This is a genomic window from Aliiroseovarius sp. ABM4_368 (genome assembly GCF_056161205.1).
On sequence record NZ_JBSWYR010000001.1, the window covers coordinates 1 to 451,716 of the forward strand.

Consider the following 451,716-nt stretch of genomic DNA (forward strand, 5'->3'; position numbering starts at 1 on the left):
TTTCAAGTTGAACCGTGCCGCCGCTCTGGCCGAGTGGCGCCAACTTTGTGCGGACTAAAGGGCAGTTACACTGTCCTTGCTCAGACGAGTTCGAATTAGTCTGACAGCACCAAGTATAATGTCCTTGCGCTTGATATGCACTTGCATGACAAGGCCACTTATCTTAACCGCCCTTTAGCCAGTGTTCACACCAAGCCAGACATCTCGTTCTTTCGGAGACCTGATATGGCGACTGGCAAATCCCGTATGATCCGCCCCCTAATGAGCAGCTCAGCCTTGGCGCTGTGCTTGACCGCAACAGCAAACGCGCAAGACGTTGAAGACGCCTATGGCGGCGATGTGTACGAGCTTGATCCGATCATTGTGCAGGCGCGTGACGACTATGGTAACGCTGCCGATCGCGCCACGTCTGTCTATGTCGCTGACGCCGAGTTGGAACGCGCACGTATGGGAGATCTCAAAGATCTCTTCGCGGGCTTGGCCAACGTGTCAGTGGGCGGTGCAATCCCAGTGGCGCAGAAGATATTTGTGAATGGCGTCGACATGCTGAACCTGTCCGTCACCGTCGATGGCGTGTCGCAGAACAACCGAATTTTCCACCATGCCAGCGCCAATGCCTTTGATCCTGGCTTGATGAAATCGGTCCGCGTGGATCCCGGCGTCGCTGCCGCAGACGCAGGCCCGTTCGCTTTGGCCGGCGCGGTTACAATGGAAACCGTCGATGCTGCGGACATCTTGGAAGAAGGCGAGACATTCGGCGGGAACACGCGTCTGAGTTTCTCGGACAATGGCGAAACCCTCCAGTCGTCTCTGACCTTCGCCGGGCGCTCGGGCGGGTTTGAATATCTTGGGTATCTCAAGCGCGCCTCGGGCGACGATTATACCTCGGGTAACGGTGACCTGATGACAGGTACGGGCGCGAACCTGTGGGCTGGCTTGTTGAAACTTGGCTATGAAGCCGAGGACGGAAGCCGCTTTGAGTTTTCAGCACAGCAATTGCAGGACAGCGAGCTGCGCAACGAACGTGCCAATTTTGGCCCATCAGGTGCCTTGTCGCTGTATGACACTGAACGCTCGATTTATTCATTCAGCTACAACGCAAACAACGATGGCGCGATGTGGGATCCGACCGTTGTGATTGGTTATTCTGAGAGCATCGTTAACAAACCTGACCCCTATGGCAGTGAAGGCGCGACCGATACGTTTTCGGCCAAAGTGCAGAACACGTTCCATCTGAGCGACGGTGGCTCGATTGTCGCAGGTGTCGACTATCAAGAACAAACAGGGTTCTATGTTGACCCCTATGATGGACCGTTCGAAGAAGTATCCGAGAACGTTGGGGTGTTCGTTCAGGCGCGCCTGGAGCCAACTGACCGGTTCAGTGTCTCGGGTGGCTTGCGTTACGACTGGCAAGATTTTAACGGCGTAACAAACTATCTGTCCCCAACCGACTATTCGGGCAGCTACTCGGGCCTTTCGGGCAATTTGTCGGTTGCATTTGATGTGACAGACAGCCTGACGCTGCGTGGTGGATACTCGAACGTGTTTGGTGGCATTTCGATCGAAGATAACTACACCTATTGGGATGATTTCGACTATGCGTCGCTTCGGGCCGCGCGATCCGAGAACTTCGTGCTGGGTGTGGATTTCGACAGCGGTCCGCTGGTTCTTGGTGCAGAAGTGTTCCGGACCCGGATTGCCAATGTACGTGACGGTGGCGGCAACTATGACTTCGAAAGCGAAGGTTTCAACGCCTACGGAACGTATGATTGGGACACTGGCTTTGCCCGACTGACCTATAGCCACAGTGAGCAAACCCGAGATGGCGTTGCCGTTTCGTCCTACAATATTCTGGATTCTGGCGCTCCGATTGGCGACGTTTTTGCATTCGAAGTCCAACAGCGGATCGACAACTGGAATATGATGGTTGGCGGCAGTCTGGATGTTGCTTTGGACTATGACAGCGGCGCAAATGAATACTCGGATATTCGGTCGCTTCCCGGCTATAGCGTCGTGAACGTGTTTGCCGAATACACGCCGCCAAGCATGGAAAATCTGACTGTACGTGCAGAAATTCAAAACCTGTTCGACGAAGATTACTCTGACCGCGCCACATATGGCGTAGATTATGACGGTTTCTCGACCCTGAAAGAGCCTGGCCGCACCTTTATGCTGACTGCCAAGCTTGATTTCTAAGGCTGTCATCAGATCATGATAAGCGCCGCTCGGTCATTTATGGTCGGGCGGCTTTATTCTGCTTGGTGCTGCGTTTCGCTGCTTGCTAGCATTTTCACCATGAGATGCGACAGGACATAGGCATCATCCGTGTCTACCAAACGCCCAAGAACGCTTTGCATAACGTCGTGATAGACCGGCCAAATTTCATGATGCTTAGCCTTTCCTTCGGGCGTCAGAAAAAGAACCTGCTTGCGCCTGCCATCGACAATATACTCGCGCCGAATATAGCCCGCTTTTTCGACGCGCCCTGTATGACGCGACAATGCATATTGCGGCAGGTAAAGACGCTCTTCGATCCGGCTCATCATGCAACCCTTCGGCCCGGCGCGATCAATCTCTAAAAGGATCTCATACCAGATCGGGTCATTGATTCCGTGCGCGCGAAGGACCTTGGCGATTTGGGGATAGAGATGTCGGTGCAAACGCATCAGATTGAACCAGACACGGTTATAGCCGACGAAAGCGTCGTCATCACCAAAGAAGTCACGGGCTTCATCGGGGGTGGGAATGGTCATGCCGGCCCTTGCTTCAAATTACTGCTGCGCAAGTTACGAGGTGTCATTGCCCTGAGCAAGGTATCCTTGCCACGAGTGATCGGGTGCGGACCTCGGACCCGGATATGCGGGGCAGATCGCCCCGCACGCCCCGTCTTATTCAGACCAGTTCAGATTGGTGAAGTTTTCGCGAAATGCGAAGGTTTCCAGATGCTTGTCGATCACGTTCTTGGCGACATCAACGGCGGCCGTATCTGACAGCTCGAACCGGACATTCAAACCCAAGCCATCCGCGGTCATAACGGCAACGCCCATGGGAAAATGACACGTCCCCTCAGTTTCGTTGTACTCGACTTCGATCTTATGGGCGAAGTGCTTGCAAAGCTGTTGCAGGTACTTCGGTCCATTTGGCGTTTCATAGGTTCCAGTCAATTCGTGCATCGATGCACCCCTTTCTGACAATTATTGTCGGATACATCTGGACTCGCTCATTTCCAGCAACTAATCAAGCGGCATTCAACATACGCAAAGCCAGCTAACGCAGCCATGCGGCATATCAGGAGAATGATGATGCTGAAGAAGCTAGCCCTTCTGGCTGCGCTGGCCGCTGGCCCGGCTTTCGCCGAAACAATTACTGTCAAAACCTATCGTGACCCAGTCGAGGTTCCTGTCAACCCGACGAACTGGGTTGTGCTTGACATCGCCGCTGCCGACACACTGAACGCGCTTGGTGTGAAGCCGGCTGGGATTGTTGAAAACGTTTATGTCGATTATCTGGATGACTTCAAAGCAGGTGCACAACCCGTCGGCAATCTGTTCGAGCCGGACTATGAAGCATTGGCTGCGATGGCACCTGATCTGATCATCGCGGGCGGCCGTTCATCCGAAGTTGCGCCCCAGTTGGCCAAGATCGCGCCGACCATCGACATGACTGTTTGGGAAGACACGATCGGGCAGGCACAGGACCGTTTGGACGCCTATGGAAAGATCTTCCAGAAGGAAGCCGAAGCCGCAGCGCTGAAGGAAGAGTTCAACGCCAAGCTGGCGGCCGCCAAATCGGCAATGGACGGCAAAGGCAAGGTGCTGATGGTCATGACCAACGGGCCGAAAATCTCGGCCTATGGCGCCTCAGGACGTTTTGGCTGGCTTTTCAGTGCACTGGGCCTTGAGGAAGCGGTCGAGAATGTCGAAGAAGCCACCCATGGCGAGGCGATCAGCTTCGAGTTCATCCGCGACGCCAACCCAGATATCTTGATCGTTCTGGATCGTCTGGCCGCCACCGGTCAGGAAGGTCAGAGCGCCGAAGCCACGCTGGACAACGCCTTGGTGCAGGAAACCAACGCTTGGAAGAACGGCAACGTTGTTCATCTGGACGGCGCGCGCGTTTACATTGCCGGGGGCGGTGTGACGGCGCTGATGCATTCGTTTGACCAGTTCGCTCAAATGTTCGGGAACTGACAGTGACACGTAGGCTGGCAAGCATTTGGGGCTTCTTTACGCTGCTTGGCCTTGCCAGCCTGTCGATCTTCGTCGGCGTCATCGATATGTCGCCGGCGGATCTTTTGCGCGACCCCGAGGCGTTGAAGCTGGTCGCGCTCAGCCGTTTTCCCCGCACAATCGCCGTGGTCATCACCGGCGCGTCGCTGGCAGTGGCGGGCACAATCATGCAAATGTTGGTGCGCAACCGATTTGTCGAACCCATGACGACAGGCACGGGGCAGGGCGCGGCATTGGGTATCTTGCTGGCGGTGACACTGACGCCGGGCGCATCGTTGCTGTTGAAGATGGGGATGGCTTCGGTAACTGCTTTGATCTCGAGCCTTGGGTTTCTTGCCATCGTGCGAAGGATCCCTCCTACGCAGCCTTTGCTGATCCCGCTGATCGGTTTGATCTATGGCGGCATCATCGGAGCAAGCGTCACCTTCATCGCTTTTCAGGCGGACCTTCTGCAGTATATCGACATCTGGATGAACGGAGAGTTTTCGGGCGTGCTGAAGGGCCGGTACGAACTGTTGTGGATTGCCGCGATTGTTGCCGGGCTGGCGTATCTGGCCGCGGACCAGTTTGCCATCGTCGGGCTGGGGCGCACTGCCAGCGTGAACCTTGGGCTGAATTACCAACAGGTTGTTTTGATCGGGCTGGTGGTCGTTTCGGTCGTCACATCATTAACAGTCGTGACGGTGGGAATGATCCCGTTTGTCGGGCTGGTGGTGCCCAACATCATCTCGCGGCTTTACGGTGACAACCTGCGCGCCACTCTGCCCATGACGGCATTTCTGGGCGCGGGGATGGTGCTTCTGTGTGACATTCTTGGGCGCGTTCTGCGCTATCCGTTTGAGATCCCGGTCGGCACGATCTTTGGTGTGATCGGCGCCGTCGTCTTTTTGTGGCTTCTAAATGCACGGCCCGCGCATCATGGCCGCTGAACTGTCCTTACCCGAGACCTCGGCCCTATCGACCGAGCGTTCGCATCAACGCAAATTGATCCTACTGATCATTCTGCTGGGGATCGCCTGCATTGGTTATATGACACTCGGATCACGTGGGAACTGGGGTTTTGTGATCCCATTTCGCGGCGTGAAGCTTGCTGCACTTATGTTGGTTGGGGTTGCTGTTTCGACCTCGACCGTATTGTTTCAGACCATCACACAGAACCGCATCTTAACACCATCCATAATGGGATTTGACGCGCTGTACGTGCTGATCCTGACGATCGGAATCTTCTTTCTTGGCGGGCAAGGCTTCTTGCAACTGCCTAACTTGGGCGTGTTTGCCGTCAATGTGACGCTGCTTGTCATGGCGTCGCTTGCACTTTTCGGCACCCTTCTGGGGCAAAGCCGAGGCGATCTGATGAAACTGCTTCTAACAGGTGTGATCTTCGCCACGCTGTTCAGGTCACTGACCTCGTTCATGCAACGCATGATCGATCCAAATGAATACGCTGTCATTCAGGTCGGATCATATGCACGGTTCACCCAAATCGAGGCCGAGCTTCTAGGGCTGGCGGCTGTCTTGCTTTTACTTGCAATCGTTTGTGCATGGCGCATGCGACATCGCCTTGATGTATTGGCGTTGGGGTATGATATGGCTGTGAACCTTGGCGAAGATCCAAAGCGCGGGCAACTTCAGGTGTTGACATTGGTCGCCGTGCTGGTGTCGGTTTCGACCGCGTTGGTTGGGCCGGTTGCCTTTCTTGGCCTCATCGTTGTTAGCCTTGCACATGTGATCACACCCAGCGCGCATCACGCTGTTTTGCTGCCTTCAGCGGCCCTTATTGCGGCGACTACTCTTGTTGGCGGTCAAACGATCATGGAGCGCGTGCTTCACCTGTCCACGCCATTGCCCGTGGTCATCGACTTCGTCGGCGGCGCCTTCTTCTTATTCCTGATCCTGTCAAAGGGGCGCAAATGATCCGCATCGAAAACCTGAGCCACTCCTTTGGTGACACGCCAATCCTGAACGATATAACACTGACTATTCCGCGCGGCGGGATTACGGCTCTTGTTGGGGCAAATGGGGCTGGAAAATCTACACTTCTGTCGTTGATCGCGCGCTTAATTCCGATCCAACGCGGAAAGATAATGGTTGATGACCTGGTGGTTGGGGACTGCGCGACAGACGAACTGGCGCGCAAGCTTTCGATCCTTCCCCAAAGCACTGACATCGCCCCGCGACTGACTGTGCGCGAACTTGTTGGTTTCGGACGATATCCGCATCACAAGGGCAGTCCGCGCCCTAAGGACCTTGCGAAAGTCGATGAGGCGATTGCGGCGTTCGATTTATATGCCATTGCAGACCGGTCATTGGACACTTTGTCCGGCGGCCAGAGGCAGCGAGCCCAGATCGCGATGATATATGTTCAAGATACAGATTTCGTGCTTCTGGACGAGCCTCTCAACAATCTTGATATTGCGGCGTCCCGCGCCCTGATGAAGCTACTACGAGAGCTTGCGCACACGCACGGGCGCACCATTATCACCGTGCTGCACGATATTAACTATGCTTGCGGTTATGCCGATCACATGGTCACTTTGGTTGATGCTGGGGTTGGTGCGATCGGGGCGCCGAAGCAAATCGTGGATGCTGATTTAATGGCCGATATATTTGCAACGGACGCCGAAGTGCATTTGGTTCAAGGGCAACCGATGGTGCGTGTCTGACTGCTGACATTGTTGATTCCGAGCTGCCGAGAAAGCCGGAAGATACTTCGATAATTGACGCGCTCCAAACCCATTGATAAGCGACGATATTGCTCCGAGTGTTCATTGTTCTGACAAGATCAATCCGCCTTAGTTTCCATGTCAGAATTCATTCCACTAACAGCATGCAGAAGATGCCTTGGCCCAACATTTCTGAGTTGACGTAAGCGACTGACGGTCTGGCCCTGTTTGGTTTGAGTTTGAGTTGGTTCGCGCTTTTGACTGCTTAGGTATCGCGCGTTGCTTCTTACGTCTTGTCGAAAAAAATAATCGCTTCACCAATGCGAATACCATATCGCGATACATAGGCGCGGTTTAGCACCCGATCATCGTCAAGCAGCCACATCCAGTCATCGAAATCCACGCGCATCGTTCCCTTTCGTACCGGCAAGTCGATGCGGTAGGTCCAATTGAACGTATCCCCATTCTCTTGGCCTGTAGCAATTCCTAGAACACCGGGAGCGGTGCCTTTCCAGGTATCTTCGCCGGTCTTCTCAAGCGTCCAGATTCGTTGTTCTGTTTCACCATCGTCATACGTGAAATCCTCGACAAGGGTCAGGATGCGACCGTTCCAAGTGCCAGTGATCTTGACGTCGAACCGGCGTTGGACCGTCCCAAACCGGTCTTGAAACTGTCCGTAAGCGACGGTTTCACCTTCGAAGAACTCTTCGAGGTTAAGCTTGCGGTCCGACAGCGGCGGGTCCTTAATGTCTGGAGCCCCTGCACAGGCCGACAGTGCTAGGGTCACCACCGCCAACGCGCCGAGTACACGTTTCTTCTGCATCATCATGGCGTGGACCTCGTGCTTCGTTTCGGACTACTGGGATGGATTGGGATCTGGGCGCATCGTTGCGATAAGCTCGGCGACCTTGATACCGAACTTGCGCAATTCTGACTTGTTCATGATCACGCCACTTTCGGTCAGATAAAGCCAGTCCGTGACAGATAAGGTGTGACCTCCGGCCTCTTCGGGCAGCACGATCTGGTATTCCATCTTGATGGTTGACCCCGATACCGTGCCGCGCGCCTCTCCGATGATGTCATCGGCCGTGGCGGTGAATGTGTTTCCCTCGCCCAGCGTCAGAAACCACTTGCGGCTTTGCTGTCTGCCGTTTGAATACGTGAACTCTTCGCTCAGTGTTCCGGTATTTCCCTCCCACTCGCCGTGCATCTTGGCGACAAAGCTGTTGGCCATTTTACCCGTTGGCCCATAGATCAGCCCTTCGGACAGGATTGGGCCTGACAGATGCGTTTTAAGAATGAAATCAGGTCCTGTGTCGGCATAATCATCGGGGCTTTGCGCCCGGAAGCTGAGAAACAGGGATTTGGCAAGCAATGCCAACAGCACCAGCAAGGGGATAATCGTCAGAAGTTTCATGTGGTTTGACCCTCAGAGGGAAGCGCAAGGACAAGGCTCATTGCGCCAAGTTTCAGGATGCATGGAATGACTGCGTAGGAAACGTTCAAAGTGGTCAGCGCATTGGCACTGTTGGGCACTCCGGGCGTGAAGCCGCTGCGTTCCAGCAGGGGAAGAACAAGGAAGGCCGCCAAGGCAAGGCCCAGTTTTCCGGCAAAGGACCAGATCCCAAACGCAAGCGATGGCTCAAGTCCTGCGCGATTGAGCGCGACCGAGAACATGGCCGGAAGGATCACCATATCGGCGCCCAATGCCGCACCAGACATGACGCAGACCATGGCGAACCCAACAAGATTGCCCGAGGCTAGAAACGCGGCCCCGGCAAAGCCTACAATCGCAAGAGGCATGGCGATCAGCAGGGTCTGCTTTGGCCCGACGCGATGGCTTAGCCGCGTCCAAAGTGGCAGGCTCAAACCTGCGCTTAGAAAAAACAGAATGAGCAAAGGACCGGCCTTGCCGGGAAGGTTCAGGCGATCTTCGACAAAGAACAGAAACAGCGTTGACGTGATGGCGACAGGCAGGCTGTTGACCAGTGCCAGAACCAAAAGCCGCATTCCGCCGGATTGGCTGAGGCCAGCAAGCGATAAGGGCTGTCCCGGGATTGGGCGACGTTGCCAAATCGGGAATGAGAACGCGGCGCATGCCAAGGCCAGTGCACCAAGGAACAGGCCAAAAGCCGGATAGCCTTGTGCGCTAGCCCCCATGGCTACAAGGATGGTTGGTACGATGGAGGCGACAATCACTCCGGTCAGCATGCCCCCCTCGCGGAAGGCTGCCATCGTCATTAATGCCTGTGGAGTTGGTGTGGATGCGAGCGTTGCGCTGCGCGCGTAAAGCAGGATCATGCCAAGGCTGTAGCTTGAGAACAGCAGCACAAGGATTGCGATGATTTGGGCAACGACATTCGGGCCTGCATTCAAGCCAAACAAAAGTGGAAAGCCTATTGCAAGCCCGATGGCCGCCGTGACCGCAAAGGCACTTTGAGCGTTCGGCCAACGATCGATGGCCCAGCCGATCAGCGGATCTTGCACCAGATCAACAAGGCGGATCACCAGAAGGATCGTGCCCACAGCGCCCAAGCCAATGCCCAAGTTCAGCGACGCAAAACGCGGCAGATGAATGTAAAGCGGAATGCCCGCCGCGGCCAGCATCATGGCATAGAGACTGACACGCGGGTACAACATTACTCGCCCTTCAGTTTACTGGTGAAGGATTTCGAGCGGGTCTTGTCGCCCAGAAAAATACCCATGAAGCGGGATTTGATTTGCGGGTGTGAAAGCGTGCAGGTGCGTTTGCCATTCAGCCAGAATGCAATCTTGTTCTGGCCTTGAGACACCGCAGTATAGCGGTCCCCTTTGCGCACATCGTCAAAACAGTCTTCAAGTTGGCCGCGGACCGGTACATTAGATCCCAAACGCGCAAACTCGCGCATGGTTCCTTCGACCAGATCAAACTCGGTCAAATTGCGCATGTATTGCAGTTCGAGCCCGAAATCCTGCCCCCAGTCCAAAGGCGCACCTGATTGCGTGAGCAGCCGCGCTTTGTAAAGCGGGAAGCCAACAAATCGGAATGTCGCAGCCCCCCTCAGCTCTGCATTCGGCAGCACGGATTCAACCGTATTCGCCTGCGCGCTTTCGGATGCCAATAGAAACCACAGAACGGCCAAAGTGCTACGCATGGGCCAGCTCCACCTGAACCACATTGGTGTGGCCGACGGCGAACGAAGCCGCGCAAATCTCGAGATAGTATTGCCAGTTGCGGAAGAAGCTTTCGCTATATCCCATCTCGGTGATCCGACGTTTTTGCGCAGATAGGCGCTCGGCCCAGATCCGGCAAGTTTGGGCATAGTCCTGTCCAAAGGCAAAGTTGTCACGCACTGCAAGTCCAGCATCGTTGGCTTGCTTCGCAATCACGCTGTCTGAAAGCAGCATGCCGCCAGGAAATACGTACTGGCGAATATAGTCGGACGAGGTTTTATAGGTCTCGAAGAAACTGTCTTTGACCGTGATCGCCTGCAACAGCACACGTCCACCTTCAGCAAGGCTGCGTTTCAGGGTCGAGAAATAGCTGGGCCAGTAGCGAGTTCCGACAGCCTCGATCATCTCGATCGAGACGATGTTGTCGTATTTCCCGTCAATGTCGCGATAGTCGCGCAACAGAATATCGGCACGCCCATCAAGGCGGCACTCGGCATAGCTGTGTTGATTGCGCGAGATTGTCACACCAGTGACATCGCGGCCATCTTGGCTTGCGTGTTCAGCAAAACCGCCCCAGCCGCAGCCGATTTCCAGCACACGCTCGCCGTCGTTAAGCCGCGACATCGCGCGGTCGTTCTTGCGGGTCTGCGCGCGCGCCAGATCGTTGTCACCGTCGTCAAACAGGCCAGAAGAATAGGTCATGCCCTCATCCAACCAAAGCGCATAGAACTCGTTGCCAACGTCATAATGCGACCGGATATTCTTGCGCGATCCGCGGCGTGAATTTGCGCGCATGACTGTGTCCACCAACCGGAATTTCGCCTTGTGAAACGGGCTGGCCTGATCATAGGAACCAAGGTGATCGCGGTTGTTCATCGCCAACGCCATCAGCCCTTCGACCGACGGTGTGTCCCACATGCCCTGCACATAAGTTTCACCCAGACCAACCTGCCCATGCGCGGCCATGGCCGACACAGCGGACCAATCGCGAATGACCATTTCGGCCTCGGGGCCGGATGTTCCGAACTGATAGCGTTCGCCTTCGGGGGTGCGAAGGGTCAGTTGCCCTTCACGCAGTCGCTCGCAGGTCGACAGGAAGTTCGACTTCAGGGCTTTGTTCGTAAGACGCATGGTCCATTCCTTTGAGTTGGTGAGTGGTGGTAAGCGCGCGGACGATGCGCATTGCACTGGCGATGCCATCCTCGTGGAAGCCATGCCGGTTCCAGGCGCCGGCAAACCACGTGTGGTTCTGGCCCTGCATCTGGCGGATGTCTTGCTGAGCTTCCAGGGCAGCCTTGTCGAATACGGGATGGTGGAACTCGACCTCGTCATAGATCGCGTCCTGTGGGATCGGCTTCGAGGGGTTCAGTGTGACGAACAGCGGATCGCTTTCAGGGATGCCCTGAAGCTTGTTCATCCAATAGGTGACGCCAATGTCTCCGTCTTGCGACCGATATGACCAACTTGACCAAGCTGCCTTGCGACGCGGCATCTGCCCGGTGTCGCAATGAAGCACGGCTGTGTTGGGTTGGTAGCGGATGCTTGCAAGGGCTGTGGCCTCGGCTTTGGTGGCGTTCTCACCCAAGATCTTCAGCGATTGGTCAGAATGACAGGCAAGGATTAATTCGTCGAATGTCGACAGCTGTCCGTCATCTGTATGGATGTGCACACCGAAGTCGTCGCGCTGTACATGTTTGACTGGCGTGTTTTTGCGGATGTCGCAGCCCCGAGCGACCAAAGCGGCCTCAAGCCTGCGAACATACTCGATGCTGCCACCTTTGACGGTCCACCACTGGTGTTCTCCTGCTCCGGCCAAAAGCGCGTGGTTGCGGAAGAACTGTACCAGAGATTTTGCCGGGAACTGATCCACCTCGGCCACAGGCGTTGACCAGATCGCGCCACACATCGGCATGAGATAGTTGTTGCGAAACCAGTTCCCCAACCCCAGCTCTTCCACGAGTTCCCCGATCGTTTTATCGTCATCCTTAGCGGCGGCCTCAGCGCGTTTCCCGAACCGCAGAATGTCGGCAATCATTTTCAGAAACTGAGGACGCAGCAAGTTGCCCTTCTGAGCAGTGATCGCGGTCAGGGTATTCAGTCCGTATTCCAATTGGCCGTCATTGATGCTGGCCCCAAAGCTCATTTCGCTTTTGATCACGGGCACGTCGAGGTCACGAAACAGACGCGTCAGGTTGGGATAGGTAACATAGTTGAAGACGATAAACCCCGTATCGACTGGTTGGTTGCCGCTCTTCCCTGCCATGACGGTGCGCGCGTGCCCGCCCAATCGCGGTGCGGCTTCGAACAAAGTGACATCATGAAAGGGTGCCAAGTAATACGCGGCGGAAAGGCCCGAAATGCCGCCACCGATGATGGCAATTCTTTTGCGCGGGCCGTGGGTTTGATCGTACATTCTGTCCTCACCTTTCGGATGGTATAAAAAGAGTACGCGAGTCTTTGACGATCGGATCATTTTTGTTTGGAAAATCTTTCACCTAGAGTGATCCAAACACCCCTTGCGCGCGTAGAGACCGTATGATGCTGGAACACATTCAGGCCCAAACCACTCACGCACGTCGTGGCGCGCTTAAGAACGCGTTCACCTATGGCGTGGATTATGTGCTGACAGATCTTGGCCCGGCCCAACCGCTCTTGATCTCTCGAAATCGGTTTAACCTGTGGTCACTTTGGGATTGCCGCCATGGCGGCACACGTGATGACGGGCTCGGAGTAGCTTGGTTCCGATCCATCCTTGAAGAACGCGGGATGCCGACCGATAACGCAGAGCTTTTGCTGCTTACTCAGCCCAGCTTCTTGTGGTTTCATTTCAACCCGGTCAGCTTCTGGATCGCTCTTGTGGACGGTATGCCGCGTGCCTTTGTCGCCGAGGTCAACAGCACCTTCGGCCAGCGCCATTGTTATTTCTGTGCACGTGACGGTTTCGCGCCGATCCGGAAGGGCGACACTTTGATCGCCGAGAAACTGATGCATGTTTCGCCCTTTCAGAAGGTTGCGGGCCATTATGAATTCAACTTCGGTATGACCGACGAAAAAATCGACATTCGGATTTCTTTCAAGAATGGCGACCATGGCGTGTTGGCCACCTTGTGTGGCGAACGCCATCCGGCAACCAGCGCTTCGTTGGCATGGGCCGCGATCCGCCGCCCATTGGGTGCTGCTAGGGTGGTGGCTTTGATACATTGGCAGGCTGCGATCTTGTATCTGAAACGCGCCCCGTTCCTGAAAAAACAAAGCCCGCCTGAAACGCTTGTCAGCGATGGGCGTGATCTGCGTGGAGTCGAAGAATGACCTCGTTTCAAGGAAAGACCTATTGGCTTGTCGGGGCCAGCGAAGGCTTGGGACGGGCTTTGGCGAAGCGGCTGGATGAAGAAGGCGCGCGCTTGATCCTGTCTGCGCGCAATGCTGATCGGCTTAAGAGCCTGAGCCGTGAGTTGAAGAACGCCAAAGTGGTTGCGCTGGATGTCACCGACACCTCTGCTGTCCGGGAGGCCGCCGCGTCTGTTGGGGCGATAGATGGGGTAATCTATAACGCAGGCGCTTACGATCCTATGCGCGCCACCGAATGGGACAGCGATGCGGCGCTTCGAATAAGTGACGTCAATTTCACAGGCGTGCTGCGTGTTCTGGGTGAAGTCGTTCCAAAATATGTCGAAAACGGCCAAGGAGACATCACGCTGGTCGGGTCACTGTCTGGGTATCGCGGTTTGCCTGCAGCAATAGGATATGGAGCCAGCAAAGCCGCACTTATCAGCTTGGCCGAGACCATGCGTTTTGATCTGAAGGGAACCGGCGTGACCGTGCGCCTGGTCAATCCCGGTTTCATCAAAACGCGATTGACCGAGAAGAACAGCTTTAGCATGCCGATGCTGATGACGCCCGAGAATGCAGCGGAACATGTGCTCTCAGCGATGAAGAAACGTCGGTTCCGCACGGATTTCCCGGCACCGTTTTCTTGGGCGATCCGCTGCTTGGAATACCTGCCGGACATTCTTGTGTATCGAGGAAAGTGAAAGCCTCTTCCTCCGTCCGACCGCCACCATCCTGCCTGCACGAAAAAAGGCCGATGCGTTTCGGAATTGAAGGCATCGACCTTTGAGGAAGTTGCTCCGGCCTTTTGGGGCCGAAGCTGGGGGATTAGTGGCAGGCAGGGCGTGTGCCCGGCAGCAGCACTTTGTCGATGACATGGATTACGCCGTTGTCGGCTTTGATGTCTGCAATCACCACGTTTGCCATCTCGCCGGTGCCATCGGCGATCTTCACACCGTCTGAACTTGCTGTGATGCACAGGCGTTCACTGGCTAGGATTGGTTTGAAGTAGTTTGAGCCCGCGGGGATCATCCCAGCCATCAGCTTGCGATCATCCACGTGGTAAAGCAGCACATTGGTCAGCTGGCCTTTGTTTTCGGGTTTCAGCAGCGTTTCAACCGTGCCCTCTGGCAACGCAGCGAAGGCATCATTCACAGGCGCGTAAACTGTGAATGGACCCGGACTCGATAGGGTCTCGGCCAAACCAGCAGCCGTCACAGCAGCAACGAGTGTCGAGAAACGTTCGTCAGCAGCGGCGATCTCGACAATATTGTCGGCATGGGCGGCAACGGCAGACACGCTGAGCGCTGCGGCGGCGATGGCGGTTTTAAACTTCGATTTCATCTTAGAAACTCCTAGTCGGCGGGCATGAGTAACCCTGTTTGTTTTCGTGTTCGTATAAGGAGTACGGCACAGTGCTTGGGGCGGATCTTTGGTTCACGGATTCGTGACCTAAGCTTCTGATAACAAAAAATAAACCACCGCAAATACGGTGGTTTACTGAGGTTCGCTAGGGTGGGGGAAGTCAGATCCGGAATAAGGGCTGTAGAAGCCTCGGCATCAGCGCGCTGAAACGCAATCTGGCGTCGGTCGCGGCAAGGCAGATACAAGCATCACCCGGATCGGCAATCGGCGTGTGTTCCAGCGTTTCGTCGGCAATCTCGATGTCACCTACACCGAAGCGACCGGTGTCGTCACTAAAGCTGCCTTGCAAAACAAGCGTCAATTCCAGCCCATTGTGGCTGTGATCGGGAACGGCTTGGCCGGGCGGGATGTACAAAAGCCTGACAGAGCCGTTGGCATCGGCTGACAGGATATCTTGCCGAACGCCCATGCCCAATTTCTGCCACTTGAGCGCGCGGCCTTGCATGGCTTCCATAACCGGGCCGGGATAGATCCCATTCCGTTCAAAGACAGGTTCGGGCGTAAATGGTTCATCCAGCTGCGCAAAAATATTGTCCTTAAGCGACGATGACACCGCCACAGCATTGGTATCTTCCAATACGGCCCCACCGACAGCTTGATGCGCCTCAAGCGCCACGCGACATTGCGGGCAAAGCGAAACATGGCTGGCCACGGCCACAGCAAACGCATGCGGAAGCGTTCCAGCTGCATAGGCCGCCAACATGGCGTCGGGGACGTGATGGTTTATGGCACTCATTGTTTGAGGTCCTTCAACTCGTGTCTCAAACGTTCCAGCCCCAGCCGGATACGTGACTTAATCGTTCCTAAGGGAAGTCCGGTCTGAGCGCTGATTTCTTGATGCGTCAGCTCGCCCATATAGGCCTTCTCGATGATCTCGCGCTGCTCTGACTTCAGGTTGGCGAGGGCTTGTTTCAACTGTCCGGCCTCTTGCTCAAGGCCCAGAATCTGGCTGGCGTCCGGTTCCGTTCCCGGTTCTTCTTTCAGCTCTTCCGGCATCGGGCGATTTTCTTTGCGCGCGATGTCGATATGTCGATTGCGCGCGATTTGATAAATCCAAGCGGACACCTGCGCGCGGTGCGGATCAAACGAAGCCGCTTTGCGCCAAATGGTCAGCATCACGTCTTGAACGATCTCTTCGGCCTGATGAGCCGAAGCACCTGAGCGAATGATGAACCCCTTAAGCCGAGGCGCGAAATAATCGAACAAAGCAGAGAATGCGGCACGATCACGGTTGTCCCGAACGGCAAGCATCAATTTTGTCTGTTGGGAGTAATCGGTTCGGCTTTGCGACACAGCTTCTCTTTCGTGGCGAGAGCTCGCGCAGATCTGCTTCGCGCCGCTCGGGATATCAAGTGTTTGTGTCAACATACCCTAATTACGCAGGACTGTGAAATCCGGATCACATTTTCCGAGGAAGTATGCATTACGGCAGTATGAGAAATCGGTGAGTGCGACCTAAGACGGCTTCTGCGTCAAGATCCCAACAAAATATGCTGCGCCCTGCGAAGCGGATTTGACCAGCTAAGCTTGGTGCTGGCCCAGAGGTTTGCTGCGATGCCATTGTTCGACATGATGCCAAGCGCGCCTTCTGTGTCAGCGCTGATGTAAAGTGCGCAGGTCGAACCCGCCGTTCCACCATTTGCAAGAAGTATGTCAGGGGATGATTTGTTCCGCTTTGTGCTTATCCAGCCAGAGCACTGCGCTGTTGATTGCATACGTCGATCTCGACCTAAGCTGAAAATCGGCTGGGTCGATCGCTTAATAGCAAGGTCCAGCGTTGTTTCGGGCGCCGTAAGCGCGCGGATGACGGCGTTGGAAAATCGTGCAAGATCGCGGGGCGTGGACCGCAGAATGCCCGCGCCCGCCAAAGCGTCAAACGACCATGGCACCGCTGCGTTTCCGTTCGCGTATCTTGGCTGCATGAAGCGCAGTTTTTGATCGCCACCCGGATTTCTTGTTGTGTCAGATAACCCGAGCGGGAGGATGACTTTCTTGGCGAGCAAGCTGGAAAACTGCCCTCCATCCTGAATGGCCATGGCCTCGCCCAACAATCCGAAACCAAGGTTTGAATAGCGATGGCGCAGGTTGCTCTTGGGGTCTTTACCACGCCAGTTACGCAAACAGTCGAGCAAATCAGCCCGCGTGAAGTTGGCATAGGGGCCTTCGGGTTGCTGCTGTAGCAGGGCTTTCCAGATGGGAACGTAGATGTTTGGCAGACCGCTGGTATGAGAGGCCAAGCGATATGGCGTGATCCACTGCGGGACATCTTTAAGCGTATCTGACATTTCGGAAACCGGCGCGAGCGGATCAATCTTTCCTTCTTCGATCAGCACGCACAACAATATGGCAGTGAACACCTTAGTGATCGAGCCGATTTCGAAGGTTAGGTCGTCCCAAGGGGCCCCAGTTTCGTTTGGACCCGACCCAATGATGTCGCGTTTACCTCCCCTCAAGTGAAACGCGACCACTGTATGTTGCGCGCCTTGGTAGGGCTGCATCATGGTTTGCAACTGCGATGCCAGACTGTTCATAGTGTCATCAAATCCAAGGCGGTTTTCAGCACGCGCGCCCATGTTTTGCGGCCAAATCCAGCACGCTGAACATGAAGCCAATCGGTCGTCTTGGCGCATCGGTTTGGTTGAAGCTGCCGACCAGATAGATGTCTGGTGCTGGCGCGTAGAAAGCGAAGGATCCGCTGGCCCCGGAATGCCCAATCAACTCGGGTGTTTTGCGAAGTAGGGTCATCCATCGCGGCAGTTTGACCCGCATAAGGCCAAAGCCATATTGGATCGGGAAAAACAGTTTGTTCCACTGGCGCATCTGCGCGGCGCTTTGCGGTTGGAGAAGCTGATCTCGCATGAAAGCGCGCAGGAAGACCAGCAGTTCGTCCATGGTCGAGATTATGCCGCCATCGGCCGACATGCTGGTCAGGATCTGTGGGATGTTGAGCAAACGATCCTTGTGATAAACGGGCAGTCCAACATCCGTGCCATCCAAAACCCGGGTTTGCATAAGCCCCAGCGGCGCGCAGATGCGGGCTTGCAAGGCTTGGTTAAAGCTTTGGCCAGTCACGCATTCGATCACCGCACCAAGAAGCTGGAAATTCGTATCGGAATAGTAGGAACGCCCGCTGCCGGGCGCGGCTTGCGGCGGCAAAGCACGCGTCATCTGCAAGACGTCTTCCAGCCCATAGCTGCGGTCGTTGCTTGCTTTCAAATCCGCTGCCAGATCGCTTTCGTAATAGTCGGCAAGGCCCGATGTTTGGTGAAGTAAATGGCGGATGGTCAAACTTGGACCAAAGTCCGCGCCATTCACCGCATGAAGACCTGACAAGTCGACCTTTGCCAGGACGCTCTCGATGGTCTGGTCCAGTTCGATGAGGCCTTCTTCCACCAATTGCATGATCATCGTTGCGGTGAACATCTTAGTGATGCTCGCAATTGGGAAACGCGTGCCCGGCGTGGCACTGCCAGCACTGCCTTTGAAATCCACGCCACCGTCGCCCGATTGCACGCGTAAGATCACACCATGGCTATGTGCTTTTCTGCTTTCCTTCTCAATCAAGGCTTGTAGGTGCTGGTCGAGGGGCATGGATTTTTCCTTTTGAACTTTGACGCCCCTTAGACGTCTTTTCCCGGCAAGATCAGTGTCAGGCCAATGGCAATGAACCATGCTATCGCGCCAAGCCCAAATACCGCACCGGCAGTATCACCAAGCACCGGAAACAAGGTCAGCAATCCACCCGCACCAGTCAACAGACCGAGGCCAACAGTGATTTTGCCAAGGCTGCGCCCGATCAATCCGGCAATGCTTACGCAGCCGATCCAAACGCCCCCGGCGATTTCGTTGCCGCCGCCCAGGCCCAATTCAACCGCGTGCAGAACCTCCCACAAAGAGACGGCACGTTCGAAATCGGTCGGCGCAATATGGGCCGCACGTTCCACCGTGACATTGGCGATCATACCGGCGCCAATCACAAGGGTCGCCCAGATCAGACCTAACGCGCGCGTCACAGCCGCCCAATCGGGGGTGCTGGTGCGCAATCGCGCATGAATGGCAACGACCAGAACGGTCAAGGCCAGCGCATTCACGATGTAGATCACGCTGTTCCACAGGATCAGCAGTCCGGCGTTGGTCTTGGTGAATTCGACAACAGCCCGTGCGTCGATGTCACCGGTACCAAACCCCAAAGGTGCAAGCAGCGTGACAAGAAGGGCAAAGCCGAACACATATGTTGCAGCACAGGTAAGGCCGGCAAACCCTCCGATTCTCTGGAAATTCATCGGTCGTCTCCAATTGGTTCTTTTGCGGATCAATGCGCCTGATCTACCACTTTTCTGAAATGATCGGCCAGTTTGCGCGTGCCCGATGGTGGCGCGGTCATATTCATCCCGCCTGCCGTTAGAAAGAACTGTGCGGGTCCCGCGATCCGGCGAGGCGCAATCAAAGGCAGAAGCCACAGCGCAAGACGGTGCAGGATGTCCGGCAGGAAGGTGATGCGGGAGGGCTTGCCCAGAACCTCGAAGCAAAGCTTGGCGAGATCCTCTTGTGTGAATGTTTCTGGCCCGCCGATGTCTGCACTGGCGGCACCTTGTTCAACAGCGTCGAAAACTGCTGCGGCAAGATCAGCGCCGTGAATTGGATTGATCCTGTGCTGCCCTTTCGCAAACAACCAGACGCGGCCTGCCTGAGCCATCTTCAGAAAATCGGCCATGTCCGAGAAATATCCGGTGGGTGCGATGATCGTCGATTGGATGTCTGCCGTCTTAAGCTTGCGCACAAAAGCCGCCTTGGCAGCGACAAGGGGCACGTTTTCCATCCGGTCCGCGTTAAGGACATGGACGAATGCAAACCGTGTAACATTGGCGCGCAAGGCTTCTTCCAAAAGGTTCACGTTGGCTTGATAGTCGACATCCCAGTATCCGACGCCATCCGTTTGTCGCGTGATGCCCAATGCCGAGACCACCAAATCCATGCCGTCCATCGCCCCCGCCAAGGATTCAGACCACGTCGCCTCCGCTTCAACGATACGGTCTGCGGGTAAGTCAGCATGGCCGCTGGAATTTCGGGCTAAGGCCGTTACATGCCAACCGCGCTTTTGGTACTCTTTGCACAGAAACTGGCCAAGATACCCAGTCGCTCCTGCGATGAACACGTGTTTCATTGATCTGATCTCCGGTGTAGTGGCTAGCGATAATACGGATCGGTTCGGTGCGCCCCGACATGAGCGGATGTCTGGCCGCCAGAGGTTTGCTCGGGCAGCCCGATGTCTTTTCTCAGATGCTCCGACCCAGAGTAGGGTTGAGGTAGCCCTGCATGAGCTACCCCCGTGAGGAGTTGATAGAGCGCATTGAATCGCCGTGCGCGAAGACGAATGATTTCTACCATGATATGCCCCCTATCCTACAACTTGGTGACCGCGGCCACGTAGGCATTCGATGACAATTGCTTTGCGCCGCTCGCTGGCATTGACGGCGCCTGCGGCCCCTCCGGCTAGCGCGCCAACAATGGCGCCACCAAGTGCGTCACCCCCATCATCGACTTCGCCCAGAACAGCGCCTGCTCCGGCACCGAGAACAGCAGCCCCGGCGGTTTCCCGATCAAACTGTTTTTGGTTGCGGGCAAGCGCTTGGCAGGCCGCCAGATCAGAGTGGAAAGCAGCCGAGGGCTGACCGTCCAGGATGGGTCGGTAATTTGCGCCACTGTCGGCACAGGCCGCGATGGCAAGAACAGCGGGCAATGCGAATACATATTTCATTTGGTATTTCCTTTTCGTTGATTGCTGAGGCGCCCGTTTGACGTTTCACACTCAGGCGCCGTTGGTAGAATTGAGTTACGATCAGCTATTGCCCCATGCGACCGATCAGGCTGGATCGGACGTCCTGACAAGCTTGGCCGGACCTTCTGGCCGGTCGTGTGCATTGGATCGGAAGTCAGGCTTAAATGAAGACCAATGCATCCATATCGGACACTCCGTCGAGCATCAGACAATCACCATCACCTTCAAATGTAATCAGGACCCCTGATTGCGTTTGGGTGATCGTGTCGACCGATGCTCCATCAAGTGCCAACATGTCCTCGGTCACATCGAAATCCTTGATACGATCGAATTCCTGCCGACCGTTCTGGGTGGCGTCTGAGAACACAAAGACATCTGCCCCGGCGCCGCCGGTCATAACGTCATGTCCGGCACCGCCATCCAACAGGTCGTCACCTGCGCCACCCCACAACCGGTCATGGCCTGCTGCGCCGTCAAGCACGTCGTCACCCTTATGAGCCTTTAGCCGATCATGGCCCGCACCGCCGTTAAGGCTGTCTTTGCCTGCCCCGCCGAAAAGCCTGTCATGGCCGTTCCCACCGTCAAGACTGTCATCACCAGCGCGTCCATAAAGTCTGTCCTGCCCACTACCGCCGATCAGCTTGTCATTGCCAGAGCCAGCTTTCAGAACGTCATGTCCCTTTAACCCCAGCAGTTGGTTATCTTCGGAAAATGCGTCGTCCTTTCGGTGAAGAACCATGCGGTCATGGCCAGCGTCCCCGGTAAGAAGGACCGAGCCGTCCTTGAAGTTAATATCACTGGGCTTGATTTTGTTGAGTGCCGTATTCACGCGCAGTGTCGCCCCTTCAAATGAAAGCTCAAACCCCGCTTCATTCGTCTGGACATCCAACTCCGCGGACGAGACATTTTTGACCTGAAGCGGCCCATCTGTATCAGCGTCCGACCAAACCGGATCCTCTGACGCCAACTGGGCCGAGGCAAGAATTCCTGCGAAAGCACTGACATCAAGATCAACCGTGGTGACGGCTGTCGAGAAAATCTGCCCCATTTCGGCATGCAGGAAGGTGGCGCTTTCGGTTCCCATTGTCCCGCCCGGGAAGCCGATTAATGTCCCCACGTCGTCGATCTGAAGTGCGACAAGCCCTAGTCCGAAATACATGCCGTCTTCGTCAGAAGGGCTGAAATCCATCATTTCTGAAAGCGCCGCGGGCGACAGCAAGGTCTGATCGACAAGAAGCGCTTGCAGGAAAGTCGTCATATCTGCGGTCGTCGAGATGACCCCGCCGGCAGCGCCGGGATCCTGCATGATATCAGTCACGTCGATCGCGCCGTCATCGGTCGGATAGTAGCTCGACAGGCGGTTCGGATCGTCACGATGATCATCAAGGAACGTGTCCGCCATGCCCAAAGGCTCGAAAACCAGTTCTTGCAAGACGTCATCCAACGGTTGCTTGGTGACGGCTTCGATCACCTCGCCCAACAAGGTGTAGTTCGTGTTGGAATATTCGTATGATTCCCCGGGCTCAAAGCTGGCAGGCAGCCCGCGAACAAGGTCAAGCGCCACATCCGCACCGGTTACGGTATCCGGGTTCTCGAACGCGATAAGATCAAAAAGCTCGACCCCATCGTCGTTCACTTGGTCAGTGAAATTGGGAATGCCCGAGCGCATCGAAAGCGCGTCGCGCAGAGTTGCCTCGTCGGCATTCGCGATCCCGTCAAGTCGATCACTCGGCAAATAATCCGCAATCCGCGCGTCCAGATCCAGTAACCCCGCATCGGCCAGCTTAAGGGCCGCAACGGCCACGACCATCTTTGTTTGCGATCCGGTTTCAAAGGTCTGCGCGAAATGCGCTGCGTCGCCAGTTTCCAAGTCGCTTACGCCACTTGCGGCCTGTGCACTTCGCGTTCCGTCAGAGAAACTTACCAAAGCTGCGGGTGCGCCGTTCAGCGTAAGGGCTTCGGCAATGGCATCCGGGGTGGCTAATATCGCCTTGGGATTAAATACAGTCATGAATACGTCCTTCCAGATTTTTCGTCTGCAAAGGACATGCGATATGGCGACACCAATTTCGTCGTCGCCAGCTTGTCAGGACGTTCGAACCAGATGGATTGAACGTATCGAAACGACGGCCAGCGGCACGGAACCTAGGGCTTGTGCGCTGACCGCCATTGGGAAGGGGTTTGATCGGTGACCTTCTTGAAACTGGTGTTGAAGGTCGATTTCGCGTTGAAGCCGACGGCCTCGCTGATCTCGAGAATGGTGTCATTTCTGTGGATCAGCAAATCACAGGCATCACGAATGCGGCATTGGTTCACATAGTCATAGAACGACATGCCGACTTTGGTGTTGAGCACCTCGGACAGGTGAATGGGGGGGATCGCAATCGCCGAGGCGAGGCTGCGCAGGTTCAGCCCGTGATCGCGCCAAAGCTGCCCATCCGCCATGCGCTTTTCCAGCCGCGCGGCATAGCGCTCCATGTCGGCATCGTTAAGACCGGAGCGCGCATACCGGGATGATGGCTTGTCTTGCGAAGCCGCGTTTTCGGGCGCAGGTTCATCGTCAAGCACAGCTCCGGACCATTCGGGCAGGGGCGGGTTCGCCCGCAAGGCAAAAATGCCGAATGAAATCGGCATGATTACATCAAAGAACAGTGACCAAATGCCATCCCGAAGCGAGTCCTGATCCACCATCTGGCCAATCTCATCTGCAATGACGATAAGCGCGATGATCAGGATTGTTGCCACTAGGCCGTCGAGCCAACGCAGGGTCTTACCTTCAAGGTCTGAAAACACATCGCGGATGTTTCGTTTGTGTACGATCAGTCGCCGAATGCAGATCCCGCCGTAGACAAAAAGGATAATCACCCAAACGATCCAAAAAGCGGTCTCGCCCGCGTCGATAAGGTTTATATGCCCTTCAGAAACGTCGCCCCGAGCGAGGCCAAGCCTCACTTCTCCTGGTAGGATAAGGGTAGGAGCGAGGCAAAGAAATCCAGCGAGAAAGGGCACAAGGTGGACTAGATCAGCTCGGACCAGCTTGGGGTCAGCGCTGGTCAGAGCCCTCACATAAAAATAGAGGGAAACCATGAACCCGGGAATTATCACATCATTCCATCGGTAGAGCGCGGGGGGGCCGTTGAACATATCCGAATAAGCGAAGGAATTGAGACCATCACAGACGTTGACTGCGAAAAACGCGATCATCGCCCATATATGCATACGCGGCGGCTTGGTGTCGTGCAGTCGAAGCAACAGGCCCAAAAGCACGAAAACCGATACAGCCAGCGCACTGGCCACACCAAGGTGCTCCCAATAAAGGCTGTCGCTCATTTCCATCTTCAATTGCTCCCTCTTGAGGTCTTTGTAACGTCTGCACCCGGAATTCCAAGTTGCTGCGACGGTGCATACCGAAAGTGACGTAATCTTTGGCTGGTTTTCTAAGGTTGCCGACGCCGGGGGGAGAGCACGCATTCGATTGTGCCCAACGAAAGCCATCGTTGTTCGTGCAGCGGTGTTTTGGTGATTCCGGATTTTGCAGATGTGAACCATAGCCGTTCCGGTAAGGAAGCGTTGCCGTAGTTCCTTTGCACCAAAGGGTTTGCTGGGCTTTGTCATGCCCAGCCGAGATGGCGATTGACATGTCCGTTCAGTTGATATGCTATTCCCATCTACGAAACTTTTAATTTTGCGGCTAAGTATCGCAATGAAGGTGCAGCTAAATGTCTGTAAAAAGGGAGAAAAATATGATGAAACCAATGCTCGCGGCTGCGCTGTTGATGACGTCGACATCGCTTGCCCATGCGGAAACTTTGCGATGGGCTCGGGCTGGGGATGCGTTGACATTGGATCCGCATGCTCAGAACGAAGGGCCCACCCACACGGTGCGTCACCAGATGTACGAGCCGCTGATCATCCGTGACACGTCCGGCGCATTCGAAGCTGCGCTGGCAACCGATTGGGCGCCCAGTGCTGACGATCCGAACGTTTGGGTGTTCAACCTGCGTCAGGGTGTGAAATTCCACGATGGCGCCGATTTCACTGCTGAAGATGTGGTCTTTAGCTATGACCGCGCCAAGCAGCCGAACTCGGATATGAAAGAGCTGATCAACTCGATCGTCGAGGTACGCGCAGTTGATGATCACACGGTCGAGATCGTGACCGATGGTCCGAACCCGATCCTGCCTGCCAACCTGACAGACCTGTTCATCATGGACAAAGGCTGGACCGAGGCGAACGACACTGTCAACGTGCAGGACTTTGAAGGCGGCGAGATCACTTTCGCGACCACCAATGTGAACGGCACCGGCGCCTATAAGCTGGTCAGCCGCGAGCCTGACGTGAAAACCGTGATGGCCCGGAACGAGGACTATTGGGGCCGTGATCAGTTCCCATTGGCGATCAGCGAAATCATCTATACCCCGATCCAGAACGACGCGACCCGCGTGGCCGCGATGCTTTCGGGCGAGGTGAACTTCCTTCAGGATATGCCGGTGCAGGATCTGGATCGTGTTAATGCTGTGGACGGTCTGGTCGTCAAACAGGCGCCTCAGAACCGGGTTATCTTCTTCGGCATGAACCAAGGCGCAGATGATATCGAGGCTGATAACGTCGAAGGTAAAAACCCGCTTTCGGATGTGCGTGTGCGTCGGGCCATGTCGATGGCAATCAACCGCGATGCGATCAAACAGGTCGTCATGCGTGGCCAGTCGCAACCGGCGGGTATGATTGCACCTCCGTTTGTGAATGGCTGGACGGCCGAAATGGATGGCGAAAGCAAAACCGATGTGGAAGCCGCGAAAGCTTTGCTGGCGGAAGCTGGATACGGGGACGGATTCTCGATCCGTCTGGACTGCCCGAATGACCGCTATATCAATGACGAAGGTATCTGTCAGGCGGCCGTTGGTATGCTGGGCCAGATCGGCATCACTGTGAACTTGGACGCCAAGCCCAAGGCGCAGCACTTCCCGCTGATCACCGACGGCAAGACGGACTTCTATATGCTGGGTTGGGGCGTTCCGACCTATGATTCCGAGTACATCTTCAACTTCCTGGTCCACGGTCGTGAAAGCGAAATCGGCACCTGGAACGGTACCGGGTTCGACAATGACGAACTGGATGCCAAGATCAAAACGCTGGCCTCGAACACTGACCTTGACGCACGTAACAAGGACATTGCCGGCATCTGGCGTGTGGTGCAGGACGAACAGCTGTACATCCCGATCCACCACCAGGTGCTGAACTGGGGTATGGCTGAAAATCTGGGCATCGAGGTTGATCCTGAAGACCAGCCCATGGTCAAGCACTTTGGCCTGAACTAAGCTTAACAACCGGGCCCCGACTTTTCGGGGCCCGGCTTGAAGCCGGAAGGGAGCTATCATGAAACATCTGCCCGTCGCCGCGCTGCTTGGCGCGCTGGCCGCTCCTGTTGCGGCTGAAGAGTTCACCTTCGCCGTTACCACTGATCCGCAGACATTGGACCCTCACGCCGTGAACTCGACCCCTGTTTTGGGGTTCTTGAACAACGTCTATGAAGGCTTGGTGCGCCGAGGCAAGGACATGTCCATTGAGCCAGCCCTGGCGACAAGCTGGGAGCCGATTGGCGATGGTGCTGGATGGCGCTTTAAGCTGCGTGAAGGCGTTACCTTTCATGACGGCGCTGCGTTCAACGCGGATGATGTGATCTTTTCCTATCAGCGTGCGTCAGACGAAAGTTCGGATACGCAGAGCTGGTTTTCGCCCGTCAGCGATATGGTGAAGGTCGACGATTATACAGTGGATGTCATGACCACGACCCCCAATCCGATCTTCCCGGACAGCATCGCGAATTGGATGATCATGGACAGCGGTTGGGCCGAATCGAATAGCGCCGCCCTTCCCGACAAAGAGGCAGGGAATTTCGCCACGCTGAACACCAACGGGACAGGAGCGTTCCGCGTAACGGCGCGCGAACCCGGCCTGCGCACGGTATTGGAGCCGTTTGACAGTTGGTGGGATCAGGCTGAGCACAACCTAACCAGCGCCGAGCTGGTTCCAATTCAAAATCCCGCGACCGCCTTGGCCGCACTTCTGTCTGGCGATGTGGATTTCATCAACCCTGTGCCCATTCAGGACGTGGCCCGGTTGCAGAACAACGCGGATGTGAAAGTCATCCAAGGGATCGAAGCCCGTGTGATCATGCTCGGCTTTGATCAGCAGGCTGGCGCAAGCGAAGCAGGGCAGGGTGGTTCGGACGTGTTCTTGGATCCCCGCACACGCGAGGCAGTCGCCAAAGCCGTCAACGTGCCCGCGATTCTGCAAACCATCATGCGTGGCAATGCTCAGCCAGCCAGCCAACTGGTCAGCCCCGATATGCGCGGCTATTCGACCGCAAATGCAGCCCCCTATGCCAATGACCCGGACGGCGCGCGCGCATTGTTGGCCGAGGCAGGTGCCGAAGGTGCCGAGATCAGCTTTAAATGCTCAAACAACCGCTATCTGAATGACGAAAGCGTCTGTCAGGCGATCACCGCGATGCTGACGCAGGTGGGCCTGAACGTGACGCTGGATGCGATGCCGGTGCAGAATTATTGGCCCGAGCTGCGCGCCGACAATTTCGACATGTACCTGCTGGGCTGGTCGCCCGGCACTTTTGACGCCGAACATCCGGTCCGCTTTTTGGCCTCGACCCCGAATGCCGAGAAAAAGCTAGGCTCGTGGAATTTCGGCGGATACTCGAACGAACGTGTCGATACGCTCTTGCCAATGATCCAGTCTGAAATTGACGACACGAAACGTCAAGAGATGTTGGACGAGGTCGCCAAGATCCTGCAAGACGAGGTCGCCTATGTGCCGCTTTACGTCCAGCCCTTGGTCTGGGGTGCGCGCAGCAATATCGAGCTGACGCAGCGGCCCGATAACTTCTTCCTTCTGCGTTGGGTTACGGTCAAATAAATGTTCTCATACATCACTAAACGCGTCGGACAGTCAGTACTGGTCCTGTTCGTTGTTGGTCTTGTTGCGTTTTCCATGTTCCGCTTTGTCGGCGATCCGATCGACAATATGCTGGGACAGGAACGCACAATGGAAGACGTCGAACGGCTGCGCGGTCAGCTTGGGCTGGATCAGCCCTTCCCCGTGCAATACGTGAAATTCCTGCAAGAAGCGGTACAAGGCAATTTCGGCGTCAGCTTCCGTCAAGGCCGCCCCGTGGCCGAGATCTTGGCCGAACGCGCCCCCGCTACGTTAGAACTGGCGCTGGTGTCTGCCATCCTTGCCATCGCCTTGGGCATCGCGCTGGGCGTGTTCACCGCCATCAAACGTGATGGGTTCTGGGCGAACTTCATCATGTCGTCCTCTTTGATCGGGGTGTCCCTGCCCACCTTCCTGATCGGGATCTTGCTGATTTATGTCTTCTCGGTCGAACTGGGATGGCTGCCCAGTTTCGGACGCGGACAGGTTACAGATCTTGGCTGGTGGAGCACCGGCTTTCTGACCGCAAGCGGGCTGAAAGCACTGATCCTTCCGGCGATCACGCTGGGGCTTTATCAGATGACCCTGATCATGCGGCTTGTGCGATCCGAGATGCTCGAGGTCATGCGACAGGACTATATCCGCTTTGCCCGCGCCCGTGGCCTGAGTGACCGCACCATCAACTTCCGCCATGCGCTGAAGAACACCATGGTGCCTGTGATCACCATCATCGGTCTGCAATTGGGCTCGATCATTGCTTTCGCGATCATCACCGAAACGGTGTTCCAGTGGCCGGGGCTGGGGCTGTTGTTCATCAACGCCATCCAGTTCGTCGATATCCCGGTAATGGCTGCCTATCTGATGATGATCTCGGTCATCTTTGTGGTCATTAACCTGGCTGTCGACATCCTGTACGCCTTTATCGATCCCCGTTTAAGGACAAGCGCATGAGCCGTATGAAACGAATTCTGGACAGCGATCAGTTCTATGCTTTTCGCCGCTCGCCGGTGGCGATGGTATCGGCTGCTGTCGCGCTGTTCTTGGTGCTTGCAACCTTACTTGCGCCGCTGATCGCACCAACGAACCCGTTTGACCCCTCCAGCCTGAACCTGATGAACGGGTTTACTCCTCCGATGGAGCCCAACGCCTTCACCGGAGAAACCTTCCTGATGGGCACCGACGATCAGGGGCGCGACGTGTTTTCGACCATCCTTTACGGGATGCGGATCTCTCTGTTTGTGGGCGTGTCCGCCGTGCTGTTCGCCATGGTGCTGGGGATCATCCTTGGCCTTCTGTCGGGCTATTTCGGCGGTTGGACCGAAACCATCATCATGCGTACCGCAGATGTGCAGCTAACCTTCCCGTCGATCCTTCTGGCCATGCTGATCTTTGGCATCGCCAAAGGTGTGACCCCAATTGAATACCGCGACCAGATGGCAATCTGGGTGCTGATCCTGGCCATTGGCCTTTCCGACTGGGTGCAGTTTGCCCGCGTCGTTCGCGGCGCTACGCTGGTCGAGAAGAACAAGGACTATGTTGCCGCCGCGCGCATCATCGGCCAACGTCCCTTCACCATCATGCTGCGCCACATCTTGCCCAACGTGCTGTCGCCGGTTCTGGTGATCGCGACGATCTCGCTTGCGCTGGCGATCATTGCCGAAGCGACGCTCAGCTTCCTTGGCGTGGGCGCACCGCCGACGCAACCTTCGCTGGGCACGCTCATTCGCATCGGGCAAGGCTTCCTGTTCTCGGGTGAATGGTGGATCCTCTTCTTCCCGGCCTGCACTTTGCTGGCACTTGCGCTGAGTGTGAACCTGCTGGGCGACTGGCTGCGCGATGCTTTGAACCCGAGGCTGAAATGACCGAACCTGTTCTTTCCATCCGCAATTTGACGGTCGAGATCCCGACCCGCCACGGCATCTTCAAGCCGGTTGAACACGTGACCTATGACCTGCGCCCCGGTGAAATCCGGGGTGTCGTGGGTGAAAGCGGCGCGGGCAAATCCATGACCGGCAACGCGGTTATTGGCCTGTTGGACCCGCCCGCCCATGTTTCGGAGGGCCAGGTCTGGCTGAACGGCCGCCGTATTGACGAACTGGATGCCGAAGAAAAACGCCGTATCCGGGGCAAAGAGATCGGGATGATCTTTCAGGATCCGTTGACCTCGCTTAACCCGCTGTTCACGGTTGGCGAGCAATTGGTGGAAACCATCCAGCTGCATCTGAAACTCTCGGCATCCGAGGCGAAGAAGCGCGCCATTGCATTGTTGGATCGCGTGTCGATCCCAGACCCCGAGGAACGGTTCAATCAGTACCCGCACCAGTTTTCCGGGGGGATGCGTCAGCGTGTGGTGATTGCCTTGGCGCTGTGCACCGAGCCCAGCGTTCTGATCGCGGACGAACCCACAACGGCGCTGGATGTGTCGGTGCAGGCGCAGGTGTTGGACCTGATCAAGGAACTGGCGAAAGAGCGTCAGGTTGGCGTCATTCTTGTCACGCATGATATGGGCGTGATCGCCGATACGACCGACACCGTGACTGTGATGTATTCCGGGCAGGTGGTTGAAAGCGGCACGACGGACCAGATCCTTGGTGCACCGACACATGACTATACCAAGTCGCTGATCGCTGCCGTGCCGCGCCCTCATACAAAGGTCGCGCGCTTCCCGATGGTCAGCTATGGCGACCGCGAAAGCACGTTCAAGATTGATGATCTAGCGGCCCATTGGGACAAGACAGACCTGTCCAAATCCGGCAAACTGCTTGAGGTCGAGGGTATTACCAAGACCTTCCTGCAAAAGGGTGCGATCCTGCCCTCGAACCGGCAGTATTTCACTGCTGTGGATCAGGTTAGCTTTGACATCAAAGATGGTGAGGTTTTCGGGCTGGTCGGCGAAAGTGGGTCCGGCAAGTCCACCGTCGCCCGCATGATCGGCACGCTCTATCCTGTGGATGGCGGGCGCGTGATCTTTGATGGCGATGACGTGACTGCGATGGGGCCTGATGCGCTTCAGACGTATCGCCGCCAGATCCAGATGATCTTTCAGGACCCGTTTTCAAGCCTAAATCCCCGGATGAGGGTGGGCGACCTTGTGGCCGAGCCGATCCTGCACCACCGTATTCTGCCGAAAGCTGCCGTCGGTGCGCGGGTGCGCGAGCTGTTGGATTGGGTCGGGTTGGCAAAAGACGCTTGGCGCAAATACCCGCACGAGTTCTCGGGCGGCCAGCGGCAGCGGATTTGCATTGCCCGTGCACTGGCGACACAGCCACGTTTCCTGATTTGCGACGAACCGACCAGTGCGCTGGACGTGTCTATTCAGGCGCAGATCCTGAATATTCTGAAGGACCTGCAAGAGCATCTGGGCCTGACCATGCTATTCATCAGCCACGATCTGCCTGTCGTGCGTCAAATGTGCGACCGCGTGGGTGTTATGCGCCAAGGTAAGCTGGTCGAAGTTCAGGACACCGAGACCCTGTTTGCATCCCCGCAACACTCATACACGCGCGAGCTGTTGGACCTGATGCCGCGCCTGAAGCAGTTGGAGGCCTAAGCGGCAACCTGCATGCACTGAACGAAAGAAGCCCCCAAGCTGCGAACCGCGCCTTGGGGGCTTCGTTTGTCTTTGCCAAGTCTTGTCAATTCTGCCCGGCTTTCAGACTTGCATCCACTAAGGTTCTGTGGCCAGTATAACTGACCGATGGTCATTAATGCCGCCGGAGGAATAAAAGCGACCTGAATTACACCAGCCAAAGGATCAATGCCATGAAGCTAACTGTAAACGGTGTCACCCACGATGTGGATGTTGAAGATGACATGCCTCTTTTGTGGGTTCTGCGGGATGAGCTGAAGCTGGATGGTCCTAAATATGGTTGCGGGGTTGCGGCCTGCGGCGCGTGTACGGTTCAAGTGGATGGTGTTGCGGTGCGGTCTTGCCAGACCTTTGTGGGTGATGTCGAGGGTCCGGTGACCACGATCGAGGGGCTGGGCAATCCAGACCAGATGCATGCTGTTCAAGCCGCTTGGCTGAAACATCAGGTCGCGCAATGCGGATATTGTCAGGGCGGGCAGATGATGCAGGCGGCAGATCTGCTGGCCAACAACCCGGCCCCAAGTGACGAGGACATTGACGACGCCATGTCAGGCAATCTGTGCCGCTGCGGCACCTATCCCCGCATTCGTGCGGCCGTGAAAACCGCTGCGCAAACATTGCAGGAGGGCTGATCATGGGACGTATCGGAACCATCGCACGCCGCACCTTTCTTGTCGGCTCGGCTGCCATTTTGAGCGGAGTTGCCTTCGGCTATTACAAATTTCAACAGCCGGTGGACAATCCACTGGACGACGATCTGGCGCAAGGCGAGGCGGCGCTGACGCCTTACGTTTTGATCAACGCGGATGGTGTCACTCTGATCACTCCGCGAGCGGATAAGGGGCAGGGGGCGTATTCGGTCCAAGCGGCATTGATTGCCGAAGAGCTGGACATCGATCTTGACCAGATAAACGTTGATCCCGGCCCGCCATCGCCCGCCTATTGGAACACGGCCATTGCGGCCGAGGGCGTGCCATTTCCTTCGACGGATCGGGGGATGACTGCGGAAACCATGCGTGGCTTCATGGGGGCGGTGATCAAGCTGATGGGGATGCAGGTCACGGGTGGCTCGACCACCGTGCCGGATGGGTTCGAGAAGCTGCGTGTGGCGGGAGCGGTCGCGCGTGAGACGCTGAAAGCAGCAGCGGCGGAGGCTTCGAACCTCGCGGTCACGCAGTTGAAAACGGAACGCGGCGCGGTTGTCCTGCCGGACGGCAAGCGCATTCCTTATCAGGCGCTCGCAGCCAAAGCGGCCGAGATCGACCCCGTGACGGACGTGACCCTGCGCCCCTCGACCCAGTGGCGTCTGGTGGGCAAGCCCATGCAGCGCGTCGATATGGTGGCGAAATCCACCGGCACACAGAGCTATGGCATCGACATGCGGATGGAGGGCATGGTCCATGCCGCCGTCCGTGTGAACCCGCGCAAAGGCGGCGAGATGCTGTCCTTTGACGCGTCCGAGGCCGAAACGATGCGCGGCGTTCAAAAGGTGATTCCAGTGACCGGCGGTGTGGGCGTGATCGCTGACAACACATGGCGCGCGTTTCAGGCCGTGGACGCCATCGAAGTGGTGTGGGGTGAGGCCCCGTATCCGGCCGAGCAATCCGAGCATTGGCAAGCGCTTGCGGACACAATTGACGCGGGTGATGCGGATGCCACACCCCGTGATGACGGCGACGTGGACGGGGCAGGGGCTACGGTCGAAGCCGAATACCGCGCGCCCTATCTGGCCCACGCGCCGTTAGAGCCGATGAACGCCACGGTGCTGATCACCGACACCCGTGTCGACGTCTGGACCGGCAACCAGATCCCACGCATGACACAGGCCAGCGTCGCGAAGATGACCGGTATGGATGCCGACGATGTGCATGTCCATATCCTGATGATGGGCGGCAGTTTTGGGCATCGTTTGGAAGACGAGGTGGTAAAACGCGCCACCGAAATGGCGATGGCCATGAAGGGCACGCCGGTTAAGCTGACCTATAAACGCGAAGAAGACACGGCGCAGGATTTCACCCGGCCTTTGGCCCTGATGCGCGGGCGTGGCGCTGTTGCAGATGGCAAGGTGACTGCGATGGAAATCGAAGTCGCTGCGCCCTCGGTCATGGACAGCCAGATGGCGGAACGTCAGGGACTTGCGATGCCCGGACCCGACGCGACCATCACGCAGGCCCTGTGGGACCAACCCTATGCCATCCCGAATTACCGCGTGACGGGCTTCCGCGCACCGAAACTTGGCCCGGTCAGCTCGTGGCGCTCGGTCGGTGCGTCGCAGAACGGGTTCTTCCACGAGAATTTCCTGAATGCTCTGATCCAAGAGGCCGGGGCCGATCCTGTCGAGGAACGCTTGCGCCTGATGACCGACGACCCCTCCCGCAAGACCTTGGAAGCCGTGGCCGAGATGTCGGGCTGGGGCGGCGAGCTTGCCGCAAACAAAGCCCGCGGCGTGGCCTTCTGCCTGTCCTTCGGTACCCCCTGCGCGCAGATCATCGAGATCACCAATGGCGAGGATGGCATCAAACTGGACAAGGTCTGGGTCGCCGCCGAAGTGGGCAGAGTCGTGGACCCGGTGAACTTCGAAAACCTTGTCGCAGGCGGCGTGATCTGGGGGCTGGGTCACGCGATCAACAGCCAGATCACCTATACCGACGGCATGGCCGAGCAAGAAAATTTCTGGGATTTCGAAGGTCTGCGGAACTACCAAGCGCCCGAAATAATCGTGCGTGGGATGGAGAACCGGGACTACGTGACTGGTGTGGGCGAACCGCCCGTGCCGCCAGCCGCACCGGCTCTGGCCGAGGCGATTTTCCGGGCGACGGGAGAGCGGCCGACTGAGATGCCGTTTGGCGAGAGGTTTGGGTTTGTGTGAGCAAGCCCGCCTTACCTCATTAGCTACCAAATGCAGGCTCGGGCAGATAGGGGTAGGAAATCTGATATTCTGAAGAAGGACTTGGATAGTTATCGGACATTTGCAAACACCAGAATGAAAAGGCCCACCATGATGAATAGGAATAGGCCAAACAGCTGATATCTCGGGTGCGATTTTCGAAATTTAGATCCATGGAAGTCTTTGAAAAGTATGATATTTACTATACTTTTCCTGATAGAGGGGCTTCTAAATCCAACCCACAAATATAATAGGTACGTTGCAATGAGAATTGCGGCCCAAGCCCAAAGAAGTCCATTCACAGCATCACCTTAAGGAATAAATCTGACTTGTTAGGAACCGCATTCTCGAGGCGGCAAGCAAGGACTGTCATAACTTCGGTCACTCCTCTGAGCGCTGTCGATCCGGAAGCATTTCACGAAATGTAACCGCCGCCGCGATGGTCCAAAATGCCAGTTTGACCCAGATGAAGATTGCGGCAACGAACCAAAGAAAACCCACCAGAACAATCATCGAGACTTCGACAAGCTGAGACATTTGCTTGAGGTAAGCTGCAAACGGCCCGCTGCATTCGACGCCGCTTCCAAGCGCGCCCGAGCAAACTCCGGTCGTGTGCGCGATCAAGACCAGAACTGGTCCACCAAGCGTCGGTGCCAATATCAGATAGAGCGCGAGCTTGGCGAAGGCGATTAGCGGTCTCACTTTACCGCCCTCGCTTCCCACGCCCGGCCCGCTGCCCCGGCTTCCCAGCCGTTGATCGCCCCTTGGCCTTCTGCGCCGCCTCTCCTGCCGCCTCGATCGCGGACTGACGCGCCAGCGGATCGTCTGCCACTGCCAGTTCCACGGCCTCCAGACGGTGCACCTCGTCGCGCAACCTAGCAGCTTCTTCGAACTCAAGGTTCTCGGCAGCCTTGCGCATCTCGGCTTTCAGGCCTTCCAGATGTGCCAGAAGGTTGTCGCCAACCATAGGTTTGTCGATGGTCGCGGTGACGCGGGACATGTCGGTGTCGCCGTCGTAAAGCCCGGCCAGAACGTCCTCGACATTCTTTTTCACCGTCTCGGGCGTGATCCCGTGTTCGACGTTATAGGCCATCTGCTTTTCGCGCCGCCGTTCGGTTTCCTTCAGCGCACGTTCCATCGACCCGGTGATGCGGTCGGCATACATGATCACGCGGCCATCGGCGTTTCGGGCTGCACGGCCGATGGTTTGCACCAGCGAGGTTTCCGAGCGCAAGAAGCCCTCTTTATCCGCGTCCAAAATGGCGACCAGTCCGCATTCGGGAATGTCCAGACCTTCGCGCAGCAGGTTGATGCCGACCAGAACGTCGAACGCGCCCAGACGCAGGTCGCGCAGGATTTCGATCCGTTCAATCGTGTCGATGTCCGAGTGCATATAACGCACGCGAATGCCCTGTTCGTGCAGGTATTCGGTCAGGTCCTCGGCCATGCGCTTGGTCAGTGTGGTGACCAGCGTGCGCATATCGTTGGCGGCGACCTTGCGCACCTCGTCCAGCAGGTCGTCGACCTGCATCTCGACCGGGCGGATTTCGACCTCGGGGTCCAGAAGGCCGGTGGGGCGGATCACTTGCTCAGCGAAGACGCCGCCGGTCTGTTCCAGTTCCCAGTTTGATGGCGTTGCGGACACGAAGACCGATTGCGGGCGCATGGCGTCCCATTCTTCGAACTTCAGGGGGCGGTTGTCCATGCAGCTGGGCAGGCGGAACCCGTGTTCAGCCAGCGTGAACTTGCGGCGATAGTCGCCTCGGTACATGCCACCGATCTGGGGCACGGACACGTGGCTTTCATCCGCGAACACAATTGCGTTGTCGGGGATGTATTCAAACAGCGTGGGGGGCGGTTCGCCCGGCGCGCGGCCGGTCAGATAGCGCGAGTAGTTTTCGATCCCGTTGCAGAAGCCGGCGGCTTCCAGCATTTCCAGATCGAACTTGGTGCGCTGCTCAAGGCGCTGGGCCTCAAGCAGTTTGCCCTCGTCCTCGAACTGTTTCAGGCGGACGGCGAGTTCCTGTTTGATGCTCTGAATGGCTTGTTTCAGCGTCGGCGTGGGCGTCACATAGTGCGAGTTCGCGTAGATGCGCACCTTTTCCAGCGTGTCAGTCTTGGCGCCGGTCAGAGTGTCGAACTCGGTGATGCTTTCCAGCTCTTCCCCGAAGAAAGAGAACCGCCAGCCGCGATCCTCAAGGTGGCTTGGCCAAACTTCCAGGCTATCGCCGCGCACCCGGAAGGACCCGCGCTGGAACGCGTTGTCGTTACGCTTATATTGCTGGGCGACCAGATCACGCATCATCGCGCGCTGGTCGTACTCCTCGCCGACGGTGATGTCTTGGGTCATCGCGGTATAGGTCTCGGGCGAACCGATGCCATAGATGCAGGACACAGACGCCACGATGATAACGTCATCGCGCTCTAACAGCGCCCGCGTAGCCGAGTGGCGCATCCGGTCGATCTGTTCGTTGATCTGGCTTTCCTTCTCGATGAAGGTGTCAGACCGGGCGACATAAGCTTCGGGCTGGTAGTAGTCATAATAACTGACGAAGTACTCGACCGCGTTGTCCGGAAAGAACCCTTTCATTTCACCGTAAAGCTGGGCGGCGAGGGTTTTGTTCGGCGCAAGGATGATCGCAGGGCGTTGGGTTTCCTCGATGATCTTGGCCATCGTAAAGGTCTTGCCGGTGCCGGTCGCCCCCAAGAGCACCTGATCCCGTTCACCGCTTTCGATTCCCCCCGCCAGTTCGGCGATGGCGGTGGGCTGGTCACCCGCTGGCTGAAACGGCGTGTGCATCACGAACCGTTTGCCGCCCTCCAGCTTGGGACGGGCCACGGGGGCCATGGTCGGATTGGTTAACGGGCTGTGTGGGGTTGTGTCATGGGCCATGCGAATCTCTCCATCGCCACAAGAATGGTCACTTTTTGTTCCGCTTCAAGGGCGTTGTACGAAGGAATTAGGGGAATCTCCCCATTTTTGGTGAGTTGCAGTGTTAAGCACTTTTTATGATGTTAGATACATACAGAGAAGTATGGCCGGATGGTCATTTGCTGAAACAACCAGTGATTGCATCACGTGGTTGTATATCCTGTATGCGCTTCCCCCAACGCAAGCATAAGTCATTATAAAAAAACAATGAAATTGAGAAAATTTTCAAAGATAACGCAACTTGAAGTGTATTTTTCTCTTGCTGACCCCGGGTCACTACGGTAGTTTGATCAGGCAAGCAGCAGAACGGACTGCCGGTGGCGACGATACACCCACCCCACCCCTCGCTCCCTCGTCGTCAACCGGCAGTCTCCCTGCTCTCACCCCCCCAAACCGCACTCACGGACGAAATGGTCGAGATTCGGCAGAGTGAACGTTCGGCTGCTGCAACCCTCTTATTCCGCCTTGAATTGCGCCGCTGCATGGCGGATAACCAAATCAGTTTTGGAAGGAGATACAGAATGCGAGCTCGTATCTATCAACCCGCCCGCAATGCAATGTCGTCGGGCATGGGAAAAACCAAGGTTTGGGTTCTGGAATATGCGGCTGACGCGGCGCGTGAACTTGACCCGCTGATGGGGTGGACCGGATCGTCGGATACACAAAGTCAGGTGCGCATGAAGTTCCAAAGCAAAGAGGCGGCGCTGGACTATGCCAAGGAACACGGGATCGAGGCCACTGTGACCGAGCCGCATAAGCGCAAGCCAAACATCCGTAAAGGTGGCTATGGCGAAAACTTCGCCACCAACCGCCGCGGCCCTTGGACACACTAAACCCCAGTTCTGACCTATTATGAACCCCGCCAAGTCGCGGGGTTTTGTTTTTTTGGGTTACGCGCTTAGGAAGCTGCGCACGGCGGCTTCAAATTCGCGCGGCTTTTCGGCGTGCAGCCAATGGCCCGCGCCAGGGATCTTGGCCTGTTTCGCCGAGGGGAAAAGCATTTTGATGGTCGGTCGATGTTCCGGCAGAACATAGTCCGAATTCGCGCCCGCCAAAAACAGAGTCGATCCGTTGAACGTTCCCGACACATCGGGGAAGCCGACGATCTTGGCCATCTCGGCCTCTAGCACATCCAGGTTCAGCCGCCATGTCCGGTCTTTCACATTTAGCGACTGCAATAGGAACGCACGTACCGACGGATCATCAAGCACGTTTGTCAACTGCCGGTCCGCATCTCCGCGCGTGTTCACGTTGTCCAGATCGATCGTGCGCATTGCCGCGATCATCGATTGCTGTGAATGGCCATAGGGGACGGGCGCAATGTCCGCGACCAGCAGCCGGTTGACCAGCGCGCTGTCCTGCAACGCCAGAATCATCGAAGCCTTTCCGCCCATCGAATGCCCGATTACATCCGCTTGTCCGCCGATTTGGTGGATCACCTCGGCCAAGTCGCCCGCCATATCGTAATAGCTTTGCGTTGGTTGACGTGGGCTGTCGCCGTGGTTGCGCATATCCACGGTCACGACACGCCGCGTATCCGACAGGCGCTTGGCAATAACGCTCCAGTTTCGGCCCGAGCCAAAAAGTCCGTGCACGATCAGAAGGGGCGGATGGGATGTGTCATCCCCAAAGGTTTGCATCGTAAGCATATGCTCTGATAACGCGGCCCGCGCGCGGATTGAACCCAGAAGTTTCTGCGGAATTCGCTTTCGGAGCACCTGCGGTTGAAGTTAAGAATGGCAATACGCGGAGCAGGCAATCGAGGGTTGAGTTGGATATCACGGCACGGACAGAGCGGCTTTCTCAGCTTCTTGAAGAACGGCTGGACATTCACGGCAAGAGTTTCGAGGTAAAGCTGCGCCGAGCGGGGCGGCTTTTGCCGCGCCATTTGCGGGTGAAGGGGCGGATGCTGGCGGATGCAACCTCCCGCGCAGATCATCCGCGCTTGCTGCGCCAGCTTGACGAGGCCGCGCTGGATCTGGCCGCCACCGATCTGGAACGCTATCTCCTCAGCATCGACCCGTGGGTGCGGCGCAAGAACATCTTCTTGAACTGGTCTGCTAGCCTTTCCTTCAACCTACTGATGGTCGCGGCGCTTGTCTTTGCTCTGCTTTGGTATTTGCGCAGCTGACGTTTCCCCTTGCCCCGATGCGTCAAGGCATTAGTCTGAACATGGTTCACACACGAGGCAGACATGGCACGGAAAAGCGAAATTCGGCGCGAGGCATTGCGTCTGTCCCTGATCGAAGCCGCCGAAGCGCGGATCAGGCGGGACGGGGCGGGGGCCATCAAGGCACGTGAACTGGCGAAAGAGGTCGGCTGCGCCACCGGAGCGATCTATAACGTTTTTGACGACCTGAACGCCTTGATCATGGCGGTGAACGGGCGCACCTTCCTTGAGATGGGCAAAGTCATCGCAAGCAGCCGCAGTCAGGCTGCCGGGCAAGCGCCACAGCGGGTATTGATTGCGATGTCTCTGGCCTATTTAGATTTCGCGGCGGCGCACAAGAACTTGTGGCGTGCGCTGTTTGATCTTGAGATGACAGTCGAGGAAGTCCCAGATTGGTATCAGGCCGAACTTGATCGGTTGTTTGCGAACATCTCGGAAACGCTGGCAGACTTGTGGCCCGCGCGGGACGAGGATGACATCGCCTTGATGACTCGGGCGCTGTTTTCGTCGGTCCATGGAATCGTTTTGCTGGGATTAGAGCAGCGGATTTCGGGGGTCCCGAAGGAAATGATCGCCAAAATGATAGAGAAAACGCTGATCGAGCTGACAGGTTCTGTGGCTTAACTATCAGATTTAAAACAATTTCTGAAATTATCGTGAACATCGTTCAAGATTTTTATTGAACGATGTTCACGATTTGCTATCTGTAATTCATGAACGATGTTCACGAAATTGGAGGTACAGATGTTCAGAACTTTGAAAACACTCTTTGACGGGGCGAATGCCCGGGCAGAAGAACGGGTCCGCGAGACATACTCGATCGAGCTGATTGACCAGAAGATTCGCGAAGCCAATCAGGGGCTGAAAGCCGCAAAGATGAGCCTTGCAGCGCTGACACAGCGTGCCCGTGCAGAAGAGCGGATGATCGACAACCTGGCCGATCGGATCGCAGATCTGGAAGCGCGGGCCACCGAAGCGTTGGAAGCAAAGCAAGATGCGTTGGCCCAGGAAGCCGCGCAGGCCATTGCATCCTTAGAAAATGAACGTGCTACGCGGCAGGCCACGCGTGAACGGCTTGAGGCGCGGGTCATCCGACTGCGCGCCACCGTCGAGACGGTGAACCGCCGTATCTCGGACCTGAAGCAGGGGGCGATTGCGGCCCGTGCATCGCGGGTCGAGGCGGGCGTGCATCGCAAGCTCGCGACAACTCTATCCGGGGCAGGCGCGCTGGAAGAGGCCGAAGAGCTGATCAAGAATGTGTTGAACGAAGATGACCCGTTTGAGCAGGCCGAGATCCTGCGCGAGATTGATCAGGATCTGTCCCACCACAACGTCGCGGACCGCCTGGAAGAAGCCGGCTTTGGCAACCAGACGAAAGCAACCGGCGCAAGCGTTTTGGAACGCTTGAAGGCCGCAAAATAACGCAGATAGAACGACTTAGAAGGATGAAGACAATGCAAAAGACTCACAGTGATACTTGGTTGATTATGGCTTTGAACGCGGCGGGCGTGGTTGCGGCCTATCTGCTTCTTGGGCTGTCGCTTTACAAATCGGTGGACGTGCCGCTGGCCACGAAGGGCTATTGGGGCATGGGCATCGTGCTTCTGACGCTTTCGCTAATCAACCTCGTGAAATACCGTTTTGACACGCGCGCCAGCGAGGATCGCATCCAGCGGATTGAAGAGGCGAAGAACGAAAAGCTGCTAGAGGATTACATTGCGGACGACAAGTAACCCGTTCTGAAACAAGAAAAGCCCCGGATCGCTCCGGGGCTTTTTAATTTTCTGTGGCTCGATTTACAGGTTCGGATACAGCGGGAAGCGTGCGCAAAGCGCTGCGACTTTTTCACGAACCGAGGCTTCGACATCGGCGTTGCCGTCTGCGCCATTGGCAGCCAGACCGTCCACGACTTCGATGATCAGGTCAGCGATCTCGCGGAACTCGGCTTCACCAAAGCCACGGGTGGTGCCAGCAGGCGTGCCCAGACGAATGCCCGAGGTCACCATCGGCTTTTCCGGGTCAAATGGGATACCGTTTTTGTTGCAGGTGATGTGGGCGCGGCCAAGGGCTGCATCCACAATGTTGCCGGTCACGCCTTTCGGGCGCAGATCGACCAGCATCACGTGGGTGTCGGTGCCGCCAGTCACAATGTCCAAGCCGCCTTTGACCAGCTGATCGGCCAAGGCCACAGCGTTTGCACGAACCTGTTTTTGGTACTCTTTGAACTCAGGACGCAGCGCTTCACCGAATGCAGCCGCTTTACCTGCAATCACGTGCATCAGCGGGCCACCTTGGATGCCCGGGAAGATGGCCGAATTTACTTTCTTCGCGATATCTGCGTCGTTGGTGACGATCATACCACCGCGCGGACCGCGCAGGGTTTTGTGGGTTGTGGTCGTCGCCACATGCGCGTGCGGGAAGGGCGAAGGATGCTCGCCAGCCGCGATCAGACCCGCGATGTGGGCCATGTCGACCATCAGGTATGCACCAACCGAATCCGCAATCTCGCGGAACTTGGCAAAGTCGATCTGACGCGGGATGGCCGAGCCACCAGCGATGATCAAAGCGGGCTTATGTTCGGTCGCCAGCTCTTGAATCTGGTCATAGTCAATCAGGCTGTCTTGCTTGCGCACGCCATAGTGAATGGCGTTGAACCACTTGCCCGACTGGTTCGGACGCGCGCCGTGGGTCAGGTGACCACCAGCCGACAGATCCATACCCAGAATGGTGTCGCCGGGCTTGATCAGTGCCTGAAACACACCTTGGTTCGCTTGGCTGCCCGAGTTCGGCTGAACGTTAGCAAATTCGCAACCAAACAGCTCTTTGGCGCGATCGATGGCCAGATTTTCGGCCACGTCGACATACTGGCAACCGCCATAATAGCGACGTCCGGGATAGCCTTCGGCGTATTTGTTGGTCAGAACCGAGCCCTGAGCCTCCATCACGGCAGCAGAAACGATGTTTTCCGATGCAATCAGCTCGATCTCGTCGCGCTGACGGCCCAGCTCGTTGTTGATCGAGCCCCACAGCTCGGGGTCGCGGGTCGCAAGGGCTTCGGTAAAGAAACCGGGGTCACGGGTGGCAGTCATGCACGTCTTCCTTCAATTAAGGTCCGATTTGTCGATTTCCTATCGGAAACAATACCTGCCGCAAAGACCAGAAAGCGACGCGGCGGCGGAAAGACGCGGCATTATCTGGTGATTTGTGGAAACATGTGATTGTTTCGGAAACAAAGCTGCCAATCGGGACAATTCGTATGAGCCAGAAAATCGCGTTCGTTGCCAGTGACACAACCATGGCCCAAGCCGCACATGATGAGTTGGTGGCGCGCTATGGAAATGTCGCCGAGGATCAGGCCGATATCATCGTCGCACTTGGCGGTGATGGGTTCATGCTGCAAACGCTGCACGGAACCCAGCATCTTCCAGCGCCCGTCTATGGGATGAATTGCGGAACCGTCGGGTTCTTGATGAACGAATACTCACCCGATGGGCTGATTGACCGATTGATCGTCGCGGAAGAAGAAGTCGTGAACCCGCTGTCCATGCGTGCCGAAAGCGCTGATGGCAATGTGCACGAAGCGCTGGCAATCAACGAGGTCAGCCTGTTGCGTGCTGGTCCCCAAGCCGCGAAGCTTCAGATCAGCGTCGATGGGCGGGTGCGTCTGGACGAACTGGTCTGCGACGGGGCGCTTTTGAGTACGCCGGCAGGATCTACGGCTTACAACTACTCTGCTCACGGGCCGATTTTGCCAATTGGGTCGGATGTTCTGGCCCTTACAGCGATGGCCGCGTTTCGTCCGCGGCGTTGGCGCGGTGCGCTTTTGCCGAAAAATGCAGTGGTGCGGTTTGATGTCCTGCAACCGGAAAAACGCCCGGTGATGGCGGATGCTGACAGCCGATCCGTGCCCAACGTCGTCTCGGTCGAGATCCAGTCCTGCGATGACATCAAGCACCGCATATTGTTCGATCCCGGCCACGGGCTGGAAGAACGCCTGATCCGCGAACAGTTCGTCTAAAGAAAAACGCCCCCGAAATCGGGGGCATTTTTTTCAATATCAGGTCGGGCTTAGTACCCGAGCGATGCCAGCGCATCCTTGATCTCGTCCAGAATGGCCGGATCGTCGATAGTTGCAGGCATCTTGTATTCCTTGCCATCGGCAATCGAGACCATCGTTGCGCGCAGGATCTTGCCCGAGCGTGTCTTGGGCAGGCGATCCACAACAACGCAAAGTTTGAAGGCGGCGACCGGGCCGATCTTTTCGCGCACAAGCTTGACGCATTCTGCGGTGACCTCGTCATCCGGGCGATCCGTGCCCGCGTTTAGGCAGACCAAACCCAGCGGCAATTGGCCTTTCAACTGATCGGTCACGCCGATCACGGCACATTCGGCCACGTCGGGGTGGGATGCCAGAACCTCTTCCATGCCACCAGTCGACAGGCGGTGGCCCGCCACGTTGATCACGTCATCGGTGCGCGCCATGATATAGACATAGCCGTCTTCATCAATGTAACCCGCATCGCCGGTCTCGTAATAGCCGGGGAAGGTGTTCAGGTAGCTCGACTTGAAGCGCTCTTCCGCATTCCACAGGGTCGGCAGCGTGCCGGGGGGCAGGGGCAGTTTGATGGCAATCGCTCCCAACTCGCCTGCCGGCATCGGGTGCCCGCCTTCGTCCAGGATCTGCACGTCAAAGCCCGGCATCGGAACCGAGGGCGAGCCCAGTTTGATCGGAAGCTCCTCAATGCCAATCGGGTTGGCCGCGATGGCGTATCCGGTCTCGGTCTGCCACCAGTGGTCCACGACGGGCACGTCCAGTTGTTCCTGCGCCCAGACGATAGTGTCGGGGTCGGCGCGTTCACCAGCAAGGTATACTTGCTTCAGACAAGACAGATCGTACTTCTTTACGAACTCGCCCTTCGGGTCTTCGCGCTTCACGGCGCGGAACGCGGTGGGGGCGGTGAAGAAGGATTTCACGTTGTGCTCGGAAATGACGCGCCAGAAGGTGCCAGCATCTGGCGTGCCCACTGGCTTACCTTCGAACACGATGGTGGTGTTGCCGTGTATCAGCGGGCCATAGGTAATGTAGGAGTGGCCAACGACCCAACCAACGTCTGAAGCCGCCCAGAATACATCGCCCGGATCGACGTTATAAAGGTTCTTCATCGTCCAGTTCAGAGCGACAAGATGGCCACCGGTGTGGCGGATGACGCCCTTCGGCTGGCCCGTGGTGCCTGAAGTGTAGAGGATATAGGCCGGGTGGTTTCCCTCGACCGGAACGCAGGCGGCGGGGGCGGCGGCGGCCTCCATCTCGGCCCAATCGAAATCACGTCCGTCGATCAGTTCGGCGGGGTGTTCCTCGCGCTGAAGGATCAGGGTGAAGTCGGGCTTGTGTTCGGACAGATCAATCGCGCCGTCCAGAAGCGGCTTATAGGCAACGACGCGACCGGGCTCCAACCCGCAGGACGCAGCGATGATCGCTTTGGGCTGTGCGTCGTCAATTCGCACGGCCAGCTCGTTCGAGGCAAAGCCGCCGAACACGACCGAGTGCACGGCACCGATACGCGTGACGGCCAGCATGGCGATCAGCGCCTCAGTGACCATCGGCATATAGATGATGACGCGGTCGCCCTTGGTAACACCTTTTTCGACCAAGGCACCGGCGACTTTCTCGACCCGCGATTTCAGCTCGGCATAGGTGGTTTTCGACTGACGGCCGGTGATCGGGCTGTCATAGATGATGGCCACCTGATCGGCGCGCCCGTTTTCGACGTGGCGGTCCACCGCGTTGTAACAGGTGTTGACCATCCCATCCGAAAACCACTCATAAAGCGGTGCGTTTTCGTCAAAGAGCGCCTTTGTCGGGGTCTTGTCCCAGCTGATCGCTTGGGCCGCGTCCATCCAGAATTGATCCGGGTCCGCTTGCCACGCCGCGTAAACGTCTTTGTATGCCATGGTGCACATCCTCCAATTTCCCTCGAGGAATGTGTTACGCCGCCATGGCCCATCCGGGCAAGAACCGTGTTGAACGTAGCGTCACAATATCGCGAAAAATTTGCAAGGCGGTGGAAAATCCCCTGCAAATTTTTGCAAACCCCTATTTTTCGAGGGGTGTAAGTTTGAAAAAGGCGAGATTTGCAAAATTGCAAACCTCGCCTTGCAAAGTTTTCAGGGGAATCGATCAGCCGTAATGCGCAACCGGCGTTCCGGCGATGGCGGACATGTTTAGCAGCCCCCGCGCGGTGATCGAAGGCGTCACGATATGCGCGCGGTTGCCCATGCCCATCAGGATCGGGCCGACCTCAAGCCCGCCGCCTTTCACCTTCAACGTGTTGCGAACAGCGCTGGCGGCATCCGTGTTGGCGAAGACCAGCACGTTGGCTGGGCCATCAAAGCGGGCGCCGGGGAACAGGCGGCTGCGGACATCCGGGTCAAGGGCGGCGTCCACATGCATTTCGCCTTCATAGGCAAAGTCGCGGGGGGTCGCGTCTAGGATCTCAAGCGCTCCGCGTGCGCGTTCGCCGCTGTCTCCGCTGTGATTACCAAATTGCGAATACGAGCAAATGGCGATCTTCGGCTCGACCCCAAAACGACGTACGTGACGCGCAGCAGAGACGACGGTTTCGGCGATCTGTTCGGCGTTGGGCGTGTTGTGCACATGGGTGTCGGCGATGAACAGCGGCCCGTCTTGCAGGATCATCAGGCTTAGCGCCCCGACCGGGTGAAGACCGTCGTGGCCCAAGATCTGCTGAATGTAGTTCAGATGCCACAGGTACTGTCCAAACGTGCCCGCAATCAGGCTGTCCGCATGGCCCAAATGCACCATAATGCCGCCGATAGCGGTCGAATTGGTGCGCAAGATGGCCTTGGCCAGATCGGGCGTCACACCTTTGCGCGCCATCAATTCGTGATAGGCGCTCCAATAGTCCCGATATCGGTCGTCACGTTCTGGGTTCACAACCTCGAAATCACGGCCAGGGGCGATCGACAGCCCGGCACGTTCGGCGCGCCGAGCGATGACGTCCGGGCGACCGATCAGAATCGGCGCGTCGGTGGTTTCTTCAACCATCGCGTTGGCGGCTCGCAGCACGCGCTCGTCTTCGCCCTCGGCAAAAACGATGCGGCGTTCGGCGGTGGCGGCAGCCTCGAAAACCGGGCGCATGATCAATGCGGATTTAAAGACCGAGCCGTCCAGTTTGGCTTTATAGGCATCCAGATCGGCGACTGGTCGTGTCGCGACGCCACTGTCCATCGCTGCTTTGGCAACCGCGCTGGCGACCACGCCCATCAAGCGCGGATCGAAGGGTTTCGGGATCAGGTAATCTTCGCCAAAGGTAAGTTGCTCGCCCTTATACGCGGCCGCCGCCTCGGCCGAGGTTGTGGCGCGGGCAAGTGCGGCGATCCCTTCGATACAGCCCAGCTGCATGGCGTCATTGATTTCGGTCGCGCCGACATCTAGTGCGCCCCGGAAAATGAAGGGAAAACACAAAACGTTGTTGACCTGATTGGGAAAATCCGAGCGGCCCGTGGCAATGATCGCGTCGGGGGCGACCTTGCGGACTTCGTCTGGCATGATCTCGGGTGTTGGGTTGGCCAGGGCAAACACGATCGGTCGATCGGCCATTTTTGCAACCATCTCGGGCTTCAGGACGCCGGGGCCGGAAAGGCCAAGGAACAGATCCGCGCCCTCGATCACTTTGTCCAAGCTGGCGGGGCTTTTGCCCTGTGCATAGGCCGCTTTCTGGGGCGTCATGTCCTTCTTGCGCCCTTCGTAGACAAGCCCTTGAATGTCGCACAGCCAGACATTCTCGCGTTTGACGCCCAGTTTCAAAAGCATGTTCAGGCAGGCAATCCCGGCAGCGCCGCCGCCTGTCGAAACGACCTTGATATCTGCAAAGGATTTGCCCGCGACTTTCAGCGCGTTGGTGGCTGCGGCTCCGACCACGATGGCGGTGCCGTGCTGGTCGTCGTGAAATACGGGAATGTTCATACGTTCGCGACAGATTTGTTCAACGATGAAACAATCAGGGGCTTTGATGTCTTCCAGATTGATCGCGCCAAAGCTGGGTTCCATCGCGCAGACGATTTCGGCCAGCTTTTCAGGGTCAGATTCGTTCAACTCGATATCGAAACAGTCGATATTGGCGAACTTCTTGAACAGAACCGCTTTGCCCTCCATCACAGGCTTCGATGCCAACGCGCCAATGTTGCCAAGCCCAAGCACAGCCGAGCCATTCGAAACAACCGCCACCAGATTGCCGCGCGCCGTGTAACGACTTGCCACAGAAGGATCTTTCGAGATCTCGGTGCAGGCTTCTGCCACACCAGGAGAGTAGGCAAGGCTTAGGTCGCGCCCGTTCGCCATCGGCTTGGTTGCGCGGATTTCCAGTTTTCCGGGCTGCGGAAATTCGTGATAGTCCAGCGCGGGTTTGCGCAGATAGCTGTCTTCGGACATCGGGGCCTCCCAAGGTGTTGCGTGGATGGTTTAGCTTTAAACTATCGTCCCTCGACCACCCCGTTACACCAGCAGTGCAAGGGCAATCAAGTCTGCTCTATCTACATTAGCATGGCATTTCCTTGCGGCCAGCCCCCCAAGGCTCGGATTGCTCTTGCATCCGCGAATGCAGAGGTTCAGTCTTGCCAGATAATTCTTTTTGCAGGAGCGGAACATGTCGCTGTTGAAAGCTGCCAAGGCCGTGCGCGAGAACGCACATGCCCCCTATTCGAACTTCAAGGTTGGTGCCGCGCTGCGGACCAGCGCCGGCGTGGTGCATGTCGGTTGTAACGTCGAAAACATTGCCTATCCCGAAGGCACCTGTGCCGAGGCGGGCGCGATTGCTGCCATGTGCGCAGCCGGCGAGCGCGAGATTGCCGAGGCGCTGGTGATTGCGGACGCTCCTTTGCCGGTGACACCTTGTGGCGGGTGCCGGCAGAAACTGGCCGAATTTTCCGGCCCAGATGTGAAAATCACCATGATGACCATGGGCGGCGAAAGCCTGACTATGACCATGGCCGAACTGTTGCCCGGCGCATTCGGTGCCGCGCATATGGAGAATACATGACCCGCGCCTTTGTGATCGTGATGGACAGTGTCGGCTGCGGAGGCGCCCCCGACGCGCACAAGTTTTTCAACGACAAGACCGTTCCGGATACTGGCGCGAACACGCTAGCCCATATCGCGCAGGCGTGTGCCAAGGGACAGGCTGAAGACGGGCGCAGCGGACCGTTAGCGATGCCCAATTTGGACGCGTTGGGGCTGGGCGCGGCGATCCGTCTGGCCTCCGGTGATGAGACGCCAGGATTGTCGACCACTCCCAACGGGCTTTGGGGTGCGGCAGAGGAGATCTCGCCGGGCAAAGACACCCCCACCGGCCATTGGGAAATCGCGGGCGTGCCGCTTCCTTGGGATTGGGGGTATTTCCCTGACACCGTGCCCGCTTTTCCCGATGACGTAAACGCGGCCATCTGCAAGGCAGCAGGCGTAGACGGCATTCTTGGTGATAAACATGCCTCGGGCACAGTCGTTCTGGACGAGCTTGGGGGCGAGCACATTCGCACGGGCCGCCCCATCGTCTATACCTCGGTCGACAGCGTTATCCAGATCGCCGCGCATGAAGAACATTTCGGTCTGGATCGGCTTTATGCCTTGTGTGAAGCCATCGTGCCCATGGTGCACAAGATGCGCATAGGTCGTGTCATCGCGCGCCCCTTCCTTGGGTCCGAGACCGAAGGGTTTACCCGTACCACCAATAGGCGCGATTATGCCATGACGCCGCCCGAACCCACGCTGTGTGATTGGGTCACGGATGCGGGCGGCAAGGTGCATGCCATTGGAAAAATTGGGGATATTTTCGCCCATCGTGGGATCTCGACCGTGCAAAAGGGCGCGGATGCGGATTTGATGGAGTATCTGGTCGCAGCCTTCGACAGCGCGCAGGATGGCGATCTGGTTTTCGCGAACTTCGTCGAGTTCGACACGAAATACGGCCACCGGCGCGACGTCGCAGGCTATGCCCGCGCGTTGGAGTGGTTCGACAGCCAAGTACCGCGCGTTCTGGACAAAATGCGCGAAGGTGATTTGGTTTTGTTCACCGCAGATCACGGGAATGATCCCAGCTGGGTCGGCACCGACCACACCCGGGAACGGGTTCCAGTGGTCGCTGCGGGGCTCGGTACACGTGAAATTGGCAAAGTCGGCTTTTCGGACATCGGTGCCTCGGTTGCGGAGCATCTGGGATTGGATCAGCGCGGGGCAGGAGGATCGTTTCTATGAGTTTTAAATCAATACCCAAAGTCGAGCTGCACCTGCATATCGAAGGCGGCGCGCCACCCGCGTTTATCCGCTCGCTTGCCAAGGAAAAGTCCGTCGATCTGTCGAAGATTTTTACCGAAGATGGCGGCTATGCCTATCGAGATTTCTGGCACTTCCTTGAAGTGTACGAGGCCGCGACCTCGGTCCTGACCGGCCCGGAAGAGTTCCACCGTCTGACCAAGGCCGTGCTGGAAGCCTGCGCCGAGAAAGGTGTCGTCTATGCCGAAACCTTCCTGTCGCCGGATTTCTGCGGCGGGCGCGATTTGGCCGCGTGGAAGGATTATCTTGCTGCCATTCAAGGCGCCGCCGACGAGGCCGAGCGTGACATGGGCATCACCATGCGCGGCATCATCACCTGCATTCGCCATTTCGGTCCTGAACTGGCCCGTGAGACTGCGTATTGCGCACAGGAAACGGCGGGCGATTTCATCACGGGGTTCGGCATGGGCGGGGACGAGAAATCCGGCGCGCAGGGCGACTTTGCCTATGCATTCGATATGGCACGCGAGGCAGGTTTGCGCCTGACCACCCATGCGGGCGAATGGAATGGCCCGGACGAGGTGCGCGCCGCATTGGACGATCTGAAGGTCGAACGCATCGGCCACGGCGTGCGTTCGATCGAGGATCTGGCGCTGGTCGACCGGTTGGCCGAGGATGGTGTGACGCTGGAAGTCTGCCCCGGTTCGAACGTGTTTCTTGGGGTCTATCCCAACCTTGCTGCGCATCCGATCGCCAAGCTGCGCGAACGGGGTGTGAAGGTCACAGTCTCGACCGACGATCCGCCCTTTTTCCGCACCGATATGGTTAAAGAGTATGAAGATCTGTCGCGTCAGTTTGGCTGGGAGGCTAAGGATTTTCGCGAGTTGAATATGGTTGCCATCAACGCCGCTTTCTGCGACGACGCCACCCGCAACCGCATCCGTAAGCTATTGGAGACGCAAGATGTATGATCACCTGACCGTAGTCGATCACCCCCTGATCCAGCACAAGCTGACATTGATGCGGGACGAAGCCACGCCCACCAGCCTGTTTCGCCAGCTTCTGCGCGAGATCAGCCAGCTTTTGGCGTACGAAGTCACGCGCGAGCTGCCGATGAGCACCAAACGCATTACCACACCGATGCAAGAAATGGACGCGCCTGTTTTGGCTGGCCGCAAGCTGGCACTGGTGTCGATCCTGCGGGCAGGTAACGGGCTTCTGGATGGCGTGTTAGAGCTGATCCCCTCGGCGCGCGTCGGGTTTGTTGGACTTTACCGCGACGAAAAAACGCTGGAACCGGTCGAGTACTATTTCAAGGTTCCCGAAGCGATTGACGAACGCCTGGTGATCGCAGTGGACCCAATGCTGGCCACTGGCAACAGCTCGGCCGCGGCGATTGATATGCTTAAAAAGGCAGGCGCTAAGGACATTCTGTTCATGTGCCTTCTGGCCGCGCCCGAAGGTGTCGCGCGCATGAAGGAAGCGCACCCCGATGTGCCGATCATCACTGCCTCGCTGGATGAAAAACTGAACGAAAAGGGCTATATTGTGCCGGGTCTGGGTGACGCGGGCGACCGGATGTTTGGCACCAAGTAAACGCAACGGCTTCGGCTGTATCTCGGGCGTCCATCTGGCGATCAGATGGGCGCCTTTTTATTCGCCGCACACCCCTTGCAACCTGATCCAGTCATCATCTGACAGCAGCTCTTTGGCGCTTTCGGCTGGCACCGGGTCTGCTTCGATCAGCTCTATGGTTGTTTCGCCGGTTAGATCTAAGGCATAGGCGTAAGGTGTCGCGCTGACGCTCTGCGCCTTGAACCGCGTCAGAAGTTCTGTAGCGGGCAGGTCGGATTGAGGCGCGACCAGCATGTCCTCGGCATATTGGTCAATCGCCGCGTGGGGCAGATCACCTGTCGTCAACAGCTGTACGGTCCCGCGCAGGCCAACATAGTTCAGCAAAGGCAAAAGCGGATCTGTACTATTTCGGCGCAACTCTTCCGCCAAAAGGAACCCTGCCAACACGTCTGGATGTTCGAAATCTTCAATCAGGGCACGGTTCAGAAGGGTGATGTTGCCGGGCAAATGTTTGGCGGTTTGCACGCCGCCTGACAGAACGACAACGCGCAGGGCTGGGTTCTCGGTCACCCCGCGTGCCATGCGCGTCAACACGGTGCGCCCATCGCGGCCACGGCATTCTTGCCCGGTGACGCGCCCGATTCGTGTTAGGATTTGCTGCCCAATGGCGGCGCGGGTCGGATCTGGTACGACTGAAACGGTATAGCTGCGCAGCGCGCCGGGCAGCCAGAACACCGCCAGAAGCAACAAGGACACCAGAACACCCGCCGTCACCCAATGGCGTAGCCGACCGGGATGCGGGCGACGACGTTCGATCAGTTTGCGCACCTTTTCCAGAGCGCGGATCATGTCATCGTCATCTGTTTCCAGTTCTTCCGTGGCATCGTCGCCGGGGCGGAAGATGGCGGGGCGTTCACCGGGATTGACGCGCTGGATCGCGGGCAAAGACCAGTGGTTCAACACGTTCTCGCGCATGTCCGAGATCGTTAGCGTCGCATACCCAAGCGACAAAAGAACATCCAACCTTTGCGCGTCTTCGTCGGGACGCCAAAGGGCTGTGGCCTCAAGCCGATCATATTTGGTCAGGGCCGTCATGTGTGGACGGGGCTTTCTGCTCGTTCTTGTTTGGCAGCAGAATAGCGCCAACCCACCCGTCCGGCAATCGGAACTGCCTTAGTCCTTGGAACGTGCCCAGTCACGCAACTGAAATTTCTGGATTTTCCCGGTCGAGGTCTTGGGCAGCTCGCAAAACTCGATCTGCTTGGGTGTCTTGAACCCGGCCAGACGTTCGCGTGCGAAGGCAATTAGATCGTCTGCGCTGACATCGCTGCCTTCCTTCAGCTCGACATAGGCGCAGGGGATTTCGCCCCATTTATCGTCCGGTTTGGCAACCACGGCACACAGGCTGACGGCGGGGTGGTGCATCAAGATGCCTTCAACCTCAACCGAGCTGACGTTTTCGCCGCCCGAGATAATGATGTCCTTCGAGCGGTCAGTGATTTTGATGTACCCGTCCGGCGTTTGAAAAGCGACGTCGCCCGAATGGAAGTATCCGCCCTGAAAGGCTTCAGACGTGGCCTCGGGGTTCTTCAGATAGCCCTTCATGACCGAGTTTCCACGGATCATGATCTCGCCGGTGGTTTCGCCATCCAATGGCACTTGGGTCATGGTGTCGTCCAGTACAGTGATCTCTTCCATCTGAGGGAAGGCAACGCCGGTGCGGGCCTTGATCGCGGCCCGTTCTTCCTGTGGCAGCTCGTCCCATTCAGGCCCGTTCCACAGGCATTCGGTCACATGGCCATAAGTTTCGGTCAGGCCGTAAACCTGCGTGACGTTGAAGCCTAACGGCTCAATCGCGGCGAGGGTCGCGGCGGCAGGGGGTGCACCTGCGGTGAAGACCTCGACCACGTGGTCAAACTCACGGCGGTCGGCGTCAGGCGCGTTGACGAGCATATTCAAAACGATGGGCGCGCCGCCGAAATGGGTCACGCCTTCGTCCGCGATGGCGTCATAGACCGCCTTGGCGGTGATCGTGCGGCAGCAGACAATCGTCCCGCCCAGCAAAGGCATCATCCATGTATGGTTCCAGTTGTTGCAGTGAAACAGTGGCACGATGGTCAGATAGCGCGGATAAAGTTGCATATTCCAGCTGATCGGAGTGCCCATCGTCATCAGATAGGCCCCGCGATGGTGATAGACCACGCCCTTGGGCCGCCCGGTGGTGCCGGACGTATAGTTCAGCGCAAGGCTTTCCCATTCGTCTTCGGGCATGATCCAGTTGAAATTCGGGTCACCACCGGTCAGCACATCTTCGTATTCAGCATAGCGCCCAGTGGCAGGGAAGCCGTCGGTGGGGGCGGCAACTTCGATGATCTCGGGGCCTTCGCCGTCCATCTGCGCAAGCGCGGCTTCGGCCAAGGGCAAAAGCTCGGTATCGACCAGAACGGCTTTGGCGGCGCCATGGCCGAAGATATAGGCCACCGTGTCCACATCCAGCCGCGTATTGATTGTGTTCAGAACCGCCCCACAAGCTGGAATGCCAAAGCTGGCTTCGATATGGGCCAGCGTGTTGTGCAGAAGCGTTCCCACCACATCGCCGGGCTGGATTCCCCGGGCTTGAAGCGCCGAGGCCAAACGGCTGACGCGCCCATGATACTCGCGATAGGTCAGGCGACGTGCCCCATCAATCACGGCCTCGCGGTTTGCAAATACCTTGGCCGCACGTTGTAGGTGGGACAAGGGCGTCAGCGGCACAAAGTTCGCCGCACATTTATTCAATCCGCGTTCGTCTGCCATCCACCCCATGTGCACTCCTCCCAAAGTGATGTGATTTATTAACCGGTGTCGTTTTTCGAGTGGACCGTAGGACACCCTCTGTGGTCAATGGCGTTACGCACTTTTTTATGTAAGGAAAACGACATGGCGGCAGACAGGCCAATGATGGCCGCTGGATTGATCATCGTGGTGATGATCCTTCTGGGGTTCTTTGACAATCTGGTCCGCCAGATCGCGCCAGATGTTGGGCTGTGGCAGTTCCACCTGTTCCGTTCGATTATCGCGACCTCTGTATTGTTTCTGATTTCGGCTTTCGGATGGGCCAACCTGCGGGCGCAACGCCTGTGGGCTGTATTGTTGCGCGGAGGCTTTGCTGCGTTTTCCATGCTAATCTATTTTGGCTGCCTTGGCTTTTTGCCAGTTGGGCAAGTGGCCGCCGGGCTTTTCACTGCTCCGATCTGGGTCATGCTGATTTCGGCCGTGTTTCTGGGCAAACCCATCGGGGTGACCCGCATGGGGGCGGCTTTGATCGGGTTTGTCGGAGTGCTGATCGTGCTGGACCCTTTCGCGGACGGGGTCAGCCTTATGGCGCTGGTGCCAATGACGGCGGGAGTGTTCTATGCCATCGGAGGCATCGCGACGCGCCAATGGTGTGAAGGCGAAAGCGCCGTTGCGATGCTGTTTTACTTCTTCTTGTGGCTGGGGCTGTTTGGGCTGATCGGGACCTTGGTTCTGAATTTTGGTCCGGGGGCAGAGGATGGGGTCGATCGCGGATATCTGCTGCGAGGGTTCGTTTGGCCCACAGCGTGGTCGTGGCTGTTGATATTGGCGCAAGCTTTTGGGTCCCTTCTGGCGGTTGGACTGCTTATTAGGGCGTACCAACTTGCAGATGCGGCGCAGGTGTCGGTCTATGAATACTCGATGCTGCCCTTCGCCGCGGGTTGGAGCTTTGTGATGTATGACGAACCGATCCGATCCAGTGCGATCTTTGGCATGGGCCTGATCGTGGTGTCGGGCGTTGTGATTTCGATGCGGTCGCGTGATGGCGTGAAGGACGCTAAGCTGCCTGCATGATCATCTCGCGCGGGCGTCGCTATATCTTTGTTCATGCCCCGAAAACCGGGGGCACCTCGATGGCGTTGGCACTTGAAGCGCGCGCCATGGCGGATGATATCCTGATCGGCGACACGCCCAAGGCGGTGAAGCGCAGGCGACGCTTCAAGGGGGTTAAGACCTCGGGGCGGCTGTGGAAACATTCTCGCCTCAGCGACATTGACGGGCTAGTCAGCACGGACGAGATCGCCAGTTTCTTCACCTTCATGCTGGTGCGCAATCCGTGGGACAGGATGGTCAGCTATTATCATTGGCTTCGCGATCAGCGCTTCGATCACCCGGCGGTGGGACTGGCGCAATGCAGTGATTTCTCGGGTTTTGTGAACCACCCGCAGACGCAGGCCGCTTGGCGCGCGGACCGTTACGGCTCCTATGTCACCGACATGCACGGGGACGAGCATTGCGATGCGTTCATTCGGCTTGAAAGCTTTGCCACGGACGTCGCCCCGCTTGAGGCGCATCTTGGATTTTCTTTGCAAGATCTGCCGCAATCTAATGCGTCGCAGCGGCCACGGGACTATCGGTGCAGTTACTCGGACGCGGATGCGGAATTGATTGCCAGACTAAGCGCGCCGGACATTGCGCGGTTTTCCTATCAGTTCTGACCGTTCGGTTCTGACTGAACGACAGGAAAAGACACGGCCCAAGGTGATCTTGGGCCGTGTTGTGTTTGGATCAGGCGGCGTCTTGGGCGCTGTCGAAACGTCCATAGAAGGTTTCGCCTTTGTCGGCCAGTTCACGCAGCAGGGCAGGCGTCGTAAAACGCGCACCGTGGGCGTCGGTCAGACCGTCACAGATTTCCACCGCTTGGTCTGCGCCGATCATGTCCAGCCAGCTGAACGGGCCGCCCGACCATGGTGCAAAGCCCCAAGCCAGGATCGCGCCAACGTCGCCTTCGCGGATGTCTTCCAGCACACCTTCTTCCAGCGCGCGGACAGCTTCCAGAACCTGGCTCATCATCAGGCGATGCTTCACCTCGGTCAGGTCGGGCTGATTGTCAGCCTGCGGGAACTTGTCGCCAAGCCCCTCCCACAGACCGGTGCGCTTGCCCTTTTCGTCATAGTCATAGAAGCCCGCATTCGACTTGCGGCCCATGCGCCCTTCGTCGGCCATCCAGAAGATGATCTCGTCCACGGCGTCGTCGGGGTAGGCATCGCCCATCGCTGCCTTGGTGGCTTTGGCGATCTTCACACCCAGATCGATCGAGGTCTCATCGACCAGTTGCAGCGGCCCCACCGGGAAGCCCAAGAGTCTCGCAGCCCCTTCGACCAGCGCGGGCGATACGCCCTCTCCAACCATGCGCATTCCTTCGTTGATGTAAGGAATGATGCAGCGGTTACAGTAAAAGAAGCGCGCGTCGTTCACCACGATCGGCGTTTTGCGGATCTGGCGCACATAGTCGAGCGCCTTAGCCACAGCACGACCACCAGTCTCTTTGCCCTTGATGATCTCGACCAGCATCATGCGTTCAACCGGCGAGAAGAAGTGGATGCCGATGAACTGGTCGGGACGTTCGGACGCCTTGGCCAGCTCGGTGATCGGCAGGGTCGAGGTGTTGGTGGCATAGATGCAATCGGGGCCAACGACGGCCTCGACCTTCTTGGTCATCTCGGCTTTGACGCCAACGTCTTCGAACACCGCTTCGATGATCAGATCCGCACCCTTCAGCGCCTCCAGATCGGTCGTTGCGGTGATGGCCGACAGAACGGCCTCTTTCTTCTCAGGCGTGGCTTTCTTGCGGGCGATGCCCTTGTCCAGATAGCCTTCGGAGTACGCCTTGCCGCGATCAGCCGCTTCTTGGGTCTGGTCGATCAGAACGACCTCCATCCCGGCCATGGCGGACACCAGCGCGATGCCAGCCCCCATCATGCCCGCGCCCAAAACACCGACCTTCTTGACTGACTGATCATCCACGTCTTTCGGACGCACAGCGCCTTTTTCCAAAGCCTGCTTGTTGATGAACAGCGAACGGATCATGGCAGAGGAAGACGGGTTCATCAGCACATTCACGAACCAACGGCATTCCACGCGCAGTGCGTCGTCAAACGGCACCATTGCCCCTTCATAGACGGAGGCCAGCAGGGCTTTCGCCGCCGGATAGACGCCATTGGTCTTGCCGTGGATCATCGCGGCTGCGCCAACGAAGGTTTGGAAGCCAGCGGGGTGATAGGGTGCGCCGCCGGGCATTTTGTAACCCTTCGCGTCCCAAGGTTTCACGATGTCCGCGTCAGTTGCATTCAGCACCCACTCTTTCGCGCGGGCTTGAAGCTCTTCGGGTGCGACGACCTCGTCAATCAGGCCTGAGGCTTTGGCTTTGTCTGGCGAAACGGTCTTGCCTTCCAGCAGGAACGGTGCCGCCGCCATCGCGCCCATCTTGCGCACCAGACGGGTGGTGCCGCCAGCGCCGGGGAAGATACCGACCATGATTTCCGGCAGGCCGATCTTGGCCTTGGGATTGTCAGCCGCGATGATGCGGTGACAGGACAGCGGGATTTCCAGACCGATGCCAAGCGCAATGCCGGGCAGGGCGGCGACAATTGGTTTGCCACCTTTGTTGGTCTTGGGGTCCATGCCCGCGCGTTCGATTTTGCGCAGCACGCCGTGCATACCCATAACGCCGTCGAACAGACCCTGCGCCGGGTTGTCGCCTGCGTCGTTCTTCATCTGAGCGATGACATTCAGGTCCATCCCGCCAGCGAAGTCCTTCTTCGCCGAGGTGATGATCGCGCCCTTCACGGCGTCGTCCGCCAGAACGGTGTCGATATGGGCGTCCAGTTCGCGCAGGGCGTCATAAGACAGCACGTTCATGGACTTGTTGGGAACATCCCAAGCAATAGTGGCGACGCCATCGGCGTCCAAGGAATAGTGAAAATCAGCCATTGATACGTCTCCTTACACGCGTTCGATGATGGTTGCAGCGCCCATGCCCGAGCCGATGCACAGCGTGGCCAGACCGGTTTCCTTATCGGAACGCTCCATCTCGTCCAGAAGCGCACTAAGGATCATGGCGCCAGTGCCGCCCAGCGGGTGGCCCATGGCAATCGCGCCGCCGTTGACGTTCACCTTGTTGGTGTCGGCATCGAAGGCTTGGATGAAACGCAGCACGACAGATGCGAAGGCTTCGTTGACTTCGAACAGGTCAATGTCGCCGAAACCCATGCCAGCGGCTTGCAGAACACGCTCGGTCGCGGGGACCGGGCCAGTCAGCATGATCGTCGGGTCGGTGCCCACTTTGGACGTCGCCCGTACACGAGCGCGCGGTTTGATCCCGTGACGCTCGCCGAACTCTTTGTTGCCGATCAGGATAGCCGCAGAGCCATCTGCAATGCCGGACGAGTTACCAGCGTGGTGCACGTGGTTGATCTTTTCCAGATGTGGGTATTTCAGCAAAGCCACAGCATCAAAGCCCGGCATCGCCTCGCCCATCGCTTTGAACGAGGGGTTCAGGCCACCCAGCGTCTGCATGGTGGTTTCGCGGATCATCTCATCCTCGGCCATCACCGTCAGGCCGTTCTGATCGGTGACAGGGATGATCGACTTGAAACGGCCATCTGCACGGGCGGCGGCGGCACGTTTCTGGCTTTCGACAGCATAAGCGTCGCAATCATCACGGCTGAAGCCATATTCGGTCGCGATGATGTCGGCCGAGATGCCTTGCGGCACGAAATAGGCTTTCATGGCCAAATGCGGGTCGGCAGCGATCGCGCCGCCGTCCATACCCATGGGTACGCGGCTCATGCTTTCGACGCCACCGGCGATATAGGCTTCGCCAGCGCCGCCTTTGACCTGGTTGGCGGCCATGTTCACAGCCTCAAGACCTGAGGCGCAGAAACGGTTGATCGACACGCCCGGAATACGTTCGTCCAGATCGGAATACAGCACCGAGGAACGTGCCAGACAGGCACCTTGTTCGCCCACTTGGGTCACGTTGCCCCAGATCACGTCTTCGACGGCGTGGCCTTCAAGGTTGTTGCGCTCTTTTAGGGCATTCAAAGCCAAAGAGGACAGGCGAACCGCTGTCACTTCGTGCAAAGTGCCGTCTTTTTTGCCTTTGCCGCGCGGGGTGCGCACAGCGTCATAGATATAGGCGTCGGTCATCATTGATCCTTTCGAAATCACGCGCGGTCCGCAGGGGAACCGGGCATCAGGTCATAGGGGTGTTTCCAGCCGGGCGTTTCCGAAATTCGGGTCAGCCAAGCGTCAATTGCGGGCCATTCGGCACGGTCAAAGCCGAAGGGTTCAGGGTAAAAAAGGTATCCGCAGCACGAGATGTCGGCGATCGTGATCTGATCTCCGACCAGCCAGTCGCGTGTCGACAGTTCACTCTCAAGTACTTTTAAGGCTCCCTTTAGGCGGCCTTGATTGAAGGCAATCACCTCGGCCGGGCGTTTGTCTTCGGGCAGGAAGTTCATCAAGAAGCGGGTCATGCCGGCCATCGAGGACATCTTGTGATTGTCCCAGAACTGCCAGCGCAGAATCTCGCGGCGTTCAGCGGCACTGGTGCCGCCCAGTTTGCCAGATTTCGACGTCACATAGTCCTGAATGGCACCGGATTGCGACAGGGTCACGTCGCCATCCACCATCACCGGAACTTCGCCCATCGGGTTGATCTCGCGGTATTCCGGGCCGCGTGTCTCGCCGCCGAAAAAGTCGACGAAAACCGGCTCCCACTCCAGACCGGACAGTTCCAGTGCCAAAGCGGCCTTATAGGCGTTTCCGCTTTCGCCAAAGCAGTAGAGTTTGATCGTCATTGCGTCCCCTCCCAGAGATGTAGTTTCAGCGTTTGCGGGCTTCCAGTTCTGCGGTGAACAAGCGCAGCCGTTCGTTCAGATTGTCTTGCTTGCTCACGATGTCGAAGTTCTTGAAGAGAAAAGACAGGGCTTCGTTTTCGTCCAACCCTGCCCCGCAAGCGAAACGTTTCAATCGACTGTGGCCATCCTCGGTCATTGGGCAGGGAAAGCGGCGGGTCAAATTGAAACGTTTCGGCATCGTAGCTCCTTACTTCAAGCGCGGATCAAAACAACTCTGCATCCAACGCCATCACCGTATCCGCACCGCTTTCGATCCGTGCAAGATGCATCGATGTGGCGGGCAGGCGGCGTGCCATATAATAGCGCGCGGTGGTCAGTTTCGTCTCATAGAACGTCGCGTCGCCTTCTCCTGACGCCAATGCGTCCAAAGCAGCGCGTGCCTGACGGGCCCACATGAAACCAAGGCAAACATGGCCAAACAGGTGCATGAAATCATACGATCCAGCCAGCGCGTGGTTTGGGTTTTTCATGCCGTTTTGCATGAAGAACATCGCCGAGGTCTGAAGATGCTTGGACGCGGTTTTCAGCGGTTCGATGAAGTCCTTCATCTCGTCGCTATCCTGCTCTTTGCAATAAGATTTGATCATCTCGAAGAACGCCATGATCGGCTTGCCACCATCGGCAGCCAGCTTGCGACCCACAAGGTCCAGCGCTTGAACGCCATTGGCGCCTTCATAGATCTGTGTGATGCGGGCGTCGCGGGTGAACTGGCTCATGCCATGCTCTTCGATATAGCCGTGTCCACCATAGATCTGTTGGGCCAAAACCGTCATGTCAAAGCCCTGATCGGTCAGGAAGCCTTTCAGAACCGGGGTCATCAAGCTGATCAGCCCATCGGCGTCTTTGTCTTCCGAGCGATGCGCTTGGTCGATCAGCTGAGCGCCCCACAAAAGGAAAGCACGTGCGCCTTCACAGAAGCTTTTTTGATCCATCAGCGAACGGCGGATGTCCGGATGCACGATCAGCGGATCGGCCGGGCCATCGGGGTTTTTCGCGCCGGTCACGTCCCGCCCTTGCAGGCGATCCTTGGCATAGATGACGGCGTTTTGATACGCAGCCTCGGCCTGTGCCAGACCCTGCATCGCCACGCCCAGACGCGCTTCGTTCATCATAGTGAACATGGCACGCATACCTTTGTGAAGGTCACCCAACAGGAAGCCCGTCGCCTCGTCATAGTTCATGACGCAGGTCGAGTTGCCGTGGATGCCCATCTTGTGTTCGATGTTGCCGACCGAGACGCCGTTGCGTGTTCCGACCGAGCCGTCTTCATTCACATTGAACTTGGGCACGATAAACAGCGACACGCCTTTGATGCCCTCGGGACCTCCCGGAATTTTCGCCAAGACAAGGTGAATGACGTTATCCGACATGTCGTGATCGCCGGCCGAGATGAAGATCTTCTGGCCCGAGACTTTATACGACCCATCGTCTTGCGGTTCGGCTTTGGTGCGCATCAAACCCAGATCGGTGCCGCAATGCGGTTCGGTCAGGTTCATGGTGCCGGTCCATTCACAGCTGACCATCTTGGGCAGATAGGTCGCTTTCTGTTCGTCCGTGCCATGCGCCAGAATTGCCGAGGCCGCACCATGAGTCAGGCCCTGATACATGGTGAAAGCTTGGTTCGCGGACGAAAACAGCTCGCCCACCGCGGTTCCCAGCAGAACGGGCATGTTCTGGCCGCCGAATTCTTCCGGCATGTCCAGACCGGTCCAGCCGCCTTCTTTCACCTGTTCGAATGCGTCTTTAAAGCCGGTGGGCGTGTAGACGACGCCGTTTTCCAGCCGACAGCCTTCCTGATCGCCCACAATGTTAAGCGGGGTCAGAACCTCGCTTGCGACTTTACCGGCTTCTTCCAGAACGGCGCTGGTGAAGTCGCGTTCAAGATCCCCATAGCCGGGGATGTCCGATTGTTCGGCCTTCAGCACATCGTGCAGAAGGAAGGCCATGTCTTTGGTGGGCGCGGTATAGGTTGGCATGTGTGGCGTCCTTTCCGGGTCAGCTGTTTTCGTCGAACGAGGCGATTTTCTGTTGGCCCCATTTCAGTTGTTCGGTCAGATCATCAATGGCTTCGTCCAGTTCCTCGCGCTGACGCTTGAGGCCCTCCAGATGGCCGGCAGCAACCTCGACGGTGCGGATCAACTGCGTTTTCTGCTGGTCGCCCATGTCGTAAAGGTCCAGAAGCTGGCGGATTTCTTCCAGTGCAAAGCCAAAGCGTTTGCCGCGCAGGATTAGCTTCAAGCGCGCGCGGTCACGTTTGGTAAACAGACGTTTCTGGCCTTCCCGGATCGGAGAAAGCAGTTCTTTGGCCTCGTAAAAGCGCAACGTTCGCGCAGTGACGTCGAACGCATCGCACATTTGGCGAATGGTCATAAGATCGTCGGTCATTCGATACTCCATACAATTCCGACACTGGCCACGGATCTGACCAGTTCTGCCTACAATATAAGTTGACGTTGACGTAAATGTAACGTGACGTCGCGTCTTTTCTTGTCGTGGCGTAAAGCCTGATTTTAAAGGGGATGCGCAAGGCGCTGATTTTCATAAGAAAATTAACTTACCTTGGGGCAGGTCTTTTCAGAGGGATCTCAAGCGCGGATTGCCCCAAAGGAAATCAAATGGGGCAGGGCACGTGACGAATCGCTGGGGCAGGGGCTAGTTCAGCCCGTCTGCCACGTCATCGCGCAGCTTCTGAAGGTCGGTGATGCTGTCGGCCAGCTCTTCATACTGGGCGCGCAGGGCGGCCAGCTGACGATCCGCCAGCTCGACCCAAGCTTGGTTCTGCGCGTCGGTGCCTTTTTCGTCATAGATCAGCAACCACTGGCGCAGCTCTTCCAATGAAAACCCAAAACGGCGCCCGCGCAGAATCAACGTCATGCGGGCGACCTCGCGCGGGGTGTAGAAGCGCGAACGGCCTTCCTTTTCGGGGTTCAGAAGCTCGATATACTCGTAATAGCGCAGGGTGCGCGGTGTGACGTCGAACTTTGCGCACATCTCTTTAAATGTCAGGCGTTCTTCAGACATGACGCTCCCCTTCGGTGTCTTGAGGTAACCGTAAAGGACTGCGCCGGATGGTGCAATTCAGTAGAAGCACGCAGTTGGACGAGACGACGCCTAACCTGCGTCAGTTCATGAAGCCCGGCGCGAGGAAATAGAACGCATATGCCAAGATCACCGCGGGCGCAGTTGAATAGAGTGTCGCATAGATCGCCGCCTTCGGGTTCAGCGCGATGGCCGGGAACAAAGCGTCGCCATCATTCGACACCGCGTTGCCCATCAAGGCAGAGAACGGGATGATGCCGTTCAGATAAAGCGTCGTCACCAGAACCTGCGGGCCGCAACCGGGAATCAGCCCGACCAATACGCCCATTATGGGCAGAAGCGGGGCGATGGACTGGAACAGCAATTCAAGGTCCAACCCGCCGAACTCGGCCACATAGTCATATGCCAGATAAGCGCCAATCACCCAAACCGAGATAAAGCTGGTTTCCTCGGCCATACGGGTCAGGGGGCTGTCTTTGGCATTGGTCATCGCAGACACTTTCGACGTGGCCCAGATGATCAGGCCAAGAAAGGTGCCTGTAAGGGCGATCCACATGATCGGCAGGCCGAAAATGTGCCCGACCTCGATCTGTGCCAGTTGCAGCGCGCCGACATACAGGCCAGGAATGGCCAGGAGCAAACAGGCAATGTCCTGTGGTCGGGTTTTGCCGATCAGCGGGGCGAGCTCACAGCTTGCCAGCGTTGACGCGCGGTATTCAACTGTGTGGAAACGGTCCACGATCCAGCCTGACAGGATGCCTGCTGCAAAGGACAGGGGCAGCACGACCGCCGCCGCTTCAGGGCGTGTTGCAATCAACAGAAAGGATGCGTCGCCCATTGTGGCGGTCAACGTGGCCACCACCGCGCCGAACCCGACATGGCCTGAACTATAGGCTGCCACTACAACCACCGCGCCGCCACAACCGGGTGTAGCACCCAGCAATGCTGCCAATGGAACCTGAGCCCCCTTGGCGTTCGACAGCATCTCGCCAATGTTGAATTTGAACAGCCGCTCGGCCCCGTAGAACAAAAGTAACGTAGCGGCAACAAAGACTGAGACCTGAACATAGGCGTCGGTCATCAGTTCGCGTGTCAGTTCCCCAAGGTGACCAGGGGCAATCGCCAGCGCGGCCATGATGGCCAGTACAAGAAGGCGTTTCGGGCGTCTCACACCGAATGGGGCGTCAATAGTTGTGGCGTCGGTCATGATAGCTCTTTTAATTGAGAATAATTCTTAATTGCGAAACTAGGGGGTGGACGCGTGAATTGCAAGGGCCAATAAAAGACGTGAAAGCAAAAGGATACTGCCAATGATGAAAGGCATGACAGCCGAGAAGAAGGCTGAAATCGCGCGAAAGTTCACCGAGGCCATTCCCCATTGCAAAGCACTGGGCATGGTTTTGGAGAATCTGGAAGATGGCGAAGCGGTCATGTCAATGCCCTATGACGAGAAGCTGATCGGCGACCCGCGCACGGGCGTTATTCACGGCGGCGCGGTCTCGGCATTGCTGGACACATGTTGCGGATCTGCGGTGATGAGCCATCCCAAGGCTCCGGCGATTACGGCGACGATTGACCTGCGGATTGACTATATGCGCCCGGCAACCCCCGGCCAGAGGATCACTGCCAAAGCCACCTGTTATCACGTCACACGTTCGGTCGCGTTCGTGCGGGCCGTGGCGTTGGACAAAGACGAAGACCGCCCGGTGGCCTCCGCCACTGGCGCTTTCACGGCTGATGGCGATCCCAAGCGTCGCTCGACCGAGATATCGAACGACATCGCCGATGATGTCAGCGAAGAGGATGCGGAATGAGCCTTCCTACTAATCATAAGCGCCCCGAACCGGTTGAGGTTGTTAAACAACGCCGTGATGTAGCCTTGGCCGGGCTGGTCAAAGGCGTGCCTTATGTGCAGTTCCTTGGCATTCAGGTCGAACGCCACGGTGACGAGCTGACCGCTGTTTTGCCTTTCGACGACATGCTTATTGGCAACCCGATGCTTCCCGCGATCCATGGCGGCGTGACGGCGGCGTTCATGGAAACGGCGGCGGTCATCCAACTTAGCTGGTCCACCCTGTGGGAGGATATGGAAAGCGGTGCGCTGGACCCGTCGACGCTTGGCCCGGACAACATGCCCTATTTGCCCAAGACAATTGATTTCTCAATCGACTATTTGCGGTCGGGCCTGCCGCGTGATGCCTATGCGCGTGCACGGGTTGTGCGGCAAGGACGGCGCTATGCGTCAGTGCATGTCGAAGCATGGCAGGATCAGCGCGGCAAGCTTTACGCGCAGGCCACGGGCCATTTCCTGATGCCGGGCTCGTGACGGGCCGCACGCTGACCCATCGGCGCGTTCTGGCGGTGGCCGGGCCTATTGTGCTGTCCAATGTGACCGTGCCCATTCTGGGGCTGGTGGACACCGGCGTAATTGGCCAATTGGGCGACGCTATCCCCATTGGGGCAGTTGGGCTTGGGGCGGTCATCCTAACCACACTTTTCTGGCTTTTCGGCTTCTTGCGCATGGGTACGACAGGCCTGACTGCGCAGGCCCATGGCGCTGGGCGACCGGGCGAGGTCGCCGCGATGCTGACCCGCGCCTTGTTGATCGCTGCCGTCGCGGGCGTCGCACTGATTGCTTTGCAAGTTCCATTGTTCTGGGCCGCGTTTCAAATCGCTCCCGCCTCGGATCAGGTCGAGGCGATGGCCCGCGATTATCTTGCCATACGCATATGGGGCGCGCCCTTCGCGATCTCGGTCTATGCTTTCACCGGTTGGCTGATTGCGTTGGAGCGTGCGAGGTCTGTTCTGGTTCTGCAGGTCGTCATGAACGGCGTTAATATCGGACTGGACCTGTGGTTTGTGCTTGGGCTGGGTTGGGGAGTCGAGGGTGTGGCGATTGCCACCCTAATGGCCGAGCTGTCGGGTGCCGCGCTGGGCCTGTGGCTGTGTCGCGGCATTTTCCGAAATCCCGCATGGCGTGACCGCGCAAGGGTGCTGGATGGGCCGACCTTGAAGAACATGGCAGTCGTCAATACAGACATACTGCTGCGCTCGCTTTTTATTATGGCGATTTTCACCAGCTTTACTTTCTATGGTTCGGGCCTATCGGACACGGAACTGGCCGCCAATCAGGTGCTGATGCAGTTTCTGCACGTGACGGCCTATGCGATGGACGGGTTCGCCTTCGGGGCTGAGGCCTTTGTCGGCCAAGCGCTGGGTGCACGCAACCGCGCCGCTGTCAGGCAGGCGTCCTTCACGAGCAGCCTTTGGGGCGCGGGGATTTCCTGTGCCTTGGCGCTGGGCTTTCTGCTGGTAGGAGGTTGGGGGATTAACGTGATGACCACGGCCGATGATGTGCGGCAAGTCGCGCGGGATTTCCTTCCCTATATGGTGCTAGCTTCGCTTCTGGGCTGGCCCGCGTGGATGTTGGACGGGATCTTTATCGGGGCGACCCGCACTGGCGACATGCGCAACATGATGATCCTGTCCGCGGCGATCTATTTTGCTGCTGTCTATGCCTTGATGCCGGGGTTGGGTAACCACGGGCTATGGGCGGCATTGTTGATTTCCTTTGTGGCACGCGGGGCAACATTAGGCGCACGATATCCGGCGCTGGAACGTTCGGCGGAGTAAGCGCTGATAATCGCGCTTAAAGGATTTCCAAGACGCTTTCCGGCGGGCGACCGATCCGCGCCTTGCCGTCTTTCAGTACGATGGGGCGTTCGATCAAGATCGGGTTGGCCAGCATGGCAGCAACTAGTTCTTCCTCGGGCGTCTCCGCCGACAAGCCAAGTTCTTTGAAGATCTTCTCGCCTTTACGCATGATCTGAAGCGGCGCGACGTTCAATGCGGCCAGCACAGCACGCAATTCAGCCTCGGACGGGGCGTTGTCCAAATAGCGGCGCACAGTCACTTCTTCGCCACGATCTTCCACCAATGCCAGCGTCTGGCGCGATTTCGAGCAGCGGGGGTTGTGCCAAATCTCGGTCATAGCCATGCCTCGCGTTTTGTGCCGACGGCCTCGGACACGGTGGCGAAACCATCACGTTCCAGCCGTTCATCGATGCCAAGCGCGATTTCTTCCACAAGGCTGATGCCTTTGTAAGCGAGCGACGAATAGAGCTGAACGACAGATGCGCCTGCAAGGATCTTTTGATACGCATCCTCGGCAGAGGCGATGCCGCCGACACCGATCAACGGCATCGCGCCTTCGGTTAACTGCGACAGACGTGCCAAGACGCGTGTGGACTTTTCGAACAAAGGCGGGCCGGAAAGACCGCCAGCCTCGGCCTTGTGTGCACTTTTCAAACCGTCGCGCGACAAGGTGGTGTTGGTTGCAATCACCGCGTCAATATTGACCTCTTGCGCGACGCCCGCGACCTCGGCCAGTTCGTCGTCCGTCAAATCCGGCGCGATCTTCAGGAAAATGGGCGTGTATTTGTCGTGATCCTTGCGCGCGTGCAAGACGCCCTGCAACAGGCCACGCAACGCATCCGCACCTTGCAGATCCCGCAGCTTTTCGGTGTTGGGCGAGCTGACATTGACTGTCACGAAATCTACGAACGGACCGCAGCAATTGAAGACCTTTACATAATCCGCCGCGCGGTCGTCGCTGTCCTTATTGGCCCCAAGGTTCAGCCCGACGGGCACCGGGCGTTGGCGTGAACGGCGGGTCAGACGGGCGCTCGCGGCCTCCATCCCTTCGTTATTGAAACCGAAACGGTTGATAACGGCCTGATCTTCGGTCAGGCGAAACAGACGCGGTTTCGGGTTGCCCGGTTGCGGGCGTGGCGTGACGGCCCCAACCTCGACAAAGCCAAAGCCCGCTTGCGTAAGCGCATCCACCACGGTGGCGTTCTTGTCATAGCCTGCGGCCAGCCCCACAGGGTTGGTCATCTCCATTCCGCAGAAGGTGGTTTTCAACCGGTCCGAGGTCACAATCCCCGGCATCGGCACCACGCCCGCCTTCATCGCCATCAAGGCCAGCGTGTGCGAGCGTTCGGGATCCACCTGATGCAGCGCTTTCAGGGCAATCTTCTCGATCAAATTCATGCCAGATCCTCGGGGAAGTCATGGCCATCCGGGCCTAGGGGAAGATCTCGGCTCCACAGGGCTTCGGACATTATCAGCTCTCGGAAAAGATGGGGGAACAAGGCGCCCCCGCGCGAGGGTTCCCACTTCAGCTTGCTGCCCATCGCGTCGGCCTCAAACGCTACCAGAACCAGCCCATCTTCTTCGGTAAAATGCTTGGCAGCGGTTTCGCGTACCTGCTGGGCGGTCGAGAAATGGATAAACCCGTCTTGCACATCGATTGGCGCGCCGGTGGTCTTTCCGGCCATTTTGAAGGCTTGCCATTCGGCGGCCCGGAATATCTTGTAAATTTGCATGGCCCTCATGTGCCGCGTTGACCCCTTTGCGTCAAGAGCGGGCCGCCAGAACCGGGCAGATCGCGGAAAATCTCAGCAGTGTTACATCTTCTTGTTACGTAAGCTTGCCACCTAAACACGAGAGTTTTGACAAGCCTGCCCGACTCACGCCACGCTAACGTCAAAACAACAAGACAGTTGGGAGACTTAGTCATGACCAAATTTTTGACCTCGGTAGCGGCGCTTGCGCTGACCACCGGCACCGCGATGGCGGATTACACGCTGAATATTGTGCACATTAACGACCTGCACAGCCGGGTCGAACCGATCAATAAATACGATTCCACCTGCGGCGCAGAAGACAATGCCGAAGGGAAGTGCTTTGGCGGTTACGCCCGCGTGGCCACCAAAATCGCCGAGCTGCGCCAGCAGTTTGACGGCCAGAACCTGCTGGTTCTGGATGCGGGCGACCAGTATCAGGGCTCGCTGATGTACACCACCTATAAGGGTGACGTGGAAATCGAGATGATGGAGAAGATTGGTTTCGACGCAATGGCCGTTGGCAACCACGAGTTTGACGATGGTCCCGAGGGCCTTCTGAAGCTTGTTGACGGGGTATCCTTCCCGGTGATCTCGGGAAATATTGATGTGTCCCAGTCCAATATCTTGGCGGGCAAGGTCGACAACCATGTGGTGCTTGAAGTCGGTGGCCAGAAGATTGGCATTATCTCGGCATTGGCAACGGACACGTCGGAAACATCGAGCCCCGGCGAGGCGGTGATTTTCCAAGACGAGATCGACAGCCTGAAGGCTGATGTGGCCGCGCTGGAAGCGGAGGGCGTGGACAAGATCATCGCGCTGAACCACGTGGGCGTAAAGAAAGACATGGCCATTGCCGAAGCTGTGCCGGGTCTGGACGCGGTAATCGGCGGCCACTCGCACACCAAGTTCTCGAACACGGAAGAGGGCGCGATGGCCTATCCGACGATGGTTGGGAATGTGCCGGTCGTGCAGGCCTATGCCTATTCGAAATATGTCGGTCTGTTGACGCTTGTGTTTGATGATGAGGGCAATGTGACATCGGCCACAGGCGATACGATTCTGCTGGACGCGTCAGTTGCAGAAGATCCGGAAATTGTCGCGCGTGTTGCCGAATTGGCCGGCCCGATCGACGAAATGAAGAACCGCGTTGTGGCGGAAACGTCTGAAGTTCTGGACGGCGAGCGTGGTTCCTGCCGCGCTATGGAATGCGCTATGGGCAACATCATCGCCGAGGCCATGCTGGACCGCGTGAAAGATCAGGGTGTCGAGATCGCAATCCAGAATGGCGGCGGTATTCGCGCCTCGATCGACGCGGGCGAAGTGACGATGGGCGAAGTGCTCAGCGTTCTGCCTTTCCAAAATACGCTGTCGACCTTCCAAGTGACCGGCGAAACCATTGTCGCCGCGCTTGAAAACGGTGTCAGCCAGTACGAGGAAGTTGCAGGTCGTTTCCCGCAAGTGGCGGGTATGACCTATGCATTCGATCTGTCGAAAGAACCGGGCAGCCGGATTTCTGACGTGATGGTGGGCGGTGCACCGATTGACCCGGCCAAGGTGTACGGCGTTGTGTCCAACAACTATGTGCGCAACGGCGGGGACGGTTACAAGATGTTCCGCGACGCGCAGAACGCCTATGACTTTGGCCCCGATCTGGCGGATGTGACCGCTGAATACTTGGCCAAGATGGGCCCTGTTAAGCCGATGCTGGATGGGCGTATCACCCAGAAATAAGGTCTGTCTGACCTGATGAAAGCCCCCGTAGATCCGATCTTGCGGGGGCTTTTTCGTTTTGCAAAGGCGCGCTAAGATGCGCGCATGGATCACCCGCTATTTGACCTTATAGAACAGAAAATCCGCGAGGCTGAAGATGCTGGCGATTTCGAGAACCTCGAAGGCGCGGGCAAGCCGTTGCCCAAGGTGGATGATCCCGAGAACGCCGTCTTCAACCGTCTGGTTCAAGAAAGCGGCGCAGTCCCAGAATTTGTCCGCCTGTCACGTGAACTAAAGCGTCTGCGCGACGAGCTGGCGGAAACAGGGGATCGCACACGGCGTCAGGACATTATGAAAGAGATGTCGATGATGGATGCGCAGATCGAACTGGCGCGCAAAGGGCGTTACTGACCGTTCCAGCGTCTGGTCGCATCCAGAACACGCAATCCAAAACGGCTCGCAGTGTACAGATCCTCGGGCAGCAGGTCTTCATCGGCGCCCAGCTGTTCCGTGACCATTAGGCCTAGCCAGCTTCCATCGCGGTTCAGGCCCGGTCGATCAGGCTTTACCGGCGCGCCGATATCCGTCGGGCCGACCCAGACCATACCCATCTGGGCGGCAAAGATCGACAGGCGTTGCAGTGCGGCCAGTTTATCGCCCGAAGGGTGGATGGCGGTGGTGAAGCCCGCTGCGATTTTATCCTTCCACTGGCTGTGTTCCCAGCGCGTGCCGATTTGCTCTAAGAACAGGCTGAACCGCGCGGCGGTTGATCCCATATATGTGGGCGCGCCGAAGATGATCGCATCGGCGTGATCCAGTGCCTGCCAATCTGCGTCTGTTATGGTCTCTACATCGATCACACACGCCTCGGTCCCGATGGCGCTGGCAATGGTCTGCGCGATGCGTTTGGTGTGACCGAAGCCCGAGAAATAGGGGATGCAAATGCTAAGTGTATTCATGGCGTCACTCTGCGGTGAAACGGGTGCCGCGCCAAGGAAAATTGCGCCTTTCCATGTGGCTATCTCTGTGGTCATTTGATCAAGCGGAGGAATATCACATGACCACATACACCGGACCCGAGCTTTGCAAACTGGAAGCGCACGAGGTTGTCGGGCTGTTGAGACGCGGCGAGGTGTCATCGGCAGAATTGATCGATGCCTCTGAGGCGCGATTGGCACAGGTTGAACCGGATGTGAACGCGGTGCCTGTGATCTGTGCAGATCGGGCGCGGGTTGCGGCCAAGCGGCTGGGTGGGGATCCAGATCGCCCCGGTTGGTTGGCGGGGCTGCCCATCGGTATCAAAGATCTGACCCCCGTGGCAGGCGTACGCTCTACCTTTGGGACCAAGGCGTTGGCCGACAATATTCCGAAGGAAAGCGACCCCATTGTCACGCGGCTTGAAGCACGCGGTGGCGTGGTGTTGGGCAAGACAAACACACCCGAGTTCGGGGCAGGCGGCAACACGTTCAACGAGGTGTTCGGAGCGACCCTTAACCCGTGGGACACGCGGCTCAACGCGGGGGGGTCTTCTGGCGGCGCAGCGGCGTCTTTGGCGTCAGGGTCCGTGTGGCTGAGCCACGGGTCGGACCATGGCGGCAGTCTGCGCACGCCCGCGGCCTATTGTGGGATTGTCGGGTTGCGGCCCAGCCCGGGGCTCTGTGCCTCGGCCTCGGTGACGGGGTTTATTGGCGAGGGCGTGCAGGGGCCGATGGCACGGTCAGTCACCGATTGCGCGCTGTTTCTGGACGCGATGGCGGGGTTTGAGCCGCGCGCGCCCCTGTCCTTCCCAGCCCCTGAGACGCCCTATCAAGTCGCAGTCCAGAGCGCGGACCCAAAGCTGCGCATCGGCTTTGCCCCCGATTTGGGCGGGTTCGCACCGGTCGACACGGACATGGCCCGGTACCTGTCACGCGCGATGACCGCGATGGAGGGCGCAGGCGCAACGGTTGAAGAAGCCTGCCCAGATTTGCCGGATTTAGAGCGGACCTACCACGTTATTCGCGGCGGCATGTGGGCTGCGAATTTCATCAAAGCTCCGAAAAACCTAACCCAGCATTTCAAGCCGACACTGGCCGAAAACCTCTCGTTTGGGCTATCCTTGAGCGCCGAAGATCACGCGCTTGCCCAGCAGAACCGCTCGCTGATCTATGACAATATGCGGGGCTTCCTTGAACGGTTCGACGTGCTTGCCTGCCCGGTGGTCGGCAACATGCCCCACCCGCAATCCGAAGAATGGGTGCGCGAGGTCGGTGGCCAGACCCTGACAGGGTACATGGATTGGTTGCGCTTTGCTTTCCTTGCCACTGTGGCCGGGTTGCCTGCCATCTCGGTGCCCGTCGGGCTGTCTGACGATGGCCTGCCGGTTGGGTTGCAACTGATCGGCCCACCGCGCGGCGAGGCCAAGCTGCTGGCCGCCGCCCGCGCGGTCGAAGTCGTGATGGGTGGCCCCCTTGGTTCGATTGACCCGATCACCTCTAAACGCTAAGCCATTCGCGCGTTTAGGAGAGCCACCATGTACGACCAGAACCATCTTGCCCATGCCATTTCCCGCGCCTCGGACGGGCGTCATGATGCGACGTTCCTGACCGATGGGCGTACGGGCAAAGTGACCTCGTACGGCGAGTTTTGGGCCAATGCGGAACGCATGGCGGCTGCTCTTGTCGCGCTGGGCGTCGCCCCCGGCGACCGCGTGGCGGTGCAAACCCCGAAAGAACCCGCGATGTTAGAGCTTTACGTGGGTACAGTGCTGGCAGGCGGCGTGTTTCTTCCGCTGAACACTGCCTATACACCGGACGAGGTGGCTTATTTTCTAGGCGACGCCGCCCCGCGTGTATTCGTGTGTGAACCGGGGAGGTTAGAGGCTCTGACGCCCGTGGCGGAGGACGCGCAGGTGGCGCATGTGCTGACGCTTGGTGCGGGTGAAACGGGCACGCTGGTTCCCGCCCGCGACGCCGAAGAGCCCGGCTTTGAAGCCGTTCCGCGCGCGGCGCTGGACCTTGCCGCGATCCTTTATACGTCGGGCACGACGGGGCGTTCGAAGGGTGCGATGCTGACCCACCGGGCACTGGCGTCGAACAGCGAAACCTTGCGCGATTACTGGCGTTTTACGAACAAGGATGTGCTAATCCACGCGTTGCCGATCTTCCACACGCATGGGCTGTTTGTGGCGACCAATGTGACCTTGATGGCAGGCGGGGCGGCGGTGTTCTTGCCGGGCTTTGATGTGGATGCGATTATAAAGGCGATGCCTAATGCGACCGCGCTGATGGGTGTGCCGACCTTCTATACGCGACTTCTGAAGGATGGCCGTCTGGCCGAGGCATCCAAGGGAATGCGGCTGTTCGTATCCGGATCTGCACCCCTTCTGGCGGAAACTCATGATCAATGGCGCGACGTCACGGGCCACGCCATCCTTGAACGCTATGGCATGACCGAAACCAACATGAACACGTCAAACCCCTATGACGGAGAACGCCGCGCGGGCACGGTGGGTTTCCCGCTGCCGGGGGTCGAGGTGAAGGTATGCGATCCGGTGTCCGGCGAAACCCTTCCCGATGGAGACATCGGCGTCTTGGAAGTGCGGGGCGACAACGTTTTCGCGGGCTATTGGCAGATGCCCGAAAAGACAGCCGAAGAGCTGCGACCGGATGGCTGGTTTATCACGGGCGACTTGGCGATGGTGGATGCCGATGGCTATGTGAGCATCGTCGGGCGCGGCAAAGATCTGATCATCACTGGCGGCTTCAACGTCTATCCGAAGGAAATCGAGGGTGTGATTGACGACTTGCCCGGTGTGCTGGAAAGTGCGGTGATTGGTGTGCCGCATGAGGATTTCGGCGAAGGTGTGGTGGCCGTGGTTGTGGCGCAGGATGGTGCGGCTTTGGATGAGGGGTCCGTGAAGGCGGGCATCTCGGACAGTCTTGCCAAGTTCAAGCAACCCAAGCGCGTGGTCATTGTGGACGAACTGCCACGCAACACGATGGGCAAGGTGCAAAAGAATGTGATGCGCCAGACCTATGCGGACCTTTTGAAAGGGTAAGGGGCTTTGCCCCTCTGCGCTGCGCGCATTCACCCCAGGATATTTGTGACAAGAAAAAGAGAGGGTCAGCGCGGAGGTGGACCGTCCTTCAGGCGGTAGCCGATGAAGGCTGGATAGAGGTAGTTGCGCCTTAGTGACGGGAACGGGAAGCGGGGCAAGGGGCGCGTATGGACAGGAAGTTCTGTTATGCGGCCAAGCGCCATATCTGCCAAACGCGCGCCCGTCCAAGTGCCCATTGCCACGCCATTTCCGTGGAAATTCAGGCCAGCCCATGCGTTTTGCCAGTCTCCGATCGGTCCGGCATAGGGCAGAAGGTCTTGCGACAGGCTGATGAGGCCTGACCAGAAATGTGGGGTTTCGACGTCCCGCCACGCTGGGAACATGGCGGCGAGGTGTTGGTTCATCCGCGTGCGCATGGCGGCCTGCCCTTGGGCGCTGGCCCCGACATTTCCGCGCGCGCCGAACAGGAACCGTCCGTCGGGGAGCAGGCGAAAATAATGCAGCAGGTTGCGGCTGTCGAAAGCCATCAGCTCGGTGCTCCACCCTTGTGCTGCGATTTCGTCTTCTGACAGTTTTCGGGTCACAAGGATGTTGGATTGTACAGGCAAATAGCGTCCGGTCAGCCAGTTGGACAGCCCGTCCGAGGAATAGCCATTGGTAGCGATGATCAGCGTCTTCGCTGTGATCCGGGCCGTGGGGGTCGTCAGGATGTGGCACCCATTGGCTTGGCGAATGTCGGTGACCGGGCTGCGGGTGGACAGCGTCGCCCCCGCGCTTTGGGCAGCGTGCGCCAGTCCGTCCACATAGCGCCCCGGGTTCAGCGCAAAGCCAAGCGGCAGTATCAACCCGCCGTGAAATGCGCCATTCATGCCGCGGGATTTTAGATCGTCCGCGGGGATCAGTTCTGCGGTATGGCCAAGTGCGGCCCATTCGGTTTGCTCGGCACGCAGATCGGCCATGGCTTTGGGGTTGTGCGCAAGAAGGAGTTCGCCGTCCGAGTGCGTCTCGGCGTTGATCTTGTGACGCTCCAACAGGTCAGCCACCAGTTCGACTGCTGCTTTCTGAGCCGAGAAATAGGCGTGTGTAGCTTCCTCTCCGAAACGTTTTCGAATGCCGGTCAGCCCCAGCTTGTCGCCGCCAATGGTGCAAAAGCCGCCATTGCGCCCGGACGCGCCCCAGCCGATGGTTTCGGCCTCGAGCAGCGTGACGTTCATCCCCGCTTCGGCCAGATGCAACGCGGCGGAAAGTCCGGTGAAGCCTCCGCCGATGATCGCGACGTCGCAGCTGTGGTCGCCTTCAAGCGCGGGCCAATCCCCTTCGGGACGCGGCCAGATGCATTCGGCGCGGGCTGCATCAGAATAGGCGTAATCCTCGTAAATTCTTCTTGGCATCAGAGCCGTCCGAGGTACGTCCGATATTCCACAGGGGTGATTTCATGGGTCAGCTGTGCGATTTCGTCCCGACGCATAGCGGCGTAGATGTCGACATAGTGCTGGCCGAAGATCTCGACCGCCACGTCCGAAGCCGCAAACCGCTCGACCGTTTGGAACCAGTCCGCCGACAGGCGCTCGGCCGGTTCGGCACCCGCGTCGTCCAAGGGCAGAGGCAAGGTGGGTTTCGTTTCCAGCCCGTGCAACATGCCGCCAAGGATCGAGGTGATTACCAGATAGGGGTTCACATCGGCCCCTGCGATACGGTGCTCGAGCCGTGCACCCGGTCCTTTGGTCTCGGGCAGACGCACCCCTGCGGCGCGGTTGTCAAAACCCCAATCGGGGGCCGATGGCGCGAAGCTGAGCGGTTTGAAGCGGCGGTAGGAATTCATGTGCGGCGCAAAGATCGCCTGCAGGTCGCGCATCGTGTCGAGCGTTCCGCCCACTGCGTGTTTCAGGGCATCCGAAGGCCCGTCCGTGCCGTCGTCAAACACATTCTTGCCGTCCGGGTCCACGACCGAGGCGTGCACATGCATTCCGTTGCCAGGGAAGTCGGCATAGGGTTTGGCCATGAAGGTGGCCTCCATTCCGTGTGACCGGGCGACCCCGCGCACAAGGCGCTTGAACAAAAGTGCGGTGTCGGCGGCCCACATCACATTATCTGTGTGGTGGAAGTTGATTTCGAACTGACCCGGCCCGTATTCGGCGATCAGCGTGTCTGTTGCCAATCCTTGCAGTTCGGACGCCTTCAGGATGTCATCCAGAATGTCCTGCGTACGCTCCAGCACCTCGAGGTCATAGTTCTGCGCGTCCGGGCTGCGGTCGGGCGGCACCGGGGCCGCGTCTTGATCCGTGCGGGGTTTGAACAGATAGAATTCCAGCTCGGTTGCCAGCACCGGGTGCAGGCCAGCCGAGTGCAGGCGATCAACCATTCGGGCCAGTTGCTGGCGTGAAGACAGGTCGGAAATCTCGCCCGTATCAGGATCGATCATCTCGACTTGTACCTGCGCGACGTTGCCTTTGGCCCACGGCACGGGCTTCAACGATCCGGGCACTGGCACGATGCGCCCGTCTGGGTCGCCAACAATGATGCCCAGCCCGGTGGCCTCGACCTCTTCCCCCATGATATTGGGGGCGTAGGTGGACAGGGGCAGGCGCACAGCGCCGTCGGCCAGTTTCTTTTCGTCGCCCCCCGGCAGCCACTTGCCGCGCAAGACCGCGTTGGCATCACACAACATCAGCTCGACCCGATCAGGGCGTCCATGGGTTTTGCAATAGGTTGCGTATTCTTCCAGAAAGTCGCTCACTGGATGGCCTCCTGTTCGTCCTTCGCGCGTTTCGCGATGGCCCGTTTCGAGGAAAGGGATGCCGCGATCACGCCGATCGCTACAAGCGAAATCATGATCGTGGACAGGGCGTTGATTTCGGGCGTGACGCCCAAACGGACCGCCGAGAAGATCTTGATGGGCAGCGTGGTCGAGCTTGGGCCCGAGGTGAAACTGGCGATGACAAGATCATCCAACGACAGGGTGAAGGCCAATAGCCAGCCCGAGATCACGGCAGGCGCGATGATGGGCAGGGTGACAAGGCGGAAGGCTTCGAACCCGGTGCAGCCAAGATCTAAAGCGGCTTCTTCGAGGGACTGGTCAAAGGTCACAAGACGTGACGAGACCACGACCGAAACATAGCACATCGAAAAGGTCGTATGCGCCAATACGATGGTCACCACGCCGCGATCCATCCCAATCGCAATGAACAGAAGCAACAGCGACAGGCCGGTGATCACTTCGGGCATTACAAGCGGTGCATAGATCATGCCCGAAAACAGCGTGCGCCCGCGAAACCGCCCTGCACGCACCATGACATAGGCAGCCATCGTGCCCAGAACCGTCGCAATGGTCGAGGACAGCACCGCGACCTTCAACGTTACCCATGCCGCGTTCAAAAACGCCTCGTTCCGGAAAAGCTCGCCGTACCATTTGGTCGAAAATCCCGACCAGACCGTGACCAGCTTGCCGCCATTGAACGAGTAAACGATCAGGATGATCATCGGGATGTAGAGGAAGGCAAACCCAAGGGTCAGCGATACGGTGTTGAACCAGCTTAGACGTCTCATTTGCCGGCCTCCCTTTGCTTTTCTTCGTTGCGCTGGAACAGCACAATCGGAACGATCAGGATCAGCAGAAGAATGACAGCCACCGCCGAGGCAACGGGCCAGTCGCGGTTCGAGAAGAATTCTTCCCACAGAACCTTACCGATCATCAGCGTGTTTGATCCGCCCAGAAGTTCGGGAATGACGAATTCACCCATGGCCGGGATAAAGACAAGGAAACTGCCGGCAATCACGCCCTGTTTGGCCAGTGGAAGTGTGACAAGCCAGAAGGCGCTAAGACGCGAACAGCCAAGGTCTTCAGCGGCCTCTAGCAGGCTTTCGTCCAGACGTTCCAGGGCCGAATAGATTGGCAGCACCATGAAAGGCAGATAGGTATAAACGATGCCGATATAGACCGCCGTGTTGGTGTTCAGGATGATCAACGGGTCGCTGATCACGCCAGTCCACATCAGGAACTGGTTCAGCAGGCCCTCTTGGCTCAGGATCGCTTTCCACGCATAGACGCGGATCAGGAATGATGTCCAGAAAGGCAGGATGATCAGCATCATCAGGGTCGGGCGCCATGCCTCGGGTGCACGGGTCATGCCATAGGCGATGGGGAAGCCGACCAGCAGTGTCAGAATTGTTGAAAGCGTCGCGATCTTCAGGCTGGACAGATAGGCTTTCCAATAAAGGTCGTCCTGCGTCAGCCAGGTGAAGTTTTCCATATCCAACCCGGACCACCACTCCTGAAACCCGGCCCAACCTTCAGACAGGTCCAACGTGGGGGTATATGGGGGGATCGCCAGCGCTGTGTCCGACAGGCTGATTTTCAGCACGATCAGGAAGGGCACTAAAAACAGGGCCAGAAGCCACAGATACGGGACGGATATCAGGCCCAGACGTTTCATGACGTCAGCACCACGCCAGCAGTGTCGGTGAAGGACAGCCAGACCTCTTGCTCCCACGTGATCGCTCGGCGGCGAATGCGGCGGGTGTTGGCGGCTTGGGCCTTGATGTGCTGACCTGTGGGTGTCTCGATCACATAGGTCGACATGTTGCCCAGATAGGCGATGTCCAGCACCTTGCCACGGATCAGGTTGGCTGCACCTTCGGGCTTTTCGACGGCAATGGTGACTTTCTCGGGGCGGATCGCCAGCGTGGTGCGCGTGCCTACGGGAATTTTGTCATGGGCAATGCCCGTTAGGTCCTGCTGACCTTCAGCCCAGCTTATGGTTGCGTGATCGTCGCCCGATTTGGTCACATTGCCTTCAATCAAGTTCACGTCGCCGATGAAGTCGGCCACATAGACCGACCCCGGCTCTTCATAGATCTTTGCGGGCGTGTCCACCTGGATGATTTTGCCGTGATCCATCACGGCGATGCGGCTGGCGACGGTCATCGCCTCTTCCTGATCATGGGTCACGATCACGAAAGTGGTGCCGGTCTGTTCCTGAATGTCCATCAGCTCGAACTGAGTGTCCTGACGCAGCTTTTTGTCCAGCGCACCAAGGGGTTCGTCCAGCAGAAGCAGCTTTGGTGCCTTTGCAAGCGACCGCGCCAGTGCCACACGCTGCCGTTGCCCGCCCGAGATCTGGTGCGGTTTGCGATTTGCGAACTTGCCCAGCTGTACAAGGTTCAACATCTCGTCGACCCGAGCAGCGATTTGGTCTTTCGGCATCTTGTCGCGTTTCAGGCCAAAGGCGATGTTTTCGGCAACTGATAGGTGCGGGAACAGCGCATAGCTTTGGAACATCATATTGACCGCGCGTTTGTTCGGCGGGATCGGGGCCACGTCCTGCCCATCGATCAGAATTGTGCCCTCGGTCTGGGTCTCGAACCCGGCCAACATCCGCATCATCGTGGTCTTGCCGCAGCCAGATGGGCCAAGCAGGGCGAAGAACTCTCGTTCAAAGATGTCGATGGTCAGATTGTCGATGGCGGTGAAGTCGCCAAAACGCTTGGTGACGTTCTGAAAGCGGATCAGAGGCGTCGCCTGGGGATCTTCCCAGGGGGCAAACTCGGCAGGTGCCGTGGCAAAGGCGGCGTCAGACATGATGAACCTCGGGGAGTTGGGGGTGACCCCCCGCGCAAACAGGCGCAGGGGGTCGAAAGGGGCTTAGGTGCCCGATTTGATCTTGGTCCACAGACGCGTCACGACGCGCTGAACCTTCGCCGGATAAGGCGTGGTGGTGAACAGCTTGCCCAGAGTTTCCTCGTCCGGATAGACCGCTGGATAGTCCAGGATTTCTGGATCAATGAACTCTTTGGCAGCTTCATTGCCGCTGGCGTACCATACATAGTTGGTGGCGGCGGCAGCGTTCTGTGCGTCCAGAATGAAGTTGATGAACTTGTGCGCGGCTTCCGGGTTCGGCGCATCTGCCGGGATCGCCATCTGGTCAAACCACATCTGCGCACCCTGAACCGGGATTGCATAGTCGATCTCTTGCCCGTTTTCGGCCTCATCCGCGCGGAATTGAGCCAGGAACACATCGCCCGACCAACCTACGGCCACACAGATGTCACCATTGGCCAGCGCGTTGATGTATTCTGACGAATGGAACTTCTGGATATAGGGGCGCACAGCCGCAAAGACAGCCTCGGTCTTGGCGATCACTTCGGGATCATGGCTGTCGGGATCTTCACCGATATAGTTCAGAGCCGCCGGGATCATTTCGGCCGGCGCATCCAGGAAGTGCACGCCACACTCGGCCAGTTTTTCCATGTTGGCCGGATCAAAAACCAGATCCCAGTTGTCCATCGGAGCGTCTTCGCCCAGAACTTCGGTCACTTTGCCGATGTTTACGCCGATGCCGGTGGTGCCCCACATGTAGTTGATTGAGTATTCGTTGCCTGGATCATAGGTTTCGGTGCGGGCTTTGATCTGATCCCACGCGTTGCCCAGATTGGGCAGTTGGCTTGGGTCAAGCTTCTGAAATGCGCCCGCAGTGATCTGGCGCTGAAGGAAGGTCGCCGAAGGGACCACGACGTCATAACCCGATCCACCGGCCAGCATCTTGGTTTCTAGAACCTCGTTTGAATCGAACACGTCATAGATCAGGTCAATGCCGGTCTCTTCTTCAAACTTCGTCAGCAGTTCCTCGTCGATATAATCCGACCAGTTATAGACGCGTACTTCTTCGGCTTGGGCAGTGGTGGCACCCATAACCAAAGCAGCACTCATCAAGAGCCAAGTCTTCTTCATTCGCAGTATCTCCCTGTTTTGGGGCGAGACGCCCGATTTGCGACATTTGATCAAAAAAATGCGATTCACGCAATATGGTAAAATTGCGGAAGGCATAGTAGGTTGCTTTTCAAGACTATCTTGGGTGCCGCAATAGGCAAAGCAATTGTAACGACGGGGGGAAATGTGTCCGATCGCGAAGCGAAACTGCCAGACCATCAACGTGTTTATCGCACATTGCGTGAAATGATTCTGTTTGGAGAGCTTGCGCCCGGGCAGCCCGTGACCATTCAGGGGCTGGTGTCGACGTTGGGAGTCGGCATGACCCCCGTGCGCGAGGCGATCCGCAGGCTGACCTCGGAAGGGGCGTTGGAGTTCAAAGGCAATCGCCGTGTGTCCGTGCCGCAACCGGATGTGACACAGTGGAATGATATCGCGTTTGCCCGCTTGTCGGTTGAGCCCGAATTGGCCCGAAAAGCCACAGAAAACATAGGTGTGGAAGACATTGTTCGGCTGACTTCGTATGATGATCAGTTGAATGCCGCCATCGATCGCGGCGACGTGCGCGGCTATCTGGAACACAACTATCGTTTCCATGCCTATCTCTATGACTTGGCGGGGTCCGAGGTGCTCTCATCCATCGCCAACATGCTGTGGCTGCGGGCGGGTCCGTCGCTGCGCGTGGTGCTGGGGCGCTATGGCACTGCCAACCTTCCCGACAAACATGCAGAAGCGATGGAAGCGATGCGTGCAGGGGATGGCGAAGGTGTTGCCGCCGCCATCCACGAGGATATCGAGCAGGGAATCGCTCAGGTCCGTGAGACGCTTTTGACGGCCTGAATTTGATCAGATCTCGGGTCCCTCGTTGACAGCGCAATTTTTGATCATATTGTAAACCTAGCTTTGGAAGGCTCGGAGCAAGGGGTGATTCCCCGGCGCCGACGCACCCGACCACCCTTTTCTAGGAGATCCGCAATGAACAAGATCACCAATCATCTGCCCACCGCCGAGCTTCAGGCCATCGACGCCGCCCACCACATGCACCCGTTCACCAATGACGGCGAGTTGGGGCAGAAAGGCGCGCGGGTTATCACCTCGGCCAAGGGCGTTTTCCTGAAAGACAGCGAAGGCGAAGAGATTTTGGACGGCATGGCCGGTCTTTGGTGCGTGAACATTGGCTATGGCAACGACTCGATTGCCGAGGTCGCCGCCCGCCAGATGCGCGAGCTGCCCTATTACAACACCTTCTTCCAGACGACCCACGTGCCAGCCATCGCGCTGGCGCAGAAGCTGGCACAATTGGCGCCGGGTGATCTGAATCACGTATTTTATGCCAATGGCGGGTCTGACGCGAATGATACCAACATCCGCATGGTCCGTACCTATTGGGCCGAGAAAGGCCAGCCGGAACGCGATGTGATCATCTCGCGCTGGAACGCCTATCACGGGTCCACCATTGGCGGCACCAGCTTGGGTGGTATGAAGGGCATGCACGGTCAGGGCGGCCTGCCGATCCCCGGCATCGAGTTCATCGAGCAGCCCAACTGGTATGCCGAAGGCGGCGACATGACGCCCGAGGAATTCGGTCTGGCGCGTGCGCAGGAACTGGAAGCGAAGATCAACGAGGTTGGCGCCGACAAGGTTGCAGCCTTCATTGGCGAACCGATTCAAGGTGCGGGCGGCGTGATCGTTGCCCCCGACACCTATTGGCCGGAAATCCAGCGCATCTGCCAGAAATATGACATTCTGCTGATCGTGGACGAGGTCATCACCGGATTTGGTCGCACCGGCAACTGGTTCGGCAGCCAGACCTTTGACTTGAAGCCCGACATCATGACGGTCGCCAAGGGTCTCAGCTCGGGCTATGCGCCGATCGGGGCGTCGCTGGTGTCAGACAAGGTTGCCGAAGTGCTGGCGGGGACCGAATTCAACCACGGTTACACCTATTCAGGGCACCCGGTGGCTTGTGCGGTTGCGTTGGAAAACCTGCGTATCATGGAAGAGGACGGCATTGTCGAGCATGTGCGCGACGTCGCAGCCCCCTATCTGGCAAAGAAATGGCACGCGCTGGCCGATCACCCCATGGTGGGCGAGACCAAGATCGTGGGCCTGATGGCATCATTGGCGTTGACGCCTGACAAGGACGCCCGCGCGCCCTTTGCTGCGGATGCGGGTACCGTTGGTTTTATCACCCGCGAGCGGTGCTTTGCCAACAACCTGATCATGCGCCATGTGGGCGACCGCATGGTCATCGCGCCACCCCTGATCATCACCACGGACGAGATCGATACGCTGATCACACGCGCCCGCAAGGCGCTGGATGAAGCCTATGAGATCGTGAAGGAAAAGGGCCTGTTGGTGGCGGGCTGATCGAAAACGGGCCGGGGTGATCCGGCCCAATTCCAACGAGGGATACATGGATCTTCTGACTGCCAATGACCGCCACGGGGAGTATCCCCAGTCCTGGTATGCCGCCACCGCCGATGCGCCGGGTTCGTATCCCGCCGCGCAGGGTGATGTGACCTGCGACGTCTGTGTGATTGGCGGTGGATTTACGGGCCTGTCTGCTGCGCTGCATTTGGCCGAACGCGGCTATGATGTTGTGCTTTTGGAAGCGCAACGCGTGGGCTTCGGCGCCTCGGGCCGCAATGGCGGTCAGGTCGGCATGGGCCAGCGTCTGGATCAGGACGAGCTGGAAAAAATGGTGGGCAAAGACGATGCCCGCAAGCTGTGGGACATGGCGTCCGAGAGTGTCCAGCTGGTGCGCGACATGGTCGCCAAACATGCGCCGGATGCAGGGTTCACAGGCGGCATCATCCATGCCATGCACCGCGCGCGTTACGTGCCCGAGGATCACGCCTATGTGCGCAAGCTGAACGAGGATTATGGCTATGACCTGATCCGCACGGTGGATCGCGAGGAAATGCGCGAGCTGTGCGGCTCGCCCGCCTATCACGGCGGCTCGTTGGATATGGGGGCAGGGCACACACACCCGTTACGTCTGGCCTTTGGTATGGCGCGGGCGGCGGTGGCCGCAGGAGTACGGGTTTTTGAAACCAGCCGCGTGACCAGTGTCAAAGAGGGCGGCACCGTGACCGTCAGTACAGACAAAGCCAAGATCCGCGCCAGCCATCTGGTCTGGGCCTGCAACGGCTATCTGGGCAACGCGCAGGGCCATGTCGCCGCGCGGGTCATGCCGATCAACAACTACATATTGGCGACCGAACCGTTAAGCGATGATTTCGCCAAATCCCTGATCCGCGACGGGCACGCCGTGGCAGACAGCAAGTTCGTGGTCAACTATTTCAGGCTGTCCGAAGACAATCGCATGCTGTTCGGCGGGGCCGAGAGCTACGGCTATAAGTTCCCGAGAGACATCGTGAAACTGGTGTCAAAACCGATGCTGGAAATCTATCCGCAGCTGAAGGACACAAAGATCGACTATGCTTGGGGCGGGACGCTTGGCATCACAATGAACCGCATGCCGCATTTCGAGCGGTTGCAGGGGAATGTGCTGTCGGCGTCGGGTTATTCCGGGCATGGCGTGGCGATGGCGACGCTGGGCGGCAAGATGGTGGCCGAGGCGATCGCCGGTCAGGCCGAGCGTTTTGACTTGATGGCACAAGTACCGACCCAACGCTTTCCCGGTGGTGTGGCATTGCGCTGGCCGCTTTTGGTGGCGGCGATGCTGTGGTTCAGCCTGCAGGACAAACTGTAAGCGTTTTACCCCTTCGGCCCGCCCACATCGCTGGGCGCGACAGCAACCGTCTTCACGATTGCAAAGATATCTGTACCAATTCTCAGATCCATTGCAGCCAGTGACCGCTTGGTGATCCGCGCCAGTACGCGCCCGGCGGACGTATCAAGAGAAATGATGGCGCCCGGACCAGCCCCTTCTTGCACCTGGTGGACCTTACCTGGCAAACAGTTCAGGGCCGAGATCCCCTCGGGTCGTCCGCGCGACAAGATCACGTCCTGCGCGGCAATCCGGACCCGAACCAGCGTGCCGGGATCGCGCGCAATGCGCGGCAGAAACAGAGGGATGCCACCTGCATTCAATTCGGTCAGCCCGTCGGCGTGATGCGCCGTCACGCGGGCTTCGATCACCGCGCCCACGGACCGAACGTCACCGGGGCTGAAGCTGGGGTCGCCCAGCACCTCGATGGCGTCGCCTTGCCGGATGACCCGCCCGTTTTCCATCGCCACAACGGTTGTGGCCAACCGCGCGACCTCGCTGGTCGAGTGGGTGACATAGAGAATGGGCACCTCGCCCTCGTCGCGCAGCCGTTCGAAATAGGGCAGGATCTCGTCCTTGCGGGGATCGTCCAGCGCGGCAAGAGGTTCGTCCGCGAGGATCAGTTGTGGGCGTGACAGAAGCGCCCGCCCGATGGCGACACGCTGTTTTTCCCCGCCGGACAAACGCGGCGTGCGGCGGTCCAGAAGGTGTTCGATGCCCAGCATCTCGACCACGTGGTTGAACCGCGTGCGATCTTCGGGCTGGCGAGTCACGCGGCGGGCATAGTCCAGATTGCGCCGCACGGTCAGATGCGGAAACAGCCTTGCGTCCTGAAAGACGTACCCGATGCGGCGCTGGTTGGGCGGCAAACAGATGCCGCGTGCACTGTCGAGCAGAACCTGATCGCCCACCGCGATCCGCCCGGTGACATCTCGGGTAAGGCCTGCAACGGCATCCACCACACTGGTCTTGCCCGACCCCGACGCGCCAAACAGCACGGTCAGGCCCGCTGGCGCAGTGATATCGACGTCCAAATCAAAACCGGGGCGCTGGGCGCAAAGTGTGATCGAGAGGGCTGGCTGGGTCATGCGCCCTCCATCCGTTTGGCAACGCGGCGCGCCAGGACTTCGGAGGCCACCAGCGCGCCCATCGCGATGATGATCGAGATCACGACCAACCGCAGCGCGGCGTTTTCGCCGCCCGGCACTTGCAGGAAGCTATAGATGGCGGACGGGACCGTGCGCGTTTCGCCCGGAATGTTCGACACGAAGGTGATCGTCGCCCCGAACTCGCCCATCGCTTTGGCAAAGCCAAGGATCGCGCCCGCGATGATGCCGGGCAGGGCGAGCGGCAGCGTGACGGTCGAGAATATGGACCAGCGGCTGGCGCCCAAAGTGGCGGCGGCGGCTTCCAGTTTCGGGTCGACTGCCTCGATCGACAGTCGGATGGCGCGCACCATCAGGGGAAAACCCATGATCGCGGCGGCAAGGGCTGCGCCGGTCCAGCGGAAGGCCAAGGGCAGGCCGAGTTTGGTTAGGAACGCTCCGAGCGGCGCGGTGCCGCCGAAGGTCAGCAGCAACAGGTATCCGGTAACAACTGGGGGCAGGATCAAAGGAAGGTGGACCAGCCCGTTGACGACTTGTTTGCCGGGAAAGTCCTTGCGCGCCAATAGGTGTGCGACCCAGATGGCGAAGGGCAAGGATAGGAATGTGGCCCAACCTGCGACCTTCAAAGACAGCGCGACTGCCTGCCATTCGTCTGGGCCAAGCCAGCTCATTGTGGTGCCTCGGACAGGGGCAGGAAATCGTGGCTTTGCAGGATGGTCTGCCCTGCATTGCTGGTTAGAAACTCTAGAAATAAGGTGGCGGTGGCCACGTCGCCGGATGCCACAGCCGCGCCGGGATAAGTGATCCGCGGGTAGGATTTGGCAGGAAAGGACGCGACCACGCGCACTTTGGGTTCGGCCTTTGCGTCCGTGGCATAGACCACACCTAACCGCGCTTCGCCCAAAGCAACCAGCGCCAGCGCGGCGCGGACATTGTCGGTTTGAACCACATGGTTCTTGGCAGCCTCCCAAAGGCCCAGATGCGTAAGGGCCGCCTTGCCGTATTGGCCGGCGGGGACCGCATCGACCAGCGCCATGGACAGCTTGCCGCCTTTCAAGGCGGTCGCGAATTCTTCAGCCGTTCCCGGCAGGCTTGTCGGGGCCGTCTGCTCTGTTGGCGCGATCAGTACCAACCTGTTCCCAGTAAAGTCGCGCCGTGATCCGTCCGCCAGAAGCCCAGCATCCTCGAGCGCATTCATCCAGTCGGTGCTCGCCGACAGATATACGTCTGCAGGCGCGCCAAGCATGATTTGACGCGCCAGAGCCGACGAGCCGGCATAAGACATAACGATCTGATGCCCAGTGTCGTCTTCGAACGCTTCTGCCACGTCGTCCAGCGCCCCGCCCAGACTGGCGGCCGCGAACACGGTGATCCGATCGGCAAGGGATGGCAGGCTGGTCGCACCCAGAAAAAGGGCGGCAAAGGCATATCGTCGGGCGCACAAGAACATCTTACATCGAGATAACGGGATGCGTGCCCCCGCAGCAAGGGGTTTTCAAGTCGCAGCGGTCAGGCGAAGTGGATGTCTACACTTCCAAACGGTCCGAAATCCGCGTGAATCTGGGTGCCGGGCGGGCATTCGACCGGGCGGATAAAGCTGCCCGACAGGATGATCTGCCCCGGTTCGATGCTTTGGCCGTATTGCGCCATGCGCCGTGCCAGCCAGACCACGCTTTCCACCGGATCATTCAACACACCCGCGCCCAGCCCGGTTTCCTCAACCTCGGGGTTGCGAGATGTGATCGCGCCGACCCAGCGCAGATTGAACGCGTCGATCGCGTGGCGTTCGGCCCCAAGAACGATCCCGGCATTGGCTGCATTGTCGCTGATCGTATCGAAAACGGTGCGTGTCTTGCCTGTCTCAGGATCAACGCGTTCGATCCGTGTATCGAGGATTTCAATCGAGGGCGCGACATAATCCGTGGCCGCAATCACCTCCGCGCGGGTCACATCCGCGCCGCCAATGGCGTCCTTCATGACAAAGGCGATCTCGGCTTCGATGCGCGGCTGGATAAAGCGCCCCGCGGGTACCGTCGCACCAGTCTCAAACAACATGTCATCAAACAGGATGCCACTGTCCGGGATGTCGATGTTCAGCGCATATTGCATCGCTTTCGAGGTCAGACCGATCTTCCAGCCAATCACTTGGCGGCCCTCGGCCAGCTTCGCGCGATAGATGGCGTTTTGCACCTGATAGGCGTCGTCCATCCCCATCTCGGGGTGGCGCTTCGTTAGAAGGCCAATCTGGTCGCGGGACTTCTCAGCCTGCAGCAAATCAGCTGCGGCGCGGGCGTGATCTTCGGGCGTCATACTTGCTCGTCCTCGACCGTGTTGGACAGCGTGCCGATGCCCTCGACCGAGACTTCGACCACGTCGCCGGGCACAAGATACTTGGGCGGATCGAACCGCGCTCCTGCACCCGTGGGCGTGCCTGTGACGATCACATCGCCCGGCTGAAGCGTCATGAAGGTCGAGATATAGGCGATCTCCTCGCGGATCGGGAACATCATGCGGTTCAGGGTGTCGTCTTGGCGCAGCTCTCCGTTCACGCGGGTCTGGATGCGCGCGTCGTCCAGTTGAGCCGCGTCGGTGAAGGGCACCAGCCACGGGCCGATTGCGCCCGAACGGTCCCAGTTCTTGCCTTGAGTCATGTTAAACTTCGCATGGCGTACCCAATCACGGATCGTACCTTCGTTGCACAGCGTCAGCGCCGCGATGTGGTCATAGGCGTCCTCGGCCGCGATCCGGCGTCCCGCCTTGCCGATCACAATCGCGACCTCGCCTTCGTAGTCCAGCGTGTGGTTTTCTGGCGGACGGATCAGAGGCCGCCCATGCCCGGTAAACCCGCTGGCAAAGCGCGGAAACAGCGACATGTATTTCGGCTGCGCGCTACCGTCTTTGTATTCGGCATTCCGGTCGGGAAAGTTGACACCGACACACAAGATGCGGCGGGCGTCGGGCAGGACCATGTCATAGGTGAAATCGGTATGCGTGACCGCGCGGCCCTCGGCGGCCTTGGCAAGTTTGTTGAAATCGCCAGCCTCGATGACTTCGTAAAGGCTTTTGCGTGCGGGGAACGCGTCATTCAGAGTAATCGCCCCGTCATCAGTGATGGCGCCAAAGAAGGTCTCGCCCTCGGCTTGGAAAGTGGCAAAGCGCATATTTTGTCCTTAAATGTCGGTCAAACCGAGAAACTGATATTGGCCTGTCCGGTGCCGGAGCTGCCGAAATAGGGTGTGTAGATGTCGATCTTGCCTTCGTAATCCTTCCAGCCTAATGCGCCGAACAGAAGCGCGGTGTCGTTCATCGCGCATTCACCGGTGCATTTGACGGCATAGTCCGGCAGCATATCCAAGAACTCGGCCCATTTACCGTTTTCCCACAGGTCCAGAACGCGCAAGTCCATCTGGCGGTTGAACTCTCCGTTCACCGAATTCAGCCCGTCGACCGAGCGTTCGTTCGGCGTGAAATCGTGGCTCATCGATCCGGACGCAAAGATGGCGACCTTGCGGTTCGACCGTTTGATTCCTTCTGCAATCGCAGTACCCCAACGGCGGTTTTCTTCGATGGACGAGAACTGATTCACCGCCAAAGGCAACACGCGGGCATTCACGCCATCATTTATGAAATGCATGGGCAAAAGGGTGCCATATTCCATCCCAAGATCGGGCTGGGCGTGTCCAAGTGCGCGCTCGCCGCGTTCTTCAAGTACGCTTAGAATGCTCTGCGCCAGTTCAGCGTCGCCTTGGTAATCGAACTCCATGTCCGCCAACATGTGTGGCAATTCGTGGCTGATGAACCGCCCCTTGTGATGTGGCTTGGCATTCAGGTGGAAGCCCTGATTGGTGATCCAGTGGGTGTCGAAAATGATGAACGTGTCCACGCCCCGGTCAATCGCATCTTGGCGCAGCTTGGCATAGCCGTCGATGGCGGGCTGACGGATGCCTTTGTATTTTTCCATCGTGTGCGACATCCAGATGCTGGGCACATGGGTGATTTTCGCAGCTTGAACGATCTGTCCCATGGGGTCTCCTCCCGTTGGTGGTCGCGCGTTTCGGGGCAGGGCGCTTATGCGCCCAACCGCATGATTTTATGTTGGCAGGTGGCAAAGCCAACGTGTTTTTGCTCCATGTAAAACTCGAACGACCAGTCGCCGCCGTCGCGTCCAATGCCGGATGCTTTCACGCCTCCAAATGGCGTGGGCAGGTGGCGCACGTTTTCCGAGTTCACCCAGATCATGCCCGCATCCAGCTTGTCTGTGAAGCGCAGCGCGCGGGTCAGGTCGTTGGTCCAGACATAGCCGGTTAGGCCATAATCCGTGTCATTGGCAATCGACAGCGCCTCGTCCTCGGTTGAGAAGGGGATCGAGGTCAGGACCGGGCCGAAGATTTCCTCGCGTGCGATGCGCATGTAGTTGGTGGCATTGGTGAACAGAGTCGGGCGCACGAAGTATCCTTCGTCCCCCACCTTCACGCCGCCCGCCGCGACGGTCGCGCCGTCTTCCTTGGCGATGTCGAAATAGGACGTCACTTTGTTGTAATGCGCTTCGGTCACCAGCGGGCCGATCTCGGTCGCGGGATCAAGAGGGTGCCCGACCTTGATGTTGTTCACACGCTCGATCAGTTTCGCCTCGAACTCTTCCTTGATGGTGTCCTGTACCAGCAGGCGCGAGGACGAGGTACAGCGCTCGCCATTGATCGAATAGATCATGAAGATCACCGCATCCAGCGCGCGGTACAGATCGGCGTCGTCAGAAACGATGACGGGATTTTTCCCGCCCAATTCCAAGTGGTTACGCTTGTGCGTATCCGCGCCTTGTTTCACGATCATGCTGCCGGTGCAACTTTCGCCCACAAAGGCAATCGCCTTGATTTTCGGGTGCTCGCACAGCGCCTTGCCGGCGTCCGGCCCGAAGCCGTTCACGGTGTTCAGTACGCCCTTGGGCAGGCCGGCCTCTTCCGCGATTTCGACCAGAAGGCGGGCGGTCAGGGGGCTGTCCTCGGCGGGCTTGTGCACCACGGTGCAGCCAGCAGCCAGCGCGGGTGCGATCTTCCAAGTCGACAGCATGAAGGGCGTGTTCCACGGGGTGATGACGCCCACCGGGCCAATGGGCGTGCGGCTGGTGACGTTCATCAACGTGGGCGACTTCAGGTGCTGTCCGTCGCGGGCCTGAATGACCTGATCTGCGAAATAGCGGAAGTTTTCGGCTCCGCGCAGGGCGGCTTTCGACATGAAGCGAATGGTCTGGCCGGTGTCCCAGCATTCACAGAGCGAGATTTCTTCGGCGCGGTCCTCGATGGCGTCGGCGACGTTCAGCAGGATGCGGCGACGTTCCGCGGCGGGCAGGTCGCGCCAATCTGCAAAGGCCTCATGGGCCGCGTTGGCGGCTGCGTCGATGTCATCCGCCGTGCCGTGGGCCACGTTGCAGATTACTGATTTATCGACGGGGCTGATGGTCTGGAATACGCCTGCTGTACCGTCCCGATCTTCGCCCGCGATCCGGTTCTTGATGCCGCCCGACCGGAAGCGATCAAGATAGCTCGCAAGTTTCGAAAGATTGATGTCCAGATCCGACATGTCGCCCTCATTTTTTCTCGAATAGTTGCTATGTTAATTAATTGGGTGATACCTGTCAACATTACTTGCTTTGTTCATTTCTTTCTTCTTGTTATAACAACGCCATGACCAAGAATAACTCGAGCCAATCCGGCTTTCCCCGCACGTCCCGTTCTCTCCCCATCTCGCTTCTGCGCGCGCGCGAAGTTGTCATGCAGCCGATTCGCGACATGCTGGGCGAGCTGGGCCTGACCGAACAGAAATGGCGTATCCTGCGCACGTTGGATGAGCTGGGCGAGGTTGAACAAAGCACCATCGCGAAAGAGGCATGCCTGCTTCTACCCAGCTTGACACGTATCCTGCGCGGGCTGGAGGCAGACGGGCTGATCGCGCGCCAATCCGACGCGAAGGACAAACGCCGCACGCTGGTCACGATTACCGACAAAGGCCGCGCCATTGTGCGCGACAATCTGCATCTGGCCAATGACATTGCTGCCCGGATCGAGGCGCATATGGGCGAGGGCGAGGTGAAGCAACTGCTGGATCTTCTGGAAAAGCTGCAAGCGGCCAAGCTCTGACCGGCAATCGCGATTTGGCGCATAAAGGCTTGCAAACGCCGCCTTTCATCCGCAGTTGTATCACGCAGTAAGCTATCACCATCCCGCAGTGGAGGCTTTGCAGGTGGACATCAGATTTGATCATGGACCGGATGGGGTTGCTGGGCTGTTTACAGCGCCGCAGGATCAGATCGTGGCTTGGTCGCTTGACGATGTGTCTGATGCATTGGACCGTCTGGATCAGGCGCAAAACAGCGGAGCTTGGCTGGCTGGTTTCGCAAGCTACGAGCTGGGCTATGCGCTTGAACCGCGCTTGGAGCCTCTGCTGAAGCCAAACCGCCGCCTGCCGCTTTTGATGTTTGGCCTTTATGACGGCCCCCGTTCCGCACCGTCACTGCAATCCGGTGACGTCGCGCTGTCTGATCTGACGCCCGACTGGGATGCTGACACCTATGCGCGCGGGTTTCAGGCTGTGCATGACTACATCTGCGCGGGCGACACCTATCAGGTGAATCTGACCTTCCCAATCCGCGGTCGGGCGGATGGCGGGGTTCAGGCGCTTTATCACACGCTTTCGCGCTTGCAGCCGGTGCAATATGGCGCGCTGGTGCAGGCGGATGGCCTGCCCGCGATCCTCTCCCGCTCGCCCGAGTTGTTCTTTCGCACCGACGCGGATGGGATGATCGAGACACGCCCGATGAAAGGCACCCAGCCCCGCAGTTCGGACCCTGTCGAAGACGCCGCCCGCGCGGTCTTCCTAAAAACGGACGAGAAAAATCAGGCCGAGAACCTGATGATCGTGGACCTGCTGCGCAATGACATCTCGCGTATCTGCGAGGCTGGAAGCGTCCATGTGCCCGAGCTGTTCACTGTCGAAAGTTACGAGACTGTACACCAGATGGTGTCTCTGATCCGTGGTCAGATGGAAGCCGGCACCCGCCTGTCCGACATCCTACGCGCGCTCTTCCCCTGCGGTTCGATCACCGGCGCCCCCAAACTCCGCGCGATGGAAATTATCGCCGAGTTGGAGCCCAATCCCCGTGACATCTATTGCGGCTCGATTGGTTGGATGGCCCCAGACGGGCGATCCGAATTCAACGTGGCCATCCGCACGCTTTTGTTGGACGGGCATGACGCGACGCTGAACGTGGGCGGGGGGCTGGTCTATGACAGTACAGCCGCCTCGGAATACGAAGAAGCGCTGTGGAAGGCGAGGTTTGCGTCGCGGTTGCAGGGTGGTTAAATACACCTCTAAGGTGTTTCTTTGTTGGGGTAATTACCAGCGTGTTTATTGATTTCATCGCATCTCTGGCAATGATTGCCTATGTGATCGCAATCATTTGGCTCATCGTCTGGCTGTTTAAGACGGTCGGTGAAATGGCAAAGCGGCGAGGCCACAATCCCTGGCCATGGTGGCTGCTTTCTCTAGCTTGGTCACCGTTCGCAGTAATGCTGATTCTGTGGGTGTTTTTCGATGCAAAGCGGAAGAGTTAACATCTAGCATCTGAGGGAAAATGGTGGGCGACCTTGGAATCGAACCAAGCGTGAGTCGCCTCGAGGGAGTTACAGTCCCCTGCCACACCTTGCGGCCTGTCGCCCACTTTTTCCTGCGCAATCTGCACTGAACGTGGGGCTAGGTATCGCGGGCAGCTTGCGCCGTCAATACGAAAAATCACCCAAATGCACTTGTCCTTCAGAAAGCCATGGCGCATTGTCCGGGCCTTGTAAAACTTCCAGCGGATCGCGTGATGAAAAAGCCAAAATGGGTCGTCAGAAAGGAAAAAGACAAGCGTCAGGCGGCGTCTGAAACCGTGTGGCTTTTCGGGCTTCATGCGGTGCGTGATGCGTTGATGAACCCGGATCGCGAACGGCTGCGGCTTATCGTGACCAAGAACGCGTCGGACAAGCTGGCAGACGCGATCGAGGCTTCGGGCATGACGCCTGAAATGGCCGATCCGCGCAAATTTCCGGCCCCGATTGATCCCAATTCTGTTCACCAAGGTGCGGCGCTTGAAGTGAAGCCCCTGAACTGGGGCGACTTTGCCAGCCGTGTGATCGGCGGCGAGGGGAAAATGCCCGTTGTGGTGATGCTCGACCGCGTGACTGACCCGCATAATGTTGGCGCGATCTTGCGCTCGGCCGAGGTGTTCGGGGCCAGCGCGGTTGTTGGTACGAAACACGGATCTGCGCCTGAAACTGGGGCTCTGGCCAAGACAGCTTCCGGCGCATTGGAACGCCAACCTTATTTGCGTGTACGCAACTTGGCAGAATCCATGGAAGAGCTTCGCAAGATGGGATTTGTGGTCCTTGGCATGGATGGCGAGGCATCTGAGACCATTGAAGAGGCGCTCGCCACCCGCCCAGATCGCCCCGTCGCGCTGGTCATGGGGGCCGAAGGGCCGGGGCTGCGCGAAAAAACCAAAGCAACCTGTGACGCGCTGGTGAAAATCCCGTTTGCGCGCGACTTTGGATCGCTCAACGTGTCGAACGCGGCGGCGGTCGCGCTTTACGCCACGCGCCTCACGCGGTGATCACCTTGTTGTGGGTGGGGCTGTAAAATCGGCCCGGGCAGCGCAGATTGGGGACAACCGAAGAAGGAGGTCCCCATGTCGAAATTGTCCCTGTCCCGCCGTCACGTTCTGTCTGGTTTGGTTGCCGTGCCCCTTGGCGCGACGCTTCTGACCCGCCCGGCCTTTGCCGCAAGCCCGCCCGTCTATGCCGAAGAAGGCATTGCTTGGGATGGGCATGACCCCGTCGCCTTCTTCACCAAGGGCGTACCGACGCCGGGTGTGGCCGAGTACTCCCTGGAGTACGAAGGCGCGACGGTACTGTTCTCCGGCGCCGAGACCCGTGACATGTTCGCAGCCGATCCTGCCACATACGCCCCGCAATTTGGCGGCTATTGCGCTTATGCCGCCAGCAAAGGCTATATCGCCCCAACCGTGCCCGAGGCATGGACCGTCTATGACGACAAGCTCTATCTGAATTTCAGCCTGCGCGCGCGTGAGCTTTGGTTGCAAGACGTTCCTGGCAACATCGCCAAGGGCAATGCCAACTGGCCGGGTATCTTGAACGCGTGACCGGCACAGGGGGGCGTCACGGAGGGATCACAAGAGGGTTACCAGCCCTTCCAATCCTGCCCGGCCGCCATACGTAACTGACAGAGGCCAGGCTGTGGAACGCCTGCAACCTCATTCACTGTCCCTCGTTCCACCAACTGCGCCCGAGGCTTACTCCCCTCGGGCGTTTTTTCTTTTCCGGGTTGGAAATGGGCATGGCTGTGATTAGCTGAACCTCATGACCCAGACAGATATCGATACCCGCCTGAAACAGATCCTGACCTCGACCCGTGTTATCGGCCTTGTGGGCCTGTCGCATAAGTCTGATCGCGCCAGCAATCGCGTCGCCGGTTTTTTAACCCGAATGGGATACCGCGTGATCGGCGTAAATCCAGGGCTGGCGAGGAAAGAGATGTTTGGCGAAACGGTTGTGGCATCCGTTGCGGATCTGCCGGACGAGGTCGACATGATCGACCTGTTTCGTCGGTCCGAGACAATTGAGCCCATTGTGGACGAGGCGTTGGCCCATCTGCCCAATCTGCGCACGGCCTGGATGCAATTGGAGATATTCAATGCACCAGCCCGAGCGAAGGCAGAGGCGCGCGGGATCGAGGTGGTCGAGAATCGCTGCCCGGCGATTGAATATCCGCGCCTTATTGGGTCGAATGCGCTGGTTGGATAGGCTGCCGTTGGCTCACTTCGTGAGCCTGGGGGGCGCTGCCCCCGCATGATTTCCCTAGGGAAATTCATGCTCCCCCGAGGTATTTAGGGCAAGAGGATGGGGGCTTAGGACTGGCGCGCCGCTTTTTCGGCGATACCAGATGTGCCTTCGCGGCGTTCAAGTTCCGCCAGCACGTCTTCCAGTGCAACGTCACGCGCCGCCAGCATGACCAAGAGGTGATAGAGCACGTCTGCGGCTTCGGCGGTCAGGTTTTCACGGTCATTCTTCGCGGCGGCGATGATGGCCTCGATCGCTTCTTCGCCGAATTTCTCAGCGCATTTCTCTGGGCCTTTGGCCAGCAGTTTGGCAGTCCAGCTGCTGTCGGGATCTGCGGATTTGCGGGCCTCGATTGTGGCGGCCAATTGGGTCAGGATGCTCATGCTAGCCTCATCGGGATGCCCGCAGCGGCCATGTGTTCTTTGGCCTCGCGGATGGTGTAGTCGCCGAAGTGGAAAATCGAGGCCGCCAGCACAGCGCTGGCCCCGCCTTCGGTCACGCCTTCGACCAAATGGTCCAGATTGCCAACGCCCCCGCTTGCGATGACCGGTACATGTACTGCATCAGAAATGGCGCGCGTCAGCGGCAGGTTAAAGCCTGCACGGGTGCCGTCGCGGTCCATCGAGGTCAACAGGATTTCACCTGCGCCCTTTTGTTCCATCTGTTTCGCGAACTCGACCGCATCAATCGGGTTGCCGTCCATGTCTAGTGCAGCTTTGCGTCCGCCATGGGTGAAGATGCCCCATTTGTTGGGCTTGCCATCCGCGTCATGGCCGATGGTTTTGGCGTCGATGGCGACTACGATGCATTGGCTGCCAAAGCGGTCGGCAGAGCGTGCAATCACGTCCGGGTCGGCCACAGCGGCGGAATTGAAGCTGACCTTATCCGCGCCCGCCAGAAGCAGGTCGCGCACGTCTTCGGGGCTGCGCACGCCTCCGCCAATAGTCAGGGGCATAAAGCACTGTTCTGCCGTGCGGGTGGCCAGATCATACATCGTGCCACGATTTTCATGTGTGGCTTTGATGTCGAGGAAGCACAGCTCATCGGCACCGGCGGCGTCATAGGCGCGCGCCTGTTCCACCGGGTCGCCCGCGTCGACCAGATCGACGAAGTTGACGCCTTTCACCGTGCGGCCCTCGGCCACGTCGAGGCATGGGATGATGCGAGTTTTCAGCATGTCGTCGTCCTTTGTTGGCACCGGATTAGCGGCAAAGCGCTGCTGATGCCAGACTTGTGAATGGATTTGCAGGCATATTTGAGGGCAATGGATGGAAAACTAGATAGGAAAGACTGATATGCGTTCTCTCATACTTGCGACTGTACTTACATTTTCAGGGGCTTTTACCGCCATGGCAGATACCATTTTGAAAGTTGAAACCGACAAATCCGTGTCCGAAGCGCTGGACGCGCTTGAGGCGGTGGTGGCCAATGCAGGGGCAACTGTTTTCGCCCGTGTAGATCACGCTGCTGGTGCCGAGAAAGTCGGCACGCCCATTCCCGCTAACCAATTGTTGGTGTTCGGCAATCCCAAGCTTGGCACGCCCGCGATGCAAATTGACGCCCGCGCAGGCCTGTTTCTGCCTTTGAAGGTTCAGGCTTATGAAGATGAAAACGGACAAGTTTGGTTGGCTTACGAAGATCCGAAAGCAACGATGGAAGGACTGGCCGGTGTCGCCGAAGCCCCTGTTGTCGAGAATATGCGTGGCGCTTTGGCCAAACTAACTGCCGCCGCTGCAAAGTAAAAAGATCCGGGGCAGTCTGCCATAGCAGGCTGCCCTGAATTGCCGTGAATGGTGTTAGCTGAGCGCGCGGATTGCTTCAGCCAGATCAAGTGCACCATCATAAAGCGCACGGCCCGAGATCGCGCCGTTTAGCCCTGCATCGCTGTCGCGCAAAGCAATCAAATCATCCAGCGAACTGACCCCGCCCGAGGCGATCACGGGGATCGAGACTGCGCGGGCCAGATCGGCGGTGGCCTCGACATTCGGGCCTTGCATCGCGCCGTCGCGATTGATGTCGGTATAGATGATGGCAGCCACGCCCGCGTCTTCGAACGACTTGGCAAGGTCGGTGACCATGACGTCGGTTTCTTCGGCCCAGCCTTTGGTGGCCACGCGGCCGTCGCGCGCGTCGATGCCGACGGCGACCTTACCGGGGAAGGCGCGCGCGGCTTCACGCACGAGATCAGGGTTTTCGACGGCGACGGTGCCAAGGATCACGCGCGACAGGCCCTTTTCGATCCAGCCTTCAATCGTGGTCATATCGCGGATTCCGCCGCCCAGCTGGGCAGGGACGTCGATGGCGCTAAGAATGGCTTCAACCGCAGCACCGTTTACAGGCTCGCCAGCGAAAGCGCCGTTTAGATCGACCAAGTGGATCCACTCGCAGCCCGCATCCTGAAACGCCCGCGCTTGCGCTGCCGGGTCGTCGTTGAACACGGTGGCTTCTTCCATCTCGCCGCGCAACAGGCGCACACACTGTCCGTCTTTCAGGTCGATGGCAGGATAAAGGATCATGGCAAGCGCTCCGGTAAGCTATCTGTTCGGCTGCTTTTTGCACGGACCACAGGGAAAGCCAAGCGCCACCTCCCGCCACGTCATACTTGCCACAGGGCGGGCGTGGGCGGCAGGATAGCCTGCAAAACAGGGAGGTAACTATGAAAAGAGTGATTGCAGCTGCGGCGTTGGCCATTGGATTGGCAAGCCCAGCACTGGCTGATCCGGTGCTTGGGGTTTGGAAGACGCAGGTTGACGACGGGGCATATGCGCATGTGACGTTCTCGAAATGCGGGACCGCTTTGTGTGGGACAATCTCGAAGGCTTTCGATTCTAGCGGAGAGATCAGCACCCCAAATGTCGGTAAGAAACTCGTCTGGGATATGAGCCCGAATGGAGGCGGCAAGTATTCCGGCGGCAAGATTTGGCAGCCTTCGACAGGCAAGGTTTACAAGTCCAAGATGGTGCTTTCGGGGTCGTCGTTGAAAGTATCGGGCTGTGTAGGCCCGATCTGCAAAAAGCAGACGTGGTCGCGCATTAAGTAACGCGGGCTGCGCTAGGGTTCAGTAACCAGTGCTCCATAAGTTAAGGGCGCCCGTTACGGCGCCCTTTTTCAATTCGGTGTCCAAGTCAGGAAGTTCGCGATCATCCTTAGACCTGCGGCTTGACTTTTCTCTGGGTGGAATTGCATGCCGATCATGTTGTCGCGTCCGATAATGGCAGTGATGTCCCCGGCATAGTCACAGTGGGCCAAACGTTCGTCCGCATTGTCCACCACAAAGTGGTAGGAGTGCACGAAATAGGCGTGATCACCGGTTTTCACCCCGTCCAGCACTGGATGGTCGCTGTCGATCACCAGATCGTTCCAGCCCATATGCGGCACCTTCAGCGTGGGATCAGCGGGGGTGATTTTGCGCACATGCCCTTTGATCCAGTCGAACCCGTCTGTGTCCTGATATTCGTGGCTGACAGTCGCCAGCATCTGCATCCCAACGCAGATCCCCATGAAAGGACGGCCCTGTTTGATTACAGCCTCGTCCAGCGCTTCATAGATGCCGCGATGGTCAGATAGCTGCTGGCGACAAGCGGGAAACGCTCCGTCACCGGGCAGAACCAATCGGTCGGCGCGCGCCACGTCGTCGGGGTCCGAAGTGACGATCACCTCGCCCGCGTTTGTTTCGGCCGCCATGCGTTGAAACGCTTTTTCGGCCGAGTGCAGGTTGCCGCTGTCATAGTCGATGATCACGGTCAGCATAATAGGTCTCCGATCAGGTGCGGCTTACAGCGCACCCTTGGTCGATGGGATGGCGTCCGCCTTGCGCGGATCGGTTTCGACAGCCACGCGCAACGCACGGGCCACAGCTTTGAACGCGGCCTCGGCGACGTGGTGAGCGTTAAAGCCATGGATCTGGTCGATATGCAGCGTGATGCCGCCATGGGTCGCCAGCGCCTGAAAGAACTCGCGCACCAGCTCGGTGTCGAACGTGCCGATCTTGGGGGCGGTGAAATCGACATTCCAGATCAGGAACGGGCGGGCAGACAGGTCCAGCGCCGCGCGCACTTGCGCGTCATCCATTGGCAGGTGGCATTCGCCGTAGCGCCGGATGCCTTTCTTGTCACCAAGTGCCTCGACCAGCGCTTGCCCGATGGCAATGCCGGTGTCTTCTACCGTGTGGTGGTCGTCGATATGCAAATCCCCTTCGGCGCGGATCGTCATGTCGATCAGCGAATGGCGCGACAACTGGTCCAGCATGTGGTCAAAAAAGCCCACACCGGTCTGGTTGTCATACTGACCGGTCCCGTCGAGGTTCAGCTCGACCGAGATCGCGGTTTCAGCGGTTTTGCGAGTGATCTGTGCGCGCCGCATGGGATGTCCTTTTATTACCTGCGCCTCTTATAGGCGGGCAGGGCGGTGGCGAAAAGACAGCAAGCCAACGAAAAGGGGCGCTGTGGTCTAAGCGCCCCAAATGCGAACGGGTGTTTTGGACGTGCCCGCCCGTGCAGCACTATGCGGCTTGGGACATCACGAACTCGCGTGGGCAAATCTCTAACAAATAGCTGAGGTCTTCGCGTGACATGTACGTCAGGAACCCGCGAATCACTGTGTTCAACTCTCGCGTGTGCAATTCCAACGCGCCGGGTTCGCAGTGCATATAGCCTTCACGTTCGGCAAGACCTCGGAAAGCGTGATGTTCTGCCATGAAACCAAAGACATGGTCCGGGGACCAGCGTAGCAGGCTGGTTGCCAAGGCGAATCGGGCCAGAATTCCGGGAAGGCCGGTGCCGCGAAACCGTTCGCTGCTTTCGACCCAAAGGTCGCCGTGATAGCAAATCCGCCCTGTGATCCGTTTGGCCCCTGGCCCCGCGCGGTACATGCTGCGGTTCATGTCCAGAGTGTACCCAGGTGGTGCAAACCGTTGAAAATTCTCGCTAAGATAGTCTGACAGATACATGTCAGACATATCAATCATGCGCATCGCTTGCGAATGCATCATCTTGCCTTCGTGGTCCCAGCCCACGATCCAAAAGCCGTTATCTTCGGTCAGAGGTTGCTTTTCCGGGTCAAATGCAAGCCCCAGCGGAAGCTTGGTTCGATGCTCGGCGATATAGCCTGCATAACGATCAAAATCTGATCCGATTTCGATCATCACGCCCTTGTCGTTGATAATGTCCAGCATCCGGGTGGTGTATTGCGCGCCGGCAAATGTGTCGTGAATGGTCATTGGAGCCTCTTGTGTGGTAGTTATGACCAATTTTCGCGTAGTCATTGCAATTTGTCGATTGAACGCGTCAAAGCTGAAAAATGACAACGGGATGGCGCAAGTATGACACAGCCCCTACGCGGGGGCGGTTCAGAAGGGCGGTTGCACGTCCATCGCCAGCTCTGGCGGCATCGACAAGCGCATGTCGTCAGGCAGTTCGAGGATCTGCACGTTCATCGTGCGATCAATCAGCGTCGCCAGGGCCAGTTCTCCGTCCGCATAGCGGCTGGCCATCACAAGCCGGTGGTACGAGATTGGCGTCGGCGTATCCTCGGGCCCATATGGCATATGGGTATGAATGTGGTCCAGCCGAACGCCGCGCGTGCTGGCAACGTCATGAAACGATTGCGTCAGCAAGTAACTGTACCCCTTGTCGGTTGGCAGGTTAACCGCGCTGCGGCCGACCGCTGATCGGTATTTCTCCCATCCGAACCAGGTTGCGAAAGACGACTTTTCACCAACCTCGGTACAAATCCAGTCACCATTTTGGGTGTTATAGCGAAACACCATCAAATATGGACGCAGTTTGGCGAAACTTGGGCTTTCCAGCTCTCCTTCTGACTGAGCCCAGCAGTGAAATCCAAACTTCATCAACTCAGATGCGTTATCCCAAAGCGCGGTTAACGGGTGCTGTTGCAGGAAATAGGGGATCTTCCCTGCCTCTAATGCCAGATAGTGCAACCCATGCACGTGGCGGCTTTCGTTGTTAAGCCAAGCCTCGCCCCGCGCCAAAAGCTCTTTGGCCTCTTCAAGGGCGTTCTTTCCTGTCTCGGTCAGCTGGTACTGCCGATTCTCGAACGAGAACAGCGGATTCCCCATATATTCTTCCAGCTGATCAATGTGCCGACGCACCGTTTGACGGGTGCTTCCCAGGCTTTTGACCGTTTTGCTCAGATTTAAAGTCTGCGCCAATGAGGCGAACGACCTTAACATCTCATAGAGCAGCGCAGGGGCGTCACGATGGGTCATTTATGTTCCTTGAAATGAAAACGCATTGTGTACGATTGCGAAACGCTCCCCCGGGCACCTGCAGCGGAGATCGGAAAATCCCTTTAAAAACAGGCTTCGGATAGAGTTGGTAACATAAATCATCCATCATGTAACTAAAAATGTTACATAGGTGTTCATCCCTAACCAATTGGGTTTCGTATCGTTTGATGCCATTCTCTTTAAGCGGGAAACAATTATATGGTGAAAAAATGGTACATCCGGTCGACGTTCATGTCGGAAAGAAAATTCGCGAAGTGCGCCTGTTACGCGGCATGACGCAAGTAAACGTAGCTGAGAAACTGGGGCTGTCGTTCCAGCAGCTACAAAAATACGAAACTGGCTATAACCGCGTGTCGGCCAGCAAAATGTTCGAGATCGCACAGCTTCTGGATGTCGAACCCGCCTATTTCTTCGAAGGCCTGCCGCGCGAGGGTGTTGCGCAACGCGAGGCTTTGGATGAACGCACGGCGAAGGCCGCGCAGGCCCTGTCATCGATCGCGGATGAAAAGATCCGTGCGCAGATTCAGTCGATGATTCACGAACTTGCCGGGCGCCAGTCTTTGAGCGCCTGAACCCAACATCCTCTGAGGGGATGGATGATTTGGGATAGGGGACGCGTCTTGCGCGTCCCCTTTAATTTTGTCTGATGGAATTTGGTTGACGCACAAACCCATGCGCAACGGATCAGACGCCGCGATGGCGGTCGGCATTTTTCATCATGTCTGAGATCTGTTCCATTTGGAGCGGGCGAGGCGATTCGAACGCCCGACCCTAACCTTGGCAAGGTTATGCTCTACCCCTGAGCTACGCCCGCTTCCTATGGCTTTGTCTGGCGGGTGACCAGACCGGGTAACCGATTGGAGCGGGCGAGGCGATTCGAACGCCCGACCCTAACCTTGGCAAGGTTATGCTCTACCCCTGAGCTACGCCCGCTTCCTTCGGTGAGGCGTGAGATATGAAATACGGGCGCTGCCTGCAAGAGGAAAAGCGAGAAATGTTAGGTTTTTTTCTAATAGGAACCACTAAGCCCTGCGATGTGTCACCGAACGCACAAAGTTTTGACCTCAAAATGGTCCGATTGTTCACTATATAATTAAAGAGGAGCGGTGAGGGGCTCGGAATCATCCTGGGGAGGGTGGGTTTTGGAACTTGAGACATGCAACTATCAAAAGGTGGTCACGCAACGTGAACGCCAAAAGGCGCTGTCGTTCAAACAGTGCGAAAAATGTGGTGTAACGGCAGCTGAACTGGCAGCCCGCGGCGAAAATTTGGAAGTCTGCGGTGACGAATACATGGCCGGTTTGGGGGACAGGGGGTGCGTATTGACGCCTGTGGCCTTATGTCCGACCTGCCACGAAGAAAATCATCGCGATGCCCATGATCATCACTGTCAATGTCAGATCGAGGCACGCCGTAGCCGCGAGAGCGAGTTCTAGGCGGGTGCCAGGCGATACATTGTCACGTCGCTGAACGGAAAACGGCCGCCTCGATGGGCGGCCGTTTTCTTGTTTGTCGTGTCTGTTACTCCAGCTCGACCAGCAAGTCCTTTGCGTCGATCTGCCCACCTGCATGAATGTGGACGGCGCTGACAACGGCGTCGCGCTCGGCGTGGATGCCGGTTTCCATCTTCATTGCCTCGATGGTCAAAAGAAGGTCGCCTTCTTTTACCTGTTGCCCTGCTGCCACCGCGACCGAGGCGACGACGCCCGGCATTGGGGCACCCACATGGTTCGGGTTGCCGTCGGCAGCTTTGGGGCGCGCTTCGGTCGAGGCCTTCACCAGACGGTTCGGCACGCGGATCGTGCGCGGCTGCCCGTTCAGCTCAAAGAAAACCTTCACCTCGCCGTTCTCGTCGGTTTCGCCCAGGGCTTGCAGACGGATTTCCAGCGTTTTGCCCGGATCAATCTCGGCCGAGATCTCTTCCCCCGGCTCCATGCCATAGAAGAAGGTTTTGGTCGGCAGGGTGCGAACCGGCCCGTATTGGCGGTGGCGGCCCATGTAATCCAAGAAGACCTTGGGATACATCAGATAGCCGTTCAGATCTTCGTTATCGACATTGAAGCCGTTCAATTCGCTCGACAATTCGGCGCGGGCGGCTTCAAGGTCCACTGGCTCTAGATGCTTGCCGGGACGCTCCAGATTGGGTTTTTCGTCCTTCAGTACCTTCTTGACGATCGGCTTGGGGAACCCGCCCGGAGGCTGGCCCAGATTGCCGCGCATCATGTCGACGACACTGTCGGGGAAAGCAACATCGGTCTTGGGGTTCTCGACCTCGTCACGGGTCAGACCTTGGCTGACCATCATCAGCGCCATATCACCAACCACCTTGGAAGACGGGGTCACCTTCACGATGTCGCCAAACATCTGGTTCACATCCGCATAGGTCTGCGCCACTTCGTGCCAGCGTTCCTCAAGCCCAAGCGACCGCGCCTGCGCCTTAAGGTTGGTGAACTGACCACCGGGCATCTCGTGCAGATACACTTCGGATGCCGGAGCCTCGAGCCCACTTTCAAAGGCCGCATATTGATGACGCACACCTTCCCAATAGTTCGAGATCTCTCGGATCGCGCCAATGTCCAGCCCGGTGTCGCGGTCGGTGTTGCGCATCGCTTCAACCACCGAGCCCAGACATGCTTGTGACGTGCCGCCACTGAAGGCGTCCATCGCCGCATCGACTGCGTCCACGCCTGCATCGGCAGCGGCCAGAATGGTCGCGCCGGCAATGCCTGACGTGTCGTGCGTGTGGAAGTGGATCGGCAAACCGACCTCTTCCTTCAGCGCTTTCACCAGCACGCGTGCGGCGGCGGGTTTCAACAGACCCGCCATATCTTTCAGGCCCAGAACATGGGCGCCTGCGGCTTCCATCTCTTTCGCCATGCCGACATAGTATTTCAGGTCATACTTCGCGCGGTTCGGGTCCAGAATGTCGCCGGTATAACAGATCGTGCCCTCGCAGACTTTACCCGCCTCGACCACCGCATCCATCGCGACGCGCATGTTTTCGACCCAGTTCAGACTGTCAAACACGCGGAACACATCGACGCCGGTCTCGGCCGCTTGGCGCACAAATTCCTGCACCACGTTATCGGGATAGTTCGTATAGCCTACCCCGTTCGAGGCGCGCAGCAGCATCTGCGTCATCACATTCGGCATCGCGACACGCAGGTCGCGCAGGCGCTGCCACGGGCATTCCTGCAAGAAGCGATAGGCCACGTCAAAGGTCGCGCCGCCCCAGCATTCCACCGAGAACAGCTGCGGCAGGTTCGCGGCATAGGCCGGTGCCACTTTGATCATGTCGATCGAGCGCATGCGGGTTGCCAGCAGCGACTGGTGACCGTCACGCATCGTGGTGTCGGTGATCAAAAGCTGCTTTTGCGCCTTCATCCAATCGGCGACCGCCTGCGGGCCTTTGGCTTCAAGCAAAGTGCGGGTGCCCGCTGCTGGCTCTGCACGCAGTGCGGGCGGCTTCGGTGTCTTCAGGTCATCGGCGGGGGCTGGGCGGCCTTCGGTCTCTGGATGCCCATTCACGGTGATATCCGCGATATAGGTCAGCACTTTGGTGCCCCGGTCACGCCGTTTCGAAAACTTGAACAGATCCGGCGTCTCGTCGATGAACTTGGTCGTATACTGGTTGTTCAGGAAGGTCGGGTGCTTCAGCAGGTTTTCGACAAACGCGATATTGGTCGACACACCGCGTACGCGGAACTCACGAAGCGCGCGGTCCATCCGGGCGATCGCCTTTTCGGGCGTCTGGGCCCAAGCCGTCACTTTGGTCAGCAGCGAATCGTAGTAACGGGTGATGACACCCCCAGCGTAAGCCGTACCGCCATCCAGTCGAATGCCCATGCCCGTGGCCGAGCGATAGGCAGTGATGCGACCGTAATCGGGGATGAAGTTGTTCTGCGGGTCTTCTGTGGTCACGCGTGTCTGTAGCGCGTGGCCGTTCAGGCGGATGTCATACTGGCTGGCTTTGCCGGTGGCCTCGGCCAGCGACTTGCCTTCGGCGATAAGGATCTGAGCCTGAACGATGTCGATGCCGGTGACTTCCTCGGTGACGGTGTGTTCCACCTGCACGCGGGGATTTACCTCGATAAAGTAGAACTTGCCGCTTTCCATATCCATCAGGAATTCGACCGTGCCGGCGCATTCATAGTTTACATGGCTACAAATCTTGCGGCCAAGCTCGCACAGTTCTTCGCGTTGCGCTTCCGACAGATAAGGCGCGGGTGCGCGTTCGACCACTTTCTGGTTGCGGCGCTGAACCGAGCAGTCGCGTTCGTACAGGTGATAGATGTTGCCGTGGCTATCGCCAAGGATCTGCACCTCGACGTGGCGAGCGCGCGTAATCATCTTTTCCAGATAGCCTTCGCCATTGCCAAAGGCTGCTTCGGCCTCGCGGCGGCCTTCCAAGATCTTCTCTTCAACTTCGTCTTCCGAGAGGATTGGGCGCATGCCGCGACCGCCGCCGCCCCAGCTGGCCTTCAGCATCAGGGGATAGCCGATCTCGGCGGCCTCTTTCTTGATGGCGTCCATGTCGTCGCCCAGCACTTCAGTGGCGGGAATGACCGGAACACCCGCCGCAATCGCCACCTTGCGGGCCGAGGCCTTGTCACCAAGCGCTCGCATGGTTTCCGCTTTGGGACCGATGAAAGTGATGCCGTTCGCCGCACAGGCATCCACGAAATCGGGGTTTTCCGACAAAAGGCCATAGCCCGGATGGATCGCATCCGCGCCGCATTCCTTGGCCACCCGGATGATCTCGTCAATCGACAGATAAGCCGCAACCGGCCCCATGCCCTCGCCGATCCGATACGCCTCGTCCGCTTTAAAGCGGTGCAGGCCCAGCTTGTCCTCTTCGGCATAGACCGCAACGGTCTTCTTGCCCATCTCATTCGCCGCCCGCATCACGCGGATCGCAATCTCGCCCCGGTTGGCAATCAGGATTTTCTGAAAATCGCGCATCAGTGTTCCCCCTCCGAATTTGGAATTGCAGGAGTCGTAGGGCGCGCTGCATCGCAGCGCAACAGTTTTTGTAACGATTACGCAAGGTTTAGCGCTAAATTGGTAAAATGATTTTACCAACAATGCCAAGCATCACGAAGGCTTCGATAGAAGCCCCCCAGCTTGGCGCATGATCTGCCCATCCAGTTCGAGATTAACCAGTTCCGGCAGAATCTGTTGCGAGCCCAGACCATGTGACTGGCCGATATCGCGGATCAATTGATCCTCGGCCAAGGGGCAAGATCCCAGTCTGGATAGAATCTGACCGTGAAGCTCGGCGGTTTCTGCCAATGTTCTTTTGTCGCGGGTTCCGGTGATGGGCGCGGTGGTGGGAGCGTCATTTGCGAGCACTTTCGCGTCAGGGTCGGCGGTGGCCACCGCGGGGCCGATGGCTTCGATCACGTCTGCGGCGTTGCGCACCAGCGCTGCGCCATCGCGGATCAGCATGTTGCATCCATAGGCGCGGGCATCGAACGGATGTCCCGGTACGGCCAGCACGTCGCGTCCTTGGTCCAGTGCATTGCGCGCTGTCAGAAGCGAGCCGGATTTCGCAGCGGCCTCGACCACCACCACGGCGCGGGCGAGGCCCGAGATCAAGCGGTTGCGGCGCGGAAAATGCCGCGCTTGCGGCGTGACCCCCGGCGGCATCTCTGAAATGCGCAGCCCGTCGCGCGCAATATCTTCGGCCAGATCAGTGTTTTCTTTGGGATAGATGACGTCCACGCCACCCGCCATCACCGCGATGGTTTTGCCGTATTTCAGCGCGGCCTCATGGGCGACCGTATCAATCCCACGTGCAAGGCCCGAGATCACGGTGAACCCGGCTTCGCCCAGCTCATTCGCCAATTTGCGGGCCATTCGCGTCCCAATGGACGATGCGTTGCGTGCGCCGATCAGCGCAACAACGGGGGTGTGCACTAGGGACGTATCGCCCATCGCCCAGAAGAAAGGGGGTGGGTCGGATATTTCAGACAACAATGACGGATAGCTATCACTGCCCCAGCAGATCATCTTTGCCCCGGCCATCTGTGCCCGGCGATATTCGTCTTCGGCCACCTGTTCAGAGCAGGGGGCATAGTCTTTTACGCCCGCGGCTTTCGCCACCTCGGGCAGAGCGTCCAATGCGGCTTCCGCCGAGCCATGTTCGCCCAGCAGCCGAAAGAAGGTGGACACGCCCACGCGGCGCGATCGCAAAAGACGGATCCACGCCAGGGCCTCGTCCTCGTTCCTGGGTGAGGGGGTGGGGTGAAGAGAGGGGAAAAGGTCTTTGGTCATACGTGATTCCGTCTTTTGCGGGATCAGCATGCATGGGAAATGGTTAACCGGAGCCTAATGAGGACCTAACTTAGGCATCTTGTGTAGATGCGCTTTCACAAAAGGCGTGCGGAGCAAACCAGTAAGTTACTCCCCATAGTGCACCGGCATAATACACTCTGCACGTCGACAGGATGATACCATCCATGAAAAACGACCAATCAAGAACTGAACGCCAGCCAAATTCTTGAAGTGCAAGGATCGCTAGCCAGAAAACCGGAGCCAACCAACCAAAAGCGAGCGCTGGAACCAATCCAGCAATGCCAAGTTTTAGAAAGCCCAGCCCAAACAGGATGCAAACTGGAAGTGTTAGCGCTGCAAAGACCGTCAAATTCAATGTAAGCTCTCTAATTGGCGAGCCGACCAACAGCCCCACAAGCAAAGGAAGCCCAAAGGCAATCAAACAGCTAAACGCGATGTCACCAACTGATAGATGCAGCTGCCCTTGTTTTCGTGACCGTATCCAAGGAAGTTCCATCACGCAGCCGATCCACCCACGGTCAGCCCGCCAATCAAAAGCGACGGCTGCCCGACACCCACCGGCACCGACTGCCCCGCTTTGCCGCAGGTGCCAACGCCCGGATCCAATGACATGTCGTTCCCAATCGCGCGGATTTGTTTCATTGCTTGCGGTCCGTCTCCGATCAGGGTGGCCCCTTTCACCGGCGCGCCGACCTTGCCGCCTTCGACGCGGTAGGCCTCGGTGCAGGAGAACACGAATTTCCCATTGGTAATATCCACTTGGCCACCGCCGAACCCGACCGCATAGATGCCGTCCTTCAGCTCGCCCAGTACCTCTTCCGGTGTGGCGGTGCCGCTTTCCATGATGGTGTTGGTCATGCGCGGCATTGGCGCGTGGGCATAGCTTTGGCGGCGCCCGTTCCCTGTCGGGGCAACACCCATCAAACGCGCATTCTGACGATCTTGCATATAGCCGACCAGCACGCCGTCCTCGATCAGCACTGCGCGGCCCGAAGGTGTGCCTTCGTCATCCACGGTGATCGATCCGCGACGATCGGGCAGGGTGCCGTCGTCGACGACAGTGACGCCCTTGGATGCCACCTGTTGCCCGACAAGACCCGAAAAGGCCGACGTGCCCTTGCGGTTAAAATCACCTTCCAGCCCATGCCCTACGGCCTCGTGCAGCAGAATGCCGGGCCAACCATTGCTCAGCACCACGTCCATCACGCCAGCAGGCGCTGGCACCGCGTCGAGGTTCACCAAGGCAATCCGCAACGCCTCGCGCGCGGTGCTTTGCCAGTGTTGCGGCTCCATCAACCCGGTCAGACCGGCGCGACCGCCACCGCCCGAAGACCCACTTTCGCGCCGCCCGTCCTTTTCAACGATGACTGAGACATTTAGTCGCGTCATGGGGCGCGTATCTGAGACAAGTTGGCCATCCGGACGCAGGATATGCACCTCTTGTAACGATGCTGCGATGGTCGCCGAGACCTGCACAACGCGGGGGTCCAAACTGCGGGTGAAGGCGTCGATCTCGCGCAATGTTTCGACCTTCAGGCCAAAGCCCGCATCGGCCATTGGGTCGGCATCGGTATAAAGCTTGCGGTTTGTGCGTGCAGGGGCATCAGCCCATGTGCCACCGCCATCGCCCACCGCCAAAGCCACCGTAGACGCCGCCCGTTTCAGCGCTGCCTCGCTGATCTCTGTCGAATGGGCATAGCCTGTGGTTTCACCCTTTACAGCACGCAGGCCGAACCCCTCGGACGCGTCATAGCTGGCATTGCGTAAACGCCCGTCATCAAAGACCAGCGCCTCGGAGCGCATCCGTTCCAAAAACAGTTCGCCATCATCGGCGCCATCTGTGGTTTGGGCCAGAATCTTTTGGGCGTCTTCTTGACCGATTAAGGTCTCGAACGGGCGAAATGCAGTGGTGTCGGTCATGGGGGGCCTTTAGTTTGCGCTAAACGCGACGTTGTTCATTAACTTGCGAAGGTTTTTCCTTGTTCCCAGCTTTCTAATATGGTTTCACACCAATGAGAAACAAGGGATTCCCGCGCCCCGTGTGTGGGAGAGTCATGAGCGCGCAGCAGCCTGAACCGGAAACCACCGGTGTCGGGCCGCGCCGCACAGGGAAGAGAAAGACGAATATGATGCGTTTCAGCAGCCTTTTCGCCACTGCAACAGCAATGATGACGGCGGGTGTCGCCACCGCACAAGAAAACCTCGAAGTGATCGGTAAACCGGTCGAAGGCGGGATGGGTTTTCAACCAGCTGCAACAAATATTGCCGAAGCCGCGCAGGGGCTGGATGGGCTGATCAATGTGATCATCTTCGGGATTACGATTTTCGTAACAGGGCTGCTGCTTTGGGTCATCGTGCGCCACAACCGCCGCGCCAATCCCGAGCCCGCGACCTTCTCGCATCACACGCCCGTCGAAATCGCATGGACTCTGATCCCCGTTGTGATCTTGGCCTTCATCGGTGCGTTCTCGCTTCCGGTTCTGTTCCAGCAGCAGGTGATCCCCAAAGGTGACGTCGTCATCAAGGTCACCGGTTACCAGTGGTACTGGGGTTATGAATATCCCGAGCACGAATTTGGCTTCGACAGCTTCTTGCTTGCGAAAGACGAACTGGAAGAAAACGGGTTTTCGCAAAGCGACTATCTGCTGGCCACGGACACCGCTGTTGTCGTGCCCACCGGCAAAAAAGTCGTAATGCAGGTGACTGCCGCTGACGTGATCCACTCGTGGACCATCCCTGCATTCGGCGTAAAGCAAGACGCTGTTCCCGGTCGTCTGGCCGAGCTGTGGTTCGAAGTCGAGCCGGGCAAGGAAGGCATCTATTTTGGCCAGTGTTCGGAACTGTGCGGCAAAGACCACGCCTATATGCCGATCACTGTGAAAGCCGTGACCGAGGCCGAGTATGAAGCTTGGCTGAAAGGCGCGATCGAGGAATACGCAGGCGACGCGACCGCTGCCCCTGCCATTCAGGTCGCATCGGCCAACTGATCAGACGGAAGGAGGCGACCCCTTCCCACAGACCGCCCTTCCGGGGGCGGTTTCTTGCAAAAAAGACTTAGCCAGAGCGCCAAAACACCATGACTGACGCCAGCATTCAGACCACTAAGACCGAAACCGGCGAGGCCGGGTTTGGCGACTATTTCGCGCTGCTGAAACCGCGCGTAATGTCGTTGGTCGTGTTCACAGCCCTTGTTGGGCTGTTGGTCGCGCCGGTTGGCGTGAACCCGGTGGTCGGTCTGGCTGCAATCCTGTTTATCGCCGTGGGTGGCGGCGCTTCGGGTGCTTTGAATATGTGGTGGGATGCAGACATCGACCGCAAGATGAAGCGCACACTGACCCGTCCGATCCCCTCGGGCAAGGTTGAAGAAGGCGAGGCATTTGCCATCGGCATCACCTTGTCTGTTATGTCCGTCGTGATGCTGGGACTGGCCGCCAACATGATGGCCGCAGCCTTGCTGGCCTTCACCATCTTCTTCTATGTCGTTATCTATACGATGTGGCTGAAGCGCTGGACCCCGCAGAACATCGTGATCGGAGGCGCCGCGGGCGCGTTCCCTCCGATGATTGGCTGGGCTGTTGCGACGGGTGGGATCTCGATCGAAAGCGTTCTGATGTTCGCTCTGACGTTTGCTTGGACGCCGCCGCATTTCTGGGCGCTGGCGCTGTTCACCAAGGGTGACTATGCCAATGCTGGCGTACCAATGCTGACCGTGACCCACGGTCGCAAAGCGACCCGCAACCACATCCTTGGCTATACATTTGCCTTGGCTGCTGTCGCCATCGCGCTGGGCCTGACTTCGGTCGGTGGCCCCACCTATATGGTGATCGCGCTGGTTCTGAACGGCATGTTCATCAAAGGCGCGTGGGACGTGTTCCGTCGCACAGACGAGGACAGTGAAGCCGACAACCACAAGGCCGAGCGTGGTCTGTTCAAACTGTCGCTGGCCTATCTGTTCTTGCACTATGGTGCACTGCTGGTCGAGGCCTCATTGAAACCTTTCGGACTGGGGGGCTGGGGCTGATGGCGATCAAAGCCGAGCACGAGCTGCACAAACGCCGCCTGTCCCGTAACATCGGGCTGGGCATCGTTCTGGTTGGCTTTGTCGCCCTTGTCTACGGCCTGACCGTGGTCAAAGTTGGCGAGCTTTATCAACCCGAAGCCCCGTCTGCTTCTGCTTCGGAGGTTAGCCAATGAGCCTTTCGCAACACCAGATGACGGCAGCCAAAATGGTCGGCGTGGTGGTCCTGATGGGATCGCTTAGCTGGGCATCGGTTCCCTTCTATGACTGGTTCTGTCGCGTCACTGGCTTTGGCGGCGTCACCGGCGTGGCCGAGGAAGCGTCCGACGTGGTGCTGGATCGCACCGTGCTGGTGCGTTTCGACGCCTCGAAAGAACGCGGCATGCCGTGGGAGTTCAAACCCGTCCAGCACGAGATGGAGATCCGTTTGGGCGAAACTGGGCTGGCTTTCTATGAAGCCTACAATCCTACCGACCGCGTAGTGGCAGGCACTGCAAGCTATAACGTCGCCCCTTTCTCGGCGGGTGGCTTTTTTACCAAGATTGACTGCTTCTGCTTTGAAGAGCAGGTGCTGCAACCCGGAGAACGTATGACCATGCCGGTCACCTTCTACGTGGACCCCGAAATAGTCGAGGATGATGAAGGCAAATACGTGAACGCGATCACGTTGTCCTACACATTTCACGAAACCGAATTGCCGGAAGAGGTCGCTTCGCTTGAAGCCCCCCTGACGGCTGTGCAAAACTGACGCCAGAAGAACAGGGACTAGACGCTTATGGCACACGCAAAGAACCACGATTTTCACATTCTGCCGCCTTCGGTAAACCCGTTTCTGGGCGCTGTGGCTGGCTTCGTCATGCTGTTTGGCGCTGTCAAATGGATGGCTGAAGGCAACCCCTGGCTGTTCTTCGTCGGCTTGGCTGGCGTTCTTTACGTCATGTTCGCATGGTGGTCGGACGTTGTGCATGAAGGCGAAACAGGCGACCACACATCGGTCGTGAAAATCGGCCTGCGCTATGGCGTCATCTTGTTCATCATGTCCGAGGTTATGTTCTTCGTTGCGTGGTTCTGGAGCTTCTTCAAGCACGCCATGTACCCGATGACCGAAGGCTCGCCCAAGATTGACGGTGTGTGGCCGCCGGTTGGGATCGAGACCTTTGACCCCTGGCACCTGCCGCTGATCAATACGCTGATCCTGTTGCTGTCGGGCTGTGCCGTTACCTGGGCACACCACGCAATCGCTCATGAAAACAACCGTAAAGACCTTGTCTGGGGTCTGACGCTGGCGGTGATCCTGGGTGTGATCTTCACCATCTTCCAAGCCTACGAATACAGCCACGCTGCCTTTGATTTCTCGGGCAACATCTATGGCGCCAACTTCTTCATGGCCACCGGCTTCCACGGCTTCCACGTGATCGTCGGCACCATCTTCCTGTTCATCTGCCTTCTGCGCGCGATGAAGGGTCACTTCACACCTGAAAGCCATGTCGGCTTCGAGGCCGCCGCTTGGTACTGGCACTTCGTTGACGTTGTCTGGCTGTTCCTGTTCGCCGCAGTTTACATCTGGGGCGGTTGAACCTGACCAGCGAATAGTCCTAATGAATGGGCGCGAGGGGAAACCTTCGCGCCTTTTCTTGTTCCGGAACTCTGCCATGCGTCAAGCCATTGCCATCATCCTGTCCCTCGCCGTGCTGGCCCTGTTCATCGGGCTGGGCACATGGCAAGTGCAGCGTCTGAAATGGAAAGAGGGCGTGTTGGCCGAGATCGACGCCCGCATCGCGGCCGACCCGGTGGCGCTGCCCGCACAGCCAGACAACTCTCGTGATACCTATCTGCCGGTCACCGTTTTGGGCGAATTTGGCGATGGCACCCTGCGTGTGTTGGTGTCCACCAAACAGGCGGGGGCAGGCTATCGCCTGATCTCGCCTTTGAAGACGGACCAAGGCGCGATCCTGATCGACCGGGGGTACATCCGCGTGGCGGATGAGGTGCCTCCCGCGCCCAAAGGCCCCGTTTCCATCGAAGGCAACCTGCATTGGCCTGACGATCGCCGCAGCTCGACCCCGGACAATGATGTGGCTGGAAATACCTGGTTCGCCCGCGATATTGACCAGATGGCCGACACGCTGGGCACCCGGCCCGTCTTTGTTATCACCCGCCAGATGACCCCCGCGGAACCACGTGTGCAGCCGCTTCCGGTCACATCCGAGGGCGTCCCCAACCGTCATCTTGAATATGCAGGGACGTGGTTTTTGCTGGCGCTCACATGGTCGGTGATGACACTTGCCCTGCTATGGCGTAAGAAACGCCGAAACACCTGAAGGACTCACTTCTGATGCGCTATATTTCGACCCGCGGCGACGCACCTGTTCTGAGCTTTGAAGACGCCATGCTGACCGGCCTTGCCCGTGACGGCGGCCTTTATGTGCCGGAAACCGTGCCGACCATGTCGACTGACGAAATCGCTGCTCTGGCTGGCCTGTCTTATGAAGATATCGCCTTTCGCGTGATGCGCCCCTTCGTGGGTGACGCCTTCACGGACGACGAGTTCAAGGAGATCATCGCCAAGGCCTATGCAGGCTTCGGCCACGACGCCCGCGCGCCGTTGGTACAGCTGGGTCCCAACCACTTCCTGTTGGAGCTTTTCCACGGACCGACGCTGGCCTTTAAAGATTTCGCAATGCAACTGATTGGGCAGCTTTTTCAAGTGGCCCTCAGCCGTCGCGGCGAGAAGGTGACCATCGTGGGCGCGACGTCCGGGGACACTGGTTCGGCTGCCATCGAAGCCTTCAAGGGTCTGGACGCGGTCGACGTGTTCATCCTGTTCCCGCATGGCCGTGTGTCCGAAGTACAGCGCCGTCAGATGACCACCCCTTCGGAAAGCAACGTGCACGCGCTGGCAGTCGACGGTGACTTCGATGATTGCCAAGCTCGCCTGAAAGACATGTTCAACGATTTCGAGTTCCGCGATGGCGTGAAGCTGGCGGGTGTGAACTCGATCAACTGGGCGCGCGTGCTGGCGCAGGTGGTATATTATTTTTCTTCTGCAGTGTCGCTGGGCGCGCCGCATCGCAAGATCAGCTTTACCGTGCCAACCGGCAATTTCGGCGACATCTTCGCGGGCTACATCGCCAAGAAGATGGGCCTGCCCATCGACCAACTGGTAATCGCCACCAACCAGAACGACATCCTGCACCGCACAATGGAAACCGGCGCCTATACCAAAGCGGGCGTCACGCCTTCGATCAGCCCGTCGATGGACATTCAAGTGTCTTCGAACTTTGAACGCGCGCTGTTTGACGCCTATGGCCGCGACGGCAAAGCTGTGGCCGGTCAGATGGACGATCTGAAGGATGGCGGGTTTGCGATCAGCCAAGGTGCGATGGAGTTCTTGAAGGAGCAGTTCACCTCGGGCCGTGCTTCGGAAGACGAGACCATGGCGCAGATCAAGACCAGTTTCGCAACCACTGGCGAAGTGCTTTGCCCGCATTCCGCCGTTGGCGTCAAAGTCGCGAACGAGAATTTGGGCGACAGCCCTATGATCACGCTGGCCACCGCACACCCCGCGAAATTCCCTGCCGCCGTGAAAGACGCTTGTGGTCAAGACGCCCCCCTGCCGCCGCGCATGGCGGGTCTCTTTGACCGCGACGAGCGTGTGACCCGCTTGGCCAACGATCTGGACGCGCTGAAATCACTGATCTTAGAGCGCACTGGAAAGGCCACCCCTGCATGAGCGTGCGTCAGGACCGACTACCCAACGGCGTGCGCGTCGTGACCGAACACATGCCGGGGCTGGAAAGTGCCTCATTGGGCGTGTGGGTCATGGCGGGCGGGCGTCACGAAACGCAGGCCCAGAACGGCATCGCGCATTTCCTTGAACACATGGCCTTCAAGGGCACCCAAAAGCGCAACGCGCTTGAGATTGCTGAGGCGATCGAAGACGTGGGTGGGTACATCAACGCCTATACCTCGCGCGAGGTGACGGCCTACTACGTGCGCGTGTTGAAAGACGACGTGGCGCTTGGGCTCGATGTAATTTCCGACATCGTGCTGAACCCGGTATTTGACACATCCGAGATCGAGATCGAACGCGGCGTGATCCTGCAGGAAATCGGTCAAGCGCTGGATACTCCAGACGATGTGGTCTTTGACTGGCTGCAAGAAGCGGCCTTCCCGGATCAACCCATCGGCCGCACCATCCTTGGCCCGTCTGAGCGTGTGAAGTCCTTTGGCCGCGACGACCTGTCGGGCTTCGTGTCCCAGCATTACGGCCCCGATCAACTGATCCTGTCCGCTGCTGGCGCGGTGAACCACGACGAAATCCTGCGGCTTGCCGAAGCCGCCTTTGGCGCATTGGCCCCACGTCCCGCTCTGGTGCCAGATGTGGCGCGCTGGACATCGGGTTCGCGGGTCGAAGTGAACGATACTTTGGAACAGGTCCACTTCACGCTGGGATTCGAGGCCCCGTCCTATCGCGACGACAGCTTCTATGCCGCACAGCTGTTCAGTTCAGCGCTTGGCGGCGGCATGTCCTCGCGCCTGTTCCAAGAGGTGCGCGAAAAACGCGGGCTGTGCTATTCGATCTTCTCGCAACTGGGCAGCTATGACGACACCGGTATGATGACCGTCTATGCGGGCACGTCGGGCGATGACATTGCCGCCCTGTCGGGTCTGTGCATTGACGAATTGAAACGCGCCGCGTCCGACATGTCAGACCGTGAATTGGAACGCGCCCGAACCCAGATGAAAGCCGGGCTTTTGATGGGGCTGGAAAGTCCATCGGCCCGCGCCGAACGCATGGCGCGACTGGTCGGGATTTGGGGTGAAGTCCCCACTCTGGCCGATACCGTCGCCAAGATCGAGGCCGTCACTCTGCAAGACCTGCGCGATTTCGGCGCTTCCTTGTCGCAGGCCGCGATGGCAATGGCGGTCTATGGACCCGCAGCCAAGGCCGAGCCGCTGGAGGCTCTGATGGAAAGGCGCGCCGCCTGATGTTTGTGCGGCCCAAGAAGGTTCGGATCGAAACCGAACGCATGACCCTGCGCCCGCCCATGCACGGCGATTATCGCGCATGGGCTGCCCTTCGGGTCGGAAGCCGGGACTTTCTGACGCCTTGGGAACCCACCTGGGCTGCCGACCACCTGACACGCAAAAGCTTCACAAATCGCGTATACTGGGCCAATCGCTCGGTCGCAGGAGGCACTGCGCTTCCACTTTTCATGTTTCGCAGGCAGGACGGTGTGCTGCTGGGTGCCTTGACGCTGGACAATATCCGCCGTGGCCCCTCGCAGGCCGGAACCACAGGATATTGGATCGGCGAACGCTTTGCGCGGCGTGGATACATGCGCGAAGGGTTGGAGGCGCTGGTCCATTACGCCTTTAACGAGCTGGATTTGTCGCGTCTGGAAGCGGGCTGTTTGCCGGAAAACGCGGCCTCGCGTGGGGTGTTGGAAAAGGTTGGTTACAAATACGAAGGCGTGGCGCAGAGTTACCTTCAGATCAACGGACGCTGGCGCAATCACGTGCTCTATGCCAACCTGCGTTCAGACCGACGCGGGCGTACGCAAGCGGGCTAGGGCGACCGGCTCGGCCCCCTGCGGGAGCGCTCGCCGGTCGCGGTGGCCACGCGTGCCGCGCGGCAACTGGATATTTAGAACAAGGAAAAGAGGGGCCGAGGCGTGAACAAGGCAGACACCGCGTTTGAAGCACGGTTGCGTAGCGCGCTTCCGGATGCCGTCTTTCGCCCCATGACCCCCGCCTATCTGGAAGAGCCGCGTGGGCTGTTTCATGGCGATGGTGGATTGCTTTTAGCCCCTGGATCTGCAGACGAGGTCTCCACCATCCTGCGGGCATGCAACGATGCGCACGTTCCGGTCGTGCCTTATGGCGGAGGCACCGGGCTAGTCGGCGGGCAGGTGATGGAAGCCGCGTGCCCGGTGATCCTGAGCCTCGCGCGTATGACCCGTATTCGCGCCGTTCATCGGGCTGAGAACGTGATGGTGGTCGAAGCCGGTGCCATTCTGGCCGACATTCAATCCGCCGCCGAGGATGTGGATCGTCTTTTCCCGCTGTCACTTGCCTCGGAAGGCTCATGTCGTATCGGCGGCTGCCTGTCGACCAATGCAGGTGGCGTGAACGTTTTGCGCTATGGCAGCGCGCGCGACCTCTGTCTGGGGATCGAGGCCGTGTTGCCAGACGGCACCATCCATCACGGTCTGAAACGGTTGCGCAAGGACAATACGGGCTATGACCTGCGCGCGCTTCTCTGCGGGGCCGAGGGCACGTTGGGCGTTATTACTGCCGCCAGCCTGCGCCTGTTCCCACGTCCTTCAAGAACTGGCACGGCGCTTCTGTCTGTGCAGGATCCGCCCGCCGCGCTGGAACTTCTAGCGATGGCGCAATCCCAGTTGGGGCAGGGGATCAGCGCATTCGAACTGATCAAAGGCACAGGGCTGGCTTTCCTGTCCGAAGCGCAGATGGGTGGCCCGCAACCTTTTGCTCAACCGCCCAATTGGTCCGTTCTAATCGATCTTGGACTTGGCCCTTCCGACGATCCGCAAGAAGCCCTTATGGTGCTTTTCGAAGCCGCCCAAACTGCTGGTCTGGTCAACGATGGCGTCATCGCGCAATCCCAAGCGCAACGCGCTGCCCTTTGGAAGCTTCGCGAGGAAATTCCCTTGGCAAACAAATCGGTGGGGGCCATCAGCTCGCATGATATCTCACTGCCCCTTTCCGAGATCCCCGATTTCTTGACCCGTGCGGACGCCGCTCTTGCCGCCCTTGGCCCTTTTCGTGTGAACGCCTTTGGACATCTCGGCGACGGTAATTTGCATTACAATGTATTCCCACCCGCCGGGGGTGACAAAGCCGCCTACATACCCCAACGCGACGCAATACGCTGCGCCGTCTATGACCTTGTGGCGGATCATGGTGGATCTTTCAGTGCCGAGCATGGCGTTGGCCGCTTGAAAACGGACGAGCTTGCCCGCTACGCAGACCCCGCCCGCCTTTCCGCCATGCGCGCGATCAAAAAGGCGCTAGATCCGAATGAGATCATGAACCCCGGTGTGATTTTTCCAATCAATAGATAACTCCTACCCTTCCTCTTGCGAAGAATACCTTGGGGGAGCCCGCGCCGAAGGGGCTGGCGGGGGCAACGCCCCCACAGGCTCACCAAGTGAGCCACCAAAACCCCAAAACGGAAAACGCCCCGCCGGGTAAGCGGGGCGTTGCACTTTAACTTTGTGCTCAAGTAGCGCCCGGGCTCCGGCCGGGCAGGGATAGGGTTAGGATCTATTGGTTAAGGGAAGGTTCACAGCCCTTCGAACTCGCACAAAACATCCACGCCCATGCCGAGTCCTTCCAATTTCTTACGCCCGCCCAGTTCCGGCAGGTCAACGATGAAGGAACAGCCTACAATCTCGCCGCCCAGACGTTCGATCAGCTTGATCCCTGCCTCGGCTGTGCCGCCTGTGGCCAGCAGATCATCGACCAGCAGAACCTTTTCACCCGGCTGGATCGCGTCGTCATGGACCTCCATCACCGCCTCGCCATATTCCAACGAATAGGCCTCGGACAGGGTCGCACCGGGCAGCTTGCCCTTCTTGCGGATAGGCACAAAGCCCAGCGTCAGTTGGTGTGCAATCGCGCCGCCCAGAATGAACCCACGTGCCTCTAGGCCGACCACCTTGTCGATCTGCATGCCCGCATAGGGGTGCAGCATCTGGTCCACCGCCATGCGGAACCCGCGGGGGTCAGCGAACAATGTGGTTACATCGCGAAACAGGATCCCTTCATGCGGGAAGTCCACGATGGTGCGGATATAGTCTTTGACGGATTTCATGTTTTCCTCTCGGTGATCAATCGCATCGCGGCCTCAAGCGGCCCGCGTTTGAACTTATGCGACCACAGCCAGCTGAACAACGCGGCAAATGTGCAATAGGCGATCGAGATCCAGAAAATTTGCATCGGGCGCAGCGATCCATCCAGCAGCCCAAACGCCTCAAGCGCTACCATCCCGATCACGATATGCGCAACATAGTGGGTTAGGGTCTGGCGGCCGGCCACAATCATCCCGTCGCACAGCCGCCGTATCACAGGCAGTGCCAGTAAAAGCGGCGTGAGCAGCAGCACAGCCCCCAATGCCACCGTGGCCGAGGCCCCACCAGCCAGCATGTAAAGCGGCCCAGCGGGAACAGGCTTGGTCGTCAACAACGCTCCGATTTCCGGGGTGCTCACCAACTCTGCGCTCGCCATTTGCGCGCCAACTGCCACCAGCGATCCACCCAGAGCCATCGCGATCTGAACCGATCGCCGGCCAAGCGCCAACCGGCCCAGCCACATGCCCCACAGCAGGAACGCGGCCCACGGGAACACTGGATGCCAGCCGTTATAGAGCGAATGGCGCAAGAAGCCATCGACGCTCCAGAACCCAGAATAACTCAGTGTGTTCCAGTTCCAGCCCCAGTCGAAATCCAGCATCATCTGCGCGATAAAGCCCGCCAGAACGAACCCCGCCACACCCAACGGCAGCCACGTATCAGACCGGCGCATAAAGCCCATCGCGACAAGGAAATAAAGCGCGTAGAAATGCAGAATATCTGCTTCAAAGATCAGCATATTCAACATGCCAACGGCGAACAGAAAAAGCGCGCGGCGTAGGGTCAGATGCCACGGCGCGCGGCCCAGACTGGCCCCAATCCCTGCCAGCACCACGAACAACGCCGCGGCGCGTCCCTCTAAATTGTTGGTGATCAGCGAGCCGAGATCGGACCCCGAATTCACCTCGGTCACGATGCGAAAATTCACCAGCACCATGCCGACAAAGGCCAAATAGCGGGCAATATCGACCCCGTGCAGACGGCTCACAACGCTCGGCCCGCCACTGCGTCCAGCTTAGCCAACAGCGCTGGGTCACGTTTGTCTGGTGCGGTCATGATGGCCAAGTCCAGCGCACGGTCGCACCCATGCGGGCAGGGCGCGCGATCCGGGCCCAACAACGCTGGCAGACCCGCAACCATCCGCTTGGCCTTGTCACCATTGCCTGTCAGCGTGGCGATCACCTGCGCCACGTCGACCTCGTCATGATCGGGGTGCCAACAATCGTAATCCGTCACCATCGCAACCGAGGCGTAACACAGCTCGGCCTCGCGGGCGAGCTTCGCTTCGGGCATGTTGGTCATACCAATCACATGCGCGCCCCACTGGTCGCGATACATCCGGCTTTCGGCCAACGTTGAGAACTGAGGCCCCTCCATCGCCAGATAAGTCCCGCCCTCGTGCACTGTGACACCGGCATCGCGGGCGGCCCCGGCGCAGGCGGCAGACAGGCGTGGGCAGGTCGGATGGGCGAACCCCACATGGGCCACACAGCCCGATCCAAAGAAACTTTTCGGGCGGGCGAAGGTGCGGTCAATGAATTGATCTACAATAACAAAATCGCCCGGGGCCATCTCTTCCCGGAACGACCCACAGGCTGATACGCTGATCACATCCGTGACCCCAAGCCGCTTTAATGCGTCGATATTGGCACGATACGGCACATCCGAGGGGCTGTGCACATGCCCCCGCCCATGGCGCGGCAGGAAAGACATCTTCACGCCGTTCAACCGGCCCATCAGAACCTGATCAGACGGTGACCCCCACGGGCTGTCCACATCGACCCATTTCGCGTCTTCCAGCCCGTCCATCTGATAAATGCCCGACCCGCCAATGATCCCGATATGCGTGTCCATGCCTGTCTCCTGCTTTGTCTCGGTCGCAGCCTATCGCGCAGGCACGCACCGCGCCATGCAATTGTTGCAGGGCAGCAAGTCAACTGAGGCATTGCCCGACAGGCCCGAAGCCGTTAGATAGCGCCATCGCGAACAATTTCCTACATGAGGTGACCCCGTGGCCCGAGCCCTGCTGGCAAGTTTTGCCAATCGTATCGAACGCCCTGATTTGCGCCTATCGCCCGGCGAGGCATTGACGCCGTCGCGCATCAAGACCGAGCTGCTCTCGGGCCTGACTGTGGCCTTGGCTTTGGTGCCCGAAGCCGTAGCTTTTGCCTTTGTCGCTGGCGTCCACCCACTGGTGGGTCTTTACGCGGCCTTCATGGTCGGGTTGATCACCGCCGTGATTGGCGGTCGTCCGGGCATGATTTCGGGTGCCACCGGGGCGCTTGCTGTTGTCATGGTTGCACTTGTGGCCCAACACGGCGTTGAATACCTTTTTGCGACCGTGATCCTGATGGGACTTTTGCAGGTGTTTGCGGGGGTTATGCATTGGGGCAAGTTCATTCGCTTGGTGCCGCACCCTGTGATGCTGGGATTTGTAAACGGGCTGGCCATCGTTATTTTCCTGGCCCAAATGACCCAGTTTAAGGTGCCGGGAACAGTTGATGTCTCGGGCCATGGTGCTGCGGGCGGTGAATGGCTGTCGGGCACTCCGCTCTTCATGATGCTGGCTCTTGTTGGTTTGACGATGCTGATCATCTGGGGGCTGCCGAAAATCACCTCGATCATCCCGGCACCCTTGGCCGGGATTGGCGTTGTGGCTGGGCTGGTGATTGCATTCGGGATCGACGTGCCGACCGTGGGCGACATGGCTTCGATCAAGGGCGGTTTGCCCAGCTTCCACAACCCGTTCGGCACGGGCGAGGGGCTGTATGGCACCGCGCTTGCGCCGTTTACTTTGGAAACGTTGTGGATCATCCTGCCTTATGCCGTGATCCTGGCCGCGATTGGCCTGATCGAAAGCCTGCTGACCTTGAACCTTGTGGGTGAAATGACAGGCCAACGTGGCGGTGCGTCGCAAGAATGTATCGCGCAAGGCACGTCCAATGTGATTACCGGTTTCTTCGGGGGTATGGGCGGCTGTGCTATGATCGGTCAGTCGATGATTAACGTCCGCTCGGGCGGTCGCACGCGCATCGCGGGCATCGCCGCCGCGGTATTCCTTCTTCTGTTCATCGTCGTCGCCTCCAGCTGGATCGAGATGATTCCGCTGGCTGCACTGGTCGGCGTCATGTTCATGGTGGTGATCGGCACCTTCGCTTGGAACTCGCTGAAAATTCTGCGCCGCGTGCCGCGTACAGATGCCTTCGTGATCCTGCTTGTGACTGCCGTCACCGTCTATGAAGACCTTGCCGTTGCGGTTGTGGTCGGTGTGATCGTGTCTGCACTGGCTTACGCTTGGAACGCTGCCGCCCGCATCCAAGCCATCACCCGCGAGGAAGATGGCACCAAAATTTATGACGTAGAAGGTCCGCTTTTCTTCGGGTCGTCCGATGGATTTATCGAGCTTTTCGACGTCAAAAACGACCCCGACCGCGTCGTGATTGAATTCGCTCGTTCGCGCGTTGTCGACCAATCCGCCCTGCAAGCGATCGAGGCCGTCGCCGCCAAGTACGAAGCGTTGGGCAAGAAGGTACAACTGCGCCATCTCAGCCGCGACTGTCATGACCTGCTGACAAAGGCGGGCCACCTTGTGGTCGACAGCGACGACGACCCGGACTACGAGGTTGCCGCAGACTATTCTGTCCGCACAGGCATTTTGGGCGGGCACTGAGCCCGACCTGACTGGATAAAGGGCGCCGCGGGCGCCCTTTTCGTTGGCAGAGATACCCGGATACCTTTACGACCTGAGGGTCGACAGTCTAGGGCATGGACCGAGGCTGCGCCGGGACTTTAAGGGGCGAGACGTTCAAGGCAATCCAGATCACCAGCTTCAAGCGCGTCACGCGCTTGGGCAATGTGATCAACTGGCCAATCCCACCAAGCCAGTTTGGTTATTCTTGCGATGTCTTTCTCTGAAAGGCGCATGCGCACGACTTGGGCGGGGTTGCCTGAAACGATGGCGTAATCTGGCACGTTCTGACGCACCACTGCACCCGCACCAATGATGGCGCCGTTGCCGATGGTCACGCCTGGGCAGATGATGGCACTGTAGCCCAGCCAAACATCATTCCCGATGATTGTGTCGCGTTTGTCCGGTTGTTCCATTGCAACGTCTGCCAGCGCGAATATCCCAAACGGAAAACTGGTTAACCCAGCAAATTCGTGATTGGCCGACGCGGTTATGAACCGCACACCATGTGCAATCTGGCAGAACTTCCCAATAGAAAGCTGCCCTTCAGACATAGGGAAGTGATAAGGGGCCAAACGTCCGGCCCAGCCGTCGGGCGGTGGGGGATCAAAATCCGAGGCATAGGTGAATTCACCCACATCGATATTGGATTGATCAATTACGTTTGACAGGAAAACCGTGCCGGGATGAAGGGTTCCATCGGGCAAGGTGACAGGGTGGACGCGTTTGGCGTCTGGCAGGGCATAGGGCATGTGATCTCCTTTGAATGTTTCGAAGTCTCAAGCCACTTAATCCATGTCACCCTCCATTGTTTGCGACAGTTTAGCCGCTTTGTGGGGAAGCGTCTATTCCTCGGGGCGCTTCAATTCGAACTTGTCACGCACCACCGAGTAGTCTCGATACCCCAGCCGCGCCAGAGGTCGTGCGTGGGTGATGTCAAATGTCCCGTCGATTATGCAATCGTCGCGCATATGAACGCCTGTCACCTCGCCAAAACAAACGTGATTTGCCTCGCCCGGCAGTTGCGTGATTTGCGTCAGCTTGCATTCAAGCGCGGCAGGGGCGGCGGGCAGGCGGGCGGCGTTGATGGTTTCGCAAGGAACCCAATCCAGACCGGCCTTGTCGATCTCATTCACTTCGCGCCCGTAGACTCCCGCGCTGATATTCATCGCATCGGTCAAATCCTCGGACACCATATGCACGCAGAACACGCCAGTCTGACGAATGTTATCTAGCGAATCCTTTCCCATCTGCCGATCCGCCTTGCCCGTGGTCGTGGCAAACATCACCTGAGGCGGCTCATATGCGACCCCATTGAAAAAGGAATAAGGTGCAAGGTTGTCGCGGCCTTCGGTATCGCGCGTCGTGATCCATGCGATCGGGCGCGGCACGATCAGGGCATTGAACGGATTGTGGGGCAGTCCGTGCCCGTTTTCGGGTTGATAGAACATGGGCTTATCCCTTCCGTTTCATAGCCTTGCCGTGATAGCAGGAACAGAACGAGAAGCCAAAGGCAAGACGAGGGCGGGCCGCTGTATCACCTGGCGCAGGAAACCCAAGATGACTGGTGGGAGGTCGAAGCACTTTATGACTTGTGCTTTGCGCCCGGTCGCGAGGCTTTGTCATCTTATCGTTTGCGCGATGACGTTTCGCCGATCACCGATCTGTCTTTGGTTGCCCGAGATGCAGACGGGGTGTTAGCGGCGGCGATCCGGTATTGGCCCATTTCCATCGTCGGCGATCACACACACAACGCGCTTTTGCTGGGGCCGGTGGCCGTCCACCCAACGCGTCAAGGCGAGGGGTTGGGCGGGCAGTTGATCCGTCAAAGCATCGGACGGGCCGCCAAGCTGGGTTGGGATCGTGTGATGTTGGTCGGGGACGCGCCTTATTATCAACGGTTCGGCTTTACCCGGTTGGACGGGGTTGTAATGCCTCCGCCCACCAACCCTGATCGGGTCTTGGCCTATGATCAGGCAAGCGGATCTTGGGCTGGGGTTCAAGGCGATGTACGCCGCTATGAGGCGGTCCAGCCCTAGCCAGGACCGCCAAGGCCCCTGGATGCCTTAACGAAACGACGCTTGGTTGCGTCGTACAGAAGAAAACACCCCGACAGAGGCTGGCTTTGACTGAGTGCCAATGGTCTGGCGCGCCATACTTTCCAGCCGTTCCTGCCAATAGGGGCTGCGCCGTATTTGCGGCAGTGGATGCCAGATCCGCTGCGCGCGATGATCGCGGGAACGGTCGAGCTTCCATTGATGCGACGGCGCAGGGTGCTTGGGAGCAGTCAGTGTCAGAACGCCCATTCCGATCACGGCGAAGGCCGCGAAAAACCCATAGGCCATAAGGGCTGGGACCATCCCAAATCCTTGCGAAAAAGCAGTGACGGCAGCGATGGTGCCAGTGAAAATGCCGGTAAATAAAACACGAAACAGCATAGGCTTCTCCTAACGCGGTTGGGCCGGGAAAAACCGGGCTGAGACCGCCAAATGTCTTTCAGGATGCGTGCGGATCGATCGGTCCCGTTGCCGGTTTTCCCGAAACGCTCGCGTTGCTGTTCTTACATTGTTCTAATTGTCTGAAGATTTGCCTAACAGGGCGCACATCCCTGAAAAAACTTCATCTCAGGTCGCGTTTTCCGCCAACCATGCTTTGACCGTCGGGCGCACCGATTGCTCGCCTGAGAGGCGGGCTGTGTCGATTACCTCGCGCAGGTCTTCCAGATTGGTGCGTCTTATCAGGCTCTTAACCGGCCCGATCGAGGCCGGCCGCATCGACAAATGCCGCATTCCAATGGCAGAGAAACACACAGCCTCCAGCGGGCGGCCTGCGTCTTCACCGCAGAAGCTCAGTGGCGTGCGTGCCGCGTCACAACGGCTTACGATCTCTTCAATCAGGTTCAAAAACGACACGTTCAGCGTATCGTAACGCCGCCGCACCCGTTCATTTTCCCGGTCCGCCGCATAGAAGAATTGCTTCAGGTCATTGCCGCCGATCGAGATGAAATCCGCCATCTCGAAAAACTGCTGCGGGGCAAACACCATTGAAGGGGTTTCCAGCATCGCGCCGATCTCGACGTTTTCGGGCAGGATATGCCCCAGCGCACGCTCGCGCTCGATCTCGGCCAGAAGCATTTCTCGGGCGTCGCGGAATTCGTCTAGCTGCGCGATGAAGGGGAACATGACGGTCAAGCGGCGCCCAGCGGCGGCGCGGATAAGCGCCTGTAATTGCATCCGCATCACGCCCGGCTTGTCCAAGCCCACGCGGATCGCGCGCCAACCCAAGGCCGGGTTTGGTTCGTCCAGAGGGTTCATGTAAGGCAGCACCTTATCCGATCCGATATCGAGCGTGCGGAAGGTCACCCGCTTGCCTTTGGCCGCGTCCATCACGCGGGCATAGGTCGCGGCCAGATCCCCCCGGCGTGGTACGCGGTCTTCGGTCAGGAACTGCAATTCGGTGCGAAACAGGCCTACCCCATGTGCACCCGAGCTTTCCAGCGACGGAAGATCGGCCATCAGCCCTGCATTCATATGTAGCTTTACCTCGGTTCCGCACAGGCCCATTGCAGGCTTGTCACGCAAGCTGCGATAACGCTCTTGCTGCTTGGCCTCCATCGCCATCTTGTCTCGGAAGGCCGTGACGATCGTGTCCTCGGGGCGCAGATGCACGACGCCCGCTTCGCCATCCACAAGGATATGGTCGCCGTTCAAGGCCTCGGTCGAGATATGGCCGGCTTGAATGATCAAAGGGATCGCAAATGCGCGCGCCACGATCGCGGCGTGGCTGGCGACCGAGCCTTCTTCCAGCACGATGCCGCGCAGCCCACGACCATATTCCAACAGCTCCCCCGGCCCGATATTGGTCGCGATCAGGATCGGGTTCTCTGGCATTTCGGCCCCGGTATCCTTGCCTTGTCCGGTCAGAATGCGCAGAAGCCGGTTCGACAGATCGTCCAAATCATGCAGCCGTTCGCGCAGGTAAGGGTCAGGTACTTGGCTCATCCGGGCGCGCGCGGAGGATTGTTCCTTCTCGACCGCGGCTTCGGCGGATAACCCGCGCGAGATGTCATCAGCCATACGGCGCATCCAGCCCTTAGAATTGGCAAACATCCGGTAAGCTTCCAGAACCTGCATCTGTTCCTTGTCGGTGGTTTGCGAATTCGCCAGCATCTCGTCCACCGACACGCGCAGCATGTCGACTGCGTCGTTCAGGCGGCTCAACTCGATATCCGGGTCGTCCGCCACCGGGTTGGTCACAATCACCCGCGGTTCGTGCAGCCAGACATGGCCTTCGGCAGCACCCTCTTGCGCGACGGATCCCTTGAACATGGCAGGGCGTTGGTGCAGTGCGCCCATCGCTTCGCCTTCACCAACGAAAGCGCCCAGCTCGGTCATTTCGGCCAGCACCATGGCGACAACTTCGATGCCATAGATTTCATCCGGCGAGAAAACCCGCGGCTCTTTTGACTGAATGACCAACACGCCCAGCTTCTCGCCAAGTCGCTGGATGGGCACGCCCAAGAAACTGGAATAGATCTCTTCCCCGGTTTCCGGCATGTACCGAAACCCGCGCTCTGACGGAGCATCTTCCGTGTTCACCACCCGGCCCGAGCGCGCCACGCGCCCCACCAAACCTTCACCCACACGCAGGCGCGTCTGGTGCACGGATTCTGCGTTCAAGCCTTCAGTCGCACACAGCTCAAGCGTTTCTGCGTCCCGGAACAGATAGATCGAGCACACCTCGACCCCAAGGCTTTCTGCAATCAAGGATGTGATGCGGTCCAGCCGTTCTTGCCCTTCGGATGCTGCCGCAAGGGTCTCGCGCAGGCTAACCAAGAGCTTTCGACTGTCGCTTGTTTGGCCTTCTGCCATCTTCATCTATCCCTGTTTATCACGGCGTCTGGGCAGTCCCGAGCCCGGGGCGCGCGCCGTTTGATCAAGCCTTATCCTAGCGGCTCGTTGCCACCTATGCCAGAAACACGTGGCAGAGGCATCAGCAAATTATCGCGCGTTTTGACACACCTAGCACCGTGCATGAAATTTGCGCGCTCGGGCCAGCGAATGTGCGGAACAGAAATATCCCTCTGTGACGGTTTGTGGGACGAAGCGTGGGGGGCGTATTGCGATACGTGAATTTCAGTCTTTTTCGGGTGAGTGGGTTTTGGCTGCGCGGTTCGTCGCCTAAGTTTGTTCCAAAGAACGAAACCAGTGTATTGTGAAAGGACCTTTCCATGGCACCCCGACAGACCAATGGGCGCGGCACGCGCTATGACAGCATTCTGGACACGGTGGGCGACACGCCGACCGTCCGCATCAACCGCATCGCGCCTGAAGGCGTGAATATCTTCGTGAAGATGGAGGCGTTCAACCCAGCCGGATCCGTTAAGGACCGCCTTGCCCTGAACATCATCGAAGCCGCCGAAGCCAGCGGAGCGTTGAAGCCCGGCCAAACGGTGGTTGAAGCCACATCCGGCAATACCGGCATCGGCCTTGCCATGGTTTGCGCGGCCAAGGGCTATCCGCTGGTTGTGACGATGGCTGAAAGCTTCTCTGTCGAGCGGCGCAAGCTGATGCGTTTCCTTGGTGCGAAGGTCGTTCTGACGCCTAAGGAACTCAAGGGCTTTGGCATGTATTCCAAAGCCAAAGAACTGGCCGAGGCCAATGGCTGGTTCCTTGCCAGTCAGTTTGAAACCGACGCCAATGCCGACATCCACGAAAACACCACCGCGCGCGAGATCCTTGCCGATTTCGACGGCGAGCGTCTGGACTATCTGGTCACCGGCTATGGCACTGGCGGCACCGTGACGGGTATCGGGCGTGTTCTGAAAAAAGAACGTCCCGACACCAAGATTATCCTGACCGAACCGGCCAATGCAGCACTTGTCGCGTCCGGTTACGTGAACACCCGCAACGAAGATAACCAGCCCACCGAAGGCCACCCGGACTTCAACCCGCACCCCATCCAAGGCTGGACCCCGGACTTCATCCCCCACGTCCTGCAAGAGGCGCTTGACAACGGGCTTTATGATGAACTGACCTCGGTCCCCGGCCCGGACGGCATCAAGTGGTCCCAACGTCTGGCCGCCGAGGAAGGCATCTTCGTCGGCATCTCGGCAGGCGCAACCTTCGCCACCGCGATCGAGACCGCAAAAAATGCCCCGGAAGGGTCCAACATCCTCGTCATGCTGCCCGACACCGGCGAACGCTACCTCTCGACCCCGCTGTTCGAAGGCGTCGAAGAAGTGATGAGCGAAGACGAATTGGCAATCTCGCGCTCGACGCCTTACGGACAGATGTAAGCGCGACGCGATAGACGAACAACAGCCCGCTGGATTGGTGGGCTGTTTTGTCACCCTCATGGGTTGATACAAGTCCTCTGGTTGCTTATCTCAAGGTGAATAGGTCATCTGAGAGAGCAAATGGGCAAAACGAAGTTTATTTATTCTTTTTCAGTATTTTATTCAGTTTACGTTCTAGGCGTCAGTGGCTTCACCCTATTTGCCGCACTGCAAGACGACTCCCGTAAAAATGCTCTTCTATATGCGCTGACAATTCTCTGTCTGACAAAGGGGGCGTTCCTAATTCGCCCGACCAAAACTGTTCCAGTAGTCAGGCACATCGCAACTCAATCCGGATCGGGTATATTTCGCTTTATCTTCGCCATTTTGATGTTTGCCCCGCTGGTTCCGATGATGGCCGCGTCTGGCGTTTTGTTCTGGATTGCGCTCATGAGCGCCGCTGGTTTCTTTTGGGTGTTCGTATTCCCCGGCACGGCATTTGCTGGAGTTAAGTCGGTCGCCGCCAAGACAATGACGCGGCATGAACTGCTCGATTTGGTTTTACAGAGAATACGTGGGAATCTGGCGCTAAGGGTGATCAGTGCATTGAATGCGCTGGTGTTTATTACCCTTCTCCTAGCTGGATTGTTCACGCATCAGACGCTTCCTACACCTTTTTGGGCATCAGCCTCCGTTTGGGTGGCACTGGTACTGGCTGCGACGAATCTCGGGCTTATGTTCTACCCTTATGCGCTTTGCCTGCCGCGTGACGCTCGAACGGCGACATATCCAAGCTGGGCAGTATTTGCCGTATTGTCATTCGCGGGCCTTAGTCTGATCTATGTGCCTGCTATACGCGATGGGGCCGCCACTTTACTTGCCAGTTTCAGCGGGTACGAGCGCGCTGAACAGTTTGAGGTGCTTCGCGTGCGTCCCGATAGCTATCGTAAGGGTTGTAACGGATCTTTGTTTATCAAAACATCAACTGGCCCAACTGAGTTTTGCAATCTGAAGCGCTCGTTCCTGCGAAACCTTGAAGGTCGCCAGTACGTCATCATCAACGGTCAAAAAACCGCACTTGGCTTGGTAGTTTTGTCACTAGAAATTAAGCCGGAAGCTATGACCGACTAGCGGTTCTTCGCGCAACGGGTAGCCACTCGCTTTAACCAGCAAGAAACGGATTGGCCTTCGCGGCAAATCCCGCCATCTCTATTGGGCAACACCACAGGACACCGCCCAATGACCCAACCCGCCCTCCAAATGGACCGCACCGCATGGATCATGCTGATCGCGCTGGCTGCAGTCTGGGGTGGGTCGTTTTTCTTTGCTGAACTTGCGTTGGCCGAGGTGCCGCCTCTGACCATCACGTTGCATCGCGTCGTTTGGACCATTCCCATTCTGGCGGTGATCGTGGCGATGAAACGCATCCCGATCCCGCGAAATCCACGGATCTGGCTCGGCTATCTGGGCATGGGCGCATTGAACAACGCGATCCCGTTTTCGCTGATTTTCTGGGGGCAGACGCAGATTGAAAGCGGGTTGGCCTCGATCCTGAACGGCACCACAGCGATGTTCGGCGCAGTCGTCGCGGGCGTCCTATTGGTCGACGAACCCCTGACTGGGCGTAAGATCGCAGGCGCCCTTCTGGGCCTGATCGGCGTCGGCGTCATCATGGGCCCCGAGGCCGTTTCCGGCTTCAACCCCGCCAACCTTGCACAGCTGGCCATTCTTGGGGCCGCGCTGTCATACGCCTTTGCCAGCGTCTGGGGCCGGGTCATGCTGGCGGGTCAACCGCCGCTGATGAACGCGCTGGGCATGGTGACGGCCAGCGCTTTGATCATGACCCCAGTGGTCTGGATGACAGACGGCGCTCCAACCCTCGCTCTAACCGCCACAACATGGGCCGCGCTCCTCGGCCTTGCCGCTCTGTCCACTGCGCTGGCCTATGTGCTCTACTTTGCGATCCTCGTAAGGGCAGGGGCTGCGAACCTGATGCTGGTCACACTTCTGATCCCGCCCTTCGCCATTGGCTTGGGCGCGCTGTTCCTTGGTGAACGCATCGGTCCCGTGGCATGGCTGGGCTTCGCTATCATCGCGGTCGGGTTTGCGGTGAATGACGGGCGGCTGTTCATGCGTGGGCGTTAAACAGGGATCAGTCCCAGCTTTCGCAATCTGAAATCAGATTTAGCTGTCGACCTCTTGAGAGCTGAACTCTTCGCGCAGCCCTGCCAAAAGCGCCTGATCCGCCTTGGGGTCTGCCGCATAAATCCCGAACGCCTCGTCGATCAGGTCTTGTCGACCGGCCGATCTGAGAGGGGGCAGGCATTTCGAGAAAAACTTTTCTTGCAGGGTGAAAAAGGGGAGGGTTTTCAGGTGGCTGAAGACCTCTTCCACCATGCCTGAATCCTTTTGGCGCGCGAAATGTTTCAACTGCTTGATGAAGAACGACACCTTGATTTTTTCCCAACGCGGCCCTTTGCGAACAATGCCAGCGCACTTGTCTAGCAAAGCCAGTTTATCATCCCACGCCACATCGGGCTCCGAGGCTTTCGCAACCAATGCCTCGGGTGTGTTCAGAACGGCATCGTACATCGCGTCATAGTCATCCTTGTTCAGCGGGCGTTGGCTAATCGTTTTGATGACCCGTTTGATCACCCCGGTTTCAAGCAGCATGGACATAGGGATGTGCTTTTGCCCCAGCATCTGAAGTTCGTCTTTCATGTCGAAGTTGGTCAACATATCGACGTGCTTCTTATCCACGGCGTGATCGACACAATAGAAGATATGACATGCTTCACAGACGGGCGTCAGCTTCGAAACATCGACATGTTTGCTGTCGAGACAGTCCAAAAGTTCTTCGCGCAAATGCATGAAACGGCGTTCTTCCGGGATGACATCGGCAAACGGGCTGACTTGAGGAGAAATGCAGACGACGCTGGAGCCTTCGATGATTGTACCAGCAATCAGGGCCCCAGTACCGCCCATCGACAGGCCATAGCAGATGACACGAGATTTGGATGCGCGAATGCCTTCAAATGTTTCACTTCGAAAAAACTCGTCCCAATCGCCACGCATATACCAATCGGAGTGGGCCGGCTTCACGGCCATGACGCTATAGCCTTGATTGATCAGCATATCTTCGCCCCACCCATCCCGCGTGGTATGGTCGGACTTCGTCATATGGGCGTGGTCGAAGGTGACCCACAGCACATCATTTCCTTCGGTGTAGGAAATGACATAGTTCGGATCTTCGTAGATGGGCGTTTTCATTTGGTACTCCGACAATCGGTAAAGGCCTGATATGTTGTGCAAGGTCGCAGCATTTCAGAAGCCGTCACGACCAAGCACGCGTCTTTCGATGTGCTATAAGGCTTATAGTACCCCATGTTTCTTGCTGTCCAGTTAAGCTGTCTGGGTCGACTTACTCGGCCTAGACACTCTGCACGCCGTGCATGGCCTGCGCGCTTTCCGTACCGGCCCCGCAGATCGCAGGTGCCTTCCCGATCAGAGTGTCATTCCGCAGCGCCTCGACCATGAACAGGGCAAAGTCCGTCCGACGGGTCATGTTGGATGCTAGCAGAGGGTCCTGCACATGCTCGGCCCAAACCGGCAGTCCTTGGCTTTCGCCTTCTTCAAGGTCCGAGCCGCGCACGACGGTCCATTTGGTATCTGACTTGAAAATCAAGTCACAAGCGCGGTACTGATCGTCAATCTCGACCAATCGCAGCCATTTCAACAGCGGGCTGAGGAATGTGATGATCGCATTGATTTTCCACGAGAAACGATCCTTCCCGTCCAGAGTGATGTGCCACCCGCAGGAATAGATCAGCCGCGCCCCCGGCTTGGCGTAATCCATAACGGCCTGTGCGGTGCCAGACGAATACCGCTGCACGCCCCACGGAGCCAACACAGTTAACACACCTTCGCAGCCCTCCACCGCCCGCCGGATCACGTCGCGGTCATTGGTTTTGCCGGGGAACAGCGTGATCCGATCGCCATGTTCCGCCATCATTGCGTCCAGCTTTCCCACGCTTTTTTCTCGGCACACGCCATTCACGTGATAGCCGCGCTCAAGCGCGTGTTTAAGCATATATTGTCCAAGTTTGCCGGATATCCCGACGATGCAGATGCGTTTCATGTCTGTGGCCTTACCTTACAGCGTAAGTTAAATTGGGACTTGATATAAACTTACACTGTAAGTAAATCAAGTATGAGCAAGTGAAAGGGTGCAAGTGGCTAAGAAATCAGGGAAAACGTCGAAATTGACACGCGACGCGATCATAGCCGCCGCGGTGAAACTGGCAGATGACGCTGGATCCGAATCGCTGTCTATGCGCAAGCTCGCCGCCGCTTTGGGGGTCGAGGCGATGTCGCTTTACAACCATTTCGCTAATAAGGATGCTTTGCTAATGGGCATGGTAGACTGGGCCATTTCGCAGATCCCGTTGCCCAATCCGAATGGCCCTTGGCAGGATGAACTCCGCGCTCGTGCTCACAATGCCTACGCCGTGTTCAAGCGCCACCCATGGACCATTCAACTGATGGTGTCGTTGCCCAACACCGGCCCCAACGTGCTGGCCTATGTCGAGGCAACGCTGGCCGTGATGACCAATGCGGGCTTCGACTTGATCGATGCCGACCACGCTTGGAATCTGATGGACAGCCACATTTATGGCTTCACGTTGCAAGAGCTGAACTTCCCTTTCGCCCCCGAAGAATATGCCGAGGTGACCCAAGCCCACCTTCACTTGATCCCCGTGGGCACCTATCCCAACCTGCACGCTATGGCTCAGAAAGTTGCTGCCCGCGAATATGATGGGCTGCACAATTTCGCGCAGGGCGTGGAGTTGATCATTGCGGGGTTGGAGCGAGATGGCCGGTGAATAAGTAGGCGCGCCTATCCAATTGAAAGATCGTCATCATCTAGTGACGGCGCGAATACCTCTTTCGGCTTCAAAGCAAACTTCGAATTGGTACTTTTTGCCTCGATCATCCTGTCACACCGAAAAACGCGAGGCCCATTTCGCAGATGGTCAAAAGCGACGACGTACCAGATCGGGTATTTTAGAAGAAGATAGTGGGGCTCAATTTGCCGCTGCGATTGCATTCCATCTTCACGCTGGTATCGAACCTCAAGAATCTCTTGGTCGACGAACGCTTGGTGCAAGGCTTGTACGATACGTTTCGGGGGTGCATTTGCCCCTGCCTGAACATAGGTCGAAGCCGTGACCCCGATCAGAATGCGGGATTTCAGCCGGTTCACCTTGGCACGCTTCTCGGATGAGAATGACGCTTCTAGCTGCCGTTTAATTGCCCCGAGATTGGCCAAAAACAGGGCGGAATCCATCTTCTCGGCCACTGCAATGCTGATCAACAGATCAACCGCTTCAGCATAGGACAGGTTTAGTCGCCCGACACCCCAACGCTGATCAAGTCGTACGCCACCTCCGCGTCCTCGATCTGCGTCGATCTGCATGCCTTGATCCCGCATTAACGCCAAATCCCGGGTGATAGTACGCGGACTGACCCCGTGCTGACGTGCCAGATCGCCAACCGTGCAATGCGTGTCCCGCTTCAGTTCGGCAGCCAGAAGTTCCAGGCGTTTAAGTTTTTTGGGTGTCGTTGTGCGCGCCATAATCAAATAGGACACAAAATGACGCATTAATCAATACAACCGGGGCCAGATGGATTCGACTCGCGCGTTGTGCGCGGGTGACCTAACAGGAGACCCCTTATGAAAATGAACTATTTCGTCGTCGGCACCAACGATATGAATGCTGCGCAAGGCTTCTATACCGCGCTGTTTTCATCCTTCGGGCTGCAAAGCATGTCACCCTCGGAACGTATGACCTATTGGGTTGGTGATGATTTTGCCTTTGCGGTTGCTAACCCGTTTGATGAAAACCCTGCCACCGTCGGAAATGGGATGATGGTCGGTTTTGCGGTTGGAGGAGCTGAAGATGTCACCAAAATCCACGCGCGTGCGTTGGAGCTTGGCGGCACCTGTGAGGGTAAACCGGGACAGCGTGGGCCGAAATTCTCGGCATATGTACGGGATCTGGATGGGAATAAGCTGTGCTTTTCTGACTGACGAAGCAAGGGGGTGGTAAAGCCCCCAAAGCGTTTCGGCAGACCTGTTCTAAACAAAAAACGGCCCCGCATCCTTGCGAGGCCGTTCCTGTTCTCAGACCTAAGGGCCCGTATACCTTACGCTTTCTCCAGCTCGAACGCGTCATGCAGTGCCTGTACGGCCAGCTCCATGTATTTGCGGTCGATCAGGACCGAGATCTTGATTTCCGAGGTGGTGATCACCTTGATGTTCACGCCCTCTTTGGACAACACGTCAAACATCTTGGCCGCGATCCCCGCTTGGCTACGCATGCCGATGCCGACGATCGACACTTTCGCCACATCCTGATCCGCCACCATGTCGTGGAAATTGATGTCGCCCGACGCCTTGGCGTCGGTCATGGCTTTTTCAGCGCGCGCCACCTGATCCACCGGGCACGAGAAGGTCATGTCCGTGCGACCCTCTTCCGAGATGTTTTGCACGATCATATCCACGTTCACGCCAGCGTCTGCCAGCGGGGTGAAGATTGCCGATGCGATGCCGGGGCGGTCTGCCACCGAAATCAGGGTCATTTTCGCTTCGTCGCGGCTGTATGCGACGCCAGAAACTACATTGCTTTCCACGATATCCTCCTCGTCGCAGACCAGCGTGCCTGCTTCCGGGTCATATTCTTCGAAACTGCTTAGAACCCGCAGTTTCACCTTATAGCGCATTGCCAGCTCGACCGAGCGGGTCTGCAGAACTTTGGCACCCAGCGATGCCAGCTCCAGCATTTCCTCGAATGCGATCTTGTCCAGCTTGCGCGCCTTGTCCGAGATGCGCGGGTCGGTCGTATAGACGCCGTCCACGTCGGTATAGATGTCGCATCGCTCGGCCCCGAAGGCGGCGGCAAATGCTACGGCCGTGGTGTCCGATCCACCCCGGCCCAGAGTTGTGATCCGGCCATCATCCGCGATGCCCTGAAAACCCGCTACAACGGCGACGCGCATCCCTTCGCCGAACTTGGCCATGATGTTGTCGGTCGGGATTTCTTCAATCCGCGCGGCCGAGTGCACGCCGGTGGTCTTTACCGGCACCTGCCAGCCCTGCCAGCTGCGTGCAGGGACTTCCATCTCTTGCAAGCGCAGCGACATCAGCCCTGCGGTCACCTGCTCGCCCGAGCTGACCACCGCGTCATATTCGCGTGCGTCATACAGATGCGAGGTTTCGTTCACCCAGCCCACCAGCTCGTTCGTCTTGCCCGACATGGCCGAGACGATGACGATCACGTCATAGCCATTGGCCACCTCACGCGCGACCCGCTTCGAGGCCCGGTGGATCCGATCCAGATTGGCGACCGATGTGCCGCCGAATTTCATCACCAGAATAGGCATGCTGCCCCATCCCTTCCTTTACGTCCGGCTTCTCTTACGCAGGAGGGGGCGAAAGGGCAAGGGTTGAAGGGATAAGCCTCGTGTAGTTGAAATTTCGTCGACTGGAAGGTGGCAGATTGAAAATAAATGAGTTAGCGTTCGGTCAATCAATTTACGGGCGAATCCAACTTCGCGGATTATGAGTATTTTCTATGGCTAAGTTCACTGCAAAAAAACCGATTAACATGAATGATTTTCAACTCTTTGAAGGAAACACTCTTCAAAGCACCAGTTCGAAAATCGTGACGAAGCAGGGTGGACAAAAACTCGTTTATACAGGCACTTTTTACTATGATTTACGGGGTGACGTCGATGGCTCCCTCAAGACCATGACACACAGCATAAAGGGAGATGTCCAGTACACCATCACTGACATCGATGCTGAGGTTGATCGCTTCTTTATTTATATAAAGGGGTTTGAGTTGGGGGTTGATGACCGCGCCTTGACGTATCTCTTTCGCAAAGCTGATGTCTTCAAGGGAAGCAGCGGCAATGATGTTCTAAAGTCCTTTGCGGGTTCCGATGTTGTGAACGCTGGATCGGGGAATGACCTTGCCAATAGTGGGGCTGGAAACGATACGCTACGAGGTGGAGTTGGGCGCGACACGTTACTTGGAAAATCCGGAAGCGACACCTTGGATGGCGGACTTGGTAGGGACGTGCTTGTTGGTGGAACGGATGCTGATGTTTTTGTATTCAACAACAAATCAGGAATAGACCGGATCAAAGATTTCAACGCCAAAAGCGACGCTGAAGACATCGACTTATCAAAGGTCACTGCCATCAAGAACTGGAAAGACCTGAAAAGCAACCACATGTCGAAGCAGGGCGGGGATGTTGTGATCGAGTACGGTAAAAACAAAATCATCATCGAGGACACGAAGATTAAGCATTTGGATGCCGACGACTTCCTGTTTTAGAAAACCGCCTGCCTTAAACCCTCAGTCCTTCTTCGCGTACTTAATAAACGGCGTCCGCGTTGCGACCTGATCGTAGAGCATCCGGCCTTTGTAATTGAACTCCTGCGTCAGCCAATAGGTGCCAGAACAGCCAGCGTCCTTGGCGATCTTGTGGACAGTTTCGATCAGCCGACGGCCCACGCCGCCGCCGCGTAGACTGGGATCAACATAGAGGTCCATCAGATAGCAAGTGTTCTCGACGCTCCACATGCTGCGGTGAAATAGGAAATGCGTTAGGCCAACCAGCACTCCGTCTTTCTCGGCCACCAAACCCTGAAACTCACCGGGGTCGCCCGATAGCATCCGCGCGAACGAGCTGTCATAGACTGCGTCGTCCAGTTTGGTCTCATAGAACTCCAGATAGGCCGTCCACAGCGCGCGCCACGCATGGTTGTCATCGGCAGTAACGGGGCGGATGGTGATTGTTTCGGGCATTATACGGTCCAGAGCTGGTAGAATTCCATCGCCAGCCTAACCGATTGCCATGTCGCACAAAACGCCCTAGTTCACCTTCTTCGTCGGCGTAAACGGAAGCGGCATCACGGGCACTCCGTCCTCGATCAGCTCTTTGGCGTCGTCAAGTTTTGTCTCGCCATAGATCGCGCGTTCTGGGGCTTCGCCCAGATGAATGGCACGGGCTTCTTTGGCAAAGTCTTCGCCCACATAGTCGCTTTCCGCCTCGACCTTGGCACGCAGTTTGGCGATTTCAGCGGCAATTTCTTCCTGCACTTCAGGCGAGGGCGCAACATGCGGCATTGGGGCCGATTGTGCGGGTACGGTTTCAGGCTGGGCTGGTTTTGCCGCTGCACTGCGCGCTGGGCGCACTTTTGGGGCCATCAGAGACTTTGTCACTTTGGTCGATCCGCAATCGGGGCAAGACACATGCCCGGCCGTCGTCAGCGCGTCAAACGCGTCGGCGTTCTGGAACCAGCTTTCAAAGCTGTGGTTCTGGTCGCATTTCAAAGCATAGCGGATCATGGGGCGCAGGCGTCCATCTGGTGTCGTGTCGAATATATATGAAACCCGACGGGGGCTTGTGCAAGACCCGGTCCACAGCTTCGCAGCTTTAGCGCAGCATCTTCGGATCGAAATCTTTGATGATTTGGCGCAGTTCCGGCTCGCCCACCATTTGCGCAGCCTTTTTGCGACCGACCCATTTGCGCCGGCGTTCGCGTTTTTCCGGATAGCTTTTCAGCTGCTTTTTAACCTTCAGCGGAAATACGGCCACGACGCAGGGTAGCTTTTCGCCAGCAAATCCCTTGTCATAGGCGTAGAACCCCAGCACTTGATGAAAGAGCTTCCCCTCGACGCCCGCCTCTTCATACGCTTCGGTTGCGGCAGCCCCAGCAGGTGTTTCGCCGTCCATCGGCCAGCCCTTGGGAATGATCCATCGCCCGGTCCCGCGTGAGGTGATCAGCAGGATCTCGACCTTGCCATCGTGAATACGGAAAGGCAGCGTGCCGAACTGCGTGCGCACAGATCGCTTGTCAGAAAGCGTTAGCCGGATCGGCTTTTGTTTGCCCTTCGCAATCGTCAACTTTTTACCGCCATTGCTACCCATAAGTCCGGCCATTCTATCCGGTTACTGTAAACTCTCTTTAAAGATAGTCCTTTTTGGGGCGAAAAAAAGGGAAATGCGGCAGATGTGGTGGTTCAAGGGTGGTTTTGCGCGAAATGTAGCCGCACCACAGTCACCCCAACGAACACCTTCTGTTGCACTGTGTAATCTTAGTCACCACTTGGAAGTAACACCCAGAAACGAGCTCGGTTACTCTATGCCTTTCATTCTGCTTCTCCTTCTTTCGATCTTAGGCTTCTTTGGCTATCGCTATTGGTCGCGACGCAATGCGCGCAGACGCTTGCTGTCACAGCCATTGTCGAAAGAAAAACGCCAGATTGTTGAGACGCAAGTCCCGCTTGTCGCGCGATTGCCAGAGCATTTGCGGCCAGCGTTCGAGGGCAAAATCAATCTGTTTTTGAATCAAGTGACCTTTCACGGCTGCGACGGGTTGGACGTTACCGACGATATGAAGATTTCGATCGCCGCGCAGGCTTGTTTGCTTATTGCTGGCAGCGATGCTTGGTATCGGCATCTGCGCACCATTTTGGTGTATCCGACAGCATTTCAATCAGTTAGGCGCGGGCAAGATGGGTATGTCGTGACTGAACAGCGCACCATTCGCAGCGGTGAAAGCTGGCAATATGGCCCCGTTATTCTGTCGTGGAAGGACAGCGAGCAGGGAGCATTGAACGACGTGGATGGCCATAACGTGGTCCTGCACGAATTCGCCCATCAGCTTGATGGTCTATCGGGCGACACAGATGGTGCGCCGTTGATGGCAAAGGGGCAAAGCTTCGACGCGTGGCGCCGGGTGATCAGTGCTGCCTACGAACACCATGTCGCGCAGGTCCAAGCTGGGCGCCCTACTGTAATCGATGCATATGGGGCCGAAGGCCCGGAAGAGTTCTTCGCCGTTGTGATCGAGTTGTTTTTTGAGCAACCTGACACGCTGAAGACAGATGAGCCCGAGGTTTATCAGCAACTGTCCAAGCTATTGCAGTTGGACCCGTCAAGCTGGGGGTGACAGGTCCAACTATATTGATCAATCGCGTGTGCCTGCGAACTTTTCCTGCCATTCTTCACGCTGTTCGTCTGCGATCTTGGCAAACAGATTTTCCGGTACGGTGAACGCGTGGCCCGGTTTCAGCGTGTCCAAGGCCTCGGCCACGTCGCTTGGCCATTCCATATCTGTGTCCATTGCCACGCGCAGGGTTTGCGACGCATCGGGGATGAACGGGGCAGACAAAACTGCATAGAGGCGGATCAGATTCAGGGCCAGACGAATTTGCGCGGCGGCCTGTTCGGGATCTTCCTTGAACGTCGCCCATGGTGCGGTGGTTTGCAGATACTCGTTGCCAGCGACCCAGATGCCACGCAGTTCTTGCGCGGCTTTGCGCACGTCCATGGCTTCCATGTGGCCTTCATAGGCGCGAACCTTGGTTGTTAGGTCGGCGATCAGCGCGGCCTCAACTTCCCCGTATTCGCCACCTTCCGGCACTGATTCCGAGAATTTCGAACGGCAGAATTTGGTGACGCGGCTGACGAAGTTACCCAGCACATCTGCAAGGTCTTTGTTCACGCTGGCTTGGAAGTTTTCCCACGTGAACTCAGCGTCCGAATTCTCGGGCGCGTGGCTCAGCAGCCACCAGCGCCAGTAATCCGCAGGCAGGATCGACAGGGCCTGATCCATGAACACGCCACGCCCTTTTGATGTCGAGAACTGCCCGCCATCATAGTTCAGATAGTTGAACGATTTGATGTAATCGACCAGCTTCCACGGCTCTTGCGACCCCATGATCGTCGCCGGGAAGGACAGGGTGTGGAAAGGCACGTTGTCCTTGCCCATGAATTGCACGTAACGCACGTCGTCCGCACCCTTGTCGGTGCGCCACCAGCGTTCCCAAAACTCGGGGCCTTCGCCTTTCTCGTCCGCCAGCTCGGCGGTGGCTGCGATGTATTCGATGGGCGCGTCGAACCAGACGTAAAAGACCTTGCCTTCCATTCCGGGCCAGTCTTCGTCGCCCTTCTTAACGGGCACACCCCAGTCCAGATCGCGCGTGATGCCGCGGTCTTGCAACCCGTCACCATCATGCAGCCATTTCTTCGCGATCGAGGTCGTCAGGACGGGCCAATCTGTCTTCTGGTCGATCCATGCGTCCAGCTTGTCCTTCAGCTTAGACTGACGCAGATACAGGTGCTTGGTCTCGCGAACCTCCAGATCGGTCGAGCCCGAAATCGCCGAACGCGGGTTGATCAGGTCGGTTGGGTCCAGCTGCTTGGTGCAGTTTTCACACTGGTCGCCGCGCGCGCCGTCATAGCCGCAGTTGGGGCATTCGCCCTCGATATAGCGGTCGGGCAGAAACCGGCCATCCGCATTCGAGTAGACCTGCTTTTCCGACACTTCCTCAATGAACCCGTTCTCGGCCAACTTGCCCGCGAAATGCTGGGTCAGCTTGTGGTTCTGCGGGCTGGATGAACGACCGAAACTATCAAACGACAGGCGGAAGCCCTTCGCGATTTCGGCCTGAACCTCGTGCATTTCGGCGCAGAACTCGGCCACTGGCTTGCCGGCTTTGGCGGCGGCCAGCTCGGCGGGCGTTCCGTGTTCGTCGGTCGCACAGATGAACATGACCTCGCGGCCCCGGCAGCGGTTATAGCGGGCGTAAAGGTCCGCTGGCAGCTGCGAGCCAACCAGGTTTCCAAGGTGCTTGATCCCGTTGATATAAGGGATCGCCGAAGTGATAAGGACGCGGTTCATGTGAGCTCCGAATACGTGTTTGTGGCCGTATACGACATGGCCCGTCCCATGACCAGAGGGTCAGGCGCCTCAGCCCCGATCCCGCATCTTGCCAAGCAGACGACCCATCGAAAAAGTGGTGCGCGGGGTATAGGTATAGGGCGTACGCTCTTCGCTGGTCGGACGGCGGCGCATCCGGGCCACGCTGAAGACGACAAGCACCAGATGGCCAAAGGCGATCATGACGAACAGGGCAGGGGGGCCAAAGCTTTCGATCAAGTTTGACGCCAGCAGTGGCGAGGCGATCGCACCCACCGCGTAATAGAACATCAGCGCGGCCGACAGCTCGATCCGTTCGTCGCTGTTGGCAAAGTCATTCGCGTGTGCAGCGGCGACCGAGAAAATCGGGAAGGTTGTCAGGCCAAACAACCCGGCCGCCAGAAAGACGCCCGCAACCCCGGACCCGGCGGCCAGCATCGTGATCCCACAACTGACGATGGCCGCAACAGACAGCCAGATCAGCACCCACCGGCGGTCATATCTGTCCGCAAGCCATCCGGCAGGGAATTGCGCAAAGGCACCGCCCAACACGAAGGCGGCCAAAAACCACGCCAGTTGGTGGGTCTCAAGCCCTACTTCGTTGCCATAGATCGGGCCCACCATCCGGAACGCGGCTGTCGTGATCCCTGACGTCACCACCGCTGCCACTGCCAGCGGAGACCGCCCCCATGCAAGCGCTGGGCGCAGCCTTGGTGCGGTTGGGGTGCGCGGCTCTTGCGTGCGGGTCAGGACCAAAGGCAGAATGGCCGCGCAGCAGGCAATCGCAAGGATGTTGTAGCTGATGTAATGGGCGGGCTCTAATACCGCGATCAAAAGCTGTGCCCCCAGTGACCCGCCCAGATCCACGAACCGATAGCCTCCGGTCAGACGCCCGCGCGTCTCGTTGGTGACCCGCGCGTTGATCCAACTTTCAATGACCGTATAGCTGCCCGCGATACACAATCCCGTTGCCATCCGCATCACCGCCCAGGCGTATGGATCGATCCAGATCATATGTGCCAGAAGCCCAATGGCCCCGAGGGCGGCAAACCCAGCAAAAGTGCGCGCGTGCCCTACCGCCCCCATCAGGCGCGGCGCCCACCAGCAGCCCACGAAAAAGCCGATGAAATGCGCCGATCCCAACAGCCCGACCTGGGATTTCGTGAAGCCCAGCGTCAGCCCCGACACCGCATCCAAAGGTGCCGCGCCGCCCGAGCTGAGTTGGAGCAGCACGACGGACAGCAAAAGAGGGGTGAAACTTAGAAACAAACGCATTGGGCACCTCGGCTCCCTTAAGATTGGCAGTTTTGCCTTGCGACGTCATCCCGTCTGCGACCTTTGGGTCCGGTGCTTGTCGTTTTTCGTGCTTTCACTTGCGAGGCGTCAGGGGGGCTGGTAAGCGGGGGAAACCTGATGGAAACAATAGGATTTTCGTCAGAGGGCGAGAAGGCACGGCGGATGGACATGACACCCCAAAGCACGGCGCGACTGGAAGTGCGCGGATTGACGCGCAATTTTGGCGGGCTGGATGTGGTGCGCGATGTGTCCCTGTCGTTGCAGGCAGGCCAAGTGACTGGGCTTTTGGGTCCATCCGGCTGCGGCAAGTCCACCACGCTGCGCATCATTGCAGGCGTCGATCGCCAGACAGAAGGCGAGGTCTGGATTGATGGCAAGATGGTCGCGGGTCCGGGTGTGTTTGTCCCACCCGAAAAGCGCCATATCGGCTTGATGTTTCAGGATTTCGCCCTGTTTCCGCATCTTTCGGTGGGCGATAACGTCGCCTTCGGCCTGACGGGCACACGGACCGAGAAACGCCAACGCGTGCACACGCTTCTGGATAAGGTCGGGTTGGGCACGTTCGTCGACAAGTTTCCGCACGAGCTGTCGGGCGGCGAACAACAGCGCGTGGCGCTTGCCCGCGCGCTTGCGCCAAAACCCTCGATCATGTTGATGGACGAGCCGTTCTCGGGCCTTGATAACCGTCTGCGTGACGGCATCCGCGATGAAGCGCTAAGCATCCTGAAAGAGGAAGGCGCCGCCGTCCTACTGGTCACCCATGAACCGGAAGAGGCGATGCGCATGGCCGACGAGATCGCCCTGATGCGCGCGGGCCAGATCGTGCAGCGCGGCGCACCCTATAACGTCTATAACGCGCCTGTGGACTTGCAGGCCGCCGCTTTCTTTTCCGACGTGAACGTGATCTCCGGCACGGTGGATGGCGCGTTGACCCAAACTGCATTTGGCCAGTTTCTGGCCCCCGGCGTTCCGGATGGTTCAACCGTGGACATCGTGATCCGCCCTCAGCATTTGAAGATCGACTTTGACCGCGGCGGCGTCGGCCCTGGCCCTACGCCCGATCACGGCGTCTGGGCGCGCGGACTGGTGAAACGCGCGCGCTTTATTGGCAAGGAAAGCCTTGTGGAATTCCAGATGGAGCGAGACGGAAGTACCCTGACCGCTTCGGTCCCGTCCGTGTTCTTGCCCAAACCAGACACGCCTCTTTGGATCGCCATTCGCCGCGACCGCTGCTTCGTGTTCCCGCGTTGTTGACCCTGAAGCTGTCCGAGAATCGGTGCAGATCAACGACTGAGTTCCCTGCTTAGGTGCCGTTCCGTAATCCCTGAGCCTACAACAACCCGCCCTGACACACGGAAATCCCCGCTGTTTTGCCAGTTTTTTCCCTTTGGGGCTTTGAACTTCCCGCGTGACACAATAAATGTTCAGGGCGATATATCTGCGAAAGCTGCCAATAGCTTTCGGACTAGGGAGAAAAACATGCTCAACAACATCGGCCTTCCGGGCCTTCTGCTGATTGCCGTCGTGGTGCTGGTTCTGTTCGGCCGCGGCAAAATCTCGTCTCTGATGGGCGAGGTCGGCAAAGGCATCACTGCGTTCAAACGTGGCGTGGATGATGGCAAGAAGGAAATCGAAGACGAGGCCGCCGAGGTGGCCAAGGACGTGACCCCCGAAACCGAAAAAGACAAGGCGTAAGCCGCCTAAGGAAAGGCGCAGCCTATGTTCGATATCGGGTTTACCGAGCTTCTGGTCATCGGCGTCGTAGCCCTGATCGTGGTGGGTCCCAAGGATCTGCCCGGCATGTTCCGCACGCTTGGCCGCTTTACCGCTCGCGCGCGTCAAATGGGGCGCGAGTTTACGCAAGCCATGAACGATGCGGCAGATGAAAGCGGGATCAAGGACGTGTCCTCGACGCTGAAATCCGCCACTTCACCCAAGTCGATGGGGTTGGATGCGCTGAACAAAGCGGCTGATGGGTTCGAGAAATGGGATCCCAGCAAAGCGCGGCGTGACCAAAAGGAAACGGACGCTGCCCTCAAGGCAAAAGAGGCTGAAGAACGCGCCAAACTGGCGGAAGATACGGCCAAAGCTGCCGAGAAGATCGGCGCAGCCAGCGCCAAGCCTGCGGCCAAAGCTGCAGAGGATACCGCCGTAAAGTCTAAGGCAAAGCCCAAAGCGGCCAAGAAGCCAGCTGCAAAGAAACCGGCCGCCAAGAAACCTGCGGCCAAACCCAAATCCACGGACACATCTGACGCATGAGCGACACTGACGAGATCGAAGACAGCTCGGCCCCGCTGATCGAGCATCTGGCCGAGCTGCGCACGCGGCTGATCCATTCCGCCATTGCCTTCATCATCGGCATGGTGATCTGCTTTACGGTCTGGAACCCGATTTTCAACTTCCTGACCGAGCCGCTCTGCTCGACCATGGCCGAGCGTGGGCAGGCTGATTGCGGGCTTATCCTGATCAAGCTGCAGGAAGGTTTCTTCGTCGCGGTGTCGATCTCGCTTTTTGGGGGGCTGGTCCTGTCCTTCCCCTATATCAGCTATCAGCTGTGGCGCTTCGTAGCGCCGGGCCTTTACAAGAACGAAAAAAATGCGTTTCTGCCGTTCATGCTCGCCTCGCCGATCATGTTCCTTCTGGGGGCCAGCTTCGCCTTCTATGTCGTCATGCCGCTGGCCTTCGACTTTTTCCTTGGCTTCCAGCAGTCCGGCAATGTCGGCGAAACCGGGGTCGAGGCGTCTATCGATTTCCAAGGCTCGGTGCAGGAATACCTGCGTCTGTCGATCAAGTTCATCGTGGCCTTTGGCCTGTGTTTCCAGCTTCCTGTGCTTTTGACCCTGATGGGTAAGGCGGGTCTGGTGTCCTCGCAAGGTTTGGCAGATGTGCGCAAATACGCCGTGGTTGGCATTCTTGTTCTGGCCGCCTTGGTCACGCCGCCGGATGTTATCACGCAGGTCATCCTGTTCGTCGTGGTCTATGGCTTGTACGAGATTTCAATCCAGCTTGTGAAGCGGGTTGAAACCAAACGCGAAGCCGATCTGCGTGCTCAGGGGCTGTGGTTCGACGAAGACGACGAGGAAGCCGAGGACGAGCTGATGGCCGAGTTCGACGACGAGGATGATGACGACGACCCCGATGGCGGGCCGGATGACGATCCCGAGGATGATCCGGGCATGGTTGAAACCGGGCGTTGATCTGCCAAAACTCGCGAAATGCAAAAGTGCGCCCAGTCGGGCGCGCTTTTTTTTGGGGGGCTACTTTTCCCAGATTGAAAATCGTCCCCTTAACTTCGTTAAGCTCTTTAAAAACCGCCCCATCCGCGCTTTAAAAGGTTTGAAATTCTACACCCGGCGCAAAGGACCATCAAAATGGCGGATCAGGACATGATGAAACACATCGCCGAGGCTTTGGAACGCATGTCACCTGCGCCCTTCGAAGCGCCCGATTTTGATAGCGCCGACGCCTTCGTCTGGCATGTCGCGCCGGATCGGCTTGAGCCTGTCCAGAAGGTCTCGCGCGTGGCATTGGACCTGCTGGTCGGCGTGGACCGTTCGCGCGATACGCTTTTGGAAAACACCTTGCAGTTCTCCGACGGGCTGCCCGCCAACAACGCCCTTCTGTGGGGCGCGCGGGGCATGGGGAAGTCTTCGCTGGTTAAGGCTGTCCATGCCGAGGTTCTGAACCGTGGAAAACCCCTGAAGATCGTTGAGCTACAACGTGAAGATCTGCCCTCAGTCTCGCGTCTGCTGAATCTTCTGCGCGGGTCGCAACATCGGTTCTTGCTGTTCTGTGATGACCTGTCATTCAGCCATGACGACCAGCACTATAAGTCACTGAAAGCCGTGCTGGATGGCGGGATCGAAGGGCGTCCGGACAACGTGGTTTTCTATGCCACTTCGAACCGCCGCCACCTTATGCCACGCGACATGATCGAGAACGAACGAAGCTCGGCTATCAACCCATCTGAAGCGGTCGAGGAAAAGGTCTCGCTGTCGGACCGTTTCGGATTGTGGTTGGGATTCCACCCTTGCGATCAAGATGAATATCTGTCGATGATCCGCGGCTACTGCAAGGTCTATGGCGTCGAGATCAATGAAGAAACCCTTTGGGCTGAAGCGATTGAATGGCAAGCCACACGCGGCGCGCGATCGGGCCGTGTGGCGTGGCAATACTTTACCGATCTGGCCGGGCGAAAGGGTGTGACGCTCGACTAAGCCCGTCCGGTTAAAGGACTTCTCAACCCTTCGTGGCATGTTAGACTTCAGTAATCAAAGCTGAGGCCAACATGAAACGCATCGCCATCTTCTGTGACGGAACCTGGAACCGATCCGACGCTCAGATCCCGACTCATGTGTTGCGGCTTGCGCAAGCGGTGCGTCCCACGGCGCGGGACGAGGTGACGCAAGTTGTCCACTATTTACAAGGGGTTGGAAGTGGCCAAGGGGTCACTAAACTGTCACGGTTTCTGGATCGGTTTTTGGGCGGCGCGTTGGGTTGGGGCCTGGACGAACGCATTCTGGACGCCTATCGCGCGCTGTTGTTCACCTATGAACCCGGCGATCAAATCTACATTTTTGGTTTTTCGCGAGGGGCTTACACTGCGCGGTCCCTTGCAGGCATGATCCGCACAGCGGGTATTTTACCGTCGAGCCGAACCGATCTGATCCCCGAGGCAATGCGCCGATATCGCGCGCGTGACGGCTATAGCTCGCACCCTGACAGTGAAAGCTCTATGGCGGCACGTTTGGCCATGTCACCCGAGGTTGCGACCAGTCCCAAGGACGAGGAATGGCGTAAGGCACAAGGGATCGACTGCCATCTTCTGGACATCACCTATGTCGGCGTGTGGGACACCGTGGGCGCGTTGGGGGTTCCTGCATTCCTTGGTCCGCTCGCCCGGTTTTCGAAGAAACGCTATGCGTTTCACGATGCGGATCTATCACGGTCTGTCGGCGCGGCGCGTCATGCGGTGGCGATCGACGAGCGTCGCAGGCATTTTCCGCCTGCGCTTTGGACCAATCTGGACACGCTGAACGGAGAGGTCACGGGCACCACGTCACGCTATCAACAGCTTTGGTTTGCGGGCAATCACGGAATTGTTGGCGGATCCGGTGCTGCGCCGGAGTTGTCCGCCTTTCCAACCGCTTGGATTGTCGCGGGTGCTCAGGAACGGGCGTTGGATTTCAACCCGGCGCGCCTTCAAAAGCTTTTGACCGTCGCGGATTTGAAGGCGGATGATCGCGGGGCAGCATTGCAACCAGCATGGCGCAATCTTTGGGGCTTCTTACTGCGTGACCGTGAACTGTTGCGCGATCCAGAAAGCCAGGAAATCCCAGCGGGCCAGATCTCGGGCGCTGCAAAAGAAAGGGTGCGCCAGACGTCTTATCGCCCGCGCACCCTTGATCCCGTCATCGAGGATCTTTTGAAATAAATCAGTGGTTTAATCCAGCTGACCTTCCGCCGTGATCCGGGTTTTTCCACCCAGATAAGGGTGCAAGACCTCGGGCAGTGTAACCGATCCGTCCTCTTCCTGACCGTTCTCCAGGACCGCGATCAGCGCGCGACCCACGGCAAGACCCGAGCCATTCAGCGTATGCAGGAACACTGGCTTACCACCTTCCGCAGGCTTCATCCGTGCATTCATACGGCGCGCTTGGAAATCCCCACAGGTCGAGACCGAGCTGATCTCGCGATAGGTGTTCTGTCCGGGCAACCAGACCTCGATGTCATGTGTACGGATCGCGCCGAATCCGATGTCGCCGGTGCACAGAACCACAGTGCGATAGGGCAGGCCAAGGCGTTCCAGAATGTCCTCGGCGCAACGGGTCATGCGCTTGTGTTCGGCCTCGCTTTCGTCCGGTTTGGTGATCGATACCATCTCGACCTTTTCGAACTGGTGCTGGCGCAGCATCCCTGCGGTGTCGCGCCCAGCCGACCCGGCTTCCGAGCGGAAACACTGGGTGTGCGCCACGTAACGGCGGGGCAGATAGCCTTCTTCGACCGTTGCGCCGTTCACGATATTGGTCAGCGGCACCTCGGCGGTCGGAACCAACCACCAACCATTGGTGGTCTGATAGCTGTCCTCGCCAAACTTGGGCAGCTGGCCCGTCCCACGCATCATGTCTTCCTTAACCAGAACCGGGGTCCAGGTCTCGGTCAGGTCGTTTTCATTGACGTGCACGTCCAACATAAACTGGGCCAGTGCGCGGTGCAGACGGGCAACTGCGCCCGACAGGACCATGAAGCGCGAACCAGACAGCTTCGCGGCGGTTTCGAAATCCAGACCATCCTGAACGGCGGGCAACTCGTAATGCTCGATCGGCTTGAACGAGAACTCGCGCGGGGTGCCCCAACGGTTGATTTCGACATTGTCGTCTTCGTCGTCCCCATCCGGCACGTCATCGGCCACGATGTTGGGCAGACCCATCAGCAGGTCAGTCAGCTTTCCGTCCAGCTCTTTCGCTTGGTCGTTCAGGCTGGCAATCTCGGCCTTCTTTTCACCGACCAACGCACGCAGGCGTTCAAACTCGGCTTCGTCGCCCTGAGCTTTCGCAGCCCCAACAGACTTTGCTGCCTTGTTGGCCTCGGCCTGCGCAGTTTCGGCTGCCAGAATCGCGGCGCGGCGGCTTTCATCCAGCGACAACACCTCGCCTGACAGCGCCGAGAGGCCCCGACGGGCCATCGCCTTGTCGAATGCTTCGGGATTGTCACGGATCAAGCGAATATCATGCATGGATCTGTCCTTTGATTTAACCTGACGCGCATATGCCAGATGGGCGCGCCGGGGGGAAGAGAAAACCATCCCCCTGCTTGCTGGACAACCCACAGACCCCCATATAGGGTGCGCCGGACAATTGGGCGGGGCGCATGTGCCAGCCCGTGAAAAAGGGATAAAACGATGTTTGCAACTCCTGCATTTGCACAAGCCGCGGGCGCCCCGGCTGGCGGAATTCTGAATGGGATGCTGGTTCCCATGGTGCTGGTTTTCGCCATTATGTATTTCTTCATGATCCGCCCCCAACAGAAGAAAATGAAAGAGCATCAGGCAATGCTTGGCGCGCTGCGCAAGGGCGATCAGATCGTCACGCAGGGCGGTGTGATCGGCAAGATCACCAAAGTAAAAGAAGACAACGAGGTCGAGGTTGAAATCGCGTCGGGCGTGAAGGTCCGCGTTGTACGCTCGACCATCACGGCCGTCATGGGTAAGACCGAGCCGGTCGAAGGATAACCCGAGCGGGTTTCGATCTAATCAACTGAATATCAAGACTTTATAGGGCAGGGGCACATGCTTCAAATCGCAACTTGGAAACGTATTGTGATCTGGGGGCTGGTGCTCCTTGGCCTGTATTTCGCGTCCCCGAACGGGTTCTATGACCGGGTCGAGACGCATAATGACGCGGTCGCCACGATTGAAACCACGGGCACCACCCCCGAGCTTGAGGCAGACCGCTCGGCCTGGCCCGATTGGGCGCCGAATGCGCTGGTCAATTTGGGTCTCGATCTGCGTGGCGGTGCGCATCTGTTGGCCGAAGTTCAGGTCGAGGATGTCTATGAGGCGCGGATGGATGGTTATTGGCCAGAGATCCGCAACGCACTGCGCGACGAACGTGCCACTATCGGCACCATCCGCCGTCAAGACAGCGACCCTGCTGAGCTTCGCGTGCAAATCTCGAAGCCCGAGGCCTTGCCACAAGCGATTGAAATCGTTCGGGGGCTGGCGCAACCGGTGGTCAGCCTATCCGGTGTCGGGTCCACCGATATCGAGGTGAATACCGGCCGCGAGGGCGAATTCGTCGTAACCCTGTCCGAGGCAGAACGCGTCGCCACGGATGATCGCACCATCCAGCAATCGCTCGAGATCATCCGCCGCCGCGTGGACGAGGTCGGCACCCGCGAACCCACCATTCAGCGTCAGGGCACGAACCGCATTCTAATCCAAGTGCCGGGGATCGGCTCGGCATCCGAGTTGAAAGAGATCATCGGCAAAACCGCGAAACTGACCTTCCACCCGGTTGTCAGCCGTACCACCGATGGCGCGACCACGCCCGGTCCGCGTAACGTTTTGTATCCGTCGATTGACGAAGAAGGCATCTTCTATGTGCTGGAACAAACGCCCGTTGTGACCGGCGAGCAGCTGAACGACGCTCAGCCTGCCTTCGACCAGAACGGCCAGCCTGCGGTGAACTTCCGTTTCAACGTGACGGGCGCACGCCTGTTCTGCGACTACACCGGCGCCAATGTCGGCGCGCCATTCGCGATCGTGCTGGACAGCGAAGTCATCTCGGCCCCGCGGATCAACGAACAAATCTGTGGTGGATCTGGCATCATCACCGGCAACTTCTCGATCGAAGAATCTACCAATCTGGCTGTGCTTCTGCGTGCAGGTGCCTTGCCTGCCGAACTGACTTACGTCGAAGAACGCACCATCGGGCCAGAGCTTGGTCAGGACAGCATTGATGCGGGTAAGATTGCGTCAATGGTGGCATTTGCCGCAGTACTGATCTTTATGGTGGCTTCTTACGGCTGGTTCGGGGTGATCGCCAATGTCGCATTGATCCTTAACGTCGGCTTGATCTTCGGCCTTCTGTCGATGATCGGGGCCACGCTGACCTTGCCCGGTATCGCGGGCATCGTGTTGACCATTGGTATGGCCGTGGACGCCAACGTGCTTGTCTTTGAACGCATCCGGGAAGAGCTGAAAGCTGGTCGCGGCCCGGCCCGCGCCATCGAGCTGGGCTATGAGAAGGCATTGTCGGCCATTCTGGACGCCAACATCACCACCTTCATCACCGCCGTGATCCTGTTCATCATGGGCTCTGGCCCAGTGCGCGGTTTCTCGGTCACGCTGGGTCTGGGGATTTTGACCTCGGTCTTCACGGCGATCTTCCTGACCCGCCTGATGGTGGTCATGTGGTTCGAGCGCAAACGACCACGCACATTTGAAATCAAGGGCATTCGCCTTACCCCAACGGGCCGCGTGTTTGACTTCTTCAAACTTTCGATCGCTTCGCTAGGCGCATCCGGCTTGGCCATGGTTGCGTCCGTCGTGCTGTTCTTTGTGATTGGGTTAAACTTCGGCATCGACTTCCGAGGCGGCACCACGATCCGAACCGAAAGCACGCAAGCTGTAGATGTGGGCGTCTATCGTGACGCACTGACGCCGTTGGCGCTTGGTGACATCTCGATTGTTCAGGTGAATGATGTGAACTTCAGCGCGGATCAGCATGTCAGCCAGATCCGGATCGAGGCCCAAGAAGGGCAAGAATCGATCACGCCTGAAACCATTCAGTTGATCGAAGAGGCGCTGGCCAGCGTTGATCCGGCAATCACTTTCCCCAGTGTTGAAAGCGTTGGGCCAAAGGTCTCGGGCGAACTTGTAACCACCGCGGTCTTGGCTGTTGTTGCCGCAATCGCAGCGGTTCTTGTCTATATCTGGCTGCGATTCGAATGGCAGTTCTCGCTTGGGGCAGTGGCCGCGCTTGTGCATGACGTCGTTCTGACCATTGGGATATTCAGCCTGCTGGGCATCAAGTTTGACCTTGCCATCATCGCAGCGCTTCTGACCATCGTGGGCTATTCTCTGAACGACACCGTGGTCGTCTTTGACCGCGTGCGTGAAAATCTGCGCCGTTACAAAAAGATGAACCTGAAAGAGGTTCTGAATCTGTCGATCAACGAAACGCTGTCACGTACCATGATGACCTCGATCACCACGCTGTTGGCGTTGATTGCGCTTTATGTGCTGGGCGGTGATGTGATCCGGGGCTTTGTTTTCGCGATGATTTGGGGCGTAGTCGTCGGGACGTATTCGTCGATCTTCGTTGCCTCGACCATCCTGCTGCGCCTTGGCGTGAAGCGTGACTGGTCCAAACCTGATGCCAACGAGGGCAATCAGTTTGCCAACGTGGATGCTTGATCTACTAGCCCAAGCCTTGGGACTTCCGGGGCTTGGGTGGCTGCTGGCAAGCTCGTTTGCTGCCGGGCTGGTGCGTGGTTTTGCTGGCTTTGGCACTGCACTGGTATTTTTACCAGTGGCCGCGCAGGTGGTCTCTCCGGTTTGGGCCGTGATCACAATGCTTGTCATGGATATGATCGGCCCGGCCCCCGCCATCCCGCGTGCCTTGCGAGAAGGCCATCGCAAAGACCTGCTACGCCTGTTAGGCGGCACGGCGTTGGCGCTACCTTTGGGTATTCTGATGCTTGTTTGGCTGGACCCCAATGTATTCAAGCTTCTAGTTGGCTGCGTCAGCCTTGCTATGACTGGGCTTCTGATTTCGGGATACCGGTTGAAGAATGAGGTTTCGCCGCGCGGGGTTTGGGGTATCGGGGGCGCCGCTGGCATTTTGGGCGGATCTGCGGGTATTCCCGGACCACCCGTGATCCTGTTCAATATGGCCTCGTCGCGCCCTGCGCGGGTCATCCGCGCGAACACCACATCGTATCTTTATTTCTATGACGCGATGATGCTGCTGGGGCTTTTGATCGCTGGACGCCTGGCAGGCTTGCCTATCATGATCGGCTTGGTGATAACGTTGCCTGCACTTGCAGGAAATGCGTTGGGTGGCTGGTTATTTGACCCGAAACATGAACGGCTTTATCGCTATGTCGCCTATACGATCATTGCCGCATCGGCCCTATCGGCGTTGATTTCGGCGGCCACAAGCATGTAAGGTGGGGACGCGACTATGCAGTTTCACGAAGTCCGATATGACAGTGCACAGCCGGTCGACAGCTATGGTCCGGGTTTTTTCCGCGTCGCGGGCAAGGTGATCGAAGGTCCGGTTCTGGTGACTGCGGAAACGGCCGCTAGCTGGGAAGGGTTAGATGACATCGCCTCTTTGACCGCGCTGAAAGGTCAGATTGACGTGTTGTTTCTGGGCATGGGGGCCGAAATCGCCTATCCGCCCGTCCCCCTGCGCGAGGCGCTGGAAGAGGTCGGGATCGGGATCGAGCTGATGGGATCCGCGCAGGCCTGCCGCACCTATAACGTCCTGATCGCCGAGGGTCGCCGCATTGCGCTGGCCGCCCTTCCGGTCTAAGGCTTTCTACATGGAGCTTCAGGTCGAAAATCTGACCGTGGCGCGCGGGGGCGTGCCGGTGCTGGAAGGATTGGAGTTCACTCTGTCCGCCGGTCAGGTTTTGATCCTGCGCGGCCCGAACGGATCGGGAAAAACCACGCTTTTGCGGACCCTTGCAGGGTTGCAGCCCCCCTTGGCCGGCAGCGTGTCGGCGGACCCCGAACAGATCACCTATGGCGCCCATGCGGATGGTTTGAAAGCCACGCTAAGCGTCGAAGAGAACCTGCGCTTCTGGGCGTCGGTGCATGGAATCGTAGACATCGCGCCTGCGGTGGATGGGTTCAATTTGCGCGGGCTGCTGGATCGCCCCTCGGCCAACCTGTCGGCAGGGCAGAAGCGGCGGTTGGGGCTGGCGCGGTTGCTGGTCACTGGGAGGCCCATATGGCTGTTGGACGAACCAACAGTGTCGCTGGACGCAGCATCTGTCGCTCTGTTCGCTGACGCCGTGCGGGCACATGTGGCGGGCGGAGGCTCGGCTCTGATTGCCACGCATATTGACCTTGGTTTGCAAGCGGAAACGCTGGATGTTGGCCCGTTTAAAGCAGATGTAAACCGCCCGCGCACCGGCGGTCCCCGCGACGCGTATGCCGATTTCGACGAGGCGTTTTCATGATCGCTTTGCTGGTTCGGGATATGCGGCTGGCCATGCGGGCAGGGGGCGGCTTTGGTCTGGGGCTGGCGTTCTTTCTGATCGTATCGACCCTTGTGCCCTTCGGCGTCGGCCCTGAGGCCGCGATCCTGTCGCGCATCGCGCCGGGCATTTTGTGGGTGGGTGCATTACTGGCTTGCCTACTGTCACTCGACCGCATTTTTCAGCTGGATTTCGAGGACGGATCGCTGGACCTTCTGGCCACCGCTCCCATCCCAATGGAGGGGATCGTCGCTGTCAAAGCGCTTGCACACTGGTTGGTTACTGGCCTGCCGCTGACACTCGCCGCGCCCGTGCTGGGGACGCTGATGAACTTGGAAAGCCCGGGCCATTATTGGATCTTCATCACACTTTTGATCGGCACTCCGGCTCTGTCGATGATCGGCGCATTTGGGGCGGCTCTGACCGTGGGACTGAAACGAGGCGGGTTGCTTTTGTCGCTGCTGGTCCTGCCATTATACATCCCTACGCTGATCTTCGGGGCAGAGGCCGCGACGCGGGGGACTGCGGGCCTGTCCGCGTCAACTCCGCTTCTTATGATGGCCGGGATCACCGCCGGATCCATCGCCCTGCTACCATTTGCCGCCGCCGCCGCCTTGCGTGTGAACCTGAGATAGGTCAAACCATTCCGAGGCATTTACACTATGCTGCCTGCGCCACCGTCTGAAGGAAGCCACAGAGGAAACACATGTCACTTTGGGAATTCGCAAACCCGGTCAAGTTCATGGCCCTCAGCGGCAAGGTTTTGCCCTGGGTGATCGGCCTGTGCGCCGTGACTTTGGTGCCGGGACTGATCTGGGGCTTTTTCTTCACCCCCGAGGCCGCCAAGTTCGGCAATTCAGTCAAGATCATCTATGTCCACGTCCCAAGCGCCATGATGGCGATCAATATCTGGGTGATGATGTTGGTGACGTCTCTGATTTGGATCGTGCGCCGCCACCATGTTTCGGTCCGCGCGTCCAAAGCTGCAGCACTGATTGGGGTGACGATGACGGTGATTGCGCTGATTACTGGTGCGATTTGGGGGCAGCCTATGTGGGGCACCTATTGGGCGTGGGATCCGCGCCTTACCAGCTTTCTGATCCTGTTTCTGTTCTATCTGGGTTACATGGCGCTTTGGGCGGCCATTGATAATCCGGACACAGCTGCCGATCTGACATCGGTTCTGTGTATCGTTGGATCCGTCTTTGCGGTGCTCAGCCGATATGCGGTGAACTTCTGGAACCAAGGCCTGCATCAGGGTGCGACCTTGTCGTTAGACAAGGAAGAAAACATCGCAGACGTCTATTTTGCTCCGATGCTGCTGTGCCTAGCTGGATTCGTCTTGCTGTTCGTGGCGCTGGTGTTGATCCGTACCCGAACCGAGCTGCGCTTGGTGCGCCTGCACCGTTTGGACGTCCGTGAAAGGATGAAAGATGCTTGAGCTGGGAAAATACACCGACGCCATCTTGTCGTCTTGGGCGATCACTCTCGTACTTTTGATCGCTTTGATCCTTGTGACTTGGCGCCGTTCGGTCCAAGTGAAAAACGAACTGGATGCGGCCGAAGAAAGGGCGAAGCGGAATGACTGAGAAGAAACAGAGTTTCCCAATCTACTATTACATTCCCTTGGTAGTAATATTGTGTGTCGCAGTACTATCGGGCTGGAAGATGTTAGTTGATGAAGATGGTGACGCGCTGCCTTCGACCCGCGAAGGTGGAATCGTGCCCGAGTTGGTGAATGCAACCGCATTCGACGGCGAACCCGGCTTTACGCAGGACGATCTGAAATCCGGTGGTGTGAAGCTTGTGAACTTCTGGGCCAGCTGGTGCGCCCCTTGTCGCGCTGAACATCCTTTGCTGGAAAAACTGGCCGAGGAAGGTGTTCAGATCAACGGGATAAACTACAAGGACGATCCGGCAAATGCGAAGCGTTTCCTGACCCAGTTGGGCAACCCCTATGCTGCGTTGATGACGGATGGCGGCGGTCGCACGGGTCTTGAATGGGGTCTGTACGGCGTGCCGGAAACCTTTGTCATTGCGGGCGACGGCACAGTGGTGAAACGCTTTGCGGGCCCGATCACCGAAGGCATTCTAGAGAACATCATCCGCCCAGCCATTGCCGAGGCAGAAGCCCGTTAACCAGCCGCGTTCATCATCAAGATAATCACCGCGAACGCGGCGAACTCCAGCAATGGAATCGGGATGCGCTTGATGAAATTGCCCACGTGAACTGCGTCCTCATTTTGTTGTCCGCCAATGTGTCTAAGGCCATTGAGCGATTGGCCTAACGTATTACGGCTGTTCGCGGTGATCCAGACCGCCTGACGGAAACGATCTGTTTTTCTTTTCTCAGTTTAGCCCAGGTTGGCGCGCTCAACAGTGACGTACATCACAGGTGTCGCGTGCTCGTATTCAGGTAGAGCCACCGATACCCGTATGACGGCATAGGGGTTAGGCGTTGGAAACATCATGCAATGTGACGAATCGGGCAAGCCGGTGCGTCCAGTCTGGGGCGCCGCTTTGGGAGCGCGACGGTTTGAAAATTCCATCTGGGCGGGAAACTGTAACAAACACCTCGCAAATCCTTGATTGGAAGGTCAACGCCGGGATCGCTATCTAAAGATAAGAACAAAATGTAAGAGGCACCGATGCGGGCACTTTTGACCGGATTGATCAGTATTTTCCTAGCCACTTTTGCCGGGCTGGCCACCGCCAGGGACCGCCCTGTTGTGGTGGTCGAGCTTTTCACGTCACAAGGCTGCTCGTCCTGCCCGCCTGCTGACGAGTTTCTGGGCGAGCTGGCCCGTCAGGATGATGTTCTGCCGCTGGCGATGCATGTGGATTACTGGGACTATATCGGCTGGAAAGACACCTTTGCGCGGCCTGAGCATACGAAGCGGCAAAAGGCCTATGCCTATGGTTTTGGCACAAAGTCGATCTATACGCCGCAGATGGTGATCGGCGGGGTGGATCAGGCCGTCGGCAGCCATGTCATGAAAGTGATGGAGATCTTGCACCGTCACCAGATGGCCGTTGGGCGTGTCAGCCTGTCGACCCATAATGGCGATGACGGACGGATTGTGCGGGTGGCCAACATCGCGAACTTGCCTTTGCCCGAGTTGCTGATCGCGCAGATTGTCCATTTCGCGCCCAAAGCCACCGTAGCCGTTAAGCGCGGCGAGAACGCGGGGCGTTCGATCACCTCAACCAATATCGTGACGAACATTCAGGCCTTCGGGAAATGGGACGGCACTGGCGAGATCGAGTTTAAGCTGCCCGAACCCGTTGCTCCGGAAGGGCAAAACGCTGCGATCTTGTTGCAGGCCACCCGGATGGGCGATTACCCCGGCGAGATTGTGGCCGCGATTGCTCTGGACTGAGGATCAGCTTTCGCCGGGCATTTTCCAGCGTTTGTGGATCCAGAAAAACTGGTCCATATTCTGACGCACACGTGCCTCAAACCGGTTGTTGAATTCTTGCATCATGGTTTCCGGGTCCGAATGCTCAATCGGCTCTTCCACCACCACGTCGAAATCCAAGCCGTTTTCCTTGCGGATCGCGAAAACCGGGATGAAGAGCGTGTTGTATTTCAACGCCATTTCCGCGATGGCCAATGTGGTCATGGCTGGCTTCCCAAAAAAGCTGAGCTTGGCACCCTGACTTTCACGCTGGTCCAAAAGGATCGCCAAAAGCCCGCCGCTGCGCAGGTGCTTGACCATGCTGCCCATACCACGCCGCGACTGTTCGAAGGCTTTGCCTTCGAACCCTTCCATGCGCTTGATATAGCTTTCGTTGAAATAGGCGTTGGACATCGGGCGATACAGTGCGCCGGTGTTAAAGCCTGAGTGGATCAAGACTGAACGCGCTGCATCGTAGTTTCCGAAATGGCCCGAGGTCGCAATGATGGGGCGACCTTCCGCCTTCGCTTGCTCCAAAGCAGCCACGCCGGGGCCGCTCAGTTGCGTGTCTTTCATTCGGTTGAACAGCTCATCGCCAGACCACATCTCGGCCAGGAAACGACCTGCATTTGTCAGAACCGCACGTTCCAAGCGCTTCACTTCGTCAGGGGTCATGTCCGGGCAGGTCAGGGCCAGATTGTTGCGGATGCGCTTGTCATACCCGGCGACCGGGCCAATAACGCGCGATGCGAACCATCCGACCACAGGCAGGCGCATCTTATAGGGTAAGACGCGGGGCAATTTCAGGACACCAGAGAGTGCCAAGTGGGTAAGATAGGGGCCGAGCCCACGTTTTTCTTGCACCATGCGGTTTCTCCCGGTCCTGTGCCCGCGTGGTTAAACGGGCTGGTCGGTCACACATAGCGGGCGTCGTTGCGGCCTGCAAGCGTCAGGCCCGATTGTCAGTCCTCTTCTTCAGGGGCAATCAATGTAATCTCGCCTTCCGTTTCCAAGGTGCGGATTTGCGCGATGATTTGGTTCATGGCTGCGTCACCCTCGGCCTGTTTAACGGTTCCACGTTCGGCCATTTCTTCGCGGATGCCTTCGGCAAAGCGTTTGGACATTGCGTCGAGGATGAAGTTTGCCACCGTTTCAAGGTCACCAGTGGCGGCTGCAAGGGCAGTGACCAGCACCGCCTGATCAACATCCTTGGTGACTTTCGGAACGTCCCCGGGCTGAAGCCGATCGGGAATATTCGCGAAGGTGAAGATGGATTTGCGCACAGCGCTGGCGAAATCCGTATCTTCCTGTTCCAGCCCATCCAGCACATCGTCGCGTGTGTTCGCGGCCGAGGCGTTTAGAATCGAACCTACCCGTTCGCTGGGGGGATCGTCGAAGGCTTTCGCCGGCTGCGCGCCAAGCTGTTCGGCCAAGGACCGGCCAATCCGCGCGACCACATCCGGGGCGATGCTCCCGGTCAACGACACAGCATAGGCGATCTTGCGCGCGCGCGGACCAGGTAATTTTCCCAATAGCTCGGCCGCGAGTGAGGTTTTCAATTTGGACAAAAGCACGGCCGACACCTCGGCGCTTTCACTTTCCAAAAGCGGTAATAGCTGTTCAATCGATGCGTTGGCCACAGTCACCCAAGGGTCGTGGGCAATCTGCACACCTGACATCTTTCGCACACGTGCGGCGGTGGCTGGGCTGATGGTGCCATCAAGAACGGAAAGCGTGTCTTCCAACCCGCCGGGGAAGGACAGGCCAACTTCCTCTATTTCAAAGACAAATTCATCGATGACTGCTTTCAGGGTTGCGCGGTCGACATAGCGCATCGTGGACATCTGATGGACAAGTTCACCCTGCAAACCTTCGGGCAGATCTTGCAGGGCCAGTTCCGCCCCTTCGGCTAGCAATAAACGCACGATGATGGCGGCCTTTTGACGTCTGGATAGCTGTCTGGGAAGTTGGCGCAGAGGTTGCGCCAGATCTGGTCTTGGGTCTGGGGCCGCATCGGACAATATCTGACCCGGACCATCCCCCAAGATCAGGTCAGTACCCATCGTCATATCATTTGGCACAGCGCCGTCTCCGCCTTTGGTTTTAGGCAGATTGACAGCCGCGGGTTAAAACCACCTTTACGCCCGAAAGATCAGGCCGATTTTTCGTCAATACAGGCCTGTAGCTTCTCGTTCCAAATCTGTCCGGCCGCACAGGCTGATGCCTCGTGGTTGCCGCGATTGCACTGGCCCGCGATGGACAGTGTTGGCACCAGTGCCAACATGGTCGAGAAAAGCAGGGTCTTGAATTGCATAGGGGCCTCCTGTTCAGAAGGCCCCTAGCATAGCACAGATGGGCGCGGCGCCCAAATTCAGCGCGGATCAGCTTTCGCCAAAGACCCGCTTGAAGATCGTGTCGACATGTTTTGTGTGATAGCCCATGTCGAATTTTTCGTTGATACCGTCTTCGCCAAGCGCCTCGACCACGGCCTCGTCAGCCAGAAGAAGCTCGCGGAAATCCAGACGTTCTTCCCAAACTTTCAGGGCGTTGCGCTGAACCATGGAATAGGCGTCTTCACGCGACACACCCGCCTGAGTCAGGGCCAGCAGCACGCGCTGCGACATGACCAAACCGGGGAATTTGTTCATGTTGTCCAGCATGTTGTCGGGGAAGATCAGCATCTTGTCGACCACGCCGGCCAGACGGTGCAGGGCAAAGTCCAGTGTGACAGTGGCGTCCGGGCCGATGCCGCGCTCGACCGACGAGTGCGAGATGTCGCGTTCATGCCAAAGCGCCACGTTTTCCATCGCGGGGACAACGGTCATGCGGACCAGACGTGCCAGACCGGTCAGGTTTTCAGTCAGAACGGGGTTCTTTTTGTGCGGCATCGCCGACGAGCCCTTTTGGCCCATCGAGAAGAACTCAGCCCCTTCCAGAACTTCGGTGCGCTGCATGTGGCGGATTTCAACGGCGATGTTCTCGATCGAGCTGGCGATCACGCCCAGCGTGGCGAAGAACATGGCGTGGCGGTCGCGCGGGATAACTTGCGTGCTGATCGGCTCGGGGCGCAGGCCCAGCTTTTCGCAAACATGCTCCTCGACCGCCGGGTCGATGTTGGCAAACGTGCCCACCGCGCCCGAGATCGCGCCGGTGGCGACTTCCCAGCGGGCTTTCTCCAGCCGGTTCTTGTTGCGGTCCATTTCCGCATAGAAGCGCGCGAAGGTCAGACCCATTGTGGTGGGTTCGGCGTGAATGCCGTGGCTGCGGCCGACGCGGACGGTGTCCTTGTGCTCTAGCGCGCGTTTTTTCAGGGCGGCCAGAACCTTGTCCATGCCAACCAGCAGAAGGTCAGCGGCGCGGACCAGTTGCACGTTCAGGCAGGTGTCCAGAACGTCCGAAGATGTCATGCCTTGGTGCACAAAACGGGCTTCTTCGCTGCCCACATGCTCGGCAAGGTGGGTCAGAAAGGCGATGACGTCATGTTTGGTGACGGCTTCGATTTCGTCAATCCGTGCCACGTCGAACTCGACATCCTTGGCTTTCCAAACGGCGTCCGCGTTTTCACGCGGGATCACGCCCAGATCGGCCATGGCGTCGCAGGCGTGCGCCTCGATCTCGTACCAGATTTTGAACTTGGTTTCGGGCGACCAGATGGCGACCATGTCGGGGCGGGCGTAACGAGGGATCATCGGCGAAGCCTTTTTCGATTGGTTGGCAGTTGCGCGTGTCATAAACTGCCGCGATGCAGCGAACAAGAGAGGCGTTCAGGGAATGGGCGTGCAGAACGCATGTTTGCGACGAAAACGGGGATAAACGGGTGCAAATCGCAGATTTTCTGGGAAAGTGGCGCATTCAACGCGAAATTGTCGAGGCGAGCGGCGCAGTGCATCGCCTGACTGGCACAGCGCAGTTCACGGCCGAGACCGATGGATTTCTGTACCGTGAGGACGGCGTGCTGGTGACTGATAGAGGCGCGCCATTTGCAGCGAGCCGGGTGTATCACTGGCGAGATATTGGAAGCGGACGTGTTCAGGTGCTGTTCGAGGACGGCCGCACCTTTCACAAATTCGATTTAGAGGGCGCAAAACCAGCGGCAGATCACTGGTGTGATCCGGATATATATCACGTTTCCTACAATTTTGGCGATTGGCCGAGATGGACGACGGAATGGTCCGTGTCCGGGCCGCGTAAGGACTACCGGATGGTAACGCGGTATTGGAGATAGGGTTTTGGTGGCTCACTTCGTGAGCCTGAGGGGCTTTGCCCCCGCGCCTTGCGGCGCTCCCCCAAGGTGTATCGGACAAGAAAATGAGATCAGTCGTGGACACGCATTGGGCTGTCTTGTCGGGCGCGATAGTGATCAAGGCGAGACGTGAGTGTGCCCGTGTGGAGTTCCAACTTGTGACCATCTGGATCGAGGAAATAGAACGACGCGCCTTCGGAGCTATTGTCCTGCCAAAGTTCGGCGTGATTTGCGATCTGTTTGGAGAGATTCGGGAAATCGGCGTCGGGACAGGTCAGCGCGATGTGGGTGTAATCATCGCGCGGCTGGATGTGGGTGTCTGATAGGGCAAGGCAAAGCCAGAGCTCGCCCAGTTCAAGATAGGCGATGCGCGCCCCGTCCGCGCGCAGGGTCGCGCCAAGAATATCTCTGTAAAACCGGATAGATCGGTGAAGGTCGCTCACCGCAAGGGTGATGTGGTTCACCCCGGTGATCATCATCAGAATCCGTCGTTCTGGCCTTGTTGCCACGCTTTGACCAAGTTGCCGAAGCGGGTGAACTGAGCCTCGAACGACAATTCCACCGTGCCGATGGGGCCGTGACGCTGCTTGCCGATAATGACCTCGGCCTTGCCATGCAGGTTTGACATTTCGTCTTGCCACGCGGCCATGCGATCCAGTTCGTGATCGCCGGGCTTTTCGCGCTCTTTATAATATTCCTCGCGGAACACGAACATGACAACGTCGGCGTCTTGTTCAATAGATCCCGATTCCCGAAGATCCGACAGCTGAGGGCGTTTATCGTCGCGGCTTTCCACCTGACGCGAGAGCTGGGACAGCGCAATCACCGGGATATTCAGTTCCTTGGCGATGGCCTTCATACCCATCGAGATTTCGGCAATTTCGTTCACGCGATTGTCCGACATGCCGCGGCAAAGCTGCAGATAGTCGATGATCAGTACGTCCAACCCGTGGGTCCGTTTCAAGCGACGCGCGCGGGCGGCCAACTGGCTGATCGGCAGGGCAGGCGTGTCGTCGATGAACAGCGGGCAGCTTTCCAGATCTTTGGCGGCTTGGACAAAACGGCGAAACTCGTTTTCGTCCATGTCGCCTTGGCGGATCTTGTGGGACGAGATCTCGGACGCTTCGGCCAGAATACGGCCCGCAAGCTGTTCGGCGGACATCTCGAGCGAGAAGAAACCGACCACGCCGCCGGAAATCGCGCCTTCGGTCCCGTCGGGCTTGGTGCCTTTTTTATAGGCTTTCGCCACGTTGAACGCGATGTTGGTCGCAAGCGAGGTTTTCCCCATAGAAGGACGACCAGCGAGGATCAGAAGGTCAGATGGGTGAAGCCCGCCCAGTTTAGCATCCATATCCGCCAGACCCGTCGAAATGCCCGCCATACCGCCTTCGCGCTGGTAGGCGGCATTGGCGACTTGCACGGCTTCGGTCACGGCTTTCAGGAAACTTTGGAACCCGCTTTCGGTCTGGCCCGCTTCGCCGAGTTTATATAGCGCCTGTTCGGCCTCGACGATTTGCTCCTTTGGCTCAGACGAGATGTCGACCTTCTGTGCCTTCGCCGCGATGTCTTGACCCAGCTGGATCAGCTCGCGCCGGATGGCGAGGTCATAGATCATCTGCGCATAGTCGCGTGCGGCGAAGCTGGAAATCGCAGCGCCCGCGAGGCGTGCCAAATAGGCGGGGCCGCCAAGTTCTTTCAGGCCCTCGTCATCTTCCATGAACGCTTTCAGCGTGACCGGGCTGGCCAGTGCGTTCTTGGAAATTCGGCTTGCGGCGATCTCCCAGATGCGGGCGTGGACGGGTTCATAGAAATGACCGGCATTTATGATCGACGCGACGCGGTCAAATACGTCGTTATTGGTCAGGATAGCACCAAGAAGCTGCTGTTCGGCTTCGATGTGGTGGGGCAAGCTGTCCTGCACCTCAGCTTCGCCTGCGCCTTGCTGGATATTACTGATCTCGTTCATCGCCACCTGTCCCTTAGGCCGCTGTTCTACGTGTTCGGACGTGCCGAGGCAAAATGTATGTTTCTGTGAGTATCGTGTGGATAAATCACATACCCGCCGGGATCCTACCAAATCTGGTGGGATCCCGCAAAAGGGTGCCTATATGCGGTAGGCTGTTAGGCCTTCATCCGCTCGGCCTGCCAGCCGCGGGGATCCTTCAAAAAGCGTTCGACCTCGTCCAGTGTCTCGTCCGAAAACGCGCTTTGGGCTTTGGCCTCGGCAAGCACATCCCACCATGTGCAAAGGTGGATCAGTTGAACGCCATGATCGGACAGTGTTTTTTCCGTCTCGGGGAAAATGTCGTAGTAGAAAATCACGGCGGTGGCGCCACACGTCGCGCCGGTGTCGCGAATCGCGTCGACGAAAGACAGTTTCGATCCACCGTCGGTGGTCAGATCCTCGACCAGCAGAACCCGCTGGCTGTCATCCATCGCGCCTTCGATCCGCGCGTTCTTGCCATAGCCTTTTGGCTTCTTCCGAACATAGGTCATTGGCAGGGCCAGACGTTCCGCGACCCAAGCGCCGAACGGAATGCCTGCGGTTTCGCCGCCTGCGATGTTATCGAACGCCTCGAACCCAGCTTCGCGCATGATCGTGACGGCCATGAAATCCATCAGGGTCGAGCGAATGCGTGGGAAGCTGATCAGTTTGCGGCAGTCGATATAGCTGGGGCTGGGCAGGCCTGAGGCCAGCGTGAAGGGCTCGTCCGTGTTGAAGTTCACCGCGCCGATTTCCAGAAGCATCCGGGCAGTTAGGCGGGCGATTTCTTCTTTCGCGGGGAAGGTCGAGGGGATCATGGCAGTGGTCCTTTTGTTCGGATCAGGCGTTAACACGCCAATGCAGCGGGAAGCCTGGGTCAAAGGTGGTGACGGTATGCTCACCAGCTTGCAGCGTCGCGGGATAGGTGATCGGGTCGCCCTTGGTGAGCGTAATCGTGTCCTCGTTCACTGGAAGGCCATAGAAAGCGGGGCCGTGGAGCGAGGTGAAGCCCTCCAACTTGTCCAGAGCGCCTTCTGCCTCGAACGCTTCGGCCAAGATCGACAGGGCGTTGGGCGCCGTGAAGCACCCAGCCGAGCAGCATTCGCTTTCCTTGGCGTGGGTCGGGTGCGGGGCGCTGTCTGTTCCAAGGAAAAAGCGCGGATCGCCGGACGTGGCCGCCGCCATCAGCGCTTCGCGGTGTTCGCCGCGCTTCAAGATCGGCAGACAATAATAGTGCGGGCGCATGCCACCGACCAGCATGTCGTTGCGGTCAAGAATCAGGTGCTGAACGGTGATGGTCGCGCCCAATTTGCTTTCATTCGCTTTGACGTAATCTGCACCGTCCTTGGTGGTGATATGCTCCATCACCACGCGCAGGTCGGGGGTCGCACGGCGGATCGGGTCAAGTACGCGGTCAATGAACACCGCTTCGCGGTCGAAAATGTCGATCTCGCGGTCGGTGACCTCGCCGTGGACGCAGAGGGGACAGCCGATCTCGGCCATTTTTTCCAGCACCGGGCGCACCTTGTCGAAATCCTGCACACCGCTGGATGAATTCGTCGTGGCCCCAGCAGGATAGAGTTTCACCGACGTGATCAGGTTCGACGCGTGGGCGGCGGCCAGATCTTCCGGGTCCGTATCCTCGGTCAGGTAAAGCGTCATCAAGGGCTCGAATGACATGTCGCCGGGTAAGGCGGACATGATGCGGTCGCGATAGGCGGCGGCATCGGCCTTGGTGACCACGGGAGGCACAAGGTTCGGCATGACAATCGCGCGGGCAAAGTGGCGCGCGGTTTCAGGCAGGACGGTCTTCAGCATCTCGCCATCGCGCAGATGCAGGTGCCAATCGTCGGGGCGGCGGATCGTAAGTGTCTGGGTCATCGGGGCATGGCATAGCGCAGCCCCGTCCGCCAATCCAGAGGAAAGCGTGTCACATGGGCAAGGAAAGCCCGCGCGCCGCGTTAGATCGGCAGGTCGTCCAGTGCCGGTTCGTCCATCAGGTCTTCCCGGTAATCGTCAACGCCCGGCAACAGCGCTTGGTAAGGCAGGGCCAGCGGTTTCTCAACGGACGAGATCAGCATCCGCAGCTCGTCGCGATAAAACTTGGGGTTGGACCGAATGGCTTGAGGCAGTTTGGACGGGTCAAACACCCGTTTTCGATGCGCAATCACGGTGACGTCATGGGTGTCACCGCTGAAATCCTGCTCGCCCGCATCCTCGCGGAAGAAACGGCGCAGTTCGTCCTCGCGCTGGTGCAGGCGTTTCAGCTCGGCCCGAATTTGGGCCAGCTCGTCTGCAGGGTGAAGGGGCATATCCTGCGCGGTGCCACAGGGGTGGCTGGCTTGCGGCAGGACAAGAGGGGTTCCGGTCAGGGGGGTGCGAATCTGTTTCATGGACTCAGCATGGCCCCGGTTTGGTTAAAGCGGGTTTAACCGTGTTTCAGACTATAGGGATTGACATTTACCATGGCACTGAACCTGAAAATGAAAGGGGTAGCGTTGGACCCGACGAAAGCCATCCTGCTGGCCGTTGGTGTCGGTTCGATCCTGATGTTTGGCGGCGAGATGGCAGCTCTTTCCCTTGCAGGTTCGTGCGGAAGTGCCCACATTCGGCGAAACCAAGCACGAGGCCGCCGTGACCCAGTCCCCATCCACTTTCGACCGCATCCCCGAACTGGCGCTGGACTGGATCGCCCAAGGACGGCAGGTTGCGATTGCCACGGTGGTGTCCACATGGGGCAGCGCGCCCAGGCCCAGTGGCAGTCAAATGCTGATTGCCGACAGTGGGCAAATCGAGGGCTCGGTGTCCGGCGGATGCGTCGAAGGCGCGGTGGTGATCGAGGCGCAAGAGACGCTGCGCACGGGCCTACCGGATTTGCTAGAGTTCGGCGTGTCGGGCGAGGATGCGTTTTCCGCCGGGCTTGCCTGCGGCGGCGAGATCAAAGTGTTGGTCGAACCCGTGGGCGAGGGCTTGGGCGCGGGGTATGGAATGCCGGTGGCTCTGCTGGAACAACTGGTCGCCGCCCGCGCCGCGCGGACCCGCATGACGTATGAGGTTGCATTGGGCGGCTGGGCGCGGCGACTACGTGACTCGCGTGAAAGCGAGGTTGAGATCGGAATTGTCGACGGGCTTTACATCCACACGCACGAACCTCCCCTGCGTCTGATTATCGCCGGGGCCGTCCATGTCGCTCAGGCACTGATCCCCATGGCGCAGATTGTCGGGTTCGACGTGGTTCTGATCGACCCACGCGGAGCCTTCGCGACGACAGATCGTTTCCCCGGTGTGACGATCTTTGAAGACTACCCCGACGACGTGCTGCCGATGATCGGCATCGACCATCGCACCGCCATTGTGACGCTGGCCCATGACCCGAAAATCGACGACCCGGCGCTTGAGGCTGGGTTCAACTCGGACGCGTTCTATATCGGCGCTTTGGGATCACGTCGCACGCAGGGGCAACGATTGGAGCGACTGTCTGCGCGCGGATATGGCCCCGAAGAACTGCGTCGTATTCACGGCCCCGTCGGGTTGGATATTGGCGCGTTGGGACCAGCGGAAATCGCCGTCTCTATTATGGCCGAGCTTGTGGCCCGTCATCGTCGACCGCGCTAGGGCGCGCCTGCCGCACGGGTGCGTGCCAAGACCACGACCCGCGCCAACAGCATGGACAGGAAGCTGGCCGCAAGGGCCGGGGTTTCGCCGATTATTGGCAGAAGGATGATGAAGATGCCGCCCCCGGCCAGTGAAATCGTGGCGTAGAGGTCTTCCTTCAGCAGGCTGGGCGTCATGTTGCACAGAAGATCTCGGATCATGCCGCCTGCCGTGCCGGTGATGCAGCCCAGAACGATAGCCATTAACGGATGAACGCCCGCCGTCAGTGCCACATGCGCACCGGTCAGGGTGAATAGCGCCAGCCCGATTGCATCCAGATGCAAAAGCACGCTTAGGCGCTGGCCCGAGCCATGGGAGATCCTGCTGGCCAACAGAAAGCCCAAAAGTGCTACGGGAATGGCTACCATCATATAGCGCAGATCATTGATCCAGAAGACTGGCGTCAGGCCCAAAAACAGATCGCGCAACGTGCCGCCACCCATCCCCGTCGCAATCGCCAGAACCGTCGCGCCAAACGCGTCCATATCCGCCCGGTGCGCCTGGATCGAGGCCGAGGCCGCCATCACAGCCGTTGCCAGCAACGCAAGGGGGAGGGTGATAAATGAAAGCTCTTCCATTTGGCCAACCTAGTGGCGCGGCCCCAAAAAGAAAACGCCCCGCAAGTGCAGGGCGTTTCAAACACTGTATCAGATGGGATTACTTCGGCAGCGGACCGATCATCATGACCATCTGGCGGCCTTCCATCTTGGGCATGTTTTCCACTTTGCCCAGTTCTTTGATGTCTTCCGCTACACGCAACAGCAGCTCGCGGCCAAGGTTCTGGTGGGCCATTTCGCGGCCACGGAAGCGCAGGGTCACTTTGACCTTGTCGCCTTTTTCCAGGAACTTCACCACGTTGCGCATTTTAACGTCATAGTCATGCGTGTCGGTGTTCGGACGGAACTTGACCTCTTTGACCTCGATCGTCTTTTGCTTCTTGCGGGCCTCGGATTCGCGCTTTTGCTGTTCGTATTTGAACTTGCCGAAATCCATGATCTTGCAGACGGGAGGATTGGCATTGGGCGAGATCTCGACCAGATCCAAACCTGCTTCTTGCGCCATAGCAAGGCCGCGCGCAGGGGCCACAACCCCAACGTTTTCGCCTTCAGCGCCAATCAGGCGGATTTCCGGGGCCCGGATGCGGTCATTGATGCGGGGGCCGGTGTCGCGCGTCGGGGGCGCGTTATGAGGTCTGCGGGCTATTGTGCCATTCCTTCTGTCGTTTCGCTAAACTATGGACGCGAAAGGTAAAGGTGCGCCGCCCCGCTTTCAACCCGGTAGTTTGGGTTTTCTAAGCGTTTTGATGCCGAAACCGGGAAACTCCCCTTGCACCTTACCGGTCGAGGGCGCACATCCCTTCGTGATGACAGGGCCATTCGGTTGGCCTTGTGCAGATGACTAACAAGGATGTTGACATGAACAAATCCATTATCGCGCTTGTGGTTGCGGCTGTTGCCGCATTTGGCGGGTACAAGTGGTACGAAGGCAATCAAGCCAAAATCGAGGCAGAAGAAGCTGCTGCTGTTGCCGCAGCCGAAGCCAAGGCCGCTGAAGAAGCCGCCGCTGCTGCTGCTGCGGAAGCTGCTGCAAAAGCTGAAGCCGAAGCCAAAGCCGCAGAAGAGGCAGCCGCTGCTGAAGCCGCCGCTGCTGAAGAAGCTGCCCAAGCTGCCGCCGAAGCAGCCGCTGCAGAAGCTGCTGCTGCCGCAGAGGCCGCCGCTGCTGCCGCAACCGACGCCGTTGAAGGCGCTGCGGAAGCCGTTGGTGACGCAGTTTCGGACGCTGTTGGTGCTGTCACTGAAGAAGGTGGCGTTATGGATATGGCCACGAACCTGCTGACGCCGGAAGGGTTCGACGCTGCCAAAGTAGGTGAGCTGATTGATGGATCTTCGCTGGATGACGGCACCAAAGCCGCGCTGAAATCGGCTGCAAACGCTGCCGCTGACAACCCGGCAGTCCTGCAGGTCGCGCTGGATCAGATCAAAGCTGCTCTGGGCCTGTAAGTTACCGGTCTTTATGAACAGAAGCGCCGCGCGGGTTCGCCCCGCGCGGCGCTTTCTCTTGCTCAGTCTCCGAAGTCGAAACTGCCGGTGCCGATGGGCTCGATCAATCGCGGTCCGTCATCTTTGATGCCGAACTTTGCAACTTGATGCGATTGGAACCGCCCTGTCCAATGAGTGCCGAACCCCTCGCGGATCTCGTCATCCGGGGCAGAATGATCCATCCACTGTGCCGCTTCCTCGGCCGAAAGCAGTACAGGCATGCGCGGGTGCAGGTCATGGATTTCGGGCAAGGCTGAGCGCGTCAGGATGGTGCAGGTCTCTTGCCCATCGGCCAATGTGCTGCGCAAGCCTGCGAACAGCGTCACCGGATCATTCTGTTGCAATGAAATGTAGTTCGGTTGCCGGTCTGATTTCGGGCCGCTCCATTCATAATACCCCAGCGCGGGGATAACACAGCGTCCATGGCGCCACGCCTCGCGAAATGTCGGTTTTTCGTGCGCAGTTTCAATCTTGGCGTTGAAGGTGGTGGCTTTCCAGTCCTCGGCACGCCCTTTGAACCAATGCGGCACCAACCACCAGCGCGCAGTCGAGGCGATCAGGCTTTCCCCTTGCGGAAACAGGATGTTCACTTGCTGCGTGGGCTTCACATTATACCCCGTCGCGGCAGGTGGGGCGTCACTTGCGATCACGACGGATCGGCTTGGATAGATAAACCCCTCGATAATGGCCGCCATCTGGGCCTGAGTCATGTCGCCTGCGATCAGTCTTCCACACATTGGGAAACTTTGCCCCTAATCGGGCGGGCTGTCCATGCGGGAGAAAAAAGAAAACGGGGCCGAATGTGGCCCCGTTTTGCGTCCGTGAGTGGGTAATCGGGTCAGGCGGCCAGCGCCTGAATGGCGTCTTCTGCTTCGGACAGACCAGCCTCGCCCGCGGCCCCGACAAAGGACACATCTTTCAAGCCTAAGAAGCCCAGTACATGCCTCAGATAGGGCGATGCGAATTCAAAATCCGCACCAACCGGTGTCCCACCCGATGCGCTGACCACGATCACGCGCTTGCCTTCTAACAATCCAACCGGGCCGTTTTCCGTATAATGGAAGGTCACGCCAACGCGGGCCAGATGGTCGATCCACGCTTTCAGGCTCGAGGGGATCGAGAAGTTATAGACTGGCATGGAAATGACGATCAGATCAGCCGCCTGAACTTCGGCCACAATATCGTCGGACAGGGCAAGGGCGGCTTTATCTGCGTCCGAACGCGCCTCGGGCGGGGTGAAGGTGGCGCGGGTGAAGCCCTCGTCGATATGAGGGATGCCAGCGGCCAGGTCACGGGTGGTCACGGTGGCGCTAGGGTGACGGGCCAGAACGTCATCGGCCAGTTTGCGCGAAACGGATCCGTCTGTGCGGGCCGAGCTGTCGATACGAAGGATTTGCATGAGGTGTCTCCGGGTCTGTGTGTCTGTTGAGGGGAATGTGTGACCTTGCATTTCGTAACGCAATCTGAGTTAATCAACAGCATCTGTGCGATTGCGCACATGGCGACCGGATTGGAGGGTCAATGGACCATTGGGATGAAATTCGCACCGCCTGCCACGTGGCGCGCGCGGGCACGGTCAGTGGGGCGGCGGACAGTCTGGGCATCCACCACGCCACGGTGATCCGCCATGTGGACGCGCTGGAAGAGCGGATGGGTGTGAAGCTGTTTCAACGCCACGCGCGTGGCTATACCCCGACCGAGGCTGGGGCCGATCTGGCGCGCATCGCATCCGCGACGGAAGAGCAGTTCATCCAGCTTGGCGCGCGCCTGAAAGGGCAGGGGGATGATGTTTCGGGCGAGGTGGTCGTCACCGCGTTGGCCACGTTTTCCCCGCGCCTGACCCCGGTTCTGGCCGACTTCCAGCACGCGCACCCCAATACATTGGTCCGTTTGCGCACCGGATTGCGCCTGTTCCGGCTAGAATATGGCGAGGCGCATGTGGCCGTCCGCGCCGGCCAAGCACCGCAAGAACCCGACAACGTGGCGCAGCGCTTCTTGAATATGGATCTCTCGCTCTATGCGGCGCCCGATTATGTCAAACGCTATGGAATGCCGACCGAGGACACGTTGGACCAGCACCGTTTTATCGGTGGCGATGACTTCGGTTCGCGCGCGCCGTTTGTACGTTGGATGCACGAACATATCCCGGACGAGAATGTTACGTTCCGCGTCACTGATGACATTTCCTCGCAGCAGGCTTTGCGCGCGGGCGCAGGCCTTGGCTTCGCTGCCCGCGGCGAGTTCCCCGAATTGATCGAGGTAATGCCGCCCCAGCCGGAATGGCAGTCCGAGTTCTGGTTGGTCACCCATGTCGACTTGCACCGCACCGCGAAGGTACAGGCAGTGCTGACATGCTTGAAAGAGGCGGCCAAGGTCTGGGCGGAAACGGACCCGGCGATCAGCTTGCCCAGCTGACTTAGGGGGCTTGGTCTGATCTATGAGCATGGTGAAGGGCGCATTGCCCCCTTGCGCCTGCGGCTTGGGCTCTGCCCGTTCTCAGGCGAAACTGTCCCCCGGACAGTTTCCGGGAAGCTTTCGTACCCCAAGATATTTATGACAAGAACATGCCGGACGGCTTAACCAGTCGCATCATCGCGTAGTTCTTCCTCTAGGAAACGTTCAAACGCGTCCAGATTAACCGGTTCGAACTGCCCAAAGCCCTGCATCCAGACTGACGCCTCGCGCAGCGCGCTGGGGTCCAGCTTGCACCATTTCACCCGGCCGCGTTTTTCCTGCGTGATTAGTCCTGCGCGCGACAGAATCGTCAGGTGTTTCGAGATCGCCGCCAGCGACATCTCGAACGGTTCGGCCACATCCGTGACCGCCATGTCATCTTCCAGAAGCATGGTCAGGATGGCGCGGCGCGTCGGGTCCGACAGGGCGGCGAAGACAAGGTCAAGACGGGTTTCCATGTCTATGGGCCTAGGGTGCGGACGCGCCATCGTCAACCAATCGGTTAAATAAGCGCAACTGACGTGTTTGAGGGGGCGTCGGGCGGCGTTCGTGGCAGGTGGGAATCTGCGTCGAGATTTAAGTGCAATAATATCAGATACTTGCGAGCTTCCCTGTTGGCGCTAAACGCCGTTGACTCATTGCCTCACACGCCTTAGCACTCCCCTTGAACGTCACCGGAGGATTTTTCGTGTCCGACCACCCCGATCCCGAGCGCTTAAAAGAGCTCGAAGCCCGCCTGAAGGCGGCGAAAGGGGAAGAGGAAGAAGCGAAAACCGGGGATGAGGCCTATAACCAAGCGTCGTTCGCTTGGCAGATGGTCATAGAGCTTACAGTCGGTCTGGTGATCGGCTTTGGCATCGGATACGGGCTGGACAGTCTTTTTGGGACCAAGCCGATATTCATGGTGCTGTTTATAATGTTGGGCTTCGCGGCAGGGATGAAAGTCATGCTGGCAACCGCGGCTCAGATGCAGAAGAAAGCAGAGGATGCGTCCGATACGCAGGTCTCTGACAAGAAAGAGGGATAGGAACGTGGCTGAACAAGGCGCAAAACAGGGTGCAGGCCCGATCATCAAGATTGCATTCTTTGCCGTTCTGGCAGTGGTTCTGCTGTCAGGTGTACTGTTCTCGCCCGCGCATCCCGGTCTGGCGATCCATCCGATGGATCAGTTCGAGATCAAGCCGCTGTTCGGTGACGGTCACGGCAAAATTGGCCTGTTCACAGTGACCAACATGACCCTGTGGATGGTGTTGGCCATCATCGGTATCGTCCTGCTTTTGGTTGTCGGTTCGCGTGGCCGCGCCATTGTGCCAACCCGCAGCCAGTCGGTTGCCGAAATGGCATACGGCTTTGTTTACAAGATGGTCGAGGATGTGGCCGGCAAGGACGCCGTGAAGTACTTCCCCGGCATCATGACCCTGTTCATGTTCATCCTGTTCGCCAACTTCCTGGGTCTGATCCCGACCTCGTTCACCTCGACCAGCCACATCGCCGTAACCGCGGTTCTGGCCATGATCGTGTTCGTCTTTGTTACCGTGCTGGGCTTCGTCAAGAACGGCGCTGGTTTTTTGGGTCTGTTCTGGGTCTCGGCTGCTCCGCTGCCGCTGCGCCCGATCCTGGCGATCATCGAACTGATCTCGTACTTCGTGCGCCCCGTCAGCCACTCTATTCGTTTGGCTGGTAACGTGATGGCTGGTCACGCGGTTATCAAAGTATTCGCCGGTTTCGCTGCTGCCTTGGGCATGTTCAGCTTCCTGCCGATCTTGGCCATCTCGGCCGTCTACGCACTGGAAGTGCTCGTTGCCTTCATTCAGGCTTACGTGTTCACCATCCTGACCTGCGTATATCTGAAAGACGCTCTGCATCCGTCGCACTAAGACGGTTGCAGCCCGCTCACTCACCTAATTCAAGCATTCCAACGTAAGGAGAAACGAAAATGGAAGGCAATATCGCTCAAATGGGTCAATTCATCGGTGCAGGTCTGGCAGCTATCGGTTCGGGTGCCGCCGCTATCGGTGTTGGCCACGTTGCTGGTAACTTCCTGGCCGGTGCTCTGCGCAACCCGTCGGCAGCTGCCGCTCAGACTGCGACCCTGTTCATCGGTATCGCATTTGCAGAAGCCCTGGGCATCTTCTCGTTCCTGGTCGCTCTGCTGCTGATGTTTGCTGTCTAAGACCTGAACCATCCTTACGCCGGGGCGAGGCGTCCGCGCGTCGCCCCAAGTAACTCGGTTCCAGAGGACTTAAGACATGGCAAGTAACACACATAGCACAGACGCAGCACACGGGGACGCTCACGGCGCCGCCGAAGCTGCTGGCATGCCGCAGCTGGATTTCTCGACCTTCGGGAACCAGATCTTCTGGCTGGTGGTGACGCTGATCGTGATCTACTTCGTCCTGACCAAGATCGCACTGCCCCGTATCGAGGCTGTGCTGTCCGAGCGTCAACGCACGATCACAAACGATCTGGCTGCTGCCGAAGAGCTGAAGCAGAAGGCTGTCGAAGCCGAAGAAGCTTACAACAAGGCCCTGGCTGATGCCCGTGCAGAAGCGAACAAGATTGTCGCTGAAGCCCGCGCTGACATTCAGGCTGATCTGGATGCCGCTGCCGCCAAGGCAGATGCCGAGATCGCTGCCAAGGCTGCCGAAAGCGAAGTCGCGATCAACGAGATCCGCGCCGGAGCTGTCGACAGCATCAAGGTCGTCTCCAAGGATGCCGTTAAGGAAATCCTGGGCTCGATGGGCTATAAGGCGGATGCCAAGTCGGTAACTGCGGCTGTGACCGCACGGATGAAAGGGTAAACTGATGAAGAAATTTACAGTTCTTCCCTTGGTTCTGATGGCAGCCCCGGCATTTGCCGCAGGCGACGCTGGCTGGACCGATCTTTCGAACACCAACCTGGTTGTTACGCTGGCATTCCTGCTGTTCGTAACCTTCCTTGGTTACATGGGCGTGCACAAACTGTTGGGCGGCCAGCTTGACAAACGTGCTGACGGCATCAAGTCGGAACTTGAAGAAGCCCGTGCCCTGCGTGAAGAAGCCCAGACCATTCTGGCGTCTTACGAGCGCAAGCAAAAGGAAGTGGCCGAGCAGGCGGATCGTATTGTTTCGCATGCCAAGGAAGAAGCAGCTAACGCTGCGGCTCAGGCCAAAGAAGATCTGAAAGCTTCGATCGCGCGCCGTCTGGCCGCTGCTGAAGACCAGATCGCATCGGCTGAGGCTGCTGCCGTGAAAGAGGTGCGCGACAGTGCTGTTCAGGTCGCCGTGGGCGCTGCCCGCGACATGATCGCGAAACAGATGACTGCAACCGACGGCAACAAGCTGATCGACGAAGCTATCAAAGACGTGGAAGCCAAGCTGCACTAAGCGGGCTTTAACCTACGACTTCCGAAAAACCCGGCCCAATGGCCGGGTTTTTCAATTCTGGGACCTGTCTGGTTTGATCGGACTAGCGATGTATCTCATAGTCCAGCCGCTGCTGTGCGATCTCTTCGTTGCGTTCGGTTCGACGTAGGTCGATATAGGACTGTACGACATGATCCATATGCGTTTCGACCGCTGACCGAGCCGCTTCTGGATCGCGTGCTTGCAATGCGTCATTGATGGCGCGGTGTTGTTCAAGCAGATCCGTGCGGGTGTTGGTGATCTGGATAACCACCTGCCGGCTGTAGAGGACACCTTGCCTTAACAGGTCGTACATCGCCCGCATCATGTGAACCATCAATACGTTGTGGCTGGCTTCGATGATCGCCATGTGGAAATCGCTGTCCAGATCCGCGCCCTGACCTTCGGGTGCCTTTTCCATTTTCAGGAAGATCTCGTTTATTACAGCCAGATCTGTGTCCGATGCGAACTGCGCGGCACGTTCTGCGGCCAGTCCCTCCATATCTCGGCGCAATGAGATATAGTCATATACCGCTTCGTCATGGCGCGAAAAAAGACTGGTAAGGGCGGGGGAGAACGAGCTGTCCAGATCGTCTGAAATAAAGATCCCGGCTCCGGCGCGTCGCTCCAACAACCCAGAATCCTCAAGCTCGGCCAGCGCATCGCGTAAGGATGGGCGTGACACGCCAAGGCGGTCCGCCAAATCCCGTTCGGAGGGCAGCCGTTCGCCGGGGCGCAGCACTCCCCGCAGGATGAGCAGTTCGATCTGCTCGACCACGGATTTGGAAAGCTTGCTGGCAGAGATTTTTTGGAAGGGCATTCAGGTCTCTTCGACGTCTTGTTTAAATTGGTCAGATTATATGACCACATCCGGACGCTACCCTCAAACAAAAAAGCCGGGCACATGGCCCGGCTTTCTGTGTGAATTTCACGAAACCTGCGAAAATCAGGTCGTGGTCGGACGGATTACAATCTCGACCCGACGGTTCTGCTGGCGGCCATAGGCATCAAGGTTCGATGCCACCGGGCGGTCTTCGCCGTACCCAACGGTCACAACGCGCCCGCTGGGCACGCCATTGGCAAACAGCACCGACGCAACCGAGGCCGCACGGCTGCGCGACAGCGACATGTTGTAATCCGCGCTGCCCACGTTGTCGGTGTGGCCCTGAACCTCGACGACCGAGTTCGGGTATTGCATCAGGTTGCGCGACAACGCGCCCAGATCGCCTTGCAGCGCGGGGCTGATTTGGCTGCTGTCTGTGGCGAACAGGATGTCCTGTGGCATGGTCACGATCAGCTCGTTGCCCGTGTTGACGATCTTCACGTCATCATTGTCGATGGCTTCGCGCAAGTCGCCTGCCTGCTTGTCCAGTTGTTGACCAATCGCGCCGCCAAGCACGCCGCCAATAACCGCGCCTACGGCTGCTTTGCCAAGCTTTCCGTCACCCTTGCGTGTGGCGCCAAAAAGGCCGCCTGCAATGGCTCCGATGGCTGCGCCGTTCTGGGTCCGTGGTCCCATATTCGACGTTGGGCTTTGCGTCGGCGATGTGCAGGCGCTGGTGGCAAGTCCGGCAATCAGGCCGAACGAGAGAATCATATGTCTTGGGTGCATACTGCTGTCCTCGAGTTTATTTCTTGCTTTCCATACAGAAAGGGGCTCTGTTATCGAATAACAAGGCCCTGTTATGGGGAAACTTGGCGAAAAACAGACGCTTCTGCTGATGTCACCCAGCGCGATCCTGCTCCAGTTCGGCGCTTTCCCACGCCAGAAGCGCACGTTTCACAGGCAGCCCCCAGTGATAGCCCCCCAGTGCGCCGGACTTGCGCAGGGCGCGGTGGCAGGGGATCAGCCAACTGACCGGGTTGCGCCCGACGGCGGTGCCGACGGCACGCACTGCGCGAGGCTGGCCGATCTTCTCGGCGATCTGCCCATAGGTAGTGACATGGCCCGATGGGATGGACAGCAAAGCCTCCCACACTTTGATTTGCAAGGGCGAGCCGATCAGGTGCAGCGGTGTCTTCCCATCTGCGCCCAGTTCCGTGTCATAGGCCGCCTGAACCCAACCCCCCAGGAAGGACGGGTCTTCGATGAAAGTGGCGTTGGGCCAGCGCGAGGTCAGGTCTTCGAAGGTTTCGTCAACCCCCGCCTCGTCGGCAAAGCCAATCCCGCAAATCCCGCGTTCCGTACCCATCACCAGTGACACCCCGAACGGGCTGTCAAACCAGCCCCAATAGATCGTCAACCCTTCGCCCTTCTTGGCGAATTCACCGGGGCTCATCGCTTCCCACCGCAGGAAAAGATCATGGAGCCGCCCTTGGCCTGACAGTCCTACCGATTGTGCGGTGTCCAAGGTCGAAAACCGTTCGGCCAGCAGCGTCTTGGCGTGGCCCAGCGTCAGAAACTGCTGATAGCGTTTCGGAGACACGCCGACCCAGCGCGAGAACACGCGCTGGAAATGCGCAGGCGACATGCCCATCTTGGCCGCCAATGTGTCCAGCGACAGTGTCTCGCCGCCAGCTGCGTCAATCTCGTCAATCGCGCGGCGGATCACGTTGTAATGATAGCTGTCTTCAGTCGGTGTCATCATGGCCTCACAGGTTATGTGATCAGAGTGCCGCGATTTGCATCCACAAGCGACCCGGAAATTGCGCATTGCGCGCGGCTGGCGTAAGACAATCGGTGGAAACGGATGGGCGCGATGGCAAAACAACTCGGATATCACCAGATCCGCGAGATCTTTGAACGCTTCAAGGAACAAGAAGCCGAACCCAAGGGCGAGCTGGAGCATGTGAATGTCTATACGCTGGTCGTTGCGGTGGCTTTGTCGGCGCAGGCGACCGATGTGGGGGTAAACAAGGCCACGCGTGAACTGTTCAAGGTGGCGGATACGCCGCAGAAGATGCTGGATCTGGGGCTTGAAGGGCTAACCGAGCACATCAAGACCATCGGGCTGTTTCGCCAAAAGGCCAAGAACGTGATGAAGCTGAGCCAGATCTTGGTGGACGACTATGGCGGCGAGGTGCCGAACTCGCGCGCTGCCCTGCAATCGCTGCCCGGCGTGGGGCGCAAGACCGCCAACGTGGTTTTGAACATGTGGTGGGGCGTGCCCGCGCAGGCGGTCGACACTCATATCTTTCGCGTCGGCAATCGCACCGGCATCGCGGTTGGCAAAAACGTCGATGCGGTCGAACGTGCCATCGAAGACAACATCCCCGCCGACTTTCAACAACATGCCCATCACTGGCTGATCCTGCATGGGCGCTATACCTGCAAGGCCCGCAAGCCAATGTGCGGAAACTGCATTATTCGGGACCTTTGTCCCTTCGAGGAAAAGAACTTATGACGAAAAAGTACAAGGTTGTCGGGATCGGCAACGCGGTTGTCGACGTGATCACCACCGCTGATGACAGTTTTCTAGAACTGATGGGCATCGAGAAAGGCATCATGCAGCTGGTCGAAAAAGACCGGGCCGAGGTGCTCTATGCCGCGATGAGAGAACGCAAGCAAGCGGCGGGCGGTTCAGTTGCGAACACCATTGCCGGGATCGGCAATCTGGGCCTGACCACTGGGTTTGTTGGCCGAGTGCATGATGATGCACTGGGGCATTTCTATGCTGATGCGATGGAGATGGACGGCACGCGCTTTGTAAACGCGCCGGTGCCGGGGGGCGAACTGCCGACCTCGCGCTCGATGATTTTTGTGTCGCCGGATGGCGAGCGGTCGATGAATACTTATCTGGGCATCTCGGCTGAACTTGGCCCCGAGGACGTGGACCACGAAGTCGCCGCAGACGCCGAGATCGTGTTTCTGGAAGGCTATCTGTTCGACAAGGACAAAGGGAAAGAGGCGTTCATCGCCATGGCCCGCGCCTGTCGCGCAGCAGGCGGCAAAGCGGGTATCGCGATTTCCGACCCGTTCTGCGTGGAACGCCACCGCACCGACTTCCTGACGCTGATCGAGCACGAGCTGGATTATGTGATCGGCAATGAAGAAGAGCTGAAGTCTCTGTTCCAGACCGATGATCTGGAAGAGGCGATGGCCAAAACCGCCAAGATCTGCCCACTTGTGGCTTGCACACGTTCGGGCGACGGCGTGTCGATCCTTGCAGGCGGCGAACGCGTGGACGTGCCGGTTGAACGTATTATCCCGGTTGATGCTACCGGTGCAGGTGATGGGTTTGCCGCCGGGTTCCTGTACGGCTTAGCCACCGGCGCTGACATGCGTGTTTGCGGCGAGATGGGCTGCACCGTGGCAGGAGAGGTGATCCGCCATGTTGGGCCGCGGGCAGATCGCAATCTGCCAGCGCTGTTCCGTGAAAAGGGGCTGATTTAAGCCTAGTCGTGAAAAAGCCCGGATCCTGTGATCCGGGCTTTCTTTATTCGGTATCTTCGACTTCGAAGTCGTGGGTCACAGTGGCTATCGCGGCCATCATCGCGGACGCGGAACAATATTTGTCCACCGACAGCGCGATTGCCCGTTCGACCTTGTCCGCGCTGACCCCACGCCCTTTGACAATGAAATGCAGGTGGATCTTGGTAAAGACCTTCGGGTCGGTTTCGGCCCGTTCGGCATCGACTTCGATATCGACATCCTCAATCCGCTGGCGCTGTTTTTGAAGGATCGACACAACGTCATAGGCTGAACAGCCCGCCGTCCCAATCAGAAGAAGCTCCATCGGGCTTGGGCCGGGTGTACCTGCGCCGTCATGGCCGGTGCCCAGAACGATGTTATGGCCCGTGCCCGAGGTGCCAATAAAGGTACGGGCTTCGGCCCATTTTACGCGCGCTTTCATGTGTTTTCCTTCGCAGTCAGAACGGATCAGTCACCCAGCTTGGCGTGTACCTCGTCCAGGTCAATCTCACCGATGGGCATCTTGTTGCCCGGATTCTCGAAATCGTATTTGAACAGATCGAAATCCTTCTTGAAGATTTCATAGACCAGATGCATCGACAGATCGTCGAAATAGTCTTCAACCGGGTGGGCGCGTTTCGGGCCATGGCCTTCGCTTTCGTTGAAGCGAGGGATGTCAGCCAGATTGATCGGATGCGGCGTCTCGATGGCGTCTAGAACCGACTGCATTCCGTCGTTGAACTTCTCGGTCCAAAAAATGTTGTCGTAGCGCCCGCCGTTCACGATGAAGGTCGAGACATGTCCCGACATCGCCGACCAATGGATGTCCGGTTCCATCGGCTTGCGCCAGCGAATGGTGTCACGGGCGAACAGAAGGAAACGGCGGAAGCTCTGGATCTGGTCAAACTCGAAACCGGTCTCGGGGTCGCCCACTTCGATCCCGTATTTCTGGATCAGAAGCGGCACCAGATTGCCGCGATAGCGGCGGCCATTGCGCTGGATACCACAAATCTTGTCAAAGAAGCTGGACAGGATCCGGGTATAGGGGTTGCGCACACACGTGAAGGCATAGCTTTGGTGGTTGCGTACATTCTCTTCGATCTTTGGCTGCGAATAGTCCTGAGACCATTTGTGCATCCGGTCCTTGCTGTCGTGAATGTCGCCGTCAAAGAACTCGCCATGATCGGAATAGAACATGATCTGCCCGATGGTCGAGCAGGCGCATTTGGGAACCACGCGATAGACTACGCTTTCGCTTTCCGTCATCCATGTGCCGGGAAACCCCATAAAATACCTCGTCTTCTAATTACTTGGTTCGCGCCATTGCGTTGTTTGTGAACAGATTGACGAAAAAAGTAAAGAATCTCTGTTTTTTCAGCAGTTGTTCACGTTATTTAGGGCAGGATATCGTCAATTCCAAAGGTCTCGCGCGTTTATATGGCCCAAATCGCCTTCATTTTGTTGTGTCACAAAGACCCCGACGCGATCATATCGCAAGCTCGACAGTTAACCGCGGCGGGCGATTACATGGCGATCCATTTCGACGCCCGCGCGAACCCCAATGATTTCCAACGTATTCGGGACGCGCTTAAGGACAATCACAACGTCACATTCGCCAAGAAACGCATCAAATGCGGATGGGGCGAGTGGTCCTTGGTGCAGGCGACGTTGAATGCGGTCGAGGCCGCGTTAGAGGCCTTTCCCCGCGCCACCCATTTCTACATGCTGTCGGGCGATTGCATGGCGATCAAATCGGCGGAATATGCACATGCCCTGCTTGATGGCGAGGACGTAGACTATATCGAGAGCTTCGATTTCTTCGAAAGCGACTGGATTAAGACCGGCATGAAGGAAGAACGGCTGATCTATCGCCATTTCCTAAACGAACGCAAACACAAGAAGATGTTTTATGCACTGTTCAACGCGCAAAAACGTCTGGGGTTAAAGCGAGAGATTCCAGCCGATATTCAGGTGATGATTGGCAGCCAATGGTGGTGTCTGCGCCGCCGAACCATGGAATGGGTGGTTGATTTCTGTCGCAAACGCCCTGACGTCATGCGCTTCTTCCGAACCACTTGGATTCCTGACGAAACGTTTTTCCAGACCATCGTGCGCCATCTGGTGCCGGACAACGAAATCCGCACCAGTACGCTGACCTTTTTGATGTTTACCGACTATGGGATGCCGGTGACATTTTATAACGATCACTATGACTTGCTGCTCAGCCAGAACTTCTTGTTTGCCCGCAAGATCAGCCCGGAAGCGACTGAGCTGAAGCGGCGACTGGGCGATCTTTATGCCGCCGAAGGGGTCGAGTTCCAGATCTCGAACGAGGGGCGCAGCCTGTTTCGGTTCCTGACCAGCAGGGGGCGAAACGGGCAGCGCTTTGCCCCCCGGTTTTGGGAGGCAGAGGCCAGTCTGGGCCGCGAGCGCGAGCTGTTGATCGTGGTGGCTAAGAAATGGCATGTGGCCAAACGCTTGGTGCACAAAATTAGAGAGGTTACGGGAATTCAGACGCTCGAATACCTGTTTGACGAAGCCAGCTGCCCGATGCCCGATCTGGGCGGAATCCAAACCCAGATGAGCAAACGCGCACGTCACCGACGCGCTTTGATGCGGATGCTGTTTGACTATTATGACACGGATCGCATGGTCGTCTGCATGGACCCCAAGAATATGGAGATGTTTCAGGATTTCTTCTCGGACCGGTCCACGACGCGGCTTTTGGAAATCGAAAGTGTGTTCACCGACGACTATCTGGCTGGTCACGCCATACGCGTGGGTCTTGCCGGGGAAAATACGCCCGCACAGTCGATGGAGCGTCTTTTGCCGACGATCCGCGCGGATGTGATGGGCGAAAGCGATCGAATCCGGGACGCAGGGTTTGAACGCTATTATCGCATTAGCGAGCTGCGCGAGCCGCATGAAAACGCCGAAGCGCTGTCGAAATTCCTGTCGATCTCGCCCGACGAGGCGCTTGAGATCGCCCACGCCAATCACCTGTTTGAGGACTGACCGGAGGCCCCGATGCCCTATAGCTATGACGACCAAAATATCTTCGCCAAGATCCTGCGGGGTGAGATCCCGAATGATACGGTTTACGAAGATGAACACACACTGGCATTCCGCGACATCCAGCCCCAAGCCCCGCACCATGTGCTGGTGATTCCCAAAGGCCCCTATGTGACCTTCGACCATCTGGCCGCCGAAGGCTCGGATGCAGAAGTCGTGGGCTTCACCCGCGCCGTGGGCAAGGTCTGTGCGCTGTTGGGGGTCGAACCGGGCAATGCAGGCGACGGATATCGGCTGATATCCAACGCGGGCGAGCATGGCGTTCAAGAGGTTCCGCACCTGCATGTGCATATCCTGGCAGGCCGTTCCATCGGTCGCATGGTATCGCGTGCGGATTGACGGTTCGCCCTTGCGGCACGGCCCGCGCGGGGCGTAAATAGACCAACACAAATGACAGAGGTGTCTGACATGACCCAACCGGCTCCTGAAACCAAGATTGTGGACAGCTATAAGGTCTCTTGCGACGGCGGCGAGGGCGCGCTGGGCCATCCGCGCGTTTATTTGCAGATCCCAACCGAACAGGGCTGGGTGGAATGCCCGTATTGCGATTGCAAGTTCGTGCATAAGGATCACGCAGACAGCGACAAAGCCGCCTAATTTCTGCCGGGCTTCACTTAAATCCGGGCCGCGGGCTGGTGCCCCGCGGCCTTTTGCGTCTTTATGGGATCACGCGTTTCAGGGGGAATTCCAATGAGTTTTGGCAAGGGTTGTCATCTGCATCTGGTCGACGGTTCGGCCTTCATCTTTCGGGCCTATCACGCTCTGCCTCCGCTGACGCGCAAATCCGACGGGCTGCCCATCGGGGCAGTGGCCGGGTTCTGCAACATGCTGTTCAAGTTTGTCGAAGATAACGCTGGTGCCGACGCGCCAACCCATGTGGCTGTAATCTTTGACCATTCCGGCAAAACCTTCCGCAGCGACATCTACCCGGAATACAAAGCCAACCGCCCTCCGGCCCCCGAAGATCTGCGCCCGCAATTCCCGCTGACCCGTGATGCCACACGCGCCTTCAACATCGCCTGTATCGAGGTCGAAGGTTTCGAGGCCGACGACATCATCGCCACCCTTGCCCGACAAGCGGACGAGGCGGGCGGACGCGTGACCATTTTGTCTTCAGATAAAGACCTGATGCAGCTTGTGGGCGGGGGCGTTGAAATGCTCGACCCGATGAAGAACAAGCGGATTGGCGTCGAAGGCGTGGAAGAGAAATTTGGCGTCGGCCCCAACCGCGTGGTCGATGTGCAGGCTCTGGCTGGTGACAGCGTGGACAACGTGCCCGGCGCGCCTGGTATTGGCATCAAGACTGCTGCGCTTTTGATCAACGAATTCGGTGACCTAGACACGCTTCTGGAACGCGCCGAGGAGATCAAACAGCCCAAACGCCGGCAGACCTTGATCGAGAAAGCCGACCAGATCCGCGTCAGCCGCCAGCTTGTGAAGCTTGACGATCAGATGGATCTGGATGTCGCGTTTGAGGATCTCGAGCTGAAGGATCCTGAACCCGAGACGCTGTTGAACTTCCTTGCCGAAATGGAGTTCCGCACGCTGACCAATCGCGTGGCTGGAAAGCTGGGGATGGACGCGCCCGAGATTTCGCAGCCGGAAGGGGCCGACGCCCCCGCAGCGCCCGAAATGCCCGCCATCGACCCGGAGAAATACGAGTGGGTCAAAGACATGGATGCGCTGTGTGCGTGGATCGACCGCGCCTATGACCGTGGATACGTGGCCTTCGATACCGAAACCACCGGGCTGAACGAAATGCTGGTCGATCTGGTCGGCATTTCACTGGCCGTCGAGGCGGGCGAGGCCTGCTATATTCCGCTGACCCATAAGACCAGCCAAGCAGATGACCTCTTCGGCGGCTCGGATCTGGCCGAGGGGCAATTGCCGCTGGATCAGGTGATCGGGGCGCTGAAACCGATGCTCGAGGATCCGGCGATCCTGAAGATCGGCCAGAACATGAAATATGACGCCAAGATCTTGGCGCGCTATGGAGTGAACGTCGCCCCCATCGACGACACGATGCTGATGTCCTATGCCCAGAATGCGGGCCTGCATGGGCATGGCATGGACAAGCTGTCGGAAGAATACCTCTCGCACAGCCCAATCTCGATCAAGTCGCTGTTGGGCACGGGCAAATCCGCAATCACCTTCGACCGTGTGCCCATCGAGGACGCGGTGAAATACGCGGCCGAGGATGCAGACATCACCCTTCGCCTTTGGCAGATCCTGAAACCGCGTTTGCACAGCAACCACGTGACCCGAGTCTACGAACGTCTGGAACGTCCGCTCGTTCCAGTCCTCTCGCAGATGGAGATGACGGGCATAAAAGTCGACCGCGAAGTGCTGTCGCGCATGTCCAACGCGTTCGCGCAGAAAATGGCGGGCTACGAGGCCGAGTTGCACGAGATCGCAGGCCGTGACTTCAACGTGCAATCCCCCGCCCAAGTGGGCGAAATTCTGTTTGGAGAAATGGAGCTGCCCGGCGGCAAGAAAACCAAAACCGGCCAATGGTCTACGCCCGCCGATGCGCTGGAAGACTTGGCCGCCGAACACCCCTTCGCAGCGCGCGTGCTGGAGTATCGACAGCTGCAAAAGCTGAAGTCGACATATACCGACGCCCTGCAGGACCATATTCACCCGGAAACGGGCCGCGTGCACACGTCGTACCTGCAAACTGGGGCCAATACGGGCCGCATGGCGTCCAGTGATCCGAACCTGCAAAATATCCCGGTCCGGACCGAAGAAGGCCGCCGCATCCGCGAGGCATTCGTTGCCCCGGAAGGCACCAAGTTGATCAGCCTCGACTACAGCCAGATCGAACTGCGCATTCTGGCCCACATGGCCGAGATTGACGCTTTGAAACAGGCGTTTCGTGATGGCCAAGATATCCACGCCATGACCGCGAGCGAGATGTTCGACGTGCCGCTGGGCGAGATGACGCCGGACATCCGTCGCCAAGCCAAGGCGATTAACTTTGGCGTCATCTACGGCATCTCGGGCTTCGGTCTGGCCCGCAACCTGCGTATCCCCCGTTCCGAGGCGCAGGGCTTCATCGATCGCTATTTCGAACGCTTCCCGGGCATTCGCAAGTACATGGACACCACGATCGAGTTCGCCAAGGAACACAAGCGGGTCGAGACCCTCTTTGGTCGCCGTATCCATACGCCGGAAATCGGGGCGAAAGGCCCGCAAGCAGGCTTCGCCAAACGCGCCGCCATCAACGCGCCCATCCAAGGCACCGCCGCCGACATCATCCGTCGTGCCATGATCCGCATGCCGGATGCGATTGCCAAACTGCCCGCGAAAATGCTTTTGCAAGTCCACGACGAACTGATCTTCGAGGTCGAGGAAAACGCCGTGGATGAGGTGATCGAAACCGTCCGCGATGTTATGGAAGGCGCCGCCGAGCCCGCAATCAAACTGGACGTGCCGCTGGTGGTGGACGCTGGCATCGGTATGAACTGGGCCGAGGCGCATTAAGGTGCGCCTTGCCGCCCTTTTCACAGCTGTGCTTGTCGCAACACCGGCCGCTGCGACCGACTACTATATCTCAAGCTTCGGACACCAGTATGCGATTACACAAAACGCCCACGGTGCAGTCCTAACCTCGCGCTACCCAACCGCATGGTTCATCGAAAAGGGCGCAAACAGCCGCGTTGAGACTGGCATAGACAAGATCTATCTGAGCAAGGATTGCGACGCGTCCCATTCCTTATGGGGTGAAGGCCGCTGGTGGTGGGCCAATGGAGGCTTCGGCGTGGATTTCGAAAACGGCCGCCAAGAACGCTTTCCACGACAAGAGATCCTCGGAGGTTTCGGGCTGCATTGCCGCCTCTAACCCGCATTTTCTTGTCATAGATATCCCGGGGTGAATGCGCATAGCGCAGAGGGGCAGCGCCCCTTTCTAGCAAACCGGCGCATCCCCATCCCCGCGCGGATCCAGCCCTTGCGCCTCCAGCTTGTCGTAAAGTGCGTTCAGGCCCTTATCGCGCTCCTCGCGGAAGCGCTCGCCGGTCGTGAATCCTTCAATCCGGTCCACGCGGAACATCCGGTGGTCTTCACGCAGCTCGCACCACCCGACGACAGTCCAGCCATTGCGCCAGAGCCACAAGGCCAAGGGCCGGATGGTGCGGGTGGATTTCGCGCCGCCTTCGTCTGCATAGGTCATGGCCAGCCGCAACCGCCCGTCAATAGCGGCTTCGATCTGGTCAATAAAGTGCCGGTCGCGTTCGGATGGGCGCAGGGTGGGGCCGGCGTGTATCTCGACCCGCGCGGCCTGCGCTTCCAGTGCTTCGGGCAACACTGCACGAATTTTCACCAGCGCCTCGCGGGCCGAGGCCGCCATCGCTGCACCCCCCATCCGTTCGATCAGATGGGTGCCTGCGATCACGGCCATGATTTCGTCCCGTGTGAACATCAAAGGCGGCATGTCATATCCCGCCCGCATCACATATCCCACGCCCGCTTCGCCTTCGATGGGGACGCCGGACCCGATAAGGTCAGCGATGTCGCGATAGATTGTGCGCTCGCTGACCTCGAGTGTTTCGGCCAAATCACGCGCCGTGGTCAGCCGACCGCCCCGCAGGTTCTGAACAATCTGGAAAAGGCGGTCGGCACGGCGCATGAATCAAGCCGCTTTCGGTTCAAAAAGCCCGATCGAGTTGCCGTCGGGGTCGATGGCATAGACAAAACGGCCCGGCGGGATTTCTATTGGATCGCACAAAACGGTGCCACCCGCATGGCCACAGCGCTTGGCCGCATTTTCCAGCTTGTCGGGCACAACGATATGGACGGTTGGGCCATTGCCGTCGGTGGCAGGTTTTCCCGGGTACAGATGGCCGCTTGTGGTGTCCATTGTGCCGCCCAGAGTAGCCATCGGATTGGGGCCGGTATTGTCAATTTCCATCGTCCATTTGAAGACAGCGTTATAGAACGTGATTGCCTTGTCCATGTCGGTGACGGGAATCTCGGCCCAGCAAACTACAGGAGGGGTCATTTCAATTTCCTTTCATCAGAGTTGATGAGGCTGTTGTCGCACACCCCTCCTGACAGCATAGTGTCAGGAGCCTGTCAGTCGAACCCTTTTATCCAATCCAACCTGTCTTCGGTGTGGCCTGCCGGGTGGTATTCGCCGCTGACCCAACCGCCATACCCCTCGTCGTCCAACTGCCGAAACCACGCGGGATAGTCGATCACACCTGCCACAGGTTCGTGCCGATCCGGAATGCCGCCCACTTGGATATGGCGGGTCAATAGTCTCACTTTTTCCCACGTTCCCGGCATATCGCCGGTGATTTTATGGGCGTGATAGGTGTCGAATTGCAGGCCCAGATTTGGGGCGGGGACCTCGGCTAAAATTTCTGCCGCCAGATCGTAATCGGCAAGGAAATAGCCGGGCATGTCATCTCTGTTGATCGGTTCGATTGTTAGGCTTTGTTTGGGCGCGTGGGCGGCGGCCCATGTCAGGTTCTCGACGAAGGCGGCTCGGGCTTCGTCGCCTTCCGCCACGCCGGCCATGATGTGCAAATGCGTTGTCTTGAATGCTTGTGCAAAGCGTAAAGCGCGTCGGAAATCCTGTTGAAAACGCGCCTGCCCACCGGGGATTGCGGCAAAACCCCGATCCGCACCCGACCAGCTGGGGGGCGGGGTGTTGATCAGCACCATCTGTAATCCGTTTGCGATCAGCCGCCGCTGAATTTCCTTCGCCGCATCGTCGTAGGGAAACAGCACCTCGACCGCTTGAAACCCGGCCTCGGAAGCGGCGTCGAACCGGTCCAGAAAAGGAAGTTCTGTAAAGAGAAGGGACAGGTTGGCGGCAAAGCGGGGCATCGTTGGACTTTCAGTGTCGTGCGGTTGGCAGGCTTAAACTTGCCGATAGGTGCGCTTGACGCAAGGCTAAGGTGCTGTAGGGTTTTAGAGATTTCATGAGGTTCTCCATGCGCATTCTTCCCGTCCTTTCCGCCTGCATCGCCATCGTGGCATTGAACGCCTGTCAGTCCAGTCAAAGCAATGCCAGTGCGCGGGGCGGGGCCAGCTTTTGCGACCGTTTGATCGGATGGCAATCGATTGAGGGCGACGAAGATACCAAACGCGCGGTGACCCGGCCCGAGATCTGCGCGCTCAGCCAACCCCGCGCGCTTTGGTTCAAGTCAAAGCTGGTCAGCACCAATCTGACAGGCCGCGAATACTGGCTATTGGTGCCGAAGGATGACGCGTATTTGGTCGGCGGGGCCCTGTCGGGTTGGGACCTGCAAGTGCGACCCTTCAGCTATGCGCACGAGTTCTATTTGGTGCGGAATGACGCCGCGCGCCTGCAACCCGCCATCGCGCAAAACGATTGCCCACGCAAGGCGGTCGGGCTGGAAGGGGGCAAAGGCGGCAAGCGATACTGTCTGGCCAACTGACCCAGTTGACCCCGCGTGCGATCAGCTGCGCGGGTCCAGAAGGCGGGCCATGACAGCATCTGCGGTGATCCGCCCAATGGGTGCACCTGCTTCAGTCACGCTGATTTCGTCCTGACCGGACAGCGCTTTCATCACCACATCCACGTGATCCGCCACATCGACACTGACCGATGCAGAGGACACTCCGCCCTCCATCACGTCCCGCGCGGTCAACACGCCCAGCGGGTTCATATGGGCCACGAAGTCGGCCACATAGTCGTTCACCGGGTTGGTGAAAATGTCGCGCGGGGTGCCGCATTGAACGATGCGCCCGCCCTCCATGATGGCAATACGGTCGCCCAGTTTGAATGCCTCGTCCAAATCGTGGCTGACGAAGATGATGGTGCGTTTCAGGCGCTGCTGAAGCTCGATCAACTCGTCCTGCAACCGGGCGCGGATCAGCGGGTCAAGCGCCGAGAACGGCTCGTCCATCAACAAAATGGGGGCTTGGGTGGCGAAAGCGCGGGCAAGGCCCACGCGCTGTTGCATGCCGCCTGAAAGCTCGCCCACCTTGCGGTTGGCCCATTCGCTGAGGTTGACCAGCTCAAGCTGTTCATCCACGCGGGCCTTGTGTTCGGCTTTGCCCATGCCCGCCAATTCTAACCCCAGCCCGACATTCTCGCGTACAGTGCGCCATGGCAAAAGGCCGAACTGTTGGAACACCATCGCCACGTGGTTCTGGCGGATGCGGCGCAGGGTGGCCGCGTCGGCATTTGTCACATCGACCAAGCCGTTGCCGTCGTTCACTCGTACGCAGCCACGCACCACGGGGTTCAGTGCATTGACGCCCCGCAGCAGCGTGGATTTTCCGGACCCTGACAGTCCCATCAGCACAAGGATCTCGCCCTCGGCCACGGAAAGCGAGCAATTATGCACGCCCAGGACTTGCCCTGTTTCGGTCTTTACCTCTGAACGTTCTTTGCCTGCATCCATGCCGGGCAGGGCGCTTTCCGGCTTGTCGCCGAACACAATCGAGACGTTGTCAAATTCTACAGCGGTCATGATCACGCCTCCCGTTCTACGCGCAGCATGCGGTCAAGTGCGATGGCGACGGCCACGATGACCAAGCCGCTTTCAAAGCCCAGCGATGCGTTTACGGTGTTCAATGCCCGCACCACTGGCACACCCAGACCATCCGCGCCCACAAGGGCCGCGATGACGACCATCGACAGCGACAGCATGATGGTTTGGTTCAAGCCCGTCATGATTTGCGGGAAGGCTGAAGGAAGCTCGATCTTCCACAGGGTTTGCATGCGAGTCGCGCCAAAGGCCTGTCCGGCTTCGGTCAGGGCGGTCGGCACCTGGCTGACACCCAGTTGGGTCAGGCGGATCGGGGCGGGGATGACGAAGATAAACGTGGCGACCAGGCCGGGTACCATACCAATGCCGAACAGAACGATCATCGGGATCAGGTAAACGAAAGTCGGGATGGTTTGCATCATGTCCAGAACCGGCAGGATCGCTTGGAAAAAGCGCGGGCGGTGGGCGGCATAGATGCCGATGGGTACGCCCACACCCATGCAGAAGATCACCGAGAAGACGATCAAGGTCAGGCTTTCGGTGGTTTCCTCCCAATACCCTTGGTTCAGCACGTACAAGAAGCAAAGGACGACGACCGCCACACGGCCCCAGCTGCGCTGAATATAGAAGGTCAGGGCGCCCAGAAGCGCCACGATCAGCAGGGCAGGGGGGGCTTGCAACAGCCAAAGGAACCCGTCGATCCCGTCGCTAAGTACGTCGTCGACAAAGTCAAAGAAGGGGCCAAACGCGTCGGTTAGCCAGTCAAACCCATCCGAGATGGTTTTGCCGACTGGAATTTTGGTGTCTGTCAGCCAGTTCATGGGATCCTCAGGAATTGCAGGCAATGCAAAACGCGCGAGGGATGACCTCGCGCGTTTCAGAGTTTCAGGCTTGGATTACATGCCCAAAGAAGCTTTGACAGCGGCCACCGCGTCGCCACCATCTTTGGTGGTTACGCCGTCCAACCATGCCATATAGGCGTCGGGGTTGGCGGCCAGCCATGCCTTGGCTGCGTCGGCGGGATCTTGGCCATCATTCAGGATGGCACCCATGATCTCGTTCTCCATCGCCAGCGAGAAGCTGAGGTTTTGCAATAGTTTGCCGGTGTTGGCGCATTCCGAGACGTAGCCCGCACGGGTGTTGGTGTCGACCACGGCACCGCCCAAGTTCGGGCCGAAGAAATCATCGCCACCGGTCAGATAGGACATCTCGAAATTGGCGTTCATCGGGTGAGGTTCCCAGCCAAGGAAAACGATCGGTTCGTCTTTCTTGTCAGCGCGGGCGACCTGCGCCAGCATGCCCTGTTCCGAGCTTTCAGCAACTTCGAAGTCTTTCAGGCCAAAGGCGTCTCCGTCGATCATCGACTGGATCAAGCGGTTGCCGTCATTGCCCGGCTCGATGCCATAGATCTTGCCTTCCAGCGCATCGGCTTGGGCGGCGATGTCGGCGAAATCCTTGATGCCCAGATCGGCGGCAGCTTTGTTAACCGCCAGCGTGTACTTGGCGCCTTCTAGGTTGGTGCGCACGGTGTCGACGGTGCCAGCTTCGCGATAAGGCGCGATGTCGGCTTCCATGGTGGGCATCCAGTTGCCCAAGAACACGTCAATGTCGCCTTCGGCCAGCGAGGTATATGTCACGGGCACGGACAGAACCTTGATGTCAGTCTCGTATCCCAGAGCCTCGAGAACCACAGTGGTGGCTGCGGTGGTTGCAGTAATGTCGGTCCAGCCAACATCCGAAAATGTCACGCTGTCGCAATGGCCATCCGCAAAGGCGGTGGTGGCAGCAGCCGACAATGCGATGGCGGAAAGTGTGGATTTGAGTTTCATGTGTTCGCTCCCTGTTTTTGGTGCGGTTTTATTGGCCGGGGCCGGCATATGCAGACCACTCGGCGTGACCCTAACGCAGGCTGCGCAAAGGTGAAACCGGCTTCATTGATGCCGACGGTGCTTTTTATTGATTGACGAGTCAATTAAAAAAAGCAACCCTGCCTTACTGCAAATCGGAGAGGCACATGCCAAAGCTGGGGATGGAACCCATACGGAAGGGCGCACTGGTGCAGGCCACGATCCACGAGATCGGCCGCGCGGGCAGTCTTGATGTGACCGTTACGCAAATCGCCAAACGGGCTGGGGTGTCCAGCGCCTTGGCGCATCATTACTTCGGCGGAAAGGATCAGATCTTTCTGGCCGCGATGCGCCACATTCTGTCGGTCTATGGCGCGCAGGTGCGAGCCGCTGTGCTGGGTGCCAAGACCCCACGTGACCGGGTCGAAGCCATCATTCGTGCCAATTTCGAAGCGGGTAACTTCCGCCCGGAAGTCATCAGCGCATGGCTGAACTTTTACGTGATGTCGCAAAGCAATGACGGCGCACGGCGTTTGCTGCGCGTCTATCAGCACCGGCTGCATTCCAACCTCGTTCACGATCTGCGCCCCTTGGTGGGTGACGACGCGCATGACGTTGCAGATACGCTCGCTGCGATGATCGACGGTCTTTATATCCGCCACGCCCTTCGCGAAGAAACACCAAGCGGCAAACGCGCCTGTTACCGCGTTCTGGCCTGCCTTGATATCATATTGGAGACCCACGCATGACCTCGCCCAACATTCTGATCATCATGGTGGATCAGTTGAATGGCACGCTGTTCCCGGATGGCCCGGCCGAGTTTCTGCACGCGCCGAACCTGAAGAAACTGGCGGAACGGTCTGTGCGGTTTCAAAACGCCTATACCGCCAGCCCGCTTTGCGCGCCGGGGCGGGCCAGTTTCATGTCGGGCCTGCTGCCGCGCCGCACCAAGGTCTATGACAACGCGGCCGAGTTCGCCTCGGACATCCCGACCTATGCCCACCACCTGCGCCGCGCCGGATATCAGACCGCGCTATCGGGCAAGATGCACTTTGTCGGACCAGACCAGATGCACGGGTTCGAGGAACGCCTGACCACCGATATCTATCCCGCAGATTTCGGCTGGACCCCGGATTACCGCAAACCCGGCGAGCGGATCGACTGGTGGTACCACAATATGGGATCGGTCACGGGTGCTGGGGTCGCCGAGATTTCGAACCAAATGGAGTATGACGACGAGGTCGCGTACAACGCCTGCGCCAAGCTTTATGATCTCGCGCGCGGCCATGACGACCGCCCGTGGTGTCTGACGGTCAGCTTCACCCACCCGCATGATCCCTATGTCGCCCGCCGCAAATACTGGGATCTTTACGAGGATTGCGAGCACCTGCTGCCCGAAGTTCCGGCAAAAGCTTACGAGGATCACGACCCCCACGCACAGCGGATTTTCGACGCAAATGACTGGCGCAATTTCGACATTACCGAAGACGATATCCGCAAGTCCCGCCGAGCGTATTTCGCCAATATCTCGTATCTAGATGACAAGGTGGGCGAGATGCTGGATATCCTTGAAAGCACCCGCCAAGAAGCCATCATCATGTTCGTGTCCGACCATGGCGATATGCTGGGCGAGCGTGGGTTGTGGTTCAAAATGAACTTCTATGAAGGCTCGGCGCGGGTTCCCTTGATGGTGTCCGCTCCGGGACTAGAGCCGGGGTTGATCGAGGCCCCTGTGTCCACGCTGGACGTGACTCCCACGCTGGCCGATCTGGCAGGGATATCGCTGGACGAGGTGAAGCCGTGGGTTGATGGCGAAAGCCTTGTACCGTTGGCAGGTGGCGAAGAACGCACAAGCCCCGTGGCGATGGAATATGCGGCGGAAGCGTCTTATGCGCCGCTCGTATCCCTGCGTTATGGCAAGTGGAAATATAACCGCTGCGCGCTGGATCCAGATCAGCTGTTTGATCTGGAAGCAGACCCGCACGAGTTGGTTAATCTGGCGGACGATCCGGCGCATCAAGGCACACTGAATTCGCTGCGGGCAAAATCCGAGGCGCGCTGGGATCTAGATGCCTATGACAACGAAGTCCGCGAAAGCCAGGCGCGCCGCTGGGTGGTCTATGAGGCGTTGCGCAACGGCGCCTATTTCCCGTGGGATTATCAGCCCCTTCGCAAAGCATCCGAGCGCTATATGCGCAACCACATGAACCTCGACAATGTTGAAGAAAACGCGCGCTTCCCCCGTGGCGAGTAACCCCTGATCTGACGGAAAGACAATGCAAGCAGAATATATCATCGTTGGTGCTGGTAGCGCAGGATGCGCAATGGCGTATCGGTTGGCGGAAGCAGGCAAGCGGGTGCTGGTGATCGAACATGGCGGCACAGATGCCGGGCCGTTCATCCAGATGCCCGCGGCGCTAAGTTATCCGATGAACATGAAGACCTATGATTGGGGCTTCCAGACCGAACCCGAACCGCATCTTGGGGGCCGTACGTTGGTGACGCCGCGTGGTAAGGTTGTGGGTGGCTCCAGTTCCATCAACGGGATGGTTTACGTGCGCGGGCACGCGAAAGATTTCGACCATTGGGCCGAGCAAGGGGCCGATGGGTGGTCCTATGCGGACGTGCTTCCGTACTTCAAGCGGCAAGAAAATTGGCATGACAGTGGACATGGCGGCGATGCGGATTGGCGCGGCAAAGATGGTCCGCTGCACGTGACCCGCGGCCCGCGCAAAAACCCGCTTTTCCATGCCTTTGTCGAGGCTGGGAAGCAGGCTGGGTACGAAGTCACCGACGATTATAACGGTCAGAAACAAGAGGGCTTCGGCCCGATGGAGCAGACCGTCTGGAAAGGGCGGCGCTGGTCGGCAGCGAACGCTTACATCCGCCCCGCGCTGGAGCGTGAAAATTGCGAACTGATCCGCGCCTTCGCCCGTAAGATCGTCATTGAAGACGGCCGTGCCGTGGGCGTCGAAGTGGAGCGCGGCGGCAAGATCGAAGTGATCCGCGCCGAGGCCGAGGTGATCATCGCCGCCAGCTCGATCAACTCGCCCAAGCTTCTGATGCTGTCGGGCATTGGTCCGGCGGCGCATCTGAAAGAACACGGGATTGATGTCGTGGCGGATCGCCCCGGTGTCGGGCAAAACCTGCAAGATCACCTTGAGGTCTATATGCAGTATGCCTCGAAACAGCCGATCACGCTGTATCGGTACTGGAACCTTATCTGGAAGGGTATTCTGGGTGCGCAATGGCTGTTCACCAAGACGGGGCTGGGGGCATCGAACCAGTTTGAAAGCGCGGCTTTCATCCGCTCGAAAGCAGGCGTCGAATATCCTGACATCCAGTATCACTTCTTGCCAATCGCCGTGCGCTATGACGGGCAGGCGGCAGCAGAAGGCCATGGGTTCCAGGCCCATACCGGCCCGATGCGCTCGCCGTCGCGCGGGGAGATCACGCTGAAATCGGCTGATCCGAAGGACGCCCCGCGTATCTTCTTTAACTACATGTCGACCGAACAGGACTGGGAAGATTTCCGAACCTGTATCCGCCTGACGCGCGAGATCTTCTCGCAGCCCGCGTTCGAGCCATTCGTGAAGTTCGAGATCCAGCCGGGCAACGCGCTGCAAACGGATGACGAGATTGACAGCTTCATCCGCGAACATGCCGAAAGCGCTTATCACCCTTGTGGCACCTGTCGTATTGGGCGGGCCGACGATCCGATGGCCGTGGTCGATCCCGAGCTGCGGGTGATCGGCGTCGAGGGGCTGCGCGTCGCCGACAGCTCGACTTTTCCGCGCATCACCAATGGCAACCTGAACGGGCCGTCGATCATGGTAGGGGAAAAGGCGTCGGATCACATTCTGGGCCGCCGTTTGCCGTCCGCGAATGATGAACCGTGGATCCACCCGGATTGGCAAAATTCGCAGCGATAAACGTGTGATTTGATCCCTGTCAAAGCAGGGGAGGTTCGCCGGGCGCAAACTTCCCCTGACTTTAGGCAAAGGAGGCACGCGAATGTCACATACCCCGCACGAATTGAGCGAGGAATTCCCCGAATACGCAGACAAAAAAAGCGATCTGAAACTTTCGGATGCGCATTTCTCGAAACTGGCGGATGAATATCACGAGGTGAACCGAGCCATTCACCGCGCGGAAACCAATGTCGAACCCACCGACCAGTTTGCCGAGGAAGACATGCGCAAAAAACGTGCCGCCTTGAAGGACGAAATCTATCGGATGCTGACGGCTGCGTAGATGTCGCCGCGACGAGGGATAAAAGGCCGGGCAATCGCCCGGCCTTTCTTATTTTCCATGGATGGCTTGCAGCCACTCCCGCAACGGGGTCAGCACGTTCTGCCGCCAAATGGAAGTGTGGTCAGAATGAGGACGCGCGGCCAGAACTTTGTTCTTTGCTGGCGACAGGTCATACAGTGTGTGCCCCATCTTGAACGGCACCGTCTCGTCTTTACCGCCATGCAGGATGAAGGTCGGCGCGGTGACACTGCGGATGAAGTTTTTCGACGGCCACAGATCGGTGCGACCGATTACGAAAGGCAGAAGCGTCGGGTTTTTATAGGCTGTCAGATCTACAAGCGACGTGTAGGGCGCTTGCAAAATCACTGCGGATGGCGGGTTCGCGCGCCCGGGCTTGCCTGCCGCAATGGCCAGTGCGACGCCTGTGCCAAGGCTTTCGCCCATCAAGATGATTTTCTTGCTGCCGGTCAGATTAGGAATGTCCCGATACAGTTGATCCGCGAGCGATTGGATCTTCGAACGGCTGGGTAGTCCCTTGCTGCCGCTCATCCCCGGATAGGCCATCACGACGACGCCATAACCTCGGTTCATAAACCACGTGTATTTGTGGCTGCGCGTGTGGATGGATCCGCCTGATCCCGGCAGGTACAGAACTGTGGGCTTGTTTTTGCGTTTCGGCTGCCCGACCCACAGCACCAGCCCTTTATAGATCACCTCTTTCAGCCGTTTGTCCGCCCGTTTGGGGTTCGTGCGCTCGTCGCTGAACTGGTAAAAGGTGCGTCGTTCGAACTGGGTTGCGAAGCTTTCGGCGTGCACCGGTTGCGGCCCCGAGGTGACCAAAACGGTCAAAGCCAGCAGGACGGGAAGAAAGAACTTGGTCATCGTGTGATCTCGTAAGGAAGCGTTCCGCGCGAATATGGGTCGACTTGTAGCTTGCGTTCAAGGGGAGGAACCGAGCGTTGGTGACACAATTGCCGTTCGCAGATCCGGCACGAGATGCCGATGGGCTCGAATGCGGCGTCGTTCGAAACGTCCAGATCATCCGCATAGACCAATGCGCCTGCGTGTTTCACCTCGCATCCCAACCCGATGGCGTATCGGCGTACGGGTGCGTCAAAGCTGCCGCCAGATTTGGTGACGTTTCGGGCAAGGCAGAAGTACCGCACGCCGTCGGGCGTCTGGGCCAGCTGGCGCAGAAAACGTCCAGGGGTTTCAAAGGATTGGTGGACATTCCACAAGGGACAGGCGCCGCCGAAACGGGCAAATTGCAACCGCGTGGCCGAGTGGCGTTTGGTGATCGTGCCGGCTTGATCCACGCGCACGAAAAAGAACGGAACACCCTTTGAACCGGGACGTTGAAGCGTGGACAAGCGGTGGGCGACTTGTTCGATCGAGGCACCAAAGCGGTCGGCCAACCGTTCAAGGTCGTGGCGCGTCTCATGCGCGGCGGCAAGAAACTGCTCATAGGGCAAAAGAGCCGCACCCGCGAAATAGTTTGCAAGACCCAGCTTGGCGATGGCGCGGGCCTCCTCTGTCTGGAAACGGGCAAAATCCAGCGTGGCTTCCAGCAGGGCATCCTGTGTCAGCAGCGCCACCTGCATCAGAAGCTGGAACTCCTGCGTGGCGCGGGGAGGGCGGGTCGAAAGGGTCAGCACACGCCCCTCGACATCATAGCTGCGCACCTTGTCGACGTCGGCGTGGGTCAGGGTGATCCCACGGTCGTTCAACACCGCTTCTGCCATCGCCGCTTGACCCAAGCCGCGCTTCTTACCGGTCTGGGCGAAATGCTCGGCCGCGCGATCCACCGCATCGATGTAGTTGTCGCAATAGTGAAAGAAGTCGCGCACTTCGTCCCATGGGCTGGCTTGGTTTGGCGCGTCGTCCGCACCAATGTCCTGATCCATCGAGGCCAGCCGTTCATGCCCAAGCCTGTAAGCGCGATGCAGTTCCAGAAGGGCATGGGCCAGCGCGGGCGCATTTGACGCAGCGAGCCGTAAATCAGCAAGCGGGGGAATGTCGGAAAAAACCGGGTCCGCGAAAGCCTCGCGCATATCCGTCACCAGCCGTTCCGCGTCACCCGTGGACAGTTCGGCCACGTCAAAACCGAATTCCTGCGCCAAGGCCAACACCACGCCCGTCGACACGGGACGGTTGTTGTTTTCCATCTGGTTCAGATAGGGCAGGCTGACGCCCAGCTTTTCAGCAAAGGCTTTCTGGGTCAGGTTCAGGCGGGATCGGATCTCGCGCAGTTTTACACCGGCATAGAGCTTCTGAGTGGCCATGGCGTCGCGTTTCACACTCGCTTTGCAAATATCGTCACTTTATGGCGTAGCATTTGCAAACTGCACGGGTCAAAGAGATTTGGGACTCTTCACAAAACACCAAGCCTCCGTTCGCGCCGGATCACCCCTAGCATTGTCAGAACAGCCAGCAAGGCTGAGCACAGCATCACCCACAAAAGCGGCATGGGGGACATGCCGTTGCCCAAGGCAAGCCCGGCAAAGGCCGAAACGCCTGCGCCGCCAACCATCATCAAGGTGCCGCTTAACCCAATGGCGCTGCCAGCAAGTTCCGGGCGGACGCTCATGATCCCTGCATTTGCTGATGGCAACGTCAGACCATTGCCCAGCCCAACCATGATCATCGCGCCAAAGAATACATACTCTGACCCGCCGCCCAGTGCGAAGATCAGCATCGCAACGATCATGCCGAAAGCGGTGATCAATGCGCCGCTAAAGATCATACGGATCATGCCAACGCGGACGGCAAACCGTCCGGACAGGAAGTTTCCGACGAAATATCCTGCCGCGGGCGCGCCAAAGAAATATCCAAGACGTGCGGGCTCCATCCCATAGATTTCACTGCCCACATAAGGTGCGCCCCCTAGATAGGCGAAGAACGCGCCCGAGGTCAGCGTCGCCGTCAGGCAATAACCCCAGTATCTGGGCGACGTCAGCAGCGAAGGATAGGCACGGAACTGGGCCGAGAAGCCTGAAAACTGGCGTTGGCCCGTTTCCCCCATATCCCGCCACAAAAGCGTCAGGGCCAGCAAGCCGGTCAGGCTTTGCAGCCAGAAGCTGGCCTTCCAGCCGTAAAGCTGATCCAGCCAACCGCCTAAGCTGGGGGCGAGCATTGGAACCACTGACATGCCCATGGTGACATAGCCGATCATCGAGGCCGCCTGATCACCGGGAACCATGTCGCGAATGGCCGCGCGTGACAGCACCATGCCCACCGCGACGGTGGCCTGCATCATGCGAAAGGTCAGGAAGGTATAGACATCCGGCGCGTAAATGCAGCCCAACGTGGCGATGACATAGATTGCAAAGCCCGCCATGATTATGGGGCGCCGCCCGTATCTGTCTGACAGTGGGCCAACCACCAATTGCAGTGCGCCGTTTACGAAAAGATACAGTGCGACCGACAATTGGATCAGGTGGTAATCTGCTTGGAAATACCGCGCCATTCCGGGCAGTGAGGGCAGAAAGACGTTCATCGATATCGCAGCCATCGCGGCCACGAAGGTCAGGGTAAACAGGCTTGGCGGTGTGGACGGGTCCAGAAAGCGGGAATTCCGCGCTGGATTAACTTGTTCGAGTTGCATGGGTAAGAGCTATTACTCGCGAAACGGACTGTCCAGTCGTTTAACAAAGCAAATACTGCTAGAAAGTTCGCATATTTGCAATTTGCATTGGCGCACTTGCATTTAGTTTGCAAATTCGCCCCTTTTTGCTTCCCGCTGCTGCTTGGTCAGGCTAGTTTGCGGCGAAATCAAGGAGTGCCGCCACATGAAAGATATCCTCCAAGAACTTGAGAGCCGCCGCGAGAAAGCCCGCCTTGGGGGCGGTCAGCGTCGGATCGACAGCCAGCACAAAAAAGGCAAGCTGACCGCGCGCGAGCGGGTCGAGCTGCTGTTGGACGAGGACTCGTTCGAAGAGTTCGACATGTTCAAAGCCCACCGTTGCACCGAGTTCGGCATGGAAGCCGACAAGCCTGCGGGCGACGGCGTCATCACCGGGTGGGGAACCATTAACGGTCGTTTGGTCTATGTGTTCTCGCAGGACTTTACTGTATTTGGTGGCTCGCTGTCGGAAACACACGCTGAAAAAATCTGCAAAATCATGGATATGGCGATGCAGAACGGTGCGCCTGTGATCGGCATCAACGATTCAGGTGGTGCGCGCATTCAAGAAGGTGTTGCTTCGCTTGCTGGTTACGCTGAAGTGTTCCAGCGTAACATCATGGCCTCGGGCGTGGTGCCGCAGATCTCGGTGATCATGGGCCCGTGTGCTGGTGGGGCCGTGTACTCGCCCGCCATGACTGACTTCATCTTCATGGTGAAAGACAGCTCGTACATGTTCGTGACCGGTCCCGACGTTGTGAAAACCGTGACCAACGAAGTGGTGACAGCTGAGGAGCTTGGCGGTGCCTCGACTCACACCAAGAAATCGTCGGTTGCTGACGGCGCGTTCGAAAATGACGTCGAGGCCCTGTCAGAAGTCCGCCGTCTGGTCGACTTCTTGCCCCTGAACAACCGCGAGAAAGCTCCAGTGCGTCCGTTCTTTGATGATCCGGCCCGCGTGGACGACAGTCTGGACACGTTGGTTCCGGACAACCCAAACTCGCCCTATGACATGAAAGAGCTGATCACCAAGCTGGCCGACGAAGGCGACTTCTTCGAGATTCAGGAAGATTATGCCAAGAACATCATCACCGGCTATATCCGCCTGGAAGGGCAGACCGTTGGCGTTGTGGCCAACCAGCCGATGGTTCTGGCTGGCTGTCTGGACATCGACAGCTCGCGCAAGGCGGCTCGTTTCGTCCGTTTCTGCGACGCGTTTGAAATTCCGATCCTGACGCTGGTCGACGTGCCTGGCTTCCTGCCGGGTACAAGCCAAGAATATGGCGGCGTGATCAAGCACGGTGCGAAACTGCTGTTTGCCTATGGGGAAGCCACGGTTCCGAAAGTCACGCTTATCACCCGTAAAGCATACGGTGGTGCCTATGACGTTATGGCGTCCAAGCACCTGCGCGGCGACTTTAACTATGCTTGGCCGACTGCTGAAATCGCTGTGATGGGTGCCAAGGGCGCGACCGAGATCCTGTACCGTTCGGAACTGGGCGATCCCGAGAAGATCGCGCAGCGCACGCAGGACTATGAAGACCGCTTTGCCAACCCGTTCGTGGCGGCCGAGCGTGGATTCATCGACGAGGTTATTCAGCCGCATTCGTCGCGTCGCCGGATCAGCCGTGCCTTTGCCTCGCTGCGTGGCAAGAAGTTGCAGAACCCTTGGAAAAAGCACGATAATATTCCGCTGTGATCATGGGTCGCACGGCGGAATATCTGGGCCTTCGCGGCCTGACTGGGGTGGCGGTTTACGCCGCCACCCTGGCCCTGTCGCTGTCTGCGCCCACGTCACTTGCGGCGTCACAAGATGACTGGTCCGAAGGCATGTCGCTGACGGTCCCGTCGGGCCAGCCCGTCACGCTGCTTGAGGTCAATCAGCAGGACGGCAATCAGGGGGGATCGTCCATTCATGTGCGGTTCCTTGCGCCTGAAATTGCACGCAACACGGGAAGCATCGCTTTCTCGCAAGCGGAAGAAGATATGGCCGTGATCTGTCAGGACTATGTGCTGCCGCACCTGTCCAAGATCACGCAAACCGTGCCAGAGCAGATCGTGATCGTTCTGGCAGATCGTTGGGTCGAGTTCGGCGTCTCGGACATGGACGCGACTCAGTTTTTTGAAGCGTTTCGCCCCGAAAATGGCGAATGTGTTTGGGATGGGTTCTGATGGCACTGCCTTATATGTTGAAGCACAAGGGCTTTCCCGGGCGTCTTACGGGGACCGACTTTCAGTTTACCATTCGCCGGGCCAGCAAGACGGGGGCGACGAAGTTGGCCGCGCGTGAACGCTATGCGGATCGCAGGCCTGCGGACCGTCGTGCGGATACGGCCTTTATGAAAGCGCTGTGGGAATATTTCGGGGATCAACCGTTCGAGCGTGGCAACCTGGATGCTGGACGCTTGTCGTGGCTGTTTGAGCGCGAGGTGCTGCCTGCACAGGATCCTTTTGACCCCGAAGATTATGAAGCGATGCTGGTGATTGACGAAGCCCGTGCACGGGCCGCATTCCCGGATGCGTTCGAGGAACAATCGGCATGATTTCGCCCGCATTGTATACCAACCGGCAAAAAACGGCTCAGCCAGGCGGTGTGCGTCTGACAGGGGCTTGCGATTGCTTTGGTTCATGCCAACATGTGAAACACGCAGGGAACACATCCCCGTTCTCTGCAATGGTTTGTCGAAACCATTACCCTTCCCCTTCTTCTACCCGGTTCAGTGCATTAGCGTCTGAACCGGGCCTTTTTTCGTTCTTTGACAGGGGGTTGCGCCAAGCGACACTCCGCAGGCCGCGAAAAAAACTCTTGGGGAATACCCGTTATTGGGGCAGAATGACTGTCAAAACTCACTGTGAAAGAGGCAGTCACACATGCAGTACAGAAAACTCGTTGCGGGGGCACTTGCCCTTGTCGCGCTGGCAGGATGTCAGTGGAACGACCTTCAGCGCGCTGGTGTCGGCGCGGCCACAGGTGCCGTCGTCGCAAAAGCAGCCAGCGGTAACCTTCTTACCGGTGCGGTCATCGGCGCGGGCGCAGGTTCGCTGTGCGATGATGTCGGGGTCGGTATCTGCAACTGATCTGAATTCCATTGGGTCCGCCAAAGGCGGCTTCACCACTCACAATCGGCCTGCCGAGACCACCCGGTCCGGCAGGCTTTTCTATGTCAATCTGCGGGGCGCTTCACTGCGTCGCGCCCTCACATGAACCGAAAGGACAGGACATGTTCAACAAGATCCTGATTGCGAACCGAGGCGAGATCGCTTGCCGTGTGATCAAGACTGCCCGCAAGATGGGCATCAAAACGGTGGCGATCTATTCGGATGCCGACCGGAACGCGCTTCATGTGAAAATGGCGGACGAAGCCGTTCACATCGGCCCGCCGCCCGCGAACCAGTCTTATATCGTCATCGACAAGGTGATGCAGGCGATCAAGGATTCCGGCGCCGAAGCTGTTCATCCTGGTTACGGCTTTTTGTCCGAGAACTCGAAATTTGCTGAAGCCCTGGAAGCCGCAGGCGTTGCCTTTGTTGGCCCGCCTAAAGGCGCGATTGAGGCGATGGGGGACAAGATCACCTCGAAAAAGATCGCTCAGGACGCCAACGTGTCGACCGTCCCCGGCTATATGGGCCTGATTGAGGACGCAGACGAAGCCGTGAAGATCTCGAACGAGATTGGCTATCCGGTGATGATCAAAGCCTCGGCCGGTGGCGGTGGTAAGGGCATGCGGATTGCATGGAACGATGAAGAGGCCCGCGAAGGCTTCCAGTCGTCCAAGAACGAAGCCGCCAACAGCTTTGGCGATGACCGTATCTTCATCGAGAAATTCGTGACCCAGCCGCGCCACATCGAAATTCAGGTTCTGTGCGATGCGCATGGCAACGGCATCTACCTGAACGAACGCGAATGCTCGATCCAGCGTCGGAACCAGAAAGTTGTGGAAGAAGCCCCGTCGCCCTTCTTGGACGAAGCCACCCGCAAAGCCATGGGCGAACAGTCGGTCGCGCTGGCCAAGGCCGTGGGCTATACCTCGGCCGGTACGGTGGAGTTCATCGTCGATGGCGACAAGAACTTCTATTTCCTGGAAATGAACACCCGTCTTCAGGTGGAACACCCAGTGACCGAGCTGATCACCGGTGTTGATCTTGTCGAACAGATGATCCGCGTCGCCAATGGCGAGCCGCTGTCGATCACTCAGGACGATGTGGGCATCAATGGCTGGTCCATCGAAAACCGTGTCTACGCGGAAGACCCCTATCGCAACTTCCTGCCTTCGATCGGTCGTCTGACCCGTTACCGCCCGCCCGCAGAAATTGCGGCTGGCCCGATGCAGGACAACGGTAAATGGGCCGATGATGCAATCAATGGGTCGGACTATGCGGTGCGTAACGATACCGGTGTTTTTGAAGGTGGCGAGATCTCGATGTACTATGACCCGATGATCGCCAAGCTGTGTACATGGGCGCCGACTCGTGATGAAGCGATCGAAGCCATGCGCAACGCGCTGGACGGGTTCGAGCTGGAAGGCATCGGTCACAACCTGCCTTTCGTGTCAGCCGTGATGGATCACCCGATTTTCATGAAAGGCGAGATGACCACCGCCTTTATCGAGGAACAGTATCCCGACGGGTTCGACGGTGTAGAGTTGGGCCATGATGCGCTGAAACGCATCGCGGCTTCCGCCGCTGCCATGTACCGCGTCGCTGAAATCCGTCGCACCCGTATCTCGGGCCGTATGGACAACCACGAGCGTAAAGTGGGGAAGCATTGGGTCGTGACGCTGCAAGGCGAAGAGTTCGCGGTTAAGATCAAGGCCGACAAGAAGGGTTCGACCATCAAATTTGAAGACGGCACCAAAATGCGCGTGTCCTCGGATTGGACGCCGGGTGACAGCCTTGCCACGCTGGATGTGGACGGGTCGCCGCTGGTGCTGAAGGTCGACAAGATTACCTCGGGCTTCCGTATGCGTTCGCGCGGAGCTGATCTGAAAGTGCATGTCCGCACCCCGCGTCAGGCCGAACTTGCGCGCTTGATGCCAGAAAAACTGCCGCCGGATACCTCGAAAATGCTGCTGTGCCCGATGCCGGGTCTGGTGGTGAAGGTCGACGTGGAAGCCGGTCAAGAAGTTCAGGAAGGTCAGGCGCTGTGCACGATTGAAGCCATGAAGATGGAAAACATCCTGCGCGCCGAGAAGAAGGGCATCGTGTCCAAAATCAACGCAGGTGCTGGCGACAGCCTTGCCGTTGATGAAGTGATCATGGAGTTCGAATAACATGACCACCGCCACCACGTTGCCCCGAAAAACGGGGGAGCTGACACTGATTTCAGTCTTGATCAGCGTGGTGGCATTCGCGCTTTATCAGGGCGTGGCCTTTGTCCGGGCGGGTGTTTTCGAATACCCGCTCGATGACGTTTATATCCACCTTGCGGTTGCCGAACAGATCGCCGCCGGTGGCTATGGCGTGAACGCGGGCGAATTTACCTCGGCAGCGTCTTCGCCGATCTATCCGTTTTTGCTGGCTCCCTTTGCTGGCACGGCCGTGCAAGCTTGGTTACCGCTGTTCTGGAACACCCTTGCCATGTTGCTGGGCGCGGTACTTTGGGCGCGGATCGTCGCAGCAAGCGGCGCGTCGCGGGGGTGGGCGCTGACCTTCGCGGCCCTTGGCCCCTTGGCGTTCAACTTCGCCGGTGCCGCAATGGTCGGGATGGAGCACTCGTTACATATTCTGGCCAGCCTTGCGGTTTTGCGCGGTTTGCAAATCCAGATGGATGAAGGCCGCATTAGTTGGCTTTTGGTCGCAGGAATGGTGCTTGGCCCGATAATCCGATTTGAAGGCTTGGCCGTGACAGGGGCCGGCGCGCTAGTGCTTCTGATGACCGGTCGCTGGGCCATCGGGGCGGGGCTGTTCGCAGCCGCCGCGGTGCTTGTCGCAGGCTTTATGTTCTTCCTGACAACGTTGGGGTTGGAGCCTTTGCCGAACTCGGTCATGGCGAAGCTTTCTGGCAGCGGTACGGACCGGTTCACGCTTGCAGATCTGCCAATCAAGCTGGCGATTCAACTGTTTTCCAACGAGGCTGTTGTGATGTTGATCGCAGTGCTTTGCGCGGTAGCGTTGTCGGCACGTTCTGATCTGGACCGTCGCCTGCGCGCTCTGATGGCTGCTGCCGCCTTCACCGGGTTTGGCCATCTGCTGTTGGGGCAATTCGGCTGGTTTGAACGGTACGAGCTTTATGCGATGACCTTTGTCCTTGGCCTTGTGATGATCGTCGTTTTGCGAGACGAGACTTTGCTCACGATGCGCCTGCTTCTGCTTGCGGGCTTCGGTTATCTTGGTGCGTCTTACGGCCAATGGCTTTTGTTCAACGGAACCAACGGTCCGAACGCGATCTATTCGCAGCACGGTAACATGAGCCGCTTTGTGAAAGAGATCTATCAGAAACCCGTCGCCGTGAATGATCTGGGCTATGTGGTCTGGGCCAACCCTAACCAAGTTCTCGACCTGTGGGGGCTGGCCTCTTACGAGGCGTTGAAGCTCCGTCTGGACGATCCCCATCCCGGCTGGGCCGCTGATCTTGTCGACAAGGCCGGGGTCGAACTGGCCATTGTTTATGACCGCTGGATCGGCGAAGGAATCGGGGCGGACTGGATCAAGGTTGGAACGTTGACATTCACTGGTGGCGGAGCGTTTCTGGGCGGATATGATGTAAGCTTTTACGCGACCAAACCGGCTGCAGCGGATGGTATCCGCCAACAGTTGAGCGAATTTGCACCGCAGGTCCAAGGCAAAGCCGTGTTGACCGTGATTGACGGGGAAACGGGATGAGCTTTCTGCGCCATATCCCCTTCGCTGCTGCCACCAGTGTCGCATTGCTGTCCGGCTGTAACCTGCACAGCGAATCCAAACTGCGCGCCGGCCTTGAACAGTATTTTACCCTTGGTGATACTCTGTCGTTTGAAAGCAAACTGACCTGTACCGCCGCTGTCTTTCGTGCGGCCCTGAACGATGTGAAGCCGCAAATGCCGCTGGCTGTGACCAGTGTCGACGCGCAAGAGCTGTTCCGAGAAACCGGCAAAGCTGCTCTGCGCGCCGAAGGTCAGACGCCCCATGCCCTAACGGACGAGATGCTGACGACCGAAGACGGTGCCTTTGGCCGTCAGGCTTTGGCCGCCGCTGCGCTGGTCGGGAAATGCCTATCGGATACGGACGGTCAAGACTTCCACCGCGCGCTCACCCGCCCCGGTGCGACGATTGCTTATGATATTGCGGTGGGGGGTGTCATGATCCTCGACCCCGTTGAGCGAAAACTCTTTTTTGCCGCCGGAGATCCCCTGTGACCCGCGGCCCGGAACCAGCGAGCGCCCACGGGCGCGCCAAGACGAAAAGGACGACAAGATGAGCGACACAAAGAACTGGAAGGAACTGGCCGAGAAGGAACTTCGTGGCCGTGCCTTGGATGATCTGACGTGGAACACGCTGGAAGGCATCGACGTCAAACCGCTTTATACAGCGGAAGACACGGCTGATCTGGACCATATGGACACGCTGCCCGGTTTTGGCCCGTTTACCCGTGGTGTAAAGGCTACCATGTATGCGGGGCGTCCTTGGACGATCCGTCAGTATGCGGGCTTTTCAACTGCCGAAGAATCGAACGCATTCTATCGCCGCAACCTGGCTGCCGGTCAGCAGGGTGTCTCGGTCGCGTTCGACCTTGCCACGCACCGGGGCTACGATTCGGATCACCCGCGGGTTGTGGGCGACGTTGGTAAAGCTGGTGTGGCAATTGATAGCGTCGAGGACATGAAGATCCTGTTCGACGGTATTCCGCTCGACAAGGTCTCGGTCTCGATGACCATGAACGGCGCGGTGATCCCGATCCTTGCAAACTTCATCGTCGCAGGCGAAGAGCAGGGGCACGACAAATCGCTGCTGGCCGGGACCATTCAGAACGACATTCTGAAAGAGTTCATGGTGCGTAACACCTATATCTACCCGCCTGAACCGTCGATGAAGATCATCTCGGATATTATCGAGTACACCTCGAACGAGATGCCGAAGTTCAACTCGATCTCGATTTCCGGCTATCACATGCAAGAGGCCGGTGCGAACTTGGTGCAGGAATTGGCCTATACGCTGGCGGATGGTCGCGAATATGTACGCGCCGCGATCGAGGCGGGCATGGATGTCGACAAGTTCGCAGGGCGTCTTAGCTTCTTCTTCGCCATCGGTATGAACTTCTTCATGGAGGCCGCCAAGCTGCGCGCTGCACGTACCCTGTGGCACCGCGTAATGACCGAGTTCGGGGCGAAATCCGAGCGGTCGAAAATGCTGCGTACGCACTGCCAGACCTCGGGCGTATCGTTGCAGGAACAGGATCCCTATAACAACGTGATCCGCACTGCTTACGAAGCGATGTCGGCGGCGCTGGGCGGAACCCAATCGTTGCACACCAACGCGCTGGACGAAGCGATTGCACTGCCCACCGACTTCTCGGCGCGTATTGCACGCAACACCCAGATCATCCTTCAGGAAGAAACCGGAGTGACCAATGTGGTCGATCCTCTGGCAGGTTCTTACTATGTGGAAAGCCTGACCGACGAGCTGATCAATAAAGCTTGGGAGCTGATGGAAGAGGTCGAAAGCATGGGCGGGATGACCAAGGCTGTGGCCTCGGGCATGCCGAAATTGCGGATCGAGGAATCGGCGGCCAAGCGGCAAGCCATGATCGACAAGGGTGACGAGGTCATCGTTGGCGTGAACAAGTACAAGCTGGCAGAAGAAGACGAAATTGAAATCCTCGACGTGGACAACATGGCCGTGCGCGACAGCCAGATTGCCCGCCTTGAAAACATCCGCGCAACCCGCGACGCAGCCGCATGCGAAGCCGCATTGGCCGAACTGACCCGCGTGGCCCGCGAAGGTGGCAACCTTCTTGAGGCTGCCGTTGAAGCCGCCCGCGCCCGCGCATCTGTAGGAGAAATCTCGATGGCAATGGAAGATGAATTCGGCCGTCACCGCGCCGAAGTGAAAACGCTGGCTGGCGTCTATGGCGCGGCCTATGAAGGCGACGAAGGCTTTGCCGCCATTCAGAAATCGGTCGAAGAATTCGCAGACGCCGAAGGCCGTCGCCCGCGTATGCTGGTTGTGAAGATGGGGCAGGACGGTCACGACCGCGGTGCCAAGGTCATCGCAACCGCCTTTGCCGATATTGGGTTTGACGTGGACGTAGGGCCGCTGTTCCAGACCCCCGACGAAGCTGCGCAAGACGCCATCGACAATGACGTGCACATCGTGGGGATTTCCTCGCAGGCTGCTGGTCACAAGACGCTGGCCCCGCAACTGGTGCAGGCATTGAAAGAGCAAGGCGCCGAGGATATCATCGTGATCTGTGGTGGTGTAATTCCACAGCAGGATTATGATTTCCTGTATAAGAATGGTGTAAAAGCCATCTTCGGACCGGGCACCAATATCCCGGAAGCCGCTCAGGACATCCTGAAGCTGGTGCGCGAAACCCGCAGCTAACAGGTCGCACTAAAGTGGGCACCGGTTTTGTGTTCCTTGGGCCTGTGGCGTACATCGAGCGCGAAAAACACTTGAGGGCGGCGGGTTTTCCCGCCACCCTGATCTCAGACCATCAGGGGGACAAAATGGCTCTGGGAGAAGTTGACCATCTTGTGGTGTCCTCCGCGACCCTGTCAGAAGGTGTCGCGTATATCGAGGACCTGCTTGGGGTGCCCATGTCGGAGGGAGGAGACCATCCGCTCATGGGCACCCACAATTCCCTACTTTCCCTTGGCCCATCGACCTATCTGGAAGTGATTGCGGTGAACCCGGCGGCAGACGCGCCCGTGCATGCACGCTGGTTCGATCTCGATTACTTCACCGGCCCCGCTCGGCTGACCAATTGGGCGCTGCGTGTGCCCGATCTGCATCAGGCACTTCAACGCGCGCCGGACGGGTCCGGGGATGAATTGCAGCTGTCGCGTGGCGATCTGCGCTGGGACATGGCGTTTCCTGCGGATGGGCGTTTGCCCTTTTCAGGCTGCGCACCGGGGCTTTTGTCGTGGAAGGGCGACATGCCGATGCTGCGTATGCCCGATCACGGACTGCGGTTGGCCGCGCTTGAAATCACCCATCCAGAAGCCGAGGCTTTGAACGTCGCGCTGCATCCGTTGGTCAGTGACAAGCGCATCTCGCTCCATTCGGGGGCGCCGGGGCTGTCTGCATGGATCGACACGCCGGGCGGTTTGGTGCAGCTGTGATCATCCGTGCGGCCAGACTGACAGACGCGCCTGCCATTCAGGCGCTGTGGAACCATGCCATCCTTGAAACGCTGATCACTTTCAACTCGGTCGCCAAAACGCGGGTCGAGGTTGAAACCGCCATCGAAACCGCGAAATGCATGCTGGTCGCGGAAGAGGCAGGCCACGTGATCGGCTATGCCAGTTTCGACCAGTTCCGCGCAGGCATCGGATATGCCCACACGGCCGAGCACTCGATCATGCTGGCAGCCGAAGCGCGCGGGCGCGGGGCAGGGCGTTTCTTGATGGAGCGGATCGAAACCGAGGCCCGCGCCCAAGGATTCCATTCGATGATTGCGGGCGTGTCTGGTTCAAACCTGATGGGAGAGCCGTTTCACGCGGCCCTTGGATATAAGAAAGTCGGAGTGATCCCGCAGGCCGGGCGAAAGCACGACCAGTGGCATGATCTTGTCTTGATGCAAAAATTCCTGTGACCCGCCGACGAAAGCCGCTAACACTGCGCCCATGTCGATCTGGTCCCGCATATCCGACGCGCTGTCCGCGCTTGCCAAGGGCGAAAGTCTGTCTGAGGTGTTCTCGCATCTGCGCACGCCGCCCGAACGCTCGGCCGGTTTTGCCATTGCGGTGATCGCGCTTGGGGCCAAAATGGCGAAGGCCGACGGGCAGGTGACACGCGACGAGGTGTCTGCCTTTCGCGAGGTTTTCACCATCCCGCAATCGGAAGAAAAGAACGCAGCGCGCCTGTTCAATCTGGCCCGTACCGACGTTGCCGGGTTCGAGCTTTATGCCCAACGAGTCGCAGCAATGTTTGGCCCTGACGATCCCGCCCTATGCGATCTGATGGAGGGTCTTTTCCACATCGCGCTGGCCGATGGCGAATACCACCCCGGCGAAAATGCCTTTCTGGAAGAGGTCGCACGTATCTTCGGAATGCCCGAGAAACGCTTTTCGGCCCTGCGCTCGCGCATGGTGCCAGACGAACACCCCGACCCTTATCAGGTGCTTGGTGTGACCCACGACACGCCAATGGACGAGATCCGCAAGGTCTGGCGAAACGAGGTGCGCGAAAGCCATCCCGACCGGATGATTGCCCGTGGTGTCCCGGAAGAAGCCATTAAGCTTGCCGAAAAGCGCCTAATCGCCGTCAACCGCGCGTGGGACGAGATCAACGCGGGGCAAGGATAGGGTTTATGCGGATCGCGACCTATAATGTCGAATGGTTCAACAGCCTGTTTGACGATGACGGCAAGGCCATGGTCGATAATGGATGGTCCGGTCGCCAAGACGTGACCCGTGCTGCGCAATGGAAGGCCGTGGGTAAGGTGTTTCAAGCGCTGGACGCCGACGCCGTGATGATCATCGAAGCGCCCGACCAGAACCGCAAACGCGACACCATTCCTGCGCTCGAATATTTTGCCGATGCCTTCAAACTGCGTGCACGCAAAGCCATGATCGGATTTGCCAATGACACGCAGCAGGAAATTGCGCTGCTATACGATCCCGATGTGGTCAGCGCGCGGCATGACCCCTTAGGTGCGGCCGATATGGAAGACGCCTATGCCGCGCCGAGGTTTGACAGCAGCTTTCAACTGGACCTGAACACGGATTCGGCGCTGGATACTGTGGTTTTCTCGAAGCCCCCGCTTGAGGTTGCGCTGACCCATCGTGAAAGCGGTAAGAACCTTCGTTTGATCGGTGTTCACGCCAAGTCGAAAGCCCCCCACGGCGCACGCGGTGCGGCCGAGGTCATGCGCGTCGCGATCGAGAACCGCCGCAAGCAAATGGCGCAGTGCATCTGGATCCGTCGACGGGTGGACGAGCATCTGGACGTGGGCGACCCCTTGATCGTTTTAGGCGATTTCAATGACGGTCCGGGGTTGGACGAATACGAAAAGCTGTTTGGTCGCTCGGGCGTCGAAATTGTGCTGGGCGAAGGCGATGCGACCTGTATGTTTGACCCCCATGCACGCATGGCTTTGACACAGCGTACGGGCGCGAGGCCAACAACCTCTCGTTTCTATATAGCTAGGGAAAAGAGGTACTTACAGGCGCTTCTGGATTACGTCATGGTGTCACCCGACTTGATGGTGACCAAGCCGAAATGGCGTATATGGCATCCGTTCGATGATCCTGCTTGCTATCACGACGACGCCATGCGCGATGCGCTTTTGACTGCGTCAGACCATTTCCCGGTGTCGGTCGACCTGTCGCTTTGATCTTCACATCAGGCAGCGAAGGCCTACATTTACCTTATGAAACATATTGCGACATCCACCGCCCTTGCCCTGCTTCTTGCAACCGGACCCGCGTTTGCGCAGGAGGAAACGACGCCGGATAATCCCGAGCTTTCCGAAGGGGCTGAGCTTCTAAATCGCGGCTTTCAGTTGCTTTTGGAAGGGCTTGCGAACGAGATCGAGCCAATGGCCGAGGAATGGTCAGAAGGCTGGGCTGATTTGGTCGAGAAGTTTGGCGACATGCAAGTCTATCACCCGCCCGAAGTGCTGCCGAACGGAGACATCATTATCCGCCGCCGCACCCCGTTGGACCCGCCTGCGTCGGGTGAAACGGATATTTAAAGCGTTTCGGATTTAGCCGCGTTTTTTCTTTACAATCGGCTCAGCGTCCAGCGCATCGGCCAGTGTTTGAAAGCGTGCTTCGGCGACCTCGCCAAACAGTCCTTCGGCTTCTTTTTTCAGATACAGCACCAATTCGCGTTTCTTCGGGAACCAGCGCAGTTCGGCCATGCGTGTCGGATCCTCGACCGAGAACATGGCCCCAAACCGCATGGCTTTGCCCAGCACTTCGGCGCGCGCCAGCATCTTGTCGGACAGGATGTTGAATAGCGGTTCAAACCGCGATCCGTCACGGCTGTTCTTATAGCGATGCAGCAGCGCCAGCCCCATGAATACACGCTGTTCGTGGGTCAACCCGCCCAGATTGGCGCGGGTGGCGTTGTCGAAACAGACCTCGTGCCTGTAATCGGGGTGGGCGCGCCAAGTGACGTCATGCAAAAGGCAAGCGGCGCGGATGATGCGCAGATCTTCAGGTTTCAGCGATTTGTAAAGCGGCGTCAGAAAACGGAACAACGCTTTGCCGAAGCCCGGATTGCGGGCGTCTTTGTTTTCTGCGTGGTAACAGGCCTCGATCAACGGATCGCGTTTGCGCAGCCGGCCGGGCATCTGTTCGTAAAGCAGGCCCTCGCGGATCCCATAGGAACTGACGGCGATTTCTTTCGGGCGAAAGACACGCATAAGGCGTTTCAGCACCTGCGCGGCGATGGGCACTAAAGCCATCCGGGCCGAGGACGTCCCAGTGCGTTGGCGCACCTCGTCCAGATCGACCTGTTCAATCCACTTCAAGGTCCTGGCCAGTGATTTCGGCGTCATCCGGTATTCGTGCAGAACGGTCAGGGGATAGCCACGCCGTTCCATGTCCAATCGCGCAATTGCGCGCCATGACCCGCCCACCAGAAACAGGCGCTTGTGATCAGTGCCCATTTCGTCGGCCAATTGATCCACGACGCGGGCGATTTCAGTCTTAAGTCCCTTCTTACCGCCGGGCACGCCCGCCAGCTTCAATGGGCCAAGGGGCGAGGTGACACGCTTGCCGACCTCTCCGTCCTGAATATGCGCCAGTTCCAGTGACGAGCCGCCGATGTCACACATCAGCCCCTGTGCTTCGGGCCAGCCCAGCAATACGCCTTGCGCCGACAGGCGGGCTTCTTCCTCGCCATCGATGACGTAAAGTTCCAGCCCGGTTTCACGCAGCACTTGCTCGCGGAAGTCCGGCCCGTCCTCAGCGTCGCGCACGGCGGCGGTGGCCACGGCTGATAGTGGGCCAAGATCCATTCCATCCGCCAATCGCTGAAAGCGTTTGATCGCGGCCAAGGCGCGGGTACGGCCTTCGGGGTGCAGGCGGCCGGTCTCAGAAATGCCGCGGCCCAACCCGCACAGGATTTTTTCGTTGAAGAAATAGGCGGGTGAGCGGGCCGCCCCGTCAAACACCACCAAGCGGACCGAGTTCGATCCCACATCCACCACGCCAACGCGGCTAAGCCGGCGGGCCGAGGGGTCGTCAAACAGTGGTCGTCCAAACGGGCCCCAATCGTCCCCGGTTTCGCCACGTCCGTCCATAGAATCCCCCTGTTTCCGTGCGGATACCTTAACGGTGCGTCTGGCGTTACTCAATCTTGCGAATGCGTTAGTTCCGGTACATCTGATGCCCCCGCCGATCCACGCCCTGACAGAGACGAGTTTTCCATGAAAAACCGGTGGCAATTGAACGGACGGTCGATCGCCTCAAGGTCGGCGCGGGTGAACTTTCCATCTGGCCCCATCACCCAGCTTTGGGCCACATCTGCAAGGTTTGCGGCCATGACCTGACTGACGATCTGGGCCTTTACGGTGGCGTTCTTGATCTCGACCAGCGTTTCCACGCGGCGGTTCAGGTTGCGGCCCATCCAGTCGGCGGACGACATATAGACCCGCGCTTTTTTGGATGGCAGCCCGTGCCCATTTCCAAAGCAGACGATGCGCGAGTGTTCAAGGAAACGACCCACGATTGACTTCACTCGGATGTTTTCCGAAAGGCCTTCGATGCCCGGACGCAGCCCGCAGATGCCACGCACCACAAGGCTGATTTTAACGCCAGCTTGGCTGGCGTCATACAGGGCGTCGATCACGTCGGGTTCGACCAAAGAGTTCATCTTGGCCCAGATCTGCGCGGGCTTTCCGGCCTTGGCAAACTCGGCTTCGGCCTTGATGCGTTTGATAAGGGTCGACTTCAAGTCCAGCGGCGAAATCGCAAGGTTCTCAAGGCTTTGTGGTTCAGCATAGCCCGACAAATAGTTGAAGACCCGCGTGGCATCTCGCCCCAGCGCGGTGTCGCAGGTGAACAGGCTGAGGTCGGTATAAATCCGCGCTGTAATGGGGTGATAGTTCCCCGTGCCATAGTGGGTATAGGTGACCAGCTCGTCCCCTTCGCGCCGCACCACGGTCGAGATCTTTGCGTGGGTTTTATAGTTGATAAAACCATAGGTGACGTGCGCACCCGCTCGTTCTAACCGACGCGACTGGCGGATGTTGGCGGCCTCGTCAAAGCGGGCTTTCAGCTCGACCAGCGCGGTGACGGATTTGCCATCCTCGGCGGCCTCGCACAGCGCTTTTACGATCGGGCTGTCGTGGGACGTCCGGTAAAGCGTTTGCTTGATTGCCACCACGTTCGGGTCGCGCGCGGCTTGATGCAGGAAGCGCACCACCATGTCGAAGGTTTCATATGGGTGGTGCAGCAGCATGTCCTTTTGGCGGATCGCCGCGAACATGTCGCCCTCGTGGTCCTGTACTCGTTCAGGGACGCGGGGCGTGAAGCTGGGCCACAGAAGGTCAGGGCGCTGCTTAAGAACCAGTTCGTTCAGATCGGCCATCCCGATCATGCCGTTCGCTTCGACGATTTCTTTGCTTGAAATGCGCAGCTCGCGTTTGATCATGGACAGCAGAACGGGCGGGGCTCCCGCAGTGATCTTCAGGCGAACAACCTCGCCCCGGCGCCGGCGCTTCAGGGCGGTTTCGAATTCGCGCACCAAATCCTCGGCTTCGTCTTCAACTTCCAAATCGCTGTCGCGAAGGATGCGGAAGGCGCAGTGGCCTTTTTCCACATAACCGGGGAAAAGCTGCCCCAGATGTTCCAGCAGCAGATCTTCCAACGGTAGGAAGCGGAACTGGCCGTCTTCGGCGGGCAGAGCGACGAAGCGGTCGATCTGATGCGGGATCGGCAAAAGCGCTTTCAGCTTTTGCTTGTCCTTGGTGCGCTCGAGTTGCAATGCCAGTGAAAAGCCAGTGTTCGGGATAAACGGGAACGGGTGGGCTGGGTCGATGGCCAGGGGCGACAGAACTGGGAAAACCTGTGTCAGAAAGACGTGTTCTAGATGGGCGCGGTCCGCAGCGGTCAGGTCATCGCGGCGGGCGATGATGATGCCTTCGGTCTGCATGTCACCTGACAGCGTTTCAAACACGTTTTGCTGACGTGCCATCAGCGCGCGGGCGTCGGCGTCGATCAAGGCCAATTGCTCGGTCGGGGATAGTCCATCAGCGGCAGGGGTTGTCACACCCTCGCGCACCAACTCGCGCAGACCGGCGACGCGGACGGTGTAAAATTCGTCGAGGTTCGCCGCCGAGATTGACAGAAACCGCAGCCGCTCCAGCAGGGGAACGCGGCTATTTTCGGCTTCTTCCAGCACGCGCCAGTTGAATCCCAGCCAGCTGAGTTCGCGGTTGAAGAACCGTTTCGATCCGGCAAAATCATCTACAGGCAGCGTGGTTGCGGGCGGGAAATCGGCGGACAGGAAGTCGGCAACGGGCAGTTCGGGTGTCTTGGGTGTATTCATAACGGCACTCTGTCGCAGGAAAGTGTGACGGGAAGGTGACGTTATGCCCTGTTTTCAGGGGATTTGTCCAGAACGCGTGATGCCAGCGTGCGGGTCAGGGCACGGCCTTCCGATAGCGCGGCTTGATCGAGGACCGATACCAGACGCGCGGCTTCCGCGAGCGAGCGTTCCATCCGCGGCAGCAGATAGTCGATAAGGTTGGCAGGCACGGCGATCTGGCGGTCGTGGAACAGTTTGACCAACACGGCAGACAATAGCATGTCGTCGGGCGGATCCAGACGGGTCAGAGTCGTGCCCTCCATCCGGCTGCGTAGGTCGGGTAGGGTCAGCCCCCAACGCGACGGGGCAGAACGTGCGGTGATCAGAAGCGCGCCACCTTCGGCCAGCACCAGATTGTGCAGGTGAAAAAGAGCGTTCTCGGCATCGGTATTCCCAGCGATCTGATCAGCGTCTTCAAGGGCAACGGATTGGCCTGCCAAAGCTTCGATCTGCATGTCGGGCAGGGCGTTTGCGGCTATGATCTTCGCCCCTGACAGGCCTGCCCAAACATGGGTCAGGTGGGTCTTTCCAGTGCCCTCGTCCCCGGCCAGAACCAGCTTGCGATTGGGCCAGTTCTGCCAGCCCTCAATCGTCGCCATGGCGTTGGCATTCGAAGGCGTTACAAGAAAATCATCCAGCCCCTGCGCAGGATGCGCGGGCAGGTCAAAAGTCAGTTGTTCAGGCATTAGTCTGCTACGTCCTCGTCCAGCACTGCCTGTTGCCCGGCAACGCCTTGGTAAAGTCGTCCAGTCTGGTATTTGGCAAGGAAGAAGCGCGTCACAACGCCGATAACGGCGGCAACCGGGACGGCGACCAGCATCCCAACGAAACCGAAGAGCGAGCCAAACACCGAAAGCGCGAACATCAGCCAAACCGGGTGCAGCCCGACCGAACTCCCCACCAGTTTCGGTGTCAGAATATTGCCTTCGAAAAATTGGCCCAAAACGAAGATCACAGCGACGGCGCCAAGGCTCCACCATTCACCCCAGAATTGGAACAGCCCAAGCCCGATGGCCAGCGCTCCGCCGACCAGCGCGCCGACATAGGGGATGAAGGTGATCAGACCAGCGATGAAGCCCACCACAAGGCCGAAGTTCAGACCCACCAGCATCAGGGCCACGGCGTAATAGGTCCCCAGCACGATACAGACCGAGCCCTGACCGCGAATGAAGCTGGCCAAGGTGCGGTCGATGTCACCGGCGATTTGGCGAATGGCGGGGCGGTGATCCAATGGCAGCAGGCTGTCGACCCGTTCAACCATATGGTCCCAATCCAGCAGCAGATAGAAAGCCACAACCGGCGTGACCACCAGTAAGATGACGATGTTGATGACGCTCATTGCAGAAGACAGAAGCGTTCCAACCAGCTCGCCCCCGCGCTCCTGAATGGTTTGCCCAAGGCTTTCCAGCGACTGCCGCATGGTCGAGTTTTGGTCCATCAGCGACGGGAATGTCTCGGTTAAAAACGCCTGAAGCTCGCGCAGAAGATCTGGGGCGGCATTGGCCAGCGCGACAGCCTGCGACACAAGGGTCGGGATAACCAGAAGGAAGCCCAAGATCACCACCAAAACCGCAATAAGCGAGATGACCACCGTAGCCAGAACACGGGACATACCGGCCTTTTCCAGTCGGTCCGCCACCGGATCCAAGAAATAGGCAATCGCGCCGCCAAGGATGAAGGGCATGATCACATCGCCAAGAAACCACAAGGCAAGGGCCAAAATGGCAATGACGATCGACCAGTACTTGGCCTGAGTCTGAACGGGAAGCGGCATATGGGCTCCGGCAAATGAACTTATCCTTATGTCGCCCAAGCCACCGGGCTTTTCAAGGGGAGTGCGGGATATCGAGCAATGTGTATCGGCAGGAAATCGCGCCAGATTTTCGTTTCCGCTTGCGCATTGCCAGCGGGTCAGGGTCAAATAGATGTCGTCAGACCGTGAAAGGACGCCCCATGACCAAAACCGCGCTTGCAGCCATCGCCATGACTCTGCTGCTTACCGCCTGCGAGGGGCATCAGTACGAACCGAAGCAGCCGGGTGTCACCGTATCGGGTGAAACCGGGTTTGGTGTGGTTTATAAAGACGGTGAAACCAAGCCACATTCCGACACCAAGATATCGATCAGTGTCGGCGGGTCGATTTGATCCTAGGGCTTGCCCCCGCATGTCGTTACCCGAAACGTCCCTAACAGCCCACAAACTGCGCTGACCGGGACTTGTCTGGCGAACTGAGTGCATCAAGCCGATTGCCCCCGCGCCTCCTTTGTCATAAGTCGAAACAAAGCTTATGACACAAAGGACCCGAGATGCGCCTGACCCGCTATTTCCTTCCCGTCTTGAAAGAAACTCCGGCAGACGCCCAGATCGTCAGCCACCGTTACATGCTGCGCGCCGGTATGATCAAACAGCAAGCCGCCGGGATTTATACGTGGCTGCCGCTGGGCTTCAAAGTCCTGCGCAAGATCGAAAACATCGTGCACGAGGAACAGATCCGCGCGGGTCACATCCCGATGCAAATGGCAACGATCCAGCCCGCCGATCTGTGGCGCGAAAGCGGCCGCTATGACGATTACGGCGAAGAAATGCTGCGCATTGAAGACCGTCACGGTCGCGACATGCTGTATGGTCCCACCAATGAAGAGGTCATAACCGACGTCTTCCGCTCGAACGTGTCGAGCTATAAGGACCTGCCGCTGACCCTTTATCAGATCCAGTGGAAATTCCGCGATGAAATCCGCCCGCGTTTCGGCGTGATGCGGGGGCGCGAGTTCTATATGAAGGACGGCTACAATTTCGACCTGACCAAGGAAGACGCGCTGCACGCCTATAACCGCCATTTGGTAAGCTATCTGCGCACGTATGAGCGTATGGGCCTGCAAGCCATTCCGATGCGTGCCGACGGTGGCCCGATTGGTGGCGATTATACACACGAGTTCCTTGTGCTGGCTGAAACCGGAGAAAGCGAAGTCTTCTATGACAGCGCAGTCACGGATCTGACCTTTGGTGATCGTGAGATTGACTATGATGATGTGGCGCAATGTCAGGGCGTGTTAGAGGAGTTCACCTCGAAGTACGCGCGTACAGACGAGACCCATGACGAGGCCATCTTCAACGAGGTTCCGGAAGATCGCCGCCGGGTTGCTCGTGGCATCGAGGTCGGCCAGATCTTCTATTTCGGCACCAAGTATTCCGAGGCCATGAACGCCAAGGTGATCGACAGCGAGCAGAAGCAAGTGCCGGTCCATATGGGATCGCACGGGATCGGCGTAAGCCGTCTGTTGGGTGCGATCATCGAAGCCAGCCATGATGACAACGGCATCATCTGGCCCGAAGGCGTGACCCCTTTCCACTGTGGCATCGTTAACCTGAAACAAGGGGACGAGGCCGCCGATGATGCGTGTGAAGCGCTTTACAAGGCGCTGACCAATGCAGGGCTCGAACCGCTATATGACGACCGCAAGGAACGTGCTGGCGGCAAGTTCGCCACCATGGACCTGATCGGTCTTCCGTGGCGCATCACTGTGGGGCCGCGCGGCCTGAAAAACGGTGTGGTCGAAGTGACCAGCCGCCGCACCGGCGAAAGCGAAGAAATGACGCCCGAGGCAGCGGTGGCCAAGATCATTCAGATCTACGAGCCGCACCGCGTGACCGGTCTGTAAGTCTAAAGCCCCCGCTTGGTCGGGGGTTTTTTTTATGAGTCTCCGTAGGAAGCCATTGCATGTCCGCACTCAAATTCACCGCGAAAACCATGTCCTTACCTGCCCGCGCCCTGATGGCGCTGGTCATATTGGGCTTCCCTCTGACACTCGGTTATTTGGCGCGCTCTTTTTGGGTGGTGCCGCTGATGGTCCCTGCTTTCGTGCTGGCCGACTATTTCGGAAAGCGTCGCACATTCGGTGACAGTTTGCGGGGAAAGGGGTTGGTGAAGTTTGTTGCCTCGGGGCTGATCGCGCAGCTTTTGGTGGTCGCGGTTCTGTTTTTGATTGGACGCGGTGTCGGCGCGATCTTCGGGGGCTATTCAGCCGCCCCGTTCGAGGCTTGGGATCAGCGCATGGTGGCAATCCTTTACGGTGCGACCGTCTTGTCTGGGCTGGTGGTCAACTGGTCCGAGCGGGGTAAGATGAGCTTGAACGACGCGGTTGACGAAACCTTCGGTGATCTAAAGGCCGAGATGGCGAAGATAGGGGTGAACCTGCCCGATCTTGACGATCCTAAAGACGCCGTGGTCATCACGCCCGAGAACTTCTTCTCGGGCCATCACTATTCGCATTACGACCACCTCTATGATGACACACGCCAGAAAACGTTGCGCGAAGACGATGCGTTTTTGACCGAAGAGCGATTGACGCAGGAAGAGGCTCGGCTTGGCGTGCGTTTCCCCGACGGGCTGCGCAAGCTCTATCTTCTTCAAAATGGGGGCAGCGTTCAGGATGTCTTTTCCGGTGACGCGGCAGATCCCTTTGAAGAAGATACCATGCCGTTCTCGGGTTATAGCGACCTGAACCCGATCGAGATGGTTCGGACGGTTCATGACTCGGTGTTGGACTATGCCTATGAAGACGACCTTGATCAGTTCCCGAAAGGTGGGAAATATTTGATCATTTTGGCGCAATGGTATCGCGAGACGCTATTTTTGGACTATCGCGACGGCGGCGAGCCCCGTGTGGGCTTCGTGGACTTTGACAAGGTTGGGGACCACAGCCAGGAAGATTGGCTTGGCTATGCGATCACATGGCCCGACTTTGACAGCTTCTTCGCAACCCTTTACCGGTGGGAGCAGTAAGACGCCGTGAAACGCGACACTGGATCCTTCCCCTTGACCCCGGCAGCCGGGGCGGGGAAGCTGAGGAAAAACGAGCAGGGCTGAAAACATGTTCCGAACATTGGCTATGATAGGCGGGATTGCGGGCGCTGTGGCGCTAAGCCAATTTCCCGAGTTCTCGCAGCAATATATGCAGCGGCTGTCCGGTGCGCGAACCGAGCTGAAGGTGATCACTGCGGGCTTTGATCTAACCGCAAGCGCTGCGGGCTATTCCCGCGACGAGGCGCTTGAAAAGATGGGCGGATCGGATTTCCAGAACGATTTGCGTGATCAGATGCAAGACAACTTTGACCGCTATGATCGGCTGGACGCGTCCTATGCTGCGCTAAAGGGGACCGAGCCCCTGATGCGCCTGACAAAGCTTTGGCATTTCCGCGATACGGATCTGGTTCAGCGCACATGGAACGAATACCGCCCGGCGATCCCGGTGACCGCCGATGGTATTCTTTGTGCTGGGATCGGTTATGTGGGGGGCTGGCTGATCGTATCCCTGCTGTTGGGCGCATTCATGCGCCCCTTCCGCAGGATGGCCTAGCGGCGGCCCGGTCAGACAAACGCCACGTGGCTTAGAAGTTGTAGTTCAAGCCCAGTTTTATGGTGTGGAACAGTGGCGTTGCTTTCGTGGTGTTGCCAGATCCATCCGTCAACTGGTCCGAGCCGAAATTCATGTACTCGTACTCGCCCGTCAGCGTCCATTGATCCGAGATCGGACGCTCAAATCCTACACCAAGGATATAGCCGTTGGTCGCATAGGTTTCGTCAAAGGATACGGGGCCGTTTCCGCCAGTCCCGGTAATGGCATAGTCAATCTCGGCGCGGGTAACCCCAATGATGCCATAGACATAGGAATCAAAGACCTGCAAAACCGACCCAGCTTTCATCCGAAGGGACAGCGCGTGGTTCAGTTTGGTCGAGGCCTGATAAGATCCGCGGGTAAAGGAATCTTCAACATTACCGCCTTCAAAGGCGATTTCGCTGCCCATGACCAGATCGCCAAACTGCCAGCGATAGCCTGCGCGCAGGGATCCGTTCCATCCTTCAAGGTCGAGGTTGCCAAGGCTGAAAGCGCTGCCTGCGCTGGGCACAACGCCGATGCGGTCGCCGCCACCGAAATTATAGCCCACTGTCGCGCCGATATAGGTGCCTTGCCAGGGGGTCAGATCCTCGTACATGACGGGCTCAACGTAAGCATCCGAGATCGGATCGTTCAACGATCCGGCATTTGCAAGCGTAGGCAAGCAAAGAACGGAAACGGCGGTTAGAAAGCTGGAAGGTTTCATCATAGGAGCACTCGTGATCAATCGTAGAAGTTTGTTGGCGCATGTTTATCTGCGAAACCTTAAGCTTGGAACTTGTTTTTTGCCATGCGCGCTATGACGCAGGGGAATGGTAGCCTGCGTGTTTCGTTGCAAATGCAGACAAATATCAAAGATTGCACAGCGGGGAGGTCGCAAAAATGAAAACCGCCCGCACAGATTTGGCGGGCGGCGCTTCTGAAATGTCGCAAGATCTCTAGCTTTGACGCGGCGTGATGCGGTTCACATGTCCCATTTTTCGTCCGGGCTTGACCTCGGCCTTGCCATAGAGGTGCAGCGATGCATTGCCTTCGCGCGCAATCTCGGGGACGCGGTCCATGTCATCGCCGATCAGGTTCTCCATCACCACATCCGCATAGCGCGACCCGTCGCCCAAGGGCCAACCTGCCACGGCGCGAATGTGCTGTTCGAACTGGTCGATGGTGCAGCCCTGTTGGGTCCAGTGACCCGAGTTATGCACACGCGGAGCGATTTCGTTCACGATCAGACCCTCAGTCGTGACGAACAGCTCGACCCCCATTACGCCCACATAATCCAGCGCGTTCAAGATGTTGGCGGCCAGCAGCACCGCGTCCATCCGGTGCGAGGCGGTCAGGTTAGCGGGCACCGTCGTGGTGTCCAGAATGCCGTCCTTGTGGACGTTTTCACCGGGGTCAAAACAGGCGACGTCGCCGCCTGTTCCACGCGCGGCGATCACGCTGACCTCGTGGCTGAAGTTCACGAAACCTTCCAGCACAGCTGGGGCGCCTTGCATGTCGGCCAATGCGGCCTCGGCATCTGCGTCCGACTTCAACCGTGCCTGTCCTTTGCCGTCGTAACCAAAGCGGCGGGTTTTAAGGATCGAAGGTGTGCCGATCTGCGTGACTGCAGAGGCCATATCCTCGGCGCTTTCGACATTCGCGTAGGGCGCTACCTTCAGACCCAATCCGGACAGGAAGTCCTTTTCGGTCAGACGGTCTTGGCTGACGCGCAGCGCCTCGCGTCCCGGACGGATCGGCTTGTGCGCTTCCAGCGCATCCAGCGCGGTTGTGGGAATGTTTTCAAACTCATAGGTGATGACATCGACGGAAGCGGCAAACGCCTCGAGCGCGGTAATGTCGTCATAACCCGCCGTGGTCACGCGGTCTGCCACCTGACCGGCAGGCGGGTTCGCGCCCGGTTCAAAGATATGTGTCTTGAAGCCCAAGCGGCTTGCCGCAACCGACAGCATTCGGCCCAGCTGGCCACCGCCCAGAATACCAATCGTAGCACCCGTTTCCAGAATATCAGTCATCGCTTGGTTCATCCGGGATCGAGGCCGACAGCGCGTCGCGCCACGCGTCCAGCCGGGTTGCAAGATCTGCGTCCGATACGGCCAGAATGCCCGCCGCCATCAGACCTGCATTTGCTGCCCCTGCTGCGCCAATCGCCATGGTGGCGACTGGAAAGCCCTTGGGCATCTGAACAATGGAATACAGGCTGTCGACACCCGACAGGGCACGCGTTTGCACGGGTACACCAACAACAGGTACACGGGTTTTCGAGGCCATCATGCCGGGCAGGTGTGCAGCCCCGCCTGCGCCCGCGATGATCACATGCAACCCGCGATCAGCAGCCGTCTTGCCATAGTCCCATAAACGATCAGGCGTGCGGTGCGCCGAGACGATCTTGGTCTCGTAAGCGATGCCCAGCTCGTCCAAAACAGTGGCGGCTTCTTTCATCGTGGGCCAGTCCGATTGGCTGCCCATAATGATCCCGACTTTCACGTCCGTCATGTGTCCCTCGCATCTCTTGCGTCAGTTGGCGTTTCCATACAGGCTTCACGCCCCTTGATGCAATGCTGCGTTGCAGTCAGGCGATGATATCCGGGGTCAATTGATCCTCGATCCGGGCAATTTTGTCCTTCAGGGCCAGCTTTTGCTTCTTTAGGCGACGCAGGCGCAACTGATCCGCCCGCCCACTTTCCTCAAGCGCGTGGATGGCTTCGTCCAGATCCCGGTGTTCGGCGCGGAAGACCTCGAGCTCTACGCGGAGCACGTCGTCGGTCTTCATTTCTTTGGCATTGCTCATTTTCGAGTCGTTTTGGTGAGTGGTCGCCCGACCATAACGCTAGCCGGGGCCAATCTCCAAGTAAAAGCCGCCTTGCAACCGATTGTCGGCACACCCATATTCAAGATGTGGTCGCCTGCGGGGGCCATCTGTAACGTGTCGCTTCTTCAAGGACGTGTCGATGACAAAAGTAAGCTTGGGAACGCATCCCTTCCTGTTGGGCTTTGAGCAACTCGAACGCATGGTCGAACAGGCCGCGAAATCCGGCAAGGACGGCTATCCCCCGTTTAATATCGAACAGGTGTCGGACCGGGCCTATCGCATCACGCTGGCTGTGGCCGGTTTTGCCGATGAAGATCTTTCGATCACGGTCGAGAACGCTAAACTGGTGATCCGCGGGTCGCAAAGCGACACGGGCGAAGGCCGGATATTCCTGCATCGTGGCATCGCCGGACGCCAGTTCATGAAAAGCTTCGTGCTGGCCGAAGGGGTCGAAGTTGTCGGCGCCAAGACCGAGAACGGCCTTCTGCATATCGACCTTGAACGGGCCGAGCCGGAAACCGTGGTTCAGACCATCACAATCAACAAAGCCTAAAGGCCATATTAAGGCGATATCGGCCCACCGTCACGCAACATCACAGAATCATGGTATTCTTCCAAAAGTTGATTTTAGGAGGAATTTGTCATGGCTCGTGCGAATATGCGTGATCTAAGCTTTGCGACGATCAATCTTTTCAATCTGCAAGTCCCCGGTGGGATCACCTATTCCAACCGAACGCATATCGAAGATGATGCCGAGGGCCGCGCTTACTATCTGCGCAAAATCAAGTGGACCGCCGCGCGGTTGAAAGAAGTCGATGCCGAGATCATCGCCTTCCAAGAATTGTGGTCCGTTCTGGCCCTGCGCGAGTGCTTTGCCGAGGCCGGGTTGACCAACGATTATGACCTTGTCGCGCGCGATGCGCCGGGGCGGGGGCGGCCTCAGGTTGCGTTGGCGGTGCGCAAAGATCGGCATGGCAATTCCCAACTGGCACAAGGCGGTTGGCACGCGGATTTCCCGCCGCAGTTCCGCTTCGACAAGGTGCGCGAAACCGCGGGCGCCGAGGAAGAGATCACCATCACCATAAACAAGTTCTCGCGCCCGCTTTTGATCGCCAAAGTCCAGCCGGAAGGGGACAACCCGACCCCGCCAGAGGTCACCGTCGTCGTGGCGCATCTGAAGTCAAAGGGTCCGGCGCGCGTGTCGTTTGCCCAACCGCAACCGATCATCCTGCAACACCACGCCAAGCACGCGAAATCCACACTGGCCCATATGCGCCGCGTGATGGAAGCCGGCGCGCTGCGGGTGCTGTTAGACGGCTGGATGAAGTCCGAGGACGAAAATGACATCTCACCCACCATCGTGATGGGTGATCTGAACGACGACACCATGTCCGTGACGAACGAACTGATCTCGGACCAGCCCACCTATCGCGTGGTACAGAAAAGCCGCGCGGGGCTGACATCAGATAAGGGGCTCTATTCCGTCGAGCGCCTGCAACAATACCGCTCGATGCGACACGTCTATTACACCCATGTCTATAAACATAAACGCGAGAGCCTCGACCACATTCTGGTCAGCGAGGAGTTCTATGACCACTCGCGCAAACGCCTGTGGTCCTTCCGCGAGATGGAGGTGATCAATGATCACCTGAACCGCGAAGACTTTGAAGAAGAGCTGGGCGCGTCAGACCACGGGATCGTCAAAGCCTATTTCGACTGGAACCCGATGCCTGACGGGATGAGCAGTTAACAATAGACCCAACAAAAAAGCCCGGCACATTGGCCGGGCTTTTCCTTGGATTTCAAAGCGATCAGGCTTTCACCAGACCCATGCTTTCCAGTTTCAACAGAACCTGGTGGGCGCAGTTGTCGACATCGACGTTTTCAGTCTCGACCGACAGTTCCGGGTTTACGGGCACGTCATAGGGGTCCGAGATGCCGGTGAACTCTTTGATCTTGCCTTCGCGGGCCAGTTTATACAGGCCCTTGCGGTCACGTCGCTCGCATTCCTCGATCGAGGTGGCGACGTGCACTTCCACGAAAGCACCGAAGGCTTCAATGTCTTCGCGCACTGCACGACGGGTGGTCGCATAAGGCGCGATGGGCGCACAGATTGCGATACCACCGTTCTTGGTGATTTCCGAGGCGACATAGCCGATGCGGCGGATGTTCAGGTCGCGGTGCTCTTTCGAGAAGCCAAGCTCGCTCGACAGGTTCTTACGCACGATGTCACCGTCCAGCAGCGTCACGGGGCGACCGCCCTGTTCCATCAGCTTCACCATCAGCGCGTTGGCGATGGTCGACTTGCCCGAGCCCGAGAAGCCGGTGAAGAACACGGTGAAGCCTTGCTTTGCGCGCGGCGGTTTGGTGCGGCGCAGTTCTTTGACCACCTCAGGGAACGAGAACCATTCGGGGATCTCAAGGCCCTCGGCCAGACGGCGACGCAGTTCAGTGCCCGAGATGTTCAGGATGGTGACGCTGTCACGGTCCTTGATCTCGTCATTGGGTTCGTACTGGGCACGTTCCTGCACGTATACCATGTGCTTGAAGTCAACCATTTCGCAGCCGATTTCCGACTGGTTGGCGCGGTACAGTTCTTGCGCGTCATAGGGACCGTAGAAATCTTCGCCAGCCGAGTTCTTGCCGGGTCCGGCGTGGTCACGACCAACGATGAAGTGGGTGCAGCCGTGGTTGGCGCGGATCAGGCCGTGCCAAACAGCTTCACGCGGGCCAGCCATACGCATTGCCAGGTTTAGAAGCGACATGGTGGTGGTCGATGCCGGGTATTTGTCCAGCACCGCCTCGTAACAACGCACGCGGGTGAAGTGGTCCACGTCGCCCGGTTTGGTCATGCCAACCACCGGGTGGATCAGCAGGTTGGCCTGAGCTTCTTTCGCGGCGCGGAAGGTCAGTTCCTGGTGCGCGCGGTGCAGCGGGTTACGGGTCTGAAACGCTACAATTTTGCGCCAGCCCAGTTTGCGGAAATAGGCGCGCAACTCGTTCGGGGTGTCGCGACGGGCGCGGAAGTCATAGTGGACGGGCTGCTGGATGCCGACAACCGGACCACCCAGATAGATCTTGCCAGCTTGGTTGTGCAGATAGTTCACAGCCGGGTGCGCGTCGTCATCCGCACCGAAAACCTTCTCGGCTTCGCGGGCCTTGTTCGGCTCCCAACGGTCGGTGACGGTCATGGTCGCCAGAATGACGCCCTCTTGGTCGCGCAGGGCAATGTCCTGCCCCAGCTCGATCGACTGGGCGAAATCTTCCGACACGTCCAGCGTGATCGGCATCGGCCACAGCGACCCATCAGCCAGACGCATGTTTTCCACAACGCCGTTATAGTCTTCCTCGCTCAGGAAGCCTTTCAGCGGGTTGAAGCCACCATTCATCAGAAGCTCAAGGTCGCAGATCTGGCGCGGGGTCAGATCATGGCTGGTCAGATCAGCCGCGTCCACTTTCAGCTTCTGCGCGCTTTCATGGCTAACGTAGAGTTCCGGGATCGGAGCAAGATTGTGTTCCATAAGATTGGTCCTGTGTTTAAGCGGAACCAGGCCGCTGGTTGTACCGGTTAGTTCCGCGTGCAATGCGTCATATTCTGCAAGCTTGCGGTTCAAAAATATGTCTGTGAGCCGCACCTTTTCGGACGCCCCGCGCGCGGTCAGCGAATAAGCAAACCGCTGGCGTTTGTCCGGTCCACCCCGTTGGCTGATTGTGATCAGCCCGGCATCGACCGCGGCGCGCAACAGGGCGTTCAATCGACCCAGTGAAATCCCGATGGCCGAAGCGGTCGCACGCTGCGAGGCTTCGGGCGCCGTATCCAATTGGCGCAGAAGGCGGAAAAGCTGATCCTCTTCCTCGGGGCTGGGTTTTGTCTCGGTTGACGACATGTCTTGCGACTCAAAGTGTGTTCACGCGTGAACGCATTGCATGAAATGGCCGCTGGGCAAAGAAGTTTTTTTGACGATTTCTTATATACGGGGAATGTCGCCAGGACTGTGGAGATTGGGGAACAGTGTTCTGGGAAAGCGGTCCGCGGCAGAATAGCGAACATGCGGATGGATTAGCCCGCAAGCCCCCAGCCATCGGGGACAAACCCGTGTTCAAGCGCGATCCGTGTTGCGGCCTCTTCGCCGATCCAGATGCCCGTTACGGTGATAGGTTGATCGGGCAAGGTGGCCATTAGATAGGCCTGGCTGTCCGGGGCGCCTTCTGCGGCGTAAATCTCGCACAGGAAGCCTTCCTTGGTCAGGGCGCTGTCGAGCGTCTGCCAATTGGGCTGTTCGGAATTGGGCACAAAGAAGTAATCCACATCCGCCAGATCAGGCAGTTTGTGCTTGGCGACAAGATCGCCAAGCACCGCGTCAGTTTCCGCTCTCTGGCGGGCGAAATCATGCGCCACAGGGGTTAGTCCTGTTCAGCCAAGAAATGCTCAGCTTCCAACGCTGCCATGCAGCCCATCCCGGCCGAGGTCACGGCTTGGCGGTATTTGTGATCCGTCAGATCGCCTGCGGCGAAAACGCCCGGCACGGATGTGGCGGTAGAGTCCGGCTTCGTCACGACATAGCCGCCCATGTGGGTTTCCAACGTGTCCTTGACCAGCTCGTTTGCAGGAGCGTGGCCGATGGCGATGAAAACGCCTTTGGCTGGGATCTCGGTGATCTCGCCGGTTTTGACGTGTTTGGCGCGCACGCCAGTGACGCCAAGCGGGTTTTCGTCGCCCACGACCTCCTCCAGCGTGTGATCCCACAGGGGTTCGATCTTTTCGTTCTTCATCAAGCGCTCGATCAGGATCTTTTCGGCGCGCAGTTCGTCGCGGCGGTGGATCAGCGTGACTTTTGAAGCGAACTTGGTCAGGAACAGCGCCTCTTCAACGGCAGTGTTGCCGCCGCCCACCACAACGATTTCGTCGCCGCGATAGAAGAAGCCGTCACAGGTTGCACAGGCCGAGACGCCGAAACCCTTGAACTTCTCTTCACTGTCCAGCCCCAGCCACTTGGCGCGCGCACCGGTGGCCAGAATGACGGCGTCCGCTGTATAGGTCGTGCCGCTGTCACCCTTTGCGGTGAAGGGGCGTTTCGAGATGTCCAGATCCACGATGATGTCGCCGATCACCTCGGTTCCCATTGCGCGGGCGTGCTCTTCCATCTTCATCATAAGCTCAGGGCCTTGGATGTCGATGAAGCTGGGATAGTTCTCGACCTCGGTCGTGGTGGTCAGCTGGCCGCCCGGCTCGATCCCTTGCACAAGGATCGGGTCCAGCAACGCGCGCGACGCATAGACGCCAGCCGTATATCCAGCGGGGCCGGAGCCGATGATCAGAACTTTGGTGTGGCGAGTCTCGGACATGGATAATTCCTTGAGCAATCTTGTTTCGTGTCGCATATAAGCGAGCCGGACTTGTATTAAAAGGCCCGAACCAGCCTGTACCTGACGATCTCACCGCCCCGTGAGGATGCCTTTGGTGGGTGCCCTCAAGAAATGATGTTGCGCGGGTGCGAAAGATTGTTGCGCAATGCGTCATGCAGATGTAATCTCTGCGCAATTTCCGATCGGAAGCCGCCCCATTGGCGCGTCACCGGAGGCTCATCAGAAGGCAACCTAATGTCCGCAAGCAAACTTGACCCCATCGACCGTATGATTCTGGCCGAACTTCAGGCCGACGGTCGTATGACGAACGTGGAACTGGCCAAACGCGTCGGAATTTCCGCGCCGCCTTGTTTGCGGCGTGTGCGCACTTTAGAGGAACACGGGTTGATCCGCGGCTATCACGCCGATGTGGATGCCCGCGCGCTGGGTTTTGAAGTGCAGGTTTTCGCGATGGTCGGACTGGTCAGCCAAGCCGAAAGCGACCTTTCCGCGTTCGAGGAACAATGCCGCGACTGGCCGCTGGTCCGCGAATGCCACATGCTGAATGGCGAAGTGGACTTTGTCCTGAAATGCGTGGCGCCCGATCTGTCCACTTTCCAAAGCTTCCTGACCGAGCAACTGACCTCGGCGGAAAACGTGGCTTCAGTTAAAACATCGCTAGTCATACGCGGGGCGAAGGACGAGCCGGGTGTGCCGTTTGACGTGCTGGAAGCGCGGATGGAAGATACGCCGTAAGGGTTTCGGGCCTGTTGAAACGTCGAATGCCGCTCGCATTGTTGGCGGCATTTTTGTTTTGCGCGTTACAACCGGATCGCTGAAATCAGCCGCCCATAATCGGGCTCGTTCTGGTGACATGTACGGCGATATGAATAGAAACGCTCCGGATCAGAGTAAGTACAATGCCCCGTCCATTCCGCATGTTTGACCCCGGCAGCCTTTAGCCGGTGCAGACCAAATGCGGGTAGGTCGAACAACGAGCGGTCGCCGTCGCCATCCGTAAAGAAGCGGTCATAGCTGCTGTCATGCCCGGTGAACTCTTCGCGGAATTCGGGACCGACCTCATAGGCTGCGTGGCTTATGGTCGGGCCAATCACAGCGGTAACATTCGCGCGGGTTGCCCCAAGGCCTTCCATTGCGTCCAGTGTGGTTTCCAAGACACCGCCGATTGCGCCTTTCCAGCCCGCATGGGCCGCGCCAATCACGCCTGCGTCGGGGTCGGCGAACAGAACCGGTTGGCAGTCCGCAGTCAAGATCGACAGGGCAAGCCCCGGCGTGGCCGTCACAACCGCGTCCGCATGAGGCTTGTCGCCAGCGATCGGGCCGTCCACGACAACGACATTTGGCGAGTGCACCTGAAAGACGCCGCACAGATGGTTGGGGGCAACGTCCAGCGCCTGCGCCACGCGGTCCTTGTTGATCTGCACCAGCTCGGCCTGATCCTTGCTGCCACTTCCGCAATTCAGTCCCGCATAAACGCCCGAGGACGCGCCGCCCTTGCGGGTGAAGAACCCATGCCGGGTCTGGCCAAGGGCGTCAGAGGTTAGGATCTCAAGCGTCATCCGGTTGTGCCCGTGTGTGTGTTGCGGTGCAGGCCGGGCAGATCGGGCGCATCGGCGCGAGTCAGTCCCAGCACTTTGAAGAGCGTCCCCATTTCATCTGGGTGCGTCAAGCGTCGGTGTGCTGCGATGTGGCTGTCCAGCGCGTCGCCGCTGAGCTTTGCGGCAAGGGCTTGCGCGCGTGCTGTGATGCCCAGACGCTCCAGATACACGCCTTGCGGGGTCATTTGATGTGGGATCAAGGGTGCAGCTGCGCGGGCCAGCGCTTCGAAATCGACATGGGCGGTCAGGTCAGCCTCGCCTGGGGAGACCAGCGGCGATACAGGAGTGTGATCTTTCAGCGCCTGAAACGTGTCTCCGATAGACCGCCAGTCGCCATAGTCAATGATCAGCGCGGCACCTCCGTGCGTGTCGATAAAGCCAGCCAGCTTTGACATGACCCCTTGGGCCGGGGCGCAAATCTCGACCACATCCCCGTCGTGCGTGGCAGCAAGGCGGTGATCCAGCGCGGGGACGGGCAGGGGGGCGGTCAGGCCGAAGGCGAGCCGGTCGCCTTCAAGCCCCACTTGGCATTCTCGCCAACCGTCGCCGTCACGTTGGTATTGGCGGATGGGGAGCGCGTCGAAGAACTCGTTTGCGACAAGGAACAGCGGCGCGTCAGGCAGGCTGCCGATGCTGTCGTGGTGGGTGACCGGGGTGGGCGCGAGGCGTTCGATTTGATTGGCGCGCAGGACGGGCGAGGCCTCAACCAGATGCACATTGGCGGCGGCATGGAACCCCGGCACGCCCTTTGTCGCGCGTAGGATGTCGGCCATCAAGGTGCCGCGGCCCGGACCAAGTTCGGCTAGCGTGAACGGCGTGGGTGCGCCCTGATCCAGCCACGCCTGTGCCAACGCAAGTCCAAGCATTTCGCCGAACATCTGGCTGATTTCGGGCGCAGTGGTGAAATCGCCTTTTGCGCCGAAGGGGTCGCGGGTTGCGTAGTACCCGTGCTCAGGATGCAGCAGGCATTCGGCCATATAGTCCGCCACCGAAATCGGCCCAGCTTTTGAAATGCGATTAATAAGTTGCTTTTCTAGAGTGTTCATTCCGGCGCCCGTCGGCTGGCCCAAATCATCGTGGCGATGCCGATAACGATCATCGGCAGAGTAAGCGTCTGGCCCATTGTGATGCCTATATCACCCAGACGGATCACATGGCCCCACGGGTTGTCAGGTGTGATGAACTGCGCGTCGGCCTGACGGAAGAACTCAACCACGAAACGCGACAGACCGTAACCAAGGAAGAAAAGACCAGTCAGGCGGCCCGGCGTTTTCAGCCAGCCGCGGCGGTAGGACAGATAAAGAAGCGCGATGGCCAAGACAGCCCCTTCTAGAACCGCTTCGTAAAGTTGGCTGGGGTGTCGGGCGCAGGCACCAAGGGCGGCGTCCCATCCGGGGCAGTGCTGGGCGTATTCGCCGGGGAAGATCACCCCCCAAGGCGCGGTGGTCGGGCGGCCCCAAAGCTCGGCATTGATGAAGTTTGTCACCCGCACAAGGCCGATGCCGATGGGGGCGGCGATGGCCAGAAGGTCGGCGATGGACGCGGTCGGCAGCCCTTTGCGGCGGCTAAACAGCCACACGGCGACAATCACGCCAAGGAACCCGCCATGGAAGGACATGCCGCCCTCCCAAATCTTGGGGATGTCCAGCGGGTTCGCCAGATAGTATTCGGGTTGATAGAACGCGACGAAGCCCAGACGCCCCCCGGCGATGATGCCGATGATGATCCATGTTGCCAAGTCTTCCAACTGCGCCTTGGTCATCGGAGGTTCCCCCCGCCAAAGCGTCGGACGGGTCAAGGCGCGGGCGATGATCCACCAACCGATGGCGATGCCCACCAGATAGCCCATTGCGTACCAACGCAGGGCGAAAGTGAAGCTGCCCAGCTCGATCGAAAAGATCTCGGGCCCGATACTGGGAAAGGGGATGGCCATAAACATGCGTCGTTGTTGAACCTCTTCTTCAGGGCAAGTCAACCTTGTCTCTGCCCGTGCAAAGCCCCATATAGGGATCAGCTCAAGCGAGGAGAAGCAGATGCAGACGCGCAACAAGGTTTTTGACGACATTTCCCAGCTGATGACCAACGCCATGGGCGTGGCGCAGGGCGCGAAGGATGAAGCGGAAACTGCGATGAAAAGCTGGATGGATCGCTGGTTGGCCGATCGCGATTTCGTCACGCGTGAGGAGTTTGATGCCGTGCGTGCGATGGCTCAGAAGGCCCGCGAAGAAAACGAGGCACTGAAGGCCCGTTTGGACGCGCTGGAAGCGAAAAAGTGATCTAAGGCCGCGTGCGTCGAGTGGTCGATGCGCGCCAGTCAGCTTCAAATGGCAGAGTTGATGTCACGCGCTTGTGACATCAGATTGCCATTTTTACCCACTATTTGTTGATGTACGAATCTGGAAACACGGCTTGGCCGGGGGCGTTTCTGGTTCAGGGAAGGGTGCGGGCAACTGCGCCCTTCCTTTTGTTTTTGGACCGGAGTGTTTGAGATTTCATGCCTCCGGCGGGGATATTTTGACAAGAAAAAGTCGGGACCTATTTCAGGATAGGAGGCTTGTCCGGGTTTGATCCGGGGGCGACGGGGGCGAGTTGTTCAGGAGCTTTGGGTTCAGGCAGGTCAAAGCGCAGGCCGATAGCGGTTAGTTTCTGCGCGATTTCATCGGAGTCAGTGAAGAAGCCCACGTCCAACTCGCCCACATCAATGCCCGAGAAAGTGAGCGCTTCGTTTGCGGCCCCGGCCAGCGCGCGTTCGGCACCCTCGGCGGGGTTGATGAAGCCCAGAAGATGCCCGCGGCGTCCATCTGCGTGGCCAACACCTGCAAGGCAAGCATATTGCGCCAGCCCGCCGGTAGAGCCCAGCTTGTCTGCCAGCGCGCTGAGCAGGATTTCAGGGGCCGAAGGGGGCAGGATCTCGGTGATCTGTGCTTCTACTTCGTCAGGGGCACTGGAAAGCGTCTGGGCCAGCCAGTCCATCGCTTCGGCTGGGATCAGGATCGAGGACGGCGCGACGCCAAGATTGACACCCAGTCCAATGCCTTCACCCGACAGCATCCCCGCGATCACGCGGCCGGGCAGGGCGGCATAGGGGGCGGGCTTGCCAACGAATTCGGCCAGCCGATCCTCGCGGTCGAAGACCAGTACGTATTTATCGGTCTCAAGTTCGAACAGTTCGGGTTCGATGTCGTCGCCCTGCGGTTCCGTGGCTAAAAGCAGGAACAGTTCGCGATCTGCCAGACGTTCGTAAAATCGCAGTCGTGCCGCGTCGTCATTCAGGTCGGCCTGCATGGCGGCGTGGGCATGGTCCAGTTGCGTGGGTTCGCTCATGGCAATCTCCGGCTATGAGGTCAGCGCAAGGGCGACCTGCTTTTGCAATTCGGGCAGAAGCTCGGCCTCGAACCACGGGTTTTTCTTCAGCCAACCCGTATTGCGCCAAGACGGATGAGGCAAGGGGAAGAGCCGTGGCGCATGGGCGCGCCAACAGGCTACGGTGGCGGTGACGCCTTTGCCGCGCCCAAGGTGGCGGGTTTGGGCGTATCCTCCGACCAGCAGGGTTAGGGGGATGTCGCCCAAGGTTTGATCCACGTGATCGGCCCAAGTGTCGGCGCAGATCTTGGGGGGCGGCAGGTCAGATCCATTGGCATCATAACCCGGAAAGCAGAAGGCCATCGGGGTGATGGCGATGCGGGAGGTGTCATAGAAACTGTCGCGATCCACGCCCATCCACTGCCGTAGTCGGTCGCCTGACGGGTCGTCAAACGGCACACCCGATTTATGCACCCGCATGCCCGGAGCCTGACCAATGATCCTGATCCGTGTGCTGGGTTCGAACCAGACCACAGGGCGGGGGGCATGTGCGGTTTCTGTCTGTGCGAATTTCTCGGCGCAACGTGTGCAGGATGTGATTTGGGCCTTTAGGTCGGTCATGGGTGCAGCCTATGCAGCGATGGACGAGAATTCAATATTTCTAGCTTTATCGAAATAATACTTGCGCCACGATTATGTTTCGATATTTCTAGAAATATGAAACACGAATCTCCCTCTGCCAAAGACGTCGACGTCTTTGCCTCGCAATTTGCGGCCCTAGGGTCGGAACATCGCCTGTCGGTCCTGCGTACCTTGGTGCGGGCCGGCCCCGAAGGGCTAACCATCGGAGCGCTGGGTGCACGCTGCGGTGTCACTGGGTCAACCCTGACCCATCACATGAAAATCCTTGCCGCTGCAGGCTTGGTCACACAGGAAAAGCACGGCCGCTCGATCATTTGCGCGGCTGCGGAATATGACGTGATGCGCGCGTTGTCGGATTATCTTTTGTCGGAATGCTGCGCAGATTGCGCCGAAGGAGAGGGCCACGATCATGGCTGATACAACGCAACCCCAACCGCCGCGCCGTTTCAAACCGGATTGGGCTTGGGTGTTTGTCCTATTGGTGCCGATCATCCTAGCGGTTTTGGACCCGGCCGAAGTGATGCCGATGCTGCGCTTTGCTTTGACTGCGCTTGGGCATACGGCACCGTTCATTCTGTTCGCGATCTTTGCCGTGGCGTTCTTGAAATCCACCGGAGCTGAAAACCTGTTGGCCCGGGCGTTTGAAGGGCGTGAGACACGAATGATCATTGTGGCCGCGCTGGCGGGCGGTTTGTCGCCTCTCTGTTCGTGCGAAGTTATCCCCTTCATCGCAGCGCTTTTGGCTGTGGGTGCACCATTGTCGGCGGTGATGGCGTTTTGGCTGTCCTCGCCGCTTATGGATCCTGCTATGTTTGCCATCACGGTGGGTACATTGGGTACGGGTTTTGCCATCGCAAAGCTGGTTTCTGCGGTCGGGATCGGATTGCTTGGCGGCCTTATCGTCAAGACCTTTGCCACATCTGCTGTGTTCGCAGATCCGCTCAAGAACTCTCCGATTAAGTCGTGCTGCAGCTCTTCTTGCGGGTCGGGCGCAGACGTTTACTCGGGTGATGTGAACTGGAAATTCTGGACCGAGGCACATCGTCGCGAGACCTTCAAGACAGCCGCTGTCGAGAACGCGCTGTTCCTTGGGAAATGGTTGCTTCTTGCCTATATGATCGAGGCGCTGATGCTGCGCTATATCCCCGCTGAACTTGTGGCTCAGGTTCTGGGAGGGACCGGAATTGGTCCAATCCTGCTGGGGGCCATTGTTGGTGCTCCTGCATATCTGAACGGCTATGCCGCTGTTCCGATGGTGGCAGCCCTGCTTGAGCAAGGCATGTCCAACGGTGCCGCTATGTCCTTTGTCATCGCAGGTGGTGTCAGCTGTATCCCCGCAGCTATCGCTGTCTGGGCGCTGGTGAAGCCACGGGTCTTTGGGGCCTATCTAGGCATCGCTGTGGTTGGCGCCGTTTTTGCCGGGATCGGCTGGAGCGCCATCGCGTGAACGTGACAGCCGAGGTCAGTAGCTAAGCAAAGATTCGCCCACCTCCTGTTGTTGTTTGACGCTGATTAGACTATCTCAAATTAGAACAAGACTTGGTCGCGTCCCGGCTTAAACGCTGGGATGCGACCTGTTTAAAAGTACAGGACCAGAGGGGGATTGCCATGTATCGTGTGTGGAATTTCGTTACCACTTATTCGATTTTGCTGATTAGTGGTGCTTTGATTGCATTGATTTGGGCAAATACGGATCCCCACTCGTATCACCATTTTGTCGAGTATCCTCTTTGGTTTAACGGCTGGATCGGTATCGACATCGGGTACTGGGAAAAGGCTTATGGCCATGGGGCCGAGTATTTCGAGTATGGCGACGTCGAGAAGGTTCTGACATTCCATTATCTGATCAACGACATGTTGATGGCTCTATTCTTTGCCATCGCCGGGAAAGAGGTGTGGGAGGCTGTGATCCTGAAGAACGGCAGCCTGCGCGGCAAGAAGGCAGCGACGCCTTTGGTTGCGACCGCAGGCGGTATGCTTGGCCCCATCGCTGTCTATCTGGGCATCGCTTATTTCCTTGGTTCCAGCACCTTTGATGCGGTTGCGCGTGGCTGGGCGATCCCGACCGCAACCGACATTGCGTTCAGCTATCTGGTCGGCCGCCTTGTGTTCGGCGCGGGCCATCCGGCGGTGCGCTTCCTGCTGCTGCTGGCCATTGCCGATGACGCGGCGGGCCTGATCATTCTGGCGATTTTCTATCCGTCGGGCGAGCTTGCGCCGGAATGGCTGCTTTTGTCTGTCGCGGCGTCCGTGATCGCATTCGTGTTGTTCAACTGGCTGCCGCGCCGCAAGGACCGCGGCGATCAATTGCGTCGCCACTCGACCTTTGTGCGTAAGAAACTGGGTTGGATTCCGTATGCTATTGCGGGCTGCGTCAGCTGGTATGGCTTTGCGCAGGCGGGTATTCACCCGGCGCTGGGCCTGCTTCCGGTGATCCCCGCGATTCCGCATGCTGACCGCGCCTTCGGCATCTTCTCGGAGGCCGAGAAGTACCTGACTGACACGTTGAACCAGATGGAGCATTCGCTGGCTATACCGGTCGATTTCGTACTGTTCTTCTTCGGCCTTCTGAATGCGGGCGTCGAGTTTGGCGCCATCGGCGAGGCCACATGGCTGGTGCTGGCGGGCCTGATCATCGGCAAGCCTATTGGGGTCTTCATCATGGGATGGATCGCCGTGGGCCCAATGCGGCTGGGCCTTCCGGCAGGAATGCGGTTGGTTGACCTGATCGTGATCGGCTTCGTGGCCGCCATCGGCTTTACCGTGTCGCTGTTTGTGGCCTCGGTTGCCTTCCCTGCGGGGCCGGTTCAGGACGCTGCCAAAATGGGTGCGCTGTTCAGCTTTGGGGCTGTGGCCCTGTCCTTCATCGCAGGCAAGGTTCTGCGGGTGGAAAAGCAGCACGGCTAAGCCCGAACCCAATTCATCTGCCACTTGGCAGAGAACTCAAGACCCAAGGAAAGCGTCAGTTCTTCTGGCGCTTTCCCCTTTTTTCACGGCTTTGTGCGCTGGAAAATTGGCGCGATCAGACATATTTTAGCCGAATTAGCCGTCTATAGCGCAAAGTTAAGAAAGTTTGCCTAGAACAGAAGATGGCAACCTGAAGTGAAGGGCGCGGATGCTCGAATTTAGAAATGTCAGCAAGTCCTTTTGGACCGGAAAACAGCGCAAGGTCATATTGGACCGGGCGTCGTTCCGGGTTGAGCTTGGCAATTCGCTTGGCATTCTGGCACCGAACGGAACAGGTAAGACCACGGTGATCAACATGATGGCCGGGATTGAAAAACCTGATGAGGGCGAGATCGTGCGCGGTTGTCGTATCTCGTTTCCATTGGGGTTCATGGGTGGTGTGGTGAACAAGTTGTCGGCCCGCGACAATGCCCGCCATATCGCGCGTCTTTATGGGCTGGACCCGGATTACCTTGAAGCCTTTACCCGATGGATGTGCAATCTAGAAGAGTACTATGATTTCCCGGTGGCGACCTACAGTGCGGGGATGCGGGGAAGGTTCACCTTTTCGCTGCTTTTGGCGATGGATTTTGATATCTATCTGATCGACGAAGGTATGCCCACAACCACAGATGCCGAGTTTAATCGAAGGGCCGGTGCGGTATTGCAAGATCGCCTGAAAGACGCCACGGTGGTTGTGGTGTCTCATCAGGCTAAAACGTTGGAAAAATTGTGCAACTCGGCCGCCGTCCTGACCAACGGCCAGTTTTACCAGTTCGAGACTTTGGAAGAGGCTAAGCAGCTCTATGACTACCAAACCCAAGGCTAATCGTTACCGAATTCCCCGCGGCTCGGGTTCTGCTGCTCCGTCCGAGCATTCCGAGGCGCATGAGGCATCGCAGGATAATCCTGCTGGATCAGCTGATCCGACCGAACAGGCAGTGGCCAGCATTATTGAAGGTCAGTCCGATCAGGGCGCTGATCAGAAGGCAGGCGCGCGGGCAGACACCGCAAACCCACTGGAACAGATGGCTGCTGATGGGCCAGAGGACGGCCTGCCTCCGATGGGAGGCAAGGCAAGGGTTGAAGTTCAGCGCAACGCGCAACTGTCCGAAGCCGATCTGGCTGCCGAGATCGACAAAGTCCGCAAGGAAGGGCTGACAGGCCGGCAGTTGCGTATGGCGCGTCGCGTTGCGCATAAACACGGCGTGCATGCAGATGATGATCACGAGGCTGTCTTTCGGCTGAGGCAAGCAGGAATTGATCCTTTCAAACGCGCCAATATGCTTGAGCTGGTTGAGGGTGAAGGTGGGGGCAATCACCAAGCCACCAATCTGCCTCAGACCGCTACGCAGCCGGGCGTTCCTGCGCCGGGGGTGCTCGACGCGGCACAACGTGCCCGCTCGGTTATCGATATCCAGCAGGACATCGCCCGCCGCCGCCGCCGCAACCTGCGGATGCTGCTTTTGCGGCTGGTCTTTTTCGTGGTGCTGCCGACCATCGTGGCAGGTTACTACTATTTCAACGTCGCAACCCCGATGTATGCGACGAAATCCGAGTTTGTCATCCAGCAGGCCGATGGGACCAGCGGTGGCGGTGCGGCTGGGCTGTTTGCTGGGACGGGCCTTGCATCGAGCCAGGACAGCATCGGCGTGCAGGGCTATCTAAGCTCGCGCGAGGCGATGTTGCGGTTGGACAGCGACGTTGGTTTCAAGGATCATTTCAGTGATCCCGCGATTGACGTGGTGCAGCGGCTTGACCCAGATGCCAGCAACGAAGCGGCCTATAAAACCTATCGCAAGCGGGTGAAAATCGGGTTCGACCCGACCGAAGGCATCATCAAGATGGAGGTGATCGCAGCCTCGCCCGAGGTCAGCGAACAATACTCGAAATCACTGATCGAATATGCCGAAGAACGGGTGGATAACCTGACCCAACGCAAGCGCGAAGATCAGATGCAAGGCGCTTTGGATAGCTATGAAGAGGCCGAGCTTGAAATGCTGGCCGCGCAAGACCGGGTGTTGCAATTGCAAGAGGATATGGGCGTGTTTGACGCGACTTCGGATGCGTCGTCGCTTATGTCTCAGATCACCACATACGAGCTGCAATTGCAGGACAATCGCCTGCGGCTTGAGCAGCTGTTGGACAACACAAGCCCGAACCAAGCGCGTGTCGATGGTGTTCGGGGTGACATTGCCCGGCTTGAAGCATTGATCGCTGAATTGCGCGGAAAGCTGACGGATACGGCTGGTGAAAACGGGTCTCTGGCATCGATCAGCGGTCAGTTGCGGATTGCACAGATCAACCTCGAAACGCGGACGCTGTTGATGCAGCAAGCCCTGCAACAGCTTGAAGTCGCGCGGATCGAGGCCAACAAGCAGACCCGATATCTGTCGACCAATGTCAGCCCTGTCGCGCCGGACCGCCCGACATATCCCCGAGCGTTTGAAAACACGCTGCTGGCCTTCCTGATCTTCTCGGGCATTTATCTGATGTTGTCTCTGACCGCGTCGATCCTGCGCGAACAGATCTCGTCCTGATATGGGCGAGGTTGCGATAGGCTCGGTTCGGTTTGGCAACCACCTACCTTTGTCGGTGATTGCTGGGCCGTGCCAGTTGGAAACCCGCGACCACGCCTTGTTTTTGGCCGAACGGCTGAAGCAAGCATGTGAAGATGCGGGGTTGGGTTTGGTCTTCAAGGCGTCCTTTGACAAAGCGAACCGGACCTCGACCAAAGGCAAGCGTGGGCCGGGGTTGGATGCGGGGGTGGAAATGCTCGCAGCGGTGAAAGCGGAAACCGGCGTTCCGGTTGTCACCGATGTGCATCTTCCCGAACAATGCGCCCCGGTGGCCGAGGTCGCCGATGCACTGCAAATCCCAGCTTTCTTGTGCCGCCAGACTGATCTTCTGATCGCAGCTGCGGCAACCGACAAGCCGGTGAACGTCAAGAAGGGGCAGTTTCTGGCCCCGTGGGATATGCGCCACGTGGCGGACAAACTGAGCTCAGCCGGGAACGACCAGATTCTGCTGACAGAGCGTGGCACCAGCTTTGGCTATAATACGCTTGTCACCGACATGCGGGCGCTGCCGCAGATGGCAGCTTTCGGCTATCCGGTGATCATGGATGCCACCCACGCCGTGCAGATGCCGGGCGGGCAGGGTGCGTCCTCGGGTGGGCAGCGCGCTTTTGCACCCGTGCTGGCGCGGGCGGCTGTGGCTGTTGGCGTTGCGGGTGTGTTTATCGAAACCCATCAGGATCCCGACAACGCACCCTCGGACGGTCCCAACATGATCCCCATCGAACAGATACCCGCCCTTCTTGCAGATTTGGCCGCGTTTGACGCCTTGGCCAAGGCGCGCCCCGCGGGGCATGGGGTGAGCTGACTATGCGCATCTGCCCTTCTGGTTTCCGCGAATATGATGTGCGTTGGCGATATCCAGAGCAGATTGATCTTGAGGGCATGAGCGCGCTGGGCTTGGCCCTGGGAACGCAACTTCTGCGCCGCGACATTGGTCGGCAGATCGTAGTCGGACATGATTATCGAAGCTATGCGCCCGACGTTAAGGACGCACTGGTCGCTGGGCTGGTCGCCTCGGGAGCGCATGTGCTGGATATTGGGTTGTGCCTGTCACCCACCGCCTATTTCGCCCAGTTCCATCTTGATGCGCCGGCCGTCGCCATGGTGACCGCCAGCCACAATCCGAACGGCTGGACAGGCGTGAAAATGGGGTTCGATCGCCCTTGCACTCACGGCCCAGATGACATCCGCGAGTTTCAAGGCATCCTAGCCCAAGGTGGCCAACGAGGTGCGGGGGGGCACCACGAACTGGTGTCCGGCGTGCAAGAGGCCTATCTGCAAGACCTCGGTCAAGGTGGCCGGCTGCCACGTCCTTTGCGCGCTGTTGTGGCGACTGGGAACGGCACCGCTGGGCAGTTCGCGCCCGATCTATTGCGGCGTCTTGGGGTGGAGGTCGAAGAGCTTCACTGTGATCTTGATCACAGCTTCCCCAACTACAACCCCAACCCAGAAGCGCTTGAAATGCAGCGCGACATGGCGCGTGCGGTTCAAAAGACCGGCGCCGATCTGGCGTTCGGGTTCGACGGGGACGGCGATCGCTGCGGCGTTGTTGATGGGCAGGGCAGGGCGGTGTCCGCTGACAAGTTGGGGCTTATTCTGGCCCGCGCTATGGTTGGTAACCACCCCGACGCGCGCTTCGTGGTCGACGTGAAATCCACCGCGCTTTTTGCCACCGATCCTGTGCTGAAAGCCGGGGGCGCGCAGGTGGAGTATTGGAAAACCGGCCACAGCCACATGAAACGCCGCTTGCGCGACACCGGTGCCTTGGCCGCATTCGAGAAATCCGGCCATCACTTTTTGGCCCCTCCGATCGGGCGTGGCTATGATTGCGGGTTGCGTGTTGCAGTCGAGCTGTGCCGCGCATTGACCCAGCCGGGCGCGCGTCCCTTGGCGGATGAAGTTGCCGCGCTAGGGCAAAGCTGGGTTTCGCCCACGATGTCGCCCCATTGTAAGGACGCGGTGAAGTACAAGGTGGTGGATCGGCTGACCGCGTTGCTTTTCGCGATGAAAGACACGGGGCAAGAACTGGCGGGGCGCAAGATCACGGACATCCTGACTGTCAATGGCGCGCGGGTTCATCTTGCAGATGGAAGCTGGGCTTTGGTGCGCGCGTCGTCCAACACGCCGAATCTGGTGGTGGTCTGTGAAAGCCTGACCAGTCAGGAAGGTTTGAAGCATCTATTTGACGAATTTGACCGGGTTTTACGCATCGCACCCGAGATCGGCTCATATGACCAAAGCCTTTAGTTTAAGGCCGTTATTGCACGCCTGCCGCCACCCTTTGCACAACCGGCGCCACCGAGCCTTAACAGGGTAAATTTCCTGCAAGAAGCGAGATTTTGGACTTGCACCCCGTTTCCGCTTTGGCTAGTTAAGCGCCCACGGTTGGGGTGTAGCCAAGTGGTAAGGCAACTGTTTTTGGTACAGTGTACCGTAGGTTCGAATCCTACCACCCCAGCCAAGTTCTTCCACACATTCATCTGCTGAGTAACTGCCGCACTATTGTCGCGTGTTTCAGGGCGGGTTGGATGCAGGGATTTCATCAGAGACGTAGATCAGGCGACGAACCTATCCGACCTGCGACGGCGCGCGGCGAGACGTGTTCGAAAACATCGATCTGTTCTACAACCCAAGGCGCAAGCACACGAACAATGGCATGCTGTCGTTCGTTGACTTCGAGACCAGACAGTACGAACTGAACCAGGCAGGGCCTTAGGAAATTAGGCGCACCTCAATCAGTTGGCAGAACGTATAGCCACAATAGCTCGTGTTGCTTGCGGTGCAGATGATCTCGACCTCATTCAAGCAGTGCAACAGCGCTAGGTCTGTGAAATCCGGCAATGCCTGGGCGGTGTATGCCTTGGTATTGATGGAGGCGAGGAACGCAGCAGCATTGGAACCGAGCGGATTTGCATATAGAAACAGCAAAATACGGCTAACTGTCGTTGTGAACATATTGCAGCGCGCGATACATTTTGGTATACAGCGGCATACATTGCGCTTTATCTGGTGCCGAGAGATTCTCTTGGGCCGGATTTCGGCGCTGCATCCAACTCGAATTCGTAGGGAACGTCATGAGCTTGTACACCGACTACCTAAATGAGATTGAAACCCGCAAAGGCCAGGGTCTGCACCCCAAGCCGATCGATGACGGCGCGCTTGTGGGCGAGCTGATCGAACAGATCAAAGACACTGGGAATGAGTACCGCGAAGCGTCGCTGGACTTCTTTATTTACAACACGCTGCCGGGCACAACCAGCGCTGCTGGCGTCAAGGCCGCCTTCCTGAAAGAGATCATTCTGGGCGTGACCGCCGTTGAAGAGATCTCGCCAGATTTCGCGTTCGAACTGCTGTCGCACATGAAAGGTGGCCCGTCGGTCGAGGTACTGTTGGATCTGGCGCTGGGCCATGATCAGACGATCGCCGCTCAGGCCGCTGACGTGCTGAAGACTCAGGTCTTCCTCTATGACGCCGACACCGCGCGTCTGGCCGAAGCGCTGGAAGATGGCAATGCCATCGCCAAGGATATTCTGGAAAGCTATGCCAAGGCTGAATTCTTCACCAAGCTGCCCGATCTGGAAGAAGAAGTGCAGGTTGTGACCTTCATCGCTGGCGAAGGCGATATCTCGACCGACCTTCTGTCGCCGGGCGCCGAAGCGCACTCGCGTGCTGATCGCGAATTGCACGGCAAGTGCATGATCTCGGAAGCCGCTCAGAAAGAAATCGAAGCCCTGAAGCTGCAGCACCCGGACAAGCGCGTGATGCTGATCGCTGAAAAAGGCACGATGGGCGTTGGCTCAAGCCGTATGTCGGGCGTGAACAACGTGGCGCTGTGGACCGGTAAGCAAGCCAGCCCCTATGTGCCCTTCGTGAACTATGCGCCGGTTGTGGCAGGCACTAACGGCATCTCGCCGATCTTCCTGACCACCGTGGGCGTGACTGGCGGTATCGGTCTGGACCTGAAGAACTGGGTCAAGAAGGTCGACGCAGACGGCAACCCCGTTATGAACAATGACGGCAACCCGGTTCTGGAAGAGAAGTACTCGGTCGAGACCGGCACTGTTCTGAAGATCAACACCAAGACCCACAAGCTGCTGAGCGAAGATGGGGAAGAGCTGGTCGATGTGTCGTCGTCCTTCACACCTCAGAAGATGGAGTTCATGAAGGCCGGTGGGTCTTACGCCATCGTCTTCGGTAAGAAGCTGCAAACATTTGCGGCCGAAGCTCTGGGCATTGCAGCCCCGCAGGTCTTCGCACCGTCGAAAGAGGTCAGCCACGATGGTCAGGGCCTGACCGCGGTTGAAAAGATCTTTAACAAAAACGCCGTTGGCACCACGCCGGGCAAGATCCTGCACGCCGGTTCGGACGTGCGCGTAAAGGTCAATATCGTGGGCTCGCAGGACACCACTGGTCTGATGACCATGCAGGAACTGGAAGCCATGGCCGCGACCGTTGTGTCGCCCAGCGTTGACGGTGCGTACCAATCGGGCTGTCACACAGCATCTGTTTGGGACATAAAGGCGCGGGAAAACACCCCACGTCTGATGAAGTTCATGAACGACTTCGGTCTGGTTACGGGGCGTGACCCCAAAGGTGTTTACCACCCGATGACCGACGTGATCCACAAGGTGCTGAACGACATCACCGTGTCGGATTGGGACATCATCATTGGCGGCGACAGCCACACCCGCATGTCCAAGGGCGTCGCCTTCGGGGCGGACTCGGGTACGGTTGCGCTGGCGCTGGCCACGGGTGAGGCATCCATGCCGATCCCGGAATCGGTCAAGGTCACCTTCAAAGGTAAAATGGCCGACCACATGGACTTCCGTGACGTGGTACACGCCACGCAAGCCCAGATGCTGGCCCAGCATGGCGACAACGTCTTCCAAGGCCGCGTGATCGAGGTTCACATAGGTACGCTGCTGGCGGACCAAGCCTTTACCTTCACGGACTGGACCGCCGAAATGAAGGCGAAAGCTTCGGTTTGTATCTCGAATGACGAGACTTTGATCGGTTCGCTGGAACTGGCCAAGTCACGTATCCAGATCATGAAGGACAAAGGTATGGAGCATGAAAACGGCATGCTGCAAAGCCTGATCGACAAGGCAGACAAACGCATTGCCGAAATCAAGTCGGGCGAAAAGCCTGCCCTGACCCCGGATGATAACGCCAAATACTTCGCTGAAGTTGTGGTTGATCTGGACCAGATCGTCGAACCGATGATCGCCGACCCGGACGTGAACAACGCCGATGTGTCTAAGCGCTATACCCACGACACGATCCGCCCGATCTCGTACTACAAAGCTGAAAAGCACGTGGATCTGGGTTTTGTCGGCTCGTGCATGGTGCACAAGGGCGACATCAAGATCGTTGCTCAGATGCTGCGCAACCTGGAAGCCGCCAACGGCAAGGTCGAGTTCAAAGCCCCGCTGGTTGTGACTGCGCCGACCTACAACATCATTGATGAACTGAAGGAAGAAGGCGACTGGGACATCCTGCAGAAATACGCAGGGTTCGAGTTCGACGACAACGCGCCCAAGCAGACCGCCCGGACCGAGTACGAGAACATCCTGTACCTTGAACGTCCCGGCTGTAACCTCTGCATGGGCAACCAGGAAAAAGCTGCCAAGGGCGACACCGTTCTGGCGACCTCGACCCGCCTGTTCCAAGGCCGTGTTGTGGCTGACTTGCCGGAAAAGAAAGGTGAATCGCTTCTGGGCTCGACCCCGGTTGTTGTCCTGTCCGCCATCTTGGGCCGCACGCCCACGCTGGAGGAATATAAGGCTGCCGTCGAAGGCATCGATCTGACCAAATTCGCACCGCCGCTGCAAGTTCCGGCGACCTCGAAGTCAATGCACTTCTAAAGCGGGCGAAAGCGTGAAAAAGAAAGGGCGGGGGTTTCCCCGCCCTTTTTTGTTGGGGTTTTGAGATCACTATTTGATCGGAGCAAGGTCACGGACAACTCGAAATCCACGTGTATGCGACCAGTTGTGGCTGGATATACTAACGCGCCGCGCTAGCCTCGCCATTTCGACGTTAACCCTATACATGCCGCCTTTCAGGGCGCGCTTGCAATCTGGGCGTTTTGCGTCTGCATCCAGGTACTGACTGGAAGTCGCCAAGCCGCGATGCGGACCTTCGCCACAAGAGCTTGTAAACTCAGAGGCATTTCCAGACATATGCCTTAGCCCCCAATCATTTGCGGCATCTAGAGCGTCAACAGGCAACAGCTTCTTCGCGCTGCCAAGGTCGTCGTTCCAGACGTATTCGCCATTCACCAACTCGCGCCGATAGACGCCAAAATTGGCTTGTTCCAAAGTCAGCGTGTCACCCTGAGCATATCGTGTCGTTGTTCCAGCCCGCGCGGCGTATTCCCACTCTGCCTCGGTCGGAACGCGATAAACATCCGCCCCTACTTTTTCATTCAGCCAAGATGTGTAGTCATTCATCTCGTAATAGGTAATGCCGGTTCTTGGGGCGCGGGGATGGGTTGGATATGGTCCGTTTGGCAGGCGAAATCGGATACGCGCATCGGGGGTTGGAACGCAGCTGGAGCTTTGTTCGCACGAGGGAAACGCGGATCGCGGGACGTCGTGTTGCCGGTTTTCACACCAACCATCTTCGACGCAGGCAGCCCATTCCTCGCGCGTCACTTCGTTTCGGCCCATCGCAATTGGCCGATCAATCAGCACCGGATGGGGTGGAACTTCATGTAGGAATGGGTTTGCTGAGTATTGCGGGTCATCGTATCGAACAACGTTCCCGCTAGCATAGTATCGTCGCAAGCCTTCTTCGGGATCGTCTGGATCAATACCAATTCTGTTGAAAGCATCTCTCAGCTTGTTCTCATAATGTGCGGTGTCGACGTTACGATCACGATGAAAGCGTATTTGTGCGGCATTTGCTTCTTTTACGGTTGATCCCATTACAAACGAACCCATCGGTAGAACGACCATTTCCGGGCATTCGCCACACTCTTGGAACACATCAAGTGTGCTCACGGATTTACCGGTCGCAGTGGTATATGTGTCGTTTGCGGATGCGCCAGTTCCAAGTGTTGAAAGAAGAGCAATACTAAGTGATCTGGAAATAGTTAACTTCATGCTGCAAAGGTTCGTGAGCTGATTGATTTCAACTTTGGGTTATAGCCTTCTGATCAAGGCAGTGTCGACACGCGGTTTTTGCAATGCTTGGTGCCTGTCTATCCAAAGTCTGAATATGCTATGCGCTCAACTATGGGGGTACGGTTGGCATCCTAAGATTCCTACCAAAAAAGGGCGGGAAACCCCCGCCCTTTCACCATCCCTAAGACTCCGAAACCTCACGCATTCAACAACAAATGCTGCCGTTCCCACGGGGAAATCTCGCGTTGGTACTCCTCGTTCTCGGCCCATTTGATGTCGGAGTAAAGCTTGCAGAATTCTTCACCTAGGACCGAGCGCATCTCGTCTGCGCTATCGAACAATTCAAGGGCCGCGCGCAATGTGGCGGGCAGGGGGGTGTCGACCTCCCAGACTTCTTTCACTGCTTCTGCGCGGGGTTCGACCTTGTTGATCATGCCCAAATATCCGCACGCAAGCGATGCGGCGATGGCGATATAGGGGTTGGCGTCCATGCCGATTACGCGGTTTTCCAGACGGCGGGCGGCGGGGCTGGAATGGGGGACGCGCAGGCCCGTCGTACGGTTGTCGCTGGCCCATTCAAGGTTCGCAGGCGCCGATTGTCCATCTACCGTGATCCGCCGGAACGAGTTCACATAAGGTGCCAACAGCGGCACCACGTCCATCATGTATTTCTGTGACCCGCCGATGAACCACCGGAAAAGGTCTGAGGCAGAGCCATCTTTGTTTGAGAAAATGTTCTTGCCGCCGTCGATCTCGACAATCGACTGATGCACATGCATGGCGCTACCAGGTTCGTCGCGGATCGGCTTTGCCATGAAGGTGGCGAACACGCCGTTCTTCAGAGCAGCCTCGCGGATTGTGCGTTTGAACAGGAAGACCTGATCGGCCAGATTGATCGGGTCGCCGTGGTTCAGGTTGATCTCGATCTGTCCCGCGCCGCCTTCCTGAATGACCGTGTCGATCTCAAGCCCTTGTGCCTCGGCGAAGTCATAGATCGTATCGATCACAGGGCCATATTCGTCGACTGCCGACATGGAATAGACCTGACGGCTGGCCCCCTTACGGCCTGTGCGCCCGATGGGCGGCTCGATCGGTTCGTTCGGGTCGTGGTTCGGCTTGGTCAGATAAAATTCAAGCTCGGGTGCGATGACAGGTTTCCAGCCCTTCGCCGTGTACAGGTCCACAACGCGCCGCAAAAGCCCGCGTGGCGCAATCGCCAGCGGCGACCCGTCGCGATTGAACATGTCACAGATGACTTGCAGCGTAACATCTTCTGACCATGGCACAGCACAGGCGGTGGACATGTCGGCGCGTAGAACCACGTCGCGTTCGACCCACTGGTTTTCTATTTCCATATCCACATATTCGCCAGAAATCGTCTGATAAAACAGAGAGATAGGCAAAGCTAAATCCGTTGTGGGATCGAATTTTGCGGCCGGCATTGCCTTCCCGCGCGAGGTTCCGACGATGTCGGGGATGATGCACTCCACTTCTTCGATACGACCGCCATCAGCATAGGCGACAAAATCAGCGGACAGATCCTTGGCCCAATCCAAGGGGCGCTTTGGTGACATCAAAACCTCCTTCAGCGGCGGGTGTCATCCGTCGCCGGTTTTCGCAGTAAGAGTTCGTGTTGGATATTTGATCAAATTATAAAGAAGGTCAATGGTTGGCTTTATACGGGCGCTTTTCGCTCGTACCCGGAAGGGCTTCGCGCTAGGCTCCGATCAAATATCCAATCTGGGGAGATTTGAGACATGAAGTCACTAATGACCATTTTTTGCGCGTCGCTGGTGGGCAGCGCGGCATATGCAGGCGACCACTGCGCGGCGGGCAAGACGCTGACGGATGGCGTTCTGACCATCGCGACCGGCAACCCCGCCTATTACCCGTGGGTTATGGATGACGCGCCCGAAAGCAAGCAGGGTTTCGAGGCCGCCGTGGCCTATGCCGTCGCGGGTGAAATGGGTTTCACGGATGATGCTGTGACATGGGTGCGCACCTCGTTTGACGAAGCGATCCAACCCGGCGCGAAAAACTTCGACGTAAATCTACAGCAGTATTCGATCACGCCCGAGCGCGACGAAACGGTCGATTTCTCGCTTCCCTATTACAGCTCGGCGATGGCGGTTTTGACCACTGCTGGTGTGGCTGAAAAAGTAGGTGAGCCGACCATGGACGCGCTAAAAGGTCTGATCTGGGGCGCAGGCGCGTCGCATACTCAGGCGTCTGTTGTTGCATCGGTGATCTCGCCTGAGAAAGACGTGCTGCTGTATAATGACAATGCGGATGTAACCGCGGCTATTCAAGCCAATCAGATTGACGCGGCGCTGTTCGACCTGCCAACCGCTTTGTACCTGTCGGCCGTTGTGGTCGAAAATGGCGCGATTCTGGGTCAGTTCCCTGCAGAACGCTCGGAGAATGCGGATCAGTTCGGCATGTTGATGGCCGAAGGAAGCCCCTTGAAGCCCTGCGTAGACGAAGCGATCCAAGCACTGACCGACAGCGGCAAACTGGCCGAGATCGAGGCCGAGTGGCTGCAAGCCGCCACCGGCGTTCCCGTGATCCAGTAAGGCAGTTACGCTTAGAATGACAAAGGCAGACGACATCCCGGCCAAGCCGGGGCGGCGCGCGCAGTATGAAGCTGCGTTGCGCCGCCGTTCCATGTGGATTGCGGGGGGCTCTACCGCATTGGTTTTCTTAGCCATTCTGGTGCTGGTTCCGCTGGCGCCGGGATGGGAGGCCGTGAAGAAGAGTTTCTTCAACTGGGGCGTCTTTTCCAAGACTTTCCCGGGCCTTCTTGATGCCTTCCTTTTGGATATCGCGATCTTTGCATGGTGCGCGCCGCTGATTGCTGTTCTGGGCCTGTTCGTCGCCATCTGCCGCGATATCCAGAAACCTGCGCTTTACCCGCTGCGCCTGTTTGCGACCGTTTATACCGACGTCTTTCGTGGGCTGCCGGTTATTCTGGTTATTTATCTTGTGGGCTTCGGCGTCCCCGGTCTGGGCCTGCCGCGCCCATGGAATTCCCCCTATATCTGGGGCTCGCTGGCACTGATCTTGGTCTATGCTGCTTATGTGGCCGAGGTGATCCGCTCGGGCATTGGGTCGATCCATAAAAGCCAAAGCTCGGCGGCCTTGTCGCTGGGGCTGTCGAATGCCGATACGATGCGGTACGTGATCCTGCCTCAGGCGCTGCGCAACGTACTGCCTGCCAATATGAACCTTGTGGTTGCACTGCAAAAAGACGTGGCGCTTCTGTCCTTCGTTGGACCCGTCGAGATCTTCCGGCAGGCGGGCGTTTACAAGTCGCTCTATGCAAATTTCACTCCCTATGTGGGTGCGGCCCTCATCTTTCTGGCGATCACCATCCCGATGACACGGTTCGCTGATCACCTGATGAACAAACGCCGCAAGCAGGAGCAGTAAGCCTATGCTGTCGCTTCGAAATATCCAGAAAACCTTTGGCGAACACCACGTCTTGCGAGGGATCGACCTTGAAGTCGCGAAGGGAGAGATGGTGTGCCTGATTGGCGCGTCTGGCTCGGGTAAGTCAACGCTTCTGCGTGCGGTGAACCTGCTGGATCCTGTCGATGATGGCGAGATCTGGTTTGACGGTGTGGACATCGCCGAACCGGGGCTGGACCCCCAGCCTATCCGCCAGCGCATCGGGCTGGTTTTTCAGTCCTACAACCTGTTCCCGCATATGTCTGCCGCCGATAACGTGATGCTTGCCCCGCGTCGGGTGAAGGGCCTGTCGCGCGCCGCGCAACGGAGTCGCGTGGAAGGACTTTTTGAACGCTTCGGGCTGGCCCATCGTATCGACCACTACCCAGACCAATTGTCCGGTGGGCAGCAACAGCGCGTCGCCATCATCCGGGCGCTGGCCATGCAGCCCGACATTTTGCTGTTTGACGAGATCACTTCGGCTTTGGATCCTGAATTGGTGGCCGAGGTTTTGGACGTGCTGCGCAGCCTGCGCGAAGAAGGGATGACGATGATCCTTGCCACCCATGAAATGGGCTTTGCGCGGGAATTGGCGGATAAGGTCTGTTTTCTGGACAGCGGGCGCATCCTGGAAGAAGGCACTCCTGCCCAAATATTTGACGCGCCAGCCGAAGAGCGGACGCGTCAATTTTTGTCTCAGGTTCTGTAGGCCCAGTTGGGCAATTGATTAAAGGTACTTGCCCATCTCAACCGCAGTATCCAGCATGCGGTTCGAGAAGCCCCATTCATTGTCGTACCAGCTAAGTACGCGCACCATGTTGCCTTCCAGAACCTTGGTCTGATCCAAGGCCAGCGTCGATGAGTGCGGATCATGATTGAAGTCGATCGAGACCAGAGGGCGGTTCGTAACGCCCAACACACCTTTCAGCGGGCCATCAGCAGCGGCTTGCATGGCAGCGTTGATTTCCTCGGCGGTGGTGTCGCGGCTGGCTTCGATTGTCAGGTCCACGCAGGATACGTTCGGGGTTGGTACGCGGATCGCGACGCCATCCAGCTTGCCATTCAGTTCCGGCAGAACCAGACCCACGGCGCGGGCGGCGCCTGTGGTGGTGGGGATCATCGACATGGCGGCGGCGCGGGCGCGATACGGGTCTTTGTGCAGCGTATCCAGCGTCGGCTGGTCGCCTGTATACGAGTGGATCGTGGTCATGAAGCCCTTGGTGATGCCGACGGTGTCATGCAGAACCTTCGCAATCGGGGACAGGCAGTTGGTGGTGCAGGATGCATTCGAGACGTGGATGTCATCCGCCGTCAAGCTGTCATGGTTCACGCCGTAAACGATGGTCTTGTCAGCGCCGGAGGAGGGGGCCGAGACCAGAACTCGGCTAGAGCCATTCGACAAATGCACCTTCGCCTTGTCGCCGGTGAAAATGCCGGTGCATTCCAGAACGATGTCCACATCGCCCCATGGCAGGTCTTCCGGGTTGCGAATGGCAGTCACGGCGATTTTGCCACGGCCCGCGTCCATCCAATCCTCGCCGAAAGTGACTTCGTTCGGGAAGCGACCATGAACGCTGTCGAACTCCAGCAGATGCGCGTTCATCTCGACCGAACCAAGATCGTTGATCGCGACGACTTCGATATCCTTGCGGCCGCTTTCGTGAAGGGCCCGAAGCACCAGACGGCCGATGCGACCGAACCCGTTGATTGCAACTTTGACCGTCATGCCTGACTCCTTCAGTTTCGCATGTGAATTGTGAGCGCTAACATCGCAACATTTTCGAAAAGGTCAAGGGGGAAGGGGCGGCTGGTCACAGGACCGTGGGATCAGCGCCAGAAAGCGGCCCATTCGGTCAAAGTAAGGAACTTCTTGGCCAGGAACAGCAGATTGGCGCTGTCCCATAGGAAAATGTCCAGCCCAACCAACAGAAGGATCACGGCGCCCAGCACGATGGCAAGCTGATTTGTCAATTGGATGCTCCTGCCTGTTTCGGCTAATGTGGCAAGTCGGGCAGGGTGGGGCAAGTTAAAATAGGCAAAAGAAAACCCCCGACACGCACGGCCTCGGGGGTCTTTGTTCAGCGATCGAATGGGATCAGATCGAGCCCATCTTCACGGCCACATCGCCCATACGGGTCGAGAAGCCCCATTCGTTGTCATACCATGCCAGGATGCGCACCAGACGCCCACCGATCACCTTGGTTTGGTCGGCAGCAAAGATCGAGCTTTCTTCGGTGTGGTTGAAATCGGTCGAGACCAGTTTCTCTCCCGTATAGCCAAGAACGCCCTTCAGCGCGCCCTCGGACTGCTCTTTCATTACGGCGTTTACGTCTGCGACAGTCACGTCTTTCTCGACAACTACGGTCAGGTCCACGGCCGAGACATTCGGGGTCGGTACGCGTACAGCCGAGCCGTCCAGCTTGCCTTTCAGCGCGGGCAGAACCTCGCCCAGTGCTTTGGCCGCGCCGGTCGAGGTTGGGATCATCGACATCGCAGCGGCGCGGGCGCGGTAGAGGTCGTTGTGGCGGCGATCCAGCGTCGGCTGGTCGCCAGTATAGGCGTGGATCGTGGTCATGATGCCGCTTTCGATGCCAAAGGCATTCAGCAGAACTTTAGCGACCGGAGCCAAACAGTTCGTGGTGCACGACCCGTTTGAGATCATCGTATCGCCTGCTTCCAACATCTCGTCATTCACACCGTAAACGATGGTCTTGTCGACATTGGTACCGGGGGCCGACAGCAGAACCTTCTTTGCACCACGGTCCAAATGCGGCTTTGCCTTTACGCCGTCATTGAAGTTGCCGGTGCATTCCAGAACGACGTCACAGCCCTCCCAGTCCAGTTCGTTCATGTCATAGGTCGACATCATCTGCATCGGGCCTTGGCCCACATCCATGGTGCCGTCGCCCAGCACAACCTCGTTCGGGAAGCGGCCATGCACGCTGTCATATTTCAGCAGATGCGCTGCGGTTTCCAACGGGCCGGTGGCATTCAATTTCACCACCTGAATATCCTGGCGTCCTGAGGCAGCGATCTGGGCCAGAGTACAGCGGCCGATGCGACCAAAACCATTTATGCCGACTTTGACAGTCATGAGTTCTTCCTTGTTCAAAAGCGGCCGTCGCCAGCTGCAAAAGATTATCTAAGACTTGCTTGGGGTATATCCGGGACCGGATTGGCACCCAACCCGGAAAACACGTTTGACACCAGCATGATAGCGAAAACATGATCCAAGCTGCGGGTCGTTAGCGCAAACCTTCAGCAGTCGGAATTTTTCATTCCCTCGATAAGCGATGGGCTTGCCCTTTGGGGTGGGTGCGTTAGATTCGCCCACGAACGCGCAAAGGAATGATTGGGGCGAGTAGATGAGTGGTTTGATTGCACTTCTGGATGACGTGGCAGGAATTGCGAAGGTTGCGGCGGCCTCGGTTGACGATGTGGCGGCGCAGGCGGCTAAGGCCAGCGCGAAAGCGGCGGGTGCCGTGATCGACGATGCTGCCGTGACGCCGAAATACGTGCAAGGGTTTGAAGCCAAGCGCGAGCTGCCGATCATCGGGCGCATCGCTTGGGGTTCGATCAAGAACAAGCTTCTTATTCTTCTGCCCATTGCGCTTTTGCTGTCGGCCTTTGCCTCTTGGGCCATCGCGCCGCTTTTGATGCTGGGCGGGGCCTATCTGTGTTTCGAAGGGGCCGAGAAAGTGTGGCACACGCTTTTCCCGCATGATCACACATGGGATCACGCCGAGCATGTGGAAGGCGATCCGTCCCATTTGGAAGAAGAGAAAGTTGCGGGCGCGATCAAAACCGACTTCATCCTGTCGGCCGAGATCATGACCATCATCCTGTCGGGCATCCCCAACAGCAATTTCTGGATGGAGGCCGCAACGCTGGCCGTCGCTGCCGTGGGCATTACCGTGGCGGTATATGGTTCTGTGGCGCTAATCGTTAAGGCGGATGATTTTGGCCTGTATCTGGCCAGCAAAGCCAAGCTGGGCGCGACGCAGGCACTGGGCCGTGGGATTGTGAAGGCCATGCCCTATGTCATGAAGCTACTGACCATTGTGGGCACGGCGGCGATGATCTGGGTCGGCGGGTCGATCATCGTTCATGGGCTGCACGAGCTGGGATGGCATCTGCCTTATGAGACCATCAAACACTGGGCCGAAGCTGCTGCTTACGCTGTGCCGAACTATGCTGGCTTTGTGAAATGGGTCGTGACAGCCGCGCTGGATGGCGTGCTTGGCTTGGCGTTGGGCGTGCTGATCATTCCCTTGGCCACATGGGTGATCGGTCCGATCTGGGGGGCGATTTTCAAAGGGAAAGCTTAGGCTTTCGGCCTTGATCGGCTGAGCAAGAACAGCCCGCTTAGAACAATGACGGCGCTGCCTACCAGCGTCATCGCATCGGGGCGTTCGTTGAAGACCACGACGCCCAAGATGAGAGCAAACAAAAGGCGCGAGTACCGAAACGGTGTTACGACCGAGACCTCTCCGGTTCGCATCGCAATGGTCAGCGCGCCGTAAGCCATGACGCCTGCGCCAGTGGCCAACACAATGAACCCAGTGGCTGCAGGAGTCAGCGCGCGCAGCTCTCCGGCGACGGTCATCAAGATCAGCCCTGAAACGGTCAGAACCGCAAACCCGGCCACGCCCAACTGTGCCGCATTCAGGGACGCTGGGCTGGCACGGGTCGCCAGATCACGCCCAGCAAATCCCAACATTCCAAGCACTGCGAAAATCGAAAGCGGGTCGAAAGCGTCCAGCCCCGGCCGCAGGATCATCAAAACTCCGATGAAGCCGACGAAGATTGCCGCCCAGCGACGCACACCGACCTTTTCGTTGAACACGATCACCGCGCCCAAGGCGACGACCAGCGGGGTCGCTTGCAAAATGGCTGAAGCGCTGGACAAAGGTGTCAATGCAAGCGCCAGTGCGAAGAACATGCGCCCCGCGACTTCGAACAAGGATCGCCAGATCAGCACGGGCGAGCGCAGATCCGGGTGAAAAACCTGTGCCCCCTGCGCGCGGGCCATTAACGCAAAAACAACCAATCCGCCCAGCCCAAACAGCGCCACCGCCTGACCGATGGGGATGTCGCGCGCGGCGGCTTTTAGCGCCATGTCCTCAAGCGCGAAGGCGCCCATGGCGAAGACCATGAAAAGCGCGCCGCGATGGTTGTCGCTTAGGGTGGAAAGCATGGGGGATCCTTGTCTGAAGCGGCGGGGGTGAAGGGGTTAACCCCCCGGGTCCGAAGGGCGTCAAAGACCTTAAACGTCGCTTACCGCGCGCTTGCAAGGGCATACGTAAAACGCCCCGCCGATTGGGCGGGGCGTTTTGTCCGTCTCGGGCCAAAACCCGTGTAGATTTTGGGTCCGATTTTTCAGGAGAACTTCGGCTTAGCCCAGAAGCTCTTTCGCCTTGGCGATGACGTTCTCGGTGGTGATGCCGAATTTCTCGAACAGCACGCCTGCCGGGGCCGAAGCGCCAAAGCCTGTCATGCCCACAAAGGCTTGCTTGGCTTCGCGACCACGCTCGCCCAGAAGCAGGCGGTCCCAGCCGCCGTCACGCACAGCAGCTTCGATACCAACGCGCACTGCGCCAGCGGGCAGAACCTTGCGGCGATAGGCTTCGTCTTGCTGGGCGAACAGCTCCATGCAGGGCATTGAAACAACTCGGGTACCGATGCCTTGGGCTTCCAGTTCAGCGCGTGCTTCCATGGCCAGCGACACTTCCGAACCGGTCGCGATCAGGATCACCTGACGCTTGCCAACTTCCGCATCCGCCAGCACGTAACCACCTTGAGCAGTAAGGTTCTTCTGCTTGTAGTCAGTCCGCACGGTCGGCAGGTTCTGACGTGTCAGAACCAGCGTCGACGGCGTCTCTTTCGAGGTCAGAGCCAACTCCCACGCTTCCGCCGTTTCCACCGTGTCAGCAGGACGGAACGTAAAGCTGTTGGGGGTCGCGCGGCAGATCGCCAGATGCTCGACCGGCTGGTGGGTCGGGCCATCTTCGCCAACACCGATCGAGTCGTGCGTCATCACGAAAACGGTCGGGATCCGCATCAGCGACGCCAGACGCATCGCCGGGCGCGCATAGTCGGTGAAGCAGAAGAACGTGCCGCCATAGGGTCGGATGCCGCCATGCAGGGTCATGCCGTTCATCGCGGCAGCCATGCCGTGCTCGCGGATGCCCCAATAGATATAGCGACCACCGCGGTTGTCGGTGTCAAAGACGCCGAGATCACCGGTTTTGGTGTTGTTCGACCCGGTCAAGTCAGCCGAGCCGCCTACGGTTTCCGGCATCACCGGGTTGATCACCGCCAGCGCCATTTCCGACGACTTACGGGTCGCAACGGCGGGCTTCGTCTCGGCGACTTCTTTTTTCAGCTTGCGCACAACAGCGGCCAGTTTCTTCGGCGCGTCCATTGCATAGGCGCGTTTGAATTCACCCTGCTTCCGATCCGAGATCGAAGTGAAACGCGCGTCCCAGTCGGCATGCGCTTCTGCACCACGTGCACCCATGGCTTCCCACTGTGCTTTCACGTCAGCGGGAACCTCAAACGCCCCTTGCGGTGCGCCGTAAACCTCTTTCGCGGCGGCAAGCTGTTCGGCATCCGTCAGCGCGCCGTGACCTTTCGAGGTATCCTGTGCTGCGTGGCCCAAAGCGATATGGGTTTTGCAGGCAATCATCGACGGCTTGTTGGTCGATTTGGCTTTGGTAAGGGCCGCGTCAATCTGCTCGGGGTCGTGGCCGTCGATTTCCTGAACATGCCAGCCCGAGGCTTTGAAGCGCTGGACCTGATCGGTGCGGTCGGACAGCGACACTTTACCGTCGATGGTAATGTCATTGTTGTCCCACAGAACGATCAGCTTGGACAGTTCGTGGCGGCCTGCAAGGCCGATGGCCTCTTGACTGATGCCCTCCATCAGGCAACCATCGCCGGCAATCACATAGGTGTGGTGATCCACGATCTTCTTGCCAAAATGGGCGCGCTGGATTTCTTCTGCCATTGCGAAACCTACAGCGTTTGCAATGCCTTGACCCAACGGACCAGTCGTAGTCTCGACGCCGGAAACGTGGCCGAACTCCGGGTGGCCTGCGGTGATCGCGCCCCACTGGCGGAAATTCTTGATCTGGTCCAGGGTGACGTCTTTGTAACCCGTCAGATACAGCAGCGAATAAATCAACATCGAGCCGTGACCCGCCGACAGGATGAACCGGTCGCGGTCTTCCCAGCGCGGCGCGGCCGGGTCGAACTTCAGGTGATTTTCAAACAGCACGGTTGCCACATCGGCCATGCCCATCGGCATGCCAGAGTGGCCGGAATTGGCAGCAGCAACGGCATCCAGCGTCAAGGCGCGGATGGCGGCGGCTTTTTTCCAGTGGTCAGGGTTTGCTTTGGCAAGAGCGGCGATATCCAAGGTCCGTGTCCTTTGGCTAAGTAACGTTTCGCCTCTGATAACAGTCCTACCGCTTGGGTCAAGCAAAGCAAGGCTTTCAGGGGCGCGAAGGGGCACATGTTTCTGTAATCAGTGGGGCAGTTTCGCGCGAACTGGCGGAATATGACACGCCCACCCCATACGGCAGCGAATCGCGTTTACAGGTGCTATAGGCCCCGAGGGCGTTGAGTGTTGTGCATCCTTGTGACAAGATCGGTTCAACAGGATTAAACAGGGCACATTATGAGTGATATTTCTGACCTAGAATCTCGCATCACCACGGCGTTGGAACGGATCAACGCGGGTCTTGACCAGTTGGCTGATCAGCCGGCGGCAGATTCCGAAGCGGTCGATCAACTGACCCGCCAGTTGGAAGACGAACGCACCACAAATGCGCAGCTGAACGAGCGGCTCTCGACGCTGAAATCTCAGGTCACGGATAAGTTTGATGTCGTCGAAGACGAGCTTGCCCGTTTGAAAGAACAGCTTGCCCAAGCCGAGGCCACTGCAGACACGCTGCGTCAAGCCAACCAAGAGCTGCGCAGCGCGAACGAAGCGTTGCGTGCGGCGGCGGCAACCGGTGTTGTCGATGCGACGTTGATCAATGATGGCATGAGCGCGGAACTGGCTGCGGTCAGTGCCACACAGCAGGCGGACCGGGCAGAACTGGACGCCGTTTTGACCGAATTGAATGCGCTGGCTGCACGGCAAACCGCCGCCCAGACTACCCAAGAGGCCGAGGAGGATACACATGCCTGACGTCACAATCACCATCGGCGGACGCGGCTTTGAAGTGGCCTGCCAAGAGGGCGAAGAACATTTCCTGAAATCCGCCGCTGCCATGCTGGACACGGAAGCCTCGGTTCTGGTCAGCCAGATTTCGAACCTGACGGAAAGCCGGATGTTGTTGATGTCGGGGCTGATGCTGGCTGACAAGACCGCTGGAATGGAAGACAAGGTCAAACTGACCGAGCGCCGCGTGGCCGAGTTGGAGCGCGAGCTTGAGGCGCTGAAAAACGCGGAGCCTCAGAAAGTCGAAGTGCCGGTCGTGCCCGCCGCCGTCACCGACACGCTGGCCGAGATTGCTGCCCGAACCGAGGCAATGGCCGCCTCCGTTGAAGAGCGGGTCAAGTCGGACTGATCACAGTTACAGAATGCAAAACGCGCGCCTAATTCTGGCGCGCGTTTTTTGTAGTAAGTGTCGACTGAAGATCAGGCGTTGGCTTCGCGGATCTTGTCGGCAGCTTCCTTGTTGAAGGCCACGCCATTGTCAGTAAACAGCGTGTCCAGCTCGCCCGACAGGGTCATCTCGGTCACGATGTCACAGCCGCCCACGAACTCGCCTTTGACGTAAAGCTGAGGGATGGTCGGCCAGTCGGAATATTCCTTGATGCCCGAACGGATTTCCTCATCCGCCAGCACGTTCACATCGGCATAATCCACGCCCATATAGTTCAGAACGCCAGCCACACGGGATGAAAACCCGCATTGCGGCATCTCTTTCGTGCCCTTCATGTAAAGCACCACGTCATTGGCTTTGACGGTTTCGTCGATGCGGTTTTTTGCGTCGGTCATTTTCTATTCCTTATCTCTGATCTCGACCGAGTCACTATCTGCGGCGCTTGGTGAGACGTTTATGTAGCTTCTGGATTTCTTCGTTTTGGCTGTGAGTGGCGTCGACAAGTTCGGTGTCGGTGGCCTCCATCCCCAGTTCTTTCTTTGCTTCACTTCGTGGCATTGCAGGTTGCCCAGAACTGAGTGGCTTGCGCTTGTTTCGCTTCAGATACAGCTCCACTCCGATGGCGAACCCCACAATCGCAACTAGCCCAAGAACCGCAAAGCCAAATGTCACTCAGGCACCTTCGTGGTCAGCGCCAGCGCGTGCAGCTCGCCACTGTCGATCTGCTCACGAACAGTCGCGTTCACGGCGCGTTGCTGTTGCACGCGGTTCATATCGCGAAAGCTCTCATCCACGACCTCGGCCGCCCAGTGGTTTCCGTCGCCCGCCAGATCGGTGATGGTGATCTGAGCGTTGGGGAAACCTGCGCGGATCAGGTCTTCGATTTTGGATGCTTCCATGGACATGGGCGAAACCTCGTATCTGTTTTGTTTAACTTATGTGTGGGGCAGGTGGGCCGCAAGGCCTAGCGGCGCATTGCGGCGTCACGAAAACTGGTCAGGACGGCGCGGGCGTCGGATAGAATGCCGGCCTCTTCGGCTGCGGCCAGCGTTTCGGCTGTCCACGCGGGGGTGGGTAAAAGCCGGTCCAACATGGCTTGCCGCGCGGCCTCTTGCGCGGCTGACAGCGGAAGGCTTGTGGACAGATGGAGTAGCTCGGCGACGTCACAAATGGCGCGCATCCGGCGATAGGCTTCGGACACGGCCTCTAACGTTTCGCGATCTTTGCGCCAGCGTTTGCGCGGGAAGATCTGCTGGGTCACATATTGCCCCGCGCCTTTGCAGTCGAACTTGGCGCAGCCCGGGAAGCCCTGATCTGACAGGGTTTCATGGATGCGGCACAGGTTGTCTGCGCCCAGATGGCGGCAGGGGGCAAGCGCGCGTTTGTCGAAGGCGAAATCATCGCCCGCGTCAAAACCAGGAGAAACGCAGCACAGCCCGCTACAGGCTGCGCAATCTGCTTTTAATGACGTTGGGTCGCCCGCTGTTGGGGCTGCCTGCATCATTTACGAATGCGCCTGATTGAAACCGGTGCGGAAGATCTGGGCCAATTCTGCCAGCGGCGCTTCCGAGCCGCCCATCTTCACACTGTCACCGGTGAAACGGCCAACGGTTTCAATCGTGACCCCCGCTTTGCCAGCTTCGATCATCAACGCTTCGGCCTGATCGAAGTTACAAGCCACCAAATAGCGCGCCTGATCTTCGCCGAAGAGCGTGGGGGTGTCCGACGCGTCAAGCTGAACACCGACTTCACCGGCCTCGGCCATTTCGAACGCGGCCAGCGCCAGACCACCATCGGACAGGTCCGAACAGGCTTTGATCAGCTCGCGATTGGCGCGGATGAAGTCACCATTGCGTTTCTCAGCGTCCAGATCCACATGGGGCGCGTCGCCGTCTTCGCGATTGAAGACCTCGGCCAGCAGGGCAGATTGGCCCAGATGGCCGTTGGTTTCGCCCACGACCATTGCCACGTGACCTTCGCGGGCCACGCCATCGATCATGTCGTCGAGGCTGTCCAGCAGGCCAACTGCACCGATGGTCGGGGTGGGCAGGATCGCTTGGCCGTCCGTCTCATTATAAAGCGAGACGTTGCCAGATACGATCGGCACGTCCAGCGCGGCCACGGCTTCACCGATGCCTTTGATAGCGCCGACGAACTGCCCCATGATCTCGGGCTTTTCGGGGTTGCCGAAGTTCAGGTTGTCGGTGGTGGCAAGGGGTTTCGCACCCACGGCGGTCAGATTGCGATAGGCCTCGGCCACGGCTTGGCGGCCACCTTCCAGCGGGTTGGCTTTCACATAGCGCGGCGTCACGTCCGAGGTGAAGGCGACGGCCTTGTCGGTGCCATGCACGCGCACGATGCCCGCGCCCAGACCGGGGGCACGCACGGTGTCGGCCATAACCATGTGGTCATATTGTTCATAGACCCACTGCTTGGCTGCATGGTTGGCCGAGCCGATCAAAGCCTTCAGCCCGTCAATCGCGTCAATCTCGGGTACGTCGGCCAGATCTTCGGCTGCCGGTGTTTCGACCCACGGGCGGTCATATTCAGGTGCACGGCCCGACAAGGGCGACAGCGGCAGGTCGGCTTTGACTTCGCCGTGATGCATGATCAGGAAGCGGTCTTCGGCCAGCGTTTCACCAACGATGGCGAAGTCCAGATCCCACTTTTCGAACACGGCGCGGGCTTCAGCCTCTTTTTCTGGCTTCAAAACCATCAACATCCGCTCTTGGCTTTCAGAAAGCATCATCTCGTAGGCGGTCATGTTGTCTTCGCGCTGGGGGACATCTTCAAGGTTCAGCTTGACGCCCAAGCCGCCTTTGTCACCCATTTCCACAGCCGAACAGGTAAGGCCAGCAGCACCCATGTCTTGGATCGAGATCACGGCGCCGGTCTGCATCAGTTCCAGCGTGGCTTCCATCAGGCGCTTTTCGGTGAAGGGGTCGCCGACCTGAACGGTGGGGCGCTTTTCTTCGATCGTGTCGTCGAACTCGGCCGAGGCCATGGTCGCGCCGCCAACACCGTCGCGGCCGGTTTTTGCGCCCAGATACACAACGGGCATCCCGACACCCGACGCAGCCGAATAGAAAATCTTGTCCGCATCTGCCAAACCTGCGGCGAAGGCGTTCACAAGGCAGTTGCCGTTATAGGCCGGGTGGAAGCGAACCTCGCCGCCGACATTGGGAACGCCGAAACAGTTGCCGTAGCCGCCGATACCTTCAACAACGCCATTGACCAGCTGTTTGGTCTTGGGGTGATCAACCTCGCCAAAGGACAGCGCGTTCATCGCTGCAATCGGACGTGCGCCCATTGTAAAGACATCCCGCAAGATACCGCCCACGCCAGTGGCTGCGCCCTGATAGGGTTCGATATAGGACGGGTGGTTGTGGCTTTCCATTTTGAAAACCACGGCCTGACCATCGCCAATATCCACGATGCCCGCGTTTTCGCCGGGGCCGCAGATGACCTGAGGGCCTTCAGTCGGCAGGGTGCGCAACCATTTCTTCGAAGACTTATACGAGCAGTGCTCGTTCCACATGGCCGAGAAAATGCCCAATTCGGTGAAGCTGGGCTCGCGTCCGATGATTTCGAGGATCAGCTCGTACTCATCCGGTTTCAGGCCGTGTGCTTCAATCAGATCGGTGGTGATTTTCGGCTCGCTCATGCTCGGTCCCCTTCGGCGTTGCGGCGACACGACTCGCGCGCACGCACGATACCAGTGTCAGTTGCTGCGCCTTGTAGGCGATGGGCGGTCATTGGGAAAGGGCTTCCATGCCTTGTTTTGCAGGAAGTTTGCGAGTTGCGCAAAAAAAAGGCCGGGCAGAGCCCGGCCAAGTCCAACAGGGAGGTAAAAACCGACTAGAGCGATGCTCGACCATCGGCTTTGAACCAGACTTAGGAGTGGCTCCGAGTCGCTTCAAGGAAAAATGCTGCATTGCGGCTATGCATTTTTCGCATGGCTCTTGGGGTATTTCGGGGTGGAATTGCGACAAAGTTGGGCGTGGTTTGGAAGAATGCCTGTAATTTTAGCGGTTTACGAGCGATTTTCGGTAAGCAATTGTATACCGTTGGGACAAGTGGTGGCTGTTGGACTGTTGCCAAAAAGCACCATTAAGAATCGCTTTATTTTGCCTTATTTTTGGGCGGCGCGGCGTTGTTCCGTCAATTCTTCGATGACAAAGTCGCGAAATGCCTCGATCCGTTTCGAGGCGCGCAGCTCTTCGGGATAGGCGAGATAGACGGGGATGTCCTTGCTTTCAACCTCGGGCAGAACGCGGGTCAGCTGCGGAAAATCATGGGTGATATAGTCCGGCAGCACCCCGATCCCCAGATCATTCAGGACCGATTGCAGCACGCCGAAATAGTTGTTTACAGTTAAAAGTGATCCAACATCATAGGTCAAAAGCTCGCGCACCAAAGCCGAACCCGCGCTGACCTGTGTGGCGGATGTGCTTTGGCAGATCAGGCGAAATTTCGACAGATCTTCGAGCGTTTCGGGTCTGCCGTTCGCCTTCAGGTAGCTGGGTGTCGCGTAAAGACGCATGTGCACGTCCATCAGCCTTTTGCGGATCAGGTCCGCCTGGCTGGGTTCTTTCATGCGGATGGCAACGTCGGCCTCGCGCATGGGCAGATCAAGCACACGTTCTTCCAGCATCAGATCGATGCGCAGGTCGGGATAGGCTTCGTACAGCTTGGGCAGGCGCGGGGCCAACCACATCGAGCCAAAGGCGGTCGTGGTGGTGACGCGCAGCTCGCCGAAGACTTCTTCCTTGCTGTCGCGTATGCGGGCGACGGCAGCTTCAAGCCGTTGGTTCATCGCTTTGGTGGCGTCGAACAGAAGTTCGCCTTGTTCGGTCAGGATCAACCCACGCGCATGTCGGTGAAACAGGGTAGCGTTCAGCCCTTCTTCAAGCGCTCGGATCTGGCGGGACACCGCGGATTGAGACAAATGCAATGCATCGCCCGCATGAGTCAGTGACCCCGCATCCGCCACGGCATGAAAAATTCGTAACTTATCCCAGTCCATGACGGACGCACCAATCCCTGTTAACGTTTTATTTGTTCACACTGCTACCATCAGAATCGTGATGAATGCCAGAACGGATTGTGATTGGCCCCCTTTTGATGGGTCATATATGTTGACCTATAAATGATAGGTCGTATATTCTGACCTAAATCGGAGATCCGACTGCAGCAAACTTTTCGTATTGGGAGGTACGTTATGGGTAAGCCAGAAATCACGCTGAACGACCGGTTTGATCTGACAAAAGATCAGGTTCTGCTGAATGGCACGCAGGCGCTGGTGCGTTTGGTGCTTTTGCAAAAAGAGCGCGATCGGCGTGCAGGGTTAAACACAGCCGGATATGTAACCGGATATCGTGGATCTCCGCTTGGAGGTGTAGACCTGTGGATGGACCGAAGCCGCAAATGGCTTGAGCCCAATGACATCAAATTCCACCCCGGTTTGAACGAAGATCTCGCCGCCACCGCTTTGTGGGGAAGCCAGCAGGCCGAAGTCCGCGGAGAAGGCGCCTATGATGGCGTGTTCGGGCTTTGGTACGGTAAGGGGCCGGGGGTTGACCGTTCGGGCGATGTGATGCGGCACGCGAATATGGCGGGCAGTTCGCAGCACGGCGGCGTGTTGATGGCGATGGGGGATGATCACACGGGCGAAAGCTCGACCGTGCTGCACCAGTCGGACTGGGCGATGGTCGACGCTTATATCCCGGTGCTAAGTCCTGCCGGTGTACAAGAAATTCTGGACTATGGTGTTTACGGCTATGGGCTTAGCCGCTTCGCTGGCGTCTGGACGGGCCTAAAGGTCATGAAAGACACGGTTGAAGCGACTTCAGTCGTCGATGGCCGGGTTGACCGGATGCAGCTTGTGACTCCAGATTTCAACATGCCAGACGGCGGGCTGAACATTCGTTTGGGCGACCAGCCGGTGGCGCAAGAAGCACGGATGATCGACTATAAGCGTTTCGCAGCCGAAGCTTATGCCCGCGCGAACCGCATAGACAACCGTATGTGGGGCAAGCCGGGGGCGAAGATTGGTTTTGTTGCGGCGGGCAAGAACTGGCTGGATCTGGTTCACGCTTTGGGTCTGCTTGGCATTGATGAAAATGAAGCCGAACGACTGGGTATAACCACATACAAAATTGGCCAAACATTCCCTCTGGATATGAACAGCTTCCATGAATGGGCCGAGGGGTTGGACTTGATTGTTGTCGTCGAAGAGAAGCGTAAGCTGATCGAGGTGCAGATCAAGGAAGCCATCTTTGATGACCGCCGTGGCCGTCGCGTTTATGGCTGGCACAAAGGGGATAATTGGGAAAATGGACGGCGGCTAGAGCTGTTCCCGACACGCTATGCGCTTGACCCGATCATGATCGCCGAGAAACTGGGTGAAATTCTTATCGAAGAAGGGCGTGGCACAGAAGCTGTAAAGGCCGGTTTGAGCGCTCTGGCCGAGGCAAAGGCTGCCGACAACGCTCCAGACATCGCGGCGCGTCTTCCGTTCTTCTGTTCGGGCTGCCCTCACAATACGTCGACGAAACTGCCGGAAGGCAGTCGGGCCTATGCGGGGATCGGCTGTCACTATATGGTGCAGTGGATGGATCGGGACACGGTCGGCTTTACGCATATGGGCGGCGAGGGTGTGAATTGGATCGGCGAGGCGCCGTTTTCGACCACCGACCACGTGTTCCAGAACCTTGGCGATGGGACCTATAACCACTCGGGCAATATGGCGATCCGCGCAGCTTTGGCTTCGGATGCGAACATTACCTATAAGATCTTGTTCAATGATGCGGTCGCGATGACCGGCGGTCAGGACAACGAGGGCGATCTGGATGCACCGCGCATTGCCCGCGAAGTGGTTGCGATGGGCGTGAAGAACTTGTTTGTCGTCTATGACGAAAAAGAGGATGTGGACCAGTCGAAATTCCCCAAAGGCCTAACATTCCATCCGCGCAGCGAGCTGTTAGAAATCGAAAGAAAATGCCGGGATATCAAGGGCGTGTCCGTCATGCTCTATATCCAGACCTGCGCGGCTGAAAAGCGTCGCCGCCGTAAGCGCGGGCTGTTTCCGGACCCAGACAAACGGGTCTTTATCAACACTGATATCTGCGAAGGCTGCGGCGATTGCGGCGTGCAGTCGAACTGCGTGTCCATCGTCCCGGTCGAGACCGAGTTGGGCCGTAAACGCGCCATCGACCAGTCCAGCTGCAACAAGGATTTCAGCTGCGTGAACGGTTTCTGCCCCAGCTTTGTGACCGTTGAAGGTGCGAAGCTGAAGAAGGCCGCGACAGCAGAGGTGGATCTGCCTGATCTGCCGATGCCGAAACTGCCGTCGATTGATGGCACGTTCAACACGGTGATCACTGGCGTTGGTGGCACGGGTGTTGTCACCATCGGGGCCGTAATGGCGCAGGCTGCCCATATCGACGGCAAAGGTGCCGGCATGATGGAGATGGCCGGGCTGGCTCAGAAGGGGGGCGCTGTTACGGTGCATCTTCGGATTTCTGAAAAGCCCGAGGATATCTCGGCCATTCGTGTGGCAACGGGGGAATGTGACGCGCTGATCGGGTGCGAGTTGGTGGTCTCGGCCGCGTCATCCACTTTGGGCCTGACCCAGACCGGGCGCACGGGCGCGGTGGTCGACAGCCACGAAACCGTGACGGGCGAGTTCACCCGCGACACAGATTTCGCAATTCCCGGCGATCGGCTGCAGCTGTCGCTTCAGGCGCGCCTGCGGGATCGCTTGGCGATGTTTGATGCAAGTGAACTTGCGCGAATCCTGATGGGGGACAGTATCTTCTCGAATATGATGGTGCTTGGGGCCAGCTGGCAGGCTGGTATTGTTCCGCTAAGCCATGATGCGCTGATGCAAGCCATTGAATTGAACGGACAAGCGCCCGAGCGCAACATGCGTGCATTTGAACTGGGGCGCTGGGCTGTGGCCTTCCCTGACGAGGCGGCTAAACATCTGCAAACGGATGTGATCGAACTGCCCAAAACCTTGGCCGAGATCATCGACTTCCGTGCGGATCATCTGGTGAAATACCAAGGCAAAGCGCTGGCCGCGAAATACCGTGAATTCGTGGCGGCGATGCCTGAGGTGCTGCAAGAAACCGTGGCCAAAGGATATCATAAGCTGTTGGCCTATAAGGATGAATACGAGGTCGCTCGGATGCTGACGGAAACCCGTGCTAAGGCCGAGGCCGAGTTTGATGGCGACCTGAAACTGACCTATCACCTTGCGCCGCCGAGTTTGGGTGGAAGCGACCCTAATGGTCGGCCGAAGAAGCGCGGATTTGGGCAGTGGTTCGAGAAGGCAGCGCCGCTTCTGGCCAAGATGAAAGTTCTGCGCGGCACCGCGCTGGATCCATTTGGCCGGTCCGAGGAACGTGTGGCCGAGCGTCGGTTAATTGCTGAATACGAAGCCGACATGCAGCGCCTGGCGGCAGAACTGACGGACACCAACACCGTCGTCGCGTTGGAAATCGCGGCACTGCCCCTGTCGATCCGCGGCTTCGGCCCGGTGAAAGAGGCAAACATTGTAGCTGCTGACACACGTCGCCGTGCGCTCTGGTCGAAGTTTGATGGGTCCGACCCGGTGCTGGAAGCTGCAGAATAGGAGTTCAGCGGGCGACATGAATCTGTTACATCAGGCTGCAAGATAAGGTATCCGACCAAGGATCTAGCAGATGAGCAGACACGTCGCCCGTGACATCACCTATGCCCACAGCGCGCAAACCCGTCCGGGACGCGCCGTCATTCGCGTGATGGAGAACGCGACCGGGCGCTTGCGCCTGATCAAGCGCGCGAATGGTTATGACGCCGAGGTCGCCGAAGGAAAGGACTTCTGGCAGGTGATGGTGAATCGCTTTGGCCTGTCACTGGATCTGGTCGAGGGTTCTTTGGATATGATCCCGCGCGATGGCCCTTTGATCGTTGTGGCCAACCACCCTTACGGCATTCTGGACGGTCTGGTTCTGGGTCATATCCTCAGCCGCCATCGCGGGGATTTCCGCATCCTTGCCCATCAGGTTTTCCGCAAGGCCGAGGATCTGAATCGCGTGATTCTGCCCGTTGATTTCGCCGAAACCCGCGAGGCGATGAAGGTAAACCTTGAGACACGCAATACCGCGCGCAGCTATTTGGCGGACGGCGGGGCGATTGGGATTTTTCCCGGGGGCACGGTCTCGACCGCTCAAAAGCCCTTTGGACTGCCGCTGGATCCCGGCTGGCGGCGGTTCACCGCGCGCATGATTGCCAAATCCAATGCCACCGTGGTTCCGATCTGTTTCCACGGCCATAACTCGCGCAGTTTCCAAGTGGCCAGCCACGTGCACCCGACACTGCGCATGGCGCTGTTGATCCGCGAGTTCGGCAAGCGGGTGGATAAGCCGGTCAGCTTGTCTGTCGGCCAGCCGATTTTGCCCGGCGAGTGGGGCGAATATGCCAAAGACGGCAAATCCATGATGGATTTCCTGCGCGATCGGACCTATGCCTTGTCCCAGACCCCCGGTGCCCAAGGCGCCTATGGGTTCGAGTTCGAGGACAAGCATAAGGCATAAAGCAATGGCGGTAGGCATTTTCGATAGCGGCCTGGGCGGGTTGACGGTTCTGGATGCGGTCGCGAAACGCCTGCCGGATGTGGACTTCGTCTATTACGGCGACAACGCGCATGCGCCTTACGGGGTGCGGGATGCGGATGATGTTTATGACCTGACGACCAAAGCTGTTTCTGCCCTGTGGGATCAGGGCTGCGATCTGGTTATTCTGGCGTGTAACACAGCATCGGCGGCGGCCCTGCGGCGGATGCAGGAAAGCTGGATCCCGACCGATAAACGCGTTCTTGGCGTGTTTGTTCCGCTGATCGAGGCTCTGACCGAACGGCAATGGGGCGACAACTCGCCCCCGCGCGAGGTCGAGGTGAAGCACGTGGCGCTGTTTGCAACACCGGCCACTGTCTCGAGCCGTGCGTTTCAGCGTGAATTGGCTTTCCGCGCCATCGGTGTGGATGTCGAGGCGCAAGCCTGCGGTGGTGTCGTCGATGCCATCGAAGACGGTGACATGATCTTGGCTGACGCCTTGGTGCGCAGCCATGTGGACGCGCTGAAACGCAAGATGCCCAAGCCCGAGGCTGCCATTCTTGGCTGCACCCATTACCCGCTGATGGAAAAGGAATTCCAAGACGCGTTGGGGGCAGGCGTGAAGGTCTACAGCCAAGCAAATCTGGTTGCCGAAAGCCTTGCGGATTACCTTGAGCGTCATCCCAACATGCGCGGCACGGGCGAGGTTTCGAAGTTCCTGACCACGGGCGATCCCGTCCAAGTGTCCAACCGCGCGACGCAATTCCTGCGACGAAAGATCGCTTTCGAAGCCGCCTGATTGCAAGGCGCGCGCAAAACACCTATCTATCTGTCGAATTCGCAGGAGGTCGAAATGACCCACAAAATCGCCATTCTTGGTGCGTCCGGCTATACCGGAGCCGAGCTTGTCCGCCTGATCGCCACCCATCCGTCGATGGAAATCGTCGCCCTGTCTGCTGACCGCAAGGCCGGGCAAGAGATGTCGGATGTCTATCCGCATCTGCGCCATCTGGATCTGCCGAAGCTGGTTAAGATGGACGAGATTGACTTCTCGGCCGTGGATCTGGCCTTTGCGGCACTTCCGCATGGGCTGAGCCAAGCATTGGTGCGCGATCTGCCCGAAAGCGTGAAGGTCGTCGATCTGGGTGCAGATTTCCGTCTGCGTGATCCAGCGGAATATGAAAAATGGTATGGCGCTCCGCATGTGGCGACGGAATTGCAGAAGACAGCTGTCTATGGCCTGACCGAGTTCTATCGCGACGATATCAAAAACGCGCGTCTGGTTGCGGGCACCGGCTGCAACGCCGCGACCGTCCAATATGCTTTGCGTCCGTTGATTTCCGGCGGGCTGGTCGATCTGGACCGGATCATCTGTGACTTGAAGAATGGGATCTCGGGGGCTGGTCGGTCGCTAAAGGAAAACATGCTGTTTGCCGAACGCTCGACCGATGTTCTGGGCTATGCGCAGGGTGGCACACACCGCCATCTGGGCGAGTTCGATCAGGAATTCTCGATGCTGGCGGGGCGCGATGTGCGTATCCAGTTTACCCCGCATCTGGTGCCCGTGAACCGGGGTATTCTGGCCGATTGCTATGTGGACGGAGACCCGCAGGCGATTCACGCCGCCTTAGTGGCGCAATATGCAGATGAGCCCTTCGTCACCGTGCTGCCCTTTGGCAAGCTGCCGGGTATGGGGCAGGTGATGGGCTCGAACCAGTGTCATCTGGGCGTAGCAGGCGATCGTATTCCGGGCCGTGCGCTGGTCGTGTCTGCTTTGGACAACCTGTGCAAAGGTTCGTCTGGCCAAGCGATGCAGAATGCCAATCTGATGCTGGGCGAAGATGAAACCACTGGGCTGATGATGCCCCCCGTCTTCCCGTAATCTAACGCCATTAAGAAGGAGCCAGCCATGGCCGGTCTTAAAAGCCTGAAAAAAACCCGTCGTATCCAGATCATCGTTCTGGCATTCGTGGCGCTTGCCATGTCGACCGGGTTGATTGGCTATGCGCTGAAGGACGGGATCAACTATTACCGCTCGCCCACCGAAGTGATCGCCGAGCCGCCCCGCGCGGACGAGGTGTTCCGCATGGGCGGGCTGGTGTCCGAAGGCACAATCGTTCGTGGGCAGGGCGAAACCGTCAGCTTTTCTGTGACCGACGGGGCGGAAACCGTGCCTGTGCGCTATACCGGCGTGCTGCCCGATCTGTTTGCGGAAAACCAAGGTATGATCGGCACCGGAATATATGTCGATGGCATCTTTGAAGCCACTGAAATCCTTGCCAAACATGACGAGGAATACATGCCGAAAGAGGTCGTGGACAGTCTGAAAGAAAGCGGCGTCTACGTCGAACCGACCGACTGATTTCCACATTGTTAACCTGACTTCCGCAGCCTTAGCCCCGTGTTTTTCAATACGGGGAAGGCCCGGATGCAGAGTGTTACAGACATCGCTAATCAGATCGTCGCCCGTGAAGGCGGCTATGTGAATGACCCCGACGATCCCGGCGGGGCAACAAAATACGGGGTCACGATCCATACCATGCGCCGATTGGGGCTGGATTTGGATGGGGATGGAAAGATAACGCCATCCGACGTGAAGCGACTGACCCATGCGCAGGCGCGCGATATTTTCTTGAAGCATTATTTTGACAAGCCGCGTATTGGCGAGCTGCCTGAACCGCTGCAAGCCACAGTGTTCGACATGTACGTCAACGCGGGCGGCAATGCGGTCAGAATCTTGCAGGGGTTGTTCGAGAAGATGGGGTACGAGCTCGCGCAAGACGGGGCGCTTGGGCCTCAGACCTTGGGCATCGCACGAGATGCGATGAGGGCTGCGCCGGATCATCTGGTGGATGCTTACGGGATTGAACGTCGGAATTATTACTATCGTCTGGCGGATCGCCGCCCGGCCTCGCGCAAATATGCGCGGCGGCAGGATGGGGGCAAGGGCGGCTGGATCAAGCGCGCCGAGGAATTCATCACGCCCCGCTATCATTTTACAGATGCTGATCATAACGAAAGGGTGCGGGCATGGGGCTGATGGGCGGTGTGTTGGGCGTGCTGTTTGGCGAGCGCGGCAATGTGGTGCGCGAAACGGCGGAAGTATTTCGCGAGAATGCGGAAGCTGCCTCGGCCCGTGAGGTCGGGTTGCAATTGGCCGCGATCGAGGCGTTTGCGGCTGAGTTCGCACATGCCCGCAAAGGCTGGTTTGACCGCTTCATGGACGGGCTGAACCGTGTCCCGCGCCCAGCCTTGGCGCTGTCGACGCTGGGCCTGTTCGCAGCGGCAATGGTGGATCCGGTTTGGTTTGCCGACAGGATGCAAGGCGTGGCTTTGGTGCCCGAGCCGCTGTGGTGGCTGATGGGCGCGATTGTCAGTTTCTATTTTGGGGCGCGCCAGCAGGTGAAAGGGCAGGAGTTTCAGCGCTCGATTGCCGAGGTTTTGGTGCGTTCGAACGGGTTGCGCGACGGGGACAAGGCAGAGACCGCCGTGCAGGTTGATCCTGTTGAGATAGCACCTTTGGTAGAAACGGCCTCTGCATCCCTTCAGGCATCGGATCGCGTGGACACCAGCGATAACGCCGCCCTGAAAGACTGGATGAAGCACCGCCATGGCAAGTGAGATGATCCTGAAACTGGTGGCCGAGCACGGTCCCTGGGTCTTGCTGGTGTTCTATCTGCTCTATCGCGATTTGCAGAAGGATCAGGCGACGCGGGCGGTCTTGGACAAAAACTCGTCCATCCTGATCGAGATCACAACGATCATTCGCGAGCGACTGCCCGCAGGCGGGGGGCGGGGATGATTTGGCGCCTGTATTATTGTGTGAAACAGCGCCTCAAGGACGTCATTTTGGCGGATCGCTTCAAGCGCGCGCTTTCACAAAACGAACAAGCAGCGGCGGAGTTAGACACGGTTGTCAGGAGTATCTTGCAGAAATGAAACAGGCATCTCTTCTTGTGGCCGCTTTGGCCATCTTGCTGCAATTGGGATATTGGGTCGCGGGCTATCAGGTGATTTTCCAGATCGGATTTGGGGCTATCACACTGATAGGCCTGATGATCGCGCTGACCTTCCTGTGGCTTTACCTGCAACGTGCCACCCCTTTGGCGCTGGGCATGGCATACAGCTGGTGCGGGGCCAGTTTGGTGCTGGGCTGGTGGTGGATCTATGCGCTTCTGGGCGCGCCCGAGGCGATGGTCGCAAGCGCGCTGCATTTCGCGCCGCTTGCCGTGTACCTGTCCGGGGCCGTGCTTCATTTCAGCGTTATTCACAGGTCTTTCGGGTTGCATGGGGCGGCGTTTTTGGCTCCGGTATTGGGGGCTGTGATGTGCTCGACCGCGATATATCTGATCGTGCATTAGGCCTGAGCCAAACAAAACCCCGTGACCCGGTGCCGCATGGCTCGGCAAGGGCTAGTGACTAGGCGCGACTCTCTGTAAAGTCTGCCGCATGATTACAGAGCTTGGACATTTTGCGCTGATCTTGGCGCTGGGCGTGGCGATGGTGCAAACCATTGTGCCACTGATCGGGGCGCATAAGGGCTGGAACAGCTGGATGGAGATGGCCGTGCCGGCCGCGACGATCCAGTTTCTGCTGATTTCCACGTCGTTTTTGGCGCTGACCTATGCGTTTGTGACGTCAGATTTTTCAGTCCGTCTGGTCACGCTGAATTCGCATTCTGCCAAGCCAATGCTGTACAAAATCTCGGGCGTATGGGGGAACCACGAAGGGTCAATGCTTTTGTGGGTGCTGATCATCGCGGGTTTTGGCGCGACGGCAGCGTGGTTTGGACAAAATTTGCCCAGAACGCTGAAAGCGCGGGTGCTAGCGGTTCAAAGCTCGATCGCTGTGGCTTTTTTGGCCTTCATCATCTTCACATCGAACCCGTTTCTGCGTCTGGCTCAGCCGCCCTTTGACGGGCAGGATCTGAACCCGCTGTTGCAAGACCCCGGTTTGGCCTTCCATCCACCTTTCCTGTATCTGGGCTATGTGGGCCTTTCGATGGCGTTTTCCTTCGCCGTTGCCGCCTTGATCGAGGGCCGCATTGACGCAGCATGGGGCCGCTGGGTGCGCCCATGGACGCTGGCCGCGTGGGTTTTTCTGACAATCGGCATCGCGCTTGGCAGTTGGTGGGCCTATTACGAGCTGGGTTGGGGCGGCTTCTGGTTCTGGGATCCCGTTGAAAACGCGTCCTTCATGCCATGGCTGTTTGCGGCTGCGCTGTTGCACTCGGCCATCGTGGTCGAGAAACGCGAGAGCCTGAAAAGCTGGACGATCCTGCTGGCGATCTTGGCCTTTGGCTTCTCGCTGATCGGCACGTTTATCGTGCGGTCTGGTGTGATCACCTCGGTCCATGCCTTCGCATCCGATCCCGAACGCGGCGTCTTCATATTGTTTATCCTGCTGTTCTTCACCGGCGGCGCGCTTACGCTGTTCGCTGCTCGCGCCGGCGCGATGGAAGCCAAGGGCGTCTTCGGCATTGTCAGCCGCGAAAGCGCGCTTGTGGTGAATAACATCCTGCTGGCCGTGTCGTCCTTCGTCGTGTTTGTTGGCACGATTTGGCCCCTGGTGGGCGAGGCGTTCGACCGCAAGATCTCGGTCGGGCCGCCGTTCTTTGAAGCGGCCTTTACCCCCTTCATGTTGGTTTTGGCCTTAGTGCTGCCCATTGGGGCCATGTTGCCATGGAAGCGGGCCAAGATCGGGCGCGCCGTGAAGCAACTGGTGCCAGCGATGGTGCTGTCCGTGGCCGTTCTGGCGCTGGTCTGGGCCATGCAGACGGGCAAGTCTGCCTTAGGACCGATTGGCATGTTTCTTGGGACGTGGTTGGTGACAGGCGCGATGACAGATATCTTCGGTCGTACCGGGCGTGGCGCCATCGCAAACCGTCTGTCGCGCCTGAGCCGTTTGCCGGGTGCCGATTGGGGCAAATTTGCCGCCCATGCCGGGCTTGGGATCACAATGATGGGGATTTCCGGCCTGATGGCATGGGAGGTCGAGGACATCCGCGTCGCCCAAATCGGCGAGACCTTCCAAGTGGCGGATTATGACATCACACTGGTGACGGTTGGGCGCGAACAAGGGCCGAATTATATCTCGACCAAGGCCAAGCTGCGGGTGGACAAAGATGGCCGCCAGCTGACCACGCTGTTCCCTGAAAAACGTGTCTATCCGGTGCAGGCGATGCCGACCACTGAGGCTGCGATTTCCAACGGGTTCTGGACCGACATCTATTTGGTGATCGGTGACCCGCAGGAAGGTGGTGGCTGGGCCGTGCGCACCTTCATCAAGCCCTTTGCCAATTGGATCTGGGCGGGGTCGATCATTATGGCATTGGGCGGCATTTTCAGCCTGTTTGATCGCCGGTTCCGTGTTGCAGCTGGCGCAGCTAAAACCCGCATCGAAGGAGTGCCTGCCGAATGAAGCGTTTGATAGCCTCGCTGGCTGTGATGGGCTGTCTTGCGACGCCCGTCCTTGCGGTAAACCCGGACGAAGTGCTGGATGATCCGGTGCTAGAGGAACGCGCCCGCGACATCTCGGCTGGGCTGAAATGCGTTGTGTGCCGTGGCGAGAACATCGATGAAAGCAACGCGTCCATTGCGCGCGATTTGCGCCTGTTGGTGCGGGAACGTCTTGTGGAAGGCGACAGCAATGATCAGGTCGTGGATTTCATCGTCGAGCGTTATGGCGAATATGTGCTGATGAAACCCAATCGCACCGGCGCGAACCTGATCTTGTGGGCAGCCGGACCGGTGCTGTTCCTGATCGCAGCGCTGTCGGGCGGGCTGTACCTGCGTCGCCGCGCTCGCGCGCAGGAAAGTGCGCAGGCGTTGACGCAGGACGAACAGGCGCGATTGCAGGAATTGCTGGACGACTAAGGCCTGTTCGCAAGAAACTTCGCAAATGACGGGGCGTTCACCTTTACCTGACCATCTGGTCGGCTAATCTGCGCGAAACTTCCGGGAGGATGAGATGATTTACGAAACGATCACACTGGACATCACCGACGGCTTGGCGGTCCTAACTTTCGACCGCGCCGACGTGATGAACGCGCTGAACACACAGATGCGGGCCGAGATCGCCCATGCCGTCGATACGGCTGGTAAGACCGCCCGCGCTTTGGTTATCACCGGCTCGGGGCGTGCCTTCTGCTCGGGTCAGGATCTGGGTGACCGCGCCAATGCTGCCGAGGTCGATCTGGAACGTACCCTGCGCGACGAATACGAACCGCTGCTGCGCGCAATCTATGACAGCCCGATCCCGACGATTTCTGCCGTGAATGGCGCGGCTGCCGGGGCAGGGGCCAACATCGCGCTGGCCGCGGATGTGGTGATCGCGTCGGAAAGCGCTTTCTTCATGCAGGCGTTCTCGCGTATCGGGCTGATCCCGGACGCGGGCGGCACCTATTGGATGCCGCGTCAGATGGGCTTTGCCAAGGCAATGGGCGCGGCTCTGTTCGCTGAAAAGATGCCCGCGAAAGAGGCTGCGGAACTGGGCCTGATCTGGGAATGCGTGGCCGATGACGACTTTAAGGCCACATGGCGCAAGCGGGCCGAGCAATTGGCGAAGGGCCCGACCCTGTCCTATCGCAACATCAAGAAAGCCATGCGCGCATCGCTGAGTAATACGCTGGACGAGCAACTGGCGCTTGAGGCCAGCCTGCAAGGCGAATGCGGCAAGTCGCGCGACTTTAAGGAGGGCGTGCTGGCGTTCCTTGAGAAACGCACGCCGCAGTATGAAGGGCGCTGAGTTCCTAGTCTGCACGAATGCTCCAGTTTTCTGCCGGTGTTGAGCTGTTGTTCAACACCGGGACATTTTCGGCAGAGTTGCGGAGTGGCCGATGATCTATCTGTTATTGTTTCCAGCGCTGGTGATATCTGCTTTCATATTGGCAGCATTCGGTTGGCTCGGGCTTTGCGGTATGACCGATTGCCTCGGATCGGGTCACGCCGACTGGGATCAGAAGCTGCTTGGGGCTTTGTTCATTTTTCTTGCATTGCAACCGCTTCTGGCAACGCTTTTCCTGTTGTTTCGGTACATTCGACGGAAGGGCGTTGGAAGTATCGCCAAAGTGCTCATCTGGCTGTTGGTCGCAATGCTAGCAATACTGGGCGCAATCTCGGTCGTACATGATCCCGGTGACGCAATGTGGGCGGGTCTTCCTCCGCTAAGCCTTGCCGTGTTGCTAGGCAGTTCCTTGTGGTTGTTCCCCAGCAAAAGAAATGACGAACAAGCGCGTGAATTGAAAGGGTAAGCCCTAGCCCTGATCCCAGGGCTGGCGGCTGTCTTCAAACACATCCTCGCCACGTTCAAACAGCGAGGGATCGTCCAATGCGCCTGCATAAATGGCGATGGCGTCCGGCATGCGCGACGTGGCTTTCAACAGCGGCGCGCCGCAGTCGCGGCAGAAGATGAACTCCAGCATAGCCCCAGAATCCGCGCGTTTACGGAACGTCTTTGTCGGGCCTTTCGTCATCAGCCGATCACGCGAGACCATTATCTGAGGGGCATGGCCTGTCCCGGTCGCTTGCTGGCAATCCCGACAATAGCATTGGATCGTGAACCGTATTTCACCTGAATAGTCGAACTGGCAGGCGCCACACAGGCAGCGGCCTGAAAGGTATTGCGACATGTTCAACCTCCTTGGCTGAATAGAATAGCCGTTGCTGCTGTTGCTTCCACGAAAACGAAAAAAGCCGCCGAAATCGGCGGCTTTTCTCTGGAGTTGTTTGGATTAGCGCTTGTCGACGTCGATATAGTCGCGCTCGGTCGCGCCCAGATACAGCTGGCGCGGGCGGCCGATTTTCTGACCCGGATCGCCCAGCATCTCTTTCCACTGCGAGATCCAGCCGACGGTGCGCGACAGCGCGAAGATCGGGGTGAACATTGAAGTCGGGAAGCCCATGGCTTCCAGAATGATGCCCGAATAGAAGTCGACATTCGGGTACAGTTTCTTCTCGACGAAATACGGATCTTCCAGCGCAATACGCTCCAGTTCCTTGGCGACTTTCAGGGTCTCGTTGTCTTCGATGCCCAGAAGGCCCAGAACTTCGTCTGCGCTTTCCTTCATGACCTTCGCGCGCGGGTCGAAGTTCTTGTAAACGCGGTGACCAAAGCCCATCAGACGGAAAGGATCGTCCTTGTCTTTGGCACGGGCCACGTATTCCGGGATGTTGTCGACCGATCCGATTTCACGCAGCATCTCCAAGCAGGCTTGGTTTGCACCACCGTGGGCAGGTCCCCACAGGCAGGCGATGCCAGCAGCGATACAGGCGAACGGGTTGGCGCCCGACGACCCAGCCAGACGCACGGTCGAGGTCGACGCGTTCTGTTCGTGATCGGCGTGCAAGGTGAAGATGCGATCCATGGCTTTCGACAGAATCGGGTTCACCACATATTCTTCGGCCGGAACGGCAAAACACATGCGCAGGAAGTTCGACGCATAGTCCAGATCGTTCTTCGGATACACAAACGGCTGACCGATCGAATACTTATACGCCATCGCAGCAATGGTCGGCAGCTTCGCGATCATGCGGATCGCAGCAACTTCGCGCTGCCAAGGGTCATTCACGTCAGTCGAGTCGTGATAGAAGGCAGACATGGCGCCAACAACGCCGGTGATGATCGCCATCGGGTGTGCGTCGCGACGGAAGCCCGAATAGAACTTGGTCATCTGTTCGTGCACCATCGTGTGGTTGGTCACGCGGCTTTCGAAATCTTCCAGTTCTGTCGCGGTCGGCAGTTCACCGTACAGCAACAGATAGCAGACTTCCAAATAATGCGACGATTCCGCCAGCTGGTCGATCGGATAGCCACGATAAAGAAGCTCGCCTTTGCCGCCATCAATGAAGGTAATCGTCGAATCGCAGCTTGCGGTCGACGTGAAGCCGGGGTCATAGGTGAACACGCCACCTTGCGCATAGAGCTTCGTGATGTCGATCACGTCGGGACCTGCTGTCGGAGAGTGCATCGGCAGTTCCAGCTCTTTGTCTCCAAAGATAAGCTTTGCGGTTCCGGTGTTTGCAGTCATTTGAATTCCCTTCATGTTCGTGTTGGCAGCATCCTGCCCCGTTAGGCAGGCGCTTTTGCTTTAGGCGCTCGCCTCCTCAAGCCGCGCGATGGTTTCGTCGCGTCCAAGGACAAGCATCATATCAAAAACGCTGGGCGTTACGGCCCGTCCAGCAAGGGCTGATCGCAAGGGTGCTGCCAGCTTGCCAAACTTGAGATCGTGGGCCTCGGCGAGGCCATTCAGAACACCCTCAAGCGTGTTGCGGTCCCAGCTACCATTTTGCAGCTGCGGCGTCAATTCTTTCAGTATACCGCGGGATACATTATCAAGGGCCTTCTCGGCTTTCTCGTCGCGATCGATGGGGCGCGAAACCGTTGCAAACCTTGCCTTTTCAAGCAGTTGGGGCAAAGTCTTCGCGCTTGTTTTCAGTACGTACATTGCGGACAGCACCAGTTGACGTTGCTGCACCTGCAAAGATGGTTCGCCCGCCGCCGAGATGTAGCCTTCTAGCGCTGCCATAACGTCAGTATCATCCATCGCGGCCAGATGTTGCCCGGACAAATTGTCCAACTTCTTGAAGTCGAACCGCGCGGGGCTTTTGCCAATGCCGGACAGGTCAAACCACTCCAAGGCCTGCGCGTCCGAAAAGAACTCGTCATCACCGTGGCTCCAGCCCAGACGGGCCAAATAGTTGCGCATTGCTTGTGCGGGATAGCCCATGGCCTGATATTCCTCGACCCCCAGCGCGCCGTGGCGCTTGGACAGCTTCTTCCCATCTGGTCCATGGATCAGCGGGATATGCGCCCAAACGGGATGATCCCAACCCATCGCCTGATAGACAATCGTCTGGCGTGCGGCATTGTTCAGGTGGTCATCGCCCCGGATCACATGGGTCACGCCCATATCGTGGTCATCAACAACTACGGCCAGCATATAGGTGGGTGTGCCATCCGAACGTAAACAAATCATGTCGTCCAGCTGATCATTGCGGATCGTGACATCACCTTGCACCTCGTCGCGGATCACGGTCTTGCCATCACGCGGCGCTTTCAAGCGGATCACATAGGGCGCGTCCGGATGAGTTGCCGGATCAGCATCGCGCCAAGGGCTTTGATACAGGGTCGAACGCCCTTCTGCCCGCGCTTCGTCACGGAAGGCCTGAATTTCATCCTGCGTGGCGAAGCACTTATAGGCGTGGCCGTTTGCCAGCATTTCAAGGGCAACTTCGGCGTGACGGTCGGCGCGGTCGAACTGGCTGACGACCTCTCCGTCATGGTCCAGACCCAGCCACGCCATGCCTTTCAGGATTGCCTCGGTCGCCTCGGGGGTCGAACGGGCGCGGTCGGTGTCCTCGATCCGCAAAAGGAATTTACCGCCACGGCCACGGGCATAAAGCCAGTTAAACAGCGCCGTGCGGGCACCACCAATATGCAGATAACCGGTGGGCGAGGGGGCGAAACGGGTGACAATCTGGGGCGTTTGAGACATCGGTCATTAACCTTTTGGAAACCATGCGCGCGCTACGCAGAGGGGGAGGTGTTTCAGGTAAGACCTGAAACCAAGTTTTGTTGGGGTGCTTTTAACAAAAGGAAGGGTTTGAACAAGGGTGCGGTCGTGAATCTCTTGTCTCGTATCGAAGAAGAACGCGGTCGGTTCCTGATCTGGGCACCACTGTTTTTTGGCACGGGGATAGGGTTGTACTTCGCACAGGCGCGCGAACCGGACATTGTGACCTATACGGGATTGGCCGTTCTTGCGCTGGTCTGCGCAGGCGTCGCATGGCTTTGGCCGTGGGGTATCGGTCCGCTGGCACGGGCGCTGATCTGCGTGGCCCTTGGCTTTGGAGTTGCCGGGGCGCGTGCGCATTGGGTCGCGGGGCCGGTGCTGGATTTCCGATATTACGGCCCGATTGAAGGGCGCATTATCGTGATGGACCGTTCGCAATCGGACGCGGTGCGGCTTACCTTGGATCAGGTGCGGCTGTCGGATGTGAACCCACGTAAATTGCCTGATCGGGTAAGGGTGTCTTTGCATGGCGATCAGGCATACCTCGCCCCCGCCATTGGGCAGCGCATCGCCCTGACCGGCCATCTGTCTGGTCCCAATGGCCCGGTCGAGCCCGGTGGCTTTGATTTCCAACGTATGGCGTGGTTTCGCGGCATCGGTGCCGTGGGATACACGCGCAGCCCTGCGCTTCTGTTGTCCCCGCCGAAGGGCGAGCTGTCTTTGGCCATCGGGCGGTTTCGGCAAGTGATTGCGAACCGGGTCCGTGCCGTGTTGCCCGGCGACAGCGGTGCCTTTGCAGCGACGATCACAACGGGCGACCGGTCCTCGATAAATCGGGACACGATCGACGCGCTGCGCGGATCAAACCTTGCGCATCTTCTGGCGATCTCGGGCCTGCATATGGGACTTCTGACCGGCTTTGTTTTTCAGGCGATACGAGTGTTGTTAGGGCTTTGGCCCCGTCTGGCCCTGAATCTGCCCGTCAAGAAACTAGCTGCCGTGACCGCCATCGGAGCAGGGGTGTTCTATCTGGCTTTGTCGGGCGGCGCGGTGGCGACCACGCGGGCCTTCATCATGGTCACAACGATGTTCGTGGCGATCCTGTTCGACCGGCGCGCGTTGACCTTACGCGCGGTGGCCATGGCGGCGATGATCGTGTTGATCCTGACGCCCGAAGCCTTGGTCGAGCCGGGCTTCCAGATGTCTTTCGCCGCCACCACCGCGCTGGTCGCGGTATTCGCGTGGATTCGGGACCGATCACGGGATAAAACGGCCCGCCATTTGCCCGGCTGGTTGCGGCCAGTGGCGGCGGTGGTGATATCCTCGGCCGTGGCGGGGCTTGCAACTGCGCCGATTGGGGCCGCGCATTTCAATCAGGTCAGCCACTACGGGCTGGTCGCCAACCTGCTTAGCGTGCCAATCATGGGCGCCGTGATCATGCCGCTGGCCGTCCTGGCCGCCTTGCTGGCTGTGGTCCGGCTTGAGGTTGTGGCACTTTGGCTGATGGATTGGCCGATCCGCTGGATCCTGTGGGTGGCCGAAACGGTGTCATCTCTGGACGGGGCAGTGGGGAAAGTGGTGACGCCGCCCGGCTTTGTGCTGCCCGTAATGGCCGTCGCAGGTATTCTGCTGGTGCTGTTACGCGGACGCGAACGATGGGTGGTGCTGCTGCCCGCAGTGATGATCCTTGCCGGTTGGGCTAATGTGGACCGCCCAACGGTGCTGATCAGCGGGTCCGGCGGCTTGATCGGTGTGATGACGGATCAGGGGCGGGTGCTCTCAAAATCGAGGGGCGAAGGCTTCGCCGCCCGATCATGGCTTGAAAATGACGGGGACGCCGCCACGCAAGAGATCGCGTTTGAACGCGACGGGTTCGCGGGTCAGAAGGGGCAGCTCGAGGTTGACTTGGCCGGCTTGTCATTGCTGCAACTGACCGGGCGCGGTGCCGAGGACCGTCTGGCCGACGCCTGCGCTACCGCAGATCTGGTGGTGCTGGCCGCGTGGCGAGACGACCCTCCGCCCAAGGGATGCACGGTGTTGGACCGCGCGGCCCTTGCTAAAACCGGCGCGGTGGCGGTGTGGATCGACCCGGATGGCTGGTCGGTCGAACCGACCCGCCGGGAAGGCACCACCCGCCTTTGGACTCGCTAGACGGGATTGGATGTTGCCCGGACCCGGCTTTGCCCCTAGCTTCTGGGCAAAGGAGAACACCATGGTCGAAACTGCCGGGCGGATCACACTTTGGGGGGTCGAGGTGTTCGTGGCGATTGCCGATGAACGCTCGATTTCCATGGCCGCACGGCGCTTGGGGGTCAGCCCGTCCTCGGTTAGTCAGCAACTAACCAATCTTGAAGCCGCACTTGGGACTAGCCTGTTGGATCGCTCGGCCCGGCCTGTGTCTTTGACCGCAGCTGGGGCGCTGTTCTTAAAACGCGCACAAGCCATCTTGAACGAGGCCGAGCAGGCCAAGGCCGAACTGACGCTGGGGGCGATGTCGCAACTGTCGCGCCTGCGCCTTGGCATGATCGAGGATTTCGACGCAGATGTGACCCCGCGCTTGTTGTCGGACGCCGCCAGCCAACTGAAAACAACCCGATTTCTGCTGGAAACCGGGGCATCCCACCGCCTGCACGACCAATTGGATGCGCGGGCCTTGGATGTGATCGTCGCCGCGGATACCGGCGCGTCGACCCCGTGGATGGAAGCGCATCCCCTGATGGAGGAGCCCTTCGTTGCCGCTGTCCCCAAGGGGTTAATTGGCGGGCGCAATCCGCGTGAGGTACTGAAAGACCTTCCGCTGGTGCAATACACGGCGCGTCACCATATGGGGCGAGTGATTTCGGACCATCTGGCGCGCCAGAACCTTAAGCTGGACAACCGGTTCGAGCTGGACAGCTATCACGCGATCATGGCGATGGTGGCGGGCGGCGCTGGCTGGACGATCATTACGCCCTTGGGGTTCCTGCGCGCCCACCGTTTCCGGGATGCGGCTGACTTGATCGAACTGCCTTTCGCGCCCCTGACCCGGCGCATCAACCTTGTTGCGCGTCAGGATATGCTGGGGGATCTTCCGCGCGATCTGGCCGCGCAGTGCCGCACGCTTTTGGACACGCTGATCGTCGGGCCTGCGGTTCACGAGTATCCGTGGCTGAAGGGCGCTCTGCGGGTGTTGTAGGGGGAGGGGCTTTGCCCCTCTGCGCCTAGGCTAAGGGCTCCGCCCGTTCATCGGGCGAATTGGTCCCCCGGACCAATTCCGGGAAGCCCTTGAACCCCAAGTTACTTATGACAAGAAAATGCGATGAGTTTTACGCCGCAGTCTCCGTTTTCGGGGCTTTGACCTCGGCGATAGCACCCACAATGGCGTCGGCAATGAAGTCCAGCTCGGGCTGCGTCAAACGCACCGGCAAGCGGGTGTCGCAGGCGCGTGACAGCATCGCGCGGGTTTGCGGAAGCGGCCCTTGGTCGTCGATGAATTGCCAGTTCCAGAAGGCGCGGGCGTTGTCTTCGCTCATCCCGAAGACCTGCACGCTGACACCGCGCGCTTTGGCGGCCGCCTGGAAGGCAATGGTGTCTTCGTCGCTGACACCATCAAGATTGAACTGGATGGAATCAGGCGCGCGAGTTTCCGGGGACAGTGGCGCGGGGACGGTGATCCACGGGCTTTTGTCCAGCTTTGCGGCGACATAGTCGTGATTGCGCAGCCCGTCTGTCACGCGGCGATCCAGTTCCGGCAATTGCGGGCGGATCACGGCGGCGGACAGGTTGGACAAGCGCGTGTTGTAAAGTGGCAGTTGGTTTTGCCAGCGGGCAAAAGCGTCGGCCAGATCGGTCGAGTTTTCACCATGTGCGGTTTTGTGTTTCTTCCAGTTGTGTTCATAAGCGCCGGACATGATCACGGCACGTGCCGCCAGCTCGGCGTCGTCGGTGATCAGAATGCCACCTTCACCCGCGTTTAGCATCTTGTAGGACTGGAACGAGAAACAGCCAATTTTTCCAATCGTACCGATTTTGCGCCCATGCCACAGCGTGCCCAGCGAATGGGCGGCGTCTTCGATCACGGGGATGTTGGCCGCGTCACACAGCTGCATGATCGCATCCATATCCGAGGTATGTCCGCGCATATGGCTGATGATCACCGCGCCCACGTCTTGGGTCAGTTTGGCGGCGAAATCCCGCATGTCGATGCGGTAATTGTCCTGCACATCCACCAGCACCGGTTTGCAGTCGGCGTGGACCACAGAACTTGGTACGGCAGCGAAAGTGAAGGCGGGGATCAAGACCTTTGCGTCACGCGGCAGGTTCAGCGCTTTCAGCGACAGAAACAGCGCAGCCGAACAGCTGGCAACGGCCAGCGCATATTTCGCGCCCATCATCTGGGCAAACTCGGCCTCCAGAAGGGCGACCGGTGCATCCTCGGGTGCGGTGTAACGGAAGAGGTCTCCCGATTGCAGCAGGCGGTCGATTTCGGCCCGGGCCGCTTCGGGGATGGGTTCGGCGTCATGGACATTCGGCGCGACTTTCTGGTGCAGGGTCATGCTTGTCTCCTCGTTCGAGCGCTTACCTCTTCGGGTTTTCCGAAAGGTCATTTTGGAAAATATAAAATGACGAGGGGGGGCTGGCCAGAGAAATCAGCGCAATTCGGGCGGATTTATTTTCCGGTTTGTCGTATAGCTGTTACTGAATTCCGGGGTGACGATTGTGTTAAAACGCAAAAGCCACGCCGGTTTGGCGTGGCTTTTAAGGTCTAAGCGCAGGGTGTGACGGGTCAGCCTTTCAGGACAGCCGCCATCCTTTCAGCGAATTTCGCGTTGTCGGTTGCAGCGCTCAGTGCATCCTCGGCTGTATCCAGCAGCGCGTCCGGCACATTGCCACGACCGCGATGTTCGATCAGGCCCGCGACCAAGGGCGCGGTGAATTCGGGATGGGGCTGGATCGTCAGGATCCTATCGCCGATCATCATCGCCGCGTTTGCGCAGAAATCGGTCGAGGCGATGATTTCGGCCCCATCGGGGGCGTCGATCACTTGATCTTGATGCCAAGCGTTCAGGGCCATTTTCTGGTCGCCAAAGTCATATTCGGTGCGGCCGATGGACCAGCCGCCGTCGAATTTTTCGACTTTGCCGCCAAGGGCCTGCGCGATGATTTGGTGGCCAAAGCAGACTCCAACCAAGGGCTGGCCAGCATCGCGGATATCGCGGATCAGATTTTCCAACGGCGGAATCCAGTCGTGATCTTCATAGACGCCGTGTTTTGACCCAGTAATCAGCCAGCCATCCGCATCTTCTGTGCCAGCAGGAAATTCACCATCCACGACCGAGAAGATTTGGAAGTCGAACCCGTGCCCGTCCAGAAGCCGGGTGAACATCTCGCCATAATCACCAACGCTGTCGCGCAGTTCGTCAGGGGAATGGCCTGCTTGCAGGATGCCGATTTTCATGTGTCACCAAATTTGATCAAATTACTGAGCGGTCATATATGACGTAACCGAGCCGTTACGCCGGGGCAAGGGCAATCTTGCGTGATTGATCAGCGAAACAAGGTGCGCATAAAGCTGGGGCGGCGGATCACAGCCTGCGGCAGGTGCCGGTTCAGCCGCTTTCCAATGCGGCCAAAAATCGTGATAACAGCCAGCGTCAGCAGGATGAAATAGAAGGCCAAGATCGGATAGGGGATGAACGGGTTGAACGTTTTGTCCGCGAAATAGCTGGCGTAATAGAGCGCGTCTCCGCGTTGCTGCCAGACCGGAAAGCCCGAGAAGTAAACCAAAGCCGTAGCGTGGAACAAGAAGATCGCTTCGTTCGTATAAGCGGGCCATGCAAGGCGCATCATTGACGGCCAAACAACGCGTTTAAACCTGTTCCAACCTGTGATTCCATAGGCGTCGGCAGCTTCCAGATCTCCCTTTGGGATGGATTGTAGCGCGCCATAAAATATCTCGGCGGAATAGGCGGTGGTGTTCAAAAACAGCACGATCGCCGCGCCCAGCCATGCTGATGTCAGCGATGAGAAGCCCGGCACGCTTTGCTTGATCGATAGGAACACCGCGTAAGCAAAGAACATCTGGATGAATAAGGGCGAGCCACGGAATACATAGATGAAGAACTCGGCCGGTTTGCGCAGCTTGGCCGAGGTGCTGTTCTTGGCCATGGCCAGCCCCGTGGCGGCGAAGAAGCCAAACAGGATCGCGACGAGGCCGAAATAGATGTTCCAAATCATGCCCGATCCGATCAGCGTGAAATGCTCGCACAGGGTATAGCCATCGCGTGGCAGTAGGCGTTCGCCAAAACCAATCGAGCGGAAGGCATAGTCCTGGATTGTCTGAATGCAGCTCATGTCGCGGCCTTCCGTTGCGCTTCGCCAGCGGCGGTGGCTTGTCCGTGGGACAGGCGGGCGGACAGGCGTTTATAGACGCGTTCGCTGATCGAGGTGAGCAGCAGATAGAAGACCAAAAGCCCGCCGAAGTAATAGGCGTTCCAGTTCCCATGCGGATAGTCCGAAAACTTGGCGGATTTGGTTGCCCCAAGCTCGCGCGCCCAATAGACGATGTCTTCGACGCCCAGCAGGAACAAAAGCGGGGTGGCCTTGATCAGGATCATCCAAAGGTTCGACAAGCCGGGCAGGGCATAGACCCACATTTGCGGCACCATGATGCGCCAGAAGGATTGGCGGGGCGACATGCCATATGCCTCGGCGGTTTCCAGTTGGGCGCGGGGCACGGCTTTCATTGCGCCGAAAAGCACGTTGGCCGCGAAGGCGCCGAATACGATGGCAAAGGTCAGCACGGCCAGCGCAAAGCCATAGGTCTCGTGCACCCATTGGGGGCTGGTGGATAGCGGCAGTTTGGCCTGCGCGCAGACCACAAAATCATTGCCCTGACGCACTGGTTCGGACCAGTCCGAACACTTTACCTTGTGGCGCAGATACTCGAACCCTTGGTCCAGAGCGATTACGAAGAACATAAAGAACGCGATATCCGGCACGCCGCGCACAATGGCGGTATAGCCTTTGCCCAAAAGGCTGATCGGCCAGATGCGAGACCGCGCGGCGGTTGCGCCCGCAAAGCCAAACATCAAAGCCACCGGCGCGGTGATTGCCAACAGCACCAAGACAATCCCGAAGGATTGATAGAACGCCATGTGCTTGCCTGTGGTCAGGTAGCAGCTGAGCCAATTAAAGCCCTGAAGCGTGGAAGGATCGGTGCAATAGGAAAACATCGCGTATCGGGTCTATCCGGATATAAAGCGGGCCCGCATGCCTCAGCACACGGGCCCGGCCATTACATTACCACTGAGAAGCAACTTCCCATTTGGCGATCATGGTGTTCAACGTGCCGTCGTCTTTCATCGACTGGATGGCTGCGTCGAACTTGGCGCGTAGGTCGCCGTCGCTTTCACGGATGCCCATGCCAACGCCACCACCGATGGCCTCCATGCGCTCCAGCATCACCAGACCGTCATTGCCTACCATGGTGTCAAGGAAGGATTTATCGGCCAGAACCGCATCAGCTTCTCCGTTCTTCACGGCAGCAACGGTTTCTTCCGGGGTTGCGAATTCAACCAGTGTCCAGCCTTGCTCGGCCACGAATGCGGCCTGAATGGTGGTCGCCTGAGCAGCCACAACACCAGATGCCGGGTCTACGTCAGCCGACATAGCAGCATAGGCCGAGGGATCTGGCGGAGTGTAAGGTTGGGTGAAGTCGATGACCTCGTCGCGCTCGTCGGTGATCGACATGCCAGCGATGATGGCGTCATAGTTGCCCGAGACGAGGTTCGGAATGATGGTGTCCCATTCGTTCTTAACCCATTCGCAGGTCAGCTCGGCGCGGACGCACAGCTCGTCGCCCAGTTCACGCTCGAAGCCGTCGATTTCGCCGGCATCGTTTACGAAGTTCCACGGCGCATAAGCACCTTCCGTGCCAAGGCGCACGGTGTCCGCGGCCAGTGCAACGCCGGCCGAAAGGGCCAGTGCTGCTGTCGAGACGATCAGTTTTTTCATGATTTACTCCCAAGTTGCATTTTTTGGTTTAAGTTGGTCTCACACGGGTTGCGAGTGAGACAGGAATTGCTTCAGGCGCTCGCTTTTTGGGTTGCCGAACAGCTCGGCCGGGGCGCCTTCTTCTTCGATCAGACCTTGGTGCAGAAACACCACGTGGTCGGATACATCATGGGCCATGCGCATATCATGGGTCACGATGATCATGGTACGGCCTTCGGCGGCCAGATCCTTGATGACCTTCACGACCTCTTGCTCTAGTTCCGGGTCAAGGGCCGATGTGGGTTCGTCAAACAAAAGTGCCTTGGGTTCCATGCACAGCGCACGGGCAATCGCGGCACGCTGTTGCTGACCACCTGACAGCTGCGCGGGCCAGACGTCGCATTTGTCGCCAATGCCGACCTTTGCCAGATATTCGCGGGCTTTCTCTTCGACCTCGGCCTTGTCGCGGCCAAGGACGGTGACTGGCGCTTCCATCACGTTTTGCAGGATGGTCATGTGGGACCACAGGTTGAACTGCTGGAACACCATCGACAGGTTGGTGCGGATGCGCGTGACTTGTGCGCGATCGGAAGGATGGCGATGCAGCCCCTTGCCCTTCCACTTGATCGGCTCGCCTTCAAAACGAATGTCGCCTTGCTGACTTTCCTCAAGCAGGTTGGCGCAGCGCAGAAGGGTGGATTTCCCCGACCCCGAGGACCCGATCAGCGAAACCACATGCCCGCGCGGGGCCACCAGATCGACGCCTTTGAGAACTTCCAGCGATCCATAGCTTTTGTGCAAGTCGCGGATTTCGATCACCGACGCGGTGTCGGCAGTATGTTGGTCAGAGTTATCGTGAGGCACGAGTGGTTCCGGTTTAAGTCAGGTTTTGTGATGCCCGAGTAGGAAGCAAATCTATCAGGATTGCAACGGCGAAATGACGGGGAAGTCACGTAAATCTGGGCGGAAGGTCGGTTCGCGCTGCGAAATGCCGGTTTAGGTGGCAAGTATCAACAGGCAGTTGAAAACCTGAGCGATCGCTTGCGGACGAGGCTTGGAACGGATTCGCGTAAGGATGGCGCGCGACGGTTTAAAGCGCCTTCTGGGCGCGCTGGCGTGCCAGATTGCTGTCAAGGTCGCTGATCCCAAGAAACCGGGGAATCATCCGCATCAGTGCGTCTTCTTCCGAGGCGCGCTCGCCATCGGTCAGAACGATGGTCCAAGCTGCTTCCAGAACGGCGATACGGTCATCCAAGGGGACGGCGTCCTTCACCGCATTGGTGAAGCGAACGGTGTCAGGGGCCGATGCCTCCAGCGCCTCGGCCTCGGCACGCAGGGCGGCGGCGTCGGCATCCGACAGCCCGTGTCGCTGTGCCAAAATCCGGTCAATCGCGCGCTTTTCAGCAGCGTCATAATCGTTATCTGCACGCGCAAGCCGCACCAAAATGGCGGCGACTGCCAGTCGGGCATCCCCGTCTTGAAGCGGCTGCGGGGCGGGTTGGGTCAATTTGTCCAAAAGCGATTTCAGCATATATTCAATGTGGGCATGGCGCAGGAAATGCCAAGCCCATCCCCCTTATTTATCCGTCATAACCTTCAATGATGACCAGATCGGCCACCGACACCGGGTCGCGAAAGGCCTTGGCGGCCTGATAGACGTCGCTGTTATAGCAATCAAGCGCGGCCTGATAGCTGGGGAACTCGATCACAACATTGCGCGACCGCGAGGTGCCTTCGACGCATTCGAACGACCCGCCCCGGATGATGAAGCGCCCGCCATATTCTGCAAATGCAGGGCCGTTGGCTTTGACATAATCCATATAGCGATCGAGGTCGTCCACATCGACGCGGCCGATCCAATAACCTTTGGCCATACCTGTTCCCCTGTCAGTTTGTCAGACTGTCCAAGGAATAGCGGATGTCGTCAATCGCAATTCCGCCGGGATCGTGATGTGAAACCGTTATCCCGGCGATCGGCGCGGTGCTAAGGAAGCCGAAGCTCTGCACACCATGCGCGGGCGTCAGAGTCTCGATGTGAAGCTGTGTCGCATTCGGTCCATAGAAATGCAGCCAGATCGGGCCGGGGGCAGAGCGGCTGCCCAGCGGGTCAGCATAGTCCAGATGCAGGCGCAGTGCGAAGGCGTGGACCGGTGCGTCGAAATGGATTGCCAACGTACCTTCGCCCCGGCCCGAACGCTGTGCGAACCCGTCCGGCCCCAAGGGGAACGCGGCGTTAGATCCAAAGCCTGCGTGAAAGGCGATGGCCAACGGAGGGGCGGGTGGATTTGGGTCGACACGGGGCGGGGACGAGGGTGCGCCTGAAAGCATTGCAAAACTGTCGTTTGCCGTTAGGGCTTGCCCAACCAATGCCGACCCCAAAGTGATGCCGGGCGCGTGGATGGTGCCGGGAATCGCTTGTCCCGGCTCGGGCAAAACCGAGAAGTTCTCGAAATCTATCAGGCCTGACGCTGTTTGTGCGATCTGATCAAAGGGAACTTGTGTGACGGGATCGGCCAGTGCGGGGGCCGCCCATAGGCAGAAGGCGAAGGTCGCGACCGACCTCATTCCACCGTGATGTCACTGCGCGGTACGCCTGCGGCGTCGGCCACGCGGGCAACCAGATCGGCTTCTTCATCGCGCAACACGCCATCGGCCAGCGAAACTTGCCACAGGGCGGTTATGATCTTCACACGCTGTTCAAGCGGCATCATGTTTTGCACGGCTTTGGCCAAATCTTCGGTCGCGCCTGCCTGTTTTTCCTGTGCCTCGCATTCGGCGCGCAGTTTTGCGGCCTTGACCGGGTTCAGGTCATAGTGGCGGGCGAACAGGCGGTCGATCCGCGCGATCTCGGCCTGTGCGTAATCCGCATCCGCCCGTGCCAAACGCACCAGAAGCACACCCATGGCGCGCTGTGCGTCTTCGGTCCAACAGATCTGATCAGCTTGCGACATTGGCGGCTCCTTCATTGTCAGAAGAACCCTAAGACAGGGATCCCGCAAAGAAAAGGGCGGGGAAATCCCCGCCCGTTTGGATCTGTTCGGACAGGCTTAGACCAGCCGTTCAATCTCTTTCGCGGCGCGCACGAAATCGGCGAACAAGGGGGCTGGATCGAAAGGTTTCGACTTAAGCTCCGGGTGGAATTGCACGCCGATGAACCAAGGGTGATCTTTCCATTCAACGATTTCTGGCAGGCGTCCATCCGGCGACATGCCCGAGAAGGCCAGCCCGCATTTTTCCAGCTGCTCGCGATACTTGGTATCGACCTCGTACCGGTGACGGTGGCGTTCCTCGATGGTCTCGGAGCCGTACACCTCGGCCACCTTCGAGCCTTCGGTAAGCGAAGCGGTATAGGCACCCAAACGCATGGTGCCGCCCTTGTCGTCACCCACTTTGCGTTTGACCTTATAGTTGCCCTGAACCCATTCCTTCAGGTGATAGACAACGGGGGTGAAACGGGTCTTGCCAGCTTCGTGGTCAAATTCCTCGGACCCTGCATCGGCAATGCCCGCCACGTTGCGCGCGGCCTCGACCACGGCCATTTGCATGCCCAGACAGATGCCCAGATAGGGGATCTTGCGCTCGCGGGCGAACTGGGCTGCTTTGATCTTGCCTTCAGTGCCACGCTCGCCAAAGCCGCCGGGGACCAGAATAGCGTGGAAACCTTCCAGATAGGGGGCAGGGTCTTCGTTATCGAAAGGTTCCGCATCTACCCATTCCAGTTTTACGCGGGTCCTGTTTGCCATGCCGCCATGGGTCAAAGCCTCTTTGATCGACTTATAGGCGTCCTCAAGCTGGGTGTATTTGCCAACCACGGCGATCTTAACCTCGCCCTCGGCGTTGTGAATGCGGTCTTCCACATCCTCCCAACGGCTCAGGTCGGGCTTGGGGGCTGGCGCGATTTGGAACGCGTCCAGCACAGCCTGATCCAGACCCACATTGTGATAGGCCATCGGCGCTTCATAGATCGACTTCAAGTCATAGGCTGGGATAACGGCCTCTTGGCGCACGTTACAGAACAGACCGATCTTGGCGCGTTCTTTGTCGGGAATCGGATGCTCGGACCTGCAGACCAGCACGTCGGGCGCGATGCCAATGGAACGAAGCTCTTTCACACTGTGCTGGGTCGGCTTGGTCTTCAGCTCGCCCGAGGCCGCCAGATAAGGCAGCAGGGTCAGGTGCATGAAGATACACTGGCCGCGCGGACGTTCTTGGCTGAACTGGCGGATTGCCTCGAAGAAGGGCAGGGCTTCGATGTCGCCCACTGTGCCGCCGATTTCGCACAGCATGAAGTCGACCTCGTCATCGCCTATTTCAATGAAGTCTTTGATTTCGTTGGTCACATGCGGGATCACCTGAATGGTCTTGCCCAAGTAATCACCGCGGCGCTCTTTCTCTAGCACTGTGGTGTAAATCCGGCCCGAGCTAACCGAATCCGTGTTGCGCGCAGCCACGCCGGTGAAGCGTTCATAGTGGCCCAGATCCAAATCGGTCTCGGCCCCATCGTCGGTCACGAAAACCTCGCCGTGCTCAAACGGGCTCATCGTGCCGGGATCGACGTTCAGATAGGGGTCCAGCTTGCGCAGACGTACCGTGTATCCGCGCGCTTGCAAAAGTGCGCCCAACGCGGCCGAGGTCAAACCCTTGCCCAAGGATGAAACAACACCGCCGGTGATGAAGATGTAACGTGCCATATGGTTGGCTGCCCCCGTGATACTGGCGTCGTTGCGCCGCAATAGCTTGTAGTGAGATGCACAGAAATACAGGCAGAATCTGCCGCTGCGAATCCGGTCTTCACGGGATTAAAGATATAATCGATTCCGGTTCCCCGCGCAACCGGATCGTCTAGATAATGGGGCGGCAATGCGCCCCGCATCTAAGTGTTGTGTGGGTTCTCTATCGCCCGGGTTTCAAAGCGAAAACCGGTTCAACAGGGTAGGGCGGGCAGAATGACCTGCCCGAAATCAGTCGGCGCGCGGCGGCGCTAGGCTTTCGTCGGTGCTGACCGGGGGCAGCAGATCGCTGACATCGGGAACGGTCGGCACGGCATCGCCTTCAGCGGCAGGCACTTCAAGTCCCAGCGCATCCACGACCGAGCTGTCAGCTGAATTCTTGGCCGAAATGATTGTCAACGAGATCGAGGTGATCAGGAATGCAATCGCCAAACCCCAGGTCAGTTTGCCAAGCGCAGTGGCTGCGCTGCGTGACGACATGACACCGCCGCCTCCGCCGCCACCCATACCAAGGCCGCCGCCCTCGGAGCGCTGCAAAAGCACGATCCCGATCAGCCCAAGGGCAAGGATCAGGTGAATGACGAGGATGACGTTTTCCATATGGGGCGTTTCCCGTGATTTGGGTTCGTTCGATCTGCCGGGGTATGTAGGCGAAAAGATCGCAGGGTGCAAGCCGCCGCAGGCAGGATCGCGACCTTTCTGCATTCGCAGCAAATACTCCTTTCGCTGGGCAAGATGTGCGGCTATACCGGGCCGGGTTTTCTTTGAGATAGGAAAAAGACCATGGCCAATGTCGTTGTCGTAGGCGCCCAATGGGGCGATGAAGGAAAAGGTAAGATCGTTGACTGGCTCAGCGAACGTGCCGATGTGATCTGCCGGTTCCAAGGGGGGCACAATGCGGGCCATACTCTTGTCATTGACGGGGCGGTTTACAAGCTGCACGCGCTGCCCTCGGGCGTGGTGCGCGGTGGTAAGTTAAGCGTGATCGGCAACGGGGTCGTGTTGGACCCGTGGAACCTGTTGAAGGAAATCGAAACAGTTACCGCGCAAGGCGTTGAAATCACGCCGGAAACGCTGATGATCGCCGAGAATACTCCGCTGATCCTACCCTTCCACGGTGAACTTGACCGTGCCCGGGAAGAGGCCGCTTCGAAAGGTACCAAGATCGGCACCACCGGCCGCGGCATCGGTCCGTGCTATGAAGATAAAGTAGGCCGTCGCGCCATTCGTGTGGCCGATCTGGCAGACGACGCCACACTGGAAGCCCGCGTCGACCGCGCGCTTCAGCACCATGATCCGCTGCGCAAAGGTTTGGGCATCGAGCCTATTGACCGCGACGCGCTGATTGCGCTTCTGAAAAAGGTTGCACCGGCCATCCTGAAATTCGCGGCACCAGTTTGGAAAGTGCTGAACGAAAAGCGCAAAGCCGGCAAGCGGATCCTGTTTGAAGGCGCACAAGGTGCTCTTCTGGACATCGATTTCGGCACCTATCCTTTCGTGACGTCCTCGAACGTGATCGCAGGGCAGGCCGCTACAGGTGTGGGCATCGGTCCGGGTTCCATCGACTATGTTCTGGGCATTGTGAAGGCCTATACGACTCGCGTGGGTGAAGGCCCGTTCCCGACGGAACTGGACGATGATGACGGCCAGCGTCTGGGCGAACGTGGGCACGAATTCGGCACCACAACGGGCCGCAAGCGCCGCTGTGGCTGGTTCGACGCGGCCTTGGTCCGCCAGACCTGCGCCACTTCGGGCGTGTCGGGCATCTCGCTGACGAAACTGGACGTGTTGGACGGGTTCGAGACGCTGAAAATCTGCGTGGGCTATGATCTGGACGGCAAGCAGTTGGACTATCTGCCCACCGCCGCGGACGAGCAGGCCCGCTGCAAGCCGGTCTATGAGGAAATGCCCGGCTGGTCGGAATCGACAGAAGGCGCGCGCAGCTGGAATGATCTGCCCGCCAACGCGATCAAATACGTCAAGCGCGTGGAAGAGCTGATTGACTGTCCGGTTGCTCTGCTGTCCACCAGCCCGGAACGGGACGACACCATTCTGGTGACCGACCCGTTCGCGGATTGATCTGATGGCGCTGGGATACAAAGCCCGCAAGCGACTGGCTATTCTTGTGCTGGTCGTCGGGCTGCCGATCTACATCGTCGCGGCGGTGTTCGTGGTCAGCCTGTTCAACCGCCCACCGATCTGGGTCGAGTTTATCGTCTATGTGGTGCTTGGCTTCTTGTGGATGCTGCCCTTGAAGAACCTGTTTTTGGGGGTTGGTAAACCGGATCCGGACGAGGATGAAGCGAGCTATCCCCATGATCCGGCAGGGAAATACGCCCTGAAGGACAAGAAAGACCCATAAGAAAAGGCCCCGAAATCGGGGCCTTTTTTGCGTTCAGCGCTGTGGCCGATGTTGTGGTCAATCAGGCGGTTTGCTTGCCTTCCTGATCTGCACCAGTCAGCGAGTAACATCCCTGCGCCACTTTGATGATATCCCCTTCGCGCAACAGGCGGCCAAAGGCGCGCAAAGCGTCTTCGCGCGTGATTCCGCCGGGAACGTCAAGCTGAGTGACCAGTTTCACCACATTCGGACGGTTGAAGTGAGCTTCGCCTGATTCCTGGGTAACAAAGGCCGCAGCGGCGCGCATGTAGCCCGGAATGTCTGCGTGGTCGATATCTGCAGTGAACGCGGTGAACGCTTCGAGCTCTGGATTGTCGCTGACAGCAGGCTCGGCGTCCGGGTCGGTCCCGGCGTCAGGGCGCTTGCGTGAGGTGTTGACATTGACGCGACGCGGACGGATCACTCGATCGCGCGCGGCGGAAGACGACGCGTCTTGATCGGCGTCGGCCTCTTTCACGCGCTGTTCGGACACCAGCACCAAAGGCGAGGCGCGCTGCGGCTCGGGCGACTTGGTCGCATCCGCGCTTGGTGGCTTGACGGCCTGAGCCAGATCGCTGCGATAGGCTGTTTCCTGCTGCTCTTCCTCGGTCTCGGCTTTGTCGCCTCCACTGGTTTGATCCGCGCGGGTGGCCTGAACGGCGGCCTTCAGGTGGCTGATCGAATTGCGGCGGCGCGAGGCGCGCTGATCGTCCATCTGGGTGTTTGTCTCAGCCAGAATACGTTCAAGCGCAGTATCGTCTTGGGCCACTTCCTGATCGTCAAAAACCTGCGCACGACGTTCGCGACGTGCGTCCATGCGGCTTTCCTGCTCCATTGTCGACAGAAGGGCTTCGATCTCGTGATGAAGTTCAGTTTTGGGCGAATCTTCTTCCTGAGCAGCCGGAAGATCCTTGTCGACTTTCGACGAGATTTCCTGCACGGCCACGCGCAACGTGTCGTCCAGCGACAGGGGCGGCAGGGGCGCGGTTGTTGCTTTAAGCTCGGCGCGGGTTTCAGCCTCGGCTCGCGCCAGTTCGGCGGCCAGATCGGCCTCGGCGTCTGCGGACAGGGGGGGGGAAGCAGCTTCAACCTCGGCCGCATCTTCAATGCCGTCGCTTTCCGGCGTATCAGTCTGCGAAATAACGATCGAGTCTTTGCCATCGTCGCGGCGCTGGCGTTTGACACGCAGAACGCGCGAAACCTTAACAGGTTCGTCTGTTGCGCCATCATCCTCATCGTTCAGCGCGGTCGTGGCCAAAGCACCAGCGGCCAAAGCTGTCTTGATAGGTGCAGCATCCGCGGCAGCATCAGACGAACCGTCATCATTCATCGCGATTCGGTCTTTCACGCGCTGGCGCTTTGCATCGCGTTCTGCAGTCTCGGACACGGGTTCGTCTTCGGAGTTCGCCGACACAGTGTGAGAGTGGATCAGCTCTTCAAGCTCGTCCAAAGCATCCAGATCTTCCGACGTCGACTTGGCAGCATGTTCATCTTCCAAAAACTCGTCAGAAGTCGGCAGTTCTTCGTCAGCGGCAGCCTGCAAAAGCGACAGTTTGGAAAGGGCGTCGTTTTCGTCTGGGGCATGCGCTGCCTCGACCGGAGCGGTCTCGCGCGGCTTTAGGTCGTCGGCACTTTGGCGAAGGACAATGCTTTTGTCTTCGATCTGGGCATCAACTTGCTTCAGCGTTTCGCGTTCAGCAATCCGGTGCAGCACAGACGCATCCGGCGCAACAGGTTCGGCGCCGAAGGAACGGTCTTTTTCAGAGAGGTCGCGAAAGTATTCAGCGATAGACTTCATTGCGCTGAAAGGATCATCAAAACCTTCCAACGTGCACGAGAACGTGCCATAGGTAACCGTGAGGATTTTATTGTTGTCCACCATTTAAAACTCACTTTCTCAACCAGAACGACGACAATGATACAATTGGGTACATTTGTCTAATTATGCAGTTTAAATTGCGCAAAAGCGCGATGCGGGCGGGACATTTTTGTGGCCGAATTGTGGCGGTTATGAGGAATAGGATCAAAATTTTCCATGAGTTGTCAAATACCACGTCAGAAGACCGGTGTAACATTGCTTGGTGGCGGCCAGTTTTTCTCGCAAGACCTTGAAGAAGCGTTAACCATCGCCCCAAACCTGTTTGGCGTCGACAGTGGAGCGGATCATGCGGTCGCTTTGGGCCTTAATTTATTGGCTGTTTCGGGGGATTTCGACTCCATATCTGATGCCACGCGGGCGGCGTTGGGACCGGCGATTTTGATCGAGACCCTAGACCAGAATCGCACGGATTTCGACAAGGCGCTGGATCTGGCGGATGCTCCAGTGGTGCTTTGCGTCGGATTTACCGGCAAACGGATGGACCACCAGCTGGCCAATTACTCGGTTTTGGTGCGTCAGGCGCAAAGACCAGCGATTCTTATTGGGGAAAGTGACATTTGCTTCCATCTAAGCCATGACATCACGCTGGACCTTCCCACAGGCACCCGGCTGTCCTTGTTTCCGATGGCCTGTGTTATTGCCCATGCCACTGGCCTGCGCTGGCCCGTCGATGGGTTAGAGTTCGCGCCTTGGGGGCAGATTGGGACTTCGAACCAGGTGACGAACGGGCCAGTCAAGCTGTCTGCCGAGAGCGACGGATTGCTGGTGATCCTGCCGCGCGAATGTTTACGCGAAGCCGTGCGGGTGTTGTGGCAGGGCGACCCGGCGCTCTGCCCGTAATCTCAGCAGTTTGGGACGTTGACGGCAAGCCCGCCAAGCGACGTTTCTTTGTATTTCTCGCTCATATCCTGACCTGTCTCGAACATGGTCTTGATGCAGGCGTCCAGTGGGACCAGATGCGTGCCATCCCCGCGAAGGGCTAAAGATGCCGCAGACACGGCCTTGATCGCGCCAAGGCCGTTTCTTTCGATGCAAGGCACCTGAACCAATCCTCGCACCGGGTCGCAGGTCATGCCCAAGTGGTGCTCCAAGGCAATCTCGGCGGCGTTCTCGACCTGCTCGGGCGTGCCGCCCATCACGGCACAAAACCCCGCGGCGGCCATGGCACTGGCGGATCCGACTTCGGCCTGACAGCCTGCTTCGGCGCCCGAGATCGACGCGTTGTGTTTGACGATCGCCCCGATGGCCGAGGCAGTCAGCAGGAAATCATGGATGCGCGAGGGCACAGCGCCCGGTACGTGGTTCAGCCAATAATAGACCACTGCTGGCAACACGCCCGCCGCGCCATTGGTGGGGCTGGTGACGACCTGTCCCCCGGCGGCGTTTTCTTCGTTCACCGCCATGGCGTAGACGCTCATCCAATCGTTGATCGTATGGGGCGCTGTCAGGTTCAGACCCTGTTCGGCCATCAGACTGTCATGGATCGCCTTGGCGCGGCGTTTGACCATCAGCCCTCCGGGCAGGATGCCTTCATTCGCCAGCCCGCGCTGGATGCAACCCTGCATAACCTCCCAAATCCGGTCGAGTTTCTCGGCCAGCGTGGCCGGGCCCATATGCACGAGTTCATTGGCACGTTTCATCTCGGCGATGCTTTTGCCGGACGCTTTCGCCATCTCAAGCATCTGAACCGCGTTTTCGAACGGGTAGGGATGGATTTTGGCGTCGTCAGCGTCCAGTTTGGCTTCTTGCGCCTGTTCGGCCTCGGTCACGACGAAACCGCCGCCGATGGAATAATAGATCTCGCGGACCACAATGTCGCCTTGTGCGTCGGTCGCCATCAGCTGCATGCCGTTGGCGTGACCGGGCAGGGGGTGGTCATAGTCGAAGACCAGATCGGTTTTCGGCGCGAAGTTCAGGGTGCTCAGCCCCTCGGGCGACACGGTGCCGGTGGTCTCGATATCTGTCAGTGCTGCCTCGGCCTTGGCGTGGTCATAGCTGTCGGGCAGGAAGCCAGCGAGTCCCAGAATGGTTGCGCGGTCGGTGGCATGGCCGACACCGGTAAAGGCCAGCGAACCGTGCAACGAGGCTTTCAGCCCATGCACCTGAAACGGTTGGCTGCGCAGAAGGTCCAGAAACCGTGCGCCCGCCACCATGGGGCCCATCGTGTGGGACGAACTGGGGCCGACCCCGACTTTGAACATGTCAAAAACAGACAGGAACATTCTGACCTCGTTTTGTTTAACCTGATTATCTTGCGGGTATTCCCGATTAGAAGGGGGCGGAAAAGCGACGGTTTGTGCGACAATCGCGTTCAGGGGCAGAGCGGCGGATCAGTCGGGGCGTGTCAGCACAAAGGCAGCGCCCGCACCCATCAATGTGGCTTGCGAAAGCAGTACCCACCAAGCTGCGCCCAATAACAGCGAAATGACAAAGACCAGCGTCATCATGCTGACTGCCAGCGTTTTTGCACGACGCGAGATTGCGCCGCGTTCTTCCCAATCGCGAATGGCGGGGCCGAAATGGGCGTGGTCAATCAGCCAAGCGCGCGCGCGGGGGCTGCTGTTGCCAAAGGCAAATGCGGCGACCAAAAGAAAAGGGGTGGTGGGCAGCACGGGCAGGATGACACCCAACAGGCCGAGCGCGACGGCGACCCATCCAAGTGCCAGATAGAAATACTTGCTCATGTCTTGCGCCCGGTTTTTTAGCAACTGCACCTTCTGACGCGGATTGCCGATTGTCCAGTCGCAACCGTGCCTACAGCGCCACGCCTTCTGGCGGATTGGCGGGCGAGGGATGACTAAGCGGTGTCGCGCCCAACCCTTCGGCGGTCATGGCGGCTTGCATCGCCGGGCGGGATTCGATCCGTTCGGCAAGGTTTTGCAGGCGCGGCCAGTTGGTCAGGTTGAACCAAGGTTCGTCCCGCAGATAAAGAGCGAACCAACGAAGGGGTACCGCGACATAGTAATCCAGAGCGGTTGGATCGTCGGACCCGAACCACGTGTGGCCTTCCCCCAAAAGTGCTTCAAAGCGATCCAGATGCGCTTGCAGACGTTTTGAGACGATATCGCGGTGATCCTTCAATGGGCCTGCGGTGAATCGTTCCGCATAGAAATGCTGGCGCAAGTCGTTCTGCATCCCGTTTGACGCCACCATCATCCACGACAGAAACGCCCCTCGGTCCGGGCTGTCCACTGCGGGGGACATCTGCCCGGCGCGGTCTACGAGCCAAAGCAGGATTGCTGCCGTTTCAAAGACAACGCCGTTCGGTGTCTCAAGCGCCGGGATCGTCCCCATCGGATTGACCTTTAGATAGGCCGCGCTGTGCTGCGCATTGGTGCTGCGGTCGACCAATATGGTGTCGTATGGCACGCCCAGTTCCTCCAGAATCAACCGGACGATCAGCGAGGCATTGTCAGGGGCATAGTGAAGTCTCAACATGCGGCGACAGAACCAAATTCCAATACGAGAGACCAGAAAAAATATGCCTATGCGGGCTGGGTACTCGCCAAATTTGGGGCCGAGTCGTATATACTGCGCTCCAGTTGCTTGTTTTCAGGGATTCGTTGTTATGTCCGCAGAACTTTCACCCATCGATACGGCGAAAAGCATTGCTGCCAAATACGCTGTCCAGTTCGTCGAGGACGGAATGCGTGTGGGGCTTGGCACGGGATCGACGTCGGCTTGGATGATCAAATATCTGGGCGAACGGGTGCAGAACGAGGGGTTGAATATCGTCGGTGTCCCCACCAGCCACCGCACTGCGGGTTTGGCGCAACTGGCAGGTATTCGTCTGACCACATTGGACGAGGCCAAGTGGTTGGACCTGACCATTGACGGGACGGATGAATTTGACGCCGAGCTGACGCTGATCAAAGGGGGCGGCGGGGCGCTGCTTCAGGAAAAGATCGTGGCTTCGGCCTCGGACAAGATGATCGTGATCGCCGATCAGTCGAAATCGGTCGCCAACCTGGGTGCATTCCCCCTGCCGATCGAGGTCATTCCATTCGGGCTTCAAACCACCCGCGCCACGGTCGAGGCGCTGCTGGACGGAACCGACGTCCTGGGTTGGGAAGCCGTGTTGCGCGTCGAAGATGATGTGCCATTCGTTACAGACGAAGGTAATCACATCATAGATTTGCACCTGAAACGCATCGGTGATCCGCGTCATCTGGCGCTGGCGCTGAACCAAATCCCGGGCGTCGTGGAAAACGGGCTGTTCATCGACATTTGTGACATGGTGATCGCGGGCCATGGCGATGGTCGCATCGAGGTAACTGACCTGACCGATGGGTCCCTTAGCGAGGTCATGGTTGATAACGGCGAAGACGCGAACATCTTCGCGGATATCTAATCCGGTTCAGACGCAGAAACGTGATCAATGTGACAATTCCGGGGGTGGAAAGCCCTGCGGGAAGTGCCTAGCTTTCACGAACGACAAACCGGCAAGATGCACACCCGGTCGGGTGGGACGTGAAAGGCAATGGATATGAGCGGATTTGACTATGACCTCTTTGTAATTGGGGGCGGCTCGGGCGGGGTGCGCGCTGGGCGCGTGGCGGCCGAAGGCGGCGCGAAGGTTGCGCTGGCAGAAGAGTTCCGCATGGGCGGCACCTGTGTCATCCGCGGTTGCGTGCCGAAAAAGCTGATGGTCTTTGCATCGCAACACGGGCCTGCGGCGGCGGATGCTGCTGCCTATGGCTGGACTGGCAATGCGCGTGGCGAATTTGACTGGAAAGATACCTTCCGCCCCGCGCTTCATGCTGAACTTGAGCGGCTGGAAGGCATCTATACCCGCAACCTTGGCAACTCGGGCGCGGATATTTTCAGCGCACGTGCGGTTGTGAAAGACGCCCATACGGTCGAACTGTCCACGGGCGAGAGCTTTACCGCCAAGCACATTCTTGTGGCCACCGGCGGACGTCCCTTTATTCCGGACACACCGGGCGCGGCCGAGCTGGGCATCACCTCGAACGAGGTGTTCAATCTAGAAGAATTTCCTCAGCGCATCCTGATCGTTGGCGGCGGCTATATCTCAACTGAATTCGCCTGCATTTTCAACGGTCTGGGCAGCCATGTTGCCCAGTGGTATCGCGGCGCTCAGATCCTGCGGGGCTTTGATGACGAAGTGCGTGGATTCTTGGCCGAACATATCCGTGAACGCGGTGTGGACCTGCATGTCGGTCTTGAGGTCGAACAGATGGAGAAACGTGATGGCGCCATCTGGGTGAAAGGCACAGACGGGCGTGAAGAAATGTACGATCAGGTGCTCTTTGCCACCGGTCGTGTGCCGAACACCGACGGGCTGGGGCTGGAAGAAACCGGCGTGAAGCTGGGTCGTGGTGGGGAAGTGGTCGTCGATGACTACAGCCAGACCTCGGTCCCGTCGATATATGCGGTGGGCGATGTGACCAACCGGATCACCCTGACCCCGGTCGCGATCCGCGAAGGCATGGCCTTTGTCGAAACTGTCTTTAACGGCAACCCCACGAAGCCGGATCACGAAAACGTGGCCTCGGCGGTGTTCACCCAACCGGAATACGGCACCGTGGGCCTGTCCGAGGAAGCCGCACGCGCTCAAGAAAAGATCGACGTCTATTGTGCCGCCTTCCGCCCGATGCAGAAAAGCTTCATTGGCTCGAATGAACGAGTGCTGTTCAAGTTGATCGTCAGCCAAGCGACCCAGAAAGTGCTGGGGGTTCATATCGTCGGTGATGGCGCGGGCGAGATGATTCAGCTTGCCGCCGTAGCGGTGAAAATGGGCGCGACGAAAGCCGATTTCGATCGCACTGTGGCCGTTCACCCGACCATGTCGGAAGAGATTGTGCTGATGAAGTCGCCCACCCGCAGCGACTGATCCAGCGATTAGGATGGCGAAACTCATGAAAAGGGGGCGCATTGCGTCCCCTTTGCCTTGAAATTCTGTGCCCGAAGGGCCAGTTAAGAGCGCGAAACCCTGTTTTTAACACGGAAGGAATAGGACCAGATGGCCAGCGATAATGGCGGTCCCTGGGGCGGCGGTGGAAACCGTGGCGGCTCTGATGGACGTCCCCCCTCGAACAATGGTGGCAATCGCGGCGGCAACAACCGCCCCGGCGGTGACAGCCCCCAGATCCCTGAAATCGACGAGCTGATGAAAAAAGGCCAAGAGCAACTGCGCGTGCTGATGGGGGGTCGTGGAGATTCTCGCAAAGGCGGCGGGCAGGGCGGTTCGGGCTCTGGTGGCTCCGGCATCGGGCGCGGCTCGATCCTGTTGGTCGCGCTTGTGGCGGCAGCGGTCTGGGTCTTTGCAAGCTTCTATCGCGTCGATACGTCGGAACAATCGGTCGAACTTCTGTTCGGTGAACGTTATGGCGTCGGGCAAGAGGGTCTGAACTTCGCCCCGTGGCCTGTTGTAACCAAGGAAATCTATCCGGTTACGCGCGAAAACATTATCAACATTGGCGACGGTACGTCCGAAGGGCTGATGCTGACCGGGGATGAAAACATCGTCGACATCGACTTCCAGGTCGTTTGGAACATCTCGGATATTGAGAAGTTTGTGTTCAACCTGGCCGCCCCGGAAAACACCATTCAGGCCGTGTCAGAATCGGCCATGCGCGAGATCATCGCGCGATCACGACTGGCGCCGATCCTAACCTCGGATCGTGGTGTCATTCAGCAAGAGCTGGAAGAATTGATCCAAGCCACGCTGGATGGCTATCAGTCTGGCGTGAACATCGTCCGCGTAAACTTTGACCGTGCTGACCCACCCGCAGAAGTGATCGACAGCTTCCGCGAAGTGCAGGCGGCAGAACAGACCCGCGACACGTTGCAGAAACAGGCCGACGCCTATGCCAACCGCGTTGTTGCGGCGGCCCGTGGTGAAGCGGCACAATTGCTGGAACAAGCTGAAGGTTATCGTGCGCAGGTCGTGAACGAAGCCGAAGGTGAAGCCGCGCGCTTCATCGCGGTTTACGACGAATACCAAAAGGCGCAGGACATCACCCGAAAGCGTCTGTATCTTGAGACGCTAGAAAAAGTTATGACCAGCATCGACAAGGTCATTTTGGATGATGCCATAGGTGGCGACAGCGGCGTCGTGCCGTATCTGCCCCTGAATGAGCTGAATAAATCGCAATCCAACAGCGGAGGGTCGAACTGATGAAACGTACTCAAGTCGCTCTTTTTGTCCTGTTCGCTCTGGTCGTTGGTGCGATGCAGGCCGTCTATATCGTGGACGAACGTGAAACCGCCCTGCGCCTTTGGTTCGGTGAGGTGACTGCAGAAATCCGCGAGCCGGGCCTGAACTTCAAAGTTCCGTTCCTGCATGAGATCGTCAAATATGACGACCGGATTTTGCCGCTGGATACCCGCAAGCTGGAAGTGACCCCAGCGGATGGTCGCCGTCTTGAAGTGGACGCGTTTGCCCGCTGGCGTGTGGCTGATGCCAAGCAATTCCGTCGTGCGGTGGGTGCAAGCTCGATCGCTGGGGCTGCTCCGCGTCTGGAACGCATCCTGAACGCTGAACTGCGCGAGGTTTTGGGTAAGGTTAACTCGGGCGCTGTTCTGTCGGCAGACCGTGTTGTCCTGATGAACCAGATCCGTGACCAAGCCCGTGGCCAAGCCGCAGGGCTGGGGGTCGAGATCATTGATGTGCGCATCAAGCGCGCTGATCTGCCCAAACAAAACCTTGAAGCCACGTTTGAACGTATGCGCGCTGAACGTCAGCGTCTGGCAGCGGACGAGATCGCCCGCGGTAACGAAGCAGCCCAGCGTTTGCGCGCGGCTGCGGATCGTACTGTGGTGGAAACCGTGTCCGAGGCGCGCAAGAACGCTCAGATCGTGCGTGGTGAAGCCGACGCCCGCCGTACTGCCATTCTGGCAGATGCGCTGGGTCGCGACGAAGAGTTCTTTACCTTCCTGCGTTCGCTGGAAGCCTACGAGAACTCGCTGACCACTGGTAACTCGTCGCTGGTGATTTCACCCGATAGCGAGTTTTTCGACTATCTGGGGTCGCAACAGGGTCGGCAATGAGCCTTGTTTTACTAGGTATCGGGCTTGTGCTCGTGATCGAGGGGCTGGTGTTCGCACTGGCCCCTTCACGTCTGGATGATCTGGTCGCGATGATGGCCGCCATGTCCCGTGATCAGCGACGGATGATCGGGTTGGTCGCCCTCGCGCTGGGCGTGGGGCTGGTCTGGCTGTCAGGTGTTCGCCCGTGACGGCGAGGGTGATACGCTTTGATGCGGTGATCCTGCGCAAGCAACAGGATCTGCCCCGCTATATCATTGTGAAGCCTGAAATTTCCCATGCATTCAAGGGCGCATTCAATGCCCAAGTGACGCTGAATGACAGCGCCCCATTTCCGCGCCGTATTCACCCTTGGGGCAATGGCTTAGACGCGTATTTCTTCAATCTAACACAGGTGCAGTGTCGCAAGGCTGGCGTGGACACTGGCGACAAATGCCGCTTTACGATCACGCCTGCCTGATTGCTCACGCCGTGTTACGTGTGTTCACATAGCAGTGAGGTCTCCCCTCAAACTTTGCGTTGCGCTTTCCCGTTCCTATCTAGAGACTATCGTTTAAACGGATGTTTTATCCGGTAGGAATTGAAAAGGAGAGTAGTGTGAGAGCGCAGGCATACGCCCTTAGGCAAGTGCAGACAGAGTATTATCGGGGTTTTGTGGCCCTGATCCTTGCGGTCGCCACATTGTTGGCAACCTCCATCCGTGCGGACGCGCGTGGCGCGCCGGAAAGCTTTGCGGATTTGGCCGAACAGGTCAGCCCCGCTGTGGTGAATATCACCACCTCGACCATCGTGGCCGGGCGCGAAGGCGGCCCACAGCCGATGATCCCCGAAGGCAGCCCGTTTGAAGAGTTCTTCCGCGATTTCCTTGATCGCAACCAGCAGGCTCCGAACGGTGGACAGGAACCGCAGCGTCAGCGTCGCAGTCAGGCTCTGGGATCCGGTTTCGTGATTTCCGAGGATGGGTTCATCGTCACCAACAACCACGTGATTGAAGGTGCTGATGAGATCCTGATCGAATTCTTTGATCGCGAAGATCAGCTGGAAGCCACTGTAATTGGCACCGACCCGAACACCGATATCGCACTTTTGAAAGTCGAAAGCGAAGAGCCGCTGACATATGTCAGCTTTGGTGACAGCGATGTCATGCGTGTTGGCGATTGGGTGATGGCTGTTGGTAACCCGCTGGGGCAGGGCTTCTCGGTCTCGGCCGGGATCGTGTCGCAGCGCAACCGCGAACTGTCAGGCAATTACGATGACTATATCCAGACCGACGCGGCGATTAACCGGGGCAACTCGGGCGGTCCGCTGTTCAATATGAACGGTGAAGTGATTGGCGTGAACACCGCGATCCTCAGCCCCAACGGTGGCTCGATCGGGATCGGGTTCGCCATGTCCTCGGCCGTGGTGGATCGTGTGGTTGATCAGTTGAAAGAGTTCGGCGAAACCCGTCGCGGTTGGCTGGGTGTACGCATTCAGGACATCTCGGATGACATCGCAGAAGCGCTTGGGCTGGACAGCACCGATGGTGCGCTGGTGACGGATGTGCCAGATGGTCCCGCCATGGATGCAGGTATTCAGGTCAATGACGTGATCCTGAGCTTTGATGGCGTTGACGTGACGGATTCGGGCGGGCTGGTACGCACCGTGGGCAACGCGCCCGTGGGCAAGGCTGTGCGCGTTATGATCCTGCGCGATGGCAAGACCGAAACCATTTTGGTCACGCTGGGCCGTCGTGAAGATGCGGTTGCTGCGTCGAACCAAACCGGCGAAGAGCCGTCGGCCCCGGCGGAACCTAGCAAGCTTCTGGGCATGTCGCTGGCACCTTTGGATGACAGCACGCGCGAGGCACTTGGCTTGAACCCCGGCGAAGAGGGACTGGCCGTTCTGGACATCGACGAAGATACTGAAGCCTTCGAAAAGGGTATTCGTGCGGGCGACGTGATTTCTGAGGCGGGGCAGCAGCCGGTGACCTTGATCGACGATCTGGAAGCCAGCCTGGAAGTTGCCCGCGACGGTGGCCGCAAGTCGGTTCTGCTGCTGGTGCGCCGTGATGGCAACCCGCGCTTTGTCGCGCTAACGCTGGAAGAATAAGCCCATAGAAAAGAAATTCCCGCCGGAATGGATCCGGCGGGAAAACCAAACCCGCGCTGGACGGCGCGGGTTTCTTTTTGTCTGCCTTGATCGTCGAAATGACGTGGCAGACGGTTTCGCGAGTGGCGAGGTCTTAGAAGTTTTCGATATCGGCGCGGCACAGCCCGATATCATCAAGCTCGCGTTCTGTCAGTTTCGACAGTGCGTTGCGGGTTTCGCGAGCGTCATTCCAGGCGACCACGGCGGCAACAATACCGCGCATGGCGTCGGACAGACGGCCCCCGAAGACGCCGCCGGTTGCGGGGGTCATAGTTTCGAAAGCAGCCATTTTCGTGTCCTTCACAAAAAAGATGTTGGGTGAGCTTCATTGCTCTGATCCGCCATCTAGGGCCGGAAAACCGCCCCCACAAGCGCGCTTTTTGCATGTCCCATATGCAGTTTTTGCAACGGGTCGTTTTCAGAATATGCAGGGCCGAAAATGGTCGGAAACAGGCAATTTTCGGGCGTGCCGCTGAAAACATTTCGGGTTCATTATAGTGCATTTCAGTCATCCCGGGCCTTGATCCCGACATGGCGGGTGGCTGGCGTAAATCGCGCTGGCCTATGTTCTCGTTTCGTGCTAGTTCTGATCCCACAACGAAAAAGCGCCAAAAAGGTCGCAAAGCAGCAGAGCAGGGCAGGATATGCGCATCATTGGCATTGACCCGGGACTTCGAAACATGGGCTGGGGGGTGGTGGACACCCAAGGCACGCGGCTGTCGCATGTGGCCAATGGGGTTTGCATGTCCCGTACCGGCGATTTGGCGTCGCGGCTTTTGTCCTTACATAAACAACTCTCGGACGTGGTGGCGCAGTATCAGCCGGACACAGCAGCAGTTGAACAGACATTTGTGAACAAGGATGCCGTCGGCACCCTGAAGCTGGGGCAGGCGCGCGGGATCGCGCTGCTGGTGCCCGCTCAGGCGGGGCTGAGCATTGGGGAATACGCCCCCAACGCTGTGAAGAAAGCCGTGGTGGGCGTGGGGCACGCGGATAAGCAGCAGGTGGACCACATGGTGCGGATGCAACTGCCCGGCGTGCAGATCACCGGGCCTGATGCCGCAGACGCATTGGCGATCGCGATCTGCCATTCCTTCCACGCACAGAATGCAGGCCGGCTTGAGGCCGCAGTGAAAAGGGCGACAGCATGATCGGACGGATTGCAGGACGCATTGACTATCGGGCCGACGATCACGTGCTGATCGACGTGAAGGGCGTGGGGTATCTGGTCTATGTCTCGGACCGGACCATGTCGGCGCTGCCCGGTAATGGCGAGGCCGTGGCGCTTTATACCGACCTTCTGGTGCGCGAGGACAATCTGCAGCTCTTTGGCTTCACTTCGCTGGTCGAAAAAGAATGGCACCGTTTGCTGATGAGCGTGCAGGGCGTGGGGGCGAAAGCCTCGATGGCTATTCTGGGCACGTTGGGTGCGGATGGCGTCAGTCGGGCGATCGCCTTGGGGGATTGGAATGCAGTGAAGGCGGCCAAGGGCATCGGGCCTAAGACCGCGCAGCGCGTTACGAACGAGTTGAAAGACAAAGCCGCCAGCGTGATGGCGCTGGCAGGGGCTGGGGGATCTACAGGAGGATCAGCTGGGGCAGGCTCAGGCGCTGCCACGTCTGAGCCTGATCTTGATGACGCGGTCATCGAGACACAAGCAGGGGCGGGTGCGACGGCTGTGCCCACCGCGCCAGACACGGATCCCGCCGCGCAGGCCGAGGCTCTGTCGGCCCTGACCAATCTGGGATATGGCCCCGGCGATGCGGCGTCCGCCGTTGCACAGGCCTTGGGCGAGGATCCCGCTTTGAACACTGCCGGGCTGATCCGTGCGGCATTGAAACTGCTTGCGCCCAAGGGCTAGGGGTTGAAGAATTAATTTATGTCGATCTCAGACCCTGCACACAGCCCAAACCCCACATTGCGTCCCACGCCAACGCCGGAAGAACGCGCCGAGGTCGACCGCGCCTTGCGCCCGCAAGCGCTGGAAGATTTCATCGGTCAGGCCGAGGCCCGCGCCAACCTGCGTGTCTTCATCGAAAGTGCCCGCCGCCGGAACGAGGCGATGGACCACGTGCTGTTCCACGGCCCGCCCGGTTTGGGGAAAACCACGCTGGCGCAGATCATGGCGCGCGAGCTTGGGGTGAACTTCCGAATGACCTCGGGGCCTGTGCTGGCCAAAGCGGGGGACCTTGCGGCGATCCTGACCAATCTGGAAGCCAATGACGTCTTGTTCATTGACGAGATCCACCGCCTGAACCCGGTCGTGGAAGAAGTGCTCTATCCCGCGATGGAGGATTTCGAGCTGGATCTGGTCATCGGCGAAGGCCCCGCTGCCCGCACCGTTCGGATCGAATTGCAGCCCTTCACGCTGGTCGGCGCGACCACCCGTCTGGGCCTTTTGACCACGCCCTTGCGGGATCGCTTCGGCATTCCGACGCGGCTTCAATTCTATACGGTGGACGAGCTGCACGAGATCGTCACACGCAATGCCGTCAAGCTGGGGGCACCCGCAGACGAAGATGGCGCGCGCGAGATTGCCAAACGTGCCCGTGGGACGCCCCGGATCGCGGGGCGTTTGCTGCGTCGCGTTGTGGACTTTGCAGTGGTCGAGGGCGACGGACGTATCACACGCGACATTGCTGACAATGCGCTGACCCGATTGGGGGTCGACAATCTGGGTCTGGATGGCGCGGACCGGCGCTATATGGGCTTGATGGCGGAACATTACGGTGGTGGCCCTGTGGGGATCGAGACACTCTCGGCCGCCCTGTCTGAAAGCCGTGACGCGCTGGAAGAGGTGATCGAACCCTATCTGTTGCAGCAAGGTCTGATCCAACGCACCCCGCGCGGGCGGATGCTGGGGCAGCGTGCGTGGGCGCATCTGGGCCTAAACGCCCCGAAGCCTGAGAAGTCCGGACAGGGGCAGCTCTTCGACGGATAGTGCTTGAAACGCGCTTCCGTTTAAGGGACACCCAGCGCGATCAAGGAGACACAAGATGACTGACGCGCCGCTTATGGCCCCCGAAGATGTGACTGCACATTTTACCCGCTCGAATGGCAACTTTACGTTTGCACGTTGGGGCCGCCCCATCGTGCCGGTTGTCTTTGGCGTCGACGAGCAGACACTTGAAGTGGTGAAAGGCGCGGTCGAAGCGGTCGTGGTTCTAGCGGGCCACAAAATGGCCGAGACCGACCCCGAGCTTGGCGCTAACCTTATGGTGTTCTTCTTCCGCGACTGGGATGAATTGCTGGACGTGCCCAAATTGGGCGAGATGATCCCAGACCTTCCGGCAACCGTTGCGCGCCTGAAAGCGGCAGGGGCAAGCCAGTATCGTGCCTTCAGATTTGATGACGAGAACGCCATTCAAGCCTGTTTTACCTTTGTCTGTATGACTGATGCCATGGCGGCGCTTCCAGCCGAAGCGATTGCCCTGACCCAAGCCGTTCAAGCGATGCTGTTGTGGAGCGACCAGGTGTTCGCAACCAAAAGCCCCCTAGCGCTGCTGCCGGATGGGCAAACAATCTTGCGGCCCGAGATCGCGGCGCTGGTCAAAGCGGCTTATGACCCGATGCTGCCCGTTGCTGCCGATGACGCATCCCACGCGCTGCGCTTGTTCGCGCGGATGCAGGTGGCTGCGCCGGATGGCGAAACGCAGCATTGACTTAGTTCAGGGAAGAAGGATGATCTTGCTCTAAACATAGTTGAGTAACTGCTTGTGCACTGGTCCTTTTCGATCCCCATTTTTCTGCTGGCAGGATTGCCCGCCTTAATCTTGATGATCAGGCTTCATGTTATCGGTTTTATCTGGTTTTTTCAGGTGCCAGTACGGCGAAAGGTTCCAATTTACTTTCGGTCCTTATGGGCTGCATTTCCTTGGTTTGCGGGCTTTGCCATTCTTGGTTTCATCACCGACATACTTGAACCCTATCTCCTGGAAGCGTTTGTAGGCCTGCTGGCATTAACTATTCTCGGAGTATTTAATGTTGGACTCTTCATGCACGGGAAGCGCTGGCTAGACCTTATGCTCGAAGAGGGCTGGATGGGCACACTCGGCGCAAAACGCGAGAAGATCTGGACAATTTCTTTGTCTGCGGGACTTTCACTTTTAGTCATTCGAGAGCTTTTGAGTATGCACTCGTAACTCCGCATTGCGCAGGGCTGCGTTTAACTGCATTTTCAATCCGAAAACCACGAGGCCATCATGCACAAGTTTCCCATCCGCGTTTACTATGAAGACACCGACATGGCCGGGATCGTCTATTACGCCAATTATCTGCGCTATATCGAACGGGCGCGGTCCGATTGGGTGCGCGAGATCGGGATAGATCAGAATGTCATGCGCGAAGAAGGGCTGGTTTTTGCCGTGCGCCGGGTCGAGGCGGACTATGTCGCGCCTGCGAAATTTGACGATGAGTTACAGGTTGAAACATCTGTCGCGCAGGTGACAGCCGCACGTCTGGTGATGGAGCAGGTCGTCAAACGTGGTGAACAGCCTTTGTTTCAAGCGCTTGTGACCATTGTTTGCGTCGCGGATACGGGCGCACCTGCGCGGCTTCCGGCAAATATTCGCCGGTTGGTTCATTGAAATCGCAGCAAATCCCGCCGATGACGCGGTTTTGATAGCCATCTGCCTGCGCTTGGGTTAATCTTCGTGCAGAAAAGCGGCCCAAAGAGGCGGCGGTACAGAGGCAGAGTTATGGAAACGGAAGCGCTTTCGGCAGCGGCGGAGATTGATTTCTCCTTCTTGGCCCTATTTCTACGTGCAACTTTTACAGTGAAGCTGGTGATGCTTCTCTTGATCGTAGCGTCGATTTGGTCATGGGCCATCATCATCACAAAATTCATGGCTTTCCGGCGCACCCGCGCCGAGGCTGACGTCTTTGATCACAAGTTCTGGTCCGGTGAACCTTTGGACGAGCTGTTTGACCAGATCGGTCCCAGCCCGGACGGATCAGCGGAAAAGGTCTTTGCGGCTGGGATGCTGGAATGGCGACGCTCGCACCGTGCGGATGGCGGGCTGATCGCCAATGCACAATCGCGGATTGACCGTTCAATGGACGTGGCCATTGCCAAGGAAGGTGAAGACCTGAACAAGGGGCTGAGCTTCTTGGCTACGGTCGCATCGACTGCGCCTTTTGTGGGGCTGTTCGGTACCGTCTGGGGCATCATGAACGCCTTCATCGAGATTGCGCAGCAACAGAACACCAATCTGGCCGTTGTGGCCCCCGGCATCGCCGAGGCCCTTCTGGCAACCGGTTTGGGCCTTCTGGCTGCGATCCCGGCAGCGGTATTCTATAACAAGCTGAGCGTGGACAGCGACAACATCCTTGCGGGCTATGAAGCCTTCGCGGACGAATTCGCAACCATCCTCAGCCGTCAGTTGGACAGTTAAGATGGGCGCGAATGTGCAAAGCAGCGGGGGTGCCGATCGGCGCGCTCGTCGTGGGCGCCGTCGCGGCAAGCATCGCCGCGTGATGGCAGAAATCAACGTGACGCCCTTCGTGGACGTCATGCTGGTGCTTCTGATCATCTTCATGGTGGCCGCTCCCTTGTCGGTGGTTGGCGTGCCTGTCGAACTGTCGCAGACCGCTGCTAAGTCCTTGGAAGCGCCCGAGGAAGAACCGCTGGCCATTACCATCAACGCCGAAGGACAGGTCTTCCTGCAAACGACTGAGATCGCGCGCGACGATCTGATCCCCCGCCTGCGTGCCATCGCCGCAGAACGTGTGGACGACAAGATCTTTCTGCGCATTGACGGTCAGGTCGAATGGGACACCACGGCCCAGATCATGGGCGCACTGAACGCTGCTGGCTTTTCCAAGATCGGTTTCGTGACCGAAGGCGGTGGCCCGACGCTGACCGGGCAGGGGAACTAGGGCTGCGATGCGCAAGGGGCTGTATATCTCAACAGCCGCTCATGGGGTTTTGATCCTGTGGGTGCTTTTCGGCGGGGTCTTTAAATGGGACCGCGACGAAGAACTTGTGCCCGTGTCCGATGTTTCGTTCATTTCCGAAGATGAATTTGCAGCACTGAGCGCGCCTGCGGGCGAAGCCAATGCGCCCGAGAATACGCCTGCGCCAGCGCCGCGTCCTGAACCGGAACCCGCGCCAGAACCTGAACCTGTGCCCGAACCGGAACCCGAACCGGTGCCCGAGGCGGAACCCCAGCCTGAACCCGAACCCGAGATCGCGCCGGAACCTGAAACCGCGCCTCCGGCCCCTGCGCCGCGTGTGGCCCCTGAAGCGGCCCCCGAACCCGAAGCCCCGGTGGAAGAACAACCCGACCCGGTCGAGGCTGTAACGCCCGAGCCGACACCCGAAGCCGCACCAGCACCCGAGGAAGTAACGCCCGCCGCGCCGCCCGAAGCCACGACCGAGATCGTGACCGAAGCCGAAGAACCGGTCGAGGAACCCTCGGCCGCGCCCGCGACCTCGCAACGTCCGAAATCGCGCCCGAGCCGTCCGCAGCCGCAGGTGGCGCAACCAGAGACCCCCTCTGCCTCGGATGCCAATGACGTTGCGAATAGGATAGAAGATGCGGTCGCCGGCGGTACGCAAGACACGCCTGCGCAAGATATCCCGCTGGGTCCGCCTCTGACGCGCGGCGAAAAAGACGGGCTGCGCGTCGCGGTTAGCCAATGCTGGAACCTTGGATCCTCGTCGACCGATGCACTGTCCACGACAGTCGTGGTGCTGGTCACCATGAGCCGCGAGGGCAAGCCCGAAGGCATCACACTGGACAGTTGGGAAGGTCCAAACCAAGCCGCCGCGAATACCGCGTTCCAAGCCGCGCGCCGGGCGATCATCCGCTGCGGTGCACGAGGCTTTGACCTGCCCGCCGAGAAATATGGCCAATGGCGCGAGATCGAAATGACCTTCAACCCCGATAAGATGAGGATCAAGTGATGCAAAAGCACGTCACCATCCCACCTAAAGTGGTGCAAATGGTCCGTTTCACGCCAGTTTTCGCCGATTTTTCCCCTGACGTTGAAGGGGGTGCTGAATTTATGCCTAAGCTAAACACAATCAAAGGGGCAGTCGCGCAATGAAAAGGACGTCTGAGCAGATGAAATTTGGTCTGAAGAAAGTCTCGTGCTTGTTGGCCGCCTGTGCGGTTATCACGGCGGGGGCGCTGCCACCAACAATCGCCGCCGCCCAATCCGAAGGTCCTCTGCGGATCGAGATTACGGACGGGGTGATCGAACCCTTGCCCTTCGCCATTCCCGACTTCGTTTCTGAAGATGGTGGATCAGCCGATATTGCCCGCTCGATATCGCGCGTGATTGCAGCGGATCTGGCCAGCACGGGGCTTTTCCGGGAAATCCCCCAAGACGCATTCATCTCGGGCGTGTCGAATTTTGCCAACCCGGTTGCCTATTCGGACTGGAAAGCGATCAACGCGCAAGCCTTGATCACCGGCGCGGTCACAAGCTCGGGCGGGAATGTGAATGTGAAGTTCCGCGTGTTCGACGTGTTCTCGGGTCAGCCGCTGGGCGAGGGCTTGCAGTTTTCGGGCTCGGCAAGTGGCTGGCGTCGCATGGCGCATAAGGTGGCTGATATTGTGTACAGCCGGATCACTGGCGAAAGCGGATATTTTGACAGCCGCGTGGTGTTCGTGGCCGAAAGTGGCCCCAAAAATGCGCGTCGCAAGCGATTGGCGATCATGGATTATGACGGCGCGAATGTGCAGTACCTGACGGACAGCTCGGCTTTGGTGCTGGCGCCGCGTTTCTCGCCACAAGGGGATCGGGTGCTTTACACCAGCTATGAAACCGGCTTCCCGCAGGTGTATCTGTTGGACGTCGCCACGGTGGGCCGTCGCGTGTTGTCCAGCCAAGAGGGCACCATGACTTTCGCACCGCGTTTCTCGCCTGATGGGCGCACCGTGGTCTATTCGCTGTCGGCAGGCGGCAATACTGACCTTTACACAATGGACGTGGCCAGCGGACAGAGCCGTCGTTTGACGCAAGCTCCGTCGATTGAAACCGCGCCCAGCTTCTCGCCCGACGGATCAAAGATTGTGTTTGAAAGCGACCGCTCGGGCAGTCCACAACTGTATGTTATGCCCGCAGGTGGTGGTGAGGCTTCGCGGATCAGCTTTGGTCAAGGGCGTTACGGCACGCCCGTTTGGTCCCCGCGCGGAGATCTGATCGCCTTCACCAAACAAAACGCAGGTCGCTTCCACATTGGTGTGATGCGCACCGACGGGTCGGAAGAGCGGCTTTTGACGGCGTCCTTCCTGGACGAAGGCCCGACCTGGTCGCCCAACGGGCGCGTAATCATGTTTACGCGTGAAAGCCAAGGCGCTGCGGGCGAGGCGGCGTTGTATTCCGTGGACATTACGGGCCGCAACCTGCGCCGTGTGCTGACCGAAGGGGCCGCTTCGGATCCCGCGTGGTCGCCCTTGCTGAACTAACCGACATGGCGCGGAACACGCGCTTTGTTTTCAAACCGCCGGCGAAATGCTAGACTTCCGGCAAGAATATGAACGAGCATGCCCAAACAGGGCGACAAGATACAGGAAAGACCATGAAACATATTGCGATGACAGCGCTGTTCGTGGGCGCATTGGCCGTGTCGGCCTGTTCGAAGGACCGCTTTGGAAATGACCGCTATGGCGGTGGTGCCGGAGCAGGCGGAGACTTCGTTGCAGGCAGCGCCTCGGATCCGCGTTCGCCAGCTTACTTCAATCAGACCGTCGGGGACCGCGTGCTCTTTGCTGTGGACCAGTCGACGCTCAGCCCCGAAGCTGTGCAGGTACTGACCCAGCAAGCCACGTGGTTGATCGATAACACCACCTATACCGCCGTGATCGAAGGCCACGCGGACGAACAGGGCACACGTGAATACAACCTTGCACTGGGCGCGCGCCGTGCGTCTGCCGTGCAGAACTTCCTGATTGATCGCGGGGTCGCCCCGAACCGTTTGCAGACCGTAAGCTATGGCAAGGAACGCCCGCTCGAGATCTGCTCGGACGAGGCTTGTTATTCCAAGAACCGCCGCGCTGTGACCGTGCTGGCCGCTGGTGCGATCACCAGCTGATCTAACCGGATAAAGAGGGCCTGAGATATGGTTGCAAAATCCCTGAGAGCCTTGTTGCTGGGCGCCGTTTTGATGGGGGCGCCCGTCTTGGCGTCGGCGCAAGACCGCGCGCAATCGCTGGCAGACATCCGGCAGGAACTGACCGTTCTTTATGTCGAGATCCAGAAGCTGAAGACCGAGCTGTCGACCACGGGCGGTGCCAATGTGACCACCGGTGTTGGCAGCCTATCCCAGCGCATGTCCGCCATCGAAGGCGAGCTGTCGCGGCTGACCTCGTTGACCGAACAGTTGGAGTTCCGCATCAACTCGATCGTAAAAGACGGCACCAACCGGATCGGCGATCTGGAATTCCGTCTGGTCGAGCTTGAGGGCGGCGACATCTCGAAGCTGGGCGAAACTTCGACCCTTGGGGGCGGGGCAGCACCAGAAGGTCCGGTGACCGCGCCCGAGACGACGCTTGTGCCAGAAACCCAGCTTGCGGTGGGCGAGAAGCAGGATTTCGACGCTGCGGGTGACGCGCTTGAAGCGGGTGACTATGCGCAAGCTGCGACGCTGTATACGCAGTTTGTCGACAACTATCCGGGCAGTCCGCTGACATCAGAGGCGCATTTCCAGCGCGGCGAAGCGCTGACTGGATCGGGTGACATCAAGAACGCCGCGCGCGCCTATCTGAACGCGTTTTCTGGCGCGCCTAACAGCGAACGCGCGCCGGATGCGCTCTATCGTTTGGGGCATTCGCTGGGTGGGCTTGGACAGATCAACGAAGCCTGCGCGACGTTGGCTGAAGTGGGTAAACGTTTCCCCGGCGCACCTGCTGTGGCGGATGCGACCGCATCCCGTCAGGCCCTTGGTTGCCCGTGACGCCAAAACAGACATTTGAAATTGCCTTGGACCGGGCCCGCCAGCGCGGGCCCGTTTCGCGTCTTGGATTGGCCGTGTCGGGTGGCAGTGACAGCATGGCGATGCTGGGATTGGCCGTTGATTGGGCCAAAGGGCAGGGGATAAAGCTGCGGGTGGCCACTGTGGATCACGGGTTGCGCATCGAAGCCACGGACGAGGCCCTATGGGTCAAGGCGCACTGTGCCGAGCTTGGCGTGGCCCATGACACGTTGACTTGGGATGAAGTCCCAAGCGGCAATATCCAAAGCGCGGCACGCAGCGCGCGCTATGACCTTCTGGCCGCATGGGCGCGTGGTCTGGATCTGGACGCCGTGGCGGTGGCACATACCTCTGATGATCAGGCCGAGACCTTTATCATGCGCCTAGCACGCGGGTCGGGCGTGGATGGGCTGGCTGCGATGCAAGATGACTGGATGGCGCAAAATATGCGCTGGCTGCGTCCGGTTCTGGGGACATGTCGAGAAGGTTTGAGACTTTTTCTTACCGAACGCGGGGAGGAATGGATCGACGACCCATCGAACGTGGATACACGATATGAACGGGTCCGGGTGCGCAAAGCGATGGAAGATTTGGCCCTTTTGGGCTTGGATCGTGACCGTCTGGTGGGCACCGCGCAGCGCATGACCGAGGCACGTTTGGCATTGACCCAAGCCGCTGTTGCAGCGGCAGAAACCTGCGCCGAGGTGATGCTGGGCGACGTCGTGTTTGACGCCGAAAGCTATGTCCGGTTGCCTATTGAAACCCGGCACCGATTGCTGTCGGCAGCGATCCGGTTTGTGTCCGGCGCCGCCTATCGTCCGCGCTATGATGCGCTGAAAGAGGTTGAGGATCAGGTGCTTAGCGGTAAACGACGCACCTTGTCAGGATGCATTCTGATCTTGAAGGCAGGGCAGATCATCGTCGGGCGCGAGTTGAACGCGATCCGTGACGAAGTGGGTAATCCGGGCGAGGTTTGGGACGGGCGCTGGGTGCTGTCCGGCCCAGAAACTTCTCAGGTCCGCGTATTGGGGCAGGCCATCACGGACTGCGCAGATTGGCGTGTAACCGGGCATCCCCGTGACCGTTTGATGACGACGCCCGCGCTGTTTGATGACGACACTTTATCAGCTGCTCCGGCCGCTGGTTTGACCCGCGATGGCGTCAAACTGGATGGGCCAAGCAAAGCCGATTTCCTAAAGGCCATTTTATCGCATTGAACCTTGGCCAATCATCCCTATTTTAAGGACAAAGCGCTAAACGGTCGTTTGGCGCCCCGTCGCTATGGCATCTGAAGGAGATCCCCCTTGGGCAACGCGAGAAATTTCGCCTTTTGGATTGTGCTGTTTGTACTGATCCTGGCCTTGTTCAACCTGTTCTCGAACGGTCAGTCCGGGCTTGCATCATCACAAGCAACCTATTCCGAATTTATCGCCGCCGTTGAGGGCGACAACGTTAAATCCGTCACGCTAGATGGCGAAAAGCTGATCTATCAGGCTGGCGACGGCAAAATCTATCAGACGATTGTTCCGCGTGATGCGGCCGTGACGGATCTGCTGATTGCTGAAGGCGTCGAAGTAACTGCGGAACCGCAACAGCAATCAGGTTTCATGAGCATTGTGACATTGCTTTTGCCGGTGGCTCTGCTGATCGGTTTCTGGTTCTTCATGATGAACCGGATGCAAGGTCGCGGGGGCGGTGGTGCCATGGGTTTTGGCAAGTCGAAAGCCAAAATGCTGACCGAGCGTGAGGGACGTGTGACCTTTGACGACGTGGCCGGCATTGACGAGGCGAAGGAAGAACTGGAAGAGATCGTGGAATTCCTGCGCAACCCGCAGAAGTTCAGCCGCCTTGGTGGTCAGATCCCTAAAGGTGCGCTTCTGGTTGGCCCTCCGGGCACCGGTAAAACGCTGCTGGCGCGTGCGATTGCAGGCGAGGCGGGCGTGCCATTCTTCACTATTTCGGGTTCTGATTTCGTTGAAATGTTCGTTGGCGTTGGTGCAAGTCGCGTCCGTGACATGTTCGAACAGGCCAAGAAAAACGCGCCCTGTATTGTCTTCATTGACGAAATCGACGCCGTTGGCCGTCATCGTGGTGCCGGCTATGGCGGCGGCAACGATGAACGCGAGCAGACCCTGAACCAGTTGCTGGTCGAGATGGACGGCTTTGAAGCCAATGAAGGTGTGATCATTCTGGCCGCGACCAACCGTCGTGACGTTCTGGATCCGGCCCTGCTGCGTCCCGGTCGTTTTGACCGTCAGGTCACTGTGCCGAACCCGGACATCAAGGGCCGCGAGAAAATTCTGGGTGTTCACGCTCGCAAGGTGCCTTTGGGCCCCGACGCTGACATGCGCATCATTGCGCGTGGTACGCCGGGCTTCTCGGGTGCTGATCTGGCGAACCTCGTGAACGAAGCTGCATTGATGGCTGCCCGTGTGGGTCGCCGGTTCGTGACCATGGAAGATTTCGAGAACGCGAAAGACAAGGTCATGATGGGGGCCGAACGGCGCTCGATGGTGCTGACGGACGACCAGAAGGAAAAGACCGCCTATCACGAGGCCGGTCACGCCGTGGTTGGCCTGAAGCTGCCGCAATGTGATCCGGTCTATAAGGCAACGATCATTCCGCGCGGTGGTGCGCTGGGTATGGTTGTGTCGCTGCCCGAGATTGACCGTCTGAACTGGCACAAGTCGGAATGCGAAGAAAAGCTGGCCATGACCATGGCGGGCAAGGCGGCCGAAATCATCAAATATGGCGAAGACAATGTCTCGAACGGGCCAGCTGGGGATATTCAGCAAGCATCCGGTCTGGCACGTGCCATGGTGATGCGCTGGGGTATGTCCGACAAAGTTGGCAATATCGACTATGCCGAAGCGCATGAGGGATATCAGGGCAATACCGCTGGTTTCTCGGTCTCGGCGCACACGAAAGAGCTCATCGAGGAAGAGGTCAAAGGCTTCATCCAAGACGGCTATGAGACCGCGTTTAAAATCCTGACCGAGAATAAGCAGGAATGGGAAAATCTGGCGCAGGGTCTTTTGGAATACGAAACCCTTACCGGTGCCGAAATCGAACGCGTGATGAAGGGCGAGCCGCCCCATGCATCCGATGATGATGACACGCCGGACGAAGGAAATGCCCCGTCCGTCGCGGCCATTCCGAAGACCAAGCCCCGCAAGAAATCGTCTGACGATGGCGGGATGGAACCGGAACCCACAGTGTAACCCACTGCATAAAACCAAAACCCCAGAGCCACGCTCTGGGGTTTTTTCTTTCAGGACGACATAAGGTGTGATTTGCCCCGGCCTGCGAGACCGGGCAGGGTTCCCCAAATTGATAGGAGCCGCCTATGCCCGCTTTGATCCCCACTGACTATACCGCGACGATCACGTGGCTTGGTTTCACCTCTGATCGCGACGCCAGCATGCGCAGCGAGGTACGAGAGGCGGTGGTGGTCAGCTATGACGGGATGGTGGGCGAGGCGCGTTCAGGTCTGACGCGCGAGTCCTGTGCGCGCGTGACCAATCAGTATCCGCTGAGAACGGATATTCGCAACACGCGCCAGATCTCGATCCTGTCGGCAGAAGAACTGGCGCAGATTGCCCGGTCGCTTGACCTTAGTTCGCTGGATCCCGCGTGGCTGGGCGCGTCAATGATCGTCGATGGCATCCCCGATTTCACCCATATCCCGCCATCTGCACGCCTTTTGTCGGAAAATGGCGCCTGTCTGGCCATCGACGTCGAAAATCTGCCCTGTAATGTTTCTGCCCGCGAAGTCGAACGCGCGATGCCGGGACATGGCCTTCGTTTCAAAAAAGCGGCCTCTGGTAAGCGTGGTGTTACTGCATGGGTTGAACGTCCGGGGATATTGAAAACAGGGGATCCCCTGCGCCTGTTCGTGCCCGCGCAGCGGGGCTGGCTGCCCCAACACCCGTAAGCCAATTGGCCAGGGAAACCTTGGTTCCTTTCAAGAACCTTGGGGGCGGATGGGAAACGCGAGGTCCCCATTTCGACGAAATCGGCGGCAAACATGTCGGATTTCACCCTGTCTGTCGGGATTCTGATCGTTATGCAGGAATGGATATTTGGCTGCAGCGCTAACAGGGATGCAGCCGTTTGAACATGCTCTCGTTTCTGAAGGATCTGCCATGAGCTATAAATCTGACATCGAAATCGCCCGCGAAGCCAAGAAGCGCCCGATACAAGAAATCGGCGACAAGCTGGGCATTCCGACCGAGCACCTGCTGCCCTATGGCCACGACAAGGCCAAGGTTAGCCAAGAGTTCATCAACTCGGTCCAGTCCAAAAAGGACGGCAAGCTGATCCTTGTGACCGCGATCAACCCAACCCCGGCGGGTGAAGGTAAGACCACCACGACCGTTGGTCTGGGCGACGGTCTGAACCGCATTGGCAAGAAAGCGATGATCTGTATTCGCGAAGCGTCGCTTGGTCCGAACTTCGGGATGAAGGGTGGTGCTGCGGGTGGCGGTTACGCGCAGGTTGTGCCGATGGAAGAGATGAACCTGCACTTCACCGGCGACTTCCACGCCATCACCTCGGCGCACTCGCTTCTGTCGGCGATGATCGACAACCACATCTATTGGGGCAACGAGCTTGAGATTGACGAGCGTCGTGTCGCATGGCGCCGCGTGGTTGATATGAACGACCGTGCGCTGCGTGACATCGTTTGTTCGCTGGGTGGCGTTGCCAACGGCTTCCCGCGTCAGACGGGCTATGACATCACCGTGGCCTCGGAAGTAATGGCAATCCTGTGTCTGGCTAACAATTTGGAAGACCTTCAGAAACGTCTGGGTGACATCATTGTGGCCTATACCCGCGAACGCAAAGCCATCTATTGCCGCGACATCGGCGCGGACGGTGCAATGACCGTTCTGCTGAAAGACGCCATGCAGCCGAACCTTGTGCAGACGCTGGAAAACAACCCTGCCTTCGTCCACGGCGGCCCGTTCGCTAACATCGCGCACGGCTGTAACTCGGTCATCGCGACCACCACCGCGTTGAAACTGGCCGACTATGTCGTGACCGAAGCAGGCTTTGGTGCTGACCTTGGCGCCGAGAAGTTCATGAACATCAAATGCCGCAAGGCTGGACTTGCGCCCTCGGTCGTCGTGTTGGTGGCCACGGTGCGCGCGATGAAGATGAACGGCGGCGTTGCCAAGGCCGATCTGGGTGATGAAAACGTCGAAGCCGTACAGGCCGGTTGCGACAACCTTGGTCGCCATATCGAGAACCTGAAAGGGTTCGGCGTGCCGGTTGTGGTTGCCATCAACCACTTCGTCAATGACACCGACGCCGAGGTTGCTGCCGTCAAAGACTACGTAGACGGCCATGGTGCAGAAGCCATCGTATCGCGTCACTGGGAACTGGGTTCGGAAGGCTCGGCTGATCTGGCCACCCGCGTGGCTGAAATCGCAGACGCCGACGTATCGGCCTTTGCACCCATCTATCCCGACGACATGCCGCTGTTTGAAAAGATCGAGACCATCGCCAAGCGCATCTATCGCGCCGACGAGGTTCTGGCCGACGCCAAAGTGCGCAACCAGCTGCGTGACTGGGAAGAAGCTGGATATGGCAATCTGCCGGTCTGCATGGCGAAAACGCAGTATTCGTTCTCGACCGACCCAAGCTTGCGCGGCGCGCCCACCGGCCACTCGGTTCCGGTACGCGAGGTTCGCCTGTCGGCTGGCGCTGGCTTCATCGTTGTCGTCTGCGGCGACATCATGACAATGCCCGGCCTGCCGCGCAAACCTGCGGCCCTGTCCATTGGCCTGAACGCCGACGGCGAAATCGAAGGCCTGTTCTAAACAGGATGACGAGGGGCGGGGACAACCCGCCCTTCGCTTTTAAGATCCCAGAAATTCCCCGCAAAGAAGGAACGGGCCATGATTGGCAACACCGCCACTCTGATTGACGGCAAGGCGATTGCTGCCGACTTGCGCAAGGATGTGGCCGTGCGCGCTGCTGAACTGACAGAACAGGGCTGGTCGCCCAAGTTGGTGTCGTTGTCCGTTGGTGATGTCGCCGCGGCTGAGCTTTACGTGCGCAACCAGCAGAAATCGGCAGAAAGCGCCGGGGTCGAGTTCGAGGCGCGCAACTATCCTGCCGAGACCTCGCTGGAGCAGCTGACCGGTATCATCCAAGGCCTGAACGCCGACCCGCGCGTGAACGGCATCATCATTCAGCGCCCGCTGCCGGATCATATCCCGGTGAAGACCCTGCAAAAGCTGGTCCATCCGTTGAAAGATGTGGAAGGGATGCACCCCGCGTCCATCGGGAACATCGTCTATAACGATCTGGCGCTTGGTCCCTGTACCGCTGTGGCCGCTGTCGAAATCCTGAAGACGCTGCCCTTGGACATGGAAGGGCTGAATGTCACCGTGATCGGCCATTCGGAAATCGTCGGCAAGCCCATCGCCTTCCTTCTGATGGGGCTGGGCGCGACGGTCACCGTGTGTCACCATATGACCCGCTCGGTCGCGATGCACAGCCGCGCTGCAGATGCCGTGTTCGTCGCCGTGGGCAAACCCGGACTGGTGACAGGCGAGATGCTGAAACCTGGCTGCGCGGTGATCGACATCGGCATCAACCGCGTCGACGGCAAGACCGTGGGCGACGTGGATTTCGAAAGCTGCAGCCAAGTTGCGGGCTGGATCACCCCTGTTCCCGGCGGCGTCGGCCCCGTGACGGTTGCGACCCTGATGTCCAACGCGGTATTGGCAACTGAAATGCAGATGAATCACTATCGTGACGCCTATGCGCGTTCCGAATTTGACTGACAGATAAGGAGAGCGTGATGACGGCTCAGATCATTGATGGCAAGGCGTTTGCCGCAACTGTCCGCGAGAAGGTCGCGGGTCACGTAACCCGCCTGAAGGAAGAAAGCGGCATCACGCCCGGTCTGGCCGTTGTGCTGGTGGGTGAAGATCCCGCGTCGCAGGTCTATGTTCGCTCGAAGGGTAAGCAGACCGTTGAAGTCGGCATGAACAGCTATGAGCACAAGCTCGACGCCGATACCAAAGAAGAGGATCTGCTGGCGCTGATCGACAAGCTGAACAACGACCCCGCCGTGCATGGCATTCTGGTCCAGCTGCCGCTGCCCGGTCACCTGAACGAAGACCTTGTGATCAACGCGATCGACCCGGCCAAGGACGTGGACGGGTTCCACATCTCGAATGTGGGCCTTCTGGGCACCGGTCAGAAGTCGATGGTGCCCTGCACCCCGCTGGGCTGCCTGATGCTGCTGCGTGACCACCACGGTTCGCTGTCGGGGCTGAATGCCGTTGTCATTGGCCGCTCGAACATCGTGGGCAAACCGATGGCACAACTGCTGCTGGGTGACAGCTGTACCGTCACAATCGCGCATAGCCGCACCAAAGACCTGCCCGAGGTCGTGCGCGGTGCTGACATCGTTGTCGCCGCCGTCGGCCGCCCCGAAATGGTGCCCGGAGATTGGATCCGCGAAGGCGCCACCGTGATCGACGTGGGCATCAACCGGATCGAGCGTGACGGCAAGAACAAGCTCGTCGGCGACGTGGACTTTGAAAGCGCCTCGAAAGTGGCAGGGGCCATCACACCGGTCCCCGGCGGCGTCGGCCCGATGACCATCGCCTGCCTTCTGGCCAACACCCTGACCGCCTGCTGCCGCGCCAACAGCCTGGCCGAGCCGGACGGGCTGACGGCGTAAGCTGAGGGTTTATGAGAATTGAGACGGCGTCAGGGGAACTTGGCGCCGTTATTTATAAGACGACGCCTGTGCGGACGAAGTGTGCTTGGTTCGTGCATTTACCTACCGTTATCCATTGGCCCATTGGGCGCGGATTTCACTTTCGCGGGCTTCCAACATGTCGTCGGCATCATTGCAAGACATGTAGGCGAATGAGAGTGCAGCGTATTGGCCTTCATATTGCGCAACTTCTTCCATCAAGGTTGCCGCGCCAGCGACTGAGTATTCAGAACCTGATGCGATGATACGGGCAACCGAAACGATTGGGGCTGACAATGGATGATCCATGCGCTCGGTCCATGCACCTATCAGTTCTTGAAGGGTTTCTTTCGACACAGTTACGCTAACACCCGGATGGCAAATTTCATACAGAACTAAAAACATAGCATTCGGTGATATGGCATTGGCCTGATCGATCAATGCGATTGCGGCGGATCGATCATTGTATGGAAATTTACAATCTACAAGATCATTGAAATCTGCTTCATCCATGTTGTTTTCTCGACGAACTCTTTGGCGAATTTAGTACAACCGAACTAGATCGAGTTCTCGGGCTGGGCGCAACTAACGCTTCGGGTTTGATGCAGACATTGCCCAATGGCATTAACCCCTCAATCCTTAAACTCGGCCTTCCGCTTCTGCATCCCCGCCATCACCGCCTCCATCTGATTGGGTGTGCCCATCAGCTTTTCTTGCGCTTTGCTTTCTGCAATCAGCGTCTCGCGGGTGTCCATCAGCTCGGTGTCGCGGATCAGGGCTTTGGCGGCGCGGATGGCGTCGGGGGATTTCGAGGCGATCTCGGTGGCGATGGCATGGGCGCGTTCCAGAGGTGTGTCTGAGATCTCGGTCACAAAGCCCCAGTCCAGCGCGGCGGGGGCCTCGAATTGCTCGGCGGAATAGGTCAGTTTGCGGATTACGTCGCCCCGCGCCAAGCGGCGCATCAGGACCATGCCGCCCATGTCGGGTATGATGCCCCAGCGGCCCTCCATGATGGAAAAGCGCGTGTCAGGCGCACTGATACGCATATCCGCGCCCAACATGATCTGAAACGCGCCGCCGAACGCATAGCCATGCACGGCGGCGATCACCGGTTGGGGCATTTCGGCCCAGACCATGCTGGCGGCTTGGAAGAGGTTCGAGTTGTTGTGGGTGCGTTCCAGAAACACGCCGCCCTGCATCGCGAACTGCGCAATCTGCGGCATGGCGTTCAGGTCCAGACCGGCCGAGAACGCAGGCCCGTCGCCGGTCAGCACCACGGCGCGGATGTCTTTGCGTGCGGCGAGGGTTTCGCCCGCGTCCACGATGGCGCGGATCATATCCAGATCCAGCGCGTTGCGCTTGTCTGCGCGGGTCAGGGTGACGGTGGCGATTTGGTTTTCTTCGGTGATGGAGACGCGGTCTGACATGAATTTATCCTTTGTGTTCAACGAAGTTTGCGCTGCCGAGCAAAAGGCGCGCAAGTCTCACGTGGCGGCAACCGGGATGTCGACGGGGACCATTGTTCCGATCAGCCGCGCGATGTGGGTGGTCTTGTCACCATCGACGGCCCAGACGTCGGCCTCGACCGGGATCAGGCGGCGTCCGGCTTTGATAACGCGGCCTTCGGCGATCAAACGTTGGCCCTTGGCGGGTGCGAGCAGATTGATTTTCATCTCGGCGGTCAACACTTCTTGATCCGGGCGCATGATGGACATCGCGGCATAGCCTGCTGCCGTGTCGCCCAAGGCGAAGGTCAGCGCCGCATGGCCGAAATCGTGTTGCTGTTTCATGTCATCATGGATGGGGCTTGTGATGCGGAAAACCCCGTGGGCGCAGCTGTCCATCTTTGCCCCAACAAATGTCATCAGGGATTGCGCTGCGAAGCTGTCGCGAAGGCGGGTTATCGTGTCGGCGGGCAAGTCGGTCATGGCGGATCCTTTCGCGACCAGCATAGCCCGAAGGGGCGGTCGCGAAATTGAAACGCGGCGTCATGACTTAGCGCGGCATCGGAATAGGGCGTGGGGGATTGCCGGTCAGCACCGCGATGGCTTCTTTCCGCATCAGGCGTGACAAGGTCAAATCGTCCGAGCGCAGTCCGCCGGTATAAGTCCCGTAAGCGGGCAGGATCACGCGGTCTGCGTCAAACAGCATACAGGGGCGACTGACGGACCCGCTGCGTAGGTGAAGTCGCGCTTTGGGGTGATAATGCCCCGAGATTTCGCCGCTGGCACCGTCCCGCGCGATGTGGCGGAAATAGAGCGGCGGTTCGTGCAGCTCGGCCAAATGGGTGCCGCCAAATTCAACCGGGCCGGGGTCGTGGTTGCCTTCGATCCAGACCCAGCGCCGTCCTGCCATCAGACGGGTGATCCACAGCATCTCGTCCTCGGGCAGATTTTGTGCCGCGCGTATGTCGTCGAAACTGTCGCCAAGGCAGACGACGATGGCAGCAGCGGTGTGGCGCAGGTCTTCTTCCAGCCGTCCCAGTGTGTCGCGGGTCTCGTACGGAGGGAGCATGTCGCCGAGGCGGCGCACGATACGTTCCGATTTTCCGAGATGCAGATCTGATATGCATAAAAGAGATCGTTCCGGCCACCACAGCGCACCAGATGGAAGCAAGACAAGCCGCTTGCCCGCAAAATCAAACTTGAAACCCTGCATACTCACACCCTTCCCGAGACGAGTGTGGCACGGTGGCTCGCCCCTGTCACTCAGGAAGAAGCGCCGACAGGCCGGATTGTTCCATCAGGCGATCCGCCTCGGCCTGAAGCAGAGCTTCGCGGCCCGCGCCTTCGACGGGGACTTTGCCGACTTCAAGGAACAGGGGGGCGGCGAAGGGCGTGACCTGATCCGCGACCACGTGGTCAATCCGGCCATCGGTGCGGGTCAGCATTTCGTCAATGCGGCCAAAGCCGATAAGACCGCGCATTGCCTCGGTCCGGGTGATCTGCAAAAGCAGATGGTCGGGGTCGTATTTGCGCAGCGTGTCATAAAGAATATCGGACGAAAACGTCGCCTGTCGCCCAGAAGATCGCTTGCCCGGAAGGTTGCGGGTGATCAGCCCGGCGATGGTCGCGGCCCCTTTGAAACTGCGTTTCATCAGGGCGTTGTCCGCCAGCCAGCCTTCGAGCCCGTCATGAAGCTGATCCGCGTTTAGTACCTGCGCAGGGTCGTTTATCGGTTCGATGGACCAGATTAATGTGGCGTAATCCGTGGCGACAAAGCCAAGCGGGCCAAGGCCCAACTCCTCCATCTGGCGGGTGACCATCAGGCCCAGAGTTTGCTGGGCGTTCTTGCCCGCGAAGCCATAGATGCAGGTATGGGCGCGCTCGTCATGATCGAAACTTTCCACAAGGATGCGGCCCGCGCGAGGCAGTTGGCTGACCCGTGCCTGCAAGCGGATCCAGTCAAGTGTGTGCTGGGGCAGATCGGGAAGGGTGGGGCGGTGTAGCAGGTCCAAGATACGGACGGAAAGCTGCGTCGAGGTCGCAAATTTCGTACCCGAAAATACGGCCAGCTTTGGCTTGCGACCACGATCCCGGCTGACCTGCACCTCCATCTCGCGCAGGCTTTCAAACCGCACGATTTGCCCGCCCATCAGGAACGTGTCGCCGGGCACCAGAGAGGCTGCGAAGCTTTCTTCGACCTCGCCCAACGGCTTCCCGGCAGACGCCCCGGACCGCCCTTTCATGCGCACCTTCAGCGTGTCTGTGTCGATGATCGTGCCGATATTCATGCGCACTTGTTGCGACAAGCGGGGATCGCGTAACCGCCACAAGCCGTCCTCGCGCTGCATCAGCCGTTGCCAGCGGTCATAGGCCTTCAGTGCGTAGCCACCGGTCGCCACGAAATCTAAACAGGTGTCAAATTCGGCGCGTGTCAGATCGCGATAGGGGCCTGCGCCTGTGACCTCGGCGAACAGGGCATCTGCGTCGAAAGGGGCTGCGCAGGCGGTGATTAGGATGTGTTGGCAGAGCACGTCTTGCGGGCCGGGGCCGCGGGGGTCTCCGTCCAGATCATGGGCCAGCACGGCTTCGATTGCGGCGTGGCATTCAATCACTTCCCAGCGGTTGGCAGGCAGGATAAGCGCCTTCGACGGCGCGTTATAGCGGTGATTGGCGCGGCCAATGCGCTGTACCAGACGTTTCACGTTTTTGGGCGCGCCGACTTGAATGACCAGATCCACGTCGCCCCAATCAAGCCCAAGGTCCAGCGACCCGGTGCAGACCACCGCACGCAACTGGCCTGCGACCATCGCAGCTTCGACCTTTTTGCGTTGCGCCAACGCGAGCGATCCGTGGTGGATGCCGATGGGCAAGCCGTCGGAATTGGCCAACCAAAGCTCGTGAAAGAAGATCTCGGCCTGTGCGCGGGTGTTGTGGAAAATCAGCGTCGTCTTGTGCTGGGCAATCTGTTCAAGCACCTCGGGGATGGCATAGCGCCCGCCGCCGCCCGACCACGGGGGCGGGGTGTCGGTGGACAGCATGCCGATGTCCGGGTCCGGGCCGGGGTCGGCCTGAACGATATGGCAGGGGGCGGGGTGGGGCGCGATGAAACGCGCCAGCGCCGCAGGGTCCTCGACCGTCGCGGACAGCCCGACACGGCGCAGCCCCGGACACATGGCTTGCAGGCGGGATAGGCACAGCATCAGCTGATCGCCCCGCTTGCTTTCCGCCAGCGCGTGCAATTCGTCCACCACCACGCGTCTCAAGCCCGCGAAGATGCGCGGGGCGTCCTCGTAACTTAGCAACAGGGCAAGGCTTTCCGGTGTCGTCAGCAGGATATGCGGCGGGTCGGCGCGCTGCGCTTTCTTGCGGGTCTGGGTCGTGTCGCCAGATCGATCCTCGACCCGGATGGGCAGGCCCATGTCGTCAATCGGCGTCGTCAGATTGCGCCGCATATCCGCCGCCAGCGCCTTCAGGGGCGAGATGTAAAGCGTATGCAGACCGGGGGTTGGGTCCGCTGCAAGCTCGACCAGACTAGGCAGAAAACCGGCCAGCGTCTTGCCGCCGCCGGTGGGCGCGATCAGCATCAGGGCTGGATTCTGCGCACGCGCGAGTATCTGAACCTGATGCGGATGGGGCGACCAGTTGCGGTCGGAAAACCATCTTTGAAATGCGGCGGGAAGGGTGGTCATGGGTGCAGCATAGGGGAAACATGCGGCGGGGCAATCGCGTGTTTGCCGCCCAGACATGGAAAGGGGCCGACAATTGTCGACCCCCTGCAAGCATTCCGGTGATGTGCCCGATCAGTGCACGATGTCTTCTTCTTTGACGAACATGTTTTCCCATGCGCGGTCGATCAATTCGGGCGTCATCTGGTACGGGATGCCCTCGAACTCGCAAATTGAAATCATCTGGTCGATTAGGAAGATCGGCTGATAGTTCGCATAAACGTTGTCGATCAGGGGATACTTGTTTTTCAGAAGATAGATCAGAGCATCCTGCGACAGAGGCATCTTCCGTTTCTTCGCGACCATGGCGAAGATTTTCAGAAAGTCCTCCTGATCCGGGCCGTCGATTTTGATCTTATAGAAGATCCGGCGCAGGGCCGCCTTATCGAAGATCTTGTTCGGGTGGAAGTTGGTCGAGAAGATGACCAGCGTGTCGAAGGGTACCTCGAATTTCTCGCCTGATTGCAGGGCCAGAATATCCTTGTTTTCTTCCAGCGGAACAATCCAGCGGTTGACCAGTGCCTGCGGCGGTTCGGCCTGACGGCCAAGGTCGTCCACGATGAAGACGCCGCCGGTGGATTTCAGCTGAAGCGACGCCGTATAGGTTCGCGCCGTAGGGTTATAAACAAGGTCCAGCATGTCCAGTGACAGCTCACCCCCGGTGATCACGGTCGGGCGGTCGCACAGCACATAACGGCGGTCATATTTCCGGGCCTTGCGGCGCAGCGCGTCGGGATTGTCGAAATCCTCTTCCGCCGAGGAATGCACAATCGGGTCATAAACAGTGATGATCTGGCCGGAATATTCGATGGCTTTCGGAACATAGATTTTGTCCCCGAGCGCATCCCGGATCCCGTTTGAAATCGAGGACTTCCCGTTGCCCGGAGGGCCGTACATCAGGATCGAACGGCCTGACCCGACTGCCGGGCCCAGCTGGTCCAGCAGGTCATTGGGCAGGATCAGATGCCCCATCGCGCCGGTCAACTGGTCGCGCGTCATGGTGATGTTGCGGATCGACTGGCGCTTCACCTGCTTGGCATAGACATCCATCGGGACCGGCATGGCGCCGAAATATTCGGACTGTGACAGCGCATCCAGCGCGCGGGCCTTGCCGGTGTCTGACAGGCGATACCCCATTTCCGAGCTTTGTGCGCCGGCATGCATGGTGCCCATCGCCTCGACCAGGCCAAGGTCGCGTCCCATATCGATCAGCTCTTGTACCACGCGGGCAGGGACGCACAGGGCGCGTTCCAAATCGGTGATCCGTTCCAGATTGGTGCGGAACATGGTTTTCAGCAGGATGTCCCGCATCATCACCGTTGTCAGCCCAAGATCGCTTGCGGTTTTCAGCCCCGGAGGAGCAATCATATCAGCCGGTTGCACATTCATTTTCTTTGCCCGATCCTTGGTTCAGATGGTTCTGTTGTTGTCTGAGTACGTATATACTCTTTTGCTTACAAAGTCTTGCCTGAGAATGCATTGACGCTAATTTGGCTACAAAAGAATGAGGGCAGGTATGAGCACAAATCGTGGTAAGATTTTGGCGGTCTTCATGACCGCGCTTCTGGCAGGCTATGCGGTGCTGACATTCGCCAAAGGCGGATTTTACATCGGCAAGCATGAAGGGGACACGTTGCACCTGCTGCAAATGCTGTTCCGAATGCAAGAGGGCGAGTTGCCCCACCTGGACTTCATGACCCCGATTGGCATTCTGGCCTTCGCCCCGATAGTCGTGTTCCTGAAAGCGGGAATGGGCGTGGGGCAGGCGATATTGGCGGGGCAGTTTCTGGTCGCTGCGTGCCTGTTTCCTTTTGCGTGGTGGGTCGCGCGCAGCCGGTTCGTTCGGGGCTGGGCCTATCTGTTTGCGGCGACAATCCTGATCTTTGCCGTGGCGCTGGTACATGGCGAAAGTCAGGATTCGGTGTCGATCTCGATGCACTATAACCGCTGGGCTTGGGCCGCCGCCTTCTTGGCGATTTCGGTTGCGTTCCTTCCACCGGTCAATGATCGAGATCGCCCCATAGTCGACGGGGTGGTCGTCGGATCCATGATGTCAGTTATGGCATTGATCAAGATGACTTATTTTGCGGCCTTCTTCTTTCCAATCCTGATTGGGCTTCTGGCGCGCAGCGCGTGGAAAACTGTGATTTGGGCGATGGTCAGCGGGCTTGTAATCGCTGGCTTGATGACGCTGATCGTGGGCACGCCGATGTTCTGGTTGACCTATCTTTTGGACCTTCTGAATGTTGCGGGCTCGGATATCCGACCGCAGCCGGGACGCGAGTTCAGCGACGTCGTCAGCGCGCCGGCCTATTTGGGCGGGTCACTGGTTTTGTTGGCATCGGTGATCTTCTTGCGGCAGGCAGGTCGTCAGACGGAAGGGATGATGCTGTTGTTTCTGGCCCCGGCCTTTTTCTATGTCACCTTCCAGAACTACGGGAATGATCCGCAATGGCTGTGGCTGTTGGGTATCCTTCTGTTCGTACGCCTACCCGAGGCAGGGGCGCAGAACGGATTTGGTTGGGACCTTCGCCGAGCCGTTACAATCTGCGCGGTTGCCGCAATTGCGTTTTCTACGCCAAGCATGTTGAACCTGACGGCCAGCCCGTTTCGCCATTTGGCGACCAAAGAAGAGGACTATGAGCCATTGCTGCCGGCATCTGGCGTGCATGAAGATCTGAAATCCTACGCGAAGCGGATGTATCAGTTGAACTATGTCTCGGCTCTGGATGGCCCGGACACGCCTTTCGCCCAATACGCCGAGCTTGCCGATCGCGAAAAAACTGGTGTGAATTTCAAGGGTGAAGGCATTGCGTTTTGTTCGCTCGATACAGGGCTGGTGGGCTGGTATGAAACCGTCGCCAAGGACTTGGCCGCGTGGAACAAAGGGGCCTCGTTCTTTACGGCGGACCTGCTGAACAGCTTTTGGCTTTACGCTGATTTGACGCCGGTTAAAGGCGGTGCTCCGTGGTATTACGGAGATCTGTCAGGGATCGAGAACGCCGACTACCTGCTGGTTCCCAGCTGCCCAATCGGGGCTGATGTGCGCAATTCCATCCTTGACGATATCTCGGCGCAAAGCTGGATTGATCAGGTCACAGAAGTGCGGCGGACCGATCTTTACACGGTCTATGCCTTGCCTGGTCTGAAGGCAGAGCCGGTGCCAGACAAGGACGATCAAGAAGAAGAGAACGGCGATCAGGAATGAAAAAAGCCGCGCGATCATCCCTCACCGCGCGGCTTTTCTTTGGGTTCGATCTGATCAGGCGCCGCCAAGTGCGGCAAAGGTCAGATAGGTCAGGAAGGTCAAGCTGATGCTGAACCCCATCGGATAATCCTTGTGGGTCCAGCTTTTCCAATCTGGCGTCCGTTCGCGCAGGGCCGTGATTTTGCGCAGCATCCGATGGATGGCAAAGCCGAACAGGATCATGAACATAAAGATCGCCAAGATCAGAAACCCGTCTGCAAGCGCGATATAGGGGGCGATGGCGGCTGCGAATTTCGCGTCTCCGGCCCCCAGCATGTTGGCCATGTTCATGGCAAAGCCAATTGCCAGCACAACAGCGAAATGCGACCAGCGCCAGAGGTAAGTTTCCATATCAAGGACCAACAGGCCCAAAACGGCGTATCCTGCCAACAAAACAAGTACTGCCTTGTTGGGGATTTTCATGCGGGACAGGTCAGACCAGATGATCCAACCGCAAACGATAAGCGCCAAGGGCAGAAAGGCCAGAGCAGCCGATTGTGTCAATGCGGTGATCATATGATTATCCGTTCGAGACGTTGTTTTCCAAAGCCTCCAAAGCGCGCGAGGCGGCTTCGAAATGCTGTGGGTGCGTGTCGATGGCTTCCTGCAAAAGCGCTTTGCCGGTTGTCACATCACCCTGTTTGATGGCGGACAAGGCCAGCGTATGCAGAAGCTGCGCGCGTTCGATCTGGGACATTTTGATGACCGGAAGATCGTATTTGCGCTGAGCGCCCCGGGCCAGAACCAAATTGTTCTTGGTGGTAAACCGCGAGCTGTCATAGCGCAGGGACTGCGTGAACAAGTCTTCAGCCCCCTTGTAATCGGCGCGTGTCAGTTTGGAATAACCCCAGTTGTTCATAACGGTCGCCGGGTTGGTCGTCAGGCCTACAGCCGTCTGATAGAAGCTGTCGGCTTTCTTCCAGTTCTCGTTGCTGTCGGCCACCATGGCTTCCAGACGATAGCGGCGGAAAGTTTCATGCGTAGGGGGGATTTTGTTCAGCTCGGCTTCGGCCTTTTCCCAATCTCCAGCGCGGATCAGCGCGTCTGCATATGACACCCGATCTTCATTGGTTGCTCCTGGAAGGGACAGAACTTTGACCCAAACACTGACGGCTTCCGCTGGTCGCTTGGCGCGGATAAGGGATTGACCAAGCCCGCGTTGCAGGTCGATGCGATCCGGTTTTTGCTGAACGGCGGTGCGGAAATAGTTCACTGCTTCGTCAGCATCCCCGACGGTCAGCATAATTTCGCTTAGATTGCTTTCATCAATGACATTCAAGTCACCCAAGGAACGTTCGACGTCTTCGCCCTCGTCATTGGGTTTTTGGCAAGCCGATAGTGCCATGGCGCTGCTTACGCAGAGCGCAAGAAGAATGGAATGGCGCATGTTTGCGTCCTCTACTGCTCGTCTCTTCGTCTAGATTTCGGACAGAAGAAGGTAGTCACCCGCCCCTCTGCGAACCAGCGAAAATGTATCATTATTGCTTGGATCATAGTCCGGATTGTCTTGATTGGCGAGCGCTAGGCGCAAATTCTCTCGAATTTCGGCAGATTGGCCACGATCCAAGCCAAATGCGATCTGAAAAACACGGGCAGCTTCGCCAACCTGACCGGTTTCCATCAGCACGACCCCAAGGTTGTTCCAGGCCGGGGCAAAGTTCACGTCAATCTGCGTGGCTCTGCGCAGAAGTTTCTCGGCCTGTCCCAAACGACCAAGTTGCAGGTTGGCCGATCCGATGGCGGACAGGACGTCGACTGTGATCCCTTGCTCTGCCGCGGCACGCAAATAGGCTTTCAGCGCCAATTCATGTTCGCCAGCTGATGTCAGGCGATGCCCAAGCGTCAGCCCGTCAATCGACCCGTCACCGCGAAACGTGCTGGGTGCATAGGGGCTGTCTTCAGAGCTTCCAAACCCGGTTGTTTTGCCCTCGCACCCTGACAGCACGAAGGCGCCGCACAGGGTCAGGGTGCAAGTTGTTAAGAACGGGAGGCGTCTAGATGGGGCAGATGAAGGCACGAAGTTTGGCATGGGTATCTTGGTGCCTTTCAAATGCGTTAGAACTGAACCTTTTTGAAGGTTTCAATAATTTCGTGCACAGACGGTCCAAGCAAAATGATCAACAATGGCGGTACGGTCAACATCATTGTTGCCAGAGTCATCTTGGTGGGAAGCTGGTTGGCTTTCTCTTCGGCCCGCATCACGCGTTTGTCGCGCATTTCCGATGCATAGACGCGCAGCGCTTCGGCAATGGATGTACCGAAGGTCGAGGACTGGATCATCACCGTCACGAAGCTGGAAATATCGGCCACGCCCGAGCGTTCGGACATATCCCGTAACACCTGCACGCGGTCCTTGCCGGCTTTCATTTCGTTCGAGACGATGCTGTATTCATCCGCCAACGCCGGGTATGAGGCGCGGATCTCGGTCGAGACGCGCAAGATTGCCTGATCCAAAGACTGACCCGCTTCCACGCAGACCAGCATCATGTCCAGCGCATCGGGGAAGCCGTTGATGATCTCTTCCTTGCGTTCTTCAACGCGGCGCGTGACCCAATATTTCGGCAGCATATAGCCGCAGACACCCGGGATCATGATCCACAGAATCCGCGCTTGCGTGGTCAGTTCTTGCCCATTCGAGGTCTTCAACAGGGTGATGAAGACGCCAACGACCAAAAGCCCAATGCCAAGAATAAATTGTGCAAAGTGATAGGTCTGGACCGCATTCTTGCCGGGATAACCGGCCTGCAGCAGTTTCAGTTGGATGGCCGAAAACTCTTCCGCGTCCTGCGGTTCCAGAAACGCCGAGTATTTCTCGAGCTTGGTCGAGCCTTGGGCGACACGAAGGTCGGCCTTCTCGGCCTTGTTCTTGTTTCCCTCGCGCAGCTCTTTGACCTTGGTCAGCGGGTCGACTTGCTTGCGAAGGGCGAAGGGCAGGGTGATCACGATCAAGATGATCCCGACGCCACCCAGTGCAAGAATGGGCCCGGCGGGGCCAAGAAGGTCGATCAGATAGTCATTTAGCTGCTGCATTTTGAATCCGACCTATACTTTGATGTTCACAAGCATTTTCATTACGAAAATGTTGGTGACAAGAAACGCCGCCACAACCAGGCAGGCTGGAATGAAATAGGCGGTCTCGCGGACATCGTCGTAGTAATGGGGATCAAGCAGGTTGATCATCACCAGTGCAACCAGCGGGAAGCCAGACAGGAACGTACCCGACCACTTGGCTTCGGCCGTGATGGCGCGCACCCGGCGGAACAGACGAAAGCGCGAGCGGATAACCTTTGCCAACCCGTCCAGAATTTCGGCCAGGTTACCACCCGAAGTCTGCTGAATGGTCACGGCAACGGCCAAAAAGCGCATGTCTTGGTTGTCCATACGCTCGGCCATGTTCGACAAAGCCTCGCCCACGTCACGGCCATAGGCGCTTTCATCTGCAATCAGACCCATTTCCGTACCCAAGGGGTCGGGAACCTCTTTCGCAACGCTTTGCACAGCCGAGGTGAATGGGTGGCCAACACGCAGCGACCGCACCATCAGCTCGACCGCGTCAGGCAGTTGTTCTTCGATCATCGACATGCGTTTGTTGGCTTTCTGGTTAACCCAGACGTAGACGCCACCAACGCCCATCACGATCGCCACGCCGATACGAACGGGCAGGCTTGCCCCTGTCGCGACGGTCAGGCCGAAATAGGAAAACACGGTCAAAACGCCCATGATCATGACCAACTGCGCTGGTGTGAAGGCCAAAGCGGCCTTTTGGGCTTTGGTCGCCAAGATCGAATAGAACGGAATGCCCTGCGCCCGGACGTGCTGGCCCATCTCTTTGCGGAGCTTTTCCAACACTTCTTCGCGTGCGGCACCCTTTTCCAGCATGTCCAGACGGCGATTGACCCGATTGTTCAGGCTGATCGACTTGCCAAAGACGGTCAGATACAGACCTTCCACAAGCAGAAGTACAGCAATGAAAATAAGGCCATAGATGATAAGATCGACAGATATCGTCACGGTCAGTCGCTCCAAGGCTCATAGATCGAGGCGGGCAGGTCATAGCCCCACTGGCGGAAACGCTCGGCATAGTGCGAGCGCACGCCAGTCGCGTTAAAGCGGCCGATGATTTTGCCATCCGGGGCCAGCCCCAGACGCTCGTAACGGAACACCTCTTGCATCGAAATCACTTCGCCTTCCATGCCCGTGATCTCGGTGATCGAGACCATGCGGCGCGAACCATCCTGAAGTCGGCTGGCCTGAACCATCAGGTTCACAGCGGATGCAATCTGGCTGCGGATCGCCTTGATCGGCATTTCGATCCCGGCCATCGCCACCATGTTTTCCAAACGCGACACCGCATCGCGGGCCGAGTTGGCGTGGATCGTGGTCATTGATCCGTCGTGACCCGTGTTCATGGCCTGAAGCATGTCGATCACTTCTTCGCCACGCGTCTCACCCACGATGATGCGGTCAGGACGCATACGCAGAGCGTTTTTCAGACAGTCGCGCTGACTGACAGCGCCTTTGCCTTCCACGTTGGCGGGCCGGCTTTCCATTCTGCCTACGTGGGTTTGTTGCAGTTGAAGTTCCGCCGTATCCTCGATCGTCAGGATGCGCTCGCTGTCGTCAATGAAAGAGGACAGAGCGTTCAGGGTTGTTGTCTTACCAGAACCCGTACCGCCCGACACAATCACGTTCAGGCGGGTGGCTACGGCAGCTTGAAGATAGGCGGCCATTTCTTCCGAGAAAGCGCCGAAATTCACAAGTTCATTGATGCCCAGCTTGTCTTTCTTAAATTTACGAATGGAAACGAGCGACCCATCCACCGCAATCGGTGGCACCATCGCGTTGAAACGCGATCCATCGGCCAAGCGGGCGTCAACATGCGGATTGCTTTCATCGACGCGACGACCAACGGCGGACACGATCTTGTCGATGATGCGCAGAAGGTGGCGTTCATCCTTGAAGGTGACGTCTGTCAGTTCAAGTTTACCTGCGCGTTCAACAAAGACCTGCTGAGGCCCGTTTACCAGAATATCGTTGACGGTTTCATCTTGAAGAAGCGGTTCAAGCGGGCCAAGCCCCTTCACTTCATCATAGAGTTCCTGGTTCAGCAGCAGCCGTTCGTCGCGGGTCAGAACCACATCGCGGTCGCTTAGGAAATCCGATGAAATATCGGTAATTTCCGAGCGCAGGTCCTTTTCGGTCGCGGCCTCAAGGGCAGCAAGGTTCAAGTTGTCCAGAAGCTCTTTGTGAAGCTCGGTCTTGATCTCGGAAAGCCGTTCCTTACGCTTGCGTTCTTTGTCGGTCGCAGCGGGCACTGCCGGAGCAACTTTCTTTGCTGGTACATTGACCTGCGGCTTAGGTTTTTCCCCTTTCGGAGGGGGCGCTTGGATAATGCCCTCTTCCAGTCGACTAGCATCTACGGCTGACGGCTGAGTTTGGGGATTGGCAGGCTTTTTATATCGCGAAAACATGCGGCCTCCGTCTGGCGCTATTGCGCTGCAATGTCAGATTGGTTCAGTTCGTGAATGGACTTGGCCAGTTTCAGCATCTCTTTGCGCAAAGCATTCTTCGGCGCGGAACTTGCCAAGGGTACACCGTGATCCCCAGCGTCTGCGATCTGCTTACCCCCGTCGGGCAATTGCAGTTCGATCGAGATATCCAGGCTTTCGGCAAGGCGCTTTACGCGCGATTTGCCGGACAAATCCGTGAATTTCGGAGCGCGGTTCAGAACATAGCGCAGCTTTTCGACCGGAAGCTCTTCCGCTTTCAGGGCCTTGATCATGCGAAGCGTGTTCTGAGCCGAGCGCAGATCCAGCTCCATGGTCACGAAATAGACATGCGCCGCTTGAAGCACTGTTTCCGTCCACTGGACCAGTGTGTTGGGCATGTCGATGATGACATAGTCGAAATTCGTTCGGGCGATCTCTACAAGACGCTGGACATCCTCGGACGTGATCATGTCCAGGGGCAGCATGTCTGGCGGTGCCGTCAACACATGTAGGCGATCTTCGTACGTCAGCAATGCCTGCGTGAACAGGTCGTAATCCATCACTTCGGTATCGGACAGAAGCTCGTAAACCGCATCGCGGCGCGGCAGGTCCAGATAGGTTGCAGCTGATCCGAACTGAAGGCCTAAATCCAGTAGGCAGACACGTGGATGGTGGTTCTTGTCAATTTGCGTCAGTTCCCAAGCCAGATTGACCGCCAGGGTGGTTGCTCCGGTCCCGCCTGCCATCGGCTGTACGGCTAGGATGACGGCTTCATGCTTGCCGGCCATGCCGGACGATGTGTTGACCGCTTCAACGGGCAATTGTGGGACTTGCTTTTTCTGGCGCATCCGCTCGATCGCGTCATGCAGTGCGCCATCGGGAAGGGGGTAGGGGACAAATTCTTCGGCGCCGAGTTTCAGCAGCTGGTGCAGCGCAATCGGGCTGACCTCTTCGGCGATGACGATCACTTTGATGTCCCGGTCAATCGCAGTCTTGATAATAGAGGCGACCTTGGTCAGGTCTGCCTCGTCCTGATCATCCAAAGCAACTGCAATGAATTCCAGATCGCGGGCATCCGGCTGTTCGAAGAATTCGACAGCGTCGTCAATCGGAAGATCGCCCCAGGCCTCGCCCAGTTCGGTCTCCATGTCTTCGATCAGCAGGTCAAAATTCTGAACATCCCGCGACACTGTGCACGCGATGATCGGCTCAGGATCGGTTTGCAGCGCAGAAGGGCTACTCATAGCTCGTTCCTTTCATATCCGGGATGGCCAAGCTTGTGTCTTCTGGCACCGCGGTCTCTCGTTAATTGCGAATCGCAAAATCATAAATCTTTCCTGCAGGCTGGATTGCTACAGAAAATCTGGGCAACATTACGACGCTTGGCACATTATTATCCAAATATTAGGAACATTGTCGCCCCAATGAAAGGATCTGTTTCGCTTTCAAATACGTAAGATTCAAATGAAACCAATACCGTTATTACCTCAACCCAACCTACTATAGCATTGATAAAAAAAGAAATAAACTGATTTGCACGATGCGAAGGTTCAAAAATCTGGTGACAAAACGCCGCTAGAGCGTCGAGGCAGACATGAAAAAAGGGCGCAACAAAATTACGCCCTTCAAATTTCGATACGTTAAGGCTTACTCGACCGTGGCTACCTCGGCGTTGCTGATCGCTGGAAGCGGTTGAGCGCTGTCAATATACTCTCGGTTGATAATTTCGGCATATTTGCCGTCCAGCAGGGTGGCTTTGCGGTTGTTGGCAAAGCCGCTGACCTCGGTCACTGTGCGGCGGTTGCGCAGCTCGCGTTGCTGGGTCTGGATCAGCGGTCGGGTTTCGCCAAAGCTGACCACGGCCTCGAGGCGCGAACGGCTGATGCCGCGTGATACCAGATAGTTCACAGCAGCGCGCGCACGGCGCATCCCCAGACGTTTGTTATACGCGTTCGAGCCGACAAGATCGGTGTGGCCGTAGACGCGGAAACGAATTTCTGGGAATTGCAGGATCCATTTGGCCTGCGTATCCAGAGTTTTGCGCGCTTCTGGCGACAGATCCGCTTTGTTGAACTCGAAGTTCACCGTGTCATTCACTTCACGGCTGAAGCGTTCTCCCAGCGCTTGAATGACGTTGATCTCTCCGGTTTGAACGCCGATGTTGTGGGCTGTCGGCGTGCCGAAGCCACCTTCATCCAGGTTGCCCCCGGCTTCGTTCAACCAGAAATGCATGGCTTGCTGATTGTCTGCGCAGCCTGCCAGAATGGCGATGACCGACGTGGCGGCGAGAATTGGTTTGATCCGTTTCATGTCGCGATCCTTATTCCATCACGTAGCCGTAAGAACCCGAGAAGTCCTGCTTGGCAACTTCTGCCGCAGCACCTGCTTTGGGCGTCGACGTTGCGGCCGTCTTGCCGAACAAGAACAGGTCCTTTTCGGAGGGCGGGCGAATGCGGTCCGTGGGAACGGCAAGGAATTCACCGCGGGTCGGGGTAACCAGATGCGCCGAGACGATGATCACCAGCTCGGACTGGCGACGTTCGTATTCCGACGAACGGAAGAGGGCACCCAGAACCGGCAGATCGCCAAGCCATGGCACCGCACCAACTGCGTCTTGGAAGTCGTCTTCGATCAGGCCCGCAATGGCAAAGCTTTCGCCGTCACGCAGTTCAACTGTGGTCGAAGTTTCGCGTACGCGGAAGGCATTCAGGATCAACCCGCCGTTTTGATAGCTGACAGAGCTGTCCAGACCGGACACAGCCGCTTTCAGTTGCAGGTTGATGACGTCATCGGACAGAACTGTCGGCGTGAAGGTCAGTTCGACGCCGAACGGTTTGAATTCAACCGAAACGGCACCTTCTTCTTGCGAGACGGGAACCGGATATTCACCACCCGCCAAGAAGGATGCTTCCTGCCCGGACAAAGCGGTCAAATTAGGTTCGGCCAGGGTGCGTACAATGCCTTTGCTTTCAAGCGCTTCCAGAAGGACACCAACTTGGAAGCTACCCGCGCCAAATCCGATGCTGAGCGCCCCCTCTTGGTCACCACTGACAGTCACATTAGAGTTGCTCAAGCTGTTTCCATCGGTCAACCACGTGCCAGTTTCACCACCGATGCCCACGCTACCGCTGGTGCCGCCAATGGCCAACGAGCTTGACAGCGCTTTACGCACCGAGCGGCCCATTTCAGCGAAACGCACTTTCAGCATCACCTGCTGGGTGCCGCCGACGCTCATCATGTTGGAAACACGCTCTGGCGCATAGCGTTGCGCCAGATCAAGGGCCAGCGTCATCCGGTTCGGAGAGCTGACAACACCCGACAGAACGATGCCGTCATTGGCGGTGCGCACTTCGATGCCTTCACCGGGAAGGATCTGGCGCAGACGCTCTTTAAACTCGCTGATGTCGGGGGTGACGTGCACTTCGACGTTGCTCAGAAGCGAACCATCCGGCCCAAGAAGGGTCAGGGTGGTACGTCCGGGGGTCTTACCCAGCACATAGATTGTGCGGTCCGACAGGGTCGAAATGTCTGCGATGCCGGGGTTTGCAATCGAAAGCTCTGCAAACGAGCTATCGCTTTCCACAACCACGGCGCGGTTCATGGGAACCTTCAATGCGCGCGATGGGCCGGTGTCGGTAACGCGAAGTGTCTCCGCAACGCCCATTGCGGGCGCGGTTCCAACTCCCATCGACAAGCCCAACAGGGCTGCCTTAATGAATCTATCAACTTTCATGTGATCCTGCCTCTCTGACCACGTATTTTGGGACGCCCTATACCGCTGGGCAGCCCCCTTTGCTCGTTGGCCGTGTCACCCTCTTCTCGGGGCAATCACCGCCTATTGGACGCCAGACTGCGCGGGATTCCGCAAAAAATCAACAATCAATAACCTTAAGGCCGACTGTTATGTGTGCGAATGGCAACACTTATTTCTTTTTTGCGAATGCTGACTTGGGTGAAACGCCGTGATTATTCGGGGCAGGGGATCACCGTTTCGATGATTTCTGCCCCGCGACGGGTGCGAATGGTGCAGCGGCGTGCTTCTGGGGCGGTGAACTCGCCAATGATTTCGCCTTGCCCGACTTCGATGTCGTCACTGATGGTTTGATCGCGCGCGCCGACAAGCGCCAGCGTCAGCCGCCCGCTGCTTTGTGCCTGCGCCAATGCGGCCACCTGACGAGGTGACACTTCAACAGTAACCGTTCGTGCTACGTTAGGGGCTGTCCGGTCGTTGTCAGCGATCTGGTCAACAGCGATCAGAGGGACATTGGATTGAATCAGCTTTGTTACCGCTTCCGCATCGCCAAATTCGTTCCGGCCGCGGCCAGTCCAATAAACATCAACGCGGTCCCCTGGGCGCAGGAAGCCCGAAACACCCGAGCTGACGTCTACACGAATTGCGAAAGCGCGCATCCCTTCGGCCAGTCGCGAGGCGACTCCCGCATCGGCGCCCGGTTTGGATACTTTAACCTCAAGAAGGGCTTCGTCCTTCTCCATCGCGCGGATGACCGTGCGGAATTTCGGCTCTCCGTCAGGGAAAACTTCTTCCACGGTGCGAAACACGCCTTCAGGCATGGCTTCTTTCGGGAACTTAACCAGACGAATGTTCTCTTCGGTGATCTGCTGGCCGTATTTCACAGCCTCGTTCAGCACATAGACTTCTTCGGTCGGAACAATCTGTTGATTGGCCGCGCGTGCACGCTCTGCGTCAAGCTGGGCCTGATAGCCGCCAATAAAGTCGCGTGCCATATAAACAGCAAAACCTGCCAGGCCGATGCCGACGATCAAGACCAGTCCGAAAATCAAGCGCATCAGTATCCCTTCCGTGCGTATTCAGTCACCTGCAATTCAGGTTTTTGCCGACAGTGGTATCCGAGGCAAAACTGAAACAACAAGCTCCTTTCGTGAAAAAATCACAGGAAATTGCGACAATTACCAGTCCATTCAAAGCCAGCAGCGGAATTAATTGGAAAATGTGATCAAGTGTCAACCGACTAATGCCAGAAACAGTGGGGCTTACCATGCTGGATCTGGAAGTTGATCGCTGAAACGAAAAAGCCGCGCCCAAGTGGACGCGGCCAAAATTCTTATACTAAGCTAGGCTTAGTTGGGCTCCATCGTCGAGATGGCTGCCGAGATTTTGTCTGCCAGAGTGGTGGTACCACCACGAACCGAAGTCAGAACGGCAATGCCCAGGCCAACGATAGCTGCGGTCAGAACAACCCAGTCTACGGTTACAGCGCCATCTTCGTCGGCTTTGAAGGTTTTGATCATTTCGAACAGTTTCATTTTGTGTTCCTTTACTGGATTCAACGAATTGTTAATTTTTTCACTCGCAACTTCGACGCTTTGAAGGTTTGTCCCGCATTGCGTATTGCATGGTGACAATAAGCCTTTGGAATGGGGCAAGAATTGGGCGTTTAAGGTACGATTTCTCGAACGGACTGTGGTTTTTTTGTAATTTCCCCTAACGCTTTGTTAATAAATGTTAAAAATTTTCGTATCTGTTGCTCTTTTTTAAAATTTGGCAGTTTTTTCCTGCGCTGTTCCTGTCGATTCAGTAAAAACTAGCGCTTTTTTAACCAATCTGCGACAACTAAACCAGTCAATGAGGTAGAGTAGAGAACCGCAAAATGCGGCGATTCATGTATTTAGGGGCGATCTCGGCACTTTTGTTGGCAGGGCCAGCACTGGGGCAGAGTGATCCTCCTCCGTATCCGGAGTTCACATTTAAACGCGTCACCGTTCCAAAGGCTGGCGCTTCAAATCGTTTGACGGTTCAGATCGACCCAGAGGAACAGGCCGCCGCCTTGGCGGTTCCTCAAAAGCCAACCGTTGACGTCGAGCCGGATTTGGAAATTGCCCTGCCCGCCCCAACGCCATGGGATTGGTTCTGGCAAGAGGTGTCGCCGAAACTTTCAGACACTGGTCCCGCAAACATTCAAAAAGCAGTTAATGCGGTTGCGGAACGTGACGGTGTGCCCCAACCGCGCCTTCAACATCTTCAAGACATCGCTCGTGTTCACGGAAGCGATATTCTGCGTGTGACCGTTGGTACGCCCGTATCGCCTGCTTTGGTTGTGGCTTTGATCTCGGTCGAAAGCGCGGGGAATAAAGAAGCCCTAAGTGAAGCAGGGGCCCAAGGGTTAATGCAGCTGATCCCGGCAACCGCAGAACGGTTCGGCGTAACCGACAGCACCGACCCCAAGCAAAACATCGAAGGTGGCGTCGCCTATCTGGAGTGGCTGATCAAGCATTTCCAAGGCGATCCGATCTTTGCCCTTGCGGGCTATAACGCGGGCGAGAATGCAGTCGGAAAGCACAACGGGATCCCACCCTATCCCGAAACGCGCGCTTATGTGCCCAAGGTTCTGGCAGCGTGGCATGTGGCGCGCGGGTTGTGTTTGACACCGCCCGAGCTTTTGACAGATGGGTGTGTATTTACAGTAATGGGGACCCCTTCGAATGGGTGACAAAATAGTTAAGAAGCCGTTGGTGCTGGATGTTGATGGAACGTTTCTGCGCACTGACATTCTGTTTGAGTGTTTTTGGGCGGCGCTTGGCAAAGACCCGATCCGCGCCCTGAAGATCAGCGCGACAAACCTGCAAAACCCCGCGCACCTGAAGGCTGAGCTGGCCGAGATTGCAGAGCTTCGCACAGATCTTCTGCCGGTCGAACCGGACGTGGTGGAGCTCGCGGCTCAGGCCAAGTCCGAAGGACGCGAGGTCATCCTGGCGTCGGCCTCGCACCAGCCATTGGTCGAGAGGCTGGCCCGTGACCATGAACTTTCGCCCCGCGTTTTCGCCTCGGACGGGCAAACAAACCTTAAGGGCGCGCGCAAGGCGGCTGCTTTGGTCGAGACCTTCGGCGAACAAGGCTTTGACTATGCCGGTAACGCGCCGGTGGACCGCGCCATCTGGGACAAGGCCGACCGTGCCATCGTCGTGGGCGACGAAGCATCCGCGCGCCAAATCGAAGGGCGCGGCCAATCCATCACCAAAGTCGAGGGCGGCTGGAAGATCGCCGATGTGCTGCGGAGCTTCCGCCCACATCAATGGGTTAAGAATGTGTTGCTGCTTTTACCAATGATCGCGGCCCATGCATTCGACTTGGCGACCTTGGTTGCGGCTTTCTTTGGGATTGTTGCGTTCTCGGCGGCGGCGTCCTCGATCTATCTGGTAAATGACCTGTTGGATCTGGAAGCAGACCGCCTGCATGCCACCAAGAAGAACCGACCCTTCGCGTCGGGCGCTGTGCCGATCCAGATTGGGATGCTGTGCTTTATACTCCTGTCTGCCATTGCTTTGGGCGTGGCCGTGGCATTGTCTTGGACGTTCCTAGGAGTCGTCGCCTTTTATATGACAATGTCGCTGGCATATTCACTGAAACTCAAGCGCATGCGCTGGATCGACATCGCGGTGCTGGCCTCGCTTTACACTTTACGTGTCGTGGCCGGCGCGGCTGCGACCGGGATCTATGTATCGGGCTATCTGCTTGTCTTCATCTTCCCGGTCTTTTTTGCACTTGGCTGCGTAAAACGCCTGACCGAGCTGACGCTGGCAACCTCGGACGAGCGCCTGCCGGGCCGGGGTTATGGCCGTCCTGACCGTCCCGACCTGCTGAACGTCGCCGCCCTTGGCGTTGTCGCTGCATTGGTGGCCTTCTTCCTGTATTCCTTCACTGAGCAAGCCATAGGCCTTTACAAAACCCGCTGGCTGATCTGGGTGGCGGAAATCCCGCTGGCATGGTGGATGATCCGCATGGTGTCGCTGGGCTGGCACGGGAAACAGGACTACGACCCGATCGTCTTCGCCATGAAAGACAAGCGCGGCATTGGGCTGATCCTGATGACACTGGCCATCATGTTCTATGCAGCGGGGCTGTGGCAGACATGGTTCGGCGCGCTCTAGCCGCTCTTTAGGCCCGTGCCACAGGCGCGGGCCCCCGATGAAGGGATGATCCGCTCGTCAGGGCGGATCAGATCGACATTTTCTTGAAGATAAACTCGGGGATGTGGCGGATGATCAGCATGATGTAGCGCCAGAAAAACGGCGTATAGATCACGTTTCTCTGCTTCTCGACCGCTTTCAGAATGTCCTTGGCCACCGCTTCGGGCGAGGCGACAAGGAACATGCCTTCGACGCTCCACGTCATGGCCGTGTCCACAAAGCCCGGTTTCACTGTCACCACATGCCCACCGGAACGGGTCAGGCGATTGCGTAGCCCCGACAGATAGGTCGCAAAGCCAGCCTTGGCCGAGCCATAGACATAGTTTCCGATCCGCCCGCGATCCCCGGCGACGGATCCGACGCCAACCACGGTTCCTGCACCGCGTGCCTCGATCACTGGGGCAAGCTGTGACAGGAAAGTGGCGGGGCCGGTGTGGCTGTCTTGGATGACGCCATCGATCAGCTTGGGATTCTCGTCAATCGCTTCTTGCGGAGGCATAGAGCCCACGAAGACAGCGGCGTTGATCACGCCCTCCATCTTCTCGGCCTGCGTAATAATAGGTCCGAAAGTGGCACTGTCGCGGGCGTCGAACTTCATCGCAATGGCCTCGACCCCGCGCACGGACATGTCTGTGGCCGTGCGTTTCAGGTCTTCCATATCGCGCCCCGCCAGAATGACACTGGCGCCTTGATTGGCGACCGCGTTGGCAAAGCCCCGCGCCATCGAGGACGTGGCCCCAAGAATGATCCAGCAATTCTGTGTCATGACGCACCTCCTGCGGTGCGCAGGTCAAGCCGTCGCACCATGTCCGTTTCAAAAGCGTGATCGGGATCGGCTTTGTTCACCGCTTTCACCCAATCGCCATGTTCCGGATACATCGCCTTGATTGCAGGGCCAGTCGCCAGTGCATCTTTGGCCAGATACAGGCGTCCACCTGCATCCACAGTCATGTCTTCCAGCATGGCGATCAACTCGGGCGCGGCATCACGGGCCGGGAAGTCCACGGCCAGCGTATAGCCTTCCATCGGGAAGCTCATCGGACCCGCGCGTCCCGGTCCCATGCGTTTCAGCACGGCCAAAGGCGAGGCAAGGCCCACCCCAGCGATTTCGCTCAACATTGCTTTCAGCGCATCAGCTTGATCCAGCGGGACGACGTTCTGGAATTGATAGAACCCGCGCTTGCCATAAAGCCGATTCCAATCGTGGATCTTATCCAGCGGGAAGAAGAACTCGTCGATCCGCTTGACCGAGGACCGGCCCGATGTCGGAACACGCCGGTAATAGGCGTTGTTGAAGGTCCGAACGATCGGACCGGACAGGGCAAAGCCGGGCGCGTCCATCGGCACCTTCTTCGATGGCTTCGCCTTGGGCAACAGGCCCGCAGCCAGCTCGGCTTCTTCGACGACGCCACGCCCAAGGCTTTCCCCCGTTGCGGTGGCATCAATCCAACCCACGCAATACGTCGCTTGGCTGCCATCAAGAAGCGCAAGGTGCGCGTCCCAGTTCTCGGCGCGTTGTTCGGTCACCATCATCACGTCGCCGGGGCAGGGCTTTAGCTGGAGCTTCGCCTCGGCAATCACACCCGTCTGGCCGATCCCACCCATGGTGGCGCGGAACAGTCCCGCGTTGCGGTCTGGCGTGGCAACCGTGCGCTTGGCCCCATTCAGCAGCGTGACCGATAGAACGTGTTGTCCAAAGCTGCCTTCGTTGTGGTGGTTCTTGCCGTGCACATCCTGCGCGATACAGCCGCCGACGGTGGCAAAGCCTGTGCCGGGCATAACGGCGGGCAGCCAACCTTGCGGCGCGAAGACTTTGGCCAAGGTGGCGATGGTCACGCCAGCCTCGACCGAGACAATTCCAGTTTCGCCGTCGAAATCCAGAATGCGGTTCATACGCGTCATGTCGATGGCGCGGCCCCCGTCATTCAGCGGCGCATCACCATAGGATCGGCAGTTGCCAATCGCCGGGCAGGCGGTGTCTGCCAAGGTGTTTTTCAACGTGCTGGCCCGTTCAGGCCGTGCCAGTTCCGCCGTGGCTGTGTGCACACGGCCCCAGCCTGAATACTCAGTTGTTTTCCAAACCATTTTGATATCTCAGTGAAATTCTCTCGGCGATGGGGAAGACCAGAAGGCCGATCCCGATCGCGAACCAAAGTGTTGTGACGCGGATGATGGCGGTGGCGGGCAAGCTGACCTCAAGCGGTACACCTTCCAGCGCCAGAAGGGCGATCATGGCAGCTTCCGCGCCGCCGACGCCGCCCGGCGCGCCTGTCAGTCCGCCAGCAAGTGTTGAAAAGACGAAGATGGCGACGGCCTTGGCAAAGCTGATATCCGCCCCCATCCACATCAAAAGAAGGTGAAAGGCATAGCCTTCGGCGATCCAGCCCACCACTCCGATCAACGCAGCAACGGCGATCAAGGTGGGCGAGGTGAAGGCGGACAGCGACTGCGCGGCGCGGCGCAGCTTGGCCCAAAGGCGCGGAAAGCGACCTGTCAGGCGGTGGCCCAGCGTTGCGAAACCCGCCAAAAGGCGGGGGCGGGTGGCCGCAAAGGCAGCAGCCAAGGCAAGAATGGTCACGGGCAGTCCGCCTGCAATCCCGGTCGTCGAGAAGGCCAAGGCCAGTCCAAGGATCAGCGCCATGGCGGTCAGGTCGGATGCTCGGTCGATCAGGACCAAGGGGGCCGTGCGTTCATAGCTCCAGCCCGTTTCGCGACGCAGCCAGCGCATCCGCACCAGTTCGCCTACGCGGCCGGGGGTGACAGACATGGCAAAGCCGCCAAGGAAGTGGCGCAGGTCTTGCATCAGCCCAGTGGGCAGGCCCAGCTTGCGGGCAAAGACGTGCCAGCGCAGGCCGCGAAAGACGTAGTTTACAAGGCTCAGCGCCAGCAGGATTGCGAACTGTCCCCAAGACAGTTTCATCAGCTGCGCGCGGGTTTCCTCCCAGCCCGTGGCTGCGGCCAGCCCGATCAATCCGGCAAGAACAAGAGCGAAAAGGCCCAGCAGAATAAGCGTATCGCGCAGCCTTTTATTCGGGGCTGTGCCTGCCGATTGTTTCGTCGTGGTGGACGATGCTGGGTTGGTGCTGCTCATTGTCATTGCCCGGCTTATGGCGGGGGATTGAGGCGAGATTATGAAAGCCGCGCAGCATTTGCGAGGGGAAAATCGCGCGGAAAACAGCTTAGCCGCTTCCGTTTTTGCGATGCATCAGTTTGGAGTCAGGCGCAAAAGCCGTCCATTGCGACCATCTTCCAGCACCCAAAGCGCCCCGTCCGGCCCTTGTTCTACCTCGCGCACCCGTTCGTCCCAGCTAAAGCGCTCGACCTCTGTTGCCGCATCGGGGCCAAGCTGCACGCGGATCAGGGCGCGGCTGACCAGCCCTCCGATCAACGCCGTGCCGCGCCAATTGGGAAACAGATCGCCGGAATAGATCACCAGCCCCGAGGGCGCGATGCTGGGCACCCAGAAAGCGTGCGGCGCAGCCAGATCAGGACGCGTGCCGTGATCGGGGATCGCAGCCCCGCTGTAGTGATTGCCGTTGGACACCACCGGCCAGCCATAGTTCTGGCCCGCCACGATCAGATTCAACTCGTCCCCGTGACGCGGTCCCATCTCGTGCGCCCACAGCCGCCCGTCAGCGTCAAAGGCGATGCCAAGAGAATTGCGGTGTCCCATCGTCCAGAAGGTTTTCGCCAGCTCTCCATCGCTTTGAAACGGGTTGTCCGGCGGGACGGATCCATCGTCATTCAGACGGATCAGCTTGCCCAACGCCTGCGCCATGTCCTGCGCGGGATCAAGCTCTTGCCGGTCGCCCGAAGTGATAAAAAGCTTACCTTCATGTGGTCCGCCCTTGGGCCCAAACGCCAAGCGGTGCGAAAAATGCCCGCGTCCGGGATAGGCGGGGAATTGACGCCAAATTTCTTCATGTTCGGTCAGGATCGGGTCGCCCGTCAGGTCTAGACGCGCGCGGATCACCACGGCTTGGCGGGTGCCCGACCGGTCGCCCTGCGTCACATATGAAAGGTAAATCAATCCGTTATTGGAAAAATCAGGATGTGGCACCACATCGCCCAGACCGCCTTGCCCGCCATCCAGCACCTTTGGAACGACCGCGACTTGGGTCTTGGTCCCATCGGTTCCGACCAACCAAAGCCGCCCCGGTTTCGTCGTTACCAAAGCCTGTTCGCTGTTCAGAAAGCTCATCGCCCAAGGGGCGTTGAAATCCGTAATGCTCTGTGCCTCGATCTGATTGCCTGTGGTGCTTTCAATCGGGAAGGCCCAGCTGGCTTGGGGCATGGCCACAAACCCAGAGAGGCCAACGAGAAGGGCGGCGATGGTCTTGTGCATGGGACACCTTTTCGGTTGGGATGCCCTAGACAACCATCAAAATGGCGGCCTCGCAAATCCAACCCGGCCACAATCAGGTGAACACATGAAAAAAAGGCCCCACGGGGGGGCCTTTTGAGAATTTGTCTGGTCCGGGGATCAGTTGACGATCGTCGCCTCGGTCGCGGCGCGCAGTTCGTCTTCGGTCACGCCATCGGCGGTCTCGACGATTTTCAGGCCGCCTTCGACCACATCCAGCACACCCAGATTGGTGATGATGCGGTCCACGACCGACTTACCAGTCAGGGGCAGGGTGCATTCTGTCAGCACCTTGCTGTCACCATGCTTGTTGGTGTGATCCATAACGACCACCACGCGGCCAACACCGGCCACAAGGTCCATCGCGCCGCCCATGCCTTTGACCAGCTTGCCGGGGATCATCCAGTTGGCAAGGTCGCCGTTTTCGGCCACTTCCATCGCGCCCAGAATGGCCATGGCGATCTTGCCGCCGCGGATCATGCCAAAGCTCATCGAGCTGTCAAAATAGGCGGTCTGGGGCAGTTCGGTAATGGTCTGCTTGCCTGCGTTGATCAGGTCGGCGTCGATTTCATCTTCGGTCGGGAAGGGGCCCATGCCCAGCATGCCGTTTTCCGACTGAAGCGTTACGTTGACACCTTCAGGGATGTAGTTCGACACCAGCGTCGGGATGCCGATGCCAAGGTTCACATACCAACCGTCTTGCAGTTCTTGTGCCGCGCGGGCGGCCATTTGATTGCGGTCCCAAGCCATGTCTTAAGCCTCCCGGATGGTGCGTTGTTCGATGCGCTTCTCGTGCTCGCCCTGAATGATGCGATGCACGTAGATGCCCGGCAGATGGATCGCATCCGGATCCAGCGAACCGGTCGGCACGATTTCCTCGACCTCGACCACGCAGGTTTTGCCGCACATGGCAGCCGGCGGGTTGAAGTTGCGGGCGGTCTTGCGGAACACAAGGTTGCCGGTTTCGTCCGCTTTCCAGGCCTTCACAATGGACAGATCAGCAAAGATGCCTTCTTCCATGATGTAGGTTTCCATCTCGCCGTTCGGGCCGGTTGGGAAATCCTTTTCGTCCTTGCCCTCGGCAATGACGGTGCCCACGCCGGTCTTGGTGAAGAAGCCGGGGATGCCGTGACCGGCCGCGCGCATGCGTTCGGCCAGCGTGCCCTGTGGGTTGAACTCCAACTCCAGCTCGCCCGACAGGTATTGGCGCATGAACTCGGCGTTTTCGCCCACATAGGACGAAATCATCTTTTTCACCTGCTTGGTTTGCAGCAGGATACCAATGCCGAAATCATCAACGCCCGCATTGTTGGATGCGAAGGTCAAGTTCTTCACACCGCTTTCCTTGATGGCTTCCAGCAGAAGCTCGGGGATGCCGCACAGGCCAAAGCCGCCGGCGGCAATCAGCATGTCGTCCGACAGAAGCCCGTCCAGAGCTTCGGCGGCGCTGCCATATACCTTGTTCATGAAAGATCCCTCTCGTCAGTTTCGTTGCTTTTCTGGCTTGGGGGCCGTGTAAAGTCAACGAAACCATACGCTGCATAAGGGCTTCAGGTATTTCTACCTAGACCCCAGAAGAGTGGACCCGGAAGGGAGCAAAGTAAGGCAAGTTCGGTCAGATTATCCGAACCTGTGCACCCACGGGCGTGATCGAAAACAGCTCGGCAATGGCGTTGTTGTAAAGGCCAATGCAACCATCCGAGCTGCGCCGTCCGATCTTGCGCGTATCATGCGTTCCGTGGATCAGATAGGCGGGCCAGCCAAGATACATTGCGTGCGTTCCCAACGGGTTGTCCGGGCCGGGGGGCATGTATTTCAGCTCGGGGTTACGCTCGATCATGCTGGGGGTCGGGGTCCAGTCCGGCCCCACGCGTTTGCGCATGATTTTGGTGTACCCAGTTTTCTTCAGATCATCCGTCAGTGGTACAGATGTCGGATAAATGCGGTAATCGCTGCCATCCGCGCTCCAATAATGTAAGGCACGCGAGATCGTATCGCAGACGATGGTGACGCGATCCAATTTCTCGAAGTGATCTTCCCAGCTTTGGCTGGCAAAGCTCGATATATTTCGTTTTGCCGATCCAATAACCGGGGTGGCAAGGGCAGTTTTCGGCAGCGAAACCGCTGCAGCTGCGCCCGCGATGACCGCGCGGCGCGAATAGGAACGTGACATGATAAAGCCCACTACTTGATTCAGTTTGGCAGTACAAAACCCCGCGCTGGGGCAGGTTACAAATCACTAGTTTGAGAGGTCGAATGCCAGCGACCAAATGAGCACACAGTGGTAAACCTTCGGCCTGTCAAAGTTATGCAATCAGGCCAAAGGCATTTCTCGGATCGGGCCCACGCTTTAGCTTTTGCTGGCTGCCTTTTTCTTTGCGGCAGGTTTCTTTTTGGCTGCAGTTTTCTTTTTTGCAGGCTTCTTCTTCGCGGCCTTTTCGGCGATCCAACCCACTGCCATTTCCATGGTCACGTCTGCAGGTTCCACGTCTTTGGGAATGGTTGCGTTGACCTTTTCCCATTTCACGTAGGGGCCATAGCGGCCTTCCATGACATTGACCGGACCACCATCTTCTGGGTGTTCACCCAATTCTTTCAGTGGCTTGGCCGCTGTTCGTCCGCGCCCACCGGGGTTGGCGCGCTTTTCGGCCAGCATCTCGACCGCGCGGTTCATGCCGATCTCAAACACGTCCTGCGGGTCTTTGATGTTGACGTAGACCGGCTTCGCCTCGCCTTCGGCTTGGTGCATGATATAGGGTCCGAAGCGGCCAAAGTTCGACTTCACCTCGCCGCCATCTGGGTGTTCACCTACCACGCGGGGCAGGGACAGCAGGATCAGCGCTTTCTCAAGCGTGATGTCTTCTTTCGCCCAGCCTTTGGGCAGGGACGCGCGTGGCGGTTTTTTGTTTTCCGGCGTGGGTTCGCCGCGCTGGACGTAAGGGCCGAAACGACCGGCCTTCAGCCAGATCTCATCGCCATTGTCTTCGCCCAACAAACGTTCGTCGCCTTCCGCACCTTCACCTGCGATCGGACGGGTATAGGTGCATTCCGGGTAATTCCCACAGCCCACGAACCCGCCAGTGCGCGAGGTTTTCAAGTGCAGCTGACCCGTTCCGCATTTCGGGCAGATACGCGGGTCGGATCCGTCTTCGCGTGGAGGGTACAGTTGGGGCGCAAGCGCCGCGTCCAGTTTGTCCAGCACTTCGGAGATTCGCAGCTCGGACGTCTCGGCAATCGCGGCCGAGAAATCCCGCCAGAAACGCGCCAAAACTTCCTTGTAATCCATATCACCCGCAGAAATCTCGTCGAGCTCTTCTTCAAGGTTCGCGGTGAACTCATAGCCCACATACTGGCGGAAGAAGTTCATCAGGAAGATCGTCACGATCCGGCCTTTATCCTCGGGGAACAGGCGGTTCTTGTCTTTGCGAACGTACTCGCGATCCTGAATGGTGGTGATCACCGACGCATAGGTCGACGGGCGACCGATGCCCAGTTCTTCCATGCGTTTGACCAGCGTCGCCTCGGTATAGCGGGGCGGGGGCTGGGTGAAGTGCTGTTCGGGCGAAATAGACTTCTTGTCGGCCTTTTCGCCTTCCATAATCTGCGGCAGGCGTTTGTCGTCTTCGTCTACGACCTGATCATCACGGCCTTCTTCATAGACCTTCAGGAAGCCTTCGAACACGACGACTTGCCCGGTGGCGCGCAGCACGACCTGACCGTCATCCGATCCCACATCCACCGAGGTACGCTCGAATTTGGCGCTTTCCATCTGGCTGGCGAGGGTCCGCTTCCAGATCAGGTCGTAAAGCTTGCGCTGATCGGGTTCGAGCTTCGCCAGATCGTTTGCAGACACGGTCATATCCGTCGGGCGAATACACTCGTGCGCTTCCTGCGCGTTCTTGGCTTTGTTCTTGTAAATCCGCGGATTGGCCGGAATGAACTCCTTGCCGTACCGGTCCGAGATCGCATCGCGTGCGGCCGCCACGGCTTCGGGTGCCATGTCGATCCCGTCGGTCCGCATATAGGTGATGTACCCGGCCTCGTACAGGCGTTGGGCGGTCGACATGGTTTGACGCGCGCCGAAGCCGAACTTGCGGCTGGCTTCTTGCTGCAGGGTTGAAGTCATGAAGGGCGGCGAGGGGTTACGGGTCGCAGGCTTCGCCTCGACCGACTGAACCGACAGATCGCGCGAGGTGATGGCCTGAACGGCTAATTCAGCAGCGGTTTCGTTCTCAAGGTCGTAACGGTCGAGCTTTTGGCCACCTAGAACCGTCAGACGGGCCTCGAACTCTTGACCACGCGGCGTTTGCAGCAATGCTTTCACCGACCAGTATTCACGGGCGTTGAAGGCCTCGATCTCTTCTTCGCGCTCAACAATCAGACGCAGGCAAACCGACTGAACGCGACCGGCCGAGCGTGCGCCCGGCAGCTTGCGCCACAACACTGGGCTCAGGTTGAAGCCTACCAGATAATCCAGCGCTCGGCGGGCCAGGTATGCCTCGACCAGATCGCTGTCCACATCGCGCGGGTTTTGCATCGCCTCTGTCACTGCGGATTTGGTGATCGCGTTGAAGACCACGCGGCTGACCGGCGTGTCCTTCTTGACCGCACGACGTTTGCGCAGCGCTTCTTCCAAGTGCCACGAAATCGCTTCCCCTTCGCGATCGGGGTCGGTTGCGAGGATCAGGTTGTTGTCGTCTTTCAAAGCATCGGCAATAGCGCGCACATGCTTGGCGCTGTCGCGGCCGACCTCCCATTTCATGGCGAACTCGTTGTCGGTGTCGACGGACCCGTCCTTGGGCGGCAGGTCGCGGACGTGGCCATAGGATGCAAGTACCGTGTAATCCGACCCAAGATATTTATTGATGGTCTTGGCTTTGGCCGGGCTTTCGACGACGACTACGGGCATGAACTTCCTCTCGACTCAGGTACACCATGAAATAATGGCAGTCTTTCTGGAGGCGTTAGATGTGTCGTGAAGGGGCATCTTGTCAATGGGCACTCTCTATATATAGGAGCGCATTTCGCCGCGCCCCCTTTAGGGGGCGGAAAGTTTGGTAGGATTTTAGGGGGCGGATGGAACAGATGTGGAACATGCCCTTCCCCTGTGAGCTTGGCGTTGCTAAGAAGATCGAATGAGCAGCATTGACGACAACGACCTGATTGATGATTCCGATGATGGGGTAGGGGCGCCGAAGGTCCCCCTATCGCAGCGCGCGATGGGGGCGGCCATTGGTGCGCGATCGGCACCCTATATGGGCGGTTTAAACCCTGCCCAACGCGAGGCGGTCGAGACATTAAACGGTCCGGTTTTGATGCTGGCAGGCGCGGGAACAGGTAAGACCAAGGCGCTGACCACGCGGATTGCGCATCTGCTGACCACCGGGTCCGCGCGCACCAATGAAATCTTGGCCGTGACCTTTACGAACAAAGCCGCGCGCGAGATGAAAGAACGTGTCGCCGGACTGCTGGGCCAGACGGTTGAAGGCATGCCGTGGATGGGCACCTTCCATTCGATCTGCGTGAAACTTCTGCGTCGTCACGCCGAGCTGGTCGGGCTGAAAACCAACTTCACCATTTTGGACACGGATGACCAAATTCGGCTTTTGAAACAACTGATTGTGGCCAGCAACATCGACGAAAAACGCTGGCCCGCGCGGCTGTTGTCGGGCGTGATCGACAATTGGAAGAACCGCGCATGGACGCCGGAAACGCTGCCCGCGTCCGAGGCGCAGGCGTTTAACGATCGTGGGCCGGAACTCTATGCGCAGTATCAAGAGCGGTTGAAGACGCTCAATGCTTGCGATTTCGGTGATCTGCTTTTACACATGGTCACGATTTTTCAGCAACACGACGATATTCTAGCCAAGTATCAAAGCTGGTTTCGCTACATCCTTGTCGACGAATACCAGGATACTAACGTGGCCCAGTATCTGTGGCTGCGGCTTCTGGCGGCGGGGCACAAAAACATCTGCTGCGTGGGTGATGACGATCAGTCGATCTATGGCTGGCGTGGGGCCGAGGTGGGCAATATCCTACGGTTTGAAAAGGATTTTCCGGGCGCGAAGGTTGTGCGGTTGGAGCAAAACTATCGCTCCACCGCGCATATTCTGGCAGCCGCGTCCGGCGTGATCGCGGGCAATGCGGACCGTCTGGGCAAAGAGCTGTGGACCGAGGCCGAGGGCGGCGAAAAAGTCCGCCTGATCGGCCATTGGGACGGTGACGAAGAAGCCCGTTGGGTCGGCGAGGAAATCGAGGCGATGCAGTCCGGCACACGTGGCATGGCTGGTAAATCGCTGGATGACATGGCGATCCTTGTGCGCGCGTCCCACCAGATGCGCGCGTTTGAAGACCGCTTTCTGACCATCGGCTTGCCCTATCGCGTGATCGGCGGGCCTCGGTTTTACGAACGCTTGGAAATCCGCGATGCGATGGCATATTTCCGTTTGGCGGTGAGCCAAGACGACGATCTGGCGTTTGAACGCATCGTCAACACACCCCGCCGTGGGCTGGGTGACAAGGCGGTTCAGACGATCCAGATGCTGGCCCGCACCAATGGCGTTTCGCTGGTTGAAGGCGCGCGGATCGCGGTCGAAACGAGCGCCATAAAGGGCAAGGGCGGCAAGGGGTTGGCCGAACTGGTCGCAGGGCTGGATCGCTGGTTCAACCAGCTGCGGGCGGAAGAAGACACCCATATCGAAATGGCCGAAGTGATCTTGGAAGAATCCGGCTATACGACCATGTGGCTGAACGACAAAACGCCCGAAGCACCCGGCCGTCTTGAAAACCTTAAGGAACTGGTGAAGGCGCTGGAAAGCTTTGAAAACCTTCAGGGTTTTCTGGAGCACGTCAGCCTGATCATGGACAACGATACGGACGACGCCGAGGAAAAGGTCACGATAATGACCTTGCACGCGGCCAAGGGGCTGGAATACCCCGCCGTGTTCCTGCCGGGATGGGAAGACGGGCTGTTTCCGTCCCAGCGTTCGATGGATGAAAGCGGGCTTAAGGGGCTCGAGGAAGAACGTCGTCTGGCCTATGTCGGCATCACACGGGCGGAAGAGGTCTGCACGATTTCCTTCGCAGCCAATCGCCGTGTTTACGGCCAATGGCAGTCGCAACTGCCCTCGCGTTTCGTCGATGAACTGCCCGAGGATCACGTGGAAGTGCTGACCGCGCCGGGCCTGTATGGCGGCGGCTATGGTGGCATGTCGGGCGATTTCGGGGGGCAGTCCCCCTTGGAGGACAAAGCCAGCCGCGCGGATGCGTATAATTCGCCGGGATGGAAGCGGATGCAGGCGCAAGGAAACCTGCGCATAAAGCCCAGTCCAAACGAAGCCAAGGGGCTTGTGATCGACGCCACCGCCGTGTCGTCCTTTATCCAAGGCGACCGCGTGTTCCACACCAAGTTTGGTTATGGCACCGTTATGGGCATTGAAGGCGACAAGCTGGATATCGAGTTCGACAAGGCCGGCGCCAAAAAGGTTGTCGCGAAATTCATCGTGCCAGCCGCGCAGGCGGGTGACGTCCCCTTCTGATCACTTCAGACATTCTGGAATAAAAAACGGCGCCGCTCGGGAGGAGGTGAGCGACGCCGTTTCCTATTTGGTCGGACCTCGGGAGGAGGAGTGAGGCCCGGCACTGCGACTTGGGTCGGGAGGAGGTGACCCGCGTCAAATCGAAACGTTCCTGGGAGGAGGGTGGAACGCCCCGAAATTTGGGGGTGCGGCGATGTCAGGGAGGAGGAAGACATCGCCGCGGCCCAAGGACTGTCGGGAGGAGGATGACAGTCCGAAGCTTTTGGGCGGCGAGATCAGGGAGGAGGAGAGACCTCGCCGCCATTCGTGTTCACCACCTGGGAGGAGGGTGGCGGTGAACCGAAAACTAGTTGTCGTATACAGCCATCCGCGCAACGAAGCGGATCGAGCTGCGGCCAATACCCAGATCGGCCAGTTCGCGGTCGCTCAGCGCGTTCAGTTCCTTGACGGTCTGACGATAGGTCTGGCGGGCTGCGCGGTTTTCTTTCCAACCTGCGATCAGCGCTGCAAAACGGTCGCTCAGGCTTGCCTGAGCCAGATTGATTTCACTTGCATGTGCCATTGTGCTTACTCACTTTCAGTCGCAGAACTCTGCGAATTTAAAGCCCGTAATTCTGGGCAGAACTTGTTTCGTTAGCGACAACATCGTCGCTGTGAGATAAACATGGGGCTAATGCTGCGGTTGCACAACACCCTAGAAAATCAAACCAGACATGCGTCTGGTGCATAGGTAAAATGTCAATAAAATAGGCGTTTATGTGGCAAATTTTCGGTTTTGCCTTGAAATGCTGCAAAGCAGAAACTTTGACGCGAAGGGTGCCGTAGGGGAAGTTTTCATTGTTAAGCAATTGCGGTGAAATTGAGCGCCCGTTTGGTGTGCTCTGATCAGAAGGAGGGATGGGGTCTAAAGGGCAAATCAGATGGCAAGGGTCCCCTATTTGGCAAAAATGATTCGTTTATCCGCGCGTGTGTTGGATTGAATTGCCCTTGCGCGCCCGTAGAAAGTCGCCAAGTAAAGAGGTCAGGATCAAGGAGGCTTCAATGGCGGATGTAAAAGACAGGATAATGGGGGCGCTTTCGGCGGTGGCTTTGCCCGATGGAGGCGATCTGGTGTCGCGCGACATGGTGCGTGCCTTAACGGTCGATGGGGCCGCTGTGCGGTTTGTGATCGAAGCAAGGTCGCCTGAAGAAGCCGCAGGGCTTGAGCCGCAGCGCCGAGCCGCCGAAGCCGCCGTAGCTGATCTGCCGGGGATCGAGACAGTCTCGGTCATCTTGACAGCGCATGGATCCGCGCCGGCCAAACCCGCGCCCAACCTGAAAATCGGTGGGCATCCCAAGCCGCAAGCTGGCCCGTTGCAGGTTCCTGGTGTGGCGTCGATTGTCGCCATTGCCTCGGGCAAGGGTGGGGTGGGGAAGTCCACGCTTAGTTCTAATCTTGCTGTGGCCTTGGCTAAGCAGGGGCGCAAGGTCGGGCTTTTGGATGCTGATATTCTTGGCCCGTCTCAGCCACGCATGATGGGTACGAATGAACGGCCCGGATCCTCTGACGGCGACATGCTGACCCCGGTCACGGCGCATGGGGTCAAGATGATGTCCATCGGTTTGATGCTGAAATCCGAACGCGAGGCAGTGGTCTGGCGTGGTCCCATGTTGATGGGCGCACTGCAACAGATGCTGTTTCAGGTCTCGTGGGGGCCGCTGGATGTGCTGCTGATCGATCTTCCACCCGGAACTGGCGATGTGCAGCTTACATTGGCGCAAAAGGCGCAGATCAGCGGGGCGATCGTGGTATCGACCCCTCAAGATGTGGCGCTTTTGGATGCGCGCAAGGCTATAGACATGTTTGATAAGGTGAAGGTGCCGATCCTTGGGCTGGTCGAAAACATGTCGTCCTATGTCTGTCCCAGCTGCGGTCACGAGGCGCATCTGTTTGGCCATGGCGGCGTCAAGGACGAGGCCGCCACCATCGGCGCACCTTTCCTGGGCGAGATCCCTTTGTCACTTGATGTGCGGCTTGCGGGCGACGGGGGAACTCCGATTGCGGCTGGTGACGGCGCGGTGGCCGATGCCTATGCCAAATTGGCCCAAGATATGGTCGCGCGCGGGATCGCCTGATCCGACCTTGCAGTAGAGACATTATATATAAGAGTGTCTGCGACGCCCGGTGCCTTGAGCGCCGGGCGTTTCGATTCCGCGCAGTTGGGGTTCTGGGAAATTATGGGCTTCATATGGGATGTCTGCGATTTTTCGTCGGTTCGGGACGGGGCAAAGCAGGTGGTCAGTGGGTGTTCGAAGCGGTTGTGGCGAAAAAAGTGAAAAAATTTGGATTTCATGGGAAAGAGCAGTTTCTGCGTATGAGACACTATATATAGTGATGTCTGGTCATTTGATGTCTACATGCCGGATTGAGCCCCAATATTTCTGCATTTGCGCGCAAATTTTTGTCGCTCAAATCCGGCCAAGGGCAAGAAATCCCGCAAAAAACTATTGCTTCCCATAAATTCCCAAGCTATCCATGTATTCAAGATGAGGACGGGACAGAAAGAGGCGATAAGACCTCGCAGACACTCCCAAGTCAGGTTTCATACAGGCCCCGCTTTCATCAACGAAAGAGATCCGGCGCGTACGCGAGCAGACATCCCCCCAGGTGGCGCGCGCAGCTGGGCACCCCGGAAACGGGACAGGCGGCGGATTGGTCAGTGGCAGCTAGATCAATTCGCCGTTTTTAATTCCAGCCTCTGCCAGGGTTGAAGGGACAGTTATTAAAGGGGGCCGCGCAAGTGGCACGTAGGTTCAGAGGTGAAAGCCACCACAAGGTGGACACGAAGGGCAGGGTCTCGATCCCCGCCCTGTTTCGCCGTGTTCTGGAAGCTGGCGACCCCGATTGGACCGATGGTCTGAACCCCAATCTTGTCATTGTCTATGGCGACCACCGCCGCAACTATCTGGAAGCCTATACAATCGAAGCGATTGACGAGGTTGATGACCAGATCGCCAAGATGCCGCGCGGCTCGATGGAACGTCGGATGTTGGAGCGTCTGTTCAACGGGCAATCCTTCCCCACAACTGTGGATGAAACCGGCCGTCTGGTGCTACCTGCCAAGCTGCGTCAAAAAATCGGGCTAGAGAAAGAAGCGTTTTTTATCGCCACCGGCGACACGTTCCAGATCTGGAAGCCCGAGACCTATGAAGAGGTTGAAGTCGCCAAGACTGAAGAGTGGCTGAACGAACAGTCAGAAGATTTCGATGTGTTGACCCTGCTGGGCAGTCAGGGGGATGGATAAGATGTCTGACCCGGCTGCCACCGAAAAAACAACTGTAAAACGACCGCATATCCCTGTCCTTCTTCGGCCGCTTCTAGAAGCGGTCGCGCCTGTTTCTGGCGACTGGGCAGATGGAACGTTCGGGGCAGGGGGATATACGCGCGGATTGCTGGACGCCGGGGCCGACTGGGTCTGCGGGATTGACCGCGATCCGATGGTGTTCGACATGGCATCAGACTGGGCGGGCGACTATGGCGACCGGCTGGCCCTGCGCGAAGGCACGTTTTCCGAAATGGACACATTGGCAGGCAAGCCCTTGGATGGTGTTGTTCTGGATCTGGGCGTCAGCTCGATGCAGTTGGATCTGGCCGAACGCGGTTTTTCCTTCATGAAAGACGGCCCGTTGGACATGCGGATGAGCCAATCTGGCCCTTCGGCCGCCGATCTGGTGAATGAAGCGGATGCCGATACGCTGGCGGACATCCTGTATCACTACGGGGAAGAGCGTGCTTCGCGCCGCATCGCACGGGCGATTGTGAAGGCGCGGGATGAGGCCCGGTTTGAGACAACGTTGCAACTGGCAGACGTGATCGAAAAGAACCTGCCGCGCTCGAAGTCTGGCCAAAGCCACCCTGCGACGCGCAGCTTTCAAGCCATCCGCATTGCGGTGAATGACGAATTTGGTCAATTGATTGAAGGGCTTGAAGCTGCCGAACGCGCTCTGAAACCCGGCGGCAAGCTGGCCGTTGTGACCTTCCATTCGATGGAGGATCGCGTGGTCAAACGTTTCTTGCAGGCGCGTGCGTCCTCGGGCGGGGGCGGGTCACGTTATGCGCCGGAGGCTGCGGAAGAAACTCCGCGTTTCAAGCTGACCCCGCGCAAAGCCATCGGCCCCGATAAAGACGAGTTGCAGGAAAATCCGCGCGCCCGGTCCGCCCGTCTGCGCGTTGCGACCCGCACGGATGCGCCTGCTGGACCCTCGGACCGCAAAAAACTTGGCTTGCCGCCCCTTGTATTTAAGGACTGATCGTAATGCGTAGTTTGCTTTATATTGCTTCCGCCCTTGTTGTGATGGGCTTGGCCTATTGGGCTTATTCCGAAAACTATAAGACGCAAGCCTCGCTGGATCGTTCGCACAGGTTGCAGGGCGAGATCGGACGCATGCAAGAAGAGCTGGCCGTTTTGCGCGCTGAATGGGCATATCTGAACCGCCCTGATCGCCTGCGGGATCTGGCCGAGATGAACTATGACAAACTGGAACTGAACGTGTTGGAACCGGGCCAGTTTGGCCGCGTCGATCAAATTGCCTTTGTTGACGATGACCTGCCCGAAATCACCGACGCTGTGGATGTGATGGGAGAGATCGAATAATGACCCGTGTCCCCCTCCGCCCTCTTGCTCGCATTCTCGAAGCTCGCGCTAAGGGTGAGAACCCCGATGCGATTGAACGCGAGAACTTGCGCCATCGCCACGACCAGATCCGCAATGAATCACGTCTGCGCTCGGAAGGGCGTTTGTTGGTTCTGGCCGGGTTCTTCCTCTGTGCCTTCGCGACCGTTGGCGTCCGCATGGCAACCCTGTCCGCGTCCGAGGCACAAGAGCCGCGCGCGCAAGCACCGGGGGCATCCATCGCCACTGCTCGCGCTGACATTCTGGACCGTCAGGGCCGCATTCTGGCAACGAACCTCGTGACCCACGCGCTCTATGCTCAGCCGCATCAGATGGTGGACCCGGAACGCGCCGCGAGTGAGTTGGTGCGTATCTTCCCGGATCTGGAGCATGAACGCCTGATTAAGGATTTCACCGGATCGCGTAAGTTCCTGTGGATCAAGAAGAAAATCAGCCCCGAGCAAAAACAAGCCGTGTTTGACATCGGTGAACCCGGCCTTCTGTTTGGCCCGCGCGAGATGCGCCTGTATCCGAACGGCAAGTTGGCGGCCCACGTGTTGGGCGGGGCCAGCTTTGGCCGCGAAGGTGTGTCGGCGGCCGAGGTGATCGGCGTGGCCGGCGTTGAAAAGCAGTTCGATGATTATCTTCGTAACCCGGCCAATGGCGGTGCGCCGCTTGAACTGTCCATCGACCTGTCCATTCAGGACGCGGTCGAGCGTGTGTTGCACGGCGGCATGAAAATGATGAACGCCAAGGGCGCAGCCGCGATCTTGATGGATGTCCACACGGGCGAGGTGATCTCGGTCGCGTCATTGCCGGATTTCGATCCGAACAACCGTCCGCGTCCCTTGACCGTGGCGGATAAGGGTAAGGATCAGTCCGATAGCCCGCTGTTCAACCGTGCGGTGCAGGGGGTCTATGAACTTGGCTCGACCTTCAAAATTTTCACCGCCATTCAGGCGATGGATCTGGGGCTTGTGAACCCGAACACGGTGATCGACACGGGTGTGCCGATGAAGATCTCGGGCTTCCGCATTGGCGAGTTCCGTAACAAAAACTATGGCGAGCTGTCGGTGACGGACATCATCGTCAAAAGCTCGAACCGGGGGACGGGGCGCATGGCGCTTCAGATCGGGTCCGAGCGTCAGAGAGAGTTCCTGAAAACCCTTGGTCTGCTGGACCCCACCCCGTTCGAAATTGTCGAGGCGACGGGTTCGACACCTCTTGTTCCAAAGAACTGGGGCAAGCTCAGCTCGGTCACGATTTCTTACGGGCACGGTATCTCGAACTCGCCCATGCACTTGGCCGCAGCCTATGCCGCGATTGCCAATGGTGGCTATGCCGTGAAGCCCACAGTGTTGAAACAGCACCACGTTGAACGCGGCCCGCGCGTGATGAGCGAGGCCTCGGCCGCTGCGGCGCGCGACATGTTGCGCAAGGTGGTTACAGAAGGCACCGCCAGCTTTGGCGAGGTTCAGGGCTATCTGGTCGGCGGCAAAACCGGTACAGCAGACAAGCCCAAGCCGAACGGCGGATATTATGATGACAAAGTGATCAACACATTTGCCAGCATGTTCCCGACCGACAACCCGAAATACGTGCTGATCGTCACGCTGGATGAACCGGTCGAGACCTCGGGCACCAAGCCGCGCCGCACCGCTGGCTGGACTGCCGTTCCGGTTGCTGCCACGATCGTCGAACGTGTGGCGCCCCTTTTGGGAATGAAGCCGCGTGAAACCCGCGTTGAACCTTTGGACGCAACTGGGGTAACACTCACGTCGAACTGATAAGGCGGATTGCAAACAGATGGGTGCTGAGATGGTAACGAAATCCCTGGGTGAACTGGGGCTCAGCGCCCGGGCAGGGCGTGACGCGCAAGTGACAGGACTGTCGGTGGACAGCCGTCTGGTGAAACACGGCCATTTGTTTGCAGCACTTCCGGGTGCGAAATTGCATGGCGGCGAGTTCATTCAATATGCGTTGCGTATGGGGGCTGCGGCGATCCTGACCGATCCCGAAGGCGCAAAGATTGCGGAAACCGAACTTGCGGCGTCGGACGCCGCAGTCGTTGTCACCGAAGACCCACGCATGGCGTTGGCCTATACGGCGGCCCTTTGGTTCGGCGCTCAGCCCGAACATATGGTGGCCGCAACAGGGACAAACGGGAAGACGTCTGTCGCCAGTTTCACCCGCCAGATTTGGACACTTCTTGGCATCAAAGCTGCCAATCTGGGCACGACGGGCGTTGAAGGTGCGTTCACAGCGCCTTTGTCACACACCACGCCCGAGCCGATCACCCTGCATAAAGTGCTGGTCGATATGGCCGGAGCGGGCGTCACCCATGCCGCGATGGAGGCCTCGTCCCACGGGCTTTCTCAGCGTCGTTTGGATGGGGTGCGCTTGTCGGCAGCCGCCTTTACCAACTTTACGCAGGACCATTTGGATTATCACGAAACGTTTGAAGAATACTTCGCGGCCAAAGCGGGGCTGTTTGCCCGCGTCTTGCCCGAGGGCGGGACGGCAGTGATCAACATGGATGATCCCAAAGGGGCCGAGATGGCCACCATCGCCGAAGCACGCGGTCAAAACTTGATCCGTGTAGGTTTGGCGGATGGGTGCGAGTTGCAGCTTAAAGCCCGCCGATTTGACGCCACCGGGCAAGAGCTGATGTTCGCGTGGCAGGGTAAACCTTTTACCGCACGTTTGAACCTGATCGGGGGCTTTCAGGCCGAAAACGTTTTGGCCGCTGCTGGGTTGGCCATTGGATGCGGGGCCGAGCCCGAACATGTGTTTGAGACCTTCAAGGATCTGGAAACCGTCCGTGGCCGGATGCAACACGCGGCGACCCGTGACAACGGCGCGGCGGTGTTTGTGGACTATGCCCATACACCCGACGCGCTAAAAACCGCTTTGCGCGCCATGCGCCCGCATGTGCTGGGCCGTCTGGTGGTGGTGTTCGGCGCTGGCGGGGAACGCGATACCTCGAAACGGAAACTGATGGGGCAGGCGGCGGCAGAGAATGCCGATGTTGTCTTTGTCACCGACGACAACCCGCGCAGCGAAGATCCCGCCTTGATCCGCTCGATGGTGATGGAAGGCTGCCCCGAGGCGGTGAATGTGGGCGATCGGGCCGAGGCCATCTTGCGCGGCGTTGACGCTCTGGGACCGGGCGACACGCTGCTTATTGCGGGCAAGGGCCACGAGACCGGCCAAACCGTGGGCAATGACGTGCTGCCCTTTGATGACGTCGAACAAGCCTCGGTCGCGGTGGCGGCTTTGGAAGGACGGTTGGCATGAGCCTTTGGACAGCGAAAGACGCCGCAAAGGCCACAGGCGGCGAAGCACGCGGCGATTGGTCTGTCACCGGAGTATCCATCGACACGCGGACCATCGAAGCGGGCGATCTGTTCGTTGCCTTGAAAGCCGCGCGCGATGGGCATGAGTTTGTGTCGCAAGCGTTGGAAAAAGGCGCAGGGGCTGCTTTGGTCAGCCATGTGCCCGAAGGGGTCCAGGGCGACGCACGGCTATTGATCGTGGATGATGTGCTATCTGCGCTGGAAGATCTGGGCCGTGCCGCCCGCGCCCGCACAGATGCGCGTGTCGTGGCGGTGACCGGCTCGGTCGGCAAGACTTCGACCAAGGAAATGCTGCGGGCGGTTTTGGCGCGGCAGGGCAAGACCCACGCGGCCGAGGCAAGCTATAATAACCATTGGGGCGTGCCGCTGACTTTGGCGCGGATGCCGGCGGATACGGACTTCGCCGTGATCGAGATCGGCATGAGCAACCCCGGTGAGATCGAGCCACTGGCACAGATGGCGCGGCCCCATGTGGCGATGGTGACCACCGTCGCCGCCGCGCACCTTGAATCGTTTGACGACGTGGACGGTATCGCACGTGAAAAGGGATCCATTTTCAAGGGATTAGAAGGTGGAGGTGTTGCCATCATCAATGGCGATCTGGACACAACACCCGTGTTGCGCGCCGCTGCCGAAGGTTTCGTGACCGAAAGTTTCGGCGCGAATGCGGACAACGACCACCACCTGACCCATGTGTCCCTGACCCCGGATGCAACCATCTGCAAAGCGATGGTCGCGGGCCAAGAACAGTTGTTCAAAATTGCCACCGCAGGCCGCCATTTTGCCCGCAACGCGCTGGCCGTTCTGGTCGCCGCACGTGCGCTTGGCGCGGACGAGACTTTGGCCGCCCGCGACATGACACTGTGGCAGCCGCCCACCGGGCGTGGCACACGCGAAGATATCCTGCTGGACGCCCCCGAAGGGCTGAGCGTTACGCTGATCGACGACGCTTTCAACGCCAACCCAACCTCAATGGCTGCATCGCTCGAGGTACTGGCGACGATGACGCCCATCGACGGCGTTGGCGCGATCCACAAGGGACGTCGGATTGCCATTCTGGGCGACATGCTGGAGTTGGGGCCGGATGAGCTGGCCCTTCATGGCGACATCGCCGATCTGCCCTTCATTGAAGATATTGACGTGGTGCACTGTTCAGGCCCGCGCATGAAAACGCTGTGGGACCGGCTTACTGGCGATAAGCAGGGCGTTTACACTGAAACGGCCGACGATATGGCCGCGCAGGTGCACAGCCTGATCGACGCGGGAGATGTGGTGCTGGTCAAAGGATCGAAAGGCTCGCTGGTGTCCAAAGCTGTTGACGCGATCCGCAAAATGAGCCAAGCGCAAGGTTAATTAATAAAAGGGCCCTCATTCATGTTGTATTGGTTGACCGAGTTTTCGGATGGCGGCGATTTCTTCAACTTGTTTCGCTACATCACCTTCCGTTCGGGTGGGGCGTTCTTTACCGCGCTGATTTTCGGCTTCATGTTCGGCAAGCCCCTGATCAACATCCTGCGCCGCAAGCAGGGCAAAGGGCAGCCGATCCGTGACGATGGCCCCGAAAGCCACAAGGAAAAGCAGGGCACGCCAACCATGGGCGGGTTGTTGATCCTGTCAGCCCTTCTGGTGGCGACACTGATGTGGGCACGGCTGGACAATGCTTACGTCTGGATCACGCTCTTTGTGACCTATGGCTTTGGTTTGATTGGCTTTGCGGATGACTATGCCAAGGTTTCGAAGAACAACACGGCGGGCGTTTCCGGCAAGATCAGGCTGGCGATTGGGTTGGCAATTGCCGGGATTGCAGGCGTTTGGGCGGCAAGCGTGCATCCAGAAGGGCTTCAATACCAATTGGCCTTCCCAGTGTTCAAAGACACGCTTTTGTATATGGGCTTTCTGTTCATTCCCTTCGTGATGATTGTTATCGTCGGGTCGGCAAATGCGGTGAACCTGACGGACGGGCTGGATGGGCTGGCGATCATGCCAGTGATGATTGCGGCGGGCACTTTGGGCGTGATCGCCTATGCCGTGGGCCGCGTCGACTTTACCGAATATCTTGACGTGCATTATGTGCCCGGCACGGGCGAGCTGTTCGTCTTTACCTCGGCGCTGATTGGGGGCGGCTTGGGCTTTTTGTGGTACAACGCACCGCCCGCGGCCGTGTTCATGGGCGACACTGGTTCGCTGGCCCTTGGTGGGGCTTTGGGCGCCATCGCCGTTGCGACCAAGCACGAGATCGTGTTGGCCATCGTCGGCGGGCTTTTCGTGGTCGAAGCACTCTCGGTCATTATTCAGGTGCTGTATTACAAGAAGACCGGCAAGCGCGTCTTCCTGATGGCCCCGATCCATCACCATTTCGAACACAAAGGCTGGCAAGAGCCGCAGATCGTTATCCGCTTCTGGATCATTTCGTTGATCTTGGCGCTGATCGGGCTTGCGACACTGAAGGTACGCTAAGCGCCACCAAAGACTTTCCAATCGCCCCGCCCATCCGGCGGGGCTTTTGTTTTTGGGCCAAACCCTTTAGCGATGTTTCAAGACGGATAGGAGACACGCATGATCCCGGTTAAAGGTTACGTAGGGCGCAAAGTTGCGGTTCTGGGGCTTGGACGCTCGGGCCTTGCAACAGCCCACGCGCTAGAGGCCGGCGGGGCCGAGGCGCTTTGCTGGGATGATGGGCAAGAAGCCCGCGAGCGTGCCGAAGGGAAGGGGCTGATCCTGCATGACCTGAACAAGGGCAACGCGTGGGAAGATGTCTCGGCCCTGATCGTCAGCCCGGGCATTCCCCATCTTTACCCCGAACCCAACAAGCTGATCGCCCGCGCGCAAGAGGCTGGCGTGCCGGTCGACAATGATATTGGCCTGTTTTTCCGCAGCTTCGCCGATCAGGAATGGGACAATTTTGAAACGTTGCCGCGCATCGTGGCAGTCACTGGGTCCAACGGGAAATCCACCACCTCGGCCTTGATCCACCACGTGCTGGAACATGCGGGCAAACCCGCACAACTGGCGGGGAATATCGGGCGTGGAGTCTTGGACATTGACCCCGCCCATGACGGTGAAGTCGTGGTGCTGGAGCTGTCGAGCTATCAGACTGACCTTGCCCGTGCGCTGACCCCGGACATCGCGGTCTTCACCAACCTGTCGCCCGACCATCTGGACCGTCACGGTGGTATGGGCGGCTATTTCGCAGCCAAACGGCGTCTGTTTGCGGAAGGCGGTCCAGATCGTGCTGTCATCGGCGTAGACGAGGCCGAAGGGGCCTATCTGGCGGGGCAATTGTCTGAAGGCGCGGCGGATGATCGGGTGATCCGTATCTCGGTTGATCGCAAACTTACCGGGCCGGGCTGGCAGGTCTTTGCCCGTAAGGGGTTCCTGTCTGAATACCGAAAGGGGCGCCAAATCGCGTCGGTGGATCTGCGCGCCATCAAGGGATTGCCCGGCAGCCACAACCACCAAAATGCCTGCGCGGCTTATGCGGTTTGCCGCACCATCGGGTTGTCACCGAAGGTGATCGAAGCCGCCTTCCACGCTTTCAAAGGCCTGCCGCATCGCTCGCAATTGGTAGGTGAAAAAGACGGTGTGGCCTTCGTGAATGACAGCAAAGCGACCAATGTGGACAGCGCGCGCGCTGCGTTGGGAGCCTTCGACAACATCCGCTGGATTGCGGGCGGCTTGGGCAAAGATGGCGGTATCGAAAGCTTGTCGGATGCCCTTGAAAACGTGACCAAAGCCTATCTGATCGGCCATTCCGCGCGTGAGTTCGCGCTGCAATTGGGCGACGTCCCGTATGAGATTTGCGAGACGATGGAAAACGCGGTCGCCACCGCCGCCAAGGATGCCCAATCCGGCGACACGGTGCTTCTGGCCCCTGCAGCAGCCAGTTTTGACCAGTACCCCGATTTCGAAAAACGGGGCGAGGATTTCACCCGTCTGGTTCAGGACCACCTTCGGGATATGTGAGCGTTACCGGTATCCCGCGGTATGCTGAGATCGCCAAAAAACCCTTGTTTGTAAGGGGTTGCAATGTGTCGCGTCTCTGTTACGACTTGCGATAAGGAGACACGCGTATGATGAACCTGACCGATCACCCGGGCCGCTATGAGCTTGCGAACGAGCTGCACGCCCGCCCATCGCCCGCGTTAAGCGCGCCGGGGACGGCGGTCTATCTGGCTATCAAGCGCCCGGAAAACGCGGCCAACCGGGATCGCGAGGCGGATCGCCAGCATCTGATCGCGCTTCTTGACCGTTTTGGCGCGCCGCATCCCAGCCCCGGATCGAACCACTATTTCGGTGCGGTCGGACGGTATTACCTGAAATGGGAACAGCATAACGAGTTCGTCAGCTACACCGTGTTTTCAGACGGAATATCGTCGCGGGCCTTTGACCCTGCGGCGTTTGATGTTTTCCCGGATGACTGGCTGGCCGACGCGCCGGGTGCGCGCATCACCTCGGCCCATATACGTGTTCAGCAGATGCCGGGCACCGAAAAAGAAATGGACAAGCTGGTACGGGAATGGTTCGTGTCGGACAGCATCGCGTCGACTTGGGTGATCGACCACTCGGCCATGTTGGCGGGCGATTTCCGCATTGATCCCGCGGGCCATATGCGGTTCGTGGCCTTCATCGCGGAAGGGACGAGCAAGCGTCGGATCGGTCGGATCGTCCAGCGCCTTTGCGAGATCGAGACCTATAAAGCCATGTCGATGCTGGGTTTCCCAGTTGCGCTCGAGATCCATCGCAAGCTGCGCCATCTGGACGGAGAGCTGACCCATCTGGTCGGCGCGATGACGCGCGGCGATGATCGCCCCGAAGCCACGCTGGGCGAGCTTCTGAATATCTCGGCTAAGTTGGAAGAGCTGATGGCCTCGACCTCGTTTCGGATGGGGGCGACGCGGGCCTATGAAGCCATTCTGAACCAGCGCATTGGCGCCTTGCGGGAAGAGCGTTTTCGTGGGCGTCAGACGCTGAGCGAGTTCATGATGCGCCGCTATGATCCTGCGATGCGCACGACCCGAAGTGCGGCGACCCAGCTTGAAACCATGAGCGCCCGCGCCACCCGCGCGGGCGAGTTGTTGCGCACCCGTGTCGATGTTGAACGGGCCGAGCAAAACCAAACGCTTTTGGAAAGCATGGACGCGCGCGCCAAGATGCAGCTGCGCCTGCAAGAAACGGTCGAAGGGCTGTCCGTCGTTGCGATCAGCTATTACGCCGTCTCGCTGGCGGGCTATCTATTTTATCCGCTGGCGGGTGCGCTTGGCGTGTCCAAAGGAATGCTGACGACGCTGCTTACGCTGCCTGTGGTGCTTTTGGTGTGGCTGTCTGTGCGTCGAATTCGGAAGTCGCTGGGGCATTAAGACGAGCGTCGACACGGGCCGCAATCCATGCGCCTGCGACAATGGCCAGAAGCGCAATCGTCGCGGCGGTCGACAGGGTAGCCACGCCCGATAGGCCAGCACCGACGGTGCAGCCGCCCGCAAACACGCCGCCTATTCCCATCAGCACGCCACCAGAAAGGTAGCGACCCATTTGGCCAGCGCCCTCAAACCCTTGCCATGCAAAGCGTCCGGCGATTAGGGCAGACAGGGCGGCCCCGATGATGACGCCGCCGACCAAGCCAGTGCCGAAGTTGCCGCCTACGGCGCTGGACGCAGCGGTCCAGAACAGCGTATCGGCCAAGGGCAATGTGAAGGACAGGCTTTCCACGGCAATCGGATCGAATTCGTCCGCCAAGACCAATCCGGTTCCCAGCCAGCCCAACGGCACCAGTATACCCAGCAGCACGGCCAACAAGATTGTGCCAACCTTGGGGCGTGCTTGAAAGATAAAGAACGCGGCAAGAAGAACGGGAATTGCAACGAACACCAGAGGCAAAGAGGGGGCGGGGATCTCAACCGCGCCAAGTGTCGTGCGAAGCGGAGAGAAAACGCCCTTCAAGGTGGCTTGCGCGGTCAGCGCGGCGACACCGATTACAACCACGGCCCGCAGATTGCCTGACGACCCAAGCACGACAAGCCGTGACAGGCAGCCGCGTGTCATGACCATTCCGGCACCGAACATCAATCCGCCAACCAGAAGAGACAAGATTGACAAATTGGGTGCGTGATAGCGGTGGTCGCCAAACTCGATCAAACCCGTCATGACAGCGCCTTGAGTGCCGATGACGGCAACCGCCAAGGCTGTCAGCCAAACTGCTAGCGCCTGACGGCCTTCGCTGCCTGTCCCGACAATACCGCGACGCAGACAGAAGCGTGTGATCTCGGCTAGAATGCCGAAAGCCGCACCAAGGCCCAGCCCGAACAGGATCGAGGCTGTGCGTGGGGTCAGGGTTTCAAAGCCTAAGGTCTCAAACATCTTCACGTCTCCGCATTTGGGAATGTGTTCTCTCTGCCGTGAGAATTCACATACATCAAGCTTTGAATGTGTCTGGATATCGCCCGAAAGTGGGAAGGTGTTCTGCATACAGGGGTAGTGCGGAAAATCGGACTGAGATTCTGTATCGGTGCAGATGTATGGACTAATTTTCGGCGATTCATTGCGAGACCTGTCCCTAATTGCGTCTGCCTGTACCGCGCGGATCCATCGCATCCCGCAGCCCATCTCCAAGGTGATTCGCGCATAAGACGGTCAACGTGATCATCAGCCCCGGCCAGATGGCGCGGGCGGGTGTCAGGGTCAGGTACTCGGTCCCGTCATAGAGCAGCCGACCCCATGTCGGGTGGTCCGGCGGAAAGCCAAGCCCAAGAAAGCTGAGCGCGCTTTCGGTAATGATCGCATTGGCCAGCCCCAGCGTCGCCGAGACGATGATCACCCCCATCACATTGGGCAGGATGTGCCGCCGGATCAGCCCCAATGGGCGCAGGCCAAGGGCAGTGGCGGCTGTGATGAACTCGCGCTTCTTCAGCGCTAGCACTTCTGCCCGCAGGATCCGTGCGGTTTGCATCCAACTGGTCAGGCCAATCATCGCAACGATCAGCAGAAAGATCCCAGCCTCTGCCCCCAAAAGGCTGCGAAGGCTGTCACGCCACAGCATGATCGTGACCAAAAGCAGGGGGAGAACGGGCAAAGCCAGAAACAGGTCGGTCAGGCGCATCAGCGGGGCGTCGAGCCAGCGGACCATGCCCGCAAGTATGCCGACTGTGGCGCCGATTATGACCGACAAGCCCATAGCGACCACGCCCACCAAGATCGTCACGCGCCCGCCTTGCAGGACGGCAGCGAACAGATCGCGGCCAAGGTGATCGGTGCCCATCGGGTGCGACAGGCCGGGGCCGAGGTTGCGGGCGGTGACGTTGATCTGCCCCGCGCTGTGGGGCCACAGGGACGGCCCGATCAGGACGGCCAGAAGGATCAGTGTCAACAGGTAGCCACCAATCACAGCGCCTTTGTGCCGCTGAAATCGCTGCCAAAACCCATTGGCGCGCGCGCTAAGGGCGGTCAGATCAGTCATAGCTGATCCTCGGATCCAACAGGCCATAGGCGATGTCCGCCAGCAGGTTGAACAGCACGATCAACACTGCAAACAGGAAGGTCAGGGTTTGAACCACGGGTAAGTCGCCGCTTTGGATGGACGAAATCAGCAGCTCTCCGATCCCGTTGATCTTGAATATTTGTTCGGTGATGATCGCACCTGCCAACACCTGAGGGATGCCCAAAGCAATCACCGTCACGACCGGCAAAAGGGAATTGCGGGCAACATGGGCCAGCAGGACGCGGGGCTCGGAAGCGCCTTTCGCGCGGGCTGTGCGGACATAGTCGTGGTGCAGATTGTCCAGCATCGAGGCACGCATATAGCGGCTGATTTGGGCGGCGTTATAAAGCGCAAGAATGGTGACGGGCATGATCATCTGCCGCAGTTGAACCAGAAAGCTGTCCCATCCGGTGACGGCCAGCGTCGTGTCATAGACGGAAGGAAACCAGTTCAGTTTCACCGCGAAGATTACGATCATCACGACGCCCAGAAAGAAAGACGGCACTGAATAGCCGATCATCGAGATGAAGCCGCCCAGATGGTCGAACCAACCATGTTGGCGATAGGCCGAATAGATGCCGACGGGCAGGGCGATCAAGATGCCCAGTACATAGGACAGACCCACGACCCAAAGTGTCTGGGGCAGACGCTCGGCGATCAGGTCCACCACGGGCGCACGCGAGGCCCAGCTGAGGACGCGCAGGCGGTCGGGGTCTCCGAAGCTGAGGCCCGTCAGGTTCGTCAGCCAATTCAGCGGTTCATGGAGGAAAAACTGTTTGCACCAAAGCAGATAGCGGGTCAGCAGAGGATCACCGATCCCCAACGCCTCGCGCAGTTGGGCGCGGGTTTCGGCTGGGATCGACATGGGCAGGTTGGCGGTCGGGTCATTCGGGGCCAAATCCATCAGAAGGAAGATGGCGAAGCTGATGAAGATCAGCACGGGAACCGAGAAAGAAAGCCTGCGCAAACAATAGGTTAACATGGGCGATAGACGGCCTTTGGTTCCGTGGAGCGACCCAATACTGGCCGCGCCTTCAGTCTAGCGGTCTTACTTGGCGCGGGTCCAGTCCGCGATGTTCCAAAGTTCGCTGTCCCAAACATTCATCCGCACGCCCTGAAGCGTATTGGCATGGGCCGAAACCTCGCCGCGGTGCACCAGTGGGATCAGCGCCCCCGCCTGCATCAGCATATCGTTCAGCTGTTTCGAGATCGCGATCCGTTCCTCGATTTTCACCGTGTTGCCAAGTTGGGCCAGCAGGGCATCGTAGTCAGGATCGCAGTAACGCGGCACGTTCATGCCGGACCAGCCGTTTTCAGGCGTCGGGATCGCGGCGCAGGACCAGTTGTGCAGGTACGGTTCAGGATCGTTGCCGGGGAAGAAGTTGGTGAACATCTCAAGATCGGCATAGAACTTTTGATATGTGTCCGGGCTGGATTGGTCGCCGCCGAAGAAGACAGACGGGGCAAGGGCGCGCAGCTCGGTCGCGACGCCGATTTCAGACCACCAGGCTTTCAGCAGATCCTGCGTGGTCTGGCGCACGGGATTGACCGAGGTCTGATACAGCATGGTCATCGCCATGCCATCCTTGTCGCGGATGCCATCGCCGTCGCTGTCTGTCCAACCAGCCTGATCCAGCAAGGCACGGGCCGCGTCCAGATCTTGCGTCAGGCACGCGTCATTCGCGCCCGAGGCATAGATCGCAGGCGCGGCAAGCACATCACAGGTGGGACGGCCTGCATCGCCATATGCGATGTCGATCAGGGTGCTGCGGTCGATTGCCAAAGACAGGGCCTTCGTCACGCGCGGATCGGCAAGGAAGGGGTGTGCACCGCCTTCGCGGGTCGAACGCATGTCGCCCAGATCAGTCGCAGGGTTGGTCAAGTTGACCTGCAACCGCTCGACCGCCGTCCCGAAAGAGGATACCACCTGACCCTTGCCCGCAGACTTCATCTGACCCAGTACTTGCGGGTCAAGCTGAAGGTTCCAGGCATAGTCAAACTCGCCGGTTTCCAGCACGGCGCGGGCCGCACCCGAGGCATCGCCTCCGCCTTTGATTGTTACCTTGGCAAAGCCCGGTTTGTCCGCATCACGGTAAAAGGGGTTGATGTCATAGCTCACCACATCCCCCGACCTGAAGTCGGCGATCTGATAGGGGCCGGTGCCAATAGGGGCGAGGTTCTGCTCAGAGCAATTCAACGCCTTTGCACCCATGCAATCTGCGAATTGGGCCGCTTGCAGCACAGGAACCTCAAGTCCCACAAAGGGCGCATAGGGATAGGGTTTGGGCTTTGAAAAGCTGATCTTTACGGTGTGGGCGTCCAGCGCCTGCACCTCAACAACATCGGTGAATTTGGCGGTCATCTGGCAGCCGCTGTCGGCGTCCATGCAGTATTTGGCCGTAAAGACAACGTCATCAGCGGTGAAATCAGTGCCGTCAGACCATTTGATTCCGGGTTTCAGGGACCATGTGATCGACTGCATATCAGTGGCGACGCCGCCATTGCCCAGCGTCGGAATCGCTTCTGCCAACCAAGGGACCATCTGGCCTGTCTCGTCATGGCGGGCCAGCGGCTCTAACACGATCGAGGCCGGTTCAGAATCTTTAGGGCCGGATGCCAGATAGGGGTTTAGCAGGGTCGGGGCCTGCCAATAAATCAGGTTCAAATTTCCTTGGTCCCCGCGTTCGGCATAAGCGGCAGATGACTGAGCGGCAAGGCCCAGAAAAGTTGTGGCAAGTGGTCTGAAGACGGCAGGCATCTTTATGCGTTCCCTAGATGTGTGCTCGTTCGAGGGTCGTCTGGTTTAGGCGAATTCGGCGCAAGTTTTTGTGTTCACGGCAGAAATCAAACTCGAACACTGGTGTTGCATACTGCCATTTCTAACTCTGATATGACACTGTATCGCAGGGCACGTGCAAGGGGCAGCGTCCGAGTTTCGCTTAAATCTCAGGGTTGTGGCATTTCTAATTAAAGTAGAAAATCAAGCCTTTGGCCCTAACTTCCAAAGATTTGAGAAAGCGTCACTTGAGGGTCGCCGAGTTTCTGGGCATTGTCTTTGGGACGGTGCAAATGCCGACCACCCCCCTAGCTGAAAGGATGCCCCTTTGCCGATCCGAAACCGTTTTTCCGAGTTGCACAAGGACATCACCGCGTGGCGGCAGGATTTCCATCAACACCCCGAGCTTCTGTTTGATACCCATCGAACCGCCGGGATTGTGGCCGAGAAGCTGCGCGCCTTTGGGTGCGACGAGGTGGTCGAGGGGATCGGACGCACTGGTGTCGTCGGAGTGATCCGCGGGCGCAAGACAGACTCGGGTAAGGTGATTGGGTTGCGGGCGGATATGGATGCGCTGCCGATCCATGAAGAAACGGGATTGGACTATGCGTCCAGCACGCCCGGCAAGATGCACGCCTGCGGCCATGATGGGCACACCGCGATGCTGTTGGGGGCGGCGCAATATCTGGCCGAGACCCGCAATTTTGATGGCACCTGCGTGGTGATCTTCCAGCCCGCCGAAGAAGGCGGCGGCGGCGGCCGTGTCATGTGCGAAGACGGGTTGATGGAGCGGTTCGGCGTGCAAGAGGTTTATGGCATGCACAATTGGCCCGGCCAGCCCTTGGGCGCGTTCGCGATCCGGCCAGGCCCGTTCTTTGCCGCCGCTGACTTGTTAGAGATCGAGCTTGTCGGGCGTGGTGGTCATGCGGCCAAACCTCATGACACGATTGACCCGGTGGTGATGGCTGCGCAGGCGGTGACTGCGCTTCAGACCATCGCCTCGCGCAATGCGGATCCGACTTTGCAGGTTGTTGTCTCGATCACCTCGGTCGAGACGTCGTCAACCACGTTCAATGTGATCCCACAATCGGTGCTTTTAAAGGGCACGGTCCGCACTCTTTCGCCTGAAATTCGCGATCTGGCCGAGACGCGGATTTCAGAGATTTGCAACGGGGTCGCCGCAACGTTCGGTGGCGAGGCCAAGGTTCGGTATGATCGAAATTATCCGGTGATGGTGAACCATGACGCCGAAACCGCCTTCGCCGCCGAGGCAGCGCGCAAAGTGTCAGGTGATTGTGCTGATGCGCCATTCGTCATGGGCGGCGAGGATTTCGCCTTCATGCTGGAAGAGCGCCCCGGCGCGTATATCCTTATGGGCAACGGGGACACCGCGATGGTCCACCACCCGGAATACAACTTTAATGACGAGGCGATTCCTGCTGGCTGCTCGTGGTGGGCGGAAATGGCGGAAAGCCGCATGCCGATTGTGTGAGATTGTGTAGGGAGAGGGGCTTTGCCCCTCTGCGCTTCGCGCATTCACCCCAAGGGACTTTCGACAAGAAAATAAAGAGCAGGCGTTAGCCGCCTGTGTGGTTCATGTGCCGGATCGTTTGGCCGCGGATTTCTTGACGGCTATAGTCGAAGTCGTGCCCTTTGGGTTTGCGCCCGATGGCGGCGTGGATCGCGTCGATCAGCACGGCATCGCTTTCAGACGAGCGCAGCGGCGCGCGCAGGTCTGACATGCCGTCATGGCCCAGGCAGGTGTAAAGCTGGCCGGTGCAGCTCATCCGGACGCGGTTGCAGCTTTCGCAGAAATTATGGGTCATCGGGGTGATGAAGCCGATTTTCTGGCCGGTTTCTTCGACGCGTACATAGCGGGCCGGACCACCAGTGTTGTCGTCCAGATCGGTCAGGCTCAGCTTGGTTTCCAGATGTTGGCGCAGCTTGGTCAGAGGCCAGTATTGGTCCAGCCGGTTTTCTTCACCCATATCGCCCATGGGCATGACTTCGATAAAGGTCAGGTCCATATCGCGGCTGGCGCACCAGTCGGCAAGGGCGAAGACCTCGTCATCATTAAAGCCCTTCAGCGCCACAGCGTTGATCTTGACGCGAAGCCCTGCGTTTTGGGCCGCATCAATCCCCCGGATCACGTTTTGCAAACGGCCCCAGCGGGTAATTTCGGCGAATCTTCCTTCGTCCAACGTATCAAGCGAAATGTTCACCCGCCGCACGCCTGCCTTGTACAGATCATCGGCGAAGCGATGCAATTGCGATCCATTGGTGGTTAGCGTTAGCTCGTCCAGCGCGCCGCTGTCCAGATGCCGCCCCATCGCGTCGAAAAAACCCATGATGCCCTTGCGCACAAGCGGCTCGCCACCTGTGATGCGCAGTTTGCGCACGCCCAGCCCGATGAAGGCCGAGCAGATGCGGTCCAGTTCCTCGAGCGTCAGAAGGTCTTTCTTGGGCAGAAAGGTCATGTTTTCCGACATGCAGTAGGTGCAGCGGAAATCACACCGGTCCGTGACGGATAGGCGCAGATAAGTCACCGGACGGTGAAACGGGTCGACAAGTTTGGGCGTTTCCATGCGAATGACTCTAAGCGCGGGCAAAGGTGCGCGCAAGTCACGGGCGCGTCATTTCAACCGTTGAAAGCGCGGACGTTTTGCGCCAGTTTGCCTGTATGAAACAGGTTATTCTTCTTTCCGCCACCTGTCTGGCCGTCACAGGTTGTGCCGGCGTAGACATGAACAATATTCTGCCGTCGCCGCCGCATTTGCGTCAGGAGCCGGCTGGACCGATCGTGCCCCAAGCCGCGCCGCCTGCGGATGCGACCACTGCGGACGAGTTTGACACCTCGACCGAGGATGATCGCGTGGCCGCTTTGGCCCCGGCGCCCGTCCCCGCTGGGGCTTTGGGCACAACCGTTGCCAATCTGGGTGATCCCACCGTGCCGGGCTTCTGGGTTGAAACCCCACTTGTCACGTCCGAGACCGAGGGGCGGGTGCAATCCAAGGCCACCGGCCGCACGGTCAAGGTGACGCTGCGGCCCACGACCACAGGCGGCAGCCGAATCTCGATTTCTGCGCTGCAACTGTTGGATCTGGACCTGTCCGGCCTGCATGAACTGGTGGTCTTCGGGTCGTGAGCCTTGTGACTGATGCGGCGTGGCTGAAGCTTGGCCGCGCCCGCAAGACGGTCTCGCCCCGGGGAACTTGGGCGGGAATGCGGGATGCGTTTCGCTGGGATATACCCCAACATTTCAACATTGCTGAACGTTGCTGTGACAGCTGGGCCGCGCTGGATCCTGATCGGATCGCGCTGACACATATTCGTCAGGACGGTAGCGCCGAAGACTGGAGTTTTGGCCGCCTGAAGGACGCCTCGGATCGGCTTGCAACCGTTCTGCACGAAGCGGGGCTGGGCAAAGGCGACCGGATTGCGGTGCTGTTGGGGCAGGGGCCCGAGGTTCTGATTACCCATTTTGCGGCCTACAAGCTGGGCGCGGTGGTGTTGCCTTTGTTTACGTTGTTCGGTGCGGATGCTTTGGCCTATCGCCTATCGGATAGCGGGGCCAAGCTGGTGGTCACCGATCCAGAAAGCATGCCAAAACTCTTAGAAATCCGGGACAAGTTGCCCGATTTGGACGCGGTTTTTGCCACCATGCCCTGTGATGGGGCCACGGATATGTGGCGCGCGTTGGGCCGTGCGGACCCCTTGGTGGATCTGGCGGACACCTTGGCCGAAGATCCCGCGGTGATGATCTATACCTCGGGAACCACGGGGCCGCCCAAAGGTGTGCTGCATGCTCAAAGGTTCCTGTTGGGCCATCTGCCCAGCGTCGAAACCTATAACGAGGACTTCCCGCAGGCGGGCGACAAGGGGTGGACCCCTGCCGATTGGGCGTGGATTGGCGGCTTGATGGATCTGGCGCTGCCGTTTCTTTATTTTGGCGTTCCGATTGTCAGTCACCGAATGCGCAAGTTCACGGCCGAGGCCGCCTATCGCCTGATTGCGGATCATAACGTGCGCAATTTGTTCATGCCGCCGACCGCGTTGAAGCTGTTGCGCCAGTCAGACGCATGTCCTGACGGCGTCAATATAAGGTCCATTGGTTCGGGCGGCGAAAGCCTTGGGGCCGGGTTGCTGGACTGGGCCGATAAGGTGTTGGGCGTGAAGATCAACGAGTTTTACGGCCAGACTGAATGCAATCTGGTCCTGTCATCAGTCGCGGGCGCGATGGAGGTAAAGCCGGGCAGCATGGGGCAGGCCATTCCCGGCCATGATGTAGCCCTGCTGGCGGAAGATGGATCACCCGTTGCCCAAGGCGAAATGGGCGAGATCTGCGTGAAATCGCCCGATCCAGTGATGTTCTTGCGCTATTGGAACTTGCCAGAGAAGACGCGCGACAAGTTTCACGATGTGGGCGGTGTGAAATGGCTGCGTACGGGCGATCTGGCCAGTCAGGATGCCGAGGGCTATTTCACTTTTGCCAGTCGCGATGATGATGTGATAACCTCGGCCGGGTATCGTATTGGGCCAAGCGAGATCGAGAACTGTCTGATGACCCATCCCGATGTCACCATGGCGGCGGTGATCGGTGTGCCGGACCCCTTGCGGACCGAGGCGGTCAAAGCAGTAATCGTACTGCGGGATGGCTGTGCGCCTGAGGGCATGGAGGACGCGTTGATCCAACTGGTGCGCGACCGGATCAGCCCTCATGTGGCGCCTAGAAGCGTTGATTTCGTGGATCAGCTGCCTATGACCGCCACTGGCAAGATCATGCGGCGCGAGCTGCGAGGGTAAAGGGGGCGCTGCCCCTTGCATGATTTTCCTTCGGAAATTCATGCTACCCCGGGATATTTTTGGCAAGAAAATGCAGGTTTGAGGTGCGCGCAGATTACGCGTCGCCGTTCGACGGGTCCTTGCTGCGGCGCCCCCAGCTTTCCTCGCGCAATTTGCGCTTCTCGGCCCGCCATTTGTCCTTGGCCTCTTTTTGAAGCTGAGCGGGTGGGGGCAGGTGCTTGCGTGCTTCCTTCAAGGCGAAGGGCTGCAAGGTTTTCGAATGTGGTTTCAGGAAGGCGCGGGCACGATCGGGGTCGTGTTTGGACAGGTCGCGCACCCACCATGCAATGGCTTTCTGAATGAACCATTCGGGGTCGGTGACATAGCCATCAGCCCAACCCAGCACACGGTCCCGGATGGCGATATCTTCGTCTTTCGGATTATTTTGCTTGGTCCAGGGCAGGGTAATCACAAGGGCCGCGCGCCGGGTCCACATGTGGTCTGATGTGGTCCACTTCTCGACATCATCAAGCCGGGTGGGATCAGCCACCAGACGTTTTTGCCCGGCCATGCAGACGTGGTCGGCAATGGCCCAGCTGTCGAAATCGGGCACCCAGCTTTGGATCAGATCCCACACGGCATCATCCGGACGAATGCGGGCTTGTGTCAGCAGTTTGGCAGCGGCAATCCGCGCCTCGAACACATCGGTTTTCCAAAGTTGATCGGCCAGCGAGACGCGGTCCTCGACGGACAGCGCCTGACGCCATTCTTTCGTCAGATCGTTCAGGGCGGGGTTCGGGATGCCCCAGACCTCGCGTGTTTGTTTGTGGTAGGCCTTCTGCCCTTCGGCGCGGCCCGGTTCGATCTGGGCCTTCAGCGCGGCCAGTGCATCATCAAGGGTCATTCTACGGTCACCGATTTGGCAAGATTGCGGGGTTGGTCCACATCCGTGCCTTTCGCAATCGCCGTGTGATAGGCTAGAAGCTGGGCAGGAATGGCGTAAAGGATCGGTTGGATCAGCTCGGGCGCTTCGGGCAAAGCGAGGGTTTGCCAGACGCCATCGCCGGCTTCTTCCGCAGCGCGGGCGTCGGACACCAGAACCACGCGGCCACCGCGGGCCATGACCTCTTGCATGTTTGAAACCGTCTTGTCGAACAGCCCATCATGCGGTGCCATCACCACGGTTGGCGTGACCTTGTCGACCAGCGCGATGGGGCCGTGTTTCAGTTCACCTGACGCATAACCCTCGGCGTGGATATAGCTGATTTCCTTGAGCTTTAGGGCGCCCTCTAAGGCAAGCGGATACATTTGCCCACGGCCTAGGAACAGCACGTCACGCGCCTCGGCCAGTTTGCTGGCGATGTCCTTGGTGGCGGCGTCGATGGTCAGGGCGTGGCTCATCAATCCGGGAAGTTGGCGTAGCTCTGCCAAGTGCTTCGCCAGCTCAGCGTCGTCCAGATGTCCGCGGTCATGAGCGGCCTTCAGCGCCATGATGGCAAAGCTGGTCAGCTGGCAGGTGAACGCTTTGGTCGAGGCGACGGACACTTCGACGCCCGCGTGGATCTCCACCGCCACATCGCTTTCGCGCGCGATCGAGCTTTCGGGCACGTTGATCAACGCTACGATCTTATCGGCCTTGCCTGCGGAATAGCGCAGCGCGGCCAGCGTATCGGCGGTTTCGCCCGATTGGCTGACAAATAGGCCGACAGTTTTCGGTGAGAACGGTGCCTCGCGATAGCGGAACTCGGATGCGACGTCGATGTCGACGGGCAGGCGGGCATAGTGTTCGAACCAATACTTCGCGACCATTCCGGCAAGATAGGCTGTGCCGCAGGCGACGATGGACAGGCGGTTCACATCTGCGAAGTTGATGCCGCCAAGATCCATGGTGATTTTATCGCCGGATACATAGGCCTCAAGCACCTCGCCGACCACGGTGGGCTGCTGGGCGATTTCTTTGGCCATATAGTGCTTGTATCCGCCTTTCTCGATCCGGGCGGCGTCGAGCTTAACCTGTTTCATCTGACGGTTGGCGCGCCGGCCTTCGGCGTCGAAAATCTCGGCCCCGTCGCGAGTGATGACGGCCCAATCACCTTCTTCCAGATAGGTGATCTTGTCGGTCATCGGGGCCAGCGCGATGGCGTCGGAACCCACGAACATCTCGCCATCGCCATGACCGATGGCCAGCGGGCTGCCTTTACGGGCGGCGATCATCAGGTCGTGTTCGCCGTCAAACAGGAAGCAAAGCGCGAATGCTCCGTCGAGCTGAGACAGAGTCAGCTCGACCGCTTCTTTCGGGGATTTCCCTTGCGCCACATAGCTTTGCGCCAAAAGGGCAACTGTTTCGGTGTCTGTCTCGGTCGAGAACTCCAACCCTTCAGCGGCCAGTTTCTCGCGCAATTCACGGAAGTTTTCGATGATGCCGTTATGTACAACAGCAACCGAACCCGCACGGTGCGGGTGGGCGTTGTCCGTGGTGGGCGCGCCATGGGTGGCCCAGCGGGTGTGGCCGATGCCGGATTTTCCTGCCAGCGGGTCATGCACCAGCGTATCGGACAGGTTCACCAGTTTGCCAACGGCGCGGCGGCGGCCCAACTGGCCTTTCGCGTCAATGGTTGCGATGCCCGCGCTGTCATAGCCACGATATTCCAGCCGTTTCAGCGCCTCAACAAGGATCGGCGCGGCTTCGTGATTGCCCAGTACCCCTACAATTCCACACATCTCAGGATCCTTTCTGGCGTCGGGCCTTGGCCGCACGCAGCTTGGTAAACAATTTAACAGCAAGACCGGGTTTAATCTCGGTCTTGGCACGACCAACCGCCATGGCGCCAGCTGGCACGTCCTTGGTGACCACGGTGCCTGTGGCGGTCATCGCCTCGTCCCCGACGGAAACGGGGGCCACAAGGCAGGTGTTCGAGCCGATGAAGGTCCGCGCGCCAATGTCAGTGTGGTGCTTCGAGACACCATCATAGTTGCAGGTGATCGTCCCCGCGCCGATATTTGCGCCTTCTCCCACGCGGGCGTCGCCAACATAAGACAGGTGGTTCACCTTTGCGCCTTCTTCGATCTGAGCGTTCTTGATTTCCACGAAGTTGCCGATCTTGGCGTCTTCCGCCAGTTCCGCACCGGGGCGTAGGCGGGCATAGGGGCCGACGACCCCACCGCGCGACACATGGCATCCTTCCAGATGCGAGAACGCGCGAATGCGAGTGTCGCTTTCTACCGTCACGCCCGGGCCGAAGACCACGTTGGGTTCGACGACGGTGTCGCGGCCTATCACCGTGTCATACGAGAAATAGACCGTGTCGCGTGCAATCAGCGTGACGCCATTTTCCAGAGCCTCGTCGCGGGCATTTGTCTGGAAAATCTCTTCCGCCGTAGCCAGTTCGGAGCGCGAGTTGATGCCCAGCGTCTCGGCCTCGTCGCATGTAACGACACGGGCGGTCAGGCCTTTTGCGCGGGCCACTTCGACGATGTCAGTCAAGTAGTACTCGCCCGAGGCATTGTCATTTCCAACCCCGTCAATTAGGTCGAACAAGGTCTGAGCGTTTGCCGCTACAACGCCACTATTGCAAAGGGTTACGGAGCGTTCTTCATCTGACGCATCTTTGAATTCAACGATGCGCTCCAAGGCGCCGTCATTCACGATCAAGCGGCCATACCGACCCGGGTCGGCGGCTTCAAAACCCAGCACAACCACATCGGCCCCGGCCGTCCGTTGGGCGGCCATGGCTTCCAGCGTTTCGGGGCGGATGAACGGCGTGTCACCATACAGAACAATCGCATCCCCGTCGAAGCCGTCCAGCGCAGGGCGGGCCTGTGCGACGGCGTGTCCGGTGCCCAGCTGTTCTTCCTGTACGGCGATGGTGATGTCAGGGTCCAGATCAGCGGCGGCCTTGCCGACGGTCTCGGCTCCGTGACCCACAACCAGCACCGCGCGTTCGGGTTCCAGAGCCGCGCCCGATGCCAGCGCATGGGCGAACAAAGGTGCGCCTGCGACCTCGTGCATTACCTTGGGAAGGTCCGAATTCATCCGTGTTCCTTTGCCAGCGGCAAGGACAATCAGGGCTGTCGCCATATCATTCTGCTCTTTCAATTCCTTTTGGCCCGTTTTACCCCTTGAGGCGCGGCTCGCAAGGGAAACTGGTTCAATTAACCTTACGCGAGGTTACAGGCTTCGGCGGGGAATTGCCAAAGAAGGATCAAGGGAATGACGCAAGGCAACGGAAAACGGACGGTAATATTCGATCTGGATGGCACGCTGGCGGACACGTCGGGCGACCTGATCGCGGCCGCCAATGCATGCTTTGAAGGGTTGGGCCATGGGGCAATGCTGGATCCGGTGGCGGATGCACTGACGGCGTTTCACGGTGGGCGGGCAATGTTGCGGCTGGGGTTCGAACGCCTGAACGGTGCTGCGGACGAGGCCGATGTGGATCGCGAGTTTCCAAACCTGCTGACAGCCTATGAAAACGACATTGATCGGCACACCGTGATCTATCCCGGCACGATGGAGGCCGTGGAGCGGCTGCACGTGGCAGGCTATGCGGTGGGTATTTGCACCAATAAGCCCGAGGGGTTGGCGCGCATCCTGCTGACCCGCTTGGGCATTCTGGACAGGTTCACCTCGCTGATCGGGGCGGACACGCTGCCGACCCGCAAGCCTGACCCAGCCCCCTTTGTGGCGGCTGCGGTGCAGGCCGGCGGGGATCCGGCCTGTGCGCTTTTGGTTGGCGATACCTTGACGGATCGGGACACAGCACGCGCGGCCAATGTACCTTGCATCTTGGTCGGGTTCGGTCCAGAAGGGCCGGGCGTGGCGCGGTTGGATCCCGAGGCGATGCTGGATCACTATGATAATCTGGACGACACGGTTTCACGGTTGATTGGATGAAACGCTTTATTGACCCGCAGGCAGGTTCTGCGCAGTCTCGGCCCATGACAGATCGATTCACCGGAAATTTCACCCAGCAAGAGCCCATCCCGGACGAAGGGATCGAAGCGGCCTTGGACGTTTTGCGCCACGGGCGACTGCACCGCTATAACGTGGCCGAGGGCGAGACATCGCATGTCGCGCTTCTGGAGCAAGAATTCGCAGCCCAGATGGGGTCGAAATATGCCTTGGCTGTGTCGTCAGGTGGCTATGCCATCGCGACGGCCTTGCGTGCGGTGGGGGTTGAAGCAGGTGACAGCGTGTTGACCAACGCTTTCACCTTGGCGCCAGTGCCCGGTGCGATTGCCTCGGTGGGCGGCAAACCCGTCTTTGTCGGCGTGACCGAGGGCTTAACCATCGACTTGGATCATCTGGCCGAGCTGTTGGCTGACCCCGATGCACCGCGCGTGCTGCTTTTGTCGCATATGCGTGGGCATATTTGCGATATGGAGCGCTTGATGCGGATCTGTGACGGGGCGGGCGTCACGGTGATAGAGGATTGCGCCCACACGATGGGTGCGCGTTGGAACGGGGTTCTGTCGGGGCGATATGGCGCGATGGCGGCTTACTCGACCCAGACCTACAAGCACGCAAATTCGGGCGAGGGCGGGCTTTTGATTTCTGACGATCCCGATCTGATGGCCCGCGCGATCATCTTGTCGGGCAGCTATATGCTGTATGAACGTCACTTGGCTGGCCCGCCCGCCGAGGCGTTCGAGAAGGTGAAGTATGTCACGCCAAATATCTCGGGCCGGATGGACAATTTGCGGGCGGCGATCTTGCGGCCTCAGCTGGCGAAGTTGGATGATCAATGTGCGGCGTGGAATGCACGCTATCGTGCGGTGGAAGACGGGCTTCAGGGGACGCCGGGCCTTACCGTGATCGAACGGCCCGCAGCCGAGGACTATGTTATGTCCTCGTTCCAGTTCCTGCTGCTGGATTGGTCCGAGGACGCGGTGACGGATGTTGTCGCGCGCTGTGCCGACCGTGGCGTCGAGCTGAAATGGTTCGGCGGGGCCGAGCCTGCGGGCTTTACCAGCCGCTATGACAGTTGGCGTTATGCCGACACGCCCAGCCTGCCCAAGACCGACCGGATCTTGAAAGGTATTGTCGATCTGCGTCTGCCGCTGACCTTCAGCTTGGACGATTGCGCCCTGATTGCGCGGATCATTCGTGACGAGGTCGGTGCTGTGTATCAGGCGGGCTGATCCCCTTATCATTTAACTGATAACAAGCACCACGCGCGTTGTGACGCTGCGTGAATTTCTGCGCGTATTGACGCGAATCGAGCTTTCAGACAGTTAACTGAACAAGCGTTCAATAATGCGATCCTGAATACCTGATCCGGAAGGAAGCCGCCATGTTCAACAACTCTATGAATTTCGATCTGGGCGAAGACGTCAACGCCATCCGCGAGATGGTGCATCGGTTTGCACAGGACCGGATCAAGCCGATTGCGGCTGAGGTGGATCAGAAGAACGAGTTCCCCAACGAGCTGTGGAAAGAGTTTGGCGATTTGGGCCTGCTGGGCGTCACCACGCCAGAAGAATTTGGCGGATCGGACATGTCCTATCTGGCGCATGTTGTGGCTGTTGAGGAAATCGCGCGGGCCTCGGCCTCGGTCTCGCTGTCCTATGGCGCGCATTCGAACCTTTGCGTGAACCAGATCCGTCGCAACGCCACGGATGAACAGAAGGCAAAGTATCTGCCGAAGCTGTGTTCGGGCGAACATATCGGCGCGTTGGCCATGTCGGAAGCGGGCGCTGGCTCGGACGTTGTGTCGATGAAGCTGCGCGCCGAAAAGCGTAACGGATACTACGTTCTGAACGGCACCAAGTTCTGGATCACCAATGGCCCGGATGCGGATACTCTGGTCGTTTACGCCAAGACCGACCCAGATGCTGGCCCGCGTGGTATCACGACGTTTATCATCGAAAAGGGGATGAAGGGCTTCTCGACCTCGGAACATTTCGACAAGCTGGGCATGCGCGGATCGAACACTGCCGAATTGATCTTTGAAGACGTGGAAGTGCCGTTCGAGAACGTGCTGGGCGAGGAAGGCAAAGGTGTTGCTGTTCTGATGTCAGGACTGGACTACGAACGCGTGGTTCTGTCAGGGATCGGCACCGGCATCATGGCCGCCTGTCTGGACGAAATCATGCCCTATATGAAAGAGCGCAAGCAGTTCGGTCGCCCGATTGGGGACTTCCAGCTGATGCAGGCGAAGATCGCCGACATGTACACCGCGATGAATTCGGCCCGTGCCTATGTTTACGAAGTCGCCAAGGCCTGTGACCGTGGTGAGGTGACCCGTCAGGACGCCGCAGCCTGTGTGCTTTATGCGTCCGAAGAAGCCATGAAACAGGCGCACCAAGCGGTGCAGGCCATGGGTGGTGCGGGCTTTATGAACGAAACGCCAGTGAGCCGCATTTTCCGCGACGCGAAGCTGATGGAGATCGGCGCAGGGACGTCCGAAATCCGTCGTATGCTGATTGGGCGAGAACTGATGAGCGCGCAGTGATGAAAGCTTGGTTCTGTAACTGCTTATCCAAGTGCAAGAGAGCTAAATGAGCCAACGCCCGCCAGATATCCTCCAGCGCTCGGTCGCGCAGATCTGGGTGACGATTGTTAAGCCTGTGATCGGAGCGGTGTGGTCTGTGTTTAGTTGGCCGTTCCGACTATCGTGCTCAGCGTGCGGCGGTAAGGTCGTGTGGCGCTGGTTCTGCATTCCTAAAGATCAGCTTTTCTGCACGGGATGTGATCGCAGATTTCGTTTCGCATTCTGGCAACATCTGCTGGCACTGCCGTTCGCTTTGATAGGTGTGTTCGTCGGGTTCAGCCTCGTGACAAAGTTGGGTCTTACTTTTGTCGATGGGCTCGGGCGCATTCAGCCTAATCTCTGGGGCGCATTGATCATGGTGTACTGCTTTCTTGCAGGACCATCAATTATACGGAAATCCATGAAATTGAAGGGGATCCAATGAAACTACAATCCCAAGCAACCCCCGGGTCCGAGGCCTGGAAGGCCAACCGCGCGGGTCACCTTGAAGCACTGAAAGTGGTGGCCGACGCTGCCGAGGCTGCCGTTGGTGGCGGCGGGCAGAAATCCCGCGACCGTCACCTGAGCCGTGGCAAGATGTTGCCGCGTGACCGCGTGTCGAACCTTTTGGATCCGGGGTCTCCGTTTCTTGAGGTTGGCGCGACGGCTGCCCATGGCATGTATGACGGCGCTGCCCCTTGTGCGGGTGTCGTCGCGGGGATCGGTCAGGTGCATGGTCAGGAATGCATGATCGTGTGCAACGATGCGACCGTGAAGGGTGGGACCTACTACCCCATGACAGTCAAAAAGCACCTGCGCGCGCAAGAGATCGCGGAAGAGTGCAATCTGCCCTGTATCTATCTGGTCGACAGTGGCGGCGCGAACCTGCCGCAGCAGGACGAGGTCTTCCCGGATCGCGATCACTTTGGCCGGATTTTTTATAACCAAGCCCGCATGTCCGCGAAGGGCATCCCTCAGATCGCAGTTGTGATGGGGTCCTGTACCGCAGGCGGTGCCTACGTGCCTGCCATGTCGGACGTGACCATCATCGTGAAAGAGCAGGGGACCATTTTCCTTGCCGGTCCGCCTTTGGTGAAAGCCGCAACAGGCGAAGTTGTATCGGCTGAAGACCTTGGAGGCGGCGACGTCCACACGCGTCTGTCGGGCGTGGCAGATTATCTGGCCGAGGATGACGCGCACGCGCTGGCTCTGGCCCGTCGTGCTGTCGAAAGCCTGAACCGCGAAAAGCCGATCACGGTGAAGTGGCAAGAACCCGAAGAACCGGCCTACGATGCCGAGGAGCTGTTGGGCGTGGTCCCCGCCGACCTGAAGACGCCCTATGACATCCGAGAAGTGATCATGCGGATCGTCGACGACTCGCGCTTTGACGAGTTCAAGCCGCGCTTTGGCGAAACGCTGGTTACCGGCTTTGCCCATCTTAAAGGCTGCCCCATCGGGATCATCGCCAATAACGGCGTCATCTTCTCGGAAGCGGCGCAGAAAGGCGCACATTTCGTCGAGCTGTGCAGCCAGCGCAATATCCCGCTGGTGTTCCTGCAAAACATCACCGGCTTCATGGTGGGCCGGAAGTACGAAAACGAGGGCATCGCCCGTCACGGCGCCAAGATGGTGACCGCCGTGGCCACAACCAACGTGCCCAAGGTGACGATGGTTGTCGGTGGCTCTTACGGGGCTGGCAACTACGGCATGGCCGGTCGCGCTTACCAGCCGCGCTTTATGTGGACATGGCCGAACTCGCGCATCTCGGTGATGGGCGGTGAACAGGCGGCGGGCGTTTTGGCGACCGTGAAACGCGATGCCATCGAACGGCAGGGCGGCGAATGGTCGGCGGAAGAAGAAGCCGAGTTCAAGCAGCCCACCATCGACATGTTCGAGGAACAGAGCCACCCGCTCTATGCCTCGGCGCGTTTGTGGGATGACGGCGTGATCGACCCGCGCAAATCGCGCGAAGTGCTTTACCTGTCGCTGTTGGCGGCTCTGAACGCGCCAATCGAAGAGACCAAGTTTGGCGTCTTCCGGATGTAATCGGTGGACACGAACCTTGTCATATATTGCGGCGTGACGCTTCTGATCCTCTACACGCTGGCCGAGCAAATCGCGCCTATCCCACGCGTGAGTGTGATCGACGGCTGTCGGCTGGGCTATGTCTATGACGGGGATACGGTTGAACTGAAATGCCCGGATCGCAATCGCACTGCGCGGTTGGTTGGATTTGATACGCCTGAGACGAAAGACCCGGGTTGCCCCGAGGAAAAGGCGCTGGGCGACAAGGCCACGGCCCGCCTGCGCCAGATCGTGAAAGGGGCGGACATCGCGATGCGCCATGACGGACACGACAAATATGGTCGCGAACTGGTGCGCCTGTCTGCGGATGGGCGCGACGTGGGTGATACGCTGATCAGCGAAGGACTGGCATTGGCCTATCGCGGCGGTGGGCGCGTCAACTGGTGTGACCGACTGAATTGAATACACGCCCGCGATTGCGGGTGACCAAACACGGGGCAAAGCCCCACCCGAAGGAGGAACAGCGATGTTCACGAAAATCCTGATTGCAAACCGTGGCGAGATTGCCTGCCGCGTCATCGACACTGCCCGCAAGCTGGGTGTGGCCACTGTCGCCGTGTATTCGGACGCAGATGCCGATGCGCGTCACGTGAAAATGGCGGATGAAGCCGTGCATATCGGCCCACCGCAGCCTGCGCAGTCTTATCTGTTGGGCGACCGGATTATTCAGGTCGCGCTGGATACTGGTGCGCAGGGGATTCACCCCGGCTATGGTTTTCTGTCGGAAAACCCTGACTTTGTGGATGCAGTTGAAAAGGCCGGTCTGACCTTTATCGGCCCGTCGTCCGATGCAATCCGTAAGATGGGTTTGAAAGACGCGGCTAAGAAGCTGATGGTGGACGCAGGCGTGCCGGTCGTGCCGGGCTATCATGGCGAAGATCAGGACCCCAAACTTCTAGCCGCCGAGGCAGATAAAATGGGCTATCCCGTGCTGATCAAGGCCGTTGCCGGCGGTGGCGGCAAGGGGATGCGTCGCGTGGACGATCCTGCTGATTTTGCAGACGCTTTGAAATCGGCACAGGGCGAGGCCCAGACCGCTTTCGGCAATGCCGATGTGCTGGTCGAGAAATACATCCTTAGCCCCCGTCATATCGAGGTGCAGGTCTTTGGCGATGGCACCAACGCTGTGCATTTGTTTGAACGCGACTGCTCGCTGCAACGTCGCCACCAGAAGGTGATCGAAGAAGCGCCAGCGCCGGGCATGACCGAAGAGGTCCGCGAGGCGATGGGCATGGCAGGCGTCCGTGCGGCTGAGGCAATTGGTTACAAGGGGGCTGGCACGGTCGAGTTCATCGTGGATGGGGCAAATGGTTTGCGTACGGACGGGTTCTGGTTCATGGAAATGAACACCCGTCTTCAGGTGGAACACCCCGTTACGGAAGCGATCACCGGCGTTGACCTTGTTGAATGGCAGCTGCGCGTCGCAAGCGGAGAAGGTCTGCCCAAGCAGCAGGACGAGCTGACCATCACCGGGCATTCGTTCGAAGCGCGCCTTTATGCCGAAGACGTGCCCAAGGGCTTCCTTCCCGCGACCGGCACGCTGAGCCACCTGAAATTCCCCGAAGGTGCACGGGCTGATACGGGCGTGCGGGCAGGGGACACGATCAGCCCGTTCTATGATCCGATGATTGCCAAGCTGACGGTCCATGCCGGATCGCGTGCGGCAGCGTTGCGGATGCTTTCGTCTGCACTGTCGAAGACCGAGGTCGCCGGGTCTGTGACCAACCTGGCTTTTCTTGGCGCGTTGACCCGGCATGAAGGTTTCGCAAAGGGGGACGTGGACACGGGCCTGATTGAACGTGACCTTGAGGCTCTGACCCACGAGCCGGGGCCGACGATGGCCGATATCGGAGCCGCCGCCCTGTGCGCGCTTGGCCTTTTGAAGCGCGAAGGCACTGGGTTCACGTTGTGGGGCGGATTGAACCATTTTATCACGCTGACCCACGCGGACGAGACCTTTGATGTCGTTGTCACTTCGGATGGCGCGGATCGTCACGTGATCACCGTGGGTGAGGATAGCATCGAAGCCACTTGCCTGAACGGTCAGTGGAAGATGGGCGAAGATCGCGGTCCGCGTGTTGCCAAAGCGGGCAATGTTGTCACCGTCTTTGCGCAATCGGGACTGGAGTTCCACGTGGCTGACCCGCTTGATCAGGACGCTGGTGCCGGTGCCGGGGCAGGCGTGATTGAAGCGCCGATGCCGGGTCTGGTGAAAGCCGTCTTTGCCAAAGCGGGACAAGAGGTGAAAGAAGGTGACCGCCTTGCGATCCTTGAGGCCATGAAGATGGAGCATTCGCTGGAAGCCGCACGTGATGGCGTGGTGGCCGAGGTGTTGTGCGCTGATGGCGATCAAGTTGAAGCCGGTGCACCGCTGATCCGTTTGGAAGACGAAGAGGAAGACGCATGAGTTTTCGACTGCATCACGTTCAATATGGCCGTTCGGTCCGGGTGCTTTGGCTGATCGAAGAAATCGGGCTTGAAGACAAACTGGGCGAAAAGCTTGACGTGGTCGAATACCAGATCGGCTCGAAAGAGATGTTCGAGGGGGGGCTGCGCAAGGTGTCCCCCGCCACGCGTATTCCGGCACTGGAAATCGGTGACATCACCATGTCGGAAAGCGGAGCAATCGTTGAGTATCTGACCGAGACCTATGCCCCCGAGTTCGGCGTTTCCCCCGGCCAGCCCGAGCGCACGGATTACCTGCAATGGATACACTATACGGAAACCATGGCCAGCCAGATCGAGCAGTTGAACATGCAGATGGTGTTCCTGCGCCCGCCCGCAAAGCCCAGCCCGATTGTGATCAAGCTGAATGTGGCGCGTCTTCGTCACACGCTGGCAGGGCTTGAGACGCATCTGGAAGGGCGCGAATGGCTGCTGGATCGCGGCTTCTCGGCGGCGGATATCATGATGGGGTTTAACATTTTTGCCGCGCCTTACTATGTGAAGCTGGACGAATTTCCGAATATCACCGCATATAAGGCGCGGATCGAGGCCTTGCCGTCTTACCAGCGCACCGTCGCCCGCGAGGGTGAACAGCGTTTCTATGCGCAGGATTTCTATCCTGTCCCCACTGAGTGAGAAGGGTGGAGTAACCCTATGGAATACGTAGAGATTTTCGAGGTCGGTCCGCGCGATGGGCTGCAAAACGAAAAGCGCCAGATCCCCACGGGTGAAAAGATCGCTCTGGTCGATCTGCTGTCCGGTGCGGGCTTCAAACGGATCGAGGTCGCCAGCTTCGTCAGCCCCAAATGGGTGCCTCAGATGGCCGATAGCGCGGATGTGTTGGCGGGGATCAAGCGGGCCGAAGGCGTGTCCTATGCGGCCCTGACCCCGAACATGCGCGGGTTTGAAGGTGCGGTGGCTGCAAAGGCCGACGAGATCGCGATTTTTGGTTCGGCCTCGGAAGGGTTTTCCAAGGCCAACATCAACTGCACGATCGCCGAAAGCCTTGAGAGGTTCCAGCCGGTGGCCGAGGCCGCCAAAGCGGCAGGTCTTCCCGTGCGTGGCTACATTTCCTGCGTGACGGACTGCCCTTATGACGGCAAGACAGATCCAGCGCAGGTGGCGTGGGTTGCGAAAGAGCTGCTTGCCATGGGCTGCTATGAAATCTCGTTGGGAGATACGATAGGACAGGCCACACCCGAGAGCATCAGCGTCATGCTGGACGCAGTGCTGGGTGAAGGCGACGCGGCGAAATTTGCAGGTCATTACCACGACACAAGCGGGCGGGCGTGCGACAATGTCGAAGCGTCGCTTGTTAAGGGCATTCGCGTGTTTGATGCTGCCGTTGGCGGGTTGGGCGGTTGTCCCTATGCGCCCGGTGCGCAGGGCAACGTGGCGACCGAGGCCGTGCATGACCGGGTGACCGCGCTGGGCTATGCCACAGGGCTGGACCGGGAGATTTTGGACAAAGCCGCCCAGATGGCACGGCAAATGCGGGTAGGGGACTGATTATGGGATACGAGACGATCTCGATCACCACGGACGAACGCGGTGTTGCGACGCTGCTGTTGGACCGTGCGGACAAGCACAACGCCATGTCGGCCCTGATGATTGAAGAACTGACGGATGCCGCTCACACGCTGGGTGCGGATGACGCAGTACGCGTCGTGATTCTGACCGGCGATGGAAAAAGCTTCTGCGCGGGCGGGGATCTGCGCTGGATGCAGGACCAGATGGCGGCCGATCCCGTGACCCGCGGGGTCGAGGCCAAGAAGCTGGCTATGATGTTGAATGCATTGAATGAAATGCCCAAGCCCTTGATCGCGCGCGTTCAGGGGCAGGCGTTCGGGGGCGGGGTCGGTATGGCATCGGTTTCGGATGTGTCCATCGGTATTCAATGCGCAAAGTTTGGCCTGACCGAGACCCGTCTGGGCCTGATCCCGGCCACCATCGGCCCTTATGTTTTGGCCCGTCTGGGCGAGGCGATGGCGCGGCGCGTCTTCATGTCGGCGCGTATTTTTGATGCAGACGAGGCGGTGACGCTGGGCCTGCTGGCCAAGGCTGTTGCCCCTGAAGATCTGGACGCTGCGGTCGAGGCTGAAGTGACGCCTTACCTATCCGTCGCCCCCGGTGCGGTGGCAGAAGCCAAAGCGTTGGCCCGCCGTCTTGGCCCACCCATCACAGAAGAAATCATCGACGAAACCATTGCTGGACTGGTCGCCCGTTGGGAAAGCGCCGAGGCACAGGAAGGCATTGCGGCGTTCTTCGCGAAAGAGAAACCAAGCTGGGCGTGATCCGCTAGATTGCGTTCGTGCATACTGATGATGGTGGCACGTTCCGCCAACATCACCCAAAAGCTGATTGGGACATTTTGGGCAGGTTTCGCCATCACCATCGCGACCACCATCACCAACTTGGTCACGCCATCGCGGGCAAAGCGGTGGCGCGTGGGCCGGTTGCCATTGTTTTGACATTGGCAGCGCTGAAGTTGGCGTTAGGGAAGGGGCCCGCAAATTCAAGGCAGTGAGTCTCTTTTTTTGGTCGTCACCGGGTTAGGAATGCTGCGCTTGCTCAATTTTCGATGCGTGCGGGTCTGAATTTTGATTAACACGTGATGGAAATTACGGGCTGGAAATCCGGCTTCGAGACGCTGAAACCCCTTTCTTTCAAAGCTGAATCAGATGCCGTTTGGTGTCGCGTCATTCCGAATTCAAAAAACTAAGTGCGGGCGCCTGTAGGTTGACCCTGACACGGTGCGACGGTAAACCGCAATGAGCTAGCGAAAAGCGGGTAAACCGCTTTATAAGGAGCCAAACGTGGAAGATCTTCTCCGGGAATACCTCCCCATCATCATTTTCCTCGGACTCGCCATTGTTATCGGACTTGTTCTGATCCTCGCCGCCGTTGTGCTGGCAGTCCGCAATCCTGACCCCGAAAAACTCAGCGCTTACGAATGTGGCTTCAACGCCTTCGATGACGCGCGGATGAAGTTCGACAGCCGGTTTTATCTGGTCGCGATCCTGTTCATCATTTTCGATCTGGAAATCGCCTTCCTGTTCCCTTGGGCCGTGGCCTTTAAGGATGTTGGGTTGATCGGGTTCTGGTCGATGATGGTGTTCCTTGCCGTTCTGACGATCGGCTTTGCCTATGAATGGAAGAAAGGGGCGCTCGAATGGGAGTGATGACCGGAGCCAACACGGCAGGCGGTGACCGCGAACAGGCGACCCGTCTTCTGAACGATCAGCTGGCCGACAAAGGCTTTTTGCTGACCACCACGGACGACATCATCAACTGGGCCCGTACGGGGTCGCTGCACTGGATGACCTTTGGTCTGGCATGTTGCGCGGTCGAGATGATGCACTCGGCCATGGCACATTATGACCTAGAGCGTTTCGGCACTGCGCCGCGCGCGTCTCCTCGTCAATCTGACCTGATGATCGTGGCCGGCACCCTGACCAACAAGATGGCACCTGCTTTGCGCAAGGTTTATGACCAGATGCCCGATCCGCGCTATGTGATCTCGATGGGGTCCTGTGCGAATGGTGGCGGCTATTATCACTATTCCTACTCGGTGGTGCGCGGCTGCGACCGCATCGTGCCTGTAGACGTCTATGTTCCCGGCTGCCCCCCGACCGCTGAAGCGTTGCTTTACGGCATTCTGCAACTTCAACGCAAAATCCGCCGCACCGGCACGATTGTGAGGTAAGCGATGAGCGAAGCTCTGAACGAACTTGGCGCCACCATCGAAGTAAAGCGCCCCGATTGCGTGCTAAGCTGGGACGTCGCTTTTGATGAACTGACTGTAACTGTGCCGTTGTCGGGTATTCCGACCTTCATCGAGTTTCTGAAAACGGACAACGCCTGCAAGTTTTCGACATTGGTCGACATTACGGCGGTCGACCATCCCGAGCGCGAGGCCCGCTTTGACGTGGTCTATCACTTCCTGTCGATGTACACGAACCAGCGCATCCGGGTGAAGGTCGCTGTGCGTGAGGACGAAATGGTGCCCTCGATCACCGAGGTCCACAAATCTGCCAACTGGTTTGAACGCGAAGTCTTCGACATGTTCGGGATCCTCTTTTCCGGCCACCCGGATCTGCGCCGCATCCTGACCGATTATGGCTTCCGTGGCTTCCCGCTGCGCAAGGACTTCCCGACCACCGGTTATACCGAAGTGCGGTATGACGAGGTCGAAAAGCGCGTGGTGTATGAGCCCGTGACGCTGACGCAAGAATACCGCCAGTTTGACTTCATGTCCCCGTGGGAGGGTGCGAACTATATCCTGCCGGGTGACGAGAAAACGGAAGAGGCCAAAGGCTGAACCTGATGAGTGGGCAAACCTTCATATTCTGCGTTGGGGCGACGAAAGCTGGCACAAGCTGGCTGTATGATTACCTCAATTCGCACCGGGAGTGTCAGCTTCCGGCGGTGAAGGAGCTTCACTATTTCGACGCGCTTGAGCATGGCAGCGGGGCATGGCATCGCAAGCAGCTGGAAGAGCGGATGGAAGGCGTACGCGCCAGACTGGCAGCCGACGACAGCCCGAAGCCGCATCAGGAACGCCTGTTGGCCGATGGCGAGGCGTGGCTGGACGCGTTTGACGGAGAAACCCGCGACGACGCGGCGTATGTTGAGTATGTCCGCAACACACGCGAAGATGCCAAGCTGATCGGTGACTTCACCCCGGCCTATGGCATGCTGAAAGAAGCCACCTTCCGCGCGATGGCAGGGCTGACCGACAAGGTGCGTTTTGTCTATCTGATGCGTGACCCTGTGGAACGTGTCTGGTCGAATATTCGCATGGTCGCGGGTCATGGCGGACGTTCGGCACTGGACGCCAAGATCAAGGGCGTTCTGGATGGAACGGCCACGAATATCCTTGAGCGGTCGAACTATCGCCGCACTCTGAACCGGCTCAGCGCGGCTCTCCCGCGCGAGGCGTTTCACATTGAATTTTACGAACGGCTGTTTTCGCCCGACGCCATTGCGCGGCTTTGTGCTTTCCTTGGGATCACCCCGGAACCCGCACAATATGACCGCGTGGTGCATCGCAGCATGTCGGCCGACCTGCAGCAGGCCCAACGGGCGCAGCTTCAGGCAGCCCTTAAACCGCAATACAATTTCGTCGAGAAGTTCATGGGTGAGCTTCCGTCGGAATGGACCCAGAAGATGGTGAGCGTATGATGGACGGATCCAAAAACTTCGAGGACGCCCAAACCGGCGAACAGAAGATCCGCAACTTTAACATCAACTTCGGGCCTCAGCACCCGGCAGCACACGGCGTATTGCGCATGGTGCTTGAGCTGGATGGCGAGATTGTTGAACGCGCCGACCCGCATATCGGCCTTCTGCACCGTGGCACCGAAAAGCTGATGGAAAGCCGCACCTATCTGCAGAACCTGCCCTATTTCGACCGTTTGGATTACGTGGCCCCGATGAACCAGGAACACGCGTGGTGTCTGGCGATCGAGAAGCTGGCCGGTGTCGAGGTTCCGCGCCGTGGTCAGTTGATCCGCGTTCTGTATTCGGAAATTGGCCGAATTCTGAACCACCTTCTGAACATCACCACGCAGGCGATGGACGTTGGTGCGCTGACCCCGCCGCTTTGGGGTTTTGTAGAACGTGAGGCTCTAATGGGCTTTTACGAACGCGCCTGTGGTGCCCGCCTTCACGCTGCCTATTTCCGTCCCGGTGGTGTCCATCAGGACCTGCCGCCCGAGCTGATCGATGATATCGAGACCTGGGCGCATCATTTCCCGACCCGCATCCAGGATCTGGACGAGCTTCTGACCGAGAACCGCATCTTCAAACAGCGGAACGCTGACATTGGTGTGGTAAACGAACAGGACATTCTGGATTGGGGCTTCTCGGGCGTGATGGTCCGTGGCTCGGGTCTGGCATGGGATTTGCGCCGTGCGCAGCCCTATGAATGCTATGACGAATTCGACTTCCAGATTCCCGTCGGCAAGAACGGCGACTGCTATGACCGTTACCTCGTCCGCATGGAAGAGATGCGCCAGTCGCTGTCGATCATCCTGCAATGTGTTGAAAAACTGCGCGCCCCCGAAGGGCAGGGCGATGTGCTGGCGCGTGGCAAGCTGACCCCGCCCAAGCGCAGCGACATGAAACAGTCGATGGAAAGCCTGATCCATCACTTCAAGCTTTACACCGAAGGCTTCAAACTGCCTGAAGGTGAAGTCTATGCCGCCGTTGAAGCGCCCAAAGGTGAATTCGGCGTCTATCTGGTTTCGGATGGGTCCAACAAACCCTACCGCTCGAAAATCCGCGCGCCCGGGTTCCTGCATCTTCAGGCAATGGACTATGTGGCCGGTGGCCACCAACTGGCCGACGTCGCTGCCATCATCGGCACCATGGACGTCGTGTTTGGGGAGATCGACCGGTGAAACACCTTTCAATCTCAACCGCGTTTCTATTCGTCTCGGCCAGTTTGGCTTTGGCGAGCGAGAGCGTTTGGGAAAAGAGGGCGTTAAATTGGGTGGAGTTCCTGCAGACTGGCAACGACGAGTTTAGTACTCAGATGTCTGAGATGCTCAATCTGGTAGATGGTTGCACCCTGCCAGAAAAAGCCTGCGATACCATTCGGGTATCTGCACGTAAGTATAACCGCACCGCGGTGCAGCCGATTGTGGCTGCCATCCTCGGAAAGTCTGTTGAAAGCTTGATCGGAGAGGATCAAGAGTGCTTTGAAAAGCGCAAGGGCGTCCCCTTGGCGGCAATCATGACCACTGGCACAGGCCCTTTCACAATTATGCAAGATAAAACTGAAGCGCAGGGAACTTGTTTTCTGCGTGACTTGGGAGACGCTTAATGCTTCGCCGATTGCATCATGAACAGCCCGAAAGCTTTGCTTTCACGCCAGCCAACCTTGCGTGGGCGGAAGGGCAGATCACGAAATATCCCGAGGGGCGTCAGGCGTCTGCGGTGATCCCACTTCTGTGGCGTGCACAGGAACAGGAAGGCTGGCTGACCAAGCCCGCCATTGAAGCTGTGGCCGACATGCTGGGCATGGCCTATATCCGCGTGCTGGAAGTGGCCTCGTTCTATTTTATGTTCCAGCTGCAACCCGTTGGATCTGTTGCGCATATCCAGATTTGCGGCACCACCGGCTGCATGATCTGTGGCGCGGAAGACCTGATCGCGGTGTGCCGTGAAAAGATTGCCGACAAGCCGCATGTTGTGTCCGATGACGGCAAGCTGAGCTGGGAAGAGGTCGAGTGCCTTGGATCCTGCACCAACGCGCCGATGGCTCAAATCGGCAAGGATTACTATGAAGATCTGACCGCCGAGAGTTTTGCCAAGATCGTGGACGAGCTTCGCGCAGGCAATGTGCCTACGCCGGGTCCGCAAAACGGGCGCTATGCGGCCGAGCCTCTGTCCGGTCTGACTTCGCTGACCGAGTATGAAAGCGGCAAGACGCAATTTAACGCGTCGGTACAGTTGGCAGCGGATATTGGTGATACGGTCAAACGTATCGACGGCACTGAGGTTCCATTGTTGACGCCGTGGTTGGGCAAGAACGCGGTCAAAGGCAAAGCGAAGCCGCCGAAACCCAAGGCGTCCGGGCAACCCGCGAACCGCCAGAAGCCCATCGCGAAGGTTCCGGTGGACACATCAAAATCTATTGCGAAACCAAAGACTAAACCTGCCGTGAAACCGTCGTCGCCTGCCAAGGCCGTTAAAGGCAAAGCCGACGTCACGACCGGAAAAGCAAAGAAACCACGCACCATGAAGGCCCCCCGCAAAGCGGGTGCGGACGACTTGAAGCAGTTGAAGGGCGTTGGCCCCAAACTGGAAGGCGTCCTGAACGGCCTTGGCTTCTGGCATTTTGACCAGATCGCCAAATGGGGTGCAAACGAGATTGCCTGGGTCGACGATCAACTGTCCTTCAAGGGACGGATTGAGCGCGACGGTTGGGTAGAGCAAGCCAAGACTTTGGCAGAAGGTGGCGAGACCGAATTCTCGTCCAAGGTCAAAAAGGGCAAGGTCTACTAAGCACCGCGTAAGGAAAATTCAGGTATGTTCGTGAACGTTACAGATCATAAGTGTATGATAAGGCAGCAAAATGCCACCGCGCCTGTGCGTTCTTTAAATGAGTCCAACATCAAAACAGGGTTAAGGGACAATGAGTAATAATACCGGATTTTTTACGTGTAAACGAACCTGCTGGATTGTCGGTGGGCTGATCGGCTTCGCGCTGTTTCTGATGATCTCGGGGATCATCGGGTTCATCGTCGGCGTGATCGCCGCTGTGGCTGTGGCGTTTCTTTTGCAAAAGCTGTTCTGCGGCGAAGTTGAAGCGGCGGCGGCTCAGACTGCGCCTGCTGCAGCGATGGCAGCCCCTGCTGCGGCCATGGATGCTTCGGTGACGTCTGAGGAAAGCAAGTCAGAGGTCAAACCGGTTCGGGTCAAGCCTGCTTCCAAGAAGACAGACGCGGAAGTGGCGGCGGAAGAGCAAGCCGCGGCCGAGAAAGAAGCTGCTGAGAAAGCTACCGCTGAGAAAGCTGCCGCTGAAAAAGAAGCCACAAAGAAGGCCGCTGCCGAGAAAGAAGCAGCCGAGAAGGCGGCCGCTGAAAAAGAAGCTGCCGCGAAAGCCTCTGCCGAGAAGGTTGCCGCCGAGAAAGCAGCAAAGGAAAAGGCACCCGCCAAGAAGACCGCAGCGAAGAAAGCACCGGCCAAGAAAACCGCAGCGAAGAAGCCTGCAGCCAAAGCCGCCGCCGCCGCAGAACCCACCGGAAAGCCCAAAAAGCCGCGCACGATGAAAGCGCCGCGTAAGGCTGGTGCGGATGATCTGAAACAGCTGAAGGGCGTTGGTCCTAAGCTAGAGCAGACGTTGAACGGTCTGGGTTTCTGGCACTTCGACCAGATCGCCAAATGGGGCGCGGACGAGATTTCGTGGGTTGATGACAACCTCAGCTTCAAGGGTCGGATCGAACGGGACGGCTGGGTAGAGCAAGCCAAGATCCTGGCCGAGGGCGGCGAAACCGCGTTCTCGTCCAAGGTTAAAAAGGGCAAGGTTTACTAAGGAATGGACATGGCAACTGACCCACGGAAAAACACGACACGTCAGGGGCGTTTGGCAGCACTTGTCATCGCTTTGACAGGCGTGTTGTGGGTCGTTGCCACACTTGCCGGCAATTCTCTGGGCTGGTCCAACCGGACCTTGGCTTTGATGGATTTGTTGGCTCTGGCCGGGTTCGTTTTCGGACTGGTCATAACGTATCGGATCTGGCGTCAGCGCCGGACGGATGAAGGATAAAAGCGAATGCTGCAGGATAAAGACCGGATCTTTACCAACCTCTATGGCATGCACGAACGCACTCTTGCGGGCGCCAAGGCGCGCGGCCACTGGGACGGCACAGCCGGGATCATCAAGAAAGGTCGCGACTGGATCGTGGAAGAGATGAAAGCCTCGGGCCTGCGGGGGCGTGGTGGTGCGGGCTTCCCGACCGGTCTGAAATGGTCCTTCATGCCGAAAGAAAGCGATGGGCGTCCGGCCTATCTGGTGATCAACGCAGATGAATCCGAACCGGGCACCTGTAAAGACCGCGAGATCATGCGCCATGATCCCCACACGCTGATCGAAGGTGCATTGATCGCGTCTTTCGCGATGGGGGCGAACACCGCGTATATCTATATCCGTGGCGAGTTCATTCGCGAGCGTGAAGCGCTGCAAGCGGCAATTGACGAAGCCTATGACGCCGGTCTTCTGGGCAAGAACGCCGCGAAATCCGGCTGGGATTTCGACCTTTTCCTGCACCACGGGGCAGGGGCCTATATTTGCGGCGAAGAGACCGCTTTGATCGAAAGCCTAGAGGGCAAGAAGGGCATGCCGCGCATGAAGCCTCCTTTCCCGGCGGGCGCGGGTCTTTATGGCTGCCCGACCACCGTGAACAACGTGGAAAGCATCGCCGTTGTCCCGACCATCCTGCGCCGTGGGCCGGAGTGGTTCGCAGGCTTTGGTCGCCCCAACAATGCGGGCACCAAGCTGTTTGGTATCTCGGGCCATGTGAACAATCCCTGCGTTGTCGAAGAAGCCATGTCGATCAGCTTTGAAGAGCTGATTGAAAAGCATTGCGGCGGCATTCGTGGTGGCTGGGACAATCTGAAAGCGGTTATTCCGGGCGGATCGTCTGTTCCCTGCGTGCGCGCCGAAAACATGCGCGATGCGATCATGGATTTCGATTACCTGCGCGGCGAATTGGGCTCGGGTCTTGGTACTGCGGCTGTGATCGTGATGGACCAGTCCACCGACATCATCAAAGCCATCTGGCGTCTGTCGAAGTTTTATAAACACGAAAGCTGCGGCCAGTGTACGCCGTGCCGCGAAGGCACCGGCTGGATGATGCGCGTGATGGATCGTCTGGTGAAAGGCGAGGCTGACGTTGAAGAAATCGACATGCTGTGGGACGTGACCAAGCAGGTCGAAGGCCACACCATTTGTGCGCTCGGGGATGCGGCGGCTTGGCCGATCCAAGGCCTGATCCGCAACTTCCGGGACGAGATCGAAGACCGCATTCGGGTGAACAAACAAGGAAAGGTCAGCATCGCTGCTGAGTAAGTATATGTTTCAATCAAAATTCATAAGCGCGCTCGCGGGAACGGCACTGGTTTTGGGCCTGTCTGCTTGCCAGACGCGCACCATTCCCTTGCCGAAAACGAACTATGAGTTGTCGTCTGGCAAAAGCGGACAGGTCGAGGTCTCGGGCACGACGTATTTCTATCGGTTCTCCAATTTCGCAGCTGGGGCCGGGATGGCCTATGTCTGTTCTGGCGACGAAACCGAAGTTGCCGAGCTTCAGGACACAGACGTCGAACAAGGCGGGATCACGCTTCTGAGCGTGAAGGCGAAGGACAGCGCAATCACCACCTGTGCGGATGCCGCAGCGAACCTTACCGCTATTTATAACGCGGCCACGCAGGCCTGTACGGATATCGGCCGTTCGATGCAAGCTGAAGACGTGTCAGCACCGATTTTCGTGACCGAAGACGGCTATGTTCACTTGCCGAGGGTCTGTGCGTAATGAAGAAAGCTGTGATGCATAACCCGTTGAAAAAAGGTGCTTTCGCGCCCGTTTTCGCGCGTTGTTATTGCATGACAATGCCCTGCACACCCATCTCCTTTGTGAACAAAGGAGAATTGTCATGATGAGTATTCGCACTGTTATTCTGGCTGCTGGCCTGTCTGTTTCTGCAGGGGCCGCTTTGGCCACCGACTATGACACCCTGCGCAAAGATAGCCGGATGCACAATGAACTGCTGGGCGCGTCTGTTGCCTATTTGCTGGATGAAAACTGTTCGGATCTGAAGCTGCGCAAGCTGCGCCTTTTGAACAAGGCATTTTCGCTGCGCAAACACGCTATGTCACTGGGCTTCTCGCATGACGAGGTCATGGACTATGTGGAAAGCGATACTGAACAAGATCGTTTCCGCGCAATTGCCGAGCCGATGTTGGCCCGCAAAGGCGTCGTGAAGGGGCAGGAAGACACGTATTGCGCGGTGGGCCGTGCTGAAATTGAAAAGCTCTCTTTCGTGGGCTCGTTACTTTACGAGCGCTAAGGGGCAAGACTGTGTGGGCACGGTGAAAACACCGGCCCATGAAATGAAAAAGGGACCGTGATGAGCGACCTGAAAAAGATCGTCATTGACGACATGGAAGTTGAAGTTGATGGCGCGATGACGCTGATCCAAGCCTGTGAAGTGGCCGGGATCGAAGTTCCGCGTTTCTGCTATCACGAGCGTCTGTCGATTGCGGGCAACTGCCGCATGTGTCTGGTCGAGGTCGTGGGCGGTCCGCCTAAACCGGCGGCGTCTTGTGCCATGCAGGTGCGCGATCTGCGCCCCGGCCCGGAAGGGCAGGCACCGGTCGTGAAAACCAACTCGCCCATGGTCAAAAAGGCCCGCGAAGGCGTGATGGAGTTCATGCTGATCAACCACCCGCTGGATTGTCCGATTTGCGATCAGGGCGGCGAGTGTGATTTGCAGGATCAGGCCATGGCCTATGGCATGTCCGGCACACGTTTTAACGAAATGAAGCGCTCGGTCGACGATCTGGATCTGGGGCCGCTGGTGTCGACCGCGATGACCCGCTGCATTTCCTGTACCCGCTGCGTGCGCTTCACGACCGAAGTCGCGGGCATCAGCCAGATGGGTCAAACCGGTCGCGGTGAAGACGCCGAGATCACCAGCTATCTGAACCAGACGTTGGACAGCAATTTGCAGGGCAACATCATTGATCTGTGCCCGGTTGGTGCTCTGACCTCGAAACCTTATGCCTTTACAGCCCGCCCGTGGGAATTGACCAAGACCGAGACCATCGACGTAATGGACGCGCTTGGATCTAACATCCGCGTCGACACCAAGGGCCGCGAAGTCATGCGTGTGCTTCCGCGCAACCATGACGGCGTGAACGAAGAATGGATTTCCGACAAGACGCGTTTCATCTGGGACGGTCTGCGTCGCCAGCGTCTTGACGTGCCTTACATTCGCGAAAACGGCAAATTGCGCAAAGCCACCTGGGGGGAGGCCTTGTCGAAAGCTGCTGAGGCGATGAAGGGGGCCAACAAGGTTGCTGGCTTAATCGGCGATCTGGCGTCTGCCGAGGCAACGTTCAGCCTGAAGACCATCATCGAGGGTCTGGGCGGCAACGTGGAATGCCGCACCGACAACGCGCGTCTGCCGATTGGCAACCGCTCGGGTTACGTGGGCACGGCCTCGATCGAAGACATCGACAACGCCAAGTTCATCCAGCTTATTGGCACCAATCCGCGGGTTGAGGCGCCTGTCCTGAATGCGCGTATCCGCAAGGCGTGGCTGAACGGGGCCGAGGTCGGTCTGGTCGGTGAAGCCGTGGATCTGACCTATGACTATGCGCATGTAGGCAATGACCGCGCCGCGCTGGAAAGTATCGTAGGCAAGGATTATGGCGCGGTGAAAGACGCACCGTCGGTGGTGATCGTCGGGCAGGGTGCCCTGCGTGAGGCTGACGGTCTGGCGGTTCTGTCCAACGCCATGAAACTGGCTGAAGACACCGGATCCAAGCTGATGATCTTGCACACCGCGGCTGGCCGTGTAGGTGCGATGGATCTGGGCGCAGTGACCGAAGGCGGCATGGATGCCGCCACCAACGGTGCCGATGTTATTTTCAATATGGGCGCGGATGAGATCGAAATCGCTGATGGCCCCTTCGTGATCTATCAGGGCAGCCACGGTGACCGGGGTGCCATGCGCGCTGACGTGATCCTGCCGGGTGCAGCTTATACGGAAGAAAGCGGTCTGTTCGTGAACACCGAAGGGCGTCCTCAGCTTGCCTTGCGTGCGAATTTCGCACCGGGCGAGGCCAAGGAAAACTGGGCCATCTTGCGTGCACTGTCGGCGGAGCTGGATGCGACGCTGCCGTGGGACACCCAAGCCGGTCTGCGCCGTGCGATGGTTGCGGCTGCTCCGGTACTGGGCGGCGTCGATCAGCTGGCCGAAAACGACTGGCAGGCGCTTCCCGTCGAGAAGATGGGTAACGCGTCTTTCCGCTATGTGATTGGAGACTTTTATCTGACCAACCCGATTGCTCGGGCGTCAGAAGTCATGGCCGAGCTTTCGGCGATGGCCCGCAACCGCGCGGCCCCTTTGGCCGCTGAATAAACGGAGCCCGTGCAGACATGACCTTCCCTTCGATCAATTCGACATTCTACCGACGCGCATTTGGCGCGGTGGCGATTGTAACCTTGCTGTCATCCTGTGCGGCATGGGATCGCGTGGGCGGAGCCATGAAGAATGCGGTTGGTCTGGGCGATTGTTCGGTACCAGCATCGAATGATGGGCTGGTCGAGCAAGCTGTCGACACGCCTGACGAAGACCTGCAAAACGGCGATCGGACCGTCATGTACACATCAGAAAACGCGCGGGCCAAGAAGCCGGCCGGGTGCTGGTGGGCGAAGTCGCCCAGCCAGAAAGATGTGACCGAGAAAACAGAGGTCGCGGACGCGGCGAACGCCGTTGAAGAAACAGATGTTGCGGATGTATCGGCTGAAGACGCGGTTGAAGAAACACAGATCGCTGAAGCCAAATCCGACAGCGAAGCCTCAACCGCCGTAACCGCCAGCGCCGAGGGCCTGACCGAAGAAGACGCCGAGGCCGCAACTGATGCCAATCCCGTGTGGGAGATCGGCTATCTTGGGATCGAAACCGAACGTCTGGACGACGATCTGGTGCTGATCAACGTACGCCTTGAAGGTTCGGTAGATAACGAAAAAGTCGCGGCCTATGCAGAATGTGCCGCCGCACAATATACGCTGTCACGCGGCTTTGGGTTCGCCCGCCATGTTCTGACCAGCGTTACACAAGAAGATAGCATCTGGACGGGCAAAGCCGTCTTTTGGGTGTCCGAGAAACTTCCTCGAGGTTTGATCACCATCGACGCGGCAGATACCGCCCAGAAATGCTTTGAAAACGGAATACCTACGGTCTGAGGGCATGAAGAGAAATGTATGAATTCTTCACCACAACAAACTTAGGCATCACGCTTTTGATCATCGGTCAGTGTCTACTGATCGTGGTCCCTTTATTGGTAGCGCTTGCTTTTCTGCTCTATTTTGACCGTAAGGTCTGGGCGGCTGTGCAGCTGCGCAAAGGTCCCAACGTGGTTGGTGCTTTCGGCGTGCTGCAATCCTTCGCGGACTTCCTGAAATACGTGTTGAAGGAAATCGTGGTGCCCGCAGGCGCGGACCGGTTTGTTTTCATGCTGGCCCCGATGCTGAGCTTTGTCTTGGCCATGGTCGCGTGGGCGGTGATCCCGTTTAACGACGGCTGGGTGCTGGCAGACGTAAACGTCGCAATCCTGTTCGTCTTCGCGGTCTCTTCGCTTGAGGTCTATGGCGTGATCATGGGCGGCTGGGCCTCGAACTCGAAATACCCGTTCTTGGGCTCGCTGCGCTCTGCTGCGCAGATGATTTCTTATGAAGTCTCAATCGGCCTGATCATCATCGGTGTGATCATTTCGACCGGCTCGATGAACTTCGGTGACATCGTTAACGCGCAAGACGGTAAAGGGCTGTTCAGCTGGTATTGGCTGCCGCACTTCCCGATGGTCTTCCTGTTCCTGATCTCGGCTTTGGCAGAAACCAACCGCCCGCCGTTTGACCTGCCGGAAGCGGAATCGGAACTGGTGGCGGGCTATCAGGTTGAATACTCGTCGACGCCCTTCCTTTTGTTCATGATCGGTGAATATGTGGCCATCGTTCTGATGTGTACGCTGATCTCGATCCTGTTCTTTGGCGGCTGGCTGTCGCCGGTCGAGGCGCTGCCGGATGGCATCCTGTGGCTGTTTGCGAAGATCTTTTTCTTCTTCTTCGTCTTCTCGATGGTGAAGGCCATCACGCCGCGCTATCGCTATGACCAACTGATGCGCATTGGCTGGAAAGTCTTCCTGCCCCTGTCGCTGGCATGGGTCGTTCTGGTCGCATTCTTCGCCCAATACGGGGCATTCTGGGGCGCTTATGCCCGCTGGACTGTGGGGGGCTGATCAATGGCATTTGATTACGCACGCGCAACGAAATACTTTCTGCTGACGGACTTCATCAAAGGGTTCCAACTGGGCCTGAAGTATTTCTTCGCCAAGAAGGCGACGATCAACTACCCGTTCGAAAAGGGGCCTCTGTCGCCTCGTTTCCGCGGTGAGCACGCGCTGCGCCGTTATCCCAATGGGGAAGAGCGCTGCATCGCCTGTAAACTTTGCGAGGCGATCTGCCCCGCGCAAGCGATCACCATCGACGCGGAACCTCGCGACGACGGCTCGCGCCGCACCACGCGCTATGACATCGACATGACCAAATGTATCTATTGCGGCTTCTGCCAAGAAGCCTGCCCAGTGGATGCAATCGTCGAAGGTCCGAATTTCGAGTTCGCGACGGAAACCCGTGAAGAGTTGTTCTATGACAAGGCAAAGCTGCTTGAGAACGGCGAACGCTGGGAAGCCGAGATTGCGCGCAATCTTGAACTGGACGCACCTTACAGATGACCAATAAAACGCCACATAGCGACGCCTATGCGAAAGGCAAAGCCTTCACCGAGGCCACAAACCCCGGTATGGAAGAGGCTTTGCGCAATCGCTATGACGAACTGCTTCCGGGGCTTTCCCGCGATCTGGTCGAGCTGAATGGCCGGATCTATCCGCGTGGCGTTCTGGACGAGAAGACACGAGAGCTTTTGACCATCGCAGCGCTTGCTGCAATGGGTGCGCAGACGGCCCCCCAACTGAAAATCCATGTTGCGGCCGCACGAAAGCTGGGTGTCAGCAAGGCAGAAATTGCCGAAGCCATCTATCAGATGTCCCTTTACGGTGGCATGCCCGCGATGTTCAACGCGCTGAATGCCGCGATGGAAATCTTTGAAGCAGAGGGTGGCGAATGAACGACTTTTCCAAGAAATACGCTGAAATGCTGGAGCAGGGCACCTTGATGCTCCGCGCCTTCAACCCCGCGCTCGAGAAGTTCGTTCCCGAAGGGTTGGACAAGCTGATGCCCACCATGCCGAAAGACATGATGGACATGATGTTTGGCAATGCCTTCAACAAGGATGGTCTGGACACGAAGACCCGCATGCTGGTGGCCCTTGCCGGGCTGGTGGCCGCGGGTGCGCAGGCCGGACCGCAGCTGAAAGTGACCGTGCGCCATGCTTTGGAAGCGGGTGCCACCGAACAAGAGATCGCGGAAGTGATCTATCAAATGTCCATGTTGGGCGGCCTACCGGCGATGAACCGGGCGCTGGAAGAAGCGCAAGCCGTCTTTGCCGAAAACGAGGAGGGGGACGCATGAGCGTTGCCGATTTCGCCTTTTACCTCTTTGCCCTGACCACCGTGGTCGGCGGGTTCTTTACCGTGATGGCACGGCACCCCGTCCACTCGGTCTTGTGGCTGATCACCGCCTTCATCGGCGCGACGGGCCTGTTTGTCCTTCTGGGTGCCGAGTTCGTGGCGATGCTTCTGATGATCGTCTATGTGGGCGCGGTCGCGGTGCTGTTCCTGTTCGTCGTCATGATGCTGGACGTGGATTTCGCAGCCCTGAAAGCCGAGATGTCGCAATCGCTGCCCATCGCGCTGCTGATCGGGGTGATCCTGCTGGTCGAGATGGGCACCATCTTTGGCGTTTGGCAATTCGCCGACGGGGCCGAGGCCGCGCGTGCCGCAGTCACTCCCGCACTGGATGTGGCCCATAACACCGAGGCTCTGGGCCAGATCCTTTACACCCAATACATCCTGCTTTTCCAACTGGCAGGTCTGATCCTGCTGGTCGCCATGATCGGCGCTATCGTCCTGACCCTGCGCCACCGCACAAACGTGAAGCGCCAGAACGTCATGGCCCAGATGCACCGCGACCCGGCCAAAGCGATGGAGATCATCGACGTGAAACCAGGGCAGGGGCTTTGAGGGCAATGAAGTATTTCATGCTTTTCCCAATGCTGCTGGCCGCAAACAGTGCGTTCGCTGAGATTTCATTCTCGGAGGACGAGGTTGTGGCTGAGACAGCAATCTATCCTGACCGTGCGTTACGCCTAGCTGGGTGCACTCATCCCGGCCTCCACATTTCTGACTATGTCGTTTGTGGACCCGACGGGGAATTCGAGGGTGAGCCGGTTTGGGCTTCAATGGTTGGACACGTTGCTTTGTCCCTTCCCAGGCCAGGGGTTTCAGAAACAGGAAGAGCTCAATGAGCAAGAGAAATGAATATCCCGCCGAAACCGGGAAACAGAAACGAGGGACGAAATGGTAGGTCTTGAACATTATCTCGCAGTTGGTGCGGCGCTGTTCGTCATCGGCATTTTCGGGCTCTTCCTGAACCGTAAGAACGTCATCATCCTTTTGATGTCGATCGAATTGATGCTTCTGTCCGTGAACATCAACCTTGTCGCGTTCTCGTCCTATCTAGGCGATCTGACGGGGCAGGTTTTCACGCTCTTTGTTTTGACTGTGGCCGCTGCTGAAGCTGCCATTGGTCTGGCGATCCTTGTCAGCTTCTTCCGCAACCGCGGCACGATTGCTGTCGAAGATGTCAACGTGATGAAAGGCTAACCAAGAATGGTACAGTTCATCCTTTTTGCCCCGCTTTTTGGCGCGTTGGTCGCTGGCTTCGGCCACCGGTTCATCGGAGACAAGGGCGCGCAGATCCTGACAACGGCTCTGTTGTTCTGGTCTGCCTTCCTGTCCTGGATCACCTTCTTTGGACTGGGGTCCGAGACGCAGGTCATTCACCTGATGGATTGGGTGCAGTCGGGCAGCCTAAGCGTAGACTGGTCGATCCGTCTGGACCGTCTGACCGCGATCATGCTGGTCGTCGTGACCTCGGTCTCGTCGCTGGTTCACCTGTATTCCATGGGCTATATGGCCCACGATCCGCAGTTCGAAGGCGAAAGCTATCGCCCCCGCTTCTTCGCCTATCTGTCCTTCTTCACCTTCACCATGCTGATGCTGGTGACCTCGGACAACCTGCTTCAAATGTTCTTCGGTTGGGAAGGCGTGGGCGTGGCCTCGTATCTTCTGATCGGCTTTTACTATAAGAAACCTTCGGCCAACGCGGCGGCGATCAAAGCCTTCGTGGTGAACCGTGTGGGTGACTTTGGCTTCGCTTTGGGCATCTTCGGCCTGTTCTACATGACCGACAGCATCCGCTTTGACGACGTGTTCGCAGCCGCCCCTGCGCTGGCAGAAACCACCCTCCACTTCCTGTGGCGTGATTGGAACGCGGCCAACCTGCTGGCCTTCTTGCTGTTCGTAGGTGCGATGGGTAAATCGGCTCAGCTGATCCTGCACACATGGCTTCCCGATGCGATGGAAGGCCCGACCCCGGTGTCGGCGCTGATCCACGCCGCGACCATGGTGACCGCCGGTGTCTTCCTGGTCTGCCGCATGTCGCCGCTGATGGAATACGCGCCCGAAGCCACGAACTTCATCGTTTTCCTTGGCGCCACCACCGCGTTCTTCGCCGCCACCGTGGGCCTTGTGCAGAACGACATCAAGCGGGTGATCGCCTATTCGACCTGTTCGCAGCTGGGCTATATGTTCGTGGCCGCAGGCGTCGGTGTCTACTCGGTCGCGATGTTCCACCTGTTCACCCACGCCTTCTTTAAGGCGATGCTGTTCCTTGGGGCCGGTTCGGTCATCCACGGGATGCATCACGAACAGGACATGCGCAACTATGGCAACCTGCGTAAAAAGCTGCCCATCACCTTCTGGGCGATGATGATCGGGACGCTGGCCATCACCGGTGTCGGCATCCCGCTGACCACCATCGGCTTTGCAGGCTTCCTGTCGAAAGACGCTGTGATTGAAAGCGCCTTTGCCGGCACGAACGGAGGCTATGCCTTCTGGATGCTGGTCATCGCGGCTTTGTTCACCAGCTTCTACAGCTGGCGCCTGATGTTCATGACCTTCTATGGCAAACAGCGTGGCGACAAGCACACGCATGAGCACGCGCATGAAAGCCCATTGGTTATGACCATCCCGCTGGGTGTTCTGGCCATTGGAGCGATTTTCGCCGGCATGATCTGGTACGGCCCGTTCTTCGGCAAAGAAGATAAAGTAAACGCGTTCTTCGGGATCGAAGCCCACGCAAGCGCGCATCATGACGATCACGGCGAGGCCAAAGGTGATGATGGTCACGGCGGCGATCACGCGGCGGACACGCACGCTGATGACAGCCATGCTGACGACGGCCACGCCGAGGAAACCCACGCCGAGGAAAGTCACGCGGATGCGACCTCGGCCAGCGGCGACATGGCTCACCATGCGGAAGCCCCGAAAGGTGCGATCTTCATGCACCCGGACAACCACGTGTTGCATGACGCGCACTATGTGCCGAAATGGGTCAAGATATCGCCCTTCATTGCGATGATCATTGGCTTTGTGACGGCCTTCTGGTTCTACATCGTGAACCCGTCGCTGCCGAAACGCTTGGCCGAGACGTTCCCGCATGTCTACCAGTTCCTTCTGAACAAATGGTACTTCGACGAGATCTACGACATCCTCTTCGTGAAACCTGCGTTTATCGTTGGTCGGTTCCTATGGAAACGCGGTGACGGCAACGTGATTGACGGCTTCCTGAACGGAGTGGCGATGGGCATCGTACCTTGGTTCACCAAACAGGCGGGCCGCGCACAAACAGGTTACGTCTTCTCTTATGCCTTCGCGATGGTTCTTGGCATCGTCGTGCTGGTTACAATTACGATCCTATTCAGCGGTGGAGCGCACTAATGAACAACCTGCTTTCCATCATTACCTTCCTGCCGCTGGTCGCGGCAGTGATCCTGGCGCTGTTTCTGCGCGGGGACGACGAGGCAGCCGCGCGCAACGCGAAATTTCTTGCGCTGGCCGCGACGGTGGCAACCTTCCTTTTCTCGCTTCTGCTGATCATCGGGTTTGATCCCGCTGACACCGGCTTTCAGTTCGTGGAAGAGGGCGAATGGATCATGGGCCTGAAATACAAGATGGGCATCGACGGGATCTCGGTTCTGTTTGTGATGCTGACCACTTTCATGATGCCGCTGACCATCTGGGCCAGCTGGGGCGTGAGCGCGCGCGTGAAGGAATACATGATTGCCTTCCTGCTTCTGGAAACCCTTATGCTGGGCGTCTTCATGGCGCTGGATCTGGTGCTGTTCTACCTGTTCTTCGAAGCAGGTCTGATCCCAATGTTCCTGATCATCGGAATTTGGGGCGGCAAGGATCGCATCTATGCAAGTTTCAAGTTCTTCCTCTATACCTTCCTTGGCTCGGTCCTGATGCTGGTCGCGATGGTCTATATGTTCATCGACGCAGGCACGACGGATATCCCGACGTTGATGAACCACACATTCGGGTCTGAAAACTTCAGCCTTCTGGGCATTCAGATTGTGGGGGGCGCACAGACGCTTCTGTTCTTGGCCTTCTTCGCGTCGTTTGCAGTGAAAATGCCGATGTGGCCGGTGCACACCTGGTTGCCTGACGCACACGTTCAAGCGCCGACTGCGGGTTCGGTGGTTCTGGCTGCAATCCTTCTGAAAATGGGTGGCTATGGCTTCCTGCGCTTCAGCTTGCCAATGTTCCCCATCGGGGCAGACACCATGGCCTGCTTCGTGTTGTGGATGTCCGCGATTGCCATCGTCTATACCTCGCTGGTGGCGCTGGTTCAGGAAGACATGAAAAAGCTGATTGCCTATTCGTCTGTTGCCCATATGGGTTACGTGACCGCCGGTGTCTTCGCGCTGAACCAACAGGGCTTGGACGGGGCGATCTTCCAAATGATCAGCCACGGCTTTATCTCGGGCGCGCTTTTCTTGTGTGTTGGCGTCATTTACGACCGCATGCACACCCGCGAGATCGACGCTTACGGAGGTCTGGTAAACCGGATGCCGGCTTACGCACTGATCTTCATGTTCTTCACTATGGCCAATGTCGGCCTTCCCGGCACCTCGGGCTTCGTGGGTGAATTCCTAACGCTGGTCGGCATGTTCAAAGCCAACACTTGGGTGGCCTTGGTTGCGACCTCGGGCGTTATCTTCTCGGCCGCTTATGCGCTTTACCTTTATCGCCGTGTCGTCTTTGGCGATCTGATCAAGGAAAGCCTGAAGTCGATCACCGAGATGAATACCCGCGAGAAAGCGATCTTTGCGCCGCTGGTTTTCATGACCCTGCTTCTGGGTGTCTACCCGTCACTGGTCACGGACATCATTGGCCCGTCGGTCGAGGCACTTCTGACCAACTTCCACGCCGCTATCCCTGTTGACGCAGAGATGGCTCAGGCCGCAGCGCATTAAGGAGAGCGAAAGATGAGCTCTGTTGATATTCAAACGGTTCTGCCTGAGCTGATCCTTGCGGTCTATGCGATGGCGGCACTTCTGGGCGCGGTTTATACGTCGAAGGACGGGATGGCCAAGCTGATCACATGGATCACCGGCGGCGTGATGGTGCTGGTCGCTCTGATGGTCGCAGGTGGGGACGGAAACACTGCGGCCTTTGGCGGCATGTTCCTTGACGACGCGTATTCGCGTTTCGCCAAGATTGCGATCCTCTTGGCCGCAGCTGCGGTTCTGGTCATGGGCGAGGCGACAATGTCGCGCCGTGGCCTGCTGAGATTCGAGTATCCGATCCTTGTGACGCTCGGCACCGTTGGCATGATGGTCATGGTGTCGGCTGGCGATTTGATGACGCTCTATATGGGTCTCGAGCTGCAATCGCTATCGCTTTACGTTGTTGCATCGCTGAACCGTGACAGCGTGAAATCGACCGAGGCCGGTCTGAAATACTTCGTTCTGGGTGCTCTGTCCTCGGGCCTGCTGCTTTATGGTTCGTCGCTGGTCTATGGCTATTCGGGCACCACGCTGTTCTCGGGCATCATCGAGGCGGCAAACCACGGTCAGGTTGGCCTTGGCCTTCTGATCGGTCTGGTCTTCGTGACCGCCGGTCTGGCCTTCAAAGTCTCGGCCGTACCGTTCCACATGTGGACCCCAGACGTTTACGAGGGCGCACCGACCCCCGTCACCGCCTTCTTTGCCACCGCGCCAAAACTGGCCGCAATGGCCCTGTTCGCCCGCGTGCTGTTTGACGCCTTCGGTCAGGCTGTTGGCGACTGGCAGCAAATCATTGCCCTTCTGGCAGTGCTGTCCATGTTCCTTGGGGCTTTCGCGGCAATCGGTCAAACCAACATCAAACGACTGATGGCCTATTCGTCCATTGCCCATATGGGTTTTGCCCTGCTGGGCCTGGCTGCGGGCAGCGAATACGGCGTGCAGGCGATGCTTTTGTACATGGCTGTTTATCTGACCATGAACATCGGCACTTTCGCCTTTATCATGTCGATGGAGCGTGATGGCCGTCCGGTCACCGACATCAATGCGCTGAACCAGTTTGCAGTGAATGACAAGCTGAAGGGGCTGGCAATGCTGATCCTTCTGTTCTCGCTTGCTGGCGTGCCGCCGATGCTGGGTTTCTTTGCCAAATACGGTGTGCTGGTTGCTGCTGTTCATGCGGGATTGGCGTGGCTGGCGGTTGCTGGTGTGATCGCGTCCGTGATCGGGGCGTTCTATTACCTGCGCATCGTCTATTTCATGTATTTCGGAGAGGAAGGCGAGGGGCTGGAGTTGAACATGTCGCCCGCCGCATGGGCTGCCCTGATGGGATCGGCTGCCATCATCCTTCTGGGCGTCGTGAACTTCTTCGGCATCGAAGGCGCCGCTGCTGCGGCCGCAGAAGCCCTTGTCAAATAACGGGTTGCCCAAATGGCCCGATGGCGTTGAAAAACGCGTTCTGGCCAGTGTGGACAGCACCAATGAAGAGGCCCGGCGTATCGCGTCGGGCCTTTTGGGCCCCACATGGATATTGGCGCTGAGCCAAACCGCCGGGCGGGGACGGCGGGGCAGGCCATGGACCGCACCACGCGGGCATTTCTCGGCCACGCTGGTTATGCGCCCGAACGATACCCCGGATCAGGTCGCGCTGCGCAGCTTTGTGGCGTCCTTAGCGCTTTATGACGCTTTTGCCACAGCCACGGGCCGCACAAGCGGGCTGTCGCTGAAATGGCCAAACGATGTGCTGCTGAACGGCGGCAAGGTCGCGGGCATCCTATTGGAAAGCGCGGGTCTTGCTGGCGGGCAGGTCAGCCATATTGCCATCGGGATTGGCGTGAACTTGATCGACGCGCCACAGGCAGAGCAAGTTGAGGCCAGCGCCGTGGCGCCTGTTAGTCTCGCTGGTGAGACCGGTGTTCAGCTGACCCCCGAGGAGTTTCTGGGCTTTCTGGCTCCGGCTTATCAGCACTATGAAACCCAGTTCACGACCTATGGGTTCAAGCCGATCCGCGAGGCCTGGCTGGCCCGTGCCGCCCGTCTGGGCGAGGTGATCACCGCCCGCACCACCCGCGACGAATATGTGGGACGGTTTGAAACAGTGGACGCGCAGGGCAACCTTGTCCTATCAACAGCAAAATCCCGCGAGGTCATCCCCGCGGCCGAGATCTTTTTCTGAAGGAGTGGCCCATGCTTCTGGCCATTGACTGCGGCAATACGAACACCGTTTTCTCGATCTGGGATGGCGGGAAATTCTTGTGCACGCTCAGAACGTCCACCCACCATTCGCGCACTGCGGATGCCTATTTCACGTGGTTCTCGACGCTGATCAATCACTACAAGATTGATCCCGAAATTACCGGTGTGGTGATCAGCTCGACCGTGCCGCGCGTGGTTTGGAACCTGCGCGTCTTTGCGGATCGGTTCTTTGGTCTGCGTCCGCTGGTCGTTGGTAAACCTGATTGCCTGCTGCCCGTTGCACCGCGTGTGGATCAGGGCACGACGCCCGGCCCGGACCGGCTGGCCAACGCCGTGGCGGGGTTCGAACGCTATGGCGGCGACTGCATGGTTGTCGATTTCGGTACGGCCACGAACATCGACGTTGTGGCCCACGATGGGGCCTATATCGGCGGTGTGATTGCCCCCGGCGTGAACCTGTCGCTCGAGGCGCTCCACCAAGGGGCGGCAGCACTTCCCCATGTGGACGTGACCCAACCTGACAAGGTGATCGGCACCAATACGGTGGGCTGCATTCAGTCGGGCATTTTCTGGGGCTATGTGGGCCTTGTGCAGGGGCTTGTGCAGAAGGTGAAAGACGAATACGGCCTTCCCATGAAGGTTATTGGAACCGGAGGGCTTGCGCCGCTCTTTGAACAAGGCGCAGATCTATACGACGAGATTGATGAAGATCTAACCATGCACGGGCTTGTGCGTATCTATGATTACAATAAGGAACAGGGCAACATATGAGTGCTGACCGTCTGATTTACCTTCCGTTGGGGGGCGCCGGCGAGATCGGCATGAACGCTTATGTCTATGGCTATGGCAAGCCGGGCAAAGAACGCCTGATCCTTGTGGATTTGGGGGTAACCTTCCCGGATATGGACACCACGCCGGGCGTAAACCTGATCATGCCTGATATCTCGTGGCTGGTCGAAAATGTTGACCGGCTTGAGGCCATCTTCATCACCCACGCGCACGAGGATCACGTCGGGGCGGTCGGGCGTTTGTACTCGAAGTTGAATGCGCCGATCCACGCGCGCCCCTTCACGCGTTATCATGCGCAGCGCAAGCTGGAGGAAGCAGGGCAGGTGCCTGAGGTTGTGATCACCGCCGATGTCTATCCGCAGGTGATCGAGGCCGGGCCGTTCAAGGTCAGCTATATGCCGCTCAGCCACTCGATTCCGGAAAGCGCTGGCCTGATCATCGACACTCCCGCAGGCCGGATCGTGCATACCGGCGATTTCAAACTGGACGAAACCCCGGTTCTGGGCGACGCATTCGATGAAGATTTGTGGCGCGAGGTCGCGAAGCCGGGCGTAAAAGCTCTGGTCTGTGACTCGACCAACGTGTTCTCGCCCGCGCCGGGTCGGTCCGAGGCCGAAGTTGGCCCGGAACTGACCCAGTTGATCAAGGACACACCGCAAATGGTCGTCGCGACCACCTTTGCTTCGAACGTGGCGCGGGTGAAACAACTCGCCGACGCTGGCAAGGCCGCTGGCCGTTCGGTCTGCCTGTTAGGTCGAGCCATGCGGCGGATGATCCAAGCTGGGATTGAAACTTCAGTTCTGCATGATTTCCCGACCACTGTGACACCGGAAGACGCCCGCGACATCCCGCGCGAGAACCTGATGCTGATCGTGACCGGGTCGCAGGGTGAACGCCGCGCGGCTTCGGCGCAACTGGCGCGGGGCAAATACATGGGTCTGACTATGGCGGAAGGGGACATGTTCTTGTTCTCGTCCAAAACTATTCCGGGCAACGAACGCGGTGTGATCCGCATCATGAACGCGTTTTCGGAAATGGGGGTCGAGCTGGTGGCCGAAAATGATCGCTATCACGTTTCTGGTCACGCCAACCGCCCAGATCTGCAACGCGTGCACGAGATCATCAACCCACAGATGGTCATCCCCATGCACGGCGAACATCGCCATCTGCGCGAACACGCCAAGCTGGCAGAAAAGGGTGGGCGGCCTTCCTTGGTTGTGGTGAATGGCGCGGTCTGTGACCTGACAGGCGACGCGCCACATGTGGTGGAACATGTTGAAACGGATCGGATTTATCTGGACGGAGACATCCTGATCGGAGCGCTGGACGGGATCGTTCGCGACCGGATCCGGCTAGCCTTGAACGGCCATGTGATCGTGAACGTCATTCTAGATGGCAACGAACCACTGGGCGAGCCTTGGGTCGAGCTGATGGGCCTGCCCGAAGTTGGCCATTCGAAAGCACCGCTGGTCGACGTATTGGAAGAGGATCTGGGACAGTTCCTGATGCGTGCGTCCAACAAGACCCTGCGCGACGAAGACAAGCTGGGCGACGAGCTGAAACGCATCGCGCGCAAATCCACCAATGACGAGATTGGGCGCAAGCCGGAAGTCACTATTGTGGTCAGCCGGTTGGAATGACCCTGCCAACCTGTTGAAACGAAAAAAGCGAAGCCCGATCAGGCTTCGCTTTTTTCTTGTTCCGTTGCGCCAGGCTTATCCTGCGCGGCGTTCATCAAAGCTTTTTGCAATGAACTCGGGAAGGTGGTCGCCCATGCCGACAACCTTGTTGCCGCCGCCACGATTGCCGCCACGGCCACGGGGCTTGTTGCGGTCGTTGCGTTCCGGCTTGGCCTCGGGTTTCGGCTGTTCAGCAGGAGCGGGCGTGGCTTCGGCCACGTCTTCTTTGGGCTTCTCGCTTCTGCGCTTGCGGGCGGGCTTTTCGGTTTTTTCCTCGTCCGATTTGGCCCGGCTGCGCTTGGGCTTTTCGTCTTTCAAGGGGCTGTCAACGCGCGGGATCTCTTTTTCAATCAGTCGCTCGACCGCATCTAGGTTCTTTTCATCACGCGGCTCGCAGATCATCACGGCCTTGCCTTCGCGGCCCGCGCGGCCGGTACGGCCGATCCGGTGAACATAGTCCTCGGCGTGGCCGGGAACGTCGAAGTTGAACACGTGGCTCACATTTGGAATGTCCAACCCGCGTGCAGCTACGTCCGAGGCACAAAGGAACTGAAGCGTGCCGGACCGGAACCCATCCAGTACTTCCATACGCTTGGATTGTTCCAGATCACCGTGAATGGGCGCGGCATTATAGCCGTATTTCTTCAACGATTTCGCGCAGATATCCACATCTGTCTTGCGATTGCAGAAGATGATCGCGTTGGTACATTTCTCGCCCTCGCGGTCGATCAGCGCGCGCAGAAGCTTGCGTTTCTCGCTGGCAGCACGATCGCGGCGCGAGGCTTTGAACATGCACAATTCCTGCGTGATCGTTTCCGAGGTCGTCGCCTGACGGGCAACCTCGATCCGTTCGGGGTTTGACAGGAAGGTGTTGGTCACACGCTCGATCTCGGGCGCCATGGTGGCCGAGAAAAACAGCGTTTGGCGCGTGAAGGGGGTCAGGCCGAAGATGCGCTCGATGTCGGGAATGAACCCCATGTCGAGCATCCGGTCTGCTTCATCAACCACCATGATCTGCACGCCAGTCAGCAGCAGTTTGCCACGCTCGAAATGGTCCAGCAGGCGGCCGGGGGTGGCAATTAGAACATCAACGCCCCGGTCGATCAGTTGGTCTTGTTCCTTGAAGCTGACACCGCCGATCAACAGCGCTTTGGTCAGTTTGACGTGCTTGGCGTAAACATCAAAGTTTTCAGCAACTTGCGCGGCGAGTTCACGTGTGGGGCACAGCACCAGCGATCGTGGCATCCGCGCGCGTGCACGACCGCGGGCCAAGGCCGAAATCATCGGCAAAGTGAATGATGCAGTCTTGCCTGTTCCGGTCTGGGCGATGCCCAGCACGTCACGGCCTTCAAGGGCGGGGGGGATGGCACCCGCCTGAATGGGGGTGGGGCTTTCATAGCCCGCTTCGTCGATAGCTTTCAGCACTTTGGGGCTGAGTTTCAAATCAGAAAATTTGGTCATGTATGTCCTGTTTCACGGACATCCAGCGCCCGTGCGGATTTTCAAGGGAAGCCCGTATGGCGTGCGCTTTCGCGTCCCTTCTGATGACGAAGTGCTTAAGGAAAAAAGGCGCTAGGGTCAATGACATGGCTCAGATTGCGCGATTTAGCGACGAAAACTTGCCGCTGTTGCACGGATCACGCGCTTGGATGCAAGTTCGGGCTGTACCCGAAACGCAAGGTGGCGACCGTCGGGGCAGGGGTCAGAACCTGGACCAACGTGTCAGGGCGGGCTTTTGGTGGGCCATATCCCTGCGGCGTGAACGGGCGTGCGGTGTCCCCAATCAGAAGGTGCGGTTGGTCTGCGCTTAGGATGAAGGTCCCATCTGGCAGGGTGTCGCAAGCGGTCTTGTGCCGGACCTGCTGTCGGCTGCGTGTCACGCGGGATGTGTGCAGAAGACGATCCATTTCCTTGTGCCCCATCGGACCGTGAGCGGTTGCCCAAGCCGCTTTAAATTGGCGATAGGCGTTGGGGCGGCAATAGGCGCAGGGGCGATGGCCTGCTGCAAGTCCCACCGCTTCATCCAGAAAGAAAAGCGGCGTCCATGCGCGGTCGGGCATGGGGCCGTGATAGCGACCTTTTGGATGCTCCAGATCGCAAATGATCCAGTGCTGGTGCTTCCAACGCGAGGTGCCAAGGCGCCCATCATGGAAAGGCAGAATGCCCCGGTTTCCGGTGAACATCCCGCGCGACGGGTCTGCCACAACCTCGCCCGTTGGCAAAACGCGGTTTTGCAGGGGCGAAGGACGTGGCAGGCACATGTCTTACACCATCATTTCCTTGGTGGCGGAGAGTTTCAGGTCCGGGTAATCACGTTCAACACGGTCGATATCCCATTGAAGACGCGTCAAAAATACCGGGTCTCCGTCATTGTCGTGGGCGATGTGCTGCTTGTTTGCATTTACCAGCTTTTCGACCTCGTCCTTGTCGCCAAGGATCCAGCGGGCCGAGGTGAATTGCGAGGCTTCAAAGCGCACGGGAAGGCCGTATTCCATCTCGATCCGGCTGGCGAGCACTTCGAATTGCAGCGCGCCAACGACGCCAACGATGAAGCCCGAACCGATATTCGGTTTAAAGACCTTCGCGGCCCCTTCTTCGGCAAACTGCATCAGCGCTTTTTCAAGGTGCTTGGCCTTCATCGGATCACCCGCGCGCACGGTTTGCAAAAGCTCTGGCGCGAAAGATGGGATGCCGGTGGCGCGGATCATCTCGCCCTCGGTCAGGGTGTCGCCAATGCGCAGTTGGCCGTGGTTCGGGATGCCGATGATGTCGCCCGCCCAAGCTTCTTCCGCCAGTTCACGGTCCGAGGCGAGGAACAGGACAGGGTTCGACACAGCCATCGGCTTTTTCGAGCGCACATGGGTCAGTTTCATACCGCGTTTGAAGTGGCCCGAGGCCAGCCGCATAAACGCCACGCGGTCGCGGTGCTTCGGGTCCATGTTGGCCTGAACTTTGAAGACAAAACCGGCGACCTTCTTTTCCTCGGGCGCAATCGCACGCGGATCTGCTTGTTGCGGCTGCGGCTCCGGGCCGTAATTCGCGATGCCCTGCATAAGTTCCTGCACACCGAACGAGTTGATAGCCGAGCCGAACCAGATCGGCGTCATGTGGCCTTCCAGCACGGATTGCGGGTCAAGTGTCGGCAGAAGTTCCTTCGCCATCTCGACCTCTTCCAGAAATTTCTCAAGCAGATGTTCGGGCACATGCTCAGCCAGTTTGGGGTCGTCCAGTCCATTGATCTCGATGGTTTCAGCCACGACGTTTCTGTCGGCGCGGTCCATCAGCTCCAACCGGTCATTCAAGAGGTCATAGGTGCCCATAAAGTCGCGGCCCATGCCGATGGGCCAGCTGGCCGGGGATACGTCGATCGCCAGATTTTCCTGAATTTCGTCAATAATATCAAATGTATCACGGCTTTCCCGGTCCATCTTGTTACAGAAGGTCAGGATCGGCAGATCGCGCAGGCGGCAGACTTCGAACAGTTTCTGCGTTTGGCTTTCCACACCTTTCGCGCCGTCGATTACCATCACCGCCGCGTCCACAGCGGTCAGCGTGCGATAGGTGTCTTCCGAGAAATCCGAGTGGCCGGGCGTGTCGACCAGATTGAACCGATACTTGCCGAAATCAAACGACATGGCGGATGCAGAAACCGAGATCCCCCGGTCTTGTTCCATTTTCATGAAGTCCGAGCGTGTACGGCGTGCCTCGCCCTTGGCACGCACCTGTCCAGCCATCTGAATGGCACCACCATACAGAAGGAATTTCTCGGTCAGGGTCGTCTTGCCGGCATCCGGGTGGCTGATGATCGCAAAGGTGCGACGGCGCGCAATCTCGGGCGGCAATTCGGGGCGGTTTGTGTTCGTATCCAACATGCGTCGCATATAGCGACGGGGGCGGGATGGCGCAACATGCTGGTTGCGTTCAGGATGGTTGGGCCGCTAGAGGTGGGAAAAACAATCATTGCACCGGAGGGTCACATGGATCTGGGAATCAAAGGCAAAAAAGCGCTGGTCTGCGCGTCGTCCAAGGGGTTGGGCTTTGGCTGTGCGCAGGCCTTGGCGCGTGAAGGCGCGTCTTTGGTGATGAATGCACGGACCGAGGGGCCTTTGCTTGAGGCGGCCGAGGCCATCCGCGCGGAAACAGGTGTCGAGGTTGTGACGGTTGCGGCCGACATCACCTCGGAAGATGGACGCGCCGAGGTTCTGAAGGCCGCGGGCGAGGTCGACATCCTTGTCACCAACGCAGGCGGCCCACCCCCGGGGAACTGGACGGAGTGGGAACGCGATACCTTTATCGACGCGTTTGACGCCAACATGTTGACGCCGATCGCATTGATGCAAGCGCTGATACCGGGCATGGCAGATCGTGGCTGGGGACGCGTGGTGAACATCACGAGCGTGTCCGTTAAGGCTCCGATTGCGGTTTTGGGGCTGTCCAACACAGCGCGTACGGGGTTAACCGGATTTGTTGCCGGTGTGTCGCGCCAGATGGCCGGGCAGGGTGTGATCATCAACAACCTGTTGCCGGGGCTGCACGACACCGACCGCATGGTTTCGCTTGATCAGGCGGCGGCCGATGCGGGCGATATATCGTTTGATGAAGCGCGGGCGCAGAAGTTCAGCACCCTTCCCGCTGGCCGCTATGGCACAAAAGAAGAGTTCGGCGCGACATGTGCCTTCATGTGCTCGCAACATGCAGGCTTCATGATCGGGCAGAACGTTCTTTTGGATGGTGGGGCGACGAACACCACGCTGTAATCTGCCAAATCTAAACGGCCGGGGCTTGTGCTTTGCCCCGGTCCACTTACCTTACCCCAACACTTACCAGCTTCGACGGAGACCCCCATGCGGATGAACACACTTGCCAATGGCGCGCTAGAGGTCAGCGCGCTGTGCCTTGGGTCGATGACCTGGGGATCGACCAACACGCCCGAGGAAGGGCACGATCAGATCGACATGTTTCTGGATGGCGGCGGCAACTTCATCGATACAGCGGAAATGTATCCGGTGAACCCGATCAAGGCCGAAACCTGTGGCCGTTCCGAAGCAACGATCGGCAGTTGGTTGGCCAAGACCGGTCGGCGTGATGATGTAGTGATCGCCACCAAGGTTTCGGGTGACAATCCGGGCTGGAAACGCGGCGGCAAGGGCTATGACAGCGCAGTGATCCACGAAGCAGTGGACGAGTCGCTTGAGAAACTACAGACCGACTATATTGATATCTATCAGACCCACTGGCCCATTCGTGGCAGCTATGCCTTCCGTCAAAACTGGACCTTTGACCCATCGGGCCAGAACCGCGAAAAGGTCGAGGACCATATGCGCGATGTGTTGCAGGCGATGGCGGATTTGGTCAAGGCAGGCAAGATCCGCTACTTCGGCCTGTCCAATGAAAGCGCCTGGGGCACGGCGCAGTGGATACGTTTGGCCCGTGAAATGGGCGCACCCGAGGTTATTTCGATCCAGAACGAATACAGCCTGATGAACCGTTTGGCCGATACCGATCTGGCCGAGCTGTGCATGAATGAAGGCACACGTGTTTTGTCCTATTCGCCGCTGGCGACCGGGCTTCTGACCGGCAAGTACCAGAACGGCGCGGTTCCCGAAGGCTCGCGCCTGTCGGTCTATCCGGGGCTGGGTGGACGTACGACGGAACGCGCTTTCCCGGCGGTGGATGCCTATCAGGCCGTGGCGGATAAGCACGGGCTGGACCTTGTACAAATGGCACTGGCTTTTGTCGTGTCGCGGCCGTTCATGGGCTCGACCATTTTCGGTGCGTCCTCGACCGAGCAACTGTCACTGATCATGGAAGGTCAGGACTTGATCCTGTCGGACGAGGTGATGGCAGATATCGACGCCGCCCACCGCGCCCACCCGATGCCGTTCTAAGGGCAAGGCTTGCGATTTTCCCCGGTGCGGTTCAAAACATGCCGGGGAGCGAGGTTTTCTTAATGATTGATCGACGTAACTTTCTGCAAGCCGGGGGCGGGGCAAGTTTGGCATTTGCTCTGTCAGCCTGTGTCGGCGGCGGGGGCGATGGGATCGAGTTCCATCGCAACACCAAGCGGCCCATCAGCTCGACCACGCGCTTCGATGCAGCTCGTTTTGCTGGAAATTGGGTGATCCGGGGTGAATTTGTGCATCCCGGCCAAAAGCCCCTTTATGGCAGTGTTTCAATTGAACATGGCGCGGGCGGGATCACAGGCATCACAACAAGCAACGCATCGGGCGGACGCGAGCGGTATGACGCAACGATGAGCGCTGCGGGGCGGATTACGGTCGGCACGCCGCCTTTCGGGACCGAATACTGGGTGCTCTGGGTGGACGCTGACTATCGCACGGCGGCAATTGGCACCCCATCAGGTAGTTTTGGCTGGATCATCGACCGCAACGGTAAGGGCGGCGAGGATCGGATCAAAGCCGCCGCCGATATGCTGGTCTTTAACGGCTACGATAAGAACCGTCTGCATATTCGCTGATCCCGACGCCTTGCGAAGGGCAGCTGGACATGCGAAGCGGTGATCATGCAAGCTTGGATCCCCATCACCATTCTGGCCGCGTTCTCGCAAAACCTGCGGTTCATGCTGCAAAAGCGGCTGAAGGACACGCGGCTAAGTGCGACCGGCGCGACGTTCGCCCGGTTTGTCTATTCCGCGCCGCTGGTGGCGGTGCTGATGGCGGGCTATTTCGCGGTGACGGGGTTGGATGTGCCACGGCCCGACGCGCGCTTTTTTGCGTTTGCCTTTATCGGCGGCATTGCGCAGATCCTCGCCACCATCTGTGTGGTTGCTCTGTTTGCCGAGCGTAACTTTGCGGTTGGCATCACCTTCAAGAAAACCGAAGTGGTGCTGACGGCGCTGACCGGGCTTTTAGTACTGGGCGAGGGCATCGGCACCGCAGGCATATTCGCCATTCTGATCGGCTTTGTCGGGCTTTTGCTGCTGTCAGACCCGCCCGAAGGTGGGCAGGGTTGGAAACGGTTTTTCAACAAGGCAGCGGCGCTGGGGCTGGGGGCAGGGCTGCTCTTTTCTTTCTCTGCCATTGGCTATCGCGGCGCGTCCCTGTCGTTAGGATCCGAGGATGTGGTCGCGCGGGCCGGGTTCACCTTGGCCGTCGTTACCGCGTTTCAGTCGGTGATCATGGCGGGCTGGATGATCCTGCGCGAAAAAGGGGAAGTCACCCGCGTGTTCAATGCATGGCGCGTGGGGGCGCTGGTCGGGATCAGCTCGATGATCGGAAGTTTCAGCTGGTTCACGGCTTTCACGTTGCAAAACGCAGCGCTTGTCAAAGCCTTGGGGCAGATCGAGCTTCTGTTTTCCTATGCCGCGACGCTGTTTGTTTTTCGCGAAAAGGTCAGCGGACGCGAATATGCGGGGACCGCGCTGATCCTTGCGTCCGTTCTGGTGTTGGTTCTGTTTCTGAAATAGCGCCTTACTGCGCAGAGGACAAAGGCCCGACGCCGCCCAACCGCTCAAACAAGCTTTCTTCGTCTGAGTTGTTGAAGAACGGCACCTGCGCGGGGGCACCCAGATCGGGTAGATTGCCCGCGATCTCGGCCAGCACAACTTCGGTGATGAAGGGCAGATCAAAGCGGCGTACATCGTCCAGCGGGATCCATTGCAGGTGGCTTAATTCGTCCGAGGCGCGCGAGAAATCGTCGATGTCGGTCTGAAGCTCGTCCGCATCCACCGCAAAGAAACGGGCATCAAAACGGCGGGGGCGGCCTTTTGGCGTTATGGCGCGGAAGACAAAAGCCATGCCTTTCGCCGAGGGGATGAAGCCTGCATCCGCAAAATCTTTCCAATCATTGGGAATGTCACCGGGCCATGTGCCAGCCTCGCCCAGAATTTGGCCGGTTTCTTCCCAAAGCTCGCGAATGGCTGCGACCAGCAAAGCCTGCGCTTTCGAGGCATCTGCCTGTTCGCCCAGACGGGTCAGGCAAGGTTCTGCGCCGGCGTCTGCCAAGGGTACTTGCGCGTCGGTGGCATCCAACGCGCCGCCGGGAAAGACGAATTTGTTGGGCATGAAGGCCGCGTTTGCACCACGCTGGCCCATGAGAACTTGGGGGCGGGTGGTCTTATCCCGGATCAGAATGACGGTTGCTGCGTCGCGAATGATCTTGGATTTGTCCATGTCGGCCCCTGATAGTGTTCTGTTACTTCTTCCCGGCAAACCCATGCATACGTTTCGCCCACTGAAAGGCAATCATAAAGCCTTTGAAACGGGGCAGAAGGTAAAGTGACGCAGCGACAGTCCCGACTGTAAAGATGGTCGCCAAGATCAGCGGATCCTGAACCACATGGACATAGAACACGTGCAGAAGGGGCGCCATGACGTGGCCGACCAGAATGATGGTCAGATAGGCCGGGCCGTCATCTGCGCGCTGGTGATGCAGCTCTTCCCCGCAGACGGTGCAGTCGTGATGTACTTTCAAATAGCCATCAAACAGCTTGCCCGTGCCACAGTTTGGGCAGCGTTTTGACCAACCTTTGCGCAGCGCGGGTTTCAGCTCGCGTTCAGGCTCGGCCTGTGCCGACAATACATCATCTGCGGTGATCTGAGCATTCTCAGTCATTGGGCACTCCTATATCGCGCATCCGAACATCATACAGATTCTTCAGTGTAAATCAGGCCCAGAAACGCCATTGCGTCGGGATGTCGCGGAAAAAATAAAAAAACTTCGACGGAAAGCCCAGCCCCCAGCGTTGAAGATACATAACGACGCAGAAACAAGGCGTCGTTGAAGGCAAGTAACCATAGGAGATCGTTATGAAACTCAATAAGAAAACTGCTGCGACCGCAATTGCTCTGGGCCTTGGGGCTGCTTTGACGCTGACCTCGACCGCTGCAATGGCGTTCGGCGGCAAAGACGGTGACCGTGGTGCGATGGGACGTAAAGGCGGGTTCATGCAAATGGAATTCGTCGATGTAGATCTGGATAAAAATGGTCAGATCACAGTGGAAGATCTGCAGGCCGCCGCAAAGGCGCGGTTTGATACTGCCGATGCTGATGGTGATGGTGCTTTGACGCTGGACGAGATGAAGGCGCAGGCCGAAAAACGCATGGCAGACCGGATGGCCGCAAAAGGTGACGGCAAAGGTGAAGGCAAAGGCGATCGCAAGGGCAAGATGTCCGAAAAGCGCATGGGCTGGAAGCTGGAAGAGATGCTGGCCAAAAAAGACGCGGACGGCAATGGCAGACTGAGCTTTGAAGAAGCCTCGCCCGACCAAGCAAAGCTTGAGCGTATGATCGACCGCTTCGACACCGACGACGACAATGCCATCTCGGCGGATGAATTCGACGCCGCTCAGAAAGAGATGTTCATGCGTCACGGTAAAGGCCATGGCGGCAAAGACGGTGGCCGTAAGGGCTAAGAACATTGCGGGTGCCCCGCCTGACGGGGTGGGGCATCTGCGCGTTGTCTTGGGTCACGGAACCGGCTAGGCAGGACATATGAATATGGCCTTGGACGCTTATGAAGGTGCTTCGGATGAGGCGTTGCTGGTGCTTTACGGCAATGGCGATGCGATGGCAGCACAACTGCTGACCCATCGGCTTGCGCCGCGTGTTCTGGGCTTTGCCACCCGCCTTCTGGGTGGCGACCGGGCCGAGGCCGAGGACGTGACACAAGAAGCCATGTTGCGTCTGTGGAAACAGGCCGCAAATTGGCGCAGCGGCGAGGCGCAGGTATCAACCTGGTTGTACCGGGTGGTGTCAAACCTGTGCACCGACCGTCACAGAAAGCGGCGGACCGTTGATCTGGACGCGGCAGGTGACCCAGAAGATGATAGCCCATCAGCTGTTGAAAGCATGATGGATGTCGACCGGGCGACAGCGTTGCAAGAGGCGCTGAACCGGCTGCCAGATCGACAACGAATAGCGGTCACGCTTCGACATATTGAAGGGGAAGCAAACCCCGAGATTGCTCAGATCATGGGCATCAGCGTTGAAGCGGTGGAAAGCTTGACAGCACGGGGAAAGAGAGCTCTGGCCAATGATCTGGCCGGACGACGCGAGGAGTTGGGATATGGCGAAGATTGATAATCAGCCTATGCAGGAAAACGAACTGGACCTGTTCTTTGAAGCGGCCCGGCAGGAAAGTGTTGAACCGTCTGACAGCTTGATCGCGGCGATCATGGCCGACGCCGAGGCGCAGATGCCGGTGGCTGATCCCTTGCCCGCGCCCAAAACGCAAAAGGCCGGGTGGCTGTCGACCATTTTCCGCGGCCTTGGCGGGCTGCCAGCGGCGGCCAGCTTGGCGACGGCGACCGTTGCTGGCGTCTGGATCGGCTTCACACAGCCGGTGCAACTTGAAACCTTGTCGGGCGGGTTGGTTCTGTCGGGTGACTATATCGCATCAGACACGTCCTATGCGCTGGAAGATCTGGCGCCCGGCTATTTGGGAACAACACTCTTCGCAGAGGATGAGGGATAATCATGTCAGATCAGACACCGAAAACACCAAGCTCTGACTCCCGCAAGCCCCGACGCTGGATGCGTCTTGCGCTGGTGGCCTCGTTGACGCTGAACCTTTTGGTTCTTGGATTGATCGTGGGGGCGAAAGTCTCGGGTCAAAGCGGGAAAGATTTCGATCATCGCGGCCCCGAACGCGGCGCGATCCGAGATCTTGGGTTCGGCCCGATTGCCAAGGCGCTTGATCGCAAGGATCGTCGCGACATTGGGCGCGCTTTCCGCAAGGAAAGTGGATCGTTCAAGGAAAACCACGCGATGCTTGAACGCGATTTCGAAGTTATGTTGCAATTGCTGCGTCAGGACATATTCGATGTGACGGCGTTTGAAGCCACTATGGCACAGCAAACGGACCGTTTGCACAAGCGCGGTGAATCCCTGCGCAAGCTGGTGATCGAACAGATCAGCACCATGTCCACTGAGGACCGCAAAGCCTTTGCAGACCGTCTGGAAAGCGCTGTCGAGCGGCCCAAAGGGGATCGTGAAAATCGTTGATCACGGACGGGCAACATCTTTGCGTTGCCCGTTAGGTCACGCCGCTGTTTTCCCGAATGTAACCACATTTCGGCCATCAGATTTCGACGCATAAAGCGCCTGATCAGCGGCCTGTGTCAGCTCGTGCGCGCTGCGGCTGTCATTCATCTGATCCCCCCAAACAGCAACCCCGACCGAGACCGTGACCGGGATCGGAAATGCAGCTTCGGTGACATGGATCGGACAGTCCCCGATGGCGCGCCGCAGACGTTCAGCCATCGCCATCACGTCTTTGTGGCTGACATCGGGCAGGGCGATCATGAACTCTTCGCCGCCAAAGCGCGCAACAAGATCGAACTCGCGTAGATTACCGCGCAGACGGTTTGCGACTTCGATTAATACCTGATCGCCAACGCCATGACCGAAGCGGTCATTGACGGATTTGAAGTGGTCCAGATCCAGAACCATGATCGCATAGGGCTGCCCGTTGGTCAGCGCCTCTTGTTCCAGCCGGTTTAGATAGCTTTGTGCATAGCGGCGATTGTGCAGACCGGTCAAAGGGTCTTGCACAGCCAACGACAGGTTCAGATCAAAGCGCTTGCGCAGCGCGTCCATCTCGACCTTGCGGGCCAGAAGGGTTTGCAGGCGCAGCGCCAGTTCCATGGGCTCGAACCCGGTGTGCAGAATGGCGTCTGCGCCCAGATCCAGTGCCATCGCCCCGTGATTTGGGCGGTCTTCATCCTGCACAACCACGATAATTGCGTTGCGTGTGCGAATACGCGACCGCAGTTCGCTGACCAAACGCAGCCCATCGGAATCCTCATCCAGTGCGGCGTTGATCACGAACGCGTCCGGGATCTTGCTGACTGCATTCATGTCGCCCAAAGCCTGCGCTTTCGTCATGACGTCCAGACGGTGCGACAGCTCGGTTCCCAATTTGCGCCGCCACAGCAACCCGTTCTCGGGGTCCGAGGCGATCAATGCGATACGAGCGGCGGGAACAAACTCGGCCGCTTCTTCCGCGCAGCCGAACTCGGACGAGAGGTCGCGATGGCGCATGATCTCTTCATAATTGCCACGTGAACGGATCAGGCTGCGTACCATGGCCGACAGCGTGCTTTCCTTCACCCCTCGCGAATAAACGTCATCGGCACCTGCGCGCAGGGCCTCGATGCGGGCCCGTTGCCCTTCGGTTTCGGCAAACAGAATAACGGGGATGGCGTGCAGATTTGGATCGCTTTTCAACGCGGTGCACAGTGTCAGGCTCTGCCCGGAATGACCGCGCCCCAGAATGATTAGATCAGGCTGCGCCCGCCGCGCTGTTTCCAGCACGTCGTCGATCTGTTCGACTTGAATCACATCATATCCCGACATGGTCAGTTTGACCTTCAGGACGATGCGATTGGTCGCAAGATCGTCTGCTATCAGGATCCTTCCGCTCATCTAACCGCTTTGCTAAGTGTTGAAACAGGATTGCAGACATCCTGCGTCCAAAATGGTTAATAAATCCTTTCCAAACGATAAGGAGTGTTAAGTTGACGTCGGATCAAGCAGAGCGGATCGCGCTGAATATGCTGGCATGGCTGGTCGCCAACGACGAGCTTTTGCCAGTTTTCATGGGCGCAACCGGAGCCGGGCAGGATACGCTTCGCGATAATGCCGGCGACCCTCAATTCCTTGCAGCGATGCTGGATTTTTTAATGATGGATGATCAATGGATCATACAGGCCTGTGATGCGCAGGGGCTGTCCTATGATCAGGTGGGCCATCTGCGCCACGCGCTTCCCGGTGGGGCCGATATGCACTGGACCTGACGGGCGGATATCGGCAGTGTGCCTTTGAAAATAAAGTAGGATGCTCAATGACCATCAAGGCCCTTCTCTTTGACAAAGACGGCACGCTTTTTCAGTTCAAAGCCACGTGGGAGGCATGGGCGCATGCCGTCCTTTTGCGCCTAACGAATGGTGATCATGCACGCGCAACACAGGTCGGGCGGGACATCGGGTTTGATATGGAAACGCAGAGTTTTGCGCGCGACAGCGTGGTGATCGCTGGCACGCCCGCCGAAATCGTTGCAGCCCTGCAAATTCATTTCGATCTCTCGGCTAATGCGCTGGAAACCATTCTTAACAAAGAAGCCGAAACCGCCCCGCAGGTCGAGGCTGTGGCCTTGGTCCCGCTCATGGAAGATCTGCGTACACGCGGTCTGGCGCTAGGCGTCGCTACCAACGATGCCGAACGTCCCGCGCGTCAGCATTTGGAAGGGGCAGGGGTGTCAGATTTGTTCGACTTTATCTCGGGCTATGACAGCGGCAATGGGGTGAAACCGGACGCAGCCCCCTGTCTGGCTTTCGCGCGCCAGATGAACGTCAGCGCCGAACAGGTCGCGATGGTGGGCGACAGCCTGCATGACCTAAAGGCAGGGCGCGCTGCGGGAATGAAAACGATCGGCGTGTTGACGGGCTTGGCCACACAAAGTGAACTATCCCCGTTCGCGGATGTCGTTTTGGACAATATCGGGCAAATCCCGGCCTGGCTGGATCAAGAAGCCTAGCATCCCCTCGCGTCTTTTCGATTTGTTAAGAAATCGGGCCTAGAACGTCACTGTGAAGCGACGTGTGTGATGATGATGCATGGTTTGATCCTGTGGATATTCGAAGCCTTTGTTCGCCTGACTTATGGGGATCAGGTATGGGAAAAGGTGCTTGCGGATTTGGACATTAACCTCCAATCCGTCGAGCCGATGTTTCACTATGATGATCAAATCGGTCTGTCGATCCTAAAGCAGCTGGCAATCGAGCAAGGCCATGATCGGCAATCGCTGCTCGAAGACTTCGGAACATTCCTTGTGACCGACGTGCGTGTCGAACGTGTACGGCGATTGCTTCGGTTCGGTGGTGTGGATTATACTGAATTTCTGCATTCGCTCGAGGATTTGCGGGGCCGCGCCCGCCTTGCCGTCCCGGACCTGACATTGCCGCATATTCAGGTGGATGAGGTTCAACCGCATTGCTTTGAAGTTACCTGTGAAGACAGCCCAAAGGGCGCGCCTTTCGTTCTTCTTGGTGCGCTGCGTGCGCTGGCGGATGACTATGGCTCGCTGGTGTTTCTTGAAGTCTCGGACGAGGGTAGCAAGGAAGTGGTGATCTCAGCCAGTCTGCTCGAGAGGCAATACGCCGAAGGGCGCGCGTTCCTTTGGGCAACAGGAGGTGGCCCATGAATATAGAGCGACCAATCCCCTTCACGTGCGGCGCGCTGGATCGGGTGCTGCCGATGCATCTGATGATCGACAGCCGGGGGATCGTGCAACACGCCGGACCGACCATTCAAAAAGTGTTCGCCAATCGCGAAGTTGTTGGGCGCAACGTGTTCGGTTTGCTGGAACTTCGGCGGCCCAGAAGTATCACCCGGATCGAGGATGTTAGCAAGATCGACGCCAAACGGGTGCAACTGAAAATCCGTGACAAGTTTGGAATGTCGTTAACGGGCTCTGTGGCCTTGATGCCGGAAATGGAAAGCGTGCTCTTGAACCTGTCCTTCGGGTATTCCATCGCCGAGGCCGTCGCGCGTTACGAGTTAACGGGATCTGATTTCGCCCCGACCGAGCTGGCGGTCGAGATGCTTTATCTGGTGGAAGCGAAATCTGCCGCGATGGATATTGCCAGCCAGTTGGCACATCGCCTCCACGACGAAAAAGAAGTTGCTCAGACACAAGCTTTGACGGACCGCCTGACCGGACTGGCCAACCGTCGGGCACTTGAAACGCGGTTGGATCGCCAATTGTTGCGGAAGGTTCCCTTCTCGCTCATGCATCTGGATCTGGACTATTTCAAATCTGTCAATGATACCTATGGCCATGCGGCGGGGGATGCAGTTCTTGAGGCTGTTGCGCAGATCTTGCGGGAAGAAACCCGTCAGGAAGATCTGGTGGCGCGGGTTGGGGGGGACGAGTTCGTAATTGTCTTGGATCGTCAGGTCCAGATCGACCGGCTTCGGAAAATCGCTGCTCGTTTGATCCGACGGATCGAAGCTCCGGTGCTGTTTCAGGGCCAAAAATGCAAGGTTTCTGCCAGTATCGGTGTGGTGCCGTCGACCAACTACACAAGGCCAGATCACTGCGAGATGGCCGAGGATGCGGATAAGGCGCTCTATGCCTCGAAACATGCGGGGAGGGCTGGGTTTACCATTGCTGGACACACGCAGCAAAACGGGGCGCCGTTGACCAGTTGACAGGCCCTTGGGCAGGCCTTAGCAGGTTGGAAGCCCCTATCGCCTGAGCCCGCTATGCCCTTGTTATCCCGCTTAATATCATCTGTATCTGCGGCAGTTGTCGGCGGCGTGTTGACAGTTGATGCGGGTTGGGCACAGACGGATGATATCATCCGCGCCATCTTGGGTCGCCCACTTCAAAGCGCGCAGGTGTCTCAGGCCTATATCTATGCAGATGGATCGCTTGAAGGGGTGTTCAACGGCATCGCATTTGCTGGAACCTGGACTTTGGACGAGGGCAAATATTGCCGCAAGTTCACCCGTGGCCTGAAAGGCGCGCCGATCTGCATGACCGTTTCGGCCGAGTACACAACAGATGGTGATGTCCGCGTGGTGATTTTTGAAGGTCCGGGCGGTCGCGCGAAATTTGATGTCGGAAACTAATCAAAGACGATAGGTCTGGGGCCGAACCGAACCTTCTTGGCCGTGTTGTCCAAAATGTCTGGAAACCCAACTGGCAGCCCGTAGGGGAATCGAACCCCTCTTTCCAGGTTGAAAACCTGGCGTCCTAACCGATAGACGAACGGGCCACTCTGTTGGTAGGCGGCTTATTAGGCGAGCGGATTTGCAAGCGCAAGGGCTGAAATGCGCGAAGCGAAAAAAAGTTCCTTCAGATGCCCAGCACATGGCGCAAAAAAGTCGACCGAACGCAGGGCACGGTTCAATGTTATTACTATTGGGAAAAGTGGCAGCCCGTAGGGGAATCGAACCCCTCTTTCCAGGTTGAAAACCTGGCGTCCTAACCGATAGACGAACGGGCCACTCTGTGGTGAGGGGTTTCTATGTCAAAGCCCTATGCCACGCAAGAGGCATTTTTACTTTTTTCGACATTCAGAAAACGCATGATTTTCAGGCTCTTGCGGCGTCTTCCAGGCGCAGTTGCGGGCTGAGACGCCCTTGCCATTGATTGACTTCGAGTCGCCCCGCCAGATGGAATCTGGCCCCGCCGTGTTGTTCAAGCGCCGGACCAAGCGGACCGTCGAAGGCACCGAAGGCAATGGCGTCGATCCGTGTGCCCAGCCCGTCGCCGAAGCTGACTTTCAGATGGTTTTGACCAACCCGTTTGGCGAACAGGATCTGGACATCTGGAAAGGCGAAGCGCGGGGCAGGGGCCGAGGCGCCGAAAGGGCCAGCTTCTTCGAGTTGTTCGATCAGTTCGATTGTCGCACCGGAGGGCATCAACATGCCATCCAGTTTCAGATCTGCGGCGCCAAGATCCCCCGCGCCCTGTTTTTCCATAAGTTCGGACAGGCGCGTCATCGCGGGGTCCAATTGATCTCGGGTCAGGCTGAGACCTGCGGCCATTTTGTGCCCGCCGCCTTTCTCGATCAGCCCGTCGGCGGCCAGTTTCTGGATGGCCGCCCCAAGGTCGATGCCGGTGACCGAGCGGCCAGATCCTTTGCCTTCACCCCCATCGAAGCCGATGACAATCGAAGGGCGGTTGGTGGCTTCTTTCAGGCGGCTGGCGACAATGCCGACAACGCCAGGATGCCAGCCGTCGCCTGCGGCCCAGACAAGCGGCGCGTCCAACCCGCGGTCTTCGGCTTGTTCAAGTGCCACGTCTTGCACGCGTGCCTCAATCTCGCGACGCTCTACGTTAAGTTCATTGAGCTTTTCTGCGATGGACCGGGCTTCGTTCGGATCGGTTGTGGACAGCAATCGCGCGCCCAGATCGGCCTTGCCGATCCGACCGCCAGCATTCACACGTGGCCCCAGAAGATAACCGAGATGATAGGCGCGCGGGGCTTCGTTTAGGCCTGCCGCGTCGGCGAGAGCGACCATGCCCGGACGGGCGCGGCGGGCCATGATTTTCAGCCCCTGTCGAACAAGCGCGCGGTTGGCCTCGATCAAGGGTGCGACATCTGCCACGGTGCCAAGCGCCACAAGGTCCAGCATCGAAATCAGATCTGGACCGGGGCGTCCGGCGTCGCGCAGCAGGCGGCCAAGTTCGACCAGCACAAGGAACACGACCCCAGCGGCACAAAGGTACCCCGGCGCGTCGGCTTCGTCCTGACGGTTCGGGTTCACCACGGCGTTGGCGTCGGGCAGGGTTTCAGCGCCAAGGTGGTGGTCCAGCACGATCACGTCCGCGCCTTTCGCGCGGGCAGCGGCGATGGGGTCAAAGCTGAGCGTGCCGCAATCGACGCAGATAATCAGGCTGTGATCCGCGGCCAGCTGCTCCATCGCTGGGGTGTTGGGACCATAGCCTTCTTCGATCCGGTCGGGGATATAAAGCGTGACCTGCCGGTCGAATTGTCGAAACCAGTCGATCAGCAGCGTGGCCGAGGTCGCGCCATCCACGTCGTAATCTGCGAAAATCGCCACCCGTTCGGACCGATCCAGCGCGGCAAGAATGCGCGCGGCGGCCTTGTCCATGTCTTTCAGCTTGCGCGGATCGGGCAGAAGCGCGCGTAGGGTGGGGTCGAGGAACCCGGCGGCCTCGTGCGCGGGGACACCGCGTTGGGCCAGAAGGGTGCACAAGGCAGGGGGCAGGGTCGATTGCTGGCTGATCGCCTCGGCCTGGCGTTCGACCTCGGTCGAGGGACCGAGCCACTTGCGCCCGGTCAGAGAGCTCTCGACACCAAGAAAGGCGCTCATGCAAGCACCTGTGCGGTCGATGTGACCTGCGCGAATTCGCCGTGCAACTGGTCAAGGGCTGCGTTGTGGATCTCGTCCGCTGTCATGGCTGGACCGTCGCGCCAGCTATGGTTGGCGTTGACGGTGAAGGCCGCGCAGGCATCGTGCACCAAAGTGACGTCAAAACCCAGATTGGCCGCCATTCGCGTGGTGGTCGACACACAATGCGGCGTGGTCAGTCCGCAGATGGTGACGGACTTAATATCTTGTTTGTGCAGCAACTTTCTAAGATCCGTGCCAATAAATCCCGAGTTCACATGCTTGGTCAGCACCGGTTCACCTTCGCGGGGCGAGACCATGGATTTCAGCGCCACAAGCCCCCCGTCTGGGTTAAGTGGGCTGCCGGGCGTGGTCGACAGGTGCTGAATGTGAAAAACGGGCGCAGATTGCGCCCGCCAGTGGGTTAAAAGCCGGGCGGCGTTCGCCTCGGCATTTGGATTGTTGCGCGCGCCCCAAAACGGGTCGTCAAACCCTTCCTGAATGTCGATCAGGATCAGGGCGTCCAGCATCAGGTGGTCGCAACTGGGTTGCGATAGATCATGCGGCGGACCGAACCGGTTTTCGAGCGCATCAGCAGCGTTTCGGTGGTCAGCCAGCCGGGCTCGCGTTTGATGCCCGATACAACCGAGCCGTCGGTGACGCCGGTTGCGGCAAAGATCACGTCGGCGGTAACCATCTCGTCGCGCGAATAGATGCGGTCCAAATCGGTGATGCCTGCTTTGGCGGCGCGGCCGCGTTCGTCATCATTGCGGAAGGTCAGCTGACCCCACATCTGACCACCCATGCATTTCAGGGCCGAAGCTGCCAGCACGCCTTCAGGCGCACCGCCGCGACCCATATACATGTCGATGCCGGTGATGTCGGCCTCGGCGCAGTGGATGACACCAGCCACATCACCATCGGTGATCAGGCGAATTGCAGCGCCGGTCGAGCGGATGCCTTCGATCATGTCTTCGTGGCGTGGGCGTTCCAGAACGCAGACCGTGATGTCTTTGACGTCGCAACCGCGGGCTTTGGCCAGCGCTTCAACACGTTCTTTGGGGGACATTTCCAGCGATACGACGTCTTTCGGATAGCCCGGTCCAATGGCCAGCTTTTCCATATAAACGTCAGGGGCGTGCAGCAGGGTGCCGCGCGGCGCCATCGCGATCACGGTCAGCGCGTTCGGCATGTCTTTGGCGGTCAGTGTGGTGCCTTCCAGTGGGTCCAGCGCGATATCCACGGCGGGGCCGTCGCCCGAGCCGACCTCTTCCCCGATATACAGCATCGGGGCTTCGTCGCGTTCCCCTTCGCCGATCACAACGGTTCCCTGAATATCAAGCAGGTTCAGCTGGTCGCGCATGGCGTTCACAGCAGCCTGGTCGGCGGCTTTTTCGTCTCCGCGTCCGACAAGGTCGGCACTGGCCATAGCGGCGGCTTCGGAAACACGGGCCAAACCAAGCGAAAGCATACGGTCGGCGAAAACGACTTTATCGGCCATAAGGGGCAATCCTCACTGTCTCTAGTTGACCTTTGGTTTAAGCGCCGGTGGGGGCAGGGGCAAGGGAATTACGCGACGAAAAGGGGCACATGCGCGGGATTCATGTGGCAAAGCGCAGGTCCGGGCTGCGGATGAGCCCTTGGAACAAAAGTGCGATCATGGTGCCGTTCAGGATGTGCCAGATGAAATGCGTTCCCATGGGCCAGATTTCACACAGATGCATGTCGAAGGTACGGACTGTCAGAGATATCATGAAGATCACTGTGGCAGCGGTGATCCAAGGGGCGATCTGGTGCCCGTTGCGTCGGGTCAGGAAGGTGAAGGCCAACAGGGCCAGAACGGCAGGTAGGTACTGTTCGGACCCGTTCAGCAGGCTGTTTTCGGTGGCGTGTTCATGCGGGTCGTCACTGGAAACGGCCGGTGCAGCTTCTTCAGTTGCATGGTTTTCGTTGGCCTGACTGCCAGAACCGTCGCCTCCAAACGCAACCAATATGGCGATCGCGGTGGCGATCACTGCCAGTCCGATCCCGATGCGACCGGGACGGATACCGGCCACACGGCGTAGGGCGACCGGAATGAACAGGAACACAAAGGTCCAAATCGGAATTACATCGGCCAAGCTGGACCATGCATTTGCGAAGGTGTGGAACAGGAAGCTGCCGATGCCAATCATGCCTGCCAGAATTATTAGCACCATTGTCATCGGGTCCAGCCGGTCGCGGCGCTTGGCCTCGACCCAGCCCCAGATGGCGGCCAGAATGAATGCAAGGTTCGAGATAGCGTTCAGCGGTTCTGCCCAAAAGGCTGCGCTGATGCGTTCGCAGTAGATGTCGATCGGGGTGAACCAGTCCATAAGCGCCTCCTCTGCGTGAAGTCACTCTGGCCGGACCGGCCGGACCGGTCCAGTGCTAAGCAAGCTGACGTTGCGCGAAGGGGCTTACAGTTCTTCGATGCGGATTGCGATAGGTTCGCCGTCAACCACACCGGTTTCTGCAAAGCCCTTCAATGCGGCGTCCAGCGCGTCGCGGGTGCATTTGTGGGTGACGACCAGAACCGGGGCAAGCTTTTCGTTATGGCTGGTCTGGCGCATGCGATTGATCGAAACGCCTGCGTCGCCCAACACGGCGGCAACTTTCGCCATCGCGCCGGGTTTATCCAGAAGCGACATACGCAGATAGAAAGGGGCCGGTTTGGCAGCTTTTGCGCCGGTGACGGGGCGCAAAGTGCTGGCGGGTTGCCCGAAAGTCGGAACCCGAGTGCCGCGCGCGATGTCCATTACGTCGCCCATTACCGCACTTGCCGTCGGGCCTTCGCCCGCACCGGGACCACGCAAGACAACCTGTTCCACCGCGTCGCCTTCGACAACGACCATATTGGTGCCGCCTTCCAACTGACCCAGAGGAGACGAAGCCGGTACAAGGCAAGGCGACATACGTTGCTCCAGCCCGCGACCGGTCATTTGTGCCACGCCCAACAGCTTGATCCGGAAACCCATTTCGGCAGCGTGCTCAATATCTTCCAGTTGGATGCGTTGAATGCCTTCCAATTCGACCGCATCGAAATTTACTTGCGTGCCGAAGGCAATCGAGGACAGGATCGACAGCTTGTGACCCGCATCAATGCCGCCCACGTCAAGGTTCGGATCGGCCTCCAGATAGCCCAGCTCGGCGCACTCCTCGAACAGCGCGTTATAGCCGCGGCCCGTGGCCTGCATCTGGGTCAGGATATAGTTACAGGTGCCGTTCATCACGCCCATGACGCGGGTGATTTCGTTCCCAGCCAGACCTTCCAGAAGCGACTTGATGATCGGAATGCCACCAGCAACGGCGGCTTCATAGCGGATGCGCACGCCAGCGGCCTCGGCGGCCAATGCCAGATCCTGCCCGTGATGAGCCAGAAGCGCTTTGTTGGCGGTGACGATGTCTTTGCCTGCGGCAATCGCTGCCTCGACCGAGTCCTTTGCAGGGCCCTCATCGCCGCCCATCAGCTCGACAAACACGTCCACGTCGTCACGTTTTGCCAGCGCGATAGGATCGTCTTCCCAAGCGTAATCCGACAGGTCCACGCCGCGATCTTTGTCTTTCGAACGGGCCGACACGGCTGTCACCACAACCGGGCGTCCTGCACGATCTTCCAGAAGGGCGGCCTGACGGCGGATGATCTTCACCACGCCGATGCCGACGGTGCCAAGACCTGCAATTCCAAGGCGCAGGGGGGCGGTATCTGTCATGTCGGTCTCCGTCGGCTGTAATGTCGTCCAGCGACGTGTAGCCAATGCGTCAACGCTGTGCAATCCACGGCGGGTCCACGTGGCCCAATTTCTTGCGGGATTTGAGGCTTAATGCCGGGCCAAGGCCGCTTGCATCTGTGCGCGCGTTTGCCCGTCGACGACCGAAGTGCGGCGCAAACGATCCGCCCGTGCGCGCAGGGCCGCGGCACGGCTGGCCAAAGTTCCGATGCCGTAATCGCCCTGATCGGCGGGAACCCGGTCCAGAATGTCGCTCATCGCGACGATTTGGGGATAAGGGGTGTCAGATGCCACGCCATCCGCGAAATCTGGAATGTCCGAACATGCGATCAGAACGCTGAAGCCAAGAAACAGGCAGGTCTTTAGCGGTCGGGTCATTGAGCGGCGGTCCTTCGGGCAGTGTTGCCGCGACCATAGACAGGGCGGGCAGGCGCTGCAAGGCAGCATGGCGTCCCGGGTGCAGGGCGGCGGGACGTTGCGACACTTCTTGGCGAAGCTCTTGGATTTGAACAATTGTTCAGTTACCAATCCCGTATGGCGCGAAAAACCGGATCACACAGCGAGATAACAGGCCCCCGCGTGCGCGTGGCGGCCCTGACTTTGTTTGCGCGCCACGGTTTCGCCGCTGTATCAATGCGCCAAATCGCGGGCGAGGTCGGAGTGCAGGCAGGCGCCCTGTATCTTTATACGAAAGACAAGCAAAGCCTGCTTTTCGACTTGATGCGCGCCCATATGGACGAGCTGTTGGCCGCTTGGGAAACTGAGCCCAAAGGAGAAACAGCTTTAGACGCGCTCGAGGCATTCTCGCGCTTTCACATCCGCTTTCACCTTGAACGTCCCGACGCGGTGTTCATCGCCTATATGGAACTGCGCAACCTGACGGACGAGAATTTCGCTGCTATCGAAACGCTTCGCCGCCAATACGAGGGCGAGCTGGAAGCGATCTTGCGCGCAGGGCAAGAGGCGGGCGAGCTCAAGCTGTCTGATATCCGCCTAAGTTCGATGGCCATTATCGCCATGCTGACCGGGGTGAATACTTGGTATCGCGAGGGCGGACGCCTGTCTCGTGAAGCCGTGGCAGACCGTTATTGGGACATGGTGCGCGGCGCAGTCGGTGCGTGAGCACTGGACTCTGTCCGTCATCGGACCGATATATAGAGCATGTCTCTACCACCCGGATTTTTGGACGAATTGCGTACCCGCCTTAGCCTGACCCAAGTCGTCGGGCGCAAGGTCATGTGGGATCAGCGAAAATCCAATCAGGCCAAGGGTGACATGTGGGCGCCTTGCCCCTTCCATCAGGAAAAAACCGCGTCTTTTCATGTGGATGACCGGAAGGGCTTTTACTATTGCTTTGGCTGCCATGCGAAGGGTGATGCGATCAGTTTCGTAAAAGAGACCGAGAATGTTTCGTTCATCGAAGCGGTCGAAATTCTGGCCGGTGAGGCCGGGATGAAAATGCCCGCCCGTGATCCCAAGGCGCAGGAAAAAGCTGACCGTCGCACGCAACTGGTCGAGGTGATGGAGATGGCCGTCAGCCATTTCCGCCTGATGCTGAAGACCGGCGCAGGGGCAGATGCGCGGGACTATCTGACCCGGCGCGGGCTTGATGAAGCTGCACTGGACCGCTGGGAAATCGGCTTCGCGCCGGATGCGTGGCAGGGGCTGTGGGATCACCTGAAGGGCAAGAATGTCGAGGATGATTTGATCCTTGCCGCCGGTCTGGCCAAGCCCAGTCAGAAGGGCGGCAAGCCCTATGACACGTTCCGGGGCCGCATCATGTTCCCGATCCGCGACGCACGAGGACGGGCGATTGCCTTTGGCGGTCGTGCTATGGACCCGAATGATAATGCGAAATACCTGAATTCGCCCGAGACCGAGCTGTTTGACAAAGGCCGTAATCTTTATAACCACGGCCCCGCGCGTGAAGCAGCGGGGAAGGGCCAGCCTTTGATCGTGGCCGAAGGCTATATGGACGTCATCGCCCTGTCCGAGGCCGGGTTCAACGCCACGGTGGCCCCCCTTGGCACCGCAATCACCGAGGATCAGCTGCGTCTTCTGTGGCGCATCGCGCCCGAGCCGATCATCGCGCTGGATGGCGACACAGCGGGCCTGCGCGCCGCGATGCGGGTGATCGACAATGCTCTGCCATTGCTGGAAGCCGGGCAAAGCCTGCGCTTCTCGATCATGCCGGAAGGCAAAGACCCGGATGACCTGTTGAAGGAAAGTGGGGCCAGCGCGATGCAGGCCTTGATCGACGGGGCAATGCCCATGGTCGACCTGCTGTGGCGGCGCGAAACCGAGGGCAAGGTGTTCGACAGCCCCGAACGCAAAGCCGCGCTGGACAAGGATTTGCGTACCGCAATTGGCCGTATTCAGGATAAGTCGATCCGCGATCACTATGGGCAAGCGATCAAGGATAAACGGTGGGAATTGTTCCGCAATCGCCCCTCAGGGCAGGGAGGGGCCAAACGCGCATGGCAACCCGGCGGGAAACGCGGCTGGCAGGCGACGCCGCCTGTTCTGGCATCCACCAAAGGGTCGATGCTGGCCAACGCCGACGAGCGCGCGCAAGACGCGCTGCGCGAGGCGGTCATTCTGGCGATCCTCATCCGTCGCCCCGACATGCTGGATCAGGTCGAAAGCCGAATGGAACGGTTGGACATGGTCGGCCCCGATCACGATTTGCTTCTGGGCTGCGTGTTAACCTCGGCCCATTCCGGGGCGGAGGCGCTGGAAGAGACACTTCTGAACCGTGTCGGCGGCGATGTGTTGGACCGGCTGTTTTCGCTTAGCCATGTCAGGATCACGCCCGCAATTCGAACCAGCGACGATGATGAAATCGTGCTGGCCTGTCTGACCGAGGAGCTGACCAAGCTGGAAGCCAAACGCGGCGTGGCCCGTGAAATTCAGGATGCCGAGGCCGATATGGGCGCGCTGCCAGACGAAGGCGTGACGTGGCGTTTGGGGCAGGCGGCCGAGGCGCGCAACAATGCGTTGCGCAGTCAGACGGAAGACAAAACCACCTATGAAGTGGCTGACAACGGGTCCTTGATGGATCGCGAAGAACGCGACGCGCTGGATGCTTTGCTGGCGCAGATCGACCCTTCGAAGGGAAAAAGTCACTGATGCGCACGGCAGGCCCTGCCGCCTGCTTGCAAACGGGGACTAAAGCACCCACCTTACACCTGTGGACGAATCACTGATTCGAATCAGCGACGTTCAACCCGAATCACCCAAGCGCGGGTGGCTGTGGACAGGGGACGCCTTGTCAGGACCAACCAGCCCACCCCGCGCCTTTCGTGCAAGGAGAGCCCATGGCTGCCAAAGACACCGCTAACGATCAAAAAGACGATCAGCACGCCGAGCCGATGACGGACATGTCGCAAGCAGCGGTCAAGAAGATGATCGCCGAAGCGCGCGAGCGTGGCTATATCACTTACGATCAGCTGAACCAGGTGCTGCCGCCTGATCAGGTTAGCTCGGAACAGATCGAAGACGTGATGTCGATGCTGTCCGAGATGGGCATCAACATCATCGAAGATGAAGAGGCGGAAGAGGAAGACAAGGGCTCGACCGAGATCGTCGCGAAGAATGCTGGCGGTGAAGTTGCTGTTTCGTCTGCCGAAACCGAAAAGCTGGATCGCACCGACGACCCTGTGCGCATGTATCTGCGCGAAATGGGCTCGGTTGAGTTGCTCAGCCGCGAGGGCGAGATCGCGATTGCCAAACGGATCGAAGCCGGTCGCAACACGATGATCGCGGGTCTGTGTGAAAGCCCACTGACCTTCCAGGCGATCACCATCTGGCGCGAAGAACTTCTGAACGAAGACATTTTGCTGCGCGACGTGATCGACCTTGATGCCACCTTCGGCAATCAGATGGAGGATGACGACGAGGAAGAAGAAGTCACTCCTGCCGCCAATGGGGCAGCAACCAGCGCTGAGAAGAAAGAGAAAGAGCAAGAGCTCGACGCGGACGGCAATCCGATCAACAACGACGATGATGACGACGACGAGGATGAAGCCGCCAACATGTCGCTGGCTGCGATGGAAGCCGCGCTGAAGCCACGCGTTCTGGAAACCCTCGAATTGATCGCCCGCGATTACGAAATGCTGTCAGAAATGCAGGATCTGCGGATGTCCGCGACCCTGAACGAAGATGATAGCTTCTCGAAGAAGGAAGAGGGCGCGTATCAAAAGTTGCGCTCGGAAATTGTTGAGCTGGTGAACGAGCTTCATCTGCACAACAACCGTATCGAAGCGCTGGTCGACCAGCTTTACGGCATCAACCGCCGCATCATGTCGATCGACTCGTCGATGGTGAAGCTGGCCGACCAAGCCCGCATCAACCGTCGTGAATTCATCGAAGCCTATCGCGGCCGCGAGCTGGACCCAACTTGGCTGGACGAGATGGGCGAAAAGACCGGCCGTGCATGGCAAAGCTTCATTGAACGCTCGACCGACAAGGTTGAAAAGCTGCGTGGCGACATGGCCCAAGTTGGTCAGTATGTCGGCGTCGACATCCCCGAATTCCGCCGCATTGTGCAGCAGGTTCAGAAGGGTGAAAAAGAAGCGCGTCAGGCCAAGAAAGAAATGGTCGAAGCCAACCTTCGCCTCGTGATCTCGATCGCCAAGAAGTACACGAACCGCGGTCTGCAATTCCTTGATCTTATTCAGGAAGGTAATATCGGCCTGATGAAGGCGGTGGACAAGTTTGAATACCGTCGCGGGTACAAGTTCTCGACCTACGCGACGTGGTGGATCCGTCAGGCGATCACGCGCTCGATTGCCGACCAAGCACGTACCATCCGTATTCCGGTCCATATGATCGAAACGATCAACAAATTGGTCCGCACCGGTCGCCAGATGCTGCACGAGATCGGCCGCGAGCCGACTCCGGAAGAGCTGGCCGAAAAGCTGCAGATGCCGCTTGAGAAGGTGCGCAAGGTGATGAAAATCGCCAAGGAACCGATCTCGCTTGAGACACCGATTGGCGACGAGGAAGACAGCCAGCTGGGTGACTTTATTGAGGATAAGAATGCCGTGCTGCCCTTGGACAGCGCCATTCAGGAAAATCTCAAGGAGACCACGACCCGCGTTCTGGCGTCGCTTACCCCGCGTGAGGAACGTGTGCTGCGGATGCGTTTCGGCATCGGTATGAACACCGACCACACGCTGGAAGAAGTGGGTCAACAGTTCAGCGTGACCCGCGAACGTATCCGTCAGATCGAGGCGAAAGCGCTGCGCAAGCTCAAGCATCCCAGCCGGTCGCGCAAGTTGCGGTCGTTCTTGGATCAGTAAGCCGTATCACAAACAATCAAGAACGCCTCGCAGTTTGCGGGGCGTTTCTTTTTGATGGGTCTCGTGTTTGATTCTTCTGTACCGGGGGGCGATTGGACAAAGCTACTCATGGTAGAGGTTGGGGCGGTCAAGCTCACCTCAGGGTCGCCACATCTAAAGCCGTCAACAGATTGTTTCCGTGAATTGAGGCAAAAACTACGCCCTAAGGATTTAAAATCGAGCAGCTTTGTGGCACAAATGTGTCGGGGTGTTGTAAAGGCCAAACCATTTTGTTGGCCCGTAGATTGGGTATTTTAAAATGTATGATGTTGTGAGGGGAAGGCCTTTGCCACTGTTGACAGATTGGCAGGTTGGAAAGTCGAAGCGCTATGAAAACTCTGCTGATGTGGTGCTCGCGGTTCGCCGTGGGCGGCTGCTTGCACTAAAGGGGCTGCGACGGAAAAAGCTGGCGGGAACCGCGAAAGCGCGGCCAGAATTTTCTCAGCTCTAGCCGCTGGACCGGATTCAATTTCGGGGTTCGGCTATGTGGCGCAACTGCGAACGTGTTCCATTGCATTGCATAAAAGGGCATGTCGCAGATAAAGGTAAAACCGGTGTCGCCTTGTGTGCACCGGTTTTTCTTTGGTTGGGGACAAGATGGCGCAATTGTTTGAGATCGCAACGCAAGGGCAGGGGCTTTACGAATTCACCGATCAGGTACAGAGCTGGTTGGTGGCCGACGGCCGGCAGGGCGGGCTTCTGACCCTGTTCGTAAGACATACCTCGTGCTCGCTTCTGATCCAGGAAAACGCCGATCCCGAGGTGCAGACGGACCTGCGCAACTTCTTTCACCGACTGGTGCCGCCAACCACGGATCCGTCGATGTCCTATCTGACGCATACGTATGAGGGGCCGGACGATATGCCTGCCCATATCAAGGCTGTGATGATGCCAGTCAGCCTGTCGATCCCGATTAACGCAGGGCGGCTGATGCTGGGTACATGGCAGGGGATATATCTGTTTGAACACCGCAACGCACCGCATCGACGGCAGGTTGTGGGGCATCTGTCCCCCTAACACAGGAAACACGCCGCAGAAATGCTTCCACGGCGCGTTGGGTCGCGGTTCTGATCGCGCTTAGTCTTCCAGAACGAATGTCACCATCATATTCACTTGATAGTGTTCGATCTTGCCGTCCTTAACGGACACGGACTGTTCCTTGACCCAAGCGCTGACCACGCCTCTCAGGGTCTTGGCGGCGCGCTCGACGCCCTTTTCTACAGCATCGTCAAAGCTTTTCTTCGAGGTTGCGGAAATTTCGGTAACGCGTGCAACGGACATATTGGTCCCTCCTGTGTCTGATCCCGCAAGTCTTCGTTCGATTGCGGGTAGGAAACAGGGGAGTGTTTCGCGCAATTCCCACTTGACGCAGACGGTGCTCTATCTTGGGGCGGCGGAATTCCCTCTACACAAGACCTAGCGGCTGTCCTATAGTGCCTGTGGATAAGTGGCGAAAGCCCACACCTACAGGGATCAGTGAAGGAAGGGGATCGCCCATGCGCTGTCCGTTTTGCGGAAATATCGACACTCAGGTAAAAGACAGCCGACCGGCGGAAGATCACGTTGCGATCCGACGTCGCCGGTTCTGCCCGGCCTGCGGCGGGCGGTTTACGACTTATGAACGGGTGCAGCTGCGTGACCTTGTCGTGATCAAATCAAACGGCCGCCGCGAAGATTTCGACCGCGAGAAGTTAGAGCGTTCGATCCGTATTTCGATGCAAAAACGCCCCGTAGAGCCTGAGCGTATCGACCAGATGATCTCGGGCATCGTGCGGCGGTTGGAAAGCATGGGTGAAACCGACATTCAGTCCAAGAATATCGGCGAGATCGTGATGGAGGCTTTGGCCCGGATCGACACCGTCGCCTATGTGCGATTTGCCAGTG

General features: G+C 58.3%; 454 protein-coding genes, 6 tRNA genes and 1 pseudogene (1 of these 461 only partly in view). 252 read left to right on the top strand and 209 right to left on the bottom strand.

The features are described from left to right. Positions 1-225: 225 nt before the first annotated feature. Entirely contained in the window at positions 226-2,196 is a 1,971-nt protein-coding gene (locus tag ACXAH3_RS00005) for a TonB-dependent receptor plug domain-containing protein (protein ID WP_474860009.1), read from the top strand. 53 nt (positions 2,197-2,249) lie between these two features. On the opposite strand, the gene ACXAH3_RS00010 is transcribed toward ACXAH3_RS00005, so the two are convergent. After that, positions 2,250-2,753 (bottom strand): MarR family winged helix-turn-helix transcriptional regulator, encoded by a 504-nt coding sequence (locus tag ACXAH3_RS00010; protein WP_474860010.1) that lies wholly within the window; start codon positions 2,751-2,753, stop codon positions 2,250-2,252. A gap of 135 nt (positions 2,754-2,888) precedes the next feature. Further along, a complete protein-coding gene (locus ACXAH3_RS00015) occupies positions 2,889-3,173 on the bottom strand; it encodes a DUF2218 domain-containing protein (protein WP_474860011.1) in 285 nt (94 codons plus the stop codon). Positions 3,174-3,302: 129 nt separating this feature from the next. On the opposite strand from ACXAH3_RS00015, the gene ACXAH3_RS00020 reads away from it, so the two are divergent. The 4 genes from ACXAH3_RS00020 to ACXAH3_RS00035 are packed head-to-tail and all read left to right on the top strand — an operon-like array spanning position 3,303 to position 6,892. Next, positions 3,303-4,190: a siderophore ABC transporter substrate-binding protein gene (locus tag ACXAH3_RS00020; protein ID WP_474860012.1), complete on the top strand. Its 888-nt coding sequence runs from the start codon at positions 3,303-3,305 to the stop codon at positions 4,188-4,190. Between the two features lie 2 nt (positions 4,191-4,192). Continuing rightward, a complete protein-coding gene (locus tag ACXAH3_RS00025; protein ID WP_474860013.1) occupies positions 4,193-5,158 on the top strand; it encodes an ABC transporter permease in 966 nt (321 codons plus the stop codon). Next, positions 5,130-6,143 carry an iron chelate uptake ABC transporter family permease subunit gene (locus tag ACXAH3_RS00030; protein WP_474860014.1) on the top strand — a complete coding sequence of 338 codons (1,014 nt, stop codon included), beginning with the start codon at positions 5,130-5,132 and terminating at the stop codon, positions 6,141-6,143. Before ACXAH3_RS00025 ends, ACXAH3_RS00030 begins: the two co-directional genes overlap by 29 nt. Further along, a complete protein-coding gene (locus ACXAH3_RS00035) occupies positions 6,140-6,892 on the top strand; it encodes an iron ABC transporter ATP-binding protein (RefSeq protein ID WP_474860015.1) in 753 nt (250 codons plus the stop codon). Before ACXAH3_RS00030 ends, ACXAH3_RS00035 begins: the two co-directional genes overlap by 4 nt. 286 nt (positions 6,893-7,178) lie before the next feature. On the opposite strand, the gene ACXAH3_RS00040 is transcribed toward ACXAH3_RS00035, so the two are convergent. Genes ACXAH3_RS00040 through ACXAH3_RS00065 form a run of 6 tightly spaced genes read right to left on the bottom strand, consistent with a single transcriptional unit; the run spans position 7,179 to position 12,458 of the window. Next, positions 7,179-7,718, bottom strand: coding sequence for a DUF3833 family protein (locus ACXAH3_RS00040; protein ID WP_474861129.1), 540 nt, complete (start codon positions 7,716-7,718; stop codon positions 7,179-7,181). 30 nt (positions 7,719-7,748) lie between these two features. Then, a complete protein-coding gene (locus ACXAH3_RS00045) occupies positions 7,749-8,309 on the bottom strand; it encodes a DUF3833 domain-containing protein (RefSeq protein WP_474860016.1) in 561 nt (186 codons plus the stop codon). Further along, a complete protein-coding gene (locus tag ACXAH3_RS00050) occupies positions 8,306-9,532 on the bottom strand; it encodes an MFS transporter (RefSeq protein ID WP_474860018.1) in 1,227 nt (408 codons plus the stop codon). Before ACXAH3_RS00050 ends, ACXAH3_RS00045 begins: the two co-directional genes overlap by 4 nt. Next, entirely contained in the window at positions 9,532-10,026 is a 495-nt protein-coding gene (locus ACXAH3_RS00055) for a hypothetical protein (RefSeq protein ID WP_474860019.1), read from the bottom strand. The genes ACXAH3_RS00050 and ACXAH3_RS00055 overlap by 1 nt, the downstream gene beginning before the upstream one ends. Further along, positions 10,019-11,176 (bottom strand): class I SAM-dependent methyltransferase, encoded by a 1,158-nt coding sequence (locus ACXAH3_RS00060; protein ID WP_474860020.1) that lies wholly within the window; start codon positions 11,174-11,176, stop codon positions 10,019-10,021. The genes ACXAH3_RS00055 and ACXAH3_RS00060 overlap by 8 nt, the downstream gene beginning before the upstream one ends. Next, positions 11,115-12,458 carry an NAD(P)/FAD-dependent oxidoreductase gene (locus ACXAH3_RS00065; protein ID WP_474860021.1) on the bottom strand — a complete coding sequence of 448 codons (1,344 nt, stop codon included), beginning with the start codon at positions 12,456-12,458 and terminating at the stop codon, positions 11,115-11,117. The genes ACXAH3_RS00060 and ACXAH3_RS00065 overlap by 62 nt, the downstream gene beginning before the upstream one ends. A 125-nt stretch (positions 12,459-12,583) precedes the next feature. On the opposite strand from ACXAH3_RS00065, the gene ACXAH3_RS00070 reads away from it, so the two are divergent. Together ACXAH3_RS00070 and ACXAH3_RS00075 are read left to right on the top strand one after the other, a co-directional pair. Next, entirely contained in the window at positions 12,584-13,354 is a 771-nt protein-coding gene (locus ACXAH3_RS00070; protein WP_474860022.1) for a DUF1365 domain-containing protein, read from the top strand. Then, positions 13,351-14,076, top strand: a complete 726-nt coding sequence (locus tag ACXAH3_RS00075) for an SDR family NAD(P)-dependent oxidoreductase (RefSeq protein ID WP_474860023.1) — start codon at positions 13,351-13,353, stop codon at positions 14,074-14,076. Before ACXAH3_RS00070 ends, ACXAH3_RS00075 begins: the two co-directional genes overlap by 4 nt. Positions 14,077-14,200: 124 nt before the next feature. On the opposite strand, the gene ACXAH3_RS00080 is transcribed toward ACXAH3_RS00075, so the two are convergent. From ACXAH3_RS00080 to ACXAH3_RS00125, 10 genes are all read right to left on the bottom strand, one after another. After that, entirely contained in the window at positions 14,201-14,716 is a 516-nt protein-coding gene (locus ACXAH3_RS00080) for a fasciclin domain-containing protein (protein WP_474860024.1), read from the bottom strand. A gap of 181 nt (positions 14,717-14,897) precedes the next feature. Next, positions 14,898-15,533 (bottom strand): ChrR family anti-sigma-E factor, encoded by a 636-nt coding sequence (locus tag ACXAH3_RS00085; protein WP_474860025.1) that lies wholly within the window; start codon positions 15,531-15,533, stop codon positions 14,898-14,900. Then, a complete protein-coding gene (locus tag ACXAH3_RS00090) occupies positions 15,530-16,165 on the bottom strand; it encodes a sigma-70 family RNA polymerase sigma factor (protein WP_474860026.1) in 636 nt (211 codons plus the stop codon). Before ACXAH3_RS00090 ends, ACXAH3_RS00085 begins: the two co-directional genes overlap by 4 nt. A 104-nt stretch (positions 16,166-16,269) precedes the next feature. Beyond that, positions 16,270-17,427 carry a serine hydrolase domain-containing protein gene (locus tag ACXAH3_RS00095; RefSeq protein WP_474860027.1) on the bottom strand — a complete coding sequence of 386 codons (1,158 nt, stop codon included), beginning with the start codon at positions 17,425-17,427 and terminating at the stop codon, positions 16,270-16,272. Next, positions 17,354-18,388: a serine hydrolase domain-containing protein gene (locus ACXAH3_RS00100; RefSeq protein ID WP_474860028.1), complete on the bottom strand. Its 1,035-nt coding sequence runs from the start codon at positions 18,386-18,388 to the stop codon at positions 17,354-17,356. The genes ACXAH3_RS00095 and ACXAH3_RS00100 overlap by 74 nt, the downstream gene beginning before the upstream one ends. Positions 18,389-18,417: 29 nt before the next feature. After that, positions 18,418-19,080 (bottom strand): hypothetical protein, encoded by a 663-nt coding sequence (locus ACXAH3_RS00105; protein ID WP_474860029.1) that lies wholly within the window; start codon positions 19,078-19,080, stop codon positions 18,418-18,420. A 29-nt stretch (positions 19,081-19,109) separates the two neighbouring features. Continuing rightward, positions 19,110-19,961 (bottom strand): SDR family oxidoreductase, encoded by an 852-nt coding sequence (locus tag ACXAH3_RS00110; RefSeq protein ID WP_474860030.1) that lies wholly within the window; start codon positions 19,959-19,961, stop codon positions 19,110-19,112. A gap of 234 nt (positions 19,962-20,195) precedes the next feature. Next, complete coding sequence (locus tag ACXAH3_RS00115; RefSeq protein ID WP_474860031.1) at positions 20,196-20,555, bottom strand: glycine zipper family protein; 360 nt, start codon at positions 20,553-20,555, stop codon at positions 20,196-20,198. Positions 20,556-20,736: 181 nt separating this feature from the next. Beyond that, on the bottom strand, positions 20,737-22,587 hold the full coding sequence (locus tag ACXAH3_RS00120) for a serine hydrolase (protein WP_474860032.1): 1,851 nt from the start codon (positions 22,585-22,587) through the stop codon (positions 20,737-20,739). Positions 22,588-22,721: 134 nt separating this feature from the next. Next, positions 22,722-24,365 (bottom strand): helix-turn-helix domain-containing protein, encoded by a 1,644-nt coding sequence (locus ACXAH3_RS00125; protein ID WP_474860033.1) that lies wholly within the window; start codon positions 24,363-24,365, stop codon positions 22,722-22,724. Here ACXAH3_RS00125 and ACXAH3_RS00130 point away from each other — a divergent pair. The 7 genes from ACXAH3_RS00130 (at position 24,320) to ACXAH3_RS00160 (ending at position 33,982) form a co-directional block, all read left to right on the top strand. Next, positions 24,320-25,894 (top strand): ABC transporter substrate-binding protein, encoded by a 1,575-nt coding sequence (locus ACXAH3_RS00130; protein WP_474860034.1) that lies wholly within the window; start codon positions 24,320-24,322, stop codon positions 25,892-25,894. The genes ACXAH3_RS00125 and ACXAH3_RS00130 overlap by 46 nt on opposite strands. A 58-nt stretch (positions 25,895-25,952) precedes the next feature. After that, positions 25,953-27,506, top strand: coding sequence for an ABC transporter substrate-binding protein (locus ACXAH3_RS00135; protein WP_474860035.1), 1,554 nt, complete (start codon positions 25,953-25,955; stop codon positions 27,504-27,506). Continuing rightward, positions 27,507-28,475 carry an ABC transporter permease gene (locus ACXAH3_RS00140; RefSeq protein WP_474860036.1) on the top strand — a complete coding sequence of 323 codons (969 nt, stop codon included), beginning with the start codon at positions 27,507-27,509 and terminating at the stop codon, positions 28,473-28,475. Next, positions 28,472-29,386 carry an ABC transporter permease gene (locus tag ACXAH3_RS00145; protein ID WP_474860037.1) on the top strand — a complete coding sequence of 305 codons (915 nt, stop codon included), beginning with the start codon at positions 28,472-28,474 and terminating at the stop codon, positions 29,384-29,386. Before ACXAH3_RS00140 ends, ACXAH3_RS00145 begins: the two co-directional genes overlap by 4 nt. After that, the gene (locus ACXAH3_RS00150) at positions 29,383-31,074 is read left to right on the top strand and encodes an ABC transporter ATP-binding protein (protein ID WP_474860038.1); all 1,692 of its coding nucleotides are present in this window, start codon (positions 29,383-29,385) and stop codon (positions 31,072-31,074) included. The genes ACXAH3_RS00145 and ACXAH3_RS00150 overlap by 4 nt, the downstream gene beginning before the upstream one ends. A 212-nt stretch (positions 31,075-31,286) precedes the next feature. Further along, entirely contained in the window at positions 31,287-31,745 is a 459-nt protein-coding gene (locus ACXAH3_RS00155) for a (2Fe-2S)-binding protein (protein WP_474860039.1), read from the top strand. Positions 31,746-31,747: 2 nt separating this feature from the next. Next, a complete protein-coding gene (locus ACXAH3_RS00160; RefSeq protein ID WP_474860040.1) occupies positions 31,748-33,982 on the top strand; it encodes a xanthine dehydrogenase family protein molybdopterin-binding subunit in 2,235 nt (744 codons plus the stop codon). Positions 33,983-34,381: 399 nt separating this feature from the next. On the opposite strand, the gene ACXAH3_RS00165 is transcribed toward ACXAH3_RS00160, so the two are convergent. Next, positions 34,382-34,702 carry a hypothetical protein gene (locus ACXAH3_RS00165; protein ID WP_474860041.1) on the bottom strand — a complete coding sequence of 107 codons (321 nt, stop codon included), beginning with the start codon at positions 34,700-34,702 and terminating at the stop codon, positions 34,382-34,384. 1 nt (position 34,703) lies between these two features. Continuing rightward, complete coding sequence (gene uvrB, locus ACXAH3_RS00170; RefSeq protein ID WP_474860042.1) at positions 34,704-36,893, bottom strand: excinuclease ABC subunit UvrB; 2,190 nt, start codon at positions 36,891-36,893, stop codon at positions 34,704-34,706. A gap of 560 nt (positions 36,894-37,453) precedes the next feature. Here uvrB and ACXAH3_RS00175 point away from each other — a divergent pair. Next, positions 37,454-37,765 carry an ETC complex I subunit gene (locus ACXAH3_RS00175; protein WP_474860043.1) on the top strand — a complete coding sequence of 104 codons (312 nt, stop codon included), beginning with the start codon at positions 37,454-37,456 and terminating at the stop codon, positions 37,763-37,765. Between the two features lie 57 nt (positions 37,766-37,822). Here the strand turns inward: ACXAH3_RS00175 and ACXAH3_RS00180 are convergent, their stop codons facing one another. Further along, positions 37,823-38,581 (bottom strand): alpha/beta fold hydrolase, encoded by a 759-nt coding sequence (locus ACXAH3_RS00180; RefSeq protein WP_474860044.1) that lies wholly within the window; start codon positions 38,579-38,581, stop codon positions 37,823-37,825. Positions 38,582-38,703: 122 nt separating this feature from the next. On the opposite strand from ACXAH3_RS00180, the gene ACXAH3_RS00185 reads away from it, so the two are divergent. From ACXAH3_RS00185 to ACXAH3_RS00200, 4 genes are all read left to right on the top strand, one after another. Further along, positions 38,704-39,063, top strand: coding sequence for a hypothetical protein (locus tag ACXAH3_RS00185; protein WP_474860045.1), 360 nt, complete (start codon positions 38,704-38,706; stop codon positions 39,061-39,063). A gap of 63 nt (positions 39,064-39,126) precedes the next feature. Beyond that, positions 39,127-39,726, top strand: a complete 600-nt coding sequence (locus ACXAH3_RS00190) for a TetR/AcrR family transcriptional regulator (RefSeq protein WP_474860046.1) — start codon at positions 39,127-39,129, stop codon at positions 39,724-39,726. A 120-nt stretch (positions 39,727-39,846) separates the two neighbouring features. Then, on the top strand, positions 39,847-40,524 hold the full coding sequence (locus ACXAH3_RS00195) for a PspA/IM30 family protein (protein WP_474860047.1): 678 nt from the start codon (positions 39,847-39,849) through the stop codon (positions 40,522-40,524). A gap of 32 nt (positions 40,525-40,556) precedes the next feature. Continuing rightward, positions 40,557-40,835: a YiaA/YiaB family inner membrane protein gene (locus ACXAH3_RS00200; protein ID WP_474860048.1), complete on the top strand. Its 279-nt coding sequence runs from the start codon at positions 40,557-40,559 to the stop codon at positions 40,833-40,835. Between the two features lie 63 nt (positions 40,836-40,898). Here the strand turns inward: ACXAH3_RS00200 and glyA are convergent, their stop codons facing one another. Then, positions 40,899-42,191 (bottom strand): serine hydroxymethyltransferase, encoded by a 1,293-nt coding sequence (gene glyA, locus ACXAH3_RS00205; RefSeq protein ID WP_474860049.1) that lies wholly within the window; start codon positions 42,189-42,191, stop codon positions 40,899-40,901. Between the two features lie 167 nt (positions 42,192-42,358). Here glyA and ACXAH3_RS00210 point away from each other — a divergent pair, with 167 nt between their 5' ends. Then, positions 42,359-43,120: an NAD kinase gene (locus ACXAH3_RS00210; protein WP_474860050.1), complete on the top strand. Its 762-nt coding sequence runs from the start codon at positions 42,359-42,361 to the stop codon at positions 43,118-43,120. 50 nt (positions 43,121-43,170) lie between these two features. Here the strand turns inward: ACXAH3_RS00210 and ACXAH3_RS00215 are convergent, their stop codons facing one another. Together ACXAH3_RS00215 and ACXAH3_RS00220 are read right to left on the bottom strand one after the other, a co-directional pair. Then, positions 43,171-45,054 (bottom strand): propionyl-CoA synthetase, encoded by a 1,884-nt coding sequence (locus ACXAH3_RS00215; RefSeq protein WP_474860051.1) that lies wholly within the window; start codon positions 45,052-45,054, stop codon positions 43,171-43,173. Between the two features lie 226 nt (positions 45,055-45,280). Further along, a complete protein-coding gene (locus tag ACXAH3_RS00220; RefSeq protein WP_474860052.1) occupies positions 45,281-47,554 on the bottom strand; it encodes an NADP-dependent malic enzyme in 2,274 nt (757 codons plus the stop codon). Positions 47,555-47,768: 214 nt separating this feature from the next. Between ACXAH3_RS00220 and ACXAH3_RS00225 the strand changes: the two genes are divergently transcribed. Genes ACXAH3_RS00225 through upp form a run of 4 tightly spaced genes read left to right on the top strand, consistent with a single transcriptional unit; the run spans position 47,769 to position 50,986 of the window. Then, positions 47,769-48,161, top strand: a complete 393-nt coding sequence (locus ACXAH3_RS00225) for a cytidine deaminase (RefSeq protein WP_474860053.1) — start codon at positions 47,769-47,771, stop codon at positions 48,159-48,161. Continuing rightward, positions 48,158-49,372 carry a phosphopentomutase gene (locus ACXAH3_RS00230; RefSeq protein WP_474860054.1) on the top strand — a complete coding sequence of 405 codons (1,215 nt, stop codon included), beginning with the start codon at positions 48,158-48,160 and terminating at the stop codon, positions 49,370-49,372. The genes ACXAH3_RS00225 and ACXAH3_RS00230 overlap by 4 nt, the downstream gene beginning before the upstream one ends. Beyond that, on the top strand, positions 49,369-50,361 hold the full coding sequence (locus tag ACXAH3_RS00235) for an adenosine deaminase (RefSeq protein ID WP_474860055.1): 993 nt from the start codon (positions 49,369-49,371) through the stop codon (positions 50,359-50,361). The genes ACXAH3_RS00230 and ACXAH3_RS00235 overlap by 4 nt, the downstream gene beginning before the upstream one ends. Next, entirely contained in the window at positions 50,354-50,986 is a 633-nt protein-coding gene (gene upp / locus ACXAH3_RS00240) for a uracil phosphoribosyltransferase (protein ID WP_474860056.1), read from the top strand. The genes ACXAH3_RS00235 and upp overlap by 8 nt, the downstream gene beginning before the upstream one ends. A 57-nt stretch (positions 50,987-51,043) precedes the next feature. On the opposite strand, the gene ACXAH3_RS00245 is transcribed toward upp, so the two are convergent. Beyond that, complete coding sequence (locus tag ACXAH3_RS00245; protein ID WP_474860057.1) at positions 51,044-52,060, bottom strand: hypothetical protein; 1,017 nt, start codon at positions 52,058-52,060, stop codon at positions 51,044-51,046. A gap of 78 nt (positions 52,061-52,138) precedes the next feature. Beyond that, positions 52,139-53,770 carry a long-chain-fatty-acid--CoA ligase gene (locus tag ACXAH3_RS00250; protein WP_474860058.1) on the bottom strand — a complete coding sequence of 544 codons (1,632 nt, stop codon included), beginning with the start codon at positions 53,768-53,770 and terminating at the stop codon, positions 52,139-52,141. 114 nt (positions 53,771-53,884) lie between these two features. Here ACXAH3_RS00250 and ACXAH3_RS00255 point away from each other — a divergent pair, with 114 nt between their 5' ends. Continuing rightward, positions 53,885-54,814, top strand: a complete 930-nt coding sequence (locus ACXAH3_RS00255) for a DMT family transporter (RefSeq protein ID WP_474860059.1) — start codon at positions 53,885-53,887, stop codon at positions 54,812-54,814. Further along, entirely contained in the window at positions 54,811-55,458 is a 648-nt protein-coding gene (locus ACXAH3_RS00260) for a sulfotransferase family 2 domain-containing protein (protein WP_474860060.1), read from the top strand. The genes ACXAH3_RS00255 and ACXAH3_RS00260 overlap by 4 nt, the downstream gene beginning before the upstream one ends. Before the next feature lie 70 nt (positions 55,459-55,528). On the opposite strand, the gene ACXAH3_RS00265 is transcribed toward ACXAH3_RS00260, so the two are convergent. The 8 genes from ACXAH3_RS00265 to ACXAH3_RS00300 all read right to left on the bottom strand — a co-directional run bounded on the left by ACXAH3_RS00265 (position 55,529) and on the right by ACXAH3_RS00300 (position 63,910). Beyond that, a complete protein-coding gene (locus ACXAH3_RS00265) occupies positions 55,529-57,733 on the bottom strand; it encodes a 3-hydroxyacyl-CoA dehydrogenase NAD-binding domain-containing protein (protein ID WP_474860061.1) in 2,205 nt (734 codons plus the stop codon). Between the two features lie 12 nt (positions 57,734-57,745). Further along, positions 57,746-58,951, bottom strand: coding sequence for an acetyl-CoA C-acetyltransferase (locus ACXAH3_RS00270; RefSeq protein ID WP_474860062.1), 1,206 nt, complete (start codon positions 58,949-58,951; stop codon positions 57,746-57,748). 17 nt (positions 58,952-58,968) lie between these two features. Then, a complete protein-coding gene (locus tag ACXAH3_RS00275) occupies positions 58,969-59,604 on the bottom strand; it encodes a glutathione S-transferase family protein (protein ID WP_474860063.1) in 636 nt (211 codons plus the stop codon). A gap of 25 nt (positions 59,605-59,629) precedes the next feature. Next, positions 59,630-59,842 (bottom strand): hypothetical protein, encoded by a 213-nt coding sequence (locus tag ACXAH3_RS00280; RefSeq protein WP_474860064.1) that lies wholly within the window; start codon positions 59,840-59,842, stop codon positions 59,630-59,632. Positions 59,843-59,867: 25 nt separating this feature from the next. Continuing rightward, entirely contained in the window at positions 59,868-61,640 is a 1,773-nt protein-coding gene (locus ACXAH3_RS00285; protein ID WP_474860065.1) for an acyl-CoA dehydrogenase C-terminal domain-containing protein, read from the bottom strand. Positions 61,641-61,659: 19 nt separating this feature from the next. Beyond that, entirely contained in the window at positions 61,660-62,049 is a 390-nt protein-coding gene (locus ACXAH3_RS00290) for a MerR family transcriptional regulator (protein ID WP_474860066.1), read from the bottom strand. 267 nt (positions 62,050-62,316) lie between these two features. Continuing rightward, positions 62,317-62,685: a MerR family transcriptional regulator gene (locus tag ACXAH3_RS00295; RefSeq protein ID WP_474860067.1), complete on the bottom strand. Its 369-nt coding sequence runs from the start codon at positions 62,683-62,685 to the stop codon at positions 62,317-62,319. 100 nt (positions 62,686-62,785) lie between these two features. Further along, positions 62,786-63,910, bottom strand: a complete 1,125-nt coding sequence (locus tag ACXAH3_RS00300) for a putative manganese transporter (RefSeq protein WP_474860068.1) — start codon at positions 63,908-63,910, stop codon at positions 62,786-62,788. Between the two features lie 103 nt (positions 63,911-64,013). On the opposite strand from ACXAH3_RS00300, the gene ACXAH3_RS00305 reads away from it, so the two are divergent. Genes ACXAH3_RS00305 through ACXAH3_RS00315 form a run of 3 tightly spaced genes read left to right on the top strand, consistent with a single transcriptional unit; the run spans position 64,014 to position 66,336 of the window. Beyond that, a complete protein-coding gene (locus tag ACXAH3_RS00305; RefSeq protein WP_474860069.1) occupies positions 64,014-64,517 on the top strand; it encodes a PaaI family thioesterase in 504 nt (167 codons plus the stop codon). Beyond that, positions 64,514-65,029, top strand: coding sequence for a PaaI family thioesterase (locus ACXAH3_RS00310; RefSeq protein ID WP_474860071.1), 516 nt, complete (start codon positions 64,514-64,516; stop codon positions 65,027-65,029). The genes ACXAH3_RS00305 and ACXAH3_RS00310 overlap by 4 nt, the downstream gene beginning before the upstream one ends. Continuing rightward, positions 65,026-66,336 (top strand): MATE family efflux transporter, encoded by a 1,311-nt coding sequence (locus ACXAH3_RS00315; RefSeq protein ID WP_474860072.1) that lies wholly within the window; start codon positions 65,026-65,028, stop codon positions 66,334-66,336. The genes ACXAH3_RS00310 and ACXAH3_RS00315 overlap by 4 nt, the downstream gene beginning before the upstream one ends. Positions 66,337-66,352: 16 nt before the next feature. Here the strand turns inward: ACXAH3_RS00315 and arsC are convergent, their stop codons facing one another. From arsC to ACXAH3_RS00330, 3 genes are read right to left on the bottom strand one after another with little or no spacing between them, the layout of a single operon-like run. Continuing rightward, positions 66,353-66,694 carry an arsenate reductase (glutaredoxin) gene (gene arsC, locus ACXAH3_RS00320; RefSeq protein WP_474860073.1) on the bottom strand — a complete coding sequence of 114 codons (342 nt, stop codon included), beginning with the start codon at positions 66,692-66,694 and terminating at the stop codon, positions 66,353-66,355. Continuing rightward, complete coding sequence (locus tag ACXAH3_RS00325) at positions 66,691-67,755, bottom strand: quinone-dependent dihydroorotate dehydrogenase (RefSeq protein ID WP_474860074.1); 1,065 nt, start codon at positions 67,753-67,755, stop codon at positions 66,691-66,693. Before ACXAH3_RS00325 ends, arsC begins: the two co-directional genes overlap by 4 nt. Further along, entirely contained in the window at positions 67,752-68,090 is a 339-nt protein-coding gene (locus tag ACXAH3_RS00330; RefSeq protein WP_474860075.1) for a DUF952 domain-containing protein, read from the bottom strand. The genes ACXAH3_RS00325 and ACXAH3_RS00330 overlap by 4 nt, the downstream gene beginning before the upstream one ends. Before the next feature lie 192 nt (positions 68,091-68,282). Here ACXAH3_RS00330 and ACXAH3_RS00335 point away from each other — a divergent pair, with 192 nt between their 5' ends. Then, on the top strand, positions 68,283-69,842 hold the full coding sequence (locus ACXAH3_RS00335) for a bifunctional metallophosphatase/5'-nucleotidase (RefSeq protein ID WP_474860076.1): 1,560 nt from the start codon (positions 68,283-68,285) through the stop codon (positions 69,840-69,842). Between the two features lie 84 nt (positions 69,843-69,926). Continuing rightward, the gene (locus ACXAH3_RS00340; RefSeq protein ID WP_474860077.1) at positions 69,927-70,232 is read left to right on the top strand and encodes a DnaJ family domain-containing protein; all 306 of its coding nucleotides are present in this window, start codon (positions 69,927-69,929) and stop codon (positions 70,230-70,232) included. On the opposite strand, the gene ACXAH3_RS00345 is transcribed toward ACXAH3_RS00340, so the two are convergent. Then, positions 70,226-70,780, bottom strand: coding sequence for a flavodoxin family protein (locus ACXAH3_RS00345; protein WP_474860078.1), 555 nt, complete (start codon positions 70,778-70,780; stop codon positions 70,226-70,228). The two genes, ACXAH3_RS00340 and ACXAH3_RS00345, sit on opposite strands and share 7 nt — an antisense overlap. A gap of 98 nt (positions 70,781-70,878) precedes the next feature. Here ACXAH3_RS00345 and ACXAH3_RS00350 point away from each other — a divergent pair, with 98 nt between their 5' ends. Both ACXAH3_RS00350 and ACXAH3_RS00355 read left to right on the top strand, forming a co-directional pair. After that, positions 70,879-72,306, top strand: coding sequence for an amidase (locus ACXAH3_RS00350; RefSeq protein ID WP_474860079.1), 1,428 nt, complete (start codon positions 70,879-70,881; stop codon positions 72,304-72,306). A gap of 27 nt (positions 72,307-72,333) precedes the next feature. Further along, positions 72,334-73,860 (top strand): malonate--CoA ligase, encoded by a 1,527-nt coding sequence (locus ACXAH3_RS00355; RefSeq protein ID WP_474860081.1) that lies wholly within the window; start codon positions 72,334-72,336, stop codon positions 73,858-73,860. 65 nt (positions 73,861-73,925) lie between these two features. Here ACXAH3_RS00355 and ACXAH3_RS00360 read toward each other — a convergent pair whose 3' ends face one another. From ACXAH3_RS00360 to ACXAH3_RS00385, 6 genes are all read right to left on the bottom strand, one after another. Continuing rightward, positions 73,926-75,251, bottom strand: coding sequence for an NAD(P)/FAD-dependent oxidoreductase (locus ACXAH3_RS00360; protein WP_474860082.1), 1,326 nt, complete (start codon positions 75,249-75,251; stop codon positions 73,926-73,928). Next, complete coding sequence (locus ACXAH3_RS00365; protein ID WP_474860083.1) at positions 75,251-76,597, bottom strand: glutamine synthetase family protein; 1,347 nt, start codon at positions 76,595-76,597, stop codon at positions 75,251-75,253. The genes ACXAH3_RS00360 and ACXAH3_RS00365 overlap by 1 nt, the downstream gene beginning before the upstream one ends. Next, complete coding sequence (locus tag ACXAH3_RS00370; RefSeq protein WP_474860084.1) at positions 76,594-77,406, bottom strand: ABC transporter permease; 813 nt, start codon at positions 77,404-77,406, stop codon at positions 76,594-76,596. The genes ACXAH3_RS00365 and ACXAH3_RS00370 overlap by 4 nt, the downstream gene beginning before the upstream one ends. Beyond that, positions 77,403-78,293, bottom strand: coding sequence for an ABC transporter permease subunit (locus tag ACXAH3_RS00375; protein ID WP_474860085.1), 891 nt, complete (start codon positions 78,291-78,293; stop codon positions 77,403-77,405). The genes ACXAH3_RS00370 and ACXAH3_RS00375 overlap by 4 nt, the downstream gene beginning before the upstream one ends. Then, positions 78,290-79,438 (bottom strand): ABC transporter ATP-binding protein, encoded by a 1,149-nt coding sequence (locus ACXAH3_RS00380; protein WP_474860086.1) that lies wholly within the window; start codon positions 79,436-79,438, stop codon positions 78,290-78,292. Before ACXAH3_RS00380 ends, ACXAH3_RS00375 begins: the two co-directional genes overlap by 4 nt. 63 nt (positions 79,439-79,501) lie before the next feature. Next, complete coding sequence (locus tag ACXAH3_RS00385; protein ID WP_474860087.1) at positions 79,502-80,587, bottom strand: polyamine ABC transporter substrate-binding protein; 1,086 nt, start codon at positions 80,585-80,587, stop codon at positions 79,502-79,504. Between the two features lie 165 nt (positions 80,588-80,752). Here ACXAH3_RS00385 and ACXAH3_RS00390 point away from each other — a divergent pair, with 165 nt between their 5' ends. From ACXAH3_RS00390 to ACXAH3_RS00400, 3 genes are all read left to right on the top strand, one after another. Then, positions 80,753-81,406, top strand: coding sequence for a GntR family transcriptional regulator (locus tag ACXAH3_RS00390; protein ID WP_474860088.1), 654 nt, complete (start codon positions 80,753-80,755; stop codon positions 81,404-81,406). 135 nt (positions 81,407-81,541) lie between these two features. Beyond that, complete coding sequence (locus tag ACXAH3_RS00395; protein ID WP_474860089.1) at positions 81,542-82,936, top strand: aspartate aminotransferase family protein; 1,395 nt, start codon at positions 81,542-81,544, stop codon at positions 82,934-82,936. A gap of 46 nt (positions 82,937-82,982) precedes the next feature. Continuing rightward, positions 82,983-84,284, top strand: coding sequence for an NAD(P)/FAD-dependent oxidoreductase (locus ACXAH3_RS00400; protein WP_474860090.1), 1,302 nt, complete (start codon positions 82,983-82,985; stop codon positions 84,282-84,284). A gap of 5 nt (positions 84,285-84,289) precedes the next feature. Here ACXAH3_RS00400 and modC read toward each other — a convergent pair whose 3' ends face one another. Genes modC through hpaE form a run of 7 tightly spaced genes read right to left on the bottom strand, consistent with a single transcriptional unit; the run spans position 84,290 to position 90,985 of the window. Next, positions 84,290-85,390, bottom strand: a complete 1,101-nt coding sequence (gene modC / locus ACXAH3_RS00405) for a molybdenum ABC transporter ATP-binding protein (protein ID WP_474860091.1) — start codon at positions 85,388-85,390, stop codon at positions 84,290-84,292. After that, positions 85,387-86,079 carry a molybdate ABC transporter permease subunit gene (gene modB, locus ACXAH3_RS00410; protein ID WP_474860092.1) on the bottom strand — a complete coding sequence of 231 codons (693 nt, stop codon included), beginning with the start codon at positions 86,077-86,079 and terminating at the stop codon, positions 85,387-85,389. Before modB ends, modC begins: the two co-directional genes overlap by 4 nt. Continuing rightward, positions 86,076-86,858, bottom strand: coding sequence for a molybdate ABC transporter substrate-binding protein (modA, locus tag ACXAH3_RS00415; protein ID WP_474860093.1), 783 nt, complete (start codon positions 86,856-86,858; stop codon positions 86,076-86,078). The genes modB and modA overlap by 4 nt, the downstream gene beginning before the upstream one ends. A 59-nt stretch (positions 86,859-86,917) precedes the next feature. Continuing rightward, positions 86,918-87,718, bottom strand: coding sequence for a 2-oxo-hept-4-ene-1,7-dioate hydratase (gene hpaH / locus ACXAH3_RS00420; RefSeq protein ID WP_474860094.1), 801 nt, complete (start codon positions 87,716-87,718; stop codon positions 86,918-86,920). After that, complete coding sequence (locus ACXAH3_RS00425; RefSeq protein ID WP_474860095.1) at positions 87,715-88,569, bottom strand: fumarylacetoacetate hydrolase family protein; 855 nt, start codon at positions 88,567-88,569, stop codon at positions 87,715-87,717. The genes hpaH and ACXAH3_RS00425 overlap by 4 nt, the downstream gene beginning before the upstream one ends. Positions 88,570-88,589: 20 nt before the next feature. Further along, on the bottom strand, positions 88,590-89,432 hold the full coding sequence (gene hpaD / locus ACXAH3_RS00430) for a 3,4-dihydroxyphenylacetate 2,3-dioxygenase (RefSeq protein ID WP_474860096.1): 843 nt from the start codon (positions 89,430-89,432) through the stop codon (positions 88,590-88,592). A 44-nt stretch (positions 89,433-89,476) separates the two neighbouring features. After that, the gene (gene hpaE / locus ACXAH3_RS00435; RefSeq protein ID WP_474860097.1) at positions 89,477-90,985 is read right to left on the bottom strand and encodes a 5-carboxymethyl-2-hydroxymuconate semialdehyde dehydrogenase; all 1,509 of its coding nucleotides are present in this window, start codon (positions 90,983-90,985) and stop codon (positions 89,477-89,479) included. Between the two features lie 104 nt (positions 90,986-91,089). On the opposite strand from hpaE, the gene hpaR reads away from it, so the two are divergent. Both hpaR and ACXAH3_RS00445 read left to right on the top strand, forming a co-directional pair. Further along, complete coding sequence (gene hpaR / locus ACXAH3_RS00440) at positions 91,090-91,542, top strand: homoprotocatechuate degradation operon regulator HpaR (protein WP_474860098.1); 453 nt, start codon at positions 91,090-91,092, stop codon at positions 91,540-91,542. Between the two features lie 103 nt (positions 91,543-91,645). After that, positions 91,646-92,764 (top strand): aminodeoxychorismate synthase component I, encoded by a 1,119-nt coding sequence (locus tag ACXAH3_RS00445; RefSeq protein ID WP_474860099.1) that lies wholly within the window; start codon positions 91,646-91,648, stop codon positions 92,762-92,764. A 272-nt stretch (positions 92,765-93,036) separates the two neighbouring features. On the opposite strand, the gene ACXAH3_RS00450 is transcribed toward ACXAH3_RS00445, so the two are convergent. After that, positions 93,037-93,120: transfer RNA gene (locus ACXAH3_RS00450), tRNA-Tyr, on the bottom strand. 149 nt (positions 93,121-93,269) lie between these two features. Here ACXAH3_RS00450 and rlmB point away from each other — a divergent pair. The 3 genes from rlmB to ACXAH3_RS00465 all read left to right on the top strand — a co-directional run bounded on the left by rlmB (position 93,270) and on the right by ACXAH3_RS00465 (position 95,262). Then, positions 93,270-94,052 (top strand): 23S rRNA (guanosine(2251)-2'-O)-methyltransferase RlmB, encoded by a 783-nt coding sequence (gene rlmB / locus ACXAH3_RS00455; protein ID WP_474860100.1) that lies wholly within the window; start codon positions 93,270-93,272, stop codon positions 94,050-94,052. A gap of 75 nt (positions 94,053-94,127) precedes the next feature. Further along, positions 94,128-94,601, top strand: a complete 474-nt coding sequence (locus tag ACXAH3_RS00460) for a YHS domain-containing (seleno)protein (protein ID WP_474860101.1) — start codon at positions 94,128-94,130, stop codon at positions 94,599-94,601. 217 nt (positions 94,602-94,818) lie between these two features. Then, the gene (locus ACXAH3_RS00465) at positions 94,819-95,262 is read left to right on the top strand and encodes a CoA-binding protein (protein ID WP_474860102.1); all 444 of its coding nucleotides are present in this window, start codon (positions 94,819-94,821) and stop codon (positions 95,260-95,262) included. 104 nt (positions 95,263-95,366) lie between these two features. Here ACXAH3_RS00465 and ACXAH3_RS00470 read toward each other — a convergent pair whose 3' ends face one another. Together ACXAH3_RS00470 and hisF are read right to left on the bottom strand one after the other, a co-directional pair. Beyond that, entirely contained in the window at positions 95,367-95,681 is a 315-nt protein-coding gene (locus ACXAH3_RS00470; protein ID WP_474860103.1) for a phosphoribosyl-ATP diphosphatase, read from the bottom strand. Continuing rightward, the gene (hisF, locus tag ACXAH3_RS00475) at positions 95,678-96,475 is read right to left on the bottom strand and encodes an imidazole glycerol phosphate synthase subunit HisF (RefSeq protein WP_474860104.1); all 798 of its coding nucleotides are present in this window, start codon (positions 96,473-96,475) and stop codon (positions 95,678-95,680) included. Before hisF ends, ACXAH3_RS00470 begins: the two co-directional genes overlap by 4 nt. Positions 96,476-96,647: 172 nt before the next feature. On the opposite strand from hisF, the gene ACXAH3_RS00480 reads away from it, so the two are divergent. Continuing rightward, positions 96,648-97,040, top strand: coding sequence for a DUF302 domain-containing protein (locus tag ACXAH3_RS00480; RefSeq protein WP_474860105.1), 393 nt, complete (start codon positions 96,648-96,650; stop codon positions 97,038-97,040). Between the two features lie 54 nt (positions 97,041-97,094). On the opposite strand, the gene hisA is transcribed toward ACXAH3_RS00480, so the two are convergent. Next, positions 97,095-97,814, bottom strand: a complete 720-nt coding sequence (gene hisA, locus ACXAH3_RS00485; RefSeq protein ID WP_474860106.1) for a 1-(5-phosphoribosyl)-5-[(5-phosphoribosylamino)methylideneamino]imidazole-4-carboxamide isomerase — start codon at positions 97,812-97,814, stop codon at positions 97,095-97,097. A 140-nt stretch (positions 97,815-97,954) separates the two neighbouring features. Here hisA and ACXAH3_RS00490 point away from each other — a divergent pair, with 140 nt between their 5' ends. After that, positions 97,955-98,338, top strand: coding sequence for a DUF2147 domain-containing protein (locus tag ACXAH3_RS00490; RefSeq protein WP_474860107.1), 384 nt, complete (start codon positions 97,955-97,957; stop codon positions 98,336-98,338). Positions 98,339-98,406: 68 nt separating this feature from the next. Here ACXAH3_RS00490 and hisH read toward each other — a convergent pair whose 3' ends face one another. The 4 genes from hisH to ACXAH3_RS00510 all read right to left on the bottom strand — a co-directional run bounded on the left by hisH (position 98,407) and on the right by ACXAH3_RS00510 (position 101,524). Beyond that, a complete protein-coding gene (gene hisH, locus ACXAH3_RS00495; protein WP_474860108.1) occupies positions 98,407-99,048 on the bottom strand; it encodes an imidazole glycerol phosphate synthase subunit HisH in 642 nt (213 codons plus the stop codon). Positions 99,049-99,072: 24 nt separating this feature from the next. Continuing rightward, positions 99,073-99,660: an imidazoleglycerol-phosphate dehydratase HisB gene (gene hisB, locus ACXAH3_RS00500; protein WP_474860109.1), complete on the bottom strand. Its 588-nt coding sequence runs from the start codon at positions 99,658-99,660 to the stop codon at positions 99,073-99,075. Between the two features lie 139 nt (positions 99,661-99,799). After that, positions 99,800-100,516 (bottom strand): hypothetical protein, encoded by a 717-nt coding sequence (locus tag ACXAH3_RS00505; RefSeq protein WP_474860110.1) that lies wholly within the window; start codon positions 100,514-100,516, stop codon positions 99,800-99,802. Between the two features lie 129 nt (positions 100,517-100,645). Then, entirely contained in the window at positions 100,646-101,524 is an 879-nt protein-coding gene (locus ACXAH3_RS00510; protein WP_474860111.1) for a LysR family transcriptional regulator, read from the bottom strand. 230 nt (positions 101,525-101,754) lie between these two features. On the opposite strand from ACXAH3_RS00510, the gene ACXAH3_RS00515 reads away from it, so the two are divergent. After that, on the top strand, positions 101,755-102,117 hold the full coding sequence (locus tag ACXAH3_RS00515) for a helix-turn-helix domain-containing protein (RefSeq protein ID WP_474860112.1): 363 nt from the start codon (positions 101,755-101,757) through the stop codon (positions 102,115-102,117). 167 nt (positions 102,118-102,284) lie between these two features. Here the strand turns inward: ACXAH3_RS00515 and ACXAH3_RS00520 are convergent. The 6 genes from ACXAH3_RS00520 to tldD all read right to left on the bottom strand — a co-directional run bounded on the left by ACXAH3_RS00520 (position 102,285) and on the right by tldD (position 109,762). Next, positions 102,285-102,359: transfer RNA gene (locus ACXAH3_RS00520), tRNA-Gly, on the bottom strand. Positions 102,360-102,403: 44 nt separating this feature from the next. Continuing rightward, positions 102,404-102,478 (bottom strand) — tRNA-Gly (locus tag ACXAH3_RS00525). A gap of 588 nt (positions 102,479-103,066) precedes the next feature. Then, entirely contained in the window at positions 103,067-106,507 is a 3,441-nt protein-coding gene (locus ACXAH3_RS00530; RefSeq protein ID WP_474860113.1) for a pyruvate carboxylase, read from the bottom strand. 132 nt (positions 106,508-106,639) lie between these two features. Continuing rightward, positions 106,640-107,821: a DNA-processing protein DprA gene (gene dprA / locus ACXAH3_RS00535; RefSeq protein ID WP_474860114.1), complete on the bottom strand. Its 1,182-nt coding sequence runs from the start codon at positions 107,819-107,821 to the stop codon at positions 106,640-106,642. A gap of 70 nt (positions 107,822-107,891) precedes the next feature. Next, positions 107,892-108,341, bottom strand: coding sequence for a hypothetical protein (locus ACXAH3_RS00540; protein ID WP_474860115.1), 450 nt, complete (start codon positions 108,339-108,341; stop codon positions 107,892-107,894). Next, entirely contained in the window at positions 108,338-109,762 is a 1,425-nt protein-coding gene (tldD, locus tag ACXAH3_RS00545) for a metalloprotease TldD (protein WP_474860116.1), read from the bottom strand. Before tldD ends, ACXAH3_RS00540 begins: the two co-directional genes overlap by 4 nt. 206 nt (positions 109,763-109,968) lie before the next feature. Between tldD and coxB the strand changes: the two genes are divergently transcribed. The 10 genes from coxB (at position 109,969) to ACXAH3_RS00595 (ending at position 118,951) form a co-directional block, all read left to right on the top strand. Further along, positions 109,969-110,829 carry a cytochrome c oxidase subunit II gene (coxB, locus tag ACXAH3_RS00550; RefSeq protein ID WP_474861130.1) on the top strand — a complete coding sequence of 287 codons (861 nt, stop codon included), beginning with the start codon at positions 109,969-109,971 and terminating at the stop codon, positions 110,827-110,829. A gap of 89 nt (positions 110,830-110,918) precedes the next feature. Further along, entirely contained in the window at positions 110,919-111,863 is a 945-nt protein-coding gene (cyoE, locus tag ACXAH3_RS00555) for a heme o synthase (protein ID WP_474860117.1), read from the top strand. Then, entirely contained in the window at positions 111,863-112,036 is a 174-nt protein-coding gene (locus ACXAH3_RS00560) for a hypothetical protein (protein ID WP_474860118.1), read from the top strand. Before cyoE ends, ACXAH3_RS00560 begins: the two co-directional genes overlap by 1 nt. Then, positions 112,033-112,608 carry a cytochrome c oxidase assembly protein gene (locus ACXAH3_RS00565; RefSeq protein WP_474860119.1) on the top strand — a complete coding sequence of 192 codons (576 nt, stop codon included), beginning with the start codon at positions 112,033-112,035 and terminating at the stop codon, positions 112,606-112,608. The genes ACXAH3_RS00560 and ACXAH3_RS00565 overlap by 4 nt, the downstream gene beginning before the upstream one ends. Before the next feature lie 27 nt (positions 112,609-112,635). After that, positions 112,636-113,436 carry a cytochrome c oxidase subunit 3 gene (locus tag ACXAH3_RS00570; protein ID WP_474860120.1) on the top strand — a complete coding sequence of 267 codons (801 nt, stop codon included), beginning with the start codon at positions 112,636-112,638 and terminating at the stop codon, positions 113,434-113,436. A gap of 76 nt (positions 113,437-113,512) precedes the next feature. Then, entirely contained in the window at positions 113,513-114,181 is a 669-nt protein-coding gene (locus ACXAH3_RS00575) for an SURF1 family protein (protein ID WP_474860121.1), read from the top strand. Positions 114,182-114,195: 14 nt separating this feature from the next. Beyond that, positions 114,196-115,593 (top strand): threonine synthase, encoded by a 1,398-nt coding sequence (thrC, locus tag ACXAH3_RS00580; RefSeq protein ID WP_474860122.1) that lies wholly within the window; start codon positions 114,196-114,198, stop codon positions 115,591-115,593. Continuing rightward, on the top strand, positions 115,590-116,852 hold the full coding sequence (locus ACXAH3_RS00585; protein WP_474860123.1) for a M16 family metallopeptidase: 1,263 nt from the start codon (positions 115,590-115,592) through the stop codon (positions 116,850-116,852). Before thrC ends, ACXAH3_RS00585 begins: the two co-directional genes overlap by 4 nt. Beyond that, positions 116,852-117,436 carry a GNAT family N-acetyltransferase gene (locus ACXAH3_RS00590; protein WP_474860124.1) on the top strand — a complete coding sequence of 195 codons (585 nt, stop codon included), beginning with the start codon at positions 116,852-116,854 and terminating at the stop codon, positions 117,434-117,436. Before ACXAH3_RS00585 ends, ACXAH3_RS00590 begins: the two co-directional genes overlap by 1 nt. Before the next feature lie 102 nt (positions 117,437-117,538). Beyond that, positions 117,539-118,951 (top strand): FAD-binding oxidoreductase, encoded by a 1,413-nt coding sequence (locus ACXAH3_RS00595; RefSeq protein WP_474860125.1) that lies wholly within the window; start codon positions 117,539-117,541, stop codon positions 118,949-118,951. Between the two features lie 221 nt (positions 118,952-119,172). Here the strand turns inward: ACXAH3_RS00595 and ACXAH3_RS00600 are convergent, their stop codons facing one another. From ACXAH3_RS00600 to ACXAH3_RS00610, 3 genes are read right to left on the bottom strand one after another with little or no spacing between them, the layout of a single operon-like run. Then, positions 119,173-119,703: an adenine phosphoribosyltransferase gene (locus ACXAH3_RS00600; RefSeq protein ID WP_474860126.1), complete on the bottom strand. Its 531-nt coding sequence runs from the start codon at positions 119,701-119,703 to the stop codon at positions 119,173-119,175. After that, complete coding sequence (locus ACXAH3_RS00605) at positions 119,700-120,728, bottom strand: DUF418 domain-containing protein (RefSeq protein WP_474860127.1); 1,029 nt, start codon at positions 120,726-120,728, stop codon at positions 119,700-119,702. Before ACXAH3_RS00605 ends, ACXAH3_RS00600 begins: the two co-directional genes overlap by 4 nt. Beyond that, a complete protein-coding gene (locus ACXAH3_RS00610; RefSeq protein ID WP_474860128.1) occupies positions 120,725-121,594 on the bottom strand; it encodes an S-methyl-5'-thioadenosine phosphorylase in 870 nt (289 codons plus the stop codon). The genes ACXAH3_RS00605 and ACXAH3_RS00610 overlap by 4 nt, the downstream gene beginning before the upstream one ends. Before the next feature lie 157 nt (positions 121,595-121,751). Between ACXAH3_RS00610 and ACXAH3_RS00615 the strand changes: the two genes are divergently transcribed. Then, a complete protein-coding gene (locus ACXAH3_RS00615; protein WP_474860129.1) occupies positions 121,752-123,410 on the top strand; it encodes a SulP family inorganic anion transporter in 1,659 nt (552 codons plus the stop codon). A 119-nt stretch (positions 123,411-123,529) separates the two neighbouring features. Here ACXAH3_RS00615 and ACXAH3_RS00620 read toward each other — a convergent pair whose 3' ends face one another. Next, complete coding sequence (locus ACXAH3_RS00620) at positions 123,530-124,180, bottom strand: CatB-related O-acetyltransferase (RefSeq protein ID WP_474860130.1); 651 nt, start codon at positions 124,178-124,180, stop codon at positions 123,530-123,532. A gap of 93 nt (positions 124,181-124,273) precedes the next feature. Next, positions 124,274-124,879: a flavin reductase family protein gene (locus ACXAH3_RS00625; protein WP_474860131.1), complete on the bottom strand. Its 606-nt coding sequence runs from the start codon at positions 124,877-124,879 to the stop codon at positions 124,274-124,276. An 81-nt stretch (positions 124,880-124,960) separates the two neighbouring features. On the opposite strand from ACXAH3_RS00625, the gene ACXAH3_RS00630 reads away from it, so the two are divergent. Continuing rightward, the gene (locus ACXAH3_RS00630; RefSeq protein WP_474861131.1) at positions 124,961-125,467 is read left to right on the top strand and encodes a GNAT family N-acetyltransferase; all 507 of its coding nucleotides are present in this window, start codon (positions 124,961-124,963) and stop codon (positions 125,465-125,467) included. 27 nt (positions 125,468-125,494) lie between these two features. Here the strand turns inward: ACXAH3_RS00630 and ACXAH3_RS00635 are convergent, their stop codons facing one another. Beyond that, positions 125,495-125,866 (bottom strand): hypothetical protein, encoded by a 372-nt coding sequence (locus tag ACXAH3_RS00635; protein ID WP_474860132.1) that lies wholly within the window; start codon positions 125,864-125,866, stop codon positions 125,495-125,497. A gap of 186 nt (positions 125,867-126,052) precedes the next feature. Then, positions 126,053-128,299, bottom strand: a complete 2,247-nt coding sequence (gene ptsP, locus ACXAH3_RS00640; protein ID WP_474860133.1) for a phosphoenolpyruvate--protein phosphotransferase — start codon at positions 128,297-128,299, stop codon at positions 126,053-126,055. A gap of 359 nt (positions 128,300-128,658) precedes the next feature. Between ptsP and cysK the strand changes: the two genes are divergently transcribed. The 3 genes from cysK to ACXAH3_RS00655 all read left to right on the top strand — a co-directional run bounded on the left by cysK (position 128,659) and on the right by ACXAH3_RS00655 (position 131,850). Then, positions 128,659-129,726, top strand: coding sequence for a cysteine synthase A (gene cysK, locus ACXAH3_RS00645; RefSeq protein WP_474860134.1), 1,068 nt, complete (start codon positions 128,659-128,661; stop codon positions 129,724-129,726). A 120-nt stretch (positions 129,727-129,846) separates the two neighbouring features. Continuing rightward, entirely contained in the window at positions 129,847-130,836 is a 990-nt protein-coding gene (locus ACXAH3_RS00650; RefSeq protein ID WP_474860135.1) for a hypothetical protein, read from the top strand. A gap of 108 nt (positions 130,837-130,944) precedes the next feature. Then, on the top strand, positions 130,945-131,850 hold the full coding sequence (locus ACXAH3_RS00655; protein ID WP_474860136.1) for a DMT family transporter: 906 nt from the start codon (positions 130,945-130,947) through the stop codon (positions 131,848-131,850). Between the two features lie 39 nt (positions 131,851-131,889). Here the strand turns inward: ACXAH3_RS00655 and ACXAH3_RS00660 are convergent, their stop codons facing one another. Both ACXAH3_RS00660 and ACXAH3_RS00665 read right to left on the bottom strand, forming a co-directional pair. Then, on the bottom strand, positions 131,890-132,975 hold the full coding sequence (locus ACXAH3_RS00660) for a hypothetical protein (RefSeq protein WP_474860137.1): 1,086 nt from the start codon (positions 132,973-132,975) through the stop codon (positions 131,890-131,892). A 160-nt stretch (positions 132,976-133,135) separates the two neighbouring features. Further along, positions 133,136-133,843 (bottom strand): NAD(P)H-binding protein, encoded by a 708-nt coding sequence (locus ACXAH3_RS00665; RefSeq protein WP_474860138.1) that lies wholly within the window; start codon positions 133,841-133,843, stop codon positions 133,136-133,138. Positions 133,844-133,937: 94 nt separating this feature from the next. Here ACXAH3_RS00665 and ACXAH3_RS00670 point away from each other — a divergent pair, with 94 nt between their 5' ends. Beyond that, positions 133,938-134,588: a TetR/AcrR family transcriptional regulator gene (locus tag ACXAH3_RS00670; RefSeq protein WP_474860139.1), complete on the top strand. Its 651-nt coding sequence runs from the start codon at positions 133,938-133,940 to the stop codon at positions 134,586-134,588. 14 nt (positions 134,589-134,602) lie between these two features. Here the strand turns inward: ACXAH3_RS00670 and ACXAH3_RS00675 are convergent, their stop codons facing one another. Then, entirely contained in the window at positions 134,603-135,355 is a 753-nt protein-coding gene (locus ACXAH3_RS00675; RefSeq protein WP_474860140.1) for a helix-turn-helix transcriptional regulator, read from the bottom strand. Between the two features lie 84 nt (positions 135,356-135,439). Between ACXAH3_RS00675 and ACXAH3_RS00680 the strand changes: the two genes are divergently transcribed. Next, complete coding sequence (locus ACXAH3_RS00680; protein ID WP_474860141.1) at positions 135,440-135,796, top strand: VOC family protein; 357 nt, start codon at positions 135,440-135,442, stop codon at positions 135,794-135,796. A 116-nt stretch (positions 135,797-135,912) separates the two neighbouring features. Here ACXAH3_RS00680 and ACXAH3_RS00685 read toward each other — a convergent pair whose 3' ends face one another. Further along, the gene (locus tag ACXAH3_RS00685; RefSeq protein WP_474860142.1) at positions 135,913-137,148 is read right to left on the bottom strand and encodes an aspartate kinase; all 1,236 of its coding nucleotides are present in this window, start codon (positions 137,146-137,148) and stop codon (positions 135,913-135,915) included. 191 nt (positions 137,149-137,339) lie between these two features. Here ACXAH3_RS00685 and ACXAH3_RS00690 point away from each other — a divergent pair, with 191 nt between their 5' ends. Further along, on the top strand, positions 137,340-138,107 hold the full coding sequence (locus ACXAH3_RS00690) for a calcium-binding protein (protein ID WP_474860143.1): 768 nt from the start codon (positions 137,340-137,342) through the stop codon (positions 138,105-138,107). A 21-nt stretch (positions 138,108-138,128) separates the two neighbouring features. Here ACXAH3_RS00690 and ACXAH3_RS00695 read toward each other — a convergent pair whose 3' ends face one another. From ACXAH3_RS00695 to ACXAH3_RS00705, 3 genes are all read right to left on the bottom strand, one after another. Beyond that, positions 138,129-138,581 (bottom strand): N-acetyltransferase family protein, encoded by a 453-nt coding sequence (locus tag ACXAH3_RS00695; RefSeq protein WP_474860144.1) that lies wholly within the window; start codon positions 138,579-138,581, stop codon positions 138,129-138,131. Positions 138,582-138,647: 66 nt separating this feature from the next. Continuing rightward, positions 138,648-139,124: a DUF1178 family protein gene (locus ACXAH3_RS00700; RefSeq protein WP_474860145.1), complete on the bottom strand. Its 477-nt coding sequence runs from the start codon at positions 139,122-139,124 to the stop codon at positions 138,648-138,650. 88 nt (positions 139,125-139,212) lie between these two features. Beyond that, positions 139,213-139,719 (bottom strand): NUDIX hydrolase, encoded by a 507-nt coding sequence (locus ACXAH3_RS00705; protein WP_474860146.1) that lies wholly within the window; start codon positions 139,717-139,719, stop codon positions 139,213-139,215. Between the two features lie 202 nt (positions 139,720-139,921). Here ACXAH3_RS00705 and ACXAH3_RS00710 point away from each other — a divergent pair, with 202 nt between their 5' ends. Continuing rightward, entirely contained in the window at positions 139,922-140,731 is an 810-nt protein-coding gene (locus ACXAH3_RS00710) for a M90 family metallopeptidase (protein ID WP_474860147.1), read from the top strand. Positions 140,732-140,749: 18 nt separating this feature from the next. Here ACXAH3_RS00710 and metG read toward each other — a convergent pair whose 3' ends face one another. Beyond that, positions 140,750-142,465 (bottom strand): methionine--tRNA ligase, encoded by a 1,716-nt coding sequence (gene metG, locus ACXAH3_RS00715; protein WP_474860148.1) that lies wholly within the window; start codon positions 142,463-142,465, stop codon positions 140,750-140,752. Positions 142,466-142,534: 69 nt separating this feature from the next. Further along, a complete protein-coding gene (locus tag ACXAH3_RS00720; protein WP_474860149.1) occupies positions 142,535-143,758 on the bottom strand; it encodes an MFS transporter in 1,224 nt (407 codons plus the stop codon). A gap of 189 nt (positions 143,759-143,947) precedes the next feature. On the opposite strand from ACXAH3_RS00720, the gene ACXAH3_RS00725 reads away from it, so the two are divergent. The 6 genes from ACXAH3_RS00725 to ACXAH3_RS00750 all read left to right on the top strand — a co-directional run bounded on the left by ACXAH3_RS00725 (position 143,948) and on the right by ACXAH3_RS00750 (position 149,213). Then, positions 143,948-145,033, top strand: coding sequence for an ABC transporter ATP-binding protein (locus tag ACXAH3_RS00725; protein ID WP_474860150.1), 1,086 nt, complete (start codon positions 143,948-143,950; stop codon positions 145,031-145,033). A 225-nt stretch (positions 145,034-145,258) separates the two neighbouring features. Then, positions 145,259-145,474 carry a twin-arginine translocase TatA/TatE family subunit gene (locus ACXAH3_RS00730; RefSeq protein WP_474860151.1) on the top strand — a complete coding sequence of 72 codons (216 nt, stop codon included), beginning with the start codon at positions 145,259-145,261 and terminating at the stop codon, positions 145,472-145,474. Positions 145,475-145,498: 24 nt separating this feature from the next. Then, entirely contained in the window at positions 145,499-146,038 is a 540-nt protein-coding gene (gene tatB, locus ACXAH3_RS00735) for a Sec-independent protein translocase protein TatB (RefSeq protein ID WP_474860152.1), read from the top strand. Continuing rightward, positions 146,035-146,976: a twin-arginine translocase subunit TatC gene (gene tatC / locus ACXAH3_RS00740; protein ID WP_474860153.1), complete on the top strand. Its 942-nt coding sequence runs from the start codon at positions 146,035-146,037 to the stop codon at positions 146,974-146,976. Before tatB ends, tatC begins: the two co-directional genes overlap by 4 nt. Before the next feature lie 174 nt (positions 146,977-147,150). Then, positions 147,151-147,996 (top strand): ATP-binding protein, encoded by an 846-nt coding sequence (locus ACXAH3_RS00745; protein ID WP_474860154.1) that lies wholly within the window; start codon positions 147,151-147,153, stop codon positions 147,994-147,996. Positions 147,997-148,067: 71 nt separating this feature from the next. Next, positions 148,068-149,213 (top strand): DUF2235 domain-containing protein, encoded by a 1,146-nt coding sequence (locus ACXAH3_RS00750; RefSeq protein ID WP_474860155.1) that lies wholly within the window; start codon positions 148,068-148,070, stop codon positions 149,211-149,213. Positions 149,214-149,222: 9 nt separating this feature from the next. Here the strand turns inward: ACXAH3_RS00750 and serS are convergent, their stop codons facing one another. Continuing rightward, complete coding sequence (gene serS / locus ACXAH3_RS00755; protein ID WP_474860156.1) at positions 149,223-150,515, bottom strand: serine--tRNA ligase; 1,293 nt, start codon at positions 150,513-150,515, stop codon at positions 149,223-149,225. Between the two features lie 165 nt (positions 150,516-150,680). Between serS and yajC the strand changes: the two genes are divergently transcribed. The 10 genes from yajC to ACXAH3_RS00805 all read left to right on the top strand — a co-directional run bounded on the left by yajC (position 150,681) and on the right by ACXAH3_RS00805 (position 158,871). Continuing rightward, on the top strand, positions 150,681-151,010 hold the full coding sequence (yajC, locus tag ACXAH3_RS00760; protein WP_474860157.1) for a preprotein translocase subunit YajC: 330 nt from the start codon (positions 150,681-150,683) through the stop codon (positions 151,008-151,010). A gap of 57 nt (positions 151,011-151,067) precedes the next feature. Next, positions 151,068-153,698, top strand: coding sequence for a protein translocase subunit SecD (gene secD / locus ACXAH3_RS00765; RefSeq protein ID WP_474860158.1), 2,631 nt, complete (start codon positions 151,068-151,070; stop codon positions 153,696-153,698). Further along, positions 153,691-154,452, top strand: a complete 762-nt coding sequence (locus tag ACXAH3_RS00770; RefSeq protein ID WP_474860159.1) for a sulfite exporter TauE/SafE family protein — start codon at positions 153,691-153,693, stop codon at positions 154,450-154,452. The genes secD and ACXAH3_RS00770 overlap by 8 nt, the downstream gene beginning before the upstream one ends. Before the next feature lie 15 nt (positions 154,453-154,467). After that, the gene (locus tag ACXAH3_RS00775; protein ID WP_474860160.1) at positions 154,468-154,821 is read left to right on the top strand and encodes an Mth938-like domain-containing protein; all 354 of its coding nucleotides are present in this window, start codon (positions 154,468-154,470) and stop codon (positions 154,819-154,821) included. A 10-nt stretch (positions 154,822-154,831) separates the two neighbouring features. Further along, on the top strand, positions 154,832-155,473 hold the full coding sequence (ccmA, locus tag ACXAH3_RS00780) for a heme ABC exporter ATP-binding protein CcmA (protein ID WP_474860161.1): 642 nt from the start codon (positions 154,832-154,834) through the stop codon (positions 155,471-155,473). Next, positions 155,470-156,126 carry a heme exporter protein CcmB gene (ccmB, locus tag ACXAH3_RS00785; protein ID WP_474860162.1) on the top strand — a complete coding sequence of 219 codons (657 nt, stop codon included), beginning with the start codon at positions 155,470-155,472 and terminating at the stop codon, positions 156,124-156,126. The genes ccmA and ccmB overlap by 4 nt, the downstream gene beginning before the upstream one ends. Before the next feature lie 71 nt (positions 156,127-156,197). Then, a complete protein-coding gene (locus tag ACXAH3_RS00790) occupies positions 156,198-156,932 on the top strand; it encodes a heme ABC transporter permease (protein ID WP_474860163.1) in 735 nt (244 codons plus the stop codon). Further along, positions 156,925-157,080 carry a heme exporter protein CcmD gene (ccmD, locus tag ACXAH3_RS00795; protein WP_474860164.1) on the top strand — a complete coding sequence of 52 codons (156 nt, stop codon included), beginning with the start codon at positions 156,925-156,927 and terminating at the stop codon, positions 157,078-157,080. The genes ACXAH3_RS00790 and ccmD overlap by 8 nt, the downstream gene beginning before the upstream one ends. Beyond that, positions 157,073-157,630, top strand: a complete 558-nt coding sequence (locus ACXAH3_RS00800) for a DsbE family thiol:disulfide interchange protein (protein WP_474860165.1) — start codon at positions 157,073-157,075, stop codon at positions 157,628-157,630. The genes ccmD and ACXAH3_RS00800 overlap by 8 nt, the downstream gene beginning before the upstream one ends. A gap of 509 nt (positions 157,631-158,139) precedes the next feature. Further along, positions 158,140-158,871: a DUF1223 domain-containing protein gene (locus ACXAH3_RS00805; RefSeq protein ID WP_474860166.1), complete on the top strand. Its 732-nt coding sequence runs from the start codon at positions 158,140-158,142 to the stop codon at positions 158,869-158,871. A 3-nt stretch (positions 158,872-158,874) separates the two neighbouring features. On the opposite strand, the gene ACXAH3_RS00810 is transcribed toward ACXAH3_RS00805, so the two are convergent. The 4 genes from ACXAH3_RS00810 to purB all read right to left on the bottom strand — a co-directional run bounded on the left by ACXAH3_RS00810 (position 158,875) and on the right by purB (position 162,578). Further along, a complete protein-coding gene (locus tag ACXAH3_RS00810) occupies positions 158,875-159,756 on the bottom strand; it encodes a lysophospholipid acyltransferase family protein (protein WP_474860167.1) in 882 nt (293 codons plus the stop codon). A 95-nt stretch (positions 159,757-159,851) separates the two neighbouring features. Further along, entirely contained in the window at positions 159,852-160,952 is a 1,101-nt protein-coding gene (locus ACXAH3_RS00815) for a flagellar motor switch protein FliG (RefSeq protein WP_474860168.1), read from the bottom strand. A gap of 89 nt (positions 160,953-161,041) precedes the next feature. Beyond that, positions 161,042-161,203 carry a hypothetical protein gene (locus ACXAH3_RS00820; RefSeq protein ID WP_474860169.1) on the bottom strand — a complete coding sequence of 54 codons (162 nt, stop codon included), beginning with the start codon at positions 161,201-161,203 and terminating at the stop codon, positions 161,042-161,044. A 67-nt stretch (positions 161,204-161,270) separates the two neighbouring features. Then, entirely contained in the window at positions 161,271-162,578 is a 1,308-nt protein-coding gene (gene purB, locus ACXAH3_RS00825) for an adenylosuccinate lyase (protein ID WP_474861132.1), read from the bottom strand. Between the two features lie 128 nt (positions 162,579-162,706). Between purB and ACXAH3_RS00830 the strand changes: the two genes are divergently transcribed. Further along, positions 162,707-163,114, top strand: coding sequence for a DUF6314 family protein (locus ACXAH3_RS00830; protein ID WP_474860170.1), 408 nt, complete (start codon positions 162,707-162,709; stop codon positions 163,112-163,114). 89 nt (positions 163,115-163,203) lie between these two features. On the opposite strand, the gene ACXAH3_RS00835 is transcribed toward ACXAH3_RS00830, so the two are convergent. The 5 genes from ACXAH3_RS00835 to ACXAH3_RS00855 form a co-directional block, all read right to left on the bottom strand. Then, positions 163,204-163,608 carry a VOC family protein gene (locus tag ACXAH3_RS00835; protein WP_474860171.1) on the bottom strand — a complete coding sequence of 135 codons (405 nt, stop codon included), beginning with the start codon at positions 163,606-163,608 and terminating at the stop codon, positions 163,204-163,206. Positions 163,609-163,610: 2 nt separating this feature from the next. Continuing rightward, the gene (locus tag ACXAH3_RS00840) at positions 163,611-165,098 is read right to left on the bottom strand and encodes a replicative DNA helicase (protein ID WP_474860172.1); all 1,488 of its coding nucleotides are present in this window, start codon (positions 165,096-165,098) and stop codon (positions 163,611-163,613) included. A 155-nt stretch (positions 165,099-165,253) separates the two neighbouring features. Beyond that, complete coding sequence (locus ACXAH3_RS00845; RefSeq protein ID WP_474860173.1) at positions 165,254-165,934, bottom strand: orotate phosphoribosyltransferase; 681 nt, start codon at positions 165,932-165,934, stop codon at positions 165,254-165,256. 22 nt (positions 165,935-165,956) lie between these two features. Beyond that, positions 165,957-166,997, bottom strand: a complete 1,041-nt coding sequence (pyrC, locus tag ACXAH3_RS00850) for a dihydroorotase (protein WP_474860174.1) — start codon at positions 166,995-166,997, stop codon at positions 165,957-165,959. 80 nt (positions 166,998-167,077) lie between these two features. After that, the gene (locus ACXAH3_RS00855; protein WP_474860175.1) at positions 167,078-167,509 is read right to left on the bottom strand and encodes a hypothetical protein; all 432 of its coding nucleotides are present in this window, start codon (positions 167,507-167,509) and stop codon (positions 167,078-167,080) included. A 205-nt stretch (positions 167,510-167,714) separates the two neighbouring features. On the opposite strand from ACXAH3_RS00855, the gene ACXAH3_RS00860 reads away from it, so the two are divergent. After that, positions 167,715-168,731 (top strand): XdhC family protein, encoded by a 1,017-nt coding sequence (locus ACXAH3_RS00860; RefSeq protein ID WP_474860176.1) that lies wholly within the window; start codon positions 167,715-167,717, stop codon positions 168,729-168,731. On the opposite strand, the gene ACXAH3_RS00865 is transcribed toward ACXAH3_RS00860, so the two are convergent. Next, positions 168,728-169,348: a trimeric intracellular cation channel family protein gene (locus ACXAH3_RS00865; RefSeq protein WP_474860177.1), complete on the bottom strand. Its 621-nt coding sequence runs from the start codon at positions 169,346-169,348 to the stop codon at positions 168,728-168,730. The genes ACXAH3_RS00860 and ACXAH3_RS00865 overlap by 4 nt on opposite strands. Before the next feature lie 79 nt (positions 169,349-169,427). Continuing rightward, positions 169,428-169,973 carry a translation initiation factor IF-3 gene (infC, locus tag ACXAH3_RS00870; protein ID WP_474861133.1) on the bottom strand — a complete coding sequence of 182 codons (546 nt, stop codon included), beginning with the start codon at positions 169,971-169,973 and terminating at the stop codon, positions 169,428-169,430. Positions 169,974-170,185: 212 nt separating this feature from the next. On the opposite strand from infC, the gene ACXAH3_RS00875 reads away from it, so the two are divergent. Next, a complete protein-coding gene (locus ACXAH3_RS00875; protein ID WP_474860178.1) occupies positions 170,186-170,770 on the top strand; it encodes a hypothetical protein in 585 nt (194 codons plus the stop codon). Between the two features lie 62 nt (positions 170,771-170,832). On the opposite strand, the gene ACXAH3_RS00880 is transcribed toward ACXAH3_RS00875, so the two are convergent. Both ACXAH3_RS00880 and ACXAH3_RS00885 read right to left on the bottom strand, forming a co-directional pair. Further along, on the bottom strand, positions 170,833-171,546 hold the full coding sequence (locus tag ACXAH3_RS00880) for an SOS response-associated peptidase (protein ID WP_474860179.1): 714 nt from the start codon (positions 171,544-171,546) through the stop codon (positions 170,833-170,835). 101 nt (positions 171,547-171,647) lie between these two features. After that, complete coding sequence (locus ACXAH3_RS00885) at positions 171,648-172,208, bottom strand: FMN-dependent NADH-azoreductase (protein ID WP_474860180.1); 561 nt, start codon at positions 172,206-172,208, stop codon at positions 171,648-171,650. A 122-nt stretch (positions 172,209-172,330) separates the two neighbouring features. Between ACXAH3_RS00885 and ACXAH3_RS00890 the strand changes: the two genes are divergently transcribed. Further along, the gene (locus ACXAH3_RS00890; protein ID WP_474860181.1) at positions 172,331-173,224 is read left to right on the top strand and encodes a LysR family transcriptional regulator; all 894 of its coding nucleotides are present in this window, start codon (positions 172,331-172,333) and stop codon (positions 173,222-173,224) included. Positions 173,225-173,385: 161 nt separating this feature from the next. Here the strand turns inward: ACXAH3_RS00890 and ACXAH3_RS00895 are convergent, their stop codons facing one another. Further along, positions 173,386-173,721: an ArsR/SmtB family transcription factor gene (locus ACXAH3_RS00895; protein WP_474860182.1), complete on the bottom strand. Its 336-nt coding sequence runs from the start codon at positions 173,719-173,721 to the stop codon at positions 173,386-173,388. Between the two features lie 230 nt (positions 173,722-173,951). Between ACXAH3_RS00895 and ACXAH3_RS00900 the strand changes: the two genes are divergently transcribed. The 5 genes from ACXAH3_RS00900 to ACXAH3_RS00920 all read left to right on the top strand — a co-directional run bounded on the left by ACXAH3_RS00900 (position 173,952) and on the right by ACXAH3_RS00920 (position 176,629). Then, complete coding sequence (locus ACXAH3_RS00900; protein WP_474860183.1) at positions 173,952-174,290, top strand: AtpZ/AtpI family protein; 339 nt, start codon at positions 173,952-173,954, stop codon at positions 174,288-174,290. A gap of 40 nt (positions 174,291-174,330) precedes the next feature. After that, on the top strand, positions 174,331-175,140 hold the full coding sequence (locus ACXAH3_RS00905; RefSeq protein WP_474861134.1) for a F0F1 ATP synthase subunit A: 810 nt from the start codon (positions 174,331-174,333) through the stop codon (positions 175,138-175,140). Between the two features lie 59 nt (positions 175,141-175,199). Further along, complete coding sequence (locus ACXAH3_RS00910; RefSeq protein WP_055188564.1) at positions 175,200-175,436, top strand: F0F1 ATP synthase subunit C; 237 nt, start codon at positions 175,200-175,202, stop codon at positions 175,434-175,436. A 76-nt stretch (positions 175,437-175,512) separates the two neighbouring features. Beyond that, positions 175,513-176,064, top strand: coding sequence for a F0F1 ATP synthase subunit B' (locus tag ACXAH3_RS00915; protein ID WP_474860184.1), 552 nt, complete (start codon positions 175,513-175,515; stop codon positions 176,062-176,064). A gap of 4 nt (positions 176,065-176,068) precedes the next feature. Beyond that, positions 176,069-176,629 carry a F0F1 ATP synthase subunit B gene (locus ACXAH3_RS00920; RefSeq protein ID WP_474860185.1) on the top strand — a complete coding sequence of 187 codons (561 nt, stop codon included), beginning with the start codon at positions 176,069-176,071 and terminating at the stop codon, positions 176,627-176,629. Between the two features lie 82 nt (positions 176,630-176,711). Here the strand turns inward: ACXAH3_RS00920 and ACXAH3_RS00925 are convergent, their stop codons facing one another. The 3 genes from ACXAH3_RS00925 to ACXAH3_RS00935 all read right to left on the bottom strand — a co-directional run bounded on the left by ACXAH3_RS00925 (position 176,712) and on the right by ACXAH3_RS00935 (position 179,232). Continuing rightward, positions 176,712-177,467 carry a FadR/GntR family transcriptional regulator gene (locus ACXAH3_RS00925; RefSeq protein ID WP_474860186.1) on the bottom strand — a complete coding sequence of 252 codons (756 nt, stop codon included), beginning with the start codon at positions 177,465-177,467 and terminating at the stop codon, positions 176,712-176,714. 126 nt (positions 177,468-177,593) lie between these two features. After that, positions 177,594-178,259 (bottom strand): YiaD family glycine zipper/OmpA-like lipoprotein, encoded by a 666-nt coding sequence (locus ACXAH3_RS00930; RefSeq protein WP_474860187.1) that lies wholly within the window; start codon positions 178,257-178,259, stop codon positions 177,594-177,596. A gap of 112 nt (positions 178,260-178,371) precedes the next feature. Further along, positions 178,372-179,232: a bifunctional helix-turn-helix domain-containing protein/methylated-DNA--[protein]-cysteine S-methyltransferase gene (locus ACXAH3_RS00935; protein WP_474860188.1), complete on the bottom strand. Its 861-nt coding sequence runs from the start codon at positions 179,230-179,232 to the stop codon at positions 178,372-178,374. Positions 179,233-179,346: 114 nt separating this feature from the next. Here ACXAH3_RS00935 and nth point away from each other — a divergent pair, with 114 nt between their 5' ends. Together nth and ACXAH3_RS00945 are read left to right on the top strand one after the other, a co-directional pair. Next, on the top strand, positions 179,347-179,991 hold the full coding sequence (gene nth / locus ACXAH3_RS00940) for an endonuclease III (RefSeq protein ID WP_474860189.1): 645 nt from the start codon (positions 179,347-179,349) through the stop codon (positions 179,989-179,991). Next, a complete protein-coding gene (locus ACXAH3_RS00945) occupies positions 179,988-180,980 on the top strand; it encodes an adenosine kinase (RefSeq protein ID WP_474860190.1) in 993 nt (330 codons plus the stop codon). The genes nth and ACXAH3_RS00945 overlap by 4 nt, the downstream gene beginning before the upstream one ends. 43 nt (positions 180,981-181,023) lie before the next feature. Here the strand turns inward: ACXAH3_RS00945 and ACXAH3_RS00950 are convergent, their stop codons facing one another. Together ACXAH3_RS00950 and ACXAH3_RS00955 are read right to left on the bottom strand one after the other, a co-directional pair. After that, entirely contained in the window at positions 181,024-181,440 is a 417-nt protein-coding gene (locus tag ACXAH3_RS00950) for an OsmC family protein (RefSeq protein WP_474860191.1), read from the bottom strand. A 26-nt stretch (positions 181,441-181,466) separates the two neighbouring features. Further along, positions 181,467-182,285, bottom strand: a complete 819-nt coding sequence (locus ACXAH3_RS00955; RefSeq protein ID WP_474860192.1) for a sulfotransferase family protein — start codon at positions 182,283-182,285, stop codon at positions 181,467-181,469. A 150-nt stretch (positions 182,286-182,435) separates the two neighbouring features. Here ACXAH3_RS00955 and ACXAH3_RS00960 point away from each other — a divergent pair, with 150 nt between their 5' ends. The 5 genes from ACXAH3_RS00960 to ACXAH3_RS00980 all read left to right on the top strand — a co-directional run bounded on the left by ACXAH3_RS00960 (position 182,436) and on the right by ACXAH3_RS00980 (position 187,911). Then, the gene (locus ACXAH3_RS00960) at positions 182,436-184,013 is read left to right on the top strand and encodes a DUF5928 domain-containing protein (protein WP_474860193.1); all 1,578 of its coding nucleotides are present in this window, start codon (positions 182,436-182,438) and stop codon (positions 184,011-184,013) included. A 12-nt stretch (positions 184,014-184,025) separates the two neighbouring features. Continuing rightward, positions 184,026-184,409, top strand: a complete 384-nt coding sequence (locus ACXAH3_RS00965) for a histidine triad nucleotide-binding protein (protein WP_474860194.1) — start codon at positions 184,026-184,028, stop codon at positions 184,407-184,409. A 69-nt stretch (positions 184,410-184,478) separates the two neighbouring features. Further along, positions 184,479-184,667, top strand: a complete 189-nt coding sequence (locus ACXAH3_RS00970; RefSeq protein WP_474860195.1) for a zinc-finger domain-containing protein — start codon at positions 184,479-184,481, stop codon at positions 184,665-184,667. Between the two features lie 93 nt (positions 184,668-184,760). Continuing rightward, a complete protein-coding gene (gene polA, locus ACXAH3_RS00975) occupies positions 184,761-187,553 on the top strand; it encodes a DNA polymerase I (protein ID WP_474860196.1) in 2,793 nt (930 codons plus the stop codon). Position 187,554: 1 nt separating this feature from the next. Further along, complete coding sequence (locus ACXAH3_RS00980) at positions 187,555-187,911, top strand: hypothetical protein (protein WP_474860197.1); 357 nt, start codon at positions 187,555-187,557, stop codon at positions 187,909-187,911. A 66-nt stretch (positions 187,912-187,977) separates the two neighbouring features. On the opposite strand, the gene ACXAH3_RS00985 is transcribed toward ACXAH3_RS00980, so the two are convergent. The 3 genes from ACXAH3_RS00985 to ACXAH3_RS00995 form a co-directional block, all read right to left on the bottom strand. Next, positions 187,978-188,697: a helix-turn-helix transcriptional regulator gene (locus tag ACXAH3_RS00985; RefSeq protein ID WP_474860198.1), complete on the bottom strand. Its 720-nt coding sequence runs from the start codon at positions 188,695-188,697 to the stop codon at positions 187,978-187,980. 3 nt (positions 188,698-188,700) lie between these two features. Continuing rightward, a complete protein-coding gene (locus tag ACXAH3_RS00990) occupies positions 188,701-189,069 on the bottom strand; it encodes a VOC family protein (RefSeq protein ID WP_474860199.1) in 369 nt (122 codons plus the stop codon). A gap of 74 nt (positions 189,070-189,143) precedes the next feature. Continuing rightward, complete coding sequence (locus ACXAH3_RS00995; RefSeq protein WP_474860200.1) at positions 189,144-189,902, bottom strand: hydroxypyruvate isomerase family protein; 759 nt, start codon at positions 189,900-189,902, stop codon at positions 189,144-189,146. A 107-nt stretch (positions 189,903-190,009) separates the two neighbouring features. Here ACXAH3_RS00995 and ACXAH3_RS01000 point away from each other — a divergent pair, with 107 nt between their 5' ends. Beyond that, positions 190,010-190,477: a hypothetical protein gene (locus ACXAH3_RS01000; protein WP_474860201.1), complete on the top strand. Its 468-nt coding sequence runs from the start codon at positions 190,010-190,012 to the stop codon at positions 190,475-190,477. 21 nt (positions 190,478-190,498) lie between these two features. On the opposite strand, the gene choV is transcribed toward ACXAH3_RS01000, so the two are convergent. The 3 genes from choV to choX form a co-directional block, all read right to left on the bottom strand. Further along, a complete protein-coding gene (gene choV / locus ACXAH3_RS01005; protein ID WP_474860202.1) occupies positions 190,499-191,518 on the bottom strand; it encodes a choline ABC transporter ATP-binding protein in 1,020 nt (339 codons plus the stop codon). A 2-nt stretch (positions 191,519-191,520) separates the two neighbouring features. Further along, positions 191,521-192,357: a choline ABC transporter permease subunit gene (gene choW, locus ACXAH3_RS01010; protein ID WP_474860203.1), complete on the bottom strand. Its 837-nt coding sequence runs from the start codon at positions 192,355-192,357 to the stop codon at positions 191,521-191,523. A 75-nt stretch (positions 192,358-192,432) separates the two neighbouring features. Continuing rightward, entirely contained in the window at positions 192,433-193,365 is a 933-nt protein-coding gene (choX, locus tag ACXAH3_RS01015; RefSeq protein ID WP_474860204.1) for a choline ABC transporter substrate-binding protein, read from the bottom strand. Between the two features lie 185 nt (positions 193,366-193,550). On the opposite strand from choX, the gene betI reads away from it, so the two are divergent. The 4 genes from betI to ACXAH3_RS01035 all read left to right on the top strand — a co-directional run bounded on the left by betI (position 193,551) and on the right by ACXAH3_RS01035 (position 197,637). Beyond that, a complete protein-coding gene (gene betI / locus ACXAH3_RS01020; protein ID WP_474860205.1) occupies positions 193,551-194,132 on the top strand; it encodes a choline-binding transcriptional repressor BetI in 582 nt (193 codons plus the stop codon). Further along, complete coding sequence (gene betC / locus ACXAH3_RS01025) at positions 194,129-195,637, top strand: choline-sulfatase (protein ID WP_474860206.1); 1,509 nt, start codon at positions 194,129-194,131, stop codon at positions 195,635-195,637. Before betI ends, betC begins: the two co-directional genes overlap by 4 nt. 22 nt (positions 195,638-195,659) lie before the next feature. Then, entirely contained in the window at positions 195,660-197,315 is a 1,656-nt protein-coding gene (gene betA / locus ACXAH3_RS01030; protein ID WP_474860207.1) for a choline dehydrogenase, read from the top strand. Positions 197,316-197,397: 82 nt separating this feature from the next. Then, on the top strand, positions 197,398-197,637 hold the full coding sequence (locus ACXAH3_RS01035) for an HP1242/YdcH family protein (RefSeq protein ID WP_474860208.1): 240 nt from the start codon (positions 197,398-197,400) through the stop codon (positions 197,635-197,637). 48 nt (positions 197,638-197,685) lie between these two features. Here the strand turns inward: ACXAH3_RS01035 and ACXAH3_RS01040 are convergent, their stop codons facing one another. From ACXAH3_RS01040 to ACXAH3_RS01050, 3 genes are all read right to left on the bottom strand, one after another. Further along, positions 197,686-198,519 carry an alpha/beta hydrolase gene (locus ACXAH3_RS01040; protein ID WP_474860209.1) on the bottom strand — a complete coding sequence of 278 codons (834 nt, stop codon included), beginning with the start codon at positions 198,517-198,519 and terminating at the stop codon, positions 197,686-197,688. Next, a complete protein-coding gene (locus tag ACXAH3_RS01045; RefSeq protein WP_474860210.1) occupies positions 198,516-199,919 on the bottom strand; it encodes a helix-turn-helix domain-containing protein in 1,404 nt (467 codons plus the stop codon). Before ACXAH3_RS01045 ends, ACXAH3_RS01040 begins: the two co-directional genes overlap by 4 nt. A gap of 89 nt (positions 199,920-200,008) precedes the next feature. Next, the gene (locus ACXAH3_RS01050) at positions 200,009-201,241 is read right to left on the bottom strand and encodes a multidrug effflux MFS transporter (protein WP_474860211.1); all 1,233 of its coding nucleotides are present in this window, start codon (positions 201,239-201,241) and stop codon (positions 200,009-200,011) included. A gap of 184 nt (positions 201,242-201,425) precedes the next feature. On the opposite strand from ACXAH3_RS01050, the gene ACXAH3_RS01055 reads away from it, so the two are divergent. The 3 genes from ACXAH3_RS01055 to ACXAH3_RS01065 are packed head-to-tail and all read left to right on the top strand — an operon-like array spanning position 201,426 to position 203,802. Further along, positions 201,426-202,958, top strand: a complete 1,533-nt coding sequence (locus ACXAH3_RS01055) for an acyl-CoA carboxylase subunit beta (protein WP_474860212.1) — start codon at positions 201,426-201,428, stop codon at positions 202,956-202,958. A gap of 2 nt (positions 202,959-202,960) precedes the next feature. Further along, positions 202,961-203,431 (top strand): DUF6497 family protein, encoded by a 471-nt coding sequence (locus ACXAH3_RS01060; RefSeq protein ID WP_474860213.1) that lies wholly within the window; start codon positions 202,961-202,963, stop codon positions 203,429-203,431. Between the two features lie 14 nt (positions 203,432-203,445). Beyond that, entirely contained in the window at positions 203,446-203,802 is a 357-nt protein-coding gene (locus ACXAH3_RS01065; RefSeq protein WP_474861135.1) for a hypothetical protein, read from the top strand. A gap of 322 nt (positions 203,803-204,124) precedes the next feature. On the opposite strand, the gene ACXAH3_RS01070 is transcribed toward ACXAH3_RS01065, so the two are convergent. Beyond that, a complete protein-coding gene (locus ACXAH3_RS01070) occupies positions 204,125-204,349 on the bottom strand; it encodes a hypothetical protein (protein ID WP_474860214.1) in 225 nt (74 codons plus the stop codon). 131 nt (positions 204,350-204,480) lie between these two features. Here ACXAH3_RS01070 and ACXAH3_RS01075 point away from each other — a divergent pair, with 131 nt between their 5' ends. The 9 genes from ACXAH3_RS01075 to ACXAH3_RS01115 all read left to right on the top strand — a co-directional run bounded on the left by ACXAH3_RS01075 (position 204,481) and on the right by ACXAH3_RS01115 (position 214,094). Next, positions 204,481-206,529 (top strand): acetyl-CoA carboxylase biotin carboxylase subunit, encoded by a 2,049-nt coding sequence (locus ACXAH3_RS01075; RefSeq protein ID WP_474860215.1) that lies wholly within the window; start codon positions 204,481-204,483, stop codon positions 206,527-206,529. Position 206,530: 1 nt separating this feature from the next. After that, the gene (locus tag ACXAH3_RS01080; RefSeq protein ID WP_474860216.1) at positions 206,531-208,081 is read left to right on the top strand and encodes a hypothetical protein; all 1,551 of its coding nucleotides are present in this window, start codon (positions 206,531-206,533) and stop codon (positions 208,079-208,081) included. After that, entirely contained in the window at positions 208,078-208,593 is a 516-nt protein-coding gene (locus tag ACXAH3_RS01085; RefSeq protein WP_474860217.1) for a hypothetical protein, read from the top strand. The genes ACXAH3_RS01080 and ACXAH3_RS01085 overlap by 4 nt, the downstream gene beginning before the upstream one ends. A gap of 58 nt (positions 208,594-208,651) precedes the next feature. Continuing rightward, complete coding sequence (scpA, locus tag ACXAH3_RS01090) at positions 208,652-210,778, top strand: methylmalonyl-CoA mutase (RefSeq protein ID WP_474860218.1); 2,127 nt, start codon at positions 208,652-208,654, stop codon at positions 210,776-210,778. Between the two features lie 125 nt (positions 210,779-210,903). After that, positions 210,904-211,518 (top strand): VOC family protein, encoded by a 615-nt coding sequence (locus ACXAH3_RS01095; protein WP_474860219.1) that lies wholly within the window; start codon positions 210,904-210,906, stop codon positions 211,516-211,518. Beyond that, positions 211,482-211,991: an N-acetyltransferase family protein gene (locus ACXAH3_RS01100; RefSeq protein ID WP_474860220.1), complete on the top strand. Its 510-nt coding sequence runs from the start codon at positions 211,482-211,484 to the stop codon at positions 211,989-211,991. Before ACXAH3_RS01095 ends, ACXAH3_RS01100 begins: the two co-directional genes overlap by 37 nt. Before the next feature lie 31 nt (positions 211,992-212,022). Next, positions 212,023-212,703 carry a TerB family tellurite resistance protein gene (locus ACXAH3_RS01105; RefSeq protein ID WP_474860221.1) on the top strand — a complete coding sequence of 227 codons (681 nt, stop codon included), beginning with the start codon at positions 212,023-212,025 and terminating at the stop codon, positions 212,701-212,703. 5 nt (positions 212,704-212,708) lie between these two features. Next, positions 212,709-213,734 (top strand): endonuclease/exonuclease/phosphatase family protein, encoded by a 1,026-nt coding sequence (locus ACXAH3_RS01110; protein ID WP_474860222.1) that lies wholly within the window; start codon positions 212,709-212,711, stop codon positions 213,732-213,734. A gap of 36 nt (positions 213,735-213,770) precedes the next feature. Beyond that, positions 213,771-214,094 carry a hypothetical protein gene (locus ACXAH3_RS01115; RefSeq protein WP_474860223.1) on the top strand — a complete coding sequence of 108 codons (324 nt, stop codon included), beginning with the start codon at positions 213,771-213,773 and terminating at the stop codon, positions 214,092-214,094. A 12-nt stretch (positions 214,095-214,106) separates the two neighbouring features. Here the strand turns inward: ACXAH3_RS01115 and ACXAH3_RS01120 are convergent, their stop codons facing one another. From ACXAH3_RS01120 to ACXAH3_RS01135, 4 genes are read right to left on the bottom strand one after another with little or no spacing between them, the layout of a single operon-like run. Continuing rightward, positions 214,107-215,651, bottom strand: coding sequence for a Ppx/GppA family phosphatase (locus tag ACXAH3_RS01120; RefSeq protein ID WP_474860224.1), 1,545 nt, complete (start codon positions 215,649-215,651; stop codon positions 214,107-214,109). Between the two features lie 50 nt (positions 215,652-215,701). Further along, positions 215,702-217,900 (bottom strand): RNA degradosome polyphosphate kinase, encoded by a 2,199-nt coding sequence (locus ACXAH3_RS01125; protein WP_474860225.1) that lies wholly within the window; start codon positions 217,898-217,900, stop codon positions 215,702-215,704. Positions 217,901-217,941: 41 nt separating this feature from the next. Then, the gene (locus ACXAH3_RS01130; protein ID WP_474860226.1) at positions 217,942-218,625 is read right to left on the bottom strand and encodes an HdaA/DnaA family protein; all 684 of its coding nucleotides are present in this window, start codon (positions 218,623-218,625) and stop codon (positions 217,942-217,944) included. Further along, on the bottom strand, positions 218,625-219,713 hold the full coding sequence (locus ACXAH3_RS01135; RefSeq protein WP_474860227.1) for an AI-2E family transporter: 1,089 nt from the start codon (positions 219,711-219,713) through the stop codon (positions 218,625-218,627). Before ACXAH3_RS01135 ends, ACXAH3_RS01130 begins: the two co-directional genes overlap by 1 nt. Positions 219,714-219,892: 179 nt before the next feature. Between ACXAH3_RS01135 and ACXAH3_RS01140 the strand changes: the two genes are divergently transcribed. The 4 genes from ACXAH3_RS01140 to ACXAH3_RS01155 all read left to right on the top strand — a co-directional run bounded on the left by ACXAH3_RS01140 (position 219,893) and on the right by ACXAH3_RS01155 (position 223,296). Then, complete coding sequence (locus ACXAH3_RS01140; protein ID WP_474860228.1) at positions 219,893-220,084, top strand: hypothetical protein; 192 nt, start codon at positions 219,893-219,895, stop codon at positions 220,082-220,084. A 161-nt stretch (positions 220,085-220,245) separates the two neighbouring features. After that, positions 220,246-221,598: a proline--tRNA ligase gene (gene proS, locus ACXAH3_RS01145; protein ID WP_474860229.1), complete on the top strand. Its 1,353-nt coding sequence runs from the start codon at positions 220,246-220,248 to the stop codon at positions 221,596-221,598. Between the two features lie 59 nt (positions 221,599-221,657). Further along, on the top strand, positions 221,658-222,722 hold the full coding sequence (locus ACXAH3_RS01150; protein ID WP_474860230.1) for an SMI1/KNR4 family protein: 1,065 nt from the start codon (positions 221,658-221,660) through the stop codon (positions 222,720-222,722). Positions 222,723-222,810: 88 nt separating this feature from the next. Next, positions 222,811-223,296: a DUF2937 family protein gene (locus tag ACXAH3_RS01155; RefSeq protein WP_474860231.1), complete on the top strand. Its 486-nt coding sequence runs from the start codon at positions 222,811-222,813 to the stop codon at positions 223,294-223,296. A gap of 31 nt (positions 223,297-223,327) precedes the next feature. On the opposite strand, the gene ACXAH3_RS01160 is transcribed toward ACXAH3_RS01155, so the two are convergent. The 4 genes from ACXAH3_RS01160 to ACXAH3_RS01175 form a co-directional block, all read right to left on the bottom strand. Further along, the gene (locus ACXAH3_RS01160) at positions 223,328-224,044 is read right to left on the bottom strand and encodes an outer membrane protein (protein ID WP_474860232.1); all 717 of its coding nucleotides are present in this window, start codon (positions 224,042-224,044) and stop codon (positions 223,328-223,330) included. A gap of 229 nt (positions 224,045-224,273) precedes the next feature. Continuing rightward, positions 224,274-225,350: a 5-(carboxyamino)imidazole ribonucleotide synthase gene (locus tag ACXAH3_RS01165; protein WP_474860233.1), complete on the bottom strand. Its 1,077-nt coding sequence runs from the start codon at positions 225,348-225,350 to the stop codon at positions 224,274-224,276. Beyond that, a complete protein-coding gene (gene purE, locus ACXAH3_RS01170) occupies positions 225,343-225,831 on the bottom strand; it encodes a 5-(carboxyamino)imidazole ribonucleotide mutase (protein ID WP_247089805.1) in 489 nt (162 codons plus the stop codon). Before purE ends, ACXAH3_RS01165 begins: the two co-directional genes overlap by 8 nt. A 76-nt stretch (positions 225,832-225,907) precedes the next feature. Then, complete coding sequence (locus ACXAH3_RS01175) at positions 225,908-226,126, bottom strand: YdcH family protein (RefSeq protein ID WP_474860234.1); 219 nt, start codon at positions 226,124-226,126, stop codon at positions 225,908-225,910. A gap of 160 nt (positions 226,127-226,286) precedes the next feature. Between ACXAH3_RS01175 and ACXAH3_RS01180 the strand changes: the two genes are divergently transcribed. Then, positions 226,287-226,700: an Hsp20 family protein gene (locus tag ACXAH3_RS01180; RefSeq protein ID WP_474860235.1), complete on the top strand. Its 414-nt coding sequence runs from the start codon at positions 226,287-226,289 to the stop codon at positions 226,698-226,700. Between the two features lie 90 nt (positions 226,701-226,790). Continuing rightward, positions 226,791-227,897: an endonuclease/exonuclease/phosphatase family protein gene (locus ACXAH3_RS01185; RefSeq protein ID WP_474860236.1), complete on the top strand. Its 1,107-nt coding sequence runs from the start codon at positions 226,791-226,793 to the stop codon at positions 227,895-227,897. 61 nt (positions 227,898-227,958) lie between these two features. Here the strand turns inward: ACXAH3_RS01185 and ACXAH3_RS01190 are convergent, their stop codons facing one another. The 3 genes from ACXAH3_RS01190 to trxB form a co-directional block, all read right to left on the bottom strand. Beyond that, positions 227,959-230,034 (bottom strand): bifunctional sulfate adenylyltransferase/adenylylsulfate kinase, encoded by a 2,076-nt coding sequence (locus ACXAH3_RS01190; RefSeq protein ID WP_474860237.1) that lies wholly within the window; start codon positions 230,032-230,034, stop codon positions 227,959-227,961. A 173-nt stretch (positions 230,035-230,207) separates the two neighbouring features. Next, a complete protein-coding gene (locus tag ACXAH3_RS01195) occupies positions 230,208-230,546 on the bottom strand; it encodes a ribonuclease E inhibitor RraB (RefSeq protein WP_474860238.1) in 339 nt (112 codons plus the stop codon). Between the two features lie 5 nt (positions 230,547-230,551). Next, complete coding sequence (trxB, locus tag ACXAH3_RS01200) at positions 230,552-231,493, bottom strand: thioredoxin-disulfide reductase (protein ID WP_474860239.1); 942 nt, start codon at positions 231,491-231,493, stop codon at positions 230,552-230,554. A 255-nt stretch (positions 231,494-231,748) separates the two neighbouring features. Here trxB and ACXAH3_RS01205 point away from each other — a divergent pair, with 255 nt between their 5' ends. Then, positions 231,749-232,249: an Lrp/AsnC family transcriptional regulator gene (locus ACXAH3_RS01205; protein WP_474860240.1), complete on the top strand. Its 501-nt coding sequence runs from the start codon at positions 231,749-231,751 to the stop codon at positions 232,247-232,249. 65 nt (positions 232,250-232,314) lie between these two features. On the opposite strand, the gene pgeF is transcribed toward ACXAH3_RS01205, so the two are convergent. The 3 genes from pgeF to lgt are packed head-to-tail and all read right to left on the bottom strand — an operon-like array spanning position 232,315 to position 235,051. Next, complete coding sequence (gene pgeF / locus ACXAH3_RS01210; RefSeq protein ID WP_474860241.1) at positions 232,315-233,073, bottom strand: peptidoglycan editing factor PgeF; 759 nt, start codon at positions 233,071-233,073, stop codon at positions 232,315-232,317. Further along, positions 233,070-234,158, bottom strand: a complete 1,089-nt coding sequence (locus ACXAH3_RS01215) for a class I SAM-dependent methyltransferase (RefSeq protein ID WP_474860242.1) — start codon at positions 234,156-234,158, stop codon at positions 233,070-233,072. Before ACXAH3_RS01215 ends, pgeF begins: the two co-directional genes overlap by 4 nt. Next, positions 234,155-235,051, bottom strand: coding sequence for a prolipoprotein diacylglyceryl transferase (lgt, locus tag ACXAH3_RS01220; protein WP_474860243.1), 897 nt, complete (start codon positions 235,049-235,051; stop codon positions 234,155-234,157). The genes ACXAH3_RS01215 and lgt overlap by 4 nt, the downstream gene beginning before the upstream one ends. Before the next feature lie 94 nt (positions 235,052-235,145). On the opposite strand from lgt, the gene ACXAH3_RS01225 reads away from it, so the two are divergent. After that, entirely contained in the window at positions 235,146-235,388 is a 243-nt protein-coding gene (locus ACXAH3_RS01225; protein WP_133487168.1) for an accessory factor UbiK family protein, read from the top strand. Positions 235,389-235,647: 259 nt separating this feature from the next. Here ACXAH3_RS01225 and ACXAH3_RS01230 read toward each other — a convergent pair whose 3' ends face one another. Together ACXAH3_RS01230 and ACXAH3_RS01235 are read right to left on the bottom strand one after the other, a co-directional pair. Beyond that, positions 235,648-236,436, bottom strand: a complete 789-nt coding sequence (locus tag ACXAH3_RS01230) for an SseB family protein (RefSeq protein WP_474860244.1) — start codon at positions 236,434-236,436, stop codon at positions 235,648-235,650. Positions 236,437-236,448: 12 nt separating this feature from the next. Then, positions 236,449-237,036, bottom strand: coding sequence for a uracil-DNA glycosylase family protein (locus tag ACXAH3_RS01235; protein ID WP_474860245.1), 588 nt, complete (start codon positions 237,034-237,036; stop codon positions 236,449-236,451). Between the two features lie 96 nt (positions 237,037-237,132). Here ACXAH3_RS01235 and ACXAH3_RS01240 point away from each other — a divergent pair, with 96 nt between their 5' ends. The 10 genes and pseudogenes from ACXAH3_RS01240 to ACXAH3_RS01285 all read left to right on the top strand — a co-directional run bounded on the left by ACXAH3_RS01240 (position 237,133) and on the right by ACXAH3_RS01285 (position 248,446). Continuing rightward, positions 237,133-237,474, top strand: a complete 342-nt coding sequence (locus tag ACXAH3_RS01240; protein ID WP_474860246.1) for an ArsR/SmtB family transcription factor — start codon at positions 237,133-237,135, stop codon at positions 237,472-237,474. Continuing rightward, entirely contained in the window at positions 237,467-238,504 is a 1,038-nt protein-coding gene (locus ACXAH3_RS01245; protein WP_474860247.1) for a permease, read from the top strand. The genes ACXAH3_RS01240 and ACXAH3_RS01245 overlap by 8 nt, the downstream gene beginning before the upstream one ends. 161 nt (positions 238,505-238,665) lie before the next feature. Continuing rightward, positions 238,666-239,964 carry a Na+/H+ antiporter NhaA gene (locus ACXAH3_RS01250; protein WP_474860248.1) on the top strand — a complete coding sequence of 433 codons (1,299 nt, stop codon included), beginning with the start codon at positions 238,666-238,668 and terminating at the stop codon, positions 239,962-239,964. Positions 239,965-240,172: 208 nt separating this feature from the next. Further along, positions 240,173-240,832, top strand: a complete 660-nt coding sequence (locus ACXAH3_RS01255) for an ABC transporter ATP-binding protein (RefSeq protein WP_474860249.1) — start codon at positions 240,173-240,175, stop codon at positions 240,830-240,832. Further along, entirely contained in the window at positions 240,810-242,543 is a 1,734-nt protein-coding gene (locus tag ACXAH3_RS01260) for a KpsE/RkpR family capsule polysaccharide export protein (RefSeq protein ID WP_474860250.1), read from the top strand. Before ACXAH3_RS01255 ends, ACXAH3_RS01260 begins: the two co-directional genes overlap by 23 nt. Position 242,544: 1 nt before the next feature. Continuing rightward, entirely contained in the window at positions 242,545-243,387 is an 843-nt protein-coding gene (gene kdsA / locus ACXAH3_RS01265; protein ID WP_474860251.1) for a 3-deoxy-8-phosphooctulonate synthase, read from the top strand. 2 nt (positions 243,388-243,389) lie between these two features. Continuing rightward, on the top strand, positions 243,390-244,829 hold the full coding sequence (locus ACXAH3_RS01270) for a phosphomannomutase/phosphoglucomutase (RefSeq protein ID WP_474860252.1): 1,440 nt from the start codon (positions 243,390-243,392) through the stop codon (positions 244,827-244,829). A 139-nt stretch (positions 244,830-244,968) separates the two neighbouring features. Then, positions 244,969-245,043 (top strand) — tRNA-Gln (locus ACXAH3_RS01275). Positions 245,044-245,136: 93 nt separating this feature from the next. Continuing rightward, positions 245,137-245,298: pseudogene (locus ACXAH3_RS01280) on the top strand (IS3 family transposase); the annotation flags it as partial. Positions 245,299-245,656: 358 nt separating this feature from the next. Further along, positions 245,657-248,446: a bifunctional aconitate hydratase 2/2-methylisocitrate dehydratase gene (locus ACXAH3_RS01285; RefSeq protein WP_474860253.1), complete on the top strand. Its 2,790-nt coding sequence runs from the start codon at positions 245,657-245,659 to the stop codon at positions 248,444-248,446. A 69-nt stretch (positions 248,447-248,515) separates the two neighbouring features. Here the strand turns inward: ACXAH3_RS01285 and ACXAH3_RS01290 are convergent, their stop codons facing one another. Then, positions 248,516-249,583 carry a formylglycine-generating enzyme family protein gene (locus tag ACXAH3_RS01290; protein ID WP_474860255.1) on the bottom strand — a complete coding sequence of 356 codons (1,068 nt, stop codon included), beginning with the start codon at positions 249,581-249,583 and terminating at the stop codon, positions 248,516-248,518. Between the two features lie 320 nt (positions 249,584-249,903). Further along, entirely contained in the window at positions 249,904-251,280 is a 1,377-nt protein-coding gene (locus ACXAH3_RS01295; RefSeq protein ID WP_474860256.1) for a glutamine synthetase family protein, read from the bottom strand. Between the two features lie 195 nt (positions 251,281-251,475). Between ACXAH3_RS01295 and ACXAH3_RS01300 the strand changes: the two genes are divergently transcribed. Genes ACXAH3_RS01300 through ACXAH3_RS01310 form a run of 3 tightly spaced genes read left to right on the top strand, consistent with a single transcriptional unit; the run spans position 251,476 to position 253,862 of the window. Continuing rightward, the gene (locus ACXAH3_RS01300) at positions 251,476-252,279 is read left to right on the top strand and encodes an ABC transporter substrate-binding protein (protein ID WP_474860257.1); all 804 of its coding nucleotides are present in this window, start codon (positions 251,476-251,478) and stop codon (positions 252,277-252,279) included. Positions 252,280-252,295: 16 nt separating this feature from the next. Further along, positions 252,296-253,135 (top strand): amino acid ABC transporter permease, encoded by an 840-nt coding sequence (locus ACXAH3_RS01305; RefSeq protein ID WP_474860258.1) that lies wholly within the window; start codon positions 252,296-252,298, stop codon positions 253,133-253,135. Positions 253,136-253,139: 4 nt separating this feature from the next. Next, positions 253,140-253,862, top strand: coding sequence for an amino acid ABC transporter ATP-binding protein (locus ACXAH3_RS01310; RefSeq protein WP_474860259.1), 723 nt, complete (start codon positions 253,140-253,142; stop codon positions 253,860-253,862). 18 nt (positions 253,863-253,880) lie between these two features. On the opposite strand, the gene gap (ACXAH3_RS01315) is transcribed toward ACXAH3_RS01310, so the two are convergent. The 3 genes from gap (ACXAH3_RS01315) to gap (ACXAH3_RS01325) all read right to left on the bottom strand — a co-directional run bounded on the left by gap (ACXAH3_RS01315) (position 253,881) and on the right by gap (ACXAH3_RS01325) (position 256,247). Further along, positions 253,881-254,879 (bottom strand): type I glyceraldehyde-3-phosphate dehydrogenase, encoded by a 999-nt coding sequence (gap, locus tag ACXAH3_RS01315; RefSeq protein WP_474860260.1) that lies wholly within the window; start codon positions 254,877-254,879, stop codon positions 253,881-253,883. Positions 254,880-254,980: 101 nt separating this feature from the next. Next, on the bottom strand, positions 254,981-255,124 hold the full coding sequence (locus tag ACXAH3_RS01320) for a hypothetical protein (protein WP_474860261.1): 144 nt from the start codon (positions 255,122-255,124) through the stop codon (positions 254,981-254,983). A gap of 124 nt (positions 255,125-255,248) precedes the next feature. Beyond that, entirely contained in the window at positions 255,249-256,247 is a 999-nt protein-coding gene (gene gap / locus ACXAH3_RS01325) for a type I glyceraldehyde-3-phosphate dehydrogenase (RefSeq protein WP_474860262.1), read from the bottom strand. A 271-nt stretch (positions 256,248-256,518) separates the two neighbouring features. Here gap (ACXAH3_RS01325) and ACXAH3_RS01330 point away from each other — a divergent pair, with 271 nt between their 5' ends. Further along, positions 256,519-257,481 carry a DUF808 domain-containing protein gene (locus ACXAH3_RS01330; protein WP_474860263.1) on the top strand — a complete coding sequence of 321 codons (963 nt, stop codon included), beginning with the start codon at positions 256,519-256,521 and terminating at the stop codon, positions 257,479-257,481. Here ACXAH3_RS01330 and ACXAH3_RS01335 read toward each other — a convergent pair. Together ACXAH3_RS01335 and tkt are read right to left on the bottom strand one after the other, a co-directional pair. After that, entirely contained in the window at positions 257,478-258,350 is an 873-nt protein-coding gene (locus ACXAH3_RS01335) for a DMT family transporter (protein ID WP_474860264.1), read from the bottom strand. The genes ACXAH3_RS01330 and ACXAH3_RS01335 overlap by 4 nt on opposite strands. Before the next feature lie 198 nt (positions 258,351-258,548). Further along, a complete protein-coding gene (gene tkt, locus ACXAH3_RS01340; RefSeq protein WP_474860265.1) occupies positions 258,549-260,573 on the bottom strand; it encodes a transketolase in 2,025 nt (674 codons plus the stop codon). A gap of 261 nt (positions 260,574-260,834) precedes the next feature. On the opposite strand from tkt, the gene ACXAH3_RS01345 reads away from it, so the two are divergent. Both ACXAH3_RS01345 and ACXAH3_RS01350 read left to right on the top strand, forming a co-directional pair. Further along, positions 260,835-261,350, top strand: coding sequence for a hypothetical protein (locus ACXAH3_RS01345; RefSeq protein WP_474860266.1), 516 nt, complete (start codon positions 260,835-260,837; stop codon positions 261,348-261,350). Next, positions 261,343-261,732 (top strand): cell division protein ZapA, encoded by a 390-nt coding sequence (locus tag ACXAH3_RS01350; RefSeq protein WP_474860267.1) that lies wholly within the window; start codon positions 261,343-261,345, stop codon positions 261,730-261,732. The genes ACXAH3_RS01345 and ACXAH3_RS01350 overlap by 8 nt, the downstream gene beginning before the upstream one ends. 71 nt (positions 261,733-261,803) lie before the next feature. Here ACXAH3_RS01350 and grxD read toward each other — a convergent pair whose 3' ends face one another. The 6 genes from grxD to ACXAH3_RS01380 form a co-directional block, all read right to left on the bottom strand. Beyond that, positions 261,804-262,166, bottom strand: a complete 363-nt coding sequence (grxD, locus tag ACXAH3_RS01355; protein WP_474860268.1) for a Grx4 family monothiol glutaredoxin — start codon at positions 262,164-262,166, stop codon at positions 261,804-261,806. A 34-nt stretch (positions 262,167-262,200) separates the two neighbouring features. Then, the gene (locus tag ACXAH3_RS01360) at positions 262,201-262,443 is read right to left on the bottom strand and encodes a hypothetical protein (RefSeq protein ID WP_474860269.1); all 243 of its coding nucleotides are present in this window, start codon (positions 262,441-262,443) and stop codon (positions 262,201-262,203) included. Beyond that, on the bottom strand, positions 262,440-262,676 hold the full coding sequence (locus ACXAH3_RS01365; protein WP_108855881.1) for a BolA family protein: 237 nt from the start codon (positions 262,674-262,676) through the stop codon (positions 262,440-262,442). The genes ACXAH3_RS01360 and ACXAH3_RS01365 overlap by 4 nt, the downstream gene beginning before the upstream one ends. 59 nt (positions 262,677-262,735) lie before the next feature. Then, the gene (locus ACXAH3_RS01370) at positions 262,736-263,275 is read right to left on the bottom strand and encodes a hypothetical protein (RefSeq protein ID WP_474860270.1); all 540 of its coding nucleotides are present in this window, start codon (positions 263,273-263,275) and stop codon (positions 262,736-262,738) included. Beyond that, complete coding sequence (purL, locus tag ACXAH3_RS01375) at positions 263,276-265,435, bottom strand: phosphoribosylformylglycinamidine synthase subunit PurL (protein ID WP_474860271.1); 2,160 nt, start codon at positions 265,433-265,435, stop codon at positions 263,276-263,278. 468 nt (positions 265,436-265,903) lie between these two features. Then, the gene (locus ACXAH3_RS01380) at positions 265,904-266,797 is read right to left on the bottom strand and encodes a LysR family transcriptional regulator (protein ID WP_474860272.1); all 894 of its coding nucleotides are present in this window, start codon (positions 266,795-266,797) and stop codon (positions 265,904-265,906) included. 195 nt (positions 266,798-266,992) lie between these two features. Here ACXAH3_RS01380 and ACXAH3_RS01385 point away from each other — a divergent pair, with 195 nt between their 5' ends. The 13 genes from ACXAH3_RS01385 (at position 266,993) to ACXAH3_RS01445 (ending at position 279,621) form a co-directional block, all read left to right on the top strand. After that, positions 266,993-270,409, top strand: coding sequence for an indolepyruvate ferredoxin oxidoreductase family protein (locus ACXAH3_RS01385; RefSeq protein ID WP_474860273.1), 3,417 nt, complete (start codon positions 266,993-266,995; stop codon positions 270,407-270,409). Positions 270,410-270,479: 70 nt separating this feature from the next. Then, positions 270,480-271,352 (top strand): lysophospholipid acyltransferase family protein, encoded by an 873-nt coding sequence (locus ACXAH3_RS01390; protein ID WP_474860274.1) that lies wholly within the window; start codon positions 270,480-270,482, stop codon positions 271,350-271,352. A 4-nt stretch (positions 271,353-271,356) separates the two neighbouring features. Beyond that, complete coding sequence (murI, locus tag ACXAH3_RS01395; RefSeq protein ID WP_474860275.1) at positions 271,357-272,169, top strand: glutamate racemase; 813 nt, start codon at positions 271,357-271,359, stop codon at positions 272,167-272,169. Positions 272,170-272,223: 54 nt separating this feature from the next. Then, a complete protein-coding gene (argC, locus tag ACXAH3_RS01400) occupies positions 272,224-273,252 on the top strand; it encodes an N-acetyl-gamma-glutamyl-phosphate reductase (RefSeq protein WP_474860276.1) in 1,029 nt (342 codons plus the stop codon). A 27-nt stretch (positions 273,253-273,279) separates the two neighbouring features. Beyond that, positions 273,280-273,732, top strand: coding sequence for a cytochrome c maturation protein CcmE (gene ccmE, locus ACXAH3_RS01405; protein WP_474860277.1), 453 nt, complete (start codon positions 273,280-273,282; stop codon positions 273,730-273,732). Positions 273,733-273,798: 66 nt separating this feature from the next. Further along, positions 273,799-274,410, top strand: coding sequence for a holin-associated N-acetylmuramidase (locus ACXAH3_RS01410; protein WP_474860278.1), 612 nt, complete (start codon positions 273,799-273,801; stop codon positions 274,408-274,410). Beyond that, positions 274,401-274,991, top strand: coding sequence for a holin family protein (locus ACXAH3_RS01415; protein WP_474860279.1), 591 nt, complete (start codon positions 274,401-274,403; stop codon positions 274,989-274,991). The genes ACXAH3_RS01410 and ACXAH3_RS01415 overlap by 10 nt, the downstream gene beginning before the upstream one ends. Next, complete coding sequence (locus ACXAH3_RS01420) at positions 274,981-275,172, top strand: hypothetical protein (RefSeq protein WP_474860280.1); 192 nt, start codon at positions 274,981-274,983, stop codon at positions 275,170-275,172. Before ACXAH3_RS01415 ends, ACXAH3_RS01420 begins: the two co-directional genes overlap by 11 nt. Positions 275,173-275,305: 133 nt before the next feature. Continuing rightward, positions 275,306-275,731 (top strand): hypothetical protein, encoded by a 426-nt coding sequence (locus ACXAH3_RS01425; RefSeq protein WP_474860281.1) that lies wholly within the window; start codon positions 275,306-275,308, stop codon positions 275,729-275,731. Positions 275,732-275,819: 88 nt separating this feature from the next. Further along, a complete protein-coding gene (locus ACXAH3_RS01430; RefSeq protein ID WP_474860282.1) occupies positions 275,820-277,790 on the top strand; it encodes a heme lyase CcmF/NrfE family subunit in 1,971 nt (656 codons plus the stop codon). Next, the gene (locus tag ACXAH3_RS01435; RefSeq protein WP_474860283.1) at positions 277,787-278,245 is read left to right on the top strand and encodes a cytochrome c-type biogenesis protein; all 459 of its coding nucleotides are present in this window, start codon (positions 277,787-277,789) and stop codon (positions 278,243-278,245) included. The genes ACXAH3_RS01430 and ACXAH3_RS01435 overlap by 4 nt, the downstream gene beginning before the upstream one ends. 94 nt (positions 278,246-278,339) lie before the next feature. Next, complete coding sequence (locus tag ACXAH3_RS01440) at positions 278,340-279,116, top strand: enoyl-CoA hydratase-related protein (RefSeq protein WP_474860284.1); 777 nt, start codon at positions 278,340-278,342, stop codon at positions 279,114-279,116. Positions 279,117-279,207: 91 nt separating this feature from the next. Next, a complete protein-coding gene (locus tag ACXAH3_RS01445) occupies positions 279,208-279,621 on the top strand; it encodes a hypothetical protein (protein WP_474860285.1) in 414 nt (137 codons plus the stop codon). 3 nt (positions 279,622-279,624) lie between these two features. Here ACXAH3_RS01445 and ACXAH3_RS01450 read toward each other — a convergent pair whose 3' ends face one another. The 3 genes from ACXAH3_RS01450 to gltX all read right to left on the bottom strand — a co-directional run bounded on the left by ACXAH3_RS01450 (position 279,625) and on the right by gltX (position 282,864). Then, positions 279,625-279,999, bottom strand: coding sequence for a GFA family protein (locus ACXAH3_RS01450; protein WP_474860286.1), 375 nt, complete (start codon positions 279,997-279,999; stop codon positions 279,625-279,627). A gap of 102 nt (positions 280,000-280,101) precedes the next feature. Continuing rightward, entirely contained in the window at positions 280,102-281,397 is a 1,296-nt protein-coding gene (gene gltA / locus ACXAH3_RS01455; RefSeq protein ID WP_474860287.1) for a citrate synthase, read from the bottom strand. A gap of 60 nt (positions 281,398-281,457) precedes the next feature. Continuing rightward, a complete protein-coding gene (gltX, locus tag ACXAH3_RS01460; protein WP_474860288.1) occupies positions 281,458-282,864 on the bottom strand; it encodes a glutamate--tRNA ligase in 1,407 nt (468 codons plus the stop codon). Between the two features lie 126 nt (positions 282,865-282,990). Here gltX and ACXAH3_RS01465 point away from each other — a divergent pair, with 126 nt between their 5' ends. Together ACXAH3_RS01465 and ACXAH3_RS01470 are read left to right on the top strand one after the other, a co-directional pair. Further along, entirely contained in the window at positions 282,991-285,033 is a 2,043-nt protein-coding gene (locus ACXAH3_RS01465; protein ID WP_474860289.1) for a ComEC/Rec2 family competence protein, read from the top strand. 61 nt (positions 285,034-285,094) lie between these two features. Continuing rightward, positions 285,095-286,057, top strand: coding sequence for a LysR family transcriptional regulator (locus ACXAH3_RS01470; RefSeq protein ID WP_474860290.1), 963 nt, complete (start codon positions 285,095-285,097; stop codon positions 286,055-286,057). Between the two features lie 130 nt (positions 286,058-286,187). Here the strand turns inward: ACXAH3_RS01470 and ACXAH3_RS01475 are convergent, their stop codons facing one another. From ACXAH3_RS01475 to secG, 12 genes are all read right to left on the bottom strand, one after another. Further along, positions 286,188-287,417 carry a DegT/DnrJ/EryC1/StrS family aminotransferase gene (locus tag ACXAH3_RS01475; protein WP_474860291.1) on the bottom strand — a complete coding sequence of 410 codons (1,230 nt, stop codon included), beginning with the start codon at positions 287,415-287,417 and terminating at the stop codon, positions 286,188-286,190. A 230-nt stretch (positions 287,418-287,647) separates the two neighbouring features. After that, positions 287,648-288,319 (bottom strand): type 1 glutamine amidotransferase, encoded by a 672-nt coding sequence (locus ACXAH3_RS01480; protein WP_474860292.1) that lies wholly within the window; start codon positions 288,317-288,319, stop codon positions 287,648-287,650. A gap of 89 nt (positions 288,320-288,408) precedes the next feature. After that, complete coding sequence (locus tag ACXAH3_RS01485; protein ID WP_474860293.1) at positions 288,409-289,215, bottom strand: ABC transporter permease; 807 nt, start codon at positions 289,213-289,215, stop codon at positions 288,409-288,411. Continuing rightward, positions 289,212-290,096, bottom strand: coding sequence for an ABC transporter permease (locus ACXAH3_RS01490; protein WP_474860294.1), 885 nt, complete (start codon positions 290,094-290,096; stop codon positions 289,212-289,214). Before ACXAH3_RS01490 ends, ACXAH3_RS01485 begins: the two co-directional genes overlap by 4 nt. Before the next feature lie 67 nt (positions 290,097-290,163). Beyond that, entirely contained in the window at positions 290,164-290,877 is a 714-nt protein-coding gene (locus tag ACXAH3_RS01495) for a transporter substrate-binding domain-containing protein (protein ID WP_474860295.1), read from the bottom strand. A gap of 39 nt (positions 290,878-290,916) precedes the next feature. Beyond that, complete coding sequence (locus tag ACXAH3_RS01500; RefSeq protein ID WP_474860296.1) at positions 290,917-291,720, bottom strand: ABC transporter ATP-binding protein; 804 nt, start codon at positions 291,718-291,720, stop codon at positions 290,917-290,919. A gap of 226 nt (positions 291,721-291,946) precedes the next feature. Continuing rightward, positions 291,947-292,372: a tellurite resistance TerB family protein gene (locus tag ACXAH3_RS01505; RefSeq protein ID WP_474860297.1), complete on the bottom strand. Its 426-nt coding sequence runs from the start codon at positions 292,370-292,372 to the stop codon at positions 291,947-291,949. A gap of 64 nt (positions 292,373-292,436) precedes the next feature. Continuing rightward, positions 292,437-292,730, bottom strand: coding sequence for a DUF1330 domain-containing protein (locus tag ACXAH3_RS01510; RefSeq protein ID WP_474860298.1), 294 nt, complete (start codon positions 292,728-292,730; stop codon positions 292,437-292,439). Between the two features lie 13 nt (positions 292,731-292,743). Continuing rightward, positions 292,744-293,421 carry a hypothetical protein gene (locus ACXAH3_RS01515; protein WP_474860299.1) on the bottom strand — a complete coding sequence of 226 codons (678 nt, stop codon included), beginning with the start codon at positions 293,419-293,421 and terminating at the stop codon, positions 292,744-292,746. Further along, positions 293,418-293,807: a tellurite resistance TerB family protein gene (locus tag ACXAH3_RS01520; protein ID WP_474860300.1), complete on the bottom strand. Its 390-nt coding sequence runs from the start codon at positions 293,805-293,807 to the stop codon at positions 293,418-293,420. Before ACXAH3_RS01520 ends, ACXAH3_RS01515 begins: the two co-directional genes overlap by 4 nt. 96 nt (positions 293,808-293,903) lie before the next feature. After that, on the bottom strand, positions 293,904-295,547 hold the full coding sequence (locus ACXAH3_RS01525) for a CTP synthase (protein ID WP_474860301.1): 1,644 nt from the start codon (positions 295,545-295,547) through the stop codon (positions 293,904-293,906). Between the two features lie 270 nt (positions 295,548-295,817). Beyond that, a complete protein-coding gene (gene secG, locus ACXAH3_RS01530) occupies positions 295,818-296,186 on the bottom strand; it encodes a preprotein translocase subunit SecG (RefSeq protein WP_474860302.1) in 369 nt (122 codons plus the stop codon). A gap of 183 nt (positions 296,187-296,369) precedes the next feature. Between secG and ACXAH3_RS01535 the strand changes: the two genes are divergently transcribed. Further along, positions 296,370-297,665, top strand: coding sequence for an adenylosuccinate synthase (locus tag ACXAH3_RS01535; protein ID WP_474860303.1), 1,296 nt, complete (start codon positions 296,370-296,372; stop codon positions 297,663-297,665). Between the two features lie 4 nt (positions 297,666-297,669). Further along, a complete protein-coding gene (locus tag ACXAH3_RS01540; RefSeq protein WP_474860304.1) occupies positions 297,670-297,948 on the top strand; it encodes a DUF2842 domain-containing protein in 279 nt (92 codons plus the stop codon). Between the two features lie 61 nt (positions 297,949-298,009). Here ACXAH3_RS01540 and ACXAH3_RS01545 read toward each other — a convergent pair whose 3' ends face one another. After that, entirely contained in the window at positions 298,010-299,848 is a 1,839-nt protein-coding gene (locus ACXAH3_RS01545; protein ID WP_474860305.1) for a hypothetical protein, read from the bottom strand. Between the two features lie 153 nt (positions 299,849-300,001). Between ACXAH3_RS01545 and ACXAH3_RS01550 the strand changes: the two genes are divergently transcribed. Next, the gene (locus ACXAH3_RS01550) at positions 300,002-300,685 is read left to right on the top strand and encodes a thiamine diphosphokinase (RefSeq protein ID WP_474860306.1); all 684 of its coding nucleotides are present in this window, start codon (positions 300,002-300,004) and stop codon (positions 300,683-300,685) included. 2 nt (positions 300,686-300,687) lie between these two features. Here ACXAH3_RS01550 and ACXAH3_RS01555 read toward each other — a convergent pair whose 3' ends face one another. From ACXAH3_RS01555 to ACXAH3_RS01565, 3 genes are all read right to left on the bottom strand, one after another. Further along, entirely contained in the window at positions 300,688-302,067 is a 1,380-nt protein-coding gene (locus ACXAH3_RS01555) for an L-serine ammonia-lyase (RefSeq protein ID WP_474860307.1), read from the bottom strand. A 108-nt stretch (positions 302,068-302,175) separates the two neighbouring features. Beyond that, complete coding sequence (locus ACXAH3_RS01560) at positions 302,176-302,529, bottom strand: YbaN family protein (protein ID WP_474860308.1); 354 nt, start codon at positions 302,527-302,529, stop codon at positions 302,176-302,178. 70 nt (positions 302,530-302,599) lie between these two features. Then, the gene (locus ACXAH3_RS01565; protein WP_474860309.1) at positions 302,600-303,283 is read right to left on the bottom strand and encodes a glutathione S-transferase family protein; all 684 of its coding nucleotides are present in this window, start codon (positions 303,281-303,283) and stop codon (positions 302,600-302,602) included. 130 nt (positions 303,284-303,413) lie between these two features. Here ACXAH3_RS01565 and rpiA point away from each other — a divergent pair, with 130 nt between their 5' ends. The 7 genes from rpiA (at position 303,414) to ACXAH3_RS01600 (ending at position 309,946) form a co-directional block, all read left to right on the top strand. Continuing rightward, the gene (gene rpiA / locus ACXAH3_RS01570) at positions 303,414-304,196 is read left to right on the top strand and encodes a ribose-5-phosphate isomerase RpiA (protein WP_474860310.1); all 783 of its coding nucleotides are present in this window, start codon (positions 303,414-303,416) and stop codon (positions 304,194-304,196) included. A gap of 135 nt (positions 304,197-304,331) precedes the next feature. Further along, entirely contained in the window at positions 304,332-305,699 is a 1,368-nt protein-coding gene (gene gor, locus ACXAH3_RS01575) for a glutathione-disulfide reductase (RefSeq protein ID WP_474860311.1), read from the top strand. A 129-nt stretch (positions 305,700-305,828) separates the two neighbouring features. Further along, positions 305,829-306,986 carry an FtsH protease activity modulator HflK gene (hflK, locus tag ACXAH3_RS01580; RefSeq protein ID WP_474860312.1) on the top strand — a complete coding sequence of 386 codons (1,158 nt, stop codon included), beginning with the start codon at positions 305,829-305,831 and terminating at the stop codon, positions 306,984-306,986. Further along, the gene (gene hflC, locus ACXAH3_RS01585; protein ID WP_474860313.1) at positions 306,986-307,858 is read left to right on the top strand and encodes a protease modulator HflC; all 873 of its coding nucleotides are present in this window, start codon (positions 306,986-306,988) and stop codon (positions 307,856-307,858) included. Before hflK ends, hflC begins: the two co-directional genes overlap by 1 nt. Further along, a complete protein-coding gene (locus ACXAH3_RS01590) occupies positions 307,855-308,046 on the top strand; it encodes a DUF2065 family protein (protein WP_474860314.1) in 192 nt (63 codons plus the stop codon). Before hflC ends, ACXAH3_RS01590 begins: the two co-directional genes overlap by 4 nt. An 8-nt stretch (positions 308,047-308,054) precedes the next feature. After that, positions 308,055-308,315, top strand: coding sequence for a DUF1905 domain-containing protein (locus tag ACXAH3_RS01595; protein WP_474860315.1), 261 nt, complete (start codon positions 308,055-308,057; stop codon positions 308,313-308,315). Between the two features lie 101 nt (positions 308,316-308,416). After that, entirely contained in the window at positions 308,417-309,946 is a 1,530-nt protein-coding gene (locus ACXAH3_RS01600) for a Do family serine endopeptidase (protein ID WP_474860316.1), read from the top strand. Positions 309,947-310,079: 133 nt separating this feature from the next. Here the strand turns inward: ACXAH3_RS01600 and ACXAH3_RS01605 are convergent, their stop codons facing one another. Beyond that, the gene (locus tag ACXAH3_RS01605; RefSeq protein WP_474860317.1) at positions 310,080-310,274 is read right to left on the bottom strand and encodes a DUF1127 domain-containing protein; all 195 of its coding nucleotides are present in this window, start codon (positions 310,272-310,274) and stop codon (positions 310,080-310,082) included. Positions 310,275-310,629: 355 nt separating this feature from the next. Between ACXAH3_RS01605 and ruvC the strand changes: the two genes are divergently transcribed. The 19 genes from ruvC (at position 310,630) to folD (ending at position 327,609) form a co-directional block, all read left to right on the top strand. Beyond that, entirely contained in the window at positions 310,630-311,136 is a 507-nt protein-coding gene (gene ruvC / locus ACXAH3_RS01610) for a crossover junction endodeoxyribonuclease RuvC (protein WP_474860318.1), read from the top strand. Further along, complete coding sequence (ruvA, locus tag ACXAH3_RS01615; RefSeq protein WP_474860319.1) at positions 311,133-311,846, top strand: Holliday junction branch migration protein RuvA; 714 nt, start codon at positions 311,133-311,135, stop codon at positions 311,844-311,846. Before ruvC ends, ruvA begins: the two co-directional genes overlap by 4 nt. A gap of 18 nt (positions 311,847-311,864) precedes the next feature. Next, a complete protein-coding gene (gene ruvB, locus ACXAH3_RS01620; protein ID WP_474860320.1) occupies positions 311,865-312,926 on the top strand; it encodes a Holliday junction branch migration DNA helicase RuvB in 1,062 nt (353 codons plus the stop codon). Positions 312,927-312,981: 55 nt separating this feature from the next. Further along, positions 312,982-313,647, top strand: coding sequence for a hypothetical protein (locus ACXAH3_RS01625; RefSeq protein WP_474860321.1), 666 nt, complete (start codon positions 312,982-312,984; stop codon positions 313,645-313,647). A gap of 54 nt (positions 313,648-313,701) precedes the next feature. Then, positions 313,702-314,127 carry a hypothetical protein gene (locus ACXAH3_RS01630; RefSeq protein ID WP_474860322.1) on the top strand — a complete coding sequence of 142 codons (426 nt, stop codon included), beginning with the start codon at positions 313,702-313,704 and terminating at the stop codon, positions 314,125-314,127. 57 nt (positions 314,128-314,184) lie between these two features. Next, a complete protein-coding gene (gene ybgC / locus ACXAH3_RS01635) occupies positions 314,185-314,571 on the top strand; it encodes a tol-pal system-associated acyl-CoA thioesterase (RefSeq protein ID WP_474861136.1) in 387 nt (128 codons plus the stop codon). A gap of 111 nt (positions 314,572-314,682) precedes the next feature. Beyond that, positions 314,683-315,378: a protein TolQ gene (gene tolQ, locus ACXAH3_RS01640; RefSeq protein WP_474860323.1), complete on the top strand. Its 696-nt coding sequence runs from the start codon at positions 314,683-314,685 to the stop codon at positions 315,376-315,378. Position 315,379: 1 nt separating this feature from the next. Then, on the top strand, positions 315,380-315,862 hold the full coding sequence (locus ACXAH3_RS01645) for an ExbD/TolR family protein (protein WP_474860324.1): 483 nt from the start codon (positions 315,380-315,382) through the stop codon (positions 315,860-315,862). A 7-nt stretch (positions 315,863-315,869) separates the two neighbouring features. Further along, positions 315,870-316,892, top strand: coding sequence for a hypothetical protein (locus ACXAH3_RS01650; RefSeq protein ID WP_474860325.1), 1,023 nt, complete (start codon positions 315,870-315,872; stop codon positions 316,890-316,892). Continuing rightward, positions 316,892-317,035: a hypothetical protein gene (locus ACXAH3_RS01655; protein WP_474860326.1), complete on the top strand. Its 144-nt coding sequence runs from the start codon at positions 316,892-316,894 to the stop codon at positions 317,033-317,035. Before ACXAH3_RS01650 ends, ACXAH3_RS01655 begins: the two co-directional genes overlap by 1 nt. Before the next feature lie 17 nt (positions 317,036-317,052). Continuing rightward, the gene (gene tolB / locus ACXAH3_RS01660; RefSeq protein ID WP_474860327.1) at positions 317,053-318,402 is read left to right on the top strand and encodes a Tol-Pal system beta propeller repeat protein TolB; all 1,350 of its coding nucleotides are present in this window, start codon (positions 317,053-317,055) and stop codon (positions 318,400-318,402) included. A gap of 113 nt (positions 318,403-318,515) precedes the next feature. Then, complete coding sequence (pal, locus tag ACXAH3_RS01665; RefSeq protein WP_474860328.1) at positions 318,516-319,028, top strand: peptidoglycan-associated lipoprotein Pal; 513 nt, start codon at positions 318,516-318,518, stop codon at positions 319,026-319,028. Positions 319,029-319,055: 27 nt separating this feature from the next. Continuing rightward, positions 319,056-319,889: a tol-pal system protein YbgF gene (ybgF, locus tag ACXAH3_RS01670; protein ID WP_474860329.1), complete on the top strand. Its 834-nt coding sequence runs from the start codon at positions 319,056-319,058 to the stop codon at positions 319,887-319,889. After that, positions 319,886-321,124, top strand: a complete 1,239-nt coding sequence (tilS, locus tag ACXAH3_RS01675; RefSeq protein WP_474860330.1) for a tRNA lysidine(34) synthetase TilS — start codon at positions 319,886-319,888, stop codon at positions 321,122-321,124. The genes ybgF and tilS overlap by 4 nt, the downstream gene beginning before the upstream one ends. A gap of 87 nt (positions 321,125-321,211) precedes the next feature. Next, the gene (ftsH, locus tag ACXAH3_RS01680; protein ID WP_474860331.1) at positions 321,212-323,128 is read left to right on the top strand and encodes an ATP-dependent zinc metalloprotease FtsH; all 1,917 of its coding nucleotides are present in this window, start codon (positions 321,212-321,214) and stop codon (positions 323,126-323,128) included. A 125-nt stretch (positions 323,129-323,253) separates the two neighbouring features. After that, positions 323,254-323,841, top strand: a complete 588-nt coding sequence (locus tag ACXAH3_RS01685; RefSeq protein WP_474860332.1) for an MOSC domain-containing protein — start codon at positions 323,254-323,256, stop codon at positions 323,839-323,841. A 211-nt stretch (positions 323,842-324,052) separates the two neighbouring features. Beyond that, positions 324,053-325,729, top strand: coding sequence for a formate--tetrahydrofolate ligase (locus tag ACXAH3_RS01690; RefSeq protein ID WP_474860333.1), 1,677 nt, complete (start codon positions 324,053-324,055; stop codon positions 325,727-325,729). Between the two features lie 78 nt (positions 325,730-325,807). Next, positions 325,808-326,701: a bifunctional 5,10-methylenetetrahydrofolate dehydrogenase/5,10-methenyltetrahydrofolate cyclohydrolase gene (locus tag ACXAH3_RS01695; RefSeq protein WP_474860334.1), complete on the top strand. Its 894-nt coding sequence runs from the start codon at positions 325,808-325,810 to the stop codon at positions 326,699-326,701. 17 nt (positions 326,702-326,718) lie between these two features. Beyond that, positions 326,719-327,609: a bifunctional methylenetetrahydrofolate dehydrogenase/methenyltetrahydrofolate cyclohydrolase FolD gene (gene folD / locus ACXAH3_RS01700; protein ID WP_474860335.1), complete on the top strand. Its 891-nt coding sequence runs from the start codon at positions 326,719-326,721 to the stop codon at positions 327,607-327,609. A 108-nt stretch (positions 327,610-327,717) separates the two neighbouring features. On the opposite strand, the gene ACXAH3_RS01705 is transcribed toward folD, so the two are convergent. The 6 genes from ACXAH3_RS01705 to ACXAH3_RS01730 all read right to left on the bottom strand — a co-directional run bounded on the left by ACXAH3_RS01705 (position 327,718) and on the right by ACXAH3_RS01730 (position 334,186). Further along, positions 327,718-328,140 (bottom strand): hypothetical protein, encoded by a 423-nt coding sequence (locus ACXAH3_RS01705; protein ID WP_474860336.1) that lies wholly within the window; start codon positions 328,138-328,140, stop codon positions 327,718-327,720. A 119-nt stretch (positions 328,141-328,259) separates the two neighbouring features. Then, a complete protein-coding gene (locus tag ACXAH3_RS01710) occupies positions 328,260-329,054 on the bottom strand; it encodes a crotonase/enoyl-CoA hydratase family protein (protein WP_474860337.1) in 795 nt (264 codons plus the stop codon). Positions 329,055-329,111: 57 nt separating this feature from the next. Continuing rightward, the gene (locus tag ACXAH3_RS01715; RefSeq protein ID WP_474860338.1) at positions 329,112-329,555 is read right to left on the bottom strand and encodes a PaaI family thioesterase; all 444 of its coding nucleotides are present in this window, start codon (positions 329,553-329,555) and stop codon (positions 329,112-329,114) included. Between the two features lie 67 nt (positions 329,556-329,622). Further along, positions 329,623-330,285 (bottom strand): ligase-associated DNA damage response endonuclease PdeM, encoded by a 663-nt coding sequence (gene pdeM / locus ACXAH3_RS01720; RefSeq protein WP_474860339.1) that lies wholly within the window; start codon positions 330,283-330,285, stop codon positions 329,623-329,625. Between the two features lie 46 nt (positions 330,286-330,331). Beyond that, positions 330,332-332,761, bottom strand: a complete 2,430-nt coding sequence (locus tag ACXAH3_RS01725) for a ligase-associated DNA damage response DEXH box helicase (RefSeq protein WP_474860340.1) — start codon at positions 332,759-332,761, stop codon at positions 330,332-330,334. 111 nt (positions 332,762-332,872) lie between these two features. Further along, the gene (locus ACXAH3_RS01730; protein WP_474860341.1) at positions 332,873-334,186 is read right to left on the bottom strand and encodes an ATPase; all 1,314 of its coding nucleotides are present in this window, start codon (positions 334,184-334,186) and stop codon (positions 332,873-332,875) included. Positions 334,187-334,313: 127 nt separating this feature from the next. Here ACXAH3_RS01730 and ACXAH3_RS01735 point away from each other — a divergent pair, with 127 nt between their 5' ends. Further along, positions 334,314-336,005, top strand: coding sequence for an MFS transporter (locus ACXAH3_RS01735; RefSeq protein WP_474860342.1), 1,692 nt, complete (start codon positions 334,314-334,316; stop codon positions 336,003-336,005). A gap of 54 nt (positions 336,006-336,059) precedes the next feature. On the opposite strand, the gene ACXAH3_RS01740 is transcribed toward ACXAH3_RS01735, so the two are convergent. The 11 genes from ACXAH3_RS01740 to ACXAH3_RS01790 form a co-directional block, all read right to left on the bottom strand. Beyond that, positions 336,060-336,560 carry a prepilin peptidase gene (locus ACXAH3_RS01740; protein WP_474860343.1) on the bottom strand — a complete coding sequence of 167 codons (501 nt, stop codon included), beginning with the start codon at positions 336,558-336,560 and terminating at the stop codon, positions 336,060-336,062. A 4-nt stretch (positions 336,561-336,564) separates the two neighbouring features. Continuing rightward, the gene (locus tag ACXAH3_RS01745) at positions 336,565-337,431 is read right to left on the bottom strand and encodes a tetratricopeptide repeat protein (protein ID WP_474860344.1); all 867 of its coding nucleotides are present in this window, start codon (positions 337,429-337,431) and stop codon (positions 336,565-336,567) included. Positions 337,432-337,461: 30 nt separating this feature from the next. Next, a complete protein-coding gene (locus ACXAH3_RS01750) occupies positions 337,462-337,989 on the bottom strand; it encodes a tetratricopeptide repeat protein (protein ID WP_474860345.1) in 528 nt (175 codons plus the stop codon). 110 nt (positions 337,990-338,099) lie between these two features. Then, complete coding sequence (locus ACXAH3_RS01755; protein ID WP_474860347.1) at positions 338,100-339,074, bottom strand: type II secretion system F family protein; 975 nt, start codon at positions 339,072-339,074, stop codon at positions 338,100-338,102. A 12-nt stretch (positions 339,075-339,086) separates the two neighbouring features. Continuing rightward, positions 339,087-340,049 (bottom strand): type II secretion system F family protein, encoded by a 963-nt coding sequence (locus ACXAH3_RS01760; protein WP_474861137.1) that lies wholly within the window; start codon positions 340,047-340,049, stop codon positions 339,087-339,089. Positions 340,050-340,057: 8 nt separating this feature from the next. Beyond that, entirely contained in the window at positions 340,058-341,515 is a 1,458-nt protein-coding gene (locus tag ACXAH3_RS01765) for a CpaF family protein (RefSeq protein WP_474860348.1), read from the bottom strand. 17 nt (positions 341,516-341,532) lie between these two features. Further along, positions 341,533-342,777, bottom strand: a complete 1,245-nt coding sequence (locus tag ACXAH3_RS01770) for a CpaE/TadZ family protein (protein ID WP_474860349.1) — start codon at positions 342,775-342,777, stop codon at positions 341,533-341,535. A 403-nt stretch (positions 342,778-343,180) separates the two neighbouring features. Further along, a complete protein-coding gene (locus tag ACXAH3_RS01775; protein ID WP_474860350.1) occupies positions 343,181-343,843 on the bottom strand; it encodes an OmpA family protein in 663 nt (220 codons plus the stop codon). A 10-nt stretch (positions 343,844-343,853) separates the two neighbouring features. Next, entirely contained in the window at positions 343,854-345,266 is a 1,413-nt protein-coding gene (locus tag ACXAH3_RS01780; RefSeq protein ID WP_474860351.1) for a type II and III secretion system protein family protein, read from the bottom strand. Between the two features lie 233 nt (positions 345,267-345,499). Continuing rightward, positions 345,500-346,342 carry a Flp pilus assembly protein CpaB gene (gene cpaB, locus ACXAH3_RS01785; protein ID WP_474860352.1) on the bottom strand — a complete coding sequence of 281 codons (843 nt, stop codon included), beginning with the start codon at positions 346,340-346,342 and terminating at the stop codon, positions 345,500-345,502. Between the two features lie 291 nt (positions 346,343-346,633). Further along, positions 346,634-346,819, bottom strand: a complete 186-nt coding sequence (locus ACXAH3_RS01790) for a Flp family type IVb pilin (protein WP_474860353.1) — start codon at positions 346,817-346,819, stop codon at positions 346,634-346,636. 344 nt (positions 346,820-347,163) lie between these two features. On the opposite strand from ACXAH3_RS01790, the gene ACXAH3_RS01795 reads away from it, so the two are divergent. Together ACXAH3_RS01795 and ACXAH3_RS01800 are read left to right on the top strand one after the other, a co-directional pair. Continuing rightward, positions 347,164-348,003: a lytic transglycosylase domain-containing protein gene (locus tag ACXAH3_RS01795; RefSeq protein ID WP_474860354.1), complete on the top strand. Its 840-nt coding sequence runs from the start codon at positions 347,164-347,166 to the stop codon at positions 348,001-348,003. Next, positions 347,996-349,441: a UbiA family prenyltransferase gene (locus tag ACXAH3_RS01800; protein WP_474860355.1), complete on the top strand. Its 1,446-nt coding sequence runs from the start codon at positions 347,996-347,998 to the stop codon at positions 349,439-349,441. Before ACXAH3_RS01795 ends, ACXAH3_RS01800 begins: the two co-directional genes overlap by 8 nt. 67 nt (positions 349,442-349,508) lie before the next feature. Here the strand turns inward: ACXAH3_RS01800 and ACXAH3_RS01805 are convergent, their stop codons facing one another. The 8 genes from ACXAH3_RS01805 to topA form a co-directional block, all read right to left on the bottom strand. Beyond that, the gene (locus tag ACXAH3_RS01805; RefSeq protein WP_474860356.1) at positions 349,509-350,246 is read right to left on the bottom strand and encodes an SDR family NAD(P)-dependent oxidoreductase; all 738 of its coding nucleotides are present in this window, start codon (positions 350,244-350,246) and stop codon (positions 349,509-349,511) included. Next, on the bottom strand, positions 350,243-351,565 hold the full coding sequence (locus ACXAH3_RS01810; protein WP_474860357.1) for an FAD-binding oxidoreductase: 1,323 nt from the start codon (positions 351,563-351,565) through the stop codon (positions 350,243-350,245). The genes ACXAH3_RS01805 and ACXAH3_RS01810 overlap by 4 nt, the downstream gene beginning before the upstream one ends. Then, positions 351,546-352,571, bottom strand: a complete 1,026-nt coding sequence (locus ACXAH3_RS01815; protein WP_474860358.1) for a lysylphosphatidylglycerol synthase transmembrane domain-containing protein — start codon at positions 352,569-352,571, stop codon at positions 351,546-351,548. The genes ACXAH3_RS01810 and ACXAH3_RS01815 overlap by 20 nt, the downstream gene beginning before the upstream one ends. A gap of 114 nt (positions 352,572-352,685) precedes the next feature. Then, positions 352,686-353,825 carry a PQQ-dependent sugar dehydrogenase gene (locus ACXAH3_RS01820; protein ID WP_474860359.1) on the bottom strand — a complete coding sequence of 380 codons (1,140 nt, stop codon included), beginning with the start codon at positions 353,823-353,825 and terminating at the stop codon, positions 352,686-352,688. A gap of 138 nt (positions 353,826-353,963) precedes the next feature. Next, positions 353,964-354,593 carry a 3-oxoacid CoA-transferase subunit B gene (locus ACXAH3_RS01825; RefSeq protein WP_474860360.1) on the bottom strand — a complete coding sequence of 210 codons (630 nt, stop codon included), beginning with the start codon at positions 354,591-354,593 and terminating at the stop codon, positions 353,964-353,966. 3 nt (positions 354,594-354,596) lie between these two features. Then, on the bottom strand, positions 354,597-355,310 hold the full coding sequence (locus tag ACXAH3_RS01830; protein WP_474860361.1) for a CoA transferase subunit A: 714 nt from the start codon (positions 355,308-355,310) through the stop codon (positions 354,597-354,599). Between the two features lie 148 nt (positions 355,311-355,458). Continuing rightward, positions 355,459-356,016 (bottom strand): L,D-transpeptidase, encoded by a 558-nt coding sequence (locus ACXAH3_RS01835; RefSeq protein WP_474860362.1) that lies wholly within the window; start codon positions 356,014-356,016, stop codon positions 355,459-355,461. Positions 356,017-356,193: 177 nt separating this feature from the next. Beyond that, positions 356,194-358,752, bottom strand: coding sequence for a type I DNA topoisomerase (topA, locus tag ACXAH3_RS01840; protein ID WP_474860363.1), 2,559 nt, complete (start codon positions 358,750-358,752; stop codon positions 356,194-356,196). 226 nt (positions 358,753-358,978) lie between these two features. On the opposite strand from topA, the gene ACXAH3_RS01845 reads away from it, so the two are divergent. Then, the gene (locus tag ACXAH3_RS01845; protein ID WP_474860364.1) at positions 358,979-361,381 is read left to right on the top strand and encodes an ATP-dependent helicase; all 2,403 of its coding nucleotides are present in this window, start codon (positions 358,979-358,981) and stop codon (positions 361,379-361,381) included. A 346-nt stretch (positions 361,382-361,727) separates the two neighbouring features. Here the strand turns inward: ACXAH3_RS01845 and ACXAH3_RS01850 are convergent, their stop codons facing one another. Next, entirely contained in the window at positions 361,728-361,943 is a 216-nt protein-coding gene (locus ACXAH3_RS01850; RefSeq protein WP_474860365.1) for a DUF1127 domain-containing protein, read from the bottom strand. A 479-nt stretch (positions 361,944-362,422) separates the two neighbouring features. Between ACXAH3_RS01850 and ACXAH3_RS01855 the strand changes: the two genes are divergently transcribed. From ACXAH3_RS01855 to ACXAH3_RS01900, 10 genes are all read left to right on the top strand, one after another. Then, positions 362,423-363,496, top strand: coding sequence for an Mrp/NBP35 family ATP-binding protein (locus ACXAH3_RS01855; RefSeq protein ID WP_474860366.1), 1,074 nt, complete (start codon positions 362,423-362,425; stop codon positions 363,494-363,496). Between the two features lie 665 nt (positions 363,497-364,161). Beyond that, positions 364,162-364,665 carry a division/cell wall cluster transcriptional repressor MraZ gene (mraZ, locus tag ACXAH3_RS01860; protein WP_474860368.1) on the top strand — a complete coding sequence of 168 codons (504 nt, stop codon included), beginning with the start codon at positions 364,162-364,164 and terminating at the stop codon, positions 364,663-364,665. 1 nt (position 364,666) lies between these two features. After that, complete coding sequence (gene rsmH / locus ACXAH3_RS01865; RefSeq protein ID WP_474860369.1) at positions 364,667-365,671, top strand: 16S rRNA (cytosine(1402)-N(4))-methyltransferase RsmH; 1,005 nt, start codon at positions 364,667-364,669, stop codon at positions 365,669-365,671. A gap of 5 nt (positions 365,672-365,676) precedes the next feature. After that, positions 365,677-366,015 (top strand): cell division protein FtsL, encoded by a 339-nt coding sequence (gene ftsL, locus ACXAH3_RS01870; protein WP_474860370.1) that lies wholly within the window; start codon positions 365,677-365,679, stop codon positions 366,013-366,015. After that, complete coding sequence (locus ACXAH3_RS01875) at positions 366,015-367,820, top strand: peptidoglycan D,D-transpeptidase FtsI family protein (RefSeq protein ID WP_474860371.1); 1,806 nt, start codon at positions 366,015-366,017, stop codon at positions 367,818-367,820. Before ftsL ends, ACXAH3_RS01875 begins: the two co-directional genes overlap by 1 nt. Positions 367,821-367,851: 31 nt before the next feature. Continuing rightward, positions 367,852-369,330 carry a UDP-N-acetylmuramoyl-L-alanyl-D-glutamate--2,6-diaminopimelate ligase gene (locus ACXAH3_RS01880; RefSeq protein ID WP_474860372.1) on the top strand — a complete coding sequence of 493 codons (1,479 nt, stop codon included), beginning with the start codon at positions 367,852-367,854 and terminating at the stop codon, positions 369,328-369,330. Beyond that, positions 369,327-370,742, top strand: coding sequence for a UDP-N-acetylmuramoyl-tripeptide--D-alanyl-D-alanine ligase (locus ACXAH3_RS01885; protein WP_474860373.1), 1,416 nt, complete (start codon positions 369,327-369,329; stop codon positions 370,740-370,742). The genes ACXAH3_RS01880 and ACXAH3_RS01885 overlap by 4 nt, the downstream gene beginning before the upstream one ends. A gap of 21 nt (positions 370,743-370,763) precedes the next feature. Then, positions 370,764-371,846, top strand: coding sequence for a phospho-N-acetylmuramoyl-pentapeptide-transferase (gene mraY, locus ACXAH3_RS01890; RefSeq protein WP_474860374.1), 1,083 nt, complete (start codon positions 370,764-370,766; stop codon positions 371,844-371,846). Positions 371,847-371,945: 99 nt separating this feature from the next. Further along, the gene (gene murD / locus ACXAH3_RS01895; RefSeq protein ID WP_474860375.1) at positions 371,946-373,352 is read left to right on the top strand and encodes a UDP-N-acetylmuramoyl-L-alanine--D-glutamate ligase; all 1,407 of its coding nucleotides are present in this window, start codon (positions 371,946-371,948) and stop codon (positions 373,350-373,352) included. 107 nt (positions 373,353-373,459) lie between these two features. Then, positions 373,460-374,746, top strand: coding sequence for a DUF3422 family protein (locus tag ACXAH3_RS01900; RefSeq protein WP_474860376.1), 1,287 nt, complete (start codon positions 373,460-373,462; stop codon positions 374,744-374,746). Here the strand turns inward: ACXAH3_RS01900 and ACXAH3_RS01905 are convergent. The 4 genes from ACXAH3_RS01905 to ACXAH3_RS01920 form a co-directional block, all read right to left on the bottom strand. Further along, positions 374,679-375,743 carry a YeeE/YedE family protein gene (locus ACXAH3_RS01905; protein WP_474860377.1) on the bottom strand — a complete coding sequence of 355 codons (1,065 nt, stop codon included), beginning with the start codon at positions 375,741-375,743 and terminating at the stop codon, positions 374,679-374,681. The two genes, ACXAH3_RS01900 and ACXAH3_RS01905, sit on opposite strands and share 68 nt — an antisense overlap. Before the next feature lie 196 nt (positions 375,744-375,939). Next, positions 375,940-376,839 (bottom strand): ABC transporter permease, encoded by a 900-nt coding sequence (locus tag ACXAH3_RS01910; protein ID WP_474860378.1) that lies wholly within the window; start codon positions 376,837-376,839, stop codon positions 375,940-375,942. Next, positions 376,832-377,842, bottom strand: a complete 1,011-nt coding sequence (locus ACXAH3_RS01915) for an ABC transporter permease (protein WP_474860379.1) — start codon at positions 377,840-377,842, stop codon at positions 376,832-376,834. The genes ACXAH3_RS01910 and ACXAH3_RS01915 overlap by 8 nt, the downstream gene beginning before the upstream one ends. Positions 377,843-377,908: 66 nt before the next feature. Then, positions 377,909-379,618: a peptide ABC transporter substrate-binding protein gene (locus ACXAH3_RS01920; RefSeq protein ID WP_474860380.1), complete on the bottom strand. Its 1,710-nt coding sequence runs from the start codon at positions 379,616-379,618 to the stop codon at positions 377,909-377,911. Positions 379,619-379,964: 346 nt separating this feature from the next. Between ACXAH3_RS01920 and ACXAH3_RS01925 the strand changes: the two genes are divergently transcribed. After that, positions 379,965-381,128, top strand: coding sequence for a M20 aminoacylase family protein (locus ACXAH3_RS01925; protein WP_474860381.1), 1,164 nt, complete (start codon positions 379,965-379,967; stop codon positions 381,126-381,128). An 85-nt stretch (positions 381,129-381,213) separates the two neighbouring features. Here the strand turns inward: ACXAH3_RS01925 and moaA are convergent, their stop codons facing one another. Beyond that, positions 381,214-382,221: a GTP 3',8-cyclase MoaA gene (gene moaA / locus ACXAH3_RS01930; protein WP_474860382.1), complete on the bottom strand. Its 1,008-nt coding sequence runs from the start codon at positions 382,219-382,221 to the stop codon at positions 381,214-381,216. Positions 382,222-382,379: 158 nt separating this feature from the next. Here moaA and ACXAH3_RS01935 point away from each other — a divergent pair, with 158 nt between their 5' ends. Together ACXAH3_RS01935 and ACXAH3_RS01940 are read left to right on the top strand one after the other, a co-directional pair. Continuing rightward, positions 382,380-382,781: a D-galactarate dehydratase gene (locus tag ACXAH3_RS01935; RefSeq protein WP_474860383.1), complete on the top strand. Its 402-nt coding sequence runs from the start codon at positions 382,380-382,382 to the stop codon at positions 382,779-382,781. A 77-nt stretch (positions 382,782-382,858) separates the two neighbouring features. Further along, positions 382,859-384,439, top strand: coding sequence for an AMP-binding protein (locus tag ACXAH3_RS01940; protein ID WP_474861138.1), 1,581 nt, complete (start codon positions 382,859-382,861; stop codon positions 384,437-384,439). 94 nt (positions 384,440-384,533) lie between these two features. On the opposite strand, the gene ACXAH3_RS01945 is transcribed toward ACXAH3_RS01940, so the two are convergent. The 3 genes from ACXAH3_RS01945 to glmU are packed head-to-tail and all read right to left on the bottom strand — an operon-like array spanning position 384,534 to position 388,496. Next, complete coding sequence (locus tag ACXAH3_RS01945) at positions 384,534-385,322, bottom strand: DNA alkylation repair protein (protein ID WP_474860384.1); 789 nt, start codon at positions 385,320-385,322, stop codon at positions 384,534-384,536. Then, complete coding sequence (gene glmS / locus ACXAH3_RS01950) at positions 385,319-387,139, bottom strand: glutamine--fructose-6-phosphate transaminase (isomerizing) (protein ID WP_474860385.1); 1,821 nt, start codon at positions 387,137-387,139, stop codon at positions 385,319-385,321. The genes ACXAH3_RS01945 and glmS overlap by 4 nt, the downstream gene beginning before the upstream one ends. A gap of 1 nt (position 387,140) precedes the next feature. After that, the gene (gene glmU / locus ACXAH3_RS01955; protein WP_474860386.1) at positions 387,141-388,496 is read right to left on the bottom strand and encodes a bifunctional UDP-N-acetylglucosamine diphosphorylase/glucosamine-1-phosphate N-acetyltransferase GlmU; all 1,356 of its coding nucleotides are present in this window, start codon (positions 388,494-388,496) and stop codon (positions 387,141-387,143) included. A 132-nt stretch (positions 388,497-388,628) separates the two neighbouring features. Here glmU and ACXAH3_RS01960 point away from each other — a divergent pair, with 132 nt between their 5' ends. From ACXAH3_RS01960 to ACXAH3_RS02140, 37 genes are all read left to right on the top strand, one after another. Further along, positions 388,629-389,312 (top strand): HAD-IA family hydrolase, encoded by a 684-nt coding sequence (locus tag ACXAH3_RS01960; protein ID WP_474860387.1) that lies wholly within the window; start codon positions 388,629-388,631, stop codon positions 389,310-389,312. A 44-nt stretch (positions 389,313-389,356) separates the two neighbouring features. Beyond that, on the top strand, positions 389,357-390,559 hold the full coding sequence (locus ACXAH3_RS01965) for a DegT/DnrJ/EryC1/StrS family aminotransferase (RefSeq protein ID WP_474860388.1): 1,203 nt from the start codon (positions 389,357-389,359) through the stop codon (positions 390,557-390,559). Positions 390,560-390,711: 152 nt separating this feature from the next. After that, positions 390,712-391,872 carry an isovaleryl-CoA dehydrogenase gene (locus ACXAH3_RS01970; RefSeq protein ID WP_474860389.1) on the top strand — a complete coding sequence of 387 codons (1,161 nt, stop codon included), beginning with the start codon at positions 390,712-390,714 and terminating at the stop codon, positions 391,870-391,872. A gap of 46 nt (positions 391,873-391,918) precedes the next feature. After that, entirely contained in the window at positions 391,919-392,335 is a 417-nt protein-coding gene (locus ACXAH3_RS01975; RefSeq protein WP_474860390.1) for a hypothetical protein, read from the top strand. Then, a complete protein-coding gene (locus ACXAH3_RS01980; RefSeq protein ID WP_474860391.1) occupies positions 392,332-393,936 on the top strand; it encodes a carboxyl transferase domain-containing protein in 1,605 nt (534 codons plus the stop codon). Before ACXAH3_RS01975 ends, ACXAH3_RS01980 begins: the two co-directional genes overlap by 4 nt. Before the next feature lie 3 nt (positions 393,937-393,939). Beyond that, positions 393,940-394,377, top strand: coding sequence for a thermonuclease family protein (locus ACXAH3_RS01985; RefSeq protein ID WP_474860392.1), 438 nt, complete (start codon positions 393,940-393,942; stop codon positions 394,375-394,377). Between the two features lie 64 nt (positions 394,378-394,441). Then, positions 394,442-396,382 carry an acetyl/propionyl/methylcrotonyl-CoA carboxylase subunit alpha gene (locus tag ACXAH3_RS01990; RefSeq protein WP_474860393.1) on the top strand — a complete coding sequence of 647 codons (1,941 nt, stop codon included), beginning with the start codon at positions 394,442-394,444 and terminating at the stop codon, positions 396,380-396,382. Next, positions 396,379-397,056, top strand: a complete 678-nt coding sequence (locus ACXAH3_RS01995) for a glutathione S-transferase family protein (RefSeq protein ID WP_474860394.1) — start codon at positions 396,379-396,381, stop codon at positions 397,054-397,056. Before ACXAH3_RS01990 ends, ACXAH3_RS01995 begins: the two co-directional genes overlap by 4 nt. 18 nt (positions 397,057-397,074) lie before the next feature. After that, complete coding sequence (locus ACXAH3_RS02000; RefSeq protein WP_474860395.1) at positions 397,075-397,929, top strand: hydroxymethylglutaryl-CoA lyase; 855 nt, start codon at positions 397,075-397,077, stop codon at positions 397,927-397,929. 2 nt (positions 397,930-397,931) lie between these two features. Then, the gene (locus ACXAH3_RS02005) at positions 397,932-398,714 is read left to right on the top strand and encodes a crotonase/enoyl-CoA hydratase family protein (protein WP_474860396.1); all 783 of its coding nucleotides are present in this window, start codon (positions 397,932-397,934) and stop codon (positions 398,712-398,714) included. Positions 398,715-398,744: 30 nt separating this feature from the next. Next, a complete protein-coding gene (locus ACXAH3_RS02010; RefSeq protein WP_474860397.1) occupies positions 398,745-398,891 on the top strand; it encodes a hypothetical protein in 147 nt (48 codons plus the stop codon). A gap of 345 nt (positions 398,892-399,236) precedes the next feature. Continuing rightward, entirely contained in the window at positions 399,237-399,602 is a 366-nt protein-coding gene (locus ACXAH3_RS02015) for an NADH-quinone oxidoreductase subunit A (protein WP_474860398.1), read from the top strand. After that, entirely contained in the window at positions 399,593-400,126 is a 534-nt protein-coding gene (locus tag ACXAH3_RS02020; protein ID WP_474860399.1) for a NuoB/complex I 20 kDa subunit family protein, read from the top strand. Before ACXAH3_RS02015 ends, ACXAH3_RS02020 begins: the two co-directional genes overlap by 10 nt. 3 nt (positions 400,127-400,129) lie before the next feature. Next, entirely contained in the window at positions 400,130-400,741 is a 612-nt protein-coding gene (locus tag ACXAH3_RS02025; RefSeq protein ID WP_474860400.1) for an NADH-quinone oxidoreductase subunit C, read from the top strand. Positions 400,742-400,746: 5 nt separating this feature from the next. Then, on the top strand, positions 400,747-401,604 hold the full coding sequence (locus tag ACXAH3_RS02030; RefSeq protein ID WP_474860401.1) for a sulfotransferase: 858 nt from the start codon (positions 400,747-400,749) through the stop codon (positions 401,602-401,604). Further along, the gene (locus ACXAH3_RS02035) at positions 401,604-402,824 is read left to right on the top strand and encodes an NADH-quinone oxidoreductase subunit D (RefSeq protein ID WP_474860402.1); all 1,221 of its coding nucleotides are present in this window, start codon (positions 401,604-401,606) and stop codon (positions 402,822-402,824) included. The genes ACXAH3_RS02030 and ACXAH3_RS02035 overlap by 1 nt, the downstream gene beginning before the upstream one ends. Further along, positions 402,821-403,249 (top strand): hypothetical protein, encoded by a 429-nt coding sequence (locus tag ACXAH3_RS02040; RefSeq protein WP_474860403.1) that lies wholly within the window; start codon positions 402,821-402,823, stop codon positions 403,247-403,249. The genes ACXAH3_RS02035 and ACXAH3_RS02040 overlap by 4 nt, the downstream gene beginning before the upstream one ends. Continuing rightward, entirely contained in the window at positions 403,249-404,433 is a 1,185-nt protein-coding gene (locus ACXAH3_RS02045; protein WP_474860404.1) for an NADH-quinone oxidoreductase subunit E, read from the top strand. The genes ACXAH3_RS02040 and ACXAH3_RS02045 overlap by 1 nt, the downstream gene beginning before the upstream one ends. A 130-nt stretch (positions 404,434-404,563) precedes the next feature. Further along, a complete protein-coding gene (locus ACXAH3_RS02050) occupies positions 404,564-405,463 on the top strand; it encodes an endonuclease (RefSeq protein WP_474860405.1) in 900 nt (299 codons plus the stop codon). A 9-nt stretch (positions 405,464-405,472) separates the two neighbouring features. Further along, positions 405,473-405,697, top strand: a complete 225-nt coding sequence (locus ACXAH3_RS02055; protein ID WP_474860406.1) for a DUF5337 domain-containing protein — start codon at positions 405,473-405,475, stop codon at positions 405,695-405,697. 6 nt (positions 405,698-405,703) lie between these two features. Then, on the top strand, positions 405,704-406,999 hold the full coding sequence (gene nuoF, locus ACXAH3_RS02060) for an NADH-quinone oxidoreductase subunit NuoF (protein ID WP_474860407.1): 1,296 nt from the start codon (positions 405,704-405,706) through the stop codon (positions 406,997-406,999). Positions 407,000-407,003: 4 nt separating this feature from the next. Continuing rightward, on the top strand, positions 407,004-407,462 hold the full coding sequence (locus ACXAH3_RS02065; RefSeq protein WP_474860408.1) for a hypothetical protein: 459 nt from the start codon (positions 407,004-407,006) through the stop codon (positions 407,460-407,462). A 124-nt stretch (positions 407,463-407,586) separates the two neighbouring features. After that, complete coding sequence (locus ACXAH3_RS02070; protein ID WP_474860409.1) at positions 407,587-407,997, top strand: DUF5333 family protein; 411 nt, start codon at positions 407,587-407,589, stop codon at positions 407,995-407,997. Between the two features lie 60 nt (positions 407,998-408,057). Continuing rightward, positions 408,058-410,076 (top strand): NADH-quinone oxidoreductase subunit NuoG, encoded by a 2,019-nt coding sequence (gene nuoG / locus ACXAH3_RS02075; RefSeq protein WP_474860410.1) that lies wholly within the window; start codon positions 408,058-408,060, stop codon positions 410,074-410,076. Positions 410,077-410,093: 17 nt separating this feature from the next. Further along, entirely contained in the window at positions 410,094-410,903 is an 810-nt protein-coding gene (locus ACXAH3_RS02080) for a hypothetical protein (RefSeq protein ID WP_474860411.1), read from the top strand. Between the two features lie 14 nt (positions 410,904-410,917). Then, on the top strand, positions 410,918-411,955 hold the full coding sequence (gene nuoH, locus ACXAH3_RS02085) for an NADH-quinone oxidoreductase subunit NuoH (protein WP_474860412.1): 1,038 nt from the start codon (positions 410,918-410,920) through the stop codon (positions 411,953-411,955). A 3-nt stretch (positions 411,956-411,958) separates the two neighbouring features. Then, complete coding sequence (gene nuoI, locus ACXAH3_RS02090) at positions 411,959-412,450, top strand: NADH-quinone oxidoreductase subunit NuoI (protein WP_474860413.1); 492 nt, start codon at positions 411,959-411,961, stop codon at positions 412,448-412,450. Further along, positions 412,447-412,842 carry a carboxymuconolactone decarboxylase family protein gene (locus ACXAH3_RS02095; protein ID WP_474860414.1) on the top strand — a complete coding sequence of 132 codons (396 nt, stop codon included), beginning with the start codon at positions 412,447-412,449 and terminating at the stop codon, positions 412,840-412,842. Before nuoI ends, ACXAH3_RS02095 begins: the two co-directional genes overlap by 4 nt. Next, on the top strand, positions 412,839-413,246 hold the full coding sequence (locus ACXAH3_RS02100) for a carboxymuconolactone decarboxylase family protein (RefSeq protein ID WP_474860415.1): 408 nt from the start codon (positions 412,839-412,841) through the stop codon (positions 413,244-413,246). Before ACXAH3_RS02095 ends, ACXAH3_RS02100 begins: the two co-directional genes overlap by 4 nt. Next, positions 413,243-413,857: an NADH-quinone oxidoreductase subunit J gene (locus tag ACXAH3_RS02105; RefSeq protein ID WP_474860416.1), complete on the top strand. Its 615-nt coding sequence runs from the start codon at positions 413,243-413,245 to the stop codon at positions 413,855-413,857. Before ACXAH3_RS02100 ends, ACXAH3_RS02105 begins: the two co-directional genes overlap by 4 nt. A 336-nt stretch (positions 413,858-414,193) precedes the next feature. After that, positions 414,194-414,499: an NADH-quinone oxidoreductase subunit NuoK gene (gene nuoK / locus ACXAH3_RS02110; RefSeq protein ID WP_108856011.1), complete on the top strand. Its 306-nt coding sequence runs from the start codon at positions 414,194-414,196 to the stop codon at positions 414,497-414,499. 6 nt (positions 414,500-414,505) lie between these two features. After that, a complete protein-coding gene (nuoL, locus tag ACXAH3_RS02115; protein WP_474860417.1) occupies positions 414,506-416,677 on the top strand; it encodes an NADH-quinone oxidoreductase subunit L in 2,172 nt (723 codons plus the stop codon). Next, the gene (locus ACXAH3_RS02120) at positions 416,677-418,218 is read left to right on the top strand and encodes an NADH-quinone oxidoreductase subunit M (RefSeq protein ID WP_474860418.1); all 1,542 of its coding nucleotides are present in this window, start codon (positions 416,677-416,679) and stop codon (positions 418,216-418,218) included. The genes nuoL and ACXAH3_RS02120 overlap by 1 nt, the downstream gene beginning before the upstream one ends. A 12-nt stretch (positions 418,219-418,230) precedes the next feature. After that, positions 418,231-419,667 (top strand): NADH-quinone oxidoreductase subunit NuoN, encoded by a 1,437-nt coding sequence (gene nuoN, locus ACXAH3_RS02125; protein WP_474860419.1) that lies wholly within the window; start codon positions 418,231-418,233, stop codon positions 419,665-419,667. A gap of 4 nt (positions 419,668-419,671) precedes the next feature. Then, positions 419,672-420,424, top strand: coding sequence for a biotin--[acetyl-CoA-carboxylase] ligase (locus ACXAH3_RS02130; RefSeq protein ID WP_474861140.1), 753 nt, complete (start codon positions 419,672-419,674; stop codon positions 420,422-420,424). Between the two features lie 11 nt (positions 420,425-420,435). Then, the gene (locus ACXAH3_RS02135; protein ID WP_474860420.1) at positions 420,436-421,215 is read left to right on the top strand and encodes a type III pantothenate kinase; all 780 of its coding nucleotides are present in this window, start codon (positions 420,436-420,438) and stop codon (positions 421,213-421,215) included. Then, a complete protein-coding gene (locus tag ACXAH3_RS02140) occupies positions 421,212-422,873 on the top strand; it encodes a ribonuclease J (RefSeq protein ID WP_474860421.1) in 1,662 nt (553 codons plus the stop codon). The genes ACXAH3_RS02135 and ACXAH3_RS02140 overlap by 4 nt, the downstream gene beginning before the upstream one ends. A 75-nt stretch (positions 422,874-422,948) precedes the next feature. On the opposite strand, the gene ACXAH3_RS02145 is transcribed toward ACXAH3_RS02140, so the two are convergent. The 3 genes from ACXAH3_RS02145 to ACXAH3_RS02155 form a co-directional block, all read right to left on the bottom strand. After that, the gene (locus ACXAH3_RS02145) at positions 422,949-424,373 is read right to left on the bottom strand and encodes a DEAD/DEAH box helicase (protein ID WP_474860422.1); all 1,425 of its coding nucleotides are present in this window, start codon (positions 424,371-424,373) and stop codon (positions 422,949-422,951) included. Between the two features lie 176 nt (positions 424,374-424,549). Continuing rightward, a complete protein-coding gene (locus ACXAH3_RS02150) occupies positions 424,550-425,173 on the bottom strand; it encodes a hypothetical protein (RefSeq protein ID WP_474860423.1) in 624 nt (207 codons plus the stop codon). A 3-nt stretch (positions 425,174-425,176) separates the two neighbouring features. After that, positions 425,177-426,784 carry a peptide chain release factor 3 gene (locus tag ACXAH3_RS02155; RefSeq protein ID WP_474860424.1) on the bottom strand — a complete coding sequence of 536 codons (1,608 nt, stop codon included), beginning with the start codon at positions 426,782-426,784 and terminating at the stop codon, positions 425,177-425,179. 105 nt (positions 426,785-426,889) lie between these two features. Here ACXAH3_RS02155 and ACXAH3_RS02160 point away from each other — a divergent pair, with 105 nt between their 5' ends. The 4 genes from ACXAH3_RS02160 (at position 426,890) to ACXAH3_RS02175 (ending at position 430,338) form a co-directional block, all read left to right on the top strand. Continuing rightward, a complete protein-coding gene (locus ACXAH3_RS02160) occupies positions 426,890-427,669 on the top strand; it encodes an SDR family oxidoreductase (RefSeq protein WP_474860425.1) in 780 nt (259 codons plus the stop codon). 87 nt (positions 427,670-427,756) lie between these two features. Continuing rightward, positions 427,757-428,800: an aldo/keto reductase gene (locus ACXAH3_RS02165; RefSeq protein ID WP_474860426.1), complete on the top strand. Its 1,044-nt coding sequence runs from the start codon at positions 427,757-427,759 to the stop codon at positions 428,798-428,800. 62 nt (positions 428,801-428,862) lie between these two features. After that, positions 428,863-429,390, top strand: a complete 528-nt coding sequence (locus ACXAH3_RS02170) for a lipocalin family protein (protein ID WP_474860427.1) — start codon at positions 428,863-428,865, stop codon at positions 429,388-429,390. A gap of 45 nt (positions 429,391-429,435) precedes the next feature. Continuing rightward, positions 429,436-430,338 (top strand): EamA family transporter, encoded by a 903-nt coding sequence (locus ACXAH3_RS02175; protein ID WP_474860428.1) that lies wholly within the window; start codon positions 429,436-429,438, stop codon positions 430,336-430,338. A gap of 4 nt (positions 430,339-430,342) precedes the next feature. Here the strand turns inward: ACXAH3_RS02175 and ACXAH3_RS02180 are convergent, their stop codons facing one another. Beyond that, complete coding sequence (locus ACXAH3_RS02180) at positions 430,343-431,044, bottom strand: NUDIX hydrolase (protein ID WP_474860429.1); 702 nt, start codon at positions 431,042-431,044, stop codon at positions 430,343-430,345. 22 nt (positions 431,045-431,066) lie between these two features. Next, positions 431,067-431,486, bottom strand: a complete 420-nt coding sequence (locus tag ACXAH3_RS02185) for a DUF983 domain-containing protein (protein WP_474860430.1) — start codon at positions 431,484-431,486, stop codon at positions 431,067-431,069. Positions 431,487-431,680: 194 nt separating this feature from the next. On the opposite strand from ACXAH3_RS02185, the gene ACXAH3_RS02190 reads away from it, so the two are divergent. From ACXAH3_RS02190 to ACXAH3_RS02205, 4 genes are all read left to right on the top strand, one after another. Next, a complete protein-coding gene (locus ACXAH3_RS02190; protein ID WP_474860431.1) occupies positions 431,681-432,286 on the top strand; it encodes an EF-hand domain-containing protein in 606 nt (201 codons plus the stop codon). Between the two features lie 79 nt (positions 432,287-432,365). Then, positions 432,366-432,953, top strand: a complete 588-nt coding sequence (locus ACXAH3_RS02195) for an RNA polymerase sigma factor (protein WP_474860432.1) — start codon at positions 432,366-432,368, stop codon at positions 432,951-432,953. Next, on the top strand, positions 432,940-433,347 hold the full coding sequence (locus ACXAH3_RS02200) for a dihydroorotate dehydrogenase (RefSeq protein ID WP_474860433.1): 408 nt from the start codon (positions 432,940-432,942) through the stop codon (positions 433,345-433,347). The genes ACXAH3_RS02195 and ACXAH3_RS02200 overlap by 14 nt, the downstream gene beginning before the upstream one ends. Positions 433,348-433,349: 2 nt before the next feature. Further along, on the top strand, positions 433,350-433,877 hold the full coding sequence (locus ACXAH3_RS02205) for a periplasmic heavy metal sensor (RefSeq protein WP_474860434.1): 528 nt from the start codon (positions 433,350-433,352) through the stop codon (positions 433,875-433,877). Positions 433,878-433,913: 36 nt separating this feature from the next. On the opposite strand, the gene ACXAH3_RS02210 is transcribed toward ACXAH3_RS02205, so the two are convergent. Continuing rightward, the gene (locus ACXAH3_RS02210; protein WP_474860435.1) at positions 433,914-435,299 is read right to left on the bottom strand and encodes a diguanylate cyclase domain-containing protein; all 1,386 of its coding nucleotides are present in this window, start codon (positions 435,297-435,299) and stop codon (positions 433,914-433,916) included. 92 nt (positions 435,300-435,391) lie between these two features. Between ACXAH3_RS02210 and ACXAH3_RS02215 the strand changes: the two genes are divergently transcribed. From ACXAH3_RS02215 to ACXAH3_RS02235, 5 genes are all read left to right on the top strand, one after another. Beyond that, positions 435,392-435,670 carry a DUF3572 domain-containing protein gene (locus ACXAH3_RS02215; RefSeq protein WP_474860436.1) on the top strand — a complete coding sequence of 93 codons (279 nt, stop codon included), beginning with the start codon at positions 435,392-435,394 and terminating at the stop codon, positions 435,668-435,670. A gap of 47 nt (positions 435,671-435,717) precedes the next feature. Beyond that, entirely contained in the window at positions 435,718-436,410 is a 693-nt protein-coding gene (locus ACXAH3_RS02220; protein ID WP_474860437.1) for an HAD family hydrolase, read from the top strand. A gap of 69 nt (positions 436,411-436,479) precedes the next feature. Beyond that, complete coding sequence (locus tag ACXAH3_RS02225) at positions 436,480-437,076, top strand: heme NO-binding domain-containing protein (RefSeq protein WP_474860438.1); 597 nt, start codon at positions 436,480-436,482, stop codon at positions 437,074-437,076. Further along, the gene (locus ACXAH3_RS02230) at positions 437,073-438,086 is read left to right on the top strand and encodes a GGDEF domain-containing protein (RefSeq protein ID WP_474860439.1); all 1,014 of its coding nucleotides are present in this window, start codon (positions 437,073-437,075) and stop codon (positions 438,084-438,086) included. The genes ACXAH3_RS02225 and ACXAH3_RS02230 overlap by 4 nt, the downstream gene beginning before the upstream one ends. A gap of 111 nt (positions 438,087-438,197) precedes the next feature. Then, positions 438,198-438,509, top strand: coding sequence for a hypothetical protein (locus ACXAH3_RS02235; RefSeq protein WP_474860440.1), 312 nt, complete (start codon positions 438,198-438,200; stop codon positions 438,507-438,509). Positions 438,510-438,580: 71 nt separating this feature from the next. On the opposite strand, the gene ACXAH3_RS02240 is transcribed toward ACXAH3_RS02235, so the two are convergent. The 8 genes from ACXAH3_RS02240 to ACXAH3_RS02275 all read right to left on the bottom strand — a co-directional run bounded on the left by ACXAH3_RS02240 (position 438,581) and on the right by ACXAH3_RS02275 (position 444,868). Further along, a tRNA-Glu gene (locus tag ACXAH3_RS02240) sits at positions 438,581-438,655 on the bottom strand. A gap of 156 nt (positions 438,656-438,811) precedes the next feature. Next, positions 438,812-438,886: transfer RNA gene (locus tag ACXAH3_RS02245), tRNA-Glu, on the bottom strand. Positions 438,887-438,974: 88 nt separating this feature from the next. After that, entirely contained in the window at positions 438,975-440,723 is a 1,749-nt protein-coding gene (gene recJ, locus ACXAH3_RS02250; protein WP_474860441.1) for a single-stranded-DNA-specific exonuclease RecJ, read from the bottom strand. Further along, complete coding sequence (locus ACXAH3_RS02255) at positions 440,720-441,271, bottom strand: cysteine hydrolase family protein (RefSeq protein ID WP_474860442.1); 552 nt, start codon at positions 441,269-441,271, stop codon at positions 440,720-440,722. Before ACXAH3_RS02255 ends, recJ begins: the two co-directional genes overlap by 4 nt. Beyond that, on the bottom strand, positions 441,271-442,242 hold the full coding sequence (glpX, locus tag ACXAH3_RS02260) for a class II fructose-bisphosphatase (RefSeq protein WP_474860443.1): 972 nt from the start codon (positions 442,240-442,242) through the stop codon (positions 441,271-441,273). The genes ACXAH3_RS02255 and glpX overlap by 1 nt, the downstream gene beginning before the upstream one ends. A 100-nt stretch (positions 442,243-442,342) precedes the next feature. Continuing rightward, positions 442,343-443,095, bottom strand: coding sequence for a ceramidase domain-containing protein (locus tag ACXAH3_RS02265; RefSeq protein WP_474860444.1), 753 nt, complete (start codon positions 443,093-443,095; stop codon positions 442,343-442,345). Between the two features lie 84 nt (positions 443,096-443,179). Further along, on the bottom strand, positions 443,180-444,472 hold the full coding sequence (locus ACXAH3_RS02270; protein WP_474860445.1) for a homoserine dehydrogenase: 1,293 nt from the start codon (positions 444,470-444,472) through the stop codon (positions 443,180-443,182). A gap of 108 nt (positions 444,473-444,580) precedes the next feature. Beyond that, complete coding sequence (locus tag ACXAH3_RS02275) at positions 444,581-444,868, bottom strand: hypothetical protein (protein ID WP_474860446.1); 288 nt, start codon at positions 444,866-444,868, stop codon at positions 444,581-444,583. Positions 444,869-445,024: 156 nt separating this feature from the next. Here ACXAH3_RS02275 and ACXAH3_RS02280 point away from each other — a divergent pair, with 156 nt between their 5' ends. The 4 genes from ACXAH3_RS02280 to ACXAH3_RS02295 all read left to right on the top strand — a co-directional run bounded on the left by ACXAH3_RS02280 (position 445,025) and on the right by ACXAH3_RS02295 (position 450,849). Continuing rightward, complete coding sequence (locus ACXAH3_RS02280; protein ID WP_474860447.1) at positions 445,025-445,612, top strand: TetR/AcrR family transcriptional regulator; 588 nt, start codon at positions 445,025-445,027, stop codon at positions 445,610-445,612. Between the two features lie 39 nt (positions 445,613-445,651). Then, positions 445,652-447,619, top strand: a complete 1,968-nt coding sequence (gene dnaG, locus ACXAH3_RS02285; RefSeq protein ID WP_474860448.1) for a DNA primase — start codon at positions 445,652-445,654, stop codon at positions 447,617-447,619. Positions 447,620-447,807: 188 nt separating this feature from the next. Continuing rightward, complete coding sequence (gene rpoD, locus ACXAH3_RS02290) at positions 447,808-449,793, top strand: RNA polymerase sigma factor RpoD (protein ID WP_474860449.1); 1,986 nt, start codon at positions 447,808-447,810, stop codon at positions 449,791-449,793. Positions 449,794-450,429: 636 nt separating this feature from the next. After that, on the top strand, positions 450,430-450,849 hold the full coding sequence (locus ACXAH3_RS02295) for a secondary thiamine-phosphate synthase enzyme YjbQ (RefSeq protein WP_474860450.1): 420 nt from the start codon (positions 450,430-450,432) through the stop codon (positions 450,847-450,849). 60 nt (positions 450,850-450,909) lie between these two features. Here ACXAH3_RS02295 and ACXAH3_RS02300 read toward each other — a convergent pair whose 3' ends face one another. Next, positions 450,910-451,113, bottom strand: a complete 204-nt coding sequence (locus ACXAH3_RS02300; RefSeq protein WP_474860451.1) for a dodecin family protein — start codon at positions 451,111-451,113, stop codon at positions 450,910-450,912. A gap of 215 nt (positions 451,114-451,328) precedes the next feature. Between ACXAH3_RS02300 and nrdR the strand changes: the two genes are divergently transcribed. Next, on the top strand, positions 451,329-451,716 hold the 5' portion of the coding sequence (nrdR, locus tag ACXAH3_RS02305) for a transcriptional regulator NrdR (RefSeq protein WP_474860452.1). It continues 83 nt past the right edge of the window; 388 of the gene's 471 nt are visible here — the first part of the coding sequence; it begins with the start codon at positions 451,329-451,331; its stop codon lies beyond the right edge, outside the window.

Coding starts and splice junctions, on each gene's coding strand:
- ACXAH3_RS01100 (WP_474860220.1), top strand. CDS start 211,482: ATGGATCGACACGCCGGGCGGTTTGGTGCAGCTGTGATCATCCGTGCG.
- ACXAH3_RS02070 (WP_474860409.1), top strand. CDS start 407,587: ATGAGTATTCGCACTGTTATTCTGGCTGCTGGCCTGTCTGTTTCTGCA.
- ACXAH3_RS00930 (WP_474860187.1), bottom strand. CDS start 178,259: ATGCACCCAAGACATATGATTCTCTCGTTCGGCCTGATTGCCGGACTT.
- ACXAH3_RS00050 (WP_474860018.1), bottom strand. CDS start 9,532: ATGTTGTACCCGCGTGTCAGTCTCTATGCCATGATGCTGGCCGCGGCG.
- ACXAH3_RS01135 (WP_474860227.1), bottom strand. CDS start 219,713: ATGCCGCTTCCCGTTCAGACTCAGGCCAAGTACTGGTCGATCGTCATT.
- uvrB (WP_474860042.1), bottom strand. CDS start 36,893: ATGGCCCATGACACAACCCCACACAGCCCGTTAACCAATCCGACCATG.
- ACXAH3_RS01495 (WP_474860295.1), bottom strand. CDS start 290,877: ATGAAAAAACTGATCGTCTCGACAGCAGCACTGGCCCTTTCGGCCGGC.
- ACXAH3_RS00270 (WP_474860062.1), bottom strand. CDS start 58,951: ATGACCGACGCCTATATCTATGACGCTGTGCGCACCCCGCGCGGCAAA.
- ACXAH3_RS01550 (WP_474860306.1), top strand. CDS start 300,002: ATGAGTTGTCAAATACCACGTCAGAAGACCGGTGTAACATTGCTTGGT.
- ACXAH3_RS02065 (WP_474860408.1), top strand. CDS start 407,004: ATGTTTCAATCAAAATTCATAAGCGCGCTCGCGGGAACGGCACTGGTT.
- ACXAH3_RS00970 (WP_474860195.1), top strand. CDS start 184,479: ATGACCCAACCGGCTCCTGAAACCAAGATTGTGGACAGCTATAAGGTC.
- nuoG (WP_474860410.1), top strand. CDS start 408,058: ATGAGCGACCTGAAAAAGATCGTCATTGACGACATGGAAGTTGAAGTT.
- ACXAH3_RS01390 (WP_474860274.1), top strand. CDS start 270,480: ATGAGCAGACACGTCGCCCGTGACATCACCTATGCCCACAGCGCGCAA.
- ACXAH3_RS01880 (WP_474860372.1), top strand. CDS start 367,852: ATGGTAACGAAATCCCTGGGTGAACTGGGGCTCAGCGCCCGGGCAGGG.
- modB (WP_474860092.1), bottom strand. CDS start 86,079: ATGAGCTGGCTTGGCCCAGACGAATGGCAGGCAGTCGCGCTGTCTTTG.
- cysK (WP_474860134.1), top strand. CDS start 128,659: ATGGCACCCCGACAGACCAATGGGCGCGGCACGCGCTATGACAGCATT.
- ACXAH3_RS00515 (WP_474860112.1), top strand. CDS start 101,755: ATGGTACATCCGGTCGACGTTCATGTCGGAAAGAAAATTCGCGAAGTG.
- ptsP (WP_474860133.1), bottom strand. CDS start 128,299: ATGGCAGAAGGCCAAACAAGCGACAGTCGAAAGCTCTTGGTTAGCCTG.
- ACXAH3_RS00855 (WP_474860175.1), bottom strand. CDS start 167,509: ATGAAACAGATTCGCACCCCCCTGACCGGAACCCCTCTTGTCCTGCCG.
- ACXAH3_RS01975 (WP_474860390.1), top strand. CDS start 391,919: ATGAGCCAACGCCCGCCAGATATCCTCCAGCGCTCGGTCGCGCAGATC.
- ACXAH3_RS02045 (WP_474860404.1), top strand. CDS start 403,249: ATGCTTCGCCGATTGCATCATGAACAGCCCGAAAGCTTTGCTTTCACG.
- ACXAH3_RS00610 (WP_474860128.1), bottom strand. CDS start 121,594: ATGGACACGCATATCGGGATCATTGGCGGGTCGGGCATTTATCAGATG.
- ACXAH3_RS02185 (WP_474860430.1), bottom strand. CDS start 431,486: ATGACTGAGAATGCTCAGATCACCGCAGATGATGTATTGTCGGCACAG.
- ACXAH3_RS01885 (WP_474860373.1), top strand. CDS start 369,327: ATGAGCCTTTGGACAGCGAAAGACGCCGCAAAGGCCACAGGCGGCGAA.
- ACXAH3_RS00175 (WP_474860043.1), top strand. CDS start 37,454: ATGCGAGCTCGTATCTATCAACCCGCCCGCAATGCAATGTCGTCGGGC.
- ACXAH3_RS01250 (WP_474860248.1), top strand. CDS start 238,666: ATGTATCGTGTGTGGAATTTCGTTACCACTTATTCGATTTTGCTGATT.
- ACXAH3_RS00200 (WP_474860048.1), top strand. CDS start 40,557: ATGCAAAAGACTCACAGTGATACTTGGTTGATTATGGCTTTGAACGCG.
- thrC (WP_474860122.1), top strand. CDS start 114,196: ATGCGCTATATTTCGACCCGCGGCGACGCACCTGTTCTGAGCTTTGAA.
- hpaR (WP_474860098.1), top strand. CDS start 91,090: ATGACCAAGAATAACTCGAGCCAATCCGGCTTTCCCCGCACGTCCCGT.
- ACXAH3_RS02170 (WP_474860427.1), top strand. CDS start 428,863: ATGATTGATCGACGTAACTTTCTGCAAGCCGGGGGCGGGGCAAGTTTG.
- ACXAH3_RS02265 (WP_474860444.1), bottom strand. CDS start 443,095: ATGGACTGGTTCACCCCGATCGACATCTACTGCGAACGCATCAGCGCA.
- ACXAH3_RS00380 (WP_474860086.1), bottom strand. CDS start 79,438: ATGTCTGACGCCGCCTTTGCCACGGCACCTGCCGAGTTTGCCCCCTGG.
- tatB (WP_474860152.1), top strand. CDS start 145,499: ATGTTCGATATCGGGTTTACCGAGCTTCTGGTCATCGGCGTCGTAGCC.
- ACXAH3_RS01120 (WP_474860224.1), bottom strand. CDS start 215,651: ATGGACGGACGTGGCGAAACCGGGGACGATTGGGGCCCGTTTGGACGA.
- ACXAH3_RS01625 (WP_474860321.1), top strand. CDS start 312,982: ATGACTGACGCGCCGCTTATGGCCCCCGAAGATGTGACTGCACATTTT.
- ACXAH3_RS01345 (WP_474860266.1), top strand. CDS start 260,835: ATGAGTGATATTTCTGACCTAGAATCTCGCATCACCACGGCGTTGGAA.
- ACXAH3_RS00370 (WP_474860084.1), bottom strand. CDS start 77,406: ATGAGACGTCTAAGCTGGTTCAACACCGTATCGCTGACCCTTGGGTTT.
- hpaE (WP_474860097.1), bottom strand. CDS start 90,985: ATGTCGGATCTGGACATCAATCTTTCGAAACTTGCGAGCTATCTTGAT.
- ACXAH3_RS01605 (WP_474860317.1), bottom strand. CDS start 310,274: ATGGCTGCTTTCGAAACTATGACCCCCGCAACCGGCGGCGTCTTCGGG.
- ACXAH3_RS02300 (WP_474860451.1), bottom strand. CDS start 451,113: ATGTCCGTTGCACGCGTTACCGAAATTTCCGCAACCTCGAAGAAAAGC.
- ACXAH3_RS01835 (WP_474860362.1), bottom strand. CDS start 356,016: ATGTCACGTTCCTATTCGCGCCGCGCGGTCATCGCGGGCGCAGCTGCA.
- secD (WP_474860158.1), top strand. CDS start 151,068: ATGCTTCAAATCGCAACTTGGAAACGTATTGTGATCTGGGGGCTGGTG.
- ACXAH3_RS00985 (WP_474860198.1), bottom strand. CDS start 188,697: ATGCGCCGTGCCGACCGCCTTTTCCAGATTGTTCAGAACCTGCGGGGC.
- ACXAH3_RS00035 (WP_474860015.1), top strand. CDS start 6,140: ATGATCCGCATCGAAAACCTGAGCCACTCCTTTGGTGACACGCCAATC.
- ACXAH3_RS00995 (WP_474860200.1), bottom strand. CDS start 189,902: ATGCCCCGCTTTGCCGCCAACCTGTCCCTTCTCTTTACAGAACTTCCT.
- ACXAH3_RS00330 (WP_474860075.1), bottom strand. CDS start 68,090: ATGCAAATTTACAAGATATTCCGGGCCGCCGAATGGCAAGCCTTCAAA.
- folD (WP_474860335.1), top strand. CDS start 326,719: ATGACGGCTCAGATCATTGATGGCAAGGCGTTTGCCGCAACTGTCCGC.
- ACXAH3_RS01485 (WP_474860293.1), bottom strand. CDS start 289,215: ATGAGCTGCATTCAGACAATCCAGGACTATGCCTTCCGCTCGATTGGT.
- ACXAH3_RS00800 (WP_474860165.1), top strand. CDS start 157,073: ATGACTGAGAAGAAACAGAGTTTCCCAATCTACTATTACATTCCCTTG.
- ACXAH3_RS00510 (WP_474860111.1), bottom strand. CDS start 101,524: ATGACCCATCGTGACGCCCCTGCGCTGCTCTATGAGATGTTAAGGTCG.
- ACXAH3_RS00665 (WP_474860138.1), bottom strand. CDS start 133,843: ATGAAACGCATCTGCATCGTCGGGATATCCGGCAAACTTGGACAATAT.
- ACXAH3_RS00945 (WP_474860190.1), top strand. CDS start 179,988: ATGACGAAAAAGTACAAGGTTGTCGGGATCGGCAACGCGGTTGTCGAC.
- ACXAH3_RS00150 (WP_474860038.1), top strand. CDS start 29,383: ATGACCGAACCTGTTCTTTCCATCCGCAATTTGACGGTCGAGATCCCG.
- ACXAH3_RS02000 (WP_474860395.1), top strand. CDS start 397,075: ATGGAATACGTAGAGATTTTCGAGGTCGGTCCGCGCGATGGGCTGCAA.
- gltA (WP_474860287.1), bottom strand. CDS start 281,397: ATGACTGCAAACACCGGAACCGCAAAGCTTATCTTTGGAGACAAAGAG.
- ACXAH3_RS00575 (WP_474860121.1), top strand. CDS start 113,513: ATGCGTCAAGCCATTGCCATCATCCTGTCCCTCGCCGTGCTGGCCCTG.
- ACXAH3_RS00880 (WP_474860179.1), bottom strand. CDS start 171,546: ATGTGTGGAAGACTGATCGCAGGCGACATGACTCAGGCCCAGATGGCG.
- ACXAH3_RS01115 (WP_474860223.1), top strand. CDS start 213,771: ATGAAACATATTGCGACATCCACCGCCCTTGCCCTGCTTCTTGCAACC.
- ACXAH3_RS02030 (WP_474860401.1), top strand. CDS start 400,747: ATGAGTGGGCAAACCTTCATATTCTGCGTTGGGGCGACGAAAGCTGGC.
- ACXAH3_RS00135 (WP_474860035.1), top strand. CDS start 25,953: ATGAAACATCTGCCCGTCGCCGCGCTGCTTGGCGCGCTGGCCGCTCCT.
- ACXAH3_RS00815 (WP_474860168.1), bottom strand. CDS start 160,952: ATGGGTACTGACCTGATCTTGGGGGATGGTCCGGGTCAGATATTGTCC.
- betC (WP_474860206.1), top strand. CDS start 194,129: ATGACCTCGCCCAACATTCTGATCATCATGGTGGATCAGTTGAATGGC.
- ACXAH3_RS00955 (WP_474860192.1), bottom strand. CDS start 182,285: ATGGGGTTTCCCGGCACATGGATGACGGAAAGCGAAAGCGTAGTCTAT.
- ACXAH3_RS00705 (WP_474860146.1), bottom strand. CDS start 139,719: ATGGCCGGACTTATGGGTAGCAATGGCGGTAAAAAGTTGACGATTGCG.
- ACXAH3_RS00275 (WP_474860063.1), bottom strand. CDS start 59,604: ATGACGATCAAACTCTACTGCTTTGGCGAAAGCGGAAACGCCTATAAG.
- ACXAH3_RS01370 (WP_474860270.1), bottom strand. CDS start 263,275: ATGATGCAGGCAGCCCCAACAGCGGGCGACCCAACGTCATTAAAAGCA.
- ACXAH3_RS00465 (WP_474860102.1), top strand. CDS start 94,819: ATGACCCAGACAGATATCGATACCCGCCTGAAACAGATCCTGACCTCG.
- hpaH (WP_474860094.1), bottom strand. CDS start 87,718: ATGACGCCCGAAGATCACGCCCGCGCCGCAGCTGATTTGCTGCAGGCT.
- ACXAH3_RS01080 (WP_474860216.1), top strand. CDS start 206,531: ATGACCACCGCCACCACGTTGCCCCGAAAAACGGGGGAGCTGACACTG.
- lgt (WP_474860243.1), bottom strand. CDS start 235,051: ATGTTTATGGCCATCCCCTTTCCCAGTATCGGGCCCGAGATCTTTTCG.
- ACXAH3_RS00840 (WP_474860172.1), bottom strand. CDS start 165,098: ATGAACGAGATCAGTAATATCCAGCAAGGCGCAGGCGAAGCTGAGGTG.
- ACXAH3_RS02080 (WP_474860411.1), top strand. CDS start 410,094: ATGACCTTCCCTTCGATCAATTCGACATTCTACCGACGCGCATTTGGC.
- ACXAH3_RS02225 (WP_474860438.1), top strand. CDS start 436,480: ATGATGATGCATGGTTTGATCCTGTGGATATTCGAAGCCTTTGTTCGC.
- ACXAH3_RS01795 (WP_474860354.1), top strand. CDS start 347,164: ATGCGGCGATTCATGTATTTAGGGGCGATCTCGGCACTTTTGTTGGCA.
- ACXAH3_RS01695 (WP_474860334.1), top strand. CDS start 325,808: ATGATTGGCAACACCGCCACTCTGATTGACGGCAAGGCGATTGCTGCC.
- ACXAH3_RS00290 (WP_474860066.1), bottom strand. CDS start 62,049: ATGACCGACGATCTTATGACCATTCGCCAAATGTGCGATGCGTTCGAC.
- gap (WP_474860262.1), bottom strand. CDS start 256,247: ATGACTGTCAAAGTCGGCATAAATGGTTTTGGTCGCATCGGCCGCTGT.
- ACXAH3_RS00650 (WP_474860135.1), top strand. CDS start 129,847: ATGGGCAAAACGAAGTTTATTTATTCTTTTTCAGTATTTTATTCAGTT.
- ACXAH3_RS01560 (WP_474860308.1), bottom strand. CDS start 302,529: ATGAGCAAGTATTTCTATCTGGCACTTGGATGGGTCGCCGTCGCGCTC.
- ACXAH3_RS00030 (WP_474860014.1), top strand. CDS start 5,130: ATGCACGGCCCGCGCATCATGGCCGCTGAACTGTCCTTACCCGAGACC.
- ACXAH3_RS01915 (WP_474860379.1), bottom strand. CDS start 377,842: ATGTTAACCTATTGTTTGCGCAGGCTTTCTTTCTCGGTTCCCGTGCTG.
- pgeF (WP_474860241.1), bottom strand. CDS start 233,073: ATGACGCTTGAGATCCTAACCTCTGACGCCCTTGGCCAGACCCGGCAT.
- hisF (WP_474860104.1), bottom strand. CDS start 96,475: ATGCTGAAAACTCGCATCATCCCATGCCTCGACGTGGCCGAGGGCCGC.
- ACXAH3_RS01180 (WP_474860235.1), top strand. CDS start 226,287: ATGACAAAAGTAAGCTTGGGAACGCATCCCTTCCTGTTGGGCTTTGAG.
- ACXAH3_RS01850 (WP_474860365.1), bottom strand. CDS start 361,943: ATGGCACATGCAAGTGAAATCAATCTGGCTCAGGCAAGCCTGAGCGAC.
- ACXAH3_RS01935 (WP_474860383.1), top strand. CDS start 382,380: ATGAACAATATTCTGCCGTCGCCGCCGCATTTGCGTCAGGAGCCGGCT.
- ACXAH3_RS02255 (WP_474860442.1), bottom strand. CDS start 441,271: ATGCTGGACGCCCTGATCCTGATCGACATTCAGGAAGGGTTTGACGAC.
- ACXAH3_RS01490 (WP_474860294.1), bottom strand. CDS start 290,096: ATGTTTTCCTATTGCACCGATCCTTCCACGCTTCAGGGCTTTAATTGG.
- rpoD (WP_474860449.1), top strand. CDS start 447,808: ATGGCTGCCAAAGACACCGCTAACGATCAAAAAGACGATCAGCACGCC.
- glmS (WP_474860385.1), bottom strand. CDS start 387,139: ATGTGTGGAATTGTAGGGGTACTGGGCAATCACGAAGCCGCGCCGATC.
- ACXAH3_RS00300 (WP_474860068.1), bottom strand. CDS start 63,910: ATGACCGACGCCACAACTATTGACGCCCCATTCGGTGTGAGACGCCCG.
- ACXAH3_RS01140 (WP_474860228.1), top strand. CDS start 219,893: ATGACCAAAACCGCGCTTGCAGCCATCGCCATGACTCTGCTGCTTACC.
- ACXAH3_RS02120 (WP_474860418.1), top strand. CDS start 416,677: ATGAACAACCTGCTTTCCATCATTACCTTCCTGCCGCTGGTCGCGGCA.
- ACXAH3_RS01160 (WP_474860232.1), bottom strand. CDS start 224,044: ATGATGAAACCTTCCAGCTTTCTAACCGCCGTTTCCGTTCTTTGCTTG.
- choX (WP_474860204.1), bottom strand. CDS start 193,365: ATGAAACTCAAATCCACACTTTCCGCCATCGCATTGTCGGCTGCTGCC.
- ACXAH3_RS00045 (WP_474860016.1), bottom strand. CDS start 8,309: ATGAAACTTCTGACGATTATCCCCTTGCTGGTGCTGTTGGCATTGCTT.
- ACXAH3_RS01190 (WP_474860237.1), bottom strand. CDS start 230,034: ATGTCGTCAACCGAGACAAAACCCAGCCCCGAGGAAGAGGATCAGCTT.
- ACXAH3_RS01285 (WP_474860253.1), top strand. CDS start 245,657: ATGAGCTTGTACACCGACTACCTAAATGAGATTGAAACCCGCAAAGGC.
- ACXAH3_RS01065 (WP_474861135.1), top strand. CDS start 203,446: ATGTTGAAGCACAAGGGCTTTCCCGGGCGTCTTACGGGGACCGACTTT.
- nuoI (WP_474860413.1), top strand. CDS start 411,959: ATGGCATTTGATTACGCACGCGCAACGAAATACTTTCTGCTGACGGAC.
- ACXAH3_RS01535 (WP_474860303.1), top strand. CDS start 296,370: ATGGCCAATGTCGTTGTCGTAGGCGCCCAATGGGGCGATGAAGGAAAA.
- ACXAH3_RS01380 (WP_474860272.1), bottom strand. CDS start 266,797: ATGGACTGGGATAAGTTACGAATTTTTCATGCCGTGGCGGATGCGGGG.
- ACXAH3_RS00260 (WP_474860060.1), top strand. CDS start 54,811: ATGATCATCTCGCGCGGGCGTCGCTATATCTTTGTTCATGCCCCGAAA.
- ACXAH3_RS00145 (WP_474860037.1), top strand. CDS start 28,472: ATGAGCCGTATGAAACGAATTCTGGACAGCGATCAGTTCTATGCTTTT.
- ACXAH3_RS00070 (WP_474860022.1), top strand. CDS start 12,584: ATGCTGGAACACATTCAGGCCCAAACCACTCACGCACGTCGTGGCGCG.
- moaA (WP_474860382.1), bottom strand. CDS start 382,221: ATGGAAACGCCCAAACTTGTCGACCCGTTTCACCGTCCGGTGACTTAT.
- ACXAH3_RS00085 (WP_474860025.1), bottom strand. CDS start 15,533: ATGAGTGCCATAAACCATCACGTCCCCGACGCCATGTTGGCGGCCTAT.
- ACXAH3_RS01590 (WP_474860314.1), top strand. CDS start 307,855: ATGAGCCTTGTTTTACTAGGTATCGGGCTTGTGCTCGTGATCGAGGGG.
- kdsA (WP_474860251.1), top strand. CDS start 242,545: ATGGGCGAGGTTGCGATAGGCTCGGTTCGGTTTGGCAACCACCTACCT.
- ACXAH3_RS00690 (WP_474860143.1), top strand. CDS start 137,340: ATGGCTAAGTTCACTGCAAAAAAACCGATTAACATGAATGATTTTCAA.
- ACXAH3_RS00255 (WP_474860059.1), top strand. CDS start 53,885: ATGGCGGCAGACAGGCCAATGATGGCCGCTGGATTGATCATCGTGGTG.
- ACXAH3_RS01755 (WP_474860347.1), bottom strand. CDS start 339,074: ATGCAGCAGCTAAATGACTATCTGATCGACCTTCTTGGCCCCGCCGGG.
- ACXAH3_RS01945 (WP_474860384.1), bottom strand. CDS start 385,322: ATGACCCTTGATGATGCACTGGCCGCGCTGAAGGCCCAGATCGAACCG.
- ACXAH3_RS02155 (WP_474860424.1), bottom strand. CDS start 426,784: ATGTTGGATACGAACACAAACCGCCCCGAATTGCCGCCCGAGATTGCG.
- betI (WP_474860205.1), top strand. CDS start 193,551: ATGCCAAAGCTGGGGATGGAACCCATACGGAAGGGCGCACTGGTGCAG.
- ACXAH3_RS00125 (WP_474860033.1), bottom strand. CDS start 24,365: ATGTCGACGTCATCAACAGCGCAGCCGCGAGCATTGGTTTCATCATAT.
- ACXAH3_RS01235 (WP_474860245.1), bottom strand. CDS start 237,036: ATGACCGACCTAAAGGCCCAAATCACATCCTGCACACGTTGCGCCGAG.
- ACXAH3_RS02010 (WP_474860397.1), top strand. CDS start 398,745: ATGGTGGCACGTTCCGCCAACATCACCCAAAAGCTGATTGGGACATTT.
- ACXAH3_RS01645 (WP_474860324.1), top strand. CDS start 315,380: ATGGGCGCGAATGTGCAAAGCAGCGGGGGTGCCGATCGGCGCGCTCGT.
- ACXAH3_RS01310 (WP_474860259.1), top strand. CDS start 253,140: ATGCTGTCGCTTCGAAATATCCAGAAAACCTTTGGCGAACACCACGTC.
- ACXAH3_RS00385 (WP_474860087.1), bottom strand. CDS start 80,587: ATGAAGAAGACTTGGCTCTTGATGAGTGCTGCTTTGGTTATGGGTGCC.
- ACXAH3_RS02140 (WP_474860421.1), top strand. CDS start 421,212: ATGAGTGCTGACCGTCTGATTTACCTTCCGTTGGGGGGCGCCGGCGAG.
- ACXAH3_RS00745 (WP_474860154.1), top strand. CDS start 147,151: ATGGCGGATCAGGACATGATGAAACACATCGCCGAGGCTTTGGAACGC.
- ACXAH3_RS01230 (WP_474860244.1), bottom strand. CDS start 236,436: ATGAGCGAACCCACGCAACTGGACCATGCCCACGCCGCCATGCAGGCC.
- ACXAH3_RS01900 (WP_474860376.1), top strand. CDS start 373,460: ATGATGAACCTGACCGATCACCCGGGCCGCTATGAGCTTGCGAACGAG.
- purL (WP_474860271.1), bottom strand. CDS start 265,435: ATGAGCGAGCCGAAAATCACCACCGATCTGATTGAAGCACACGGCCTG.
- ACXAH3_RS01810 (WP_474860357.1), bottom strand. CDS start 351,565: ATGGTTTGGAAAACAACTGAGTATTCAGGCTGGGGCCGTGTGCACACA.
- ACXAH3_RS02005 (WP_474860396.1), top strand. CDS start 397,932: ATGGGATACGAGACGATCTCGATCACCACGGACGAACGCGGTGTTGCG.
- ACXAH3_RS00160 (WP_474860040.1), top strand. CDS start 31,748: ATGGGACGTATCGGAACCATCGCACGCCGCACCTTTCTTGTCGGCTCG.
- ACXAH3_RS00805 (WP_474860166.1), top strand. CDS start 158,140: ATGCGGGCACTTTTGACCGGATTGATCAGTATTTTCCTAGCCACTTTT.
- ACXAH3_RS01335 (WP_474860264.1), bottom strand. CDS start 258,350: ATGCTTTCCACCCTAAGCGACAACCATCGCGGCGCGCTTTTCATGGTC.
- ACXAH3_RS01150 (WP_474860230.1), top strand. CDS start 221,658: ATGTCCGCACTCAAATTCACCGCGAAAACCATGTCCTTACCTGCCCGC.
- murI (WP_474860275.1), top strand. CDS start 271,357: ATGGCGGTAGGCATTTTCGATAGCGGCCTGGGCGGGTTGACGGTTCTG.
- ACXAH3_RS01205 (WP_474860240.1), top strand. CDS start 231,749: ATGTCCGCAAGCAAACTTGACCCCATCGACCGTATGATTCTGGCCGAA.
- ACXAH3_RS01690 (WP_474860333.1), top strand. CDS start 324,053: ATGAGCTATAAATCTGACATCGAAATCGCCCGCGAAGCCAAGAAGCGC.
- serS (WP_474860156.1), bottom strand. CDS start 150,515: ATGCATGATATTCGCTTGATCCGTGACAATCCCGAAGCATTCGACAAG.
- ACXAH3_RS01095 (WP_474860219.1), top strand. CDS start 210,904: ATGGCTCTGGGAGAAGTTGACCATCTTGTGGTGTCCTCCGCGACCCTG.
- ACXAH3_RS00810 (WP_474860167.1), bottom strand. CDS start 159,756: ATGGTGCAAGAAAAACGTGGGCTCGGCCCCTATCTTACCCACTTGGCA.
- ACXAH3_RS00920 (WP_474860185.1), top strand. CDS start 176,069: ATGAAGAAATTTACAGTTCTTCCCTTGGTTCTGATGGCAGCCCCGGCA.
- ACXAH3_RS01155 (WP_474860231.1), top strand. CDS start 222,811: ATGTTCCGAACATTGGCTATGATAGGCGGGATTGCGGGCGCTGTGGCG.
- ACXAH3_RS00310 (WP_474860071.1), top strand. CDS start 64,514: ATGAGCCTTCCTACTAATCATAAGCGCCCCGAACCGGTTGAGGTTGTT.
- ACXAH3_RS00770 (WP_474860159.1), top strand. CDS start 153,691: ATGCTTGATCTACTAGCCCAAGCCTTGGGACTTCCGGGGCTTGGGTGG.
- modA (WP_474860093.1), bottom strand. CDS start 86,858: ATGTTCTTGTGCGCCCGACGATATGCCTTTGCCGCCCTTTTTCTGGGT.
- ACXAH3_RS02150 (WP_474860423.1), bottom strand. CDS start 425,173: ATGTGCCTGCCACGTCCTTCGCCCCTGCAAAACCGCGTTTTGCCAACG.
- gor (WP_474860311.1), top strand. CDS start 304,332: ATGAGCGGATTTGACTATGACCTCTTTGTAATTGGGGGCGGCTCGGGC.
- ACXAH3_RS00835 (WP_474860171.1), bottom strand. CDS start 163,608: ATGATCACCGGGGTGAACCACATCACCCTTGCGGTGAGCGACCTTCAC.
- upp (WP_474860056.1), top strand. CDS start 50,354: ATGTATGATCACCTGACCGTAGTCGATCACCCCCTGATCCAGCACAAG.
- ACXAH3_RS00335 (WP_474860076.1), top strand. CDS start 68,283: ATGACCAAATTTTTGACCTCGGTAGCGGCGCTTGCGCTGACCACCGGC.
- ACXAH3_RS01510 (WP_474860298.1), bottom strand. CDS start 292,730: ATGGCCAAAGGTTATTGGATCGGCCGCGTCGATGTGGACGACCTCGAT.
- ACXAH3_RS01125 (WP_474860225.1), bottom strand. CDS start 217,900: ATGAATACACCCAAGACACCCGAACTGCCCGTTGCCGACTTCCTGTCC.
- ACXAH3_RS00910 (WP_055188564.1), top strand. CDS start 175,200: ATGGAAGGCAATATCGCTCAAATGGGTCAATTCATCGGTGCAGGTCTG.
- ACXAH3_RS01990 (WP_474860393.1), top strand. CDS start 394,442: ATGTTCACGAAAATCCTGATTGCAAACCGTGGCGAGATTGCCTGCCGC.
- betA (WP_474860207.1), top strand. CDS start 195,660: ATGCAAGCAGAATATATCATCGTTGGTGCTGGTAGCGCAGGATGCGCA.
- ACXAH3_RS01565 (WP_474860309.1), bottom strand. CDS start 303,283: ATGTTGAGACTTCACTATGCCCCTGACAATGCCTCGCTGATCGTCCGG.
- ACXAH3_RS01130 (WP_474860226.1), bottom strand. CDS start 218,625: ATGCCTGAACAACTGACTTTTGACCTGCCCGCGCATCCTGCGCAGGGG.
- ACXAH3_RS00725 (WP_474860150.1), top strand. CDS start 143,948: ATGACACCCCAAAGCACGGCGCGACTGGAAGTGCGCGGATTGACGCGC.
- ccmB (WP_474860162.1), top strand. CDS start 155,470: ATGATCGCTTTGCTGGTTCGGGATATGCGGCTGGCCATGCGGGCAGGG.
- ACXAH3_RS00660 (WP_474860137.1), bottom strand. CDS start 132,975: ATGAAAACGCCCATCTACGAAGATCCGAACTATGTCATTTCCTACACC.
- mraY (WP_474860374.1), top strand. CDS start 370,764: ATGTTGTATTGGTTGACCGAGTTTTCGGATGGCGGCGATTTCTTCAAC.
- ACXAH3_RS00710 (WP_474860147.1), top strand. CDS start 139,922: ATGCCTTTCATTCTGCTTCTCCTTCTTTCGATCTTAGGCTTCTTTGGC.
- ACXAH3_RS00080 (WP_474860024.1), bottom strand. CDS start 14,716: ATGAAATCGAAGTTTAAAACCGCCATCGCCGCCGCAGCGCTCAGCGTG.
- dprA (WP_474860114.1), bottom strand. CDS start 107,821: ATGACCAAAGACCTTTTCCCCTCTCTTCACCCCACCCCCTCACCCAGG.
- ACXAH3_RS00935 (WP_474860188.1), bottom strand. CDS start 179,232: ATGACACCGACTGAAGACAGCTATCATTACAACGTGATCCGCCGCGCG.
- ACXAH3_RS02025 (WP_474860400.1), top strand. CDS start 400,130: ATGAGCGAAGCTCTGAACGAACTTGGCGCCACCATCGAAGTAAAGCGC.
- ACXAH3_RS01480 (WP_474860292.1), bottom strand. CDS start 288,319: ATGAAAATCGGCATCCTGCAAGCAGGCCATTCCCCTGACGAACTGCGC.
- ACXAH3_RS00915 (WP_474860184.1), top strand. CDS start 175,513: ATGGCAAGTAACACACATAGCACAGACGCAGCACACGGGGACGCTCAC.
- hisH (WP_474860108.1), bottom strand. CDS start 99,048: ATGCTGACCGTGATCATCGACTATGACAGCGGCAACCTGCACTCGGCC.
- ACXAH3_RS00155 (WP_474860039.1), top strand. CDS start 31,287: ATGAAGCTAACTGTAAACGGTGTCACCCACGATGTGGATGTTGAAGAT.
- ACXAH3_RS02175 (WP_474860428.1), top strand. CDS start 429,436: ATGCAAGCTTGGATCCCCATCACCATTCTGGCCGCGTTCTCGCAAAAC.
- ACXAH3_RS00250 (WP_474860058.1), bottom strand. CDS start 53,770: ATGGGGTGGATGGCAGACGAACGCGGATTGAATAAATGTGCGGCGAAC.
- ACXAH3_RS00005 (WP_474860009.1), top strand. CDS start 226: ATGGCGACTGGCAAATCCCGTATGATCCGCCCCCTAATGAGCAGCTCA.
- ACXAH3_RS02055 (WP_474860406.1), top strand. CDS start 405,473: ATGGCAACTGACCCACGGAAAAACACGACACGTCAGGGGCGTTTGGCA.
- ACXAH3_RS00100 (WP_474860028.1), bottom strand. CDS start 18,388: ATGCCCCTCGACCAGCACCTACAAGCCTTGATTGAGAAGGAAAGCAGA.
- ACXAH3_RS00890 (WP_474860181.1), top strand. CDS start 172,331: ATGGACCATTGGGATGAAATTCGCACCGCCTGCCACGTGGCGCGCGCG.
- recJ (WP_474860441.1), bottom strand. CDS start 440,723: ATGAGCGCCTTTCTTGGTGTCGAGAGCTCTCTGACCGGGCGCAAGTGG.
- ACXAH3_RS00730 (WP_474860151.1), top strand. CDS start 145,259: ATGCTCAACAACATCGGCCTTCCGGGCCTTCTGCTGATTGCCGTCGTG.
- nuoN (WP_474860419.1), top strand. CDS start 418,231: ATGAGCTCTGTTGATATTCAAACGGTTCTGCCTGAGCTGATCCTTGCG.
- ACXAH3_RS00950 (WP_474860191.1), bottom strand. CDS start 181,440: ATGAAAGCGCGCGTAAAATGGGCCGAAGCCCGTACCTTTATTGGCACC.
- ACXAH3_RS01055 (WP_474860212.1), top strand. CDS start 201,426: ATGAAAGATATCCTCCAAGAACTTGAGAGCCGCCGCGAGAAAGCCCGC.
- ACXAH3_RS01980 (WP_474860391.1), top strand. CDS start 392,332: ATGAAACTACAATCCCAAGCAACCCCCGGGTCCGAGGCCTGGAAGGCC.
- ACXAH3_RS01855 (WP_474860366.1), top strand. CDS start 362,423: ATGGCGGATGTAAAAGACAGGATAATGGGGGCGCTTTCGGCGGTGGCT.
- ACXAH3_RS00140 (WP_474860036.1), top strand. CDS start 27,507: ATGTTCTCATACATCACTAAACGCGTCGGACAGTCAGTACTGGTCCTG.
- ACXAH3_RS01540 (WP_474860304.1), top strand. CDS start 297,670: ATGGCGCTGGGATACAAAGCCCGCAAGCGACTGGCTATTCTTGTGCTG.
- ACXAH3_RS00180 (WP_474860044.1), bottom strand. CDS start 38,581: ATGCTTACGATGCAAACCTTTGGGGATGACACATCCCATCCGCCCCTT.
- ACXAH3_RS02190 (WP_474860431.1), top strand. CDS start 431,681: ATGAAACTCAATAAGAAAACTGCTGCGACCGCAATTGCTCTGGGCCTT.
- ACXAH3_RS02275 (WP_474860446.1), bottom strand. CDS start 444,868: ATGACCCGACCGCTAAAGACCTGCCTGTTTCTTGGCTTCAGCGTTCTG.
- ACXAH3_RS01175 (WP_474860234.1), bottom strand. CDS start 226,126: ATGAGCAATGCCAAAGAAATGAAGACCGACGACGTGCTCCGCGTAGAG.
- ACXAH3_RS01830 (WP_474860361.1), bottom strand. CDS start 355,310: ATGAACAAGGTATATGGCAGCGCCGCCGAAGCTCTGGACGGGCTTCTG.
- ACXAH3_RS01800 (WP_474860355.1), top strand. CDS start 347,996: ATGGGTGACAAAATAGTTAAGAAGCCGTTGGTGCTGGATGTTGATGGA.
- metG (WP_474860148.1), bottom strand. CDS start 142,465: ATGAACCGCGTCCTTATCACTTCGGCGATCCCTTATATCAACGGGATC.
- ACXAH3_RS01920 (WP_474860380.1), bottom strand. CDS start 379,618: ATGCCTGCCGTCTTCAGACCACTTGCCACAACTTTTCTGGGCCTTGCC.
- ACXAH3_RS00195 (WP_474860047.1), top strand. CDS start 39,847: ATGTTCAGAACTTTGAAAACACTCTTTGACGGGGCGAATGCCCGGGCA.
- coxB (WP_474861130.1), top strand. CDS start 109,969: ATGATGCGTTTCAGCAGCCTTTTCGCCACTGCAACAGCAATGATGACG.
- ACXAH3_RS01300 (WP_474860257.1), top strand. CDS start 251,476: ATGACCATTTTTTGCGCGTCGCTGGTGGGCAGCGCGGCATATGCAGGC.
- ACXAH3_RS00585 (WP_474860123.1), top strand. CDS start 115,590: ATGAGCGTGCGTCAGGACCGACTACCCAACGGCGTGCGCGTCGTGACC.
- ACXAH3_RS00040 (WP_474861129.1), bottom strand. CDS start 7,718: ATGATGCAGAAGAAACGTGTACTCGGCGCGTTGGCGGTGGTGACCCTA.
- nuoK (WP_108856011.1), top strand. CDS start 414,194: ATGGTAGGTCTTGAACATTATCTCGCAGTTGGTGCGGCGCTGTTCGTC.
- hflC (WP_474860313.1), top strand. CDS start 306,986: ATGAAACGTACTCAAGTCGCTCTTTTTGTCCTGTTCGCTCTGGTCGTT.
- ACXAH3_RS00020 (WP_474860012.1), top strand. CDS start 3,303: ATGCTGAAGAAGCTAGCCCTTCTGGCTGCGCTGGCCGCTGGCCCGGCT.
- ACXAH3_RS01165 (WP_474860233.1), bottom strand. CDS start 225,350: ATGACTGATATTCTGGAAACGGGTGCTACGATTGGTATTCTGGGCGGT.
- ACXAH3_RS01420 (WP_474860280.1), top strand. CDS start 274,981: ATGGCAAGTGAGATGATCCTGAAACTGGTGGCCGAGCACGGTCCCTGG.
- ACXAH3_RS00210 (WP_474860050.1), top strand. CDS start 42,359: ATGAGCCAGAAAATCGCGTTCGTTGCCAGTGACACAACCATGGCCCAA.
- ACXAH3_RS01815 (WP_474860358.1), bottom strand. CDS start 352,571: ATGAGCAGCACCAACCCAGCATCGTCCACCACGACGAAACAATCGGCA.
- tldD (WP_474860116.1), bottom strand. CDS start 109,762: ATGACCGACACCACTGCATTTCGCCCGTTCGAGACCTTAATCGGTCAA.
- ruvC (WP_474860318.1), top strand. CDS start 310,630: ATGCGCATCATTGGCATTGACCCGGGACTTCGAAACATGGGCTGGGGG.
- argC (WP_474860276.1), top strand. CDS start 272,224: ATGACCCACAAAATCGCCATTCTTGGTGCGTCCGGCTATACCGGAGCC.
- cpaB (WP_474860352.1), bottom strand. CDS start 346,342: ATGCGCTTGATTTTCGGACTGGTCTTGATCGTCGGCATCGGCCTGGCA.
- glyA (WP_474860049.1), bottom strand. CDS start 42,191: ATGACTGCCACCCGTGACCCCGGTTTCTTTACCGAAGCCCTTGCGACC.
- glmU (WP_474860386.1), bottom strand. CDS start 388,496: ATGGCGACAGCCCTGATTGTCCTTGCCGCTGGCAAAGGAACACGGATG.
- ACXAH3_RS00295 (WP_474860067.1), bottom strand. CDS start 62,685: ATGTCTGAAGAACGCCTGACATTTAAAGAGATGTGCGCAAAGTTCGAC.
- choV (WP_474860202.1), bottom strand. CDS start 191,518: ATGACCGCTGTAGAATTTGACAACGTCTCGATTGTGTTCGGCGACAAG.
- rsmH (WP_474860369.1), top strand. CDS start 364,667: ATGTCTGACCCGGCTGCCACCGAAAAAACAACTGTAAAACGACCGCAT.
- ACXAH3_RS00685 (WP_474860142.1), bottom strand. CDS start 137,148: ATGCCTATTCTGGTGATGAAATTCGGCGGCACATCGGTCGCCAATCTG.
- ACXAH3_RS00750 (WP_474860155.1), top strand. CDS start 148,068: ATGAAACGCATCGCCATCTTCTGTGACGGAACCTGGAACCGATCCGAC.
- ACXAH3_RS00875 (WP_474860178.1), top strand. CDS start 170,186: ATGAACAAATCCATTATCGCGCTTGTGGTTGCGGCTGTTGCCGCATTT.
- ACXAH3_RS00895 (WP_474860182.1), bottom strand. CDS start 173,721: ATGGAAACCCGTCTTGACCTTGTCTTCGCCGCCCTGTCGGACCCGACG.
- ACXAH3_RS00925 (WP_474860186.1), bottom strand. CDS start 177,467: ATGCCCTTCCAAAAAATCTCTGCCAGCAAGCTTTCCAAATCCGTGGTC.
- ACXAH3_RS01435 (WP_474860283.1), top strand. CDS start 277,787: ATGAAGCGTTTGATAGCCTCGCTGGCTGTGATGGGCTGTCTTGCGACG.
- ACXAH3_RS00655 (WP_474860136.1), top strand. CDS start 130,945: ATGACCCAACCCGCCCTCCAAATGGACCGCACCGCATGGATCATGCTG.
- ACXAH3_RS00635 (WP_474860132.1), bottom strand. CDS start 125,866: ATGCTGTTTCGTGTTTTATTTACCGGCATTTTCACTGGCACCATCGCT.
- ACXAH3_RS01710 (WP_474860337.1), bottom strand. CDS start 329,054: ATGTCAGACCGCGTCTCCATCACCGAAGAAAACCAAATCGCCACCGTC.
- ACXAH3_RS02220 (WP_474860437.1), top strand. CDS start 435,718: ATGACCATCAAGGCCCTTCTCTTTGACAAAGACGGCACGCTTTTTCAG.
- ACXAH3_RS01185 (WP_474860236.1), top strand. CDS start 226,791: ATGGCTCGTGCGAATATGCGTGATCTAAGCTTTGCGACGATCAATCTT.
- rlmB (WP_474860100.1), top strand. CDS start 93,270: ATGAAAAAGCCAAAATGGGTCGTCAGAAAGGAAAAAGACAAGCGTCAG.
- ACXAH3_RS02230 (WP_474860439.1), top strand. CDS start 437,073: ATGAATATAGAGCGACCAATCCCCTTCACGTGCGGCGCGCTGGATCGG.
- ACXAH3_RS01260 (WP_474860250.1), top strand. CDS start 240,810: ATGACTACCAAACCCAAGGCTAATCGTTACCGAATTCCCCGCGGCTCG.
- ACXAH3_RS01555 (WP_474860307.1), bottom strand. CDS start 302,067: ATGTTCCTGTCTGTTTTTGACATGTTCAAAGTCGGGGTCGGCCCCAGT.
- ACXAH3_RS01415 (WP_474860279.1), top strand. CDS start 274,401: ATGGGGCTGATGGGCGGTGTGTTGGGCGTGCTGTTTGGCGAGCGCGGC.
- ACXAH3_RS00360 (WP_474860082.1), bottom strand. CDS start 75,251: ATGCCAAGAAGAATTTACGAGGATTACGCCTATTCTGATGCAGCCCGC.
- ACXAH3_RS02195 (WP_474860432.1), top strand. CDS start 432,366: ATGAATATGGCCTTGGACGCTTATGAAGGTGCTTCGGATGAGGCGTTG.
- ACXAH3_RS00680 (WP_474860141.1), top strand. CDS start 135,440: ATGAAAATGAACTATTTCGTCGTCGGCACCAACGATATGAATGCTGCG.
- ACXAH3_RS00885 (WP_474860180.1), bottom strand. CDS start 172,208: ATGCAAATCCTTCGTATCGACAGCTCGGCCCGCACAGACGGATCCGTT.
- ACXAH3_RS00215 (WP_474860051.1), bottom strand. CDS start 45,054: ATGGCATACAAAGACGTTTACGCGGCGTGGCAAGCGGACCCGGATCAA.
- ACXAH3_RS01475 (WP_474860291.1), bottom strand. CDS start 287,417: ATGACCCTGCACCAGAAAGTCGCGCCGAATGTCCATGACGCCGAACCC.
- trxB (WP_474860239.1), bottom strand. CDS start 231,493: ATGTCCGAGACTCGCCACACCAAAGTTCTGATCATCGGCTCCGGCCCC.
- ACXAH3_RS01245 (WP_474860247.1), top strand. CDS start 237,467: ATGGCTGATACAACGCAACCCCAACCGCCGCGCCGTTTCAAACCGGAT.
- ACXAH3_RS00695 (WP_474860144.1), bottom strand. CDS start 138,581: ATGCCCGAAACAATCACCATCCGCCCCGTTACTGCCGATGACAACCAT.
- ACXAH3_RS02295 (WP_474860450.1), top strand. CDS start 450,430: ATGGCGCAATTGTTTGAGATCGCAACGCAAGGGCAGGGGCTTTACGAA.
- ACXAH3_RS00960 (WP_474860193.1), top strand. CDS start 182,436: ATGGCCCAAATCGCCTTCATTTTGTTGTGTCACAAAGACCCCGACGCG.
- ACXAH3_RS02145 (WP_474860422.1), bottom strand. CDS start 424,373: ATGACCAAATTTTCTGATTTGAAACTCAGCCCCAAAGTGCTGAAAGCT.
- ACXAH3_RS01875 (WP_474860371.1), top strand. CDS start 366,015: ATGACCCGTGTCCCCCTCCGCCCTCTTGCTCGCATTCTCGAAGCTCGC.
- ACXAH3_RS01790 (WP_474860353.1), bottom strand. CDS start 346,819: ATGAAACTGTTCGAAATGATCAAAACCTTCAAAGCCGACGAAGATGGC.
- pal (WP_474860328.1), top strand. CDS start 318,516: ATGAAACATATTGCGATGACAGCGCTGTTCGTGGGCGCATTGGCCGTG.
- ACXAH3_RS01470 (WP_474860290.1), top strand. CDS start 285,095: ATGGTCGAAACTGCCGGGCGGATCACACTTTGGGGGGTCGAGGTGTTC.
- grxD (WP_474860268.1), bottom strand. CDS start 262,166: ATGACCGACGCAAAAAACCGCATCGACGAAACCGTCAAAGCCAATGAC.
- purB (WP_474861132.1), bottom strand. CDS start 162,578: ATGATCCCTCGTTACGCCCGCCCCGACATGGTCGCCATCTGGTCGCCC.
- ACXAH3_RS00055 (WP_474860019.1), bottom strand. CDS start 10,026: ATGCGTAGCACTTTGGCCGTTCTGTGGTTTCTATTGGCATCCGAAAGC.
- ACXAH3_RS00845 (WP_474860173.1), bottom strand. CDS start 165,934: ATGATCCCCTCGACCTTCCCCGCGAAAGAAGAAATCGCCCGCCTAACT.
- ACXAH3_RS00305 (WP_474860069.1), top strand. CDS start 64,014: ATGATGAAAGGCATGACAGCCGAGAAGAAGGCTGAAATCGCGCGAAAG.
- ACXAH3_RS00065 (WP_474860021.1), bottom strand. CDS start 12,458: ATGTACGATCAAACCCACGGCCCGCGCAAAAGAATTGCCATCATCGGT.
- ACXAH3_RS01715 (WP_474860338.1), bottom strand. CDS start 329,555: ATGACCGACTTGCCCGCCGACACGATAACCCGCCTTCGCGACAGCTTC.
- ACXAH3_RS01845 (WP_474860364.1), top strand. CDS start 358,979: ATGAGCAGCATTGACGACAACGACCTGATTGATGATTCCGATGATGGG.
- ACXAH3_RS00105 (WP_474860029.1), bottom strand. CDS start 19,080: ATGAATTTCCAGAGAATCGGAGGGTTTGCCGGCCTTACCTGTGCTGCA.
- ACXAH3_RS01045 (WP_474860210.1), bottom strand. CDS start 199,919: ATGGCCACTCAGAAGCTCTATGCCGGTGTAAAACTGCGCGAGATCCGA.
- ACXAH3_RS01305 (WP_474860258.1), top strand. CDS start 252,296: ATGACAAAGGCAGACGACATCCCGGCCAAGCCGGGGCGGCGCGCGCAG.
- ACXAH3_RS00190 (WP_474860046.1), top strand. CDS start 39,127: ATGGCACGGAAAAGCGAAATTCGGCGCGAGGCATTGCGTCTGTCCCTG.
- ACXAH3_RS01270 (WP_474860252.1), top strand. CDS start 243,390: ATGCGCATCTGCCCTTCTGGTTTCCGCGAATATGATGTGCGTTGGCGA.
- nuoF (WP_474860407.1), top strand. CDS start 405,704: ATGCTGCAGGATAAAGACCGGATCTTTACCAACCTCTATGGCATGCAC.
- ACXAH3_RS01940 (WP_474861138.1), top strand. CDS start 382,859: ATGCGGGATGCGTTTCGCTGGGATATACCCCAACATTTCAACATTGCT.
- pyrC (WP_474860174.1), bottom strand. CDS start 166,997: ATGACCCAGACACTTACGATCCGCCGCCCCGACGATTGGCACCTGCAT.
- ccmA (WP_474860161.1), top strand. CDS start 154,832: ATGGAGCTTCAGGTCGAAAATCTGACCGTGGCGCGCGGGGGCGTGCCG.
- ACXAH3_RS00965 (WP_474860194.1), top strand. CDS start 184,026: ATGCCCTATAGCTATGACGACCAAAATATCTTCGCCAAGATCCTGCGG.
- tolQ (WP_474860323.1), top strand. CDS start 314,683: ATGGAAACGGAAGCGCTTTCGGCAGCGGCGGAGATTGATTTCTCCTTC.
- ACXAH3_RS00265 (WP_474860061.1), bottom strand. CDS start 57,733: ATGGCTGATTTTCACTATTCCTTGGACGCCGATGGCGTCGCCACTATT.
- ACXAH3_RS01000 (WP_474860201.1), top strand. CDS start 190,010: ATGCGCATTCTTCCCGTCCTTTCCGCCTGCATCGCCATCGTGGCATTG.
- ACXAH3_RS00350 (WP_474860079.1), top strand. CDS start 70,879: ATGACCACATACACCGGACCCGAGCTTTGCAAACTGGAAGCGCACGAG.
- ACXAH3_RS01600 (WP_474860316.1), top strand. CDS start 308,417: ATGTTTTATCCGGTAGGAATTGAAAAGGAGAGTAGTGTGAGAGCGCAG.
- ACXAH3_RS00700 (WP_474860145.1), bottom strand. CDS start 139,124: ATGATCCGCTATGCTTTGAAATGCGACCAGAACCACAGCTTTGAAAGC.
- ACXAH3_RS00460 (WP_474860101.1), top strand. CDS start 94,128: ATGTCGAAATTGTCCCTGTCCCGCCGTCACGTTCTGTCTGGTTTGGTT.
- ACXAH3_RS02280 (WP_474860447.1), top strand. CDS start 445,025: ATGGCGCGAAAAACCGGATCACACAGCGAGATAACAGGCCCCCGCGTG.
- nuoL (WP_474860417.1), top strand. CDS start 414,506: ATGGTACAGTTCATCCTTTTTGCCCCGCTTTTTGGCGCGTTGGTCGCT.
- secG (WP_474860302.1), bottom strand. CDS start 296,186: ATGGAAAACGTCATCCTCGTCATTCACCTGATCCTTGCCCTTGGGCTG.
- ACXAH3_RS01295 (WP_474860256.1), bottom strand. CDS start 251,280: ATGTCACCAAAGCGCCCCTTGGATTGGGCCAAGGATCTGTCCGCTGAT.
- ACXAH3_RS01730 (WP_474860341.1), bottom strand. CDS start 334,186: ATGAATGTGCAACCGGCTGATATGATTGCTCCTCCGGGGCTGAAAACC.
- ACXAH3_RS02100 (WP_474860415.1), top strand. CDS start 412,839: ATGAACGACTTTTCCAAGAAATACGCTGAAATGCTGGAGCAGGGCACC.
- ACXAH3_RS01365 (WP_108855881.1), bottom strand. CDS start 262,676: ATGTCCATGGAAGCATCCAAAATCGAAGACCTGATCCGCGCAGGTTTC.
- ACXAH3_RS00355 (WP_474860081.1), top strand. CDS start 72,334: ATGTACGACCAGAACCATCTTGCCCATGCCATTTCCCGCGCCTCGGAC.
- ACXAH3_RS01225 (WP_133487168.1), top strand. CDS start 235,146: ATGCAGACGCGCAACAAGGTTTTTGACGACATTTCCCAGCTGATGACC.
- ACXAH3_RS00090 (WP_474860026.1), bottom strand. CDS start 16,165: ATGTTGACACAAACACTTGATATCCCGAGCGGCGCGAAGCAGATCTGC.
- ACXAH3_RS01070 (WP_474860214.1), bottom strand. CDS start 204,349: ATGGAATTCAGATCAGTTGCAGATACCGACCCCGACATCATCGCACAG.
- ACXAH3_RS00075 (WP_474860023.1), top strand. CDS start 13,351: ATGACCTCGTTTCAAGGAAAGACCTATTGGCTTGTCGGGGCCAGCGAA.
- ACXAH3_RS00505 (WP_474860110.1), bottom strand. CDS start 100,516: ATGACCATTCACGACACATTTGCCGGCGCGCAATACACCACCCGGATG.
- ACXAH3_RS01410 (WP_474860278.1), top strand. CDS start 273,799: ATGCAGAGTGTTACAGACATCGCTAATCAGATCGTCGCCCGTGAAGGC.
- ACXAH3_RS01770 (WP_474860349.1), bottom strand. CDS start 342,777: ATGAGTAGCCCTTCTGCGCTGCAAACCGATCCTGAGCCGATCATCGCG.
- ACXAH3_RS00720 (WP_474860149.1), bottom strand. CDS start 143,758: ATGCGTTTGTTTCTAAGTTTCACCCCTCTTTTGCTGTCCGTCGTGCTG.
- scpA (WP_474860218.1), top strand. CDS start 208,652: ATGAGCGACACAAAGAACTGGAAGGAACTGGCCGAGAAGGAACTTCGT.
- ACXAH3_RS01910 (WP_474860378.1), bottom strand. CDS start 376,839: ATGACTGATCTGACCGCCCTTAGCGCGCGCGCCAATGGGTTTTGGCAG.
- ACXAH3_RS00280 (WP_474860064.1), bottom strand. CDS start 59,842: ATGCCGAAACGTTTCAATTTGACCCGCCGCTTTCCCTGCCCAATGACC.
- ACXAH3_RS02180 (WP_474860429.1), bottom strand. CDS start 431,044: ATGGACAAATCCAAGATCATTCGCGACGCAGCAACCGTCATTCTGATC.
- ACXAH3_RS00560 (WP_474860118.1), top strand. CDS start 111,863: ATGGCGATCAAAGCCGAGCACGAGCTGCACAAACGCCGCCTGTCCCGT.
- ACXAH3_RS00345 (WP_474860078.1), bottom strand. CDS start 70,780: ATGAATACACTTAGCATTTGCATCCCCTATTTCTCGGGCTTCGGTCAC.
- ACXAH3_RS01035 (WP_474860208.1), top strand. CDS start 197,398: ATGTCACATACCCCGCACGAATTGAGCGAGGAATTCCCCGAATACGCA.
- tolB (WP_474860327.1), top strand. CDS start 317,053: ATGAAATTTGGTCTGAAGAAAGTCTCGTGCTTGTTGGCCGCCTGTGCG.
- ACXAH3_RS01330 (WP_474860263.1), top strand. CDS start 256,519: ATGAGTGGTTTGATTGCACTTCTGGATGACGTGGCAGGAATTGCGAAG.
- ACXAH3_RS01905 (WP_474860377.1), bottom strand. CDS start 375,743: ATGTTTGAGACCTTAGGCTTTGAAACCCTGACCCCACGCACAGCCTCG.
- ACXAH3_RS02020 (WP_474860399.1), top strand. CDS start 399,593: ATGGGAGTGATGACCGGAGCCAACACGGCAGGCGGTGACCGCGAACAG.
- glpX (WP_474860443.1), bottom strand. CDS start 442,242: ATGGCCGATAAAGTCGTTTTCGCCGACCGTATGCTTTCGCTTGGTTTG.
- murD (WP_474860375.1), top strand. CDS start 371,946: ATGATCCCGGTTAAAGGTTACGTAGGGCGCAAAGTTGCGGTTCTGGGG.
- pdeM (WP_474860339.1), bottom strand. CDS start 330,285: ATGCAGGGTTTCAAGTTTGATTTTGCGGGCAAGCGGCTTGTCTTGCTT.
- ACXAH3_RS01735 (WP_474860342.1), top strand. CDS start 334,314: ATGAGCACAAATCGTGGTAAGATTTTGGCGGTCTTCATGACCGCGCTT.
- gap (WP_474860260.1), bottom strand. CDS start 254,879: ATGACGGTCAAAGTTGCAATCAACGGGTTCGGTCGCATCGGCCGTCTG.
- ACXAH3_RS01255 (WP_474860249.1), top strand. CDS start 240,173: ATGCTCGAATTTAGAAATGTCAGCAAGTCCTTTTGGACCGGAAAACAG.
- rpiA (WP_474860310.1), top strand. CDS start 303,414: ATGTCCGCAGAACTTTCACCCATCGATACGGCGAAAAGCATTGCTGCC.
- dnaG (WP_474860448.1), top strand. CDS start 445,652: ATGTCTCTACCACCCGGATTTTTGGACGAATTGCGTACCCGCCTTAGC.
- ACXAH3_RS01425 (WP_474860281.1), top strand. CDS start 275,306: ATGAAACAGGCATCTCTTCTTGTGGCCGCTTTGGCCATCTTGCTGCAA.
- ACXAH3_RS01040 (WP_474860209.1), bottom strand. CDS start 198,519: ATGACCAAGTTCTTTCTTCCCGTCCTGCTGGCTTTGACCGTTTTGGTC.
- ACXAH3_RS01685 (WP_474860332.1), top strand. CDS start 323,254: ATGCCCGCTTTGATCCCCACTGACTATACCGCGACGATCACGTGGCTT.
- ruvA (WP_474860319.1), top strand. CDS start 311,133: ATGATCGGACGGATTGCAGGACGCATTGACTATCGGGCCGACGATCAC.
- tatC (WP_474860153.1), top strand. CDS start 146,035: ATGAGCGACACTGACGAGATCGAAGACAGCTCGGCCCCGCTGATCGAG.
- ACXAH3_RS02095 (WP_474860414.1), top strand. CDS start 412,447: ATGACCAATAAAACGCCACATAGCGACGCCTATGCGAAAGGCAAAGCC.
- ACXAH3_RS01970 (WP_474860389.1), top strand. CDS start 390,712: ATGTTCAACAACTCTATGAATTTCGATCTGGGCGAAGACGTCAACGCC.
- ACXAH3_RS01765 (WP_474860348.1), bottom strand. CDS start 341,515: ATGTTTTCGCGATATAAAAAGCCTGCCAATCCCCAAACTCAGCCGTCA.
- ACXAH3_RS02210 (WP_474860435.1), bottom strand. CDS start 435,299: ATGAGCGGAAGGATCCTGATAGCAGACGATCTTGCGACCAATCGCATC.
- arsC (WP_474860073.1), bottom strand. CDS start 66,694: ATGACCGAGATTTGGCACAACCCCCGCTGCTCGAAATCGCGCCAGACG.
- ACXAH3_RS01725 (WP_474860340.1), bottom strand. CDS start 332,761: ATGACCACCCTTCCCGCCGCATTTCAAAGATGGTTTTCCGACCGCAAC.
- modC (WP_474860091.1), bottom strand. CDS start 85,390: ATGACCCAGCCAGCCCTCTCGATCACACTTTGCGCCCAGCGCCCCGGT.
- ACXAH3_RS00565 (WP_474860119.1), top strand. CDS start 112,033: ATGAGCCTTTCGCAACACCAGATGACGGCAGCCAAAATGGTCGGCGTG.
- ybgF (WP_474860329.1), top strand. CDS start 319,056: ATGGTTGCAAAATCCCTGAGAGCCTTGTTGCTGGGCGCCGTTTTGATG.
- cyoE (WP_474860117.1), top strand. CDS start 110,919: ATGACTGACGCCAGCATTCAGACCACTAAGACCGAAACCGGCGAGGCC.
- ACXAH3_RS01650 (WP_474860325.1), top strand. CDS start 315,870: ATGCGCAAGGGGCTGTATATCTCAACAGCCGCTCATGGGGTTTTGATC.
- ACXAH3_RS00425 (WP_474860095.1), bottom strand. CDS start 88,569: ATGCGCTTTGCCACTTTCCAAGCCGAGGGCGAGACCTTCTTTGGCGCC.
- ACXAH3_RS00220 (WP_474860052.1), bottom strand. CDS start 47,554: ATGTCCGAAGACAGCTATCTGCGCAAACCCGCGCTGGACTATCACGAA.
- ACXAH3_RS00285 (WP_474860065.1), bottom strand. CDS start 61,640: ATGCCAACCTATACCGCGCCCACCAAAGACATGGCCTTCCTTCTGCAC.
- ACXAH3_RS02200 (WP_474860433.1), top strand. CDS start 432,940: ATGGCGAAGATTGATAATCAGCCTATGCAGGAAAACGAACTGGACCTG.
- ACXAH3_RS02270 (WP_474860445.1), bottom strand. CDS start 444,472: ATGACAGATACCGCCCCCCTGCGCCTTGGAATTGCAGGTCTTGGCACC.
- ACXAH3_RS01820 (WP_474860359.1), bottom strand. CDS start 353,825: ATGCACAAGACCATCGCCGCCCTTCTCGTTGGCCTCTCTGGGTTTGTG.
- hisA (WP_474860106.1), bottom strand. CDS start 97,814: ATGATCCTTTATCCTGCCATCGACCTGAAAGACGGACAGTGTGTGCGC.
- ACXAH3_RS01520 (WP_474860300.1), bottom strand. CDS start 293,807: ATGTCGCAAGCTGATCAGATCTGTTGGACCGAAGACGCACAGCGCGCC.
- ACXAH3_RS01440 (WP_474860284.1), top strand. CDS start 278,340: ATGATTTACGAAACGATCACACTGGACATCACCGACGGCTTGGCGGTC.
- ACXAH3_RS01075 (WP_474860215.1), top strand. CDS start 204,481: ATGTTCAACAAGATCCTGATTGCGAACCGAGGCGAGATCGCTTGCCGT.
- ACXAH3_RS00010 (WP_474860010.1), bottom strand. CDS start 2,753: ATGACCATTCCCACCCCCGATGAAGCCCGTGACTTCTTTGGTGATGAC.
- ACXAH3_RS00120 (WP_474860032.1), bottom strand. CDS start 22,587: ATGACTGTATTTAATCCCAAGGCGATATTAGCCACCCCGGATGCCATT.
- ACXAH3_RS00235 (WP_474860055.1), top strand. CDS start 49,369: ATGAGTTTTAAATCAATACCCAAAGTCGAGCTGCACCTGCATATCGAA.
- ACXAH3_RS01085 (WP_474860217.1), top strand. CDS start 208,078: ATGAGCTTTCTGCGCCATATCCCCTTCGCTGCTGCCACCAGTGTCGCA.
- ACXAH3_RS00480 (WP_474860105.1), top strand. CDS start 96,648: ATGGCAGATACCATTTTGAAAGTTGAAACCGACAAATCCGTGTCCGAA.
- ACXAH3_RS00600 (WP_474860126.1), bottom strand. CDS start 119,703: ATGAAATCCGTCAAAGACTATATCCGCACCATCGTGGACTTCCCGCAT.
- ACXAH3_RS01060 (WP_474860213.1), top strand. CDS start 202,961: ATGGGTCGCACGGCGGAATATCTGGGCCTTCGCGGCCTGACTGGGGTG.
- ACXAH3_RS00625 (WP_474860131.1), bottom strand. CDS start 124,879: ATGTTCTATCAACCCGAAAACGGGCACGGACTGCCCCACAATCCGTTC.
- ACXAH3_RS01745 (WP_474860344.1), bottom strand. CDS start 337,431: ATGCGCCATTCCATTCTTCTTGCGCTCTGCGTAAGCAGCGCCATGGCA.
- hflK (WP_474860312.1), top strand. CDS start 305,829: ATGGCCAGCGATAATGGCGGTCCCTGGGGCGGCGGTGGAAACCGTGGC.
- ACXAH3_RS00570 (WP_474860120.1), top strand. CDS start 112,636: ATGGCACACGCAAAGAACCACGATTTTCACATTCTGCCGCCTTCGGTA.
- ACXAH3_RS00115 (WP_474860031.1), bottom strand. CDS start 20,555: ATGAAATATGTATTCGCATTGCCCGCTGTTCTTGCCATCGCGGCCTGT.
- ACXAH3_RS00395 (WP_474860089.1), top strand. CDS start 81,542: ATGAACAAGATCACCAATCATCTGCCCACCGCCGAGCTTCAGGCCATC.
- ACXAH3_RS00375 (WP_474860085.1), bottom strand. CDS start 78,293: ATGAAACGTCTGGGCCTGATATCCGTCCCGTATCTGTGGCTTCTGGCC.
- ACXAH3_RS01655 (WP_474860326.1), top strand. CDS start 316,892: ATGCAAAAGCACGTCACCATCCCACCTAAAGTGGTGCAAATGGTCCGT.
- ACXAH3_RS02105 (WP_474860416.1), top strand. CDS start 413,243: ATGAGCGTTGCCGATTTCGCCTTTTACCTCTTTGCCCTGACCACCGTG.
- ftsL (WP_474860370.1), top strand. CDS start 365,677: ATGCGTAGTTTGCTTTATATTGCTTCCGCCCTTGTTGTGATGGGCTTG.
- ACXAH3_RS00865 (WP_474860177.1), bottom strand. CDS start 169,348: ATGGAAGAGCTTTCATTTATCACCCTCCCCCTTGCGTTGCTGGCAACG.
- ACXAH3_RS01515 (WP_474860299.1), bottom strand. CDS start 293,421: ATGAGGTCGGTCGCGACCTTCGCCTTCTGCCTATGGGCGGCCCCCGCA.
- ACXAH3_RS02205 (WP_474860434.1), top strand. CDS start 433,350: ATGTCAGATCAGACACCGAAAACACCAAGCTCTGACTCCCGCAAGCCC.
- ACXAH3_RS00530 (WP_474860113.1), bottom strand. CDS start 106,507: ATGCGCGATTTTCAGAAAATCCTGATTGCCAACCGGGGCGAGATTGCG.
- ACXAH3_RS01105 (WP_474860221.1), top strand. CDS start 212,023: ATGTCGATCTGGTCCCGCATATCCGACGCGCTGTCCGCGCTTGCCAAG.
- ACXAH3_RS02165 (WP_474860426.1), top strand. CDS start 427,757: ATGCGGATGAACACACTTGCCAATGGCGCGCTAGAGGTCAGCGCGCTG.
- ACXAH3_RS01780 (WP_474860351.1), bottom strand. CDS start 345,266: ATGAAAGTTGATAGATTCATTAAGGCAGCCCTGTTGGGCTTGTCGATG.
- gltX (WP_474860288.1), bottom strand. CDS start 282,864: ATGTCTCAAACGCCCCAGATTGTCACCCGTTTCGCCCCCTCGCCCACC.
- ACXAH3_RS01050 (WP_474860211.1), bottom strand. CDS start 201,241: ATGCAACTCGAACAAGTTAATCCAGCGCGGAATTCCCGCTTTCTGGAC.
- ACXAH3_RS00015 (WP_474860011.1), bottom strand. CDS start 3,173: ATGCACGAATTGACTGGAACCTATGAAACGCCAAATGGACCGAAGTAC.
- ACXAH3_RS01385 (WP_474860273.1), top strand. CDS start 266,993: ATGGGTAAGCCAGAAATCACGCTGAACGACCGGTTTGATCTGACAAAA.
- ACXAH3_RS01445 (WP_474860285.1), top strand. CDS start 279,208: ATGATCTATCTGTTATTGTTTCCAGCGCTGGTGATATCTGCTTTCATA.
- ccmE (WP_474860277.1), top strand. CDS start 273,280: ATGGCCGGTCTTAAAAGCCTGAAAAAAACCCGTCGTATCCAGATCATC.
- polA (WP_474860196.1), top strand. CDS start 184,761: ATGAGTTTTGGCAAGGGTTGTCATCTGCATCTGGTCGACGGTTCGGCC.
- ACXAH3_RS02160 (WP_474860425.1), top strand. CDS start 426,890: ATGGATCTGGGAATCAAAGGCAAAAAAGCGCTGGTCTGCGCGTCGTCC.
- ACXAH3_RS01825 (WP_474860360.1), bottom strand. CDS start 354,593: ATGGCTTGGGACCGCAATCAAATGGCCGCCCGCGCGGCACAAGAACTG.
- ACXAH3_RS00245 (WP_474860057.1), bottom strand. CDS start 52,060: ATGACGGCCCTGACCAAATATGATCGGCTTGAGGCCACAGCCCTTTGG.
- ACXAH3_RS01350 (WP_474860267.1), top strand. CDS start 261,343: ATGCCTGACGTCACAATCACCATCGGCGGACGCGGCTTTGAAGTGGCC.
- purE (WP_247089805.1), bottom strand. CDS start 225,831: ATGACGGACGTGAAAGTCGGGATCATTATGGGCAGCCAATCGGACTGG.
- choW (WP_474860203.1), bottom strand. CDS start 192,357: ATGAACTGGCTGACAGACACCAAAATTCCAGTCGGCAAAACCATCTCG.
- ACXAH3_RS00230 (WP_474860054.1), top strand. CDS start 48,158: ATGACCCGCGCCTTTGTGATCGTGATGGACAGTGTCGGCTGCGGAGGC.
- nth (WP_474860189.1), top strand. CDS start 179,347: ATGGCAAAACAACTCGGATATCACCAGATCCGCGAGATCTTTGAACGC.
- ccmD (WP_474860164.1), top strand. CDS start 156,925: ATGCTTGAGCTGGGAAAATACACCGACGCCATCTTGTCGTCTTGGGCG.
- ACXAH3_RS02050 (WP_474860405.1), top strand. CDS start 404,564: ATGAGTAATAATACCGGATTTTTTACGTGTAAACGAACCTGCTGGATT.
- ACXAH3_RS01705 (WP_474860336.1), bottom strand. CDS start 328,140: ATGGATGAAGCAGATTTCAATGATCTTGTAGATTGTAAATTTCCATAC.
- ACXAH3_RS01110 (WP_474860222.1), top strand. CDS start 212,709: ATGCGGATCGCGACCTATAATGTCGAATGGTTCAACAGCCTGTTTGAC.
- ACXAH3_RS01450 (WP_474860286.1), bottom strand. CDS start 279,999: ATGTCGCAATACCTTTCAGGCCGCTGCCTGTGTGGCGCCTGCCAGTTC.
- ACXAH3_RS00470 (WP_474860103.1), bottom strand. CDS start 95,681: ATGAGCATCCTGACCCAATTGGCCGCCACAATCGAGGCCCGCAAATCC.
- ruvB (WP_474860320.1), top strand. CDS start 311,865: ATGTCGATCTCAGACCCTGCACACAGCCCAAACCCCACATTGCGTCCC.
- ACXAH3_RS02035 (WP_474860402.1), top strand. CDS start 401,604: ATGGACGGATCCAAAAACTTCGAGGACGCCCAAACCGGCGAACAGAAG.
- ACXAH3_RS00340 (WP_474860077.1), top strand. CDS start 69,927: ATGGATCACCCGCTATTTGACCTTATAGAACAGAAAATCCGCGAGGCT.
- ACXAH3_RS00990 (WP_474860199.1), bottom strand. CDS start 189,069: ATGACCCCTCCTGTAGTTTGCTGGGCCGAGATTCCCGTCACCGACATG.
- ACXAH3_RS00110 (WP_474860030.1), bottom strand. CDS start 19,961: ATGAAACACGTGTTCATCGCAGGAGCGACTGGGTATCTTGGCCAGTTT.
- ACXAH3_RS00790 (WP_474860163.1), top strand. CDS start 156,198: ATGTCACTTTGGGAATTCGCAAACCCGGTCAAGTTCATGGCCCTCAGC.
- ACXAH3_RS00400 (WP_474860090.1), top strand. CDS start 82,983: ATGGATCTTCTGACTGCCAATGACCGCCACGGGGAGTATCCCCAGTCC.
- ACXAH3_RS01525 (WP_474860301.1), bottom strand. CDS start 295,547: ATGGCACGTTACATCTTCATCACCGGCGGTGTTGTTTCATCCTTGGGC.
- ACXAH3_RS01240 (WP_474860246.1), top strand. CDS start 237,133: ATGAAACACGAATCTCCCTCTGCCAAAGACGTCGACGTCTTTGCCTCG.
- ACXAH3_RS00095 (WP_474860027.1), bottom strand. CDS start 17,427: ATGCGCCAAGACGACCGATTGGCTTCATGTTCAGCGTGCTGGATTTGG.
- ACXAH3_RS00775 (WP_474860160.1), top strand. CDS start 154,468: ATGCAGTTTCACGAAGTCCGATATGACAGTGCACAGCCGGTCGACAGC.
- ACXAH3_RS01995 (WP_474860394.1), top strand. CDS start 396,379: ATGAGTTTTCGACTGCATCACGTTCAATATGGCCGTTCGGTCCGGGTG.
- ACXAH3_RS01775 (WP_474860350.1), bottom strand. CDS start 343,843: ATGAAACGGATCAAACCAATTCTCGCCGCCACGTCGGTCATCGCCATT.
- ACXAH3_RS00820 (WP_474860169.1), bottom strand. CDS start 161,203: ATGCAATTCAAGACCCTGCTTTTCTCGACCATGTTGGCACTGGTGCCA.
- topA (WP_474860363.1), bottom strand. CDS start 358,752: ATGCCCGTAGTCGTCGTCGAAAGCCCGGCCAAAGCCAAGACCATCAAT.
- proS (WP_474860229.1), top strand. CDS start 220,246: ATGCGCCTGACCCGCTATTTCCTTCCCGTCTTGAAAGAAACTCCGGCA.
- hisB (WP_474860109.1), bottom strand. CDS start 99,660: ATGCGGCGCGCACAGATCACTCGCAAAACCGCTGAAACCGCGATCTCG.
- ACXAH3_RS00490 (WP_474860107.1), top strand. CDS start 97,955: ATGAAAAGAGTGATTGCAGCTGCGGCGTTGGCCATTGGATTGGCAAGC.
- ACXAH3_RS01545 (WP_474860305.1), bottom strand. CDS start 299,848: ATGGTGGACAACAATAAAATCCTCACGGTTACCTATGGCACGTTCTCG.
- ACXAH3_RS01215 (WP_474860242.1), bottom strand. CDS start 234,158: ATGAACACTCTAGAAAAGCAACTTATTAATCGCATTTCAAAAGCTGGG.
- yajC (WP_474860157.1), top strand. CDS start 150,681: ATGTTTGCAACTCCTGCATTTGCACAAGCCGCGGGCGCCCCGGCTGGC.
- ACXAH3_RS00130 (WP_474860034.1), top strand. CDS start 24,320: ATGATGAAACCAATGCTCGCGGCTGCGCTGTTGATGACGTCGACATCG.
- ACXAH3_RS01965 (WP_474860388.1), top strand. CDS start 389,357: ATGACAGATCGATTCACCGGAAATTTCACCCAGCAAGAGCCCATCCCG.
- ACXAH3_RS00620 (WP_474860130.1), bottom strand. CDS start 124,180: ATGCCCTATGCCCTGCCAGACGCCAAACGCGTCCACCCTGTCACCTTG.
- nuoH (WP_474860412.1), top strand. CDS start 410,918: ATGTATGAATTCTTCACCACAACAAACTTAGGCATCACGCTTTTGATC.
- ACXAH3_RS01740 (WP_474860343.1), bottom strand. CDS start 336,560: ATGATCACCGCATTGACACAATCGGCTGCTCTGGCCTTTCTGCCCTTG.
- ACXAH3_RS02135 (WP_474860420.1), top strand. CDS start 420,436: ATGCTTCTGGCCATTGACTGCGGCAATACGAACACCGTTTTCTCGATC.
- ACXAH3_RS01960 (WP_474860387.1), top strand. CDS start 388,629: ATGACGCAAGGCAACGGAAAACGGACGGTAATATTCGATCTGGATGGC.
- ACXAH3_RS00225 (WP_474860053.1), top strand. CDS start 47,769: ATGTCGCTGTTGAAAGCTGCCAAGGCCGTGCGCGAGAACGCACATGCC.
- hpaD (WP_474860096.1), bottom strand. CDS start 89,432: ATGGGACAGATCGTTCAAGCTGCGAAAATCACCCATGTGCCCAGCATC.
- ACXAH3_RS01805 (WP_474860356.1), bottom strand. CDS start 350,246: ATGACACAGAATTGCTGGATCATTCTTGGGGCCACGTCCTCGATGGCG.
- ACXAH3_RS00325 (WP_474860074.1), bottom strand. CDS start 67,755: ATGAATTTGATCGAGAAGATTGCCCTGAAAGCGCTGCATCAGGTGGAT.
- ACXAH3_RS00060 (WP_474860020.1), bottom strand. CDS start 11,176: ATGCGTCTTACGAACAAAGCCCTGAAGTCGAACTTCCTGTCGACCTGC.
- ACXAH3_RS00590 (WP_474860124.1), top strand. CDS start 116,852: ATGTTTGTGCGGCCCAAGAAGGTTCGGATCGAAACCGAACGCATGACC.
- ACXAH3_RS01430 (WP_474860282.1), top strand. CDS start 275,820: ATGATTACAGAGCTTGGACATTTTGCGCTGATCTTGGCGCTGGGCGTG.